The sequence below is a fragment of the Pseudomonadales bacterium genome (genome assembly GCA_024234165.1).
Lineage (GTDB): Bacteria > Pseudomonadota > Gammaproteobacteria > Pseudomonadales > UBA5518 > UBA5518.
This window is the reverse complement of record JACKOP010000003.1, coordinates 111,913-573,285: the sequence shown is the minus strand read 5'-3', so window position 1 is coordinate 573,285 and position 461,373 is coordinate 111,913. Positions and strand designations below refer to the sequence as shown.

At 65.3% G+C, this 461,373-nt stretch carries 402 protein-coding genes, 5 tRNA genes and 11 pseudogenes (2 of these 418 cut by a window edge); 190 read left to right on the top strand and 228 right to left on the bottom strand.

From position 1 onward, the window contains the following. The 3 genes in view from H7A12_11920 to H7A12_11910 are tightly spaced (at most 15 nt apart) and all read right to left on the bottom strand, a layout consistent with a single transcriptional unit that may run on beyond the window. Positions 1-421, bottom strand: partial view of an ATP phosphoribosyltransferase gene (locus tag H7A12_11920; GenBank protein MCP5321509.1) — the 5' portion only. 302 nt of this gene lie to the left of the window's left edge; 421 of the gene's 723 nt are visible here — the first part of the coding sequence; it begins with the start codon at positions 419-421; the stop codon falls past the left edge of the window. After that, on the bottom strand, positions 364-1,626 hold the full coding sequence (gene murA / locus H7A12_11915; protein MCP5321508.1) for a UDP-N-acetylglucosamine 1-carboxyvinyltransferase: 1,263 nt from the start codon (positions 1,624-1,626) through the stop codon (positions 364-366). Before murA ends, H7A12_11920 begins: the two co-directional genes overlap by 58 nt. Before the next feature lie 15 nt (positions 1,627-1,641). After that, positions 1,642-1,887, bottom strand: coding sequence for a BolA/IbaG family iron-sulfur metabolism protein (locus tag H7A12_11910; protein MCP5321507.1), 246 nt, complete (start codon positions 1,885-1,887; stop codon positions 1,642-1,644). 239 nt (positions 1,888-2,126) lie between these two features. On the opposite strand from H7A12_11910, the gene H7A12_11905 reads away from it, so the two are divergent. The 9 genes from H7A12_11905 (at position 2,127) to H7A12_11865 (ending at position 8,790) form a co-directional block, all read left to right on the top strand. Next, complete coding sequence (locus H7A12_11905) at positions 2,127-3,110, top strand: KpsF/GutQ family sugar-phosphate isomerase (protein ID MCP5321506.1); 984 nt, start codon at positions 2,127-2,129, stop codon at positions 3,108-3,110. A gap of 35 nt (positions 3,111-3,145) precedes the next feature. Then, the gene (locus H7A12_11900) at positions 3,146-3,694 is read left to right on the top strand and encodes an HAD hydrolase family protein (protein MCP5321505.1); all 549 of its coding nucleotides are present in this window, start codon (positions 3,146-3,148) and stop codon (positions 3,692-3,694) included. 63 nt (positions 3,695-3,757) lie between these two features. Then, positions 3,758-4,360, top strand: coding sequence for a lipopolysaccharide transport periplasmic protein LptA (gene lptA / locus H7A12_11895; GenBank protein ID MCP5321504.1), 603 nt, complete (start codon positions 3,758-3,760; stop codon positions 4,358-4,360). Beyond that, on the top strand, positions 4,347-5,072 hold the full coding sequence (lptB, locus tag H7A12_11890) for an LPS export ABC transporter ATP-binding protein (protein ID MCP5321503.1): 726 nt from the start codon (positions 4,347-4,349) through the stop codon (positions 5,070-5,072). The genes lptA and lptB overlap by 14 nt, the downstream gene beginning before the upstream one ends. Before the next feature lie 114 nt (positions 5,073-5,186). Beyond that, entirely contained in the window at positions 5,187-6,671 is a 1,485-nt protein-coding gene (locus tag H7A12_11885; GenBank protein ID MCP5321502.1) for an RNA polymerase factor sigma-54, read from the top strand. 71 nt (positions 6,672-6,742) lie between these two features. Then, the gene (gene raiA, locus H7A12_11880; protein ID MCP5321501.1) at positions 6,743-7,051 is read left to right on the top strand and encodes a ribosome-associated translation inhibitor RaiA; all 309 of its coding nucleotides are present in this window, start codon (positions 6,743-6,745) and stop codon (positions 7,049-7,051) included. A 61-nt stretch (positions 7,052-7,112) separates the two neighbouring features. Further along, positions 7,113-8,027: an RNase adapter RapZ gene (rapZ, locus tag H7A12_11875; GenBank protein ID MCP5321500.1), complete on the top strand. Its 915-nt coding sequence runs from the start codon at positions 7,113-7,115 to the stop codon at positions 8,025-8,027. Beyond that, positions 8,024-8,293 carry an HPr family phosphocarrier protein gene (locus tag H7A12_11870; GenBank protein ID MCP5321499.1) on the top strand — a complete coding sequence of 90 codons (270 nt, stop codon included), beginning with the start codon at positions 8,024-8,026 and terminating at the stop codon, positions 8,291-8,293. Before rapZ ends, H7A12_11870 begins: the two co-directional genes overlap by 4 nt. Further along, the gene (locus H7A12_11865) at positions 8,290-8,790 is read left to right on the top strand and encodes a DUF615 domain-containing protein (GenBank protein ID MCP5321498.1); all 501 of its coding nucleotides are present in this window, start codon (positions 8,290-8,292) and stop codon (positions 8,788-8,790) included. The genes H7A12_11870 and H7A12_11865 overlap by 4 nt, the downstream gene beginning before the upstream one ends. Here H7A12_11865 and H7A12_11860 read toward each other — a convergent pair. From H7A12_11860 to H7A12_11830, 7 genes are all read right to left on the bottom strand, one after another. After that, positions 8,762-9,625, bottom strand: coding sequence for a carbon-nitrogen hydrolase family protein (locus tag H7A12_11860; protein MCP5321497.1), 864 nt, complete (start codon positions 9,623-9,625; stop codon positions 8,762-8,764). The genes H7A12_11865 and H7A12_11860 overlap by 29 nt on opposite strands. Next, positions 9,622-13,614 (bottom strand): TIGR02099 family protein, encoded by a 3,993-nt coding sequence (locus tag H7A12_11855; GenBank protein ID MCP5321496.1) that lies wholly within the window; start codon positions 13,612-13,614, stop codon positions 9,622-9,624. Before H7A12_11855 ends, H7A12_11860 begins: the two co-directional genes overlap by 4 nt. 30 nt (positions 13,615-13,644) lie before the next feature. Continuing rightward, positions 13,645-15,117: a ribonuclease G gene (gene rng / locus H7A12_11850; protein ID MCP5321495.1), complete on the bottom strand. Its 1,473-nt coding sequence runs from the start codon at positions 15,115-15,117 to the stop codon at positions 13,645-13,647. Then, positions 15,110-15,748 carry a septum formation inhibitor Maf gene (gene maf, locus H7A12_11845; GenBank protein MCP5321494.1) on the bottom strand — a complete coding sequence of 213 codons (639 nt, stop codon included), beginning with the start codon at positions 15,746-15,748 and terminating at the stop codon, positions 15,110-15,112. Before maf ends, rng begins: the two co-directional genes overlap by 8 nt. 9 nt (positions 15,749-15,757) lie before the next feature. Next, on the bottom strand, positions 15,758-16,258 hold the full coding sequence (mreD, locus tag H7A12_11840) for a rod shape-determining protein MreD (GenBank protein MCP5321493.1): 501 nt from the start codon (positions 16,256-16,258) through the stop codon (positions 15,758-15,760). After that, complete coding sequence (gene mreC / locus H7A12_11835; GenBank protein MCP5321492.1) at positions 16,255-17,133, bottom strand: rod shape-determining protein MreC; 879 nt, start codon at positions 17,131-17,133, stop codon at positions 16,255-16,257. Before mreC ends, mreD begins: the two co-directional genes overlap by 4 nt. 82 nt (positions 17,134-17,215) lie before the next feature. Next, the gene (locus tag H7A12_11830) at positions 17,216-18,253 is read right to left on the bottom strand and encodes a rod shape-determining protein (GenBank protein ID MCP5321491.1); all 1,038 of its coding nucleotides are present in this window, start codon (positions 18,251-18,253) and stop codon (positions 17,216-17,218) included. A 221-nt stretch (positions 18,254-18,474) separates the two neighbouring features. On the opposite strand from H7A12_11830, the gene gatC reads away from it, so the two are divergent. The 4 genes from gatC to H7A12_11810 are packed head-to-tail and all read left to right on the top strand — an operon-like array spanning position 18,475 to position 22,033. Continuing rightward, the gene (gene gatC, locus H7A12_11825; GenBank protein MCP5321490.1) at positions 18,475-18,762 is read left to right on the top strand and encodes an Asp-tRNA(Asn)/Glu-tRNA(Gln) amidotransferase subunit GatC; all 288 of its coding nucleotides are present in this window, start codon (positions 18,475-18,477) and stop codon (positions 18,760-18,762) included. A gap of 48 nt (positions 18,763-18,810) precedes the next feature. Then, on the top strand, positions 18,811-20,265 hold the full coding sequence (gene gatA / locus H7A12_11820; protein MCP5321489.1) for an Asp-tRNA(Asn)/Glu-tRNA(Gln) amidotransferase subunit GatA: 1,455 nt from the start codon (positions 18,811-18,813) through the stop codon (positions 20,263-20,265). A 20-nt stretch (positions 20,266-20,285) separates the two neighbouring features. Beyond that, entirely contained in the window at positions 20,286-21,734 is a 1,449-nt protein-coding gene (gatB, locus tag H7A12_11815) for an Asp-tRNA(Asn)/Glu-tRNA(Gln) amidotransferase subunit GatB (protein ID MCP5321488.1), read from the top strand. A gap of 5 nt (positions 21,735-21,739) precedes the next feature. Next, entirely contained in the window at positions 21,740-22,033 is a 294-nt protein-coding gene (locus H7A12_11810) for a PA4642 family protein (GenBank protein MCP5321487.1), read from the top strand. 210 nt (positions 22,034-22,243) lie between these two features. Here H7A12_11810 and rhlB read toward each other — a convergent pair whose 3' ends face one another. Then, positions 22,244-23,458, bottom strand: coding sequence for an ATP-dependent RNA helicase RhlB (gene rhlB, locus H7A12_11805; GenBank protein MCP5321486.1), 1,215 nt, complete (start codon positions 23,456-23,458; stop codon positions 22,244-22,246). A 194-nt stretch (positions 23,459-23,652) separates the two neighbouring features. Here rhlB and H7A12_11800 point away from each other — a divergent pair, with 194 nt between their 5' ends. After that, complete coding sequence (locus H7A12_11800; protein ID MCP5321485.1) at positions 23,653-26,454, top strand: PAS domain-containing protein; 2,802 nt, start codon at positions 23,653-23,655, stop codon at positions 26,452-26,454. Here H7A12_11800 and moeB read toward each other — a convergent pair whose 3' ends face one another. The 4 genes from moeB to H7A12_11780 are packed head-to-tail and all read right to left on the bottom strand — an operon-like array spanning position 26,455 to position 30,453. Then, the gene (gene moeB, locus H7A12_11795) at positions 26,455-27,198 is read right to left on the bottom strand and encodes a molybdopterin-synthase adenylyltransferase MoeB (GenBank protein ID MCP5321484.1); all 744 of its coding nucleotides are present in this window, start codon (positions 27,196-27,198) and stop codon (positions 26,455-26,457) included. Then, entirely contained in the window at positions 27,195-28,088 is an 894-nt protein-coding gene (gene prmC / locus H7A12_11790) for a peptide chain release factor N(5)-glutamine methyltransferase (protein MCP5321483.1), read from the bottom strand. Before prmC ends, moeB begins: the two co-directional genes overlap by 4 nt. Then, a complete protein-coding gene (gene prfA, locus H7A12_11785) occupies positions 28,085-29,167 on the bottom strand; it encodes a peptide chain release factor 1 (protein ID MCP5321482.1) in 1,083 nt (360 codons plus the stop codon). Before prfA ends, prmC begins: the two co-directional genes overlap by 4 nt. After that, a complete protein-coding gene (locus tag H7A12_11780) occupies positions 29,164-30,453 on the bottom strand; it encodes a glutamyl-tRNA reductase (GenBank protein ID MCP5321481.1) in 1,290 nt (429 codons plus the stop codon). Before H7A12_11780 ends, prfA begins: the two co-directional genes overlap by 4 nt. A 173-nt stretch (positions 30,454-30,626) precedes the next feature. Here H7A12_11780 and H7A12_11775 point away from each other — a divergent pair, with 173 nt between their 5' ends. The 24 genes and pseudogenes from H7A12_11775 (at position 30,627) to H7A12_11660 (ending at position 50,714) form a co-directional block, all read left to right on the top strand. Further along, a complete protein-coding gene (locus tag H7A12_11775) occupies positions 30,627-32,378 on the top strand; it encodes a tetratricopeptide repeat protein (GenBank protein MCP5321480.1) in 1,752 nt (583 codons plus the stop codon). Next, complete coding sequence (gene lolB / locus H7A12_11770; protein MCP5321479.1) at positions 32,375-32,971, top strand: outer membrane lipoprotein LolB; 597 nt, start codon at positions 32,375-32,377, stop codon at positions 32,969-32,971. The genes H7A12_11775 and lolB overlap by 4 nt, the downstream gene beginning before the upstream one ends. Beyond that, on the top strand, positions 32,968-33,810 hold the full coding sequence (gene ispE, locus H7A12_11765; protein ID MCP5321478.1) for a 4-(cytidine 5'-diphospho)-2-C-methyl-D-erythritol kinase: 843 nt from the start codon (positions 32,968-32,970) through the stop codon (positions 33,808-33,810). Before lolB ends, ispE begins: the two co-directional genes overlap by 4 nt. A 6-nt stretch (positions 33,811-33,816) precedes the next feature. Continuing rightward, a tRNA-Gln gene (locus tag H7A12_11760) sits at positions 33,817-33,892 on the top strand. A 134-nt stretch (positions 33,893-34,026) separates the two neighbouring features. Continuing rightward, entirely contained in the window at positions 34,027-34,971 is a 945-nt protein-coding gene (locus H7A12_11755; protein MCP5321477.1) for a ribose-phosphate pyrophosphokinase, read from the top strand. Positions 34,972-35,071: 100 nt separating this feature from the next. After that, complete coding sequence (locus H7A12_11750) at positions 35,072-35,683, top strand: 50S ribosomal protein L25/general stress protein Ctc (GenBank protein ID MCP5321476.1); 612 nt, start codon at positions 35,072-35,074, stop codon at positions 35,681-35,683. Between the two features lie 58 nt (positions 35,684-35,741). After that, positions 35,742-36,332, top strand: coding sequence for an aminoacyl-tRNA hydrolase (gene pth / locus H7A12_11745; protein MCP5321475.1), 591 nt, complete (start codon positions 35,742-35,744; stop codon positions 36,330-36,332). 1 nt (position 36,333) lies between these two features. Next, positions 36,334-37,425, top strand: a complete 1,092-nt coding sequence (gene ychF, locus H7A12_11740; GenBank protein ID MCP5321474.1) for a redox-regulated ATPase YchF — start codon at positions 36,334-36,336, stop codon at positions 37,423-37,425. 544 nt (positions 37,426-37,969) lie between these two features. Next, positions 37,970-38,641: pseudogene (locus tag H7A12_11735) on the top strand (DEAD/DEAH box helicase). Positions 38,642-38,663: 22 nt separating this feature from the next. Further along, positions 38,664-40,115, top strand: coding sequence for a putative DNA binding domain-containing protein (locus H7A12_11730; protein ID MCP5321473.1), 1,452 nt, complete (start codon positions 38,664-38,666; stop codon positions 40,113-40,115). A gap of 1 nt (position 40,116) precedes the next feature. Continuing rightward, a pseudogene (locus tag H7A12_11725) lies at positions 40,117-40,554 on the top strand (SAM-dependent DNA methyltransferase). Between the two features lie 173 nt (positions 40,555-40,727). Beyond that, the gene (locus tag H7A12_11720; GenBank protein MCP5321472.1) at positions 40,728-42,035 is read left to right on the top strand and encodes a DUF3696 domain-containing protein; all 1,308 of its coding nucleotides are present in this window, start codon (positions 40,728-40,730) and stop codon (positions 42,033-42,035) included. Then, positions 42,022-42,558 (top strand): hypothetical protein, encoded by a 537-nt coding sequence (locus tag H7A12_11715; protein MCP5321471.1) that lies wholly within the window; start codon positions 42,022-42,024, stop codon positions 42,556-42,558. Before H7A12_11720 ends, H7A12_11715 begins: the two co-directional genes overlap by 14 nt. Next, on the top strand, positions 42,555-43,253 hold the full coding sequence (locus tag H7A12_11710) for an RNA ligase family protein (protein ID MCP5321470.1): 699 nt from the start codon (positions 42,555-42,557) through the stop codon (positions 43,251-43,253). The genes H7A12_11715 and H7A12_11710 overlap by 4 nt, the downstream gene beginning before the upstream one ends. Continuing rightward, positions 43,250-43,534 (top strand): annotated as a pseudogene (locus H7A12_11705) (HNH endonuclease). Before H7A12_11710 ends, H7A12_11705 begins: the two are co-directional and overlap by 4 nt. Positions 43,535-43,678: 144 nt before the next feature. Continuing rightward, a pseudogene (locus H7A12_11700) lies at positions 43,679-44,252 on the top strand (hypothetical protein). Between the two features lie 77 nt (positions 44,253-44,329). Then, positions 44,330-45,805 (top strand): annotated as a pseudogene (locus H7A12_11695) (transposase). After that, positions 45,802-46,653: pseudogene (locus tag H7A12_11690) on the top strand (AAA family ATPase). Before H7A12_11695 ends, H7A12_11690 begins: the two co-directional pseudogenes overlap by 4 nt. Before the next feature lie 244 nt (positions 46,654-46,897). Further along, positions 46,898-48,540, top strand: a pseudogene (locus H7A12_11685) (IS1634 family transposase). A 71-nt stretch (positions 48,541-48,611) separates the two neighbouring features. Continuing rightward, positions 48,612-48,794 (top strand): hypothetical protein, encoded by a 183-nt coding sequence (locus H7A12_11680; protein MCP5321469.1) that lies wholly within the window; start codon positions 48,612-48,614, stop codon positions 48,792-48,794. A gap of 109 nt (positions 48,795-48,903) precedes the next feature. After that, entirely contained in the window at positions 48,904-49,458 is a 555-nt protein-coding gene (locus H7A12_11675) for an HNH endonuclease (GenBank protein ID MCP5321468.1), read from the top strand. A gap of 70 nt (positions 49,459-49,528) precedes the next feature. After that, a complete protein-coding gene (locus H7A12_11670; protein ID MCP5321467.1) occupies positions 49,529-50,008 on the top strand; it encodes a nuclear transport factor 2 family protein in 480 nt (159 codons plus the stop codon). A gap of 80 nt (positions 50,009-50,088) precedes the next feature. Next, positions 50,089-50,165: transfer RNA gene (locus tag H7A12_11665), tRNA-Met, on the top strand. Positions 50,166-50,234: 69 nt separating this feature from the next. Further along, a complete protein-coding gene (locus tag H7A12_11660; protein MCP5321466.1) occupies positions 50,235-50,714 on the top strand; it encodes a glutathione peroxidase in 480 nt (159 codons plus the stop codon). Positions 50,715-50,802: 88 nt separating this feature from the next. Here H7A12_11660 and H7A12_11655 read toward each other — a convergent pair whose 3' ends face one another. Both H7A12_11655 and H7A12_11650 read right to left on the bottom strand, forming a co-directional pair. Next, complete coding sequence (locus H7A12_11655; protein MCP5321465.1) at positions 50,803-52,389, bottom strand: peptide chain release factor 3; 1,587 nt, start codon at positions 52,387-52,389, stop codon at positions 50,803-50,805. Then, entirely contained in the window at positions 52,389-53,606 is a 1,218-nt protein-coding gene (locus H7A12_11650) for an argininosuccinate synthase (protein MCP5321464.1), read from the bottom strand. Before H7A12_11650 ends, H7A12_11655 begins: the two co-directional genes overlap by 1 nt. A gap of 196 nt (positions 53,607-53,802) precedes the next feature. Here H7A12_11650 and pyrC point away from each other — a divergent pair, with 196 nt between their 5' ends. Both pyrC and rnt read left to right on the top strand, forming a co-directional pair. Next, the gene (pyrC, locus tag H7A12_11645) at positions 53,803-54,855 is read left to right on the top strand and encodes a dihydroorotase (GenBank protein ID MCP5321463.1); all 1,053 of its coding nucleotides are present in this window, start codon (positions 53,803-53,805) and stop codon (positions 54,853-54,855) included. Between the two features lie 59 nt (positions 54,856-54,914). Next, entirely contained in the window at positions 54,915-55,541 is a 627-nt protein-coding gene (gene rnt, locus H7A12_11640; GenBank protein ID MCP5321462.1) for a ribonuclease T, read from the top strand. Positions 55,542-55,575: 34 nt separating this feature from the next. Here the strand turns inward: rnt and grxD are convergent, their stop codons facing one another. Continuing rightward, the gene (grxD, locus tag H7A12_11635; GenBank protein MCP5321461.1) at positions 55,576-55,905 is read right to left on the bottom strand and encodes a Grx4 family monothiol glutaredoxin; all 330 of its coding nucleotides are present in this window, start codon (positions 55,903-55,905) and stop codon (positions 55,576-55,578) included. Positions 55,906-56,189: 284 nt separating this feature from the next. Here grxD and H7A12_11630 point away from each other — a divergent pair, with 284 nt between their 5' ends. Together H7A12_11630 and argF are read left to right on the top strand one after the other, a co-directional pair. Further along, a complete protein-coding gene (locus tag H7A12_11630) occupies positions 56,190-57,365 on the top strand; it encodes an aspartate aminotransferase family protein (GenBank protein ID MCP5321460.1) in 1,176 nt (391 codons plus the stop codon). A 29-nt stretch (positions 57,366-57,394) separates the two neighbouring features. After that, positions 57,395-58,300, top strand: a complete 906-nt coding sequence (gene argF / locus H7A12_11625) for an ornithine carbamoyltransferase (protein ID MCP5321459.1) — start codon at positions 57,395-57,397, stop codon at positions 58,298-58,300. 118 nt (positions 58,301-58,418) lie between these two features. Here argF and lon read toward each other — a convergent pair whose 3' ends face one another. Continuing rightward, positions 58,419-60,800 (bottom strand): endopeptidase La, encoded by a 2,382-nt coding sequence (gene lon, locus H7A12_11620; protein MCP5321458.1) that lies wholly within the window; start codon positions 60,798-60,800, stop codon positions 58,419-58,421. 104 nt (positions 60,801-60,904) lie between these two features. On the opposite strand from lon, the gene H7A12_11615 reads away from it, so the two are divergent. Beyond that, positions 60,905-61,801 carry a TIGR01777 family protein gene (locus H7A12_11615; GenBank protein ID MCP5321457.1) on the top strand — a complete coding sequence of 299 codons (897 nt, stop codon included), beginning with the start codon at positions 60,905-60,907 and terminating at the stop codon, positions 61,799-61,801. Between the two features lie 51 nt (positions 61,802-61,852). Here H7A12_11615 and H7A12_11610 read toward each other — a convergent pair whose 3' ends face one another. Continuing rightward, positions 61,853-62,737, bottom strand: coding sequence for a histone deacetylase family protein (locus H7A12_11610; protein MCP5321456.1), 885 nt, complete (start codon positions 62,735-62,737; stop codon positions 61,853-61,855). Positions 62,738-62,861: 124 nt separating this feature from the next. On the opposite strand from H7A12_11610, the gene H7A12_11605 reads away from it, so the two are divergent. From H7A12_11605 to H7A12_11595, 3 genes are all read left to right on the top strand, one after another. Then, complete coding sequence (locus H7A12_11605) at positions 62,862-63,497, top strand: protein-L-isoaspartate(D-aspartate) O-methyltransferase (protein ID MCP5321455.1); 636 nt, start codon at positions 62,862-62,864, stop codon at positions 63,495-63,497. Between the two features lie 46 nt (positions 63,498-63,543). Next, a complete protein-coding gene (locus tag H7A12_11600) occupies positions 63,544-63,789 on the top strand; it encodes a hypothetical protein (protein MCP5321454.1) in 246 nt (81 codons plus the stop codon). Between the two features lie 119 nt (positions 63,790-63,908). Then, positions 63,909-65,453, top strand: coding sequence for an aldehyde dehydrogenase family protein (locus tag H7A12_11595; protein MCP5321453.1), 1,545 nt, complete (start codon positions 63,909-63,911; stop codon positions 65,451-65,453). A 166-nt stretch (positions 65,454-65,619) separates the two neighbouring features. Here the strand turns inward: H7A12_11595 and H7A12_11590 are convergent, their stop codons facing one another. Continuing rightward, entirely contained in the window at positions 65,620-66,633 is a 1,014-nt protein-coding gene (locus H7A12_11590; protein MCP5321452.1) for a tyrosine-protein phosphatase, read from the bottom strand. 97 nt (positions 66,634-66,730) lie between these two features. Here H7A12_11590 and H7A12_11585 point away from each other — a divergent pair, with 97 nt between their 5' ends. Further along, entirely contained in the window at positions 66,731-67,198 is a 468-nt protein-coding gene (locus H7A12_11585; protein ID MCP5321451.1) for a diacylglycerol kinase, read from the top strand. Between the two features lie 280 nt (positions 67,199-67,478). Here H7A12_11585 and rpsT read toward each other — a convergent pair whose 3' ends face one another. The 5 genes from rpsT to rplU form a co-directional block, all read right to left on the bottom strand. Continuing rightward, entirely contained in the window at positions 67,479-67,754 is a 276-nt protein-coding gene (rpsT, locus tag H7A12_11580; GenBank protein MCP5321450.1) for a 30S ribosomal protein S20, read from the bottom strand. Positions 67,755-67,846: 92 nt separating this feature from the next. After that, on the bottom strand, positions 67,847-68,971 hold the full coding sequence (locus H7A12_11575; GenBank protein ID MCP5321449.1) for a glutamate 5-kinase: 1,125 nt from the start codon (positions 68,969-68,971) through the stop codon (positions 67,847-67,849). After that, positions 68,968-70,170: an Obg family GTPase CgtA gene (gene cgtA, locus H7A12_11570; GenBank protein ID MCP5321448.1), complete on the bottom strand. Its 1,203-nt coding sequence runs from the start codon at positions 70,168-70,170 to the stop codon at positions 68,968-68,970. The genes H7A12_11575 and cgtA overlap by 4 nt, the downstream gene beginning before the upstream one ends. A gap of 49 nt (positions 70,171-70,219) precedes the next feature. Further along, on the bottom strand, positions 70,220-70,477 hold the full coding sequence (gene rpmA, locus H7A12_11565) for a 50S ribosomal protein L27 (protein ID MCP5321447.1): 258 nt from the start codon (positions 70,475-70,477) through the stop codon (positions 70,220-70,222). Positions 70,478-70,495: 18 nt separating this feature from the next. Beyond that, positions 70,496-70,810 (bottom strand): 50S ribosomal protein L21, encoded by a 315-nt coding sequence (gene rplU / locus H7A12_11560; GenBank protein MCP5321446.1) that lies wholly within the window; start codon positions 70,808-70,810, stop codon positions 70,496-70,498. A gap of 314 nt (positions 70,811-71,124) precedes the next feature. Between rplU and H7A12_11555 the strand changes: the two genes are divergently transcribed. Together H7A12_11555 and H7A12_11550 are read left to right on the top strand one after the other, a co-directional pair. Then, positions 71,125-72,087: a polyprenyl synthetase family protein gene (locus H7A12_11555; protein ID MCP5321445.1), complete on the top strand. Its 963-nt coding sequence runs from the start codon at positions 71,125-71,127 to the stop codon at positions 72,085-72,087. Positions 72,088-72,170: 83 nt separating this feature from the next. Beyond that, on the top strand, positions 72,171-74,417 hold the full coding sequence (locus H7A12_11550; protein ID MCP5321444.1) for a DUF1631 domain-containing protein: 2,247 nt from the start codon (positions 72,171-72,173) through the stop codon (positions 74,415-74,417). Between the two features lie 39 nt (positions 74,418-74,456). On the opposite strand, the gene H7A12_11545 is transcribed toward H7A12_11550, so the two are convergent. The 3 genes from H7A12_11545 to H7A12_11535 all read right to left on the bottom strand — a co-directional run bounded on the left by H7A12_11545 (position 74,457) and on the right by H7A12_11535 (position 77,458). After that, a complete protein-coding gene (locus tag H7A12_11545) occupies positions 74,457-75,194 on the bottom strand; it encodes a hypothetical protein (GenBank protein ID MCP5321443.1) in 738 nt (245 codons plus the stop codon). A 29-nt stretch (positions 75,195-75,223) separates the two neighbouring features. Continuing rightward, positions 75,224-76,489: a hypothetical protein gene (locus H7A12_11540; GenBank protein MCP5321442.1), complete on the bottom strand. Its 1,266-nt coding sequence runs from the start codon at positions 76,487-76,489 to the stop codon at positions 75,224-75,226. Positions 76,490-76,558: 69 nt separating this feature from the next. After that, complete coding sequence (locus H7A12_11535) at positions 76,559-77,458, bottom strand: AAA family ATPase (protein MCP5321441.1); 900 nt, start codon at positions 77,456-77,458, stop codon at positions 76,559-76,561. Between the two features lie 213 nt (positions 77,459-77,671). Here H7A12_11535 and H7A12_11530 point away from each other — a divergent pair, with 213 nt between their 5' ends. Beyond that, on the top strand, positions 77,672-78,679 hold the full coding sequence (locus H7A12_11530; GenBank protein ID MCP5321440.1) for an NAD-dependent epimerase: 1,008 nt from the start codon (positions 77,672-77,674) through the stop codon (positions 78,677-78,679). A gap of 39 nt (positions 78,680-78,718) precedes the next feature. Here the strand turns inward: H7A12_11530 and H7A12_11525 are convergent, their stop codons facing one another. The 10 genes from H7A12_11525 to H7A12_11480 all read right to left on the bottom strand — a co-directional run bounded on the left by H7A12_11525 (position 78,719) and on the right by H7A12_11480 (position 90,250). Beyond that, complete coding sequence (locus tag H7A12_11525; protein ID MCP5321439.1) at positions 78,719-79,486, bottom strand: PEP-CTERM/exosortase system-associated acyltransferase; 768 nt, start codon at positions 79,484-79,486, stop codon at positions 78,719-78,721. Beyond that, a complete protein-coding gene (locus tag H7A12_11520; protein ID MCP5321438.1) occupies positions 79,483-80,247 on the bottom strand; it encodes a PEP-CTERM/exosortase system-associated acyltransferase in 765 nt (254 codons plus the stop codon). The genes H7A12_11525 and H7A12_11520 overlap by 4 nt, the downstream gene beginning before the upstream one ends. Before the next feature lie 245 nt (positions 80,248-80,492). After that, on the bottom strand, positions 80,493-80,975 hold the full coding sequence (locus tag H7A12_11515; GenBank protein MCP5321437.1) for a low molecular weight phosphotyrosine protein phosphatase: 483 nt from the start codon (positions 80,973-80,975) through the stop codon (positions 80,493-80,495). After that, the gene (locus H7A12_11510; GenBank protein MCP5321436.1) at positions 80,972-81,718 is read right to left on the bottom strand and encodes a trypsin-like peptidase domain-containing protein; all 747 of its coding nucleotides are present in this window, start codon (positions 81,716-81,718) and stop codon (positions 80,972-80,974) included. The genes H7A12_11515 and H7A12_11510 overlap by 4 nt, the downstream gene beginning before the upstream one ends. A 175-nt stretch (positions 81,719-81,893) precedes the next feature. Continuing rightward, the gene (locus H7A12_11505; protein ID MCP5321435.1) at positions 81,894-83,111 is read right to left on the bottom strand and encodes a glycosyltransferase; all 1,218 of its coding nucleotides are present in this window, start codon (positions 83,109-83,111) and stop codon (positions 81,894-81,896) included. Between the two features lie 148 nt (positions 83,112-83,259). Then, the gene (locus H7A12_11500; GenBank protein ID MCP5321434.1) at positions 83,260-84,471 is read right to left on the bottom strand and encodes a glycosyltransferase, exosortase A system-associated; all 1,212 of its coding nucleotides are present in this window, start codon (positions 84,469-84,471) and stop codon (positions 83,260-83,262) included. 160 nt (positions 84,472-84,631) lie between these two features. Beyond that, positions 84,632-85,348: a hypothetical protein gene (locus H7A12_11495; protein MCP5321433.1), complete on the bottom strand. Its 717-nt coding sequence runs from the start codon at positions 85,346-85,348 to the stop codon at positions 84,632-84,634. Then, the gene (locus H7A12_11490) at positions 85,345-87,234 is read right to left on the bottom strand and encodes an amidotransferase 1, exosortase A system-associated (GenBank protein ID MCP5321432.1); all 1,890 of its coding nucleotides are present in this window, start codon (positions 87,232-87,234) and stop codon (positions 85,345-85,347) included. The genes H7A12_11495 and H7A12_11490 overlap by 4 nt, the downstream gene beginning before the upstream one ends. 3 nt (positions 87,235-87,237) lie before the next feature. Then, a complete protein-coding gene (gene xrtA / locus H7A12_11485) occupies positions 87,238-88,866 on the bottom strand; it encodes an exosortase A (GenBank protein ID MCP5321431.1) in 1,629 nt (542 codons plus the stop codon). A 25-nt stretch (positions 88,867-88,891) separates the two neighbouring features. Then, positions 88,892-90,250, bottom strand: a complete 1,359-nt coding sequence (locus H7A12_11480; protein MCP5321430.1) for a phenylacetate--CoA ligase family protein — start codon at positions 90,248-90,250, stop codon at positions 88,892-88,894. Positions 90,251-90,524: 274 nt separating this feature from the next. Here H7A12_11480 and H7A12_11475 point away from each other — a divergent pair, with 274 nt between their 5' ends. The 4 genes from H7A12_11475 to H7A12_11460 all read left to right on the top strand — a co-directional run bounded on the left by H7A12_11475 (position 90,525) and on the right by H7A12_11460 (position 96,973). Beyond that, complete coding sequence (locus tag H7A12_11475; protein ID MCP5321429.1) at positions 90,525-92,393, top strand: hypothetical protein; 1,869 nt, start codon at positions 90,525-90,527, stop codon at positions 92,391-92,393. 124 nt (positions 92,394-92,517) lie between these two features. Continuing rightward, positions 92,518-93,438 (top strand): glycosyltransferase family 2 protein, encoded by a 921-nt coding sequence (locus H7A12_11470; protein MCP5321428.1) that lies wholly within the window; start codon positions 92,518-92,520, stop codon positions 93,436-93,438. A gap of 11 nt (positions 93,439-93,449) precedes the next feature. Beyond that, positions 93,450-95,516, top strand: coding sequence for a sulfatase (locus H7A12_11465; GenBank protein MCP5321427.1), 2,067 nt, complete (start codon positions 93,450-93,452; stop codon positions 95,514-95,516). Beyond that, positions 95,513-96,973, top strand: coding sequence for a lipopolysaccharide biosynthesis protein (locus H7A12_11460; protein ID MCP5321426.1), 1,461 nt, complete (start codon positions 95,513-95,515; stop codon positions 96,971-96,973). Before H7A12_11465 ends, H7A12_11460 begins: the two co-directional genes overlap by 4 nt. A gap of 168 nt (positions 96,974-97,141) precedes the next feature. Here the strand turns inward: H7A12_11460 and H7A12_11455 are convergent, their stop codons facing one another. The 9 genes from H7A12_11455 to H7A12_11415 form a co-directional block, all read right to left on the bottom strand. Further along, positions 97,142-98,101, bottom strand: coding sequence for a glycosyltransferase family 2 protein (locus tag H7A12_11455; protein MCP5321425.1), 960 nt, complete (start codon positions 98,099-98,101; stop codon positions 97,142-97,144). Positions 98,102-98,143: 42 nt separating this feature from the next. Beyond that, positions 98,144-98,902 (bottom strand): polysaccharide deacetylase family protein, encoded by a 759-nt coding sequence (locus H7A12_11450; GenBank protein MCP5321424.1) that lies wholly within the window; start codon positions 98,900-98,902, stop codon positions 98,144-98,146. Positions 98,903-98,976: 74 nt separating this feature from the next. Continuing rightward, entirely contained in the window at positions 98,977-99,903 is a 927-nt protein-coding gene (locus H7A12_11445; protein ID MCP5321423.1) for a glycosyltransferase, read from the bottom strand. Between the two features lie 169 nt (positions 99,904-100,072). Next, complete coding sequence (locus H7A12_11440) at positions 100,073-100,534, bottom strand: hypothetical protein (GenBank protein ID MCP5321422.1); 462 nt, start codon at positions 100,532-100,534, stop codon at positions 100,073-100,075. After that, positions 100,518-101,369 carry a sulfotransferase domain-containing protein gene (locus H7A12_11435; GenBank protein MCP5321421.1) on the bottom strand — a complete coding sequence of 284 codons (852 nt, stop codon included), beginning with the start codon at positions 101,367-101,369 and terminating at the stop codon, positions 100,518-100,520. The genes H7A12_11440 and H7A12_11435 overlap by 17 nt, the downstream gene beginning before the upstream one ends. Then, complete coding sequence (locus H7A12_11430) at positions 101,366-102,526, bottom strand: glycosyltransferase family 4 protein (protein MCP5321420.1); 1,161 nt, start codon at positions 102,524-102,526, stop codon at positions 101,366-101,368. The genes H7A12_11435 and H7A12_11430 overlap by 4 nt, the downstream gene beginning before the upstream one ends. A 4-nt stretch (positions 102,527-102,530) precedes the next feature. Continuing rightward, the gene (locus tag H7A12_11425; GenBank protein ID MCP5321419.1) at positions 102,531-103,481 is read right to left on the bottom strand and encodes a glycosyltransferase; all 951 of its coding nucleotides are present in this window, start codon (positions 103,479-103,481) and stop codon (positions 102,531-102,533) included. Continuing rightward, positions 103,471-104,412, bottom strand: a complete 942-nt coding sequence (locus tag H7A12_11420; GenBank protein ID MCP5321418.1) for a sulfotransferase — start codon at positions 104,410-104,412, stop codon at positions 103,471-103,473. Before H7A12_11420 ends, H7A12_11425 begins: the two co-directional genes overlap by 11 nt. A 48-nt stretch (positions 104,413-104,460) precedes the next feature. After that, positions 104,461-105,639, bottom strand: coding sequence for a hypothetical protein (locus H7A12_11415; protein ID MCP5321417.1), 1,179 nt, complete (start codon positions 105,637-105,639; stop codon positions 104,461-104,463). 107 nt (positions 105,640-105,746) lie between these two features. Here H7A12_11415 and H7A12_11410 point away from each other — a divergent pair, with 107 nt between their 5' ends. Next, entirely contained in the window at positions 105,747-107,588 is a 1,842-nt protein-coding gene (locus H7A12_11410) for an asparagine synthase (protein MCP5321416.1), read from the top strand. Between the two features lie 228 nt (positions 107,589-107,816). Here H7A12_11410 and H7A12_11405 read toward each other — a convergent pair whose 3' ends face one another. The 10 genes from H7A12_11405 to H7A12_11360 form a co-directional block, all read right to left on the bottom strand. After that, the gene (locus H7A12_11405) at positions 107,817-109,142 is read right to left on the bottom strand and encodes a putative O-glycosylation ligase, exosortase A system-associated (GenBank protein ID MCP5321415.1); all 1,326 of its coding nucleotides are present in this window, start codon (positions 109,140-109,142) and stop codon (positions 107,817-107,819) included. Next, entirely contained in the window at positions 109,135-110,328 is a 1,194-nt protein-coding gene (locus H7A12_11400) for a TIGR03088 family PEP-CTERM/XrtA system glycosyltransferase (protein MCP5321414.1), read from the bottom strand. The genes H7A12_11405 and H7A12_11400 overlap by 8 nt, the downstream gene beginning before the upstream one ends. Then, entirely contained in the window at positions 110,329-111,558 is a 1,230-nt protein-coding gene (locus tag H7A12_11395) for a TIGR03087 family PEP-CTERM/XrtA system glycosyltransferase (GenBank protein ID MCP5321413.1), read from the bottom strand. It lies immediately after the preceding gene. Positions 111,559-111,560: 2 nt separating this feature from the next. Beyond that, positions 111,561-112,604, bottom strand: a complete 1,044-nt coding sequence (locus H7A12_11390; GenBank protein ID MCP5321412.1) for a FemAB family PEP-CTERM system-associated protein — start codon at positions 112,602-112,604, stop codon at positions 111,561-111,563. Beyond that, the gene (locus H7A12_11385; GenBank protein ID MCP5321411.1) at positions 112,601-113,425 is read right to left on the bottom strand and encodes a DUF3473 domain-containing protein; all 825 of its coding nucleotides are present in this window, start codon (positions 113,423-113,425) and stop codon (positions 112,601-112,603) included. Before H7A12_11385 ends, H7A12_11390 begins: the two co-directional genes overlap by 4 nt. Positions 113,426-113,466: 41 nt before the next feature. Then, complete coding sequence (wecB, locus tag H7A12_11380; protein ID MCP5321410.1) at positions 113,467-114,612, bottom strand: UDP-N-acetylglucosamine 2-epimerase (non-hydrolyzing); 1,146 nt, start codon at positions 114,610-114,612, stop codon at positions 113,467-113,469. 12 nt (positions 114,613-114,624) lie between these two features. Continuing rightward, on the bottom strand, positions 114,625-116,103 hold the full coding sequence (locus H7A12_11375; GenBank protein ID MCP5321409.1) for a TIGR03016 family PEP-CTERM system-associated outer membrane protein: 1,479 nt from the start codon (positions 116,101-116,103) through the stop codon (positions 114,625-114,627). Then, positions 116,090-117,019, bottom strand: a complete 930-nt coding sequence (locus tag H7A12_11370; GenBank protein MCP5321408.1) for a tyrosine-protein kinase family protein — start codon at positions 117,017-117,019, stop codon at positions 116,090-116,092. The genes H7A12_11375 and H7A12_11370 overlap by 14 nt, the downstream gene beginning before the upstream one ends. A gap of 58 nt (positions 117,020-117,077) precedes the next feature. Then, positions 117,078-118,610 (bottom strand): chain length-determining protein, encoded by a 1,533-nt coding sequence (locus H7A12_11365; protein ID MCP5321407.1) that lies wholly within the window; start codon positions 118,608-118,610, stop codon positions 117,078-117,080. A gap of 103 nt (positions 118,611-118,713) precedes the next feature. Beyond that, entirely contained in the window at positions 118,714-119,388 is a 675-nt protein-coding gene (locus H7A12_11360) for a polysaccharide biosynthesis/export family protein (GenBank protein ID MCP5321406.1), read from the bottom strand. A 176-nt stretch (positions 119,389-119,564) separates the two neighbouring features. Here H7A12_11360 and H7A12_11355 point away from each other — a divergent pair, with 176 nt between their 5' ends. After that, positions 119,565-120,479, top strand: a complete 915-nt coding sequence (locus H7A12_11355; protein MCP5321405.1) for a DMT family transporter — start codon at positions 119,565-119,567, stop codon at positions 120,477-120,479. 93 nt (positions 120,480-120,572) lie between these two features. Further along, positions 120,573-121,967 (top strand): TIGR03013 family PEP-CTERM/XrtA system glycosyltransferase, encoded by a 1,395-nt coding sequence (locus H7A12_11350; protein ID MCP5321404.1) that lies wholly within the window; start codon positions 120,573-120,575, stop codon positions 121,965-121,967. A 37-nt stretch (positions 121,968-122,004) separates the two neighbouring features. Here the strand turns inward: H7A12_11350 and prsR are convergent, their stop codons facing one another. Both prsR and prsK read right to left on the bottom strand, forming a co-directional pair. Further along, positions 122,005-123,369 (bottom strand): PEP-CTERM-box response regulator transcription factor, encoded by a 1,365-nt coding sequence (prsR, locus tag H7A12_11345; protein MCP5321403.1) that lies wholly within the window; start codon positions 123,367-123,369, stop codon positions 122,005-122,007. 21 nt (positions 123,370-123,390) lie between these two features. Next, the gene (prsK, locus tag H7A12_11340; GenBank protein MCP5321402.1) at positions 123,391-125,451 is read right to left on the bottom strand and encodes a PEP-CTERM system histidine kinase PrsK; all 2,061 of its coding nucleotides are present in this window, start codon (positions 125,449-125,451) and stop codon (positions 123,391-123,393) included. Between the two features lie 88 nt (positions 125,452-125,539). Between prsK and H7A12_11335 the strand changes: the two genes are divergently transcribed. Further along, on the top strand, positions 125,540-126,853 hold the full coding sequence (locus H7A12_11335) for a nucleotide sugar dehydrogenase (protein ID MCP5321401.1): 1,314 nt from the start codon (positions 125,540-125,542) through the stop codon (positions 126,851-126,853). 185 nt (positions 126,854-127,038) lie between these two features. Here the strand turns inward: H7A12_11335 and galU are convergent, their stop codons facing one another. The 4 genes from galU to H7A12_11315 all read right to left on the bottom strand — a co-directional run bounded on the left by galU (position 127,039) and on the right by H7A12_11315 (position 132,141). Next, entirely contained in the window at positions 127,039-127,875 is an 837-nt protein-coding gene (galU, locus tag H7A12_11330) for a UTP--glucose-1-phosphate uridylyltransferase GalU (protein MCP5321400.1), read from the bottom strand. Positions 127,876-127,980: 105 nt separating this feature from the next. Next, entirely contained in the window at positions 127,981-129,222 is a 1,242-nt protein-coding gene (locus tag H7A12_11325) for a hypothetical protein (GenBank protein MCP5321399.1), read from the bottom strand. A gap of 135 nt (positions 129,223-129,357) precedes the next feature. Beyond that, entirely contained in the window at positions 129,358-130,776 is a 1,419-nt protein-coding gene (locus H7A12_11320) for a mannose-1-phosphate guanylyltransferase/mannose-6-phosphate isomerase (protein MCP5321398.1), read from the bottom strand. A 3-nt stretch (positions 130,777-130,779) separates the two neighbouring features. Further along, positions 130,780-132,141, bottom strand: coding sequence for a UDP-glucose/GDP-mannose dehydrogenase family protein (locus tag H7A12_11315; GenBank protein ID MCP5321397.1), 1,362 nt, complete (start codon positions 132,139-132,141; stop codon positions 130,780-130,782). A 161-nt stretch (positions 132,142-132,302) separates the two neighbouring features. Here H7A12_11315 and fabA point away from each other — a divergent pair, with 161 nt between their 5' ends. Then, on the top strand, positions 132,303-132,857 hold the full coding sequence (gene fabA / locus H7A12_11310; protein MCP5321396.1) for a 3-hydroxyacyl-[acyl-carrier-protein] dehydratase FabA: 555 nt from the start codon (positions 132,303-132,305) through the stop codon (positions 132,855-132,857). Between the two features lie 28 nt (positions 132,858-132,885). Continuing rightward, positions 132,886-134,106, top strand: a complete 1,221-nt coding sequence (fabB, locus tag H7A12_11305; protein MCP5321395.1) for a beta-ketoacyl-ACP synthase I — start codon at positions 132,886-132,888, stop codon at positions 134,104-134,106. Here the strand turns inward: fabB and H7A12_11300 are convergent. The 5 genes from H7A12_11300 to ssb all read right to left on the bottom strand — a co-directional run bounded on the left by H7A12_11300 (position 134,096) and on the right by ssb (position 138,771). Then, on the bottom strand, positions 134,096-135,562 hold the full coding sequence (locus tag H7A12_11300; GenBank protein ID MCP5321394.1) for an MBL fold metallo-hydrolase: 1,467 nt from the start codon (positions 135,560-135,562) through the stop codon (positions 134,096-134,098). The genes fabB and H7A12_11300 overlap by 11 nt on opposite strands. Positions 135,563-135,575: 13 nt before the next feature. After that, a complete protein-coding gene (locus H7A12_11295; GenBank protein ID MCP5321393.1) occupies positions 135,576-136,790 on the bottom strand; it encodes a molybdopterin molybdotransferase MoeA in 1,215 nt (404 codons plus the stop codon). A gap of 8 nt (positions 136,791-136,798) precedes the next feature. Beyond that, complete coding sequence (gene moaB, locus H7A12_11290) at positions 136,799-137,320, bottom strand: molybdenum cofactor biosynthesis protein B (GenBank protein MCP5321392.1); 522 nt, start codon at positions 137,318-137,320, stop codon at positions 136,799-136,801. An 80-nt stretch (positions 137,321-137,400) separates the two neighbouring features. After that, positions 137,401-138,249 (bottom strand): sugar nucleotide-binding protein, encoded by an 849-nt coding sequence (locus H7A12_11285; GenBank protein MCP5321391.1) that lies wholly within the window; start codon positions 138,247-138,249, stop codon positions 137,401-137,403. 51 nt (positions 138,250-138,300) lie between these two features. Then, entirely contained in the window at positions 138,301-138,771 is a 471-nt protein-coding gene (gene ssb / locus H7A12_11280; protein ID MCP5321390.1) for a single-stranded DNA-binding protein, read from the bottom strand. 469 nt (positions 138,772-139,240) lie between these two features. Here ssb and H7A12_11275 point away from each other — a divergent pair, with 469 nt between their 5' ends. The 10 genes from H7A12_11275 (at position 139,241) to H7A12_11230 (ending at position 152,144) form a co-directional block, all read left to right on the top strand. Beyond that, complete coding sequence (locus H7A12_11275; protein MCP5321389.1) at positions 139,241-140,212, top strand: TerC family protein; 972 nt, start codon at positions 139,241-139,243, stop codon at positions 140,210-140,212. Between the two features lie 31 nt (positions 140,213-140,243). Then, positions 140,244-140,540 carry a zf-TFIIB domain-containing protein gene (locus tag H7A12_11270; GenBank protein MCP5321388.1) on the top strand — a complete coding sequence of 99 codons (297 nt, stop codon included), beginning with the start codon at positions 140,244-140,246 and terminating at the stop codon, positions 140,538-140,540. Between the two features lie 64 nt (positions 140,541-140,604). Further along, positions 140,605-141,480: a protease HtpX gene (gene htpX, locus H7A12_11265; GenBank protein MCP5321387.1), complete on the top strand. Its 876-nt coding sequence runs from the start codon at positions 140,605-140,607 to the stop codon at positions 141,478-141,480. A gap of 282 nt (positions 141,481-141,762) precedes the next feature. Then, positions 141,763-142,737: a helix-turn-helix transcriptional regulator gene (locus tag H7A12_11260; GenBank protein MCP5321386.1), complete on the top strand. Its 975-nt coding sequence runs from the start codon at positions 141,763-141,765 to the stop codon at positions 142,735-142,737. 88 nt (positions 142,738-142,825) lie between these two features. Beyond that, positions 142,826-143,647, top strand: a complete 822-nt coding sequence (locus H7A12_11255) for an SDR family oxidoreductase (protein ID MCP5321385.1) — start codon at positions 142,826-142,828, stop codon at positions 143,645-143,647. 96 nt (positions 143,648-143,743) lie between these two features. Then, entirely contained in the window at positions 143,744-145,960 is a 2,217-nt protein-coding gene (locus H7A12_11250) for a TonB-dependent receptor (GenBank protein ID MCP5321384.1), read from the top strand. 75 nt (positions 145,961-146,035) lie between these two features. Continuing rightward, complete coding sequence (locus H7A12_11245; protein MCP5321383.1) at positions 146,036-147,169, top strand: MFS transporter; 1,134 nt, start codon at positions 146,036-146,038, stop codon at positions 147,167-147,169. 34 nt (positions 147,170-147,203) lie between these two features. Continuing rightward, entirely contained in the window at positions 147,204-148,409 is a 1,206-nt protein-coding gene (locus H7A12_11240) for a hydrolase (GenBank protein MCP5321382.1), read from the top strand. 57 nt (positions 148,410-148,466) lie between these two features. Then, entirely contained in the window at positions 148,467-150,248 is a 1,782-nt protein-coding gene (locus tag H7A12_11235; GenBank protein MCP5321381.1) for a VCBS repeat-containing protein, read from the top strand. Between the two features lie 30 nt (positions 150,249-150,278). After that, positions 150,279-152,144: a TonB-dependent receptor gene (locus tag H7A12_11230; GenBank protein ID MCP5321380.1), complete on the top strand. Its 1,866-nt coding sequence runs from the start codon at positions 150,279-150,281 to the stop codon at positions 152,142-152,144. Positions 152,145-152,330: 186 nt separating this feature from the next. On the opposite strand, the gene H7A12_11225 is transcribed toward H7A12_11230, so the two are convergent. The 8 genes from H7A12_11225 to rnr form a co-directional block, all read right to left on the bottom strand. Then, a tRNA-Gly gene (locus H7A12_11225) sits at positions 152,331-152,404 on the bottom strand. A 107-nt stretch (positions 152,405-152,511) separates the two neighbouring features. Continuing rightward, positions 152,512-153,918 carry a replicative DNA helicase gene (gene dnaB / locus H7A12_11220; GenBank protein ID MCP5321379.1) on the bottom strand — a complete coding sequence of 469 codons (1,407 nt, stop codon included), beginning with the start codon at positions 153,916-153,918 and terminating at the stop codon, positions 152,512-152,514. 91 nt (positions 153,919-154,009) lie between these two features. Continuing rightward, complete coding sequence (gene rplI / locus H7A12_11215; GenBank protein MCP5321378.1) at positions 154,010-154,456, bottom strand: 50S ribosomal protein L9; 447 nt, start codon at positions 154,454-154,456, stop codon at positions 154,010-154,012. Between the two features lie 37 nt (positions 154,457-154,493). Continuing rightward, the gene (locus H7A12_11210; GenBank protein MCP5321377.1) at positions 154,494-155,354 is read right to left on the bottom strand and encodes a hypothetical protein; all 861 of its coding nucleotides are present in this window, start codon (positions 155,352-155,354) and stop codon (positions 154,494-154,496) included. A gap of 40 nt (positions 155,355-155,394) precedes the next feature. Continuing rightward, positions 155,395-155,622 carry a 30S ribosomal protein S18 gene (locus H7A12_11205; protein MCP5321376.1) on the bottom strand — a complete coding sequence of 76 codons (228 nt, stop codon included), beginning with the start codon at positions 155,620-155,622 and terminating at the stop codon, positions 155,395-155,397. A 51-nt stretch (positions 155,623-155,673) separates the two neighbouring features. Further along, complete coding sequence (gene rpsF, locus H7A12_11200) at positions 155,674-156,093, bottom strand: 30S ribosomal protein S6 (GenBank protein MCP5321375.1); 420 nt, start codon at positions 156,091-156,093, stop codon at positions 155,674-155,676. Positions 156,094-156,487: 394 nt separating this feature from the next. Then, on the bottom strand, positions 156,488-157,231 hold the full coding sequence (gene rlmB / locus H7A12_11195) for a 23S rRNA (guanosine(2251)-2'-O)-methyltransferase RlmB (protein ID MCP5321374.1): 744 nt from the start codon (positions 157,229-157,231) through the stop codon (positions 156,488-156,490). A gap of 11 nt (positions 157,232-157,242) precedes the next feature. After that, positions 157,243-159,600 (bottom strand): ribonuclease R, encoded by a 2,358-nt coding sequence (gene rnr, locus H7A12_11190; GenBank protein MCP5321373.1) that lies wholly within the window; start codon positions 159,598-159,600, stop codon positions 157,243-157,245. Positions 159,601-159,684: 84 nt separating this feature from the next. Between rnr and H7A12_11185 the strand changes: the two genes are divergently transcribed. Beyond that, a tRNA-Leu gene (locus H7A12_11185) sits at positions 159,685-159,771 on the top strand. A 114-nt stretch (positions 159,772-159,885) separates the two neighbouring features. Then, positions 159,886-160,779: a TIGR00730 family Rossman fold protein gene (locus H7A12_11180; GenBank protein ID MCP5321372.1), complete on the top strand. Its 894-nt coding sequence runs from the start codon at positions 159,886-159,888 to the stop codon at positions 160,777-160,779. A gap of 196 nt (positions 160,780-160,975) precedes the next feature. Here H7A12_11180 and H7A12_11175 read toward each other — a convergent pair whose 3' ends face one another. The 13 genes from H7A12_11175 to H7A12_11115 form a co-directional block, all read right to left on the bottom strand. Then, positions 160,976-161,296, bottom strand: coding sequence for an RNA-binding protein (locus H7A12_11175; protein MCP5321371.1), 321 nt, complete (start codon positions 161,294-161,296; stop codon positions 160,976-160,978). A 164-nt stretch (positions 161,297-161,460) separates the two neighbouring features. Next, the gene (locus tag H7A12_11170) at positions 161,461-162,759 is read right to left on the bottom strand and encodes an adenylosuccinate synthase (protein ID MCP5321370.1); all 1,299 of its coding nucleotides are present in this window, start codon (positions 162,757-162,759) and stop codon (positions 161,461-161,463) included. Between the two features lie 19 nt (positions 162,760-162,778). After that, the gene (locus H7A12_11165; protein MCP5321369.1) at positions 162,779-163,975 is read right to left on the bottom strand and encodes an ATP phosphoribosyltransferase regulatory subunit; all 1,197 of its coding nucleotides are present in this window, start codon (positions 163,973-163,975) and stop codon (positions 162,779-162,781) included. A 22-nt stretch (positions 163,976-163,997) separates the two neighbouring features. Beyond that, entirely contained in the window at positions 163,998-164,183 is a 186-nt protein-coding gene (locus H7A12_11160; GenBank protein MCP5321368.1) for a DUF2065 domain-containing protein, read from the bottom strand. Between the two features lie 89 nt (positions 164,184-164,272). Continuing rightward, a complete protein-coding gene (gene hflC, locus H7A12_11155; protein MCP5321367.1) occupies positions 164,273-165,148 on the bottom strand; it encodes a protease modulator HflC in 876 nt (291 codons plus the stop codon). After that, on the bottom strand, positions 165,148-166,320 hold the full coding sequence (hflK, locus tag H7A12_11150) for an FtsH protease activity modulator HflK (protein MCP5321366.1): 1,173 nt from the start codon (positions 166,318-166,320) through the stop codon (positions 165,148-165,150). Before hflK ends, hflC begins: the two co-directional genes overlap by 1 nt. 47 nt (positions 166,321-166,367) lie before the next feature. Further along, a complete protein-coding gene (hflX, locus tag H7A12_11145) occupies positions 166,368-167,666 on the bottom strand; it encodes a GTPase HflX (protein ID MCP5321365.1) in 1,299 nt (432 codons plus the stop codon). A 1-nt stretch (position 167,667) separates the two neighbouring features. Then, the gene (gene hfq, locus H7A12_11140; GenBank protein MCP5321364.1) at positions 167,668-167,910 is read right to left on the bottom strand and encodes an RNA chaperone Hfq; all 243 of its coding nucleotides are present in this window, start codon (positions 167,908-167,910) and stop codon (positions 167,668-167,670) included. A gap of 147 nt (positions 167,911-168,057) precedes the next feature. Then, a complete protein-coding gene (miaA, locus tag H7A12_11135; GenBank protein MCP5321363.1) occupies positions 168,058-169,014 on the bottom strand; it encodes a tRNA (adenosine(37)-N6)-dimethylallyltransferase MiaA in 957 nt (318 codons plus the stop codon). 15 nt (positions 169,015-169,029) lie between these two features. Then, on the bottom strand, positions 169,030-170,826 hold the full coding sequence (mutL, locus tag H7A12_11130; GenBank protein ID MCP5321362.1) for a DNA mismatch repair endonuclease MutL: 1,797 nt from the start codon (positions 170,824-170,826) through the stop codon (positions 169,030-169,032). Between the two features lie 43 nt (positions 170,827-170,869). After that, the gene (locus H7A12_11125; GenBank protein MCP5321361.1) at positions 170,870-172,345 is read right to left on the bottom strand and encodes an N-acetylmuramoyl-L-alanine amidase; all 1,476 of its coding nucleotides are present in this window, start codon (positions 172,343-172,345) and stop codon (positions 170,870-170,872) included. A gap of 85 nt (positions 172,346-172,430) precedes the next feature. Continuing rightward, complete coding sequence (tsaE, locus tag H7A12_11120; protein MCP5321360.1) at positions 172,431-172,910, bottom strand: tRNA (adenosine(37)-N6)-threonylcarbamoyltransferase complex ATPase subunit type 1 TsaE; 480 nt, start codon at positions 172,908-172,910, stop codon at positions 172,431-172,433. Between the two features lie 17 nt (positions 172,911-172,927). Next, positions 172,928-174,439: an NAD(P)H-hydrate dehydratase gene (locus H7A12_11115; GenBank protein ID MCP5321359.1), complete on the bottom strand. Its 1,512-nt coding sequence runs from the start codon at positions 174,437-174,439 to the stop codon at positions 172,928-172,930. Positions 174,440-174,546: 107 nt separating this feature from the next. Here H7A12_11115 and queG point away from each other — a divergent pair, with 107 nt between their 5' ends. Further along, positions 174,547-175,647, top strand: coding sequence for a tRNA epoxyqueuosine(34) reductase QueG (queG, locus tag H7A12_11110; protein ID MCP5321358.1), 1,101 nt, complete (start codon positions 174,547-174,549; stop codon positions 175,645-175,647). A gap of 183 nt (positions 175,648-175,830) precedes the next feature. Here the strand turns inward: queG and orn are convergent, their stop codons facing one another. Next, entirely contained in the window at positions 175,831-176,379 is a 549-nt protein-coding gene (gene orn, locus H7A12_11105; protein MCP5321357.1) for an oligoribonuclease, read from the bottom strand. Positions 176,380-176,450: 71 nt separating this feature from the next. Between orn and rsgA the strand changes: the two genes are divergently transcribed. Next, complete coding sequence (gene rsgA, locus H7A12_11100) at positions 176,451-177,425, top strand: small ribosomal subunit biogenesis GTPase RsgA (protein MCP5321356.1); 975 nt, start codon at positions 176,451-176,453, stop codon at positions 177,423-177,425. 17 nt (positions 177,426-177,442) lie between these two features. Next, positions 177,443-178,309, top strand: a complete 867-nt coding sequence (gene psd / locus H7A12_11095; GenBank protein MCP5321355.1) for a phosphatidylserine decarboxylase — start codon at positions 177,443-177,445, stop codon at positions 178,307-178,309. A 75-nt stretch (positions 178,310-178,384) separates the two neighbouring features. On the opposite strand, the gene genX is transcribed toward psd, so the two are convergent. Next, on the bottom strand, positions 178,385-179,353 hold the full coding sequence (gene genX / locus H7A12_11090) for an EF-P lysine aminoacylase GenX (protein MCP5321354.1): 969 nt from the start codon (positions 179,351-179,353) through the stop codon (positions 178,385-178,387). A 4-nt stretch (positions 179,354-179,357) separates the two neighbouring features. Next, positions 179,358-179,927, bottom strand: a complete 570-nt coding sequence (efp, locus tag H7A12_11085) for an elongation factor P (GenBank protein ID MCP5321353.1) — start codon at positions 179,925-179,927, stop codon at positions 179,358-179,360. A 180-nt stretch (positions 179,928-180,107) separates the two neighbouring features. On the opposite strand from efp, the gene H7A12_11080 reads away from it, so the two are divergent. Continuing rightward, complete coding sequence (locus H7A12_11080; protein MCP5321352.1) at positions 180,108-182,156, top strand: EAL domain-containing protein; 2,049 nt, start codon at positions 180,108-180,110, stop codon at positions 182,154-182,156. A gap of 5 nt (positions 182,157-182,161) precedes the next feature. Here H7A12_11080 and serB read toward each other — a convergent pair whose 3' ends face one another. The 12 genes from serB to cpdA all read right to left on the bottom strand — a co-directional run bounded on the left by serB (position 182,162) and on the right by cpdA (position 194,980). Continuing rightward, a complete protein-coding gene (gene serB / locus H7A12_11075; GenBank protein MCP5321351.1) occupies positions 182,162-183,388 on the bottom strand; it encodes a phosphoserine phosphatase SerB in 1,227 nt (408 codons plus the stop codon). Then, positions 183,385-185,640 (bottom strand): DNA topoisomerase IV subunit A, encoded by a 2,256-nt coding sequence (parC, locus tag H7A12_11070; protein ID MCP5321350.1) that lies wholly within the window; start codon positions 185,638-185,640, stop codon positions 183,385-183,387. Before parC ends, serB begins: the two co-directional genes overlap by 4 nt. A 72-nt stretch (positions 185,641-185,712) precedes the next feature. Beyond that, positions 185,713-186,288, bottom strand: coding sequence for a membrane integrity-associated transporter subunit PqiC (locus H7A12_11065; protein MCP5321349.1), 576 nt, complete (start codon positions 186,286-186,288; stop codon positions 185,713-185,715). Beyond that, complete coding sequence (locus H7A12_11060) at positions 186,288-187,268, bottom strand: MCE family protein (protein MCP5321348.1); 981 nt, start codon at positions 187,266-187,268, stop codon at positions 186,288-186,290. The genes H7A12_11065 and H7A12_11060 overlap by 1 nt, the downstream gene beginning before the upstream one ends. Next, positions 187,265-187,465, bottom strand: coding sequence for a hypothetical protein (locus H7A12_11055; protein ID MCP5321347.1), 201 nt, complete (start codon positions 187,463-187,465; stop codon positions 187,265-187,267). The genes H7A12_11060 and H7A12_11055 overlap by 4 nt, the downstream gene beginning before the upstream one ends. A gap of 112 nt (positions 187,466-187,577) precedes the next feature. Then, positions 187,578-187,913, bottom strand: a complete 336-nt coding sequence (locus H7A12_11050) for a hypothetical protein (GenBank protein MCP5321346.1) — start codon at positions 187,911-187,913, stop codon at positions 187,578-187,580. A gap of 699 nt (positions 187,914-188,612) precedes the next feature. Continuing rightward, positions 188,613-189,326: an RES family NAD+ phosphorylase gene (locus H7A12_11045; GenBank protein ID MCP5321345.1), complete on the bottom strand. Its 714-nt coding sequence runs from the start codon at positions 189,324-189,326 to the stop codon at positions 188,613-188,615. Further along, positions 189,316-189,711 (bottom strand): DUF2384 domain-containing protein, encoded by a 396-nt coding sequence (locus H7A12_11040; protein ID MCP5321344.1) that lies wholly within the window; start codon positions 189,709-189,711, stop codon positions 189,316-189,318. Before H7A12_11040 ends, H7A12_11045 begins: the two co-directional genes overlap by 11 nt. Before the next feature lie 583 nt (positions 189,712-190,294). Then, entirely contained in the window at positions 190,295-191,017 is a 723-nt protein-coding gene (locus H7A12_11035; protein ID MCP5321343.1) for an ATP-binding cassette domain-containing protein, read from the bottom strand. 45 nt (positions 191,018-191,062) lie between these two features. Next, a complete protein-coding gene (locus H7A12_11030; protein MCP5321342.1) occupies positions 191,063-192,133 on the bottom strand; it encodes an ABC transporter permease in 1,071 nt (356 codons plus the stop codon). Between the two features lie 65 nt (positions 192,134-192,198). Further along, on the bottom strand, positions 192,199-194,094 hold the full coding sequence (gene parE / locus H7A12_11025; GenBank protein ID MCP5321341.1) for a DNA topoisomerase IV subunit B: 1,896 nt from the start codon (positions 194,092-194,094) through the stop codon (positions 192,199-192,201). 55 nt (positions 194,095-194,149) lie between these two features. Continuing rightward, a complete protein-coding gene (gene cpdA, locus H7A12_11020) occupies positions 194,150-194,980 on the bottom strand; it encodes a 3',5'-cyclic-AMP phosphodiesterase (GenBank protein ID MCP5321340.1) in 831 nt (276 codons plus the stop codon). Between the two features lie 151 nt (positions 194,981-195,131). On the opposite strand from cpdA, the gene H7A12_11015 reads away from it, so the two are divergent. After that, the gene (locus tag H7A12_11015) at positions 195,132-196,550 is read left to right on the top strand and encodes a TolC family outer membrane protein (protein MCP5321339.1); all 1,419 of its coding nucleotides are present in this window, start codon (positions 195,132-195,134) and stop codon (positions 196,548-196,550) included. Between the two features lie 10 nt (positions 196,551-196,560). Here the strand turns inward: H7A12_11015 and waaA are convergent, their stop codons facing one another. After that, complete coding sequence (gene waaA / locus H7A12_11010) at positions 196,561-197,844, bottom strand: lipid IV(A) 3-deoxy-D-manno-octulosonic acid transferase (GenBank protein MCP5321338.1); 1,284 nt, start codon at positions 197,842-197,844, stop codon at positions 196,561-196,563. Between the two features lie 74 nt (positions 197,845-197,918). Between waaA and H7A12_11005 the strand changes: the two genes are divergently transcribed. Continuing rightward, the gene (locus H7A12_11005) at positions 197,919-199,130 is read left to right on the top strand and encodes an FAD-dependent oxidoreductase (GenBank protein ID MCP5321337.1); all 1,212 of its coding nucleotides are present in this window, start codon (positions 197,919-197,921) and stop codon (positions 199,128-199,130) included. Next, positions 199,127-199,927 carry an aldo/keto reductase gene (locus H7A12_11000; GenBank protein ID MCP5321336.1) on the top strand — a complete coding sequence of 267 codons (801 nt, stop codon included), beginning with the start codon at positions 199,127-199,129 and terminating at the stop codon, positions 199,925-199,927. The genes H7A12_11005 and H7A12_11000 overlap by 4 nt, the downstream gene beginning before the upstream one ends. 1 nt (position 199,928) lies before the next feature. On the opposite strand, the gene hldE is transcribed toward H7A12_11000, so the two are convergent. Further along, positions 199,929-201,362 (bottom strand): bifunctional D-glycero-beta-D-manno-heptose-7-phosphate kinase/D-glycero-beta-D-manno-heptose 1-phosphate adenylyltransferase HldE, encoded by a 1,434-nt coding sequence (hldE, locus tag H7A12_10995; GenBank protein ID MCP5321335.1) that lies wholly within the window; start codon positions 201,360-201,362, stop codon positions 199,929-199,931. 134 nt (positions 201,363-201,496) lie between these two features. Between hldE and H7A12_10990 the strand changes: the two genes are divergently transcribed. Next, a complete protein-coding gene (locus H7A12_10990; GenBank protein ID MCP5321334.1) occupies positions 201,497-202,117 on the top strand; it encodes a class I SAM-dependent methyltransferase in 621 nt (206 codons plus the stop codon). Here H7A12_10990 and H7A12_10985 read toward each other — a convergent pair. The 3 genes from H7A12_10985 to H7A12_10975 are packed head-to-tail and all read right to left on the bottom strand — an operon-like array spanning position 202,055 to position 205,162. Next, a complete protein-coding gene (locus H7A12_10985; protein ID MCP5321333.1) occupies positions 202,055-203,143 on the bottom strand; it encodes a prenyltransferase in 1,089 nt (362 codons plus the stop codon). The two genes, H7A12_10990 and H7A12_10985, sit on opposite strands and share 63 nt — an antisense overlap. After that, entirely contained in the window at positions 203,140-203,862 is a 723-nt protein-coding gene (locus H7A12_10980; GenBank protein MCP5321332.1) for a class I SAM-dependent methyltransferase, read from the bottom strand. Before H7A12_10980 ends, H7A12_10985 begins: the two co-directional genes overlap by 4 nt. Continuing rightward, positions 203,843-205,162, bottom strand: coding sequence for a glycosyltransferase family 4 protein (locus H7A12_10975; GenBank protein MCP5321331.1), 1,320 nt, complete (start codon positions 205,160-205,162; stop codon positions 203,843-203,845). The genes H7A12_10980 and H7A12_10975 overlap by 20 nt, the downstream gene beginning before the upstream one ends. Positions 205,163-205,335: 173 nt before the next feature. Here H7A12_10975 and rfbA point away from each other — a divergent pair, with 173 nt between their 5' ends. Next, positions 205,336-206,229 (top strand): glucose-1-phosphate thymidylyltransferase RfbA, encoded by an 894-nt coding sequence (gene rfbA, locus H7A12_10970; GenBank protein MCP5321330.1) that lies wholly within the window; start codon positions 205,336-205,338, stop codon positions 206,227-206,229. Next, positions 206,229-206,774 carry a dTDP-4-dehydrorhamnose 3,5-epimerase gene (gene rfbC / locus H7A12_10965; protein ID MCP5321329.1) on the top strand — a complete coding sequence of 182 codons (546 nt, stop codon included), beginning with the start codon at positions 206,229-206,231 and terminating at the stop codon, positions 206,772-206,774. Before rfbA ends, rfbC begins: the two co-directional genes overlap by 1 nt. Before the next feature lie 266 nt (positions 206,775-207,040). Here the strand turns inward: rfbC and rfbB are convergent, their stop codons facing one another. Both rfbB and rfbD read right to left on the bottom strand, forming a co-directional pair. Next, entirely contained in the window at positions 207,041-208,120 is a 1,080-nt protein-coding gene (gene rfbB / locus H7A12_10960) for a dTDP-glucose 4,6-dehydratase (GenBank protein MCP5321328.1), read from the bottom strand. Beyond that, a complete protein-coding gene (rfbD, locus tag H7A12_10955) occupies positions 208,117-208,998 on the bottom strand; it encodes a dTDP-4-dehydrorhamnose reductase (GenBank protein ID MCP5321327.1) in 882 nt (293 codons plus the stop codon). Before rfbD ends, rfbB begins: the two co-directional genes overlap by 4 nt. A 92-nt stretch (positions 208,999-209,090) precedes the next feature. Here rfbD and lpxL point away from each other — a divergent pair, with 92 nt between their 5' ends. Beyond that, entirely contained in the window at positions 209,091-210,011 is a 921-nt protein-coding gene (gene lpxL, locus H7A12_10950; protein MCP5321326.1) for an LpxL/LpxP family Kdo(2)-lipid IV(A) lauroyl/palmitoleoyl acyltransferase, read from the top strand. A 63-nt stretch (positions 210,012-210,074) separates the two neighbouring features. Then, a complete protein-coding gene (locus H7A12_10945; GenBank protein MCP5321325.1) occupies positions 210,075-211,262 on the top strand; it encodes a hypothetical protein in 1,188 nt (395 codons plus the stop codon). A gap of 102 nt (positions 211,263-211,364) precedes the next feature. Here H7A12_10945 and H7A12_10940 read toward each other — a convergent pair whose 3' ends face one another. The 7 genes from H7A12_10940 to H7A12_10910 all read right to left on the bottom strand — a co-directional run bounded on the left by H7A12_10940 (position 211,365) and on the right by H7A12_10910 (position 222,206). Next, positions 211,365-213,137: a carbamoyltransferase gene (locus H7A12_10940; protein MCP5321324.1), complete on the bottom strand. Its 1,773-nt coding sequence runs from the start codon at positions 213,135-213,137 to the stop codon at positions 211,365-211,367. Then, entirely contained in the window at positions 213,134-214,474 is a 1,341-nt protein-coding gene (locus H7A12_10935; GenBank protein ID MCP5321323.1) for a hypothetical protein, read from the bottom strand. Before H7A12_10935 ends, H7A12_10940 begins: the two co-directional genes overlap by 4 nt. Beyond that, positions 214,468-215,442: a lipopolysaccharide heptosyltransferase I gene (gene waaC / locus H7A12_10930; GenBank protein ID MCP5321322.1), complete on the bottom strand. Its 975-nt coding sequence runs from the start codon at positions 215,440-215,442 to the stop codon at positions 214,468-214,470. Before waaC ends, H7A12_10935 begins: the two co-directional genes overlap by 7 nt. 32 nt (positions 215,443-215,474) lie before the next feature. After that, on the bottom strand, positions 215,475-216,533 hold the full coding sequence (gene waaF / locus H7A12_10925; GenBank protein MCP5321321.1) for a lipopolysaccharide heptosyltransferase II: 1,059 nt from the start codon (positions 216,531-216,533) through the stop codon (positions 215,475-215,477). A gap of 23 nt (positions 216,534-216,556) precedes the next feature. Continuing rightward, a complete protein-coding gene (locus H7A12_10920; protein ID MCP5321320.1) occupies positions 216,557-217,486 on the bottom strand; it encodes a branched-chain amino acid transaminase in 930 nt (309 codons plus the stop codon). After that, on the bottom strand, positions 217,483-220,317 hold the full coding sequence (gene glnE, locus H7A12_10915) for a bifunctional [glutamate--ammonia ligase]-adenylyl-L-tyrosine phosphorylase/[glutamate--ammonia-ligase] adenylyltransferase (protein MCP5321319.1): 2,835 nt from the start codon (positions 220,315-220,317) through the stop codon (positions 217,483-217,485). Before glnE ends, H7A12_10920 begins: the two co-directional genes overlap by 4 nt. Positions 220,318-220,406: 89 nt before the next feature. Then, entirely contained in the window at positions 220,407-222,206 is a 1,800-nt protein-coding gene (locus H7A12_10910; protein ID MCP5321318.1) for a type II/IV secretion system protein, read from the bottom strand. Between the two features lie 84 nt (positions 222,207-222,290). Here H7A12_10910 and H7A12_10905 point away from each other — a divergent pair, with 84 nt between their 5' ends. The 3 genes from H7A12_10905 (at position 222,291) to argA (ending at position 225,800) form a co-directional block, all read left to right on the top strand. After that, a complete protein-coding gene (locus H7A12_10905) occupies positions 222,291-223,229 on the top strand; it encodes an aldo/keto reductase (GenBank protein MCP5321317.1) in 939 nt (312 codons plus the stop codon). A gap of 106 nt (positions 223,230-223,335) precedes the next feature. After that, positions 223,336-224,502, top strand: a complete 1,167-nt coding sequence (argE, locus tag H7A12_10900) for an acetylornithine deacetylase (protein ID MCP5321316.1) — start codon at positions 223,336-223,338, stop codon at positions 224,500-224,502. Continuing rightward, positions 224,499-225,800, top strand: coding sequence for an amino-acid N-acetyltransferase (gene argA / locus H7A12_10895; GenBank protein ID MCP5321315.1), 1,302 nt, complete (start codon positions 224,499-224,501; stop codon positions 225,798-225,800). Before argE ends, argA begins: the two co-directional genes overlap by 4 nt. Positions 225,801-225,849: 49 nt before the next feature. Here argA and H7A12_10890 read toward each other — a convergent pair whose 3' ends face one another. Further along, positions 225,850-227,979, bottom strand: coding sequence for a TonB-dependent receptor (locus H7A12_10890; GenBank protein ID MCP5321314.1), 2,130 nt, complete (start codon positions 227,977-227,979; stop codon positions 225,850-225,852). A 191-nt stretch (positions 227,980-228,170) separates the two neighbouring features. After that, a complete protein-coding gene (locus H7A12_10885; GenBank protein ID MCP5321313.1) occupies positions 228,171-229,604 on the bottom strand; it encodes a coniferyl aldehyde dehydrogenase in 1,434 nt (477 codons plus the stop codon). Positions 229,605-229,955: 351 nt separating this feature from the next. Between H7A12_10885 and ilvD the strand changes: the two genes are divergently transcribed. Continuing rightward, positions 229,956-231,806 carry a dihydroxy-acid dehydratase gene (gene ilvD / locus H7A12_10880; protein ID MCP5321312.1) on the top strand — a complete coding sequence of 617 codons (1,851 nt, stop codon included), beginning with the start codon at positions 229,956-229,958 and terminating at the stop codon, positions 231,804-231,806. Positions 231,807-232,038: 232 nt separating this feature from the next. Here the strand turns inward: ilvD and H7A12_10875 are convergent, their stop codons facing one another. Genes H7A12_10875 through H7A12_10835 form a run of 9 tightly spaced genes read right to left on the bottom strand, consistent with a single transcriptional unit; the run spans position 232,039 to position 239,307 of the window. Next, positions 232,039-233,373 carry a tetratricopeptide repeat protein gene (locus H7A12_10875; GenBank protein MCP5321311.1) on the bottom strand — a complete coding sequence of 445 codons (1,335 nt, stop codon included), beginning with the start codon at positions 233,371-233,373 and terminating at the stop codon, positions 232,039-232,041. After that, on the bottom strand, positions 233,370-233,945 hold the full coding sequence (locus tag H7A12_10870; GenBank protein ID MCP5321310.1) for an energy transducer TonB: 576 nt from the start codon (positions 233,943-233,945) through the stop codon (positions 233,370-233,372). The genes H7A12_10875 and H7A12_10870 overlap by 4 nt, the downstream gene beginning before the upstream one ends. Before the next feature lie 38 nt (positions 233,946-233,983). Further along, entirely contained in the window at positions 233,984-234,397 is a 414-nt protein-coding gene (locus tag H7A12_10865) for a biopolymer transporter ExbD (GenBank protein MCP5321309.1), read from the bottom strand. A gap of 9 nt (positions 234,398-234,406) precedes the next feature. Then, the gene (locus tag H7A12_10860; GenBank protein ID MCP5321308.1) at positions 234,407-234,931 is read right to left on the bottom strand and encodes a MotA/TolQ/ExbB proton channel family protein; all 525 of its coding nucleotides are present in this window, start codon (positions 234,929-234,931) and stop codon (positions 234,407-234,409) included. Then, a complete protein-coding gene (locus tag H7A12_10855; GenBank protein ID MCP5321307.1) occupies positions 234,931-236,322 on the bottom strand; it encodes a MotA/TolQ/ExbB proton channel family protein in 1,392 nt (463 codons plus the stop codon). Before H7A12_10855 ends, H7A12_10860 begins: the two co-directional genes overlap by 1 nt. Next, positions 236,319-237,104 carry a DUF3450 domain-containing protein gene (locus tag H7A12_10850; GenBank protein MCP5321306.1) on the bottom strand — a complete coding sequence of 262 codons (786 nt, stop codon included), beginning with the start codon at positions 237,102-237,104 and terminating at the stop codon, positions 236,319-236,321. Before H7A12_10850 ends, H7A12_10855 begins: the two co-directional genes overlap by 4 nt. A 46-nt stretch (positions 237,105-237,150) precedes the next feature. Further along, on the bottom strand, positions 237,151-237,690 hold the full coding sequence (locus H7A12_10845; protein MCP5321305.1) for a dihydrofolate reductase: 540 nt from the start codon (positions 237,688-237,690) through the stop codon (positions 237,151-237,153). After that, entirely contained in the window at positions 237,687-238,481 is a 795-nt protein-coding gene (locus tag H7A12_10840; GenBank protein MCP5321304.1) for a thymidylate synthase, read from the bottom strand. Before H7A12_10840 ends, H7A12_10845 begins: the two co-directional genes overlap by 4 nt. Before the next feature lie 16 nt (positions 238,482-238,497). Next, on the bottom strand, positions 238,498-239,307 hold the full coding sequence (locus H7A12_10835) for a prolipoprotein diacylglyceryl transferase (GenBank protein MCP5321303.1): 810 nt from the start codon (positions 239,305-239,307) through the stop codon (positions 238,498-238,500). Positions 239,308-239,422: 115 nt separating this feature from the next. On the opposite strand from H7A12_10835, the gene H7A12_10830 reads away from it, so the two are divergent. From H7A12_10830 to H7A12_10810, 5 genes are all read left to right on the top strand, one after another. After that, positions 239,423-240,208 carry an NRDE family protein gene (locus tag H7A12_10830; protein MCP5321302.1) on the top strand — a complete coding sequence of 262 codons (786 nt, stop codon included), beginning with the start codon at positions 239,423-239,425 and terminating at the stop codon, positions 240,206-240,208. A 233-nt stretch (positions 240,209-240,441) separates the two neighbouring features. Further along, positions 240,442-241,080: a hypothetical protein gene (locus H7A12_10825; GenBank protein ID MCP5321301.1), complete on the top strand. Its 639-nt coding sequence runs from the start codon at positions 240,442-240,444 to the stop codon at positions 241,078-241,080. Positions 241,081-241,171: 91 nt separating this feature from the next. After that, positions 241,172-243,151, top strand: a complete 1,980-nt coding sequence (locus H7A12_10820; GenBank protein MCP5321300.1) for a ThiF family adenylyltransferase — start codon at positions 241,172-241,174, stop codon at positions 243,149-243,151. 7 nt (positions 243,152-243,158) lie between these two features. Further along, positions 243,159-245,960 (top strand): PEP-CTERM system TPR-repeat protein PrsT, encoded by a 2,802-nt coding sequence (gene prsT / locus H7A12_10815; protein ID MCP5321299.1) that lies wholly within the window; start codon positions 243,159-243,161, stop codon positions 245,958-245,960. Positions 245,961-246,073: 113 nt separating this feature from the next. Beyond that, the gene (locus H7A12_10810; GenBank protein MCP5321298.1) at positions 246,074-247,276 is read left to right on the top strand and encodes a hypothetical protein; all 1,203 of its coding nucleotides are present in this window, start codon (positions 246,074-246,076) and stop codon (positions 247,274-247,276) included. 93 nt (positions 247,277-247,369) lie between these two features. Here H7A12_10810 and H7A12_10805 read toward each other — a convergent pair whose 3' ends face one another. Both H7A12_10805 and H7A12_10800 read right to left on the bottom strand, forming a co-directional pair. After that, positions 247,370-248,359 (bottom strand): PEP-CTERM sorting domain-containing protein, encoded by a 990-nt coding sequence (locus tag H7A12_10805; GenBank protein MCP5321297.1) that lies wholly within the window; start codon positions 248,357-248,359, stop codon positions 247,370-247,372. A gap of 257 nt (positions 248,360-248,616) precedes the next feature. Continuing rightward, complete coding sequence (locus H7A12_10800) at positions 248,617-249,303, bottom strand: acyltransferase (protein MCP5321296.1); 687 nt, start codon at positions 249,301-249,303, stop codon at positions 248,617-248,619. A gap of 118 nt (positions 249,304-249,421) precedes the next feature. On the opposite strand from H7A12_10800, the gene H7A12_10795 reads away from it, so the two are divergent. Beyond that, positions 249,422-249,790, top strand: a complete 369-nt coding sequence (locus H7A12_10795) for a helix-turn-helix domain-containing protein (protein ID MCP5321295.1) — start codon at positions 249,422-249,424, stop codon at positions 249,788-249,790. Next, positions 249,787-250,591, top strand: a pseudogene (locus H7A12_10790) (HipA domain-containing protein). Before H7A12_10795 ends, H7A12_10790 begins: the two are co-directional and overlap by 4 nt. A gap of 139 nt (positions 250,592-250,730) precedes the next feature. Here the strand turns inward: H7A12_10790 and H7A12_10785 are convergent. From H7A12_10785 to H7A12_10770, 4 genes and pseudogenes are all read right to left on the bottom strand, one after another. Then, positions 250,731-251,012, bottom strand: a complete 282-nt coding sequence (locus H7A12_10785; protein ID MCP5321294.1) for an XRE family transcriptional regulator — start codon at positions 251,010-251,012, stop codon at positions 250,731-250,733. 40 nt (positions 251,013-251,052) lie between these two features. Further along, a complete protein-coding gene (locus H7A12_10780; protein MCP5321293.1) occupies positions 251,053-251,340 on the bottom strand; it encodes a helix-turn-helix domain-containing protein in 288 nt (95 codons plus the stop codon). Between the two features lie 5 nt (positions 251,341-251,345). Beyond that, positions 251,346-251,659: pseudogene (locus H7A12_10775) on the bottom strand (type II toxin-antitoxin system RelE/ParE family toxin). A gap of 107 nt (positions 251,660-251,766) precedes the next feature. Beyond that, entirely contained in the window at positions 251,767-252,270 is a 504-nt protein-coding gene (locus H7A12_10770) for a GNAT family N-acetyltransferase (protein MCP5321292.1), read from the bottom strand. On the opposite strand from H7A12_10770, the pseudogene H7A12_10765 reads away from it, so the two are divergent. Together H7A12_10765 and H7A12_10760 are read left to right on the top strand one after the other, a co-directional pair. Further along, positions 252,241-252,500, top strand: a pseudogene (locus tag H7A12_10765) (addiction module antitoxin). The gene H7A12_10770 and the pseudogene H7A12_10765 sit on opposite strands and share 30 nt — an antisense overlap. 4 nt (positions 252,501-252,504) lie before the next feature. Next, positions 252,505-252,633 (top strand): annotated as a pseudogene (locus tag H7A12_10760) (type II toxin-antitoxin system RelE/ParE family toxin). A gap of 109 nt (positions 252,634-252,742) precedes the next feature. Here H7A12_10760 and H7A12_10755 read toward each other — a convergent pair. Next, the gene (locus H7A12_10755; GenBank protein MCP5321291.1) at positions 252,743-253,777 is read right to left on the bottom strand and encodes an IS630 family transposase; all 1,035 of its coding nucleotides are present in this window, start codon (positions 253,775-253,777) and stop codon (positions 252,743-252,745) included. 251 nt (positions 253,778-254,028) lie between these two features. On the opposite strand from H7A12_10755, the gene H7A12_10750 reads away from it, so the two are divergent. Continuing rightward, complete coding sequence (locus H7A12_10750; protein MCP5321290.1) at positions 254,029-254,628, top strand: PEP-CTERM sorting domain-containing protein; 600 nt, start codon at positions 254,029-254,031, stop codon at positions 254,626-254,628. Between the two features lie 77 nt (positions 254,629-254,705). Here the strand turns inward: H7A12_10750 and H7A12_10745 are convergent, their stop codons facing one another. Continuing rightward, on the bottom strand, positions 254,706-255,914 hold the full coding sequence (locus H7A12_10745; protein ID MCP5321289.1) for a glycosyltransferase: 1,209 nt from the start codon (positions 255,912-255,914) through the stop codon (positions 254,706-254,708). Between the two features lie 72 nt (positions 255,915-255,986). Then, a complete protein-coding gene (locus H7A12_10740; protein MCP5321288.1) occupies positions 255,987-256,787 on the bottom strand; it encodes a Fic family protein in 801 nt (266 codons plus the stop codon). Between the two features lie 214 nt (positions 256,788-257,001). Here H7A12_10740 and H7A12_10735 point away from each other — a divergent pair, with 214 nt between their 5' ends. The 3 genes from H7A12_10735 to H7A12_10725 all read left to right on the top strand — a co-directional run bounded on the left by H7A12_10735 (position 257,002) and on the right by H7A12_10725 (position 260,484). Beyond that, a complete protein-coding gene (locus tag H7A12_10735; GenBank protein MCP5321287.1) occupies positions 257,002-258,234 on the top strand; it encodes an ABC transporter permease in 1,233 nt (410 codons plus the stop codon). A 15-nt stretch (positions 258,235-258,249) separates the two neighbouring features. Further along, positions 258,250-259,461, top strand: coding sequence for an ABC transporter permease (locus H7A12_10730; GenBank protein ID MCP5321286.1), 1,212 nt, complete (start codon positions 258,250-258,252; stop codon positions 259,459-259,461). A gap of 159 nt (positions 259,462-259,620) precedes the next feature. After that, the gene (locus tag H7A12_10725) at positions 259,621-260,484 is read left to right on the top strand and encodes a PEP-CTERM sorting domain-containing protein (GenBank protein ID MCP5321285.1); all 864 of its coding nucleotides are present in this window, start codon (positions 259,621-259,623) and stop codon (positions 260,482-260,484) included. Positions 260,485-260,797: 313 nt separating this feature from the next. Here the strand turns inward: H7A12_10725 and H7A12_10720 are convergent, their stop codons facing one another. Beyond that, the gene (locus tag H7A12_10720) at positions 260,798-261,574 is read right to left on the bottom strand and encodes an outer membrane lipoprotein-sorting protein (protein ID MCP5321284.1); all 777 of its coding nucleotides are present in this window, start codon (positions 261,572-261,574) and stop codon (positions 260,798-260,800) included. Positions 261,575-262,033: 459 nt separating this feature from the next. Here H7A12_10720 and H7A12_10715 point away from each other — a divergent pair, with 459 nt between their 5' ends. From H7A12_10715 to H7A12_10655, 13 genes are all read left to right on the top strand, one after another. Further along, positions 262,034-263,587 (top strand): ATP-binding cassette domain-containing protein, encoded by a 1,554-nt coding sequence (locus tag H7A12_10715; protein MCP5321283.1) that lies wholly within the window; start codon positions 262,034-262,036, stop codon positions 263,585-263,587. After that, entirely contained in the window at positions 263,568-265,052 is a 1,485-nt protein-coding gene (locus H7A12_10710) for a hypothetical protein (GenBank protein ID MCP5321282.1), read from the top strand. The genes H7A12_10715 and H7A12_10710 overlap by 20 nt, the downstream gene beginning before the upstream one ends. A gap of 49 nt (positions 265,053-265,101) precedes the next feature. Then, positions 265,102-267,906 (top strand): PEP-CTERM system TPR-repeat protein PrsT, encoded by a 2,805-nt coding sequence (gene prsT, locus H7A12_10705; protein MCP5321281.1) that lies wholly within the window; start codon positions 265,102-265,104, stop codon positions 267,904-267,906. Between the two features lie 10 nt (positions 267,907-267,916). Continuing rightward, on the top strand, positions 267,917-270,496 hold the full coding sequence (mprF, locus tag H7A12_10700) for a bifunctional lysylphosphatidylglycerol flippase/synthetase MprF (protein ID MCP5321280.1): 2,580 nt from the start codon (positions 267,917-267,919) through the stop codon (positions 270,494-270,496). 481 nt (positions 270,497-270,977) lie between these two features. Beyond that, positions 270,978-272,246: a hypothetical protein gene (locus H7A12_10695; protein ID MCP5321279.1), complete on the top strand. Its 1,269-nt coding sequence runs from the start codon at positions 270,978-270,980 to the stop codon at positions 272,244-272,246. A 63-nt stretch (positions 272,247-272,309) separates the two neighbouring features. Then, a complete protein-coding gene (locus tag H7A12_10690) occupies positions 272,310-273,806 on the top strand; it encodes an arylsulfatase (protein MCP5321278.1) in 1,497 nt (498 codons plus the stop codon). A gap of 3 nt (positions 273,807-273,809) precedes the next feature. Further along, positions 273,810-274,787 carry an AAA family ATPase gene (locus H7A12_10685; GenBank protein MCP5321277.1) on the top strand — a complete coding sequence of 326 codons (978 nt, stop codon included), beginning with the start codon at positions 273,810-273,812 and terminating at the stop codon, positions 274,785-274,787. A 5-nt stretch (positions 274,788-274,792) separates the two neighbouring features. Then, complete coding sequence (locus H7A12_10680) at positions 274,793-275,788, top strand: DUF58 domain-containing protein (protein MCP5321276.1); 996 nt, start codon at positions 274,793-274,795, stop codon at positions 275,786-275,788. Further along, on the top strand, positions 275,778-276,305 hold the full coding sequence (locus tag H7A12_10675; protein ID MCP5321275.1) for a DUF4381 domain-containing protein: 528 nt from the start codon (positions 275,778-275,780) through the stop codon (positions 276,303-276,305). The genes H7A12_10680 and H7A12_10675 overlap by 11 nt, the downstream gene beginning before the upstream one ends. Positions 276,306-276,343: 38 nt before the next feature. Further along, positions 276,344-277,366: a VWA domain-containing protein gene (locus H7A12_10670; GenBank protein ID MCP5321274.1), complete on the top strand. Its 1,023-nt coding sequence runs from the start codon at positions 276,344-276,346 to the stop codon at positions 277,364-277,366. Next, positions 277,363-279,021: a VWA domain-containing protein gene (locus H7A12_10665; protein ID MCP5321273.1), complete on the top strand. Its 1,659-nt coding sequence runs from the start codon at positions 277,363-277,365 to the stop codon at positions 279,019-279,021. Before H7A12_10670 ends, H7A12_10665 begins: the two co-directional genes overlap by 4 nt. 326 nt (positions 279,022-279,347) lie before the next feature. Next, entirely contained in the window at positions 279,348-280,601 is a 1,254-nt protein-coding gene (locus H7A12_10660) for a BatD family protein (protein ID MCP5321272.1), read from the top strand. Positions 280,602-280,616: 15 nt separating this feature from the next. Next, the gene (locus H7A12_10655) at positions 280,617-282,956 is read left to right on the top strand and encodes a tetratricopeptide repeat protein (protein MCP5321271.1); all 2,340 of its coding nucleotides are present in this window, start codon (positions 280,617-280,619) and stop codon (positions 282,954-282,956) included. A 20-nt stretch (positions 282,957-282,976) separates the two neighbouring features. Here the strand turns inward: H7A12_10655 and H7A12_10650 are convergent, their stop codons facing one another. The 4 genes from H7A12_10650 to trxA form a co-directional block, all read right to left on the bottom strand. After that, the gene (locus H7A12_10650; GenBank protein MCP5321270.1) at positions 282,977-284,299 is read right to left on the bottom strand and encodes a hypothetical protein; all 1,323 of its coding nucleotides are present in this window, start codon (positions 284,297-284,299) and stop codon (positions 282,977-282,979) included. 65 nt (positions 284,300-284,364) lie between these two features. After that, positions 284,365-285,831 (bottom strand): 4-hydroxy-3-polyprenylbenzoate decarboxylase, encoded by a 1,467-nt coding sequence (ubiD, locus tag H7A12_10645; protein MCP5321269.1) that lies wholly within the window; start codon positions 285,829-285,831, stop codon positions 284,365-284,367. 22 nt (positions 285,832-285,853) lie between these two features. Next, positions 285,854-287,113, bottom strand: coding sequence for a transcription termination factor Rho (rho, locus tag H7A12_10640; GenBank protein ID MCP5321268.1), 1,260 nt, complete (start codon positions 287,111-287,113; stop codon positions 285,854-285,856). Positions 287,114-287,408: 295 nt separating this feature from the next. After that, positions 287,409-287,738: a thioredoxin TrxA gene (trxA, locus tag H7A12_10635; GenBank protein MCP5321267.1), complete on the bottom strand. Its 330-nt coding sequence runs from the start codon at positions 287,736-287,738 to the stop codon at positions 287,409-287,411. A gap of 247 nt (positions 287,739-287,985) precedes the next feature. Between trxA and H7A12_10630 the strand changes: the two genes are divergently transcribed. Then, positions 287,986-288,756: an FKBP-type peptidyl-prolyl cis-trans isomerase gene (locus tag H7A12_10630; GenBank protein MCP5321266.1), complete on the top strand. Its 771-nt coding sequence runs from the start codon at positions 287,986-287,988 to the stop codon at positions 288,754-288,756. A 247-nt stretch (positions 288,757-289,003) separates the two neighbouring features. On the opposite strand, the gene H7A12_10625 is transcribed toward H7A12_10630, so the two are convergent. Next, positions 289,004-289,465 (bottom strand): Rsd/AlgQ family anti-sigma factor, encoded by a 462-nt coding sequence (locus H7A12_10625; protein ID MCP5321265.1) that lies wholly within the window; start codon positions 289,463-289,465, stop codon positions 289,004-289,006. Positions 289,466-289,588: 123 nt separating this feature from the next. Continuing rightward, positions 289,589-290,089 (bottom strand): disulfide bond formation protein B, encoded by a 501-nt coding sequence (locus H7A12_10620; GenBank protein ID MCP5321264.1) that lies wholly within the window; start codon positions 290,087-290,089, stop codon positions 289,589-289,591. Positions 290,090-290,200: 111 nt separating this feature from the next. Between H7A12_10620 and H7A12_10615 the strand changes: the two genes are divergently transcribed. Then, positions 290,201-290,608 carry a flagellar basal body-associated FliL family protein gene (locus H7A12_10615; protein ID MCP5321263.1) on the top strand — a complete coding sequence of 136 codons (408 nt, stop codon included), beginning with the start codon at positions 290,201-290,203 and terminating at the stop codon, positions 290,606-290,608. Here the strand turns inward: H7A12_10615 and H7A12_10610 are convergent. Continuing rightward, positions 290,592-291,194: a DUF479 domain-containing protein gene (locus H7A12_10610; GenBank protein ID MCP5321262.1), complete on the bottom strand. Its 603-nt coding sequence runs from the start codon at positions 291,192-291,194 to the stop codon at positions 290,592-290,594. The genes H7A12_10615 and H7A12_10610 overlap by 17 nt on opposite strands. 7 nt (positions 291,195-291,201) lie before the next feature. After that, positions 291,202-292,770, bottom strand: coding sequence for a glutamate--cysteine ligase (locus H7A12_10605; protein ID MCP5321261.1), 1,569 nt, complete (start codon positions 292,768-292,770; stop codon positions 291,202-291,204). Between the two features lie 162 nt (positions 292,771-292,932). Here H7A12_10605 and H7A12_10600 point away from each other — a divergent pair, with 162 nt between their 5' ends. Genes H7A12_10600 through H7A12_10590 form a run of 3 tightly spaced genes read left to right on the top strand, consistent with a single transcriptional unit; the run spans position 292,933 to position 298,028 of the window. Beyond that, positions 292,933-293,835 (top strand): Dyp-type peroxidase, encoded by a 903-nt coding sequence (locus H7A12_10600; GenBank protein ID MCP5321260.1) that lies wholly within the window; start codon positions 292,933-292,935, stop codon positions 293,833-293,835. A gap of 6 nt (positions 293,836-293,841) precedes the next feature. After that, a complete protein-coding gene (locus H7A12_10595) occupies positions 293,842-294,918 on the top strand; it encodes an efflux RND transporter periplasmic adaptor subunit (GenBank protein ID MCP5321259.1) in 1,077 nt (358 codons plus the stop codon). Then, positions 294,915-298,028, top strand: coding sequence for an efflux RND transporter permease subunit (locus tag H7A12_10590; GenBank protein MCP5321258.1), 3,114 nt, complete (start codon positions 294,915-294,917; stop codon positions 298,026-298,028). Before H7A12_10595 ends, H7A12_10590 begins: the two co-directional genes overlap by 4 nt. A gap of 13 nt (positions 298,029-298,041) precedes the next feature. Here H7A12_10590 and H7A12_10585 read toward each other — a convergent pair whose 3' ends face one another. Next, positions 298,042-299,052 (bottom strand): LLM class flavin-dependent oxidoreductase, encoded by a 1,011-nt coding sequence (locus tag H7A12_10585; protein ID MCP5321257.1) that lies wholly within the window; start codon positions 299,050-299,052, stop codon positions 298,042-298,044. A 358-nt stretch (positions 299,053-299,410) separates the two neighbouring features. Then, the gene (locus H7A12_10580) at positions 299,411-300,514 is read right to left on the bottom strand and encodes a DUF1214 domain-containing protein (protein MCP5321256.1); all 1,104 of its coding nucleotides are present in this window, start codon (positions 300,512-300,514) and stop codon (positions 299,411-299,413) included. 129 nt (positions 300,515-300,643) lie between these two features. On the opposite strand from H7A12_10580, the gene H7A12_10575 reads away from it, so the two are divergent. Next, the gene (locus tag H7A12_10575) at positions 300,644-301,879 is read left to right on the top strand and encodes a sulfotransferase (protein ID MCP5321255.1); all 1,236 of its coding nucleotides are present in this window, start codon (positions 300,644-300,646) and stop codon (positions 301,877-301,879) included. A gap of 148 nt (positions 301,880-302,027) precedes the next feature. Continuing rightward, the gene (locus tag H7A12_10570) at positions 302,028-303,827 is read left to right on the top strand and encodes a DUF3300 domain-containing protein (GenBank protein MCP5321254.1); all 1,800 of its coding nucleotides are present in this window, start codon (positions 302,028-302,030) and stop codon (positions 303,825-303,827) included. 30 nt (positions 303,828-303,857) lie between these two features. Here H7A12_10570 and H7A12_10565 read toward each other — a convergent pair whose 3' ends face one another. Both H7A12_10565 and H7A12_10560 read right to left on the bottom strand, forming a co-directional pair. Continuing rightward, positions 303,858-305,207, bottom strand: coding sequence for a VWA domain-containing protein (locus H7A12_10565; GenBank protein ID MCP5321253.1), 1,350 nt, complete (start codon positions 305,205-305,207; stop codon positions 303,858-303,860). Continuing rightward, positions 305,207-306,130, bottom strand: coding sequence for a MoxR family ATPase (locus H7A12_10560; protein MCP5321252.1), 924 nt, complete (start codon positions 306,128-306,130; stop codon positions 305,207-305,209). Before H7A12_10560 ends, H7A12_10565 begins: the two co-directional genes overlap by 1 nt. A gap of 285 nt (positions 306,131-306,415) precedes the next feature. Here H7A12_10560 and xth point away from each other — a divergent pair, with 285 nt between their 5' ends. Next, positions 306,416-307,180 (top strand): exodeoxyribonuclease III, encoded by a 765-nt coding sequence (gene xth, locus H7A12_10555; GenBank protein ID MCP5321251.1) that lies wholly within the window; start codon positions 306,416-306,418, stop codon positions 307,178-307,180. A 21-nt stretch (positions 307,181-307,201) separates the two neighbouring features. Here xth and moaA read toward each other — a convergent pair whose 3' ends face one another. The 6 genes from moaA to H7A12_10525 form a co-directional block, all read right to left on the bottom strand. Next, positions 307,202-308,206: a GTP 3',8-cyclase MoaA gene (gene moaA / locus H7A12_10550; GenBank protein ID MCP5321250.1), complete on the bottom strand. Its 1,005-nt coding sequence runs from the start codon at positions 308,204-308,206 to the stop codon at positions 307,202-307,204. 57 nt (positions 308,207-308,263) lie between these two features. Then, a complete protein-coding gene (locus tag H7A12_10545; protein MCP5321249.1) occupies positions 308,264-308,503 on the bottom strand; it encodes a CDGSH iron-sulfur domain-containing protein in 240 nt (79 codons plus the stop codon). A gap of 16 nt (positions 308,504-308,519) precedes the next feature. Beyond that, positions 308,520-308,999 (bottom strand): peroxiredoxin, encoded by a 480-nt coding sequence (locus H7A12_10540; protein MCP5321248.1) that lies wholly within the window; start codon positions 308,997-308,999, stop codon positions 308,520-308,522. Positions 309,000-309,092: 93 nt separating this feature from the next. Next, positions 309,093-309,869, bottom strand: a complete 777-nt coding sequence (locus tag H7A12_10535; GenBank protein ID MCP5321247.1) for a hypothetical protein — start codon at positions 309,867-309,869, stop codon at positions 309,093-309,095. Further along, the gene (locus H7A12_10530; protein ID MCP5321246.1) at positions 309,866-312,283 is read right to left on the bottom strand and encodes an AAA family ATPase; all 2,418 of its coding nucleotides are present in this window, start codon (positions 312,281-312,283) and stop codon (positions 309,866-309,868) included. The genes H7A12_10535 and H7A12_10530 overlap by 4 nt, the downstream gene beginning before the upstream one ends. An 18-nt stretch (positions 312,284-312,301) precedes the next feature. Continuing rightward, entirely contained in the window at positions 312,302-312,619 is a 318-nt protein-coding gene (locus tag H7A12_10525; GenBank protein ID MCP5321245.1) for a TraR/DksA family transcriptional regulator, read from the bottom strand. Between the two features lie 246 nt (positions 312,620-312,865). Here H7A12_10525 and H7A12_10520 point away from each other — a divergent pair, with 246 nt between their 5' ends. Next, a complete protein-coding gene (locus H7A12_10520; GenBank protein ID MCP5321244.1) occupies positions 312,866-313,738 on the top strand; it encodes a TIGR03619 family F420-dependent LLM class oxidoreductase in 873 nt (290 codons plus the stop codon). A gap of 255 nt (positions 313,739-313,993) precedes the next feature. Here H7A12_10520 and H7A12_10515 read toward each other — a convergent pair whose 3' ends face one another. The 4 genes from H7A12_10515 to yrfG all read right to left on the bottom strand — a co-directional run bounded on the left by H7A12_10515 (position 313,994) and on the right by yrfG (position 317,689). Continuing rightward, positions 313,994-315,565, bottom strand: coding sequence for a phosphoenolpyruvate carboxykinase (locus H7A12_10515; protein MCP5321243.1), 1,572 nt, complete (start codon positions 315,563-315,565; stop codon positions 313,994-313,996). Positions 315,566-315,703: 138 nt separating this feature from the next. Continuing rightward, positions 315,704-316,636 (bottom strand): Hsp33 family molecular chaperone HslO, encoded by a 933-nt coding sequence (gene hslO / locus H7A12_10510; GenBank protein MCP5321242.1) that lies wholly within the window; start codon positions 316,634-316,636, stop codon positions 315,704-315,706. Further along, on the bottom strand, positions 316,633-317,025 hold the full coding sequence (locus H7A12_10505) for an RNA-binding protein (GenBank protein ID MCP5321241.1): 393 nt from the start codon (positions 317,023-317,025) through the stop codon (positions 316,633-316,635). Before H7A12_10505 ends, hslO begins: the two co-directional genes overlap by 4 nt. Continuing rightward, entirely contained in the window at positions 317,018-317,689 is a 672-nt protein-coding gene (yrfG, locus tag H7A12_10500; protein MCP5321240.1) for a GMP/IMP nucleotidase, read from the bottom strand. Before yrfG ends, H7A12_10505 begins: the two co-directional genes overlap by 8 nt. Positions 317,690-317,798: 109 nt before the next feature. Here yrfG and nudE point away from each other — a divergent pair, with 109 nt between their 5' ends. Both nudE and H7A12_10490 read left to right on the top strand, forming a co-directional pair. Next, entirely contained in the window at positions 317,799-318,359 is a 561-nt protein-coding gene (gene nudE / locus H7A12_10495) for an ADP compounds hydrolase NudE (GenBank protein ID MCP5321239.1), read from the top strand. Between the two features lie 5 nt (positions 318,360-318,364). Then, complete coding sequence (locus H7A12_10490) at positions 318,365-319,144, top strand: 3'(2'),5'-bisphosphate nucleotidase CysQ (GenBank protein MCP5321238.1); 780 nt, start codon at positions 318,365-318,367, stop codon at positions 319,142-319,144. A 185-nt stretch (positions 319,145-319,329) separates the two neighbouring features. Here the strand turns inward: H7A12_10490 and H7A12_10485 are convergent, their stop codons facing one another. Next, positions 319,330-319,572 carry a hypothetical protein gene (locus H7A12_10485; GenBank protein MCP5321237.1) on the bottom strand — a complete coding sequence of 81 codons (243 nt, stop codon included), beginning with the start codon at positions 319,570-319,572 and terminating at the stop codon, positions 319,330-319,332. A 382-nt stretch (positions 319,573-319,954) separates the two neighbouring features. Between H7A12_10485 and recC the strand changes: the two genes are divergently transcribed. From recC to H7A12_10465, 4 genes are all read left to right on the top strand, one after another. Next, on the top strand, positions 319,955-323,188 hold the full coding sequence (gene recC, locus H7A12_10480; protein MCP5321236.1) for an exodeoxyribonuclease V subunit gamma: 3,234 nt from the start codon (positions 319,955-319,957) through the stop codon (positions 323,186-323,188). Continuing rightward, a complete protein-coding gene (gene recB / locus H7A12_10475) occupies positions 323,185-326,742 on the top strand; it encodes an exodeoxyribonuclease V subunit beta (protein MCP5321235.1) in 3,558 nt (1,185 codons plus the stop codon). Before recC ends, recB begins: the two co-directional genes overlap by 4 nt. Then, the gene (gene recD, locus H7A12_10470; GenBank protein ID MCP5321234.1) at positions 326,732-328,612 is read left to right on the top strand and encodes an exodeoxyribonuclease V subunit alpha; all 1,881 of its coding nucleotides are present in this window, start codon (positions 326,732-326,734) and stop codon (positions 328,610-328,612) included. The genes recB and recD overlap by 11 nt, the downstream gene beginning before the upstream one ends. Positions 328,613-328,689: 77 nt before the next feature. Then, a complete protein-coding gene (locus H7A12_10465) occupies positions 328,690-329,079 on the top strand; it encodes a hypothetical protein (protein ID MCP5321233.1) in 390 nt (129 codons plus the stop codon). 135 nt (positions 329,080-329,214) lie between these two features. On the opposite strand, the gene H7A12_10460 is transcribed toward H7A12_10465, so the two are convergent. From H7A12_10460 to H7A12_10430, 7 genes are read right to left on the bottom strand one after another with little or no spacing between them, the layout of a single operon-like run. Further along, the gene (locus H7A12_10460; protein ID MCP5321232.1) at positions 329,215-329,418 is read right to left on the bottom strand and encodes a 4-oxalocrotonate tautomerase family protein; all 204 of its coding nucleotides are present in this window, start codon (positions 329,416-329,418) and stop codon (positions 329,215-329,217) included. Positions 329,419-329,466: 48 nt separating this feature from the next. Continuing rightward, complete coding sequence (locus H7A12_10455; GenBank protein MCP5321231.1) at positions 329,467-330,696, bottom strand: hypothetical protein; 1,230 nt, start codon at positions 330,694-330,696, stop codon at positions 329,467-329,469. Positions 330,697-330,698: 2 nt separating this feature from the next. Next, positions 330,699-331,895: a uroporphyrinogen-III C-methyltransferase gene (locus H7A12_10450; protein ID MCP5321230.1), complete on the bottom strand. Its 1,197-nt coding sequence runs from the start codon at positions 331,893-331,895 to the stop codon at positions 330,699-330,701. Beyond that, positions 331,892-332,704, bottom strand: a complete 813-nt coding sequence (locus tag H7A12_10445; protein ID MCP5321229.1) for a uroporphyrinogen-III synthase — start codon at positions 332,702-332,704, stop codon at positions 331,892-331,894. Before H7A12_10445 ends, H7A12_10450 begins: the two co-directional genes overlap by 4 nt. 4 nt (positions 332,705-332,708) lie before the next feature. After that, complete coding sequence (gene hemC / locus H7A12_10440) at positions 332,709-333,644, bottom strand: hydroxymethylbilane synthase (protein ID MCP5321228.1); 936 nt, start codon at positions 333,642-333,644, stop codon at positions 332,709-332,711. 58 nt (positions 333,645-333,702) lie between these two features. Beyond that, positions 333,703-334,431, bottom strand: a complete 729-nt coding sequence (locus H7A12_10435; protein MCP5321227.1) for a response regulator transcription factor — start codon at positions 334,429-334,431, stop codon at positions 333,703-333,705. Continuing rightward, entirely contained in the window at positions 334,428-335,474 is a 1,047-nt protein-coding gene (locus tag H7A12_10430; protein MCP5321226.1) for a sensor histidine kinase, read from the bottom strand. The genes H7A12_10435 and H7A12_10430 overlap by 4 nt, the downstream gene beginning before the upstream one ends. A 227-nt stretch (positions 335,475-335,701) precedes the next feature. Here H7A12_10430 and argH point away from each other — a divergent pair, with 227 nt between their 5' ends. The 8 genes from argH to H7A12_10390 all read left to right on the top strand — a co-directional run bounded on the left by argH (position 335,702) and on the right by H7A12_10390 (position 344,592). Beyond that, a complete protein-coding gene (gene argH, locus H7A12_10425; GenBank protein MCP5321225.1) occupies positions 335,702-337,114 on the top strand; it encodes an argininosuccinate lyase in 1,413 nt (470 codons plus the stop codon). An 82-nt stretch (positions 337,115-337,196) separates the two neighbouring features. Then, complete coding sequence (locus H7A12_10420; GenBank protein ID MCP5321224.1) at positions 337,197-339,971, top strand: class I adenylate cyclase; 2,775 nt, start codon at positions 337,197-337,199, stop codon at positions 339,969-339,971. A 20-nt stretch (positions 339,972-339,991) separates the two neighbouring features. Continuing rightward, positions 339,992-340,117 carry a lipoprotein gene (locus tag H7A12_10415; GenBank protein ID MCP5321223.1) on the top strand — a complete coding sequence of 42 codons (126 nt, stop codon included), beginning with the start codon at positions 339,992-339,994 and terminating at the stop codon, positions 340,115-340,117. Next, complete coding sequence (gene lysA / locus H7A12_10410) at positions 340,117-341,379, top strand: diaminopimelate decarboxylase (protein ID MCP5321222.1); 1,263 nt, start codon at positions 340,117-340,119, stop codon at positions 341,377-341,379. Before H7A12_10415 ends, lysA begins: the two co-directional genes overlap by 1 nt. Beyond that, a complete protein-coding gene (gene dapF, locus H7A12_10405) occupies positions 341,379-342,209 on the top strand; it encodes a diaminopimelate epimerase (GenBank protein MCP5321221.1) in 831 nt (276 codons plus the stop codon). The genes lysA and dapF overlap by 1 nt, the downstream gene beginning before the upstream one ends. Continuing rightward, positions 342,206-342,934, top strand: a complete 729-nt coding sequence (locus H7A12_10400; protein ID MCP5321220.1) for a DUF484 family protein — start codon at positions 342,206-342,208, stop codon at positions 342,932-342,934. The genes dapF and H7A12_10400 overlap by 4 nt, the downstream gene beginning before the upstream one ends. Before the next feature lie 6 nt (positions 342,935-342,940). After that, positions 342,941-343,864, top strand: coding sequence for a tyrosine recombinase XerC (gene xerC, locus H7A12_10395; protein MCP5321219.1), 924 nt, complete (start codon positions 342,941-342,943; stop codon positions 343,862-343,864). Then, positions 343,861-344,592, top strand: coding sequence for an HAD-IA family hydrolase (locus H7A12_10390; protein MCP5321218.1), 732 nt, complete (start codon positions 343,861-343,863; stop codon positions 344,590-344,592). The genes xerC and H7A12_10390 overlap by 4 nt, the downstream gene beginning before the upstream one ends. 17 nt (positions 344,593-344,609) lie before the next feature. Here H7A12_10390 and H7A12_10385 read toward each other — a convergent pair whose 3' ends face one another. The 6 genes from H7A12_10385 to H7A12_10360 form a co-directional block, all read right to left on the bottom strand. Continuing rightward, complete coding sequence (locus tag H7A12_10385; GenBank protein MCP5321217.1) at positions 344,610-344,897, bottom strand: hypothetical protein; 288 nt, start codon at positions 344,895-344,897, stop codon at positions 344,610-344,612. Between the two features lie 163 nt (positions 344,898-345,060). Further along, a complete protein-coding gene (locus H7A12_10380; protein ID MCP5321216.1) occupies positions 345,061-345,399 on the bottom strand; it encodes a P-II family nitrogen regulator in 339 nt (112 codons plus the stop codon). A 188-nt stretch (positions 345,400-345,587) separates the two neighbouring features. Further along, a complete protein-coding gene (locus H7A12_10375; protein ID MCP5321215.1) occupies positions 345,588-346,064 on the bottom strand; it encodes a DUF4124 domain-containing protein in 477 nt (158 codons plus the stop codon). A gap of 89 nt (positions 346,065-346,153) precedes the next feature. Continuing rightward, positions 346,154-347,479 (bottom strand): ammonium transporter, encoded by a 1,326-nt coding sequence (locus H7A12_10370; protein ID MCP5321214.1) that lies wholly within the window; start codon positions 347,477-347,479, stop codon positions 346,154-346,156. Then, positions 347,476-347,814: a P-II family nitrogen regulator gene (locus tag H7A12_10365; protein ID MCP5321213.1), complete on the bottom strand. Its 339-nt coding sequence runs from the start codon at positions 347,812-347,814 to the stop codon at positions 347,476-347,478. Before H7A12_10365 ends, H7A12_10370 begins: the two co-directional genes overlap by 4 nt. Before the next feature lie 51 nt (positions 347,815-347,865). Then, positions 347,866-348,585, bottom strand: a complete 720-nt coding sequence (locus H7A12_10360) for a hypothetical protein (GenBank protein ID MCP5321212.1) — start codon at positions 348,583-348,585, stop codon at positions 347,866-347,868. Between the two features lie 284 nt (positions 348,586-348,869). On the opposite strand from H7A12_10360, the gene H7A12_10355 reads away from it, so the two are divergent. Continuing rightward, entirely contained in the window at positions 348,870-349,130 is a 261-nt protein-coding gene (locus H7A12_10355) for an accessory factor UbiK family protein (GenBank protein ID MCP5321211.1), read from the top strand. A 42-nt stretch (positions 349,131-349,172) separates the two neighbouring features. Beyond that, positions 349,173-350,705, top strand: coding sequence for a YifB family Mg chelatase-like AAA ATPase (locus H7A12_10350; GenBank protein ID MCP5321210.1), 1,533 nt, complete (start codon positions 349,173-349,175; stop codon positions 350,703-350,705). Here the strand turns inward: H7A12_10350 and H7A12_10345 are convergent. Together H7A12_10345 and H7A12_10340 are read right to left on the bottom strand one after the other, a co-directional pair. Beyond that, entirely contained in the window at positions 350,692-352,434 is a 1,743-nt protein-coding gene (locus H7A12_10345) for an EAL domain-containing protein (GenBank protein ID MCP5321209.1), read from the bottom strand. The two genes, H7A12_10350 and H7A12_10345, sit on opposite strands and share 14 nt — an antisense overlap. A 167-nt stretch (positions 352,435-352,601) precedes the next feature. Then, the gene (locus H7A12_10340) at positions 352,602-353,111 is read right to left on the bottom strand and encodes a cytochrome c5 family protein (protein MCP5321208.1); all 510 of its coding nucleotides are present in this window, start codon (positions 353,109-353,111) and stop codon (positions 352,602-352,604) included. 228 nt (positions 353,112-353,339) lie between these two features. Here H7A12_10340 and H7A12_10335 point away from each other — a divergent pair. Next, positions 353,340-353,416, top strand: a tRNA-Arg gene (locus H7A12_10335). Between the two features lie 49 nt (positions 353,417-353,465). Here H7A12_10335 and H7A12_10330 read toward each other — a convergent pair. Both H7A12_10330 and H7A12_10325 read right to left on the bottom strand, forming a co-directional pair. Next, positions 353,466-355,313 (bottom strand): HipA domain-containing protein, encoded by a 1,848-nt coding sequence (locus H7A12_10330; protein ID MCP5321207.1) that lies wholly within the window; start codon positions 355,311-355,313, stop codon positions 353,466-353,468. Between the two features lie 241 nt (positions 355,314-355,554). Beyond that, positions 355,555-356,025, bottom strand: a complete 471-nt coding sequence (locus H7A12_10325) for a nuclear transport factor 2 family protein (protein ID MCP5321206.1) — start codon at positions 356,023-356,025, stop codon at positions 355,555-355,557. Between the two features lie 204 nt (positions 356,026-356,229). On the opposite strand from H7A12_10325, the gene H7A12_10320 reads away from it, so the two are divergent. Next, positions 356,230-358,626: a TonB-dependent receptor gene (locus H7A12_10320; GenBank protein MCP5321205.1), complete on the top strand. Its 2,397-nt coding sequence runs from the start codon at positions 356,230-356,232 to the stop codon at positions 358,624-358,626. 249 nt (positions 358,627-358,875) lie between these two features. After that, entirely contained in the window at positions 358,876-361,278 is a 2,403-nt protein-coding gene (locus H7A12_10315) for a TonB-dependent receptor (protein ID MCP5321204.1), read from the top strand. Positions 361,279-361,333: 55 nt separating this feature from the next. Here H7A12_10315 and H7A12_10310 read toward each other — a convergent pair whose 3' ends face one another. Further along, positions 361,334-363,442, bottom strand: a complete 2,109-nt coding sequence (locus H7A12_10310) for a TonB-dependent siderophore receptor (GenBank protein MCP5321203.1) — start codon at positions 363,440-363,442, stop codon at positions 361,334-361,336. A 289-nt stretch (positions 363,443-363,731) separates the two neighbouring features. On the opposite strand from H7A12_10310, the gene H7A12_10305 reads away from it, so the two are divergent. Beyond that, positions 363,732-364,901 (top strand): DUF1214 domain-containing protein, encoded by a 1,170-nt coding sequence (locus tag H7A12_10305; GenBank protein MCP5321202.1) that lies wholly within the window; start codon positions 363,732-363,734, stop codon positions 364,899-364,901. Positions 364,902-364,933: 32 nt separating this feature from the next. Further along, positions 364,934-366,196: a sulfotransferase gene (locus H7A12_10300; GenBank protein ID MCP5321201.1), complete on the top strand. Its 1,263-nt coding sequence runs from the start codon at positions 364,934-364,936 to the stop codon at positions 366,194-366,196. A gap of 9 nt (positions 366,197-366,205) precedes the next feature. On the opposite strand, the gene H7A12_10295 is transcribed toward H7A12_10300, so the two are convergent. From H7A12_10295 to H7A12_10285, 3 genes are read right to left on the bottom strand one after another with little or no spacing between them, the layout of a single operon-like run. Further along, on the bottom strand, positions 366,206-366,979 hold the full coding sequence (locus tag H7A12_10295) for an enoyl-CoA hydratase/isomerase family protein (GenBank protein ID MCP5321200.1): 774 nt from the start codon (positions 366,977-366,979) through the stop codon (positions 366,206-366,208). An 18-nt stretch (positions 366,980-366,997) separates the two neighbouring features. Next, the gene (locus H7A12_10290; protein ID MCP5321199.1) at positions 366,998-368,491 is read right to left on the bottom strand and encodes an AMP-binding protein; all 1,494 of its coding nucleotides are present in this window, start codon (positions 368,489-368,491) and stop codon (positions 366,998-367,000) included. Positions 368,492-368,505: 14 nt separating this feature from the next. Continuing rightward, the gene (locus tag H7A12_10285) at positions 368,506-369,366 is read right to left on the bottom strand and encodes an SDR family NAD(P)-dependent oxidoreductase (protein ID MCP5321198.1); all 861 of its coding nucleotides are present in this window, start codon (positions 369,364-369,366) and stop codon (positions 368,506-368,508) included. 164 nt (positions 369,367-369,530) lie between these two features. Here H7A12_10285 and H7A12_10280 point away from each other — a divergent pair, with 164 nt between their 5' ends. Together H7A12_10280 and pbpG are read left to right on the top strand one after the other, a co-directional pair. Further along, positions 369,531-370,142: a hypothetical protein gene (locus H7A12_10280; protein MCP5321197.1), complete on the top strand. Its 612-nt coding sequence runs from the start codon at positions 369,531-369,533 to the stop codon at positions 370,140-370,142. A 108-nt stretch (positions 370,143-370,250) separates the two neighbouring features. After that, positions 370,251-371,135, top strand: coding sequence for a D-alanyl-D-alanine endopeptidase (gene pbpG, locus H7A12_10275; protein ID MCP5321196.1), 885 nt, complete (start codon positions 370,251-370,253; stop codon positions 371,133-371,135). A 21-nt stretch (positions 371,136-371,156) separates the two neighbouring features. On the opposite strand, the gene H7A12_10270 is transcribed toward pbpG, so the two are convergent. Together H7A12_10270 and H7A12_10265 are read right to left on the bottom strand one after the other, a co-directional pair. Then, the gene (locus H7A12_10270; protein ID MCP5321195.1) at positions 371,157-372,908 is read right to left on the bottom strand and encodes an ATP-binding cassette domain-containing protein; all 1,752 of its coding nucleotides are present in this window, start codon (positions 372,906-372,908) and stop codon (positions 371,157-371,159) included. Beyond that, positions 372,905-374,650 (bottom strand): ATP-binding cassette domain-containing protein, encoded by a 1,746-nt coding sequence (locus H7A12_10265; GenBank protein ID MCP5321194.1) that lies wholly within the window; start codon positions 374,648-374,650, stop codon positions 372,905-372,907. Before H7A12_10265 ends, H7A12_10270 begins: the two co-directional genes overlap by 4 nt. Positions 374,651-374,804: 154 nt before the next feature. Between H7A12_10265 and H7A12_10260 the strand changes: the two genes are divergently transcribed. Genes H7A12_10260 through H7A12_10250 form a run of 3 tightly spaced genes read left to right on the top strand, consistent with a single transcriptional unit; the run spans position 374,805 to position 376,371 of the window. Further along, positions 374,805-375,392 carry a sigma-70 family RNA polymerase sigma factor gene (locus H7A12_10260; protein MCP5321193.1) on the top strand — a complete coding sequence of 196 codons (588 nt, stop codon included), beginning with the start codon at positions 374,805-374,807 and terminating at the stop codon, positions 375,390-375,392. 8 nt (positions 375,393-375,400) lie between these two features. Then, positions 375,401-375,829 carry a hypothetical protein gene (locus H7A12_10255; protein MCP5321192.1) on the top strand — a complete coding sequence of 143 codons (429 nt, stop codon included), beginning with the start codon at positions 375,401-375,403 and terminating at the stop codon, positions 375,827-375,829. Beyond that, the gene (locus H7A12_10250) at positions 375,826-376,371 is read left to right on the top strand and encodes a periplasmic heavy metal sensor (protein ID MCP5321191.1); all 546 of its coding nucleotides are present in this window, start codon (positions 375,826-375,828) and stop codon (positions 376,369-376,371) included. Before H7A12_10255 ends, H7A12_10250 begins: the two co-directional genes overlap by 4 nt. Here H7A12_10250 and H7A12_10245 read toward each other — a convergent pair. The 12 genes from H7A12_10245 to H7A12_10190 all read right to left on the bottom strand — a co-directional run bounded on the left by H7A12_10245 (position 376,368) and on the right by H7A12_10190 (position 387,904). Next, the gene (locus tag H7A12_10245; protein ID MCP5321190.1) at positions 376,368-376,787 is read right to left on the bottom strand and encodes an OB-fold domain-containing protein; all 420 of its coding nucleotides are present in this window, start codon (positions 376,785-376,787) and stop codon (positions 376,368-376,370) included. The genes H7A12_10250 and H7A12_10245 overlap by 4 nt on opposite strands. A gap of 6 nt (positions 376,788-376,793) precedes the next feature. Next, a complete protein-coding gene (locus tag H7A12_10240) occupies positions 376,794-377,945 on the bottom strand; it encodes a lipid-transfer protein (GenBank protein ID MCP5321189.1) in 1,152 nt (383 codons plus the stop codon). A gap of 14 nt (positions 377,946-377,959) precedes the next feature. After that, positions 377,960-378,535, bottom strand: a complete 576-nt coding sequence (locus H7A12_10235; protein ID MCP5321188.1) for a MaoC family dehydratase N-terminal domain-containing protein — start codon at positions 378,533-378,535, stop codon at positions 377,960-377,962. A gap of 10 nt (positions 378,536-378,545) precedes the next feature. Then, the gene (locus tag H7A12_10230) at positions 378,546-378,986 is read right to left on the bottom strand and encodes an acyl dehydratase (GenBank protein MCP5321187.1); all 441 of its coding nucleotides are present in this window, start codon (positions 378,984-378,986) and stop codon (positions 378,546-378,548) included. A gap of 9 nt (positions 378,987-378,995) precedes the next feature. Then, complete coding sequence (locus H7A12_10225) at positions 378,996-380,174, bottom strand: acyl-CoA/acyl-ACP dehydrogenase (GenBank protein ID MCP5321186.1); 1,179 nt, start codon at positions 380,172-380,174, stop codon at positions 378,996-378,998. 17 nt (positions 380,175-380,191) lie between these two features. Then, complete coding sequence (locus H7A12_10220) at positions 380,192-381,385, bottom strand: acyl-CoA dehydrogenase family protein (GenBank protein MCP5321185.1); 1,194 nt, start codon at positions 381,383-381,385, stop codon at positions 380,192-380,194. Positions 381,386-381,948: 563 nt separating this feature from the next. Then, entirely contained in the window at positions 381,949-382,989 is a 1,041-nt protein-coding gene (locus tag H7A12_10215) for a peptidoglycan-binding protein (protein MCP5321184.1), read from the bottom strand. Between the two features lie 159 nt (positions 382,990-383,148). Next, a complete protein-coding gene (locus H7A12_10210; GenBank protein ID MCP5321183.1) occupies positions 383,149-383,355 on the bottom strand; it encodes a DUF2905 domain-containing protein in 207 nt (68 codons plus the stop codon). A gap of 30 nt (positions 383,356-383,385) precedes the next feature. Continuing rightward, the gene (locus H7A12_10205) at positions 383,386-384,567 is read right to left on the bottom strand and encodes an acetyl-CoA C-acyltransferase (protein ID MCP5321182.1); all 1,182 of its coding nucleotides are present in this window, start codon (positions 384,565-384,567) and stop codon (positions 383,386-383,388) included. Positions 384,568-384,588: 21 nt separating this feature from the next. After that, a complete protein-coding gene (locus tag H7A12_10200) occupies positions 384,589-385,506 on the bottom strand; it encodes an SDR family NAD(P)-dependent oxidoreductase (GenBank protein ID MCP5321181.1) in 918 nt (305 codons plus the stop codon). A gap of 50 nt (positions 385,507-385,556) precedes the next feature. After that, positions 385,557-386,711, bottom strand: a complete 1,155-nt coding sequence (locus H7A12_10195) for an acyl-CoA dehydrogenase family protein (GenBank protein MCP5321180.1) — start codon at positions 386,709-386,711, stop codon at positions 385,557-385,559. Next, positions 386,708-387,904: an acyl-CoA dehydrogenase family protein gene (locus H7A12_10190; protein ID MCP5321179.1), complete on the bottom strand. Its 1,197-nt coding sequence runs from the start codon at positions 387,902-387,904 to the stop codon at positions 386,708-386,710. The genes H7A12_10195 and H7A12_10190 overlap by 4 nt, the downstream gene beginning before the upstream one ends. A gap of 116 nt (positions 387,905-388,020) precedes the next feature. Here H7A12_10190 and H7A12_10185 point away from each other — a divergent pair, with 116 nt between their 5' ends. The 3 genes from H7A12_10185 (at position 388,021) to H7A12_10175 (ending at position 391,957) form a co-directional block, all read left to right on the top strand. Beyond that, positions 388,021-388,920, top strand: a complete 900-nt coding sequence (locus H7A12_10185) for an acyl-CoA thioesterase II (protein ID MCP5321178.1) — start codon at positions 388,021-388,023, stop codon at positions 388,918-388,920. Positions 388,921-388,996: 76 nt separating this feature from the next. Then, on the top strand, positions 388,997-390,562 hold the full coding sequence (locus H7A12_10180; protein MCP5321177.1) for an acetolactate synthase large subunit: 1,566 nt from the start codon (positions 388,997-388,999) through the stop codon (positions 390,560-390,562). Between the two features lie 102 nt (positions 390,563-390,664). Continuing rightward, positions 390,665-391,957, top strand: a complete 1,293-nt coding sequence (locus H7A12_10175; protein ID MCP5321176.1) for an FAD-binding oxidoreductase — start codon at positions 390,665-390,667, stop codon at positions 391,955-391,957. A 298-nt stretch (positions 391,958-392,255) separates the two neighbouring features. Here H7A12_10175 and H7A12_10170 read toward each other — a convergent pair whose 3' ends face one another. The 3 genes from H7A12_10170 to H7A12_10160 form a co-directional block, all read right to left on the bottom strand. Next, positions 392,256-392,909, bottom strand: coding sequence for a thiol:disulfide interchange protein DsbA/DsbL (locus H7A12_10170; GenBank protein ID MCP5321175.1), 654 nt, complete (start codon positions 392,907-392,909; stop codon positions 392,256-392,258). Positions 392,910-393,051: 142 nt separating this feature from the next. Beyond that, a complete protein-coding gene (locus H7A12_10165; GenBank protein ID MCP5321174.1) occupies positions 393,052-393,639 on the bottom strand; it encodes a cytochrome c4 in 588 nt (195 codons plus the stop codon). Between the two features lie 61 nt (positions 393,640-393,700). After that, positions 393,701-394,012 carry a cytochrome c5 family protein gene (locus H7A12_10160; protein MCP5321173.1) on the bottom strand — a complete coding sequence of 104 codons (312 nt, stop codon included), beginning with the start codon at positions 394,010-394,012 and terminating at the stop codon, positions 393,701-393,703. Positions 394,013-394,165: 153 nt separating this feature from the next. On the opposite strand from H7A12_10160, the gene H7A12_10155 reads away from it, so the two are divergent. Beyond that, on the top strand, positions 394,166-394,774 hold the full coding sequence (locus H7A12_10155; protein ID MCP5321172.1) for a YihA family ribosome biogenesis GTP-binding protein: 609 nt from the start codon (positions 394,166-394,168) through the stop codon (positions 394,772-394,774). A gap of 22 nt (positions 394,775-394,796) precedes the next feature. Here H7A12_10155 and polA read toward each other — a convergent pair whose 3' ends face one another. Then, entirely contained in the window at positions 394,797-397,535 is a 2,739-nt protein-coding gene (gene polA, locus H7A12_10150) for a DNA polymerase I (GenBank protein MCP5321171.1), read from the bottom strand. Between the two features lie 6 nt (positions 397,536-397,541). Continuing rightward, entirely contained in the window at positions 397,542-398,444 is a 903-nt protein-coding gene (locus H7A12_10145) for a zinc ABC transporter substrate-binding protein (GenBank protein MCP5321170.1), read from the bottom strand. A gap of 37 nt (positions 398,445-398,481) precedes the next feature. On the opposite strand from H7A12_10145, the gene H7A12_10140 reads away from it, so the two are divergent. The 3 genes from H7A12_10140 to H7A12_10130 are packed head-to-tail and all read left to right on the top strand — an operon-like array spanning position 398,482 to position 400,530. After that, positions 398,482-399,003, top strand: coding sequence for a transcriptional repressor (locus tag H7A12_10140; protein ID MCP5321169.1), 522 nt, complete (start codon positions 398,482-398,484; stop codon positions 399,001-399,003). After that, positions 399,000-399,752, top strand: a complete 753-nt coding sequence (znuC, locus tag H7A12_10135) for a zinc ABC transporter ATP-binding protein ZnuC (protein MCP5321168.1) — start codon at positions 399,000-399,002, stop codon at positions 399,750-399,752. Before H7A12_10140 ends, znuC begins: the two co-directional genes overlap by 4 nt. Continuing rightward, positions 399,745-400,530 (top strand): metal ABC transporter permease, encoded by a 786-nt coding sequence (locus H7A12_10130; GenBank protein ID MCP5321167.1) that lies wholly within the window; start codon positions 399,745-399,747, stop codon positions 400,528-400,530. The genes znuC and H7A12_10130 overlap by 8 nt, the downstream gene beginning before the upstream one ends. Before the next feature lie 110 nt (positions 400,531-400,640). On the opposite strand, the gene H7A12_10125 is transcribed toward H7A12_10130, so the two are convergent. The 6 genes from H7A12_10125 to H7A12_10100 all read right to left on the bottom strand — a co-directional run bounded on the left by H7A12_10125 (position 400,641) and on the right by H7A12_10100 (position 406,020). Further along, complete coding sequence (locus tag H7A12_10125; GenBank protein ID MCP5321166.1) at positions 400,641-400,868, bottom strand: YheV family putative metal-binding protein; 228 nt, start codon at positions 400,866-400,868, stop codon at positions 400,641-400,643. Then, complete coding sequence (aroE, locus tag H7A12_10120; GenBank protein ID MCP5321165.1) at positions 400,865-402,181, bottom strand: shikimate dehydrogenase; 1,317 nt, start codon at positions 402,179-402,181, stop codon at positions 400,865-400,867. The genes H7A12_10125 and aroE overlap by 4 nt, the downstream gene beginning before the upstream one ends. Positions 402,182-402,206: 25 nt before the next feature. After that, positions 402,207-403,121, bottom strand: coding sequence for an oxygen-dependent coproporphyrinogen oxidase (hemF, locus tag H7A12_10115; protein MCP5321164.1), 915 nt, complete (start codon positions 403,119-403,121; stop codon positions 402,207-402,209). A gap of 27 nt (positions 403,122-403,148) precedes the next feature. Continuing rightward, the gene (locus H7A12_10110; GenBank protein ID MCP5321163.1) at positions 403,149-403,709 is read right to left on the bottom strand and encodes a Sua5/YciO/YrdC/YwlC family protein; all 561 of its coding nucleotides are present in this window, start codon (positions 403,707-403,709) and stop codon (positions 403,149-403,151) included. Between the two features lie 77 nt (positions 403,710-403,786). Beyond that, the gene (gene dprA / locus H7A12_10105) at positions 403,787-404,914 is read right to left on the bottom strand and encodes a DNA-protecting protein DprA (protein ID MCP5321162.1); all 1,128 of its coding nucleotides are present in this window, start codon (positions 404,912-404,914) and stop codon (positions 403,787-403,789) included. Positions 404,915-404,991: 77 nt separating this feature from the next. After that, entirely contained in the window at positions 404,992-406,020 is a 1,029-nt protein-coding gene (locus tag H7A12_10100) for a LysM peptidoglycan-binding domain-containing protein (protein ID MCP5321161.1), read from the bottom strand. 213 nt (positions 406,021-406,233) lie between these two features. On the opposite strand from H7A12_10100, the gene H7A12_10095 reads away from it, so the two are divergent. From H7A12_10095 to rsmB, 3 genes are read left to right on the top strand one after another with little or no spacing between them, the layout of a single operon-like run. Beyond that, the gene (locus H7A12_10095; protein ID MCP5321160.1) at positions 406,234-406,740 is read left to right on the top strand and encodes a peptide deformylase; all 507 of its coding nucleotides are present in this window, start codon (positions 406,234-406,236) and stop codon (positions 406,738-406,740) included. Between the two features lie 19 nt (positions 406,741-406,759). Continuing rightward, on the top strand, positions 406,760-407,728 hold the full coding sequence (locus H7A12_10090; protein MCP5321159.1) for a methionyl-tRNA formyltransferase: 969 nt from the start codon (positions 406,760-406,762) through the stop codon (positions 407,726-407,728). Between the two features lies 1 nt (position 407,729). Beyond that, positions 407,730-409,031: a 16S rRNA (cytosine(967)-C(5))-methyltransferase RsmB gene (rsmB, locus tag H7A12_10085; GenBank protein MCP5321158.1), complete on the top strand. Its 1,302-nt coding sequence runs from the start codon at positions 407,730-407,732 to the stop codon at positions 409,029-409,031. Here the strand turns inward: rsmB and H7A12_10080 are convergent. Continuing rightward, positions 408,989-409,906, bottom strand: coding sequence for a lysophospholipid acyltransferase family protein (locus H7A12_10080; protein MCP5321157.1), 918 nt, complete (start codon positions 409,904-409,906; stop codon positions 408,989-408,991). The two genes, rsmB and H7A12_10080, sit on opposite strands and share 43 nt — an antisense overlap. A 74-nt stretch (positions 409,907-409,980) precedes the next feature. On the opposite strand from H7A12_10080, the gene glyQ reads away from it, so the two are divergent. From glyQ to H7A12_10060, 4 genes are read left to right on the top strand one after another with little or no spacing between them, the layout of a single operon-like run. After that, a complete protein-coding gene (gene glyQ, locus H7A12_10075; GenBank protein ID MCP5321156.1) occupies positions 409,981-410,934 on the top strand; it encodes a glycine--tRNA ligase subunit alpha in 954 nt (317 codons plus the stop codon). Then, positions 410,931-413,012 carry a glycine--tRNA ligase subunit beta gene (locus H7A12_10070; protein MCP5321155.1) on the top strand — a complete coding sequence of 694 codons (2,082 nt, stop codon included), beginning with the start codon at positions 410,931-410,933 and terminating at the stop codon, positions 413,010-413,012. The genes glyQ and H7A12_10070 overlap by 4 nt, the downstream gene beginning before the upstream one ends. Continuing rightward, positions 413,009-413,551: a D-glycero-beta-D-manno-heptose 1,7-bisphosphate 7-phosphatase gene (gene gmhB, locus H7A12_10065; protein MCP5321154.1), complete on the top strand. Its 543-nt coding sequence runs from the start codon at positions 413,009-413,011 to the stop codon at positions 413,549-413,551. The genes H7A12_10070 and gmhB overlap by 4 nt, the downstream gene beginning before the upstream one ends. Before the next feature lie 7 nt (positions 413,552-413,558). Then, positions 413,559-414,281, top strand: coding sequence for a 1-acyl-sn-glycerol-3-phosphate acyltransferase (locus H7A12_10060; GenBank protein MCP5321153.1), 723 nt, complete (start codon positions 413,559-413,561; stop codon positions 414,279-414,281). Positions 414,282-414,287: 6 nt separating this feature from the next. Here H7A12_10060 and H7A12_10055 read toward each other — a convergent pair whose 3' ends face one another. The 5 genes from H7A12_10055 to dnaA form a co-directional block, all read right to left on the bottom strand. Continuing rightward, positions 414,288-415,310 carry an LLM class flavin-dependent oxidoreductase gene (locus H7A12_10055; GenBank protein ID MCP5321152.1) on the bottom strand — a complete coding sequence of 341 codons (1,023 nt, stop codon included), beginning with the start codon at positions 415,308-415,310 and terminating at the stop codon, positions 414,288-414,290. Between the two features lie 215 nt (positions 415,311-415,525). Beyond that, positions 415,526-417,943 (bottom strand): DNA topoisomerase (ATP-hydrolyzing) subunit B, encoded by a 2,418-nt coding sequence (gyrB, locus tag H7A12_10050; protein ID MCP5321151.1) that lies wholly within the window; start codon positions 417,941-417,943, stop codon positions 415,526-415,528. Between the two features lie 29 nt (positions 417,944-417,972). Beyond that, positions 417,973-419,073 (bottom strand): DNA replication/repair protein RecF, encoded by a 1,101-nt coding sequence (gene recF / locus H7A12_10045; GenBank protein ID MCP5321150.1) that lies wholly within the window; start codon positions 419,071-419,073, stop codon positions 417,973-417,975. A gap of 16 nt (positions 419,074-419,089) precedes the next feature. Further along, positions 419,090-420,199, bottom strand: coding sequence for a DNA polymerase III subunit beta (gene dnaN / locus H7A12_10040; protein MCP5321149.1), 1,110 nt, complete (start codon positions 420,197-420,199; stop codon positions 419,090-419,092). A 51-nt stretch (positions 420,200-420,250) separates the two neighbouring features. After that, entirely contained in the window at positions 420,251-421,669 is a 1,419-nt protein-coding gene (gene dnaA / locus H7A12_10035) for a chromosomal replication initiator protein DnaA (GenBank protein ID MCP5321148.1), read from the bottom strand. Positions 421,670-422,243: 574 nt separating this feature from the next. Here dnaA and rpmH point away from each other — a divergent pair. The 5 genes from rpmH to mnmE are packed head-to-tail and all read left to right on the top strand — an operon-like array spanning position 422,244 to position 426,184. After that, positions 422,244-422,378: a 50S ribosomal protein L34 gene (gene rpmH, locus H7A12_10030; protein MCP5321147.1), complete on the top strand. Its 135-nt coding sequence runs from the start codon at positions 422,244-422,246 to the stop codon at positions 422,376-422,378. A gap of 20 nt (positions 422,379-422,398) precedes the next feature. Continuing rightward, on the top strand, positions 422,399-422,794 hold the full coding sequence (locus tag H7A12_10025; protein ID MCP5321146.1) for a ribonuclease P protein component: 396 nt from the start codon (positions 422,399-422,401) through the stop codon (positions 422,792-422,794). Next, positions 422,725-423,045: a membrane protein insertion efficiency factor YidD gene (yidD, locus tag H7A12_10020; protein ID MCP5321145.1), complete on the top strand. Its 321-nt coding sequence runs from the start codon at positions 422,725-422,727 to the stop codon at positions 423,043-423,045. Before H7A12_10025 ends, yidD begins: the two co-directional genes overlap by 70 nt. After that, on the top strand, positions 423,046-424,782 hold the full coding sequence (gene yidC / locus H7A12_10015; GenBank protein MCP5321144.1) for a membrane protein insertase YidC: 1,737 nt from the start codon (positions 423,046-423,048) through the stop codon (positions 424,780-424,782). Positions 424,783-424,804: 22 nt separating this feature from the next. Further along, complete coding sequence (gene mnmE / locus H7A12_10010; GenBank protein ID MCP5321143.1) at positions 424,805-426,184, top strand: tRNA uridine-5-carboxymethylaminomethyl(34) synthesis GTPase MnmE; 1,380 nt, start codon at positions 424,805-424,807, stop codon at positions 426,182-426,184. Positions 426,185-427,025: 841 nt separating this feature from the next. Here mnmE and H7A12_10005 read toward each other — a convergent pair. Both H7A12_10005 and H7A12_10000 read right to left on the bottom strand, forming a co-directional pair. Next, entirely contained in the window at positions 427,026-427,808 is a 783-nt protein-coding gene (locus H7A12_10005) for a DUF3380 domain-containing protein (GenBank protein MCP5321142.1), read from the bottom strand. Between the two features lie 76 nt (positions 427,809-427,884). Further along, positions 427,885-428,214: a hypothetical protein gene (locus tag H7A12_10000; GenBank protein MCP5321141.1), complete on the bottom strand. Its 330-nt coding sequence runs from the start codon at positions 428,212-428,214 to the stop codon at positions 427,885-427,887. A gap of 73 nt (positions 428,215-428,287) precedes the next feature. Here H7A12_10000 and mnmG point away from each other — a divergent pair, with 73 nt between their 5' ends. From mnmG to H7A12_09920, 16 genes are all read left to right on the top strand, one after another. Further along, a complete protein-coding gene (gene mnmG, locus H7A12_09995; protein ID MCP5321140.1) occupies positions 428,288-430,177 on the top strand; it encodes a tRNA uridine-5-carboxymethylaminomethyl(34) synthesis enzyme MnmG in 1,890 nt (629 codons plus the stop codon). Beyond that, positions 430,174-430,839, top strand: a complete 666-nt coding sequence (gene rsmG / locus H7A12_09990; GenBank protein MCP5321139.1) for a 16S rRNA (guanine(527)-N(7))-methyltransferase RsmG — start codon at positions 430,174-430,176, stop codon at positions 430,837-430,839. The genes mnmG and rsmG overlap by 4 nt, the downstream gene beginning before the upstream one ends. Beyond that, a complete protein-coding gene (locus H7A12_09985) occupies positions 430,836-431,675 on the top strand; it encodes a ParA family protein (GenBank protein ID MCP5321138.1) in 840 nt (279 codons plus the stop codon). Before rsmG ends, H7A12_09985 begins: the two co-directional genes overlap by 4 nt. After that, the gene (locus H7A12_09980) at positions 431,675-432,568 is read left to right on the top strand and encodes a ParB/RepB/Spo0J family partition protein (protein MCP5321137.1); all 894 of its coding nucleotides are present in this window, start codon (positions 431,675-431,677) and stop codon (positions 432,566-432,568) included. The genes H7A12_09985 and H7A12_09980 overlap by 1 nt, the downstream gene beginning before the upstream one ends. Positions 432,569-432,712: 144 nt before the next feature. Further along, positions 432,713-433,051 carry an ATP synthase subunit I gene (locus H7A12_09975; protein ID MCP5321136.1) on the top strand — a complete coding sequence of 113 codons (339 nt, stop codon included), beginning with the start codon at positions 432,713-432,715 and terminating at the stop codon, positions 433,049-433,051. 43 nt (positions 433,052-433,094) lie between these two features. Next, positions 433,095-434,015: a F0F1 ATP synthase subunit A gene (gene atpB, locus H7A12_09970; GenBank protein MCP5321135.1), complete on the top strand. Its 921-nt coding sequence runs from the start codon at positions 433,095-433,097 to the stop codon at positions 434,013-434,015. Between the two features lie 49 nt (positions 434,016-434,064). Continuing rightward, positions 434,065-434,292, top strand: a complete 228-nt coding sequence (atpE, locus tag H7A12_09965) for a F0F1 ATP synthase subunit C (GenBank protein MCP5321134.1) — start codon at positions 434,065-434,067, stop codon at positions 434,290-434,292. Positions 434,293-434,353: 61 nt separating this feature from the next. After that, a complete protein-coding gene (locus H7A12_09960) occupies positions 434,354-434,824 on the top strand; it encodes a F0F1 ATP synthase subunit B (GenBank protein MCP5321133.1) in 471 nt (156 codons plus the stop codon). A 14-nt stretch (positions 434,825-434,838) separates the two neighbouring features. Then, a complete protein-coding gene (locus H7A12_09955) occupies positions 434,839-435,378 on the top strand; it encodes a F0F1 ATP synthase subunit delta (GenBank protein ID MCP5321132.1) in 540 nt (179 codons plus the stop codon). 21 nt (positions 435,379-435,399) lie between these two features. Next, the gene (locus H7A12_09950) at positions 435,400-436,944 is read left to right on the top strand and encodes a F0F1 ATP synthase subunit alpha (protein ID MCP5321131.1); all 1,545 of its coding nucleotides are present in this window, start codon (positions 435,400-435,402) and stop codon (positions 436,942-436,944) included. 18 nt (positions 436,945-436,962) lie between these two features. Next, entirely contained in the window at positions 436,963-437,826 is an 864-nt protein-coding gene (atpG, locus tag H7A12_09945; GenBank protein MCP5321130.1) for a F0F1 ATP synthase subunit gamma, read from the top strand. An 87-nt stretch (positions 437,827-437,913) separates the two neighbouring features. Beyond that, the gene (gene atpD, locus H7A12_09940) at positions 437,914-439,290 is read left to right on the top strand and encodes a F0F1 ATP synthase subunit beta (GenBank protein MCP5321129.1); all 1,377 of its coding nucleotides are present in this window, start codon (positions 437,914-437,916) and stop codon (positions 439,288-439,290) included. A 27-nt stretch (positions 439,291-439,317) separates the two neighbouring features. Then, positions 439,318-439,746: a F0F1 ATP synthase subunit epsilon gene (locus tag H7A12_09935; GenBank protein ID MCP5321128.1), complete on the top strand. Its 429-nt coding sequence runs from the start codon at positions 439,318-439,320 to the stop codon at positions 439,744-439,746. Between the two features lie 126 nt (positions 439,747-439,872). Continuing rightward, complete coding sequence (glmU, locus tag H7A12_09930) at positions 439,873-441,234, top strand: bifunctional UDP-N-acetylglucosamine diphosphorylase/glucosamine-1-phosphate N-acetyltransferase GlmU (GenBank protein ID MCP5321127.1); 1,362 nt, start codon at positions 439,873-439,875, stop codon at positions 441,232-441,234. Positions 441,235-441,261: 27 nt separating this feature from the next. Next, entirely contained in the window at positions 441,262-443,097 is a 1,836-nt protein-coding gene (gene glmS, locus H7A12_09925) for a glutamine--fructose-6-phosphate transaminase (isomerizing) (GenBank protein MCP5321126.1), read from the top strand. A 106-nt stretch (positions 443,098-443,203) separates the two neighbouring features. Continuing rightward, positions 443,204-444,526, top strand: coding sequence for a hypothetical protein (locus tag H7A12_09920; protein MCP5321125.1), 1,323 nt, complete (start codon positions 443,204-443,206; stop codon positions 444,524-444,526). Here the strand turns inward: H7A12_09920 and H7A12_09915 are convergent. After that, positions 444,478-445,065, bottom strand: a complete 588-nt coding sequence (locus H7A12_09915) for a CAP domain-containing protein (protein MCP5321124.1) — start codon at positions 445,063-445,065, stop codon at positions 444,478-444,480. The genes H7A12_09920 and H7A12_09915 overlap by 49 nt on opposite strands. A 109-nt stretch (positions 445,066-445,174) precedes the next feature. On the opposite strand from H7A12_09915, the gene H7A12_09910 reads away from it, so the two are divergent. From H7A12_09910 to H7A12_09895, 4 genes are read left to right on the top strand one after another with little or no spacing between them, the layout of a single operon-like run. Next, complete coding sequence (locus H7A12_09910; protein ID MCP5321123.1) at positions 445,175-447,136, top strand: pyrroloquinoline quinone-dependent dehydrogenase; 1,962 nt, start codon at positions 445,175-445,177, stop codon at positions 447,134-447,136. Between the two features lie 38 nt (positions 447,137-447,174). Further along, entirely contained in the window at positions 447,175-448,248 is a 1,074-nt protein-coding gene (locus H7A12_09905; protein MCP5321122.1) for an MBL fold metallo-hydrolase, read from the top strand. A gap of 19 nt (positions 448,249-448,267) precedes the next feature. Next, a complete protein-coding gene (locus tag H7A12_09900; protein MCP5321121.1) occupies positions 448,268-448,636 on the top strand; it encodes a VOC family protein in 369 nt (122 codons plus the stop codon). A gap of 33 nt (positions 448,637-448,669) precedes the next feature. Continuing rightward, a complete protein-coding gene (locus H7A12_09895) occupies positions 448,670-449,251 on the top strand; it encodes an NnrU family protein (GenBank protein ID MCP5321120.1) in 582 nt (193 codons plus the stop codon). 38 nt (positions 449,252-449,289) lie between these two features. Here the strand turns inward: H7A12_09895 and H7A12_09890 are convergent, their stop codons facing one another. From H7A12_09890 to H7A12_09875, 4 genes are all read right to left on the bottom strand, one after another. Beyond that, positions 449,290-450,531, bottom strand: coding sequence for an alpha/beta hydrolase (locus H7A12_09890; GenBank protein ID MCP5321119.1), 1,242 nt, complete (start codon positions 450,529-450,531; stop codon positions 449,290-449,292). 97 nt (positions 450,532-450,628) lie between these two features. Further along, on the bottom strand, positions 450,629-450,943 hold the full coding sequence (locus H7A12_09885; GenBank protein MCP5321118.1) for a DUF3106 domain-containing protein: 315 nt from the start codon (positions 450,941-450,943) through the stop codon (positions 450,629-450,631). Continuing rightward, a complete protein-coding gene (locus H7A12_09880; GenBank protein ID MCP5321117.1) occupies positions 450,936-451,250 on the bottom strand; it encodes a hypothetical protein in 315 nt (104 codons plus the stop codon). The genes H7A12_09885 and H7A12_09880 overlap by 8 nt, the downstream gene beginning before the upstream one ends. Beyond that, on the bottom strand, positions 451,247-451,825 hold the full coding sequence (locus tag H7A12_09875) for an RNA polymerase sigma factor (GenBank protein ID MCP5321116.1): 579 nt from the start codon (positions 451,823-451,825) through the stop codon (positions 451,247-451,249). Before H7A12_09875 ends, H7A12_09880 begins: the two co-directional genes overlap by 4 nt. Before the next feature lie 325 nt (positions 451,826-452,150). Between H7A12_09875 and H7A12_09870 the strand changes: the two genes are divergently transcribed. Next, positions 452,151-453,845, top strand: coding sequence for an FAD-binding protein (locus H7A12_09870; GenBank protein ID MCP5321115.1), 1,695 nt, complete (start codon positions 452,151-452,153; stop codon positions 453,843-453,845). A gap of 22 nt (positions 453,846-453,867) precedes the next feature. Here the strand turns inward: H7A12_09870 and H7A12_09865 are convergent, their stop codons facing one another. From H7A12_09865 to H7A12_09855, 3 genes are all read right to left on the bottom strand, one after another. Beyond that, positions 453,868-454,629, bottom strand: coding sequence for an enoyl-CoA hydratase/isomerase family protein (locus tag H7A12_09865; GenBank protein ID MCP5321114.1), 762 nt, complete (start codon positions 454,627-454,629; stop codon positions 453,868-453,870). Positions 454,630-454,709: 80 nt separating this feature from the next. Continuing rightward, positions 454,710-456,506: an ATP-binding cassette domain-containing protein gene (locus tag H7A12_09860; GenBank protein MCP5321113.1), complete on the bottom strand. Its 1,797-nt coding sequence runs from the start codon at positions 456,504-456,506 to the stop codon at positions 454,710-454,712. 22 nt (positions 456,507-456,528) lie between these two features. Beyond that, the gene (locus tag H7A12_09855) at positions 456,529-456,954 is read right to left on the bottom strand and encodes a DUF4399 domain-containing protein (protein MCP5321112.1); all 426 of its coding nucleotides are present in this window, start codon (positions 456,952-456,954) and stop codon (positions 456,529-456,531) included. A 149-nt stretch (positions 456,955-457,103) separates the two neighbouring features. Between H7A12_09855 and uvrD the strand changes: the two genes are divergently transcribed. After that, positions 457,104-459,278, top strand: a complete 2,175-nt coding sequence (gene uvrD / locus H7A12_09850; protein MCP5321111.1) for a DNA helicase II — start codon at positions 457,104-457,106, stop codon at positions 459,276-459,278. Between the two features lie 4 nt (positions 459,279-459,282). On the opposite strand, the gene H7A12_09845 is transcribed toward uvrD, so the two are convergent. The 3 genes in view from H7A12_09845 to ubiA are tightly spaced (at most 52 nt apart) and all read right to left on the bottom strand, a layout consistent with a single transcriptional unit that may run on beyond the window. Beyond that, positions 459,283-459,702 (bottom strand): acyl-CoA thioesterase, encoded by a 420-nt coding sequence (locus H7A12_09845; GenBank protein MCP5321110.1) that lies wholly within the window; start codon positions 459,700-459,702, stop codon positions 459,283-459,285. Positions 459,703-459,754: 52 nt separating this feature from the next. Next, positions 459,755-461,026 carry a M48 family metalloprotease gene (locus H7A12_09840; protein MCP5321109.1) on the bottom strand — a complete coding sequence of 424 codons (1,272 nt, stop codon included), beginning with the start codon at positions 461,024-461,026 and terminating at the stop codon, positions 459,755-459,757. Between the two features lie 8 nt (positions 461,027-461,034). After that, on the bottom strand, positions 461,035-461,373 hold the 3' end of the coding sequence (ubiA, locus tag H7A12_09835) for a 4-hydroxybenzoate octaprenyltransferase (protein MCP5321108.1). The gene runs 525 nt beyond the window's last position; 339 of the gene's 864 nt are visible here — the last part of the coding sequence; the start codon falls outside the window, past its right edge; it ends in the stop codon at positions 461,035-461,037.

Here is a 461,373-nt window from a genome sequence, read left to right as displayed (position 1 = left end):
TCACGAACTTGGTTGCGACTCGCACTCGTGCACCAACCGGCGCACAGTCCACCATGCCTGCCGTCATCAGGCGACAGCGAGCGATGCCGAGATCGAGCGGTTCGTACAGCCCTTCGCTGCCGGACTCGAGCAGCATGTCACGGCCGACCACGCCGGCATCGGCCGCGCCATGGCGCACATAGACCGTCACATCGGAACCACGCAAGACCAGCAGACGCACATCCGCCCGGTTGGTGCCGATCACCAGCTTGCGGCTCGAGCCCGGATCTTCCTCGGGAACGACTCCCGCCGCCGCGAGCAGTGGCAAACACTCCTTGAGGATACGCCCGCGCGTCAGCGCCAGCGTCAACGGCCGCGCGTCGCTCACGACGCCACCCGGCGGATGTGCGCACCCAGCATCTGCAACTTCTCCTCGATGCATTCGTAGCCACGGTCGATGTGGTAGATACGATCGATCACGGTCTCGCCCCGCGCGACGAGTCCGGCAATCACGAGGCTTGCCGACGCACGCAGATCGGAAGCCATCACCGGCGCTCCGCGCAACTCCGCGACGCCCTCGACGATCGCCGTATGGCCCTCGACCGTGATGTGCGCTCCCATGCGGTTCATCTCATGCACCTGGATCAGGCGATTCTCGAAGATCGTCTCGGTCATCGTCGATGTACCCTCGGCGATCGCGTTCATCGCCGTGAACTGTGCCTGCATATCAGTAGGAAAACCCGGATAGGGTGCGGTACGGATGCTGACTGCCCGCGGCCGCCGGCCCTGCATGTCGAGCGTGATCCACCCGTCCCCGTGCTCGATATGCGCTCCCGCCTCGGCGAGTTTTGCCAGTACCGCCTCCAGAATCTCTGCACGCGTGCCGCGCAACTTCACACGCCCGCGTGTCGCTGCCGCTGCGACGAGGAAGGTTCCGGTCTCGATCCGATCCGGCATGACCACGTATTCGCAACCGTGCAACCGCTCCACCCCGTCGATCACCAGCGTGTCGCTTCCTACTCCGTCGATGCGTGCACCCATGCGCTGCAGGCAGTGCGCAAGATCACTGATCTCGGGTTCACGTGCAGCGTTCTCGAGGATGGTGCGCCCTTCGGCCAGCGTTGCCGCCATCAGCAGGTTTTCGGTCCCACCCACCGTGATCTTGTCGAACAGGATATGTGCGCCCCGCAGACGACCCGTCACCCGTGCATTGATGTAGCCGCCGTCGATGTCGATCTCGGCTCCCATCGCCTGCAGGCCGCGCAGATGCAGATCGATGGGCCGACTGCCGATCGCGCAACCACCGGGAAACGAGACCCGCGCCCGGCCGAAGCGTGCCAGCATCGGGCCGAGCACGAGTATCGACGCACGCATGGTGCGCACGAGCTCGTACGGAGCAACGTGACTGTGCACCGCAGCGGCACACGCCTCGACACCCATGCGTTCGTCGATCAGGACATCGACCCCCATGCTGCCGAGCAGCTCGATCATCGTCGTGATGTCGTGCAGATGGGGCACATTGCGCACACGCAGCGCCTCGGCACTGAGCAGCGAGGCGGCCAGTATCGGCAGCGCGGCGTTCTTCGCGCCCGAAATGCGGATCTCTCCCGCCAGAGGCACGCCGCCGCAGATTGCGAGCTTGTCCATCGCCTGCGCCGGTATTCAGTCGCGGCCGCTGGCGCGGCTTTCTGCAACGGTCGACGCGTGGATGTTGACCGCGTGCAGCGCCCCGGAACGGATCGCCGCGTCGAGTGTCGCGTAGACCGCCTGCTGGCGCTTCAGCCGCGACAGGCCGTCGAAGACATCGCTGATGACCGTCAGATCGACGTGATAACCATCGCCGCCCACGGCGACTTCTGCTCCGGGCAGCCCCGCCATCACCAGGTTCCTGATCTCTTCTGCCGTCATGCTGTTCGACTCCATCTGTGCCTGCCGCACCGCCCGGATGAGCACCCGCGCCCGGCGCGGGTGTCGATCGGCACGGCATCTATTCCGGAAACCGGCTATGATACGCGCCCCGCAGAAATCGAGTGAACAGCTGCTTCCGTGACTTTCACCGCCATTCGCATCCGCCCGGGGGCGGCCCCTGGCGACCGCCATTTCGACCTCCCGCAGCGTGCCGCTCGCCACAACAGCAGGGGGCTGCGATGAGCGCTCCCGCACCGCGCGAACGCTTTCTCGCGTCTGCCCAGCGCACGGTGGCACTGGAAATCGAGGCCGTGCAGCAACTGCACGAGCGCCTCGACGTCAGCTTCGAACGCGCCTGCGAGATCATCCTGGCCTGCGACGGACGGGTGGTCGTGACCGGCATGGGCAAGTCGGGACACATCGGCCACAAGATCGCGGCGACGCTGGCCAGCACGGGCACCCCGGCGTTCTATGTACATCCGGCGGAAGCGAGCCACGGCGACATCGGAATGATCACCGGCCGCGACGTGGTGCTGGCGCTGTCGAACTCGGGCGCCACCCCGGAAGTGCTGGCGATCGTACCGCTGATCAAGCGCATGGGCGCACACCTGATCGCGATGACCGGCAAGCCGGACTCGTCGCTGGCGCGCTTCGCCGATGTCGCTCTGGATGCAGGCGTGGCCGTCGAGGCCTGCCCACTGGGGCTCGCACCGACCTCCAGCACCACCGTGGCCCTGGTGATGGGCGATGCCCTGGCGATCGCGCTGCTCGAGGCTCGTGGCTTTTCGGCCGAGGACTTCGCGTTCTCCCATCCGGGCGGGATGCTCGGGCGCAAACTGCTGCTGCGTGTAGACGACATCATGCACCAGGGGCGCGAAGTCCCGCGTGTGCCCCCTGCAACGCGGATCCGCGAGGCACTGCTGGAGATGACCGCCAAGGGCTTCGGCATGACAACGATCACCGACGACGCCGGCCGGTTGCTTGGCGTATTCACCGATGGCGACTTGCGGCGCGCAATCGATCGCGGGATCGACTTCCACGTCACGCCGATCGCGGACTTCATGACCACACGCTGCAAGACCGTGACCGGCAACGCGCTGGCTGCGCAGGCTCTGCATATGCTCGAAGAAGGCAAGATCACCTCACTGGTCGTCGTCGACGACGAGTACCGACCCACCGGCGTGATCCATCTTCATGACCTGCTGCGTGCCGGCATCGCCTGATGAGTCTGCACCAGCCAGCGGAGCACACACCCATGATGCAGGACCTCGCAACGATCGCTCGCAGGATCCGCCTGCTCGCACTCGACGTCGACGGCGTGCTCACGGACGGACGGATCCACTACATCGGCAACAGCGAGGAAATGAAGAGCTTTTCGATCCTCGACGGACTCGGCATCAAGCTGCTGCGTCGCAGCGGAATCCAGGTGGCGATCATTACCGCGCGGCATTCGCGGGCAATCGAACGACGCATGCGTGAACTCGGCATAGACCACTGCATGCAGGGGCGCGAGGACAAGCTGCAGGCACTTCGCGAACTGCTCGCGCAGACAGGATTCACGCTGGCCGAGACCGCCTACATGGGTGACGACCTGCCTGACCTTGCAGCGATCATGGCGGTGGGTCTGGGCATGACAGTGGCCAACGCGAGCAGCGAGGTCGCGTGCCGTGCAACGTGGCAGAGCTCGGCCCGCGGCGGCGAAGGAGCCGTACGCGAGGCCTGCGAGATGCTGCTGCGCAAGCGCGGTCAATGGCAGCAGGTCGTGCAGACCTACCTGGAGCCGGCGATCGACGCGGCCGCGCGCTGACCGTATATGATGAACCTCAGTGGGCGCCAAGACGCCGACCACATAGTTGAAGGAATACCTGTGATGGACGCCCGACACGCCTTGCGCCGCCTTGCCGCAGCCGTGATGGCCGTGTGCTGCACGCTCGGCGCAAGCTCTGCGCTGAGCCTGCCCGCTGACCGCAACCAGCCGATCTACATCCAGTCGGATCGGGCTGAACGCGACGAGCGCAAGGGCACGACCGTATACACCGGTGACGTCGAGATCAACCAAGGCAGCCTGCATATCGCGGCGAACCGGGTCACGATCGCGATGGACGGCACCCAGGTGAACCGTATCGACGCCGACGGCAACCCGGTCAGGATGCAGCAGAAGCCGGCGCCAGACCGGGAGCCCGTGGACGCACGCGCACGCACGCTGCAGTACGACGTGCAGCGCGAGGTGCTGATCCTCACCGGCCAGGCATCGATCACGCAGGAGGGCTCGACGGTCAACGGCGAGCGGATCGAGTACTTCATGCAGGAGCAGCGCGTGAAGGCGAGCGCCGGGTCCGCGCGCTCCGGATCATCGCGCGTACAGATGGTGATCCAGCCGCGGCACGCGCAGACACAACAGCCTGCAACGCCTGCCAGCCCGGACACACCACCACCTCCAGCCGAAACGGAGGATGGCAATGACGCGCCTTGAGGCGCTTGGCCTCGCCAAGGCCTATCGCGGGCGCAAGGTGATCCGCGACGTCTCGATCGCCGTGCAGAGCGGCGAGATCGTCGGCCTGCTCGGCCCCAACGGCTCGGGCAAGACCACCTGCTTCTATATGATCCTCGGCATCGTTCCGGCCGACCGCGGTCGCATCCTGCTCGGAGGCGAAGACATCACGCGATTGCCGATGCACGGTCGCGCCCGCAAGGGGATCGGCTATCTGCCGCAGGAGGCTTCGGTGTTCCGCCGCCTCACGGCAGCCGAGAACATCCTTGCGATCCTGCAGACGCGCAGCGCCCTGAGCCGTGCACGGCAACAGGAAAGGCTCGAGGAACTGCTGCAGGAGTTCAACCTCACTCACCTGCGCGACGTGCGCGGCATGGCGCTTTCGGGCGGTGAACGCCGGCGCGTCGAGATCGCACGGGCGCTCGCCAGCGAACCGTCGTTCATCCTGCTGGACGAACCGTTCGCCGGTGTCGATCCGATTTCCATCAAGGATATCAAGGACATAGTTCGGCATCTGCAGCAACGCGGGATCGGCATCCTGATCACCGACCACAACGTGCGCGAAACGCTCGACATTTGCGAGCGCGCCTGCATCGTCGGCGAGGGGCACATCATCGCTGAGGGTGACGCCGCGACGATCCTGGCTCACGAAAAGGTACGGGAAGTCTATCTCGGCCACCAGTTCCAGCTCTGAAGCAACCCGCTGGCGCGTACATTGCATGGCCTCGACACGCCGTCTACACTCAATTCGGCGTTCGTTTTCAGTCGGGTGGTGAACCCGCCCCTGTCAGGTCACAGCATATCGTCCATGAAGCAGTCGCTGCAGCTAAAACTGGGTCAGCACCTGACCATGACTCCGCAGCTGCAGCAGGCAATCCGCCTTCTGCAGCTCTCGACGCTGGAGTTGCAGCAGGAGATTCAGGAGGCCCTGGACAGCAACCCGCTGCTGGAGCTGATCGAGTCGGGCGCATCCGAAGACATCGAATCCGGACTGCCCGCACAGCCCGCGACGGAATCCGACCCCGACCCCGAGGGCGCCTCTGCAGTCGACACAACGGAAACCGAGGTGGCCGACAGCGTGACCACCGAGACGATCCCCACCGACCTTGCGGTCGACACCAACTGGGAGGACATCTACGAGACTTCGGGGCCGGCAGCAAGCGGCGCGGGCGACGAAAACGCCGATTTCGAATCGTACACCGCAGCCACGACCACACTCGGCGATCATCTGCTGTGGCAACTGAACCTCACGCCGATGTCCGACACCGATCGCACGATCGCGACCGCGCTGATCGACGCGATCGACAGCGATGGCATGCTCACCGCGAGCATCGAGGAGATCGCCGAGACGATCGATGCGCCGGAACCGGTGGAAGTGGACGAAGTGATGGCCGTACTGCGACGGATCCAGCACTTCGATCCTCCCGGCGTGGGCGCACGCGACCTGCGCGAATGCCTGCTGCTGCAACTCGCACAATGCAACGACGATCCGGCCATACGCCTGGCACGCACGATCATCGACCGCCATATCCAGCTCCTCGCGGTACGCGACTACGCGACGCTGATGCGCCGCCTGCGTGTCGGTGAGTCCGAGCTGAAGGCAGCGATCCGCCACATCCTGCAGCTCAACCCGCGCCCGGGCAGCGCGCTCGCGGGCACGGAGCCGGAGTATGTGGTGCCGGACGTCCTGGTCAGCAAGCGCAACGGCCGCTGGACGGTCGAACTGAACCCGGAGATCGCACCGCGCCTGCGCATCAACAACCACTATGCGTCGCTGATCCGCCGCGCCGACAGCTCGGCGGACAACCTGTTCCTGCGCGACAACCTGCAGGAGGCCAGATGGTTTCTCAGGAGCCTGCAGAGTCGCAACGAAACACTGCTCAAGGTTGCAACCTGCATCGTCGAGCGCCAGCAGGGTTTCCTCGAACACGGTCCCGAAGCGATGCGCCCGATGATCCTCCACGACGTGGCAACGACGGTGAACATGCACGAGTCGACCATTTCACGCGTCACCACGCAGAAATACATGCATACGCCGCGGGGCATCTTCGAGCTGAAGCACTTCTTTTCGAGTCACGTCAGCACCACCAGCGGCGGGGAATGCTCGTCGGTCGCGATCCGGGCTATCATCAAGAAACTGGTTGCGGCCGAGAATCCGGGCAAGCCGCTGAGTGACAGCAAGATCGCAACGATACTGGAGGAGCAGGGCATCAACGTCGCTCGCCGCACCATCGCCAAGTACCGCGAAGCACTGTCGATACCTCCGTCGAACGAAAGGAAACAGCTGGTGTGACGGCACGACCCGCCTCACCTCGTCAGTACCGCATGCCGCAGAGCCGGCACCCATCCGCAGAGGAGTCCATCATGCAGATCAACGTCAGTGGCCACCATGTCGAAGTCACGGCACCGCTGCGCGACTATGTCGTCAGCAAGCTGGGTCGCCTGGAAAAGCGTGAAGCGAGGATCACTCATGCCGACGTGGTCCTGAACGTCGAAAAGCTGTGCCACCGGATCGACGCCACGATCCGCATGGCGGGTGGCGAACTGGTCGCCACTGCGGAAGCCGACGACATGTACGCAGCGATCGACGCCCTGTCGGACAAGCTCGATCGCCAACTCGACAAGCACAAGGGCAAGGTGCAAGGTCGCCAGCACGTCAGCCCGGAGCGCTGAGACCAGGAGCCGTCCGGTGGGTCACGAACACGATGCCGGTTCGAACGCACCGGACGACACCATGCACGTACCGCAGGCACAGGCGACGCCCGCTCCGGGCAAGCTGATCATCGTCAGCGGCCGTTCGGGTTCGGGCAAGAGTACCGCTTTGCACGTACTCGAAGACGCCGGCTTCTACTGCATCGACAACCTGCCGGCACTGCTGCTCCCCGAGCTGCTCGACCAGGCGAGCGGCGACCCGACACCGGCGACCCGGCGCATGGCGGTGAGCATCGACGCACGCAACATGTCGAGCCATCTGTCACGCTTCGGCGACATCCTGCGCATGCTGCCTGCGGATTTCGCAGTCCAGATCATCTACCTGGACGCGGACGACACGACTCTCATCAAGCGCTTCAGCGAAACCCGCAGACGCCATCCGCTGAGCAGCCAGCAGACTTCACTCAACGAGGCGATCGCGGCCGAGCGCATGTTGCTCGCACCGATCGCCGAGCGTGCAGCGCTCACGATCGACACCAGCGAGCTGTCCCTGCACGACCTGCGTGACGTGATCGCAAAGACCGTGATCGCCGATCCGGGCGGCGGCATGATGATCCTGTTCGAGTCCTTCGGCTTCAAGCACGGCATCCCGATCGATGCCGACATCGTGTTCGACCTGCGCTGCCTGCCGAACCCGCACTGGAGCCCACCACTGCGTGAACTGACCGGACTTGACGCCGAGGTGATCGAGTTCCTGGAACAGAGCTCCGATGTCCGCGAAATGCTGGACGATATCGGCAGCTATCTCGACAAGTGGCTGCCGCGCATCGCACGCGGCAACCGCAGCTACCTGACCATTGCGCTCGGCTGCACCGGTGGACAGCACCGCTCCGTCTATCTGTGCGAGCGCCTCGGGGAGCATTTCCGCACCAGACTCCCTGGCGTACAGGTACGCCATCGTGAACTCGCACGCACTCGCAGAGGCTCCCGCGCATGATCAGCAAGGAGCTCACGATCATCAATCGCCTCGGATTGCACGCACGCGCTGCGGCAGTACTGGTCACCACGGCTGCACGCTTCTCGAGCCGGGTGCTCATCAGGCGCGAGGGTCGTGAAGCCGACGCCAAGAGCATCATGGCGGTCATGCTGCTCGCAGCCGGGCGCGGCACTTGCATCACGGTAAGCGCCGAGGGCGAGGATGCGGATGAAGCCGTGCAGGCCATCGAGGCGCTGATCGCGAATCGCTTCGGCGAGGACGAATGACAACCGACGAGCAGCCCGCCGACGGGCAAGCGACGAGCAAATCACAGCGCAAACGCGAACATCACGCATTGCAGGATCTGGCTGCCGAACTGGCTGCGCTGCCCGAGAGCCGCTTGCGCCACCTCGGTCTGGATGCCGAACTCGGGCAGGAGATCCGGACCGCACGCACGATGAAGGCAAGCGGCGCGCGCAACCGCCAGCTCAGGCATCTCGCCCAGCAACTGGCACAACACGATCCGCAGTCGCTGCGTATCCGGCTCGCGGCACTCGCGGCACCGGACCGCGAGCGGGTCGCGCGCGAACAGCGCGCGGCGGCGCTGCGCGAGCGCGTGCTCGAGCAGGGCAGCACCGCACTCGACCTGCCACTCGGCGCCGCCGACAGTGCGCGGCTCGCCGAGCTTCGCAACACCGCGCTGGCCAGCACCGATACGACACGCGCACAACACGCACGGCGCGAGATCTACCGCCTCATTCTGGTGCTGCTGCAGCGCCAGTGAACCCGCGCATCGCGCCGAAGCGCCGGTGCGCCGCAACGGGAATACGCGCTGCAGCACGTACCCGTGCCTGCGGGTCGATATCGGCCACCACCACGGACTCACCGCCCGCAGCGCTCGCCAGCACGCTGCCCCACGGATCGACGATCACCGATCCACCCCAGGTTTCGCGTGTCGCCGAATGCCGCCCGCCCTGGTTCGCCGCGATCACGTACACCTGATTCTCGATCGCACGTGCACGCAGCAATACATGCCAGTGGGCCTCGCCGGTGAGGCGTGTGAACGCCGACGGCAACACCAGCACGCCCATCCCGAGAGCTGCCAGCGCGAGGAACATGCCGGGAAAGCGCAGGTCGTAGCACACGGCAAGCCCGATCTTGCCACAGGCGCCGGGCACGCAGACCAGATCCTCACCGGCCTCGAAGGTATCCGACTCGCGATAGCTGCGCTGCGCGTCGGGCAGATCCACGTCGAACAGATGGATCTTGTCGTAGCGTGCAATCTCGTTTCCGCCGGGATCGAGCACGAAGCAGGCTGCGCGCACCCGCCCCGGTGCATGCGCGTCGGCCACCGGAATCGTGCCTCCGACCAGCGTGATGCCGTGCTCACGGGCGAGCGCGGCAAGAAAACTGCGCAACGGCCCGCCGGGATCGCACTCCGCTCGTGCGATCTCCGCGATTGCCGTGCCGCCGTAGCACGCGAACCCCTCGGGCAGAACGACCAGGCTCGCACCGCGTCCGGCCGCCTGCGCGATCAACTCGCGCGCGCGCCCGAGGTTGTGCTCCGGATCATCCGTGCTCAGCATCTGCAGCGCCGCTGCGCGTACCACGCTGCTCATTGCTTCGCTCCTGCCGGTGGTGCGCGCGCCGGAACATCCGGGGTCGCACCCTCCGGTACTGCCGTGGACTGCCGGGGCCCGGGCGCCTCGCCGTGCGCTGCGTCCTCGGTATCGAACACCTTCTGGAATTCGATCTGCGGATCCTCGAGCCGACCACTGACCTTGTAGATCGCACTCGAGAACTTGCCAAGCTGCGACTCGAAAATCCGGCTCGCGACGTAGGCGCCGGCTGCGGCCGGCAGCCCGCCTGCGAGTGCTGCCATCCACGGCAGGTTGCTGCCGATCGGCAGCGTCACGACCAGATCGCCGTCGATCTGGTCGGTACCCAGGTTCGCACCGCCGGTCAGGCGCAGACGCGCCGACGGCCCGTCGAGCGTGACCGCGTCGCGCACCTGCGCAGCTCCCTGATCGAAATCGATGGCTCCTGCGAACGTGTCGAAGGCGAGTCCGCTCTGGTAGAGATCCTTGAAATCGAGTCGGATACGGCGCAGCACTTCATTGAAATTCAACACACCGAGTGCGCGCATGAGCGGATTGTTGCTGCTCCCGCGCAGCAACCTGCCGTCGCGCCACGTGAACTCCAGCGTTCCACCGACGCGTTGCATCGCGAAATCGACCGGATTGCCCGGCCAGCGGAAATTCACATCCGCGTGTCCGCTGCGGGCCTCGAGGACGTTCTCATAGCCCCAGTTCGCGACGAAACGGTCGATGTGCTCGCTGGACATGCCGAGCAGCAACTCCGTGCGCGGCTTGCCGGCGATCCAGCGCAGACGTGCGCTGCCACCATCCCGGCCACCACGACCACCGACCTGGCCTCCGGGTACCGTCGCACGCACATCGGTCACGGCCAGCGCATCGACTTCCGAAGACACGCGCAGCTGCCATTCGCCGAGTTCACGTTCGCCGAAGCGTGCCTGGCGCACGTGCACCACGGTCGACGGCACCTGGGTCTCGCGCAGCCGCATCCAGGCACCGGCGTCGCCGATCGGCAGTCTGGAAGCCGGCCGCGGCGACTCCTCCCCGGGTGCGGACTCGATCCCGGCTCCTCCGATGAATGCACGCAGCTGCAATCGCTCCAGCTCGAGCGCCAGCGGATCATCACGCCGTGCCGGAATACGCAGCGCACCGGCGACGGCATCGGCACTGAACTCGAACACCTGATCACCGTCGTCGTGGCGCGACGACAGACGCACATCGTCGAGCCTTGCGCCGAACAGCGTCGCCGTGTCCAGCGCCATAGCGCGCAGTTGCAGATCGGTTCCACCGACATTCCCGCGACCGTCGTTGGCATCGGCGATCGCACGCACCGCCGCGATCCACGCGGCCAGATCCGCCTCCGCGGCATGCCCCGAGACCAGCAACTCCGGCCAGCCGGACAACGGCTCCGCGTCCAGCGCAATGCCGCCGCCAAGCCGCCCACTCCGATCCCGGTGCAGTACGCCGCGGATATGTTCACCGAGCCGCAGCTCGAGGTCCGCTCCATCGGCAACCGTGCTCCAGCGCAGCTCGAACGGCGACTCTTCGGTTGGCGCCTTGGCCAGAGGTGCCGGCAGCGTGCTGCTCACATTGCGCAACGGCGAACGCAACAGGAAACCGAAGCCGTACGCGTCCTGCTGCTGCACCTCGAGCGTGAACGGCGCGATGCCCGTGACCAGCCCGCCGAGGTCCCATTTCAGCCACGCGGCGACCCGCGTAACGTCGGTAGTGCCGGCGACGTGGACGGCGATGCGCCGCCCCGATCCATCGGCACTGCCTATGCGGGCACGCACCGGCCGCCCCCACAACATCGCGTCGATGCCCTCGCTGCGCAGTCCCCGCTGCAGATCGAAGCCGAGATCACCGTGCAGGCTCTCGAGCTGCAGCCCGGGCTCGGCGAGGTACAGCCGTGCCGCATCGACAGTCGCCGTGAGATCGAGCCGCGCATCGGGTGCCGTCAGCCCGTCTGCGAACGGCATGTCGATCTGCAGGTCCAGCGCCATGGCGCCGCTGCCCTTCCAATCCCTCAACGCTCCGCCGGTGGCCTTCGCGAGCGGAGCGTTGCCCAACACACGCAGTCCGTCCTCGAGTCCTCCTTTCAGCGCGGCTGCCACACGCAGGCGCCCGTCGCTGCGCCGTGGCAGCACCTCGACCCGTGTACTGCCGAGCGTGCTTTGCAGCACACGCCCCGCATCCAGCTCGACGCACACCCGATCCTCATCGACCAGCACCCGCCCCGTCGCAGCACGCACCGCCGGCCAGTCCGGATGGTAGGAGACTGCGGCGTCCTGCACGTCCAGCGCGAGCTGCAGTGCATGGCGGAAGGGGTGCTCCGGATGCGGGAATACTGCGTGATACGTGAATGCAGCGCCCGCCACATGCCCGGCTTCGATGCTCGCGTCGAGCCATTCCTGCAGTTGCGGGGAAACGATGTACGGCAGGTAGTCGCGGTAAGCGGAAGCCGCGGCATCGCGCAGCCCGAATGACAGCGAAAGGTAGTCGTCCGCCTCCGGATCGGTGCGCAGGCCGAGGTCGAACAGCGCGGCAAGCTGCGAACCGCCAATGCTCGCATCGAGCAGCGTACTGCCCACGTGCACCCCCTCGGTGCCGTACTCCCAGCGCACCCTGCCGGCGATGCGATCGAAGTCGAAGTCGTGCCGATACAGCCGCGGGAATTCGAGCGTCACTGCGCCACTGTCGACTTCGGCCAGTCCGCCTGCGCGTGTGATCTCCAGATAGCCGCGCAGGTTACGCACGCCGGGGGCGTTGTGCCACGGCGACACCGACACGTCGTTCATCGCGGCGCGGAAACGGAAATCCGCCGGCCCATCCACCGGCAGCACCAGATCGAGCTGCGCATTCGCCACCCCGCCGTACGGCGCGAGGTCCGTCAACACCTCCTGCCAGCGCGCGTCCAGCAGTTGCGAACCCTGCAGCATGGCGACCAGCGAACCGATATCCAGATACTCGACGCCCGCGCGCACGCGCCGCTGCGACCCATCCTTGCCGGTATCGAGCCGCAGGCGTTCCAGCTCGAGCGACTGCCCGAACCACGTACCGCGCAGTTGCTCGAGCCACACGGTCGCACTGCCAGCGCGCCATTCCGCGCCGAAGCGCAGATCCAGTTCGCGCAACGGCTCAGGCAACGCGCGCAGGGCGTGCAGCGGCGTGAGATCGAGCTCCGGCGCCTGCAGGACGGCGTTCACGCCGAGCACGCCGTCTTGCGACCAGCGCGCCCACAGTTCGCCTGAAAGTGTGGCCGCCGGCACCTCGAGCGTCGGCGGCAGCAGCGGCTGCAGCCGCGCCAGTCGAGCCTGATCGAGGCGCAGGTATGCCGTGGCCGAGAAATCCTGCCGCTCACGCGGATCGCCGTGCGACTCGAGCAGCAGCTCGATCGCCCCCCCGTCGCGGGCATCTCGCGTGAGCAGGTGCAGGCGGCGAAAACGCCGGTAGTTTTCCAGCGCCAGTTCAGCGCCCTCGGTCTCGATTCCGGCGCCGTCTCGTGGCCGCAACACCAGCCGCGTGCGCTGCAGCGCAATCTCCTCGATCGCGAGAAATGCATCGATGATCGCGTCCGGGTTGGACACCCTGCCTGCCCCGGCGGCGCCTGCAATGCGCCAGCGCCCGTCGGCATCCTCGACGAACGCAAGCTGGACGTCGTCGGCGGCAATCCGTCGCAGCCGCGGGCCCAGACTGAGCAGCGAACGCAACAGATCGATACGCAGTTCCGTGCGCCCGGCGGACAGGATGGTCAGTTGCGGGTCTTCGGGCGCGTACAGGCGCAGGCTGCGCGCGTACAGCGTCGGCGCGAGCCCGGTCCACTGCGCTGCCAGGCCATCGATCTCGACCCCGAACGGCAGCTTTCCGACGACCACGGCAAGCAGTTCGTCCTGGTGTTCACCGAGATACGGGAAGTAGTACTGACCCAGCGTGACTGCCGTGGCGCACAGCACCAGCACGGTGGCGCCGAGGTACCACACACCGCGCAGGAACAACAGCAGCGGGCGTTTCACCAGCGCGCTCCGCCAGAGCGCCACCGCCGGCTACAACAACACGACGTCATACTGCTCCTGCGTGTACATCGTCTCGACCTGGAAGCGTATCGTCTTGCCGGTGAACTCCTCCAGATCCGCGACGTTCCCGGACTCCTCGTCGAGCAAGCGGTCGACTACCGACTGCGCCGCCAGGACCAGCAGGGTGTCGTTCTCGTAGCTGCGTGCCTCGCGGAGGATTTCGCGGAAGATTTCGTAGCAGACCGTCTCGGCCGACTTCACGGTGCCACGCCCCTGGCAGGTCGAGCAGGTCTCGCAGAGCGTACGTTCGAGGCTTTCGCGCGTACGCTTGCGAGTCATCTGCACCAGTCCCAGCTCCGAGACCGTGCTGATCGTCGCGCGCGCGGGATCGCGCTCCAGCGCACGCTCGAGATTGCGCAGCACCTGGCGACGGTGCTCCGGATCCTGCATGTCGATGAAATCGATGATGATGATGCCGCCGAGATTGCGCACGCGCAGTTGCCGCGCCAGCGCACCGGCTGCCTCCAGATTCGTCTTGAAGATCGTTTCTTCCAGGTTGCGGCTACCGACGAATGCGCCGGTGTTGACGTCGACCGTGCTCATCGCCTCGGTCTGGTCGAAGATCAGATAGCCCCCCGACTTCAGTTGCACCCGTCGCCCCAGCGCCTTCTCGATCTCGTCCTCGACGCTGTAGAGATCGAACAGCGGTCGATCGCCCTGGTAGAGCTCCAGACGGTCGACCGCCTCGGGCACGAACTCGCCGGCGAATTCGCGCAGCTTCCCGAAATGCTCCGTCGAGTCGATGCGGATCTTCTCCAGACCCGGCCTGACCAGATCACGCAGCGTGCGCATCGTGAGCGGCAGATCCGCGTGCACCAGCGCGGGCGCACTGGCGAGAGCGATGCGCTCGCGCACCGACCCCCACAGCCGCACCAGGAAACGCATGTCGGCGACGACACCCTCCGCGCCCACACCTTCGGCTGCAGTGCGCACGATGAATCCACCGCTCACGCCGAGTTCGGCTGCGGCCTCCTCGACCAGGGTACGCAGGCGCTCACGCTCCACGTCATCCTCGATGCGCTGTGAAATCCCGACGTGACGCGTGTACGGCATGAACACGAGGTGGCGAGAGGACACCGAGAGGTGCGTGGTGACGCGTGCGCCCTTGCTGCCAAGCGGATCCTTGACCACCTGTGCCACCACCGTCTGGCCTTCACAGACGATATCGCGGATATCACGCGTCTCGTCACTGCGGACCTCGAGTCCGTCTGCGCCGAGCGTCACCAGGTCGCTGACATGCAGGAAGCTCGCCCGCTCCAGGCCGATATCGACGAATGCCGCCTGCATGCCCGGCAGCACCCGCATCACGCGACCCAGGTAGATATTGCCGACCAGACCCTTGTGGCTACGGCGTTCGACATAGATTTCAGCCAGGATGCCGCTTTCCACCACCGCCACCCGGGTCTGGACGGGGGTCGAATTGATGAGTATTTCGTCACTCATTGTGCGGCCATCCCCGCTGCCAGCCGTCGATTCCGGCATCCTGCAACAACCGTGCGGTCTCGAAAAGAGGCAGGCCGACCACGCCGGAATAACTGCCCTCGATGCGCTGCACGAACACGGCGCCAAATCCCTGGATCGCATAGCCGCCCGCCTTGTCGCGCGGCTCTCCGCTATCCCGGTAACGAAGCATTTCGGCTGCAGTCAACGTCCTGAACGATACGCGAGTCTCGCTGCAGGCCGTGCTCGTCCGCCCCCCGACCACCAGCGCCACCGCGGTCAGCACGCTGTGCGTGCGCCCCGACAGCAGTCCCAGCATGTACAGCGCCTCGTCCTGCGTCGCCGGCTTGCCGAGCACCTGGCCATCGACGGCGACCACCGTATCGGCGCCGAGTACCGGCAGCGGACGGGTTGCCGCGACCCGGCGTGCGCCCTCGCTTGCCTTGCACACCGCCAGACGCAATGCCAACGCAGCCGCCTCTTCACCGGCAAACGGCGACTCGTCGACGTCCACCCGCAGCAGCGCGAAGCGATAGCCCAGTTGCTGCAGCAATTCGCGGCGCCGCGGCGACACCGAAGCCAGCCAGAAATCGGCCTGACTCGGACTCTGCGGTGAATTCTGTCGCTCGTCCATGCTTACGGCTCAGTGCGAGGCTCGCCAATCATCCAGCGAACGGTCACGCGGGGATAGCGGCGTAATCAGTGGCCAGCAAAACGCCGCCGTCAGGCTGCCCATCAGGAAGGCGAGACTCAGCGCCGGATGCCCTGCAAGGGTCTGCACCCAGCTGGCAAGGATCTGGTCCACGACGCACAGGATCAATACCACTGTCGACTGCTGCGCCAGGGTGTAGTGGGTCAGGCGGTGGCGCAGCAGCGACGCGGCGTACGCCACCACCGCCAGTGCCAGCGCGTGGCGCCCGATCAGGCCACCGGCGAGCACGTCCAGCAGCAGGCCGATCGACCATGCTGCCACGATGCCGAAACCGGGTGGAACCCGCACTATCCAGTAGACGACCAGCAGAGCCAGCCAGTCCGGGCGCGCCGGTGCCAGCCACGCCGGCAACGGAACGATGGCGCCGAGCAGCGCCGCGACGATCGATGCCGCGAGCAGCAGACGCTGCGGATGTTGCGTGTCGGCACTCATGGCGACGCTGCGCCTGCGGCAGTTGGCAGCTCCGTTGGCTCCGGCTCAGTCGCGCCCTTTGGCAACTCTCCCGACCCCGGTGCGCCGGATGCCGCCAGTGCGATCACCACGAGGACGTGCCGACTGCGATCGAGCTGGGCACTGGGACGCGCCTGCACCACCGCGAACGGCTTGCCCGGATCGTTGACCACGGATTCGACGACACCGACCGGATAACCACCCGGGAAGCGCTGCTCCAGCTCGGAACTCACGAGCAGATCGCCCGGGCGCACGTCCATCGTGGAAGCGACGTGATCAACGTTCAGCGTGTCGATACGCCCATCGCCCTCGACGATCACACGCGCACCATTGCGCACCACCTGTGCCGGTAACGCATGCATGGCATCGGTGACCAGCAGCACACGCGAGCTGAACCGGCTCACCTCGATCACCTGGCCGAACAGGCCGTAGGCGTCGATCACCGCCTGCCCGGGCAACAGGCCGTGACTGCTGCCCTTGTCGATCACCACGGTCTGGCTGGCAAGGTCAGGCGAGACACCGATGATCTCGGCTACCAGCACACGCTCATCACGTACCGCAGTCGAGCTGAGCAGTTCGCGCAAGCGCACATTGTCGGCTGCAATCGCCGCCAGCCGCTGGTTGCGCGCACGCAACACCAGCGCCTCGGCGCGCAGCGTACGATTTTCCTCGAGCAGCGCCTCGCGCGTGACCAGCATCTCGCGCAGCCATTCGAACATCCGTTGCGGCGCCGAACTCAGCCAGTGCATCGGCAGAGCGACGTCGGCAGCGACGCTGCGCACCGGTGCGAGCGCGCCGAAATGACCGTCCGCCACCATCAGCACCACGGAGGCGAGCAGGAGCGCACCGAGGCGCACGCTCAGCGACGGTCCACTGCGGAATATGGGTTTTATCGCGTGTCCCCCCTCGCTGGCCGCACACGCAGCGACCGCGCGCCGCTCATTCCGAGGACAGGAGCTCCAGACGCCGATGGTCCATCATCTCGAGCGCCTTGCCACCACCGCGCGCCACGCAGGTCAGCGGATCCTCGGCAACGATCACCGGCAAACCGGTTTCGCGCGCGATCAGGCGGTCGATATCGCGCAGCAACGCACCGCCACCGGTGAGCACGATGCCGGTTTCGGCGATGTCGGCCGCAAGCTCCGGTGGCGATTGCTCCAGTGCCCCCTTGACCGCCTGCACGATGATGTTCAGCGGTTCCTGCAGCGCCTCGAGGATCTCGTCACTGGTCAGCGTGAACGAGCGCGGCACCCCCTCGGCCAGGTTGCGACCACGCACGTCGATCTCACGCAGCTCGCTGCCCGGCATCGCACAACCGATCTCCTGCTTGATGCGCTCGGCAGTTGCATCACCAATCAGGCTGCCGAAGGTGCGACGCACATAGGTCACGATGGCCTCGTCGAAGCGGTCTCCCCCGATGCGCACCGAATCCGAATACACCACCCCGTTCAGCGACAGGATCGCGATCTCGGTGGTTCCGCCACCGATATCGACCACCATCGAACCACTGGCCTCCTCGACCGACAACCCGGCACCAATGGCCGCCGCCATCGGCTCCTCGATCAGGCGCACGTCGCGGGCACCGGCACCATAGGCCGATTCACGGATTGCGCGGCGCTCCACCTGGGTCGACTTGCAGGGCACGGAGACCAGTACACGTGGACTCGGCCGGATGAAGCTGTGCTGGTGAGCCTTTGCGATGAAATACTGGAGCATCTTCTCGGTCACCTGGAAGTCTGCGATCACCCCGTCCTTGAGCGGCCGAATCGCAGTGATGTTGCCCGGAGTACGCCCGAGCATGCGCTTGGCCTCGGTGCCAACGGCTTCGATCCTTTTCTCACCGTTGTGAACCCGGATAGCCACCACCGAAGGCTCGTCGAGCACGATCCCTTGATCGCGTACATAGATGATGGTGTTCGCGGTGCCGAGATCGATCGACAGGTCGTTGGAAAAAATGCCGCGTATTCTCTTGAACATGTGTACCGTCTGTCTGGTGTCTTTGACTGGCGAGTGGAACATGGGTACCGCCGGCGGCGGCAGCAGAACGCAGCAGCCGTCTGTTCTGGGCTGCCCTCGAATATGCTAAGTTTACGCCCCCTGACCCCCCGACGGCGACCGATATTTCGGGGTATTCCACCTGCCCGCGTGCCACGGGAAGCTTCCGGCGCCCGGGGTTGCAGCTTTTGCGGACGATTGGCATGTCGATCAGTGAACAGGATCTGGCCCGCGTAGCCGAACTGGCACGCATTCGCCTCGACGAGGCAACCGTGACCGAGGTCACGCGGCGCATCAGCGACATCCTCGCGATGATCGACCAGATGGCTGCGGTGGACACCAGCGGCATCGCCCCGATGGCAAACCCGCTCGACGCCACCCAGCGCCTGCGGGCTGACCAGATCACCGAAGCCGACCAGCGCGAGCGCTTCCTCGCGATCGCCCCGCTCAGCGAGGAAGGACTCTACCTGGTGCCGCGCGTCATCGAATGAGACGCCTGCGAGCATACCCCGGAAGCATCAGCGCAGGACCCGTCCGCCATGCATGACCTTTCACTTGACGCGATCCGCGCCGCACTCGCGCAGCGCGAGTTCTCCGCACTCGAAATTGCCGACCATTTTCTGGATCGCATCGCGCGCCTGGACCCGCAGCTCAACGCGTTCATCACGGTGGACCCGGACACGACACGAGCCCAGGCACGCGCTGCCGATGCCGCACTGGCCAGCGGCAGCACGGGGCCGCTGTGCGGCGTTCCGATCGCTCACAAGGACATCTTCTGCACTGCCGGCATGCGTACCTCGTGCGGATCGCGGATGCTCGACAACTTCGTACCGCCGTACGACGCGACCGTCGTCGAGCACCTGACTGCCGCCGGATGCGTCACCCTCGGCAAGACCAATATGGACGAGTTCGCGATGGGCTCGTCGAACGAAACGAGCTTCTACGGCCCGGTGCGCAACCCGTGGGACCGCGAACGCGTACCCGGCGGCTCTTCTGGCGGCTCTGCGGCAGCGGTGGCAGCGCGCCTTGCGCCGGCGGCAACCGCAACCGATACCGGTGGTTCGATTCGCCAGCCGGCTGCACTGTGCGGACTGACCGGGCTCAAGCCAACCTACGGGAGGGTTTCGCGCCACGGCATGATCGCGTTTGCTTCCAGCCTCGACCAGGGCGGTGTGCTCGCGCGTTCGGCGGCCGATGCGGCCTTGTTGCTCACGGCGATGGCCGGCTTCGACGCACGCGACTCGACCAGCACCGATGCGCCGGTACCCGACTACAGCGCAAGCCTCGGCGCCGACATCGCCGGAATCCGCATCGGTGTGCCGAAGGAATACTTCGATTCCGGCCTGCACCCGGGAGCCGAACGGGCAGTGCGTGAAGGCCTGGCCGAACTGGAGCGCCTCGGTGCACGGCTGTGCGAAATCAGCCTGCCGCATTCCCCACTGGCGGTTCCGGCCTACTACGTGATCGCACCGGCGGAGTGCTCGACCAATCTCGCACGCTACGACGGGGTGCGCTACGGCTATCGCTGTGCCGATCCGAAGGATCTGCGCGACATGTATTCACGCAGCCGCGCCGAAGGCTTCGGTGACGAGGTCAAGCGGCGCATCCTGGTCGGCACCTACGCGTTGTCGGCGGGCTATTACGACGCCTACTACCGCAAGGCGCAGCAGATCCGCCGCCTGATCGCCGAGGACTTTCGCGCCGCATTCGCTGCAGTCGACGTGATCGCCGGTCCTTCGTCACCGTCACCAGCGTTCCGCTTCGGTGAAAAGAGCTCGGATCCGGTCACGATGTACCTGGAAGACATCTACACGATCGCGGCAAACCTCGCCGGCGTCCCCGCACTGTCGATTCCAGCCGGTCTGGCCGATGGGTTGCCCGTGGGCCTGCAGCTCATCGGCAGGCATCTCGACGAGGCCAGGATCCTCAACGTCGCACACCGCTTCCAGCAGGTAACCGACTGGCATCTGCACCGGCCGGGCGACATCGACTGAACAGCAGGCGGGGACAGCACATGGAATGGGAAACGGTGATCGGGCTGGAGGTGCACGTCCAGCTCGCCACGCACACGAAGATCTTCTCCGGCGCGTCGACGCGCTTCGGCGCACCACCGAACACGCAGGCCTGCGCGATCGACCTGGCAATGCCCGGCACGCTGCCGGTATTGAACGCCGAGGCGCTGCGCATGGCGGTACGCTTCGGTCTCGCGATCGAGGCGGACATCGCTGCCGTATCGGTCTTCGACCGCAAGAACTACTTCTACCCGGACCTGCCGAAGGGCTACCAGATCAGCCAGCTCGACCACCCGATCGTCAGCGGTGGTCACGTACAGATCGACCTGCCCGACGGCCAGTCGAAGATCATCCATGTCACCCGCGCACACCTGGAGGAAGACGCCGGCAAGTCGCTGCACGAAGACTTCCATGGACTGAGCGGCATCGACCTCAATCGAGCCGGGACGCCGCTGCTCGAGATCGTCTCCGAGCCCGAACTGCGCAGCGCGCAGGAGGCGGTCGCGTATCTGAAGCAGATCCACTCGATCGTGCGCTACCTCGGCATCTCCGATGGCAACATGGCCGAAGGCTCCATGCGCTGCGACGTGAACATCTCGCTGCGCCGTCCGGGAGCGGAACGACTCGGTACGCGCACCGAAATCAAGAACGTCAACTCGTTCCGCTTCGTCGAAAAGGCGATCAACACCGAGCGGGAACGTCAGGCCGAGCTGCTTGAAAGCGGCGCCAGCGTGGTGCAGGAGACCCGCCTCTACGACCCGGCACGCAACGAGACCCGCGCGATGCGCTCGAAGGAAGTGGCGCACGACTACCGTTACTTCCCCGAACCCGACCTGCTGCCGGTGCACGTCGATGCACAGTACATCGAAGCGGTGCGTGCCACGCTGCCCGAGCTGCCGGCGGCGAAGGCCGCGCGCTTTCGCGGCGACTACGCGCTGACCGGCTACGACGCCAGCGTGCTGTGCGCCAGCCGCGAACTCGCCGCTTACTTCGAGCGCGTGGTCGGTGCCTGCGGCGACGCGAAGGCCAGCGCGAACTGGGTCATGGTCGAACTGCTCGGGCTGCTGAACCGCGAGAACCTCGACATCGACGACAGCCGTGTCGAGGCAGAGGCACTCGGGACGTTGATCCGACGCATCGCAGACGGCACGATCTCCGGCAAGATCGCGAAAACGGTGTTCGAAGCGATGTGGGCCGGCGAAGGCGAACCGGACGCAATCATCACCGCACGCGGGCTGCGCCAGCTCGCCGACAGTGGCGCGATCGAGACGATGGTCGACGCGGTGCTCGCGGCGAATGCCGCCCAGGTCGAACGCTATCGCGCCGCCGAAGCGGACAAGCGCGTGAAGATGTTCGGCTTCTTCGTCGGACAGGTGATGCGCGAGAGCAAGGGCAAGGCCAACCCGCAGCAGGTGAACGAACTGCTGCGCCACAAGCTCGACGGAGAATGACCGCAATGCTGCGCAAGGAGAAGAAAAAGGTCGTCGACGAGGTGTGGACCGACGAGCGAATTCGCCGTTTTCTGCATCTGCTGCCGCCGGAGGGGGTCGATTGCGACTTCCACCGCCTGCGCCGTGCGTATCAGGCGATGCGCCCGGAGGATTTCGAGGACTTCATCGCACTGTTCGTCGCCGAGGGTGGCCGGCTGGATGCCCGCGGCCCGGAAGGGCAGACGCTGCTCGATGAACTCGCGCGTCACCGCCACGGCGAACCCTTCGCTGCGATCCTCCGCCAGGCATCCCACCCGTAGGCCGGGTTTCAGCCCGACACGACCAACCGTAGGTCGGGTTTCAGCCCGACACGACCACCCGTAGGTCGGGTTTCAACCCGACACGACCACCCGTAGGTCGGGTTTCAACCCGACACGACCACCCGTAGGTCGGGTTTCAACCCGACACGACCAACCGTAGGTCGGGTTTCAACCCGACACGACCAACCGCAAGTCGGGTTGAAACCCGACCTACCGACGACGATGGGAGGCCAGCAGTTCCGGCCCGGGATGCACGCAGGCGAGCTTCTGCCCCAGCAGCGCCTCGATCGACGGCAACAGGAACGCATCATCCTCGCAGGCAAAGCTGATCGAGGTACCGCTGGCGCCGGCGCGGCCGGTACGCCCGATGCGGTGCACGTAGTCGTCGGGGTCTTCGGGCAGCGTGTAGTTGACGACGTGCGTGACACCCTCGACGTGGATGCCACGCCCTGCCACGTCGGTGGCAACCAGCACCCGATGGCGCCCTTCACGGAACGCCTCGAGCGTCTTCACGCGCTTTGGCTGTGCGACCTCGCCGGACAGGATGCCGCAACTGACACCGGCCCGCTCGAGGCGCTCGTGCAGGCGGCGCACCTGGTCGCGACGGTTGGCGAACACCATCACGCTGAGCGCTTCGGGTTGCTGCAGGAGATTCAGCAGCAGGTCGAGCTTGCGATCCGCCTCGACCAGATAGACGATCTGCTCGACATCCTTCGAAGCCACGCTCTCGGGTTCGATCTCGACCCGTACCGGATGGTGCGTCCACTGATCCGAAAGACTCACGACCTCTTCGGTGAAGGTGGCACTGAAGAACATCGTCTGGCGATGTGTCTTCGGTGGCGTCTGGCGCACGATGCGGCGCACCTGCGGGATGAAGCCCATGTCGAGCATGCGATCGGCCTCGTCGATCACCAGCAGCTCGATGCGATCGAGGTGGATCTGACGCTGGCTGTGGAAATCCATCAGCCGTCCGGGTGTCGCGACCAGAATGTCGACCAGACGACTCTCGAGCTGCTGGCGCTGGCGATCGTAGTCGACCCCGCCGATCAGGGTGACGATGTGGAGGTCCGTGTGACGTGCCAGATCCGCGGCATCCCGGGCGATCTGCAGCACCAGTTCACGTGTCGGGGCGATCACCAGCGCCCGCGGCTCACCGACGTAGCGCGGCTCCTCCGCTGGCGTGCCCAGCAGGTCGCTCAGGATCGTAAGCAGGAACGCCGCCGTCTTGCCGGTACCGGTCTGCGCCTTGCCGATGCAGTCGTGCCCGAGCAGCGTGCAGGGCAATACCTCCTGCTGGATCGGCGTGCAGCGCACGAAGCCCAGGTCGTCGACCGCTCGCAGCAGCGGCTCCGGCAGCCCGAGCTCGCGGAAACTCACGGTGGGTCCGGGGGCGGTGATGCCCGCCGCGTCGGTCTGTTCCTGCATTCTGCCTGTCCATCTCCGAGCCGGTCGGCGAGCTTAACGGCAGCTCCCGTTCCACCGCAATCGCGCGAACGGCAATCTCCGGGTTATTACCGCTGGCGAGCGGCACTGCTGCCCATATAGAATCCCGCCGCAAGGGAATCCCGCGTTGCGGGAAACGCCACATCGTCGGCGAGAGAAGCAAGGCTGCCCGTTTCATGACGCTCGTTTCCGCACCTGACGCACCGCGCGTCCTTCTCACGGCCGACGACCCGCTTGAAACACACCTGCTGCGCAGCCTGTTGCGTGCGCTGCCCGATCCGCGTCCGGAACTCGTGGTCGCCGAAGCCGGAACCCCCGTATGGAACGCCGCACTCGCGCACTGTGACGTCTGTTTCCTGTCCTTCAGTTGCGGCGTGGGGCTGCTTGTCGCCACGCTGGCGACGATCAGGGCGAGCGCACCCGGATTGCGCATCGTCGGCATGCTGGGCGCCCAGGCACGTTTCGGCGATCGCGCCGAGATCGTGCAGGCGCTGCAGGCGGGCGTCAGCGAGATCGTGTTGCTCGACGAGCTGTCACTGGCCACCCTGCGCGAGCTGATCGGCCCGCCACGGCGCGGCGAAGCGCAACCAGGTGCTGTTGCCACACTCTCCCACGCCGACACGGACGCACCAACACCCTCCTTCGACGTCGACGCAGTGGACACCGGCCTGCCGGTCACGCTGACGGCGTCGGCAGGGAGCTGGCGCATCACGCTCAGCGAGCAGCGGGCTGCATTCGACCCGCCGACGCTCGAACGCCTGGGCTACGCGGCGGGCACGGTCGGAAACACGCTCGGTGACTGGAAGGCCCTGATCCATCCGGACGACATCGATCGCCTGGTCACCGAGGTGCACGGCGTGCTGAACGGCTCGGCACCACCCCATCCGGTTGCGTATCGACTGCACGCACGCGACGGCGAATGGGTCGCCGTGGCATCCGGCGACATCGCGGTCGAACTGGACGAACAGGGCGCCCCGCGTGCGATCAGCGGGCAATTCTACGAAACCACCCCACGCCAACCCGGCACGGTCGCCCGCGAAGAGACGCTTGCCGTCCCCGTGGCGACCCTCGACGATCCCGCGACCGGGCTCTGTACCCGGCTCGCCACGGCGATCATGCGCCTGCGCCGCGATGCGGCCGGTGCGTTTCGCGTCGTGTGGTGCAACCCCGCTGCCGGCAGGCTCGAGCAGCGTGACGCACACCTGCTGCAGGGGTTACGCCCGGGGGAGTTCGCGCCGCCATTCGACGGCTTCGATCTCGAGGATGCGCTGACGCGCGTACATCAGACCGGTATCGCCGAAACGCGCGAGGCGATGGCGCTCGGTCGTGGCGAGCAACCGCATTGGCGCAACTACCACCTCACGCGGCTCGACGATGGTGACGTGCTGCTCGAAGCCGCAGACATCAGTGAACACGTGAACCTGCGCCTGTCGCGGCGCATGCAGGACGAGATGGCACAGTACGTCGTGCGTGCACTGCCGCTGACCGCACTGCTGGTCGATGAGCAAGCGCGCGTGGTCCAGGCGCTGGCGCTGGCCGGCGGCGCACTGGGCAGCGATGCCGAGGCGCTCGAGGGCCGCACGCTCGGCGAACTGTTCGGCACCGTCACCGGCGCCGAGTGCCGGCAACAGATCCAGAAGACGCTGAATACCGGACGCATCGCCCGCGCGGCCTACCGGATCGATTCCGCCGGCGGCCAACTGTGGCTGGCCTGCCACTCTTCGGCCGTACGGGGCCGCCCGGGCATGCCGCAGCGCGCGCTGCTCACGGTGCAGAACGTCAGCGAACCGACACGCGAGCTGGCCGAGGCGCGTCTCGCACACGAACAGTTGCGCACGGCGATGCGCCGCATTCCGGTGCCACTGTTCCTGAAGGATCTGGACGGCCGCTACGCTGCGATCAACCCGGCGTTCGGCGAGCTCTACGGAGTCGAGGAGAGCATGCTGCTCGGCAAGACCGACCTGGAGGTGTTCCCTGACGAGCTTGCGATGGAGCTGCACGAAGCCGACCGACGCATCGCCGGTGCCGATGGCCCGGTGATCGAGATGCACCTGGCCGGCCAGGGCGAGCAGCGCGGCGAGCATTGCTGGTTCGGCTTCACGATCGGCGAACCCGGCCACCCGCTCACCGGCAGCGGCTGTCTTCTGATCGCACGCGAGCGGCTGCCGCTGCCGTCCCTTCTCGTGGCGGAGCAGCCATCGCCCACGCACGACCCGACATTGCCAGGCGACCACATCGGTGATGCAACCGTGTCGGTAGTCGGGCGTGTCGAACAGGTACTGGTCGAAGCCGGCGACTACGCCGACGTATTGCGCCGGCTGGAACAGCTTGCAGAAACCACGATGCATGCGCAGGCACTGATCCACGAAGTGGCCGGCAAGGCGCAGGCGTCTGCCGCCGCGCCATTGACTGCGCTGGCGCCTCTGGCACAGAACATCGTCGATCTGGAGCGCGTCCTGCTGCCGGCAGCGGCGCGGCTCGACAACGAATTCGCGTCCGGACTGCCGCTGGCACACTGCGATCCGCTGGTATTCCAGCAGGTGCTGCTGCGCGGCATCCGGCATGCACGTCGCGGCCTGGCCAATGACGGCACGCTGGCGATCCGGCTGCGCGCGCTGAACTGCGCGCGCCGCGCCTGCATATCGTGCCGCGAGGGTTTCGAGGGGCATCACGTCGAACTGGTGATCGAGGACAGCGGCGCCATGCTGAGCGAGCGCGACATCCGCGCACTCGCGCAAAGAAGTGGCAACGATGCCCCGGCCAGCAGCCCGCTCGACGACCTCGCGGAGATCCATGCGCTGGTACACAGCCAGGGCGGACATCTGCAGATCCAGCAGAGCCTGCCAGCCGGCAACTCGCTGCACGTCTTCCTGCGTGCGGCAAGCACAGAACAGCAGCGCGAACACGACGCCAGTACCCGCACCACCGTCACACGCTTTCCGTTCGTACGCCTGCGCGATCCGCGCAACTCGGGCTGATCAGCTGCAGCCCGGGCAGCCTGCACGCCGCCCGATGCGCAGACGATGGAAATCGAGCGCCAGGCCGTCGAACACCAGCAGTTCCCCGGCCGCCACGGTTCCCGCACCGCAGATGAACTTCAGCGCCTGCAATGCCTGCAGCACGCCCATGGTGCCGACCACCGGAGCGGCGATCCCGCTGTGCGCGCAGGCCGCCGCGGGGTCGTCACCGGTGTCGGGATACAGGCACTCGTAGCACGCTGCGCCCGGCTCGCGCGAATCGAATACCGCGAGCTGTCCCTCCCAGCCGATGGCCGCTGCACTGACCAGCGGTACGCGATGACGCCGCGTGGCGGCATTGATCACGCGCCGCGACGCCGCGTTGTCGCAACAGTCGAGCACCAGATCGACGCCCGGCACGAGGCGATCGAGCAACGCCGCGTCGGCCTGACAGGCGAAGGCCTCCACGTCGACCTCGGGGTTCAGCGCGCCGACGCCGGCGGCGGCCGATTCGGCCTTGAACTCACCGATGCGCGCCTGGGCATGAATGATCTGGCGTTGCAGGTTCGACAGCTCGACGCGGTCGGCGTCGACCAGCCGCAGCCGCCCCACACCGCTTGCCGCCAGATACAGGGCTGCCGGCGAGCCCAACCCGCCGAGGCCCACGATGAGTACGCTGGCATCGAGCAGCCGCTGCTGGCCCGCGACGTCGATCGCGGGCAGCAGGATGTGGCGGCTGTAACGCAGCAGTTGCTCGTCGTTCATGGTGCATGGCTCCGCTCGTGTCGCGACGACTCCCCGATCCGACCCAGCGTGACCCGTTCGTGACCGGCGAGGTCACGCTGCGTCGCAATCGCCGCAAAGCCCGCGGCCGCGAACAGCGCGCGCAGCGCCGCGCCCTGTGCGGCACCGTGCTCGCACAGCAGCCAGCCGTCCGACGACAGATGCTGCGCTGCCGCAGCAACGATCCGGCGCAGTGCATCGAGTCCATCGCTGCCCGCCACCAACGCGTGGCGCGGCTCGCGACACACCCCCGGCGCAGCAAGACAGGGATCCCCATCGGCTATATAGGGTGGATTGGCGACCACCAGCTCGAAACGCCGCCCCTCGAGCCCGGCGAACCAGTCGCCCGCTGCGAATGCAACGTTGCCCAGTCCGAGTCGCTCGGCATTCGCACGGGCGAGGTGCACCGCAGCCGGATCGCGATCGATCCCCAGCACTCGCCACGCAGGTCGTTCGCTCGCCAGCGCGAGCGCGATCGCCCCACTGCCGGTGCCGAGATCGAGCACCTCCACCGCTCGCGCAGCCCCTCGCTCAAGCGCCAGCTCGACCAGCAGCTCGGTCTCCGGTCGCGGCACCAGCGTGCTGCCGTCGAGCACGATATCGAGCGACCAGAACGCCTGCCGCCCGAGCAGGTAGGCGAGCGGCTCGCCGGCTCGCCGGCGTTCGAGCAGCGCAAGGAAGCGAGCACGTGAAGCGGCGTCGACCTCGGCTTCCGGGTACGCGAACAACCGGGTGCGGCTGCACCCGAGCACGTGCGCAAGCAGCAGCTCGGCGTCGATCCGCGCATCGGGCTCCGGCAGTCGTGTGCACCCCGCGGCGAGCAGCGCACCGACCGCCACCGCCACCTCGCCGGCAACAACCGCAGCGCTCATCCGGCAAGCGCCGCGAGCTGCTCGGCCTGGTATTCGCCGAGCAACGGGTCGATCACGCCGTCGAGATCTCCCTCGAGGATCTCGGGCAGACGATACAGCGTGAGGTTGATACGGTGATCCGTGACCCGCCCCTGCGGGTAGTTGTAGGTGCGGATGCGCTCGGAGCGATCGCCGCTGCCGACCTGCAGACGACGTTCGCCGGCCTGCGCATCGGCCTGCTTCTGCTGTGCGTCGGCGAGCAGGCGCGCCTGCAGCAGAGCCATCGCACGGGCACGGTTCTTGTGCTGCGAGCGTTCGTCCTGACACTCGACGACGATACCGCTCGGCAGGTGCGTGATGCGCACCGCCGAATCGGTACGGTTCACGTGCTGCCCGCCGGCACCGGAAGCGCGGTACGTGTCGATGCGCAGGTCCGCCTTGCTGATCTCGATGGCCTCGATTTCGGCGACTTCGGGCAGGATCGCAACGGTGCACGCAGAGGTGTGGATGCGGCCCTGCGACTCGGTGGCCGGAACGCGCTGCACGCGGTGCGCACCGGATTCGAATTTCAGCCGCGAGAACACGTCGCTGCCGGAAATCTGCGCGACCACCTCCTTGAAGCCGCCGTGCTCGCCGGGGCGCTCGCTGAGCGTTTCGAGCCGCCAGCCGCGCCGGTCCGCGTAGCGTGCGTACATGCGGAACAGGTCACCGGCGAAGATCGCGGCCTCATCGCCTCCCGTGCCTGCGCGAATCTCGAGAAACACATTGCTGCCGTCGCGCGGATCACGCGGCAGCAGCAGTTTCTGCAGATCCAGTTCCAGCCCGTCGCGCAGCGTGGCACTCGCGGCCAGATCCTCCTCCGCCAGGGCACGCAGCTCGGGGTCGGCGTCACGCGCGAGCAGTTGCGCCGCGTCGATATCGGCCAGCACCTTGCGGTAGCGTGCGAAAGCCTGTGCCACCGGTTCGATTTCCGCGTATTCGCGCCCGAGCAAGCGAAACCGCTCCTGGTCGGCGATCGTATCCGCCTCGGCGAGCAGGGCGGTGAGTTCCTGGCAACGCTCCTCGAGTCCTTCGAGCCTGAGGTACAGCGACTGTTTCATGACCCCTCGCGACCGCCGTCACCCGGCTCCTCGTTCAGCCCGAACAGGCGTCGGCTCCAGCCGATGACTTCGGCGCGCCCCTCGGCCGCAGCACGGCGCAACTGCACCGTCGGTTCGTGCAACAGTTTGTTGGTGAGGCTGCGCGCCATCAGCGTCAGCACCTGGGTGGCGTCCCCGCCCGCACGCAACTGGCGCAACGCCCGCTCCAGCTCGCGATCACGCAGCGCTTCGGCGTGCGTGCGGTAGTCGCGCAGCGTATTGACGGCGTCCAGGCTGCGACAATCGCGCAGCCAGCTGTCCACGCCGGCCGCCACGATCAGCGCCGCACGCTGCGCCTCGCCTTCGCGCGCACGCCGATTGTCGTCGATGATCTGCTCGAGATCATCGACGCTGTACAGATAGACATCCGACAGCTCGCCCACCTGCGGCTCGATGTCACGCGGCACCGCGATGTCGACCATGAAGATCGGCTTGTGACGACGGCGGCGGATCGCCTGTTCCACGGTTCCCTTGCCGATGATCGGCAACTGGCTCGCAGTCGAGCTGATCACGATGTCCGCGCGCGCCAGCGAAGCCGGGATTTCGGCCAGCAGGATCGGCTCGCCGCCGAAGCGGTCGGTGATCTGTTCGGCACGCGCCAGCGTGCGGTTGGCAACGACCAGCCGCGTCACGCCCGCCTCGGTGAGGTGACGGGCGACGAGCTCGATCGTCTCGCCAGCACCGATCAGCAACGCCGTGGTCGAAGCAAGGTCGGTGAAGATGTGGCGTGCCAGCTTGACGGCAGCAAATGCCACCGAGACCGGATTCTGGCCGATCGCCGTCTCGCTGCGCACCTGCTTGGCGATCGTGAACACATGACTCATCGCTCGCGACAGCTCGGGCCCTACCGAACCGCTGTGACGCGCCGTCGCGTACGCCATCTTGATCTGCCCGAAGATCTGCGGCTCCCCGATCACCATCGAATCGAGACCACACGCCACCTCGATCAGGTGGCGCACGGCGTCGGCATCGCGCAGGCGGTACAGGCAGCATTCCACCTCCGCGCGCGCGACATGATGGGAGCCTACGAACCAGTCGACCAGGCGCTCCTCGGCCACGGCATCAGGCCCGGTACTGGCGATCAGTTCGGTACGATTGCAGGTCGAGAGGATCACGACTTCGGTGGCTCCACCGAACTCGCAGGCACGCTGCAGCGCCTCGGGCACCTGCTCCTCGGCAAACGCCACGCGTTCACGCACCGCGACCGGCGCAGTGGTGTGGTTCAGTCCGACGACCAGCAAACTCATGAATGAAAAGCTACTCCCCCGCGCAGGTGCCACAGGCCACGAGCGACACTCCAACGGGGCGGGACAGGGATCCGGAACGGGCGGGAAGTGTATCAATTCACAGGCAAATTGTGCAGAATCCGGCGATGATGGCGCCTCACCGCAGCAAGCCGCCCCCCCTGATGCGCCACCTTATGAGCACGCCGACTCATCCCCCGTCGTTCCGGTTCCGCCCGGGCCGTGCCATCGTCGTCGTTGCACTTGCCGTACTGCTGGCCGCGTGCGCAGCGCATCCACCCGTCGAGATCGAACCGGCTGCACCACCTGCCGAGACCGCAGCCGACACGACACCGACCGTGGTGCGTCCGTTTCCGCGCGACGCCCTGTACGGTCTGCTGGTCGCGGAGTTCGCGCTCCACCGCGGCGCGCTGGAGCTTGCGCTGAAGAACTACCTTGTGCAGGCACAGCAGACGCGCGACGCCGGAGTCGCCGCACGCGCCACCCGCCTGGCGCGTTTCCTGGGCGCCGAAGAGGCAACGCTGCAGGCCGCGCTGCTGTGGAGCGAGCTGGAGCCGGCGAACGTCGAGGCGCAGTTCACTGCCGCCACCGCGCTCGCGCGCGCCGGTCGGGCGCGCGAGGCCTTCGTTCGCATGTCCGGACTCGATGCCGCGAGTACTCCGACCAACTTTGCGGGAATCGCTGCCAGCGCGCTCGACCTCCCGGCAGACGAGCGGAAGGACATGCTGGAGGCACTGCAGCAACGCCAGGAGCAGAGCGCCGACGTGCTGGTCGCCACCGGCCTGCTGCTGCACAGCCTGCAGCGCTATGACGAGGCACTCGCCTGTACTGCACGCGTGCTCGCCGACGATCCGGACAATTCCCAGGCGCTGATGCTGAGCGCGCAGGTGCGCCACGACCTCGGCGATGCGCAGACCGGCAACGCGGCGATCGAAAGCGCCCTGGAACGTCACCCCGACGATCGGCGTTTGCGCCTGAGCTACGCGCGCCTGCTGGCCCGATCGGACCTCCCGGGAGCCAAGCGCCAGTTCCGCGTACTGCTCGAACAGGATCCGGCGGACGCCGAGGCACGCCTCGCGCTGGCGCTGGTTTACCGTGAATCCGGGCAGTTCGACCGCATGAGCGAGGAGCTGAATACGCTGCTCGCAGAAGGCAGCCACGTGAGCGCCGCACATTTCTACCTGGCGCAGGAAGCCGAACGGCGAGAGGACGTCGAGGAAGCGATCCGGCACTACCTGGAGATCCAGCCCGGCCCGGTATTCATGGCTGCCGTGACGCGCGCGTCCGAACTGCTGATCGAAAGCCGTGGACTCGACGCCCTCGGCAGCGCGCTCGCTGCGCAGCGCACCCGCTGGAGCGCTGCGGCGCTGGCGCTCACGCTGCTGGAGTCGCAGTTGCGTCTCGAACACGACGACATCGGCGGAGCCGCACGCCTGCTCGATGCGGCACTCGCCACACGGCCGGACGAACCGGAGCTGCTCTACGCGCGCTCGCTGGTCAGCGAGCGGCGCGGCGACGTGCCGGCACTCGAGCGCGACCTGCGCCACCTGCTGCGCCTCGACCCGCAGAACGCGATGGCGCTGAATGCGCTCGGCTACTCGCTGGCAAACCTGACGAACCGTTACACGGAAGCGCTGCAACTGATCGAGCAGGCGCTGGCGCTGCGCCCCGACGACCCGGCGATCATCGACAGCCGCGGCTGGGTGCTTTATCGCCTCGGTCGGCGCAGCGAGGCGCTCGCACAACTGCAGCGTGCCTTCGACGCGTTCCCGGACCATGAAGTTGCGGCACATCTCGGCGAAGTGCTGTGGGTCGACGGCCGACACGACGAGGCACAGGCGATCTGGAGCAAGGGGCTCGAGGCCAGGCCCGACAGTCGCCTGATCCGCGACACCATGCGCCGCCTCGGTGCGGAGCTGCCACCATGAACGCACTGCGCGGGCTGCTGTTGCTCGCACTGCTGACGCTTGCCGGCTGCAGCGTCGCACCACGCACTCCGGAAATGCCTGCCGACTGGGAACAGCGTGTCGCGGCACTGACCGCACGTGAAAACTGGAAGCTGAGCGGCAAGCTCGGCGTGCGTGCGCAATCCGCCAACGGCGCCGCGACGCTCGACTGGACGCAGCACGGAGCATCGTGGCGCCTGGTGCTCGCCGGCGCGCTCGGCTCGGGCCGACTCACGCTGGATGGGGGTACGGACGGTGTCGCCTGGCGCGATACGCGCGGGCGCAGCGGACATCATGCGGATCCCGACGCGCTGGTCACCGAACTGTGGGGCTGGCCGCTGCCGGTGGCGGCGCTGAGGTACTGGGTGCGCGGTATCCCGCAACCCGGCGTCGCGATCGAGAAACCCGAATTCGGCAACGGCTCACTGCTGCGTTTCGTCCAGTCGGGCTGGCAGATCGAAGCGAGCGAGCGCCGGGAAGTCGAGGGCTTCGCACTGCCGACGCGACTGCGCATCACGGGTTACGGTGCAGCGCTGACGCTGATCGTACGCGAGTGGAGCCTGCCGGCCTCATGACCTGCGCGGTGAGCCTGCGTGCGCCGGCCAAGCTGAACCTGTTCCTGCACGTCACCGGGCGCCGCCCCGATGGCTACCACAACCTGCAGACCGTATTCCAGTTGCTCGATTTCTGCGACGAGCTGCGCTTCAGAGTCGGCGACGGCACGGCCATCGAACTCGACGGCAACGTCGCGGGCGTTGCCACCGAAGACAACCTCGTGGTACGTGCCGCACGCGCGCTGGCCACGCACCAGGGGCTGCGTCGTGGCGTACGGATCACGCTGCGCAAGCGCATCCCGCACGGCGGCGGACTCGGTGGCGGCAGCTCCGACGCCGCAGCCACGCTGCTCGCCCTGAACCGCCTGTGGGACTGTCGGCTGTCGCTGCAGGAGCTTGCGCGCATCGGCGTCACCCTGGGCGCCGATGTACCGGTGTTCGTGCACGGGCGCAGCGCCTGGGCCGAAGGCATCGGCGAGCAGCTCACTGCACTCGCGCTGCCCCCGCGCTGGTACCTCGTGATCCGCCCGGGATGCGCGGTGAATACTGCCGCGATTTTCGCCGACCGGGAATTGACACGTGATACCCCGCTCACGACAATAGCGGCCTTTTTGACCGGCGGGCAACGCAACGACTGCGAGGCCGTGGTCAGGAAAAAATACCCGGAGGTCGATCGCGCGCTTGCGTGGTTGAGCGCCTTCGGAGAGGCACGGATGAGCGGAACCGGCAGTTGCGTTTTTGCCGCATTCGCGGACGCGCAGTCGGCAGAAAAGACGGCCGCGCTCGTGCCCCTCGGATGGGAAAGCTTCGTTGCCCGCGGTATCGACCGCTCCCCGGCACACGAGGCATTGTTCGACTGAATCGACTGGGGCGTCGCCAAGTGGCTAAGGCAGCGGGTTTTGATCCCGCCATTCGTAGGTTCGAGTCCTACCGCCCCAGCCAGTCCATTCGTCGGGGAACAGATCAGGCGGGGCCCACGCGCACCATGATTCGCCAGCCCGTATGTGCATGCGCGCGCCGCGCCCGCCAGCGAAGCACGAACCTTGCGTAGCCAGGTCACGACCAGGAGTTCCGACGTGTCAGAAATGATGCTCTTCACTGGCAGCGCCAACCCGGAACTGGCGCAGAAGATCGTACAGCGACTGGGACTGCGCCTCGGCGGTGCCATGGTCGGGCGCTTCAGCGACGGCGAGATCAGCATCGAGATCGAGGAGAACGTGCGCGGCAAGGACGTGTTCGTGATCCAGTCGACCTGCGCGCCGACCAACGACAACCTGATGGAACTGATCCTGATGATCGATGCGCTGCGCCGCTCGTCGGCCTCGCGCATCACCGCGGTGGTTCCCTACTTCGGCTACTCGCGCCAGGACCGCCGCGTGCGTTCGAGCCGCGTGCCGATCAGCGCCAAGGTGGTGGCCGACATGATGGCCAAGGCCGGCGTGAACCGCGTGCTCACGGTGGACCTGCACGCCGAGCAGATCCAGGGCTTCTTCGATGTGCCGGTGGACAACGTCTACGGCTCGGCGATCCTGATCGACGACATCGAACGCCAGCGCTACGAGAACCTGATGGTGGTCTCGCCGGACATAGGTGGCGTGGTGCGCGCCCGCGCGATCGCCAAGCAGATGAACGATCTCGACCTCGCGATCATCGACAAGCGCCGCCCGAAGGTCAACGAGGCGCAGATCATGCACATCATCGGCGACGTCGCCGGCCGTACCTGTCTGGTGATCGACGACATGGTCGATACGGCGGGCACGCTGTGCAAGGCCGCACAGGCGCTGAAGGACAACGGTGCCGCGAAGGTGATCGCGTACTGCACGCACGCGGTGCTGTCCGGCAAGGCAATCACGAATATCGAGGACTCGGTGCTCGACGAGCTGGTCGTCACCGATACCATTCCGCTGTCCGCGCAGGCCAGGGCGTGCGCGCGCATCCGCCAGGTAAGCAGCGCGCCGCTGCTCGCCGAGGCGGTGCGCCGGGTCAGCAACGAGGAATCCATCAGCGCGATGTTCGCCTGATGCAACTGGCGGAAAGGCACACGCCTTTCCCATTCACCACCACTGGCGGTTCCCATCCCGGTCGCAGGGAGGACAACCGCCCCGCAACGGAGTACAGACCATGTCTGGCGAATTCATGTTGAACGCTGCTGCTCGCAGCGACGCAGGGAAAGGTGCGAGCCGCCGCCTGCGCAAGCAGGAGCTGGTACCGGCGATCGTCTACGGTGGCACGGGTGCAGTCCGCAGCATCTCGGTGTCGCACCGCGAGCTGACCAAGGCACTGGAGAACGACGCTTTCTTCTCCCACCTGATCACGCTGAAGCTCGACGACGGCAACGAGGAAGTCATCCTGAAGGACCTGCAGCGCCATCCCTCGCGCCCGCTGATCCTGCACGCAGATTTCCTGCGCGTCAGCCGCGACCGCAAGATCCACGTTCACATCCCCCTGCACTTCATCAACCAGGACCGCTGCCACGGTGTGAAGAACCAGGGCGGCATGATCCAGCACAACGCGAACGAGGTGCACGTGAGCTGCCTGCCGCAGAACCTGCCCGAGTTCATCGAGGTCGACATGCTGGACTACCACGTCGGGCAGGCGGTCCACCTGTCGGACCTGAAGCTGCCGTCGGGCGTCGAAAGCGTCGAACTGTCACACGGCCCGGAGCACGACCTTCCGGTCGCCACGGTGCTGGCGCCGAAGGGTGGCGCAGCGGAAGACACCGCAGAGGCCTGACGCACAGTGCGCGCCTCCATCACCGGATGGAGGCCGCACCCACCTCGAACGACACACCTTGACCACACCGCTCGCGCTCATCGTCGGACTGGGCAATCCCGGACCCGAGTATCACCGCACCCGCCACAATGCAGGTGCCGATTTCGTGAGCGCGCTCGCCACGCACTGCAACGCCACGCTGAAGCCCGAATCCCGCTTTCACGGCCTCACGGCGCGCGCGACCATCGCTGGCCACGAGGTGCGGCTGCTGATCCCGCAGACCTGGATGAACCGCAGCGGCCAGGCAGTCGCCCCGGCACTGAACTTCTTCAAGCTCGAAGCGCAGCAACTGCTGGTTGTCTATGACGAGCTGGATCTTCCGCCCGGCGAGGTGCGTTTCAAGTTCGACGGTGGTCACGGCGGCCACAACGGGCTGCGCGACATCATCGCCGCGCTCGGCAACAACCGCGCGTTCCACCGGCTGCGCGTCGGTATCGGGCACCCCGGTGCACGTGAGCAGGTCACCGGGCACGTGCTGTCACGTCCCTCGCCGACTGACCGCCGACTGATCGATCTGTGCATCGACGAAGCGCTGCAGGCACTGCCGGATGCCGTGGCCGGCAACTGGCCGATCGCAATGAACCGTCTCAACAGTTTCAGGGCCGAATGACATGGGTTTCAACTGCGGCATCGTCGGACTGCCGAACGTCGGCAAGTCCACACTCTTCAACGCACTGACGCGCGCCGGCATCGCCGCGTCGAACTTCCCCTTCTGCACCATCGAGCCGAATACCGGTATCGTGCCGGTCCCGGACCCGCGCCAGGAGCGGATCGCCGCAATCGTGAAGCCGCAACGCATCGTGCCGACCACCATGGAGTTCGTCGACATCGCCGGGCTGGTTGCCGGCGCGTCCAAAGGTGAAGGGCTCGGCAACCAGTTCCTCGCCAACATCCGCGAGACCGACGCGATCGCGCACGTGGTGCGCTGCTTCGAGGACGACAACGTGATCCACGTCGCGAGTCGCATCGATCCCCGTGGCGACATCGAGGTGATCAACACCGAGCTGGCGCTGGCCGACCTGGAGAGCGCCGAACGGCAACTGCAACGCGTCTCGCGCACGGCCAAGGGCGGCGACAAGGACGCCCTGCGGCAAAAGGCGCTGCTGGAACGCCTGCTGCCGCACCTGAACGAAGGTCAACCCGCTCGCTCATTGCCGATGGACGACGACGAGCAGGCAACGCTGCGCGAGCTGCATCTGCTCACCAGCAAGCCGACCATGTACATCGCCAACGTCGCCGAGGACGGCTTCAGCGACAACCCGCACCTCGCCGTCGTGGAGGAAATCGCCGCTGCGGAAGGCGCGATGGTGGTGCCGATCTGCAACAAGCTCGAGGCCGAGATCGCCGAGCTCGAGGAAGAAGAGCGCACAGAGTTCCTCGCTGCGCTCGACATCGAGGAACCCGGTCTGAACCGCGTCATTCGCGCTGGCTACCGGCTGCTGAACCTGCACACCTACTTCACCGCCGGCGTGCAGGAAGTGCGCGCCTGGACCGTGCGCATCGGCGCCCGCGCGCCAGAGGCCGCCGGCGTGATCCACACCGACTTCCAGAAGGGCTTCATCCGCGCCGAGGTGATCGCCTACGAGGATTTCGTGAACTGCCGCGGCGAGCAGGGCGCCAAGGACGCCGGCAAGTGGCGCCTGGAAGGCAAGGACTACGTGGTGCAGGACGGCGACGTGATCCACTTCAGGTTCAACGTCTGACGGGGCCTGTCCCTGCCGGTCAAGCCCACCGGCGAAAAATACGTCACTCGCTTCTTCCTGGCCGGTCAGCCCAGCAAGGCTCTCACGGCCCGTTCTGCGTTCAAAACAGGGCGTCAAGCAGCCGTAATGAGGCGTTTTCCAGGAAAACACCCCATTCGAAGTCTATGATTGGCGCATCGACACGGTCCGAGCGCATATTTCCATGCACTCGCTCACCCCCGAGCACCCCGCCGCGCTTCCAGCCAGTCACCGCGCACCCGACGCCGACGGCCATGACCGGCCTGACTCGACACCATGCCACCGCGCGGGCTCAGCGTCTGGCCGATCCCCTGGTGCCGCCGGGTATGTTCGACTTCCTGTGCATCCACCCCTTCCCGGATGGCAACGGCCGCCCGTCCCGCTTGCCGACCTTGCTGCAGGCCTGTCGTGAATTTGAGGAGCGTGTCGGCACCAACGAGCAAGGACGTGTCAGCAGTGGAAGCGCATCTCGACAGGCATCGCCGTGGTGGCGATCGATCACAAGATGGATCAGTGAGGACTCTCCATGGATAACGTGTTCCAGTTCCGCGACCAGCTCATCGAACGATACGGCAGCTTTTCCCGCAGCTTCGTTCGCATCGCGGCAGCCGACATCCAGGCCGAAGTCGAACATCAATATGCGCAAGGCCGCTACTGGCCTGAACCGCTGGTACAGATCAACCCGAACTACCAACGCCAGGGCACGGTACAGCAACTGGCGGAACAGGGGATTTTGCATGCTGATTGCGCGGAAATCTTTCAGATTGGAAAAACCGAAGGTTCGCCACAACCTCTCCATCTCTACAAACATCAGATGGAAGCCCTGGCCAAAGGCCAGTTGGAAGAACTCGACAAGTTTCTGCATGGCTATGCGCCAGAGCTTCGTCCCTTCACCGTCAAGCGCTATACCGGCCAGGAAAGCAAGGCAGAACGCAGCGCCATCGCGGATGACCCGCCCGATATCCTGCTCACCAACTTCATGATGCTGGAGTACATCCTCACGCGCTTCGACGAAGTGGATCGGCGCGTGGTGGAACATTGCGAGGGACTCGAGTTTCTGGTGCTGGATGAGTTGCATACCTATCGTGGCCGTCAGGGCGCGGACGTTGCCTTGCTGGTGCGGCGGCTGCGCGAGCGTTTGAAAGCCGCGCAACTGGTCTGCATCGGCACGTCGGTGACCATGTCCAGCACAGGTACGTGCTGCTGCCAGATTCGCTCTGATGGGACATGACCACACCATGACGGAAACCGAAACCACCGAGATGAAGAAGTCCCTGGCCGAACTGAAACAAGGGCTGGTTTCTCTGACCGCCATGCTCAACAAGCACGGCCAGGCCGAGTTGTGGTTCGGCATTGCACCCAACGGCAAAGCCGTGGGCCTGGAGATCAACGAAAAGACCCTGCGTGATGTCTCCCAGGCGATTGCCGCGCATATCGAACCCGCCATCTATCCACACATCAGCCAACAGTTCATCGAAGGCAAGCATTGCCTGCACATCAAGGCCGAGGGCTGGCAGCAGCCTTATCTGGCCTATGGCCGTGCTTACATGCGGGTGGCGGATGAAGATAAGAAACTCAGCGCCAGCGAACTGAAGAACCTCATCCTGCAAAACAATCAGGATGCGCTGCGCTGGGAGAACGAACCCAGCGGCCTGACGCTGGAACAACTGAACCCCGAAAAAATCAGCCGCTTCCTTGCACGCGCCGACCTGCCGCCAGACAGCGCCGCCAACGCCCTGGAAAAGCTCGATCTGTTGCGTCAGGGCGCGCCCATCAACGCCGCCAAACTGTTTTTTGCCGACGCGCCCATCCAGTTGCGCTGTGCGGTATTTGCCACCACCACCAGCTCCACCATCATCGACCGCCACGATTTCGATGGCGACATCCTCGAACTGATCGAAGAAGCCGAAAAATACGCCCTGAAAAACATCCACATCGGCATGCGGTTGGAAGGCTTGCGCCGCGTGGACGTGCCCGAGGTCTCCCTCAAGGCCATCCGCGAAGCCCTGGTCAATGCCTTCTGCCACCGCGACTGGCGCGATCCGGATTTCGTGCAGGTCGCCGTATTCAAGGATCGGCTGGAAATCCGCAGCCCCGGCAGTCTCTACGGCAACCTGACCTTTGACGAGATACGCCAGGGCAACGTCTCCCGCCGCCGCAACCCGAAAATTGCCGAACTGCTACGCCGTATTCATCTGGTGGAAGCCTGGGGCCGGGGCGTGCCGCTGATTCTGGAAAACGCACCGGATGCCCGCCTCATCGAAATTGGCGGCTTGTTCATCACCCGTTTTGCGCGACCATCGGCAGCAGAGGCAGCGGCAGATGCCAGCGCAAAGATCGGCATGGAAACTGGCATAGAAAACACTGAAACCAGTAGAGAAACTGGCATAGAAAGCCCAAGAACTAGTACAGAAATGCCGAAAACTAGTAGAGAAACTGGCACAGAAGCCGCCTCACCAGACGCACTGGCCGGGCTTCCAACAGCCCGAAAAATCTTGCTTCACCTCCAATCGGAGCCGGCCAGCACTGCCAAAGACCTTGCCCAAAAAGTCGGCATCACGGAAAAGGGCGTTCGCTACCACCTGGAGCAACTGAAGAAACAGGGCAAGCTGCGCCACGTTGGCCCCACCAAAGCTGGCTACTGGAAAGTCATCACCGAGGCCGACGAATAACATGAAACGCATCCGCAAAACCCAGGCCACGCTCAACCTGCCCACCCTCAAGCTCGAAGGCGGGCTGTTCCTGCCCGACCAATTGGAAAAAGCAGCCCAGGGCCGCGCCAGTGCCCAGAGCGAAGCCGACTACGGCACCCCCAAGGGCGTCAAGCTCAAGGACGAATACAGCCGCGCCTTCCAGATCGCCTGCGCCCAATGGCAGCATTTCGCCGCGCAGCTGGAACGCACCGACATCGATGCCGCACAGCTCACCACCGCCTTCGTCCACGAACTGCTGCGCGATGCCTTTGGCTTCGCCACCCTGCAAGCCGCACCAGCGCAGCCAGTGGGTGAACTGCGCTACCCGGTCAGCCTCATGGCCGACACTTTGCCCGTACTGGTCGCCCCGCACGTACTGGGGTTGGACGAGGCCGATGCGCAATTTGCTGTCCAAGGCACCCGCGACGAGCTGCGCTACGTCCTCGATCCCGCCGACGTCATGGGCGAGGACTACCCCAGCGAAACCTTCCGCGTGCTCAAGAACAAGGAACTCCGCGAATTCGGCGAATACCGCACGCAACGGCTGGTGCTGGAAGCCTGGGACGCCATGACAAAAGGAGACTCGCACTGATGTTCACCGAACTGCGCCTGTCCAACTTCAAGACCTGGAAACAGACCGGTCCGATCACCCTGAAACCGGTGACCATGCTGCTTGGCACCAATTCTTCGGGCAAATCGACGCTGATCCAAAGCCTGCTACTGCTCAAGCAGACGGTGCAATCACCCGATCGCACCGTGCACCTGAACCTCGGCGGCGATGAAATCAACGACCTGTTCAATTTCGGCAGCTTCGAGGATGTCCTCTACCAGGCAGCCGAAAGTCCGCGCGAGTTCAGCATCGGCTTCGACTTCGAACGCCAGGGCGATGATCGCATCAAGAGCGGAAAATTCGACTGCTCCTACCGGCAGACCTTAGCCGGCAGCGTCGTGGTCCAGTCGCTGGATCTGCATACTACAGATCGACGCTTCAGGGCCATCCGACGCGACAAGGGAGCTTTTGCCATCACGGTGGACGAGGAAGGCCAGCCGCGATTCAAGGGCAAGAACTTTGCCCCGGAGCGCTCCATTGCCTTTCCAGCGGAGGCTATCGCCACTCTCGGACAGGATGGCGCCATCGTCGAAGACCTGAGCCTGGCGATACGCCGGGAACTCGAAGCGATCAGCTACTTGGGGCCGCTGCGGCGCAAGCCCGAACGGGATTACCCGTGGAACAAGACCAAGCCGGGGGAGGTGGGCATTGATGGCCGCCACGCCATCGACGCGCTGCTGGCCAGCTCGCTGCTGAAAGGAGACGAGCATCACAAGGTGGTCGAAGGCGTGTCGCATTGGCTCAAGCAGATGAAGGTCGCCGAAAGGCTGGAAGTGCGCCAGCAAGGGCGCTCCAACCGCTACGAACTGATCATTCATCGCGACGGCGTGGCCTGCAATCTCCGCGATGTAGGCATTGGTGTTTCGCAGGTACTGCCGGTGCTGGTGGTGGCACATTTTGCGCCACCGGGCAGCACCATCATCCTGGAAGAGCCCGAAATCCATCTGCACCCGCTGGCGCAGTCGATACTGGCCGAACTGTTCGTCAAGGTCAGCCAGCAACGCAAGGTGCAGTTCATCGTCGAGACTCATTCCGAGCACCTGTTCCGTCGTATGCAAACGCTGCTGGCACGGCAGGAAACGACGACTGACGACGTCGCCATGTACTTTGTGGAGCGTGACGGTATGACGGCACGACTGAAAACCCTGGACCTGGACGATCTGGGCCGGGTGAAAAACTGGCCTGAAGGTTTCTTTGGGGATGCCTTGGGTGAAACCCGTGAGCAAACGGCATTAGCGATAAAACGAGCGAAAGAATTGAGAGCAAAAGATGGCGATGTTCCTGATTGATACCAACGTGATGCTCGCCGCCAGTGCGATCTCCGAGCTGTCCAACGTCGCCACACGTGCCATGCCGCGGGAAATCGAGTTGCGTGAGTCGGTCTACGAGTGGCTGGCGCAATTCGATCAGTCGGATCATCGGATGGTGCTGGACGATACCGGTTTGGTGCTGGCGGAGTACGAACGAAACCTGCCGTTCAATAGGCACGAGCAGGAATATGGCATACAGGTACTGCAGGCCAAGCTGGATCGATCGCTGGTGGAATACGTGCCAATCGAGTCACACAAGAGCAACGGGGAACACATTGCCGTTCTGGATCCAGAGCACGAAGCCATCGTCACCGACCGCGAGGATCGCAAGTGGGTTGCCTGCGCGCTGGCAGCACAAACCCTGTTCGAGCAGACTTCTCCGATCGTTTACGGCGCCGAAACCGACTGGTTCATCGCCGAGGAGCGATTGAAGGCAATCGGACTTCGCTTTCTGCGCTTGTTGCCCGACGACTGGTACAGCTCACGAGTCGCTGCCGGATGAATACCAACTTCTTCCGCTTCCCGACCACGGCGCACCTGGCCTGGCTGGCCAATGACGGCACGCCACGCGACGACAAGGTGCTGTCGGCCGCCGAAGTACGGCAGTTGCTGTCTGACGAAGTGGTGGTGGAAGAAAAGCTCGACGGCGCCAATCTTGGCCTGTCCCTGTCGTCCGGCGGCGTGCTGCGGGCGCAAAATCGCGGCCAGTACCTGGACGAGCCTCACGCCGGGCAGTTCTCCCGCTTGCCTGGCTGGCTGGCAGAACACGAGATCGGCTTGCGCACCGTGCTGCGCCCGGAGCTGATCCTGTTTGGCGAATGGTGTGCCGCCCGTCACTCTCTCGGCTACGACACGCTGCCCGACTGGTTCCTGTTGTTCGATGTCTATGACCGCAGCAATAGGCGTTTCTGGAGCACTACCCGGCGCAATGAACTGGCGGCAGCAGCCGGCCTGTTCACGGTGCCGCTCCTGTTGACCGGCACGACCACTCTGGACGCGTTGAAACGCCTGGTGATGGACGCCCCGAGCCACTATCGCAGCAAACAACCGCTCGAGGGCGTGGTGGTGCGGCGCGAATCGGCTGAGTGGTGCGAGGCGCGTGCCAAGCTGGTGCGTCCGGATTTCACCCAGGCCATCGACACCCACTGGCGACAGCGTACGATCGAGTGGAACCGGGTGGATTGGGCGCAGTCATGAACCCCCTGCAACGCACCCTCGTCGAAAAAGCCGGCCACGACGACGGCTTCGAGCACGTGCTGCCACCGGCTGGCGATGCGGTGATACTGGCCTCGGCTCGTCATCGAAGCCAAGCGGTGGTGACACCGTCAGCCAATGGCTTCGAAGTACGGTTCCAATCCCTTTCATCAGCGTTGGTGCCAGAACTGTTTCGCAGCTTCGAGCCTTGGGCAGAAACCGATGACGCATTCCGGGTAAACACGCTGGCCGATCTGGCGATTTTGCTGCGCCGTGCGTCCAATGAGCCTGACCAGACTATCTGAGGGATTTCCGGCCGTTTTTTGTCACGGTTGGCGAGGAGCGGAAGCAAGGCCCCCTCGAAGAGCTTGCAAGAAGCCCTCCGAGGGGGTTGTCTCGTGTTCGACCAAGAATGCGAGACCACTCCAATGTGCCATGCCCTGTTACGCGATGCCAGCTTCTGGCGGTTTTTGCAGCTGATCGATCACGACCTGGCGGAGCAGGAGAGCGCGGGCGGCTGTCCGGCGTGCGGTGCGCCGCTGCATCGCGCCGACTACCCGCGCAAGCCGCGCGGCGTGCCGCGTGCGCTGTTCGGGCCGGACGGGGTGCGACGCCTGAGTTTCTGCTGTGCCCGCGACGGGTGCCGACGGCGCATGACGCCGTCGTCGGTGCGTTTTCTGGGGCGCCGGGTGTTTGCGGGCGCCGTGGTGGTGCTGGCGTGTGCGCTGGCACAGGGTCTGAGTGAGCGGCACCGGCAGCGACTGTGCGAGCGTATCGGGGTCGGTTTGCGCACGCTCGAGCGCTGGCGACGGTGGTGGCGGAGATTTCGCAGCCAGTGCGCCGTGGGCGGCGATCCGGGCACGACTGGCCACGCCAGTGGAGGAGCAAGCGTTGCCGCGCGGATTGCTGGAACGCTGGGGTGAGGCCTTCTCGGCAACTTCGGTGGTGGGGCTGCTGCGGCTGCTCGCACCGCTGTCGCGTTCGGTGAGGGCGCGCGGATGACCCGCAGACGATGCGGGTGCCGCGAGGCGGGAGGAGCTGCGTAGGCTGCGCATACACTCACCGCACGGGGATTTCGCATGGGCAGGACGGTCGAGGGCGATCGAGACCGCTGGGCACGGCTGCGCTTCATGATCATCGGTCCGCTGCTGGCGGCGCCGCCTGAGCCAGGTGCGCTGCAGCAGACGCTGGTGCAGCTGGCGGCCCGACACTGGCGCCACCCGGTCACGGGGAGGCCGTGCAGTTCGGGCGCTCGACGATCGAGCGCTGGTACTACGCGGCGAAGAACGCCCGCACGGATCCGGTGGCGGCACTACGCCGCGGGTGCGCAAGGATGCCGGTCGCCAGCGCAGCCTGTCGACGGCGATCGGTGCGCTGCTGTACGCCCAGTACCACGCGCACCTGAGCTGGACGGTGCAGCTGCACTACGACAACCCGCCGTACGGCTGCGCGAGGATCCGGCACTCGGGGCGGCGCCCTCGTACGCGAGCGTGCGCCGCTACTTTGCGGCGCAGGGGTTGTTTCGCCGTGCGCGGCGATCCGTGCGCGACAGCGCCGCTCGCGCCGAGGCACGCGAACGGCTCGCGCGGGTCGAGGTCCGCTCTTACGAGAGCGCGCACACCAACGCGCTCTGGCACGCCGACTTCCACCACGGCACACACCGGTGCTCAGCCGCACGGGCGTGTGGCAAAAACCCGTGCTGCTCGGGGTGATCGATGACCACTCGCGTCTTGCCTGCCACCTGCAGTGGTATCTGGCCGAGACGGCCGAGACCTTCGTGCACGGGCTCTCGCAAGCGCTGCAGAAGCGCGCGTTGCCGCGTGCGCTGATGACCGACAACGGCGCACCGATGCTGGCCGCCGAGGTCACGGCCGGCTGCACACGCTCGGCATCGTGCACGAGACCACGCTGCCGTACTCGCCGTACCAGAACGCCAAGCAGGAGACGTTCTGGGCGAGCGTGGAGTCGCGCCTGATGGCGATGCTCGAGGGCTGCGCAGAGCTCACGCTCGAGCGGCTGAACGAGGCCACGCAGGCTGGGTCGAGATGGAGTACAACCGCCGTTCGCACAGCGAACTCGGCTGTTCTCCGCTGGCACGCTACGGCGACGGCACCGATGTCGGGCGCGAGTGCCCCGGGAGCGAGCGGCTGCGCCAGGCGTTTCGCACCGAAGCCGTGCGCACCCAACGGCGCTCCGACGGCACGTTCTCGCTCGAGAGCACACGCTTCGAGGTGCCCTCGCGCTACCGCCACCTCGCACGGCTCACGGTGCGCTACGCGCGCTGGGACCTGCGCACGGTCGAGCTGATCGATCCGCTGAGCGGGACGCCGATCTGTGCGCTCTACCCGCTGGACAAGACGGCTCACGCCAGCGCCGCGAGGCGCCTGCACGCAGTGCGCACGCCTACGGTGCCAATACTGCCCGACCCGCCGGCGCACAGCCCCATGGCGCCGCTGTTGCGCGCGCTCATGGTCGAGTATGCCGCCACCGGGCTGCCCCCGGCCTACGTGCCCCTGTCCAACGACGCACCCCTTGCCGAGGATCCGCTGCGATGAACAAGCAACTGCTCGCCCTTTATGGTCTGAAGTGGAATCCTTCTCGCCCGAACTGCCCACCGAGGCGCTGCGCCTCACGCCGGCGGTGGAGAACTTCGCTGGCGTATCGAGCACGCGCTCGTGCGCGAAGGCGGCTTCGCGCTGATCAGCGGCGACGTCGGTACGGGCAAGAGCGTGGCGCTGCGCCTGATCGCCGAGCGCCTCGCCCCCGTGCCGGATCTGACCGTCGCCGCACTCACGCACCTGAGCGCCAACCTCGCCGACTTCTACCGCGAGCTCGGTGATCTGTTCGCCGTGGAGCTGCGCCCGCACAACCGCTGGATGGGCTTCAAGGCGCTGCGCACCCGCTGGATCGCCCATCTGGAGAGCACGCGGCTTCGCCCCGTGCTGCTGATCGACGAGGCGCAACAGGTCGCCCCGCTCGTGCTCTCGGAGTTGCGCCTGCTCGCCTCGGCGCACTTCGACTCGCGCAGCCTGCTGAGCGTCGTGCTCGCCGGCGACCAGCGTCTGAACGAGTTGCTGCGCCGCGACGAACTCCTGCCGCTCGGTTCGCGCATCCGCGCACGCCTCTCGCTGGAGTACGCCAGCCGCGAGGAACTGCTGGCCTGCCTGAAGCACCTGCTCGCAAGCGCCGGCGCCCCCCTGCTCTGATGACACCCGAGCTGATGCACACCGTCTGCGACCACGCCATGGGTAACTACCGTGCGCTCACCACCATGGCCGCGGAACTGCTCGCCGCCGCCGCGCAGCGCGAGCTCGTCCAGCTCGACGAGAAGCTGTACCTCGCGGTGTTCACGCCCCCGGGGCAATCCGCCGGCACGCGCCGCACCCGGCTCACCAGCGCTTGAGCCGGCAACCATGAAATCGTCCCGGCACCACCCCATCGAATTCCCCGAGCAGCTCAGCGACGAGGGCGCGGCACACCCAAGTTCCGCACTTCGTGCCCGGTTTTGGCGGGGTCGCCGCTAGCCACACTCCATGATTTCAACGACTTGGGCGTGCCGCAAGCCCGATTTCCAGACAATCGTGTTGTGTCACGCCTTAACGTTTTGATGGCTTTAATGGCGGGTTGGCATGTGATAGCGTTGACACATGTACACGCGCATCACCCGCTCCGGCGGCCGGAGCTACCTGCAACTCGTCGAAGGCTTCCGCACCCAGGCCGGGGTGCGCCAGCGCGTGGTCGCCAACCTCGGTCGCTGGATGAGCTGGACGGCAAGAAACTCGATCCACTCATCCACGGCTTGCAGCGTGCGCTCGGTCGCGTGCCGATCTCGGCACCCGTGCCGGAGTACGACTCGGCACGGGCGCTGGGCGATGTGCATGCCCTGAATGAACTGTGGTCGAGTCTGGGTTTGGGCGATGCCGTACGTCAGGCCCTGCGCTCCTCGCGCCGCGCATTCGATGCCGAGGCGATGGTGCGGGCGATGGTGTTCAACCGCCTGTGTGCACCCGATTCCAAGCTCGGCTGTCTGGAATGGCTGGAGACGGTGGCGATCCCGGGCATGCCCGAGGCGGTCTCGCACGATCACCTGCTGCGCACGCTGGATGCGCTGATGGATCGCGCCGGGAAGGTCGAGGCGAAGGTGGCCCAGCTGTTGCGGCCGATGCTCGATCAGCAATTGTCGGTGGTGTTCTACGATCTGACCACGGTGCGCATCCACGGCGAGGGCCATGTTCCCGAGGATGTACGTGCCTATGGCATGAACAAGGAAACTGGCGGCATCGCCCGGCAGTTCGTGCTGGGCGTGGTGCAGTCGGCCGAGGGTTTGCCGCTGATGCACACCGTGCATGCCGGCAACGTTGCCGAGACCGCCACCCTCAAGGCCATGCTCGAACAGGTGCTGGCGCGCTTCCCGGTCGAGCGGGTGATCCCGGTCGCCGACCGCGGTCTGCTCAGTCTGGACAACATCGCCCAGATCGGCGAGCTGGCCCGGCAGACCGAGCGCAAGTTGCAGTTCATCTGGCGGTGCCGGCACGGCGCTACGCAGAGCTGGGCGGCACGCTCGATGCGATGAGCTTCGGCGAGGGTCTGGCCGAAGGCCGCTTCGCCGAGCACCGGCTGGTGGTCGCGCACGATCCGACCCGAGCGGCCGAGCAGACGGCCAGCCGCCACCAACGCATCGCCGAACTGGAAGCCTTCGCCGACCAGCTTGTCGCCAAGCTCGACGCGCAGGACAAAGGCCTCACCGAACGCGGCCGCAAGGCCAGCGACCGCGGTGCCTACAGCCGCTTCCAGCAAGCCGTTGCCGAGGCCGAGTTGACTCGCTTCGTGAAGCCGCAATACCACGCCGAGCGCTTCAGCTATACCCTCGACGAGGCGGCCATCGCACGCGCGGAGACCTTCGACGGCAAGCTGGTACTGCTGACCAATGTCGAGGACTTTACAGCCGCGCAGATCGTCGAGCGCTACAAGAGCCCGCCGACATCGAGCGCGGCTTCCGGGTGCTCAAGAGCGACCTTGCGATTGCACCGGTGTACCACCGCCTCCCGGATCGCATCCGCGCGCACGCGCTGATCTGCTTCCCCGCTGCTGCTGCTGTATCGGGTGATGCGCATGCGCTTGAAGCAGCACGGCAGCGTCCACAGCCCGAAGATTGGCCGCGCTGGAGCTGCTGCGGCGAATCCAGCAGCACCGCGTCACTATCGGCACGCAACACCTGACCGGTATTGGCAAGATCACACCCCAGCAACTCCAACTCTTCGAGGCCTTGACCGTCAAAGCACCCGCCTGAAGCGCTTGTTGTGGCATTTTTGACTTACGTCACCAAGTCAAATCAAACACTTGCGTGATTAGCTGCGGAACTTGGGGGCACACATCCTCGACTTCCTCTACGAGGTGATCCGCGCCTTCGAGTCGCGCTACTTCGTGCAGATCCGTCGCCACCATCGCCACACCGCCGCTGAGTACGCCGCCCAGCGCGCCGAGCGCACCCAGCTCGAACTGCCCCTCACAATCCCCGACGAGCCGTCCGACCCGGTCTTCTGAGCCATCGTCAGACCGTCGCCACAGCGCCTCGCAGCCGCCGGGCGCTGCGGTTGCGTCGCACCCAAAACGCGGTCGACACCGGCAGCGCCAATGCCGGACACCTCGCAATATCACATCACGGCTGCAGACCATCAGAAAGCGTGATCAGCTCGCCATCGATTACCGTGGTCATGCTCACAACTTGTCGCAAGCCTTGCCGAATCAGGCTGTCCAGGATTACCAGACGGCCGTCGAGCAGGCGTTGGCCGAACTACCAACGGGCAGCCGTGACACGGAAGTCGAACGCCTGGTGCGCCAGCGCGTGGGGCAGGCGCGTTACCGCGATGCCCTGCTGGCCTACTGGGGCGGTGCCTGCGCCGTGACCGGCGTCAGCGTGACCGAGGCCCTGCGTGCCAGCCACGCCAAGCCCTGGGCGGAGTGTGCCAGCGATGCCGAACGGCTGGACGCCTTCAACGGTTTTCTGCTGGTGGCCAATCTCGATGCGCTGTTCGACCGCTTCCTGATCAGCTTCGACGATAACGGACATCTGCTGACCAGCGCTCGCCTGTCCCGGAGCGACCTGCACGGGCTTGGCATCCACCCAGGCATGACGTTGCGCTGGCTGGCCAGCGAGCACGGGTACTATTTGCAGTGGCACCGCGAGCGCTTCCTGCCCGCTGCCTGATCGAGGGAGACGGCACGATCGCCACCCCCTCCACTAACCAACCAGACGGCCAGCCAAACAGTGAAACACCATGAATGACGCGATCGAAGCCCGACTCGCCACGCTGGAAACCCAGCTCACCGAACTCCAGGACCGCGAAGCAATCCGCAACCTGATCGCGAGCTACGGCCCGCTCGCCGACTGTGGTGACGCAGACCGCGTGGCGGGATTGTGGCAGGACGATGGGGTGTACGAAGTCGGTGGGTTCGGCGCGAGCCAGGGCCACGCGGCGATTGCCGCGCTGATCGACGGCGCCACCCACCGGCAGCTGATGCGGGACGGTTGCGCACACCTGCTCGGCCCCGTGCACATTCATATTGAAGGCGGGCGGGCGGTCGCGGTCGGCCACAGCTGCGTGCTGCGCCATCGCGACGGAGGCTTCGAGGCGTATCGGGTTTCGGCCAACCGCTGGGAGCTGACGAAAGACGCCGACGGCACATGGCGCGTCTCGAAACGCAGCAATCGGCTGCTCGACGGCAACCCGCTGGCACCGGCACTGCTGCGCCCCTGAAGACGCACCCGGCTGTGCCGGACCATGCGGCACGCTGCCATTGACACACCCGCAGGCAGTGCGGACAATTCGCGGCCCGTGGCGACGTAGCTCAGTCGGTTAGAGCACAGCATTCATAATGCTGGGGTCGGTGGTTCGAGCCCACCCGTCGCTACCACTCCCCCTTATCGCTCCACGCCCGCGCTGCCACCGGCAGCAACGCCAGGAACCACGGAGCCACGCACGCATGACGTCCATCCACGACTTCAGTTGCAGGACCACCACCGGCGAAACCCGTTCACTCGCGGACTACCGCGGCAAGGTGCTGCTGATCGTGAACACCGCCAGCAAGTGTGGTTTCACGCCGCAGTTCGAGGGGCTCGAGCGTCTGCACGAGAAATACACAGCGCGCGGCCTGGCCGTGCTCGGTTTCCCCTGCAACCAGTTCGCCGCCCAGGATCCGGGCAGCGATGCCGAGATCCTGTCGTTCTGCCAGACCCGCTACGACGTGAAGTTCCAGATGTTCGCGAAGGTCGAGGTCAACGGCGACGCAGCGGATCCGCTCTACCGCTTTCTCAAGAAAGAGGCACCGGGCGTGCTTGGAACGGCAGCGATCAAGTGGAATTTCACGAAGTTCCTCGTCGATCGCGACGGCAAGGTACTCGCACGCTTCGCACCGAAGGACGCGCCGGAGTCGATCGAGGATCGGATCGTCGCGCTGCTGTAGCGGTGCGCGTCCATCGCCGTAGGTCGGCATTCATGCCGACGATGCTGCAATGAATCTGTCGGGCTGAAGCCCGACCTACGCCCGGGTATCAGTGCTCGCGCGTGGCGCGGAAACGGATATCCGGCCAGCGCTCCTCGATGAGATTCAGGTTCACGCGCGTCGGCGCCAGGTAGGTCAGGTGACCACCACCGTCGAGTGCGAGGTTGTCGTGCGCCTTGTGGCGGAACTCCTCCAGCTTGCGCGGGTCGTCGCACTCTACCCAGCGCGCCGTATACACGTTGACCGGCTCGTACACGCAATCGACCTTGTACTCGTCGCGCAGGCGAAACGCGACCACGTCGAACTGCAGCGTACCCACCGCCCCGACGATCAGGTCGTTGTTCCTGAGCGGCATGAACACCTGCGTCGAACCTTCCTCGGACAGTTGCTGCAGCCCCTTCTGCAGATGCTTCATCTTCAGCGGATCCTTCAGCCGGACCCGCTGGAACAGTTCCGGTGCAAAGTGCGGGATCCCGGTGAACTTCAGCGCCTCCCCCTCGGTGAAGGTGTCGCCGATCTGGATCGTGCCGTGGTTGTGCAGGCCGATGATGTCGCCAGCAACCGCCTCGTCGGTCGCCGAACGCTCGCCGGCGAGGAAGGTCACGGCGTCGGCCACGCGCACTTCCTTGCCGATGCGCACGTGCTGCATCTTCATGCCCCGCTCATAGGCACCCGAACACACGCGCAGGAAGGCGATGCGGTCGCGATGGCGCGGGTCCATGTTCGCCTGGATCTTGAACACGAAACCGCTGAACTGCGGCTCGCTCGCCTCCACCCGGCGCGTCGCCGTCACGTGCGCCTGCGGCACCGGGGCCCACTGGACGAAGCGATCGAGCATCTCGCGCACGCCGAAATTCCCGAGCGCGGTGCCAAAGAACACCGGCACCAGCCGACCCGCGAGGTAGTCGGCGTGATCGAAGGCGTGGCTCGCGCCGCGCACCAGTTCGATCTGCATCCGCAGCTCGTCGGCGAGATCGCCAAGCAACGCGGTGGCCTCGGCGCTGTCCAGCCCCTGCACGCGCACGTCGTCGGGAATCCGGTGTCCCTGGCCGTGCTGGTAGACGTGGATCGTGTCGGTCACCAGGTCATAGGCGCCGCGAAAGCCCTTGCCGGCCCCGATCGGCCAGTTCACCGGTGCGGCCCGGATCCCCAGCACCGACTCGATCTCGTCGAGCAGCTCGACCGGATCGCGCGTCTCGCGATCCATCTTGTTCACGAAGCCGAGGATCGGCGTGTCGCGCATGCGGCACACCTCCATCAGCTTGATCGTGCGCTCCTCCACACCCTTGGCGCCGTCGATGACCATCAGGACCGAATCGACCGCCGTCAGCGTGCGGTAGGTGTCCTCCGAAAAATCCTCGTGCCCGGGTGTATCGAGCAGGTTCACCACCCGCTCGCGGTACGGGAACTGCATGACCGAGGAGGTCACCGAGATGCCACGCTCCTGCTCCATCGTCATCCAGTCGGAGGTGGCATGACGGGCGCTCTTGCGCGCCTTGATCGTGCCCGCGAGCTGGATCGCGTTGCCGAACAGCAGCAGCTTCTCGGTGATCGTTGTCTTGCCTGCGTCGGGGTGCGAGATGATCGCGAACGTGCGCCGCCGCGCCACCTCGCGTTGCAGCGTTTCCTGTTCCATCAACCGAGCTTGCGTCCCGCACGTGCCGCGATGCGCATGCGCAGCGCATTGAGGCGAATGAACCCTTCGGCGTCCTTCTGATCGTAGGCACCGCGATCGTCCTCGAAGGTCGCGATCGTCGCATCGAACAGGCTGTCGTCGGATTTGCGCCCGACCACCGCCACCGAACCCTTGTAGAGCTTGAGGCGCACCGTGCCGTTGACGTGACGCTGCGACTCGTCGATCGCCGCCTGCAACATGTGCCGCTCGGGCGACCACCAGTAGCCGTTGTAGACCAGCTTCGCGTAGCGCGGCATCAGTTCATCCTTCAGGTGCGCGACCTCGCGATCCAGGGTCAGCGACTCGATCGCACGGTGCGCCTTCAGCATCACGGTGCCGGCCGGAGTCTCGTAACAGCCGCGCGACTTCATGCCTACGTAGCGGTTCTCGACCAGGTCCAGACGCCCCACGCCGTTCGCGCCGGCAACCCGGTTCAGGTGCATCATCACGCTCGCAGGGCTCATCGGCTCGCCATCGACCGCGACCACGTCGCCGCCGCGAAAACCGAGTTCGATGTAAGTGGGCTGAGCCGGCGCCGCCTCCGGCGCCACCGACCAGCGCCACATGTCTTCCTCGGGCTCCCACCACGGGTCCTCGAGTCCGCCGCCTTCGTAGGAGATGTGCAGCAGGTTCGCGTCCATCGAGTACGGGGACTTCTTGCCCCGCTTCATCTCGACCGGGATGCCGTGCTGCTCGCAATACGCGAGCAGGGTTTCACGCGAACCCAGATTCCATTCGCGCCACGGTGCAATCACCCTCACGCCGGGCATCAACGCGTAGGCGCCGAGTTCGAAACGCACCTGGTCGTTGCCCTTGCCGGTGGCGCCGTGCGAGATCGCATCCGCACCGCAGGCCTCGGCGATCTCGACCAGCCGCTTGGCGATCAGCGGGCGTGCGATCGAGGTGCCAAGCAGGTATTCGCCCTCGTAGATCGCGTTGGCGCGAAACATCGGGAACACGAAGTCGCGCGCAAACTCCTCGCGCAGGTCCTCGATATGGATTTCCTTCACGCCCAGCAGCTTCGCCTTCTCGCGTGCGGGTTCGAGCTCCTCGCCCTGGCCGATGTCGGCGGTGAAGGTCACGACCTCGCAGCCGTAGGTTTCCTGCAGCCAGCGCACGATCACCGAGGTATCCAGACCGCCGGAATACGCCAGCACCACCTTGCCTACCGTGCTCATGCTCGATTCTCCACACAATGGATCGGGTCGGGATCGACCGCAGCCGCGTATTCTAGCGATGCGCCCGTCGGCGTCCCAGTTCCGGCAATGGCAAAAGGCACAGCCTCGCGCCCGCGATGCGGGCGATTGCCCCGCGATACCGGCATCACGGCTTTTCGGCTAGCATCGCGCACTCCCTTCGTGCGGTCCGGCAACGATGAACGAGCTCGAGATTCTCCAGCCAGACGACTGGCACCTGCACCTGCGCGACGGCGCGGCGCTCGCCCTGACCGTGAACGCGACGGCGCGTGTGTTTCGCCGCGCGATCGTGATGCCGAACCTGAAGTCACCGGTCACGACCACGGCAGCGGCGCTGGCGTACCGCGAGCGCATCGTGGCCGCACTCGAACCCGGGCAGCGGGGCTTCGAGCCGCTGATGACGCTGTACCTGACCGACAACACCCCGGCGGCGGAAATCCAGCGCGCCCGCGAATCCGGCATGGTGCACGCGGTAAAGCTGTACCCGGCGGGTGCGACGACCAACAGCGATGCCGGCGTGACCGATCTCGCACGCTGTGGCGCCGCGCTCGCCGCGCTGCAGCAGACCGGTATGCCGCTGCTGGTACACGGCGAAGTCACGTCTTCCGAAGTCGACGTCTTCGACCGCGAGCGGGTGTTCATCGAGCGCGTGCTGGCGCCACTGCTGGCGGAGTATCCACGCCTGCGCGTCGTGCTCGAGCACATCACGACGGCCGAAGCAGTGGCCTTCGTCGAGTCGGGGCCGGACACGCTCGCGGCGACGATCACGGCGCACCACCTGCTGTACAACCGCAATCACCTGCTCGCCGGCGCGGTGCGTCCCCACTTCTTCTGCCTGCCGGTGCTGAAGCGCGACACGCACCAGCGCGCGCTGATCCGGGCTGCCACCAGCGGTTCGCCCCGCTTCTTCCTCGGCACCGACTCGGCGCCGCACGCGCGCCACACCAAGGAATGCGCCAGCGGCTGTGCCGGTATCTTCAGCGCACACGCCGCACTCGAGAGCTACGCCAGCGTGTTCGAGGCGGCCGGCGCACTCGATCGACTCGAGGCGTTCGCGAGCCAGCACGGACCCGATTTCTATGGGCTGGAGCGTAACCGGACCCGCGTGCGCCTCGCACGCGAACCGTGGGCCATACCGCAAGCGCTGCCATTCGGCGACGACACGCTGGTGCCGATGTGCGCCGGTGAAACCATCACATGGCGTGTATGGCGCCTGGAGGGTGGACAATGAACGGTCAGCACCGCGACTGGCTACTGGAAGCAGAGGAACCGCCGCACCGGGACTCGATGATGGCACGCCGCTTCCGCGGCTACCTGCCGGTGGTGCTCGACGTGGAAACCGGGGGCTTCGATGCGCGCAACGACGCGTTGCTGGAAGCCGCGATCACGCTGCTGGACATGACCGCGGCGGGCGAACTGGTCTGTGCACGCACGATCAGTCACGCAGTGCACCCGTTCGACGGTGCCAACATCGAACAGGCGTCACTCGATTTCACCGGCATCGACCCCTACGACCCCGCACGCGGCGCCCTGGACGAAGGCGAGGTGCTGCGCCAGCTGTTTGCCGAGATCCGCCTGGCGATGCGCGCTGCAGGCTGCAAGCGCGCGATCTTGGTCGGGCACAACGCCTTCTTCGATCACGGTTTCGTGTTCACGGCCGCCAACCGCCAGGGCATCAAGCGCAATCCGTTCCACCCGTTCAGCACCTTCGACACCGTGACGCTGGCCGGCATGGCCTACGGCCAGACCGTGCTGGCGAAGGCCTGCGCGATGGCGGGTATCGAGTTCAGCACGCGCAAGGCGCATCGTGCCGGCTACGACTGCGAAAAGACGGCCGAACTGTTCTGCACCATCGTGAACGACTGGCAGCGTGCGATGGGATGGCCGCCTGCGGGTGCTGGCGGCGAGGACGACTGAGCGCGACGCGTCGCCGCGCTCCCCTTGGCTTCGATCAGGCGCTCTTCGCGACCGCCTGCTTCACCAGCGGCAGCAGTTCGCCCTTCTCGTGCATCTCCGCAATGATGTCCGAACCGCCGATCAACTCACCGTCGACCCACAGTTGCGGGAACGTCGGCCAGTTTGCATACGCGGGCAGATTGGCGCGGATCGCCGGGTTCGACAGGATGTCGACGTAGGCGAAGCGCTCGCCACAGGCCATCAGCACCTGCGATGCGCGCGCCGAAAAACCGCACTGTGGCTGGTCGGGAGAACCTTTCATGTACAGGATCACGGGGTTGCTCGCGATCTGCTGCTTGATCGTCTCGATGATGTCCTCGGACATGGGTGCCATTCACCTCGGAAAGGAACGTGAAACGCGGACCAGTCTACATGAGTCGCCGGCAATAACCCAGCAAAGCGATCGGCCTTTCGCCAACCAACCAAAAGGGGACACTTCTGACTGGTTCGGAGGGGACATTACTAACTGGCGCCTACAGGAAAAGGCTCGGCCTTGCACGACGCACCTTCGATCGTTACCATCGGCCCCTTTTCCGGGGGCAGCACGCGCTGCCTCTTTGCTTTTTGGCATCCCTTGAACGGGAGGTGCTCATGGACCCGAAATCGATCATGCCCACTTACAAGCGGCTCGATGTCGAGTTCACGCACGGCGAAGGCGTGTGGCTCTACGACACCGGCGCCCGCCGCTATCTGGACGCGCTCGCCGGCATCGCGGTTTGCGGCCTGGGGCACGCACACCCGGCCGTGACGCGCGCCATCCAGGCACAGGCCGCGCAACTGCTGCATACCTCGAACGTCTACGGCATCACCCGCCAACGCGAGCTGGCCGAACGGCTCGCCGCGCTGAGCGGAATGGACAATGTGTTCTTCGGCAACTCCGGCGCCGAGGCCAACGAATGCGCGATCAAGATCGCGCGCATGTACGGTCACGGTCGCGGGGTCGACAGGCCGTCGATCGTGGTGATGGAAAACTCGTTCCACGGCCGCACGCTGGCCACGCTGTCGGCGACCGGCAGCCGCAAGGTGCAGGCCGGTTTCGAGCCGCTGGTCAGCGGATTCGTGCGTGCACGCTACGGCGACCTCGACGAACTGCAGAACATCGCGCGCAACAACACCAGCATCGTCGCGGTGCTGCTCGAGCCGATCCAGGGCGAGTCGGGCGTGCGCGTCGCGCCAGCGGGTTACCTCGAGGGCGTGCGCGAGCTGTGTGACCGCAACGGCTGGCTGATGATGCTCGACGAGGTGCAGACTGGCAACGGACGCACCGGTCGCCTGTTTGCATTCCAGCACACGCCCGTGGTGCCCGACGTGCTGACCACCGCAAAAGGGCTCGGCAACGGGGTACCCATAGGCGCCTGCCTTGCGCACGGCGCTGCCGCCGGCGTATTCCACGCCGGCAACCACGGCTCCACCTTCGGCGGCAACCCGCTCGCGTGTGCGGCGGCACTCAGCGTGCTCGCTACGATCGTTGCCGATGATCTGTGCGCCAACGCCGAGCGCATGGGCGCACGCCTGATGGATGGTCTGCGCACGCGGCTCGCGGGACTGCAGGGCGTCGTCGAGGTACGCGGTCGCGGGCTGATGGTGGGGATCGAGCTGCGTGAACCCTGCACCGAGCTGATGTCGGCGGCACTGGCGCGCGGGCTGCTGATCAACGTCACCGCCGACAGCGTGATCCGCCTGCTGCCGCCGCTGATCATCGGCGCTGCGGAAATCGACCAGATCGTCGCTACACTGGGTGAACTGATCGAGGCGCGCGAGCACGCCTGCGCCAACCCGGGCTAGCAACTCACCTCCTCCCGGAGACATCCGTCATGCCGGCACGACACTTCCTGACGCTCCTCGACCTGAGTCCTGCGGAACTCGAGTCCGTGATCCGGCGTGCCAGTGCGATGAAGGCCGATCCGCGCGGTGCCGGCACCGGCACCATCGGCAATGGCCGTGTGATGGGCATGATCTTCGAGAAATCCTCGACCCGCACCCGCGTTTCCTTCGAGTCCGGCATGGCACAGATGGGAGGACACGCGCTGTTCCTGTCGCCACGCGACACCCAGCTCGGGCGTGGCGAGCCGCTCGAGGACACCGCGCGCGTGCTGTCGTCGATGGTCGACATCGTGATGATCCGCACCTTCGCGCACACCATCGTCGAGCGCTTTGCCGCCTGTTCGCGCGTACCGGTGATCAACGGGCTGACCGATGACTTCCACCCCTGCCAGCTGCTGGCCGACGTGCAGACCTTCGTCGAACACCGGGGCAGCATCCGTGGCCGGCAGGTGGCGTGGATCGGCGACGGCAACAACATGTGCCAGTCGTATATCAATGCCGCACGGCAGTTCGACTTCGAGTTGCGCATCGCCTGCCCGGAAGGATACGAGCCGCGCGAGGATCTGCTGCGTGCCAACGCCGATCGCGTCAGCGTGGTGCGCGACCCGCTCGATGCCGCGCGTGGTGCGCACCTGCTCGCCACCGACGTATGGGCCTCGATGGGACAGGAAGCAGAGCAGGAGCGACGCGCTCGCGCATTCGCTGGCTATCGGCTCGAGCGGCGGCTGCTGGACGTGGCGGCACCGGATGCGATCTACCTGCACTGCCTGCCGGCACACCGCGGCGAGGAAATCAGCGCCGAACTGATGGACGCCTCCGATACGGTGATCTGGGACGAGGCCGAGAACCGCCTGCACGCACAGAAGGCACTGGTCGAATTCCTGTTGAACGCGTGACCGCAGGTCGGGTTTCAACCCGGCGGGCGTCCGCGAGGATCGGCACCAAACCGTCGGCATGAATGCCGACCTACGGGACTGCATGAATGCCGACCTACGGGACTGCATGAATGCCGACCTACGGGGGCGCGAACACCACGCGGAACACGTCGTCGTAGCGCTTCGCGAAGTGCACCTCCAGGCCCTCGCGCAGGTAAGCCGGCAGCTCCGTGAAATCCTTGCGATTCGCCTCCGGCAGCACCAGCTCGCCGATGCCGACGCGCCGGGCCGCGATCACCTTCTCGCGAATGCCGCCAACCGCCAGCACCTGCCCGGTCAGCGTGAGTTCCCCGGTCATCGCCAGCGCGCGGGTCGGGGCCTTGCCACGTGCCAGCGAGATCAACGCCGTCGCCATCGTGACGCCGGCACTCGGTCCGTCCTTCGGCGTCGCACCCTCGGGCACGTGCAGGTGCACGAAGGATTCGTCGAAGAACTGCGGATCCGCGCCGTATCGAACCAGGTGCGACATCGCGTAGCTGTAGGCGATTTCGGCTGACTCACGCATCACCTCACCGAGCTTGCCGGTGAGTTTGAAGCCTCGCGTCAGCGTATGCACCCGCGTCGCCTCTACCGGCAGCGTCGCACCACCGAGCGCGGTCCACGCCAGTCCGGTGACCACACCGACCCCGCGCAAGGGTTTCTCCTTTGTGAACACCGGCGCACCGAGCATCTGTTCGACCTCGGCACGCCCGATGCGCAGTCGTGCCGCAGGGTCGTCGAGCAGCTTCACCACGCTCTTGCGCACCAGCGCGGCCAGGCGCTTCTCGAGGTTGCGCACGCCCGCCTCGCGCGCGTAGCCATCGATCACGTGGCGCAGCGCTGCATCCGCAATACGCAGCCGCACCGGCTTCACGCCGGCACGCTCGAGCTGGCGCGGCCAGAGGTGGTTCTTCGCGATCACGAGTTTCTCTTCGGCGATGTAGCCGGCGAGCCGGATCACCTCCATGCGATCGCGCAACGGCGCCGGGATCGTATCGAGCTGGTTCGCGGTGCACACGAACAGCACCTTCGACAGATCGACACGCAGATCGAGGTAGTGGTCGAGGAAATCGGCGTTCTGCTCCGGGTCCAGCGCCTCGAGCAGCGCCGACGCCGGATCACCGTGATAGGAGCCGCCGATCTTGTCGATCTCGTCGAGCATGATCACGGGGTTGGCAACCTTGACCTGCTTCAGCGCCTGCACGAACTTGCCCGGCATCGCACCGATGTAGGTCCGGCGGTGGCCCTTGATCTCGGCCTCATCGCGCATGCCGCCGACGCTGAAGCGATAGAACTCGCGCCCCAGCGCGTTGGCGATCGAACGCCCGATCGATGTCTTGCCGACACCGGGCGGACCGACCAGCAGGATGATCGAACCACTGATCCCGCCACGGTGCGCACCGACCGCGATGAATTCCAGGATACGATCCTTCACATCCGCCAGGCCGTCGTGGTCGCGCTCGAGCACTGCCCGCGCGTGCGCCAGATCGAGCTTGTCCTTCGAGTGCACTCCCCACGGTACCGAGGTCGCCCAGTCGAGGTAATTGCGCGTCACGCCGTACTCGGGCGAACCGGTCTCGAGGATGGCCAGCTTGTCGAGCTCGTCGCGAATGCGCTCCAGCGCGTACTCCGGCACCTGCAGCCCGGCAAGCCGTGCCTCGAACTTCTCGACATCGGCGCTGCGGTCATCCTTGGACAGCCCCAGCTCCTGCTTGATCACCTTCAACTGTTCGCGCAGGAAGAACTCGCGCTGGCGCTCGTTCACGGTCTGGTTGACCTGGCTGCTGATGCGGTCCTGCAGGCGTGCGACCTCGATTTCCTTCTTCAGCAGCGGCAGCACCTTGTGCATGCGTGCCAGCACCGGCAGCGTCTCGAGTATGTCCTGCAGCTCGCGCCCTTCCGCACTGGTCAGCGTCACCGAGAAATCGGTGAGTGGCGAAGGATCTTCCGGACTGAAACGCAGCAGATAATGCTTCAGCTCCTCGTGGTAGAGCGGGTTCAGCGGCACCAGCTCCTTGATCGCGCCGGCCAGCGCCATCGCATACGCGCGCGTCTCGTCGTTGCGCTCGAGCTCGTCCTTCGGATACTCGACCTGCACCACATAAGGCGGCGTGCGGTTGATCCAGCGCCGGATGCGCGCCCGGCCCAGACCCTGCGCAAGGAACTGCAGTCGCTTGCCGTCCCCGGAGGCGCTCAGCAGCCGCACCGCACAGCCGATCAGTGGAATGTCGTCCGCCTTGACCGTGGTGGTGTCGTCGGTATCGACGAAGAACAGGCCCATGATCTTGTGATCGGCTTGCGCGACGCGCTGAACCGTATCACCCCACGCGGCGGCATCGGCCATCATCGGCTGGATCTGGGCCGGCATGAATGGCCGTGTCGTCACCGGCATCAGGTAGAGAATCTCGGGCAGTGCGAGGTCCGGCAGCGCAAGCTCGGTGCCTGATCCGCGTCCCGTATCGCTGCCGTGCTGTTCGCTCATGGGGCTTTCTCCTGGATTCACCCGATATATGAGGCTTGGCGTAGACTAAATCAACCACTGCGAGCGCAGCGCGCTCGCGGGCTCACCAACCGCGGAGGTGCGCCATGGGACGTTACGTGATCACCGGCGGCAGCGGATTCATCGGGCAGGCACTGTGCAGGCGCCTCGCCACGACGGGTGCGACGATCGAGGTGTTGAGTCGCGATCCTGCACGCGCCGCACGCGTGCTGCCGAGCGGCACACATATCGTGAGCCGGCTCGAGGATCTGCGGCACGAAGTGCCGATCGACGCGGTCGTGAACCTGGCTGGCGAACCGATCGCAGACCGGCGCTGGACGGCGACGCGCAAGCAGCGGCTGCGTGACAGCCGGATCGCGGTGACCGATGCACTCGTCGACTGGATGCGCGAGCTCGACCCACGCCCCGGCACCCTGCTCAGCGCATCCGCCGTGGGCTTCTACGGCGACCAGGGTGACGTTGCCGTGACCGAAGGCAGCCCCCCGCACGAGGAATTCACGCACGAACTCTGCGCCGACTGGGAACAAAGCGCCTCGCGTGCGCGCGCGCTCGGCATACGGGTGACGATCGCGCGCATCGGCCTGGTGATCGGCCCCGACGGAGGCTTCCTGCAGCGTCTGCTGCCGGCGTTTCGCTTCGGACTGGGTGGTCCGATCGGCAGCGGCCGGCAATGGATGAGCTGGATTCACCGCGACGATCTGCTGTCGCTGTTCGAATGGTTGCTGACACACCGGAACGTGGTCGGCGTGTTCAATGCCACCGCGCCGAATCCGGTGACCAGCGCGCAGTTTGCACACACGCTGGGGCGCGTGCTGCATCGCCCCGCGCTGCTGCCACTGCCGGAATTTGTGCTGCGCACGGCATTCGGCGAGATGTCGCGTCTGCTGCTGACCGGCCAGCGCGTGCTGCCGGCACGCGCGCTCGATGCCGGCTTCACGTTCCGTTTCCCGGACCTCGAGTCCGCGCTCCGCGACGCCCTGTAGGTCGGCATTCATGCCGACGATGCCGGCTCACCGGTCTGGCTGAAGCCCGACCTACGCCGGATCGCTCTCGCGCAACACCTGCACATGCACATCGACGCTGCGCGCCAGCGCGTCGACGTCGTAACCGCCTTCCAGCACCGACACGATGCGCCCGTTTGCGTGACGGCACGCGACATCGGCAACCAGCTCCGTCACCCAGCGAAAATCGGTTTCGTGCAGCTCCAGTCCGCCGAGCGGATCACGCGCGTGCGCGTCGAATCCGGCCGATACGAACAGCAGTTGCGGCGCATGGGCATCGAGTCGCTTCAGCCACTGCGCCTCGACACGACGGCGGAATTCGGCGCTGGCACAGCCCTCGTCGAGTGGCGTGTTGACGATATTCGGACGATCGACGTCGAACATCCGATACGGATAGAACGGATGCTGGAAGCTCGAGCAGACCAGCACGCGCGGGTCTTCCATGAAGATGTCGACCGTGCCGTTGCCGTGGTGCACGTCGAAATCGACCACCGCAACACGCTCGAGCCCGGCAGCCAGCGCCTCGTGCACGCCGACTGCCACGTTGTTGTGGAAGCAGAACCCCATCACACGCGCATGCTCGGCATGATGTCCGGGCGGGCGCACCGCACAGAAGGCGTTCGTGAGGCTGCCGCTCATGACCGCGCGCACCGCCGCAGTGGCGGCACCGGCAGCGCGCGCTGCGGCATCCAGCGTGAATTCGTTCAGCGCGGTATCGGGATCCGCCCACGCCAGGCCTTGTTGCGGCAGCAGGCGCTCGAGCATGGCCAGGTAGTGTTCCGGATGCGCGCGCAGGAGCGCTTCGCGCTCGACGACGGGTGCCTCGTGCTGCACGAGTTCCGAGAACAGCCCCGAAGCACGCAGGAAATCGAAGATCGAAGCCAGTCGCTGCGGTGACTCCGGATGCGACTCGCCCATCTGATGGCGCGCGCACAGTTCGTGGGTGAAAAGACCGGTGGCCACGGCTGATCTCGCTGTTCATGTTCATGCCGGAGCATACTACGGCGACGGCATGAGGGGAGGTTGTGGCGTGCGCGAAGAAATGATCCAGGTGATCGAGGATCATATGCGAGACACCTGCACGGAGGTTGGTCGCCACGCCCTGTCACCACGCGTCATCGACGCCCTGCGCAGGGTGCCGCGCGAACGCTTCGTGCCGCCCGGACTGGCGCGGCGGGCGTACGGTGATTCACCGCTGCCGATCGGTCACGGACAGACGATCTCGCAGCCTTTCATCGTGGCGCTGATGACGGAACTGCTGGACACCCGCCCCGACGATCGCGTGCTCGAGATCGGCAGCGGCTCGGGCTACCAGGCCGCAATCCTCGCGGAGCTCGTGCGCGAGGTCTACGGCATCGAGATCGTGGCGGAACTGGCGCAGCGGGCCGCGCAGGTGCTGCGCGAACTCGACTACCGCAACGTCACGCTGAAGTGCGGCGACGGCTGGCACGGCTGGCCCGAACACGCGCCTTTCGACGGCATCATGGTCACGGCGGCAGGAGCCGGCGTTCCCGACCCGCTGCTGCGCCAGTTGCGTACCGGCGGCAAGCTGGTGCTGCCCGTGGAAGACAGCGCAGGATGGCAGAGCCTCGACGTGATCGAACGCACCGGTGAAGACACGTTCCATACACACCACACGATTGCGGTTCGCTTCGTGCCATTGACCGGAAGGCACTGAGGCACCGCCGACGTATACTGCAGACAGCCGACGGAGAACACACCGCATGCTTGCTGCAGCCGCATTGACGGGCGACACCGACCCGATGCACTCGCCACGACGCAACCCGCATCCCGCTGCTGCGGACACATCGCACGCGTTCGCACAGCAGATTGCGGCGTTCTATCCCTATTCCTCGCCGCCACCACCGCGCACCGATGACGCACTGCGCACCGGCGGCACACGCGGCCCCGAACCGGTGGCGCGTCATTCCGGACTCCCGCAACGCCGTCACGGCCGCGGTGCGGGTTAACGTACCGTAACGCGACGTCAACCGGGACGCCATCCACCACCGCATATCGTCGCGCGGATTCACGCGCCACACCGCTGTCGTGGCAACAGATTGCGCTCCATCCAGCAGGGGAAATGTCGATGTCGATCTATGCACCGGTAGTGAAGGAAGGCGAATCGCGACGCGTACTCGCGCTGCGCAGCCCCATCGATCTGGCACCGATCGGTGAACTCGTGTGCGCGAACCGCGACGACGTGCACGCAGCCGTTGCACGCGCACACGCGGCCCAGTCCACCTGGGCCGCGAAGAGCTTCGACGAGCGCGCCGCATACATGCAGCGCGCGCTGCACGTGCTGCTGGCACGCCAGGACGAGATCATCGACACCGTGGTACGCGAGACCGGCAAGGCGCGCCTCGATGCCATGAGCATGGAGATCTTCGCGGCTGCCGACTCGCTGTGCTATTACGCAAAGAACGCCGGAAAGTTCCTGAAGCCGCAGAGAAAGCGCGTACACGGGCTGCTCGGCATCGCGAAGCAGTTGCGCATCGTCTACCGCCCGCTCGGTGTGATCGGCGTGATCACGCCGTGGAACGCCCCGTTCGTGCTCGCGATGAACCCCAGCGTGCAGGCGCTGATGGCGGGCAACGCGGTGGTGCTGAAGGGCTCCGAGGTAACACCGTATTCCACGCGACTGGTCGAGGACATCTTCCGCGAGGCGGGACTGCCGGACGGGTTGCTGCAGGTGCTGATGGGCGACGGCGAGACCGGCGCACACCTCGTCGACTCTGCGATCGACAAGATCGCGTTTACCGGCAGCGTGCGTACCGGGCGACTGATCGCCGAAGCCTGTGGGCGACGCCTGGTGCCCTGCACGCTGGAACTCGGTGGCAAGGACGCGATGATCGTGTGCGAGGACGCGGACCTCGACCGTGCGGCGGCCGGTGCGATCGTCGGCTCATGCATGAACACCGGCCATTACTGCTGTGGCACCGAGCGCATCTACGTCGTCGAGCCGGTCTACGATGCGTTTCTGGCCAAGGTCGTCGAAGGTACGCGCAAGCTTCGCCAGGGGTCCTCGCTTGGCTTCGAGGAAGACGTGGGCGCGGTGTTCTGGGATCGCCAGATGGCGATCATCGAGGAACATGTGGCCGATGCACGTGCGAAGGGTGCAACGGTCCACGTCGGCGGCCGACGCAACCCGGACCTGCCCGGACTGTACTACGAGCCGACCGTGATCAGCGGTGTCGACTCGGGAATGCAGATCATGCGCGAAGAGACCTTCGGCCCTATCCTGTGCGTACAGAAGGTGCGCGATGTCGAGGAGGCGCTGCGCCTCGCGAACGACTCACCCTACGGGCTGAACGGCAACGTGTGGACGCGCGACAAGCAGAAGGGCTTTGCGATCGCCACGCGCATGGATACCGGCTCGGTGTCGGTCAACGACATGGCGATGTCCTACGGGGTGCCGGCAGCACCGTTCGGCGGGCGCAAGGAAAGCGGTATAGGACAGGTCAACGGCGAGGTCGGCCTGCGCGGCTACTGCCACGCGATGCCGGTCGTGATCGACCGCTTTGGCGGCAAGGAACTGCCGAGCGCCTATCCGTACACGCTGAAGAAGGCCGAAGGCATGCGCAAGCTGATGAGCTTCCTCTGGACCACGCCGCTCGGTCGCTGGCTGTCCTGACGACAGAGCGCTTTCCGTCGGGTTGAAACCCGACCTACGACCGCAGGTCGGCATGCATGCCGACAGGGCACGCACCATACCCGTCGGGTTGAAACCCGACCTACGAACGCAGGTCGGCATGCATGCCGACAGGGCACACACCTTTCCCGTCGGGTTGAAACCCGACCTACACGGTAAGGCGTTCGCGCAGTTCGCGGCGTGCTTCGGCACCCACACCGAGTGCCTGTTCGAGGAAATGCTCGAGCGTACCGTAATCCTCGCGGATCGCCGCAAGCGCGGCTTCGATGTATTCCCTCCGCGCCTGCATCATCGGCATCATCATGTCGACGTCGAGCACGCGCCCGGAATGACCCGAGTATTTGCGCTGCACGCGCGCGAGTTCCCGCTCTATCGGAAAGTAGCGCCCGGACAACAGGTAGTCGGCGACGATCGCCTGTTCGGGAACCCCCAGCGCGGCCAGGATCATTGCGGCGCCAAAGCCCGTACGGTCCTTGCCGGCCGCGCAGTTGATCATGAACGCACCTTCCGCCAACGCGAGCAGCTCCTCGAACATGCGCCGGAACTGCAGGGTGTGATGACGCACGAACTCGCGATTCGCATCCTCCATGAACGCAGCCATTTCGGCGGGATCCACACCGCCCTCGGCAAGACGCTCGAAGAACGACGTCGAACTGCCCGGATCGATCGTGACGCTGACGACGCGCGTAGTGACGGGCAGCCGTGGCGGCTCGAGGTGATGTTCGTCCAGGCGGCGGAAATCGCAGCACACACGAATGTCGAGTCCATCGAGATACGCGACGTCGCGCTCGCTGAGCGCGTCCGTATGCCCCGAACGGAACAGCCGCCCCCAGCCAACCCGACGCCCGCTCTCGGTACGATAGCCCCCGAGGTCACGAAAGTTCGTACCGGCATCGAGCGGCAGGGCGCGTTCGGCGGCAGTGACCGCCTCGCCACGTGTCGGGCGCAGGTGAAAGTAGCGCCGCCGGCGCCCGGGCCCGCCCGCGACACGCACCCCGGAGTGCGCGGCACGCACCACGGGTTCACTGCCGGCAGCAAGTTCCGGCGCAGTTCCCATGCTCACGTCGACATCGTGGTTGCTGAACTCGTCGGTCCAGGTGAGCAGATAATCACCCTCGGGCGTGCGTGCAACGTGTACGGGAAATGCGTCGTCGATCGACATGTAGTCTCCGCCAGGTATCCTCACCACGAGTCCGCAGGCTGCAAGCCTGCACGGCACGAGTATAACTGCATTGACGCCAGGCCAGCGGAACGGAAAGATGGGCGGCGCCGACACGCCACGCCAGCGCTTGCCTGTCAACGGTCAACGGTCAACGGTCAACGGAGCCAGTGCGATAGAAACGCAAACTCGCAAGGAAGGTCGTCGCGGCGTGTTGCATGCAGTCGACGCATTCGCATTCTCGATGCAGGGGCTGCGCACTGCGTGGCGGCAGGAGACGGCTTTCCGTCTGGAGTGCGCCATGCTGGTACCGCTGGCACCGCTCGCTTTCGTGCTCGCGCACGATGCGGTGGAACTGGTGCTGCTGCTCGGTTCCTGCGGACTCGTACTGCTGGCCGAGATGTTCAATTCAGCCATCGAGCGGGTGGTCGATCGCATCAGTACCGAGACGCACCAGCTTTCCGGCGAAGCGAAGGATTTCGGCTCTGCCGGGGTGTTCATCGCGATGATGCTGGTGCTGCTGGCCTGGCTTGCGATCGCCTGGCAGAACCTGGGGCCGGCTTCCTGAACCGGGATTCCCGCGGCTGGAGCCACTGTCCGTCGGGCTGAAGCCCGCCCCACGACCTGCGCAGGTCGGCATTCATGCCGACTCGAATGTCGGATTGAAATCCAACCTACACCGGTTGGCGTTCGGATTCGTAGGTCGGCATTCATGCCGACGTGCATGCACCAATCCCCAGCGGGCTCTCTGGCTGAAACCCGGGGCGCGTCAAATGCAAAGACCGGCGCAGGGCCGGTCTTCGTTATATATGATCGCTTCCCGCACGGCGCGGGAACATCGGTGCGAATCAGGCGGCCTTCTGCGCCAGCACCTTGATCTGCCCGTTCAGACGGCTCTTGTGCCGCGCGGCCTTGTTCTTGTGAATGATGCCCTTGTCTGCCATGCGGTCGATCACCGGCACGGCGGCAATGTAGGCAGCCTGAGCCTTCACGGCATCACCCTCCCGGATGGCTGCGATCACGCGCTTGATGGACGTGCGCACCATCGAACGGAAGCTGGCGTTGTGTTGGCGGCGCTTTTCAGCCTGACGCGCGCGCTTTCTTGCCTGCACGGTGTTTGCCACGTTGAATCCTCGAAATACGGAGCTTGAAAAAGGACGCGGGATTATTCCGACTCACCCCGGATGTGTCAAGGCAACGGGAAATTTGCACGTCATCAACAGAGCACCAGGTTGTCGCGATGGATCATCTCCTCACCGTCGCAATACCCCAGTTCCTCCTGGATGCGCCTGGTCGGCAGCCCCATGATGCGCCGCGCCTCGGCGGCACTGTAGTTCATCAATCCCTTGGCAACGTCGCGCCCATCCGGCCCCGAACACACCACCAGCTCACCACGCGTGAAATCCCCGTGCACTTCGCGCACCCCGACCGGCAGCAGGCTACGCCCCGATTCGCGCAACACGCGCACCGCACCCTCGTCGAGCACCAGTCTTCCACGCACCTGCAGCTGTCCCGCCAGCCAGCGCTTGCGCGCGGCAAGCGGCGCCTCGCTGGTATGCAGCCAGGTACCGAGCTCCTCGCCTGCGGCGACACGCAGCAACACCCGTTCGGCGCGCCCACCGACGATCACGGTCTCCGCACCCGAACGCGCGGCGATGCGTGCTGCGCGCACCTTCGTGATCATGCCGCCGCGACCGAACTCCGTACCGCTGCCACCGGCCATCTGCTCGAGCGCCTGGTCGTTGGCGTCTGCGTCGTGCACCAGCGGGGCCTGCGGATCCCGGCGCGGGTCACGTGCAAACAACCCCGGCTGGTCGGTCAGGATCACCAGCACGTCGGCTTCGATCAGATTCGCGACCAGCGCACCCAGGGTATCGTTGTCACCGAAACGGATCTCGTCGGTCGCCACGGTGTCGTTTTCGTTGATCACCGGCACCACACCGAGTTCGAGCAGCGTCTTCAGCGTGCTGCGCGCATTCAGATAGCGCTGGCGGTTGCCGAGATCATCGTGCACCAGCAGTATCTGCGCCGTACGCAACCCGTGCTCGTGGAAAAACGTCTCGTAGGTCTGGACCAGACCCATCTGCCCGACTGCAGCCGCTGCCTGCAGCCGATGAATCTCCGCCGGACGGGCACTCCAGCCAAGCCGCGCCATGCCCTCTGCGACGGAACCCGAGGACACCAGCACCACCTCGATGCCGCGCGCACGCAGCTCGGCCATCTGGGCGACCCAGTCCGCGATCGCCTCACGATGCAAGCCGCGTCCGCCGTCGGTGAGCAGCGTGCTGCCGATCTTGATCACCCAGCGTCGCGCACGGGTGAGTTCACCCCTGGCTCTCATGCGCGGTACTCCACCTCGACATCGAACTCATCGTCATCGCCAGCGGCATCATCACCTGCCTCGGTCGAGCCCTTGCGCGCCAGGCGTCTGGCCTCGGCCAGCGCTGCGATACGCTCGCGCGCCTCGACCTGCATGCGTCGCTGCAACTCCTGCTCGGCTGCTGCAAGTTCCGGATCATCTTCCTCGCGCCGACGCTGTTCCTCGATATGCGTCATCATGCGTGCACAAAGCGCCTCGGTACCGTCAGCCGCAAGTGCCGAGATGCGGAACGCCGGACCACGCCAGCCGAGCCGCGCGATGATGTCGTCACAGACAGCACTCATTTCCTCGAGTGGCAACAGATCGGTCTTGTTCAGTACCAGCCACCGCTCACGCTCCGCCAGCGTGGCGCTGAAACGCAGCAGCTCACGTTCGATGGCGCGCACGGACTCCACCGGATCGGAACCATCCAGCGGCTGCACATCGACCAGGTGCAGCAACAACCGCGTTCGCGTGAGATGCTTCAGGAAGCGCACTCCCAACCCGGCTCCCTCCGAAGCACCCTCGATCAGCCCGGGGATGTCGGCAATCACGAAACTGCGGTGCTGCGCGATGCGCACCACGCCGAGATTCGGCACCAGCGTCGTGAACGGGTAATCCGCAACCTTCGGACGTGCCGCCGAGACTGCGCGAATGAAAGTCGACTTGCCGGCGTTCGGCAGCCCGAGCAGCCCCACATCGGCAAGCAGCTTGAGCTCGAGCCGCAGGCTGCGCGCCTCGCCATCGGAGCCGGGCGTGCTCTGACGCGGGGCGCGGTTCGTGCTGGACTTGAAGCGCGTGTTGCCGAGACCATGAAAGCCACCCTGCGCGACGAGCAGACGCTGCCCGGAGGCGGTCAGATCACCTATCACCTCGCCGGTGTCCTCGTCCATCACGGTGGTGCCTACCGGAACCGGCAGCACGAGGTCCTCCCCGCTCCTGCCGGTACAGTTGGCGCCAGACCCCGCCTTGCCGTTCGCGGCGCGAAACTGCCGCGTGTAGCGATAATCGACCATGGTGTTCAGCGCAGCATCGGCCAGCAACCAGATACTGCCGCCATCACCACCGTCGCCACCGTCCGGGCCACCGAACGGCACGTACTTCTCGCGGCGGAAGCTGACACAGCCGTTGCCGCCATTGCCGGCGTGCACACGAATCGCGACTTCATCGACGAACTTCATAAACAAAAACCCCGCCGTGGCGGCGGGGTCCTCTGCGATCGCCTGCGGCTCAGGCCGGGACGATGTTGACCTTCCTGCGGCTGAACGGACCCTTCACGGTGAACTCGACGCGACCATCGGCCTTCGCGAACAGCGTGTGGTCCTTGCCCAGGCCGACATTCACGCCGGGATGGAACTGCGTGCCGCGCTGACGAACGATGATGTTGCCGGCCTTCACGACCTGGCCCCCAAAGCGCTTCACGCCGAGGCGCTTGCTCTCGGAGTCACGCCCGTTACGGGTACTGCCACCTGCCTTCTTGTGAGCCATGAAACTACTCCTCGATGCTTAGCCTGCGTTGATACCGGTGATCCTGACCGCCGTGTACCACTGCCGATGACCGGTCTCACGCTTGTAGTGCTTGCGGCGGCGGAACTTGATGATCCGTACCTTGTCGTGGCGGCCATGACCAAGCACCTCGGCCGCAACCGTGCTGCCGGATACGAACGGGGCGCCGATCTTCACATCGGCGCCACTGCCCACGAGCAGCACACGGTCGAAGCTGACGGTGTCACCGGTGGCAACCTCGAGCTTCTCCAGCTTCAGCACTTCACCTTCCTGCACGCGGTGCTGCTTGCCACCGCTCTCGATCACTGCATACATTGATCACCACTCCGTTGTCGCGCCTTTCTGCGGTTGTGATTTACCCGTCGGGGCTTGTCGGCGAAGATTCGCCGGGGCATCCAGGCACCCCCGGGCGCCGTGCCGGAGGTTTGTTCAGGGCCGCGCATTCTAGGCCATGCACGCGTAGCCCGGCAACGGGCATCACGCCGTGTGCCGGTGGTGATTTTGTACAGTCCGGGCCCGCACCTTGGACCACCAGTCCTGACGCACCCCGCAACCACAGCGATTTGACAGCCACCCGTGCGGTTTCTAGCATGCCGACGCGTTCCGCCAAGCAAAGCCGCGAGCACCCGATGGACTACATTTGCCCGGAGATCCAGCCCGACTTTGCCGCCGTCAACCATCTGGTGATCCAGCGACTGCACTCCGAGGTGATGCTGGTCGAGAGCATCGGTCACTACATCGTCGAAGGTGGCGGCAAGCGCATGCGCCCACTGATCACCGTGCTCGCTGCGCGCGCTCTCGGCTATGACGGTGTGCGCCACGTCGACCTGGCGGCAGTGATCGAGTTCCTGCACACCGCCACGCTGCTGCACGATGATGTGGTCGATGTTTCCGCACTTCGCCGCGGACGCGCCACCGCCAACGCGAACTGGGGCAATGCCCCGAGCGTGCTGGTCGGCGATTTCATCTATTCCCGCGCCTTCCAGGTACTGGTCGACATCGGCGACATGGATATCCTGCGCCTGGTCTCCGACACCACCAACCTGATCGCCGAGGGCGAGGTGGAACAACTCGCGCGTGCGGGCGATCCGGCCACCACGGAGGCGCAGTACCTGCAGGTGATTCACAAGAAGACTGCCGTGTTGTTCGCTGCCGCGGCCGAAGGCGCGGCGATCCTCGCCGGCGCAGACACGATCACGCGCCGAGCGATGCGCGACTACGGCCTGCATCTCGGGCTCGCGTTCCAGCTGATCGACGACGTACTCGACTACACGGGCGATCCCGCCATCATGGGCAAGAACCTCGGGGACGACCTTGCCGAAGGCAAGCCGACCTTACCGCTGATCCATGCGCTGGCGACCGCCACACCCGAACGCGCGAGCGTGGTACGCGAAGCCATTCTGCGACGGGATGCCACCCGTCTCGCCGATGTGGGCGAGACGGTGCGCCTGTGCGGGGCGCTCGAATACACCACGGAACGTGCGAAGATGCATCGCGACCGTGCGGTACAGGCACTGGATGGGGTCGCCACATCGCCGTTTCGCGACAACCTGCTGCAGATCGCCGACCTGTCAGTCGCACGTCAGGGTTAGCACCACACACCCCGGCGCAGGTCACCTGCAAACCGCACGCTCTGTATACTAGGCATCGACCCCACCGCGTGGTATTCGACTGGATGAGCAACGAGCAAACGAACGTCGGCACGCCAGCCACCGACACGAAGACCCGCCGTGCACTTCTTGCCGAGATCGCCCAGATCGCGCTCGACAGTCTGCGAACGCTGTTCGACAGCACGTTCAGCGCGTGTGACGACGTTTTTTTCGATCTCGCCAGCCGCGCACACAGCAACGCGGACCAGGCACACTATTTCGAATCCCTGCGCGAAATTCGCGTGCAGAAGAGCCGGGTCCAGACCAACTTCCTGGCGCTGATCGACCGGGCATTCACCGCCATCGATCGCCCACCGGAACCCCAGCCGACGACGGGTGGGGATGATGCATCCGAGCCGGCACTCGAGCTGGTGTCGCACGAACAGATGGAGATCACCGCCCTCAGCACGGACATGGTCACGCGCGCGCGCAACGAGTGGCAGGACGAGCTGTTCCAGATACGCGATCGCCTGCAGGCGATCAGCCGGCCGTTTGCGGAACATGTGAGCCCCCTCGATCCGGAAACGATCACCAGCGCATTCATCGAAGCGGCGAAACCCATCGTCGTCAGCATCGACATCCGCAAGATCATCCTGCGTCAGTTCAACCAGCAGGCGCTGATGCACCTCGATCGGCTCCTCGACCCGGTCAACGAGCGGCTGATTGCTGCCAACGTGCTGCCCGAGCTCGGCCAACAGCGCCGCCGGCGCATCAAGAAGAGCCCGTCCACGCCGCAACGATCAGCAGCCGCCGATCCCGCGGCAGACCCGGGTGCGCAGCCCGGAACAGTCAGCGGCGATTCCGGACTGGCCGGCATGGGGATACCCGAAGCCGACCGCGAGATGCGCGAGCTGGCGCAGGTGCTGAAACGACTGCACGACGGCGGCATCCGCCTGCCGATGCTGCAAGCGATGCCGGTACAGCCAGCCAGCAGCACCACCCCCGCGATACCGCGTGACGAGTTGCTGTCGCTGCTCGCCGAAGTGAAGCTCACGCCCGGGGACGAGACAGAGGCCGCGACAGTGCCTCTCGACATCCGCAGCGCGATCGCGTCGATCGTGGCAAACCGGGGACAGATCGCACTCGCTCAGACCGACGAGGACATCATCAACGTCGTTGCGATGTTCTTCGACATCATCCTCGACGATCGCAACCTGCCACTCGAGATCCAGGCACTGGTCAGCCGGCTGCAACTGCCGATACTGAAGGTTGCGCTGAGAGATCGTGCATTCTTCACTGATCGCAAGCACCCCGCGCGCCAGCTCATCAACGAAATCGCACGCACCAGCATCGGCTGGGAAGCAAGCAACAAGGACCAGCAGGACGCCCTGTTCATCCGCCTGACCGAACTCGTCGAAATGGTGCTGCACGACTCGAACGACGGCAGTGACATCTTCGAAAAGTGTCTGAACGATCTCATGGACTTCATCGCGAAGCAGGATGCGCACGCGAGCAAGCAGGAACAGCGCACGCGCGAACGGACAGCCGCGCGTACACGCACTGCACACGCGCGCGAGGTGGTGAACACGCTGCTGAACGAGCGACTGGAAGGTGCCGCGCTCGCCCCCGACATCACCGACTTCCTGGTGAACGACTGGCAACGCGTCATGCTCCAGCGTCACCTCAAGTACGAAACGCAGAGCCCGGAGTGGCAGGAAGCGATACAGATCCTCGACGACCTGGTCTGGGCCGGGCAAGCACATCCAGGACCCGAGGCGAGGGCTCGACTGAGCGAACTGGTGGGCCGCCTGCGCCCGCGCATCGCAGCGGTGCTGGAAGACGCCGGAACCGACCTCGGCCGTGGCGGAGCGGCGCTGAAACAGGTGACGGCAGCACTTGCAAGGATTCACGCCGGACAGGTCGATGCCGCCGCCACCAGGCCGCTGTCGGAAGAACAACGTCAGCGCATCGAACCGGTACAGGCCGCGAAACCGTGGCAGGAAATGACGGCGGTCGAACGGCAGATGGTACGCCAGCAGCAGTTGCTCGACGAGCATCTCTCCAAGGTCGACGCGCTCGAAGTCGGCACCTGGCTGCAATACGACGATCTGCGCAGCGGTGTCAGCCGCCGCTGCAAGCTCACGGCCAGGCTCGCCGAGACCGACACCTTCGTGTTCGTGAACCGTATGGGAGCAAAAGTGTACGAAAAGCCGCGCAAGGCCTTCGCCTACGATCTGCAGATGGGTTACGCGCGCGTTCTCGAAACGCGACCGTTCTTCGATCGCACGCTGGAGCGCATCACGTCGAATCTGCGCAAGCTCGCGGAAACCTGAGCTTGCTGCGCGCCGCGGCAGCTCTATCCTGGCTGCGCCTCAGACCGTGGGCACCCGGTTCATCACCAGACCGACGAGCCGCTCGCTGCCGATCACATCGATCGCGCGGCGCGCGGTCGTGGAGCTCGAACTCCCGTACGGCACGACCAGTACCGTGCCATCCAGCCAGTCGAGCAGCGGCTGCAGCGCCTGCAGCGCATCCACCTCCGGCAGATCCAGCACGATGAAACGGTCGCTGTAACGGGCACGCGCAGCACTCAGCAATTGCTGCATCCGCTCGCCGCACAGAGCCTGCGCACCGGCAGCGTCATGACCGAACGGAATCGCACGCATGCGCGCCACCCCGGGCGCGTAGACGATATCGTCCACATGCAGCTCGGACTGCACCAGGTAGTCGCACAGCCCGACTTCCGGCGGCGGCAGGAGCATGCGCGCAAGCGGGGTACGATGCGGATTGCACTCCACGAGCAGGGAGGTGCGGCGAAAATCGTTTGCGAGTGCAACAGCGGTATTCATCGCCACATAGCTCGCGCCCACACCGCGGGAAAGGCCGGTGACACCGATCATGAAGTTCGGCTCCGCGCAGTGCGCCATGAGCTCCTTCACCAGATCGTTGAAGCGTGCCAGGGTGCTCTCGTTGCGCGTCAGCGGATGCACCACCCGCAACAACTCGAACTCGACGTCCTTGAGGCGCGAGACCTCCGTCATTTCGGTGATGCGCGCCCGGTTGGCACCGATGATCTCGTTCAGCCCAGCGGGTTCGACCGGATCGCTCACGTACAAGCCTCCCGCATGAAGGTACGCCCTCAGACCAGCAGCAGATACGCCGCACAGGCCGTCATACCGACCAGCGCAACCAGCATGGAGCCGACCCGACGCAGGGTGGCGAGCGGATCACGCGTGGAATCACGCCAGACCGGCAGCTCCACCAGTGCGCGCACCTGCAGGCGGTCGGCAAGAAGCGCGAGATTCCTGGTCTCGTGCCGGATCATGCAGGCTGCGAACAGCCGCAGCAAAACCACCACGCAACCGCCTGCAGCCGCCAGCCCTACCACTTGCCCGGACGTGAGCCCGCGCACAAGCTCGGGTTCGGACCGCGAACCGACGAGCGTGAACGGCAATTGAGGTGACTCACGCGCCATGCGCGCCGTATGCGCGTCGAGTTGCTCGCGCGCGCCCGCAACGACTCTGGCTGCCGTCTCTCCCGCTTCATTCAACCGCTGGATCTGCTCGTTCTCACCCTGGAGGCGCAGCAGCTCCGTACGCGACTCCTCGATCAGGCGCCCCAGATCGGCCGCGCGCCGCGTCGCTGCGACGTTGGCACTGCGCTGGTGGGCAAATTCCTCGCGCGCACTCTCGCGACGGGCGACCAGCGCGGCATACTCGACACGCTGGCTCTCCTGCTCCTGCTCCTGCACAGACCCTGGCTCCGGCGTACCGACTCCAACCCCGTCGACTTGCATCGCCCCGAGCTCCGTATCGAGTTCGGCAACACGGGCTTGCAGCGCCGCACTGCGGGCATTGCCATCGCGGATCTCGAGCGCCAGCCGTTGCGCTTCCGCCTGCATCCGTCCCAGGCGCGCGGCGACCGTCGTATCACCGCCTGCCGGCAGCGCTGCCAGCGCCTCGCCGAGTCGATCCCGTGCCGCAGTGTCCTCGGCCTCGGTGCGTTCCAGCACGGCCTGCAACCGCTGCTGTTCGTCTCGCAACACCTGCAAGGCCGCCAGCCTGCGTTCGGTCACGAATGCGTCGACAAGGGTCGGCAATGCCACCCGCAACTCCTGCGGTCTGTCGTTCGCGGCCAGCTCCACCCGCAACTCGGCGCCCACACGCTCCAGGCGCAGCTCCCCGGCTGTGGAGGACCTGGCGAGTCGGCGCAGCCCCTGCTCGGCGTCTGCAATCACATCGGGACCGCTGGCGTCGAAGCGCAGCACGGATTCGACCGTCCAGGTGCGCGGCAGCACGAGCCCGCAAGCCAGAACGACAAAGGCCGTTGCGGTCCACCACAGAGGCAGCGTCCAGCGCAAGCGGGCGTACTCCCGCCGCAGCCTGCCGACGCCGTGCTGATTCATCGTGTTCCTCCGCGCCGGATATCACCAGATACCCGCAGGTGCAGTCTCCGGCGGACAGTATAGATAGCCTCAGCTCACCTCGGCCAGATCGACGCCCTTGATCTCCAGCACCAGGTCGCGCAGGCGTCGATCGGTGTCATCGCGCGGCGTGGCTTCCGCCTGGCGGCGGATGATCGGGCGCGAGCGAATCACTTCCATGATCAGCTCGCAGCTAACCGGCTTCACCTCTTCGGCATAGCCGTACACCAGCGCCATATCGCAGATGTTGTTGATCGCCCGCGGGATGCCACGGCTGTAGTAGTAGACCGCCGCACGGGCGTAGCGATCGAAGAGCTCTTCCTGGCAGCCCGCCACCGCCGCACGATGACGGATGTATTTTTCGGTCGACTCGTAGTCGAGCGGCGTGATGTGGTGTTCGGCCGAGATCCGCTGTGCGAACTGCAACAGTTCCGGCAACGCGATCGTCTGCTGCAACTCCGGCTGCCCCACCAGCACCAGTTGCAGCAACAGCTCGTCGCCGACGTTCATGTTCGACAGCAGTCGCAACTCCTCCAGCATCTGCACATCCATGTTCTGTGCTTCATCGACGACCAGCACCACACGCCGCCCCGCCTTGTGCTCCGCGGCAACGAACTCGAGCAGCCGCCGGTGCATCGTCACGTTGTCGCGATCGCCCAGGTCCAGCCCGTAGGCACCGAGGATCCAGGTCAGCAGATCACCGTAGTTGCGGTGCGTATTCGTGATCACCCCGATCGTGAGGTTGCCTTCCAGCGTGCGCAGCAGGTGGCGGATCAGCGTGGTCTTCCCGGAGCCCACCTCGCCGGTGATCAACGTGAATCCGGCCTGGTTCTGCAGGCCGTATTTCAGCATTGCCAGCGCAATCGCGTGCTGCTTGCTGAGATACATGAATTCAGGGTCGGGGGTCAGGCTGAACGGCTTGCGCGCGAGCCCGTAATACTCGAGGTACATGCAGTGCGATTTCCCGTGGCTACGGCTGGTCGACAACGGATCGGGGGCCAGGATCTGAGGCCGGATCAAACGCTTACACTATAGACTTCGACCGTGAAGGCGCAACTACCGGGGCTGTGCTAGATTTCTGGTCTTCGTTGCAGGCACGAGCTGCTCGCGCCGATCGCGATCGAGCCATCGCGAGCACAAAACCACAGGAATTGCACGCTTCACATGAAAATCATGGTCACCGGCAGCGCCGGCTTCATCGGCAACGCCCTAGCGATCCGACTGCTGGAACGTGGCGACGAGGTACTCGGCGTCGACAACCTGAACGACTACTACGATGTGCGCTTGAAGCACGACCGCCTCGCACGCATTGCGAGCCATTCGAGCTTTCACGAGGCCCGCATCGACCTCGAGAACCTCGAGGCAATGCAGCGCGTGGTCAGCGAGTTCCGGCCACAACGCGTGGTGAACCTCGCGGCACAGGCCGGCGTGCGCTACTCGCTCACGAATCCGCACGCCTATATCTCATCGAACATCCAGGGCTTCATGAACGTGCTGGAGCTCTGCCGCCACCACGAAGTCGAACATCTGGTCTACGCATCGAGCAGCTCGGTGTACGGCGCCAACACCCGCATGCCATTTTCCGTCCACGACAACGTGGATCACCCGGTCAGCCTCTACGCCGCCAGCAAGAAGGCCAACGAGCTGATGGCTCACACGTACAGCCACCTGTACGGCCTGCCGACGACGGGACTGCGCTTTTTCACGGTCTACGGCCCGTGGGGCAGGCCCGACATGGCACTGTTCATCTTCACGCGCAAGATCCTCGCCGGCGAGCCGATCGACGTGTTCAATCACGGCCATCACCAGCGCGACTTCACCTATATCGACGACATCGTCGAAGGCGTGATCCGCACCCTGGATCAGGTTGCGGTACCGGACCCCGGCTGGAGCGGCGACACGCCCGATGCTGCCACGTCGAAGGCACCGTACCGGCTCTACAACATCGGCAGCAACAACCCGGTCGAACTGCTGCGCTATATCGACATCCTCGAGCAATGCCTCGGCCGCAAGGCACAGAAAAACCTGCTGCCACTGCAGCCGGGGGACGTGCCGAACACGTACGCCGATGTCGACGCGCTGATGCGGGACGTGGGCTACAAGCCCTCCACGCCGGTCGAGGAAGGCATTGCACGCTTCGTCAAGTGGTATCGAGACTATTACGGGGTGTAGCCCAGGCCACAAATCACGCAGCCGGCGGCAACGCCGGAATCAGACCGCCTCGCGCGCGACCTCGGCCGCGTAGCCGTGCGCGAGGCCTCGGCGAATCTCGTGGTAGAACTGCATTTGCTCGGCATTCATGCCAGCGACCGCCGCCTCGGTCGTGATGAAGAAAGGCGCACGCCGACCGTGATAATCGACTTCCTCGCCTGCGCGCTCCACATACAGCCCGGTCCGCGACAACACCCGTGGCAGGCACACTTCCATCATCGCAAAGACGTTGCTGCAACCGCTGAGGTCGGTGAGCGCGATCCCCGCCATGATCGCGGCAGTCGCGACCAGTGAAAACGTACGTTCCTCCTGGTCACAGACATCCAGCGCAGCCAGCTCGCCGAGCTCGCTGCCTGCCTCACCGAGACGGCGGCGAAACCGGCTGTCGACGGCGAGGCGGGAAAGCTCACAGATCGTGTCACGGTTGTGCTTCATGAAACCCACGGTAGCGGGATCGAGCGCATGAGCACAGTACTGCTCCATGGGCAGTGGCGTCTCTTGCGGGCCTGCAGGCGAACGCACCAGGCGAACGCAACCCGCCGCGATTCCGCTGCGCTTGTGGATCACCGCGCAATGCAGTGAGCGCGCGTCGAATTCGTCGGTTTCGAGACGATCGGGAAACGCCGAGGAATCCTCATAGCGCAGCTCCTCGCAATACACCCGGTAACGCAGACGGTAGATCTCCCGTTTCTGCTCATCGGTGGCGGCCAGACTGAGCCTGAAGAAGCGGCGGAAATCATCGAGCAACGAAACGTGCGGCGAGGTCATGACACACCTCCTGCTGCGCCCTGGAACTGACTGCGAATTCGTGCATGTATCGCCTGGTACATTTGCTTCAGCTCCGGGCGCATCGTGGCAAGCCCATCCTGGTAGGTACGCCCCAGATACGGGGCACGCAGGCCATGGTAGTCAACATCGGCGCCGACCCGATGAAAATGGATGCCGGAACGTTCGAGCATGCGCGGCAGGAACGGTTCCATCATCGCAAGCACGTTGTGACGCCCCGAGAGATCGGTAAGGGCGGTTGCCGCCAGGAACGCCGCAACCGAGATCAGCGAAAAGCTGCGTTCTTCCTGTTGCGAAATGTCGATGGCCTTGCTGGCACCGAAGCGACTCATCGATTCACCGGCACGCCGGCGGAACCGGCCGTCGACAGCAAGCCGCGAGATCTCGCACATCGTGCTGCGATCGAGTGAAAAAGAGTCCAGCAAGGCACGATCGAGGCTGTTCGCACAGTGCTCCTCGAGCGGCAGCAACTCGAGTCCCGGGGCCGCGGTCGGCACCAGACGCACGCAGCCGGCCGGGGTGGCACTCGTCCGGTGCGTGATCAGGCAGTGCAACGACACGGCGTCGTACTTGTCGCGCTCCTGCCCGTCAGGGAAGGCGCGGCGATCCTCATAGCCGAATTCCTCGCAATAGACGCGATAGCGGATGCCGAAAACGTGGGCACGCGCCTCCGGGGTCGAAGCAAGATCGACGCTGAAATACTTTGCGAAGGCTTCGCCCGGAGACACGGATGCCTCACTCATTCACACGCTCCTCGGCCCTGAGTTCCACCATCCGGCGGCGCGACACCATGACACACTCTTCCGGCAGCGGGAAAACGCGCGGCAAATGAATCCTGCAAGCTTGACACGCATTTTTTGCAAAATTCACGCCACATTCTCGGCAGTCGAAGCAACTCAAGTACTTGATCAACGATTTCGCGTTGAATTCTGTGCGGCGGCGCACACGATGTAAATATTTTCGACACCGCCAAAGCTGGCAGTTTGGATCAAAGCCCGTGCCGGGCACGCAATCGCAGCAGCAACCCGGCCACCCCGGCGTCGACCAACCCGAGTACACGCTCGAAGCCTGCATAGTTGCCGAAGTACGGATCGGGAACCTCGATCAACCCGGTCTCAGGTGCAAACTCCAGCAGCAAGTGCAACTTCGGCGCGAACTCCACCGGACACGCCTGCTCCAGGTGTGCACGATGACCTGCATCCATCGCCACGATGTAGTCATGACGTTCGAAGTCTGCGGAGCGCAACGCACGCGAGCGGATCCTGCTGGCATCCGCACCAAGCGAAGCCGCAGCCTTCACCGCACGTGCATCCGACCGCTCGCCGCCGCGCTTCACCTGCGTTCCAGCCGACTGCACCTGCAGCCGGCGGCGCAGACCTGCGCGCTCTGCGTGCAGGCACAACAGCGCCTCGGCCATCGGCGAGCGGCAGATGTTCGCCGTGCAGACCATCAGCACCGAGACCTTCTTCACTTGCGCTCCGGTCCTGCTCCGGCCGCCAGCAGCGCGCGCGCGTAGCGCACCGGTATCGCGTAGCTGATGCCCGACGGGTCACGCAGCGCCGACTCCTTGGTACCCTTGACCATCACGCTGTTGATCACACCGATCACCTTGCCGCTGCGTACGTCGTACACCGGGCTGCCGCTGTTGCCTGGATACGCAACCGCATCGAGCTGGTAGACGTCGAATGGCGAGCGGAGGCGCCGGATCTGGGCAGCGGTGAGCGAACGCGCGGATTCCGCCGGAATCACGACCGGCGTGATCGTCGAGATGATGCCGCGATGCGTCGCCGGATAGAGCCCGAGCACCATGCCGATCGGAAACCCGGTAAACGCGATCTCCTGCCCTTCGCGCACATGGTCATCTTCAGCCAGCGTCAGGGTCGGCAACGGGTCGCCCCGGATACCGAGCAGCACCACATCGTGTTCACGGTCGCTGCGCAGCACACGCGCTTCGCGCGCCGCGCCGACGCCCCCGTGCCCGATGAATATCGCGAGCGACTCCATCGCGTCGGCGTCCAATTTTTCAGGCATGACGTGAAAGTTAGTGATCACTTTCAGGCCATCACCAACGACGAAACCAGTCCCCAGATACTTCAGCGCCGGTCCGCTGTTGGCATCGGTTCGCTTGACCGGCTTGACAGTGCCGACGGCAACCACACCCGGGCGGATGCGATTGATCAGATCGGGCAGTTCGGCGTGCACTGGCAGTGCCATTGCCACCAGCAACGACAGCAACGACAGCTTCCGGATCACACCCACCGCCGCCAGATACAGGAATGAAGCTCGACGCACGACCACACACTGCTGCAGAGAGAAGGACAATGGGGGCAGTATAAGTCAGCACCCCCGGTTCACGAACAACTGCCGCGGCCTGCCGCCATCCCCCGCATCACGACGCGACCCCGCCGGTTCGCTTGCGCAGCAGATTGCCGAACTCGTGCTCCAGGATCTCCACTCGCGTATCCCAACTGTTCTCACGCGCGTAGTCGATGATCCGTTCCCGGTCCCACACACGCGCAAGGGCGATCGCCAGCGCATCGCGCAACGCCGCGGCATCGCCAAACGGCGTGATCGAACCCAGATACGCTTCGCAGACCACTTCGCGGTTGCCGCCCACGTCGGTGGTGATTACCGGCAGCCCGCATGCCATCGCCTCGAGGAACACGTTGGCCCAGCCTTCGTTCGCGGTTGCGAGCGCGAACACATCGGCAGCGGACAGCGGCCGATGCAGATCCTCCGGCGCCAGCGACCCCAGAAAATGCACGCGCTCCTGCAGCCCGAGCCGCGCAACCATCTCGTGCAGAAACCCGGTGAGATCGCCCTCGGGACAGGCACCACCGACGACCAGATAGTGCAGATCCGGGAAGCGGCCCAGCAGATCGGGCAGCAGCTCGATCACGCGGTGAAAGCCCTTGCGCTCGACCAGACCACCGACCGAGATCAGGACCCTGGCATCCTGCGGCAACCCGAGCTCATCGCGGGCCTGCCGGCGATCGACGGGAAAGAACTTGTGGCAGTCGACCCCGTTGCCGACCACGCGGATCTTGCCGGCATCGGCACCCAGACCAACCACATGGCGCTTCAGCGAATCGGACACGGCAAACACACGACTGGCGTCGGCGATCGCGCGCAGCATGCGCCGGCAGCGTGCCGGATCACGCGCCAGCGGCACCTCGGTACCGCGCAGCGTGATCGTTACCGGCAACCCGAGCCAGCGACCCAGTCGGGTGGCCGCGTAACCTTCTGGATACGCGAAATGCGCATCCAGTAGATCGACCCCACGCTCGCGGCGCAGCCTGCGCAGCAGCGGCAGGCAGGCAAGCGCGATGAAGAAGCCGTCGAGCCAGCGCCCAACGCCGGGCAACGACAGGAATCGCGGAAACCACACGTCGATACCCTGCTGCACTTCGTGGCGCGGCTGCGGCGGACGGTAGTTCGGCCGCAGGCGCCGGATGAGCCGCTGCAGCGGAAACCACGGTTGCGGCGAGATCACGCAAAGCGGCATGCGCCCGGCAACACGAAACATGCGCTCGCGAATGAACAGTCCTGCGACCGGGCGTTGCGCGCTGGGGAACAGCGTGGCGATCACAGCCACGCGGGGGCACATGGATTTGGCTGTCGGGATAAATCCCGACCTACGGGGATCTGGCGGGGAGAATCCCGACCCACGGGGATCCGTCGGGGTGAATCCCGACTCACGGGGATCTGGCGGGGTGACTGCCGATCCGGCGGGATCTGTCGGGATGAATCCCGACCTACAGGCGGGTTCGGAGGAGCGGTCCATAGACACTCTTGTAGTTCGCCACGCTGTTGCGCCAGTTGCGCTCGTTCTCCACATAGGCGCGCCCGGCGTGCTTGATCACCGGCCACGCCTCGTGGCGCGCCAGCAGCTCGAGCACGGCAGCAACCAGCGAATCGGCGTCGCCCGCACGAAACAGATAACCGGTCTCGCGGTCGCGAATCAGCTCGCGGTGCCCGCCGACATCGGATGCCACCACCAGCTTGTGCTGCGCCATCGCCTCCAGCGGCTTCAGCGGGGTGACCAGGTCGGTCAGACGCATCGAATGGCGCGGGTAGACCAGGATGTCGACCAGGCTGTAGTAGCGGCTCACTTCGCTGTGCGGTACGCGGCCCGTGAACAGCACGGTGTCCTCGAGCCCGAGCCGTGCGGTCTGCGCCTTCAGCGCCTGCTCCTGCGGCCCGCCACCGACCAACAGCACCCGGAAATCCGGATTCGCGACCAGCAGTTGCGGCATCGCATCGAGCAGCAGGTCGAGCCCCTCGTAGGCATAGAACGAGCCCAGAAAGCCCAGCACCGTCTTGCCCTGCAGACCCAGCTTCGCTTGCAGCGCCGCATCGGGAGTCTCGTTCGGGCTGAACTGTTCGATGTCGACCGCATTCGGGATCTGGGTGATCTTCGCCGCATCGATACCGCGCGAAATCATTTCTTCACGCAAGCCGCTGCAGATCGTGGTGATCGCACTGGCGCGCCGCAACACCCGGGATTCGCTCGCCCGCGTGAGGCGGTAACGCAGCCCCCACTCCGAGCTCGTGCCGTGATCGACAGCCGCATCCTCCCAGAACGCGCGCACCTCGTAGACCACGGGAATGTCCATCTCACGCCCGACACGCACCGCCGCCATGCCGTTCAGCGAAGGCGAGTGCGCGTGCAGGATGTTCGGCCTCACCTCGTCGACCACCTCGCGCAGGCGCTGCGCCAGCGCCGACACCAGCGCCATCTGACCCAGGCCGGGCACCCGATCGATGAAGCTTCCACCCGGAGGACAGCGATAGAAGGCGAGGCCGTCGACGACCTCGCGCAGCGCATCGGTCCGGCCCTGCTTCGGACTCGTCAGATGAAAGGTCTGCCAGCCAAGCTTCGCCTGCTCGCGCAGGATCGCACGGGTGCGGAAGGTATAGCCGCTATGCAGCGGGATCGAATGGTCGAGGACGTGAAGTATGCGCAAGGACATCTGCCGGGGCTTCGCTGGTGATCGTGCGGGATTCGTGACGGGGGGAAGTATGGTTCAGGGACCGGGGCATTTCGAGGGCTTGCAGCGATACGAACCCTGCTCGATTCAGCCCGGATATGCTGTATAGCGCAATTGCATTGCATCCTGCGACGATTCATGCCGCGCAGCCCCAGGCATCGCGCCACGTGATCAGTGCCCGCACGATCACGAGGGCACCGAGCATCTCCAGCGCCTCCTCGACAATGACCTCGATCTTCCAAAGCGTTTTCAACTCGCCGAAATCGAGGAAATTGATTGTTGATTCCAGAATCACACCACCGAGAAACATGATGGCAAACCCCGCGGCGAATAGTGTCATCGCTCCGGGCACCAGAATCATTTGCGCACGCATGACCCAGGAAATGGCAAGAAAGATGACTGCCACCAGCGGCCCGCCAATCCACACCCATGCCGTGTACTGCGCGAACGAAAATCCCGCAATACCCGCAAGCTTTGCCAGATCTCCAAAAACCGTTTCATGAAGCCGGGCAATCTCATCGCAGGACATGCCGAACAAGAGCAACGCAAGCAGGTAGAACCAGGGCGTTTGTCCAAACCGTCTACCGATATCAGCGCACTGCGAGGCAACAAGTCCTCCGACAGCCAGCAGAATCGACGAAAACCATGCGGCGGCATTGGTATCGCTACCCAGATCAATATGACGCGTGATCGGCCAGACCGGATTGCCTGCCACCAGGTCAATGACGTTTGCCAACGCCAGGAGCCCCGCCAGGACCAGCAGGAATCTCAATGAGAGAGCGCCTGGAATCAACCCTTCGGAAGCCCGCGCTCCACTCACGCTCTTATTCCGTTCTTGTTTGTCACGCTTCATCCGGCGCACTGCCGCTGGAACGACTCGAACATCAGCAGCGACCAGAGCGCTGCGCTGTGGTCGCGCCGTCCCGACTGGTGCTCTTCGACCAGCCGTGCAACGAAGCCCATGTCGAACAACCCGCTGTCGGCCATGGCCTGCCCGAGCAGCGAATCACGTACGCGTTGCCTCAACGGGCCACGGAACCACTGCGCCAGCGGGACCGCAAAGCCCATCTTCGGGCGGTAGAGCACGTCGCGCGGCAGGTGGGGTTCGAGTGCCTTCTTGAAGATGTACTTGCCGGTCTGCCCGTTCAGCTTCAGGTCGTGCGGCAAGCTGGCGCCCCACTCCATGAACTCGTGATCGAGGATTGGCACGCGCACTTCCAGCGCATGCGCCATGCTCGCGCGGTCGACCTTGGTCAGGATGTCGCCGACCAGATAGGTCTTCATGTCCAGGTACTGCACCAGAGAGAGTGGATCGTCGGCCGGCGCGTTCGCGGCGTAGCGGTTGAACACCTCGATGGCGCGATAGCCGGCGAGTTCGTGCTGGAACGCATCACTGTAGAGCTGCTTGCGCAGCGCATCGGTCAGGATCGAGAAATTGTGGAAGTAGCCTTCGACCGAATCGCGCGCCAGCGCCTGGAAGGTGGTCTTGGCTCGCAGCGCCTTTGGCGCCCAGTCTGCTTTCGGATACACGGCGCCGAGAAAGCCGAACAGGCTGCGCCGCAATCCGCCCGGAAACAGTCCGCGCAACCGTTCTTCATTCATATGCCAGCGGTAACGTCTGTAGCCGGCAAACAACTCATCCCCCCCATCTCCAGACAACGCGACCGTCACGCGTTCACGCGCCAGCTGACAGACGCGATACGTCGGAATGGCAGAACTGTCGGCAAACGGCTCGTCGTACAGCAGCGCCAAGCGGTCGATGAGGTCGAAGTCGTCGGTGCCCACCACCTTCACGTAGTGGTTGGTGTGGTAGCGGTCGGCAACCTGCTGCGCGAACTCGGTCTCGTTGAAGGACTTTTCATTGAAACCGATGGCGCAGGTGTTGACCGGCGTCTGCTGCAGCTGCGCCATCATCGCGACCACGGCGCTCGAATCGACGCCACCCGAGAGGAAGGCACCCAGCGGCACCTCGGACATCAGGTGGCTGCCAACCGCACTCTTCAGGCGCGCGATCAGCTCATGCTCGACGTCTGCCGGCTGCGTCGTTGCCGCGCGCAGCGAAATGTCCCAGTACTGGCGTGGCGCGGGCACTGCCACGCCGCGCTTCAGCACCAGCGTATGGCCCGGCAGCAGCTTGTGCACGTCGCGGTAGATGGTGCGCGGCTCGGGGATGTAGCCGAACGCAAAATAGTCTTCCACCGCCAGCGGGTCGAGCCGGCGCGGCAGCGCCGGGTGCTGTGCCAGCACCTTGAGTTCGGAGCCGAACAGAAACTGGCCGTCGTCGAGAGTCGCAAAGTACAGCGGCTTGATACCCAACCGGTCACGCGCGACGAACAGTGTCTCCTTGCGTGCATCCCAGATCGCAAAGGCAAACATGCCGCGCAGGCGTCGCACGCAGTCTTCGCCCCAGGCAGCCCAGGCGTGCACGATCACCTCGGTGTCCGAATGGGTCTGGAACGCGTACCCCAGCCCCTGCAGTTCGCTGCGCACCTGCTGGAAGTTGTAGATCTCGCCATTGAAGACGATGCCGATCGAGCGGTCCTGGTTGAACAGCGGTTGCTGGCCGGTGGAAACGTCGATGATCGACAGCCGCCGGTGGGCAAGCCCGACGCCGGGCGCCACGAAGATGCCGCCTTCGTCCGGGCCACGATGGAACTGCGCCTGGTTCATGCGCTCCAGCAAGGCCCGATCGATCGGGCGCTGGCCAGTCGTGTCGAAGATACCTGCAATACCACACATGCGTTATTCGACCTTCAGCGCTGCGTCGATCGACGGCAGCATGGCATCGAGAAATGTCTGCAGCCGCGCACGCGCGGCATCGGGCTGGTCGGTATACGGCGCATACACGACGATACCGAAGCCCTCCCGACCGGCGCCGCGCAGCACCCCCAGTGCTTCGTGGATCTTGCCGAGCCGCGGATCGCTGAAATCCTGCCCGGCCGCACGCATCCAGTGCCAGGCCAGCAGATCCTGCGTTCTCGATTCGAGGCGCGATTCGATCAGTGGGATGTGGTGTCCACCGACCTGCACGTTGCGCGGCACCTGTGAGGGTTCGCGCCATACCGGGTGCTTCTGCACCACCATCACGTTCTGCGAATTGATCAGCTCCGCATCCTGCGCCTGACGGCCGTAGAACGCGAGATAGACACCAACCGGGCCAGCGCCATCGGAAAAGCTGTACTGGCGCTCGTCGGCGGGATTGACGTAGCGCGGCTTCCACTCGGTGAACGATTCGGCTGCCGACCAGCCGGCAACGGCAGCCGGCGCCGGTATATGGAAATCCGCCGCTGTATTGCGGGATTCGACCCAGGCGATCCACAGCGGGCCCAGGAACAGCAGGCCCAGCGCCAGCAGGGCAACGGGTTGCCAGCGATGGGGGTTGGGTGGCAATGGGGTCTGTCGGGATGAATCCCGACCCACGGGGGACGGGTCCTGTCGGGATGAATCCCGACCTACGGGGGGTGGGTCCTGTCGGGATGAATCCCGACCTACGGGGGGTGGGTCGTCACGGAAGAAGCCGCCCACCCAGAACAGGAAGAACATCACGATACCGAACCACACCCAGCCGTAGATCAGGTGATCGACGCCGGTGGCGATCTTCATGTTGCTGAAATGCCCGAGCATCACAATGATGAACGCGCGCATGCCGTTGGCGAACACCGGTACGATGCAGGCAGCCAGGATGAACGCCGCACGGCGCCAGTAGCTGTGGTACGTGAGATACGCATACAGCACGCCGAGCGTCACCGAGGCGATGATGTAACGCACCCCGCTGCAACCTTCGACGATATTCCAGTTCCCCGAAGGCAACGTGAAGAACATGCCGTCCCAGAACACCGGAATCCCGGTCATCCGCACCGCGTTGACCGTGAACGCAGCGGTGAACCGCATCATCGGGTAGATCAGGAACTCACCGACCGGCACCGCCAGCAACATGAACGCGAGCGGAAAAGCGAGCACCCACACCGCACGTAACCCCAGACAGAGCCACACCAGCACCGGCAACATCAGAACGGCAGCAAACTGCTCGACCACCAGCACGTCGACGCTGCGCGCCACCGCCCAGCCCGCGACCACGGCCAGCAACGGCAGCAGTGCACGCAGATCGGGCGCGAGCGGCGACTGCAACAACTCCGCACGGTTGCGCCAGATCAGCCAGGCGGCGATCGGGAAGATCAGGAAGCCGTGCGAAAAGGTCTCGGAGCGCCACCAGATCTGCCCCATGCTGAGGTAAGTGTTGAAGTAGACCGCCACCTGCAACACGATCAGGCCAAGCAGCAGGTACAGCCAGCGGGTGTCGGCCAGACCGCTTGTGGACTTGCCGGATACGGGGGAACTCGGGCCCGATAGCGGCGCTTGTGCCATGTTCATGATTTCCGGATTTCCGTCGACTGTTTCAGAATGGCAGCTTCGCGTGGCTGACCACGTAGCGATACTTGCCGGACGCTTCCGGGGCAATCGCATCCATCAGCGTGACCTCGACGGCACAGTCCGCGCCAAGACGTGCCTGCACGCCAGCGACCACGCGCTGCGTGGCTGCCTCGTTCCAGTCACCACGCGGCACCACCAGCGCCTCGGCACGGCGCAGCTCGTGCTGGATGAACTTGAACTGGGCGACCTCGTTCATCTCGCGCAAGACGTAGATGATCGCCAGGGCATGCATCACTGTGCCGTCGGAACGAATCACGAAATCGGTCTTGCGCCCCTGCACGGTTTCGATCACGTGCAAGCCGCGCCCGCCGGCACAGGGCTGGTCGGACAAGGTGACCATATCGCCGGTTCGATAACGGATGAATGGCTGCGCCCGCGAGCAAAGGCCAGTGACCACGGCCTCGCCGGTCTGCCCCGGCACCACTGGCTGCCCATCGGGGTCCAGCACCTCCAGCAGGATGCTCTCGCTCATCACCAGCATCTGTCCGGCCGGTGATTCGTGCGCCATCAGCCCACAGTCGCGCGCGCCGTATTCGTTGGCCACAGGCACGCCGAACACACGCCCGATGATGTCGCGCTGGTCAGGAAACAAAGACTCTCCGGTAGTGCAGACGACCTTCAGCGATGGCACCCGCAGCGACTTGCCGCGCGCCTCGGCGTGCGATGCGAGCAGCGCCAGGCTGCTGGCATAGCCGTAGATGCAGGTCGGCCGATAGCTGCGAATGGCCTCGATGTAGTCATCCATTGCCGCCGCCGACATCTCGAACGCATTCAGCAGCAACTGGTTCACCAGGCGGTCACGCAGGCGCTTGATGCGGTCGTTCTTGCTCAGCTCGACCGGCGCCCCCCAGAGGAAAACCTCGGGTTCGCCAACCTCGATGCCCCACCAGCGCCGCGCCCGCATCCGGCTGGCGGCATCGGCTGCCTGCCGATCCCGGCCGTAGTAGAAGATCAGCGGAGCACCACTGGAGCCCCCCGTGGTGTAGCGGAAGGCGCCACCCGGCACGCCGTGCCAGACGATGCGCTCTCGGTTCGCGCTGGCATCGGCCTTGTCCATCAGCGGCAGCCGCCGCAGGTCGTCGAAACCGATGCTCGTCTCATCACCGGCGGCCACCCCGGCCGCCGCGATACGCTCGGCATGCCAGGGGCTGTGGTCACGACAGACACGCAGCAACGCAGCCAATTTGCGCAGCTGCAGCGCCTCGACCTCCGCCCGGCTCAGCGACTGGCTCGCCTCCAGGTCGCGCAGATAACTGAAGGTGGAGCGCTTGCACAGGCGTTCGTGCAGGGGATAGATGAGGTGTCGCACCAGGGCGGGATGCAAGGAACTGGTATCCGATGAGTCGAAAAGTGGCTGAAGTATAGACGCTGATCAGAGGCGAATCCGTTCCGCGGCCAGCGAGTGCCTGAATGCGACGCGCATCCCAGGACGGAACGGCGGATTCCCATGGCCCTGTTATCGATGCTCCGGATGTACGAGTATGACTGCAACCGTCCGCCGTAAAGTCGATAGCAACGGTATCGGACCTGCCCTTGTCCCCGGCCGCCAGTCGAGAATCCACCAGGACCACCCACTCAGGATTCAAGAGAGACTCCTTATGAGCATTGATCTCATTGCCGTTTTTTCATCGATACCTGGCGAAGCCAGTTCACTGGCGGCAACGGCACGGCAGCGAAACAGGAATTTCGCGGAATCTCGCGGCGGGAAGGTCTGGAGCTTCTCAGGCGATCATTTCCAGATCCATGCTCATTGTGACGGTTGGGAGACAGTCTCCGAGACCAATGATCAGCGCACCGCTGATCAGGCATCGCTGTTCGGCCGGGCGATGGTGGGTGATCAAACGATCGACGCATCCAGGCTGCTACAGCTATGGCGTCGCGAAGGCAACCCTGCACTGGCAGGCGTCAGCGGCCGCTTCTGTCTGCTGCACTGGGATGGCATGTCACACAACCTGCGTATCGCTACCGACCGACAGGGATTCTTTCGACTGTACGTCTGGGAAGATGGCCAACGGCTGATCGTCGCCACCCACACGGAGCTGATCACAGCACTACCATTTACGCCCTGGCGTATCGATCCAATTGGCGTAGCTCAATACCTGACGACAGGCCATCTCCTTGAGGACCGTACGCTCATCACCGGCATCAGACGCTTTCCTGCAGGAGAGATCTGGGCGGCTTCGCCCACCGATACCCGCAAGGAACGCTACTGGCAGTTGCGCATGCAGCCAGACCCCACCATAGGCAGCCGCGATCTCGTACCGCTGCTGTTCGAGACAATCAACAAAGCGATCGTCCGCCAGTTCTCCACCGGTTCGCCTGAACCCGCACCACTGCTGCCAGTGACCGGTGGATTCGATTCTCGAGTGCTCGCGGGCTGCCTGCACCACCAAGGCATCGCTCCCGAATGTGTCACCTACGGCCACCGCCACTGCCACGATGTACGCTACGGCCGGCGTATCGCAAAAGCCATCGGTGCGGCACACGAATACCTGCCGCTTGCCGACGACTTTTTCAAGCTCGACCTGGAACTGGGCCTGCACATTTGTAGCGGTGAGATCACGATCGACGCTCTACCGATGCTCAGACTGAACCAGGCGGGTAGCCCAGGGCAGCTCTGTATCACCGGATTCCTCGGTGATGTGCTCTCCGGTGGCTGGCTGTTCGATTACGAAGACCTCGACAGCGATGCGACGCGATTCGATCTGCTCTGGCAACGGCGCTACATTTCCAAAGGTTTCTCTCCCGATCAACTGCAACACGTACTCGTGCCGACCATGCACTCCACCATTGAAGGTGCAGTGATCACAGCCGTACGCAGGATTCTTGACAGCGTCGATGCCGACACGTTCAGCGAGCGCTCCATCATCGCCGAAATCAACCATCGTCAACGCCGGTACACCTCATACCATCTGGACACGCTAGGGCAGCGCTTCGCCGTGGCTGCCCCCTTTACAGACAACGCCGTCGTCGATCTGTGGAGCCATATTCCACTTGCAGCCAAAAGCGGGCAGCACGTCTACATCGAAATGATCTGCGCAATGCTGCCTCGACTTGCGGCGATACCGGATGCGAAGCATGGCGTCAAGCTGGACCAACTGCTGACGGCTCCACCGTCTGCAACCGAGCGAATCGGCAAGGATTCTGCCTTCAACCGGCCGGGCTGGCTGGACTGGCGCCTGCGTGCACTGCAGCGCTCCGCAGGCAAACTGCTCACGAACATGTCCGGCGGTTGGCTCGGACCACACGATCGAAGCCAATACGCCCATCACGATGAAAGCATTCGCCGCACGGCGCCCGAATGGTTTCGCGCGAAACTCGACCGCCCCGAACTCACCGATGGCTGGTTCAAGCACGAAGTGCTGCTGCAGATGCTGGACGAACATCTTGAACGCAAGATCGATCATTCGATCCGGCTCAACAACATCATCACTTTCCTCGAGTGGCGGCAGATGAACGGTCTGTAACGACACAGGAGAAGCCGAAATTTCGGCAATTCGCTGCAATCCAGCAGAAGATTCCCCACTCTTCGACTCAAGGGTGAAGGTCCTCGGTAAGCTATATTTACCCAGCGCATAACCATCGCCACACCTGCCCATGCTCATCGAAGTCCTGATCTGCACCCACAACCGGGCAGCCTTGCTGGAGCGTACGCTCGAGTTCATCGACCATGCCGCCTGCCCCGAGGGTGCTGCGGTTGAAGTGCTGGTGATTGCGAATGCCTGCACCGACGGCACCAGGGACCTGTTGCAGTCGTACGCGCAGGGAAGCACGACGCCACGCTACCCCATTCGCTTCGTCGAGGAACCCAGGCCGGGCAAGTCCAACGCGCTCAACACTGCCATACCACTGCTGCGCGGGGATTTCATTGCGATGGTCGACGACGATCACCGCGTGGACCACGACTACTTTCGCGCGATCACCGAGGCCGCCGACCGCCTTCCCGAGGCAACGATGTTCTGCGGCAAGATCCTGCCGGACTGGACCGGCGACGAACCTGCCTGGGTGCACGACCTGAGCGCTTATGCAATCTACCCGCTACCGGTGCCGCAGTACGACCTCGGGGAAGAACCGCTTCGCATCGGCGAAGCAGGGCGCACTCCGGGCGGCGGCAATCTGGTGATCCGGCGCGAGGTATTCGCCCGGGTTGGCACGTTCTCCACGGAGCTGGGGCCGCAAGGGCACAACCTGGCCGGCGGCGAGGATACCGACTTCGTGCAACGCGCACTGGCGGGCGGAGAACAGATCCGATACTGCCCACGCATCGTGCAGTTCCACGTGGCAGAGAACGAACGGCTCACGCTGAGGTACATGATGGTGAAGAGCTTCCAGCGCTCGTTTTCTTCCACGCGAATCATCGCAACCGGGCAACGCGGCATCCCGCGCTACCTGTGGCGCAAGCTGGCCAGCTACGGACTGCGCGCATTGACCTCGCTCTACTGGCCCGAGAAGCGTTTTTACCTGGTGCGGACCGCTGCCGCACTGGGCGAGATGCGCGCGTACATCGGATGACGCAGCCACCCATGAGCATCGACTACCTGCAGCTGTTCCAATGCAGCGCCGCCGTGGCAGGCGTGCTCAGCGTACTGCTGCTCGTGAAGTCGATCCTGTCGTTCACCCGCACCGGCCCCTCGATCCGCGACGAAATCCTGCACCGTTACGGCCCCTATACCGTGTACGCGCTGGCGCGCCTTGGCGTGTTCGCTTTTCTGCTGATGCTTTGGATGGGGTTGATCGGCACCATCCCCGGACTGGCGTTAACGGTACTGCTGCACGCCCAGCCAGGCTGTACTGTACTTGGCATGGCCGCACTGGCGGGCATTGCCGCCATCAGCGCACTGCAGTTCTGCAAACATCTGCTGCTGATCCCGACCAGCATCATGATGAACTCGCACTACAGCATGCAGCGCTTCATCGGGCTGCATCGCGGGCTTAGTGTCAGCCGGCTGCGCTGGGCAGAACTGACCGTACTGGTGACCATGCTGGCATCGGCCATCGCGGTGTCTGCAGCTCTCGATGACGCCGTGACGAGCAAACTCGGTTTCACCGCGTTCATGGCGGTGCTGGCACTGCCGTATCTGCTGGCGGCCACGCCGGGCACCTCCGGCTTGTTTACGCCAAAAGCACGCGGTGGCAAACGCATGAACCTGCTGATGATCGGCAGTGACACCCTGCGTGCGGACCACATCGGCGCACGGCACAAGCAACAACCGCTGACGCCATTCATCGACACCCTGGCCGCAAAAGGCGCGCTGTTCAGCAACTGCCTGGTGTCGATTGCACGCACGGCACCAGCGCTGGTGTCGATCTTTACCGGCACCCTGCCGAACACCAATGGCATCAAGGTGAACTACATAGGTGATGACAAGGCCCGGATCAGCCAGCCTGGTCTAGGAACCATTCTGACCGAACACGGCTACACCACCGCAGCGGTAACCGATTGGGCAGGCAGCGATCTAAACAAGTTTCCGCTCGGTTTCCAGCACTACGATGGCCCGCCCGACCAGTGGAACCTGAAGTTCCTGATCCGACAGGGCCCGAAGGACCTGCGCCTGTTCCTTTCGCTGTTCACCCACAACCGGGTGGGCAAGCGGATGTTGCCGGAAATCTATTACCTGGCCGGCAAGCCGATGACGAAGCTGCTGGGCAACAGTGTGCGCGCGCGGCTGAACCACCATGCACGCAGCGGCGAGCCGTTCTTCCTCAACGCGTTTCTCAGCACCACGCATCCGCCTTTCGGCAGCGAATACCCGTACTACCAGTATTTCGCCGATCCGAAGTACCGCGGCGAGTCGATTTTCGGCATGTCGCGCCTGACCGACCCGATCGAGATCATCCGCAGCCAGAAGGAGCCTCGCGAAGCCTTCGACCTGGACCAGGTGCTGGATCTCTACAAAGGTTGTGTACGCAGTTTTGATGACGAGGTACGCCGGATCGTGCGTCACCTGCGCAAGGTCGGGCTGGACCGCAACACCCTGGTCGTGATCTACAGCGACCACGGCATGGAGTTCTTCGAGAACGACACCTGGGGCCAGGGCAACAGCATCCGCGGCAAGGCGAGCAACCGCATCCCCCTGCTAGTCATCGACCCACGGCGCCCCGAACCCAGGACCAGCAAGCAACTCGTACGCGCCATCGATATCATGCCGACCCTGCTGGATCTGCTGGGGCTGGAAGTACCCGATACGGTCGAAGGTACCTCGCTGAAACCGCTGATGGACGGTGGCACGCTGCCAGAGCTGCCCGGCTTCTGTGAGACCGGCCTGTGGTTGGCCACACCACCGGGCCAGCATCCGGACCACATCCGCTACCCGGAGTTACTGGAAATCCTCGACGTGCCATGTGCGCAGCGTGGCACGCTGGCATTACGCAGCGAATACACACCAGCGGTAGAAGCTGGACGCGATCGCATGCTCGAGCTGGGAGAGTGGCGGTTGCTGCGAATCGCATTGAACGGCGCTGCCAGCTACGAGCTCTATCACCAGTCTGTCAGTCCGGACCGCATCCAGGACGTATCGAACGATCCTCAGGAAATGAAGGCAACTTTGAAAAGCACGCTGGATCGCATGGCAGGCCTGGGGTCGGCATGAGCGTTGCCCAATCGATTCGCGGCAGTGTGCAATGGGTACTGGCTGGCAACCTCGGCAGCCAGGCACTGAACTTTGCGTTCGGTGTCATCCTCGCACGCCTACTCTTGCCAGAGGATTTCGGCCTGCTGGTCACCGTCCAGATCTTCACGGGGATTGCCGGACTCATTGCCAGTGGCGGCATGGGACAGGCTTTGGTCCGCAGCAAGGATGCCGATCAGCACGACTTCAACGTCGTGTTCACGATGCAATTCGTGATCTGCGTGCTCATATTCGCATTCTTTTTTTTCATTGCACCATACTTTGCGCGTTGGTACGACGAACCCATTTATGCAGCACTGCTTCGCGTCACCGCCATCAATTTTCTGCTGCGTCCGCTCGTAAGCAACCACAGCATCTGGTTGCACAGGAACATGCGATTCAAGGTACGAGCCATCATCGGCGTCATCAGCGGACTCTTGACCAGCATTACGAGCGTCTATATGGCCTGGAGTGGCATGGGCGTATGGAGTCTTGCCTTTTCCGGTCTTCTTGGCAGCTTCGTGAATTGGTATCTGCTATCGCGACAGACACCCTTGCAACTCGCTTTTGCATTCGATGTAGAACGTACCAACCGTCTAGGGGGTACCGGGATAAAATTTGCAGCTCTCGATATCGTTGATTACCTTCGCGGCCAAGTGAACAATTTCGTCATCGGTCGGTTGGCCAGCCCGGCCGCAGTCGGTCTTTTCAACAAGGCAGATAGCTTGTCCAAGTTGCCATACGCGACGATAAGCGCCTCTGTTTACCAACCGGTCTTTCGTGCGCTTTCGGCGGAGCAAGACAACCCTGACAAGAGCAAGTATCTGTTTCTCAAAACCGTGACACTTCTCTTCATCTACACGCTTCCTGCGTACATCGTATTAAGTTGGCTGGCAGAACCGTTGATCACCTTCGTCTATGGACCCAAGTGGACTGATGCAGCAGCACCGATGAGTGTTTTGGCGTGGGCTCTGGCTTTCTCATCATTTATCAATCCTGCCGGTGCACTCCTCGCTGCACAGAACCGTCTCAGCCAAGAGTTATGGGTGCAGATCATCTCGCTACTGTTGAACGGGGCAGCATGCGTCGTCGGCATGCGCTGGGGCCTGACTGGAGCGGCATGGGGTGTACTACTCGTCCGATTCTACACGAGCATGCATTTCGCATGGCTGGTCAGTCGGTGCATTCAAGTGAATCGGCGCGATATCTTCCGCGTCATTCAGCCAGGAATTGTAGTCAGTGGTGCAACGCTTGGTGGATTACTCCTTGCCAGCACCCTTTGCATGCAATTATCGATCGAAAAATCCGATCCCATATTCCTGGGAACCTCGCTTCTGATAGCTGGCACATGCTTACTGGGCGTCTTCATCTTCTCATCACTCGAGGAAATCGCTGGAGAATCCGCCCGCTGGCGCCATGCATTAAGACGGAAGCGCTAGAATTTCCATCCAGGAAAACATGGACGCATACAGTGAAAAATCCGGCTCCGGCATCGGATCATTCAGCAGACCTGTGAGCCATCCGCTTTTGTCCTGGCATCCTCAAAACATGCATCTATTTTCAGACATGCCATGTGTCTCTCGTCATCCCGGATGGATTCACCTCACTCAGGCCGACGGATCAGACCTGGGAACATCATCAACACGCCTTTGACCTCGCCTGCCTTGCCAAAGCCCCTGAAAGGTGCCCAAAAAGTGGCAAACGACCATCTCGCGATTGAATGCCTCATCACCGGGTTGAGTGAACCGTGCGCCAATGGCTCGTGCCACGGCCCTGAAAAACTGAAACACGATATACACCGGAACATTGAACAATCTACGGTCACCGGGCACACCACGCGCAACTGCCAGGTTGCGACTGGTCTGCAGGCGCCATCGTCGCAGATAGGCTTTGGTGGTACGGAAGGCTTCTACCTTGTGGTGGACTCTGGATTTTCCAAGAAAGACTGCCTTGAGTCCCGCATCCAAAATTCGTTCAAACATCTCTCCATCTTCACCGCTTGCAAGCACTTTCCCCTTGCGTCCACGCTCGGTATCAAACATTCCAACCTGGTCGAAAACGCATCTCCTGAAGGCCATGTTTGCGCCAAAAGGAGCCTGGGCTGCGGAGGCGATGGGATAATCATCTTCTCGATCCGTGCGTACAGCCAGAAACCCATAAAAGCGCTCGGTAAGCCACTCAGGCGGAGGCTCTTCCCAGATGGGAGCGATATAGCCACCACACGCATCAGCGCGATAGCGTTCCAATCCGGTCAGGGTGACGATGAGCCAATCGGGCTCCGGCAACACATCATCGTCGGTAAAAAGAAGAACATCGCCCTTCGCACAAGTAATGCCGTGGTTCCGCGCATGCGAGAGCCCCTGATGCGTTTCGAATTCATAGCGCAGTCGCGGCCACACATGCTTCTCGTCTTCCACCACTCGACGAGTATGGTCGCTGGAATTGTTATCGACTACCAATACCTCCCATTCACACTGCTCTGGTGCCCGCTGCCCTCGCAATGCCTTAAGCGTGTCGCGCAGAGAGTCTGCACGGTTATATGTACAGACAATGATGCTTGCGTCCATCTTGATTGATCCGACCCACACGAATGGAGATGAGATTCGTCGCTAAAATCCGAGTCGAGACGTAACTCGGCTCGTCCGATAGCGGATGCTATGCCACAGGGAGCCATCGTTACAGCCGAATTCAATCTTGCGACACAATGCTGCCGGAGAATCCGTTCCAAAAACATCCAATCGGCGCAGTCGGAAACGATCAATGGCACGTCTGTTGAAACCCGGCTGGGTAGAAAAGGCTGATTGGTATCCAGCCTCGCGAACAGCGTGCAGAACTCGTTCGTCATGGCGCCCATAAGGATAGGCCAAATGAAGTACCGGCTCCCCGAGAATTCCTTCGAGGTCTTCCCGTGCACCTTTCAATTCCAGCCGCAGATTCGTGTCATCCAACGCTGGCAGATCGACATGATGACGAGTATGCGACTGGAAACCGAACCCGAGCGAATGGAGTTCACGAATATGATGGACACTCATCAACGGATGGGTGTCAGCAGCCGAGCTACGTTTTCCGGGCCAAATATCGCGCTTGCCAATCAGTTGGCTGACCAGAAATATCGTGGGCAACCAGTTCATCCGGCAGAGGACAGGGGCAGCATGTTCGTGGACCCCGAGAAAGCCATCATCGAAGGTCAACAGGAAGGACTTTTCAGGAAACTCCATGTTGCCGTCCAGCCAGAGAAAAAAATCAGCCAATGACACGGCACGCCAGCCAGCCTGCTCCAATGAGTGCATGTGCAGCGCGAATCGGGCAGGTTCGACACAATACCTGCGCTCCTGATCGTTTCTCGTCTCACCGACACGGTGATACATCAAAACCGGAACTCGAATTGCATTCTTTATATCCATATTTTTCCGGACCGGATAATATAAAACACTCACATCATTCAGCGCACCTCGCTCCGCACATCCAGCATGGAGACGAGCAATCGGTACAGTCTTTCGGGCAGAAGTGACGGTATCAGATACTTCAGATCTGCGATGGTCCATGCGTTATGCTTCAATGTTTCGCGAAATAATTTTTGAGCGCTGACCAGATCACGATTCCAATGAGCCCGATAGGCCTCCTTGAGCAATGGAGCGTTTATCAGTTCTCGCTGCGAAACGGCATCCAGCCCATTGACCAGGGCAGGATTGTCATTGATGAAATCCTGTCGAACCATGCGTGCATCAAGAACCTGCCTCCATTTCGTCTTGGAGATCTGTCCATGGTCATGCCAGCGATAGAATGCAAGCACTTCCGGCACACGCACGAGCCGTTGATCGTACGCATACAACCGCAGCCACAAGTCGTAATCCATCGAGGTGAAGCGACGTGTAGAAAAGCCCCGTACGGCGTCTATGGCCGTGCGCCGAACCAGTGCCGCATGAATCGGCCATGGGCAAGAGCGCAGGAAGCTACTTACAGTTGCGAGGCCTTCACCATGATCTGGTGGAATATGAGGCATTGTTCCGGGTGCGCCAGGCCCCAAATTCTGCCAACCGCAATAGGCAAGCACAGCCTGACTCTCCATCAATGCTGCATGTAATTTTTCCAGACAATCTGGCGCCCACCAATCGTCGGCGTCCAGGAACGCAATAAACTCACCGCGTGCGCGGGACAGCCCGAAATTGCGCGCGGGATAGGGTCCGGTATTGCCTTGTTCGAGCAATCGGATTCGATCAGGATGGTCCTGAATGAGCCGACGAACGACCGCCACGCTCTCGTCACTAGAACCATCATCCACAACGATCAACTCTGTCTGCACGTGCGCCTGGTTCATCACACTACCGATGGCTTCTGCCAGATAGTGAGCTGAGTTGTAACAAGGCATGATCACCGAGATCAGATTCTGTTCAACTGGAGGATGCACGGGAACGGCATTCATATGCGCGACCATGCCGACCGGAGCCATGTCCCCGACTGTCCTGGATGATTGTGCAGCTCACGCGATATCGGGCTGACCATATTGTCTCACACGATGGATTTCAGGAGCTCATGCTTCAGTTCATCCGAAGCATCGATTCTGCTTGCGATTTGTAGGTTTTCGCAGTACCCGACAATTGATAAGCTGGACTCCAGCGTTGCAGCACATAATTGAAATTATTGACGGCTTGCTGCAGATAGTACTTACGATCATTCTTGTTGGCGGCGGCACGTGCACGGTTCATGAAATTCAATCCATAACAATAATGATGTATATGTAGATAGTTCTCTGCACCAAGCCGCTGCTTCCACGAGGCTGCCGAGGCCGCCGCACCAGGAGCACCCAATCTGGCCGCACAATACGGCGGCAGCATACGGATCTCCGGTGGCGTAGGGGCAAACGGCTTGACCGCCGAAGCATGGCTCGCGAATAAAAGCCCCGAAAGCAGAAGAATACGACAGGCAATCCGCTGCACGGGCGGGAAACTTCCATATCGGTTCACGGCACGCCTCCGGTCACGGTCAATCAAATCGCTCAAGAAGTTCTCTACAACGTGCATCGACCTGTGTCAACAACGGGACGTGCGGATTTGGATTACGCTGCAACGCGGCACCCTCTTTCACATACCGAGTCATCCAGGGCGAACAACCCGAAAGGTCCAGGAACGAAGCAATCCGCATCAACATGGCCTGCGGATGGACAATCAGGTCCTCATAGCGAAGCATCTCGACTCGAGGATCCTCGTCCAGGCGCTGCTCGAAATACAGGATATTGCGGTAGTACCACATCAGCGCGGCGCCATCGAGCTCGCTCAGCTCGAGACTGGCCATTTCACGCAACAATGCCTGCGTCTCGTCGCTCATGCCACGCCCGCGCCACGCTCCGGCTGATTTGTCCTTCGCCAAACGCCGCAACTGCGGCACGAAGTTGCCGAACGAGCGCACCGCGGAGCGGCTGCTGCCGTGGTAGTCGCGCACGATCCAGACGGCCTTCGCGGGCGTGAAATCATCAAGAAGTTCACGCAGACGGTCCAGTTCGCACAAGGACTTGATGACGAAGAACGGGGCGGGACTGCGTTGCGCCAAAGCGCGGATTGCCTCCGGAGTGTGCATTTCATAGCCCGGCGTGAACGCACGCGGATCGGTCTCATGGTAGACGTCGGTATGACGGTTCCAGTCCAGCAGCTCCATCAGCATATTGGTGCCCGAACGTTGCATGCCGGCCACGAAGACATGGGTGCGCGGCAATCTCGGCCCGATATGTTGGCGTACTGTCTTGTAGCCGCGAAAGAGCTTGCGCTCCGCACGCTCGCGCAGGGAGCGCCTGTCATGACCGGTACGAGGTGTGGGATTCGAAGAATCTGGTCGGGTCATTTTCCTGCCTGCCGTGCGATCGCACGTGTCGCGCTCGCCACGCGGTCCCACGAAAACCCCTGCGTCGCCCACTGATGCGCCGACGCCGACATTTGCTCACGCAATAGGGGCACCACAAGCAGTCGATGCACGGCGGCGGTGATCGCATCGAGCGAGTTGCCGTCCACCCGGTAGCCGTTCACGCCGTTGTTGACGGCGGACGCGGTACCGCCGGCATCACCCGCGACCACGGGTGTGCCACAGGCAGAAGCCTCGATGAACACCATGCCAAAACCCTCGGTATCGCCGTCGATCTCACGGTTTGGCATCACGAACACGTCGGCGGCGTTGTACCAGCGTGGCAGGTCCGCGGCCGCCACGTGCCCGAGCAGATGCACGCGATGCGCGACGCCACATTCGTGCGCCAATTCCTGCAGGTACTGCTGATCCTCACCGATTCCAACCAGTGCGTAGTGCAGCTCGGGATGCTCGGGCAGCAGGCGCTGTACGCAACGGATCACCTGGTCGAAACCCTTGCGCCGGCTGAGCCGCCCCACAGACAGCAACAGTTGGTCCGATTCACCACAACCCAACTGCGTACGCAGATCATCGCAGGGCAAGCCCGGGCGGAAGCGAGCTATATCCACCCCAGGATGGATCAGCACGATGCGTTGCGCGCTGACGCCGATCTTCAGCAATTCATTCCGGGTGAATTCGCTGTTCGCGATCACCGTGTCCGCATGGCGGTAGGCAAAGCACATGACCCGGAACTTGCCGCTCTGGCGCCAGGTGGTGATCTCCTCGCCGTGGGCGTAGATCACCAGCGACTTGCCGAAGAGACGTGCGGCACACCAGCCAACCAGTCCCTCGGGCAGCACGCGCCCGGCGTGTATCGCATCGAAGCGGTGTGTGGCCAGCAACACCAGGCACTTGCACAGCAACTTCAGGTACATGGCGAGCGATTCGGGTCGCAGCCATGGAGAGCGTCGCAAGTCCAGCCGATGAATCGTGTTCGGGTGGCTGGCGTCATGCGCCTCGCCACCCAGCACGGCAGCGGTCACGATGTGAATTTCCTTGCCGCCAAGGCGGCGGTAGACCTCGTCGAACCACACCGCGGTGCCGCCCTTGGTGGGCAGGAACAGTTCGCTGATCACAAGAATGCATTGCCTATCCGTCATGGGGCTATGCACTCAGCGCCGCTTTCGCAACCGACAATACCGAGCGCAGCGCCCACGCATTGCCGAGTGCGAGCAACGGGAAAATCGCTCGCAGCGCCGCTCCTCGTTGGCCCGCGCGCAACAGGCAGATGGCCAGATCGTAACGGGCGTGCGCAATGGCCTGCGCCAGGCCGTGGCGTACATGCGCGGGGGCGCCACGCAATTGCGGCTCCAGTTGCTGCAATGCCGCCACCGTCTGGCGCTGTGCGCGCAGCGGGTCGGAACGCGTCGCACTCCGCTCGTGGATGCAGTAGGCCGCGAGCGGCGTACACACCACCCCGACGCGCCGACTGCGGGCGCAGAGACGGATCAGGAAGTTCACGTCCTCGCATACGGCAAACCCGGTCGGATAGCCGCCCAGAGCGTGAAAACTCGTGCGCGGCACGGTGAGGGTGTGGGTGTCGCCAAAATGCGCCGCAATGAACTCGCCCAGCAGTGCACCTTCCATCACGGCCCGCTCGTCACGCACCGTTGCAAGCAGGGTGCGGCCAGCCGACGTCGATTCCATCGAGCGGCGCAGATGCCTGCCATCGACATCGACGTAGTCGAAGTCACCGGTCAGGAAGTCGAGCCTGCCGTCGTCGCGAATGAACGCAGCGTAGGTGGCGAGTCGCTCGGGGTAATACCAGTCGTCGGCGTCCAGGAAGCACAGCCACTCGGCCACAGCGACTGCCGCACCGGCATTGCGAGCCGCCGAAACACCGCTGTTGGTCTGGCTGATCAGCCGGATACGCTGGCCGTACCTTGCCGCCACCTCCGCAGTGCCGTCCGTGGAACCGTCGTCGACCACGATGATCTCGTGTGCTGGCCAGGTTTGCGCCAATACCGAATCGAGCGCTCGGGCAAGGGTACCGGCGGCATTCCAGGCCGGCACGATGACAGCGAACCGTGGCTCGGGAGAAACATCAACCGCCATAACCCAACCGCTGCTGCATCGGCCGCAGCCGCTCCACTACCCGGTCCACTCGAGCCTGGTTACGCTTCTTCCATTTGTCGCGATCCGGTGTGCCGGCGACCAGGCTGGTCGGACGCTGCGCCAGGCTCATGCAGATCTCGCGCATCCTGCGATCGAACGCGAGCCCGAGACGGGCAAAAACGCGCTCGAACACGGCTTCCGGCCGGTCGAGCAGGTCTTCGTAGCGAATTTCGGTCCACTGCGGCTCCGGCACCTGCGCCCGGGCTTCCAACCCCAGCTCGTTGGCCTTGAGCCACTGCCAGGCGCAGACCTCTTCCAGCGCAGCCGTGTTGTAGTCACGCCAGCCGGGCGGCAGGAAGAAACTCCATTCCGTGAAACGCCCACCGTCGATGGCTACCGGCACCGGACTTGGTCCCAGAAACTGGGTAAGGCCGAAGTGAGCATCGTTTTCCCAGCCGTCGATCAGCGAGCTCACGTTGGCGCGCCCATCGCGATACAAATAAATGAAGTGCGCTTCCGGAAACAACGCGACCAGATAGGGGACGCGCAGGATATTGATGCAGGTCTTGTCGAGGATGCGCCCCTTGCCAACGCGCGAATAGAAGAAGCGGAAAAAAGCCTGGCGGTGCTCTGGCCGGGCATGCTCTGCGCCGGCAGCCTCCGAATCCCAGCCGTTGTGTGCGGGACCCCAGAATCCGTCCCACAACTGCGGCAGTTCGTAGCCGATCGAGATCAACTCGCGCGAAGCGGCCAGCGTTTCGTAAGTCACGGTAGTGCCGGCGCGCGAGCAGCCCACGAGAAAGACCGGTGCAGGCATGCGCTGACCACTCAGATCCCAGAACCGCCCACGCAGCTCCTGATGCAGTGCACGCAGATTCTTGGCGCGGATTTCGGGATCGAGCAGCTTGTGGAGGTTCTTCAGTTTCGGCATGGGCCTAAGGATAGCAGCCGGTTCGAGAAGCGGCGGACATTGCTGCACTCATCCCCCGGCTCGACTGAACAACGCGCGACCCAGCCATGCCGACTGCTGTGCGACGCGGCGAATCCAGATGCGAAACCTGCCGCTGAACGAGTGATCCAGCAGCGCGGGATCACGCTTCCTGATTGCCTCGCCCAGCTCCGCTGTCGAGAGGAAATGCAGCGTCGGGAAGCGTGCCAGCGCAAGGCGTATCGCCTGCTCCAGTTCGACAAATGCCTGTTCCACCGCCAGGTTCAGTGCGGTGAAGTTGCTGCGGTGTGTTTCCAGCAACAACGGCCGGCCCAAAGCTGCATAGCGGGCGAGCGTGTCCGGCACATTCTCGCCACGGTGCCCCTTCTGCGGCTCGAAATAGGCATCCCGCACCACGCACAGCAACCCGCCACTGACATCACCGTTGTGCATGCGGCTGCCGTCGGACACGGGACGCCCCTCGGCATCGCGCGCGATGAAGCGCGTGCCGCAACTGACCAGCAGGCGTACGCCATGACGCGCCCACGCGGCTTCCACGCGTCGCGTCCACACGAAGGTGGGCGGCACCACGACTTCGGGCACAACGTCGAAGATCCGCGTGAACTCCCGCACTTCAGCGGCCACGGCCGCGTCGACGAGCGCGTCCGCATGCTCCGACGACGGCAGTTGGCGTGCGTCGATCCAGCGGCTTTGCAGCCGGGCGGGCAGCAGTTCGCTGTACTGCTCGCCATCGAGCAACCACTTCTTCAGCGATGCGTCGTATCCGGCGACGTCACACAGCAACTCGGGCATGAAGTGCTCCATACCGTGCAACTGGGCACTGAACACTCCCTCGCAAATGCCGGCACGAATTTCATCGAGCATCGGCTGCTGTAGCGGCTCATCGAGAAAGCGGCGCTGGTATTCAAAGCTCCCGTCGGCTTTTTCCTTGACCAGGGGCGCTGCGAGCGTGATACCGAGCGTCATCACCGGATGCCGCCCCTGTGCATCCTGATAGGCGCCGAGCACCCCACGCAGTCTGCGCAGGCATTGCGCCTGTTCCACCGGACCGGCACCCCAGTCGTCGCTCTCGAAGATCAGCACCGGCACACGCAATGCCGGTTCGCGCCACAGGGCGCGCAGACGACCGCACAATCGCCGGCACGACAGCACGCCGACGAACAGGAACACCGCGACAACAAGCAGCGAAAATGCGGTAAAAACAGCCAAAACGTGATATCCACGCGATCATTGAACTCTGAAGTCTAGCAGCAAACCAGGCGCGCTCCGGGCGCTGCTATACTGCCGCGGACCTTCGCGCTTGGTTCAGGATTGCCATGAGTACGCTTGCAGGATGGGCCGGCACACCCGGAGGCCCCGTTACCGATATCGCCGTGCTGTCGCAAATGCTGGGGGCAGCCTGGCAGGATCCTGCAGCCGTCAGCACGCAGTGTGCCGAAGGTGTGGCAGCGATCGCGACGGTACGCGGTGCGCAACCCGCGAGCGTGTGCCGTGAAGAGGGGCTGCTGGTTGCAGTAACCGGCAACATCTACTGGAAGGACCGCGAACTGGCACAGCGCGCTGCTGACGGCAACGACGCGCAGGCCATCGCGCACGCGGTACGACGAGACGGCGAACGTTTCCTGCAGCAGATGATGGGCTCCTTTGCGCTGGCGGTGATCGACACCGTGAGCGCGGTCACCCGGCTCGCCATCGACCCGATGGGTATAGAGCGCCTGTGCTACGCGGTCCGGGACGGGCGGCTCGTGTTCGCCAGCTCGGTGCAGGCGCTGCGCGCACACCCGGCCGTGCAAACGCGTATTTCGCAGCAGGCAGTGTTCAATTACCTGTATCACCACACGGTTCCGGCACCGCTGACGATCTACGACGACGTCTTCAAGCTGGAGGCAGGCGAACTGCTGGTGTTCCGCCGCGGCCATACCGAGCGCTCACGCTACTGGCATCAGCGCTTCCAGGACCGCAGCAACGCTGCGGTGCAGGACCTGGTGGACGAGTTCCATCGTGTGCTGAAGCGAGGCATCGCGCGTCCACTGGAGCATTTCGACGAGATCGGGGCGTTCCTGAGCGGAGGCACCGACAGCTCCTGCGTGACCGCCGCCGTGACGCAGGCGCGCGGCAAGGCACGGACCTTCGCCATCGGCTTCGATGCAGACGGTTACGACGAGTCGGGTTACGCGCAGATCACCGTAGACCGCTTCCGCAGTGATCACCACCACTACTACGTGACACCGCAGGACGTGTGCGAGGCGCTGCCGCGGGTTGCTGCGTACTACGACGAACCCTTTGGCAACGCGTCCGCCGTGCCAGCGTATGTCTGCGCCCGGTTTGCGCGTGAGGCAGGCATCCGCAACCTGCTGGCAGGCGACGGTGGCGATGAAATCTTCGGTGGCAACGAACGTTACCGGAAACAGAAGGTCTTCGAATACTGGAGTTTGTTGCCACGAGCGCTGCGCAGCCGACTGATCGAACCGCTGATCGCGCATTTCCCGCTGGGTGGACGCATCCCACCGCTACGCAAGCTGCAGAGTTACATCGCGCAAGCCAACATTCCGTTGCCGGACCGGCTGGAAACGTACAACTTCCTGCATCGTGAGTTGCTCGACGAAATTTTCGCTCCGGAGTTCCTGCGTGCGGTGGACCCGGCCGTACCGTTGCAGAGCCAGCGCAGCACCTGGTCCGCAGCCGATTGCGATTCCGCGCTGAACCGGATGCTGTTCCTCGACATGAAATTCACGCTGGCCGACAACGACCTGCGCAAGGTCAACGGCATGTGCGAACTGGCCGGAGTGAACGCGCACTTTCCGCTGATCGACCTCGAGATGGTGGAATTTGCGGCGCGGGTGCCGGTGAACCTCAAGATCAAGGGCCACAAGCTGCGCTGGTTCTTCAAGCACGCGCTGAAGGACACACTGGCACCCGAGACGCTCAGCAAGTCGAAGCATGGATTCGGGTTGCCGTTTGGTGTGTGGCTGAACGACGATCCCGCACTGCACGCGATGGCAAGCGAGAGCCTGGAGCGTTTCAAATCACGCGGCTATGTACGACCCGAGTACGTGGATGCGCTGTGGTGCCAGCACCGCGCGGGGCACAGCTCCTATTTCGGCACGATGATCTGGATCTGCATGGCGCTGGAGCAGTGGCTGGAAGCGCACCCGTAGGTCGGGATTTATCCCGACGAGGGTGGATCGACATCTGTCGGATTGAAATCCGACCTACATCCTTGTCGGGTTGAAACCCGACCCACGTCGACGTAGGTCGGCATTCATGCCGACATGCCGGCGGGAATGTTCGCACACGTCGGGTTGAAACCCGACCTACGTGGGTCGGCATTCATGCCGACGGGAATGTCGGGTTGAAACCCGACCCACGTCGACGCAGGTCGGCATTCATGCCGACGATCGATGCCGCCCCATATCGGGTTGAAATCCGACCTGCATCCGTCGGGTTGAAATCGGACCGACGGGGCCCGACCTGGCCGCGAAGGCAGATCGGGTTGCAGGCGCCTGCGCTGCCAGATGAGCGGCAACCAGTTGACGTGTGGCAACCACCAGCGCGACCAGCAGATAGATATAGTCGAAGTACGCCATGCCCAGGAAAATCCCCGAAGTGCAGTAAGCGACACCGCTGACCTGCAGCATGCGCCCAAGATTCTCGGCCCATTTCAGCTCGCCGTGCTTTTTCGCTTGACGGACGATCCAGCCGGCACTCAGCCAGGTGAACGCCAGCAGCGAAAGAAACATCACGAGCCCCGGGAAGCCCTGCTCGCTGAGCACCTCGAAATAGATGCTGTGTACGTCGCGTGCGCCCGAGGCCACGTTTGCTTCGAATCCTCCGCCCATGACGTAGGTGGTGCCTATGAGCCACGCGTGCTTCCAGGCCTCTATCCGCTGCATCGACGATGCGTCTTCCTGATAGTTGCTGATGGTGTCCATGCGTGCCCACCAGCTCTCCGGCATGAAGCCGAGCACCAGCGGGACCGCAGCCGCAGCCAGCAGAATGAACGTTATCCGCTTCGGGCTCTTCCATACGAAAATCGACCCCATGACCACCAGCCCGACCAACGCTCCACGCGACTGGGTTCCCAGCACGGCAACCAGCGTCAGCACGATCGCGCCGGTCAGACCGAGCTTCAACCAGTACCGGCTCTCCTCGACCTGCAGATAGCGCATCAGCGGAATCGTCATCAGCATGGCCAGGCCCAGTTCGTTGTTGCCACCGATGAACGTACCCGGCGGACCCTGGACGTGAAAGCCGCCGCCGGTCAGGATCGTAAAGATTCCGCCCTTGATACCGTAGAAGCCGAGCGACAGCGCGACGGTCCACACCAGCGCATGGAGACGTTCGCGCGAGGTGAGCATGATCAACGTGACGAAGGTCATGAACTGGATCTTGAGCACCTTGTCCAGTTGTTCGACGGCCAGATCGGGTCTGAACGCGAAATAGGTCGTGATGCACATCCAGATCACGAACAGCAGCAACAGCACCGTTTCACGCGTCCACGGAATCCTCTTCGGTTCCTTCGAGATCAGCAGTGCAATCAGCGTGGTCAGTGCCACCATCATTGCGAACGGCATGCTCGTGGAGAAGCCCCACGCCATGCGGTGCGGGTTCATGTACCCAAGCCAGGTCCACATGATGATGCCGTAGAAAGGCCGCCACAGGATCAGCGGCAGGCTGCCGAACACCACCAGTGTCACGAAGATGTCACGCATGCGGTGTACGCTCCGTCGTCCCGGCATCTCCAGGATGTTCGACGCCACACAGGCCGTCGTACACATCCAGGTAATCCGCCACCGTTCTTCCCCAGTCGAAGCTGGAACGCACCCGTTCCAGCGCGTGTGCGCCCATCACAGGGCGAACGTCCTTGCGCTGTACCAGCTCACTGATCGCCGTCGCCAGCGCTGCATCATCGTCAACCGGGACCAGCCTTCCGTTCCATCCGTCACGGACCAGCTCGGGGTTGCCGCCCACATCGGTCGCGATCACCGGCAGCCCGCTCGCCATCGCCTCCAGCACCGTGTTCGAGATGCCCTCGCCGAGCGAGGGCAGCACGAACAGGTCCATGCATTGTAGTAGCTCGGGGATGTCGTGCCGGTCACCGGGCAGCCAGACCAGCGCATCGAGCCCGAGTTCCGTGACGACCTGCGCAATCCGGGCAGCCAGCGGGCCATCCCCAACGATCACCAGGCGCAACTGTGGAGCCAGTTCCGGGCATGCCTGCAAAATACGATGCACGGCCCGCAGCAGCGAAAGCTGGTTCTTCACCTCGGCAAGCCGACCCACGGTACCGATCACCAGCGCATCCTCGACCAGGAAACCCGGCGGCAACAGCTGCGGGCGAGTCGCACCGTGTGGGTGAAACCTCTGCTGGTCGACACCGTTGTAGATCTGTCTGACGCGCACGGCTGGCACGCCGACGGTGGTGATCAACCACCGCTCCAGATCCTTGCTGACTGCGATGTAGCGCTGCACCACCAGCCGTGCCGCCTTGCGCAGCAGGTTGTACTTGCGGTTGCTGCCGTCCAGATCGAACACGTCACGCCCGTGCTCGCCGTGCACGCGCTTCACTCCAGGCAGCAGCGCCGCCACGAACTGCATCTCCAGCGTGGCCAGGTTGCGCGTATGCACGATCGCGGGATGCAGCGTGCGCAGGACGCGAAACAGCCGCCAGTAGAGGCCTGTATCGTGACCGGGACGCCGGTGCAGCTCGATGATCGGCACATCCGGCACCGTGATGCGGCGAGCAAACTCGCCTGCCTCGGTCAGGCACACGATCGCGTGACGATAACGTCCGGGCGGTGTGCGGTTGATGATGTTCACGAGACCGTTTTCCAGCCCGCCGGTACCCAGCGAGTGGATGATGTGCACTACACGCGGCATTTGCGACCCGGCAGCCACTCAAGCGTACTCCCGCAGGGTGACCGTGTCGGTCTGCAGCAACCCATGCACCAGCGGCAGATTGTGCTCCCAAACGAAGTCCGCCCGCACTCGCTCGCGCGCAGCACGACCTATATCCGGATGCATTCCGGAGCAGGCAGCCAGCGTGTGCTGCACGAATTCGTCAGCGCCATCGGCCAGCAGCACCTCGGCGCCCGGACTGGCATCGATGCCCTCGAGTCCCTGCGGACTCACGACCACCGGCCGCGCCATTGCCATGGCTTCAAGCACCTTGTTCTGGATGCCGCGTGCGATACGCATCGGCGCCACCGCGGCGCTGGCGTACTGCACGTAGGGTCGCACATCGTCCACGCGACCGGTCACGACCACCGTCTCACCCGCCAGCGCGCGCACGGCCTCGGCCGGCTTGCCCCCGACGACGTAGAAGCGCACCTCCGGACGAGCCTCGCGCACCCGCGGCAGAACCTGCCCGGCAAACCATTTCACGGCATCCACATTCGGCCAGTAATCCATCGCACCGGTGAACACCAGCGCCGTGGTGCCTTGCGGATAGGGATTCGCCAGCGTCGGATCGGGACGGAAGTAGTCGGTATCCACCCCGTTGTTGTAATGGCCGATGTTGCGTGCCAGCTCAGGCGCCAGTTGCCGGAACAACTCGGCTTCCGCCGAGGAAACGAACAGGCAGGCGTCGAAGGACTCGGCAAGGTGGCGCTCATAGCGGAACAGATAGTCCGCCTCGCGACGGTAGACCCAGCTCATCGGCCAGCGCTTGTCCTGCGCGTACTGGCGCCACTTGTCGGAATCCACGTCCACGAAGTCGATCACCCGGCGCTGGAAGCCGAGACGCTGATCCGTTGCGTACTGCGCCATCGCCGACGAATACACCAGCACGCGGCGAATCTGCTGTTCGGCAACCGTAGCCTCCACCCACCGCCGCAGCCTGCGACTGCGATAGTACGGCAGCGACAGCGCGCGGCCGGTCACGAACGCCGACAGACTGTTCAGCTTCGCCAGGTGTGGCGTGAGGCCGATGAAGCGGCAGCCGGCACAGATCCCCTCGATCGCCCCGGTATGCGCCCAGTCGGCAGGATCGTCGATGAAGGCGCCCAGGTACACGCGGTAGTGTTCGCACAGGTAGCGCAGCAGATTCCACGAGCGAATCTTGTCACCCTTGTTCGGCGGAAACGGAATCCGATGGCAGAGGAACAACAGCGGCGGTTTTATCGACATGCTCAGCCCAGACTGCGGGCAAGCCACGGTCCGATCGTGTTCGCCACCGGCAGCGGCAACTTCTCCCAGGCCTTGATCAGCATCTGGTACTTCGGATTCGCAGGGTTCACGTTCGGCACTTCACTCGCCTTCACCAGAAAGTACTCGTAATGCAGCGACTCAGGGGTGAAGCCAAAATTCTTCTTGAAGCTGTACGGCCCGGTACCTTCCTTGCTGCGCCCGAAATCGAACAGCCGACAGCCTCGTTCCGCCGAGCGGCGCATCAACTCCCAGTACATGAAGTGGTTGCAGCCGCGGATCTCGCGCGACGCACCGATGCTGCCGCCGTAATACGGCAACACCTGGTCACGGAAATAGAAGTTCAGCACCCCGGCCACATCGCGCCCGTTCTGCGTGATCATCAGCACATCGCAGTCGGCACCGAATTCCTCGCGCAGGATGCGCAGGTACTGCTTCGCGAACACCGGCGTACCGAGGTTGCGCACACTCTCTGAATAGACGCGATAGAGACGATCGACGCCGTCGTCGGGTTCGCCACCCAGGCCTTCGTCGATGCCCTTGCGCACCATCGCGCGCTGACGACCCGGAATCGCCTTCAGGTTCACTTCCGGGTCAGGGTCGATCGGCTTGCGGAAGGTGACGTACAGGCTCTTGCCCGGCCACCCTGAGTCGCTCGGCCGCAGGTTGCGCAGCTCGAGCGCATCGACCTGCAGCCGCGTCGCGAGTTCGCTCGCCGCCTGGCGCAGTGCCGCTTCTGCCTGTGGTGTGCTGGCGACAATCCCACCGTAGACGCAGAACGGCAGTGACGCGAGGCTGTTGCCGAACAGCAGGCTTTTCACCTGCGCCAGCGGCAGAACGCCTTCGATCACACCGTTGTGCTCGGCGAACAGAAAATATGCACGGTGGCCAAAGGCGCGCTCGAGCACGGTCTTCCAGGCCGCTCGATGAAAGAAGGTTGCAGCCGGCGCTGCGCAGACGAAGGCATCCCAGCGCGGGAAATCGCTCGCACCCAGTTCGCGAATCGTGCGCTGCATGGCCATGCTCATGGCTTCAGCGCGCCCGGAAACACTTCGTCGACCCGGCCCCAACGGAAATCCTGCAGCAGGCACTCGAGGCGATCGTACATGCGCCCCAGGTTCAGATAGTGACGGAAACGCGCGCGTGCGTTTGCCGCTGAAACCCGCGGTTGTTCGGGATCCACTTCCCACGGATGGAAATAGAAGATGCAGGGCTGGTGTTCGCCTTCGTTCACGCTATTCATCGCCCAGCGCGAGAACGCATACGGGAACAGCCGGAACCAGCCACCGCCGCCGCAGTTGAGGTTGCGTCCGGCAAGGGTGATCGTGGTGATCGGGATTTCGAGCAGGCGACCTTCGGCGCTGCGGTACGCAAAGCGCGGCGCATCCGGAATGCCGTAGAGGTCATGGCGCACCGGCACGATGCTCGAACTGTAGCTGTAGCCGGCGTCGGCCAGCACCTCGTGCGCCCACAGGTTATCGGTGGAAATCGAGTAACTGGCGGCGCGATAGCCGTTGACCGCGCTGCCCGACAGATCCTCGAGCAGCGCCTTGGTACGCACGATATCGTCCTGGAACTGCGAACGGTTCTGCGTATTGGCGCGGATATGCTCCCAGCCGTGGCTTGCAAGTTCATGCCCGGCGGCGACGATGCGCGCGATCATCTGCGGATAGCGTTCCGCGACCCAGCCCAGTGTGAAGAACGTGGCCTTGACCCCGTTTTCTGCAAAAAGATCCAGAATACGATCGACGTTGGCCTCGACACGACACGGCAGGCGCTGCCAATCGGACCGTGGAACGCAGTGTTCGAACGCAGAAACCTGAAAGTAGTCTTCCACGTCGACCGTCATCGCGTTGACGACGGAACCGACCGCGGTCCCTGCACGCAGACTCATGTCGTGGCGAGCCAGTGTGCAATGCCTGCGGCGATGCGTTCCGCTGCCTTGCCGTCCCAGTACTCCGGAACCCGGCCTGTCTTGCCACCGTCACGCAGGATAGCGGCCACGCATTCGCGGATGCGCTGCGCATCGCGGCCAACGACGGTATTGGTGCCCTGCTCGGCAGTGATCGGCCGCTCGGTGCTCTCGCGCAGCGTCACACAGGGAATACCGAGTGCAGTGGTCTCTTCCTGGATTCCGCCCGAGTCGGTGAGCACCAGGCGCGCCTGCTTCATCAACCCGAGCATTTCGAGATAGCCCAACGGCTCGCTGCAGACGAAGTCGGGGCCATCCAGCAGATGCCCCAGCCCCGCAGCTTCGATGTTGCGCCGCGTACGCGGGTGGACCGGAAACACCAGCGGTGTCTCGCGTGCCATTTCGGCCAGCACTCCCAGCAGCCGGGCAAGCACCGCAGGGTCGTCGACGTTCGACGGCCGGTGCAGCGTCAGCACGCCGTAGCCGGCCATGAAACGCTGTGTCTTTTCTGCCGTGGCCAGCGTGCCGATCGTCGTGGCAGCAGGCACCGCTGCATCGAGGTTGTAGCGCAACGTGTCGATCATCACGTTACCAGCGAAGTGGATTCGCTCGGGCGCAATACCCTCGTGTCGCAGGTTCGCCTCGGCCGAACGCTCGGTGGTGAACAGCAGTTCCGAGATCTGATCGGTAAGAACCCGGTTGATTTCCTCGGGCATCGAGCGATCTCCGCTGCGCAACCCGGCCTCGACGTGAATCACCGGAATGCCCTTCTTCACTGCCACCAGCGCACACGCGATGGTCGAATTCACATCACCGACCACCAGTACGGCGCGCGGCTGCAATCGATCGAGCACTGGCTCGAAGCCTTTCATGATGTCGGCGGTCTGCGTCGCGTGCGTGCCGGATCCGACGCCCAGATCGATTTCCGGTTCGGGAATGTGCAACTGCTCGAAGAAGGCGTGCTTCATCGCCGCATCGTAGTGCTGTCCGGTATGCACCAGGGTGGCCTGCAGCCCGTAGCGCGGGTCGGCCAGCGCACGCATGATCGGCGCGATCTTCATGAAGTTCGGACGAGCGCCCACCACGCACAGGATCCGCGCCGCACCGGCAGAGATATCAGTCATTGCGTACTGCCGTCAGAGCGTGAACATGAAATTCACGTACACGCGATTTTCCGTGTAGTCGTCGAGCGGGCGATCGGAATCGCGCTCGGAGTGCGAGTAGTTCAGCGCCACGCTGCTGTGCACGCCGAGTTGCCGGCTGAGGCCCACGCTGTAGCGCAGCGTATCGGCCTGTGCTCCGCCATTGTCCTCGTCCCGGCCCCACAGCACGCCGCCATTCAGGCTCAGCGTACGCGACAGCTTCCGGGTCGCCCGCACGCTGAAGTCATCGAAAATGGCCTGCTCGCCGGAGTCCTCGCGGGTCTGCTTCGAGTGGCGCCCGTTCAATGTCAGCGTGCTGCGCAGGCCAGTGAGCGTCAACGAACTCTGGAACCGCTCGTCGGCTACCATGCCGGCATTGAGGAACGTCAGGTCGCGTGACAGCGGCAGCGGTTCGCCGGTCACCGGATCGTACTGCGGAGGCGCCAGCGGATCGGAACCGAACAGATCGCCAGCACGCGCCCGCAGCGAACGTGTATCGTTCAAGGTGTATTCGTAGCTTGCGTGGAAATTCAGGTGACGCTTGCGCCAACTGAAATCGACGCGTGGCTTGTTGTTGAAACTGCGATGCTCCTGGCTGACCGCAAGCGAGGTACGCGGGTTCGGTGTCCACACGAAGCCGGCGCTCCATGTATTCCTGTTGCGATCGCGCGATGCCGCGTCGTACTCGTGCTTCTCGTGACCTACCGAAGACGTCAGACGCCATTGCCGGTTGAGCCGGTAACCCAGACGCAGATCCGCGTCGCTGAACTCGTTGTCCTGACCACGACCGGTTCCAGCGTTGTTGCTGTACTCGGTGCGACGTTGCTGCGCGTGCAGACCCCAGTCGATCCGGCCGAAATCGCTGCCGCTGGTCAGGCTCGCACTGAGATGCTGCTGCGTGCTGTCGTCGAAGCGGTTGTCGGCGCTGATCTGATCGTCGGTGCGGTAGCGCGCCTCGAAGTTCGCAAAGGAACCGAAGCGCTTGCGCAAGTACGGACTGATGCCCCACATGTACGCGGTTTCGGAGTTCTCTGCACGATTCAGCGGCGTATCACCGTAGGCGCGAAACGGATCCACCGTCGTCTGGTACGCACGCGCGTAGGCATCGATGAACAGAAAGTCCTCGACCAGTTCCACGTTGCCGAGCGCGTTCAGGAACGGGTTGACGTTGTCGCTGTCGCCGCCTAGATCGTTGAACTCGAGGGCACCGCTCAACACCACGCTGGCACGAGCACCTCGCCCGACCAGCGACGCCGAGGGGCGCACTACGGTAATGAAATCGCTGCGCTCGTGATCCGGCGTCAGCCGTGCGTTGTCGGTGTAGATCCCGCCGACGCTGAGGCTTGCGCCGCGCGTCCACTCCGCTGCCGTGGCAGTGCCGGCCAGCAGCCCCAGACTGGCCCCGGCCACCACCGCCAGGGTGCACAGACGCATGCGCGTGCGCACACGCGCTCCTGTCTTAGCCTGCTGCATCGGGCGCTCCACCTGCCGGATGACCTGCGGTGCGGCGTGTGTTGTCTCCATACCCGTATCCGTATCCATAGCCGTAGCCATAACCGTAGCCGTAGCCGTACTTGTCCAGCGGGTTGCGTCGAACGCTGTTCAGCACCATACCGACGATCTTGTCTTCGCTGATATGTCCCAGCGCTTCGGTTATGGCCTGCGGCGCCGTCCTCTCGGCGGCGACGACGAACACGACCTGCCCCATCTGGCTTGCGAGCACGCTGGATTCCGTGGTGAGCAACAGCGGTGGGCTGTCGAACACCACGATGCGATCCGGGTAACGGCCGGACAACTCCTGCGCGATACGTCGCATCGCCTCGCTCGCGAGCAGTTCGGTGGAGCGCTGGTGCATTCGTCCCACCGGGATGATGCGCAGGTTCGGGATGCTGGTCTGCAACAGCACGTCCTCGATGCGCATATCGTCGTGTTCGAGCACGTCGATCAGACCGAGAGAATCTTCGGGCACGCCGAGCCGTACGCCTGCGCTCGCCTTGGCGACGTCACCATCCACCAGCAGCACGGTGCGATTCTCTTCCATGCACAGGCTCATCGCGAGATTGATCGCGGTGAAGGTCTTGCCCTCGCCCTCGAGTGCGCTGGTGACCATGATCAGGTTCGCATTCGGCACCTGCGCTGCGGTCTCGCCGTCGATATTGGCCAGCAGCGGGCGCTTGATCATCCGGTACTCTTCCGCGATCTGGCTGCGCGGCTGGTCCGGCGTGACGAAACCCCTGCTGCTCAACTCCGCCAGCGGAATCTGGGCCACCGGCCGCACACGTGCTGCCGCTACCTGCGGCGGCGGCGCAGGCTTCGCAGCGGCCTCACGTGCCACGGCGTCCTGCGCCTGCTTCTCCAGCTTTTCGATCGCCTTCTCGATGATGCTCATTGCAAATCCTGTGTGCGCGGCGCCGGTGATTGCCGCTCCCGGTCGATACCAATCAAGATCACAGTTGCTGCACGATCGTGATACCGCCGAACGTGACCAGCAGCGCCAGCGACACCGCCGACAACGCCAGGCGATTCAGGAACGCCCGCCGTCGCTCCACCGCGCTGCGAATCTGGGTGACGCAGCCCAGCACCGGCAGCCCGGTCAGATTCGCCAGTCCACGCCGGTCCACGACGACAGGCCTTATCAATGACAGCAACAGGGCGACTCCCAGTGCAACACCCAAAGCGAGCACGAGCACGATCGAATTCAGCAGGATCTTGTTGGGTTCGTTTGGTCGTTGCGGGACGAATGGTGGATCGATCACGCGAAATACCACGTCTCCGGCTGTCTCCTGCACATCACCTGAAAGGCGCGCCGATTCGCGGCGCTGCAACAGGGTCTGGTGCTGCTGACGCAACACACCGTAGTCGCGATCGAGCTGCGCCAGTTCCGCCTCGATCATGGGCAGGCTGTTGACCTTGCCCTCGAGTTCCTTCACCCGGTTCTCGTGTTCGGTCACGCGCACGCGGAACTCGGCCACCGACGCGTCGGCCTCGGAAAGCAGCGCGCGCATCTGCTGATAGATGGGATTCTCGGCAAGCTTCGGCGATTCCTTTGGGGCCTCTGCCGCCAGCGTCTCGAGCTGCTTGGCCCGTTCGGTTTCCAGCTCGGCGATCATCTTGCGGATCTGCACCACTTCCGGATGCTTGTCAGTGAATCGCGTCAGCAGATCGTCGAGACGTACCGTCAACGTCTGGATACGCATGTCGAGCGGCGAGATCAGCGCCTCGCTCATGTCACTCATGAACATCGGATCGTTGGGGTTCTGCAACTGGCGCTGCAGTTCGGAGCGGCGGTTCTCCATTTCCCTGAGCTGCAACTGCGCATCGGTGAGCTGCTGGCGCGCAGCCGCAAGGCGCGCGAAATATCCGCCCGACTCACCCGGCAGACTGCCGGCGTTGCGTTGCTTGAACTCGGCAAGCCGTGTTTCGGCCTCGGTCAGGCGTTTCTCGTAATCGGTGATCTGCTGATCCAGGAACGTTTGCGCGCCGGAGCTGTCCTGGCGCTTGTTGCCCAGCGTCGACTCGATGAACACCGTGATCAGCGACTGCACCACACGCTTGGCGACCGATGGATCCGCGTGCGTGTATGAGACCCCGTACAGCGACGGATTGCGCGGATCGCCTTCGATGATGATCGACTTCGCCAGCTCGTCGACCATCTCGTCCTTTTGTTTGTCGGTCGTGACCTTGATGTCGAGGTCCGACATGCGCATCAGCTTTTCAAGATTCGGACGCGTCAGCAGCGTCTTGCTCATCATCTGCACGCGCTGCTCGATGTTCGGCTGGATCGCCAGACCCTGCAGCAGCGGTCGCAGCACGCTGTTGGTGTCCACATGCAGCCGGGCAGCGGCACGGTACTTGTCCGGAAACTGCTCGACCAGCAGCCAGCCCGACAGTGCAATACCCCACGCGACGAACACCGCGAGCCATCTGAACCGCCAGATACCAAGCAGGTACCCGAATAGCTGGACCACTAATTCCTGCATAGATCACGTCACGCCAAAAGTTGATCGGGTTCCCGCTGCACGATCGCCGGCGCTGCGTGCGTCCGGCGATCCACGATCGCGGCAGCCATGCCGGCGTGTGTGTTCAGAACCACGCTTCCGGAACGATGATGATGTCGCCGGGGTACATGCCGATATTGGCGTTGATGTTGCCGTCCTTCAGCAGGTCATCGAGTCGCAGCCCGATGGTCTGGCGATTACCCTGGAAGTTGCGCACCAGCACCGCACGGTTGCCGGCCGCAAACTCGGTGAGCCCGCCGACGTCGATCATCGCGTCGAGCACCGTCATGTGCTTGCGATACGGAATGCTGAGCGGCTTCGCGGCCTGCCCGACGATCCGCACCTGCTGGTACGGCACGCCCTGGAAGCCGGTCAGGATCACGCTGACCACCGCACTCTTCACGTATTCGCCATACGCCCGCTCGATGTCACGCGCAAGCTGTGACGCGGTCTTGCCACTGGCGTCGATGTTCTCTACCAGGCGGGTCGTGATCTTGCCGTCAGGCTTCACTGCGACAGAAGTGCTGAGGTCGGGGTTGCCCCAGACGAAGATTTCCATCGTGTCGCCCGGCCCGATCAGGTATTCGTAATCGGGTGTAGCCGTCGGCGACGCCACAGCCTCATCCTGGTCGGGCGTAGACCCACAGCCAGCGAGTGCAAACACCAGCGACGTCACCCCTGCGAAGACGCCAATCCGTCGAATCACACCTTGCAGATCAATCACTTGAGACCCCCTTTCTGGAAGCGTGGTATCCAGCATGCTCCCTGTCGATGCACAAGGCGCCCGCCGCCCTGCGGCCGCCGTCCCTGATTCACACACACACCGGTTCGTCAAAGAACCACTGCCGGCCAAGTGTAGACCACGCGCTGCACCTTGACACTAGAGAACGGCGCACGACGGTGACCCATGCCTTTTTATATCTATACTCGCCGGCCATGTCTGCACATACCGAACATCCGCCGACCATGCGGGCTGCTGCAATCGGCTGTCTGCTGCTGAATGCGCTGGTCTGGGGCGTGTCGTGGTGGCCTTTCCGCCAGCTCAACTCCCTCGGACTGCATAGCCTGTGGGCCACCGGTTTCGCATTCGCTCTGGCCACAGTCCTGATCAGCCTGTGGCGCCCGGCTGCGTGGCCGGCGCTGCTCGCACGCCCGCAGTTGCTGTGGCTGGTGCTGGCATCGGGCATTACCAACGCCACCTTCAACTGGGGTGTGATGATCGGCGAGGTCGTTCGGGTAGTACTGCTGTTCTATCTGATGCCGGTCTGGTCGCTGCCGCTGGCGCGCTGGCTGCTGGGCGAGGCGATCACCGGCGCAGCGGTTGGCCGGGTCGCGCTGGCGATCGGCGGCGCAGCCGTCGTGCTCTGGCGCCCCGAGACCGGGCTGCCGCTGCCCGCTTCGCTGGCCGACTGGCTGGGCATCGCTGGTGGCGCGAGCTTCGCGCTGGTGAACGTGCTGGTGCGTCGCCATCGCGAAGCACCGGACGAAGCGCGCGCGCTGGCCATGTTCGTCGGCGGCTTCACCGTGGCGATTGCGATGGCTGCCTTGCTGACGGCGAGCGGCATGATCGTGGCGCCACCAGCGCCCGCCTGGCCATGGGTGGCCGGTAACATTGCACTCGCACTGGTATTGCTGGGCGGCAATCTTGCCCTGCAGTACGGCGCCGCGCACCTGCCTGCGGCGGTCACCGCGGTCGTGATGCTTTCCGAAGTGTTGTTCGCAGCACTCTCATCGGTGGGGCTCGGCAGCGAAACCCTGGGCGCACGTACGCTCGGCGGCGGGCTGTTGATCCTGGCCGCCACACTGCTCACGCGCCCACCGCGCCCGGAGGCGGCCATAGCGAAGCGGTAGGTAGAGAAGGAAGAAATGCCCGGCAACTGCTAATCTGTGCCGAACCTCTCATCGGGTTCCGGGCCTGCAATCTAAAGGACACAGATACGCAACATGAAGTTTCGTAGCTATTCGACAGGGATGAAGCTCCTCACGCTCATCGAATTTGCGGTACACACGGCGTCGCTGCTGCTGGCAGCCTGGCTGCTGAATGTGCAGATTCCACACCCGGAGCAGGTGGTTGCCAACCTGTTGCTGGTCTACGCAACGGTATTCGCGATCGCTTCCCAACTGTTTTCGCTGTCGCTGGGGCTGTACAACCCGAAGCTGCGCGAGCCTTACCGCGCCATATTCCGGCGTGCGGTCGTGGCAACCGTGATGGGGGGATTCACGCTGATGCTGGTGACGCTCGCGTTCGCCGAGCGCGTGTTCCCACCAGAAGCGCTGTTGCTGACGGTCATTTTCAGCATCGGACTCGTGAGCCTGATCCGCTTTTTCGACTTCACCTACGAGTTCCTCGCGCAAAAGAAGATCAATGTGCTGGTGATCGGGGCCGGCGAGCGGGCATCGATCATCGAGAAGCGCATGAAGCGTCGGGTCGATCGCAAACGTTTCGATCTGCACGGCTTCGTGGTGATGCGCGGAGATTCGCCGAACGGCATCCAGAAGGAGAAAAAGTTCACTCTCGAAGGCGAAAACCTCGCTGCCTATATCCTGAAGAACAATATCGACGAGCTGATCATCGCCTGCGACGAACGCCGCAACAACATCCCGCTCGACCTGCTGTTCGACTGCAAGATGCGCGGCACGAACGTGATCGAGATTCTTGATTTCATCGAACGCGAAACCGGCCAGGTCGCGGTGAACCTGGTGTATCCAAGCTGGGTGATCTACTCGAACGGCTTCAACTCGACCAACGAGTTGCGCAACGCCCTCGACTGGCTCTTCAACGCGCTGCTCACAACGTGCGTGTTCCTGGTCGTGTGGCCGATCATGCTGCTGACCTGGCTGAGCATCAAGCTGGAGGAAGGGTTGCAGGCACCGACCTTCTACTTCCAGCGCCGCGTAGGCTTGGGCGGGAAGCCCTTCAATGTCATCAAGTTCCGCAGCATGCGCGTGGATGCGGAAACGAGCGGTGCGGTGTGGGCAAGCCGGAACGACCCGCGGGTCACCCGCATCGGGAAATTCCTGCGCAAGTACCGGATCGACGAATTGCCACAGCTCTGGAATGTACTGCGCGGCGATATGGGCTTCGTGGGTCCGCGACCGGAACGTCCGGAATTCGTGAAGGATCTGGTCGTGAAGATCCCCTATTACAACCAGCGACACAACGTCAAACCCGGCCTCACGGGATGGGCCCAGCTCAAGTACCCCTACGGGTCGACCGAAGAGGACGCGCTGGAGAAACTCAAGTTCGACCTTTACTACGTGAAACACCGCAGCTTCCTGCTCGACCTGCACATCCTGGTGCAGACGGTGGAAGTGGTGCTGTTCGGCAAGGGGCGCTGAGCGGAATCGGGATGGCCACGCTGCCAGGCGCAGCGCCCTACTGTCTTATCTGGAATTTCTCGAGCAGCGAATAAAGTGTGGGGCGCGTCACGCCGAGCAGCTTCGACGCCTCCGAGATGTTGCTGTCCACGCTTCCCAGCGCGCGCAGGATGGCGCGCCGCTCGGCATCCTCGCGCACCTGTTTGAGATTCAGCGGCGTTGGCTCGTGCTCTTCGGCCTCCAGCTCGAGATCTTCCGCCGTGATATACGTGTTGTCGGCCATGATGAGTGCGCGCTTCACGCGGCTCTCGATCTCGCGCACGTTGCCGGGCCAGGCGTAGGCCTCGATCGCTGCGATCGCCTCGCGATCGAAACCGCGAATCGGGCGACCCTGCTCCTGCGCGTAGCGGTGCAGGAAGGATCTCGCCAGCAACAGCGCGTCACCGTCACGCTCCCTGACCGAGGGAATGCGGATCGTGATCTCGCTGATGCGGTAATACAGATCCTCGCGGAAACTGCCGTCCTGGATCTTTCCCTGCAGGTCCTGGTGCGTGGCGCAGAGGATGCGCACGTCGATCGGGATTTCCTGCCGGCCACCTACGCGCTCGATCACGCGCTCCTGCAGGAAGCGCAACAGCTTCGACTGCAGCCCGAGCGGCAGATCGCCGATTTCGTCCAGAAACAGCGTGCCGCCGTGGGCGTACTCGATCTTGCCAGGCGTCTGCTTGATCGCACCGGTGAAGGCCCCCTTCTCGTGACCGAACAGCTCGCTCTCGAGCAGGTTCTCCGGGATCGCCGCGCAGTTGATCGCGACCATGCGCTGGCGCGCTCGGCTGCTGCGTTCATGCAGCGCTTGCGCAACGCGCTCCTTGCCGGTGCCGCTGGCGCCCAGCAACAGTACCGTCACGTCGGAAGGCGCCACCTTCTCGATCGTACGACAGACCTTCAGCATCTGCGGGCTGGCGGCAATGATGCCGTCGAGCGGTGAGCTGATCTGCGACTGCTGCAATCGGCGGTTCTCACGCTCGAGCTCATGCACCCGGTAGGCACGATCGACCATCAGCGTCAGCACATCCTGCTCGACCGGCTTCTGGTAGAAGTCGTAGGCTCCCAGTGCGATCGCGCGCACGGCGTTGGCGCGATCGTTGTCGCCGGTCACGATGATGACCTTGGTCTCGGGTGACAGCGCGAGGACTTCCTGCAGCGTCGCCAGTCCTTCGCTCACACCACCCGGATCCGGCGGCAAACCGAGATCGAGCAGGACCACGCCCGGCTGGTGACGCCGCAGACACGCGATGGCCTCGACGCGATCCCCGGCGACCACGGCTTCGTAGCCGTCGAAACACCAGCGCAACTGGCGCTGCAACCCCTCGTCGTCTTCGACGATCAGCAGATTGCGGTCGGATTCCTGCACCCCGGACATTGTCTCCCCGATCTGTTCGGATCACTCGCTCGGTATCGCTTCACAGGGTAGCACGAGCTGGAAGATCGAGCCGGCTCCGGGCTGGCTGCGCACATGGATTTCCCCACCGAGCGCGCGTACGAACTCGCGACTCTCGTAGGCACCGATGCCCATGCCGGTCAGCCCCTTGGTCGAGTCGAACGGCTTGAACAAGCGCTCGCGGACGAATTCGGCGTCCATGCCGCAGCCGCTGTCCTCGATCTCGATCACGGCCCAGTCACCGTCGCGGTGCAGCTCGAGCGCTACCTTGCCGGTGCGATCCGTCGCCTCCTGCGCGTTCTGCACCAGGTGGGCAAAGACCGTTGCCAGGCGTTCGCGGTCTGCCTGCACGAAGAGCAGCGGGTCTGAATGCACCAGCACCGGCACGGGCTCGCGGCGCGCACAACGCTCGACCACGACGAGGAGAGTCGCGTGCAGGTTTACCTGCTGCGCGGCAGCTTCACGCGCGCCACTGCGCATCTGCTCCATCAGCCGCGTCATGCGCTCCACCGAGTTGCGCACGGTGTCTATCACGTCGTCGACGAACTCGGGCTTGTGCTTGTGCCTGCCGGCGTTGGAGACGATCAGCGACTGCTGCGCAAGGATATTCTTCAGATCGTGCACCACGTACGCCGACAGACGGTTGAACGCCTCGAACTGCTGCGCCTGCACCAGCGAACGGTCTGCCTGGTACTGCGCCAGCTGGCCAGCCGCCTGCAGACCGGCCGTCTTCAGCAGATCGCGGTCTTCCCAGTTGATGGCGCCGTGCAGATCGGAGCGCACGAGCAGCACGCAACCGATCGCACGCGCACGAAACAGCAACGGTACCAGCAGCCAGGCGCCGGCAAGGTGCCGGCACCACGCGGGCAGCACCAGATCTTCGTAAAGACCCGGACTTCGAGCGTACTCGTCGAGATCGACGACCCAGCCGGATCGCTCGAGAAAGGCCGCCAGCGACTCGGTGTCGGCAGGATCCTTCGCGTCCGGCTCGGGCACGTTCCAGCACGCCAGCACCCGTCGCTGCCCTTGCGGCGTGAATTCCCACAGCATGCCACCGGGGCTGCTGACCAGAGAAGCGATCGCACGCACCACGCGCTCGGGCACCTCGACGGTGGTTTCGGCGAGCGCCTGCGTGAACTTGAGCCATTCTTCGCGGTAGTTGTACTTGTAGCTGAAGAAGTGCTTGCTCAGGAATATGCGCAGCCGTCGCCGCATACGGTCCGAGAACAGCAGGACCACCAGCAGCAGGCCGGAGCCGAACAGGAAACCGATCTGCAGCACATTGCCCCAACTGCCACCCCAGAAACGGATGAAGTAGCCAGCGGTGGCCATCAGCAACAGGTAGCTGCCGGCGCCGAACACGGTGACCGAGTGCAGCACCACGTCGCGCGAGACGTGGATGGCGATATCGAACTTCGGGTTGCGTGCGATCGAGATCGCGACCAGCGGCGCCGCAATCGCCGTCACGACGCCGCGCGCGCTCCAGAGCGCAAAATCGAGTTGCTTGAACAGCAGCGCATCCGCGTACATGTAGAAGTCATACGCGAACACGGCGCCAAGGCCAAGGCACAGATACCGTAGCCCCCACCGCTCGGCCGGAGCACAATTGCGGTAGATCTGCTCGATCAGCAGCAGACCGGTAATCGAGATGATTACCCAGATGATCAACCCGGCTTCGAGGAGTACGGCTGCCACCTGGTTGCCTGCCCCCAACAGCAGCGGCGCGACCAGCACCCCCACACACAGCGCGAACACCGCGAGGCCCGCAGGCATCAGCCACGGCATGCGCGCGGGCGCATCGCTCTCGTCACGCACACTCAGGGTACGAAACAGGAACGCGAACCAGGCTGCGTCGCGCAGGAGCTCGCCGAGCAGCAGCAATCCGGGGTTGAACCCTTCAAGAATGGTGGATGCAGCCGAAATCCCGGACCAGATCGCCGTGCAGAAGCTGGCCCCGATCGCAAACGAACCCAGCGCGCGGCCCCGCCACGAGACCAGCAGCAGCGCGCTCAGAATAAGATAGCCCGCGCAGGCGAGCAGGTAGCTGAAGAATCCGACGTTCACACGGGTTGTCTGTAGGTGATGGGCTCGTGGTTGCCTTGGAATAGTAGCACTATACTTTCCGCGCACTGTCTGGCCGAAAGGAGTTCGTGTGGAAACCGTTGCCGTCGTGGGTCTGGGATACGTTGGACTGCCGCTCGCCGTGGCTTTCGGCAAGCAGCACACAACGATCGGCTTCGATCTGAACGAGAACAAGATCGCGAACTATCGCAACGGCATCGACCCGACCGGCGAGGTGGATCCAGCCGACCTGCGAGCGGCCAGCCGCCTCGAGTTCACCAGTGATCCGGCACGACTGCGCGCGGCCCGGCTGATCGTGGTCGCCGTGCCCACGCCGATCGACCACGCGCACCGCCCCGATCTCGCGATCCTCGAGAACGCCTCACGCCTGATCGGCGCCAACCTCTCGCCGGGCACGGTGGTGATCTACGAGTCGACCGTCTATCCCGGCTGCACCGAGGAAGTCTGTGTACCGATCCTCGAACAGGTCTCCGGCCTGCGCTGGCTGGGCGGCCCGGGACGCACGGCAAGCGACGACGGCAACGGTTTCTACATCGGCTATTCACCCGAACGCATCAACCCGGGCGACAAGGTGCACCGACTGGAGACCATCGTGAAGATCGTCTCGGGCGATACACCGCAGACGTTGGAACGCGTGGCAGCGCTTTACGCCAGCGTGGTCGAGGCCGGCCTGCACCGCGCGTCGAGCGTGAAGGTGGCCGAGGCTGCCAAGGTCATCGAAAACACGCAGCGCGACCTGAACATCGCGCTGATGAACGAGCTGTCGCTGATCTTCCACCGGCTCGGCATCGACACGCTGGACGTACTGGAAGCAGCCGGCACCAAGTGGAACTTCCTGCCGTTTCGCCCCGGACTGGTCGGCGGGCACTGCATCGGCGTCGATCCTTACTATCTGACCTACAAGGCCGAGGCGGAAGGACACCACCCCGAGGTGATTCTGGCCGGACGCAAGACCAACGACGGCATGGGCAAATTCATCGCCGAGCAGACCGTGAAGGCCCTGGTGCGCCACGGCCACGCCGTGAACGGCGCGAAGGTCGTGGTGCTGGGGCTGACGTTCAAGGAAGATTGCCCCGATCTGCGCAACTCGCGCGTGGCCGACATCATCGCGGAACTGAAGGAATACCACTGCGACGTGTACGTACACGACCCGCTGGCCGATACCGCCGAAGCACGCCACGAATACGGCGTGGAGCTGACACCCTGGGAGCGGCTGCCGCCGGCGCAGGCGCTGGTGCTCGCCGTCGCACACCGGCAGTACCGTGCGCTCGGGGTCGACGATTTCAGGGCGCTGCTGTGCAATCCGGGCGTGCTGATGGACGTGAAGTCGATCGTCGATCGCTCGGCACTCGGCGGTAACGGTATCGAAATCTGGCGGCTTTGAACGCGGGATCACTGTTGCTGATGCCAACCCGTAGGTCGGATTTCAATCCGACAGGTGCGGCATTTCCGTCGGCATGAATGCCGACCTACGGACATCGACCCGTAGGTCGGATTTCGATCCGACAGGTGCAGGCATTTCCGTCGGCATGAATGCCGACCTGCGGACCTGGATGCCGACCTACGGGCCTACGGTTTGCCGGTCTTGTAGAAGTGCTCGTAGCAGTAATTGGTGGCCTCGACGAAACCGTCCACGCTGCCACAGTCGAAGCGCCGCCCCTTGAAGCGGTACGCCATCACGCAGCCCTCGCGTGCCTGCTGCAGCAGGGCGTCGGTGATCTGGATCTCGCCGTTCTTGCCGGGGGGCGTCTTGCGGATCAGATCGAAAATGTCCGGGGTCAGGATGTAGCGGCCGATGATCGCCAGGTTGCTGGGAGCATCGGCGGCAGAGGGCTTCTCCACCATGCTGGTGACGCGGTACAGATCGTCGCGAACCGCCTCACCCGCGATCACGCCGAACTTGTGGATATGCTCGGTCGGGACTTCCTCGATGGCGACGATGCTGCAACGCACCTGCTTGTAGATCTTCACCATCTGCGCCATCACGCTGTCGCCGCCCTCGTTGAAGCAGAGGTCATCGGCAAGGATCACGCCGAACGGCTCGTCACCGATCAGCGTCTGGCCGGTAAGGATCGCGTGTCCCAATCCCTTCATTTCGCGCTGGCGCGTGGTGGAAAACACAGCACGATCGATCACGTCGCGAATGCCGACCAGATACTGCTCCTTGTCGGTTCCTGCAATCTGATGCTCGAGCTCGTAGCTGGTATCGAAGTGGTCGTTGATCGTGCGCTTGCCGCGGCCGGTGACGAACGCGATCTCGTAGAGTCCGGCATCCAGCGCTTCTTCCACACCGTACTGCACCAGCGGCTTGTTGACGATCGGCAACATCTCCTTCGGCATCGCCTTGGTGGCAGGCAGAAAGCGGGTACCGTAGCCAGCAACGGGGAACAGGCATTTCTTGATCATTGAAGGTCCGGTGCAAAGTGGTGAAACAAGCCCATTGGCAGCCACGGCGGCATACCAAGGATCGCAGTGAAGTCTAGTCAAAGCCGGAACCATCGGACAGACACATCAGCGATACAGCGGCAGTCGTCCCAGTCGGCGTTCGATCTCCGTTGCGAGCCGTTCGTAGGCCGGCTCACCGGGTCCACCGTAGCGACGCCGGAACTCGGCGTCGGGAAGAAACTCCGGCAGCCCATCGAGCGCAGGCAGCAGGTCGGCATCCCGTGGTGAGTTGCCGAGCACCTCGACGAGGCGTGCCGGATCGGTCCGGATCAGCTCGCCGAGACGCGTGCCGGCCCGGTCGGCTGCAAGATCGGCAAAGGAAAAACCGCTGCCACGACGTGCGTCCTCCAGTTCCTTGTAAACGCCGATCGCGGTCGCCACCGGCTCACCCGCCCAGGCAGCCAGCGCCGCGGAGACCACGAAGTGCTGTGCACTGTCATGGCGGCCACGCAGGGCAAGTACGACGCGCGGCGCCTTCGGCCAGCCGACAGCCTCCGGAACCAGGGCCGAGAGGCCCTGACCGGCAAGATAACTCGCCAACACCAGCAGCGCAGCCCTCCGCTGTTCGGCTGACACATTCGCGGCGCCGAGCATGGGTCCGAGTACCGCGGCCAGATCGAGACGCGAACCGACCGCCCTGCCCTCCAGCAGATCCACATAGCGGGCGTTGGCAGCACGGATTCGTGCCACGTCCGCCGGCAGCAGCGCCACCTCGCGCGCGCTGTCGAGCAGGTCCGGGTTCCACGCATAACGCAACTCGACCACGTCCGCTCCGGGGTCGAAGGCAAGCCCGCGCACCGCACGCCGCAGCATGCGCCATTCATTGCCGTAGCCTGCAGCGGCGATCCCCAGATCGAGCAGAGCCTCGGCCGCGGCGGGTGGCAGCACGAGCTTGCCGATTCGCACTGCCGACAGATGCGGCGGACCGGCAGCGGCCGGCACCTGCAACTGCAGGTTCAGGAACGCGGGCGCAACCAGCAGCGGCAGACTCAACCGCAACTCGGCCGCATCGGGTACCAGCCCGAACGCAGCACGCGCGCGCAGCACCTGCGTAGCCGCGTAGTTGATCCCCTCATCCAGCAAGGCAGCCGGGATGCGCACGGTGCGCTCCTCCCCGGCTCGCAGCCGACGCGGATCGTTACCGGCAAGCAGTTGCCGCGCCTGGCCGATCGCTTCGGTGGAAACGGTTGCCTCACGCTGTACCAGGGGTTTCCCGTCCAGCACAGAGAAGAGCAGCCCGACGAACGCCAGAGCCGCGACGAGCGCGACAAGCAGCAGGGTGGCGAGAAAGCGGAACAGGGAGCGCATACGAGGGCCTCATTGGCGCACCAGGCACGCCGGGAACTCAGCCGCGCCTGCGATTTCCTGGCACGACCAGGCTTGCCTCAAGAGGCTGTCGCCAAGCACTGCGAAGCGCGGATCAAGGGTTCTTGCGCCAGTCTCTCAAGCCGGCGCACGACCGTAGACGTCGGTGAAACGCACGATATCGTCCTCGCCGAGATAGCTGCCGGTCTGCACCTCGATCAGCTCCAGCGGGATCTTGCCGGGATTCGCGAGGCGGTGCTTCGTACCGAGCGGAATATAGGTCGACTGATCCTCGCGCAGCATGATCTCCTGCTCGCCGCAAGTCACATGCGCCGTACCCTTCACGACGATCCAGTGCTCGGCTCGGTGGTGGTGCATCTGCAGCGAAAGCTGCTGTCCGGGCTCCACGATGATGCGCTTGACCTGGAAGCGACCCGACTCGACCAGGCTCTCGTAGGAACCCCACGGGCGGTAGACACGCTTGTGGTTCAGCGCCTCGCTGCGCCGCGCCCCCTTCAGCCGTGCGACGATGTGCTTCACGTCCTGCGAGGCATCCTTGTCAGCGACCAGCACGGCGTCGGCCGTCTCCACGATCACCACGTCGTCGAGTCCGACCGCAGCAACCAGCCGCGATTCGGCGTGCACATAGGTATTCGCAACGTCGTGCAGGATCACATCACCGCGGCACACGTTGCCGTGCTCGTCTGCGGCACCCGTCTGCCACAGCGCACCCCAGGAACCCACATCGCTCCAGCCACACTCGAGCGGCACCATCGCTGCGCGGTCGGTACGCTCCATCACCGCGTAGTCGATCGAATCGGCCGGGCAGGCCAGGAACGATTCCTTGTGCACCCGGATGAAATCGAGATCGTCGCTCGCCTGCTCGCAGGCCTTGCGGCAGGCATCCAGCATCTGCGGCGCGTGCCGCTCGAGCTCCTCGAGATAACGGTCGGCGCGGAATACGAACATGCCGCTGTTCCAGAAGTACTCGCCGCTGCCGAGGTATTTCTGTGCCGTGGCGAGATCGGGCTTCTCGGCGAAGTGACTCACGGCGAATACCCCGTCACCGATCGGCGCACCGCGGCGGATATAGCCGTAGCCAGTCTCTGGCGCGTGCGGGACGATCCCGAAAGTCACCAGGTGCCCTGCTTCTGCCTGTGCCATGGCGCGCTGCGCCGCCTGCTGCAGCGTGGCACGGTCGCGGATCACATGATCTGCCGGCAGCACCAGCAGCACCGCGTCCTCGGTCTGCTGCAGCGCATCGATCGCGGCCAGCGCGATCGCCGGCGCGGTGTTGCGCCCGGCCGGTTCCAGAATGATCGACGCATCATCGAGCCCCAGCTCGCGCAGTTGCTGTGCCACCAGGAAGCGATGCTCGTCGTTGCAGACCACGATCGGTGCGCTCAGCGTCGGCATCCCGGACAGGCGCTCCAGCGTCTGCTGGAGCAGCGAGAGCCGGGTGTCGGCGAGCGGCAGGAACTGCTTCGGGTACAGCTCGCGCGAAACGGGCCACAGACGGCTGCCAACACCACCGGACAGCAGTACGGGGATCAACATGGTTCAGGCTCCCGGTTGTGATGTGGTCGCGTTGCTGCGACCGATGCCGTAGTAGGTGAAGCCGTAGTCGGCCATCAGTATCGGATCGTACTGGTTGCGGCCGTCGAAGATGACCGGTTGGCGCAACAGATCGCGCATGGCGTCGAAATCGGGCTGACGGAAGCGCTTCCACTCGGTCACCAGCACCATCGCATCGGCCTCGCGCAGCGCATCGTACTGGTACTTGCTGAGCTCGAGACGCCCGGATTCCAGCCACTCGCGCGGCACACCCGCATGACCATTGCCCGAAACGATGGGGTCGTAAGCTGCCACTGTCGCGCCGGCTGCGAGCAACCGGTCGATCAGCACCAGCGACGGCGCTTCACGCATATCGTCCGTATTTGGCTTGAAGCTGAGCCCCCAGACGCCGAAACGCCGCCCGCTCAGGTCAGCGCCGAAATGCGCCGTGATCTTGTCGAACAGCACGCGCTTCTGACGTTCGTTGCGCGCTTCTACCGCCACCAGGATCGCTGGTTCGAAGTCGCAGGAACGACCGGTCTGCACCAGCGCCTTGACGTCCTTTGGAAAGCAGGAACCACCGTAACCGCAGCCCGGATAAATGAAGGAATAGCCGATGCGGCTGTCCGAACCGATGCCCTTGCGCACATTTTCGACATCCACGCCAAGGCGATCGCAAAGGCTGGCGATCTCGTTCATGAACGAGATCCGCGTGGCCAGCATCGCGTTCGCCGCGTACTTGGTCATCTCGGCGTCACGCACGCCCATGAACAACATGCGATCGTGGTTGCGCAGCAACGGGCCGTAAAGCTCGCGCATGCGCCGCCGCGCCTTCTCGGAGTCGGTGCCCACGATCACGCGATCCGGGCTGCGGAAGTCACCAACCGCGGCGCCCTCCTTCAGGAATTCGGGATTGCTCACGACGTCGAACTCGATCGTGGCGCCACGCGCCGCAAGCTCCGCGCCGATCGTCGCACGCACCTGATCGGCAGTCCCGACCGGCACCGTGGACTTGTCGACCACGACGGCGTATCTCTGCAGCGATCGGCCAATGTCACGCGCGACCGCAAGCACATAACTGAGATCTGCCGAGCCGTCCTCGCCGGGCGGAGTACCGACCGCGATGAAGATGTACTCGGCCGCCTCCACCGCCGCTGCCGTATCGGCGCTGAAACTCAGCAGCCCGGCCTGTGTGGCCTGCTCGACCACCGGCGCCAGCCCGGGCTCGAAGATCGGTATCTCGCCGGCGCGCAGGCGCTCGAGCTTGGCCGCATCGTTGTCGACGCAAACCACGTGGTTGCCCATTTCTGCAAAACACGCGCCTGTGACCAGGCCCACATAACCGGTGCCGATGACTGCAATACGCACGATGAAGCTCTTTATCCGGACTGTCGCGACCAGCGGAAGTCTAGTGGAAGCTGCCGGGGTTGTCAGATGCGCGCCGCCTCTCGCACGGACGAAGCCAGTGCGCGGATGACGGGCATGGGCAAACTCTCTACAATTCACCAGCACTCACCTCCTCAGAGAATATGCCTTTGAGCAACAGCGCCGCGCCTCGCAAACGCTGGACCCAGTCCTCGTTCACCAAGGAAGAGCTCATCGCGTGTGGCCACGGCCTGCTGTTCGGCCCCGGCAATGCGCAGTTGCCTACCGACAACATGCTGATGGTCGACCGCATAAGTCATATCAGCACCACCGGTGGGACCCACGGCAAGGGCGAAATCATTGCGGAGCTGGACATCCATCCGGGGCTGTGGTTTTTCAACTGCCATTTCAGGGGCGACCCGGTGATGCCCGGATGCCTTGGCCTGGACGCGATGTGGCAACTGATCGGTTTCTACCTCGGCTGGAAGGGCAATCCGGGCAAGGGACGCGCGCTGGGTGCCGGCGAGATCAAGTTCACCGGTCAGGTACTGCCGGAGGCCCGACTCGTCGAGTACCGTATCGATCTCAAGAGGGTGATCGAACGCAAGCTCGTGATGGGAATCGCAGACGGCACCATGGCCGTGGATGGCAGGGTCATCTACACCGCACAGGATCTGCGGGTGGGACTGTTCACGCGTGTCGGCGAGATCCTGAGCTGAACGCACCAGGCTGGAGATGAGGTCGCATATGCGCAGAGTCGTCATTACCGGCATGGGCATCGTGTCCTGCCTGGGCAACACCAGGGAAACCGTCACCGCCTCGCTGCGCGAGGGGCGCTCGGGTATCAGCTTTGCTCCGGACTACGCGGAACACGGCTTTCGCAGCCATGTCGCCGGCCGACCGGATATCGACTTCGCAGCGCGCATCGATCGCAAGCAGTTGCGGTTCATGGGCGATGCGGCTGCGTACGCGTATATCGCGATGCAGGATGCGATCGCGGACGCGGGACTCGAGGAATCCGAGGTGTCGAACGAGCGAACCGGGATCATCGCCGGCTCCGGTGGCGCCTCCTCGTCAAACCAGGTCGAAGCCGCCGACATCCTGCGTGAAAAGGGCCTGAAACGCGTAGGCCCCTACCGTGTCACGCAGACCATGGCCAGCACCGTGTCCGCCTGCCTGGCAACGCCGTTTCACATCAAGGGGGTCAACTACTCGATCGCGTCGGCCTGCTCGACCAGCGCGCACTGCATCGGGGTGGCGATGGAGCAGATCCAGCTCGGCAAGCAGGATCGCGTGTTCGCCGGCGGCGGCGAGGAAGAACACTGGACGATGACCTGCATGTTCGACGCAATGGGCGCGCTGAGCTCCAAGCGCAACGCCACGCCCACGCAGGCTTCGCGCGCCTACGACGCCGACCGCGACGGCTTCGTGATCGCGGGCGGCGGCGGCATGCTGGTCGTCGAGGCACTGGACGTCGCGCTGGCGCGCGGTGCACGCATCTACGCCGAGATCGTCGGCTACGGCGCCACTTCCGACGGCTACGACATGGTCGCGCCGTCGGGCGAGGGCGCAGTGCGCTGCATGCGCCAGGCGCTGAGTACCGTCGAGAACCCGGTCGACTACATCAATGCGCACGGCACCAGCACCCCGGTCGGCGACATCCAGGAGCTGAAGGCGGTAGCCGCGACGTTTGCCGGCAAGCCCGTGCCGCGCATCAGCTCGACCAAATCCCTGTCCGGACACTCGCTGGGAGCCGCTGGCGTGCACGAGGCCATCTACTCGCTGCTGATGCTGCAACACGACTTCATCGCGGCTTCCGCGAACATCGACACCCTCGACGAGGCCGCCGCCGGGCTGCCGATCGTGCGCGAACGCATCGACGGCGCCGGACTGCAGCGCGTGATGTCGAACAGTTTCGGTTTCGGCGGCACCAACGCCTCGCTGGTGCTGCAGAAATTCACCGGATAAGCGGATCCGGAGCCGCGTTATCGCTCTCCCCGGGCACCACGATCCGCGCGCCGGGCAGTTGCTGGGCCAGCATTGCGGCCAACGCCTGCTTCGCCGCAGGGTCACCATGCACGATGCGCACCTCGTCAGGAGCACGGCGCATGCCGCGCACGAACGCCAGCAGATCGTCGCGGTCGGCGTGTGCCGAATAGCCGCCGATCACGTGCACACCGGCGCGGATCGTGAAGCGCTCGCCATCGAGTTCGACATAACCGCCTTGCGGGCCGTACTGCTGGATCGCGCGCCCCGGGGTTCCTTCTGCCTGGTAACCGACGAACAGGACGTCGGTGGCCGGGTCTCCGATCAACGCCTTCAGGTAGTTGACGATACGCCCACCCGCGCACATGCCGCTCGCGGCGATCACGATCGCCGGGTAGCGCGTGTGCTGCAGATGACGCACCACGCGCAGATGATCCTCGTGACCATGCACGGTGCGCACCTGCGCGAATGACAGCGGATCCCGTCCGGCCTCGATCCGCTGGCGCGCCTCTTCGTCCCAGAACGGCTTGAGCCGCTGGTAAACCCGTGTGAAGCGCGCTGCGAGCGGGGAATCGACCACGACCTCGAGCGCGTTCCACGGCAGGTCGGGTGCAGCCTCCTCACCGCGCCGGCGATGGATGATTTCCTCGATCTCGTACAGCAATTCCTGCGTGCGTCCGATGCTGAACGCCGGAATCAGCACCGCACCACGATCGCGCAGCGCGTGCTCGATCACGGCTTCCAGCCGGCGAGTACGTTCGGCACGCGCCTCGTGCACGCGATCGCCGTAGGTACTCTCGATCACCAGCGCATGACAACCGAGCGGAGGCAGCGGTTCCGGCAGCAACGGCGTGTGCGCGGCACCGAGATCACCCGAGAAGACCACCCGCCGGGGCCGTCGCTGCGCTGTCGTGATGCGGCACTCGACGTAGACCGAACCGAGGATATGTCCTGCGCGGCGCAGACGAATCTCGAGTCCGGTGCCGTCGCCGGTCTCGACGCGCTGCCAGCGATTGCACGGCAACGGTCGCAGTTGCGACTGCAGGCGCTCGAGCATGCGCGCGATCAGCGCACGATCACGCGTGGCGCCTACCGCGAGCGCATCCTCGATCACCAGCGGCAACAGGATCGCCGATGGCACCGAACAGTACACCGGGCCGGTGAAACCCGCTGCAAGCAGGTACGGCAGACGGCCCACATGATCCAGGTGCACATGCGTGACGACCAGCGCGCGCACGTGTTCGATCGGAAACTCGATCGCAAGGCGCTCGTGTCCCGCACCGTCACTGGAAGTCTCGCTACCCTGGAAAAGCCCGCAGTCGATCAGGATCGACGCAGCGTTCGGGGCATCCGGCGCACCGAGGCGCAATTCATGGCACGAACCGGTGACACCGCGAACGGCACCATGATGCAGGATCGTGAAAGGCGCTGCGTCCATGCTGCCGCAGATCTCACAGCAGCAGCACGCGCACCGGCTCGCCGTACGCCACCGTGCAGCCAGGCGGCACCACCGCCAGGCAGTCGGCCCATGCCACCGAAGAAAGTACCCCGGAGCTCTGGTTCGGATACAGCTCTACGCGCGCCACATCGCCACTGCCGACGATGCGCGCACGCAGGTACTGCTGGCGCCGATCCGGACGCGGACGCTCGAAGCCCGCCGGAACCAGCACCTCGCGCAGCACCACGCTGCCGGTGAGCCCCTGCATGCGCTGCAGGTACGGGCGCGCGATCACCTGGTACGTCACGAATACCGACGAGGGGTTGCCCGGCAGCCCGAAAAAGGGCTTGCCGAGTACGCGCCCGTAAGCGAGCGGCTTGCCCGGCATGATCGCGAGCTTCCACAGGCGCAGCGTACCGAGCTCCTCGACCGCGTTCTTCACGTGGTCCTCGTCGCCGACCGACACACCACCGCTGGTGATCACCACGTCGGCGCGTGCCGCGGCATCACGCAGACTGGCGCGCGTTGCTTCGGGCGTATCCGGCACCACACCGCAGTCGATCACTTCGCAACCGATCTCGGCGAGGATTCCTGCCACCAGATACCGGTTCGAGTTGTAGATCTTGCCTGGCCCAGCGAACTGACCGGGCTCGACGAGCTCATCGCCCGTGGCCAGTATCGCGACGCGCAACTGCGCATGGACCGTCGCGCTCGCCTGCCCGACCGATGCCAGCAGCCCCACGTGTCCTGGCCCGAGCCGCGTGCCGCGTTCGACCACTACCGATCCGGCCACGATGTCCTGTCCGCGCCGGCGGATGTTGTCGCCGCATTCGCCCGGTTTCAGTACGGTCACCGCACCGGCTCCGGCCGTGCAGTTTTCCTGCATCACGACACAGTCGGCACCGGGTGGCACCTCGGCGCCCGTGAAGATGCGCGCCGCCGTACCCGGCGCGAGCATGCTGCCCGTCGCACCGGCCGGAATGCGCTGCGCAACCGGAAATTCGCGCTGTCCTGCCTCGAGATCGGCGTGGCGCAGTGCATAGCCATCCATCGAGCTGTTGTCGGCTGGCGGCACGTCGATCGTCGCCAACGCGTCCTCGGCCAGCACCCGCATGCGCAACTGTGCCAGCGGCAGCGTTTCGGTCGCAGCGAGCGGTTCGACGTCGGCAAGCACGCGTGCGAGCGCTTCGTCGACCGGCAGCAAGCCCTCCTTGCGGTCTGCGCCCATGGCGCGGCTCAATGCGCGTAGCGACCCAGCAGCACCGGCACGAAATTGCACGGGCTGAAGGTGCTGTCGAGTTGTTCGCGAATGATCTGCTGCCACGCGGTGCGACACGCAGCGGTCGAACCCGGCATGCAGAAGATCACGGTGCCGTTGGCGAAGCCACCGAAAGCGCGCGACTGCAGCGTGGAGCTGCCGATTTCCGCGAACGAAAGCATGCGAAATGTTTCACCGAAACCCTCGATCTGCTTGTCGAACAGTGGCGTCAGCGCCTCGGGTGTGGTGTCGCGACCGCTGAAGCCCGTACCGCCGGTCACGAGCACCGCATGCACTGCCGGATCGGCGATCCAGCGCGAGACGATCGCACGCAACTGGTAGATATCGTCCTTCACGATCGCCTTTTCCGCCAGTGCATGGCCTTCGCCCGTCACGCTTTCGGCAAGGTACTTGCCGGAAGTGTCGGCGTCTGCGCTGCGCGTGTCGGAGACGGTAAGCACCGCGATATTCAGGTATTTGCGTTCGAGAATGGCTGGCATGGAACTCACTTCCGTCGATGGATGGCACATGGTCGCGCGACACGGTCGCGTGGGTCAACCGCACGCCGCGACGCACACGTTCAACTGCGGCAATATTCGGCAACCACCGTAGGCAATGCGCTGCGCCAGGGGCGCTGCCGGATCCCGAAGGTGCACAGGATCTGCTGGCAGTTGAGGATCACGTACCGGCCACCACCGGGCGTGGCGTGCAACTGCACGCTGTCGCTGCGGATTCGCCCGTACTGCGACGCCAGCGCGAGCACCGCCTCGGCGAAGTGGTATCGCGTCGTGACATCCGAACTGCAGTAGTTGTAGGTACCCCACGGACTCGCACCGCAATCGAGCTGCAGGATCATCGCGACGACGACGCGTGCGACGTCGTGCACCGGCGTGGGACAGAGCTTGTCCTCCGAGAGCTCGACGACCTGGTCGTGCTCGAGCTGCTGCATGATCTGTGTAAAGAGGTTGTCCCCATCCGACGCGATCAGCGGACCGCAACGCAGCACGATATGCTTCGGTGCACGCTTCCTGACGTAGCTCTCGGCCTTCAGCACCCGCGCGCTGCGCGGATGCGCGCTGTCGGGCCGTTCCGTCTCGCGATACGCACCGCTGGCGCGCCCGGCATACATGCTGTCGTCGGCGAAATGGATCAGCACCGCGTCGTGCGCGCGACACGCCTTGGCCAGATTTTTCGTGACCAGCAGGCTGCGCTTGTGTGCGAGCGGGTCATCGCCACGGAACAACTCGTGCGAAAGGATGTTGATCACCTGGGTGGCCCCGTGAAACGTGAACGCATGCAGCAGCAGCTTCACGCTCTCGAGCACCGGATCGTGGCTGGAAATGGAAACGAACGGGATTTCCCGCCCCTGGAGGTTCGCGGCGAGTTCGCGCCCGAGGCGGCAGTCGGCACCGATGACGACGGCCTTCATGCCGCCATCGCCGCCGGGGTGCCAGGCAAGGCGCGAGAGGAACGCGGATCGCTAGAACGGTATATCGTCATCCCAGTCACCGGGGACAGCAGCCGGTTGCGGCTGGGCTTCCCGCGCCGACTGGCGTGGTTCCGCTCCATAGCTTTCCTTTTCATCGTCACGACCACCGCCGCCGCTTCCGCCTCCGCGGCTGTCGAGCATCTGCATCTCGCTGGCGACGATCTCGGTGGTGTACTGGTCGCGCCCTTCCTTGTCCTGCCACTTGCGGGTGCGGATCGAGCCTTCGACATAGACCTTGCTGCCCTTGCGCAGGTACTCGGCAGCAATCTCGGCCAGACGACCGAAGAACACCACACGATGCCACTCGGTGCGCTCCTGCGTCTGCCCCGTGTTCCTGTCCTTCCACGATTCGGACGTTGCGATGCGCACGTTCGTCACCTGTCCACCCGCAGCAGTGGCGCGCGGCTCGGGGTCGGCGCCGCAGTTGCCGATCAGAATCACCTTGTTCACACCCCTGGCCATGTTCTCCTCCTTACTCGCACGTGTTCGACTGCGGGCGCGCGACTACAACACGCGCCCGCAAGAGCTGTCAATCAGAGGTGTCGCAGTACCACGTGCAGGCGTATGCACTCGTTCCAGCACGAACGAGTGACGGCTACCGATGGCCAGATTGGCTTGCCCCAAATGAGGGCGGCGCCGGGAAAGGCTGACGCAGTCGCTTGACTCGCACGGGTCGCTTTAGTAACGTTCGCGCCGTTCAAGGGGAGTAGCTTTCCTGTCGTCACATCGTCAATACGATCGCCAGAGTGGTGATCCGGTGTGGCGGGCGGCCGATGCCATGATGCATCGCTGCAAGCGAGACCTTGCCGAAGGGCAAGGTCCGTCCGCGAAATCCCTGACACGTCGCGCAACGGCCTGAGTCCTTCGGACCAGGCCGTTTTTGTTGCGCGAGGTGCTTTTGATGAGGACTGCTCCGGTCGATACGGTTCCAATCGAAACGATGGGGACGTGGTGGTTGTGGCTGGCATTCTTCGGCGTCGTGCTGGGGATGCTGGCGATCGATCTGGTGGCAATGAAGGGCGGGCGCAAGCGCCGTGTATCACTGCGCGAGGCGGCAGCGTGGTCCGCCGTCTGGGTGATGGTGACCCTGCTGTTCGGCGCAGGACTGTGGTGGTATCTCGACGCCAGTGTCGGTCGCACCATCGCCAACGCGCGCGGGCTCGAATTCCTGACCGGTTACCTGATCGAGAAATCCCTGGCAGTCGACAACGTTTTTGTCTGGCTGATGATCTTTGGCTCCTTCGCCGTGCCGCTCGAACTGCAGCGCCGCGTGCTGTTGTACGGCGTGCTCGGCGCCATCGTGCTGCGCGCGATCATGGTCTTTCTCGGGGCGTGGCTGATCGCGCAGTTCCATTGGGCGCTCTACCTGTTCGGTGCGTTTCTGCTGTTCACCGGCGTCAAGATGCTCTGGTTCACCGCGCATCAGCCTGATCCAGGGAAGAACCCCGTGGTGCGCTGGGTACGCAACCACCACCCGGTCACACCGACGCTGGAAGGCGAGCGTTTCCTCGTCGTACGCGACGGCGTGCGTTATCTGACACCGCTGGCCCTGGTCCTGGTTCTGGTGGAGATTTCCGACATCATTTTTGCCGTCGACAGCATCCCGGCCATCTTCGCCGTCACCACCGATCCGTTCATCGTGCTGACTTCAAACATCTTCGCCATCATGGGATTGCGCGCGATGTACTTCCTTCTGGCCGGTGTCGCCGACCGCTTCGCACTGCTGAAGTACGGTCTCGGGCTGATCCTGCTGTTCATCGGCACCAAGATGCTGATAGTCGATTTCTACGCGATCCCGGTGCTGGTGTCGCTGCTGGTGGTGGCCGCCATCCTGGTGCTGTCGATGGCCGCCAGCCTGCTTTTCACGCGTCGCCGGGAATCGTCGGCACCGCAGCCGGTCTAACCCCCAACCTGGAAACGAGGAGATTGCCAACATGATGTGCCCGTCCTGTCAGATTGAGCTGAACATGTCCGAACGCCAGGGCATCGAGATCGACTACTGCCCGAAATGCCGGGGAGTCTGGCTCGACCGCGGCGAGCTCGACAAGATCATCGAGCGCTCATTGCAACTGGAGGAGAATGCCACCGGCGCCGAGCCCGCCCGGCAGCCGGCAATTGCGGCCCGCCATGACCGCGACGACCGTCGCCGCGATGGCTATGGCAAGTACCACGACGATAACTACCATCGACGCCGCAAGAAATCCTTTCTCAGCGAGCTGCTGGATTTCTGATCGAGACGGTTTTCCAGCCCCGCCACTTCTCTTTGAATGTTTAGGCTTCCGGAGCGAAGAACAGATGAAACGCATTGGATTGTTCCTGCTGACCAACCTCGCCGTGATGGTGACGCTATCGATCGTCGTGCATTTGCTCGGCTTCAACCGCTTCATCAGCGCGCAGGGAATGAACTACGCCGCGCTGCTGGGCTTTGCCGCCGTGTTTGGGTTTGGCGGCGCGCTGTTCTCGCTGATGATTTCGAAGTGGTCCGCCAAACGCATGGTCGGTGCGCGGGTGATCGAGACACCGCGCAACGCCACCGAACAGTGGCTGGTCGAGACCATCCGTCGTCAGGCCGCCACCTCCGGCATCGCGATGCCGGAGGTGGCAGTCTATGATGCCGACGATGTCAACGCCTTCGCCACCGGCCCGGGCAGGAACAATGCGCTGGTCGCTGTGTCTACCGGCCTGCTGAGCCGGATGACGCGCGAGGAAGCAGAGGCGGTGCTCGGCCACGAGGTGTCGCACGTCGCCAACGGTGACATGGTGACGCTGACGCTGATCCAGGGCGTGTTGAACACCTTTGTTGTCTTCGCCTCGCGCGCGATCGGCAACGTCATCGATCGCGCCATCCTGAAGAACGAGAGTGATGCACCGGGCATCGGTTATTACGTCAGCTCGATCGTACTGGACATCCTGTTCGGCATCCTCGCGTCGGTCATCGTCGCCTGGTTCTCGCGCCAGCGCGAGTTCCGTGCCGATACCGGCGGCGCCCGGCTGGCCGATCGACAGGGCATGATCAATGCGCTTCGCCGGCTGCAGTCGATCCAGGCAGAAGCGCACATGCCGGGTACGCTGATGGCGTTCGGCATCAACGGCAAACGCAGTGGCTTCATGACGCTGTTCGCCACGCACCCACCGCTCGAACAGCGTATCGAGGCGCTGCAGCGGCAGTAAGCGTGCGACGAATGGGAAGGCGTCACGATGGGGGGCCGAGTTGACCTCGCCCCCCCTCAAACGGCTTCAAAAGGCCCAAATGAAGAGGTTCGGGCATCCTGCCGCCTTTCAAGGAAAAAGCATTTTGGCAAGATGGCCTGCGCAATGTATTCAATCGCAACAACGCATGGTTGTGCGGATGATCGTCATTGTTGGTCACGGCCGCACTGAATACCATCCTGCGGAACAGCTCGACCAATCGGGTTCCGCTGTTTTGGACCAAGTTGCGGTGCATTGATTCGAATGGCAAACGTACCGCACTGGCCGCCCATCGTCTTTTTGCGGGAGCAACACTGCTCTCCGAACCGGGCGAACGGGTCGATGGACACGAAGACCGGCACTGGAGCGATGACGCTCGATGACAGCAAATTCAAGCCGTCGTGGTCTACACTGCATCTGTTTCACGGCACCCGTAATGAGCGGCAATTAATTGATAAAACACACGTTTTATTTGTTTTTACGCCCAATGCATCCCCCGTTCGCGAACAATCCGGGGCAGTGCGGATGACGTCAGTGGAATTGGCAAAACTGCTGGCCGAGTTCCAGCACCAGAGCCTGAAGCTGATCAACGGTTTCCTGCCGATCCGTTCCTCGGCGTTCTTTCTGGTCGGTCCGGACATGCGCCACCGTGATCTGGTCACGCACAATCTGGCACGGCGCGAGGACGAGCGTTACCAGCGGCGTTACATGCATATGGACCCGCTGAATCCGGCGCGACACGAGAACTCGGCGGAGACCGTCATGCACATGGACTCGATCATGAGTCCCGACGAAATCGAGAGTTCCGCGTACTTCCGCGAATTCCTCGGGCCGATGAACTTCCGTTACGTGGCCGACATGTTTTTCCGTTCGGAAGGCAAGATCGTCGCCGTGATCACCATGCTGCGCGATGCGGACCAGGGCGCCTTCTCCGCCGGGGAACTGGCCACCCTGCGCCACCTGCAGACGTTTCTCGAATACGCCCTCGGCAGCGTGTATCTGCCCAAGCGCATCACCGAGCGCAAGAGCATCACGCAGAAATACCATGTGACGTCCCGGGAGCTCGACGTGCTCGAGCTGGTACTTGCCGGTGTCGGCAACAAGGCAATCGCACACGAGCTGACGCTTGGCCTGTCGACCGTCAAGTCGCACCTGCAGCACATCTACCGCAAGACCGGCGTGGCCGGCCGCGCCGAGCTGATCTCACGCATCGTCGCCGACCTGCACACGCGCGACTGAATGCACACCAACGCCCTGCACACCGACGCCCGATCCCATCCTTTTGGCTGATACCGCGCGGCCGAGCCTCGGCGTAGGGTGTGTCGGCATGGAGACCTTCAGCCTTCACGACCGGATTGCGCTGGTTACCGGTGCCGCTGCCGGCATCGGTGCCACCGTTGCCCGCACGCTCGCCGCAGCAGGCGCGACCGTCGTGATGAGTGATCTTGCGTCACAGACAGCCTCGGCGCAGGCTGTGGTGGCAGATATCCGCACCAGCGGCGGACACGCCGAATTCGTCGCACTCGACGTGAGCGACGAGCAGCAGTGGCAGGAGGCGATGGTCGCGATCGAGCGTCACCACGGTGGGCTCGACGTGCTGGTGAACAACGCCGGCGTGGTGCTCGTGAAGCCGCTCGAGGAAGCATCGCTCGAGGAGTTGCGCTGGATCTCGCGCACCAACATCGAAGGCGTATTCCTCGGCATCAAAAGCGCGCTGCCGCTGATGAAACCACGCGCCGCACGCCGCGCGGCGGGGGGGTCGATCGTGAACTTCTCGTCGGCGATGGGCATCAAGGGTTATCCGTTCGGATCGCTGTACAGCATGACCAAGGGTGCGATCCGCCTGCTGAGCAAGTCGCTGGCGCTCGAATTCGCGCAGCTCGGCTATAACATACGCGTCAACTCGCTGCACCCCGGACTCGTGGACACCGGCATGGTCACGCGCGAGACCGAGAAGTTGTCACAGCTCGGCGTGATGGGCACCAGCACACCACAGGAGATGCGCCAGGCCTTCGAGAGGCTCAACCCGCTCGGACGTCTCGGCAGCACGCAGGAAATTGCCAATGCCGTGCTGTTCCTTGCATCCGATCTCAGCACCTTCATGAACGGAGCTGAAATGACGGTCGATGGAGGAGAGACAGCGCAGTAGCGACGCCCATCATGTGCGCCGCGTGACCGGGAGAACGCGACGGTCGGGACCAGGGTTCCAGACCGGATAACGACAACTACGAAACGGGAGCGTCCCATGAAAAGAATCGATCGCCGCCGACTGCTGTGCCAGATACTGCCGCTGGCTGCAGCCCTTGCCTCCATACCGGCCCATGGCGCCGTCCTGGAAGAAATCGTCGTCACGGCGCAAAAGCGCGAGCAGAACCTGCAGGACGTCGGTGTTTCCGTCACGGCGTTCACCGGCAAACAGATACGCGAACTCGGCTTCACCGACTCGCTCGACGTCATCGCCCAGACCCCTGGGCTCAGCTTCGGCACACCTACCGCCGAAGGCAACAACGCGTCGCTGTCCCTGCGCGGGGTTGGCCTGTCGGATTTCAACGACAACAACGAAGGGCCAGTCGCCGTCTATGTCGACGACGTCTACGTCAGTGCATTGTCCGGTGTGACGTTCCAGCTGTTCGATATCGACCGTATCGAGGTGCTGCGCGGTCCACAGGGAACCCTGTACGGACGCAACACCACGGGCGGGCTGGTACATTTTCTTACCGCACGACCTGCCAAGGAGTTCGAGGGCTATCTCGACGTCGTGCTGGCCGAGTACAACCAGCGCAAGGTGGAGGGCGTCATCAGCGGCCCGCTCGGCGATACGGTGCAGGCACGACTGTCGGTGGCACACAACGAGCACGACGGCTACGTGCACAACCGCTACCCGGGCGGCAAGAATCCGAACGACGCCGACAACAACGCGGGACGTCTGCAGATCGCGTGGCAACCGAGTGACAGCATCGACGTACTGCTGAATGTGCACGGATCGAGGAACGACGCCAATATGGGTGCCTGGCAGCACGAGGCAACGTATTCGCCCGACGGCGGCGTGACCTCGCTGCCCCTGCCACCGGATCTCGACTTCTATGGCAGTTGCCCGGGCTGCGACGCGTTCGGCTACCGCGACACTGACGGTGATCCGTGGGCCGGCGACTACGACCGCGACGGCAAGCTGCTGATCAAGAACTCGGGCGGCTCGGTCAACCTGCGCTGGGATGGCGAGGGGCTGAGCTTCACGTCGATCACCGCGTACGAGTCCTTCGGCCGTTACTACGAGGAAGATACCGATATCTCGCCGGCCAAGATCATACACAACACCTACAAGGCGGACATCGACCAGTTCACGCAGGAATTCCGCCTTGCCGGTGAGCGTGATGCGCTGCACTGGCTGGCGGGACTGTACTACTACCAGCAGAAAACCGATGGCGCCTTCCAGATCGACGCGAGCGGCATCGGTTTCATCATCGGTGACGCGAACTATGTGCAGAAGACACGGTCGTGGTCCGCGTTCGGGCAGCTCGAATACGCGCTGAACGAGCGCTGGAGCGTGCTGGCCGGGTTGCGCTACACCGCCGAGAAACGCAAGCTGGATTACCTCAGCGTGGACCTCGGTGGTCTGCTGCCACCCGATGCCAACACGATGTACGACTACGACGACGACATCTCCAACGACAACGTCACCGGCAAGCTCGAACTGGACTGGCGCCCGTACGACGGCATGCTGCTGTACGGCGCCGTATCGCTGGGAACGAAATCGTCCGGATTCAATACTGGAATGCTCGACGAGACCGGTCTGTTCGGCGCTACCGTGCGCACCGACGTACCATACGACGAAGAGCAGCTCACGAGTTACGAGATCGGCATGAAGACCGATCTGTTCGGGGGCACTTCGCGCCTGAACGTGGCCGCCTTCTACTACGATTACTCGGACTACCAGGCCTTCGCCTTCGTCAACCTGAACCAGGTGATCTTCAACACCGACGCCACGATCCACGGCATGGAGCTCGAGTTCGTCACCAGCCCGATCGAAGGGCTCGACATCCTGCTCGGTGCCTCATTCCTCAAGACCACCGCCAAGGACATTCCGCTGAACGACGGCTCGGGCATCACACGCAACCGCCGCATGACACTGGCGCCGGAGTTTTCGCTGAACGGTCTGGTGCGCTACGAATGGCCTGCGCTGTCGGGTTTCCTCGCCACGCAGCTCGACTTCAACTATCAGGATGAGACGTACTTCGACATCCAGAACCATCCGATCTCGCGCATGGGAAGCTACGACGTCTGGAACGCCCACGTGTCCTGGGCCTCGAGCGATCGCCGCTGGACGGTGGGCGCCTTCGTGAAGAACGTATTCGAGAAGAAATACCGGACGTATTCTTTCGATGTCACCAACCTGTTCGGTTTCAACCAGGTCGCGTGGGGCAGGCCACGCTGGGCAGGCGTGAGCCTGCGCTACAACCTCTGACCGGGGACGATCATCGGGAGCCGGACCATCAGAGCATTTGACGACAGGCTGTCCACGACCCTGCTGATCGCGGCGGTGTATCCGCTGGGTCCGGCCGCGCTGATCCTGATGCCGATGCTGGTCGGCGGCCTGATCGACGGCCGCGGCATCAGTGAACAGCAGGCCGGGTACATCGCGGCCGCCGAAGGCATGGGGCTGGTCGCCGCCTCGCTGGTGGCGGCGCTGTGGGTGCGACGGATATCGTGGGTGAACGTACTCGTTGCGGGGTGCGTGGTCACCGCTGCGCTGAACCTCGTGAGCGCCATCACCGGCTCGTACCAGTGGCTGTTGCCGCTGCGTTTCCTGGCCGGTTTCAGTGGCGGGACGATCTTTGCGCTGACGGTTGCCGCACTCGGTGACAGCCGCCATCCGGACCGCGCCTTCGGCATCGCGCAGGTGGTACAGGGCGTGCTGATGTTCTTCGCGTTCGCAGCCGCACCGTCGATCCTCGAACACTGGACCGTCGCCGGACTGTACGTGATGCTCGCCGCCGCAGCGATCGCGATGCTGCTCGCAGTGCCGCAGTTCCCGACCGAGGGGGCACGCCGGATCGAAGCGGAGGCCGGCGATGGTTCGGTGGCGGATCACGCCGCGCTGATCTGGGCCGGGCTGGTCGCGAGCTTCCTGTTCTTCGCCAGCGTGTTCGGCTTCTGGGCCTATATCGAGCGGGTCGGGCAGGCGGCCGGGCTGTCGATCGAATCGATCGGTCTGGCGCTCGGCGCCTCGCAGTTCGCTGCCATCGTCGGCGCGGGCGCCGCTGCGGTCGCCAGCACGCGCTTCGGCCGTGCTGCACCGCTGTTACTGGCGCTGTGCGGGCAGTTACTGGTGTTGTGGCTGCTGGTGGGTCGCTTCAGCTCGCCCGTCTTCTTCGTCGGAGCGGGCCTGTTCCAGGCGCTGTTCGTGCTCGCGAATTCATACCAGCTCGGCGTGATCTCGAAGATCGACGCCAAGGGCCGGGCACTGGTGCTGGTCACCGGCTTCCAGGGGCTGGGATCCGCCGTGGGGCCGGGCATCGCTGCGTCGCTGATCGACGGCGGCAACTACGTGCCGATCAACCAGGCATCGGCGCTCGCCTGCCTCGCGGGTATCGCGGTGTTCCTGTTCATCATCCAGCGCACGCGCCACCTCGCCAGCCCGCTGGTACACGGCGATGTCCCCACCGGCCATTGATCACGATCCTGGATGTACCCGAGGTCACGGAAAAATGACAACCACGCCAACATCATCACCCCCTCAGCCGGTCGCCCCGTACATTGCGCTCGGCCTGTCGACGGTCGCCTACGGCATCGGCGCGCGCGCGCACATCCGCCACAACCTCGAAACCATCGAGGAGGCGATCCACGCATCGATGTCGATCGTGGGCATCAACATGCCGGTGCGCGTGGTTGCGCTGGCCGAGGGCGCGCTGACCGGCTTCACCGACGAGATATTCGACCTGCCGCACACGCTCGCGGCCTCCGAACTGTTCATCGACATCCCGGGCGAGGAGACGGAGTTCCTGGGGCGGCTGGCACGGATGTACGACACCTACATCATCGCCCAGTGCAAGGCACGCTGGCCCGAGGTGATGCCAGATCGTTTTTTCAACACGCTGTTCGTGATCGACCGGCGTGGCGAGGTCGTACACAAGGCGGCCAAGAACCACCTGTGGTGCCGCGAACGCTCGTGCACACCGCACGACGTCTATGATCGTTGGGTCGAGCTTTACGGCAGCGGCATCGAGGCGTTCTATCCGGTGCTGCGCACCGAGGACATCGGCAACATCGGCACCATCTGCTGCTCCGACGGCGAATACCCTGAGGCGGTGCGCGCGCTGACGTTCAACGGCGCGGAGCTCGTCTATCGCCCCTCGGAAGCGGTACCGATGACGAACGTCGGCGCCTCGCCGGGCGGCAGCTGGATGGTGCAGAACCGCGGCCACGCGGAGTTCAACAACGTCTACATGCTGTGTCCGAACATCGGTCCGGTCTATCTGTCGGCATCGGCCCGGCATCCGATCGATATCTCGGGCGGCAACGGCCACGTCGTCGGTTATCGCGGCGAGGTGCTGAGCCACAACGCCTCCGGGGCGAACACGGTGGTGTCGGCGGTGATCGACATCGAGGCGCTGCGCCAGTTCCGCGCGATGAACCTGAACAGCAACTGGATGAAGGATCTGCGCACCGAGCTGTTCCGCGAGATGTACGCGCAGCCGGTCCATCCGAAGAACCTCTGGATGGCGCAGGATCCGCTGCATCACCGCGAGGTTGACGAGGTGTACCGCGCAAACATCCAGCGGCTGTACGCCAGAGGATCGTGGACACGACCGTACCACGCGTTCCCTGGCGCGCAACTTATGCCCGAGGACGCGCGTGGCATGAGCGAAGAGCAATGGCGCGAAGCGCGCGCCATGTGGAGCTGCTGGGACTGAACGGCATCCTGCGGCCGGCGCGGCACGTATTCACCCTGACGATCGGGAGACTCCACGATGAGGCCATTACCCTGCTCACGTGCGCTGCGCACGCTCCTCGCCACGGCCGGACTGCTCTCCCTCGCCACCATCGCCGCTCCGTCCGAGGGGCGCGACGCCGCCGCGACGCCGCAGCCGGAACGCAGCGCCGAGGAACTGATCGAGCAACATTGCACGCGCTGTCACCTCGCGCCCGACCCGCGCGACCTGTCGCGTGAGTACTGGTCGTTCGCGCTGCATTACATGGGCAACTATGTGGGCATGAAAGGCGACGAATTCGAGGACATGACCGTCTCACCGGTACCGCCGGACTGGGAGCCGCAGCAGGACTATACGAAGCGCTACATCCTCAGCGACAGTCACGGTTACATGCGTGATCTGTATCCGTTCAAGGCATGGATCCCGCCGCAGCCCGAGATGAGCGCGGAGGAGTTCCGCCGCATCCGTGCCTACTACCTAGAGCACTCACTGCCGTGGCAGGAAATGGAGATCAAGCGGCCGAAGGCGCCGCTGGCGCCGGGATTCGAGCCGGTGGTCCCGCCGCTCGATCTGGAACCCAACGCGCTGGTGCTCGCGACCCGCGTCGACGAGAAACGCCGCCGCATCTACGTAGGGCGCTCGGTGATCGACGACTGGGTGGGCGGCGGCGAACGCAAGCCGGGCTTCGACCGCTGGGACGACATCGTGGTCCTGGATCTGGATACCGGCAAGCGCCTCGGGCTGCAGAACGTCGACAGCGACCCGATCCACATGACGCTGACCGACACCGGCGTGCGCGTGCTGACGCACGGACGCTTCCCGATGACCAAGGTCGGCATCGCGGCGCTGACCGACTGGGAGTTCGATGGCGCCACGCCACGGGCGCGCATGCTGGTGAACGGCAAGCAGCGTTTCGTCGAACACCAGATGGCCGATATGAACGGCGACGGGCTGGAGGACATAGTGGCCAATGCCTTCGGTGACGGCATCGCCGGCGACGCGCAGGCCGAACTGACGATCTTCTGGCAGACGCCGGAGTTCGGTACCCGATGGCAGGACGCACCGGCGACGATTCCGCCCGGCGTGCTCTCCGGAGCGCTGCGCGAGACCATCGTCAGCAACCAGGGCGGACTGATCGGCAGCGCGGTCGGTGATATCGACAACGACGGTCTGCCCGACATCGCGGCGCTGGTCGCACAGGGACGCCAGGAGCTGCTGGTATTCATCAACAACGGCGACCAGACCTTCACCCGCCACCTGATCGAGCAGAACACGCCGTCCTTCGGCGGCAATGCGGTGAAGGTCGCCGACTTCGATGGCGACGGCAGGCTCGACCTGCTGGTGCTCAATGGCGACAACGTGGCCGGCAACCACGTGGGGAACATCGTTCCGGCGCCGCGACCGCAGCACTCGGTGCGCGTGTTCCGGAACCTCGGCGACGTGAAGTTCGCCAAGGCATTCCATTATCCGATGCACGGCGCCGCACGTTCGGTGATCCACGATTTCGACGCCGACGGCGATCAGGACATCGCGGTGGTGTCGTTGTTTCCCCAGTGGAACGCGCCCGAACCGGAGAGCTTCGTGTATCTGGAAAACAGGGGGAACTTCCACTTCGAACCCTACTCCTTCGCCAGTGAGTTCTTCGGTGTCTGGGTGTCGGTCGAGGCGGCGGACGTCAACGCCGACGGCAAGCCCGATATCGTGCTCGGGCTGGGGGATTTCCCGGAACTGGTGCCGGCGGACTGGAAGACGGCGCATCCGATCATGAAAGGCAGGGGTGGCAAGGCGCCCAGCGTGATTTACCTGATCAACCGCCACTGAGCGGTCTGTCGGCAACAGAAGAGACAGCTCATGCGCTCACTGGTCACGCTGCTTGCCCTGGCCGTATCGCACTCGTTCGCCATGGCCGCACCGGAAGCGGTGGAGGAAATCGTCGTCGGTTCGCATCTGGAGGACCACGGCTTGCACACCGGGACACGATTCACCATCGATCGGGCCGCACTCGACGACATGATGCCGGGCGGGGCGGAGCAGTTGCTGCAGCGGCTGCCGGGAGTGTCCGTCTATCAGCCCGGCGGTGCAGGCGGGGTATCGGAGGTGTTCCTTCGCGGGGCAGAGTCGAACTTCACGGCGGTCTACGTCGACGGTGTCCGCATGAACAATCCCGCAAACGACCGCGGCGGCTCGTTCGACTGGTCGACCCTGGCAATCAACGAAATCGAGCGTATCGACATGGCGGTAGGCGCCATGTCGGCGATCCATGGATCGGATGCCATGGCTGGCGTGATACGCATCGAGACGGCATGGCCGCAACCAGGACATGTCAGCGCGTACACCGAGCTCGGCAGTGACCGCTCGTGGCGGGCTGGCGTGGCGGCGTCGACGGACATTGGCGAAGCCAGCAACGCCGGCGTGCGCGTATCGGCGCTCGATGCAGGCACCGCAGTCAAGGGGGCACGGCTTCGCCTCGACAGTTTTTCCGCACGCGTGTCCGGGGTTCACCACGGCAAAGATCCCTGGCGATTCGGGCTGCGCGTGACCGATCGTCGGCGCAGCAGCTATCCGGAAGTCAGCGGCGGCCCGCGCTACGCGGTACTGGATGCGCTGGAGCACGCCGACGGCTCCGAGGTCGCGCTGTCCGGGAGCGGTGAGTGGACGGTTCTGGAGTGGTGGCAGACCGAGCTGGCGACAAACTGGTTGCGACTCGAGGATGACAGCCGCACTCCACCGGTTGCGCCGGGCATGCTGGACGGTCAGCCCGGCTACACCAGTGACAGCAGGTATGAACGGGCACAGCTGCAGTGGATCAACCGGGTGGCGCTCGCTGCAGGCTCCAGGCTCGCGTTCGGTGCCGATGTGGTCAAGGAGGACGGTCGTGACGACGGCGCGCTGGATATGGGTTTCACCGTGCTGCCGAACAACTACCGCATGGAGCGCAATGCACGTTCGGGTTTCATCGAGTGGGAACACCCGTGGGCGGGTGACTTTTCGTCAACGCTGGCGCTCAGGCACGATGACGGCACCGGCGAGGCGCGCAACTCCGGAGCGTTGGGCCTGGCACGGGCGCTCACCTCGGTGAACGGCCGGGCGTGGGTACGCCTCGCCAACGGATTCAAGGCGCCGAGCTTCTTCGCCCTCGGCAACCCGCTGTACGGTAACCGGGACCTGAAGCCCGAGAAGGTCAGAAGCGTCGAGCTCGGCTACGACCAGACATTCGGCGACCGCGGTACGGCAGGCATATCCCTGTTCCGCAGTAAATTCGAGGGCCTGGTCGATTTTGATTTCGAGACCTTCCGCCACGTCAATCACGGCAAGATCGACATCGATGGCGTGTCCCTGTATGCGCGATTCACCGTGACAGCGGACGTTGGTTTCGCGATTGATGCCACTCTGCTCGACGTCCGCAGCGACTCCGGTCCGCTGCGACGTCGTCCGGAAAACACCGGCGGTATCCACCTCGACTGGAAGCCATCGACGCTCTGGTCGGTGGATGCCGCACTGCGCTATGTCGGCAAACGCCTGATCACGTCGATTCCGACGGGTGACGTCACGGATGGTGCATACCTGGTTGCCGATGCGACGGTGCGCTTCCATCCGGCCGAACACGTATCGTTGTGGTTCGCAATCGACAACGGGTTCGATACCAACTACAGCAACGCACCGGGGTTCCCCGCTCCCGGCATCCAGGCGCGGCTCGGCACCGACCTGCGTTTCTGAAACCAGGGCGCAAGCCACCGGGCGTAGACCGTCATGAAGGTGTGCTCGCCCGCCAGCATCACGGCGTGGCGCTGCCGCTCGCGATCCGCGTCTGGATTGATACCGCTTGCGCATCATCAACCCTGACAATGACTTGCGGCGCTCCTTGGCGCTTGATGCTCGATGGAGGCCCTTGGCAAGTCGAAGTGGAGCGGGTGATGGGAATCGAACCCACGTTAGCAGCTTGGGAAGCTGCAGTTCTGCCATTGAACTACACCCGCATGCGATGCGCTCAGGGGAGGCATTCTACCGGCGCGCTGCGTTGACGCAACCCATCGGCGTTCCTCCCGGATCGGCCAGAAACCGGGCATGACCGGGGTGTCCGCGCTCACAAGCCGGACGAATAGTCGTAGGACGAATCGGCAAGATTCTCGAAGCGGGTGAACTCGCGCCGGAAGGCCAGCCGTACCGTCCCGATCGGGCCGTTACGCTGCTTGCCGATGATGATCTCGGCGACGCCCTTCTCGGGCGATTCCTCGTGGTACACCTCGTCACGGTAGATGAATGCGATCACATCGGCATCCTGCTCGATCGAGCCTGATTCACGCAGGTCCGACATCACCGGGCGCTTGTTCGGACGCTGCTCCAGCGAACGGTTGAGCTGCGACAGCGCAACCACGGGGCAGTTGAACTCCTTCGCGATCGCCTTCAGGCTGCGCGAGATCTCCGACACTTCGTTCACGCGCCCCTCGGCGGAGCCGGGTATCTGCATCAGCTGCAGATAGTCGACCATGATCAAGGCAATATCACCACGCTCGCGGCGCAGACGCCTCGCACGTGCACGCACTTCGGCCGGCGACAGCGCTGCCGCGTCGTCGATATACAGCGGGCGGTCCTTGAGTGCGGCTACCGCTGCGGTGAGCTTCGGCCAATCTTCCTGCAGCAACTGGCCGTTGCGCAGCCGTTGCTGGTCGATGCGGCCTATCGAGGACAGCATCCGCACGATCAGCGATTCGGCCGGCATTTCCATCGAAAACACGAGCACGGGCTGCTCCTGCTTCAGCACGGCGTGTTCGACCAGGTTCATCGCGAACGCCGTCTTGCCCATCGAGGGGCGTCCGGCGACGATGATCAGGTCCGAGCGCTGCAACCCCGCGGTGCGGTCATCGAGGTCGATATAGCCGGTACTGAGCCCGGTCAGCGCGCTCTTGTTCTGGAACAGTTCGTCGATACGGTTGATCGTGGCTCGCAGCAGCTCGGTGACGAAACGCGGACCGCCACGAGTGAGCCGGCTCTCGCTGATCTCGGCGATACGGCGCTCGGCCTCCTCCAGCAGCTCTTCACCACTGCGCCCGTCAGGGCTGAAGTTGCGCGTCGCGATTTCGCCTGCAGCGGCGATCAGTTGGCGCATCGTCGAGCGCTCGCGCACGATCAGCGCATAGGCGCTGACGTTCGCCGCACTCGGGGTATTGGTTGCCAGCTCACCGAGATAGGCCAGCCCGCCGATCGCGTCGAGCTCACCGATACCGGCAAGATGCTCCGATAACGTGATCACGTCGAACGGCTGGGAAGCCGTAGAAAGCGCGCTCATCGCCTCGAAGATGAGACGGTGCTCGTGGCGGTAGAAATCCGCTGGGCTGACCAGCTCCATGACCCGATCCCAGGCCTGGTTGTCCAGCATCAGGCCACCGAGCAGGGACTGCTCGGCTTCGATCGAGTGCGGTGGAATCTTCAGATTGCCGACGTCGAGCGTCGGGCCGGCGTGCCTTGCCTGCGGGAACCGGGAATCAGCCATCGCACGCGTCCGCATGGGGGGGCCGGCGATATTCCCACCACGGAAAAATGGCTGTCAACCGCACACGGCCGACAGCCATCGCCGGCATCGTTCACAGCGGAACGATACTGAGCTTGACGGTCTGCGCGACTTCCGTGTGCAGTTGCACATCGATGTCGAATTCTCCGGTGCTGCGCAGGGCGCCTGCCGGCAGGCGTACCTCGCTTTTCGTGACTTCGACGCCGGCTGCGGTAATCGCGTCGGCGATGTCGCGCGCACCGACCGATCCGAACAGCCGCCCTTCGTCGCCGCAGTTCGCCTGGATCGTGATCGTCAAGCCTTCCAGTTTCGCGGCGCGAGCCTGGGCTGCGCCCATGCGTTCTGCCGCTGCCTTCTCGAGCTCGGCGCGTCGCGCCTCGAAACGAGCAATGTTCTCCGCCGTCGCGGATACGGCCTTGCCGTAGGGAATCAGGAAGTTGCGGCCAAAACCGCTTTTTACCTTGACCTGATCACCGAGGTTGCCCAGGCGACCGACCTTTTCGAGCAGAATGACGTCCATTGCAATCGTCCTCAACAGATTCCCGTGTTTATGCGCATCAGCCACCCGGCTTGCGGGCGGCCCAGCCGCGAATATCGATCCAGCCGTCCATCGCGGCAAGCACCACGAGGAACTGCTTGAACGGCGCGAACAACAACAGCGCCGCATAGAAAAAACCCAACCATGCACCCAGTCCGCGCGCTGCAACCAGCGCATGTACCAGGCCGATTCCGGCAAACACCAAGGGCACCAGCGGCATCCATACCCAGATCCGGAAACCCTCGCCAAGTGCCGCAAATCCGAATGCCAGCAGCAACAACCCCAGCACCTGGCGCCGCTCGAGCCGCAGCGCGTGGAATTCCGTGCGGAACCCGCCCGCGTTGTACAGCATCGCCTGCCACCAGCGCGCGAGAATCAGCCCGAGCACCAGTGTCACCGCGAGAATCAGCCCGAACATCCCGGCGATATCGCCCGCACCGGGCACCTTCAGCATCGCGTGCACCGGCGCATCGACCGTCGCCTGCTGCGCGATACTGTTCACCAGCTCGGCAAACAGCTTCTCGACGCTTGCAAGGTAGCCGCTGCCGACGGTGATCAGCCCGCCACCGAACAGCAGCCCGAGTACGCTGGCGCTGCAGAGCGCCCACGGCCAAGACGCCGTCAGCCGCAACACCCACGCCACGACCGTGATTCCGAGCAGCGTCGCGAGCGGCATGATCTCGCCGAAGTACGCTGTTGCTGCAGCCGGGAGCAGCGTCCACAGCATCACCAGCATGCCTTCACGCACACCCTGGCGCAGCGTGACGAGTCCGACCACCGCCGCACCCAGCCAGAAGAACATCGGCAGCATGGTAGCAGTCACGGCGACCAGCAACGCCTCGCGGCGCCCGCGCATCACGAATTCGGCAAGGGCTCGCATAACCGGTTCTCACCGCCCCGCTTGCGCGGGTCGGAGCGGATCAGCGGTGCTGGTCCGTGTACGGCAGCAACGCCAGGAAACGGGCACGCTTGATCGCGACCGACAACTGGCGCTGGTAATGTGCCTTGGTTCCCGTGATGCGGCTCGGCACGATGGTGCCGGTCTCGTTGATGTATTCGCGCAGGACGTCGAGATCCTTGTAATCGATCTCCTTTACGCCCTCGGCGGTAAAACGGCAAAACTTGCGGCGACGGAAATAACGGGCCATCGTCCAGACTCCTCGATTCGACAGATTCCTGAATGCCGATCCGGATCCGCATCAAGCGGACTCGGACTCCTCTTCGACCGGCTCTTCCTCGCGCTCCGTACGCGGACGACGGCGCTCGCCATCGTCGCGACCACGGCGATCGCGGCCCTCACGCTCGGCGCGCATGATCGGCGATTCGGCGGTGATCGCCTCGTCACGACGGATGATCAGGTGACGCAGGATCGCATCGTTGTAACGGAACGTGGTTTCCAGCTCCTGCATCACCGCGTTCGAGGCTTCGACATTCATCAGCACGTAGTGTGCCTTGTGCACCTTGTCGATCAGGTGGGCAAGCTGGCGCCGTCCCCAGTCTTCCAGACGGTGGACCTTGCCGCCGTCACGGGCCACTGCCTGGGTATACCTTTCGATCATCCCGGGCACCTGTTCGCTCTGGTCCGGATGAACCAGAAACACGATTTCATAGTGTCGCATCGTCACTCCCTACGGTTTGAACAGCCTCCCGCGGTGGGCGGTGAGGCAAGGAGGTTTCCCCGCGGCTCGCGCAAGGGAGGGCGAATTCTAGAGAAGTGGATCCGCAGGCGCAATGTGCAATTTGCCTGTCGGCCGTGCAGGTCGGCATTCGTGCCGACGGTTGATGCCTGCACCCGTCGTAGGTTGGCATTCATGCCGACGGTTGATGCCTGTACCCGTCATAGGTCGACATTCATGCCGACGGTTGATGCCTGTACCCGTCGTAGGTCGGCGTTCATGCCGACGGGAATGTCGGATTGAAATCCGACCAGCATCCGGCGGGTCGAAAAGGCCGTCTCAAAACCCCATGGGCGCTCACGTGATCTGCGCGTGACGACAGCCTCGGAAGCCGGACCTATGTCGTGCGCTGGCGGCGCGCTTCATACAGAAAGACGCCGGTGGCAACCGATACGTTGAGGCTGTCGACCTCTCCGCACATCGGAATCGCCGCCAGATGATCGCAGTGTTCGCGGGTCAGGCGCCGCATGCCGCTTCCCTCGGCACCCATCACCAGCGCCACCGCACCGCGCAGGTCGATCGCCGGCAACGCTTCGCCCGCCTCTCCCGCCGCCCCGACGACCCACACGCCTGCCTGCTGCAGCGCGCGCAGCGCGCGTGCGAGGTTGGTAACGATCACCAGCGGCACCACGTCTGCAGCTCCCGACGCCACCTTGCGTGCAGTGGCGTTCAGCGGGGCTGCGTTGTCGCGCGGCACGATCACCGCGTGCGCACCGAAGGCATCCGCCGAACGCAGGCAGGCACCGAGGTTATGCGGGTCGGTGACCGCATCGAGCACCAGCAACAGCGCCGGCTCTGACAGAGCCGGCAACAGCGTGTCGAGCAGGAAGCTCTCGCTGAGCGGCTCCGCCGCGCGCACTTGCGCCACCACCCCCTGGTGCACACCCGGCGCGAGTCGGTCGAGTTCTTCGCGCGCACATTCGCGCACTGCGATTCCGTTCACGCGCGCGGTCTGCAGCAGCTCCTCCAGCCGCTGGTCACGCCGTCCGCGCAGCACTGCGAGCGATTCGACCCGCTCCGGACTGCGACGCAACAACGCGCCGATGGCATGGATGCCGTGGATGCGTTCACGCTCCATCACGTCGACCCCACTCAGCGGTGCCGCCGGTGCGGCGTGCGCCGGGAACCGCCTTCCCGGACGCGCACCTTGCGCCGCCCCCTAGCAGCGTCTTCGTCGATCAGCAGATCGATCTTGCGCTCGTCGAGATCGACGCGTGCGATCTGCACCCGCACGCGATCACCGAGGCGGTAGACGCGTCGCGTACGATCACCGATCAGCCGATGACCCGAAGCGTCGAAGTGGTAGTAGTCATTCTGCAGCGTAGCGACATGCACGAGCCCGTCCGCATAGACCTCCTGCAGCTCGACGAACAGTCCAAAACCGGTCACTCCGCTGACCACACCATCGAACACCTCGCCAACCCGATCCTGCAGATACTCGCACTTGAGCCAGTTCATCACGTCGCGCGCGGCCTCGTCGGCACGCCGCTCCGCCATCGAGCAATGCTCGCCGAGTTCGTTCATGGCGACCAAATCGTAGGGATACGTCTTGTGTGGCGCGAGCAACTTCGCGCCTTCGACACGTCGCACCTGCGTGCTGGCACTCTGTGCGCGGATGACCGAACGCAGCGCACGGTGCACGAGCAGGTCGGGATAGCGGCGAATCGGCGATGTAAAGTGTGCGTAGGCCGGGTAATTGAGACCGAAATGACCGAGGTTTTCCGGCTGATAACGCGCCTGGCTCAGCGAGCGCAGCATCACACTTTCGATCACATGCCGGTCGGGGCGCTCCTGCACCGAGGCGATCAGGCTCTGGTAGTCGCCAGGCTGCGGTTTGTCGCCGCCACGCAACGACAACCCGAGTTCTCCGAGGAACCTGCGCAGCGACTCGAGCTTCTCGCCTGACGGCCCTTCGTGCACGCGATACAGCGCGGGTATACGGTGCTTCTGCAGGAATCGGGCGGTGGCGACGTTCGCCGCCAGCATGCATTCCTCGATCAGTTTGTGCGCGTCGTTGCGCTCGACCGGCATGACCTCTTCGATCTTGCGGTCGGGACCGAACACGATCCGGGTCTCGCTGGTCTCGAAATCGATCGCGCCGCGCTCGTCACGTGCTGCCCGCAGCGCGCGGTAAAGCGCGTGCAGCTCCTGCAGGCGCACCGCAAGTGCGGGCGCAATGCCGGCATCCTCGCCAGCGAGCGTGGCGGCAACACGCGTGTACGTGAGTCGTGCCGCCGAACGGATCACCGCTTCGGCAAACCAGAAACGACCCAGCGATCCGTCGCGCGCGATCTCCATCTCGCACACCAGCGCAAGACGATCGACTTCGGGCTGCAGCGAGCACAGACCGTTGGACAGTTCCTCGGGCAACATCGGCACCACACGACCCGGGAAGTACACCGACGTACCGCGACGACGCGCCTCCGCATCGAGCGGCGCGCCCGGTGTCACATAGTGCGAAACGTCGGCGATTGCGACCCATAATCGCCAACCGCTGCCACGGCGCCTTTCACAATAGACCGCATCGTCGAAATCCTTGGCATCCTCGCCATCGATGGTGACGAACGCCAGCTCGCGCAGGTCCATGCGTCGTGCCTTGTCGGCACGCCGTGGTTCGGGGGCAAAACGCACGGCCTCGGCGCGCACATCGTTCGGCCACACGAACGGCACATCGTGCGTGCGCAGCGCGACCTCGATCTCCATTCCGGGCGCCATGTGATCCCCGAGCACCTCGACAACGGCACCGGTGGGCGGCGCGTCGACGGCCGGCGGCGTAACGATGCGCACGGTGACGTACTGTCCCTCGTGCGCTTCGGCGCAGTCTGCGTCGCGCACCAGCACCTCGTGCTGGATGCGCGGGTTCTCTGCAACGACGTAGTTCACGCCGTGCTGGCGGCGGATGCGCCCGACGATGAGTTCGGTGTTGCGCTTCAGCACCTCGACGATCGCCGCCTCGCGCCGGCCGCGGTGATCCAGTCCGGTCACGCGTGCGAGCACCTCATCGCCATGGAACACGCGCCGCATCTGGCGCCCCTGCAGATACAGGTCGTCACCGCCGTCGGCGGGCACCAGGAAACCATGACCTTCCCGGCTCGCCTGCACGGTTCCGCGCACAAGGTCCATGCGCGCGACTGCACCCCAGGCGCCGCGGCGATTGCACACCAACTGGCCATCACGCGCCATCGCGCGCAGGCGCCGGCGCAGCGCTTCGCAACGGTCCTCTGCCTCGAGATCGAGCCTCACAGCGAGCTCTTCCAGCGTGAGCGGCACGCCGGCATGCTCGAGCGTGGCAAGGATGAATTCGCGGCTCGCGATGGGGTTTTCATAGCGGGCGGCCTCGTCGGCATGACGCGGATCACGCCTGGATGCGTGGCCTGCACTTCGCTTGCTCGGCACGGTGTTGTCTCCGGGGATGGGGAGCGCCGTGGCTTGGCGCAATCGGTGCGGCATTATACATATGTGGGGATTGACACTGCGGGCGGCCCTCAGTAGAGTGCGCGGCCTGTTCGCGGGAGACCTTCCCGCAGGCCCCTTGCCCAGGTGGCGGAACTGGTAGACGCGCTAGCTTCAGGTGCTAGTTATCGAAAGGTAGTGGAGGTTCAAGTCCTCTCCTGGGCACCATTCCCCCCTTCCCCTCGCCGGACTGCTGTGGCTGTTGCCGGGAACGCTGCTACGCTGGATGCATGACGCCGAATACGTCGGCGGTCGTTGAACACACCCCAGCGAGGCAACGGCATGGGACGCAGGAAACGCGATCTACGCACGAAGTTCTTTCCGAGCGCACGCGAAGACGCCGCACGTGCCAGCCGCTATCGCAACGGCTCGTACCGCCTCGCGTTTGCCGACCGCGATTTCCTGCTGCGCGAGGACTTGCGCCCGATACGCCTGCAGCTCGAACTGCTGAAGCCGGACCTGATCCAGCAGGAGCATGGCGTCCATTCGACGGTCGTGATCTTCGGCAGTGCGCGCCACCTGTCACAGGAGCAGGCCCAGGAGCAGCTCGACGTGGCGCGCGCCGAAGCGGCATTGAATCCGCACGACCAAGCCCATCAGGCCGCAGTGAAGCGTGCCGAGCGAAAACTGCGCAACAGCTTCTTCTATGAAGAGGCACGTCGTCTCGGCGCGCTGATCACGCAGAACAGCGAGCGCATCGAGGGCTGCAAGCTGCTGGTCGTGACCGGCGGAGGCCCAGGCATCATGGAGGCAGCGAATCGCGGTGCGCACGAAGCGGGGGGCAAGAGCATCGGCTTGAATATCGTACTGCCTGCCGAGCAGGCACCAAACCCGTACATCACACCGGAGCTGTGTTTCCAGTTCCATTACTTTGCAGCACGGAAGATGCATTTCCTGATGCGAGCACGCGCCCTGGTGGCGTTCCCGGGCGGCTATGGCACGCTCGACGAGTTGTTCGAAACACTGACGTTGATCCAGACCGGCAAGACCGAGCGGCTGCCGATACTGCTGTTCGGTGAAGCGTTCTGGCGCCGCCTGGTCGATTTTGACCTGCTGGTCGAGGAAGGACACATCGAGGCCACCGATCTCGATCTGTTCCACTTCGTCGAGACGGCGGAACAGGCCTGGGACGAGATCGCAGCATTTTACGGCCTCGGAGGCTGCGCACCGGACTGAGGCATCAGGGTCTGCAGGAAAGAGTACGGAATCGGCAGCCCGGACAATGGAAAACCGACCCGTTCCTTGACAGGAACGAGTGCTCGCAAAAGAGAAAAACGCACCTTCTGCAACAGACGGTGCGCTCCGGGTGGACTGGCCGCAGACCAAACGACCTGCGGCCACGCTCAGAAGCGGCGTACCGCTCCGTCAGCAATCACCAACGCTTGGGGCGACGATCTCCACCACCGCCGCCGCCACCACCGCCACCGGGACGGCGGTCTTCACGCGGGCGTGCTTCGTTCACGCGCAATGCACGGCCATTGATCTCGTGACCATTCAGCTTGTTGATCGCAGCACTGCCTTCGTCGTCCGACGGCATCTCCACGAAACCAAACCCCTTCGAACGATCGGTTTCCCGATCCATGACGACCTTGGCCGACGACACATTCCCGAATTCCTCGAACAGCGCGAGCAGGTCGTTATCGCGGACGCTGTAGGGCAGGTTTCCAACGTAGATATTCATTCGATTAATCATCCTGGCGCCGTTTGCGTAGCTGGAGTGCCAATACCCCGACGCGGCAAAAAGCGTTGGCACCATTGAAAACCGGATTCACGACGAAGCCGGCCGCCGCATTCTAACTGAAAAAGTATCGCCGTCCAGCGGGTCGGCCACCTCGATGCGACGGCGGTCCAGTGACATCAGGACTGCCCGAACGGATCACGCAGCACGATGGTCTCGCTGCGGTCCGGACCGGTAGACACGATATCGATCCCGACGCCGACGAACTCTGCGATGCGCTCGATATAGCTGCGTGCCTCCCGCGGCAGTCTCTCCCACACGGTGATGCCGAGCGTCGACTCCTGCCAGCCGGGCATCGTCTCGTAGACCGGCACCAGACTCTCGAAGTCGGCGCTGTCGCGTGGCGTACCGACGATCTGCCCGGAGCTGTCCTCGTAGCCAACACAGAAGTTGATCGATTCGAGCCCATCGAGCACGTCGAGCTTCGTGATGCACAGCCCGCTCACGCTGTTGATGCGCACCACCTCGCGCAGCGATACCGCATCGAACCAGCCGCAGCGGCGCGGGCGCCCGGTGGTCGCTCCGAATTCATGGCCGCGACGTGCCAGATGCGCACCGACCTCATCGAACAATTCGGTTGGAAAGGGACCGGAACCGACACGCGTGGTATAGGCCTTGGTAATGCCGAGCACGTAATCGAGATAGAGCGGACCGAAGCCGCTGCCGGTCGCGGTGCCACCAGCCGTGGTGTTCGAGGAGGTCACGTACGGATAGGTGCCATGATCGATATCGAGCAGTGCGCCCTGCGCCCCCTCGAACAGGATGCGCTTGCCTGCATGACGGTATTCATGCAGCAACGCCGGAACGTCAGCCATCAGCGACCGCAGCGCGGCGCCGTGTGCGAGCGCCTGATCGAGGGTCTCCCGGATGTCGAGCACCGGAGCGTGGTAGTACTCGCGCAGCACGAAATTGTGATAGTCCATCACCTCGCGCAGCCTGGCCTCGAAACGCGCGGCATCGCGCAGATCACCGAGGCGCAGACCACGGCGCGCAGCCTTGTCTTCGTATGCGGGACCAATGCCGCGCCCGGTGGTACCGATCTTCGCGTCGCCGCGCGCATTCTCGCGCGCGAGATCGAGCGCGACGTGGTACGGCAGGATCAGCGGGCACGCGGGGCTCAGGCGCAGCCGCTCGCGCACCGGCACCCCGTTCGACTCGAGCGCGGCGATTTCCGCAAGCAAGGCCTCGGGCGAAAGCACCACACCGTTGCCGATCAGGCATAGCACTCCCGCACGCAGCACGCCTGATGGCACCAGATGCAGCACGGTCTTCTGACCATCGATCACCAGTGTGTGCCCGGCGTTGTGTCCACCCTGGAAGCGCACCACTGCGGTGACGTTCTCGGTCAGCAGATCCACGATCTTGCCCTTGCCCTCATCACCCCACTGGGTGCCGAGAACCACTACGTTATTCGCCATTTCCCTTTTACCTGTCAGATCAGAGGGTATCGATTCGCCACGCAGCACCGGCACGGTGCAGTTCGCGATCACAGCAGGCACTCGTACGCTGCCCGGGCAACCCGGTGAGCACGCGTTCGCCTGCATCCCGCAGCCGGCAAACCTCGTCCCAGGCATCGCAGGCAAGCTCATGGGCGACGAAGATCCCGTGTGACGGGATCACCGCGGTCTCCGGTGGCAGCACACCCAGCAGCGTTTTCAAATCGAAGCTGAAGCCGGTAGCCGGTCGCGCTCGCCCGAACACTCGCCCGATGTCGTCGTAGCGACCACCGTTGGAGACCGCCTCGCCCTGTCCACCCACATACGCCGCAAACACCAGCCCGGTGTGGTAATGGTAGCCATGCAGTTCGCAGAGATCGAAATGCAGCGTCACACCGGGCGCGCGCGCGCCGATTCTCCCGGCCAGCGCCGTCAGCTCGTCCAGTGCGGCACACGCTGCCGGTGCGCGCTCCGCAAACAGCTCCCGTGCCTGCACGAGCACGTCCTCCCCACCGCTCAGGCTCGCGAGCCGACGCAGCAGCGCCGCATCGGCCGGCTCCAGATCGGCAGCATCGACCAGCGCGGCGATGGCAGGTGCCGATTTGTACTGCAATGCATCGAACAGCGCCTCGCGCACGGTGCGCGGCAACGCCAGCTCCCGCATCAGTTCACGGAAGATTCCTACGTGCCCCAGATCGAGCGTGACCTCGCGCACACCGAGGCGGCGCAGGGTCTCGAGCATCAGGCAGACGACCTCGAGATCGGATTCGGCACTCGCATCACCATAGAGTTCGGCACCGAGCTGAATCGGCGAGCGCGAAGCAAACGGCGAGCGCCGCCGTGTGTGCAGCACGCTGCCCGCATAACACAGTCGCACCGGCCCTTCGCGGCGCAGGCTGTGCGCATCGATACGCGCCGTCTGCGCGGTGATGTCGGAGCGCACCCCGAGCAGGCGACCGGAGAGCTGGTCGGTAAGCGTAAACGTCTGCAGGTCGAGATCCTTGCCGAGCCCGATGAGCAGCGAGTCGGTGAACTCGATCAGCGGCGGGATCACGAGTTCATAACCCCAGCGCGCGAAGAGGTCGAGCAGTTCGCGACGCAGCCGCTCGACACGCGCCGCCTGGGCCGGGAGCAACTCCTCGACCCCCTCGGGCAATAGCCAGCGCTCTTCGCCGGCAGGCGTGTCGAACGTGCTCATCGCGATTCCTGCGACCGTCGCTTCAGTTGATCAGGTATAGCAGCACCGTACCGCAAAGCATCGCACACAACCCTGCGATACGCAGGCGGCGGTCGTCGACCTGCGCCACGGCGAGCAGCATCGAGCGCCATGCCGACGGCGACAGAAAGGGCATGATCCCTTCGATCACGAGTACCAGACAGCAGGCTATTGCGAAATCGTGCCACATCCGGGGATGGATCCGCTCAGGTCGATGCAGACCGCGCCCCGGCGAGCGCGGCGCATCCTATCACAAAGGCCCGTGCCATCGAGTCCGGGCTAGCGCTTGCCGTGCGATTCCTTCAGGTAACGGAAAAAATCACTGCGCGGATCGAGCACCATCAGATCCTGGGTGCCATCGAAAGCATTTTCGTAGGCTTTCAGGCTGCGCGTGAACGCATAGAACTCGGGATCCCTGGAGTACGCCGCAGCATAGACCGCCGCCGCTTCGGCATCGCCTTCACCACGCGCGAGTTCCGCATCACGATACGCCTCGGCTTCGATGATCGTGACCTGACGGTCGGCATCGGCGCGGATCTTCTCCGCCTCCTCCTTGCCCTGCGATCGATACTCACGCGCCAGCTTCTCGCGTTCGGCAGACATGCGGCTGAACACCGCATCGCTGACCTCGTCGGGAAGATCGATCTTCTTCACGCGCACGTCGATCACCTCGATACCCAGGGTCCGCTGCGCCGCCGTATTCAACTCGGCCGTGAGATCAGACATCAGCTTCTCACGCTCGCCCGCGACCACCTCGTGCAGGCGCCGCTTGCCGAACTGGTTACGCAAGCCGTCGTTGGCACGTGCAGCGAGTCGTGCCATCGCCGCCGCCTCATCACCACCGGTCGCACGATAGTAGGTTTCGACATCCGCGATGCGCCACTTCGAATACGAGTCGACGATCAGGCGCTTCTTTTCCAGCGTGTAGAAACTCTCGGGCGGAATATCGAGCGTCAGCACCCGCGCATCGAACTTGCGCACCTCATCGATCAGCGGCAACTTCACGTGCAGGCCCGGCCGGCTGTCGACCGCCAGCAGCGCGCCGAAACGCAACACCACCGCACATTCGGTTTCGCGGACCACATAGAGGGATCCCGACAACATCGCCAGCGAGGCAACGAACAGCACCAGATAAAGCAGTATCTTTCCGTTCATCAGCGACGCTCCCTTTCACGACCGGTCGGCTGACGAGCCTCGGTACGCAGCCTCTGCACGACTTCTTCCGCGATCCGGTCGACACTGGGTGCAGTACCGGCGGACGGCGCCTGGCGCGCACCCTGCACGGGCGCCGCAGCCCCCCCGCCGAGGCGGTCCAGCGGCAGATACAGCACATTGTTGCCCCCATCGATATCGACCAGCACCTTCGAACTGCCGGCGAACACGCGCTGCAGCGACTCGAGGTAGAGGCGTTCGCGCGTGACTCCGGGCGCCTTGCTGTACTCTGCCAGGAGTTTCTCGAACCGCTGCGCCTCGCCCTGCGCCTCGGCAACCACCTTGCTGCGGTAAGCGGCTGCTTCCTCGAGCATGCGCTGTGCGCGCCCACGTGCTTCGGGAACGATACCGTTGGCGTAGGCGCTGGCCTCGTTCTTCAGCCGCTCCTCGTCTTCCTTGGCCTTGATCACGTCATCGAACGCCGCCTTGACCTGTGCTGGCGGCTTCGCCTCCTGGATCGTCACCTTCACCACCTGGATGCCGGTACCGTAATTGTCCAGATAGCTCTGCAGCTTCGTCCTGACGTCAGCACTGATCTGGCCGCGCCCTTCCGACAGCACCTGGTCGAGCTTGCTGCTGCCGGCGACATGACGCAGCGCGCTTTCGGTAGCCTGGCGCAAGCTGAACTCGGGGTCGCGCACGTTCAGTACAAAAGCCTTCACATCGGCGATGTTGTACTGTACGACGAGCTGCAGCTCGACGATGTTCTCGTCCTGCGTAAGCATGCGTCCCTCGGAGCCGTACTGGCGTTCGCGCGTCACGTTGACGGGAATCACCTGATCGACCAGCCGCGGCCGCCAGCTCAGGCCCGGGCCGAGGGTTTCGTGATAGCGCCCGAAACGCAGCACCACACCGCGCTCCTGCTCGTCGATCACGTAGATGCCAAGGTAGAACCACACCCCGAACACGAGCAGGGCGACCAGACCGAGGATCGCGGCGTTCAGGCGCATATCGGCCGGGTCCGCACCTGGACCGCGACCGGAACCACCACCGCCGAACACCCCACCCAGCTTGTTGCGGAACCTGCGCAGCGCCTCATCGAGATCGGGTGGACCCTGATCACCCCCCCAGGGATCACGCTGCTTGCCGTTTCCTCCTGGTTCATTCCAGGCCATGACGTTCTCCAACCGGTTTGCGCACACGATACGCGAAGCGCCGGATTCTAGCAGATGTGTTCAGGCGTCCCGCGCGATGTCGATGCGCCGTTTTCAGCAGCCAGCAGCCGGGCAAGCTGGGTACGCGGCAGGCGCACCTCGAGCCGGATCACGCCGTCGCCCTCGACCTGCTCGCGAAGTACGGCCCCCTTTTCGTAGAGCCGCGCTCGCAGTCGCCCCTGCTGCGGGGCAAGCGTGAGGCACTCGTGGACGATGTCCTGCTCCAGCAACTCGTCGATTGCCGTGCGCAACAGATCGAGTCCGCTGCCATCGCACGCCGACACCCAGACCCGGACCGGTTTGCCATCTTCCCCGCGATCGATGCGCGGCTGCATCTCGAGCAGGTCGATCTTGTTGCAGACCTGCAGGCGCGGCAGCTTTCCCGCTCCGATCTCGGCCAGCACTTTTTCCACCTCGAAGGAAGTGTCATCGCGATCGGTAGCGCTGGCGTCGATGACATGCAACAGAAGATCGGCGAGCCGCGCCTCATCCAGCGTGGCGCGGAAGGCTTCGACGAGCTGGTGCGGCAGATGGCGCACGAAGCCGACCGTGTCGGCCAGCACGACCGCACGCCCGTCGGCAAGCAAGCAGCGACGCATCGTGGGATCAAGCGTTGCAAACAACTGATCGGCGACGTAGACATCGGCACCGGTCAGCCGGTTGAACAACGTCGATTTGCCTGCATTCGTGTAACCAACCAGCGATACGGTCGGCATCTCGGCGCGACTGCGCGCACGGCGCCCCTGTTCGCGCTGCAGGTGTACCTTCTCCAGGCGTCGCGTCAACAACCGGATGCGGTCACGAATCAGCCGGCGGTCGGTTTCAAGCTGGGTTTCCCCGGGACCACGCAACCCGATCCCGCCTTTCTGCCGTTCGAGGTGCGTCCAGCCACGCACGAGCCGCGTGGAAATATGGCGCAACTGCGCCAGTTCGACCTGCAACTTGCCGAGGTGCGAACGTGCACGCTGGGCGAAGATGTCGAGGATCAGTCCGGTGCGATCGATCACGCGGCAGCCAAGCGCACGTTCCAGGTTGCGCTCCTGCGTTGGCGTCAGCGCGTGGTCGAAGATCACCAGCGCTGCCTCGTGCGCGTTCACGGCATCGACGATTTCAGCCAGCTTGCCGCTGCCAACAAAATGGCCAGGATCAGGTCGATCGCGCTGCCCGAGAATGTACTCGACCGGGTCACCGCCTGCCGAGAGCACCAACTCCTCGAGCTCGCGAGGATCGTCGCGAACTGCACCTGGCCCCAGATCCAGGTGAACGAGCACGGCTCGTTCACCACTCTGCGGGCGATCGAAAAACACCTCAGCCCGTACCCTCGTCACTGTCACCCGTGTCCAGACGCACCGGACGCGACGGCACGACCGTGGAAACCGCGTGCTTGTAGACCATCTGGCTGACCGTATTCTTCAACAGGATCACGAACTGGTCGAAAGACTCGATCTGACCCTGCAGCTTGATGCCGTTGACCAGGTAGATCGACACAGGAATGCGCTCCTTGCGCAGCACATTCAGGAAAGGGTCTTGTAACGTATGCCCCTTTGACATTTCAGCATTCTCCAAGTGGGGTCCGGGCGGACCCATTACGAATATTCGACGATTCCAGATCAATTTCGGGCTCTTGACCCGTGCCGGATCCTATCCGGCACCGGTTGAAAACACATTCTAAACTTGCCGGAGATTGTTCCCTTCTTCTCATATGGAGGCGGCATCGACGGCTTTCAAGGCCGCCGTGAACGCCTTGGCCTCGTCGGGCTCGTCACCGGGCAGCGTCACCAGCCCCGCCCAGTTGCGCAACCAGGTCAACTGGCGCTTGGCAAGCTGGCGTGTAGCCGCCGTGGCCCGTTCAACCAGTGAGCCCAGGTTGCCGTGGCCACCCAGATACTCCCACGCCTGGCGATAGCCTACGCAGCGCATCGACGGCAGGTCCGGGTGCAGGTCACCACGCCCCCGCAAGACGGCCACCTCATCCAGAAAACCGTCCGCAAGCATGACGTGAAAGCGGCTCTCGATGCGCTGGTGCAACCGCGCCCGATCCTGCGGCAGCAGCGCCAGCTGCAGGAACCGGCAAGGCAGATCGTCAGGCGCCAACTGCTGCGCATGCAGACTGCTCAGCGTGCAGCCGCTCGCCAGATAGACCTCGAGCGCACGCTGCACCCGTTGTCGATTCGCCGGATCGATGCGTGCTGCGCTGACGGGATCCACCTCGGCGAGACGGCGATGCACCCCCGCCCAGCCTTCACGCTCGGCAAGGACAGCGATATCGGCCCGAATCCGGGCATCGGCGGCAGGCAGCTCGGCCAACCCGCCGAGCAGTGCGCGAAAGTACAGCATGGTGCCTCCGACCAGCAGCGGGACCTGTCCCGCCGCCAATACATCGGCTATTGCCACCAGCGCATCGGCACGAAACTCGGCAGCCGAATAGGTCTCTGCAGGATCACGGATATCGATCAACCGGTGCGGATGGCGCGCCAGCAGTTCAGGCCCGGGCTTGGCCGTACCAATGTCCATGCCGCGGTAGACCTGCGCCGAGTCCACGCTGATGATCCCGCATCCAAGGCGATCGGCCAGCGCCAGAGCAAGCGCCGTCTTGCCCGCTGCAGTCGGCCCCATCAGGCAGATCGCCAGCGGCCTGTCACGTCGCAGTTGCATGGCCCCGGATCCCGCTCAGCGCCCGCGCAGGAACAGGCGATCAAGCTCTGCGAGCGGTTGTATGACCCAGGTCGGGCGTCCGTGATTGCACTGTCCGCTGCGCTCGGTTCTTTCCATATCGCGCAGCAGCGCGTTCATCTCGGTCAGACTGAGCTGGCGGTTCGCCCGCACCGAACCATGACAGGCCATCGCAGCCAGGATTTCGTCGCTGCGCGCCGCAATGCGCGTGCTGTCGCCATACTCGAGCAAGTCGGCGACCACGTCGCGCACCAGCGCCGCCATATCGGCACTGGCGAGCAGTACCGGCACCTGGCGCACGGTGACCGATTCCTCTCCGGAACGCACGAGCTCGAGCCCCAGTGCGGCGAGCTCCTCGGCGTGACGTTCGACACAGTCCGCTTCGCGCCGGCTCAACGCAACCGCCTGTGGCACCAGCAAGGGCTGCGCGCGCACACCACCGGCTGCGTGCGCTGTCTTCATCCGCTCGTAGGTGATGCGTTCGTGTGCCGCATGCATGTCTACCAGCACCAGACCATCACGGTTCTCCGCCAGGATGTACACACCTTTCAACTGTGCCAGCGCATAACCAAGGGGTGGCACGTCGTCCTGACCATCCGCCGTGCCCACCGGCAGCGGCGGCATCGTCTGCAGCCCGGGCGCCAGCGCGTGGTAAGCGAACAGGGTCTCGGCGATCGCTGCGGGTTCGGGACGGGTCCACAGCGGATGCTGCACGATCGGGCGCGCATCGGCGGTCACCGTCGCTGCTTGAGCCTCGAACCGGTCCGCCGTGACAGCCGCCGGCGCCTGAGCGGGTCGCAACTCCGCCAGCGCACGGTGCAGCGCATGGAACAGGAAGTCGTGCACCTGTCGCGATTCGCGAAAACGCACCTCGCTTTTGGCCGGATGCACGTTGACGTCGACCTGCACCGGATCGAGTTCGAGATAGAGCACATAGGCCGGATGCCGGTCCCCGTACAGCACATCGCGGTACGCCTGGCGCACCGCATGCGTGACTACCCGGTCGCGCACCGCGCGGCCATTGACGAAAAAGTATTGCTGATCGGCCTGCGCACGCGAGAAGGTCGGCCTTGTGACCCAGCCTGACAGGCGCATGCCGGAAGCCGCGGCATCGATCGCGACCGCATTTTCGAGAAAGGGCGACCCGCACAATGCTGCCAGCCGTTGCTCGCGCTCGGCCTGGGTTGTGCAGGCACGCAGCGTGAACACCGTGCGCCGGTCGTGTCGCAATGTGAATGCAACATCGAAGCGCGCGAGCGCGATGCGACGCACGACCTCCTCACAGTGTCCGCATTCGGTACGCGCCGAACGCAGGAACTTCCGGCGTGCCGGCGTGTTGAAGAACAGCTCGAGCACCTCGATCGTGGTCCCGCGCGGGTGCGCACCCGGCGTGATGCGCGGCGTGCCGTCAGCGGCGTACTCAAGACGGCTGGCGTGTGCCGCGTCGGCGCTGGCGGTGAGGATCCCGAGCCGCGACACCGAGGCGATGCTCGCCAGCGCCTCGCCGCGAAAACCGAAACTGAGCACCCGCTCGAGGTCCTCGAGCGTATGGATCTTGCTGGTCGCGTGGCGGGTGATGGTCAGCGGCAGGTCTTCGGCTGCGATGCCCTCGCCGTCGTCGCGGATACGCAGCAGACGCATGCCGCCGTCCTCGAGATCGATGTCGATGCGAGTCGCGCCCGCATCGAGACTGTTCTCGAGCAGTTCCTTGAGCACGGACGCGGGCCGCTCGACGACCTCACCGGCCGCGATCTGGTTTGCAAGCGAGTCGCTGAGCTGCCTGATGCGCCCCATTCCGGTATCACTGCGTATTCTGGAAGGGCGCGAGGACGTTCGATCAGGTCTGCGGGATCACGATGGTCTGCCCCGCCCGGATGTCGTTGCCACCGCCCAACCCGTTGGTCCTGACGATGTCGCCGACACTAACACGATAGCGCTCGGCGATGCCAGACAGCGTATCACCGCGCGTGATCGTGTACTGCGACGGACGTGCTCCCGCGCGCACGCTCAGTGCGATCTGCGTACCCGGTGGCGGACTCCTCAGGAAATAGTCCCCCAACCCCGCGAAGATCGCCGCGGCCATGTTGCGCTGGTAGCCGGGATTATCGAGACGCTCCGCTTCCAGCGGGTTCGAAATGAAGCCTGTCTCGACGAGAATCGACGGCATATCGGGAGATTTCAGCACCAGGAATCCGGCCTGTTCGACGCGTACCTTGTGCAGGTGCGCGATACGGCCCATCGAGTCCAGCACACGACCTCCGGCACCGAGGCTGGCATCCAGCGTTGCCGTCATCGACAGGTCGGTCAGGACGCCGGCAACGACCGGGTCCTTCGCACCCAGATCGACGCCGCCGATCAGGTCGGCGCCGTTCTCGCGCTGGGCCAGGAAGGCCGCCGACACACTGGTCGCACCCCGCTGTGACAGCGCGTAAACGGAGGCACCACGTGCGCGCGCGTGCGTGAACGCATCGGCGTGCACCGACACGAACAGATCGGCGCCACGTGCGCGCGCAAGGTCGCGGCGCTGGTGCAGCGGAATGAAATAGTCCCCGGTACGGATCATCGTGGCCCGGTAGCCGGGCTGCGCATCGATGCGCTTCTGCAGTTCACGCGCGATCGCCAGCACGACGTCCTTCTCGCGCACGCGCCCGGGACCGATCGCACCGGGATCCTGCCCGCCGTGTCCCGCGTCGACCGCGATCAGGACGCGTCGCCCCTGTACCGGTGGCGGCGGCAGCGGCGTGCTGCGTGGCGGTGCCAATTGCGGTGCGGGCGCAGCGGGGGGTGACGGTGGGGAAACGCTGGCGGCTGCAGGCTGCTGCGACGACGACACCGCAGCTGTCGGCGCTGCTTGCCGGGTGGCCACGGTATTTGCCGGCACCGCCTGCGGCGGGACGCCTGGCGGCGCCTGCGGCGGGAGTGCGGGCCGCGCTGCGGACTGTGCAGGAACCCCGCCGACGAGGTCGATGACGAGACGATGCCCCTGCCCGCTGCTCGGTGCAAGCGTGAAACTGTTGGCGCGCACCTCATCGTGCAGGTCGAGCACGATGCGCAACTGACCCGAGCCATAGGACCCGCTACGGATGCTGCGAATCTGCGTTCCCGTGAACTCGACCGTGTGCAGCGGTGCTGCCAGCCGACCCTGCTCGAGGTCGATCACCAGACGGTCCGGTCCGCTCATCGTCGACAGCTTGTGTCGCACCGGCGCATCGAGGTCGAAAACCAGACGGGTCTTGCCCTCGCCACGCCACAGTCGCAGCCCCTCGACGGCGACGGCGGCAACAGCCTGAGCGCTCGCGAACAGCAGCGCCATGGCAAGCCCGGCACCTCGCGACAGTCGCAGAAAATGGCGAAGCAAACCCATGCGCTCCGGTATCCACAGATTATTCCAATTTCAACTATAGCAATGGTTTGCAATCATGTGCTGCGAAAGTGTCTAGCCATCGCGCCACTATTTCCCGTCCGTGCAGGTTACACGCCCGCCAGCGCAGGCGACGCCCGCCACCGGCACTCTCCTCGAGCCGGATCTCGAGATCCGCCGGCGGCAGATGCCCGGCTCCACGCCCGGGCCATTCGACGAGCAGGATCGCGTCGGCGCGCACGTAATCACGGATACCGATGAATTCGAGTTCTTCCGGATCACCCAGACGATAGAGATCGAAGTGGTACAGCGCACGACCGCTGAGCGCGTACGGCTCCACCAGCGTGTAGGTCGGACTCTTCACCGCGCCGTGATGCCCGAGCCCCCGCAGCACGCCACGCGCAAAGGTGGTCTTGCCGGCACCGAGGCTGCCGTGCAGATAAACGACCGCGCCGCCCGCCAGCGCATGCGCCAGTGCCGTTCCGCTCGCCTCGGTCGCGGCCTCGTCGGGCAGCATGCACTCATCGTCGCGACTCACGTTGCGGGCCCGACAGCTTCGACGCCATTCAGCAGGCGGCGCAGCCACGGCAACAGATCGGTCGCCAGCAGCCCGCGCTCGCCGTCGCTCATCACCGCGCAGTCGGCCGCACGCGCGTGCAGGCAGACACCCTGGCGCGCCGCTTCGCCCAGCGTCGCGCCCTGCGCCAGCAGCGCAGCGAGCACCCCACTCAGCACATCCCCCATGCCGCCACTCGCCATTCCCGGGTTGCCGTAAGGGCACACCCCGGTCACCGTGGACGCGGCATCGGCAACCAGAGTGCCCGCGCCTTTCAACACCACTGCACCGGGGAAACGAGCAAGCAGTGCGCCGAGCGCGCCGAAGCGGTCCGCCTCGACCTCGGCACTGGTGCAGCCAAGCAAGCGTGCCGCCTCGCCCGGATGCGGAGTGAGCAACCACTTTTCGCATGGGGAGTGCATGCCTGGCATGCCATCGGCAAGTGCGTTCAGCGCATCGGCGTCGATCACGGTGGTCTTGCCGCTGGCAAGCACACGCTGCAGCATCTGCTCGGCCCAGGCGCCGCGACCAAGTCCGGGGCCGACCACCAGCACGGTGGCACGCGCGAGCAGCGGCTCGAGCTGCTGCGGGTGCTCGACCCCGTGCGCCATGATTTCAGGGCGGCGCGCGACGATTGCCGCGACGTTGGCCGGCACCGTTGCGAGCGATACCAGTCCGGCACCGCAACGGGCCGCTGCCTCTGCGGCCAGCGCCACAGCACCACCCATACCGAGGCTTCCGCCGACGACCAGCACATGCCCGAAGTGCCCCTTGTGCGCTGTGCGTGCGCGAGAAGGCAACGCAGTGAGCGCCAGCAGTTCGGCTTCGGCACCGACTTCTCGGTAGACCGCCGACGGCACGCCAAGATCAGCGAAATGCAGCTTGCCGCAGTGCTCGCGCCCAGCCGCCGTGAACTGCCCGCGCTTGCGCCCGATGAACGTCACCGTGTGGGCGGCTCGCACCGCCACGCCAAGCGCCCTGCCGGTATCGCTGCAGATCCCGGAGGGGATGTCGACCGCGATCACCGGCAATCCGCTGGCGTTGATTGCGCCGATCGCCTCGGCATGCATCGCGCGCACGGTTCCACCGAGCCCGGTGCCGAGCAACGCATCGACGATCACACCACGCTCGAAAGGGCGTCCGGGATCGAATGCACGCATCGCGACACCAGCGCTGCGCGCGGCTGCAAACGCAAGCCGTGCGTCGCCCGCGATGCGCTCCTCGTCACCGACCAGCCACGCCTCGACCGGCCAGCCCGCATCCATCGCAAGACGCGCAATGACGAAACCATCACCACCGTTGTTGCCGCTGCCACAGACCACATGCAACGGCGGCAGCAGCGGAAAATGCGCCCGCAATACATCGAACACCGCACGCCCGGCGCGTGTCATCAGCGTGATGCCGGGAATCCCGTGGCCTTCGATCGCCACGCGGTCGAGCGCGCGCACCTGCGCGGCGGTGTACAGCGGCAACGCAACGGTATCCGCCATCGTGCACGATCTCCGTGAAAAGTCCGGGTCATTGTATCCGATGCCTCCGTGCTATCTTGCCGCACGCCCGGCAGCGGAGGGCCGGCAACCGGAACCCGGGGCGACAGATGCCAGATCACGACACCGAGCACACGCAAACACCCGAGGCGCTCACCGAACTCGCCGCGGACATCCGTGCATGGGCGCACGAGCTCGGCTTCCAGTCGGTCGGCATCTGTGCAACCACTCTCACCCCGCACGATCAGCGACTGCGCGACTGGGTTGCTGCCGGACGGCACGGCGACATGGACTACATGGAACGCCACGGCGACAAGCGCTGGCGACCCGATGCGCTGATTCCCGGAACACAGCGCCTGATTTCGGTACGCATGGACTACCGCCACGACGGCACCGAACCGCTCACCGTGCTGCAGAACCCGCAGCAAGCCTACGTCTCCCGCTACGCGCTCGGGCGCGACTACCACAAGCTGATGCGGGCGCGGCTTGCCCGGCTCGCGACCCGCATTGCCGAACGGCGACCTGCAAGCGCTCTGCGCGCCTTCGTCGACAGCGCACCGGTACTCGAACGCGGCGTGGCACAAAAGGCGGGATTGGGCTGGATCGGCAAGAACACGCTGCTGATCCACCCGCAGGCGGGCTCGTGGTTCTTTCTGGGAGAGATCTACACCGACATCGCATTGCCCGTGGACACGGAATTCAGCGGCATGCATTGCGGCAGTTGCACCGCCTGCCTCGAGGTCTGCCCGACGCGCGCCTTCGTGGCGCCGTTCGTGCTGGATGCGACTCGCTGCATCTCCTACCTCACGATCGAATCACACCGTGCGATTCCGCTCGAGCTGCGCCCGCTGATCGGCAATCGCGTATTCGGCTGCGACGACTGCCAACTGGTCTGCCCATGGAACAAGTTCGCACGCCCCAGCGCGGAGCCCGACTTCCTGCCGCGCCACCGGCTCGACGACAGCGACCTGGTCTCGCTGTTCGCATGGACTGCCGAGGAGTTCCTGGAGCGCATGGCCGGCACGGCGCTGCATCGGCTGGGGCACGAGCGCTGGCTGCGCAACCTCGCCGTCGCCCTCGGCAACGGTCCGCCGAGCGATGCTGCACGGGCTGCGCTCGCGGCACGTGCGGAGCATCCCTCGGAGCTGGTGCGCGAACACGTCGCATGGGCCATGCAACGGCTGGCGATGCATCCAAAGGGCGGCGTGTAGAGCCTGTCGCAAAAAACCTTCGAGTCGATGCAGGCTGCGTGCGGCGAAGCCTTCGCATCGGGGGGCGTTCGCCGCACGGATGCGGCGCTCGAGCCTGCAGGGATGCATTTACGGCGTCCCACCGGTGTGAAGGCTTCGCCGCACGCTTCGCACACGTCGTTGCCAACATCGGCACGCACGGTTTCAGTGATCGATACGAAAGAAGGTATCCCGGTAGTGGCGCAGCTCCGCGATCGACTCGCGGATATCATCCAGCGCACGGTGGCTGCCCTGCTTGATCAGGCTTGCCAGCACCTCGGGTCGCCAGCGGCGCGCCAGCTCCTTGATCGTGCTCACGTCGAGATTGCGGTAGTGGAAGAACACCTCGAGTCGGGGCAGATGCTGCGCCATGAACCGTCGGTCCTGGCAAATGCTGTTGCCGCACATCGGCGACTTGCCGGCAACGACATGCTGGGCCAGGAAATCCAGCGTGATCCGTTCCGCCTCCCGCTCGTCGATCCTGCTCGCACGCACTCGCTCGACGAGCCCCGATGCACCGTGGGTGCGCGTGTTCCATTCGTCCATTGCCGCCAGCGTCGCATCATCCTGGTGGATCGCAAGCACCGGCCCCTCGGCAATCACGGCAAGCGCCGCATCGGTGACTATGGTGGCGATTTCGAGCACGCGATCGCGTTGTGGATCGAGGCCGGTCATCTCCATGTCGACCCACACCAGTGCGTCGTCGGACAGCATGCTAGACTCCTCGGCGATATGACTGATCCCACCCGCCACATTATGCAACACGCCGTCAGCGCTGCACCCGCATGGCCGGTCGCAGGCTGAGCCACAACCAGGCTCGGCGGGTGCGTGCGCTGCACCAACGCCACGAAGACGAATCCCGGCACGACGGCTCCGGCCCGCTGCGCACAGGCGTGATCATCGCGCGCTTCGGCAAGCAGGTCGAACTGGAAGATACGCGGACGCCCGGCGTGCTCGCGCGCGCCCACATCCGCGCCAACATCGACTCGCTGGTCGCGGGCGACCGGGTCACCTGGCAGGTCGGAGAAGACGGGAACGGTGTGGTCGTCGCACGCAGCGAACGCAGCAGCGTGCTGCTGCGCCCGGACATGCAGGGGGCGCTGCGCGCCGCCGCAGCGAACCTCGACCAGATCGTCATCGTGATCGCACCGGAACCACCGCCGCATGCCAACCTGCTCGACCGCTATCTCGCCGCAGCCGAGGATGCCGGACTGCATGCCGTGATCCTGCTGAACAAGACCGACCTGATCGGCGACGCGTCCCCTCTCGATGCACTGCTCGAACCGTATCGTGCTATCGGCTATCCGGTTCTGCACGCGAGCGCACACTCGATGCAGGGGCTCGCAGGACTCGACGCGGCACTTGCAGCCCACACCACCGCATTCACCGGACAGTCCGGCGTAGGCAAGTCATCACTGATCGCAGCGCTGCTGCCACGCGAGGACATCCGCATCGGCGCGTTGTCACACGCTGCGACCAAGGGGCGGCATACAACCACGACGGCACGCCTGTATCATCTTCCGGCGGGTGGCGATCTGATCGACTCCCCCGGCATCCGTGAATTCGGTCTCGGGCATTTCGACGCACAACGCGTGGCTCGCGGGTTCATCGAATTCCGCCCCTGGATCGGCAACTGTCGCTTCCGCGACTGCCGCCACCACGACGAACCTGGCTGCGCGCTGCGTGAGGCAGTCGCACACGGCACGGTAAGCCCGCAGCGCTACGCGAGCTACCTGCAGATCATCGGAGATTGCTCATGAACGAACAGTGGAGCGTGTTGCGCACACGCGTATTCATCGCGCTGCAGTACCTGCTGCCGCAACATCTGCTCTCGAGGCTGCTCGGTCGGCTGGCGCATGCACGCTTCGCCCCGCTGAAAGACACGCTGATCCGCCGCTTCATCGCACGCTTCGATATCGACATGAGCGAGGCGGTACGACCCGAGCCCGGGGCTTACGCACATTTCAACGCGTTCTTCACGCGCGCACTGCGTCCCGGTGCGCGTGAAATCGACACGGGTGCCGATGCCGTCACCTCCCCGGCCGACGGCGCCGTGAGTCAGATCGGCACGATCGCGGCGGGCCGGATCTTCCAGGCCAAGGGGCACTCGTTCAGCACCGCCGAACTGCTCGCCGACAGCGCCGATGGGGCGCTGTTCGACGGCGGCGCATTCGCGACGATCTACCTCTCGCCACGCGATTACCACCGCGTGCACATGCCGCTCGCAGGCCGGCTGCGCAGACTGCGTCATGTGCCGGGGCGGCTGTTCTCGGTGAACCCGGTCACGGCGGCATCGGTTCCAGCGCTGTTCGCACGCAACGAGCGCGTCATCTGCACGTTCGATACGGAGCACGGACCGCTCGCGATGGTGCTGGTAGGGGCGATGGTGGTAGCAGGGATCGAGACCGTCTGGACTGGCCCGATCGCACCAGCCGGACACGGCATACTCACGCTGGATTACGAACTCGACGAACACGCGCGCACGCTCGCCAAGGGCGCCGAGATGGGGCGATTCCAGTTCGGCTCCACCGTGATCCTGCTGCTGCCGCGTGATCAGGTCGACTGGGATTCGGCACTCGGGTCCGGATCGGTGCTGCGCATGGGGCAGCGCATCGGCACGCTGGTACGCCCCCCGTCGGCATGAATGCCGACCTACCCGTAGGTCGGGTTTCAACCCGACGCGTACCGGCGCGAATCCTACGTCGGCATGAATGCCGGCCTACGCACGGTGGGCGGAAAAGGCGAGCACCTCGTCGATGTCACGCGCCCCCACGTCGATCATCACCAGCCGGTCCAGACCAAGCGCGACACCGGCGCAGGGTGGCAGGCCGTGCTCCATCGCGGCCAGCAGACGCTCATCCAGCGGCACCACGTCGAGACCACGCACGAGTCGCTGCGTGTTGTCTGCCTGCATCCGCGCGCGCAGCTCCTGCGCATCCAGGAGCTCGTTATAGCCGTTGGCCATCTCGCAACCGTCGATGAACAACTCGAAGCGATCGGCAATGCGGTTGCCGTCGGCGTCGCTGATCACACGTGCGAGTGAGGCGCGTGCAGCCGGGAACGCCTCGACAAAATGCAGGCAACCCGCACCGAGCTGCGGTTCGACGTGTTCGCTGAACAGCAGATCGAGCAACTCGTCGCGAGTCCAGTCGGCGACGGCTGCGCCGGCGCTCGCCGCGGCACATGCGCGCAGTTCGGCGTCAGTCGCAGCAAACGGATCGATGCCCAGCGCTGCGCGAAACAACACGGACCAGGCAGTGCGGCGTACCGGGCGCTCACCGATCACCGCAGCCACCAGTTCGGCAACCTCCGCAGCGAGACGAGCCGTATCGAAACCGGGCCGATACCATTCGAGCATGCTGAACTCCGGGTTGTGCCGTTTACCGTGCTCACCACGACGGAACACGCGCGCAACCTGGTAGATCGGGCCACAGCCAGCAGCGAGCAGCCGCTTCATGGCAAATTCAGGACTGGTCTGCAGGAACCACGACGCATCGTCCGCGCCCGGCTGTGCCGGCACGCTGGCGAGCAGCGGATCGGTGGCGGTGACCGGAGAGAGCTGCGGCGTATCGACTTCGAGCACACCGCGCGCAGCGAAGAACGTCCGTATCGTGGCAAGGATCTGCGCGCGCCGCTGCAGGGTAGCCAGCGTGGCGCCGGGGCGCCACACACCGCCCGCACGCGGCATCGGCTCAGGAACGCACGCGGTTCATGTACTCGCCGGTGCGGGTATCCACACGTACCACGTCGCCCACATCGAGAAACAGCGGCACGCGCACAACGGCACCGGTAGAGAGCTTGGCGGGCTTCGTACCACCCGTTGCGGTATCACCGCGCAAGCCCGGGTCGGTTTCAGCGATTTCGAGTTCGACGAAGTTCGGTGGTGTCACCGTGAGCGGCGCGTCGTTCCACAGCGTGATCGTGCAGAGATCCTGTTCCTTCAGCCATTGATCCGCGTTGCCGACGATGTCCTTCGACGCCGTGTACTGCTCGAAGCTTTCCGGGTCCATGAAGTTCCAGAACTCGCCGTCGTTGTAGAGGTATTGCAACTCCTTGTCGACCGCGTCCGCGCCCTCGAGTACATCACCCGACTTGAAGGTACGCTCCCACACACGCCCGTTCTTCAGGTTGCGCAGCTTCACGCGATTGAATGCCTGCCCCTTGCCCGGCTTTACATACTCGTTCTCGAGAATCGAGCACGGATCACCGTCGAGGATGACCTTGAGCCCGGGTTTGAATTCATTGGTGGAGAACGTCGCCATGTAAGCCTCTGCAGGATGCACGCCAGATGAACGGCGCGCATGATACTCCGATTCGGCACCAGCGCATCAGATCTGCGCAGCAGCGCACGCTGCGTCGATTGGCGCGTGCTGCAGCCCTCTTCTACAATGCCTTGACCGCCCATGCGGCAACGGAGGCGCGGCGTTCACGGCCCGAGCTGGATGCAGCACAACGACACCATACGGATCCTGATCGGCTGTGCCTCGCAGGCACGGCTGGAAACCTGTCTCGCGCTGTTTCGTGACACGACCCGGCTGGTGCGGGCGCACCGCGCTGCATCGCTGCAGGAGCTCGCCGACGCACTGCGCGATCGCCAGTGGGACCTGGTGATCGTCGATGACGACCATCCCGAACTGTCGCCAACCGATGCGCTGGCGACCCTCACGGCAACCGGCAGCGACATTCCATGCCTGGTGCGTGCGACCGATCCGTCCGGCCCGGATGCACTGGCATGGCGACGCGCCGGCGCTCTCGAAGTGCTCCCGAGCGATGCCGGCGAACTGCTACCCCTCGCCGCGATCCGCGAAGTCGATGCATTGCGCACACGACGCGACCTCGCCGAGCTTCGCGTGCAACATGAGGAAGTGGCGCGACGTTGCGAACTGCTGCTGGGAACTGCACGCGAGGCGATCGCCTACGTGGTCGACGGCATGCACGTACATGCGAATTCGCGCTACGCGACGCTGTTCGGTTATACGACGGTCGAGGATCTGGCGTCGGCGCCGTTGGTCGACCTGATCGACAACGCGGGGCAGCAGCAATTCAAGGACGCACTGAAACGCTACCGTGCCACCCCCGACGAGGAGACTGCGATCGGCTTCACCGGGCTGCGGACCGACGGTTCGTGCTTCGGAGGCGAGCTCGTGCTGTCGACGGCGAGCTTCGAGGGCGAGCCATGCATGCAGGTCGTGGTGCGCGAGAGTTCGCACCGAGGTGTTGCGGCAGATTCCGGCGCACAAGCGACGGGAGACGGGCTCGAGGCACTCGTCGATGCGCTGCGCTGCGCGGTCGACGGGCAACTCGTGCTGCTCGCCGTCGACGGCTTCGCGCAGCACTGCCGCAAGCTCGGCATGACCGGTGCAACCCGGCTCATGCGCGAACTCGCGACTTTCGTCACCCTGACCACGGGCTGGGATACGCAGCCGCTACGGGTGGGCGATGCGGTGCTCGCCTGGCAGCTTGCGAACGACGACGTCGACGCCGTGGCCACCCAGGCGCGCGGGATGGTCGGCGCCGTAGCCCGACACATCCATGAGATCGGCACCCAGAGCGTTACCTGCACGGTGTGCGTGCAGGTGTGTCCCGTTTCACCCGGGTGCGACGGCAGCGCGGAGGAGATGCTGGACCGCTGCTGGTCGGCGCTCACCGACACGGTGGAACGTGCCAGTGCACTGCGCGCAGGAGATCCGGCACGGGTGGACATCGCGCGCGGTGCAAGCCCGGCAGCGACGATCAGCGCCAGCACGATCGCCGGGCCCGCGCTGGAAGAGGCACTGCGTGGCGGTGAATTGCGCTTGCTGTTCCAGCCGATCGTCAGCCTGCGTGGCGACAACAGCGAATACTACGAACTGTTCGTGCGCCATCACCCGTCCGGCAAGGCGGGTCGCGAATGGCTGGCGGAAAACTACCCGGGCGCGAGCAACGCGGACCTCGATCGCCTGGTCACGCGTGAGGCACTGCACCGGCTCGCAGAGCATCGCAAGGCATGCCCGCAAACACGGCTGATCCTGCCACTCGGCGCCGCCAGCGTGCTGGATCCGGTGTGCGCACAGTGGCTGGGTGATGCACTGCGTACGGCAGGGCTCGCTCCGGACAGCGCTGCAATCGCGATCGAGCACCGTGTCGTCGCCGCGAACCTGAAGCAGGCGAAGGACTTCGCCGGACAACTCGGCGCACTCGGCTGTCGCCTGTGCATCACAGAGGTGCACAGTGGGGCAAATCCGATTCCGGACCTGGTGCATCTGCGTCCGCAACTGGTGCGCATCGCCGACGTACTGAGCCGTGTGCTCGGCGACAACGAGAGCACGAACACCGTGTTGAAACCGCTGATCGAAGCGTTGCACCGCGAGCAGATCGCACCGGTGATGCCCAATGTCGACAGCGCGAGTACGCTCGCCGTGCTGTGGCAGCTCGGGCTGAGCTTCATCGAGGGCGATTACCTGCAATCCGCCCAGCCGCAGATGAGCTACGACTTCACCGATCTGAACTGAAGCATTCAGATCCCGCCGGTCTCGCGATCGCTGATTCCCAGCAGGTACAGGATTCCGTCCAGCCCGAGTGTGGAAATCGCGTGACGCGCCGACTCCTTCACGATCGGCTTGGCGCGGAACGCGATGCCGAGGCCGGCAATGCCGAGCATCGGCAGGTCGTTGGCACCATCCCCGACCGCGATCACCTGCTCCAGCGCGATACCCTCGCGCGCGGCTATCTCACGCAGCAGTTCGGCCTTGCGCGCGCCGTCGACGATGCGACCGACGACGCGCCCTGTGACACGTCCGTCGGCGATGTCGAGTTCATTGGCAAACACGTAATCGATACCGAGCCGCTGCTGCAGACGACGGCCGAAGTAGCCGAAGCCGCCAGAGATGATCGCGGTACGCAAACCGATGCGACGCAGCGTGGAAACCAGTTTCTCCGCGCCTTCACTGAGGCGCAGCTCCGCCGCGACTTCCTCCAGCACCACCTCGTCCAGCCCGGCCAGCAGCGCCACACGACGGCGAAAACTCTCGCAGAAATCGATTTCTCCGCGCATCGCCCGCTCGGTGATCGCAGCCACCTCGGCACCGACACCCGCGCGCTTGGCGAGCTCATCGATTACCTCTGCCTCGATCAGGGTCGAATCCATGTCGAAGACCACCAGCCGCCGGTTGCGGCGGAACATGTTGTCCTCCTGGTACGCGATGTCGACGCCGAGTTCGCTGGCCAGCTCGAGGAATTCCCGGCGCATCGTCGCCGGCTCGGTCACGTCGCCACGCACCGAGAATTCGACACAGGCACGCGCACTGCCACCGACGACGTCCGGCGACACACGACCCGAGAGCCGGTTGATCTTGTCGATATTGAGTCCGTGGTGCGCAATCACGCTCGTCAACCGCGCGATTTCCTCACCTCGCAGTTGCCGCGACAGCAGCGTCACGATATGCCGCGACTTGCCTTGCCCGGCGACCCACTCGCGGTAGCTGCCGCTGCTGATCGGCGTATAGCGCACCTGCAACCCGGCTTCATGCGCACGAAACAGCAGATCCTTCAGGGCTGCGGGGGTCTCGCGTTCCTCGGGAATCTCGATCAGCAGCCCGAGCGACAGATGACTGTGGATCACCGCCTGACCGATATCGAGCACGTTGATGCGATGCGCGGCGAGAATCCCCGTCACCATCGACGTGATGCCGGGGCGATCCTCGCCGGAAATGTTGATCAGCAGGATGTTCTGCATGCCCTTCAGTCCGTGGCAACCTCGATGCGTTCGACTTTCTGGAAACCCCGCGGCAGCTTGTTGCCACGGCGGCCGCGTTCGCCACGGTACGCATCCAGATCCGAACCCTTCAATTTCAGATAGCGCTTGCCGCTGTGCACGACGACCGTGGCGTCGGGAGCCAGCACCAGCGCAGCGAGCATGAACTCCTCGCGCGCACGCAACAGCGTGGCGGAAATGCCCATGATCCTGTTGCCCTTGCCACGCGCGAGCATCGGCAACTCCGCGACCGGGAACACCAGCATTCGCCCCTCGTTGCTGACTGCCACCAGCAGGTCTCGCGCTGCATCGCGGACCCGCACCGGCGCCAACACCTCGGCGCCCTCAGGCAATGTGAGCACGGCCTTGCCGGCGCGGTTCTTCGTCAGCAGGTCGGCGAGTCGGACGACGAAGCCGTAACCCGCGTCGCTCGCGAGCAGGTACAGATTCGCATCGTCGCCCATCAGCGCACCCATGAACCGTGCCCCCGACGGCGGATTGATACGGCCGGTCAGCGGCTCGCCCTGCCCGCGCGCGGACGGCAAGGCATGCGCCGCCAGTGCATAGCTGCGTCCGCTCGAGTCGAGCAGCACCACCGGCTGGCTGGAGCGACCCTGCACTGCGCACAGAAAGCCGTCTCCCGCCTTGTAGCTGAGCTTCGTACCGTCGACGTCGAGACCCTTCGCGGCACGGATCCAACCCTTTTCGGACAGCACCACGGTGACCGGTTCCGACGCAACCAGTTCGGTTTCGCTGTACGCACGCGCCTCCTCGCGCTCGACCAGCGGCGAACGCCGTGCGTCGCCGAATTCCTCGGCCACCGCGAGCAGCTCCTTGCGCATCAGCGCAGTGAGGCGCGCCTCGGAACCGAGCGTCTTTTGCAAAGCGTCACGCTCGGTGGCGAGTTCCGCCTGCTCACCGCGGATCTTCATTTCCTCGAGCTTCGCGAGATGACGCAACTTCAGCTCGAGGATCGCCTCGGCCTGCTCGTCGCTCAGTCCGAAGCGCTCCATCAACACCGGCTTGGGCCGGTCTTCGCTGCGAATGATCGCGATCACTTCATCGATGTTCAGGAACGCGATCAGCAAGCCGTCGAGGATGTGCAGGCGGCGCAACACCTGCTCCAGCCGGTGCTGCAGGCGCCGGCGTACGGTCTGGCGGCGAAAATCCAGCCATTCACGCAGCATCGACGCCAGGTCGCGCACGCCCGGGCGGCCGTCCAGCCCGATCACGTTCATGTTCACGCGATAGCTGCGCTCCAGATCGGTAGTCGCAAACAGATGCGACATCAGACCCTCGGCCTCGATCCGGTTCGAACGCATCACGATCACCAGCCGCGTGGGATTCTCGTGATCGGACTCGTCACGCAGATCGGCGACCACGGGCAGCTTCTTCGCCTGCATCTGCGCGGCGATCTGCTCCAGCACGCGCGCTCCCGACACCTGGTGTGGCAAGGCCGTGATCACGATATCGCCCTGTTCGCGCGTCCATACCGCGCGCGCGCGCAACGTGCCGCGCCCGCTCGCATACAGTGCGCGCAGATCCCGCGCCGGCGTGATGATTTCGGCCTCGGTGGGAAAATCCGGACCATGCACCCACGCACACAACTCCTCGCTGGTGGTGCCGGGATGCTCGAGCAGTTGCACGCAGGCCGCGATCAGTTCGCGCAGATTGTGCGGCGGGACATCGGTGGCCATACCGACTGCGATGCCGGTGGTACCGTTCAGCAGGATGTGCGGTGCCCGCGCGGGCAACACATCGGGCTCCTCGAGCGTACCGTCGAAGTTCGGAATCCAGTCGACCGTGCCCTGTGCGACTTCGGCGAGCAGCAGGTCGGCAAACGGCGTCAGGCGCGACTCCGTGTAGCGCATCGCAGCAAAGGACTTCGGGTCGTCGGACGAACCCCAGTTGCCCTGGCCGTCGATCAGCGGATAGCGGTACGAGAACGGCTGCGCCATCAGCACCATCGCCTCGTAGGCGGGACTGTCACCGTGCGGGTGGAACTTGCCGATCACGTCGCCGACGGTACGGGCGGACTTCTTGTATTTCGCACTCGCACGCAGCCCCAGATCGTGCATCGCGTAGACGATGCGCCGCTGCACCGGCTTCAGCCCGTCACCGATATGCGGCAGGGCGCGGTCGAGGATCACGTACATCGAATAGCCGAGGTACGCCTTCTCGGTGTAGTCACGCAGCCGGATGCGCTCGACGTCGGCTGCGGTCGGGGTCTGTTCCTGGATCATGCTTTTCTCCGGCCTCGATGCCGGTCCGGTCTGGGATTCGCACTGCTGCCCCGGGCGACGGGGCGGCATATGCTACCCCGATCGCGCAGTGAGTTCGACCGCAATCCGCTCGGCGAGCTCGAGCAGCAAGGCGCTGAAATCGGCTGCCACGGACTCGGCATCTTCACCCGAACGCACCCGCGAAAGACGAGCACTGCGCTCGAGCGTGTCTGCACCGTGCACCAGCGACCAGTTTGCGACCAGCTCGGCCGTGACCCCGCGCACCTCGAGGCGCGCGACCTCGACGCGCAGCTCCCACGCGGGCGACCACGCGCGCGGCCACGGACGCACCCGCACGCGGTCGGAATCGAGCAATGCGGCAAGGTTCAGCGCCAGCGTGCGCGTTATTCCGTCGGGCAGCGGCTCCGCCCAGCGCGCGAATTCGCGCACCTGCAGCCGGTTCGCCGACTCCAGCACCAGAACCTCGGGGCGTTGCAGGTACTCGGCCACGCGCAGATCGGCGATGCCGACCGACGGCCCCGCACCGCGCGGGGCCGTCGGTGCCGGCGCGATCGCACTCAGCAGGTAATACTCGGTGTGTGGCGTCGTGCCGCATCCTGCGCACAGCGCCAACAGCACGGCCATCACGGCCATCCGGTGTATGTTCATCACTTCTCGCCCCTGTCGCGACGCCCGCGCAGCAGGGCTTCCGGCTCGCGCGACAGCGTGTCGCTCAACGCCTGCAGCGCCCGTGCCGCGCGCGCGAGTTCGGCCGCGGTACGCGTCAGCTCATGAAAGACCGGTGACTGCTCGGACAGCACATAGCCCGCTTCGTCGGACGTGTTGCGCAGGCTGGCGAGCGTTGCATCGAGCGCACGCAGACTCGCATCCAGGCCCGCTCCGGTACGTGCAAACTGGGTGCGCAGCTCGACCAGCGTGCCATCGGCGGTGACGGACAACCCATCCAGACGCTCGCCGAGCGCGACGAGCTGCCGGTCGGTACTGGCGACCAGGCTGCGCACATCGGCGAGCGTCGCATTGATGTTGGCCGGAATGCTGCGGGTTTGCGGATCCACCAGCAGCTCGGACAATGCACGCAGCGTGCGATCGGCGTTCTGCATGAACGACTGCAGGTCGATCTCGCTGACACGCTGCAGGATCGCCTCGAGCTCGGTGGGCGCAGTCGGTATCTGCGGCTCGGTGGTCTCGAACTCGACGTAGCGCGGCGGCGCCTCCGGCAGAAAGTCGAGATCGACGTAAAGCAGCCCGGTCAGCAGGCTCTGCGTCTTCAACTGTGCACGCAGACCACGCTCGATCAGCGCACGCAGGCTGGTTTGCTCTGCGCCGTCCTTCGCGAGACCGAGCTCGGAGCGGTTCAGCGTGATGGTGACCGGAATGACGAACTGTGCGCCGGCCGGGTCGTAATGCACGCGCAGATCGATCACCTCGCCGACCTTCACGCCACGCAACGTGACCGGCGCGCCCACATCGAGTCCCTTCACGGACCCGGTGAAGATCACTGCGGCGCCAAGCTGACCGACCCGGCTGCCGAACAGCTTGCCACCGAAAAATATCGCAACGGCGAGCGAGAGCACGAGCGCGCCGACCACGAAGGCGCCGATCGCGGTGGCATTGGCCTTGCTGCTCATGGTGCTGGCGTCCCGGCACGCGCGAGAAAGCGACGCACGGTCTCGTGCGCGCTGTGCTCGCGAAGCTGTTTCGGGTCACCGTGATCGAGCATGGTGCGTGACTCGGCGTCGAGGTAAACGGAATTGTTGCCGATTGCGAAGATGCCCGCCAGTTCGTGAGTGACGATCACCACCGTCACGCCGAGCGCATCGCGCATATGCAGGATCAGCTCGTCGAGGGGCGTCAGGCACTGGTGCTGCGCACGATCACGCCGCTGGCGGGCGAGGATACGCGGAACGAGCGGGGTGGTCAGGCGGGGACATCGGGTGTCAGGCCAGGGCGTCGGCCAGCTCGGCGCTCAGCGTGGCGCGCTCGGATTCGAGGGTGCTGCCGGCGGCGGCGATGCGGTCCAGGGCGAAGGTGATGGCAGCGGCAAGCTCGGGGTCCTCGTTGCTCGCGGCGGGCAGCGCGGCGGCCATCGTCCACTCGGCGCTGCGCAGATAAAGGCCGCCGTGCGCTTCCTCGACGGTGCCGGTGATCCGGTGGAAGGCCGGCGCGGATATGGGCGCCGGGTCGTAATAGCTCGGCTCGAGCCACGCGAAACCGTCAGGGGTGCGCCACACCATGATTGCAGGCCGGCGCATGGTGCTGGTCTCGCCGAGCACCAGGTCGTCTCCGCGAAGCTACCGGGCTGCAGCCACGGGTAGTGACCCAGCAGGCTGCGATAGTCCCCGAATTCGTACCAGAAAAAGCGTTCGTCCCAGACCAGTCCGGTTCTCATGGCGGCTGTACCTCGGGGAATTGTCGGATGCCGATGTGCTGGAGAGTAGCACCGCATCGATGCATGCCGATGGCCCCGGATGGTACCGCCCGGGCCCAAAGACGCGTGCGGTGTCCACTTCACTGACTGGTCGTGGGGCACCCGTCGCCCCTACAATCCAGCGGATCGTATCTCCATCGTACGGGCGAGCGGCGGCTCGCCCCTACAATCCGGCGGATTGCATCTCCATCGTACGGGCGAGCGGCGGCTCGCCCCTACAACCCCGTTATTGCGCGGGCGAGGAGCAGTCTTCAGACTGAGCCACCGCCCGCTTGCGCAAGGACGCGCAGCCGATGCATGCCCACCGTCGGTGGACCCGCCTACGCGCGCCACCGGCCCGAGGAAACCGGGTCTCTACCACCTGGTTGAGCAGCACTGCCCGGCGCTTGTCGCGCTTCCTGGCCGAACTCCGAACGGCTCATCGAGCCGCGAATCCCCTCCTCCAGACTCTCCGGCCATCCGGGCCGCTACAAAATCAAGCTGCGCCACCTCGGCTATCGGCTGGTGTACGAGGTACCCGACGAACGCGTGGTGGTCCTGGTCGTCACACTCTCCAGCAGCCCACGTTCAACGTGATCCACGTTACGTCAGGCTGCCTCTCGACCACGATCTGCTCGCCTTCCAGCCGATAGGTCAACAGGCAGTTGTGCCTGGGATTGGAAAGCACGCCTGGATTGAAGATGGCCACGTTCTCTCCGGCAGGTCGGCGAACCGACCGGGTGAGAAGGCCGGGGTGCCCCTCCCGGTGAATCCTGGCCCCCACCGACTGGCAGAACCCATAATCCGACGGATGCAGGAGATCCGGATGTTCGTCGGCTGCCTTGCGGAAATCCAGCAAGGCCGCGCCGCACGCCACCGAATACACCTTGCGCTCGGCAACGACCGTCATCCGCTCAAACCCTGCGTCACCGAGCAAGCCCCGGTACCAGTGGTAAGAGGACTCATGGACCGTGGTCTCGACCGACTCCGATCCGTACCAGACGCCGTGGCTGCCATCAGAAAACCGGCTGGACTGCCAATGCTTGAACGGCCAAATGATGGCGTTGAACCATTCGGCGTCCTCAAACGGGCGATCGATGACCGGCGTGCCGGATCGGTATGGCGGCGGCTTGACTTCGTCTTCCACCTTCTGCGCCAGCAGCCACTCGGCGGGATCATCCGTCAGGTCATCGAACAGATCCTGCGACTGGCACAGAGACACGATGTTTCGGGCGACGTCCTGGTGAACGTCGGCCAGCGTGAGCCGGTCAAACACCACGGGCCCGGTCCAGATAGCCGCGCACCATCAGCAGGCCCGCAAAGCCCCGCTCCTTGACCAGCTCGACGGGGGTCAGATTGTCGAAGGCCTTGTTGCGGGTGCTCATCCAGCAGTAAGCCAAGTCCCGGTTCTGCGGAAACAGCAGGCGCAGGTTCTTGTGGATACCCAGCAAATGGCCCACGCGCTCATACTGGTCACGACTGGTGCCAATGGGCTTGCCGCTGCGATAGTTCGACAGGGCAGCACGGTTGCTGGTGGCGATACCCAGCAGTGCAGCCTGATCTTCGGTGCTCAGCTTCCAGTGGTCGAACAAGGCCATGACCATCTTGGCCAAGGCACCACGGTCTTGTGACGCGGTCACTTCGCGCTTGGCTACGGCACCCATGCCTGACTCCTTGTGCGTGATTGGTCAGTGGCTTGAGTATAGGGTGACGTTTCGAAGAGTACAAATATTGTTTTAAAAGAAACAATCACTGCGCCCGGAGCCAGCGCGTCGGCAGCGTGGCGAGCAGCGGCTCACGGTGAGCGCGAAGGGGAAGGTCGTGTACCTGCTCAAGACGCCGTACCGGGACGGGACCACGCACATCGTGGATCGAGCAAATCCTGGCTCACGTGCAGGAGAGAGGTGCGAAGGTCGAGCCCGCGCGTGGCCCGCCATCGACAGGGCCGCCGGTGATGGAGTGAGTGGCGCCTGCGCGAGGTGCATGGATCGGGAGCAAGGAATCTGGCGATCAGCGATCGGCAGAGGGCGGTGCTGTGCCGAGGTGGGGCGTGGAGGGATTTCGGCGTGTGGAAGAGTGCTCTGGCCATGACAGGCAGGTTGCGGACGCCGACGATCCGCTGTTTCGATCCGATTCGAGCGCTGCTGCAGCCCGGCGAGCAAGGCATCGAGGGCATCGCTCCGGCCAGACAGGTGCTTTATCCTGCCTATGCACAGGCGCCGATCGCGGTGGCATTGGCCTTGCCGCTCATGGTGCTGGCGTCCCGGCACGCGCGAGAAAGCGACGCACGGTCTCGTGCGCGCTGTGCTCGCGAAGCTGTTTCGGGTCACCGTGATCGAGCATGGTGCGTGACTCGGCGTCGAGGTAAACGGAATTGTTGCCGATTGCGAAGATGCTCGCCAGTTCGTGAGTGACGATCACCACTGTCACGCCGAGCGCATCGCGCATATGCAGGATCAGCTCGTCGAGCAGCCTCGAGCTGAGCGGATCGAGTCCTGCCGACGGTTCGTCGAAGAACAGGATCTCGGGATCGAGTGCGATTGCACGCGCGAGTCCCGCGCGCTTCTGCATCCCGCCGCTGATCTGCGACGGGTAGTAACTCTCGAACCCCGCAAGCCCGACCAGCGCCAGCTTGTAGGCGACGACGTCGGCAATCGTTGCGGCGTCGAGCGGCGTGTACTGTTGCAACGGCAACGCGACGTTGTCTGCCAGCGTCATCGCGCTGAACAGCCCACCGCCCTGGTACGTGATTCCCCAGCGCCGGCGCAACGCATCGCGCCCCGCGGCATCGGCCTGCTGGAAGCTCGCCCCGTCGTAGAGCACGTCTCCCGCTGCGGGCTCGAGCAGCCCGATCATGTGTTTCAGCAGCGTCGACTTGCCGCAACCGCTGCCGCCCATGATCACGAACACATCGCCACGATTCACCGTGAAGTCGAGATCGCGCTGGATCACGCGCGAACCGTAGGCCATCGTGAGTCCGCGGACCTCGATGTGCGCCTGTGGCGTCTGCACGGCTCAGATCCCCAACCGCTGGTACAGGATATTGAACGTGGCGTCGGCCACGACCAGCCATACGATGGCACTGACCACGGCGCGCGTGGTCGCCTTGCCGACCGCCTCCGAACTGCGCCCGCAACGCATCCCGGCGTGACAGCCGGTCACGGCGATCAGCAGGCCGAAGACCACGCTCTTCGCCTCGCCGGTCATGATGTGCGTGAGCGTGACCACGTTGCGCGTCTCGTTCATGTATTGCGTCCATGAAACGTCCATGCCGAGCGCCACCAGCGCACCGCCGCACATGCCGAGCACGCTGCTGTAGAGCGCGAGCAACGGCATCACGAGCACCAGTGCGAGCAGGCGCGGCAGCACCAGGAACTCGGTCGGATCGATGCCGAGCGTGCGCACCGCGTCGATCTCCTCGCGCGTCTGCATCGTGCCGAGCTGCGCCGCGAACGCCGCACCCGTGCGCCCGGCCATGATCACGGCGGTCATCAGTGCGCCCATCTCGCGCACCATGCCGATCGCGACCAGGTCAGCGACATAGACCTGCGCACCGAACTGGCGCAACTGCACCGAGCCCAGATAGGCGAGGATCATGCCGACCAGCACGCTGATCAGCGTCACGATGCCGATCGCTGCCGGGCCGGTCTGCTGCACGAACCACAGGAAGTCGACGCCGCGCGTGCTGGCGCGCCCCAGGCACAGGCGCATGCTGGCGAGCACCAGCTCGCCGATGAACCCCAGTCCATCCTGCAGCCCCCGCCATGTCGAGAGCAAAGCCTCGCCTCGCATCAGACGCCGCCACCACGGTGCAGACACGGACACTGCGTCGTCGCGAGGCGCAACCGTGCGTGCCAGATCGAGCAGGCGCAACGCCCCGGCCGGCAGACCGTCGCGGCACAGCGCAACGCCCGCCTCCTCGCAACACGCCTGCAGCCGGTACAGCAACGTGACCAGCAGCGAGTCCCAGGCACCGAGCGCGCTGCAGTCGAAGACGAGTTCGCGCACGTCCATCGCACGCAGCTCGCGCAGCAGCGCAGCGCTCACGCCACTGCCCTGCACCAGCAACCAGTCACCGGCGAGCATCAACACAGCCTGCTGGCCACGGTGCTCCAGCGTGCAGCAAGCTGCGCGCGGCGCCGTGGCCGTGTTCATAGGCGCTCCGCGAGGTTGCCGCTGCGCTCCAGCCACTCGCGACGATCGCCGGAACGCTTCTTCGCCAGCAGCATGTCGAGCAGTTGGTCGGCGCCATCTTCAGGGCTCAGCGTGAGCTCGACCAGGCGGCGCGTATCGGGTGTCATCACCGTCTCGCGCAACTGCAGCGGATTCATTTCACCGAGCCCCTTGAAGCGCTGCACATTGACCTTGCCTTTCTTTTTCTCGGCTTCGATCAGGTTCAGCACGCCCTGTTTTTCGGCCTCGTCGAGCGCGTAGTAGACGTCCTTGCCGACGTCGATGCGGTAGAGCGGCGGCATCGCGACGAAGACGCGCCCGGATTCGACCAGCGCGCGGAAATGACGTACGAACAGCGCGCACAACAGTGTCGCGATATGCAGGCCATCGCTGTCGGCATCGGCAAGGACGCACACCTTGCCGTAACGCAGTCCGGAGAGGTCGCTGGAGCCGGGATCCACGCCGAGCGCGACCGCGATGTTGTGGATCTCCTCCGAAGCAAGAATTTCGCTGCTGTCCATCTCCCACGCATTCAGGATCTTGCCCTTCAGCGGCATGATCGCCTGGAACTCACGGTCACGCGCCTGCTTGGCCGAGCCGCCGGCGGAGTCACCCTCGACGAGAAACAACTCGGTGCGTTCCAGGTCCTGGGCCGAACAATCGGCGAGCTTGCCCGGCAGCGCGGGCCCTGCGGTGATCTTCTTGCGCTCGACCTGGCGGCTCTTGCGCAGACGCGAGGCCGCTGCTGAAACCGCCATTTCCGCCAGCCGATCACCCTCCTCGGTATGCTGCGCGAGCCACAGCGAAAAGGCATCGCGCGCGACCCCGGCGATGAATGTCGCCGCCTCGCGCGACGACAGGCGCTCCTTGGTCTGGCCGCTGAACTGCGGTTCGCGCAGCTTCGCCGACAACACGTACGCGCAGCGCTCCCACAGATCCTCGGGCGAGAGCTTGATGCCGCGCGGCAGCAGGTTGCGGAACTCGCAGTATTCGCGCAGCGCATCGAGCAAGCCCGCACGCAGCCCGTTCACGTGCGTACCGCCCTGCGGCGTCGGGATCAGGTTCACGTAGCTTTCGGTGATCAGCTCGCCACCGTCCGGCAGCCACTGCACCGCCCAGTCGGCGGCCTCGGCATGCGCACTGAAGCTGCCGACGAACGGCTCGGCCGGCAGCGTCGGCCATTCGGCGGTTGCAGCACGGATGTAGTCGGGCAATCCGTGCTCGTAACACCAGCTCTGACGCTCGCCGCTTGCTTCATCCAGGAAGCTGATCGCGAGTCCGGGGCAGAGCACCGCCTTCGCGCGCAACAGGTGGGTGAGCCGCCCCAGCGAGAACTTCACGCTATCGAAGTAGCGCGGGTCGGGGCGAAAACGCAGCGTGGTGCCGGTATTGCGCCGCCCGCAGGTATCGACGACTTCGAGCTCGGAGGCCTTGTTGCCGCTCGCAAATCGCATGCGGTACACGTTGCCGTCCCGGCGCACCGTGACCTCGAGCTCGAGCGAGAGCGCGTTCACCACCGACACGCCGACGCCGTGCAGCCCGCCGGAAAAGCTGTAGCTGCGATCGGAGAACTTGCCGCCGGCGTGCAGCGTGCAGAGGATCACCTCGACGCCCGGCTTGCCCTGCTCGGGATGGATGTCGACCGGCATGCCGCGACCATCATCGGCCACCGACAGCGAACCATCGGCGTGCAGCACCACGTCGATCGCGCGCGCGAAACCTGCCAGCGCCTCGTCGACGCTGTTGTCGATCACTTCCTGCGCCAGATGATTCGGGCGCGAGGTATCGGTGTACATGCCGGGGCGCTTGCGCACCGGATCGAGTCCGGTCAGTACTTCGATCGCCTCGGCGTTGTATTCGGCGCTGACTGCCATGGGTCTCCCAAGGGTGGATCGGCGGGAGCCGGCGATGATACAGGAGCGCTTCGGCTCAGAGGTAACCGCCGGAGTTGCGGTCGAAACCGAGATCCACGCCCTGCACGCGCTGAACCCGCGTGTCGATGCGACCGTCGGGGTGGAGCTCCAGCCAGCGCATGCCGGGCGCGCGCTCGTCGAGCCGGAAATGCTCGCTGCCCGGTGCGAACTGGATGCAGGTCGAAGGGGATCCGAGCAGCAGCAGCCCGTCGCGTCGCGCCTCGAATTCCTGGTGCACATGCCCCCACAGCAGTGCGCGCACCTGGCGGTGACGCGCCAGCAGCTCGAACAGGGCATCGGCATCAGCCACGCGCTGCTCGTCGAGCCAGGCACAGCCTACCGGTACTGGTTGATGATGCAGGCATACCAGCGTGTGACGTACCGGATCGGCCGCCAGCAGACGCTCCAGCCGCGCCAGCTCATCCTCGCCGAGGCTCCCGCCGACCTCGCCCGCCACGGTCGAATCGAGCATCAGGATCTGCCATGCGCCGGCGCGAATTCCGTGCACCATCGGACGACCGCGGCCGATCACCTCGTTCATCCCTGTCACGAGGTCGTGGTTGCCAGGCAGCCAGAACCACGGCACACCGAGACCGTCGAAGGCGTCGCGTACGCGCGCATACGCGGGCAGCGCGCCGTTGCTTGCCAGATCACCGGTAGCAAGCAGCAGGTCGGGGCGGCGCGGAGCCGTGCGCACGACCTCGAGCACGTGGGCGAAACTCGCGTCCGTGTCCATCCCGGCCAGCCGGCCGCCACACGCTGCGCCGAGGTGCGTATCGCTCACCTGGGCAACCAGCAGCTGGCGTGCAGCCGCCGCGAACTCGAGTTCCACGCATGTATCGCTCATGCGGCGGGAGTATAGAGGCAAGCGCCACGACGACACGCCGCGACGTGAATATGCCGTCACAATTGCCCATGGGTTACGGGGTGTTGATACGAGGCCCGCCGCTGCTCTGTTACACTTCCGCCCGTTCACGCCCGACCCGAAGAGGCATTTCATGCTGCATTTTCGCCCGCGCCCGACGCTGCTGGCCCTCGGACTGCTGTTCTTCTCTGCCGCACCCCACGCCGACAACCTGCAGGAAATCTATGAACTCGCGCTGCAGAACGACCCGGTGGTGAAGGCTGCCGAGGCGACGTATCGCGCCGGGCGGGAAGCGGAAATCCTGGGTCGCTCGCGATTGCTGCCACAGGTCGGCGCGCAGGCCGAAGTCGGCCGCAATGACATGACGCAGGTCAGCAAGCGGGTGTTCCCGATCCAGAACCAGAACATCCAGAGCAACAGCAACTACGACGTCGACGAGGACGAGGAAAACTACTACCTGACGGTATCGCAGAAGCTGTTCGATCTCCCTGCATGGTTCGGCTTCAAGCAGGGCAAGGCGCTGACCCGACAGGCCGAAGCGCAATTTGCCGCCGACCAGCAAGACCTGATCATGCGCACCGTCGAGGCCTACATGCGCGTGCTGCGCGCGATCGACAACCTGAAGTCGAGCCGTACCGAGGAAGCCGCATACCAGCGCCAGCTCGAACAGGCACAGCAGCGTTTCGAGGTCGGACTGATCGCGATCACCGACGTGCACGAGGCACGTGCAGCGTACGACCTTGCGGTGGTCAACCGCCTCACCGACGAAGGCAACCTCGGCATCGCCTACGAAGGGCTGTCGGTACTGACCGGGCGCGATCACGCCAACCTGTGGCTGCTCAGCGATACGTTTCCCGTGGTGGCACCCGAACCGACGGCACGCGAGCAGTGGGTCGACCTCGCGATCAAGGGCAACTTCTCGTTGCAGGCTGCCACCTACGCGGCCGACGCCGCACAGGATGCTTCGCAAGGCAGCCGGGCCGCACACCTGCCGACACTGAACGGCCAGTTCACCGCGATGAACACGCATAACGACGGTGACAGCAAGGACCGGGCGCTGCACTCGAAGTTTCCGACGGCGGCGGATGTCGAAGGCAATTCCCTGACGATCACGCTGCAGATGCCGCTGTACGCCGGTGGCGGAATCAGCTCGCAACGCCGCCAGACCTACGAGCGCTACATCGCATCGCGCGAGATGCAGACCAGCGTACTGCGCAACACCGTGCAGCTTGCGCGTTCGCTGCACCTGGCCGTGAGCACCGACGTCGAACGCGTGAAGGCACGCAAGCAGGCGATCGTCTCTGCCCAGAGCGCACTCGATGCAACCACGGCCGGCTACGAGGTCGGCACGCGCAACGTCGTCGACGTGCTGAACGCCCAGCAACTGCTGTACCGGGCGGTTCGCGATTACGCCAACACCCGCTACGACTACGTGGTGAATCTGCTGAAGCTGCGCCAGCAGGCGGGCATGCTGAGCCCGGCCGACATCGAGGCGCTGAACAAGTGGCTCACCGAACCGGCTGCGGCGACGGCGACCGCGGCACCGGGCTGAGCGCCAGCGCTCAGCGACCCGGGGCCGGCGGCAGCACCGCCATCATTTCGGCGAGCAGACGGTCGAGCGCGCCCCGGTTCGCCTCGACCACGGCGCGCGCAACCGCGCCGGCCTTTGCGCGTCGCGGCGCATCACCCAGCAGCTCGCCTGCCACACGCGTCAGTGCCGTGCCGTCGGCCACGACCTTCAGCGCGCCTGCAGCCGCAAGGCGCGCGCTCATCTCGCCGAAGTTGTAGACACTCGGGCCACTCAGCAACGGGATTCCCCACGCTGCCGGCTCCGCGAAGTTGTGACCGCCACGGCGCACCAGACTGCCGCCGACGAACGCAAGATCCGCCGCACCGTAGAGCAGCGACAGCTCGCCGACCGAATCGACCACCAGCACCACGGCGTCTGCGGTCGCCGCTTCCGAACCACCGACGACGGTCGCAAAACCGGCGGCACGCGCGCGCAGCGCAACGGCCTCCGCACGCTCGACGTGACGCGGCACCAGCACCAGCAGCAGCTGCGGATACGCCTGCAGCAGGCCACTCAGACCCGCCAGCACGAACTCATCCTCACCCGGATGCGTGCTCGCGACGATCCAGACCGGACGCTCGCCACCCTCGCTCCAGCGTGCGCGCAACGCCGCAGCACGCTCGCGCACCGGTGCCGACGGTTCGGCGTCCCACTTCATGCTGCCGGTGACGACCACGTTCGCAGCCGGCACCCCGAGCGCACGAAAGCGTGCGGCATCGGCGTCGGTCTGGGCCGCCACGCGCGTCAGCGAGGCCATCATCGTGCGCGCGAACGCACCGAAATTCGCGTAGCGCTCGGCCGACCACGCCGACAGTCGCGCATTTGCGACCAGCAGCGGAATTCCGCGCGCCGCACAGGCAGCAACCTGATTGGGCCACAGCTCCGTTTCCATCACGATCGCGGCACAGGGGCGGAAATGGTCGAGGAAGCGGCGCACGATCCACGGCAGATCCCACGGCGCATAGACATGCAGCACCGCGTTGCCCAGACGCTGTGCGATCAGGCGCGACGCTGCCGGCGTCGCCGTGGTCACCAGCACCTCGAGCGCCGGTCGCTCGTGGCGGATCGCATCGATCAGCGGCAGTGCCGCAATCAGCTCGCCGACCGAGACCGCGTGCACCCATACCGTGCCCTTGCGCGGCGCCAGCGCATAGCGACCGAGGCGCTCGCCGATGCGCAGACGGTAATCACGGTCGGCGCGGCCGCGCCACAGCAGGCGCAGCAACGCCAGCGGCAACAGCAGCGTGAGCAGGGTGGTATACAGGGCATGAGCCAGCGGGGACCGCTTGGGAGTCGGCATCGGCTAGACTGCGCGTCGGAATGGGCAGCAAATCGTAGCGCACGAGCGGCATGAACGGCAGCGTGATCGAACTCGACGTGATCGTCGTCGGCGGCGGCATCGCCGGATTGTGGACGCTCGATGCGCTGCGCAGCGCCGGCTACCGCGCGATCCTGCTCGACCACGGCGCGCTCGGCGGCACCCAGAGCACGGCCTCACAGGGAATGATCCACGGCGGCGTCAAGTACGCGCTCGACGGCAAGGCGGGCGCGGCGACCACCACGATCGCCGCGATGCCGCCGCTCTGGAATGCGTGCCTGGCCGGTGAAGCACAACCCGATCTGCGAGCAGCCAGCGTGCTGTCACGCGAATTCCTGCTGTGGAGCACCGCGTCGGTTGCGGCACGCGCCGCGGCGCTGGTCGCCAGCCGCGCGCTGCGCGGGCACATCGAAACGCTGCCGGCGCACGCACGCCCGGCGCCGCTCGACGACGCGCGCTTCGGCGGCAGCGTCTACCGCCTGCGCGACCTGGTCGTCGATGCGGCGTCGGTCGCCGCTGTGCTGGCAACACGTCACGGCGCAGCGATCTTCGGTATCGACTGGGAACATGCGCGCTTCCTGCGCGATACCGACGGCGCGGTGCGTGGCCTTGCGCAGGACACGCTCACCCTGCACACGCGGCGCGTCGTGCTGTGTGCGGGCGCCGGCAACGAGGAGCTGCTCACGCGACTCGGCGTACACGAACCGGCGATGCAGCGCCGCCCGTTGCACCAGGTGTTGCTGAAGCATCCGGGGCTGCCACCGCTGTTCGGTCATTGCCTCGGCGCCGGGGCAAAGCCGCGCATCAGTGTTTCCAGCCACCGCACCGGCGACGGCCATCGCGTGTGGTACCTGGGCGGCGAGCTGGCCGAATCCGGCGTCGAGCGCGAACCGGCGCAACAGATCGCGCACGCTCGCAAGGAGTTGCAGGCGATCTTCCCATGGCTCGCACTCGAAGGTGCCGCATGGCGCACGCTGCGCATCGATCGTACCGAACCGCGCCAGTCGGGCTGGATCCGCCCGGATGACGCCTGGGCGGGTATCGCGCAGGGTGCGCGCAACGTGATCGTCGGCTGGCCGACCAAACTCAGCCTGGCACCCCGGCTCGCCGCGCGGGTGCTGGAGCTGCTGGCAGGACTGAGCCCCACGGCACGGCCGCTCGATGCCGCCGACGAAGCGTCGATCGCCGCGGTGCATGGACGCCCGGCGCACGCACGTGCACCGTGGGAGGACTTCGACGCATGAAGTTGCGCCGCCTGGGACGTTCCGACTGCCTGGTCTCACCGGTTGCGCTCGGCACCGTGAAGATCGGACGCAACACCGCGGTGCGCTACCCGCAGGCCTTCGCGCTGCCCGATGATGCGGCGGTCGAGCGCCTGCTCTGTACCGCACGCGAGCTCGGCATCAACCTGCTCGACACCGCCCCGGCCTACGGCTCCAGCGAAGAGCGGCTCGGCCGCTGGCTGCGCGGACGGCGGCAGCACTGGGTACTGTGTACCAAGTGTGGCGAGGAATTCGACGGCAAGCACTCGCACTTCGACTTCTCCCCGGCGCACACGCGCGCCAGCGTCGAGCGCAGCCTGCGGCGGCTGGGCACCGACTACCTCGACATCGTGCTGCTGCACAGCGACGGCGACGACCTCGCGATCCTCGGCGAATCCGGCGCACTGGAAACGCTGATCGAGCTGCGCCGCGAAGGGCTGGTGCGCGCGTGCGGCATCTCGGCGAAGACGCTTCCCGGCGCGCTCGCCGCGGCGCGCTGCTGCGACGTGGCGATGCTCGCCTACAACAGCGAGGACACCTCGATGGCGCCCGCGCTCGCGGCCTGCGCCGCGACCGGCTGCGCGGTGCTGATCAAGAAGGCCTTCGGCAGCGGGCACCTGTGCGCCACACCCGATGGCCTGCGCCAGAACCTCGCGACGATCTACGCCGCGCAGGGAGTCGCCTCGGTAGTGATCGGCACGCTGAGTCCGGAGCACCTGCGCGAGAACGTGGATGTGGCGGAAGACGTGATCAGCACCCGGGAAGACGACACCCGATGACTCAGCCTGCAGCACCCTGCGCAAGCCGCGCGAGGATGCCGGTCGTCGAGCAGTCTTCGACCAGGGCCAGCACCTCGACGCGTCCGCCCCGGCTCTCGACGAGTTCGCGCCCCACCACCTGCTCGCGCGTATAGTCGCCGCCCTTCACCAGCACGTCGGGGCGCAGACGTGCCAGCAACCGCTCGGGCGTGTCCTCCTCGAAACCGACCACCCAGTCGACACTCTGCAGCCCGGCCAGCACCGCCATGCGTCGTTCGAGTGCATTCACCGGTCGACCCGGACCCTTGAGCCGCGCCACCGAGGCATCGCCGTTGACCGCGACCACCAGCCGGTCACCGAGAGCGCGCGCCGCCTCCAGATACGCCACGTGCCCCGCGTGCAGCACGTCGAAACACCCGTTGGTCATCACGATGCGCGCACCACGCTCGCGTGCCGCCGCCACCGTGTGCAGCAACTGCTCTTCGTCGAGCACCCCGCGCCCGACGTCCGATTGCTGGCCGAGCGCCTGTGCGAGCTCGGCTGCGCTGACTGCAGCCGCTCCGAGCCGCCCGACCACGATGCCGGCAGCGACGTTCGCCAGCGCGACCGCGTCGCGCAACGCGCTGCCGGCAGCCAGCGCCGCCGCCAGCGTGGCGATCACGGTGTCGCCGGCACCGGTCACGTCGAAGACCTCGATCGCACGCGCCGGCAGGTGCAACGGTTCGCCGACGGCAGGCACCAGCGTCATGCCGCGCTCGCCGCGCGTGATCAGCAGCGCGTCGAGTCCAAGCTCATGCACCATGGCAACGGCCTTGGCCTCGAGCTCTGCCTCGGACGCGAAGCTGCCCGCGACGAGTTCGAATTCGTGCAGGTTCGGCGTCAGCAGCGTGGCACCGCGGTAACGGCCGAAATCGCGCCCCTTCGGATCGACCAGTACCGGAACGCCACGCGCACGCGCTGCCGCGATCCATGCCGCAGGCTCCGCCAGCGTTCCCTTGCCATAGTCCGAGAGCACCAACGCGCCGGCACCGGGCAACTCCTCGGCAAGCAACGACAGCAGGCTGGTGCTCTGCGCCGGTGCGAAGCCGGCTTCGAAGTCCAGCCGGATCAGTTGCTGGTGGCGGCTCAGCACCCGCAGCTTGGTGATCGTGCGCGCAGCCGGCAGCTCATGCAGCCGACTGCGCGCACCTGCTGCCTCGAGTTGCGCACGCAGCTCGGCGGCCTCGGCATCGGCGCCGGCCAGTCCGAGCAGCGTGCCATGCGCCCCCAGGGCAGCGACGTTGCGCACCACGTTGGCCGCGCCTCCGGGACGCTCCTCGGTGGCACGCACCCGCACCACGGGCACCGGCGCTTCCGGCGAAATGCGCTCGGTGTCCCCACTCCAGTAGCGGTCCAGCATCACGTCGCCGGCCACCAGTACACGGGCCTCGGCAAAGGACGGAATGGTCGGCTTCATGGCACACCCCCGGAGCAACTGGGGCGCAAGGATACGCGATCGCAAAGCTTCGCCGCAGCGAGCATTTGCCGCCCGCTGCGACTGCGGGTTAAGGTGCCCGCCGCCCGAGCCGCCACCACCCGGAACTTCGACCCATGCCGATCGAACTGCCACTCGCCATCGACCGCGTGAAAGGCTTTCTCAGCCCGGCGGAGGGTGAGGCCCTGTACACGACGGCGCTGGAGTGCGCGCACCATGGGCCCTGCCTGGAGATCGGCAGCTACTGCGGGAAGTCCACGGTCTATCTGGCCACGGCTTGCCGGATCCGCGGTGCCGTGCTGTTTGCCGTCGACCACCATCGCGGCTCCGAGGAACACCAGCCCGGCGAGGAGTACCACGACCCGGCGCTCTACGATGCGACGAGCGGGCAGATGGACAGTTTCCGCGAGTTCCGTGCAACGCTGCGCCGTGCCGGGCTGGAGGACACCGTGGTGCCGGTGGTCGCACCGACGCGCGTCGCCGCGCGCCAGTGGGCGACCCCGCTGGCGCTGGTCTTCATCGACGGCGGACACAGCCTGGAGGCCGCACTGACAGACTATCGTGCCTGGAGCAGCCACCTGGTCGCCGGCGGGGTACTCGCGATCCACGACATCTTCGAGGATCCGGCCGACGGTGGCCAGGCGCCGCACACGATCTATCGCCTGGCGCTTGCCTCAGGGCTGTACGAAGAGCTGCCGCGGGTCGAGACGCTTGGCCTGTTGCGGCGAATCCACTAGCTGCACCCCGGTGAACAGGCGGCTCGCCGGCGTATGCGCGGTCAGCGCGTCGGCCGCGAGCAGGATCGCGCCGGCGGTCCAGGTCGGCTTCTCCAGCGGCCAGAGCACATCCTCGACCCACTGATAGCCGGTCCAGTACGCGCCGTCCCCGTCACGCCACTGATGCAGCCAGCTGAACAGCCGGGCCGCACGCGCGTGTTCGCCGGCGCCGAGCAGCGCCATCGTCAGCTCGGCCGACTCCGCCACCGTCACCCACGGCTCATCGCTGACGCAACGGCAACCCATGCCGTCCTTCACGAACACTTCCCAGCGCCCGACGAGACGCGCCTTTGCCTGCGTGCGGCCCAGCACCCCGCCGAGCACCGGGTAGAACCAGTCCATCGAATAGCGCGCCTTGCTTTCCCAGTTGCGGTCGAAACGATACGTGCGGTGGCGCAAGGCCTCGCCGAGACGCCAGCGTGCCACGACCCAGCGCGGACGCGGCCGGCGCAACGTGTGCGCGATGTTGATCGCGCACTCCAGGCTCTTGTGGATCGAACTGCAGCCGGTGATGAGCGCGTCATCCATGGTGTTGCCGTCGGCGTCGACCGCCCAGCAGATATCACCGTGCACGGTCTGCTGCCCGAGCACGAATTCGATCGCGCGCTCGACCGGCTCCCAGAATTCCTCGAGCAGCTCGACGTTGCCGCTCGCCAGATAATGGTGCCAGACGCCGGTGGCGATATAGGCGACGAAATTCGTCTCGCGACGATCGGCCGCCAGTGGATCGCCATCACGGTAGGCGGTCCACCAGGATCCATCCGGCAACTGGGTGCGCACAAGCCAGCGGTAGGCGCGTGCGGCTGCTTCGAATTCGCCAGCGACGCTGAGGCCCATCGCTGCCTCGACGTGGTCCCAGGGATCGGCGTGTCCGCCTGCAAACCACGGGATGCAGCCGTCGGGTCGCTGCGTCGCAAGGATGAAATCGACGCTGGGCTGCAGGAAGCTTTCGGGATACAACCCCTTGCTGAGATAGAGTTCGCTCATGCGTGGCACGCCTTTTCGAAATACATGACAACACTCTTCCCCAGCAGCGGATTCAGCAGGCGTTCCAGGGTGCGCGTCAGCCACGGGCGCTCCATCAGGTCCCATACCAGCAAGCGGTGGTACCACGCGATCAGGCGCGAACGCTCCTGACGCTCCCACAGCAGGCATTTCAGCCACCAGAACGGCACGTGCAGCGCGTGCGCCCAATGCCGGTGGTAGCGCCGGAAGCCGAGGCCTTCGATGTCGCGGTGCAATTCATCGGCACGGAAGATGCGGATGTGTCCACCCTCGTTGGCGTGATACGCATCGCTCAGCGCCCAGCATACGCGTTCGGGCCAATAGCGCGGCACGCTGGCGACCAGCACGCCACCGGGTCTCAGTACGCGGCGGACCTCGGCCAGCACCTCGCGATACGGCCCGATGTGCTCCAGCACCTCCGAGCAGATGACGACGTCGAAACAGTGGTCGGCAAACGGCAACCCGAGCGCATCCGCACAGCCGAATGCCAGGCTGCCTGCAGCGCTTGCCGGTACCACGGCGCCGAACTCTGCGGCCTTCGTCGCGGCGCTTCGCAGATCACGCAGGCTGAGGTCGATGCCGACGCAGTGCGCCTCGGTCTTCAGCCATGCGGCGATCGCGTGCCTGCCTTCGCCGCAGCCCAGATCGAGCACGCGCGCACCACGCCCGATCGGCACGTGGTCAAGATCCACCGTTTCCATGCTGTGCCAGCACCCGTTGGTAGTATGCGGTCATCTGGCGCGCCGCACGACGCCAGCAGAAGCGCTGCAGGATCCGTTCGCGTGCACGCTGGCCGAGCTCGACACGCCGGGCGGGGTCGGCCAGCAGCGCAATGATCGCGCCGGCAAGGGCCGCCGCGTCACCGGCGGGAACCAGCATGCCGCCATCGCCGACCACTTCGGCGAGCGCGCCTCCATCGGACGACACCAGCGGCGCACCGCAGGCCATCGCCTCGGCGGCCGGCAAGCCGAACCCCTCGTACAGCGAAGGCACCACGACCACGGTGGACTCCCGGTAATGGCGCACCAGTTCGGTGGTCGCAATCCCCGTCTCGCAGTCGATGTGGGGTCCGAGACCGAGTCGTGCGATCAACCGCTCGGTGTCACCGCCCGGACGCGGCCTGCCGATCATCAGCAGGCGCAGGCCCGGATGCGAAGGCAGCAGTGTCGCCAGGGCGCGCAACAATACCGCAAGCCCCTTCAACGGCTGGTCCGCCGACGCGGTCACCATCAGTTGCAGCGGCTTGCGCACGCTCGTGGCGCACGGCGAGAACACCTCCGTATCGACACCGTTCGGCACCACGGCGAGGCGTGCCGCAGGGACTTCGAAGTCACGCGCAATGTCCCTGCGCGAACACTCCGACACCGTGACGACGTGCTCGAGTTCGCGCGCAACCCGCTTCTGCATGCCGAGGAACGAGTGCCAGCGGCGCGTCAGCAGCCTCGGCCACCACCACGAACAGGCCGCCAGCGCGATGCGCAGATCGCTGGTGATCGGATGGTGGATCGTGGTGATCAGCGGCATGCCCATGCGCTGCAGATCGAGCAGCGCGTAGCCGAGACTCTGGTTGTCGTGCACGATGTCGTAGGCGTCACGGTGCGCACGCAGGTACTTCAGCACACGCCGACCGAAGACCTGCGGTTCGGCGAAACCACCGGTCAGCTTGCTCAGCCATTCGATCACATTGCTCAGTGAAACCAGATGGCGCGGACGCAGCGACAGCAGGCCGTTCTCGTAGAGGTTCATGCCAGGCATCGGGATCAGGCGCACCCCCGGCTCCAGATGCGGATACGGCTGACCCGAGATCACGTCGACCTGGTGCCCGAGGTCGTGCAGCGCCTTGCTCAGATAACGCAGGTAGACGCCCTGCCCGCCACCGTACGGATGGCTGCGGTACCCGAGCAGGCAGATGCGCAGCCGGCGCACCGGCTGCAGATCCTGCAGGGCAAGCGGCTCCGGATCGCGGTCGAAGCACAACCGTGCCGGGTCTAGGGCTTCCATCACAGACCTCGCGAGAACAGCGGGCGAACCACCCGGGACCATGCCCACAGACGCAGAAAGCCGCGGATTCTACTGATGCGTTTCATTGCAATCCATTGCACGGTCGATTGCTGGAGGAACTGTAACGTGCAGCCTCTATAATCCACTCCACAGCAACGACGGTAACAGACACCATGCCTGATACGCCCTATCGCGGAATCGTACTCGCCGGCGGCAGTGGCACCCGGCTGCACCCGCTCACCAGCTCGGTGAGCAAGCAACTGATGCCGGTCTACGACAAGCCGATGATCTACTATCCGCTGGCAACACTGATGCTGGCCGGAATACGCGACGTGCTGGTGATCACCACGCCGCACGACAGTGCAGCGTTCGCCAAGCTGCTCGGTGACGGCTCGCAGTGGGGCATCTCGATCCGCTACGCGGTACAGCCCGAACCCGGTGGCCTGGCCCAGGCGTTCCTGATCGGCGAGACATTCATCGCCGAGCGCCCGGTGTGCCTGGTGCTCGGGGACAACATCTTTTACGGCGGCGGACTCAGTCGCAAACTGCAGGCTGCCGCACAGCAGAGCAGCGGTGCCACGGTGTTTGCGTACTACGTACAGGATCCGGAGCGCTACGGCGTGGTCACTTTCGACCCCGAAAACCGTGCGATCGACATCGAGGAGAAGCCGCTGCAGCCGAAGTCGCACTACGCGGTGACCGGGCTGTATTTCTACGATAACGACGTGATCGAAATCGCGAAGTCGATCCGTCCATCGGCGCGCGGCGAGCTCGAGATCACCGACGTGAACCGGGTCTATCTGAGCCGTGGCCTGCTGCGCGTGGAAACGCTGACCCGTGGTGCCGCGTGGCTCGACACCGGAACACACAATTCGCTGCTCGACGCATCGAACTTCATCCGCGTCGTCGAGGAGCGCCAGGGCCTGAAGATCTGCTGTCCGGAGGAAATCGCCTACCGGATGGGCTTCATCGACCGCGAACAGTTGCTGGAACTCGCGCACCCGCTGCGCAAGAGCGGCTACGGTCTGTACCTCGAACGCATTGCACACGAAGGGAGCCCCGCCTGATGCAGATTCTCGCCACCGACCTGCCCGAAGTGCTGCTGCTCGAACCACGTGTGTTCGGCGATCAGCGCGGCTTCTTTTTCGAGAGCTGGAACCGGCGCGAATTTGCCCGCCGCGGGCTCGAGATCGAGTTCGTGCAGGACAATCACAGCCTGTCGGCACGCGGCACCCTGCGCGGCCTGCACTACCAGACCGAGCACGTGCAGGGCAAACTGGTGCGCGTGGTCGCCGGCGAGGTGTTCGACGTTGCAGTCGACATGCGCCGCGACTCACCGCACTTCGGGCGCTGGACGGGTATGCTCCTGTCGGCGGCAAACCGTCGCATGCTGTGGGTTCCGCCGGGCTTCGCACACGGCTTCTACGTCACATCGGAATCGGCGGAATTCATCTACAAGTGCAGCGATTACTACGACCCCTCGCATGAAGTGTCGTTGCGCTGGAACGACCCGCAGATAGGCATCGTGTGGCCGCTGCTGGACGGTGCTGCACCGACGCTGTCGGCGAAGGACGCTGCGGGGCTGACGCTGGATCAGGCGCCGCGACTCTGAGCCAGGCCATCCCGACGCTCATGTCGGCATGAATGCCGACCTGCAAATCCTGTGTCGGCATGAATGCCGACCTACGCGGGTCGGGTTTCAACCCGACGGGTGTGCCGCAATTCCGTCGGCACGAATGCCAACCTGCGAATCCTGTGTCGGCATGAATGCCGACCTACGTGGGTCGGGTTTCAACCCGACGGGCGTGCCGCAATTCCGTCGGCACGAATGCCGGTGTACGTAGGTCGGGTTTCAACCCGACTCCAGCCGTCGCGGCATCAGTTCCGGTAACTGCCGTCGAGGATTGCCTGCCACCACGCTTCGTTGTCGAGGTACCACGCGAGCGTCTTGCGGATACCGCTCTCGAAGCTCTCGAGCGGCGCATAACCGAGTTCGCGAGTGATCTTGCCGGCATCGATCGCGTAGCGGCGGTCGTGACCGGGCCGGTCACGCACGAAAGTGATCAGCGAACGGCTGGACGCGCCACGCGCCGGTGCGCAAGCGGGGAAGCGCGCGACCAGCGTGGCATCGGCAGCGACGAACTCGTCCACCAGATCGCACAACAGGTTCACGATGTCGATATTCGTCCACTCGTTGTTGCCGCCGATGTTGTAGGTCTCCCCGACCACACCGCCTGCCAGCACGCGCTCGATGCCGCGGCAGTGATCCTCGACGTAGAGCCAGTCACGCACATTGCGGCCATCGCCGTAGACCGGCAATCCGCGTCCCTGCAGCAGGTTCACGATGCACAGTGGAATCAGCTTCTCCGGGAAATGCCACGGCCCGTAATTGTTCGAACAGTTGCTGGTCGTGACCTGCAGGCCGTAGGTGTGCAGGTAGGCACGCACCAGATGATCGGAGGCTGCCTTGCTGGCCGAATACGGCGAATTCGGCGCATACGCTAGCGTCTCGGTGAACGCAGGATCGTCGGCACCAAGCGAGCCGAACACCTCGTCGGTCGACACGTGATGGAAACGGTGCGCCAACGGCGCCGCACCGCCGAGCCAGACTTCACGTGCCGCCTTCAGCAAGCTGTGGGTACCGACCACATTGGTCGCGATGAACGCATCCGGTCCGTCGATCGAACGATCGACGTGGCTTTCGGCGGCAAAATGCACGATGGTGTCGAGCGCCTCCTCGCGCAGCAGCGCGGCGACGCGCGCCGTGTCGCCGATATCGGCGTGCACGAAACGAAAGCTCGACGAAGTCTCCAGCGTGCGCAGATTGGCGCGATTGCCCGCGTAGGTCAGCGCATCGTAGGCGACGATACGATCCGCAGGGTGCCGTGCATGCCAGTAATGGCAGAAGTTGGCGCCGATGAAACCGGCTGCGCCGGTGACCAGTAGTCTGCGTGTCATGGGGTTTCCGTCCTGAAGGCCGGGTCGTCCAGCATGGCGCGCAGTGCCGCGCGCCAGTGCATGCGTGGCGCGGCGAGTGCTGTCAGCGTCGCGGTCTTGTCGAGCACGCTGTAGGCGGGTCGCCTCGCCGGCGTCGGATAGTCTTCGGTACGGATCGGCTCCACGGCGACCGGGCGCACCAGCAGTCCGCGCGCCAGGGCCTCCTCGTGGATCGCCACCGCGAAGTCGTACCAGCTCGCGACACCGAGATCGGTCCAGTGCAGGATGTCGCCGCCGCTCGCAGGTGACAGCGCCACTTCCCACAGCGCCGCAGCGAGCAGCCTGGCCCAGGTAGGCGTCCCCACCTGGTCGGCGACCACACCGACACGTTCACGTTCGCGCATCAGGCGCAGCATCGTCTTCACGAAGTTGTTGCCGTGCGCCGAGTAAACCCATGCCGTACGCACGATCACGGCGCTGCCAGCGCTTTCCTCGAGCACGCGGCGTTCGCCACAAAGCTTGCTGGCGCCGTAGGCGCCGGTCGGCGCGGGCGCTGCCGAGGGCAGGTAGGGACGCGCCGCGTTGCCATCGAACACGAAATCCGTCGATACGTGCACCAGGCGTGCACCGAGTTCACGCGCTGCACGCGCAATCGCACCAGCGCCCTCGCCATTGATTCGCCCGGCGAGTTCAGCTTCGCTCTCGGCCCGATCGACCGCGGTGTAGGCCCCCGCGTGGATGATCACATCGGGGTGACGTGCCCGCACTTGCGCCTCGACCCCGGCGCCGGCCAGGTCGATCACGCTGCGGTCGATCGCATCACACTCGACGCCGGACGGCACGCAGCGCAGCAACTCCCAACCTACCTGTCCACTCGCACCGGTCACCAGCACCCGCATCGTGAATCGCCGCCTCCGCTCCGGGGCTGGCGATGGTAGCACAGCGCCCCTCACGCCCCCCTATAATCGCCGCTCGGCATCGAAGGACCTGCATGAGCACGCGCCGTTACCCGCATCCTTTGCACCCGCGCTACTGGCCGATCTGGCTGGCACTGGTACCGCTGTGGCTGATCGCCCATGCGCCGTACCGGCTGCGCCGTCTCGCCGCCGGCGTGCTCGGCATCCTGCTGCGCTGGTTCACGCCGAGCCGTCGGCGCATCGTTGCCACCAATCTGGCGCTTTGTTTTCCGGAACTCGACGATGACGCGCGCGCGAGGCTGCTGCGCGACAACTTTCGCGCTTCCGCCGAGGGCTTGTTCGACACGGCGATCGCCTGGTGGGTACCGACCGAGCGCGTGCGCCGCATGCTCGAGGTGCGCGGCATGCAACGACTCGTCGATGCCCGCAGCAGCGGGCGCGGCGTGCTGCTGCTCGGGGTACACATGGGCACCCTCGAGATGGCCGGACGAGCACTCGCGATCGACGCGGACTCCGACGTGGTCTACCGACGGCAGAAGAATCCTGCCTGGGATCGCATCATCCACCGCAATCGCGAACGCTGGATCCGCAACGTGATCGAGCGCTCCGATGTGCGTGCGATGCGCGCCAGCCTGCTCGCCGGACACGTGCTGTGGTACCTGCCGGACCAGGACAACGGAGCGAAGCACTCGGTATTCGCGCCTTTCTTCGGGATCCCGGCGGCCACCCTGACCGCAACCGCGCGCCTGGCACGCGTCGGTCGTGCAGCAGTCATTCCGGTCGCACACTGGCGCGAGGACGATGGTCGCTGGGTTGTGGAGATCGGTGAACCGCTGGAGGATTTTCCCGGGCGGGATCCGGTCGCCGACGCAACGCGCGTCAACGCACTCATCGAAACGCTGGTTCGCGCCCACCCCGAGCAGTACCTGTGGGCACACCGGCGCTTCAAGACACGCCCGCCTGGTGCAGCGCCGCTGTACCCGCGCCGCAACTGACATTGCTGCAAAGTCTGCCCGATGCTACCGCGATACCACTCCGCCAGCGCAGCGAATGCCACGATGCAGCCGATACCAGCCGGAGAACGCCTTCTGTTCAATGCGTCTCTCGTGCTCGCAAGCCTTGTGCTGTCTGCACTGGCCGCATGGCGTTACCCGGTCGTCGGCGCCGACGGAATCCAGCACCTGATGCTCGCGCGCGAGGCTGCCGCCAGCGGCATCGTCGCAAGCGTCGGGTCATTCACTCTCCCGCTGTATCCGGTCCTGATCGGGACGCTGCACCGCGCGAGCAGCCTGTCACTGCTCGCATGCGCGCAGGTGCTCGACGCCGCACTGCTGGCGCTGCTGGCAGTCAACATCACGCGCTTCGCCACCCGCCTGTGCGGCGAGCAGGCACTCGCAGCGTGGATCGCACTGCTGGTGTTGCTGTTCCCGCAGCTCAACGGGTATCGCAGCGTTGTCGCGCCCGACGCCGGCTTCTGGGCACTGCTGTTCGGCGCCCTGCTCCCGTTGCTGCGCTACCGGACTTCACAACGCTGGCAGGACGGTCTGTGCTGGGCTGCGTTTGGCCTGGGCGCAGCGGCGTTTCGCCTTGAAGCACTGGCGTACCTGCTGTTGCTTCCGCTCGTTTTTCTGCGCGCAGATGCACCGGGCGCACGCTCGATGGCGACCGCCCGGCTCTATGGGTGCATCGGCGTGCTGCTGCTGCCTCCAGCGCTGGTACTGGCGCGCCTTGGGTTGCTGCAGATCCCGCTCGACGCCATCGCCGATGCGCTGCACGGATCCGCGCGTGCACTGGGAGACGGCTTCGTGGCCGCGCGCACCACCTACGCGAGCACCGTGCTCGATCCACACGCAAGAGGGATGGCGACGCTGTCGCTGACTGCCGGCCTGCTGACCGTGCTCGCACTGAAGGCCGCCGAGGTGTTCGGCATCCTCTACTGCATGCTGCTCGGCTGGGGTGTTGTGCGCCGTCGCGCCGCACTGCCGACAGCCGCACGCAGAACATGGCGTGCGCTGCTGCTGATTGCGATCCTGATCGCCGGCTGCTTCGTTCTCGGTCACCGCTTCGTCGGCGTCCGCGACGTCATGGTGCTGTGCCTGCTCGCACTGGTTCCGACAGCACAGGCACTGCGATCACTGGCACTCGCGGCCCGCGATGCCCGACGTGAGCGAGCGTTCCTGTTCAGCGCGGGCGTTGCGATCGCGCTGTTGCTGATCGACGGCTTTGCGCGAACCCCGTCGGCATGAATGCCGACCTACGAATGCCTGCCCGTGCAATCCCGTCGGCATGAATGCCAATCCACGTAGGTCGGGTTTCAACCCGACGATCCCGTCGGCATGAATGCCGACCTACGTCTTGCTTACCAGCAGATCCTCGAGCGCGAGATACTGCAAATCACTGCCGAAGAACATTTCCAGCGCGTCCTGCGGTGAACACACCATCGCCTCACCACGCCGGTTCAGCGAGGTATTCAGCACGACGCCGTTGCCGGTCAGGCGTTCGAGCTCCTCGATCAGCGCGTAGTAGCGCGGATGATGACGGCGCTCGACCACCTGCGCGCGCGCGGTGCCGTCCTGGTGCACGACTTCCGGCACGCGCGACTTCCACTCCTCGCGCACCGGAAACGTGATCGTCATGAACGGCGCCGGGTGTTCGATGCCGAGCATCTGCGGTGCAACCCGATCCAGCAGGCTGGGGCAGAACGGCCGCCAGCGTTCGCGGTACTTGATCTGCGCGTTGATGCGATCCGCGATGCCCGGGACGCTGGGGCAGCCGAGAATGCTGCGTGCGCCGAGCGCACGCGGCCCGAACTCCATGCGCCCCTGGAACCAGGCGACCGGGTGTCCGTCGGCCAGCAGCCGCGCCACCCGGACTTCGATATCCGGCACCTGCTCCACACGCAAGCGCTCGCCCCAAGTCGCGCACGCACGCCGGCATTCGTCGCTGTCGTACGCCGGGCCAAGGTAGACGTGCTGCATCGGTTCCGGCATCACGCCGCGTGCGCCAAGCGCGTAGGACGCGGCACCGACCGCAGTGCCCGCATCGCCCGATGCCGGCTGCACGAACAGCCCGCGCACCTCGGGTCGCGCGATGATGCGCTGGTTCAGCTTCACGTTCAGCGCGCCACCGCCGGCAAAGGCGATCAGCCCGCTCTCGCGCACGATGTCCCCGAGGTAGTGATCCATCAGTGCCAGCACGGCGTCCTCGAACAGTCGCTGCATCGCGGCCGCGTAGTGCACGTACGGTTCGTCGGCGCTGTCGCCGTGACGCGGCGGACCCAGCCAGTCCACCAGTGGCGGTCCGTAGTAGCAGCCGCGCCCCTCGTGGCGATAGCGGCGCACGCCCACCGTGTTCACGTAGCGGGTGTTCACGCGCAACCGGCCGTCGCGATAGTCGAGCAAGCGTGACAGGTCGTAGCGATCGGGGTCACCGTAGGGCGCCATGCCCATCACCTTGTACTCGCCATCGAGCATCTCGAAGCCAAGGTATTCGGTCAGCGCGCCGTACAGGCCGCCGAGCGAATCCGGATCGTGGAACTCGCGGATGCGGTGGATACGCCCGTTCTCGCCATAGCCGAAAAAGGTAGTCGCGTACTCGCCCTTGCCGTCCACGCCCATGATCGCAACACGGCGATCGAAGCCGAAACCGCTGAGATGGTACGCACTGCTCGCGTGCGCAAGATGGTGCTCGACCGGGTGAAACTCCACCCGTGCGGGGTCGATGTCGAGCTCACGCAACAGCGCGAAGATGCGATCACGGTAGCGCCGGTAGCGGCGATTGCCGTTCAGCAGCGCATCGAGTGCGCGATCCGGTGCATACCAGTGCCGCGCGGCGTAGTGCCAGCGCGCTGCCCGCGTGAGCGGAATCGGAGCGAACGGCACCGCGACCACGCGCACGTCGCGTGGCTCCACACCGGCAAAGCGCAGGCAGAAACGTGCGGATTCCAGCGGCATACGGTTCTTCGCGTGCTTGTCGCGCAGGAAACGCTCTTCTTCGGCCGCCGCGATCAACCGCGAGCCGATGTACAGCGCAGCCGACGGGTCGTGACCGAGCGCACCCGACAGGCCGAGCACCACGGTCTGGTCCCCGGCGGGAGCGTAGCCTGCAGCATGCTTCTTCATGATGTTTCCGGCTCCTGATCGAGAAGAGTGCCAAGACGTGCGGCGGCAGGCGCATCGAAATTGCGCAGCAGGCGCGCACGATCGCGCGCCAGCGCACGGCGCATGCGCAGCGCGCCGAAGCGCCGGCGCATGCCGTCGAGGTCGAGCGTCCACACACGTTGCGCGTCGCAGAGGAAGTTGCTGGCCTTGCAGTCGCCATGACTGCGACGCAGCACGGCGAGCGCATCGAACAGCAGGCGGAGCTCGCACGCCACCCGCGACCAGACCGACGCATCGTCCAGGGCGGCAGTCAGCGGCACGCCTTCCACGTACTCGGTCAGCAGGTACGCCGTGCTGCGCAGCGGCCCCCAGCGGCGCTCGAGCACCGCCACCGGCAGCGGCGTGGCGATTCCGAGCGAGCGCAGCCGCGCGGCGTTGCACCATGCACGCCATGCACGGGTGTGCTGCAGCGCACGCGCGAGTGCATGCCGCCAATGCTTGATGTTGTAGCGCTTCAGCACCAGCGTTCTCCCGGCGCAATCGATGCGGGCAACGGTAGCACTGTAGCCATCCTTCAACGAAGCGCCCGCCTGCAGTGCACGGTCCGGATCAGCGAGGATCGCCCGCAACGCCGCTCCGTCATGATCACGGCGCAGCACACAGCGCCGGCGCCAACTGCGCTCGGCGGCGAACTCGGAGCAGTTGCGGGTGGACTTGGCCGCAAGCCAGCGCGCACGCCAGCGATCGCTGCGCTCGATCGCCGCGCGCAGCGACGCCGCGTCCGCACCCAGCGCGATCCACAGCGGTGCGCGAGCCGCAAGCGGCAACTGGCTGCAGAACAGCGCACGATCCGCTTGATGCAGAACCCACCAGCGCCGCGGACGGATCGCTCCGGCGTCGACCAGATGGATCGTGCCGTCATCCGTCACGAGAAAATTGTCGAAGTGCGGATCCGCATGCACCAGCCCTGCTGCATGCAGACGTTCCAGCAGTGCGAGTGCCTGCCTCAGCAGCGGCTCCCGATCGGCCGGTTCGTGCATGCACCGTGCGAGCGTACGCGCGCCATCGATGTACGAAATGAAAACGGCACCGGGAAGTGCATGCAGCAGCCGCGGTGCAGGGATCGCTGCCGCCGCGAGTGCGGCCAGCCCGCGCAGCTCGCGCGCGCGCTCGCGGCGGCTCGCAAACAGCTTCATCAGTTGCGTGGTACCGCCGCGGGTCACCCGCGCGGTCAGCCGCCGCCCGGGCAGCAGGCGCAGCAGCGCATCGACGCGCACCGTCTCGCCGCCGGCAAGGCGCAGATCGAAGGGTGCACTGAGCGCACGTTCACGCTGGAATACCTCGGCTGGAGTCAACACGCGCGCGAATCCGTTTGCAGCATGCGGTGCAGAACTTCCCAGACAGCGCCTGCACCGAGCTCGGCGAGCGTGTCGGATGTGCCGCGCAACTGACGCTGGTTTGCACCACGGGTTCCGATCAGATCGATCCGGGTCGGACCGTACAACGACACACAGGGTGTACCGAGCGCCGCAGCCAGATGCCCCAGTCCGGTATCGACCGCAACGCCGGCGCGCACCGCACAAAGCAGCGCGGCAATCTCGGCGAGCGTCATGCGCGGCAGCACGCGTGCCGCCGGCAGCACGTGCGCGATACGTTGCGCGCGAGCGCGCTCGTCTTCGTTGCCCCAGGGCAACAGCACGGTGTGACCGGCGCGCGCAACCTGCTCGCCGAGTGCGATCCACGACACCTCCGGCCAGCACTTGTCTGCACGCGAGGTACCGTGCAGGAACAGCACGCCGCCTTCGGCAGAGGCTGCCGGCAGGCGCGCCCGATCGATGCCGTAGCCGGGCTCGCCGGGCGGCACCGTGTAATCGAGCGCCCGGGCGAACAACTGCCGCGTGCGCTCGATCGCGTGGCACTCGCGGGTCACCGGGAAGCGCCGGTGGTACGCGCACGCCGCCAGCGGCTCGCGCACGCTCCTGCGGTCGTAACCGGCACACGGTGCGCCGGTCAGCCTTGCGACGAACGCACTTTTCAGCAGGCCCTGCGCGTCGATCACGAGTTCATAGGGTCGTTCCGCCAGAGCCTGGCGAAAGCGCGCCCATTCACCGCTGCGCCACGCAGCGAAGGGCGCACGCCGCCAGCGGCGCAGTGCGACCGGAATCACGCGGCGCACGGCAGGATGCCATCCGGGAACTTCGGCGAACGCTTCCTCGACCACCCAGTCGACCTGCAGGCCGGGCTGCGCGCCGAGCGCATCCCCAAGCGCCGGCAGCGTGTGGATCACGTCACCGAGCGAGGACATCTTGACGAGCAGCAGCCTCACCGGGGTTCTCCGATACCAGCGTCGCGCACCGTTCAGCGTCCGGCGAGCCGCAGCACGACCGCCGCCACGGGCCCCGGAAGCTGATCCCGCAGGCAGCGGTAATGCCCGTAGCGGCATGTGCGCTCGAAACACGGAACGCAGTCCAGCGACGAGGTGAACAGCACCGGATCATCGACGAGCGGCGGCGTGAAACGCGGCGAGCTGCCGCCGTAGACGACCGCCAGCGGTCGGCCCAGCGCCGCAGCCACGTGCATCAGGCCCGAATCGTTGCTGAGTACCGCACTGGCACAGGCGAGCAGATCGATCGCGTCGGCCAGCGTGGTGTGGCCGGCAAGGTCTGCGCAGTGGGCCTGCGCCGGTGCAGCGAGCGCGGCACGGATGCCCGCAGTCACACTGCGATCACCGGTCGAACCGAACAACCAGACCTGCATGCCGGCTTCGATCGCCGCCGCAGCAACTGCCGCGAAATGCGCTTCCGGCCAGCGCTTGGTCGGACCGAATTCCGCCCCCGGGCAACACGCGAGCACCGGCCGCACCGATTCCAGCCCGAGACGTGCGCGCAATGCGGCGGCTGCGCCCTGGTCGGCACGAAGACGCGGTCGCGGCGGTTCGGGCAGCGCAGCACCGGCATCGACACCCAGCGCGACGAAACGCTGCACCATCAGCGGCAGGCGCTCGGGATCGAGGCGGCGCAGATCGTTCAGCAGACCATAGCGCAACTCGCCGCGCCAGCCGGTGCGCCGCGGGATATCCGCAAACCACGGCACCAGCGCCGACTTCAGCGAATTGGGCAGTACGATCGCCTGTGCGTAGCCACGCCCGCGCAACTCGACACCAATCCGGCGGCGCCTCGCGAGCGCGAGTTCACCGTGCGCGAACGGCAGTGGAATCGCGCTGCGCACTTCGGGCATGCGTGCGAGCAGGTCGGCGCACCAGCGCGGCGCGAGCACGTCGAGCGCAGGATTGCCGGGACGCGCCGCGAGCACGCGAAACAGCGACTGCGCCATCACCATGTCACCGACCCACGACGGGCCGACGACCAGGATCGATGCACTGTCTGCGGGAGCGCTCACCGGCGCCACGCTGTCCATGCGCCGCCAGGCTCCGGCACGGCTCAGCCGGCGACTGGCGTGCGCCACTCCGGGTGGTCGGCGCGGGCGCCGCGCACCAGATCGAAGTAGCGCGACTGCAGTTCGGTGGTGATCGGACCGCGACGGCCGCTGCCGATCGCGCGTCCATCGAGTTCGCGGATCGGAACCACCTCGGCTGCGGTGCCGGTGAAGAACGCCTCGTCGGCGATGTAGATCTCGTCACGCGTGATGCGCCGCTCGACCAGCTCCAGACCGAGTTCGCCGATCAGGCGGATGATCGTGTCGCGCGTGATGCCCTCGAGACACGAGGTCAGCTCGGGCGTGTGGATGCGCCCGCCGCGCACCACGAAGATGTTCTCGCCACTGCCCTCGGCCACGTAGCCCTCGTTGTCGAGCAGCAGCGCTTCCTCGCAGCCGCTGTCGAGTGCCTCGCGCAGCGCCAGCATCGAGTTCGTGTAGTTCCCGACCGCCTTCGCCTTGCACATCGTGATGTTCACGTGGTGGCGGGTATACGAGGAGGTGCGCACCTTGATGCCGCGCTCGCGCGCCTCGGGATCCATGTACGACGGCCACTCCCACGCTGCCACCACGACGTGCGTCCTGAGGTTGTCGGCACGCAGCCCCATGCCCTCGGACCCCAGATAGGCCAGCGGGCGCAGATACGCCTCGGCAAGGCCGTTCTCGCGCACCACGGTGCGCTGGGCCTCGTTCAGCGCCTCGCGATCGAACGGCATGTTCATGCGCAGGATGTGCGCCGAGCGCAACAGGCGGTCGGTGTGCTCCTGCAGGCGGAAGATACAGGTGCCACGATCAGCGGTATGGTAGGCACGCACGCCCTCGAAGACACCGAGTCCGTAATGCAGCGTGTGCGTCAGCACATGGGTACGCGCCTCGCGCCACGGCACCAGTTCGCCGTCGAACCAGATCACGCCGTCCCGATCGTCGAAAGTCATCTGCTCGTCTCCTCGCTCGCTGCATCGCCCAGCGACACGGCCCAGATACGCGCGACCTCGTCACGCAACTGCTGGAATTCCGCGGCTGGCACGATTTCGTCCTGCTGCTGAAGGGTGAGTCGGTGGACCGCGGCGCGGAACACCTTGTAGGCTTCGGTGAGCACCCCCGCATCGTGCGGCGCCATCAGGCCGCTCTCGTTCAACGCCTCGAGAATGCGGATGTTGTCCGTGTAGACGCTCAACGCTGCCTGGGTCGTGGACCAGGCAAGCACGCCGTATTGAACCATGAATTCGATATCGACGATACCGCCGACACTCTGCTTGATATGGAAACGCGGACTTTTACCGCCGCTGGTATCCGGCTTCAGCAGGTGTGTGCGCATCTTCTCGCGCATCGCCAGCACCTCGTCACGCAACTGCCCCGGGTCGCGCGGCATGGCGAGCACCTCGCGCCGGAAGCGCTCGAAACGCTCGGCCAGACGCTCGCAGCCGGCGACCGGGCGCGCGCGCACCAGTGCCTGGTGCTCCCAGGTCCACGCCTGCTCGAGCTGATAGACGCGAAACGCCCGGAACGAGGACACCAGCAGGCCGGACGCTCCCGAGGGGCGCAGCCGCATGTCGACCTCATAGAGCTGACCCAGCGGGGTGTAGGTGGTCAGCATGTGGATGATGCGCTGCCCGAGACGGGTGAAGAAAACGCTGTTCTCGATCGCACGCGCACCGTCGGTGCTCAGCGATTCGTCGGCGTCGTGCAGGAACACCAGGTCCAGATCGGAGCCGTGACCGAGCTCGATGCCACCGAGCTTGCCGTAGGCAATGATCACGAAATCCGGCGCGCACGGCTCCCCGGGTGCGCGCTGCGGCGTGCCGTGGCGTGCAACGAGGTCGTGCCAGGCGACCGCGAGCACGTGCCCGAGGATCGTTTCGGCGAGAAAACTCAGGTAATCGCTGACCTTCATCAACGGCAGCGCACCGGTGACCTCGGACGCAGCGCAGCGCAGACTGTGCGCGAGCTTGAAGTAGCGCAAGCCCTCCATCTGCGCCTCGAGATCACCGAGCGGCACGCGCAGCATGTGCTCACGCAACTCGGCCGCCAGCGCAGCGCGCTCCGGCAGCCGGTACAGCGCCCGGCGGTCGATCAGCTCGTCGAGCAGCACCGGGTGGTTGGTCAGTTCCTGCGCGATCCATGGACTCGCGCTGCACAGGGTGACGAGCTGCTCGAGCGCGGCAGGGTTCTCCTCGAGCAGCACCAGGTAGGCGCTGCGCCGCAACACCGACTCGACCAGCGCCAGGGTGCGTGCGACGACACGCGACGGATGGCGGTCGGTCGCCGCTGCCGCCAGCAGCAACGGCATGAAGCGCTCGAGGCGCTCGCGCCCTGCCGCCTGCAAGGTCTTCACGCGCGGCGAGCCGCGCAACCCGGCGAGCAGCTTCAGCGTGGCGGCGGGCTCCTCGAAGCCGGCGGCCTCCAGCAGCTCGAGCAGCGCGGCTTCGTCCTTCTCCTGCGTCCACAGCGCGCGCCAGCGCTCGGCAACATCACCCGCCTGCTCCTCCTGCGGCGAAGCCACCACGTCGGCGAAGTGTGCACGCACCCGCGTGCGGTGCAGCTCCAACGTGTGCAGGAAGGCATCCACGTCCGGACAACCCAGTGCGAAGGCCAGACGCAGCCGCCCCGGTTCGTCGTCGGGAAGTGCCTGCGTCTGCTGGTCTTCGCGCGCCTGCAGTGCGTGTTCGGTATTGCGCAGGAACACGTACGCTGCGTGCAGCTCATGGACTGCTGTCGCAGGCAGGCAGCCCAGCTCGCCGAGAACGTCGAGCACCGTGAGCAACGCGCGCTGCTGCAGCCGCGGCTCGCGCCCACCGCGGATCAACTGGAACGACTGCACGATGAACTCGATCTCCCGGATGCCGCCCGAGCCGAGCTTCACGTCCGTGGTCTTGCCGCGGCGCTGCACCTCGCGATGGATCATCGCCTTCATCGCACGCAGTGCCTCGATGGCACCGAAGTCGATGTAGCGTCGGTAGGTGAACGGGCGCAACGCCCCCAGCAAGCGCTCGCCGGCCACACGGTCGCCGGCGACCGGGCGCGCCTTCACCATCGCGTAGCGCTCCCAGTCCCGACCCTGGCTCTGGTAGTACTGCTCCATCGCGTCGAAGCCGAGCACGAGCGCGCCGCCCTCGCCCCACGGGCGCAGGCGCATATCGACCCGGAACACGAAACCGTCCTGCGTGCGCGCATCGAGCGCGCGGATCACCCGCTGGCCGATACGTACGAAGAACTCCTGATTGTCGAGCGCTCGACTGCCATCGGTCTCACCGCATTCAGGAAACGCGAACATCAGGTCGATGTCCGACGACAGGTTCAGCTCAGTGGCGCCGAATTTCCCCATGCCGATCACGACCAGACGCTGTGGCGTACCGTCACGCGCCGAGCGCGGCTCACCGTGGCGCACCACCAGCGCCGCGTGCGCATGCTCCACCGCGACGTCGAGCGCCGCCTCGGCAAGCCAGGTGAGCTCGCGCGTGGTGTCGGGCAGCGTGGCTGCACGCGTCAGGTCGCGCCAGACGATGCGTACCATCTCGCGCCGGCGCAGCCGGCGCAGCGTCGCATCCAGCACGGCGTCGTCACAGCCTGCCGGCAGCTCGCGCGCCAGCCAGTCGCGATAGTCCGAAGGCGTACGCGGGCACTGCAGCTCGCCACCCGCCAGCAGCTCGGGCAGCAACTGCGGGCAGCGTTCCAGCGCCTGCACGACGAAGGCGCTGCAGCAGAGCACACGCGCCAGCGCGGCGGCGAGCGCGGGGTCTGCCGCAAGATGGCGCTGCAGCAGCATCCGGTCGTCCGCATCGAGCGCGGCCTCGATGCGCGCCCAGTCCGTGGCCAGCGCGGCCCGCAACGGCGCCGGCACGGCGCTGATGTCGATCACGACGCGCCGTCCTGGCGGCCGCCTTCGTGCGGGGCGACGCGCAATACCTCCTCGAGCGAGGTCAGTCCGGCGGCGATCTTGCGTGCCCCGGCCAAACGCAGCGTCTTCATGCCACCGCGCATGCCGACCCGGCGCAGCTCCTCGCTGTCGGCAGCGTCACGCACCACAGACTGCACCGCGGCATCGATCGGCAGGATCTCGTAGATGCCCTGCCGACCCGCATAGCCGGTGTTGCGGCACTCGAGGCAGCCGACCGGCGCGTACACCGTCGCAGGCTTCTTCGCCTTCCACGGCGCGACCAGCCGGTTCCATGCGTCGTCGTCGATCGTGGCCTCCTGCTTGCAGCGCGGGCACAGCAGGCGCAGCAGCCGCTGCGCCATCACGCCGAGCACGGTGGCACGGATCAGGTAGGCCGGAACGTCGAGTTCGAGCAGCCGGGTGATCGCGCTCGGGCTGTCGTTGGTGTGCAGCGTCGAGAGCACCAGGTGGCCGGTCAGTGCGGCCTGCACCGCCATCTCGGCAGTCTCGTGGTCGCGGATCTCGCCGATCATGATCACGTCCGGGTCCTGGCGCAGCAGCGCCCGCACGCCGCTCGCGAAATCGAGCCCGATGCCATGCTGTACCTGGACCTGGTTGAACACGGGTTCGACCATCTCGATCGGATCCTCGATCGTGCACACGTTCACTTCGCTGGTGGCGAGCTGCTTCAGCGTCGAATACAGCGTGGTCGTCTTGCCCGACCCGGTCGGGCCGGTCACCAGCACGATGCCGTGCGGCTGGCTGGTCATCGCGTTCCAGCGTGCGTAGTCCTCGTCGGCGAGGCCGAGGTCGGCGAAGCTGCGCACCAGCACCTCGGGGTCGAAGATGCGCATCACCAGCTTTTCGCCGAAGGCGGTCGGCAGCGTCGACAGCCGCAGTTCGATCTCGCCGCCGGCCGGGGTGCGCGACTTCACACGCCCGTCCTGCGGACGCCGCTTCTCGGCCAGGTTCATCCGCCCGAGGATCTTCAGACGGCTGATCACCGCCATCGCAACCGAGGCCGGCAACTGATACACGGCGTGCAGGATGCCGTCGATGCGGAAACGCACGTTGGCGTGCTCGCGCCGCGGTTCGATATGGATGTCGCTCGCGCGCTGATCGAACGCGTACTGCAGCAACCAGTCGACGATGCTCACGATGTGCTGGTCGTTCGCGTCCGGATCCTTGATCTTGCCGAGCTCGACCAGTTGCTCGAAGTTCGCGAACCCGGCGCCCGGCTGTGCGCCACGCATCTCACGCGCACCGCTCACCGATTTGGCAAGGCTGTAGAACTCGACCATGTAGCGGTCGATGTCTTCGGGGTCGGCGAAGACACGCCGCAGCGGCCGCTTCAGCGTGCGCGCAAGATCGGCCTCCCACGCATCCACCAGCGGCTCGGCACCGGCGATCACCACTTCGTCGTCCCGGCACTCGACGGCGAGAATGCGGTGGCGACGCGCAAACGCGAACGACATCACCGACGTCACGGCAGAAACGTCGATACGCAGCGGGTCGATGTGATACAGCGACTGGCCGCTGCGCTGTGCCGTCCACGCCAGCACCCGCTCCAGATCGAGCGGACGTCCATCGATTGGTGCGACCAGTGCCCATTCGGCGATCTGGTTCACCGGGTGCAGCGTCACACCGGAGCGCGTACGCGGCGAATAGCGCAGGCGGCGCGCATCGGCCGCATCGAGCAGACCCTCGCCAGCGAGTGCATCCATCAGATCCCCGAGATCGATCGGCTTGCCGCTGCTCAGGGCCGTTGATGTGGACATACGCTGCGCTTCGGGTGTCTGATGGCGGGAAGCTAAGGGTAGCAAACCGCAGCAGCATCGGCGTGATGCGTGGAAGGAGTCTTCATGCAGGAACGAAAGCTGGGTAATCACGGCCTGCGGGTCGCCGCGATCGGCTATGGCGCGATGGGCACGGCAGTGGGTTACGGCTCGCGGGACGATGCCGAATCGACGCAGGCCATCAGACGTGCGTACGAACTCGGCGTCACGATGTTCGACACGGCCGAGATGTACGGTTGGGGCGAGGGCGAAAGACTCCTTGGCAAGGCGGTCGCACCGTTTCGCGGCAATGTCGTGATCGCGACCAAATTCGGGTTGACCACGAGCTTCGCGCCCGACTCGCAGCCGGATCACATCCGGGAAGTGGTGGAAGACAGCCTGCGGCGCCTGCAGGTGGACACGATCGACGTCCTGTACCAGCACGTGAAGGACCCCGCCGTGCCCATCGAGGTGGTGGTCTCGGTCATGAAGGAGTACGTCGAGGCGGGCAAGGTGAAGTACCTTGGCCTGTCGAACACCGACGCCGAGAGCATTCGCCGTGCGCACGCCGTCCATCCGATTTCGGTATTGCAGGCCGAATATTCCATTCTCGATCGCGCCGTCGAAGAACTGTTTCCGGTTCTCGAAGAGCTGCATATCGGACTCGTCGCCTATTCACCGTTGGCCCGGGGCTTCCTCAGCGGCGGCGTGAGGCCACGCGACCAGTACGATGCGAGTGACTTCCGGCAGCGCATCGGGTGGTGGGCACCGGAGAACTTCGCCGCGAACGTGGCGATCGTGAATCGGCTCGGCGAGTTGGCGACGAGCAAGGGAGCCACGTTGTCACAATTGTCACTCGCCTGGCTGCTGGCGCAGAAGGACTACATCGTGCCGATCCCGGGTTCTCGCCATCCCGACCGCGTCACCGAGAATGTGGCCGCAGCCAGCCTGGTCTTGACCGATGAGGATTTGTCGCGAATCAGCGCCATCGCACCCGGCGGGGGCATCGGTGGCAACTATGCCTGACGTTCGCGGCACATGCGGGTTCGGGAAATAACAGCCACGCCGGCTTGAGGTTACACTTGCCCGCAACGTCCGGCAGACTGGCCGGACGGTAACGGCAGGACGGATCATGACCCGGCACATACCCGAATTCCTCGCGATGTTCGACCGGCTGCTGGCGACGCCGTCGGTCAGTTGCACCGAGCCGCGGTGGGATGAAGGCAACCTCGGCGTCATCGAGCTGCTCGCGGAATGGACCGGGACACTCGGGTTCCGCTGCGAGATCCAGCCGCTGCCGCGACGCGCCGACAAGGCCAACCTGATCGCGGTACTCGGCGAAGGTCCCGGCGGGCTGGTCCTGTCCGGTCATACCGATACCGTGCCTTACGACGAGGCACTCTGGAACGTGAACCCGTTCGGCCTGACCGTGAGCGACGAGCGGCTGTACGGACTGGGCGCTTCCGACATGAAGGGTTTCTTCGCGGTCGCACTGGAAGCGGCGCAGGCCTTTCATGGCCGGCGACTGCGCGAGCCGCTGATTCTGGTCGCAACCGCCGACGAGGAAAGTTCGATGGACGGCGCCAACGAACTGGTCGCCTCCGGCCGGCCGCGCGCGCGTCACGCCATCGTCGGCGAGCCAACCGATCTGCGCCCGATACGCATGCACAAGGGCATGATGATGGAAGCGGTGACCGTGACCGGACATTCCGGGCACTCGTCGAACCCGGCGCTGGGGCGCAACGCACTCGACGGCATGCAGCAGGTAATGGCGGAGCTGATCGCGTTTCGCGCCAAACTGGCGGCGCGTCACCACAACCCGCTGTTCGATGTCGCCGTGCCCACACTGAACCTCGGCTGCATCCACGGCGGCGACAATCCGAACCGGATCTGCGGGGCCTGCGAACTGCACTTCGACCTGCGGCCGCTGCCGGGCATGCCGCTCGACGAACTGCGCGCGACGATCCGCGAGCGTCTGGCCCGCATCGCCGATGCCACCGGGCTCGGGATCACGATGCGCTCGCTGTTTCCGGGCCTGCAGCCCTTTGCCGAGGACGCTGGCGCGGCGATCGTGCGCGCAGCGGAAGAATTCACCGGCTACCGTGCCGGCAGCGTCGCGTTCGGTACCGAGAGCCCGCTGCTGCAACGGCTCGGGATGCAGACGGTGGTGCTCGGACCCGGGTCGATTCGCCAGGCGCACCAGCCCGACGAATACATGGAACGGCGCCAGGTGGAGCCGATGGTAGGATTGCTGCAGAAGATGATCGAGCGTTTCTGCGTCGACGGAGGGCCTGCATGAAGAACCCGGCCTTTCCGGATTTCGTCGGTTCGTTCCGCAACTCGGCACCGTACATCAATGCCCACAAGGGCAAGACCTTCGTACTGCTGTGTGGCGGAGAGGTGGTAGCGGCCGAGGCCTTTTCGTCGATAGTGCACGACATCGCGCTGCTCGCGACACTCGGCGTGCGGCTGGTGGTGGTGCACGGCTCGCGCAGCCAGGTCGAAGCCGGGCTGCAATCCGAGAACGCGCCGAGCAGCGTGGTGCACGGCACCCGGGTCACCGATCCACGCGCGCTGGAACTCGCGGTGCAGACGGCAGGCACGCTGCGTGCGCGTATCGAGGCGCTGCTGTCGATGGGCATCGCCAACTCGCCGATGCACGGCGCTCGCATCCGTGTCTGCGGCGGGAACTTCGTCACCGCACAGCCGCTCGGCGTGCTCGACGGCACCGATTTCCAGCACACCGGCAAGGTGCGCCGGGTCGACCACGAAGGTATCCGCGCCCAGCTCGCGCTCGGCAACATCGTGCTGCTGTCACCACTCGGCTATTCACCGACCGGCGAGGTCTTCAATCTCACCAGGGAAGACGTCGCGGTTTCGGTCGCGACCGCGCTGCAGGCCGACAAGCTGATCCTGCTCGAAGGAGCAGCGCTCGCCGACGCGAGCGGGCAGCCGCTGCGCGAGTTGCCGCTCACGCAGGCGCAGACCCTGCAGGAACGTCATGCAACGCCCGCGCTCGCCGCGGCAATCCACGCCTGCCAGCAGGGTGTGGAGCGCTGCCATATCCTCGACTTCCACACCGACGGTGCGCTGCTGCACGAACTCTTCACACGCGACGGCATCGGCGCGATGATCAACCGCGACAGCTACGAAAGCATCCGCGTGGCGCGCATCGAGGACGTCGGTGGAATCATGGAACTGATCGCACCGCTCGAGAGGGACGGCACGCTGGTGCGCCGCTCGCGCGAACGCCTCGAACTCGAGATCGGCTGCTTCAGCGTCATCGAGCGCGACGGCGCGATCATCGCCTGCGCAGCGCTGTACGCCGATACGCCGAACCGTACTGCGGAGCTGGCCTGTGTCGCGACCGACCCGACCTACCGGCGCAGCGGCCGTGCGAACCGGCTCCTGGAACATATAGAAACGCGCGCACGCGCCGAAGGCATAGCACGCCTGTTCGTGCTGACTACGCGTACCGCACACTGGTTCGCCGAGCGCGGTTTCCGGCTGGCCGAACTGAGCGAACTGCCGCAACGGCGACGCGAGCTGTACAACTACCAGCGCAACTCGCAGGTGCTGATCAAGGATCTGGAATGAGGGGTGGCACCGCCCCACCGGGAGCGGTGCCACACGAGCACAGGAAGGATCAGAACTCGTAGACCACGTCGACTCCGGAGGTGCGCGGCTGGCCGAACTGCGCGCTCAGCCGGTTCGCACCAAGGTTCGTCGTCGACAGCCGGTACACCTGGTCGCCGAGGTTGCGGCTCCAGAGTGCGACCCGCAGTGCACCATACGGCAGCGGAACGTCCGACAGTTCGACACGCGCGTTCCACACCTCGTAGCCACCGCTGTACGTATCCGCCTTGGGACCGGCGTAGAAACTGTCCTGCGCACGGTAGTCGACGTTCAGTGTGACGTTGCCGAAGGAGCTGCGCAGGAACTCGTACTCCATGCCGACACCGCCCTGCCAGTCCGGCGAATTCGCCACATGACGCACCGAAGCGAGCTCGACTCCGTTGTCGACATACGAGTCGTACACGGCGTCCAGATGCGAGTAGAACAGGTTGAAGCTCAAGCCGTCGGTGACGACCGCCGTGGCCTCGAGTTCGAAGCCCTCGATCGTCGTGCTGCCCGCGTTGATCGTATCGACGAAGAACGCCGGAACACGCGACTGGTCGACCTGCAGATCGTCGTACTTGTTGCGGAACAGCGCGAGGTTCAGCCGCACGCGGTTGTCGAGCAGTTCCGACTTCAGGCCAACCTCCCAGGCCTTGACCTCTTCGGGCTTGTAGCCCTCGCCGAAGAACTGCGGCGTGCTCTGCGCGTTGAACCCACCGGCCCGGTAACCGGTCGAGTACTTCGCGAAGCCGTTCACGTTGTCGGTAAAACGATAGGCAACCGTGACCATCGGATCCGTCGAAGTGAAGTCACGGTCACCATTCACCACCATGCCGGTGCGGTCTGGCGTGAGATCGGCGCGCTGGAAGATCTTGGTCGCTTCGCGCGAGTCTTCGGTGTAGCGCGCACCGAGGGTCAGGTCGAGCCGCTCCTCGAGGATCGCCGGGGTCCAGGTGACCTGACCATAGATCGCCTTCGAGTCCGATTTCGCCGTCAACGTCCAGTAGTCACGAATCACGCCACCGAGAATATCCGACGACAGGGACTCGTCCGCGTCCTCCTTCATGTAGAACACGCCGGCAACGTACTTGATGCAGCCACCGCACGCTTCGCCGATCGCTTGCAGTTCCTGCGAGAACTGGTCCTGCTCCATGCGCCGGTCCTGCGTGAACGCATCGGCAAAGTTCATGTCGATCTTGCTGTCGAGGTCACGGTAGGCGGAAATCGACTTCAGCGTCACGTCGCCCAGATCCCAGGTCAGCGTCAGGTTGTGACCGCCAACTTCGGTACTGCTCGGCTTCATGCCCCAGCGCGGCGTTGCGTGCCGCTGGCGACCGGGCACGAAAAACGGGCTCCCGGCCTGAACGACCTGATAGAAGTGGTTGCCATACACCATCTCGGACTGGTCGTAACCGTAGTCGACCGTGACCTCGTCGGTCGGCTCGTAGCGCACCGCCAGCTTCACGGCTTCCTTCTTGCGGTCTTCGTTGAAGTTGATCTGCTTCGGCAGCGGCGAGTTGTTCTTGACCCAACCGTCGTTCTCGGTGCGCATGTAGGCAATGCGCGTATAGAGGCCGTCGGTCACCGGAGCGTTGAGGTTTGCACGCACACCGCGCTCCTGGAAGCTGCCGGCGGTGAGCTGCAGCTTGCCGCCGAAATCCGCATCCGGGCGCTTGGTGACGAAGTTGATCGCACCGGCCGTGGTGTTGCGACCCCACAGCGTGCCCTGCGGACCGCGCAGCACCTCGACGCGTTCGAGGTCGGCGATGTCGGCGGCAAGACCCACGCCACGCCCGACCGGCACGCCGTCCATATAGATGCCGGTTGCCATGTCGTTGGTCGACTGGGTGTTCAGGTTACCCATGCCGCGAATGAACAGGTTCGGCGTCACGCGGCTGCCCGCCCACGGCGCCAGCGCCAGTGACGGCACCTTGTTCAGCAGATGCATGATGTTGGTCACGCGCTGATTCTCCAGGTCGCGTGCGCTGAACGCGGTGATCGCGATCGGCGTCTCCTGCAACGACTCCTCATGTCGCTGGGCCGTGACGATGATCTCTTCCAGGCCTGCCCCCCCCTGGGCGAAGGCGGGAAGCGGCGTGGTGGCAGCGAGCAGCACGCCCGCACACGCGACGAACAGCGGTTTCCTGTGGAGCTTCATTGAATTCCCCTTTACTTGATCGGTTTACCAAACGACGAAGCGCCGCGCGCAATCCAATGCACACGTACGCGGGTTTCCAGCCGCGGATTTATTCTGATTTTTTGTCAGTCGTCCTTACCGACCGCGGACGGCATGCGCAGGGTGCCACCGCTCACCGACCGGCAGCAACCACGCGATTGCAGGAAAAATCCCTAACTTTTCATGAATTGCTGCACCCGTGCGGCGAACTTCGGCCCGAACGGGGGGCGCATGCCGAACCGGGTCGCAAAGTCCACGCGTGCCTGCCGATACACCGCGCGCGCGTGCGAGAACTGGCGAAAACCGTCGCGGCCGTGGTAGTTGCCCATGCCGCTTGGCCCCACCCCGCCGAAAGGCAGTGCGTCACAGCCCGCGTGCGCGCCGATATCGTTGATCGAAACTCCACCCGAGAGCGTACGCTGCAGGATCTGCTCGACTTCGGCGCCGTTCGAGTCACCGAAGTAATACAGCGCGAGCGGACGATCATGGCGGTTGATGTACGCGATCGCCCCGTCGATGTCGCGATACGTCTTCAGCGGCAGCAGTGGGCCGAAGATTTCCTCCTGCATGACCAGGCGCTCGTCGTCGGGTTCGATGAACAGCCGCGGCATCATCTTGTGCTGGCCTGCAGGCTGGGTCGCGAATGATTCCTTGCCCGGGTTGATCTCGACGCAGCGCACGCCTGCCGCGAGCGCGTCATCGACCAGACGCGTGAGGCGACCGAGATGGCGGCCGTTCACGATCGAGGTGTAATCGGGGTTCGCCAGCAGCGTGGGGTAGAGCTTCGCCGCTGCCGCCTGCAGCGCCTCGATCGTCTCGTCCAGGCGGGACGCCGGAACCAGCAGGTAGTCCGGTGCGATGCAGATCTGCCCGGCGTTCGACAGCTTGAAGTCCATGATCTTCAACGCCGCAGCGGCGAGATCGGCACCCTGCCCGATCACCACCGGCGACTTGCCGCCGAGTTCGAGCGTGACCGGAACGAGGTTCTTCGCGGCGGCAGCCATCACGTGGCGAGCGATCGAACCGGCCCCGGTGAACACCAGATGGTCGAACGGCAGGCCCGAAAAGGCCGCGCTCACTTCGGCATCCCCGGTGACGATCGCCACCTCGGTGGCGTCGAAGTAGCGCGGGAACAGCGTCGCGAACTGTTCGGCAACGCGCGGCGTGAACTCCGAAGGCTTGATGATCGCGCGGTTTCCTGCGGCCAGCACGCCGATCAGCGGGCCTACCGCAAGGTAGATCGGAAAGTTCCACGGCACGATGATGCCGACACAGCCGAGCGGCTGGTAGCGTACGCGCGCGTCGGCACCGAGCAGGCGCATCATGAACGGCACGGGACGCCGTTCGTCCTTCATCCACGCGGGGATCTGCTTGTTGGTGGTGCGGATCTCGGCGATCGGCACGGCAATCTCGGTGAGGCGCGCGTACTCCTGGCAGCGCGAGCCGAAGTCTGCCCGCAGCGCATCGATCAGCGCGTCCTGATTCTCGCGCAGCAGCGCCGCCAGGCGATCGAGCCGGTCCTGGCGGGTTTTCGCATCCACCGCACCAGCGGCGACGAAAGCGCTCTTCTGGCGATCAACGAGGTCGAGCATCTGTTGCGGTGTCATCGGTACCTCCCCCTTGCTGGCGGCTGACTCTCAGGTTCGACTGGCACGCGCAGTCTACCGCAGCACGCTATCGCGCGGGTGGGAGATCGTCCGCCGTAGGTCGGCATTCATGCCGACGGGAATGCCGATACCGGAATGTCGGGTTGAAACCCGACCTACGTCGGTTGGCACCGCACCCGTAGGTCGGCATTCATGCCGACGGGAATGCCGATACCGGAATGTCGGGTTGAAACCCGACCTACGCAGGTCGGCATTCATGCCGACGCGCAGCACGCCGGGCGCGGGTGGGAGATCGGGCAGCGAGCGCATAGAATGCGCGCCTCAGCATCCGCCTGCACGAGAAGCCCGATCATGCCCAGATACCGCTCCCGCACCACCACCGAAGGCCGCAACATGGCCGGGGCCCGCGCGCTGTGGCGCGCCACCGGCATGAAGGACGAGGACTTCAGGAAGCCGATCATCGCGGTCGCCAACTCGTTCACCCAGTTCGTCCCCGGACACGTGCACCTGAAGGACATGGGTCAACTCGTCGCGCGCGAGATCGAGCGTGCCGGCGGCGTGGCGAAGGAGTTCGACACGATCGCGATCGACGACGGCATCGCGATGGGGCACGACGGCATGCTCTACAGCCTGCCGTCGCGCGACCTGATCGCGGATTCGGTCGAGTACATGGTCAACGCGCACTGTGCCGACGCGCTGGTATGCATTTCGAACTGCGACAAGATCACGCCCGGGATGCTGATGGCGGCGCTGCGCCTGAACATTCCGGCCGTGTTCGTCTCCGGCGGCCCGATGGAAGCCGGCAAGACCAGGCTGTCCGAACACCGGCTCGACCTGATCGACGCGATGGTGATCGCGGCCGACGCGGGCGCAGACGACGCGACCGTCGTCGAATACGAACGTTCGGCCTGCCCGACCTGCGGCTCATGCTCCGGCATGTTCACCGCCAACTCGATGAACTGCCTGACCGAGGCGCTCGGGCTGTCGCTGCCGGGCAACGGCACCGTGGTTGCCACCCACGCGGACCGTGAACGCCTGTTCCTCGAGGCAGGCAGGCTCGCGCTCGAGCTGGCACGACGCCATTACGAGAACGACGACGCATCGGTGCTGCCGCGCGCGATCGCAAGCCGTGCCGCGTTCGAGAATGCGATGACGCTCGACATCGCGATGGGCGGGTCGACGAACACGATCCTGCACCTGCTGGCTGCAGCCGTGGAGGCGGGTGTCGACTTCACGATGGCCGACATCGACCGCCTGTCGCGCCGCGTGCCGCAGCTCTGCAAGGTGGCACCCAGCACGCCGAAGTACCACGTCGAGGACGTGCACCGCGCCGGCGGCATCATGGCGATTCTCGGTGAGCTCGACCGCGCCGGCCTGCTCCAGACCGATGTGCCGACCGTGCACAGTGCCACGCTCGCCGACGCGCTCGCTCGCTGGGACGTGATGTGCAACGACGCAGCCGGCGTGCACGAGTTCTTCCGTGCCGGACCGGCGGGAATCCCGACGCAGCGCGCGTTCAGCCAGGCCACGCGCTGGCTAGACCTCGATCTGGACCGCGCCGAGGGCTGCATCCGCGATGCGGCACACGCCTACGCGAGCGAGGGCGGCCTTGCAGTGCTCTACGGCAACATCGCGCGCGACGGCTGCGTGGTGAAGACCGCTGGCGTGGATGAATCGATCTGGGTGTTCGAGGGTCCTGCACATGTCTGCGAGAGCCAGGACGAAGCGGTCGAACACATCCTGAACGGTTCGGTGCAGGCCGGCGACGTGGTGATCGTGCGCTACGAGGGTCCGCGCGGAGGTCCGGGCATGCAGGAAATGCTCTACCCCACCAGCTACATCAAGTCGCGCGGCCTGGGGCAGGCCTGCGCGCTGCTGACCGACGGGCGCTTCTCCGGCGGCACGTCCGGCCTGTCGATCGGACACGTTTCGCCGGAAGCGGCGAGCGGCGGGGAGATCGCGCTGGTGGAGAACGGCGACCGCATCCGCATCGACATTCCGGGGCGTCGCATCGACGTGTTGCTCGATGACGCCGAGCTGGCACGCCGGCGCAGCGCGATGGAAGCGCGGGGGTCGACTGCGTGGAAGCCGGCGCAGCCACGCCCACGGCAGGTGTCGGTGGCACTGCGCGCCTACGCGATGCTGTGCACCAGCGCCGACCGCGGCGCGGTGCGCGACGTCTCGAAGATCCCGCCAATGTAGGTCGGGTTTCAACCCGACATTTCCGGTATCGGCATCCCCGTGTCGATATTCCCGTCGGCATGAATGCCGACCCACGGGCGCGGTGCCAACCGACGTAGGTCGGGTTTCAACCCGACATTTGCCCGTCGGCATGAATGCCGACCCACGGGCGCGGTGCCAACCGCCGTAGGTCGGGTTTCAACCCGACATTTGCCCGTCGGCATGAATGCCGACCTACGGGTGGATGGCGGCTTCAATGATCGAAATCGCGCGCGAGCCGGTCGGCGCGCGTGATCTCGGTGTCCAGGAACCGCAACCACTGCTCTGCCGACTGGCGCGAGCGCCGGTCGCGGGCCGCCTCGTTGAACGCGCTGCGCGCATCGACGTAGCGCCCGAGGTTGTAGAGCGCCATGCCGAGCACGATCTGCACGCTGTCCGGCCTGCTGCCACCACCCAGGTCGAGCGCCCTGTGTGCCGCGGCGACAGCGTCCTCGTTCGCGTTCTCCTCGAGCTCCAGGCTGGCGACGCGCAGCCACGCCTGCGCGTCGTTCGCCAGCGTGGCGGCACGCGTCAGCACCTCGACCGCACGCCGGTTCTCGCGCGCCTCGCGCAGCGCAGCGCCGAGCAGTTCGAGGTTGCGCGCATCCGCTTCGACCTGCCCCTGCTGCATACCGCGCTCGAGCACGTGTGCCGCACGCATCGGCGTCCCGTTGTCGAGGTACAGATACACCAGATTCAGCAGCTCACGCTCCGCCGTCAGCCAACCGCTGCGATACGCGGTCTCCAGCGCGGCAAGTCGACGCACGGGCTCACCCAGCTCGCCGAAGATGCCCGCCAACTGCACGAAATAATCCTTGCGCGGCCAGCGTCCGGCCAGCTCTTCGAGCGTGGCGGCCGTCGCGGCCAGATCTCCCTTGGCGAAACTCGCCATGCGTTGCAGCAGGTACCAGTTCTCGCGCGGCGGCTGCCCACGCGAACGCGCCTCGGCGAGCGCACGTCCGATGCCTTGCAGGGCTGCATCGTGCTGCCCGAGCTGGTAGCGCGCCTGCGCAAGCAGTATGTAGGCCTCGGGGGCAGGATCGTCGGCAAGCCGGAACCACGCATCGAGCATCGCCGCGGCGCGCTTCCAGTCGGAACTCGCCAGATAGAGCTGCGCCAGACTGTAACGTGTGCTCTCCTCCATCGGCTCGGGCAGGCCGGGCTGCGCGAGCACCTGCTCCCAGGCGCGGATCGCGGCCGGAAAATCCTTTTTCGTGTACCGGATCCAGGCGCGGAAGTTATACACGTTGGCCAGTTCGTAGCCGTTCAGCGCGCGTGCGCCCGAACTGGCCGGATAATCTCGTTCGAGCGCGGCGAGCAGGCGTTCGGCCTCGTCGAGTCCGCCCGTGTCTGCCACGCGCTGCGCTGCCGTGAGGCGAGTCAACACATCATGGCGCAACGTCAGGGTGTCCGTGCGCGTGTGGCGCGGCTGCAGCGGCCTGCCCGCCTGGGCGTACACCCAACCCACGTCGCAAGGCATCGAAGCGGCGACGAGCAGCGCCACCAGGACCCAGCGCTGCCGCGCGCCGCTGCAGCAAGCCGGCTTCATGGGTCGAGCTCGAAAACGAACTGATTGCGCACGCCGCTCACCTCCACCGGCCGGCCGTCGACCACGCGCGGGCGGTACTTGAACTTCAGCGCGGCACGCAACGAAGCCTCCTCGAACACACCGGGCGGCTGGCAGTCGATCACGACCGGATCCCGCGTCGCGCCACTTGCGGTAACCGTGTATTCGACGGTGCAGTGACCGCTGATCCCGCGCGCCTGGGCACGGCGCGGGTATACCGCCGCGACCTTGACGATCGGCAGGTAGTCGGCGTCAGCGGGTACGGCAGCCACCACGGCGCCGCTGTGCAACCCGGGCGCCGCGCCAGCACGGCCGTCGAGCGCGACAGGCGCGCTGGCACCGAATCCACCGACCATCGGGAGATCCACCCGCGGCGGTCGCGCGGGATCGGGAAGGCGCTGCGGCCGACCGGGTTCGGGCAGCGCGTCGCGGTGTTGCCCGCGCAGCGTGAGATCCGCAATCCGCACACGCGCACCGGCATCGACACCGGGTGCAGCGGTGCCGATCAACGCCTGCATCGTGAACAGCAACGCCAGCGTGACGGCTGCTCCCATCAGCACGGCGAACAGCGGGCCCAGAGCGCGCATGCTCATCACTTGCGCTGCACCGAGAGTGCAGCGTCGGCGATGCCGGCCGCACGCGCGGCCTCGAGCACGCGCACCAGCGCGCTGGCGCTCGAGCGCGCATCGGCCTGCACCAGCAGCGCTGCGTGCGGATGCTCTGCACGCAGCGCCTCGATACGCAGCCGCAACCGGTGCATATCGACCTCCCGCCCCGCGATCCAGATGCGGTTCCCGGCGGATATCGCGACCAGGATCTGTACGCTGCGTTCGGTTTCGGCGGTCGCGGCGTGCGGGCGTTCGACCTCGATCCCGGTATCGGCGACGAACGATGCGGTGACGATGAAAAAGATCAGCAGGATGAACACCACGTCGAGCAGCGGCGTGTAGTCGATCGCCCCCTGCGGTGAAGGACTGGCCGTGGCGAAGACACGCAGCCGACGCATGCTTGCGACTCAGTGGTCTGCCGTGAGGCGGTCTTCGGCGAGCGCGAGCTCGCGCCGCGCCAGACGTGCCACCCAGGCGCTGGCCAGCACGCCGGAAATCGCCGCGACCATGCCGGCCATGGTCGGTATGGTCGCACGTGCGACACCGTCGGCCAGTGCGTGCGTATCACCAGCACCGAGCGAAAGCGCCTCGAACACCAGCAGCATGCCGGTGACGGTGCCGAGCAAGCCGAGCAGCGGACACAGCGCGACGCAGGCACGAATCAGCGCGAGATTGCGTTGCACGCGCGCATCGAGCCGTGCCAGCAGTGCACGCCGCACCTGGCGCGCATGCCAGGAACGGCGCTCGTTGCGTGCTTCCCACACGGCAACGGTTGCGGCCACGTCGTGCGGCAGCACGATGCGCAGATACCACAGCCGATCGAAGACCAACGCCCACATCAGGAAGCTGAGTGCCGTCACCGCATACAGCACCGTCCCGCCCGCGTGCAGGAAGGCCTGCAGTTCACGCAGTGCGAACGCCACCGTTTCCATCACGGCTCTCCACGGACATGGCCGGTGTGCTCCGCGAGCAGGCCGGTCGTCTCTTCTTCGAGGATCTGCGTGATGCGACGCACGCGGCTGGCGAGCAGTGCGTGCACGAACACGACCGGAATCGCCACGCACAGGCCCTGCACCGTCGTGACCAGCGCCTGCGAAATGCCGCCGGCCATCGCCTTCGGGTCACCGGCACCGAAGATCGTGATCGACTGGAAGGTCATGATCATCCCGGTCACGGTGCCGAGCAGCCCGAGCAGCGGCGCCACGGTCGCGATGATGCGCAGCAGCGACAACCCGCGCTCGATCGCCGGCAGCTCGCGGATCACCGCCTCGCTCAACTTCAGTTCGAGCGTCTCGGCGTCCATCGTCGGGTTCGCCTCGTGCACCGCCAGCACCCGGCCCAGCGGGTTGTCGGGGTTCGCGCGCGCGCTGCCAAGCTGTGCGCCAACGCGCTGGCGCATGCGCAGCAGCACCGCATAGCGGTAGGACGCGAGTACAGCGGCGCACGCACCGAGCGCCATGATCAGGTAGCCGATCAGGCCGCCCTGCTGCACGCGCTCGCTGAAGGACGGCGCCGCCGTCAGCGCCGCCAGGAAGCCGCCGCCGGAGGGTCCGCTCGGATCGAGCCCGAAGCCGTGCAGGCCTTGCGTGGAGCGGGCAAGCTCTGCAGCAGCCGCAACCAAGCGCTGCTGCGGTTGGCGCGCCAGTTGCGAGAGCGCACCCGAGGCGACGTCGTACTGCAGGTAATCACCGGCTGCGGAGACGATGTTGAACACGCCGACGCGCACCACCGGCGTCTGCGACCGACTGCCGTCGGGGCGCACCACACTCGCCTCGAACGCGTGCACCTCGCCACCGGCGGCCATTTCGCGCTGCAGCTCGTACCAGAAGTTCTCCAGGTCGGACATCGTTGGCAGTTCGACGCCGCTGCCGGCACGCTCGATCAGCGCCACGGTATGCTCGACGCGCGCGGCACCCAGTTCGACGGCGCTCAGCGAGCTGCCGAAGCCGTCGCGCGCCTCACCGGCAGCCGCAGTCAGGTGTCCCAGCAGTTCGGTGAGCGAACCCAGCTTCTCGCTCAGGCGTTGTCGTGCATCCGCGATGCGGGTCTCGTTGGCGTCGAAGCGTTTCTCGAGCTCGGCCGAACGCTTCTGCCGCGCGGCAAGCTCGGTGCGCACCCGCGCCAGTTCCTGCTGCTGCGCATCGCGATCGGCCAGGAAACGCGCTTCGCGTTCGCGCGCCTCGAGCGCATCCTCGGCCTGCCCCTGGCGCACCAGCGTCAAGAGTTCCGTGATCGAACGCGGCGAGGCGTCCTCGGCGTGCAGTACGCCAGCAAACACGCTGCACGCGATTGCGGCCACGACCATCCGGTACCTGCGCTTCATGGCGCAACCTCCGGCGCCGGGACCGGCAACCACAGCAGCTCGAGCGCCGCCTGCCGGTTCGCCATGCGGATGCCGTCACGGATCGCCAAGTCGAAATCACCGCCCGCGAGCGGCTCCCACGCCTTCGTGAGCGGATTCCACACGCCGCAGCTGCCGCCGTCCGCGGTGCGATAAAGCAGTGCGATGCGTCCGACACGCAGGACATCGACTTCGCGCTGCTCGCCGCCGATCGTGATCGTGTCGCGGTAGGTGTCGATCTTGCGGCCGAAGTCGATCTCGATCTGGTAGGCATCGATCACCTCACGAAATTTCTCGGCGAGCGTGATATCGGCACGATCCATGTTGCGGCGCAGCGACGCAACGCGCTGATTGCGCTCCTGCAGATGGAACGGCCGGTCGAGTGCGACGAAGTCCTGCAGCGAATCGATCATGCGGATCAGCAGCGGGAGCATCTGGCGCGCCAGTACCGTGGCGTCGCCAAAGGAAGCGTCGATCACAGCGATGCGCTGCTCCTGCGCCGCGATCTGCCGCTCGAGGCGCTCGTTGTAGACGTCGAGGCCTTCGATCTGGCGATTCAGCGCCCGGTACTCCTCGAGCAGGGCGCGCGACTCATCGGCCAGGGCGTCGATGCGCTGCTGCGACTGCTGCGCGTCGGCAGTCGCCTTCTTGCTTGCATCCAGTACATCGTCGAGCCGTTGCGCCGGCAACGACGTACTGACGAGCAGCCCCGCCAGCACGCAGGCAGCACGCAAGGTCCGTCGTGTGCTCGCGATCCGGATCATCGAATGCTTCCCCGCACTGCTGTGATGCCTCTGCTGCGCCGGCGTATTACACCGTGTTTCGTACCCCGGCAGAAGCCGCACCGATGCGTTCGAGGGTCAGGAACGCGAAATGCAGCTCCGGATCCGACGCGCTCGCGCACTCCTCCCGCGCCACCTCACGCCAGTCGTCGGCCGCATGGGAAGGAAACAGCACGTCGCCATCGACCTCGCGCTCGATCAGCGTGAGGTGGATGCGCTCGGCGAGCGGCAGGCACTGGCGATAGATCTCCGCACCACCGATCACCATGCACTCGTCCACCCCGTCGCGTGCGGCGATTCCCTGCGCGAGCCGCAGCGCGTCGGGAACGCTGCGCGCATGCAGCACGCCGTCGGGAAAGCGGGGTTCGGCCTGGCCACTGATCACGATATTGCTTCGCCCTGGCAGCGGGCGTCCGATCGATTCGAAGGTGCGCCGACCCATCACGACCGGCTTGCCGAGCGTGAGCGCACGAAAACGGCGCAGGTCTTCGGGCAGATACCACGGCAGCGCGTTGTCGCGCCCGATGACCCGGTTGCGCGCCATCGCGACGACCAGCACCAGCTTCATACTGCGACCGGTGCCGCGATATGCGGATGGCTCCGGTAGCCACGCAGCTCGAAGTGCTCGAAGCGGAACCCGAACAGGTCGCGCACGCCCGGATCGAGCACCATCTGCGGCAGCGGCAACGGCTCGCGCCCGAGCTGCAGGCGCGCCTGCTCCAGATGATTGCTGTAAAGATGCGCATCACCGAATGTATGGACGAAGTCTCCCGGCGCCAGATCGCAGGCCTGCGCGACCATCAGCGTCAGCAGCGCATAGGAGGCGATATTGAACGGCACACCAAGGAACACGTCGGCGCTGCGCTGGTAGAGCTGGCACGACAGGCGCCCGTCCTGCACGTGGAACTGGAACAGCGCATGGCAGGGTGCGAGCGCCATGCGTTCGATATCGGCCACGTTCCAGGCGCTCACCAGCAGGCGGCGCGAATCGGGCGTGGAACGTATCTGCCCGAGCACCTGTGCGATCTGGTCGATGTGGCGTCCGTCGGCAGCCGGCCAACTGCGCCACTGGTAACCGTAGACCGGCCCGAGTTCACCGTTCGCGTCGGCCCATTCGTCCCAGATCGAGACGCCGTTCTCCTTCAGGTAGCGGGTGTTGGTTTCTCCGCGCAGGAACCACAGCAGCTCGTGGATGATCGAGCGCAGATGCAGCTTCTTGGTCGTCAGCAACGGAAAGCCGGCAGCCAGATCGAAGCGCATCTGGTAGCCGAACACGCTGAGTGTGCCGGTGCCGGTGCGGTCCTGGCGCGGGCGCCCATGTGCGAGGATGTGGCGCATCAGTTGCTGGTACTGCTGCATCGCGGCGCGCTCCCGCTCAGCCGGCGGCCGTGGCGTCTGGGTGCCGGGCACGATGCTGTGCCCACAGGAACATCGCCAGACCGGCCACCACCATCGGCAGGCTCAGCAACTGCCCGCGGGTCAGCCAGTCGAACGCGACGAAGCCGAGGCCGTGATCCGGCTCGCGCACGAACTCGACCAGGAAGCGGAAGACGCCGTACAGCAGCAGGAACAGCCCGCTCACCGCCAGCCGCGGACGCGGACGCGCGGAGTACCACCACAGGACCGCAAACAGCAGCACGCCCTCGAGCATGACCTGGTAGAGCTGCGAGGGATGACGTGCCAGCCCCAGCGGATCGTGCGGAAACACCATCGCCCACGGCAGATCGCTGGGACGCCCCCACAACTCCTGGCCGATGAAGTTGCCGATGCGCCCGAAACCGAGCCCGAGCGGCACCAGCGGCGCGACGAAATCGAACAGCGCGCCCAGCGGCTGCCCGGCCCGACGCGCCAGCCACCACAGCGCAACGATCACCCCGAGCAGCCCGCCATGGAACGACATGCCGCCTTCCCAGACCCGGAACAGCCACCAGGGATCGGCGACGAGATGATCGAAGCCATAGAACAACGCGTAACCCAGGCGTCCGCCCAGCACCACCCCGATCGCGCACCAGAACACCAGGTCCTCGATCTGCTCTGCGGTCAGCGGCGAACCCGGCCGCCGCGCGCGCAGCCGCCCCAGCCACCATGCGGTGGCGAATGCACACAGGTACATCAGGCCGTACCAGTGCACGTCGAGCGGGCCCAGCGAAATGGCAACCGGGTCGATATCGGGGTGACGCAGCATCGGAGGAACTCCCGCAACGGCAACGGCGACAGCGGCATCTGCGAAAGCGGCTGCCGAACGCACGAACGGCGGCTATTATGCCGTGCGACCCCGAACCCGGCCACCGCAACGAACCATGTGCCTCATCGTCATCGCCTGGCGGCAACACGCCGATTTTCCGCTGGTGATCGCCGCCAATCGCGACGAATTCCACACCCGCCCCACCGATCCGCTGCATTTCTGGCCAGACCACCCGCAATTGCTGGCAGGCCGCGACCTGCGTGCGGGTGGCACCTGGCTCGGCATCACGCGGACCGGGCGCTTCGCGGCGATCACGAACCGCCGTGGCCACGAGGCGCCTGCTGGCGCACCGTCACGCGGCATGCTCACGCTCGACCACCTGCTCGGAGAATGCCCACCACGGCTTTATATACAACGCCTCGGCAGTGACTGCGAACGCTATGCCGGCTTCAACCTGCTGGTCGGCGACATCGCCGGCGAACTGCACTACATCGGCAACCGCGGCCCCCGCCTGGAACGCCTGCAGCCGGGTGTCTACGGCCTGTCGAACGCGATGCTCGACACCCCGTGGCCCAAACTGCTGGGCGCGCGCGAGGAAATGGCGGCACTGCTGCGGGGTGACCCGGACCCGCAACGAGTGCTCGAGCTGCTGGCCGACCGCACGGTGCCCCCCGACAAGGCACTGCCGGCAACCGGGGTCGGCATCGAACAGGAGCGACTGCTCGGACCGCGCTTCGTTTCCAGCGAGTGGTACGGTACGCGTGCATCGAGCTGCATACGCGTACGCCGTGACGGTCGGGTCGAGTTCACCGAGCGTCGCTTCGACGCCCGCGCCCGGCCGCTGGCAACGCTGCAGTACGCATTCGACCTGAGCCCGCAGGTCGGCATTTCGTCGGCATGAATGCCGACCCACGTAGGTCGGGTTTCAACCCGACAGGGTATGACGGCAGCGCCGTTGTCATTGTCGGCATGAATGCCGATCCACGTAGGTCGGGTTTCAACCCGACGATTGACGCCGACATTCCAGTCGGCATGAATGCCGACCTACATTGCAGCATCGACACTTCGCGACTATAGATAGGCCCTGATATATAGATGAACGCTACCGCAGCGAACCCACAGGAACACCCCTCCATGGACGAAACGACCTCGAACCAGCCCTCGCGGAGCCAGAACAGCGCGTCGGGCTCAGTGCACGGCAGCGGCCGCCACCGCAGCTCGCGGCGCCGACGCAAGTCGAGCATGAGTCCGGGCGCGATGATAGCCGCCGTGATCGGCGTGGTCGCCGTGGCAACGTTCGCTGCGTTCGTGGTCGGCTCGATCGTGAAGCAAAGCTCGAGTGTCGCCGTGCAGCGCGCTGCGCTACAGGAGGATCAGGCGAACACAAACGATGTGCGCGCGGAACTCAAGCGCATGCGTGCGGAAATGGACACGCTCGTGAAGCAGCGTCTGCCGCGACTCAAGGTGCTGCAGTTCGACAAGGTCATTCCGATGAACCAGCCTTACGTGCGCAGCGTACTGTTCACCCTGACCCGCTCGGACGACAAGGAAAGTTACGAGTACACGATCATCCTCGAGAACGTCGATTCTCCCACCACGCTCCCGACCGTGCAGGTGTTGCTGTTCGACCGCACCGGCGTGCAGGTCGGCGGTGACCGGGTCGAGGGCGCCGGGATGCTGCGTCCCGGAGACCGGCAGACATTCTCGGGCGAGATACCGCTGTTCATGGACTCGACACCCGAATACTTCTACGTGGACAGCGGCAAGCACTGAAGGCAGGTCGGCACCTGGCGCTGCAGGCGCCCGAATTGGACTATCCTCCAGTTATCAGTTTGCCGCCTCTGCCGCCTTGGAGAACGGATTCTTGAGTCCGGAGTTCAACTATCAACTCGCGTTTGCGCGCAACCTTGGCTGGGTGAGCGAGGCCGAGCAGGCGATCCTGCGCAGCAAGCGCATCGCCATCGCGGGCCTCGGCGGCGTTGGCGGCAGCCACCTGCTCACGCTGGCGCGCCTCGGCGTCGGCGCCTTCAACATCGCCGACTTCGATGTCTTCGACCTGCCCAACTTCAACCGTCAGGCCGGTGCCAGCATGCGTCACCTCGGCCGCCCCAAGGTGGAGGTGCTGCACGAGTTGTCGCGCGACATCAACCCGGAACTGGAACTGCGCACCTTCGCGAAGGGTGTGAACCGGGACAACCTGGACGCCTTTCTGGACGGCGTCGACCTCTACGTCGACAGCCTGGATTTCTTCGCGGTCCAAACGCGGCGGATGGTCTTCGCCGCGTGCGCGTCCCGGCAGATCCCCGCGATCACGGCGGCTCCGCTCGGTATGAGCGCGGCCTTCCTTGCGTTCCTGCCCGGCCGGATGTCGTTCGAGGAATACTTTCGCATGGAGGGACACAGCGAAAGTGAGCAGTTGCTTCGGTTCCTGGTCGGGCTGTCTCCCGCGATGCTGCAGCTCCCCTATCTGGTCGAGAGGCGACGCGTCAACCTCGACGGCCACGAAGGCCCTTCGACCGCGATGGCCTGTGAACTCTGCGCCGGCGTGGCCGGCGTCAACGCACTGAAGATCCTGCTGAACCGCGGTGACGTGGTCGCCGCGCCGAAGGGCCTGCAGTTCGACGCCTACCGCAATCGCCTGCGCACGACCTGGCGCCCCGGCGGCAACGAGAACCCGATCCAGCGCCTGATGCTGGCGATTGCGCGCCGCAGCCTGAGCCCTGCGTCTGCCGCACCCGTACCGCGACCACTGCAGAAGCCGGTCGAACGCATCCTCGATCTCGCGCGCTGGGCGCCGAGCGGGGACAACGAACAGCCGTGGCGTTTCGAAATCGTCGCCGACGATCACGTCGTGGTGCACGCCCACGATACGCGCGACTGGTGCATCTACGACCTCGATGGACACGCCAGCCAGATCGCCGTAGGGGCGCTGCTGGAAACCATCGGTATTGCGGCATCCACCGACGGGCTGCAGGCAAGCTGCGCAAGACGCCCCGATTCCCCCGAAGACAAGCCACAGATCGATGTGCGCCTGACGCCGGCGAGCGATGCCTCACCCCACCGTCTGCTGCCCTTCGTGCGCGCGCGGGTGACGCAACGGCGGCCGTTCACCACACAGCCGCTGGGCGATGCGCAGAAAAAGGCACTGGAAGCAGCCATCGGCCCGGGCTATCGCGTGCTGTGGATGGAAGGCGCGGCGCGGCGCCGGCAGATGGCGACGCTGCTGTTTCGCAGCGCGCACATCCGCCTCACGACCCGCGAGGCGTGGGAAGTGCATCGACGCAACATCGAATGGGGCGCGCAGTTCAGCGAGGACCGCCTGCCCGACCAGGCGATCGGCGTGGACGCGCTCACGCGCAAGATCATGCAGTGGGCGCTGCAGCGCTGGGAGCGGGTACGGTTCCTGAACCGCTACTTCGCCGGCACCTGGCTGCCGCGCCTGCAGATGGATCTGCTGCCGGGATACCGCTGCGCGGCGCATTTCCTGATCGTTGCCGACCAGCCGCTCGCGGGCATCGACGACTACATGGCAGGCGGTCGCGCCGTGCAACGCTTCTGGCTCGCCGCCACCAGTCTCGCGCTGCAGCTGCAGCCGGAGATGACACCGCTGATCTTCGCGCGTTACGCCAGCGAGCAACGGCGCTTCACCGAAACACCGTCGTGCCTCGTCGCAGCCCAGCGCATCGGCAACGAACTCGCCGCGCTCACGGGCAACAGCCGGCTCGGCAGCGAAGGCGTATTCCTCGGGCGCATCGGCATCGGCCCCGCGCCCACGGCACGCTCGACCCGCTTGCCGCTGCAACGGCTGTTGCATCCCGTTCAACCCAGTAATTCATCAGAGTGATACCCGAATGAACCGCTTCACCCGCAGACTCCTGCCGACCGTCCTTGCCACGCTGATTCCACTGGGCCTGGTCACTGGCTGCAGCGAACCCACCGCCGAAGAGCATGTTGCATCGGCACAGAAGATGATCAGCGAAGGCAAGCTCGAATCGGCGCGCATCGAGCTGTCGAGCGCGCTGCAGCAGGCGCCGAACCTGGCGCAAGCGCGCTGGCTGCTCGGCAAGGTCAACCTGGATCTCGGCGACGCACCCGGAGCAGAAAAGGAGATCCGCAAGGCGATCGAGCTCGGCTACGACGACGACCATGCGCAACTCGCGCTGGTGCGCACGCTGATTCTGCAGAACCAATCGGCGCAGGTCATCAAGGAGACCAACTCGATCGACCCGGACATCGACGCCGCCGATCATTCGGTGCTGCTCGGTCTGCGTGCGCAGGCGTTTGCAGAGACCGGCGATTTCGAGCAGGCCGAAGCCGTGGCCGGCGAAGCGCTGGAACTCGAGCCGAAATCGGTCCCAGCGATGACCGGGATGGCACTGATTCATGCCTTTCAGCGCGATTACGAGACGGCGCACCAATGGCTGGATCGTGCCCTGGAGGCCGATCCGCAATCGGCCGAGGCGTGGAGCCTGCTCGGGCAGGTCGAACTCGAGCAGGGCAACGCGGCCAAGGCCGAGCAGGCGCTGAGCAAGGCGATCGAGCTGCGCACGCACCCGAGCATCGAGTACGCAAAGCGGGCACTGGCACGCGCACAGCTCGACAAGTTCGACGAGGCGAGCAGCGACCTCGCCGTGCTGCAGAAGGCGGGGCTGGGGTCGAACCCCTTCGTGAAGTACGTTGCCGGGGTCAACCTGTTTCGCCAGAAGAAGTACGAGGAGGCGGTGCAGGCCTTCGAGGCCAGCAAGAAGAACTCATCGCCCTACCTGCCGCGCGAGTACTACCTCGCCTCGGCTTACCTCGCACTCGGGCGCACCGAGCAGGCACGCAGCCAGGCGGAACTGATCAGTTCGATTGCTCCGAATTCACCGATGACGAAGCGTCTGTTCGGCGCCGTGCAGATCAGCCAGTCGGAACTCGAAGGCGCGACCAGCTACCTGAAGCAGGCGGTCGAATCCAGCCCTGGAGACCCGGTGCTGCTGCGCATGCTCGGCTACGTATCGCTGCTGCTCGGGCAAGGCGCGAATGCCGTGGGGTACTACGAAAAGGCGCTGGAACTCGATCCCGACTCGGAGAGCACCACCAACTCGCTGGAACTGGCGCGGCTGATTGCCGGACAGAAACTCGACGAGCAGACGGCGAGCACGATCGGTGGCGCATCCGGCGGCAGCGATTCCTTCACGCGCGAATTCTTCAAGGCGCTGGCGCTGTTTCGCGACGGCGACCTCACTGGCACGCTGCGCGAGGCGAAGGCACTGATCGAGAAATACCCGGACAACGTCGAACCGCTCAAGCTGATGGCTGCCTGCCATCTGGCTGCGAGCCAGTGGCAACAGGCAAGACAGTACCTTGATCAGGCACTGAAGATGAAGCCCGATGATGCTTCTGCCGTGAAGAACCTGGCACGACTGGACGTGATGGACGGAGACGCAGCCAAGGCTCGCAGCCTGCTCGAAGGGCTGATCAAGGCGCATCCGACAGATACGGAGGCGCAGGTACTGCTCGCGCGCGTGGTCGAAGGCATGGAAGGACCCGCGCCGGCGATCACAGCGCTCGAGCAGACGCTCGAGCGCAATCCGGAAGCACTCGCGGTGCGTGCCGAACTCGCGCGGCTCTATGTGCAGAACGGCCAACCCCAGCGGGTGGTCGAACTGACGCGAGACCTCTCCGACAAGGACGCCGCCAAGCAGCCGGCGCTGCTGGAGAGACGGGCGAGGGCGCTGTTGACCAGCGGTGATGCCGACGGAGCGCAGCGCGAATTCAAGCGCTTGCTGGCGCTTTTGCCCAAATCCCCGATCGCCCGTTTCGCATACGCCGACAGCCTGGCCTCCAGCGGCAAGAGAAGCGAAGCAGCAGCGGAAATCAAGCGCGCCATCGAGCTCGATCCGTCCTATTTCCCTGCGCGTGCGGCTGAAATCAAGATGCTGGTACAGGCGAGGCAACTGGACGCCGCACGCACGGCGCTGGCAAAGCTTCGGCAGGATTTTGGTGATCGAGCCGAGGTGCTTGGCATCGAAGGCTGGTTTGCGCTCGGCACGAAAGATTATGCGGGGGCGGAAAAAAGCCTGACTGCATCACTGGAGAAGAGCCCGCAGACTGATGTGGCCATCCTGTTGCTGCGTGCGCAGTGGGCGCAGGGCGAGCACGATACCGCGCTGGCAGGCATGCAGGAATGGATCGACAAGCATCCCGGTGATCTCGCGATGCTCATGCACCAGGCGGGCGCCTACATGGGACTGGGTCGAAACGAAGAGGCGCGCGCCGTCTATGCCCGCGTCGTTGAACGCTACCCCGACTTCGTTCCAGCACTGAACAATCTTGCCTGGCTGAGTCAGGACAAGGATCTCCCCCAGGCGATTCAATACGCGCAGCACGCACTGACTCTGGCGCGCACGGATCCCAATGTCATCGACACACTGGGCATGTTGATGTTGAGGAAGGGCGACGGACACAGCGCGGTCGAGCAACTGCGCGAGGCCGTGAGGCTGGCACCCGACAACGCCCAGATGCGCTTGCATCTCGGCCAGGCGCTGCTGCAGCAGAAGCAGCGGGACGAGGCGATCCGGGTACTGGAAGGCGTCGTCAAGGAGGACCCCGACAGTGAGCCCGCTCGCGAAGCACGGGCGCTGCTCTCGGCAGCAGGCGTGGATGCCTGAGCGAGCCTCACCCCGGTGTCCCTGGCAGCCTCGTGAAATGCCGGTACGGGTTGGGAAGAAACAGCGATCGGTCGCACCCCATGGCGCGTTGACGGGATAACGGAGGGGCGCATATGCGCGTCGTAGCTCTCGCCAATGCACATGCGTTGGCGCATGTGTCACGGCTGCTGGAAATTGCCAAGGTATTGCGCACACACGGGCACGAGGTCGTGCTCGCCGGTCACGGCAAGTACCTCGAGGTAGCCAGCCAGGACGGCTTTCCGGTGCGCGAACTTCCCTACATCACGGTGGAACGCGTAGTGCAGGCTGTGCGTACGCAAAGGCTGTGGGAACTGTACCGGGAACACGAACTCGAGCAGTTCATCGCGGCGGAACTCGCGCTGTATGCAGAATTCCGACCCGATTGGGTATTGATCGACAACCGGCCAACGGCACGCACTTCGGCTGAAAAGGCCGGCATCCGCAGCGCGGCCGTACTCAACGTGCACATGAGCAACTACCGGGCGATTCCCTTCTTCAGCTACGTCCAGCAGTTCGGCGACATTCCGGGTCTGGGGCTGATGGACCGGCTCGAAAACGCCATCGAACGCCAGGTTTATGACCGACTCGTCATGGGCGGTCTGAACCGCGTGCGCCGCACGATGGGCTTGTCCCGCCTGTACGCCTACGAACACGAGGAGGGCGCACAGCACAGTTTTCTGGCGGATGTTCCTGCATTCAACCCGGCACACCGCCTGCCAGCTCAGGCACGCTTCATCGGACCACTGACGTGGCACAACACATTGCCCGCTCCTGCCTGCCTGGCGCAACTGGACCGGCAGCGACCGGTGGTCTACTTCTCGCTGGGCAGCGAAGGTCTTGAAGAGCTGGTAGGTCAACTGGCACCACTCGGCGCACACGGGGTGCAGGTAGTGGTTGCCGCTGGTGCGGCCGATCTCTCCGGTCTCAACCCACCACCGGGTGTTTACCTGGAACGGTACATCAACACCGAAACGCTGTTGCCGTACTGCAACCTGGTCTGCTGTCACGGTGGGAACGGAACACTCTACCAGGCGCTAGCCCACGGGCTGCCGTGTGTGGTGGTAGCCACCCACGCCGAACAGTACTACGGCGGCAAGCGCATCCGCCAACTGGACCTGGGCACGGCCATGACGCTGAAGCAACTGCGCCGGCGCGGCATGAGCAGCCTGGTTGCAGCAATCAGCGAGGTGCTTGAAACGCCGCGCTACCATGCGGCAGCACGAAATTTCATGGGCAAGGTGAACGAAGAGCTGGGCGGAGCCGCGCTGGCGGCGCAAACGCTGATGACGGACTGAGTGCTTGCTGCAGGCACTCATCGATCAGCCTGCGAGCAGAAGCCCAAAAAAGAAGCGCGGCCGAGGCCGCGCTTCCTGTCAGGGCGAAGGGAATCAGACCTTGCGACGGCGGGAGCCAAAGCCCATGCCGGCCAGACCGATACCCAGCAAAGCCAGCATGCCAGGCTCTGGTACCCTGGTCGCCTGCTCGGCTCGTGCTTGGGTGGTGGCGCCCATGCCAAGCGTGTAGTTACCCGCAGCCAAGCCCTTGATCGTGATCTCGAAATCGTTCCAGCCGGCAGCAGAGCTGTACTCGTTGCTCTGCGGGTTGCCAGCAGGCAGGCTCCTGGTGACGTTCAGGCTTGCCTTGTCCGCGTCCTCGGAACAAGACGTGACACCGTTGCAATCCACGAAATCGGCATCCGAATCAGCGAAATTTTTCCCGTTCGGCGTCCAGGTGACGAGGGTGCCGTTGGTGCCCGTCAGTTCGAAACTGGCGCTGATCGTCGCGTTTGCCAAGGCACTGACCAAGTTCGGTGTATTCACCGCCACGTACAGATAAGGATCAGCCTTGAACTTGAGGTTCAGTTCACCACCTTCCGTCACCGTAAAGCTGAAGGCCATGGTGGTCTGGGAACCCACATTGGTGTTGCTGTCACCCTTGCCGTTGGCAGCAATATTGACCTCGGAGATCTGGTTGGTGATGGTAGGGGTTGCCGTTGCCAACTCGGCTTCTTTGATCTGAGCGCCCGAGTTGGAATAGGTCTGGCCGTTGTTGGTGCTGAAGAAGGAGAAATCACCCAGCCCACGCGCAGGAGCCCCTTTCGTCGCAACCGACTCGAGCACCGGCGGTGTGCCGCTGCACGGCGTGCCGATCGTGCTGCAGTCCGCATTCATGTTGTCGTTGGCGCCGTTCAAATTGGCGTTTGAATTGGCGGTAAACGAATACCCGGTAATAGCAACGGTTGCACCGCTGATGGTCAGTTCGAAGTCCTTCACAAACAGGGCAGAGCCGGCATACACATCCGCCGACGCCTGGCTGGACACACCCAGAGCGAAGGTCGAAACGATGGCGGCAGCCAAGGTCGAGCGTTTGAGGTTCATGGTCATCATCTCCAAGTGAGTGATTCGAGTTCCTGGCGTCCCTACGGGTTGCCTTGCTGGAAACCGTTGAGCAGTTTCGCTGGCGCATCCTAAGCAACCACCGTGCCTGAAATTATTTTTCTTTGTTTTTCAGCGTGTTGTGAATTCTTCTTGACCATTCGACCGTCGGATGAGCACGGAAGTGTAAAGTTTTTCGACAGCGTTTCTGGCCTATGAGGGCTCGGTTGAGGGGACCGTGGTCCGTGTCGGCAACTTGCTCAGCCGCAAACCGAGGGCGCAGAAGAACGCCTGCCAAGACACCGTGCCGGCACACCGCCCCAGATTTCTCCGGGTGCGATCTGCGTGTCCTTCAGCACCAGCGCCCCAGCCGAAACGATGGCGCCATCGCCCACCGTGACGCCCGACATCACGATCGCCTTGGCGCCGATGGTCACCTCGTTGCCGACGCAAATCCTCGACAGGGCAAAGTAATCACCCTCGATCGCGTGGCTGTAGAGCACCGCATCGTGGCCAACGATGCAGTTGGCGCCGAACTCGGTCAACGGCGGATCGAGCAGCGTACCGGCGCTGTAGGTGTTCGGACCCATTTTCGTGCCGAGCGCCTGGTACACCAGCCGCATCAGCGGCACCGGTAAAAAATGCGTGCGAATCAAGGTGTTGAACAGCATCAGGTAGAACAGGATATTGACCTGGGCGGCAAACTCGGCGCGCGAGCCGGGTTTCAGCTCGCCTTCCTGCAGCGGCACGAAGATGAGGAACAGCCGGTAGACGAGGAAGCCGTATATATAAATGAGGACAACCGCAGCGATCAGCAGCGTCACGCCGCGGAAATCGCCGAGCGGCAGCTTGCCGAACAGCAGCGCCGTGGTGCCCAGCGCCAGCACCAGGATCAGGCCCAGCAGGGCGAAAAAGCTCAGGATCTGCGGCGGCGTGATCTGGCGCATGTGGAAAGCCCCCCGTGGACTCGTGATGCTGCAAGCCGAGTATAGATAGAAAGCACATCACAGCTGGAAATCACGCTATTATGGACAAATTATTCAAATAACGTCCATAATAGAAAACATGCCACGAAAGCCGCCTGTGATCTTTCCCCAGGAACAGCGTCTTCTCTCCGCGCTGGGAGAGCGGCTGCGCGTCGCCCGGCTGCGACGCAAGCTGAGCAATGCCGTCGTCGCGCAACGCGCCGGCATTTCGCGAACCACGCTATACAAGGTCGAAGCCGGTGATCCGGGGGCGACGCTGGGTTCCTACGTCCGGGTACTGGCCGTACTCGGGCTGGAGAACGACCTCCAAACCCTGGCTGCCGACGACAAGGTTGGCCGCAAGCTGCAAGACCTGGCCTTGGCGCCGGTGCGCCGCTCTCGCGCCGCGAGGAAGCAGTTTGCAGCGCCAACGCCCTCATCGTCTGCCGATACGGAGGACACGCCATGAGTCCGCCGAACAACGCGCTGGAAGTATGGCTCGACAGCGATCTCGGTCCTGCCTGTCGAGTTGGCACCTTGACACATGACCGCGGCCAGATCCGTTTCCACTACGATCGCGATTGGCTCGGTGACCCTCGGGCATTCGCGCTCGACCCTGACCTGTCGCTTGACGAACACCCATTTTTCCCGAAACCGGAGTTGGGCAATTTCGGCATTTTCCTGGACTCCTCGCCTGACCGATACCGAGGAGTTCCTCGGCAACGAGAAAATGGCTGCCCCGCCGGTGACCGCCTTGCACGAGCTCGAAGCGGTGGCTTACCAACTCAGCAGCCGCCGGATCGACGATCTGGATGCCCTGCGAAAATGGCTGGCCGTACTGGTAGCACCGGGCGCCTCCCACGGCGATGCCGCCCACGCGGATACCGACCTGACCCAACTGTTCCGACGTGTGGCCTTCAACGTCGCGGTCGGCAACCGGGATGACCATCTGCGAAACCACGGTTTCGTGCTGGGAAAGACCGGATGGCGGCTGGCACCCGCCTTCGACGTCAATCCGAATATCGACAAGGGCGAACACGTCTTGAATCTGGACGATGTGGACAATCGGCCGAGCCTGGAGACGGTTTTGGGCACCGCGGCGTTCTATGGCCTTACCGACAGTACAACCCGGAAAATCGTGGAAGAAGTCCTGGCCGCGGTTGATGGCTGGCGGGACGCGGCACGAAGAACACACATCAGCGGTGCCGACATTGAACTGACCGCGGGCGCCTTCTCGGCCCATGCGGAATTTCGTGCGGGTATTTGTTAAGGAACGCAGGAATCAGGAAGCCTTCGAGCGACTGAAGGTCGAGCTGAGCCATGCCTTCGCCGCTCCGGACAGCGCGTACCACCCCTTGACCGCCACCGACGTGATCGCACGGGGCGGATGGCATATTTCAGCCCGCATGTCACTGCACCAGCTCGAATCGCAGCGGCACGCCTACCGCCACGCTCGCGCGCGACAGCGTAGCCAGCGTCACGCTGGTGTCGTTCTCATCCAGCAGACGATTCACCACCGCACGACTGGTGTGCATGCGTGCCGCCATTTCTGTGCGCGTGATGTGCTTCGCCTTCATGGCCTGCGCGAGCTGCCAGGCGATGACGCGCTTGATGGCCGTCGCGGTGACTTCCTCGCGCAACCCGTCCTCTGCCAGAAACTCGTCGAAATCGCTGCCGATATGCTTGCTCATTGCCTTGCCTCATAGCCGCTTCGCGCGGGCCGGCAGCACCTCAATGTGCCAGAGCGGACATCACGTGTTGAGGGTCGTTGTGAATCGCGCGCAGCAGGGCACGCGCCGGCCCCGTGGGCTCGCGCAGCCCCTGCTCCCAGTTACGCAGCGTGCCGACGTGCACATCCAGCACGCGCGCAAATCGCGCCTGGGAAAGCCCTGTGGCCTTGCGGATATCGCGCACGCGCAACGCATCGACGTGGAATTCCCGCGCCGGCGCACGTTCGCCGCGTCGGATCTCGTCCATCTGCGTGACGCTTTCCATCAGGTCATCGAAGAACTTGCTCATGTCACTCACCTCCACTTCTCGACAATACGCCCGAGCGCGGCGCGCTCCTGCGCACTCAGGTCGTCGCGCTCGTTCTTCGGGTAGATCAACAGCAGCGCAATCTGTGCATCACTCACAAAGTGACAGTAGATCACCCGTGACCCACCGCGCTTGCCGCGCCAGCTGGATGCCACCCGCACCTTGCGAATGCCGCCCGTGCCCTCGATGAGGTCGCCAGCATCCGGAGCTTCATCAAATCCGCCTGAAAGGCGGCATACGTGTCGTCGTCGAGCAGTTCCCGCAGGCGCTGCGTGAAGACGGGTGTTTCGATGAAGATCATGTCGTGACTGTGCACCACTGGTGTAAGTACGTCAATGGTGTATAGATAGCGCTCCCTCCCGCTTTGCAGTGTTTTGCGACAGCATCTGCAGTGCTACCGCGCACGCCTCAAGGTGTTCCAGCAAAACGACGGGCATCCTTGAGCAGCACGATCAATTGCCGTTCATTTCCTGGCGTGGGCTCAAATCCGAAACGACGATAGAACGCCTCGACTTCGGCATCGATGGGGTGCGTCAGCAGTGCCCGGATGCCCGCCTGTTCGGCGATCGAAAGGGTGTAGCGGATGGCATCCTGCAGCATGCTGAAACCTGGACCTTGCCCCTGGTAGTCGAGATCGACGGCAAGCCGCGCAAGAATCACCAGCGGAATCGGGTACTGTCCCATGCCGCGGCGGATCCGCTCGGGCGCTTCGAGTGTGTCGATCTGGCCGACCGTCAGACTGAAGTAGCCAGCAACCCGCTCCCCAGCGCATACGACAAAGGTTCTTGCCGAGCCGCTGCCCTGGGCCTGGCGTGCGTGGCGATGCAGCCAATCGCTGAGAGCCGGCTTTCCGCAGTCAAACGCTTCCAGGCGGTGCTGCGCATCGAGTGGTTGCGGTGCGCAAAGCTTCATTTCAGCGAAGCACTCAGTAATTTCGTTGCCGCCAACGTGGGCGAGCATGGCGATTACGAGAACGTCAGCGACGTACATGCGCGATCTGATCCGCCGTGACAAGGAGCGCAGGGATCAGGAAGCCTTCGAGCGACTGAAGGCCGAGCTGAGCCATGCCTTCGCCACTCCGGAAAGCGCGTACCACCCACCCCTTGACCGCCGCCGACGTGATCGCACGCAACCGGGGCTGACGGCGTGGCCAGGATTCTGATCCAGGAGGCAGCGTCCTGGCGGCTCGACGAGATCCATCGCCACACGCGCGATCGCTGGGGAACGGCGCAGGCCGACCACTACATCGCCGGTCCGTTCGAATCCTTCGACGGCTCCTTCGGCGGCCATGCAGGCAGTGTCAGCCAGCTTTACACTCAACACGTCGGTGGCACCGCACACATCCTGCATATGATTGAATTTACTAACATTTTTGAAAGTAATGTCACATTTGAATATACGAACATTCGGGCTGCCCGAAGAAGGATTTAATCAATTCGGGCAGCTTCTGGATCCTGCGCAGAGCGCTCAGTGCAAGCCGCTTCATTTCGTCCTTGCTCTGTACCAACCGGCCGGAAACCTCGCGCTTGACGTGAGCCCAGACGACTTCATCGGGATTCAAATGAGGGGCATAGGGTGGCAGGAAAAACAGCTGTAGCTTGCCTTGTAGGCTATCGACGTAGGTTCTGACCATCTTGGAGCGATGTATCGGATGACCATCGACGATCAGGAAGATCGGATGCTGCGCGCCGACCATCAACCGCTTGAGAAACTCCAGGAAGATGCGGGCGGTCACTGTCCCATCGTGCAACATGAAGCGCAACTCGCCACGCGGATTGATGGCAGAGATCATGTTCAGCGAAAACCTGCGTCCCGTTGCCGCCACAACAGGCGTCTGTCCCTTTGGAGCCCAAGTCGTTCCCGTGTGGTAATCCGAACGAATTCCCGATTCATCGGCAAAATAGATCGACGCTCCAACCCTCCTGGCTTCAGCGGCAATAGCAGGGAAGGCTTCTGCCTCCCATGTGCGCACCATAACTGGATCCTGCTGCCACGCTTGATACAACGGTTTTTGAACGCTGAAACCAAGGGTCTTCATCACACGATGCGCCGTTGCCGTAGACAGCTCCACACCGAACTGACGCTTGATCAGGTGACGGATGAGCTTCAACGTCCACAGGCCAAATTCGAACTTCAGCTGTTGAGGCGTGTTTTCCCGCACGGTGTTGGCGATCCATCTCATCTGTTCGTCGCTCAGCTTCATGGGGCGCCCGGGGATCGGCTTGGCCAGCAAGGCTTTCTGACCGCCCTCAATGAAAGAAGCCAGCCAGCGAAAGACACTGCGCTCATTGACGCCGTAGGCGGTTGCTACGCTGCTCACAGTCTGCCCCTCACGCACAGCCTTGATAGCCTGTTGTCGCATGACTTGCAGCGTATGATGGTCGTGCGATCGACCGTCGGAAGTTCGTTTGCATTTCATGCGAGGAATTATAACTCAACATGACTTTATTTTCGAGAATGTTAGTATTGCATTCCGTTAATTTGGTATGGGTATTGCTTGGCTAAAAATGGGTAATCGACACAATAAGGGAGGCGCGTATGAGACCCATTTTCCGGAAATCCTTCGCTGCGAAGTCGGCAGCGCTATTGGCCGGTGCGTTGCTGCTTGCTGCGCAGTCCCAGGCGGAATTGCTCGATGCATTCGCGAACGGGGGCTTCGAAGGCGGCAGCATGAACACCAACACGCACAACTCGGAAGTACCGCCGGGCTGGACGACCACGGCGGGCACGCCGGACACGTTCAACGGCGACACGAACTTCGCCAGCTACACTTGGGCGCCCAGCAGCACGGGAGGGCAGTTCCTGCACGGCATCGGCTTGCAGCCGCAATGGACGGAGAGCGCCTTGCAGGTGGGGCTCGACGGCCTGGTGATCGGGAAGCAGTACGAGATTTCGTTCGAGCAGAGCATCTCACGAAGCATCTGGTCCGAAACGGGGGGCTACTGGCGGATCAAATTCGGCGACGAGACCCATAATTCTGCTCATATGGACATCCCTGCCTACGGGGTCTTCGACGGCTGGGACTGGCAGACCATGATCTTCACCGCAGCCACCGAGATCCAGACACTCGAAGTGATCGCCTGGAGCGACACAGACGGTCGGCGAACCGACATCGGCATCGACAGTTTCTTCCTCGGCGACCCCGGCACCAATCCGGACAATCCGGACAATCCGGACAATCCCGTACCCGAACCCGGCACGCTGGGCATCTTTGCCCTTGGCTTGGCCGCCCTGGGGCAGAGCCGCCTGCGCAAGCAACGGCAACGCTGAACACGATCATCGGCGGAATGGGGCGCTGCGCACGCAGCGCCCTCCCTGAATCGGGACCCTGATCAGGTTCGGCCTCATCAACCCAGCCGACCCAGTAGCTCAGCAAAGCGTTCGGTCGCGCTGTAGCGGGCGAATTCCCTCGCCAGCCGCCGCGCTGCCAGCCATGACTCCTCATCGACCAGCAGCGCCGCGGCTGCTTCTCGCAACGCATCGACGGACGCCTTTCCGGCACGCAGCAGCCTGCCGGCGCCGCTGGCTGCCACCGCCTGCATATTGAGGTACTGATCGAGGTTGCCGGCAATGCCCAGTACCGGCACGCCGGCGGTGAGCGCCTGCTGCGTGGTCGGGCTGCCGCCGTTGCAGATCACCAGGCGTGCGCGCGCGGCAGCGGCTTCACCAGGCAGGTAATCGGCCACGAAGGCGTTTGCCGGCGGGTTGGTGATGCTCACCCGTCCAGCGGTGGCGGCGATCACCGTCACCGCCAGCCCGGCGAGCGCCTCCAGCACCATCGGCAGCAGCTCGCTGCGCCCCGAGCTGCCCAACGTCACGTAGACGGCCGGGCGATCGGGCGCCAATGCATCCCACCACTCGGGCTCGGGCACGGTGGGCGACCACAGGATGGGGCCCAGGAAATGATGGTTTGGCGGCAGGGCCTGCGTCGTGAACAGTTCCGGGATATCGGCGTACAGCGTATGGTCGCCCCAAGTGTAGCTGTGCCGCAGGTCGTGGCCGAGGGCAGGCAGACCGTGTTCGCGGCGCACTGTGTTCAGCGGGCGGGCGTGCAGCGCAAACGCGAGCGGGCGCGCCAGCGTGAACGCAAGCTGGCCGAGCCGCACGCCGAGCAGCCGTGCGACCGGCAGCTCCGGCACCGGAAAGTGCTGGCGGGCATACGGACTCCAGTACGCATTGCTCAGGTTCAGGTACGGCACCTTCGCAACGGCGGCGCTGACGGCGAGCGAGAGGCGGAAATCCCCCACCACCACGTCGGGACGCACGCGCTCGAGAAGCTGCAGGTCCTGTTCGACGTAACGCCTCAGGGTAGGCGCATCGTAGAGCGGGCTGCCGCTGGCGAGCGCTGCCTCGAACTGCTCCCCCGGAATGGTCGTGATTTGGTGCAGCGGGAAATCGGGCTTTGGAAACAGCCGCGCGTAGCGCGGATCCCAGGCAAATTCGACCGCGTGGCGCTGCGGGTCCAGCGCGCGCGCCAGCACCATCGGCCGCGCCACGTGTGCCAGCGTGACCGCCTCGGCGACGAACAGCACCCGCTGCCTGGGCCTCGCGCTCATCCTTGCCCTCGAAAATCGACTTCAATCATTCGAAATTTCCTGCGATGACTTCGGGATGCACGCGGGCATGAATCATGGCTCCATTCCTTTATCGTGGTTTGAATCAACTTCAGGCGGAGGAAGAATTGCCTCTGCATCCGGGTGGCACCCGGCGAGGAAGGCCATCATCTCGGTGGCGTTCTTCGAGAGATAGAAGCGCACCATCTTCTCGTTGAACTCCTGTGCCCTGGCCGCTGGCACGCTGATCGCGTCGATGCCATGCGACATGAGCACGCCGTTCATCATGAAGCGCGACGTACGTTTGTTGCCGTCGAAGAAAAACTGCTGCAAGGCACCGAACAGAAAGAAGGCCGCTGCACGCTCGAATGGCTCGCACTCTTGCAGGGCTGTCACACCTTCGCTGAACACCCGGTTCAGTTCCGGTGCACCGGGGAGTGTCGGCAGCGGTGTATGGCGCCCACGCTCACCGAGGCCCACGTCCGGCGTGTAGTTCGTCTCCTGCCCTTCGCCCCGGAACACGCCCCACTCCAAGGCTTCCCGGCGTGCAACGATGCCGTTCAGTTCGATGAATACGGCCTTGGAAAGAGCGAACTGAGCGCTCTTGACCATCGTCAGAAGGCGTCTGGAACTTTCCGCGAGGTTCAGAATTTGCTCTTGATCGAAAATCTTCCGTCCGCCGACGGTCACGCCGTCCAGCAGGGTCTTGACCTCGGGGAAGGTGAAGGGGTTGCCTTCGAGCACCGAAGCATCCCAGACGAACTCGGGCAGCATCTTGTGGAAGCGGAAGCAGACCCGCTCAAGCGAGTGAACCGGAACGGCAGTCGGTACCGCCGACCGGTTCCAGCGAAAGCCAAGCGCATCGAAGAGGGTCATGTTGCTGCACGCCATCGCTCATTGAACACGGTTTCATCATCGCAATACAGGGCGCTTGCGCCAATCACATAACACGCTTTCTGGCAGCGAAGCCATCGCGCAGCACGGATGGCTTGAGCCGCGCCGACTATACTGCCCGCAGGCTTTGCTGCCGGGCACGGGCAGCCGTCGATCACACACCGGCAGCAACCAACCCGCGAGGAACCGGACCACGATGGAAGGCAGCCTGCGGCTCGCGTTTCGCAACCTCTGGCGCAACCGCCGGCGCAGCACGATCGCGCTGGCGACCATCGGCTTCGGCGTGGTGGCACTGGTACTCGCCGGCGGATTCATCGAATGGATCTTCTGGGCGATGCGCACCGCGACCATCGAGTCGCAGCTCGGCCATATCCAGGTCGTGAAGCGGGGCTACTTCGAGGCGGGCGCAGCTGATCCCTTCGCCTACCTGCTGCCCGACGACTCGCCCACGTTTGCCGAACTGGAGCACAGCCCCGGCGTACTGTTCGTCACCCCCCGCATCGCCTTCACCGGGCTGGTGAGCCACGGCGACCTGACCGTCTCTTTTGCCGGCGAAGGGGTCGACCCTATAAAGGAAAGAACCGTCAGCAAGATGGTCGTGATCACCGCTGGCCAGAACCTGTCGGGGCCGGACGCCAGCGAACTGATCATGGGCACGGGGCTCGCGCGCAACCTCGGCGTCGAACTCGGCGATCAGGTGGTGCTGCTGGTCAACACGGCCGCGGGCGGCATCAACGCGGTCGAGCTGAAGCTGGTCGGCACCTTCACCACCTCGACCAAGGCCTTCGACGACAGCGCGCTGCGCGTACCCATCGGCGTTGCGCACACGCTGCTGCGCACGCAGGGTGCGCACCGCTGGGTGCTGCTGCTCGACGACGAGAGCAAGGTGCCCGCGCTGATCGACGATTTCCGCCAGCGTTTCACAGCCGCTGACGCCAACACCACGCTGCAGTTCGTGCCGTGGCAGCAACTGGCCGACTTCTACAACAAGACCGTGGCGCTGTTCTCGCGTCAGATGGACGTGGTGAAGGCGATCATCGGGCTGATCATCGTGCTCAGCATCTCGAACCTGCTGGTGATGACGGTGATGGAGCGCACCGGCGAGATCGGCACCCTGATGGCGGTCGGCTACCGCCGCCGCAGCATCCTGCGCCTGATGTTCAGCGAAGGGCTGCTGCTCGGCGTGGTGGGCGGTGCGCTCGGCACGCTGGTCGCCGTCGTACTGGCGCTGGGCATCTCGGCCGTCGGCATCCCCATGCCACCGCCACCGGGTTCGGATACCGGCTTCACCGGCGAGATCCGCCTCACCGTGCCGCTGGTCGCCGGCGCCTTCGTGCTGGCGGTGGTGGTCACCGCGCTCGCCGCCGTATACCCGGCGTGGAAGGCATCGCGGCTCGAAGTGGTCAACGCGCTGCGGCACAACCGCTAGCGCCGGGAGACGCACATGTGGCAGCTCGCGTTCAGGAACATCTTTCGCCAGCGCATGCGCACCGCGCTGACGCTCGCCGCCATCGTCTTTGGCGTGGTCGGCATCGTGCTGAGCGGTGGCTTCGTCGAGGACGTGTTCGTGCAGTTGCGCGAGTCGACGATCCACTCCTACCTCGGCCACCTGCAGGTCCACCGCGCCGGTTATGCCGAATACGGTCGCCGCGACCCGCTCGCGTACCTGATCGAGGAGCCCACGGAACTCGAACGCCAGATCGCGATGATTCCCGGCGTCGAAGACGTGATGGCAAGGCTCAGTTTCTCGGGGCTGCTGAACAACGGCAAGGCGGACCTGCCGATCATCGGCGAAGGCATCGAACCGGAAAAGGAGGCACGGCTCGGCACCGCACTCGATATAGTCGCCGGCCGCAAGCTGGCCGAGGAAGACGCCTACGGCGTAGAACTCGGGCAGGGCGTCGCCACTGCGCTGCAACTCGCACCGGGCGATTTCGTCACGCTGGTGAGCAGCACGCCCGATGGCGCCGTGAACAGCCTCGAGTTCGAGGTGATCGGCACTTTTCGTACCTTCTCGAAGGATTTCGACGGCCGCGCGGTGCGCATCCCGCTGGCCGCCGCGCAGGAGCTTCTGTATACCGACGGCGCGCACGGCATCGTGGTCGCGCTGGCCGACACCGCGCTGACCGACACCGTCGCTGCCACCCTGCGCGCGCAACTGCCGGCGGCGGACTACGAGCTGAAACCGTGGTACGAGCTGGCCGAGTTCTACGCCAAGACGGTCGACCTGTACCGGCGCCAGTTCGGCGCGCTGCAACTGATCGTGCTGGTGATGGTGCTGCTCAGCGTGGGCAGCAGCGTGAACATGACGCTGCACGAGCGCACCGGCGAGTTCGGTACCTTGCAGGCGCTGGGGCAGCGGCGCTGGCGGCTGTTCCGGCTGATCCTGGCCGAGAACCTGCTGCTCGGGCTGCTGGGCGCCGCCCTGGGCGTTGCCTGCGGTGTACTGCTCGCCTGGCTGATCTCGCGCATCGGCATCCCGATGCCGCCACCGCCTGGCTCGAACGTGGGCTACACGGCCTTTATACGCATCGTGCCGGCCGTGCTGGCGCTTGGCTTCACGATCGGTGCCGCCTCGACGCTGCTCGCCGCGCTGCTGCCGGCGCGGCGCATCACCCGGGTACCGGTGGTCGACGCGCTGCGCCAGAACGTCTGAACACCCCTACGACTGTCGGGTTTTTTTACACTTCACACCGCATCAACCTACTCGGCATTTGTCAACAGCGTGATTCGGTTCACAAAAACGATTTTGGCACGCTGTCTGCATTCTCAGTCATGGGTCTGGATTTTCAAAACTTCACCGAGGAACGACACCATGAAGAAACTTCTGCTTTCCGCCTGCTGCGCAGCAGCACTGGTGGCTCCGATGGCCGACGCTGCGATAGTCACGCAGTGGACGGTAGAAACCTGGACCCGCTTCGACAACGACAGCGTCCTGCCAACCTCGGGAATTACCAAGTCCGTTGACGGCACCAAACTGTCATGGGGCTCCGGTAGCGGTGGTCCGAGCAGCCTGGAAATCACGCAGGGTGGCACTGAGACGGTTCCTTACGCGTCCACCCCCGTCAATACGGTTCAAACCCTCGCCCCTATTACCAATCCTCTCCTTCACTTGGGAAGTGCCGTAGACAACGTGAAGATCACGCACGACAACAACCCGATCCAGGGAACCACCTTGGACTCGGTCAATATTCTTTCGACCCTGTGGCTGACCCCGCTCAACCCTCCTGATTCGACGAGCCCCCCCATCGGCCCGCTGACGTTCAATGTCAATTTCCAGGAAACAACGAACAACGCGGATCCCTGCGCGAACGGCGCTCCCAACGGGTCTGGCGTCAACGTCAATGGGTGCGGTGATATCTTCGTGATTGGCGATACCTCATTGAACAACGAGTTCGAGTGGGCTGATCCGGAGACGGTGACCGGGCTTCGGACTTACTACCTCCACTTCTTCGAGAAAAGCAATGCATTCAGTGCGCTGCCCACTGCTGCGTGTACCGCCGCTGGCGCAAGCGCGGGCTGCATGGGCTTCATGACGATCGAGGACCGGGCGAACGCGGCCCAGTTTGCCGTGCTGATCAGCACCCAGCCCATCAGGAACGTTCCCGAACCCGACACCATGGCGTTGTTCGGCCTTGGCCTGACCGGTCTGGCACTGCGCCGTCGTCGCAAGCACTGAGCTGCGAGCGACACACGGAAAAGGCGGCCACTGGCCGCCTTTTTCATTTACGTAGGTCGGGTTTCAACCCGACGGGTGTTTGGCCCCAGTCGGCATGAATGCCGACCTACGGACGTGGGTCGGGTTTCAACCCGACGGATGTTTTGGCCCCAGTCGGCATGAATGCCGACCCACGGACGTGGGTCGGGTTTCAACCCGACTTCTGCATCAATCGTCGGCATGAATGCCGACCCACGGATGGGCGCCGGTCCGCGTGGGTCGGGTTTCAACCCGACGGATGTTTGGCCCCAGTCGGCATGAATGCCGACCTACATCAGCGGGCGAGTTTCTTCAGATAGTCCTTGTTGAACAGCTTCTCGGGCAGCTCGCGCTTCACCATCTTGCTGTAAACCAGCTCGGAGCGCTCGCCGGCGCGCAGCGCGTCTTCCATCAGCAGCCGCGTCGGGCGTATTTCGTCACCCAGCTCCCTGAAGTCGGTGTAATGGCACACCTTCATCAGCCGCTTCGAGATCGTGTAGAACTCGGCCTTGTACGGGTGGAAGTTACTCGCGTTCACCCAGTACAGCACGCGGTGGTAGGTGACGCCGCGCGTGGCCGCCTTCAGCTCCAGCACGTACATCGGCTCGCCGTCCACTTCCTCGGTACGCAGCAGCGTCGGCTCGTAGTCACCCGCGAAGTTGGCGCGCGCGAGGTCGCCGTTCGCGACCTGCCCGGTCAGCTTCTGCGCGAGCGGCAGGCGCACCGGCTGCGACACCGACGGCAGGAAGGCCCACAGGTCACGGTCGCGCATCAGCAGGATCTGGCCACGGTCGATGGCCGGCGCCGTGGTCTGCACCAGCGTGCGCGTGTTGCCCTTCGACAGCAGACGGTACTCGCGCACCTCCTGGTCGCCCGCACCCGCATGCGTGGTGCTGATCACCACGTCGACCTGGAAACCGTACTGCGGAAAGCGGATGCGATCAGCACGGGAAAGGATGTCATCGGCGGAAATCTCGTGCCGCACCTCGGCCGCCTGCGGCTTCGCGGCGTGTCGCGGCGCGGCCTCACCCGGCGCTGTGCCGAGCGTAAGCAGCAGCGCGGTTGCGACCATCGCCGCCGCCACGGCACGCCGCACCAATCCGGCAGCAGGCCCTGCTTCAGAAGGTGTCGCAAAACGCCGCGAAGCGTGCGGCGGTGCCTTCGCATCGGGGGGCGTGTGCCGCAGGGATGCGGCACTCGAGCCTGCAGGGATGCATTCACGGCGTCCCACCGGGGTGAAGGCATCGTCGCGCGCGACCTGCATCGATGACCGACAGGCCATTGCGACAGCCTCTTCACGAGCACGACGGAGGGTGGCAGAACGGAGGCTGGGATCGGTCGGCATCTTGCGGGCGCCAAACGGGGCTGACCGGGGCAGTGTAGCCGAAGCCCCACGGCTTTTCCGTGACCGCGGGCGCACGGGCGTATCGCCTATACTGTCTGCGCTTACTTCCCGTTGCCGCGGCGCTGCCAGCCCGGTGATTCGGGATCGCAACGGGCGCAGCCGCCGGACGGGACACGAAACACGACGATGAGCAGTAAAGACAGCTACCACGTGCTGCTCAGTTGCGCCTCGAGATCGGACGCCGACTACTTCAGCAACCTGCTGCGCGCGCACGCGGACGGCGCCGCCATCCGTACCCGCGAGGTCGGCACGCTTGCCGAGCTGCGCGAACGGCTGGCCGACCCCACCTGGGAGGTGCTGGTCGCGACCGACGGCGAAGCGGAACTGACTGCAGCGAATGTGCTGACGGCGGCGGGCGAAGCCGGCATGCCCGTCCTGTTCTGTACCACCCGGCTCGACGCCGCCCAGGTCGATGCGCTGCTCGCCGACGGTGCAGTCGCCGTGCTGCGCCGCGACCAGGGAAAACGGCTGTTTCACGCGGTGCAGCGCGAGGTCGGGGCGCTGCGCGACCGCCGCGCGCTGGAGAGCCTGCGCCCACGCCACCAGGAACTGGAGCGGCGCTGCGAGCTGCTGCTCGAGACCAGCTCCGAGGCACTGGCCTACGCCACCGACGGCATGCACCTGCACTGCAACCACGCCTACGCGCGCCTGTTCGGCTTCAATGATCCGATCGATCTGCAGAGCGTGACACAGCTCGACCTGGTGGTGCCGGAGCACCAGCCGCGCTTTCGCCAGTTGTTGCACAGCTATCGCAACGAATCGCTGGACAGCACCGCGACCGCACTCGAACTGAAGCGCAGCGACGGCAGCCGCTTCTCTGCCAGGCTGAGGATCTCGCGCACCCTCTACGAGGACGAACCCTGCATGCAGGTGCAGGTATTCGTCGATTCACCCGTCGCCACCGAACCCGCCGCAGCGCCCACGCCCGTGGTGACCGGTTTCGAGTCCGGCGTCGCCGCAGCACCGGGAAGCCGCATGGCGGCGGATCGCCCCGAGGTGGTGCGCGTGGAAGGCGCGTGGAAGGAATACGTGCTCGGCAGCCAGGTGGTGGTGGCGCTGCGCGACGTGGCGGTGCGCATCGGGCAGGGCGAGTTCATGGCGCTCGCCGGGCCTTCGGGCAGCGGCAAGTCGACGCTGCTGAACCTGATCGGCTGCATCGACACGCCGACGCGCGGCAGCGTGCATATAGGCGGCGCGGAGGTCTCCGACCGCACGCCCGACGAACTCGCCGACCTGCGCGCACGCACGATCGGCTTCATCTTCCAGACCTTCAACCTGCTGCCGGTGCTCTCGGCGTGGGAGAACGTCGAGTACCCGCTGCTGCAGAACCGCAGCGTCAACCGCAGCGAGCGCCGCGAGCGCGTCGCGCACTACCTCGGGCTGGTCGGACTCGAACGCCACATGCACCATCGGCCGAACGAACTCAGCGGCGGCCAGCGCCAGCGGGTGGCGATCGCGCGCGCGCTGGCGGCGCGCCCTTCGATCGTGCTTGCCGACGAGCCGACCGCGAACCTCGACCACAAGACCGGCGAAGGGATCCTGAACCTGATGAAATCGATCAACCAGCAGGAAGGTGCGACCTTCATTTTTTCCACACACGACGCCAAGGTCATGGGCATGGCCGACCGGGTGATCGTACTGAGCGACGGGGAGGTGGTCGGTGAACGCCACAGGATCTGAAATGCAGGCCGCCGCGTTGCACCACGCGCGCAGCGCCTCGTCACGCCGGTCACGCATCGGCGCACTGGCTGCCGCAATCTGGCTCGGCAGCACGGGTGTTGGCGTGCACGCGGCCGACTCCCTCGATTCGCTGTTCGAGGAACCCGAGCCGGAGTCGATGGACGAACTGTTCACGGACGAGGCGGACGCAGCGGACAAGCCGGACGAGGCAACGGCTGCAAAGGAGCCGGCCACGCCGGCGCAGCGCGCCGAGCCGGCAGCCACGCATTTCGGCGGTTTCTTCGAGAACAAGCTCGCGTACACCTACGCCCGGCCGAAGCACTGGTCGCTCGCGCGCAACACGCTGGAACTCTCGCTCGACGGCAGCCTGAACGGCATGAACTGGAAGGTATCGGGCCGTGCGGTGTGGGACCCGGTGTTCGACTTCGAGGACTACTATCCGCACAAGGTCGAGGACGACCAGCAGTTCGAGGCCTCGGTACGCGAGACCTATATCGATATCTCGCGCGGTGACCTCGATTTCCGCATCGGCCGCCAGCACATCATCTGGGGCGAAATGGTGGGGCTGTTCTTTGCCGACGTGGTTTCGGCGAAGGACATGCGCGAGCTGGTGCTGCAGGAGTTCGACATCCTGCGCATCCCGCAGTGGGCCGTGCGTGCCGAATACTTCCAGGACGAGCTGCACGCCGAATTCGTGTGGATCCCGTACATGACGTACAACGAGGTCGGCGAGCCCGGCGCGGAGTTCTTCGACGTCGAGCTGCCCGACTTCGTGCCGGCGCAGAACTTCCGCTACCGGCGGGACCGCCCGCACGCGCTCGACGACGGCGCCTACGGCGTGCGATTCACGTACCTGCTCGACGGCTGGGACCTGTCGGCGTTCCACTACAACAGCCGCGACGCGATGCCGGCGTTCGCGCGCACGCTCGACGTCGCCCCCGAACCGTTCCTCACGCTGCGCGAGGTGCACGAGCGCATCGCGCAGACCGGCGCCACGCTGGCGAAGGACTTCGGCAGTTTCGTGCTGAAGGCCGAGGCGATCTACACCCGCAACAAGCCGGTCGGCGTCGACGACCCCGCCGACACCGACGGGCTGCTGCGCACGGATCTGCTCGATTACGTGGTGGGGCTGGAGTGGGCGCTTGCCAACGAGGGGCGCTTCAACCTGCAGGCCTTCCAGCGCTGGTTCCCCGACCACGAGCGCACGATGGTCGACGACGACCTGCAGAGCGGACTCAGCCTGCTGCTCTCGCGGCGCTTCGGCAACCACTGGGAACCCGAACTGCTGTGGATCACCAGCGTGGATCACAGCGACTCGCTGCTGCGCGCGAAACTGAAATGGCTTTCGGGCGGCAACTGGAACCTGGCGCTCGGCGTGGACGTGTTCGACGGCGACCCGGGCGGGATGTTCGGCAACTACGACACCCGTGACCGTGTGTACACTGAGCTGCGCCTGACGTTCTGAGCACGCCGGCACCGCAGCGCAGCCCCTTTCACTGCACAGGAAACACCACATGAACAAGGGATCCGGACGCGCGCCCCTCTACGCCAGCATCGCGGCCGCCTGTGTGCTGCTTGCGGCCTGCGGCAAGCAGGCGTCGCCGACCGAACTGATGGCGCGCGGCGAGGACTACCTGGCCAAACGCGACTACCACGCCGCGACGATCGAGCTGAAGAGTGCGGTGGTGGCCGATACCGGCAACCCGCGTGCGCGCTGGCTGCTCGGCAAGGTCTACATGGAATCCGGCGACCTGGAGAGCGCCGCCAAGGAACTCACGAAGGCACGCGAGCTCGGGATGCCCGACACCGAGGTGCTGCCGCTGCTGGTGCAGGCGCTGCTGCCACTCGGCATGCACGACGAGCTGATGGCGCTGCCCAGCACCGGGCTGGACGCACCCACGCGGGCAAGGGTGCTGGCGGCGCAGGGGCAGTCGCTGCTCGCGAACGGCAAGCTCGAGGAAGGCGGCAAGCGCCTCGAGCAGGCGCTCGACGCCGACCCGAAGGCCTCGTACGTACGCCTGGCGCACGCCCGGCTGCTGCTCTTCAACTCACAGATGGAAGCGGGTCGCCGCGACCTGGAGGCCCTGCTCGCCGACGAACCCGACTACGCACTGGCGTGGACGCTGCTCGGCGATCTGGAGCAGAGCGAGCGTCATCCGGAGCGCGCCGAGGAAGCCTACACGAAGGCGCTCGAGTTCGCGCCGAACAGCTATACCGACCGCCTGAACCGCGCGCTGGCACGCATCCAGCTGCAGAAGGCCGACGCAGCGGCAGAGGACATCGAGGTGCTGCGGCGCAAGTACGCAAAGCGTGCGGACGAAAGGACCGAGGTGCCTCTGGGCGTGAACTACGCCGAAGGCCTGCTGCACATGCAGAAGAACGAACTCGAGGCGGCACGCACCGCGTTCGAGCTGACGCTGCGCGGCGGCAACCAGTACCCGCTGGCGCTGTTCTACCTGGCAGGGATCCAGGCCCAACTGGGCAACCCGGAGCAGGCCGACACCTATATTACGGAGTTCGGACGGCTCGCCCCCGATCACCCGTCAGGGCACAAGCTGGCCGCCAGCATCGCGATGCAGCGTGGCGATTTCGTACGCGCCGAACGCCTGGTGCGTCCGGTCGTGGCCGCGAACCCCGAGGATCTGGCCGCGCTGAACCTGCTGGCCGGCGCGCTGCTCGCGCAGAACAGGACCGACGAAGGGCTCGATACGCTGACGAAGATCGCTGCACTCGATCCCGACTCGGCCGAGGCGCAGACACGCCTCGCGGCCGGTCTGTTCGCCAGTGGCCAGGGCGAGGTGGGGCTCGAGCACTTGCGCAAGGCGCTGGAACTCGACCCCAAATACCAGCAGGCAGACCTGATGCTGGTGCTGGCGCACGCGCGCAAGGGCGAGTTCGACGAGGCCCTCGCTGCGGCCAGGGCCTTCCAGCAGCGCCAGCCCGAGTCCGCCACACCGCTCAGCCTGCTCGGGCGCATCTACCTCGCGACCGACCGGCAGGCGGAGGCGAAGCAGGCGTTCCTCGACGCGCTGAAGCTCGACTCCGGCGACCCGGCGGCGAACCAGAGCCTGGCCGCACTGGCACTGCAGGACCGGGACCTGGCAGGTGCCCGCCGCTATTACGAGCAGGTGCTGGCGAAGCATCCCGACAACCTGCGGGTGCAGATGCAACTGGCAGCGCTCGACTTCAACGAGGGGCACGCCGAGGCGATGGTCAAGCGGCTGCAGGACAGCATGGCAGCGCACCCGGACAATCCGGAACCGCGGCTGATGCTGGCGCGCCACTACCTGAACCGCGGCGAAGGCCAGCAGGCGCTGGCGGTACTGAACGCGCTCGACGAGACACAGAAGAAGCAGCCGGCGGTCACCGCGCTGCTGGCGATGCTGTATCTGTCGCAGAGCGACTTCGCGGCCGCCAGACCGCTGCTCGAACGCATGGTGCAGTTGCAGCCCGAAGTGGCGCAGAACCACTACCAGCTCGCGATGGCGCAGGCCGCACTCGGTGACACCAGGGCGATGCTGAGCGGGCTGCAGAAGACCATCGCGCTCGAACCGAAGCACGTGCCGGCGCGCGTGGCGCTGGCGCACGGACTGCTGGCAACGCAGGACCGCGAAGGATTCGAACTGCAACTGAAGGCGCTGCAGACGCTGGAGCCCGACAGCGCCGAGGTGCTGTCGCTGGAGGCCTCGGCGGCGCTGCTGCAGGGCAACCGCAAAGAGGCGCTTGCGAAGCTGGAGCAGGCCTACACGAAGGAGCCTTCACCGACCACGCTGCAGAACCTCGCGCGCGAGAAGCTGCGCGGTGGCGACATGCCCGGCGCGCTGAAGCTGTTCGAGAAGTGGATCGGCGAGCACCCGCAGGACCTGCAGATGCAGATGGCACTCGCGGACCTGTACGCGGCGGACAGGCAGGACGCGCGGGCGATCGCGCAGTACGAGGCGGTCGTGAAGGCAGACGAGCGTCACGTGATCGCGCTGAACAACCTGGCCTGGAGCCTGCGCAAGAGCAAACCGAAGCAGGCGCTGGCGTACGCGGAACGCGCCAACCGGATCGCACCGGACACCGCCGCGCTGATCGACACGTTCGCGATGGTGCTGCTCGAGAACGGCGACAACCAGAAGGCACAGACGCAGATCGAACGGGCGCTGAAGCTCGAGCCGAACAACCCCGGAATGCGCTTCCACGCCGCGCAGATCCGCCTTGCGCTGGACGACACCGACGGGGCGGTCCTGATCCTGAAATCGCTGCTCGGCGGCAAGGGCGACTTCGCCGAAAAGGCCGAGGCCGAAGCGCTGCTTGCCTCACTGAAGAAGGACTGACGGCGCAGGTATGCCAGAGCTTGCGACACGTGGTTCCGCTGCGATCGTGCTGGCGCACCGGCTGGCGCGGTTGCTGCCGGTGGTCGCGATCGCGTTCGCGCTGTGGCTCACGCACCGCGCGCTCGGCGATTACACGGCACGCGATCTCGCCCAACTCGTCTTCGACTTTCCCGCAACGACACTGAGCGGCGCCGTACTGCTCACTGCAGCCGGCTACCTGATGCTCGCCGGCTACGACTGGATCGCACTGCGCCACGTGGGGCGCAAGCTGGCGCTGCCGCAGGTGCTGCTGGCCGGCTTCACCGGCTTTGCGGTCAGCAACAGCGCCGGGCACGCGCTGCTCTCGGGCGGGGCGCTGCGCTACCGCTTCTATTCGGGCTGGGGACTCAGCGGGCTCGAGATCGCACAGGTCGTGGTGCTCAGCACGATCACCTACTTCCTTGCCTGTGGCACGCTGCTCGCGCTGAGTTTCGGCTTCGCACCTCCGGAGCTGTTCGCGAAGAGCGAACTCGCCGGGAACTCGCTTGCGTTCATGAGCTGGCTCGGCATCGCGCTGCTCGCGGGCTACTGGGTACTGGTCCTCAGCGGGAGACGCAGTCTGCGCTGGCGCGAACACACGATCACGCTGCCGGGTCCGGGCATCACGCTGCTGCAGTCACTGGTGGGCGCCGCCGATCTGCTGCTCGCCTCCACGGTGCTCTACGTACTGCTCAGCCAGCACGCCGACATTCCGTTCGCGCTGTTCCTGAACGCCTACCTGGTCGCGCAGCTCGCGGGGCTGTTCAGCCAGTCGCCGGGTGGCCTCGGCGTGTTCGAGGGCATCTTCGTGTTCCTGCTGACCGGCGAGCACGCCTCGGGCGAGATGCTCGCGGCGCTGATCGTCTACCGCGCGATCTACTACCTGCTGCCGCTCGCGGTCGCCAGCGCGCTGCTGCTCGTGTTCGAGCTGCGCAGCAGCGGCCGCTGGCCGCGCAGCCTCGTGCTGCCGTGGCAGGCGCTGCGCCAGGCGCTGCCGCACCTGTACTCGATGCTGCTGCTCGCGAGCGGCGCGATGCTGCTGCTCTCGGGCACGCTGCCGGGCGAGGCCGAACGCCTCGAGTGGCTGGGCGACGTGGTGCCGATCACGCTGATCCAGGCATCGCACCTGATCGGCAGCCTCGCCGGCCTGCTGCTGCTGGTGCTGGCGCGCGGGGTGCGGCTGAAGCTGCGCTCGGCGTACTACCTGACGCTGCAGCTGCTGGCGATCGGGGCCGTCGCTTCGCTGCTGAAGGGCGTCGACTACGAGGAAGCCATCGTGCTCGGCCTGATGTTCGCGCTGCTGGCGCCGGCGCGCAGCGTGTTCTACCGGCTTTCGCGCATCGACCAGGCCGGGGTGTCGCTGCACTGGACGATCGGCATCGCCGCGGTGCTCGGCATCGCGACGTGGATCGGTTTCCTGTCGTACCGCAACGTCGAGTACAGCCATGCGCTGTGGTTCAGCTTCGATCTGCTCGGCGACGCACAGCGTTTCCTGCGCATGACGCTGGCCGTGTTCCTGTGCGCCGGCGCGCTGCTGGTGCACTTCATGCTTCGCCGCAGCAAACACCGCCCGCACATGCCGGACGCCACCGAGCTTGCACAGGCAGCGGCGCTGGTGAGCCTGAGCCCCGACAGCAACCAGTTCCTCGCACTCACCGGTGACAAGAACCTGTGCTGGCACGCCGAACGCACCGGCTTCATCGCGTACGTGAGCACTCCCGGCTACTGGATCGCGATCGGCGATCCCTGCGGTTCACCGCAGGTGCAGGACGAGATCGTGTGGCAGTTCCGCGAGGCTGCCGACCGCTACGCGGCGAAGCCGGTGTTCTACCGCGTGCGCCCGGACCTGCTGCCGCTCTACCTCGACCTCGGGCTGACGCCGCTGAAACTCGGCGAGGAGGCGCTGGTCGATCTCCGGAACTTCTCGCTCGGCGGCTCGGCACGCTCGGCGCTGCGCCACTGCGTGAATCGCGGGCGGCGCGAAGGCTGGGAACTGCGCGTGCTGGCGGCGACCGAGGTTCCGGCGCACATGGACCGCCTGCGCACGATCTCCGACCAGTGGCTGCAGGCGAAGAACACGCGTGAAAAAGGCATTTCGCTCGGTTTCTTCGCCGCCGATTACCTGGCGCGCACCGACATCGCGGTGCTCGCGCGCGGCGAGGAGATCGCGGCCTTCGCGAACCTGTGGCGGCCACAGGCACGCGAGGAGATATCGATCGACCTGATGCGCTACGCCAACGACGCACCGCCGATGGCGATGGACCTGTTGCTGGTCAGCCTGATGCTGTGGGCGAAGGAGCAGGGTTACCACCATTTCAACCTCGGCATGGCACCGCTGTCGGGCTTCGAAGCGCACCCGCTCGCACCGATGTGGCACAAGCTGGGGCGCTCGGTGTTCACCTACGGCAACGAGTTCTACAACTTCCAGGGGCTGCGTGCGTTCAAGGACAAGTTCGATCCGGAGTGGTCGCCGCGCTACATCGCGCTGCCGTCCACGCTGGACCTGCCGGCCGCACTGCTGCATATCACGACGCTGATCGCAGGCGGCACGCGCGGGGTGTTCGCCAAGTGAAGGCGCGTGACAACGCCTTCGCAGCGGAGGCGTGCGCCGCCGGGATGCGGCACTCGAGCCTGCGGCCGAAATGGATATTCGCACGGCGATGACAGCGGTCCGTGTCGGGGCCAATGCGTCAGGGAGCGTGTGCCGCCGGGATGCGGCACTCGAGCCTACGGCCGAAATGGATATTCGCACGGCGATGACAGCGGTCCGTGCCGGGGGTAATGCGCCAGGGGGCGTGTGCCGCCGGGATGCGGCACTCGAGCCTACGGCCGAAATGGATATTCGCACGGCAATGACAGCGGTCCGCGTCGGGGCCAATGCGTCAGGGGGCGTGTGCCGCAGGGATGCGGCACTCGAGCCTACAGGGATGTATTCACGGCGTCCCACTGCCGCATTGGCCCCGACACGGACCGCCCGGACCGCCCGGATCGCCCGAAGCGCCCGAAGCGCCCGGACCGCCCGAAGCGATCGACCAGAGACGGGGCTGCGTGGCGTGTGGCTGGCACTGTGCGCACTGCTCGCGCTGTGTGCGCTACCGGCGGCGGGTGCCGCAACGGCAGTGCAGGCCTTCGACTTCGACGGACTCGGAACCACCAGACTGTATCCCGGCGGACGGGACGGACTGGTGCTGCTGCTCGCGGATCACACGAGCCTGGCGCAGGCCGGGGCGATCGCCACTGCACTCGACGCGAGCGGACGCAGCACCGCGATCGTCGACCTCGACACCTACCTGGCGCAGACCGGCCCCGACTGCTTCGACGCCCCGACCCTGTTCGACGTCTACGCACAGCAGGTGCAGCAGGAGCTGCACTTCGCGCGCTTCAGCGCCGCCGCACTGATCGGCATTGGCCGCGGTGCGAGCTTCGTGCGCCTGCTGCTCGCGACCAGCCGCAGCGGCCTGTTCGCGGCCGGCGTGAGCGCAGGCACTGCAACGCCGCTCGGCCTGCCAGCACCACCCTGCGGCGCGAGTGCAAAACGGCTCGGCTGGCGTTCGGCACAGGCACCGCTGGCGCTGCCCGCAACGCTCGAACTCTCGGCACCCTGGGCCAGCGTCGCCGACAGCGCACCGGCCGCAGTCCTCGCCGCGCTCGACCGGCTGCAGCAACGCCAGGCGCTACCCGAGGCAGCACCCGATCTGCCGCTGATCGAGCTGCCACAGCCGCACAGCGGCAAGACCCCGTGGTTTGCGGTGGTCATTTCGGGTGACGGCGGCTGGGCAAACATCGACAAGGACATCGCCGAGGACCTGGGCACGCACGGCATCGCGGTACTGGGCTGGAATTCGCTGCGTTACTTCTGGGAAGCCAAGACGCCGGAGCAGGTCGGTGCCGACCTCACGCGGGCGCTGCGCCACTATCTGCGGGCGTGGAACGAGCCGCGTGTGCTGCTGATCGGCTTCTCGCGCGGTGCCGAGGTGTTGCCGTTCATGGTCAGCCGCACGCCACCGGACGTGCGCAGAGCGATCGCGGGGCTGGTGTTGCTGAGCCCCGGCCAGGCGGCGGACTTCCAGTTCCATATCAGCGACTGGCTCGGCAGCCACGCCACGGCCGCGCCGTACCCGCTCGCACCCGAACTGCAGAAGATCTCCGGCATGGCGCTGCTCTGCGTCTACGGCGCCGACGAGGCCAACGAATCACTGTGTCCTTCGCTGCAACCACACGCGGGGGCGCGGGTCATGGAGCTTGCCGGAGACCATCACTTCGACGGTGACTACGGCAGCGTCACCGCGGCGATCCTCGCGATGTTCGCACCAGTGCGCTGAACGCGGAACGCGCGCCGGCGTTATGATGCCGCCACCCCCCAAGGACCGACAAGGACTCACGCGATGCGTACCCGGCATTTTCTCTGGGCGCTGCTGTGGCTTGCGCTTGGCGCACAGGCCGCCGACAGGCCGAACATCCTGGTCATCATGGCCGACGACATCGGCTACTGGAACGTGGGCGCGTACAGCCACGGCATGATGGTGCCTACGCCGAACATCGACCGCATCGCGCGTGAAGGCATGCTGTTCACCGACCACTACGGGGAACCGAGCTGCACCGCCGGGCGCGCCGCGTTCATCACCGGCCAGATGCCGATCCGTACCGGGCTCACGACGGTGGGACAGCCGGGCGACCCCATCGGCCTGAGCGAAAAGGATCCCACGCTCGCCGAAGTGCTGAAGCCGCTCGGCTACCGTACCGGCCAGTTCGGCAAGAACCACCTCGGCGATCGCAACGAGTTTCTGCCGACGGTACACGGTTTCGACGAGTTCTACGGCAACCTCTACCACATGAACGCCGAAGAGGAGCCGGAGCAGCGCGACTGGCCGAAGACGCCCGGCTTCGACCAGCGTTACCGCCCGCGTGGCGTGCTGCGCGCGACCGCGAGCAGCGAGGACGACGCGACCGTCGATGCACGTTTCGGCAAGGTCGGCAAACAGAAGATCGAGGACACCGGACCGCTGACGCGACAGCGCATGGAGACCGTCGACGACGAGTTCACCGACGCCGCCTTCGATTTCATGCAGCGCACGAGCCAGTCCGGCAAGCCGTTCTTCGTCTGGCTGAACACCACCCGGATGCACATCTACACCCACCTGAAGCCCGCGAGCCGCTACCTGGCGCAGCCGTATTCGTCGGACTACGACGTCTACGGCAGCGGCATGATGGAGCTGGACCAGAACGTGGGCCGCATCCTGAAATGGCTCGACGACAACCGCCTCGCCGACGACACTATCGTGATCTTCACCACCGACAACGGCGCGATGGTCGCCTGGTGGCCCGACGCCGGCGCCACACCGTTCCGTGGCGAGAAGGCCACCACCTGGGAAGGCGGGGTGCGCGTACCGATGCTGGTCCGCTGGCCCGGCCAGATCAGGCCGGGCTCGGTGTCGAACGGCATCCAGAGTCACCTCGACATCCTGCCCACGCTGGTTGCGGCCGCCGGGGATCCGAACGTCGTCGAGGAAATGAAGGCGGGCCGCAAGGTTCACCTGGACGGCGTGAACAACCTCGACCACTGGCGCGGCAAGGCGCCTTCGGCGCGCAACTCCTTCATCTATTACAACGAGCGCGAGCTGACCGGCGTGCGCGTCGGCCCGTGGAAGGGTCACTTCAAGACCCGCGAAGGCTTCTTCGACTGGAACCGGCCGTCGGCGCTGCTGTTCAACCTGCGCATGGACCCCTTCGAGAAGCAGGACGGTGAGCGCAGCAACCGCATGGCGATGGAAAAGGCCTGGGTCGGCGGCCTGTTCCGCGACGTGATCGGCCAGCACATGCTGAGCCTGAGAGAATTCCCGCCGCGCCAGCGCGGGAGCAGCCTGATGATCGAAACCGACTGAACGATGGACCCGCGCAGCGCCATCCTCGAACTGCAGCAGCGTCTGAACCGCGAGGTGCTCGGCCAGCCGGCGCTGGTCGAGCGGCTGATCCTGGGCCTGCTGGCGAACGGGCACCTGCTGGTCGAGGGGTTGCCGGGGCTGGCGAAGACGCGCGCCGTGCGCAGCCTCGCGAACCACCTGTCGGCACGGCTTTCGCGCATCCAGTTCACGCCGGACCTGCTGCCGGCCGACATCACCGGCAGCGAGATCTACCACCACGAAGGCGAACGCGACGAGTTCCGCTTCGTTCCCGGCCCGGTCTTCGCCGACCTGGTGCTGGCAGACGAGATCAACCGCGCACCGGCCAAGGTACAGGCGGCACTGCTCGAGGCGATGGAGGAGCGCCAGGTCACTGTGGCCGGCACCACCCACGCGCTGCCGCCGCTGTTCATGGTGCTGGCCACACAGAATCCGATCGAGCAGGAAGGTACCTACCCGCTGCCGGAAGCGCAGATGGACCGTTTCCTGATGAAGCTGCGCGTCGGCTACCCCGATACCGACGCCGAGACGGCGATGCTGCGCCTGGTGCGCAGCGAGGAAAACCCGGACGGCACGCACGCCACGGCGCGCGGGCCGGCACCGCTGCCGGCGGAGGTCGTGTTCGCGGCGCGGCGCATGGTGCACGCCATCCATGTGGCACCGGCGATCGATCGCTACCTGGTCGACCTGATCCACGCCTCGCGCCACCCCGGCGCCTACGGCGACGACCTCGCCGGCTGGCTGCAGGTCGGATCCAGCCCGCGCGGCGCGATCGCGCTGGACCGGGTGGCACGTGCGCGCGCCTGGCTGATGGGCCGCGATCACGTGAGCCCGGACGATGTGCGCGCGGTGGCGCTCGATTGCCTGCGCCACCGCGTGATCCTCAGCTACGAAGCCCACGCGGGCGGCGTCGACGCCGATCGGGTCATCGGCACGCTGCTGCAGCGGGTCGCCGTCGCCTGAACCCGATGCTCCGCAGGCGCTCCACGACACCCGCCACCGTTGCGCACGGCAAGGACGGCACCGGGCTGCGCGGTGTCCACGTGGAACTGGCCGAGCTGGTGGCACTCGAGCATCGCCACCTGATGAGCGCCGCAGCGCCACACCGCCCGCTGCACAGCCTGCTGAGCGGACGTCACGGTTCGCGCATGCGCGGACGCGGCCTCGATTTCCTCGAGATGCGCCACTACCTGCCGGGCGACGACGTGCGCGCCATCGACTGGCGCGTCAGCGCGCGCACCGGGCAGCCGCACATCAGGGTCCACGCCGAAGAGCGCGACCGCCCGGTGGTGCTGGTGGTCGACCAGCGCCAGAACATGTTCTTCGCTACCCGCTGCGCGATGAAATCGGTGGTCGCGGCCGAAGCGACAGCGCTGCTCGGCTGGTCACTGCGCCGCGGCGGCGATCGCGTCGGGGCGCTGGTCTTCGACGACCACGACGCACGCTTCTTCACCCCGCACCGCGGGCGCACCGGATGGCTGCGCGTGCTCGGCGAGATCGCGCGCTGCAACCAGGCCTTGCACGCCGAATCGGCACGGCCACCGCTGCCCGCGATGCTCGACCAGGTACTCGGCCGACTGCTGCAGGGCCTGTCACCCGGCCATCTGATCGTACTGCTGTCGGACTTCGACGGCGCCGGCACGCCGAGCGATGCGCTGATCGCACGGCTCGCGCGCCACCACGAACTGCTCGCGCTGCCGGTGTGGGATCGTGGCGCGCAATCATGGCCCGAACACGGCCAGTACGTGGTCAGCAACGGGGCACTGCAGCTCGCGCTGCGCGCCGGGGACACCGCCGAACGCGAACGCCTGGCCGCGATCGCCGCGACCCACCGCCACCGCATCGAGCGCTGGCGTGACGAGCTGGGCGTGCCGATGCTCGCGCTCGTCACCGACGCAGACGTTGCCACACAACTGCAACGCGCGCTCGCCGTCGATCCCGGAATGCAGGTCCATGCCCGCTGAGACCGGACCGGCGATCGCCGGCCCTGCCGTCGACCCGCTGGCCGGGCTGCAGGATCTGGCGCTGCCGCCACCCATGCCGTGGCTGCCGCCGCAGGGGCCGGGCTGGGTCCTGCTGGCGGTCGCGCTGCTCGGCGCACTGGCGTGGCTTGGCTGGCGTCGGTGGCAGCGCTACCGCCACGACCGCTACCGGCGCGAAGCACTGGTGCAGCTCGAGCACCTGGCGGCGGCACTCGATGCGCCGCCCGCGATCGCCGAACTCTCCGCGCTGCTGAAGCGCACCGCGCTGGTCGCGTTCCCGCGCGACGCCGTGGCCACGCTCCACGGTGAGGCGTGGCGTGCGTTCCTCTGCACCAGCGGTGCACCGGGTTTTGCCGATCCGCTCTGCGCGCTGCTGTTCGACGCCGCTTACCGTGCAAGCTGCCGCTGCGATGCGGAGCAACGCGCCGCGCTGATCGCGGCTTCGCGCCAGTGGATCCTCGCTCACCGCAGCGGCGCACCTCGGGCGCAGCGCCGATGAACGGGTTCGACTTCCACACGCTCGACCCACGCGCGCTGCTGGCACAGATCGAATGGCTGTCGCCGTGGGTGCTGCTCGCGCTGCCGCTGCCTCTGCTGTTCCACCGGCTGCCGGCGTATCGGCAGCGTCGCCCGGCGCTGCGCATCGCGTTCTTCGACCTCGCCGTACAGGGAAGCGGACGCTCGGCCGGGCCCGGCGCCGTGGTGGTGCCTGCGGGCATCGCGCAGACGGTCGTGCTGACGCTGGCATGGTGTCTGCTGTTGCTGGCGCTGGCGCGCCCGGTGCGGGTCGAGCCACCGCTGACGCGCATCCAGCCGGCGCGCGACCTGCTGCTGGCGGTGGACATCTCGCCGTCGATGCGCGCGCGCGATTACGTGGACCGACAGGGCCAGCCAGCCAGCCGCATGGCGGCGGTGCGCGAGGTGCTCGACGAGTTCATCGCGCGGCGCAGCGGTGATCGCATCGGGCTGCTGTTCTTCGGCCAGGAACCCTATGTGCAGGCACCGTTCACGCTGGAACACGATACCGTGCGCGAGCTGCTCGCACAGGCCGAACCCGGCATGGCCGGTGGCCGCACCATGATCGGTGATGCACTCGGGCTCGCGATCCGCATGTTCGAGGGCAGCACGGCGCCCGCCAGGGTCGCGATCCTGCTGTCCGACGGCGTCGACACCGGCAGCCGGGTGCCGCCGCTGAAGGCGGCCGGCTTCGCCGCGCGCGCGGGCATCGGTGTGCACACCATCGCGATCGGCGATCCACAGGCGGTCGGCGAGGACCGGGTCGATCTGGACACGCTGGCGGAGATCGCCCGCCTCAGCGGCGGGCGGGCGTACCGCGCCGAAGACCGCCGCAGCCTGGAGGCGGTGTACCGCGCGCTGGACGCACTGGAGCAGCAGAACTTCGCGACGCTGTCGTGGCGTCCGCAACGACCGCTCTACCCGTGGCCGCTGGCCGCCGCGCTCGGCCTGCTGCTCGGCTGGCAGCTGTTCGGCGCGCTCGTCGCCGTGTTGCGCAATCGGGTGGAGCGCCGGTCGGCGCCGCCTGTACGGGAGGCACCATGAACGGCGCCTGGCTGCCGGCCGACTTCCACTTCCTGCGACCCTGGGCGCTGTGGGGGCTGGCGCCGCTGCTGCCGCTGCTCTGGCTCGCCACCTGGCACGAGGGCACGCGTCGGCTGGCGGCGTGGCGCGCGCGCATCGACCCGCACCTGCTCGCAGCACTCACCGTCGGCGGCGGCAGACGCCGCGGGCTGCGGCCGATCCACAGCCTGCTGCTCGCGATCGCGCTCGGCTGCAGCGGGCTGGCCGGACCGAGCTGGCAGCGCGAGCCGATGCCGCTGCTGGAAGACCGCGCACCGCTGGTGGTGGCGCTCGACCTGTCGCCGTCGATGGACGCCGTCGACGTGTCACCGACGCGCCTGGAGCGCGCGAAGCTGAAGCTGCGCTCGCTGCTCGAGCGCCGGCACGGGGCGCGCACCGCGCTGCTGGTGTTCGGCAGCAGCGCCCACCGGGTGCTCCCACTCGGAGACGATCCGGCGCTGCTGCTCGCCTACGTGCCGGATCTGAGCACCGGGCTGCTGCCCGCTGCCGGAGCAGGGGCGCCGAAGGCGATCGCCGACGCGCTCGCACTCGCCGCGCGCATGCTCGAGCGCGAACCCACCCCGGGCAGCATCCTGTTCCTTACCGACGGTTTCGACGTCGCCGAGGCGCGCGATTTCGTGTCCTTCGCCCGGCACACGCGCAGCGAACCCCTGCTGCTCGCCTTCGGCGGCGATGAACCGGCGCCGCTGCGTCAGGCCGACGGCAGCTACCTCGGCGCCGCGGACGGCACGCCGCTGCTGGTCGGGCTGGGGCGTGCCGGGCTCGAGGCGGCCGCTGCCGGTGGGCTGTGGCTGGCTTCGGCCACCGCCGACGACCGTGACCTCGACGCGCTGGAGGCACGCATCCAGCGCCATATGCGCGAAGCGCTGGCGGCAGACCCCGGGGTGCGCTGGCGCGACGAGGGGTTCTGGCTGGTGCTGCCGGCTGCAGCGCTGCTGCTGCTCTCGTTCCGTCCGGGCTGGACGCTGCGCTGGAACCACGCGCTCGTGCTGTGCCTGCTGCTCGCTGCGGGCTGGCGGGGCGCTCCCACGTGGGCTGCGGAGCCCGGCCCGCGTACGCCGCACGGTTTCACCGACCTCTGGCTGAGCCGCGACCAGCAGGGGCGCTGGCATTTCGAGCACCGGCACTTCGGCGCCGCGGCGGATGCGTTCGCCGATCCGCTGTGGCGCGGCATCGCGCTGTACCGGGCTGGCGACTTCGCTGCTGCCGCGGATGCCTTCGCGACGGCGCCCACACCCGAAGGCCGCTACAACCTCGGCAATGCGCTGGCGCATCTGCAGCGTTATGCGGAGGCCGTTGCCGCGTACGACCAGGCGCTGGCCGCGCGTCCGGCATGGGCCGAGGCGCTCGGCAACCGGGCGCTGGTCGCGGCGCTGATACCCGATGATGAAGACGCCGACGAAGCGCTCGACGACGAGGGCGACGCGGACGCCCCGGACCCGGCCGGGGAGAAGCGCAAAGGGCGCAAGCCGGTGCGGCGTCGTGTGCTCGGGGAGGCGGAGATCACGCGCCTGTGGCTCGATCGCATCCAGCTCAGTCCGGCCGGCTTCCTGAAGCGGCGCTTTGCGCAGGAAATACGGCAGGTCGAACGTGACGCCAAGGCAGAGCCGCCGTGAGCGCCACCCTCGAACGACCATCACCCGGGCACCGTACCGGAAATGCTCCCAGGCGCTGCGTATGGCGTGCTGCCTCGCATGCTCCGGTGGGACGCCGTGAATACATCCCTGTAGGCTCGATTGCCGCATCCCTGCGGCAAACGCCCCCCGGAACAGGCGAGGCATCACACCCTGATACGCTGTGCGAATTCTGCTTCGACGCTCGTTGGTCAAGGCGCCTGATGCGGTGGCTGGTCGTGATCTGGGCCTTTTTCTTCGCTTCGTCCGCTCCGGGAAGCACATCCCCGCCAAACACGCCGCCTGCCGGTGAAACCCCGATTGTTCGTGTGCAGATCACCCCCTCCGGGACGGTCGAGCTCGGCACGGAGCTCGAGCTGCAGGTCGACGTGCTGGTTCCGACCTGGTTCCTGGCTGCGCCGCGCTTTCCCGAAAGCATCGAACTGCCCGGCGCAACCGCAGAGCTGGTCCGCGGCTCGGCGGAAAACCTGTCCGAGGCAATCGCTGACGGCACGTGGGCGGGGCTGCGTCGCCGCTACCGGATCCAGCCGCTGAATCCGGGCGAGTTGCGGCTGCCGGAACTCGCGATACCGATCCGCTACGCCGGCCCCGAAGACCGAAAGGCGATCGACCTGACGGTGCGTGGGCGGCTGCGCGCGCCGGTGCGGGTCACGGTGCCTGCCGCTGCCGCCGGGCTCGATCCGTTCATCGCGGCACACCGGCTGAGTCTGCTCGAGCGGATCGAACGCCCGCAAGGCGCGCTCGGCGTGGGCGATGCGCTGCGACGTACCATCGTGCTCGAGACCGACGCCGCGAACGCCGGGCTGCCGTCCGCGATCTGGGTCCAAAGGCCTGGGCTGCGCCTGTACCTGGATCCGCCACGCAGCCGCGAGACGCGCAGCGACGCCGCCTCGCGCCCGCTGTTGCGTTACGAACGGTCCGCGACCTGGGTATTCGAGCAGCCCGGCAGCCATGAATTGCCCGCCGTGCGCATCGCGTGGTGGGATCTGGGGACCCGAGCGCTGCGCCAGGCCGAGCTGCCGGCGCTGAGACTGGACGTGGGGCTGCAGCACACGGCTCCTGTGTTTGCGCTGCCTGCGGTGGCGGCAGGACTGGCTCCGGCCGACCATCCGCTGCGGGTACTGCTGCGCCGCGCCGCACCAGTGCTCGCGGTGGCCCTGCCGTGCTGGCTGCTCTGGCGCTGGCGAGATCGCGTGCGCCGGCTGCTGGCACGGGTTGCGGCGCGGGTGCAGGCGGCACGGGCCGCGGAGTGGTGGTTGTTCCGGCGCGCGATTCACGCCTGCCGCCGCGATGATGGCCCCGGGGCCCGCAGCGCGCTGCAACGCTGGCTCGACGACTGCGCCGCGCCGGCACCGGGCCTGAACGACTGGCTGCTCGCGAGGGCACCGTCGCCCGCGCTGGCCACTGCGCTGGCCGAGCTCGACGCCGCGCTGTACGGCGCAGACACCGCCCCGCGCTGGCACGGCAGCACGCTGGCTCGCCAACTGATCCGGGCGCGACGGCGACTCGCACGCCAACGACCGCCAAAGGCTGTTACCCTGCCGCCCATGCTCAACCCCTGAGTCTGCGGATTTGCGATGCCGTCCAGGAAGCGCCCGGTCACCACAGCCCCACCCGCCGCCGCGCCGGCATCGGCGGCGTTTCGCTTCCGCTTCCTGCCGGCCATCGGCGCGATGGCCCTGCTGCTCACGTTCCTGCTGATCAGCAACGGCCCGCGCTGGCATCCGGACGACGGCAACCAGCAAGCCGGGAAAGCAGAGCAAGCCGAACAAGCAGAGCAAGTCTCGCCGCCGACCGCGCCGCCTGTGCCTGTGAGCGCTCACTACGTCGGCGCCGGGGCCTGTAGCGGCTGCCATACCGCCGCAGCACAGGAGTGGCAGCAATCCGACCACGCGCACGCCATGCTCGAGGTCGGGGACGACACCGTGCGCGGTGACTTCTCCGGTGCCACGCTGCGTGACCGGCAGCACGAGGCCCGCTTCTTCAGCCGCGACGGCAAGCGCTTCGTCCATACCGAAGGCGCCGACGGCACGCCGGGAGATTTCGAGGTTCGCTACACCTTCGGCTGGTACCCGCTGCAGCAGTACCTGGTCGACGTCGGCCAGGGCCGGCTGCAGGCGCTGCCGTTCGCGTGGGACAGCCGCAGTCGCGACGAAGGGGGCGAACGCTGGTTCCACCTCTATGCCGGACAGGCGCCGCAGCCGGGCGAAAGCCTGCACTGGACCGGGCGCGACCAGAACTGGAACTTCATGTGCGCAAGCTGCCATTCGACGAACCTGCAAAAGCGCTACGACGCGCACGAGGGGCGTTTCGACACGCGCTGGACCGATATCGCCGTGGCCTGCGAGGCGTGCCACGGCCCGGGTTCGAACCATGTGGAGTGGGCAAAGCAGGGCCACCAGGATGGCGCCGCAGACAAGGGACTGACGGTATCCCGCGCCGCGGCCGGTGAGTGGGCGTTCACAACACCGGATCAGCGCATCGCGCGCTGGACTGGCGCCGATCGTCGCGCGGCGATGGAACCCTGCTTCGCCTGCCACAGCCGCCGCCGCGAGATCGCCAACCCGTTGAGCGCCGCGGTGCCGCTGCTCGACCAGACGGTGCCGAGCCTGCTCGAACCCGGACTCTACAGCGCCGACGGCCAGATCGACGGCGAGGTATTCGAGTACGGCTCCTTTCTGCAGAGCCGCATGTACCGCGCCGGCGTGATCTGTCAGGACTGCCACCAGCCACACAGCGGCAAGCTCCGGCGCAGCGGCAACGCGCTCTGCACGCAGTGCCACGCGCCGGCGAGCTTCGACACGCCCGCTCACCACCATCATGAGGCCGGCAGCAAGGGCAGCCTGTGCGTGGATTGCCATATGGCCGGCAAGACGTATATGGGCGTCGACTTCCGCCGCGACCACAGTTTCCGCCTGCCGCGCCCGGACCTGAGCGAAACGCTGGGAACACCGAACGCGTGCAACGGCTGCCATCAGGACCGACCGGCGAGCTGGGCAGCGGCACAGGTACACGCGTGGGTGGGCGAACCGGGCCGGGAGCACGCGCCCGTCGCGGCGGCGCTGACGGCGGCACGCGAACATCGCCGCGACGGCGGCACGCCACTGCTGGCGCTGCTGGATCACCCCGACGCCTCACCGATCGTGCGTGCCACCGCGATCGCCGCGCTGGCCGACTACCCCGGTCCGGCGACACGTCAAAAGCTGCAGGCAGCGGCGATCGACCGCGAGCCGCTGGTGCGGCTGGCCGCGGTGCAGGCCTCGCGCCTGTTGCCCGCAGAAGAGCAGCAACGGTTGCTGCTGGCGCGGCTGAACGACCCGATGCGGGCAGTGCGCATCGAGGCCGCGCGGATTGCCGTCGGCATTCCCGACGAACGGCTCGACAGCAGTGAGCGGGCACGGCGCGACGCGGTCGTGCAGGAACTCGTCGCCAGCGAGACGATCCACCTCGATCGGCCCGAATCGCACCTCAACCTGGCGCTGATCGATCTGGCGCGCGGCGACGTCGCCGCAGCGGAAAGCAGCCTGCAGCAGGCGCTGCGGATGGACCCCGGCTTCGTGCCGGCGCGCATCAACCTCGCCGACCTGTACCGCGCCAGCGCTCGCGACGGCGAGGTGGAGCCGCTGCTGCACGAGGGCCTGCGCCTTGCGCCCGATTCGGCCGACCTGAAGCACGCGCTCGGCCTGCTCGCGGTCAGGCAGGGCAAACGCGCGGCGGCGCTGGTGCTGCTGGCGGAAGCAGCGAGCCTCGCGCCCGACAACCCACGCTACGCCTACGTCCATGCGGTGGCTTTGCTCGACAGCGGCAACCCGGCCGAAGCGCTGGCCGTCGCGCGCGATGCACTGGAGCGCACGCCGAACGATCCCGCACTGGCGCAGTTGCTGGCGCAACTGGAGGCGGGCGCACCGCGGCACTGATCGCGGACCCGGGTCTAGCGTTACCGATCCTGCCTGGAAACCAGCAAGCGCACCCGGTACAGATCCCTGGCCATGTTGTCGCCTCCGCACGCCCTGGCCGGGTTGACGACGTAGAACAGCCAGAGATTGCCCCCCGTGTACTCGAAATTGAACCCCGGCGAGTCCGGATCGAGCAGCGAGGGATAGTTCACCGGAATGAAGCCGCGGTTGCACGCGGCGGCCGGCTTTGCAGAACGGGGATCCAGCGCGAGCGCCGTACTGCCTTCGATCAGCCTGGCCTCGGACCAGGACGGGGCGGCCAGCGATGGCGTGGTGGTGTAGTAGGCTCCCTTCTGTGCGTCTCCATAGACAGCGAAGACTGCGATGTATTGCTGCGCCGCTGTGTCGTAGACGATCTGGGGATTGGCTGCGTTCAGGGCACGCCCGTTCTGCTTCGGCATGAATGCCGCGTAGCGGTGCAGCGACAGGGGGCTGAATCGCGTTCCCGATTCCCATCCTTCCCATGATCCGGGCGACGAGATGTCCCGGGTCCTCATGAGCACCCAGCCGTACTTGTCCACCGGTGCCACCCCAGTTGCAGCGTCGATACGCGCAAAGTCACGGTGGACCAGCCAGCCTATCGCGTAGTAGTACCCCCCTTCCCGGATGATCCGGCTCGGTGATTGCATGCCCGATGCATTCGATGCGACACGATAGACCGCCTCGGAGAGTTCGCTGGAACCGGTCCACGTGAAGGCTTCCATCGCGACGACGTGATCCTTGCGCTGTCCGTGCAGTGCCCACGTGGCGCCGCCATCCGTCGAGGCGAACAGCGAAACGACGTTGGCCCAGCTGTTGAGCTGGTAGCTGCCGGAATTGTTCGCCGTGGCCGGCACGGTGGTCGCGCAGTCGGCGTTGACCAGACACGCGTACCACTCGCTGTGCGCGAGTGCGTACACGGTGGCGCCATCCTGCGTGTACGGCGAAAGGATCCAGTGGTGGTAGTCGTAGTCCTGCTCCGGCGTTTCCGAAGAACGCGCCAGCGAATCGTACGTCGGCGACGGGTCGATCTCGAGCCGATCCAGCGTGGGTCCCCGCATCCGGTAATTCTGGAAGTGCGGAATCGTCAGATTGATCGTGCCGTCACGACTCTTCCAGGCAGCGATCTGTCCGTCGGGGATGTTGTTCGCAGCCTGCTTGTCCCGCGTGTGGTCGAACACCAGCACCGGGGTGCCACCGATCCGGATGCCGGTGACCGGTGGTGCCGCTGCGATGTCCTCGCGCCCGGCGGCAGCGAAGCCGCTGTTCGCCCCGCACGTCACGACGAGCGCGGCGAACAGCCACCGGATCCACTGGCACTTCATGGGTACGCCTGCCCTATCCGGGAGAGAGTCGATCGAGGTTACCGGGTCCCACACGCGCCGTTGCCTCAGGATATGCCGAGCGAATCCCACAGGGCGTCGACACGTTGCTTCACGGCCGCATCCATGGCGATCGGACGACCCCACTCGCGACTGGTTTCACCCGGCAGCTTGCGGGTGGCGTCGAAGCCGACCTTGCCGCCGAGGCCCGCGACCGGCGAGGCAAAGTCGAGGTAATCGATCGGCGTATGGTCGATCAGCAGCGTATCGCGTACCGGGTCCATGCGCGTGGTCATGGCCCAGATCACGTCCTTCCAGTCGCGCGCGTTCACATCGTCGTCGGTGACGATCAGGAACTTCGTATACATGAACTGGCGCAGGAACGACCAGGCCGCCATCATCACGCGCTTGGCGTGCCCCGGGTACTGCTTCTTCATCGTGATGACCGCCAGGCGGTACGAGCACCCTTCGGGCGGCAGGTAGAAATCCGTGATCTCGGGGAACTGCCGCTGCAGCAACGGTACGAATACCTCGTTCAGCGCCGCGCCAAGCACCGCCGGTTCGTCCGGCGGACGTCCGGTGTAGGTGCTGTGGTAGATCGGATCGTCACGGTGCAGCAGGCGTTCGACCGTGAACACCGGGAAGCGCTCGACTTCGTTGTAGTAGCCGGTGTGGTCGCCGAACGGTCCTTCCGCTGCCATGTCGTCGGGGTAGATATGGCCTTCGAGCACGATCTCGGCGTTCGCGGGCACCTGCAGCCTGCCGACCGAGGCGTCGACCAGCAGCGTCTTCGCGCCGCGCAGCAGCCCGGCAAACGCGTATTCCGACAGCGTATCGGGCACCGGCGTGACCGCACCGAGGATCGTCGCGGGGTCGGCACCGAGCGCGACGGCGACCGGAAACGGTTCACCCGGATGACGCTGCTTCCATTCCTGGAAATCGAGCGCGCCACCACGGTGCGACAGCCAGCGCATGATCAGGCGGTTCCTGCCGATCAGTTGCATGCGGTAGATGCCGAGGTTCTGGCGTTCCTTCAGCGGCCCGCGCGTGATCACCAGCGGCCAGGTCACCAGCGGGGCGACGTCCTCGGGCCAGCAAGTCTGTATCGGCAGCATCGAGAGATCGACGTCGTCGCGCTCGATGATGTTCTGCTGGCACTCGCCACGCGAGACCACCTTCGGCGCCATCGCAAGCACCTGGCGGAACACCGGCAACTGGTTCCACGCATCGCGCATGCCGCGCGGCGGGTCGGGCTGGCGCAGGAACGCCAGCAGCTCGCCGATCTCGCGCAGGCTGCGCGTATCGTCGCGGCCCATGCCGCGCACCACCCGCAACTGGGTGCCGAACAGGTTGCCGAGCAGCGGGATCCTCGAACCCTTCGGATTCTCGAACAGCAGCGCCGGCCCGCCGGCTCGCAGCGTGCGATCGCAGATTTCGGTGATCTCGAGCCGCGGGTCCACCGGGACCGCGACACGCTTCAGCTCACCCACTGCCTCGAGCGCCCGGATGAACTCGCGCAGGTCACGCCAGGACATGGTGCGCGACGCCTCCGCCGGTCTACTTGCGCTTCATCGAGGCGAAGAATTCGTCGTTGGTCTTGGTGTCCTTCAGCTTGTCGATCAGGAACTCGGTGGCGTCGATGTCTTCCATCGAATGCAGGAGCTTGCGCAGGATCCACATGCGGTTCAGCTCCTCGTCGCTGGTCAGCAGCTCCTCGCGACGCGTGCCGGAACGGCGGATGTTGATCGCGGGAAACACGCGCTTTTCGGCGATGCGCCGGTCGAGGTGCAGCTCCATGTTGCCGGTGCCCTTGAACTCCTCGTAGATGACCTCGTCCATCTTCGAGCCGGTATCGATCAGCGCGGTGGCGATGATCGTCAGGCTGCCGCCTTCCTCGATGTTGCGCGCGGTGCCGAAGAAGCGCTTCGGGCGCTCCAGCGCGTGGGCATCCACGCCACCGGTGAGCACCTTGCCCGACGACGGCACGATGGTGTTGAACGCACGCGCCAGGCGGGTGATCGAATCGAGCAGGATCACCACGTCCTTCTTGTGCTCGACCAGGCGCTTGGCCTTCTCGATCACCATTTCGGCGACCTGCACGTGGCGCGCCGGCGGTTCGTCGAAGGTGCTCGCGACCACCTCGGCACGCACCGAGCGCTCCATGTCGGTCACTTCCTCGGGCCGCTCGTCGATCAGCAGCACGATCACGTAGCACTCGGGGTTGTTGCGCACGATCGACTGCGCGATGTTCTGCAGGATCAGCGTCTTGCCGGCCTTCGGCGGCGAGACGATCAGCCCGCGCTGGCCTTTGCCGATCGGTGCCACCAGATCCATGATCCGCCCCGACAGATCCTGGCTGCTGCCGTTGCCCTGCTCGAGCTTCAGCCGCTCCTGCGGGAACAGCGGCGTGAGGTTCTCGAACAGCACCTTGGTGCGCGAGGTGTCGGAGCCGGAGAAGTTGACGTCGCTCACCTTCAGCAGTGCGAAGTAGCGCTCGCCGTCCTTCGGCGGACGGATCTTGCCGGAGATCGTGTCGCCGGTACGCAGGTTGAAGCGCCGGATCTGGCTCGGCGACACGTAGATGTCGTCGGGGCCGGCGAGATAGCTCGAATCCGCGGAACGCAGAAAGCCGAAACCGTCGGAGAGGATCTCGAGCACACCGTCGCCGGAAATGTCTTCACCGCTCTTCGCGTGGCGTTTGAGCAGGGAGAAGATCACGTCCTGCTTGCGCGAGCGTGCGACGTTCTCGATACCCATGGCCTCGGCCATTTCGACGAGTTCATTGATCGGCTTTGCTTTGAGTTCCGTCAGATTCATGTGTGGCAGAGTTGTGTGGGGTTGTACGGAAGGATGGGAACCGTGCGTCGCCGGAAAGCAGAACGCGGGAACCCGGAAATCACGCCGGAGAGTCAGACCCAGACGCGGATACGAAGATGGAAACGACGAACCGGGAACGAGCGGGCGAACAAATGCACTGGAATGGAGGCAAATGTAGCACGCACTCTCGACATCAGTCCAGAGCCGGGCGGGTCGTTTTCAACAGGAAAAAGGCATCGACACAGATACTGCCATGATGCAGCGGACGCATTTGCCCGGCCACCATCCTCAGGCCTCAGGCGATTGCCCCGTCGAGGAACGCAGCCAGTTGCGAGCGCGATACTGCACCGACCTTGGTCGCCGCGACGTCGCCATTGACGAACACCATCAAAGTCGGAATACCGCGAACCGCATAGCGCAGCGGTATCTCCCGGTTCGCGTCCACGTCCATCTTGCACACCGTGACCCGGCCAGCGTAATCGCGCGCGATTTCGTCCAGTACCGGCGCGATCATCTTGCACGGACCGCACCACTCCGCCCAGTAGTCCACCAGCACCGGCAACGGCGACTTCAGGACTTCCTGCTCGAATGAGGCATCCGTTACATGGACGATGTTGCTGGCCATCACGCTCTCCGGTTGCTTGCAGCGCACTGCGATTACGGCGTGAATCATAGCATTCATGTTCACGACGACCGCAACAGGGCGAGGCGGGCACCCGACTGCGAGGCGTCGAGCGGCGGTCGCAAAACGCGGCGAAGCGTGCAGCGAAGTCGTCGCATCGGGCGCGCGGGAGCGCGTATGCGCACTGCTTCGCCTCATGTATGATGCCGCGCTTCCGCGCACGCGCGCGTCATCCCGCCGAGGAATCTGCATGAACCGTTCTGCTGCCTTACCACTGGCTCTTTGCGCCGCACTGCTCGCGCTCGGCGGATGCAAGGAGTCGAAAGCACCCGCCGATGCCGGCGCGACACCGGACAAGGCGCAGTTCACGTCCGACGAGCAGCGCATGGGCTACAGCCTCGGTGCCTCGATGGGTCAGCAGTTCCGCAACGACCGCCTGCAGGTGGATGCCGACGCGCTCGCACGCGGAGTGCGCGAAGGATTCACCGGTTCGCTGTCGATGAGCGAGGACGAGATCGCTGCAGGCATGCAGCAGTTGCAGAAGACGCATACCGAGCGCATGCAGGCCGAACACGCCCAACTCGCGGCGAAGAACACCAGCGAAGGCGAAGCGTTCCTGAAGGAGAACGGCGTGAAGGAAGGCGTGGTCACGACGGCAAGCGGACTGCAGTACCGCATACTGACCGCCGGCACCGGCCCGAAGCCAGGCGTCGACGACACCGTGAAGGTGCACTACACCGGAACGCTGCTCGACGGCACCGAGTTCGACAGCTCGGTGCGCCGCGGCGAACCGGTGACGTTCCCGGTCAGCGGCGTGATTCCGGGTTGGGTCGAGGCGCTGCAACTGATGCCGGTCGGTTCGAAATGGGAACTGGTGATCCCGTCCGATCTTGCCTACGGCCCCGGCGGCGCCGGCGGGCTGATCGGACCCAACGCGGTGTTGAAGTTCGATGTCGAGTTGCTCGGCATCGAACCGCCGGCAGCGACCGAACCACCGGCAGCAACCGACGCCACGAAGTGAGCCTGCTTCAACCGTCGCAGCCTTGATCTGCACAATCTGCGTCGCAAAACGCTGCGAAGCGTGCGGCGCAGCCTTCGCATCGGGGGGGCGTGCGCCGCAGGGACGCGGCGCTCGAGCCGGCAGGGATGCATTGACGGCGTCCCACCGGTGTGAAGGTTTCGTCGCGCGCTGCCCGTATCGACGACCGGATGCTTTTGCGACAGCCTGCGCAGCGCCCATGCGCGCTGCGGGAATACGACCAACGGCCTCAGGCGACCCTGCGTCGGGGCATGTGCAGCCGCCGGATCAACGCATCTTCCTGGTCGAAACGTTCGGCCAGCAACTGCCCGAGCCGTGACAGCTCTTCCATCAAGGGGCGTCCGGCGCCACCGCCAAAGTAGTGCTCGTTGAAATCGAGGGCTGCGACGGTCGTCGGCACGATGCTGGCGTAGAGGCGGGCTGCCTCGCGGCAGCGGCGCGCACCCAGACGCTCGCCTTCCTCGAGCAGGGCGCCGTAGATCTCGAAGTGCCCTGCCGATACATAATCGACCAGCACCTCGCAGAAGCGATCCAGCATCTGGCGTGTCTCGGCACGCCGCAAGCCTCCTCTGGCCCTGCCACTGAGCTCGCACAGCAGGCCCAGCAGTTGCTGGCGCTCACCGAGCCAGCGCTGCAACAACACGTCGACGGCACGCCAGCGATCCCCGTTGCGGTTGATGTTCTTCTTCATCCCGAACCCCCTTGCCATCCCCTGCCGGTGCACCAGCAGCCATTCTTGAAAATTCTTCTTGTTCAGCAGGATAGCAAGGATTTATTGAGGAACAGCTTCAACTTTTCGGTGTAACTGTAATTTTCACACTCGCGGGCGCCAGCCAGTCCACGCGACGAGCAACGCAAAGCCCGCGAACGCCGCCAGCGTCCAGGCCGGTATCGACAGACCGAGGAAACTCCAGTCGACCGTGGCACAGTTGCCGTCACCGCGCAACAGCAGACGCAAGGCGTCCTTCAGCGGGAAGGCGTCGAACATGTACGCAAGATCGGGTCCACACGCAGGCGCCTGCTCCGGTGGCAGGCTCTGCAGCCAGACGTGACGCGCCGAAATGGAGCCACCCGCCACGCAGAGCAGCGCCGCGAACGCGCTGTAGATGCGCACGCCGAGTCGGCGCGGCCCGTGTACTGCCGCCGCCAGCCCGGTCAGCCCGAGCAGCACGATGAAGATGCGCTGACTCATGCACAGCGGGCACGGTTCGAGGCCGCGCGCGTACTGCAGCCAGAAGCCGAAACCCATCATTGCCGCAGTGACGATGAAAACACCGAGGAAGACGTGGCGGGAGCGAATCCAGGCGGGCAGCATCGTAACTCCAGTGTCGCTGTACCGGCGCACACGCTAGGGGAAGCATCGGCAGCGGTCAATCACGCCCGTGCCTCGTGTATCCTAGCGCCCCCGGTCAACCAGGATTTCCAGATGCTGCTTGCACGCCGACTGCTTCTCCTCGTGCTGTGGCTGCTGCCGGTTGCCACGCTGGCGAGTTCTGCGGACACGGAAGCACCCGCAGAGGAGGCTCGCGATTTCGAGTACATCGCGATGTCGCCCCCCTTCGTGGTCAACGTCGGCGGCACGGGAAGAATCGGGTTTCTCAAGATCGAGGTGTCGTTGCGTGCCAACAAGCAAGCGGCGTCGCTGGTGCAGCACCACATGCCCGCACTGCGTCACGAACTGATCATGCTGTTCAGCCGCCAGGATCCGGACGCGCTCGACTCGCCCGAACAACGCGAAGCCCTGCGCCTGGAAGCGCTGGGCGCCGTACGGCACGCGGCGGGGAGCGACGGGGTCCAGGACCTGTTGTTCACTTCGTTCATCGCCCAGCGCTGAAGCTGCCCCGAAACTCCTGCGTCGCGGCCACGGCCTGCAGACGCGGGTAGAAATCCAGGAACGCTGCCTCCACGGCGTCGATATGCTCCCACGCCCGCACGATCGTTGTGCGCATCTGCCCCGGACAACCGAGGCGCTCCCCGATATGCTCCAGCGTTCCGTCGACGACCGCCGCGTCACCGTACCGCTGCAGCAGTTCGTGCCGCGTGATGCGCGTCGCCTGCTGTTGCGCTGCCACCGGCAGGCGCTGGTGGTGGCGCACGAGCGTGGTGCAGACTTCCCCGGCGAAGACCGGTAGCGGCGTGGCCGAGAAGCGCTCCCAGTGCCGCGTAAGCAGGTGATCGAGAAACACGTCGATCACGATGCCTGCCAGCCGGCGTTCGCCACCCGTGAAGTGGCTTCGCAGCCGCCGCAACGCCGCATCGCTGTCGGTCAGCGCATCGATGCGCCGGTGCAGCCGCACGCCGCGCTCGAGCGCCGGCGGCAGCGTTCCATCCAGCGGCCCCTTCAGGTAATCGCCGAGCAATGCACCCAGCACCAGGAATTCGCACCCGGCGGCGAGATGGAAATGCGCCAGGTGGTTCACGTACGCACTATCGCGCGTAGTAGTTCGCGAGGTAACGCTCGAACGGCAACGTGTCAGCAGTTTCGAGCGCTGCCTGTTGCTCGAGCGACTCGCGCGCGAGGCGTGCGAACTCCGCATCCGATGCCGCGTCGAGCGGCCGCGCGAGGAAATGTGCATGATGCACACGCGAGCGCTCCATCGCGAAGCGGAAAAACGATTCCCCGCTGTGGCGCAGAGTCGCCAGCACGCGCGCCGACGGTGTCGCGTCGGGATCGCGCAGCTTCTCCCGCTGCGCGGTGATGCTGGTGCGGTAGCCGTCGCCGCCATACGCACGATCGAGCAGCTCGGCCGCCGCATCGATATCGGCAAACAACATTTCGCCGAACGGGCGCAATCCGGTTTCGCGACCGTCGGATGCACGCAGACGCAGCGCCGGATCGCGACCGCGCTCCACCACCGCCAGCAGGTTCTCGCGCGCGACACCCCGCTCTGCGGCATCCGACGGCGGACTCGACTGCAACAGGCAGCAAAGCAGGAACGCGTCGAGGAAGCGTGCCGTCTCCGCCGCGATGCCGATCGGTTCGAACGGATCGAGATCGAGACAGCGAACCTCGATGTACTCCACCCCGCGCTCGGCGAGCGCGTGCCGGGGCGATTCACCGCTGCGCGCGATGCGCTTGGGACGGATCGGCGCGTAGAACTCGTTCTCGATCTGCAGCAGGCTGGTGTTCAGTTGCCGCCACGAATCGCCGTCACGCACCCCGATGCGCTCGTAGTCCGGATGCGGTTCGCAGATCGCACGCTGCAGGGCCCCGACGTACTGGTCCAGGCTGTTGTACGAGATGTCGATGCTGCGCTGCGCGCTGCTCTGGTAACCCAGATCGCCCATGCGCAGCGACGTGCCGAACGGCGCGTGCAGAGTGCCGTTGCCGAGCGGCTGCAACCGGTGCGAACGACCACCGATGAACGTGGCGCACAGCGCCGGTGAGGCACCGAACAGGTAGACGAGCAACCACGCGTTACGGTGGAAATTGCGGATCAGCCCGAAGTAGCGCGCCGTCCTGAAATCACGCAGCGGCAGCTCGCTCGCGGTGTGCGCGTGCAGCCATCCCCAGAACGCATCGCCCAGCGAGAAGTTGTAGTGCACGCCTGCGATGGTCTGCATCAGGCGGCCGTAGCGCCAGCCGAGCCCCATGCGGTAGACGGTTTTCATCAGCGCCACGTTCGAGCTGCCGTAGCGCGCCACCGGGATATCCTCGTCGCGCTCGAGCACGCACGGCATGCTCGCTGCCCACAGCAGCTCGTCACCGATTCCGGTGTGCACGTAGCGATGGATGCGATCGAGCTCATCGAGCGTGTCCGCGAGTCCGGTGTGAGCACCGGTGATGAACTCGAGCAGCGCTTCCGAGTAATCGGTCGTGATCGATGGATGCGTCAGCGCCGAACCCAGCGCACGCGGGTGCGCCGTCTGCGCGAGCCGGCCCTGCGGCGTTATGCGCAGGCTTTCCTTCTCGATACCGCGACGGATCGAGCGCAACAACGCGCCGTCGCGCGCGTCGCCGAGTGCAGCGAGAATTCGTTCGAATTGCGTATCCACGATCTTTCCTGGCCCGCCACGCCACGCGCATGACGCGCGGGCGGCCTGAGTTTAGTGAGGCGATTCCAGCAAGTACAGCACGGAGGCGGGCCTGTCACGTGCCTGCAGACCGTGATAGTTTTGCCCTCGCTCATGCAATGCCAGCGCACCGGAGACCCGCAGATGCCGACGCCACAGCCGGCGATTTTCCGCGAGAATACGCCGCACCACTACTTCCTCGAGTTTCACCTGCGCCCGGGCTGGTACCAGGGCGCGCTGAAGCGTTCACTGGCCGCCGCCCTCGATGCGCGCCCCGCAGAGACCAGCGTCCTGCTCGCCTTCGGGCGCGACGCGTGGGAGCGCCTCGCGCCGGATGCGGTGCCCGATCACTTCATCGCATTCCACGCGGTTCTCGGCAAACAGGACCGTACCGCACCCGGCACGCAGGGCGATCTGCTGTTCTGGCTGCACGGCGAGCGTCACGACCTGAACCTGCAGTGCGCGCTCGCGATCGGGCACGCACTCACGGGCATCGCCACGCTCGAACTCGAGCTGCACGGTTTCAGGCACCTCGACTCACGCGATCTCACCGGCTTCATCGACGGCAGCGCAAACCCGCAGGGCGAAGAAGCACGTGCAGCGGCGCTGATTCCCACCGGCAAGACCGGGGCTGCCGGCAGCTTCGTGCTGACCCAGCAGTGGGTACACGATCTCGAACGTTTCGGCAGGCTCGCACAGGCCGAGCAGGAAGCCGTGGTCGGACGCACCCGGGCCGACAGCATCGAGCTCGAAAACGCACCGCCGACCGCGCACGTGAAGCGCGTCGAGATCGATATCGACGGCGAGGAGCTGAAGATCTACCGGCGCAGCGTGCCGTGGGGCGGGTTGCGCCAGCACGGGCTGTATTTCCTCGCGTTCTCGCGCGAAATCATGGTATTCGCGATGCAGCTCGACCGCATGTTCGGTCGCTCCGAGGACGGGCTGCTGGACCGTCTCACCGAGTTCAGCACACCGATCTCCGGTTCGTACTGGTACGCGCCGGCGCTGGAGACACTGCGTGCAGCAATCGGCCACGCTCCGGAATAGCCCGCCGTGAAGCCAATGCGCTCGCTCGTCATGCTGCTCTGTGTCGCAGCGGCTGTAGGCGGAGGCTGGTATCTGGGCCGCGAACGGCTGGCACCGGAACCGGTATTCAAGGCGGATCGACCTGCCGTGCGTGCTGCCGTCGTGAAGCGCACACAGATTGCGGATCGCGTCGAAGCGCTGGGAACGACGGCGGCGTGGGACTCGGTCGAGTTGCGCCCGGTAGTCAGCGAAACGGTACGCTCTCTGCACTTCGAGGACGGCCAGGCGGTACGCCGCGGCGCCTTGCTGGTCGAGCTCGAACAGGACGAGGAACGCGCGCAGCTCGGGGAAGCGCGCGCCAACCTGCAGGAGCAGGAGCGCGAACTGCGCCGCATCGAGGATCTGGTTGCGCGCAGACTGGTCGCACGTACCGAACTCGATGCGCGCGCCACGCTGCGCGACGTGGCACGGGCACGACTTGCGGGCGCCGAAGCCGCACTTGCAGACCGCACGTTGCGTGCGCCGTTCGACGGCGTGCTCGGATTGCGGCGCGTGAGCCCGGGCGCGCTGGTCGGCCCGGACACGCTGATCACCACGCTCGACGACATCAGCACGCTGCAGCTCGACTTCACGGTGCCTGCCGCACAGCTCGGCGCGCTGCACAACGGAGCCACACTGCTCGCCACGAACCCCACCTTCGAAGGGCGCGAGTTCAGCGGCACCGTGGCCGCAACCGAGGCGCGCCTGAATCCGGTCGAGCGATCGCTGACCGCGCGCGCACGGATCGACAACCCGGACGGCATGCTGAAGCCCGGCATGCTGATGCAGGTGCGCATCCAGAGCAGGCCGCGCGATGCGCTCGTGGTCCCGGAGGAGGCGATCATCCACCACCAGCGTTCGCACTTCGTGCTGCTGGTCGCGCGTGACGACGGCAACCGGCTGCTGCGCCGCGAGGTTTCGGTGGGAGCACGCACCGCGGGCAGCGCCGAGATACTGGCGGGACTCGCCGAAGGTGATCTGATCGTCGTCGAGGGACTGAACACCGCACGGCCGGGCGAGCAGGCCGATCTGCTCGGCGTCGTCGGCACGGATCCGCCGCCATGATGCTGTCGGACGTGTCGGTGCGCCGGCCCGTGCTCGCCACGGTGCTGAGCCTGCTGCTGCTCGCCTTCGGCGCCGTCGCGTTCGATCTGCTGCCGCTGCGCGAGTATCCGGACATCGACCTTCCCGTCGTCACGATCCAGACCTCGTATCGCGGCGCATCCGCCGCGGTGGTCGAGACGCGCATCACGCAACCGATCGAGGATCGCATCGCCGGCATCGCCGGGCTGGACACGGTCAGCTCGAGGAGCGAGGACGGGGTATCGACGATCCAGCTCGAATTCTCGCTCGAGCGCACTATCGACGACGCAGCGAACGACGTGCGCGATCGCGTCTCGGGCGTGCTCGACGACCTGCCGAACGAGGCCGACGCACCGGATATCCGCAAGCAGGATTCGTCCGGAACCGTGATGCTGTGGATGTCGCTGGTGTCGGACCGCATGAGCCGTCTCGAGCTGACCGACTACGCGAACCGCGTGCTCGCCGATCGCTTCGCGGTGATCGACGGCGTCGCCCAGATCTATGTGAGCGGCGGACTCGATTACGCGATGCGCGTCTGGCTCGATCACGACGCGCTGGCGGCGCGTTCTCTGGACGTGAGGGACGTCGAGGCAGCGCTCGCACGCGAAAACCTGGAATTGCCGGCCGGCACACTGCGCTCGCTCGAACGCGATTTCGTCGTGCGCATGGAGCGCGGCTACCGCACCGCCGAGGACTTCCGCCAGCTCATGGTCGGCAAGGGCGCCGACGGCCATCTGGTGCGCCTCGGCGAGGTCGCACTGGTGGAGCTCGGCGCCGCCGAGAACCGCAAGCAGTTCCGCGCCAACGGCGTGCCGATGGTCGGTCTCGGCGTGATCAAGCAAAGCACCGCAAACACGCTCGCGGTGGCGCGCGCGGTCAAGGCCGAGCGCGAACGCCTGCAGTCGTCGCTGCCCGAGGGGATGCGCATCCTGCGCAGTTACGACTCCTCGGTATTCATCGAAAGCGCGATCCACGAGGTCTACAAGACGCTGCTGATCGCCGCGCTGCTGGTGGTGGCGGTGATCTGGCTGTTTCTGGGCGACACGCGCGCGATGCTGATACCGGCGGCCACCCTGCCGGTATCGCTGGTGGCGACCTTCATCGTGCTGTGGGCGTTCGGCTACTCGATCAACCTGCTGACGCTGCTCGCGCTGGTACTGGCGATCGGGCTGGTGGTGGACGATGCGATCGTCGTGCTCGAGAACGTACACCGGCGCATGCGCGCGGGCGAAACCGCACTTGTGGCCACCTGGCGTGGCACGCGCCAGGTCGGCTTCGCGGTCGTTGCGACCACGCTGGTGCTGGTGGCGGTGTTCGTGCCGATCACCTTCCTGCAGGACGACGTGGGCCGCCTGTTCGGCGAATTCGCGGTCGCGATGGCCGCAGCCGTGCTGTTTTCGTGCCTGGCCGCGCTGACACTCTCGCCGGCGATGTGCTCGCTGATACTGCGCTCGCACGGCTCGCTGCAGCCCGACGACGGCGCCTTTGCGCGCACCCGCGATGCCTATCGCACATTGCTGGCGCGCGTGCTGCACCATCCCTGGCTTGCGTTCCTCGTGATCCTGCTGGTCGGCGTTGCAGGCGCACTGCTGTTGCGCGCGCTGCCGATCGAGTTCGCGCCACGCGAGGACCGCGGCTCCTTCTTCATGTTCATGAATGCGCCCGAGGGCTCCTCGTACGACTACACGCAACGCCAGGTCGACATGATCGAGCAGCGCCTGATGCCGCTGGTGGAGCGTGGCGAGATCGAACGCATGCTCTTGCGCGCTCCGGGCGGCTTCGGGCGCAGCGAGATCTACAGCCAGGCGCTCGGCATCTTCAACCTGCCGCACTGGGACACCGGACGGCGCCCGGCGTGGGAAACCGTCGAAGAGATCCGCCGGCGCATCGCGGACGTTCCCGGCGTGCAGGCGTTTCCGACGATGCCGCAAGGCCTGGGCGGGCGCTTCCAGAAGCCGGTGCAGTTCGTCATCGGCGGTGGCACCTTCGAGGAACTCGCACGCTGGCGCGACCTGATGCTCGAGCGCATCGCGGGCAATCCCGGGCTGAGCGGTGTCGATCACGACTACAAGGAAACCAAGCCGCAACTGCGCGTCGTCGTCGATCGCGACCGTGCGGCCGACCTGGGTGTCAGCGTCGGGGAAATCGGGCACACGCTGGAAACCCTGCTCGGTTCACGCCGCGTGACCAAGCTGCTGATGAACGGCGAGGAATACGACGTGATCCTCGAGGCGCTCGAGGAGAGCCGGCGCACCGCGAACGATCTGATGCGCATCCACGTGCGCTCCACCACCAGCGGCGCGCTGATCCCGCTGGCGAACCTGATCCGGTTCGAGGAGTTCGCCGACGCCGGCACGCTGAACCGTTTCAACCGCACCCGCGCGATCACGATCGAGGCGAATCTCGCCAACGGTTACACGCTCGGCGAAGCGATCGAGTGGCTCGAGCGCAGTGCGCGCGAACTGCTGCCCGCGGGCGCGGTTACCGATCTCAAGGGTGAGTCGCGTGACCTGCGCAGCGCAGGGCGGTCGATCTACGCGATCTTCCTGCTGTCGCTGCTGGTGGTGTACCTGGTGCTGGCGGCGCAGTTCGAGAGCTTCCTCGACCCGCTGATCGTGATGCTGACGGTACCGCTCGCGGTGGTTGGCGCGCTGCTCGGCCTGTGGCTGAGCGGACAGACGTTGAACCTCTACAGCCAGATCGCGATCATCATGCTGGTCGGGCTGGCGGCGAAGAACGGGATTCTGGTGGTCGAGTTCGCGAACCAGTTGCGTGCCGAGGGGCTCGCGCGCGAGCAGGCGCTGCTCGACGCCGCCGCGCTGCGACTGCGCCCGATCGTGATGACGTCGATCACCACCGTGATGGGAGCGGTGCCGCTGGTCGTCTCCAGCGGTGCCGGCAGCGAGACGCGTCACGTGATCGGGGTGGTGGTGATCTCGGGGGTCGTGGTCTCCACCGCACTGAGCCTGCTGGTGGTTCCGCTCGCGTACCACTGGTTCACCGCACGCGCGAAGCCGCCGGGTGCGCGCGCGCAACGACTCGAACACGAGCTTGCTGCCGGTTCGCAGGGCGACCGGCACACAGCGTCCTGAGCACGCACGGTGATCAGGCGCGCGCGAAAGCGAAATGCTGCGCGTCGAAGGCCCGGTACGTCGCCTCGATCAGATCCGCATCGAAGCCCAGGCACGAAAGCACGTGCGTGTGGATGCCGCCTGCGGCGAGATCGAGCACACGCTGCTGGCATTGCTCGGGTGTGCCGATGATCGCGATCGCGTCGATCAGCTCGTCGCTGAGCGCGCGCGCGGTGCGCTCACGGTCACCGGCGGCCCAGCCTTCGCGGATCTCGCGTGCTGCCTGCTCGTATCCCGCCCATGCGAGGTACTGGTTGTAGACCGGTGTGGCGTAATACGAAGCAAACATCAGCCGGAACAGGCGCCGCGTCGCTTGCGGGTCCGCGCTGACCGCGACCTGGTGACGACAGACGATTTCGACCTCGGCGGGATCCTTGCCGGCCGCCGATGCCCCGCGTGCGATGTGCTCGACGATGCGCGGCAGCGCCTGGCGTGGAAACAGGTTCAGGATCACGCCATCACCGATCCCGGCGGCGAGTTCGAGCATGCGTGGGCGAAGCGCTGCCAGGTAGATCGGCACGCCACCCTCGATCGGCTGCTGGCGATAACCGTGACTGCTGAGCGTCTCGCCACTGAAATGCGTCTTCTCGCCGGCGAGTATCCCGCGCAGCAGTTGTACCGTCTCGCGCATGCGCGCGAGCGGCTTGTCCAGCCTGAGCCCGTGCCAGCCTTCGATGATCGCGTGACTCGAGGTACCGAGTCCCAGCACGAAGCGTTGCGGCGCGAGCTGGGCGATCGTCGCCACCGTGCTCGCGAGCACTGCCGGCGTGCGCGTGTAGGCAGGCACCACCGCGATGCCGATGCGCACACGCGAGGTGTTCTGCGCCAGCAGCGCCGCCAGCGTCAGGCCATCCATGCCGCCGGCATCGGCCAGCCACAGATCGTCGTAGCCAACGCTCTCGGCTCGGCGCGCCAGCGCCAGCACGTCGGCGACGCTGCTGCTCGCTCCGGGCAATGTGATCGCGGTGCGCAGACGCGGGGGCATGGCGGGATCCTCACGATTCGCAGACACGGCGCGCATGGTACGACACCCTGCGGCTGGATGGCGGCGTCAGCAGGTGTCGCACGACATGACGCGGCGCGTGGTGACGCCTTCGCATCGGGGGCGTGCGCCGCAGGGATCCGGCGCTCGAGCCTGCAAGGACGCATTCACGGCGTCCCACCGGTGCGACGGTGTCGCACGACATGACGAGGCGCGTGGTGACGCCTTCGCATCGGGGGGCGTGCGCCGCAGGGATGCGGCGCTCGAGCCTGCAAGGACGCATTCACGGCGTCCCACCGGTGCGAAGGCGTCACCACGCGCCAACCTCGCCCACCGACACGCGCCTTTTGCGGCACCCGCCTCAGCCGCGCAGCGCCGCCAGATCGGCGAGTTCGGTGTGCGGGGTCTGGATCGCTTCGTGCGGCAACAGGAATCGCCAGTAGACCAGGCCGCTGCTGCGACCACCGGTATCCAGCCAGTTCGGCACGCCCGGGTCTTCGGCGGCGATCACGATACGGTAGCTGCCGTCACTCTCGAGCGCAGTCTGCGCACGGTTCAGCGAGACGCGCCGGCGCAGGTAGTCGAAGCTCTGACGGAACCGCGTCCACAGCACCACACCGGCGTAACGGCATACCGGAAAGCGCCCGCTCATCACCAGCGCCTTGCCGGCAGGAACGTGGAATGGCGCCATCGCATAGGCGATATCGAGCGCTGCATACGCCATCCCCGCATCGGGTTTCTGCGCTGCGGTGAACTGGTTCGGGACGCGCGACACCCATGCCGGCACCGGGCCACGGCCACGCATTTCATCCAGCGTGCGGCTGCGCAGCAGCCGTGACACACGCCTGATGCCAGCGCTGGTCACCGCGGCATCGGGCTCTGCGCCAGCCCGTGGCTCCCCGAGGTAGTCGATCTGCAGCGGAACGTGTCGCTGCGCTTCACCCATCACGCAGTTCACGCTCTCGTAGTAGTGACGCGCGAGTATTCCGAGCGCACCGGCGGGTATGCGCAGGCAGTTGCGCTCGCCCGGCGTGGCGTCGGGCATCAGCAGGAGTTCGAAGGAGCCGTCCGGCCCCACGTCGAACTCCTCGCTGTTCAGCGTGCCGCCCACGCCTTCGCCACCGGCATCGGCACTCTGGATCGCAAACGACACGTACACCGCTCCCGCCACGTTGCCGCGAATGCGGTACGCACCGTCGCTCGCGATATTGCACTCGTGGTAGATCGCGTCCGGGCTGTCACCCCCGAACTTCATCACCGGCGTGATCGCCCGGCGAAACACCGGCCGGTACGGGTCGGCTTCCAGTTGCGAACCGATCGCCCGCTGCAGGCCATGCAGCAGCAGGCGGTGCCCGTCGGCAACGTCGAGCGCGCTCTTCGTCGCATCCGGTTCACCGACGTAGCCGGCATCGATTTCGGCGAGCAGCGCGAGCAGCTCGCGAAAGGCCTGGCGAGATTCGCTCATCGTACGATCTCCGCAGCGTGGTTCGTGCCGAGCGTCGCAGCTTGGTATCGACACGTCAACGCCGGCGTTGACTGCCGGCGCGCACCCCACTAGCGTGCAGTACAGCCATGGTTCAGACGGAAAATCATCATGCAGATCACGCAACAGGACTGGGTGCGGCGGCTGAACTACCTTGGCGCGGCGGTTGGTGGCGCCGGGCGGCTGCTGCAGCTCGACGCCGACGAACTGATCGCCGAGGCCTGCGCGGGCAGCGGACTCGACGACTTTGGTGATGCCGGCTGGGAGGAACCCTTTCGCCGTCTGGTCGCCTCGCTGGAGAAGGACGTCGCGCTGCACACGCTGGGGAGATTGCTGACGCGTGCCGATCTGCTGCGCGCACTGCGCAACCGGCTGTTCGTGACGGCGGCGCACCGCAACGACCCGACGATCGCGCAGCGGAACATCACGGCACCGCTGCTGATCGCCGGGCAGGGGCGTACCGGCACCTCGATCCTGTTCGAGCTGCTGGCGCTCGATACCCGCAATCGCGCACCGCTCGCCTGGGAAGCCGCGAGCCCGGTCGAACCGCCCGCTGCAACGCTGGGCGGCACGGTCACGCGCGGGCAGATCGCCGAAACGGTGAACGAGTTCTGGGTCGACATCCAGCCGGCGCTCAGCGCCGCACACGAGTACCGCTGGGATCTGCCCGTGGAATGCATCCGCTTCCTCGACAGCGACTTCAGCACCGACTGGTGGGCGATGCTCTATGGCGCGTGGGACTGGCTGCGCTGGCGCGCCGAGGCGCGACCACGCAGTGCCTATCCATGGCACCGTTCGATCCTGCAGTTGCTGCAGGGCCAGGATCAGCACCCGCGCCGCTGGCTGCTGAAATCACCGGCACACCTTGGTGCGCTGGACCAGTTGCTCGCGCAATACCCGGATCTGCTGATCATCCACACCCACCGCGACCCACTGAAGTCGGTTCCCTCGACGGTGAGCCTGTCGACGCTGATGCGCGCAAGCCGCGCCGACGGCGTGGACCCGGCACTGGTCGCACAGCTCGTCGTCGGTGGTTATTCGGCGACGCTGCGCAAGGTGATCGAGGAACGCGCGAACGGCACCATTGCGGCAGACCGGATCGTCGACGTCCATTTCCAGTCACTGATGAAGAATCCGGTCACCACCATCGAGGCCGTCTACGATCGCTTCGGGCTGAGCTTCCATCCGGCTTTCGCCGATTCGATCCGGGAATACCTGCAGCGCAAGCCGCGCGGACGCTTCGGTACCCACAGCTACCATCCTGCCGACTACGGACTGAGCGAGCAGGGAATCCGCGATGCGTTCCGCTTCTACACGGATCACTACGACATCGCGCTGGAGCACTGAAGGCGGAAGTCACCGGAGCGCCCGGCGATGAATGGAACTGCCACGGGGGTAATGTCGTCGAGAGCGGTGCCGTGGCAATAATCACACAGGTCAACCAGACAACACCCTGCGCGTTCTAATCGGCGGAATCACCTTCGGGAGCATCACGATGAAGACCCTGTTCGGCTGGCTGATGGCGCTGGTGCTGGCCGTCTCGTCCGGCGCATCCGTCGCGAAATCGCAGGAGGTGGTGCCATTCGCGCAGGCGGAACTCGATCAGATGCTGGCGCCGATCGCACTGTATCCGGATCAGTTGCTGTCGCAGATCCTGATGGCAGCCACCTACCCGCTCGAGGTCGTGCAGGCGGCGCGGTTCCTGCGTGACAATCCGGACCTGCACGGACAGGACGCGGTACGTGCGGCCGAGGGGCGCGACTGGGATCCGAGCGTGCAGTCACTGCTCGCGTTCCCGAACGTACTGGAGCAGATGGAAGCCGACCTCGACTGGACCGAACGCCTCGGCGATGCCTTCCTCGCACAGCAACAACAGGTGATGGATACCGTGCAGGCGCTGCGCAATCGCGCTTACGCTGCCGGCAATCTGCGTTCGAACGACAAGGTACGCGTAGTGCGCGAACGCGAGGTGATCGTCGTGCGGCCCGTGCGCCAGGATCTGGTCTACGTGCCGTACTACGATCCGTTGACGATCTACGGCTCGTGGTGGTGGCCGCAGTATCGACCGGTCACGTGGGGTCCGTGGCCGGGCTACGGACTGGCGTCTGGTTACAGCAACTTCAGCGGTTTCTACTGGGGCTCCGGAATCAGCCTCGGCGTCAACTTCTTCTTCGGCGACTGGGACTGGCCGACGCACCGCGTGCGCGTGGTGCCACACAGACCGTTCTACTACCGTCGCCCGCCACCGGTTCACCATGTGTGGGTGCACGACTACCAGCATCGCCGCGGCCACCGGTACCCCAACCGCGCCGTGGAACATCGCTACGTACCGACTGACGCCCGCCCGGTGTACCGGCACGACTACGGCGAGCGACGGGGCGATCACGACGGGTTTCGTTACGGCAATCACGACCGGGGTCGTGCCGACGAGCACGAACACGACCGGGTTCCGGAACATGACCCGCAGTTTCGTTCGGAACGGACCCAGCGCCTGCGCAGCGACCATCGCGACCCCGACCACCGGCGCGATCGCAACACGTGGCGCAGTCATGACACCCGCGAGGACGCAGTGAGGCCACACGGTCTGCTGCAAGGGCGGCAGCACTCGGGCGGCATGCTCCACAGCGGCAGCGAATCCCGGGATGATCGGGTGCGCGAGCGTATCCACCGGAGCCACGAAACGAATCCCGCTGCAGATGCTGCGCTCCCGCAACGGCACACCGACGGAGCTGACGGGCACCGCGAAGCGCGCGAACGTCTGCTGCAGGAAACCCAGCAGTGGACACAGCCACGCGCAGAAACGATCCGCCCACGCCACGAGCGCATCCAGCCGCGCCAGGAGCAACCGGAGCAAGTCGCACCACCACCGGAGCGTACAGAGCAGCATCAAGGTCGTTTCGGGCGGCGCCAATGGCAGACGTCTCATCCGGCACCGGGCGACGCCTCGCGCGCGGGCGCATACGAACGGCCGGCACCGCAAGCAGCGGGCATCGGCGAACGCACGAGCGACGACGCACGCATGCAGCCGCGCGCCGCACCCCGCGGCGGCTTGCATGGCTGGGGAGCCGGCGAACGACGCAGCGGATTCCGTGGCGCGGAGCGCGGTGAACGCAGCGAGTCGCGGGGCATGGAAGGCGAGGGGCGCGGTAGTTTCCGCGGCTCGAATCCGCAAGAGCACGGCCGATTCCGTGGTCCGGAATCGGGTGATCGCGGCAGATTCCATGGCGCCGGGCGTGGTGGCTTGCGTGGCGCCGGGTCTGGCGAGCAAGGGCCGCGGCCTGATCAGAATCCCTGATGCACGATCCAGGGTGACAACGCCGACGCCTCAGCCAGCGCGCAGCAGGTCGTCGGCGAAGCGTTCGAGCTGGCGGATCGACTGCACCACACGCACCTCGCTGCACGCGCTGCGGTAACGCAACATCTCCGAGTCACCGGTTCCCCACAGCGGAGCCGGCTCCGGCGTGAGCCAGATCAGCCGCCGCGCGCGGCGACCGATCTCGCGCAACGCGGGCAGCGCCGGGTCGCCACGGTTGTTGCGCGCGTCGCCCAGGATCACCACGGTCGCGCCGGCGTCCGGGTCACGACCACTCGCATCGAGCAGTCCGCGCAGCGCCGTGCCGTAATCGGTCGAACCGCCTGCGTAGCGGTGCTGCACCTGCGCCAGCGCATGCTCTGCACGGTTGTGCGCGAACAGTTCGCTCACTTCGACAAGCTGCGATGAAAACACGAAGCTGCGCACGCGCGGCAGCACGTCGCCCAGCCCGTACAGGAAGAGCAGCAGGAAACGCGCATACGCGCTAACCGAGCCACTGACGTCGCACAGCGTGATCAGTGCAGGACGGCTGCGACGGCGGCTTTTCCAGCGCGGTGCAAACAGCAGGCCGTCGTGCGCGAGGCCCCCTCGCAGCGTGCGTGGCAGGTCGAGCTGCCCACGCCGGTATTCGCGCCGGCGCACGGCATGACGCGCCGCGAGCCGACGTGCGATCCGGCGCACGATGCGCGTGATCTGCACCAGATCACGCTCCTCGAGTTGCGACAGACGCGCCGTTCGCAGCACCGATTCACGCAGTTCGCGCGCCTGGGTGCCTGCAAACAGCAGATGGTGTCGCTCCACGTGTTCACGCACGCGTTCACGCAGCAACTCGCTCCACTGTTTCAGCGCGAGTGCTGCAACCGCACCCGGCTCGACGCCGGCCGGCATCTGTTCGAGCGCGAGGATGCGCTGCTGCAACTCCTGCCAGCCGAGAGCGTCCAGCGTCTTGCGCACGTAGAGTCCGCGCTGCGTGAAGCTGCTCATCGCCTCGATCCCTGCGTCGCGGGCAGCCGCATCGATCGCGAGCTGCAGCTGCACGGGATCGGCGGCTCCGCCTGCCGCTGCGATTGCCGCGCCAACAGAACCCGTCACCGGCATGGCCAAGGCAGTATCGAAGGGAGCGAGCTGCGTCGTGACGGACGTGCGATCAGGTCCGGCAAAGAAGCGCGCGAAACATTCCTCGAACGACTGCTTGTCGTCGATCGTCTTGGCGAGCGTGGCTGCGAGCGCCTGCTGCAACAAGGCGCGATCGTCGTATCCGCACAACGCGAGTGCATACGCCGCGTCCAGCGTCTCGGCCGGTGACACGCGGACTCCCGCGTTGCGCAGCACGCGCACGAAGTCCGTCAGCACGCGCTCCATCAGCGCGTGGCTGCCTGCGCGCGACCAAGCAGCGTCTGCAGGTTCTCTGCAACCGCCTGGATATCGTCCTCGAACTTCAACAGCACATTCAGCGTCTCGCGCACCAGCGCCGCATCGAGCGCATGCGCGTGCAGCAACAGCAGTGCACGCGCCCAGTCGATGCTTTCGCTGACTGCCGGGGGCTTCTTCAGATCGAGTTCACGCACTGCCTGCACGAAGCCGACGAGCTGGGAGCGCAGCGAATCGGCCACTTCCGGCACCTGCGCGCGCACGATGCGGTTCTCGAGCGCCGCGTCCGGAAACGGGATATACAGGTGCAGGCAGCGGCGCTTCAGTGCGTCGCTGATCTCGCGCGTGCTGTTGCTGGTCAGGATCACCAGCGGCGTGTGACGTGCGCGCACGGTGCCGATCTCCGGTACCGACAACTGGTAGTCGGAAAGCATCTCCAGCAGCAGGGACTCGAACTCCTGGTCGGCCTTGTCGATCTCGTCGATCAGCAGCAGCGCTCCGTCGTCTGCCCGCATCGCCTTCAGCAGCGGACGTGGTTCGAGAAATTCCTCGCTGTAGAAGACATCGCCGAACTCGTGCAGCCGCTGCACCGACTCGGCCAACCCGTGCACGCCCTTCAGCAGCTCGCCGAGCTGCTCCTTCAGCACCTGCGTGTAAAGCAGTTGCTTGCCGTACTTCCACTCGTAGAGCGCCTTGCTCTCGTCGAGCCCCTCGTAGCACTGCAAGCGGATCAGCGGCAGCGAGAGGTACTGCGCCAGCGTCTTCGCGAGTTCGGTCTTGCCGACACCGGGCGGCCCTTCGACGAGCACCGGCTTCTGCAGTTGATACGCCAGATAGACGGTGGTCGCGGCCTGCGCGGAGCAGATGTAGCGCAGCTCCTCGAAGCCGGCCCGAATTGCAGCCGGGGACGTCATCAGCGGCGTGGGCAGGCGGGGTGGCAACTCGGTTCGGCTCATCGATGGGAACTCCGGCACAGGGCGGGCGCAGTATAGAGGGTGTCGCAAAACGAGCTCTCGATCGTCGATGCAGGCAGCGCGCAACGATACCTTCACGTCGGGGGGCGTGCACCGCAGGGATGCGGCGCTCGAGCCTGCAGGGATGCATTTACGGCGTCCCACCGGCGTGAAGGTATCGTTGCGCGCTTTGCCGCGTTTTTACGACAGCCTCCATAGGCTGCGACACGCGGTTATGATGCCGGCATGAAGCTCGCCACCTGGAACGTGAACTCGCTGAAGGTACGCCTGCCGCAGGTGCTCGACTGGCTGCAGGCGCAGAATCCGGATGCGTTGTGCCTGCAGGAAACCAAGACCACCGACGAAGGATTTCCGTTCGCCGATCTGGAACAGGCGGGTTATCACGCCATCCACAACGGACAGAAAACCTACAACGGCGTGGCGATCGTGTATCGCGGCGATGCACTGGATGTCATGCGTGACATTCCCGGGCTGGCAGACGAACAGAAGCGGGTGATCGCCGCCACACTCGGCGACACGCGTGTGATCTCGGCGTACATGCCCAACGGACAGGAAGTCGGCAGCGACAAGTACGCCTACAAGCTCGACTGGCTGGCGGCACTCACCGCGTGGCTGCGCAACGAACTGCGGCACTGGCCACGACTGGCACTGCTCGGCGACTTCAACATCGCGCCCGGGGACCGCGACGTGCACGATCCGCAGGCGTGGCACGAAAGGATCCTGTGCAGCAGCGCCGAGCGTGCGGCATTCGGCGAGCTGCTCGCACTGGGACTCGTGGATGCGTTTCGCTGCTTCGAGCAACCGGAGAAGAGCTATTCGTGGTGGGACTACCGCGGACTCGCGTTCCGGCGCAACCTCGGTCTGCGCATCGACCACATCCTGCTGTCGTCGACGCTTGCGCCGAGCTGTCGCTCGTGCACGATCGACAAGGCGCCGCGCCGGCTGGAGCGTCCCTCGGACCACGCACCGGTCGTGGTCGAACTCGGGTAGAGGCAGCCGAGGGGCTCCGGCTCAGCCGCCGGTCATGTTCATGAACCGCACGATCTGCGGTTCGGCATTCAGATCGAAATGGTGCTTCTCCGGCTTCAGCTCGATCGCGCGCACGATCTCCGCCGCCAGGGCTTCACGATCACCGGGACGCGCACGCATCACGGCGCGCAGGTCCGCAGAGTGTTCGTTGCCGAGGCAAAGCAGCAGACGGCCCTCGACCGTGAGCCGCACCCGGTTGCAGAGGTGGCAGAAATTGTGACTGTGCGGTGAAATGAATCCCACCCGGATCGGGCTGTCCGGCATGCGGTAGTAGCGCGCCGGGCCACCGCTGTCGTCGGCAACCGCCTCGAGCTCATGGCGTGTGCGGATGATCGCGCGCACCTCGTCACTGGAGCAGAAACTCAGCGCACGATCGCGGCTTTCCATGTGCCCCAGCGGCATTTCCTCGATGTACGTGATGTCGGTGCCGCGTTCGCGCGCGAACTCGAGCAGAGGGAGCACCTCGTGGTCGTTGCTGCCACGCAGGATCACGCTGTTCAGCTTTATCCGATCGAAACCGGTCGCCAGCGCGGTGTCGATTCCTGCCAGTACGACCGCCAGCTCGCCGGTGCGCGTCAACGCCCGGAAGCGCGCCGGATCCAGGCTGTCGAGGCTGATGTTCAGCCGCTTCACTCCGGCGGCGCGCAACGGCTTCGCCAGCTTCACCAGTTGCGACCCGTTGGTCGTGAGCACCAGCTCACGCAGACCGGGCAGTGCCGCAATCCGCTCGCAGAGCCACAGCACGTTGTGCCTGACCAGCGGCTCGCCACCGGTCAGGCGGATCTTCTTCACGCCGAGCCCGACGAAGGTCTCGGCGACCATCGCCAATTCTTCCAGGCTGAGGATTTCACTGCGCGGCAGAAACTGCATGTCTTCCGCCATGCAGTACACGCAGCGGAAATCGCAGCGATCGGTAACCGAGATCCGCACATAATCGACGCGACGACCGAAGCGGTCGACCAGCGCTGCCTGGGCAGCGGGAGGCACAAAGGCGTTCACGATCCCACCTCCATCACCCGAACCCGCAGGCCTTCGGGCCGGATTTCAGCTGCGCTTGTGACTTCCATCGCAGACTGGCCGGTTCACGCTGAGCTTGCAGGCACAGAAATACACGGTACGCGTCTCGGCGGCGTCATAGCGCAACGGCGTGAAACTCGTACCCTTGTGCGAACCGTCACAGAACGGTTGCCGCGCCGAACGTCCGCAACTGCACCACCAGTAGCTCTTGCCCTGCTCCACATCACACGCGATCGGGACTTCACCCGCACGTACCGGTGCATCCATCATCGCGACTCCTGTATCAGAGCACTTCGAGAATCTTGTCGGCAGCCGACACGTCCAGCCCCGGGTTCGGCTCCACCGCGAGGTGGCGCACCACGCCGTCTTCGGCGACCAGTGCAAAGCGTTGCGAACGCGTGCCCATGCCGAAACCGCTGGCGTCGAGTTCGAGTCCGAGCGCCCTGGTGAAATCCGCGTTGCCGTCAGCCAGCATCAGCAGTTCCTCGGCATTCTGCGACTTGCCCCACGCATTCATCACGAACACGTCGTTGACCGCCATGCAGGCGATCGTGTCGACTCCCTTGGCCTTGATCCGGTCCGCGTTCACCACGTAGCCGGGAAGATGCGCCTCCGTGCAGGTCGGAGTGAAGGCACCAGGCACCGCGAACAGCACGACCTTGCGGCCACGGAAGAGCTCTTCGGTGCCAATGTTTTCAGGCCCCTTCTCGCCCATCCTTTTCAGGGTAGCCGAGGGGATGCGATCGCCAACCTTGATCGTCATGGGTAATCACTCCGCTGTGTCTGGTGGATTTCCCGGCCATCGTAGCAGAGGCTTCGGCGGGAATTCACCGTTGAGTTCGTAAGGAAATCTGCCTCAGTTCACCAGCAACACCTGGCAGCGCAACTGCGACAGGCATTCCAGGGCAGGATTACGGCTGTCTGCAGCAAGCAGATCACCGGCCACGAGCACGGTGGCTCCCGACCGGTTGTCGACGTCGGCCAGCATCGCGAGCGCGGCACTCTGTGGCGGGTGTTCACGGACGACCACGATCAACCCCGACCTTTCCAGCTCGCGACGCAGCTCGGCGTCGACTTCTCCCGCGACGATCACCTCGAGCACATGGTGATCGTCGCGCGCGAGCCGTGCACCGAGCTCGAGCGCACGGCGACTGGCCGGGGTCTGTCCGCACAGCACGAATACGCGCGGTGGCCGGTTGTCGCGCACGAGCACACGCACGAGGGTGGGTTTGCGCGGCTGCAGCAACAACAGATCGACCTGCAGCGCCGCCGCACCGATCGCCTCATCGCGGCGTGCACGCGTGACGTGGAAGTGACCCTTGACGCGGCTGCGCTGCGTCGCGGCACCAAAGCGTCGCTCTGCCTCGCGTGACAGGCCGCGCAACGTCTGCTCGACCCGCGACGCGCTGATCTCGCGCTCGCGTGCCGAGGACAACGAGATTTCCCGCGTGATCGGCAGGTCTGCCACCCGGTAGACATCGTCATCCTCGACGAACAGGGCGTCGAGTTCGGCCTCGAGCTTGGCTGCGATCAGGGCGGCAGCCTCGATCAGTGCGGTTTCGCAACTCAGCGCATCCAGCGCCAGCATCATGCGCCGCAGCGGGTTGCCGCCCGGATTCCCGCTGCCGTTCATGGCTTCGCCTCGCTTGCCGGTGACTGTTCGCCCGCGTGCCGACGGCCGATCTCGGCCAGTTCGTGCAGCCGCTGACGCACGCGTTCGTTCACCGAATCGGCCTCGAAGCGGTCACCGTCCAGCGGTGCCCCGGCAGGCACCCCGGTGAGCAGTTCCAGCGCCTCGTCCACGCCGTCGACGGCGTAGACATGGAAGCGCCCCGCACATGCCGCCGCTGCGACCTCGGGTTTCAGCATCAGGTGCTGCACGTTCGCGCGCGGGATCACCACCCCCTGCGTACCACTCAACCCACGCGCCACGCAGACATCGAAGAAACCCTCGATCTTGTCGTTCACGCCACCGATGGCCTGCATCTCGCCAAGCTGATTCACCGAACCGGTCATCGCCAGATCCTGGCGGATCGGAATGCCGGCGATTGCCGACAGCAGGGCGACCAGTTCCGCCATCGACGCCGAGTCGCCGTCCACCCGGCCGTAGGATTGTTCGAACACGATGCTCGCCGACAGCGCCAGTGGCTGGCTGTGTGCGTAACGGCGTGCCAGGAAACTGCCGAGGATCATCACTCCCTTCGAGTGCAGGGGGCCGCCGAGCTCGGTCTCGCGCTCTATATCCACCAGCTTGCCCGACCCCAGACGCGCAGTGGCGGTGATGCGCGACGGCCGACCGAAGCTGTAGTCGCCGAGCTGGATCACCGACAGTCCGTTGATCTGCCCGACCTGGGTGCCTTCGGTGGCAAGCAGCATCACGCCTTTGTGGATCTGTTCGCCGAGCAGCTCCTGGTAGCGGTTGTTGCGGAACCGGTACTGCGCGATCGCCTGGTCGACATGGTGTGCCTCCACCAGCGCACTGGCGTCACGCCCGGCCCAGAAGTCGGCCTGCAGGATCAGGTCGACCAGACCCCCCAGGTGCAGCGACAGCTTCGAGGCGTCCTCGGCGCTGCGCGAGCTGCGATCGATGACGCGCGCGACCCCGCCAGCGGACAGCGGACGCGCCTTCTCGCGCCGCGCCAGTGTGGCGATGATGCGCGCATAGGGCACGATCGCTTCCGGACTGCGATCGATGCCGTCGCTGAAATCCGCGTTGACCTTGAAATACAGGCTGAACTCGGGATCGTAGTGCTGCAGCAGGTGATACAGGTAGCGGTCGCCGACCAGCACGATCTTCACGTCGAGCGGGATCGGCTCCGGCTCGAGCGAGGTGGTCGAAACCATGCCGAGGATGTGCTCGATCGATTCGATGCGGATCTCGCGCGAGCGGATCGCGCGCTTCAGGCCGTCCCACACGAAGGAGTTCATCAATATCTTGCGCGCATCGAGCACCAGGTAGCCGCCATTGGCCCGATGCAGCGCACCGGGCTTGATCAGGCTGAAATTGGTCAGCAGTGTGCCCATCTGGGCGATGTGTTCGATGCGTCCGAGCACGTTCTGCAGCGTCGGATTGTCTTCATAAAGCACCGGCATGCCGCGCTGGCCATCGTGGTCGACCAGCACGTTGATGTGGTAGCGCAGGTGTTCGTTCGCGAACACCTGCTTGCGCAGCGGCACATTGCCTTCCTGCGGCTCGCCGGGCATGAAATCCCAGACATTCTCGGCCATGTCCTGCAGGGCGGCGTCGAGGAACGCCAGCACGCCCGGGTACTCCCGGTAGCGCGACTTCAGCGCGGCCAGCATCGGATCGATGATGTCGTGGATGAACTCGTTGTCGATCGCCTTGACCCGCTCGACGCTCTCCTCCTGCCAGCCGTGGATGCTTTCGATGATCGACTTCAGGCGGTGGTTCAGTTCCTCGATCACCGCCTTCGCCGCGTCCTGCTCGGCGCGCGACAGTTCGTTGAACTGCGCCGGTGTCATCAGCTTGCCGTCTCGCAGCGGACCGATCGTGTAACCGCCCGGAGTGCGGATCACCACCATGGCGCGAGCGCGTGCCGCCTCGTTGAGGTCGCTGAACTGCTTCGCCTCCTTTTCCTGGTACTCCTCCTGGATCTCCGTGATGCGGCGTCGGTACTCATCACCGCGGAATACGTTCGGCACCGTGACCAGCATGCGCTCGATCAGCTTTTCCATGTCGCGCTTGAGCTGCACGCCCTTGCCGGCCGGCAGGCTCAGCGCACGCGGACGCGAAGCGTCCTCGAAATTGTTCACATAGCACCAGTCGGAAGGCTCTCCGCGCCTGGCTGCATGCTGTGCAAGCAGATGGTCGACCAGCGTGCGTTTGCCGATGCCGGTCGGACCGGCCACATAAAGGTTGTAGCCTTCACGTTGCATGCCGACGCCGAACTCGATGGCTGCGATCGCCCGATCCTGCCCCATCGCGGCGGAATCGATGTCGGGCAACTCCTCGGTCGAGCGGAATCCCAGCGTCGCGGGATCGGTTCGACAGCACAGCAGTTCGGGTGCAAGTGGCTGTACGGACATGGCTGGATCTCTCCCGGATCAGTCTGCGCAGGCGATGCAGGCATCTGCATGCGGCAACGCCAGCAGCCGTGCAGCGCCGATCGGCCCTCCACAGCGGCTGCACACACCATAGTCTCCGCGCTCGATGCGCTCGAGGGCAGAGTCGACCTTCCTGAGCTCCAGGCGCGCTTCGGACTCGATTGCGTACAGCGCATCGAGGTTTTCCTGCTCCACCACCTGCTCGCCGAAATCCGCCGACATCGGCTCCTCGCGCCGGCGCAGGTCGGCATTGATGCGCCTCACGCGCTCCTCGAGTTCGGTGCGCTTGCCCAGCAGGCCTGCGCGCACGGCTTGCATGTCCAGCATGATCCACCTCCCCCGCTCCCGGTACAGATGGCGGTGATCGCGACACCGGGGGCTGCCCGCAAGCATACCCTTTGCTTCGTGGTGGCAAAACCACGGCGACTATCAAAGCAGCAAGCCGATGCGTTATCGTCAGCACGCCCGGACGGCCTGCAGCGCAGACCTGCCTTGCCGATCCGCGATGCGCCATCCACCCGCCGCTCACAGCGGGCATTGCAAGCCGAACAGGAGGACCAGACCATGCGCTTTGCTTTCCACGCTTCCATGCCCGCACCCGACCAGTACCTGCCGCTCGCCCGTGCGGCCGAGGAAATGGGCTTCGACAGCTTCACGCTACCCGACAGCATCTGCTACCCGAAGGAAAGCGACGCGCAGTATCCATACAACGCCGACGGCAGCCGTGACTTCCTCGACGGTGTGCCGTTCCTCGAGGTATTCATCGCGATGGCTGCGGTGGCAGCGGTCACGAGCAAGCTGCGCATCACCACCTCGGTGGTGAAGCTGCCGATCCGCCAGCCGGCGATCGTCGCGAAACAGTTGTCGAGCCTCGCCGTCCTCAGCAACAACCGTATCGTGCTCGGCGTGGGGCTGAGTCCATGGCCCGAGGATTTCGCCGCGTGCCAGATCCCGTACGAGAAGCGTGGCCAGCGCATGGACGAGATGATCGAGATCATCCGCGGTCTGATGAGCGGAGACTATTTCGGCTACGAGGGGCAGATCTTCCAGATGGCACCGATCAAGCTCTGCCCGGTACCAACGAAGCCGGTACCGATCCTGATCGGCGGGCATACGGACATCGCGCTGAAGCGCGCCGCACGCATCGGCGACGGCTGGGTCGCTGCAGGCGCCTCGCTCGACGATCTGGCCGGTTACGTGAAGACGCTGCGGACGCTGCGTGCGGAATACGGCCGCGAGAAGACGCCGTTCGAAGTCCACGGCATGGGCGCGGAGGCGTTCTCGGCCGACGGCATCAAGCGTCTCGAGGACATCGGCGTCGACGAAGTGATCATTGCGTTTCGCAACGTCTACAACAAGGACCCGGATACCTCGCTGGAAGAGAAACTGGGCCAGATGCGCTGGTACGCGGACAACGTGATCGCAAAGACCCGTTGAAGAGGCTGTCGCGAAAGTCCGTCGACCGCTGACACTGACATGACTGGCGCGTGACAACGCCTTCGCACCGGTGGGACGCCGTAAATGCATCCCTGCAGGCTCGAGTGCCGCATCCCTGCGGCACACGCCCCCCAGTGCGAAGGCATTGCCACGCACCTCGTGGCGTTTTGTGAAATCCTCTGAAGGTCCGCAGTCCAGCTCCGACAGGGACCAGGGGTTGGCGCTGCACGATGCGGCGCCAACCCACCACGGAACTCAGTCCGGCAGGTGCGGGCCTGCCGTGATGATCGCCGCCGAAACCCCGCTGAACTTGCGGAAATTCTGCAGGAACAGGTCGATCAGACCGCGCATCTGCGCAGCGTAGGCGTCCTTGTCTTCCCAGGTGTTGCGCGGATTCAGGATCTGCGCGTCGACGCCCGGCACCGATTTCGGGATATCGAGGTTCAGCCCCGGCAGCCGCTCGGTCGGTGCGCCAACCAGCACGCCGCTCTGGATCGCCGCGATGATCGCGCGCGTGGTCGGGATCGGGAAGCGGTGCCCCTTGCCGCCCACACCACCGCTGCCCCCGGTCCAGCCGGTATTGACCAGGTAGACCTGGCTGCCGAACTTCTCGACACGGCGCATCAGCAGATCCGCGTAGACGTGCGCCGGACGCGGAAAGAACGGCGCACCGAAGCAGGTCGAGAACGTGGACTTGATGCCGCTGCCGGAACCCATCTCGGTGGAACCGACAAGTGCCGTATAGCCGCTCAGGAAGTGGTATGCAGCGGCTTCCTTGGACAGGATGGACAGCGGCGGCAGCACCCCCGTGACATCGCAGGTGAGGAAGATCACCGCGCGCGGCTCACCGGCGGCGTTCTTCTCCGCGCGCTTCTCGATGTGCTCGCGCGGGTAGCAGCAGCGCCCGTTCTCGGTCAGCGAGGTATCCGTGTAATCGGCGATCCGCAGCACTTGGTCGGTGACCACGTTCTCGACGATCGCGCCGAAGCGGATCGCCTCCCAGATCAACGGCTCGTTCTTGTGGCTGAGGTTGATCGTCTTCGCGTAGCAGCCGCCCTCGATGTTGAATACCGAACCCTCGGCCCAGCCGTGTTCGTCGTCGCCGATCAGATAGCGATCCGGGTCGGCCGACAGCGTGGTCTTGCCGGTGCCCGACAGACCGAAGAACAGTGCAACGTCACCGCTCTCGCCCACATTGGCCGCACAGTGCATCGGCAACACATCGCGCTCGGGCAGCAGGAAGTTCTGCACCGAAAACATCGCCTTCTTCATCTCTCCCGCATAGCGCATGTTCGCCAGCAGGACCTTGCGCTGCGCAAAGTCGATGATCACTGCACCGTCGGAATTGGTGCCGTCCCGCTCCGGTACGCAGACGAAGGACGGCACGTTCAGAACCTGCCACTCTGCCTTCGCGCGCGGGTTGTACTGGTCCGGACGGATGAACATGTTGCGGGCAAACAGGTTCTGCCACGCGTCTTCGGTCGTGACCCGGATCGGAACGTAGTACTGGGGATCGGCGCCCACGTGCAGGTGTGCCACGAAGCGGTCGCGCGCGGACGCAAACTCGACGACACGATCCCACAGCGCGTTGAACTTCCCGGCGTCGAACTTGCGGTTGATCGGACCCCAGTCGATCGATGCGCTGGTGCCCGGCTCGTCGACGATGAAGCGGTCCGCAGGCGAGCGTCCGGTACGCTTGCCGGTGGTCACTACGAACGCCCCGGTATTCGCCAGGTGGCCCTCATTGCGGCGCACCGCGTGCTCGACGAGGAGCGCGGAGCTCAGGTCTGTATACACGGTGCTGGTAGAAATCGTCGCAGTTTCCATTCCGGAAATCCTATGTAGCCCGATGGATCAGGATGATTGGACACCGACCGGCGCAAGCGCGCATCGATCGGACGCCCCTCGGCAGCAGCCAACATTATGGCAAAAAGGTCTGGCGCGCGAAAACCGCAACAATTCCGATCAATGCAGAGGCTTGCCGCGCGCACGCGGGAACAGGCCATCCGTAGGTCGGGATTCATCCCGACATATGGCCTCGCCGTGCGCACGCGGGAACAGGGCCTCGAGCGCGGCGGCGTCGAAACGGTACTCCTGCTGACAGAACTCGCAGTGGATCAGGACGGCTCCCTGCTCGGCGAACACGGCGTGCACTTCGGTCGCGCCCAACGCGCGCAGCGTGTTTGCGGCTCGCTCGTACGAACAGCGGCAGCCGAAGCGCACCACCTCGGGCTCGTGCACGCGCACGCGCTCCTCGTGGAAGAGCCGGTACAGAACGGTCGTGAACGGCTCGGCGAGCAATTCGTCCTGGCCAAGCGTACGCGTGAGCTGGCACAGATGCTCCCAGCGGAGCGCGTGACTTTCATCTTCGGCCCGGCCGGGCAGCACCTGCAACAGCAGACCTGCCGCCCGCTCACCGTCGGCAGCGAGCACAATGCAGGTCGGCAGCTGCTCCGACTGCCCGAAATAGTGCTCCAGACACCCGGCCAGCCGTGGTGCGTCGAGCGGCACGATTCCCTGGTAGCGTTGGCCGGCGTCGGGGGTGATCGTGATCACCAGCGTACCGGCAGCCAGCAGATCGGGAAACGCCTCGCCAAGCGCACCGTCGGCGAGCTGCGCGTAGCCACGAAGGCAGCGCTCGTGGGTACACTCGGCGAACAGGAGCGCGATCGGTCCGGCACTCTTCGCCTGCACGCCGAGCGAGCCGGCAAACTTGATCGTTGCACCAAGCAGCACGCTCGCAGCCAGGGTTTCACCGAGCAACGCCGCCACGGGCGCCGGATAGAAATGCTGGCCGAGAATCTCGGCGAGGCTGGATTCGAGACGCACCAGGTGCCCGCGCACGGCGGCCGTCTCGAAGTGGAAGCCGAGCAGCACATCGGCGTCGGGACGGTTCATGGTTCGTTTCGCTCGCGAAAGCGCTGGATCAGCCGGCGCTCGCGCTTGCCGGGCCGCTGTGGCGGAGCGCTGACCCCGGTGCGTTCGAGGCGGCGCTGCTCGCTCGCCACGCTGCGCGCCTCGATGCTGGCCGTGGTCTCCTGGTAAAGCAACGCCGCTTCCGGCGCGCCCCGCCGTTCGGTAGCCAGGGCCCGCACGATCACGGTCTTTTCGTCGAAGCCCTGGCGGATGCGCAGTTGCGCACCTGTGTGCACCTCCTTCGATACGCGCGTGCGTGCCCCGTCGTACCACACCTTGCCGCCCTCGATGGCTTGCTTCGCGAGGCTGCGCGTGCGGAAGAAGCGCGCCGCCCACAGCCATTTGTCGAGCCGCACGCGCTCATCACCCATCGCCGCGCTCCGCTGCCGGCATGATCTCGTCGAAATGCAGGATCGCCGGAAAGTGCAGCCCGCTGCGCAACTCGCGCCGGCTGTCCGGCTGCAGCAGCGTGAGCAGATGACGGATGCCGTACTCATGCGCCGACTGCAGCACCGTGTGGTTGTCGTCGACCAGCAGCGTGCGCGCCGGATCGAACGGCTCCACCGCTGCCAGCGCAGCCCAGAAGCCGGGTTCCTCCTTCGCGCGACGGAAGTCGTGCGACGACACGATCGCATCGAACCAGCGCTCCAGACCGACGTGCGCCAGCTTCAGCTCGAGGCTCTTGTGGTGTGCGTTGGTGACCAGCATCACGCGCTGCCGGCTCGCGTGCAACCGCGCGAGGAACTCCTCGACGTAGGGGCGCACGGCAATCAGGTGGCGCACCTCGCGCTTGAGTGCACTCACGTCGAGTCCGAGCTCACGCGACCAGTGATCCACGCAGTACCAGTTCAGGGAACCCTGCTCGGCGCGAAAGCGTTCCGCCAGCTCGAGGCGCGCCGCATCCTCGTCGCGCTCGTGGATCCGGGCGTAGCGTCGCGGCAGGTGCTCGAGCCAGAAGAAGTTGTCGAAGTGCAGATCGAGCAGCGTACCGTCCATGTCGAGCAGCACGGTGTCGATCGCATCCCAGTCGATCATCGGCAGTTACCTCGGGGTGTTGGCCGCCATTCTAGAGTGCTTCAGGCGGCGCGCCACGACGCATCGCGTATAGTGTGACCGTCGTTTCCCCTTGCTCGACGGATGCCGCATGGGCAATTCACACCAACCCGAGATCCTTGCTGCACGCTGGGTCAGCCACACCAGGCTGTTCCATGTGCAGGAGCAGAAGCTGCGCTTCGGCAACGGCGTCGAGCGCACGTACGAACGGCTCAACCCCGGCTTCCACGGTGCCGTGATGGTCGTTGCGGTCGACGACTCGGACAAAATGCTGCTGGTGACCGAGTACGGGGCCGGAGTGGGTGATTACTATCTGTCGTTCCCCAAGGGGGCCGTACATGCCGAGGAATCGATCCTCGACGCGGCGAACCGTGAACTGATGGAGGAGACCGGTCACGGTGCGCGCCAGCTCGAACTGCTGTGCGAGCTGACACTGTCCCCCTCGTACATGGGCAATCGCATGGCCATCGTGCTTGCGCGCGACCTGTTCCCGAAACGCCTGCCTGGCGACGAGCCGGAACCCTTGATAGTGAGTACCCACAGCTTCGACGAACTGATCGACCTGCAGCAAAGCGGCACCCTGCACGAGGCTTACGCGGTGGCGGCGCTGTTCCTCGCCCGCGAGCGTCTCGCCGCCTCGGGGAAATTCTGAACGGGTTGCCTGCACGCTGGCACTCCGCGGCCGTCGCGGCAGCGCGCGCTGCCAGTGCCGCCATCCTCGAGCTGCGCGATGCGACGCTGCAACGCCAGCGCAAGCCCGACGGCAGCTGGGTCAGTGCGGCAGACCATGCCGCCTCGCGCGCGATCACGCAGCACCTCGCACCACTCGATGCCAGCGTGCCCGTGATCAGTGAGGAAGGTGAACACGACCCCGGTGGCGCCACGCGATTCTGGCTCGTCGACCCGCTCGATGGTACGCGTGAGTTCCTGCGCGGCAGCGAGGCGTTCAGCGTGAACATCGCCCTGATCAGCGACGGCTATCCGTGCTTCGGTCTGATCTGCCTGCCGACCAGTGCAACGCTCTACCAGGGCGCTGCCGGCTTCGGCGCGTGGCGCGACCACGAACCGATCCACGCGGCCACTGCCAGCCAGGACGCGCCCTGCCGGGTGCTGGTGAGTCCGGGACAGACCGGGACGCTGCATGCCGAACTGGCGCCACGGCTCGCCACGCACGGAATCGACACCCGGATCGTCGCCGAGCCGGGAGCAGTCAAGTTCTGCCGCCTCGCAGAGGGAGACGCCGACGTGTATCTGCGCCGCACCCGCACCTGCGGCTGGGACAGCGCGGCCGGGCAGGCGATCGTCGAGGCTGCCGGTGGTGCGGTCTACGACGCCGGGTGGCAACGGCTCGGCTATGTGTACCGGCCACACTGGTACAACGGTGATTTCATCGCCGTCGCCGACCCCGTCTGGCGACAGCGGCTTGCGCAAGGCTGAAAAGGGTGTCGCAAAACGCTATGGGGCGTGTGGCGACACCGTCGTATCGGGGGCGTGTGCCGCAGGGATGCGGCACTCGAGCCTGCAGGGATGCATTCACGGCGTCCCACCGGTGCGAAGGTGTCGTCACGCGCAGATCACGTGAATGTTCAGGGAGTTTTGCGACACCCCGTGCCCGCTGCCAATCAGGCCACCAGACGCGGATACCGGTGCGGCGGATCGAGCCGGCGCAGGTAATACTCGGTGGGGTGCACACGCCCCTTGTCGTCGATTGCCGCAGCGTGGACGATGCCGAAGATGTCGCCGTCACCATCGTAGATCACCGTCTCCCAGGCCTTGCGACGGATATCACAACCCGGGCTGCGGTTCAGGCGACGCTTGAATTCCTCGTAGTCGACGCGCACGAAGAAGCTGCTGCTCGACGCCATGACTGTTCCTCCATACATACTGTTTGCGCATACAGTATAGATACTGGATCCCGATCCGCAAGCAACTTGCAGCATGGCGCAGCATCGCGCGCATCACCACTGCATGTAGGGATGTTTCGTGAAGTCGAACACAAGATATGGAAGCAATCGCCGGGCTGAAGAGGGCGTCGTAAAACGACGTGAAGCGTGGGGCGATGCCTTGGCATCGGGGGGCGTGTGCCGCAGGGATGCATTTACGGCGTCCCGCCGGTGCCAAGGCATCGTCCCGCGCTGCTCGCATCGCCGATCGGAGACTTTTTGCGGCAGCCTCTGAATAGCCGCCAACGCTTCCGCACGCGCGTTGTCTCGCCCACAATCACGACCGGGTCGCACGAGGAAAGGGATGCTCTACCAATACCACGGCAACGACATGGACGTGCTGCGCAAGTGTGCCTGCACACTGCTCGGGGCAGCGCCGCTTGCCCCGCTGGTCGCCGAACGGGTGATGGTGCCGAACATCGGCATGGCGAAGTGGCTGCGCGCAGGAATCGCCGCTCACAGCGGCATCGCGGCGAACCTGCGCATGGAATCGCCAGCCGCGTTCCTCGACGGTCTCGCGCGCTCGCTGTCCGGCGAAGTGCGCCAGCACGCCGGCGCACACGCGTGGAGCAAGGAACAGCTGGCGCTGCGCATCATGCGCGAACTGCCGTCGCTGCAAGCCTGCCCCGGCTTCGAAGCCGTGGCGCATTATCTGGACGGCAGCGATCCCCAGCGCCGCCTCTACGCGCTGAGCCTGCGGCTGGCGGAACTCTTCGACCGCTACCTGCTGTACCGGTACGAGTGGCTGCTCGCCTGGGAATCGGGCACGGCCGTGGCCGGGCCGGCACTTGCCGGCAATGCCTGGCAGGCGCTGCTGTGGCGTGCGGTGGTCGAGCGACTGCAGGAGGAACAGCCGGGTCAACTGCACGGCGCCAGACGACTGCAGCAACTGATCGATGACCTTGGCGGCACACGGGCGCTGCCGGTCGCGCTTCCCGGGCGCATCGTCGGTTTTGGCCTCGGCTCGCTGGCGCCCCTGTTCGTCGAAGCACTGCTTGCCCTTGCGAACCGCACCGATGTGCACCTGTTCCAGTTCAACCCCAGCAACACCTACTGGTACGACACCGAAAGTGAGCGCACGCTGGCACGCTGGCGCGTGGAAGAACCGGAACGCGCCGCACTCAGCACGAGCGGCAATCCGCTGCTCGACGCGTGGGGGCGCGCCGGCCGCTCGGGGCTGGCGCAACTGCTCGCACGCGATCTCACCGACGTAGCCGATCTGTTCTGCGAGGCAACTGCTCCCGGCGTGCTTGGCGCGCTGCAGAACGACCTGCTGCACCACGACACGCCCGGGCAGCGGCGTTCGCTGGAACGCGACGACGGCAGCCTGGTGTTCGCCGAGGCGCACAGCCGGTTGCGCGAGGTCGAGGCGCTGCAGGATCAACTCCTGCATCTTCTCGCCGCCGTCGAGGGGCTGCGGCCACGCGATATCGTCGTGATGGCACCCGATATCGGCGTCTACACCGGTGCGATCCAGGCCGTGTTCACGCTGCCACACCATGATCCGCGCCATCTGCCGTTCACGATCGCCGATCGTGATGGCAGCACGACGAACACCCTGCTGCAGGCATTCCTGCACCTGCTGCGACTGCCGGAAAGCCGCTTCGAACGATCGGCCTTGCTGGCACTGCTCGGTGTTCCGGCGATCGGGAAGCGCTTCAGGATAGGCGCCGACGTGCTCGAGTCCCTGCGTGAACGCACCGACGCCGCGGCGATTCGCTGGGGGCTCGACGCCAGCCCGCTGCCAGACGGGACGCCAGGTCCCGAACGCAACTCGTGGCGATTCGGACTCGAACGCCTGCTGCTCGGCATCGCCTTCGACGAGGACACGCTTTACGACGGCATCGCACCGCTCGACCCGGGCGGTCTCGACGGCATGGAAGGCGTCGGTCGGCTTGCCGGGTTCCTGCGCCACATCGAGCACTACGCGACTGCGCTCGTCGCGACACGCCCGATGCGTGCCTGGACCGAGCTTCTGCACGCGTTGCTGGCTGACTTCTTCTGCGACGATCCCGATACCGCCGAAGACCTCGCCGTGTTGCACCGTGCGCTGGCCGACACCGCCAGCGCGATCGATGACGCCGGCCACGACGGCCCGCTCGCGCGCAGCGTGCTGCACGACCTGCTCGCCGCACGGCTCGCCGCACAGGACGGCTCGCACGATTTCCTGCGTGGCGGCGTGAATTTCTGCCAGCTCACGCCGCTGCGCAGCATCCCGTTTCGCGTGGTGTGCCTGCTCGGCATGGAGGCCGAGGCATTTCCACGCAGCTCCCCGCCACCGGCCTTCGACCTGATGGCGCGCACACCGCGTGCCGGTGACCCCTCGCAGCGCGACGACGATCGCCACCTGTTTCTCGAAGCCCTGCTGTCGGCACGCGACCACTTCTATATAAGCCGCGTGGCGCGCGACGAGCGCAACGACAGCAAGCGCGAACCAGCCTTGCCGCTGAGCGAGCTGCGCAATCACATCGACGACTGGTGGCTGCCCGCCAACGACGGCCGCTCGGCCAGCGCCGTGCTCACGCGTGAACACCGGCTGAAGCCCTTCGATCGCGTCTACTTCGAGGAAGGCGGGGTGCTTTCGAGCTTTCGCAGCGAATGGCTGCCGGCGGCACACGAGCGATCCGCCGCCGGGATCTTCTGCGCACAACCGCTGCCGGCGCCTGCAATCGACGAGCTGGCTCTGGACACCCTGCTCGCGTTCATGCGCAACCCCTGCCGTGGTTTTCTGGAACAGCGTCTCGGTGTGCGTCTGGGATACGGCGAGGAAGTCGACGCCGACGAGGAGCCGCTGGCGCTCGACGCGCTCGAGCAATGGCAGTTGCGCGAGACATTGCTCGCCACGGTGCTCACCGGTGGCAGCGCTGCTGCCGCCAGCGCGCGCTTCACGGCCAGCGGCCAGCTCCCACACGGCTTCGCCGGCACACGGGCGCTGGCCAGGACGCTCGACTCCTGCGCGCCGCTGCTGGAAACCGCCAGCGCATGGGCGGCCCTGGATACGCGCAGCCAGAGCTTCGCGCTCGAGTCGGGCGGGCTGCGTCTGCACGGCATCCTGGCTGGTCTGCGCGACGGGCGGCTGCGCCGGATCAGCGCATCCAAGGCGCACGGCAACACGCTGTTGCCGTTCTGGATCAGCCACCTGTGCGGCTGTGCCTGCAACCTGACGACCGGCAGCGCAGAGTTGCACTGTGCCGATGTGCTGCGCGTACTGCCGCCGCTCGATCCCGCGCAGGCACGCGAACACCTTGCCGGTCTGGTACGGATTTACCGTGAAGGGCAGCGTCGTCCGCTGCCGCTCTTCCCCAGGACCTCGTTCGCCTATGCGCAGGCACTGCGCAAGAGCGGCAACCCCGCACAGGCGCTGAAGACTGCCGGAAGCCAGTTCGAGGACGGCCACAACCATCCCGGCGAAGGCAGCGACCGCAACGTGCGGCGGGTGTTCGCGCAGCCGGACGTGATCTTCGATGCCGGATTCGCGGCACTCGCGACACGCGTGTTCGATCCGCTGCTGGCCGCTCTCGACGAGGGCGCACGATGAACTCCGACCCGAACAGCCTGCCCTTGCTTGGCCGCTGCCTGATCGAGGCGAGCGCAGGCACCGGCAAGACATGGACGATCACCGGACTGGTGCTGCGCCTGCTGCTCGGCGCAAACCCGCCGGGCACCCCACCGGCTCCCGCGCGCGCATTGCGCGAGATCCTGATCGTCACCTTCACGCGGGCTGCGACCGAAGAGCTGCGCACGCGCATCCGCACCCGTCTGCGGGCCGCGCGACTGGCCTTTGCCAGCGGCGGCACCGCACCCGAAGATGACGCGCTGATCGCCGAGCTTCTGGCCGCCAGCGCAGAACGCGAACGCGACCACGACCGCCTGCACGCCGCCGAACTGGAACTCGACCTGGCGAGCATCTTCACGATCCACGGTTTCGCGAACCGGGCGCTGAAGCGCAATGCCTTCGAAAGCGGAATTTCGTTTGCAGCCGATATCGCCGAAGACGATGCGCTGCTCGTCAGGCGCACCATCCACGACTTCTGGCGCGAACGCGTCTATCCGTTGCCGGCCTTGCCGGCAGCGCAGTTGCTCGGGCGCATCGATCACGCCGGTTTCGTGACCACCGTGCGCAATCTGCTTGGCCGGCAAGGCTTGCAAACGCTGAATGCTCCGGCCGGGTCGTGGCAGCAGCTCCTCGCCACGATCGACGCCGAAGCCACCCGGCTGCTCACGGCGTGGCGCAGCGAGGGCCCCGGCTTCGATGCCGCCATCGCCGAGACCCGGCTCAACAGCAAAGGCAGGGAAGCGCTGCAGGAGGCGCTGCCGCGCATGGACGCAGTGCTGGCAGGTGCGGCAAGCCTGGACCACGAAACGGTGCACGCGCTGTCGCGTGATTTCCTTGCCAGCGAACTCGCCAAAAAGAAGGGCAACGCGCTGCCGGCACTGACGGTATTCGACATTGCGCAGACGCTCGACGAACACGGCACCGCGCTGTACCGGCGGCTGCTGACCGATGCGCTCGTCGAACTGCCACGGCGTCTTGCCGACGCCAAGGACCGCAGCGGCCAGCTTGGCTACGACGACCTGCTGCGCCTGCTCGACGCGGGACTGCGCGGTGCCGGCGGGGCACGGCTCGCGGCAACGATTCGCGAACAGTATCCGGTCGCGCTGATCGACGAGTTCCAGGACACCGATCTGCGCCAGTGGGAAGTGTTTTCGACAATCTACTCCACCGCGGACAGCGCGCTGTTCCTGGTCGGTGATCCGAAGCAGGCGATCTACGCGTTTCGCGGCGCCGATGTGCACGCCTACCTGCGTGCGCGCTCGACGGTGAGCGAGCGGCGCTCGCTGCCGACCAACTATCGCACGGTCGCGACGCTGATCGACGCGGTGAACGCTCTGTTCACGCTGCGCACGGACAACGATCCCTTCCTTGCCGGCGACGCCATGCCCTTCGATGCGGTGCGGGCGGCGGGGCGAGCCGAGGAGAAGCCCCTGTTGCTCGACGGCACCCCTGTTGCGGCGCTCACGGTGCTGCATCTCAAGGCAGCGGAAGCCGGAGCAGATTCGCCGTCAGCGGACCCACCGGCGACCGAGGAGTATCGCGAACGCATGGCGAACGCAGCCGCCAATCATCTGGCCGATCTGCTGCGCAAGGCGCAGGACGGGCGCGTCCTGCTCGGCGGACACGCTCTTCGCGCCGGCGATATCGTCTGCCTGGTGCGCGATCGGCACGAGGCTCGCCACTTCACCGACGCCTGCGAGAGGCGCGGCATCGCCTGCGTCCATCTCAGCCGCGACAATGTCTACGCCAGCGAAGAGGCACGCGATCTGCACCAGGCGCTGGCGGCGCTGCTCGAGCCCGGATCGGAGCGCCGGCTGCGGGCTGCGCTCGGCTGTGCGCTGCTCGGGCGCAACGCTGCAGAACTGGCGCTGCTGCGCGACGACGACGCCCGACTGCTGCGCGAGCAGGAGCGTTTCCTCGCCCTGGCCGAAGCACTGCGCAGCGCCGGTGTGCAGGCAACGCTGCGCCGGCTGCTGTTCGCCTGGGATGTACCGCGCAGGCTGCTCGCGCGCAGCGACGGCGAACGCGCGCTGACCAACTGCCTGCACCTGATCGAGCTGCTGCAGGCCGAACGCGAGTCGCTCGACAGCGACGAGGCGCTGCTCGCACGCTTCACCGCGCTGATCGCGCACGCGAGCGATCCGGCACGCGGTGAGCGCGAAGTGGAGCTGCTGCGGCTGCAGAGCGACGCCGAGCGCGTACGGATCGTGACGCTGCACGCGAGCAAGGGCCTGGAGTACCCGCTGGTGTACCTGCCCTTCACACCCGTATTCAAGCCCGCGAAGGAGGCCCTGTTCCATCGCGATGACACGCACGAACTGTGCTACGACCTTGCCGCAGAGGCAAAATCGACCGCAGCGGCACAACGCGAGCAACGGGCCGAGGACCTGCGACTCTTCTACGTCGGCATCACGCGCGCCATCCACGGCTGCGTGCTCGGGGTAGGCGACGTTCGCCGCGGCAACGCAAAGGAGAGCCGGTTCAAGGACAGTGCGCCCGGCCATCTGCTCGATGCGGAAACACTCGGCGCCGAGCGTGCGATTGCACGCCTCGGCACGCTGCCGGGAACGGTGCTGCTCGATGCCGAGGCGCTGCCATGGTGCGAAGTCCCGGCCGCAACACCACCGTCAAGACCACTCGCCGCGCGGCGGTTCCTGACCGTGATCGAGCGTGACTGGCAGGCAAGCAGCTATTCGGCGCTGGCGCGTCACCTCGATACACGCTCCGGACGACTGTTGCGCCAACCGGAATTGCGTGCCGAGACAGACGCCGCTTCGCCCGCACAGGAGCACAGCATCTTCAACTTCCCGCGCGGTGCGCGGCATGGAAGCTTCCTGCACGCGCTGTTCGAGGGACTCGATTTCGCGGCGCAGGCAGACGCGACGGTTCATGCCGGGATGATTTCCCGGGCGCTGCAGCACGCCGGCTATGCGGCCGACTGGCTGCCGGCACTGCAGCAACTGCTCGCCGATGTGCTCGACTGTGCACTCGACGACGATGCACTGCGGCTACGCTCGCTGCAGGGCTCATCGGGGCGGCACGCGGTCGAACTGGGATTCGAGTTCCCGCTTGCGCCATTCGATACCGCCCGGCTCGACGCCCTGCTCGCAGCGCACGATCCGCTCGCGCGCGCCGCTCCGGCGCTGGCGTTCGCACGCGTGCGCGGAATGTTGAGCGGCTTCATCGACCTGGTCTTCGAATGCCGTGGGCGCTACTACGTCGTGGACTACAAATCGAACCATCTCGGCAATGCGTTGGCCGACTATGCACCGGCGCGCCTCGCGCACTCGATCGTCGAACACCGCTACGACCTGCAGTACGCGCTCTACACGCTCGCGCTGACGCGACTGCTGCGCCAGCGCCTCGGGGAGACCTTCGATTACGAACGCCACGTCGGCGGCGTCTACTACCTGTACCTGCGCGGAATGCGTGCAGCCGCCGGGGCACGTCACGGCGTCTGGTACGCACGGCCTGCGCGGGAACTGATCGAGGCGCTGGATGCACTGTGCAGCGGGGACGACGGCGATGACGACTGATCGACCGACGCCGGCAGGAGGGATCGACGGGCTGCGGCCGGTGGACCATCACTTCGGCGACATGCTGGCACGACGGGCACGACACGACCCCGACGCGATCGCGCTGGCGGCGGCACTCGCCTGCGCCGAGCTCGGCAAGGGCCATCTGTGCCTCGACCTGGACGAGACCTCACTGCCGGAGTGGGCCCTTGCAGCGGGCCTGGACGTCGCACGGGTGCGCGCTGCGCTGCGTGCCGAACCGGGGCTGTGCCAGGACTGCGCGACGCCGGGAGAGGCACGCCCACTGGTGCTCGACGGCTCGCGCGTGTACCTGCACCGCTACTGGCTGGCGGAGCACCGGGTCGCGGCGCGGCTGCGGGCGCTGGCGGGGCAACCGGTCGCGCTGCACGCCGACGCCCCACGCTGGCTCGACGCCCTGTATCCCGGCAATGACAGCGGCACGAACGCCCAGAAGCTTGCGTGTGCGACCGCGCTGACACGTGGACTCGGCGTGATCAGCGGCGGCCCGGGCACCGGCAAGACGACCACCGTGGCGCGCCTGCTCGCCGTGTACGCGCGCGACGCACTCGCGCGTGGCGAACGCATTGCAGTGCGCCTTGCCGCTCCGACCGGAAAGGCGGCGGCACGCGTCGGTGAAGCACTCGCCCACGAGTTTGCACGTCTCGGCGAACAGGGCCTGCTCGACCCAGCGCTGCGGGCTGCACTCCCGACCGAAGCGCTGACGCTGCACCGGCTGCTCGGCGCCAGCGCGACGCGCGGCTTCGCTCACCACCGTGCCAATCCGCTTGCTGCCGATCTGGTCGTCGTCGACGAGTGCTCGATGATCGACCTGCGGCTGCTGGATGCGTTGCTCGATGCGCTGCCCGTCGGAGCGCGGCTGCTGTTGCTCGGAGATCGCGATCAGTTGGCTGCCGTGGAGCCCGGCAACGTGTTCGGCGCACTGTGTGCACACGCCGGAACGCCGGGTCCCGCGCGCGGCGCCGAGCTGCAGGCACTGTGCCGGGTGCAGGTCGAGACGGCTCCCGGCGCCGACGCGATCACCGACGCGATCGCGGTGTTGCGCCACAGCTACCGCTTCGACGCGACCAGCGGCATCGGACGCCTGGCAGCGGCGGTGAACGCCGGCAACCATGCCGAAGCCAACGCGACCCTTGCGACCGGCGACAGCGTGCGCGTAACGGCATACGACGGATGCATCGACGGCGCGGAACTGCGGGTGCTGCGCGATGCCTACCGCGAGCTGGCAGCTGCGGCGATCGCAGCGCGCGGCAACCCGGCTGCGGCCGCCGCACTGCCGGTGCTGCAGCAGCGATTCCGCGTGTTGTGCGCGTTGCGTGACGGGGCCGTGGGGGTGAGCGCACTGAACCGCGAACTCGCACAGGCACTCGCCGAGGCGGGTCTTGCCGATCGCGGTCGCGTCCATTATCCAGGCCGCCCGCTGATCATCACGCGCAACGATCACGAGCTGCGGCTGTATAACGGCGACCTCGGCATCGTGGTCGATGACGAGGACAGCCGCCCGCTGGCGGTGTTCGCCCACGCGGGCGGCGTACGCCTGTTGCCCGCGGCCAGACTGCCCGAACACGAGACCGCTTACGCCCTTACCGTGCACAAGAGCCAGGGCTCCGAATTCGACCGTATCGCACTGGTGCTACCGCCCGCAGCCGCTGCCAGCGGGCTCGCCGGGCGCGAGCTGCTTTACACCGCGATCACGCGCGCGCGCACCGGCGTCGAGCTGCTGCTGCCCGGAGGCAGGCTCGATGCGTGCTGGCTGGAGCGCACCCGGCTGCGCTCGGGCTTGGCACGGCGCCTGTCCGGACACGACGAGCAGCCACGACGAGCCGGCGCCCGGGCACAGATGGCCGTATAATCCGCGGCCTTGCGAGGCCGGCTGACGGCACACCAGCGGAGAGATCGAGCATGGGCTCCACAGCAAAACGCCAATCGATGACGCAACTTCGTCGCCTGCTGCGTCGCCTGGAACGCTCGCACGGCGGTGACCAGAACGTGTGCCAGACGTGCAGCCTGCAGCGTCTGGCCGCCCAACTGGTCGATGAACTGGAGACGGAAGCCCACCAGATCGGCTCGCCCGACCTGGGTCCGGGCGCTGCCAGCGTGGTGATGGCAGTGGAAGCGCTGATCGCCACGATGTGGGCACTCGACGTGCAGGCGGCCGACGAACAGGGCCGCGTGCTGCAGGCGCTGCTCGACCACGTGGGCGGACTCGTACTCGATCAGCTCGCGATCGAGGAAGAGGATATGCAGGGGCAACCGGCCGAGAGCGACGAAGCGCCTCCGGCACCGCCGAGTCCGCGCCGCGGCGGTTCGTTGCACTAGGCAGCACGCGGGTACGCATCCATCGGCATGCATGTCGGCATGTGAGCATGAATGTCGGCATGTGAGCATGAATGTCGGCATGAATGCCGACCTACGGACCGGATATCAAGTGCTGCAAGGTGGGTGGCGACGCCGTCATCTACCCGATCTGCGTCGTACGCTGACCTGCTCGCCGCCGACGCCCCAGTTGTCCACCGGCACTTCGTCGATCACCACGAAGGTGGTTGCCGGATTCTTGCCGAGCACGTCGCGCAGCAGCGCGGTGACGCCCTCGATCAGCCGTGCCTTCTGTTCGGCGGTGGCGCCTTCATCGGTGATCCTGATGTTCACGTACGGCATGCCACGCTTCCTCGCTGCAGATCTGCCCAGGGGTATCCGGCGTCCGGGCTACGAGCGTGTCGGCATCGGCAACGACGGCAGCTCACCCACCGCATGGCGCACCGCACGTGCAAGCAGCGCACGGCTCTGTTCATGCTCACCGAGTTGCTCGTACAGCCGTGCCAGCTCGGCACAGGTATCGGCACGCGCCGCAAGCCGCAGGCTGGCGTCGAAATAATCACGCGCCTTGCCCCAGAGCTGATTACGCAGCGCGATGCGTCCCAGCGCCAGCAGCAGTTCGGGCTGCTCCGCGTGCGCACGCAGCAGCGATTCGGCGAAGACCAGTTGGCGCCGGACGTCCGACGCGGGTATCAGTCCGTATGCGCGCACCAGCCGCGGGTCCCACCCCTGCTCGAGAGCCCGCTCCAGTTCGCGGGCCGCCTCATCGGCGCGGCCGCTCCGCGCCAGTGCCGAAGCGTGAACGGCGATCAGCCCGGGCTGCTGGCGCAACCGCGGTTCGACCGCCTTCCATGCGGTCTGCAGCGTCTCGGGCGTGACGTCGTCACCCGCTGCCACCGCACGCAACGCACGCTCCTCGATCGCATCGAGCCGTGCCTCCGCGCACGCACGCTGGCGGCGGGCATCCGGCAACAGCAAACGGATGCGCTCCCAGGCATTGGCGCGCTCCAGTGCCTCGAGCAGCAGGGCCGTGCCCGCCGGCTGTGTGCGTGGATCGAGCGCCGCACCGTCGAGAATCGCCAGCGCCGCAACGTGTTCACCTCGCTCGAGCGCCGCCGCGGCCCGCACCAGCGCCACCGCGGGCGCAGCGTCAGGGACTTCGCCGGCAAGCTGCAGAAAGCCCTCTGCCAGTTCGTCGTCACCGAGTTCATGGCTCGCGCGCGCGGCCAGCAGGTGATTCAGCAGCGGCGCGTCGGCACTGCGCGCTCCGCGGGCAAGCTGTTTCACCGCATCACGCCAGCGTCCCTCGAAGAATGCCAGCACGCCACGCATCGTGTGCACCCGCCGCCGTGCCCGCCAGCGCGCAAGAAAACCCTCGTGTCGACGCACGCGCCCGGTAAGCAGACGCGTGAGCGCATCCGCGACGATCACCAGCAGGCGCGCCACGTAATAGAACGTCAGCAACGCCACGAGTGCGCCCAGCGCGGCGACCCAGACCGTGGTCTCGACCGTGATGCCGTGCAGTTCGACCAGCACATAACCGGCGTCGAGGCGCACCAGGTAGGCAAGGCTCGCCGCGGTGGCGAGGATCAGCAACAGCACGACGAACACGCGGCGCATCGTCAGGGCTCCCCGACTGCAGGCGGCAGCGCTTCTGCGGGTGGCGTCTCGGTGGTCGCGGGCGGTGCCGTGGTCGCGGGCGGTTCCGTGGTCGCGGGCGGGGCTGTCAGCGTCGCGGCAGCAGCATCATGGCCCGCCACCGCCGGTACGCTCGCGCGCAGCGCGCGCAGCGAGTCCGTGATATCCGGCAGTGCCGGCGCGATGTCGATTGCGGCCAGCGCATCGAGTTCGGACAGGAACGCGTGGGTCGCGCGGTCGTCCATCGTCAGCGTATCCGCCGCGAGCGTGCGCACCATGCCGAGCGCGTCGCGATAGATCCGTGGTTCGGCGGCCAGCAGCGCCAGTTTCGCCTGCTCGATGCCGAGGCGAAGCTCCATGCGCAAGCGGCCTTCCTCACCGAGCGGCAACAGCGGGCGCACTGACTCGCTGCGGTGGCGCACGACCACGAAACGTCCGAGCAACGCAGCGGCGCGTGACCACCAGCGCTCTCCGGTTGCCATCGGCGCTGCTTCTTCGGTAGCGGTGTCGAACGCGGGCGGTGCAGTGCGACGCAACACCGTCAGCGCCGACACCCGCCCGGCGAGCGCAGCAAGACGCGCGTAGGTTCCCTCGACGTCGAATTCCGCAATCTCGCGCAGGCGGGCGATATCACGCGCCAGCGCCGCACGCGCTGCGTACAGCGCAGGATCGTCGAGGCCACGCAACACATCGTCTGCAGCCGTCAACAGACCGAGCGCCGAACGCACCTCGCGTCCCGCCAGCAGGCTCTGGCTCGCGAGACGTTCCAGATACTCCGCCTGCGCGAGCACCCAGTCCTGGCGGTCGGCCGGGCCCAGGCCGGCGACGCGGCGCGCCAGCGCTTCACCCTGTGTCTCCAGCGCATCGACCCGCGCATCGAGACCGGAGAGCCTCGCCCTGTCCTGCTCCATGTCGCGCAGTGCTTCGCCGATACGCTGATCGGGTGCGCGCCGCACCAGCTCCTCGAGCGTCGCCAACCGCTCGCCGGTATCGTCGGTATCGTCGGGAGCCACAGTGGCTGCAGTCTGCTGCCGGTACCATTGCCATGCGTCAAAGGCGAGCGCCGCGGCGGCGAGCAACAGCGCAAGCATCGCGACGAACCACAGGCCGCGCCGGCGCGCAGGAGCCACCGGCGGTGCAATCGTTTCGGCAGCGGGGAGGGATTCCTGGTCCTGGCTCATGCTGTCGGCGTCCTCTCGCGAATGGGAGCTGCCACGGCTTGCAGCAGCGCAAGCATCGCCGCATCGGTGGCGTTCGTCGCTGCGTGCACCGTCGCGAAGCCTGCGCTGCGCGCCAGCGATGCGACGCGCTCACCTGGTGTGACAACGGCAAACTGCGAACCTATCGTGCCAGCCGCACTCCGCCCGAGCAAGGCAAGCAGGTTCGCCAGCCCCTCGCCACTGCTCAGCAGCACCGTGTTGATGCATTCACGTGTCAGCACCGCGTGCAGTTGCGCCGGCGACGAGGCCGGGGCACGCCGGCGGTACAGCGCACAACGGGTGACGCTGGCACCACGCGCCGTCAGTTCGTCGGCCAGGTGTTCGCGTCCGCCGACACCGCGAAAGATCACGATGCGCTGGCCGGCGACGGCGGTCAGCTCGGGGCGTGCCAGCAATTCCTCGCTGTCCATCGTCGCTTCACCCCCGACGCAGGCGATGCCGGCCTCGTGCAGACGCAACGCGGTGGCGGCGCCAACCGCAAGGCAGCGCAGCGCGGACGGCCATCGACTCCCCGTCCGCTGCAGCTCGTCGAACAACGCCTGCACCGCGTTATGGCTGGCAAAAATGGCGAGCGCGAATTCGTCGAGTGCGTTCAGCACAGCGGCCAATGTCGCGCGTTCCGCATGATCGTCGATTGCCAGCGGCACGATTTCCAGCAGCGGAAATCCCACCGCGACGCCACCGGCGGCGCGGATCGCCTGCACCAGTGCCGGCGCCTGTCCGGCGGGACGGGTCACCAGCGCACGGATTCCGGCGAGCGGTCCATCCATGGTCTCAGGCCGAAGTCCACAATGCGTGCAGGATCGCGTCGGCACCGGCAGCGAGCAGACGCTTGGCGAGTTCAGTGCCCAGGCGCTCGGCGTCGGCGCGCGCACCTCGCATCTCGGCACGCACGATGTGCCTGCCATCGTCGCTGCCCACCAGCCCGCGCAGCCACAATGAACCGTCGACCTCGATCGTCGCATGCCCTGCGATCGGCACCTGGCAGCCGCCCTGCAGCGCGGCGTTCATCGCGCGCTCGGCGCGCACGCAATCGGCACAGTCGGCGTCATCGAGCGGGGCCAGCAGTGCCTGCAACGGCGCGTCGTCGGTGCGGATTTCCACGCCGATCGCTCCCTGGCCGACCGCAGGCAGCGAGGTGGCCGCAGGCAAGCGCATACGGATACGCTCACCCAGCCCAAGGCGCAGCAGTCCGGCGCTGGCGAGCACGATCGCGTCGTACTCGCCCTCGTCGAGCTTGCGCAGCCGCGTGTTCACGTTGCCGCGCAGGTCGAGGACCTGCAGGTCCGGGCGCAGTGCGCGCAACTGGCAGCGGCGACGCAGGCTCGATGTGCCGACCCGCGCTCCCGGCGGCAGCGCTTCGAGCGCGCTGACCGTGTTCGACACCAGCGCATCACGCGCATCCTCCCGGGGGAGGATCGCGCCGATGCCGAGCCCGGAAGGAAAATCCATCGGCACATCCTTCATCGAATGCACGGCCAGATCGGCCTGCCCCTCGAGCAGGGCGGTTTCGAGTTCCTTCACGAACAGGCCCTTGCCGCCGATTTTTGCAAGCGGCACGTCGAGGATGCGGTCACCCTGCGTCGACAGCGGCAGCAGTTCGACACGCAGCCCCGGATGCGTGGCGAGCAGGCGCGCCCGCACGTGCTCGGCCTGCCACAGCGCGAGCTGGCTCCTGCGGGTTGCGATACGGAGGATGCGATCGTTCATCATCGGGTCTGGTTGCGGCGGGCGGAGCGCCATGATACGGCACTCGCACCGGTGGCGCTCAGAGCATCGCCAGACGCGTACGCACCTCGGCGAGCAGGCGGCGGCTGATCTGCGGCTGAACCTCGACGCCCGCCAGCGCCACCATGTAGTCCCCTTCGGCACGGCGCACGATACCGGTGATGTGCCGGATCGCGACCAGTGCATTGCGGTGCACTCGCAGGAACGCGCCGGGAAACTCGCTCTCGATCTCGCGCAGGCTGTCGTCGAGCAGGGCACTGCTCCCCGCCAGCCACGCGGTGACGTACTTGTGATCGGCCACCAGGGCACGCACCTCGTCGACGGGAATCAGACGGGTGCTGCCGGCGGCATGGCTGCTCAGGAAACGGCGCTGCGCCGGCGTGGACTGTGTGAGTGCATCGAGCTGCACGCGCGTCATCACACGCGCCGCCGCCAGCGCTGCGGCAAGCTTCCCGCGCTGCACGGGCTTCAGCAGATACCCCGTGGCGCGGCGCTCGAACGCGGCGATTGCGTACTCGTCATACGCGGTACAGAAGATGATCGCCGGCGGGTGCGTGCCACCCATGATGTGGCGTGCCGCTTCGAGCCCGTCCATCCCCGGCATACGGATGTCGAGCAGGATCACGTCGGGATGTGCCGTATCGTTGATCGCGATCGCCTCGATGCCGTTGCGCGCCTCGAACACTTCGCTGCAGTCATCGCGTGCGGCAAGCAGCCGCTTCAGGCGTTCACGCGCCAGCGGCTCGTCATCGACCACCAGGATCTTCATTTGACCTGCTCCGCAGGAATCGTGAGCCTTGCGACGTAAGCGTCACCGACGCTGCCGGTGCCGAGGACAGCGCGCGCACCATAGATCGCCTGCAGCCGGTCGCGGATGTTCGCGAGCGCGATTCCGGCGCCGCCGCTGTGCGCGGGACCGTCCGCCGGCAGGGGATTCGCCACCTCGACGATCAGGCTGCCGGCGTGCTCGTGCAGCACGAATCGCACGCAACCGCCGTCGGCGAGCGGCTGGATGCCGTGATACACGGCATTCTCGAGCAGTGGCTGGATGCTGAGCGGCGGCACCTGCCATGCCGCCGACAGGGGTGCAATAGCACGCTCCACCACCAGCCGCGCGCCGAGCCGGAGCTGTTCGAGATGCAGATAGCGCTCGCAGAGATCGAGTTCCTCTGCCAGCGGCACGGTCGCGCTACCGTCGCGCAGGCTGGCGCGAAACAGCGCCGACAGATCCTCGACCGCGGTTTCCGCCGCATCCGGATCGAGCGGAATCAGGCTCGCGATGATGTTCATGCTGTTGAACAGGAAGTGCGGGCGGATGCGCGCCTGCAGCGCGACCACCCGTGCATCGAGTTCGGCGCGCTGCTGGCGCAGCAGTTCCCCCTGCAGGTGGAAGTAGCGCAGGAACATGCCGCCGAACAGCGTGGCGACCAGCAGATCACGCCCGAGCCACCACGGATCGGGCGCCTGCGTCGCGCCGAAACGCAGCACCCCGAGCAGTGCCTGCGCGGCCACATTCGAGGCCGCACAGACCACGACCACGAGCGCGTAGGCAAACGCTGCTCCGGCCACCAGAGGCCAGCGGCCAATGCGTTCGCGCAGCAGACAGAGCAGGGCCGCACTCGCGAGCATGTTCCACAGGATATACACGGCGGCACGTCCGAACCGCACCCCGTCGAAGCCGAGCAGGCCCTCGGCATACAGTTCGAAGTTCAACGCCAGCAGAACGCTGATCAACAGCAGCACCAGTACCGCCGTCGGCGCGCACAGGTCCGGGATCAGAAAGCTTCGTGCGGAAGACGACGGCAGGTTCATGCAGCGTGGTTCCGATGCCGCGAAAAGGCCTGGTTCGAGTGTAGCAAAGCGGGTTGACGAGGCCTTCGTACCGGCAGGACGCCGTCAATGCATCCCTGCTCGCTCGGGAGCCGTATCCCTGCGGCACCCGAGCGCCGATGCGAAGGCCTCGCCACGCGCCTCGTGATGTGTTGCGACACTCTCTATAATCGCGCGCCACCGCAGCGATCACGGACCCGGACATCACCATGGAAAAACCACAGACATCCACGCTCTGGGGAGGACGCTTCAGCGAGTCGACCGACGCCTTCGTGCAGCGATTCACCGCCTCGGTGCAGTTCGATCGCCGCCTGGCGCTGCACGATATCCGCGGCTCGCTGGCGCATGCCGCGATGCTCGCACGCGCAGGACTGCTCACCGGCGACGAGCACGCCGCAATTGTCGCCGGACTCGGCGATATTCGCCGGGAAATCGAGGAAGACCGCTTCGCGTGGAGCGTCGAGCTCGAGGACGTGCACATGAACATCGAGGCACGCCTGACCGAGCGCATCGGTCTTGCGGGCAAGAAACTCCATACCGGACGCTCGCGCAACGACCAGGTCGCAACCGATGTACGGCTGTACCTGCGCGATGCGATCGATACGATCGCCGGCGAGCTGACGCGCCTGCAGCGCGCGCTGGCCACGCTCGCCGCGCGCGAGGCTGCGACGATCATGCCCGGATTCACCCACCTGCAGACCGCGCAACCGGTGACGTTCGGCCACCATATGCTGGCGTGGAACGAGATGCTCGAACGCGATCACGGCCGCCTCATGGACTGCCGCAAGCGCCTCGACGTCTCACCGCTCGGCAGCGCCGCACTGGCGGGAACCAGCTACCCGATCGACCGTATGTTCACGGCCGCCGAGCTCGGCTTTTCGGCGCCGGCGCGCAACAGCCTGGACGCGGTATCCGATCGGGACTTCGCGATCGAGTTCTGTGCCTTCGCGGCGCTGCTGATGACGCACCTGTCGCGCTTCAGCGAGGAACTGGTGCTGTGGACCTCGGCGCAGTTCGGTTTCGTGAATCTGCCGGATCGCTTCTGCACCGGGTCGTCGATCATGCCGCAGAAGAAGAACCCGGACGTCCCCGAACTGGTGCGCGGCAAGAGCGGGCGCGTTGCCGGACACCTGATGAGCCTGCTGATGCTGATGAAATCGCAACCGCTGGCGTACAACAAGGACAACCAGGAAGACAAGGAGCCGCTGTTCGACAGCATCGACACGGTGCGCGATGCACTGCACGCCTTCGCCGACATGATGCCGGCGCTGACGGTGAACGCCGCAGCGATGCGCGAGGCCGCCCGCCGCGGCTTCGCCACCGCGACCGATCTCGCGGACTACCTGGTGCGCAAGGGCATGGCGTTTCGCGACGCACACGAGGTGGTCGGCAAGGCGGTGGCGGCGGGAAGCGCAAGCGGCACCGACCTCGCCGAGATGCCGCTGCAAACGCTGCAGGGGTTCAGTCCGACGATCGGGCCCGATGTGTTCGAGGTGCTCAGCCTCGAGGGTTCGGTGACCGCGCGCGACCATATCGGCGGTACGGCCCCGCGGCGGGTCGCGGCGGCGGCTGCGGACGCGCTGGCGCGCATCGAGGCACGGGCGGCACCCGGAAGCGCCTGAATCGCTCGCTATACTTGACGGCATGCCAGCGCAGGCCGTACCAGAATCCGCTGATCCCGGCGTCGACCGCAGGCAACTGCGGGTGCTCAGGACGCGCTTTCGCGCGATTTCTGCGGCTCGGCTCGAACGGGTGCGCACCATGCTGCCACCACGGCATCGCCAGTTCCTCGACCTGTTGCCGCTGCTGCTGCACCTGAACCACCCGGCGCTGCCCGGCTACGTATCGCAAGGCACACCCTGCGGCATCAGCGGCTGGTCACCGCCGGCAGCCACGCTCGCACGTGCCACCCGCCTCGCGCGCAGCTTCGCGCCACAGCGGCGTCCCGCAGCAGAGGCGCGCATCCACGCGGTCTACCTGATGGGCAGCCCGGGTACGCTCGGTCACTCCGATCGCAGCGACCTCGACATCTGGGTCTGCTACCCGCACGACCTCGAATCCCACGCGCTGGCACTGCTCGCACGCAAGACCACCCTGCTGCACGAATGGGCCGCCACGCTCGGGCTCGAGGCCCACCTGTTCCTGATGAACGGTGAGAAGTACCGCAGCGGGGATCGCGAACCGCTGACCGGCGAGAACTGTGGCACTACGCAGCACCATCTGCTGCTCGATGAGTTCTATCGCACCGGCATCCTGCTGGCCGGCCGCATGCCGACGTGGTGGCTGGTACCGCCGGAGCATGAACAGGACCATGAGGCGTGGTGCACCGAACTGCTGCGCAAGCGCCACCTGCGCGCCACCGACGTGGTCGATTTCGGCGGAGTGGCCGGACTGTCGGCCGGCGAGTTCCTGAGCGCCGGCATCTGGCAGCTCTACAAGGCGATCGACTCACCGTACAAGTCGCTGCTGAAGCTGCTGCTGTTCGAGGTCTACGCCAGCGAACTGCCCAGGGTGAACAGCCTCAGCGCCGACAGCAAGCGCGCCGTCTGCGCCGGGGTGACCGACATCGACGAACTCGACCCCTACCTGATGATCTACCGCCGCATCGAGCACTATCTGCGCGCGCAGGCCCAGGAAGCCCGGCTCGAAATCGTCCGCAGGTGCCTGTACTACAAGGTCGGCAAGAAACTCTCGATGCCACCGCGCGACGGCAAGGGTTCGTGGCAGCGACGGCTGATGGAGCGCCTGGTCGACGATTGGGGCTGGGACAGCGGGAAGCTTGGCGTGCTCGACGCACGCCGCCGCTGGAACATCCTCGAGGTCGAGGCCGAACGGCACGAACTGGTGCGCGAACTGCGCACGAGCTACCGCTTTCTCGCGGATTTCACCCGCCGCGAAGGCAGCACCAACACCGCGGATGTGCACGAACTCGCCGTGCTTGGCCGGCGCCTGTACGCAGCCTACGAGCGCAGGTCCGGCAAGATCGACACGGTCAATCCCGGTCATGCGATCGACGTGACCGAACGCGAGGTCATGATCCGCGCCACGCACAGCGATACCGATGAAGCGCCGCGCTGGCGCATCCTGCGCGGCGCAGACACCGGAGCCGCAGTGCTGCGTGAAGGCAATTGTCTCAGCGAACTGCTTGGCTGGTGCGTCGCCAACGGCGTGATCGGTGAACGCACGCGCGTCGCGCTGCACTCCCACGCGGCAGGTCTGCGCGAAGGCGAGGTGCGGGCGATGCTGCGCGAGCTGCGCCGCTTCATGGCCACCGACCCCGCCGCTGGTGCGGCAGAACAGGCCTTCGGCCAGGGTGCACTGGTCACGGCCCGGCTGGTGTTCGTCAATGTCGGTCGGGATCCCTTGCAGCAGGCACGCAAGGCAGGCGTGCAGCGCGTCAGCAGCCGTACCGATTCGCTGGGCTACAGCGCGCTGCGCGAAAACCTGGTGCTGAATCTGGAGACCGTTGCACGCACCAGTTGGGGCGAACTGGTGTGCGCACGCCATGACGGTGTCGAGGGACTGCTGCGCTGTCTCGGCGAACATCTGCAATCCGGCGCCAACGGCAGCTCGCCGCAACTGCTGGTTCGCTGTTTCTGTCCCAGTCGTGCCCAGGCGATCAGCGCGCGTCTTACCGAACTGTTCGCGGACCTGAGCCGGCATTTCCAGCACGAACGCCGCGATGCTGCGCGCTACGTGCTCGAGATCGGCGACCACCTGCATCTGCTGGGTTTTCGCAAGGGTGCGAGCCGCGCCCAAAGCACCGACGGCATCACCGGCCTTTATCGCCTGCTTGCCGAGCCACAGCCGCAATGGAGTCCGATCGCAGTGGATCGCCACGCGCTGGCGCGCACGGCATTGCGGGCGATCGTCGCGCAGGCATACCCGTGGCGCTGCTGCGTGTTCCTGGAAACACTGGCAGAGACATTCGTGATGACGATCAGCGACGAACACGGCTCGCTGTGGCGCGCCGAATATGCACTCGAGCACGAAGCGGCAGTGGTCGCTGCCATGGCGCTGTTCCTCGATGCGGTACGCAGCCGCCAGGGTGGCAACGCGGCGCCGAGTACGGTAACGGCGTGGTTTCGCATCGTGCGACCGGCCGGCGCCGAGTACCAGACGCACGCGATGCCGCCACCGGCCCGGCAGGCAGCGCCCTGCATCCCGGTGCAGGCCGTGGCAACCGGCAAGGGCGAGCACACACGGTTCACGCTGCACTGCGCAGGCGACACCTTTGCCGACTGTGACCCGGACGCAGACCTGCCGGAGCGGCTGCTCGCGCGGCTGCGACCCCGCGGTACGGGAACGGCACCCCCGGTCTGCGTGACCGACGTCGATCTCGGGCACGCGATGCGCGCCGATGCGCCCACCGCGCACTACCTGCACGCACGCACACGCATCGAGCAGTCGCTGACGGCCGGCCTCGGGTACACGAGCAGCCGCACGCCCGATGCCATCAGGGACGACGCGCGGCTATAATCGCCGCTCCCTCACATCAGGTGCACGACGTGCGACCGTTCCTCATCTGCCTGTGGTTCGCCACGGTCATGCTCGCCGGCTGTGGCCAGAAGGGCCCGCTGTTCCTTCCACCCGAGACACCGCCCGCTCAGGCCGAAACGCCATGATGGAGGCGTTCCGCCATCGCGACGGCGCACTGTTCGCCGAGGACGTGTCACTCGAGACCATTGCCGCACGTTTCGGCACGCCCACGTACGTCTACTCGCGAGCAGCGATCGAGGCACGCTTCGATGCATTCGAAGCGGCGCTTGCGGGGGCGCATGCGCATCTCGTCTGCTACGCGGTCAAGGCCAATTCGAATCTGGCGGTGCTGAACGTGCTCGCACGCCGTGGCGCCGGCTTCGACATCGTCTCGGGCGGCGAGCTGCGGCGCGTGCTGCTGGCGGGCGGCGACCCACGGCGCATCGTGTTTTCCGGTGTCGCCAAGTCACACGAAGACATCGCGGCCGCGCTGGCAGCAGACATCCTGTGCTTCAACGTCGAGTCGGCACCGGAACTCGCGCGCCTGCAGGAAATCGCCGCCGCAGCGGGCCGGCAGGCCTCGATCTCGATCCGCGTGAATCCGGACGTCGACGCGCAGAGCCACCCCTACATCTCGACCGGATTGCGCGAGAACAAGTTCGGTGTGACCATCGACACCGCGCGCAGGCTGTACGCACATGCCGCCACGCTGGCGAATATCCGCATCGTCGGCATCGACTGCCATATCGGCTCGCAACTCACCTCGCTGGCTCCGTTCGTCGATGCACTCGATCGCATCCTGGTACTGGTCGACGAACTCGCGCGCGACGGCATCGAGCTCAACCACGTCGACGTCGGTGGCGGCCTCGGCGTGGTCTACCGCGACGAGCAGCCGCCGACCCCGCAGGGATACGCGACCGCATTGCTGGAACGCTTCGGCCAGCGGCGCCTCACGCTGATCACCGAACCGGGGCGGGCCATCGTGGCGCGTGCCGGTATCCTGCTCACGCGCGTCGAATACCTGAAGCACAGCGACGAGCGCCGCTTCGCGATCGTCGATGCCGGCATGAACGACCTGATCCGCCCTTCGCTCTATGGCGCCTGGATGGGAATCGAGGTCGTACACCAGCGCAACGACATCGAAGCCGCCTGTTACGACGTGGTCGGGCCGGTCTGCGAATCCGGCGATTTTCTCGGCAAGCAGCGCGAGCTCGCGCTGAGCGGCAGCGAGCTGCTCGCGGTGAGCGGAGCCGGTGCCTATTCGTTTGCGATGAGTTCGAACTACAACAGCCGGCCACGTGCCGCCGAAGTCATGGTCGACGGTGCAGACGCCTTTCTGGTACGCGCACGCGAGAGCTTCGACGACCTGGTGCGGGGCGAACAGTTGCTACCTGCGGATCGCTGCTGATGCTGCTGCGGTTCACGAAGATGCACGGGCTCGGCAACGACTTCGTCGTGCTCGACCTGATCACCCAGTCCCTGCAGCTCGATTCCAGCCTGATCCGCCTGCTTGCCGATCGCCGCCGGGGGATAGGCTGCGAGCAGGTACTGGTGGTCGAGCCGCCAGGAAGTCCCGACATGGATTTCCGCTATCGCGTCTTCGATCACGGCGGCAGCGAAGTGCGCGAAGGCAGCAACGGCGCTCGCTGTATCGCCCGCTTCATTCGTGATCACCGGCTGAGCGCGAAGCGCAGGCTGCGGCTCGAGACCCTCGCAGGTCCGCTCAGCGTGGCCGCCGGCAAGGGCAGTCTGGTCACGGTGTCGCTGGGCGTACCACGCCTCGAGCCACAAGAAATACCATTCAGGGCTGTGCAACGAGCTGCCAGCTATACTCTCGAGGCTTGCGGTCGACGGGTGCAGATCGGTGCGGTGGCAGTGGGTACGCCGCACGCGGTGTTGCCGGTGGATGACGTGAACGACGTACCGGTGGAGACTCTCGCTCCTGCGCTGGAGTCACACCCGGACTTCCCCGAGCGCACCAGTGTCGGCTTCATGCAGGTGCTGGATCGCGACGAGATCCGGTTGCGCGTCTTCCAGCGCGGTGCCGGCGAGATCCAGGCCTGCGACGACGGCGCCGGTGCGGCAGTAGTGGCGGGACGGCTGCGCGGGGTGCTCGGCGAGCAGGTACGCGTGAATCTTCCCGGCGGGTTTCTGCGCGTCGAATGGCGCGGCGAAGGCGAGGCCCTGCTGGTGACCGGTCCGACAACGACGGTATTCGAGGGGCAGATAACAGTATGAAAGAAGAAACAGTCGCAACGCTTCGCCTGCGCGCAGTGGAGCCAGCAGACAACGACGCCGGACCCGATGCGCAGACGGTGCTGGAGTACCTGACGCGCAACCCCGATTTCCTGCTGCGCCACGAGACACTGCTCGCCGAGATCGAACTGCCGCACCGGGCAGGCACCGCGGTATCGCTGGTCGAGCGACAGGTCAAGCTGCTGCGTGAGCGCAACATCGAGTCGCGGCAGCGGCTGACACGTCTGCTGGAAACCGCACATCAGAACGATCAGCTTTTCGACAAGACGCGGCAGTTGATCCTCATGCTGCTCGAAGCCGATTCGCTGGAACGGCTGACCCAGACGCTCGTGCTGGGCTTGCGTCGCGAATTCGACATCGAACACGTGCGCCTGTTGCTGATCGAGGATGCCGGCACGTGCTGGCCCGACAGCGCCGAGCGCATGCGGCGCGACGACGCGGAGGCCGCACTCGGCGGCATGCTGCACCAGGCGCGTCCGGTGGCGGGGCCGTTGCGGCCAGCGGCACGCGAACTGCTGTTCGGCAGCCAGGCCACTGAGGTCGCGTCTGCGCTGGTGGTCACGATAGCCAAGGCACGCCCACTGGCCGTGCTCGCGCTCGGCTCCAGCGACGTCCGGCGCTTTCACGGCGAGATGGGCACGCTGTTCGCGGAATTCGTCGGCGACGTGCTGCAGCGGCTGCTGCCGCACTGGCGTCGCGAAGACTGAATCGCGGTGCGCGGCGAACTCGCGCACGACGTCGGACGCTGGCTCGCCGACCTCGAAGCGACACGGCGCGCGTCGGCACACACCCTGGCGGCCTATCGCCACGACCTGCAACTGCTCGCGCAAGTGCTGGCAAAGGACGGGATCGTCCGTACTGCAGTGGTGGATACTGCCGCAATTCGTCACGCAGTGAGCGCGCTGCATCGCCGGGGCCTCGGTGGTCGCAGCCTGCAGCGCTTCCTTTCCGCCTGCCGGGGCTTCTTCGGATACTGCATCGAACGCGGTGAGCTGGCCGCAAACCCGGCGCTCGGCATCGCGGCACCGCGCGCACCACGACGACTGCCGACCGCGCTGGACGTCGACCAGGCCGCACTTCTGCTCGACCCGCAGCCGCAGGGCTGGGAGCAGGTTCGCGATCACGCGATCATGGAACTGTTCTACAGCTCGGGGCTGCGTCTTGCCGAACTGTGCGGACTCGACTGCGCCGATCTGGACCTGCCGGGTGCGCTGGTCACGGTGACAGGCAAGGGGGGGCGCACACGGACCGTGCCGGTAGGACGGCTCGCCTCGGGTGCGCTTCGCGCCTGGATCGCCGCACGTGCCACATGCAACCACGCTTCGCACAGCCCGGCACTGTTCATCACACGACGTGGCACGCGGATCGGTGTGCGTGCGGTGCAGAAGCGGCTCGAAAGGCACGCACGCGAACGCCAGCTCGGACAGCGTCTGCACCCGCACATGCTGCGTCACTCGTTTGCCACGCATCTGCTCGAATCGAGCGGCGATCTGCGCTCGGTGCAGGAGATGCTGGGACACGCGAACCTCGCGACCACGCAGGTCTACACCCACCTCGATTTCCAGCACCTCGCGAGGGTTTACGACGCAGCGCATCCGCGCGCCGGGCGCAAGAACCGCGGGAGCCCGACGTCATGAGCACTGCCGGAGTGCGGTCCGGACGCCGCTTCGCACTGATCACCTTCGACCTCGACGATACGCTCTGGAGCGTACAGCCGGTATTGCTGCGCGCCGAGCAACGGGTCGAGGCATGGATGCACGAGCACTGTCCCGACGTCGCGCTACGCTTCGATCGCAGCGCACTGATGCAACTGCGGGTGCAGACACATCGCGAGCGACCGGAACTGCGCCACAGCGTCAGCGCATTGCGTATCGAGGCGATGCGCCGTGCATTGCTCGACACTGGCTACGGCCAGGCCGAGGCCGCCCGCCTCGCGCAGGCGGCGTTCGATGTGTTCATGCACTGGCGACACGCCGTGGAACCGTTCGGCGCAGTCGACACGGTTCTCGGCACGCTGGCGCGCGAGCATGTGCTGGGCGCGCTGACCAACGGCAACGCCGACGTGTTCCGCATTGCGATCGGACGACACTTCCGGTTCGCGTTCACGGCCGACGACGTCGGCACATGCAAACCGGCACCGGCGCACTTCCAGGCTGCACTGAATGCAGCCGGCGTGACCGCAGAGCGTGCGCTGCACGTCGGTGATCACGGCGAACACGATGTGGGCGGTGCGCGTGCCGCCGGGATGACCGCCGTCTGGTTCAATCCCGCGGGCAAGCCATGGGAAAGCGCCGTTCCGCCACACGCGGAACTGCGCGACTTTGCAGACCTGCCGGCACTGATCGAGACGCTGGAGCGCGCCTGAGGCGCGCGCTGCCGGCGTCAGGATACTTCGTCGCCCACGCTGGCAGTGATGATCGGCGGGCGCGCGCTGACGTTCGGTTCGACTTGCTCGATGCTTCCGCCTGCGGCGAGAAACGCCTGTATTTCCGCGTCGAGTTGATCGCGCAGCTTGCGGTGCGTCTCCGTAGAATGGAACTCGACCGGCTCTGGGCGCCCTGCCGATACCGGACCGGCGTCGGCTTCCGCATCCACCTCCGACTCTGACTCGACCTCGGCCTCGCTGGCCTCCGCATCCAGGTTATCGTCGTCTTCGTTCTCAACTGACATGACCAGCCCTTCCGATCTTCGACACGCAAGCCCGTTCCAACCGCGTCGCGACGCCGCCGCGATCCAATGCGCTTACTTATAGACCAGCAACGCAAGAGTCAAAAACTTTTTTGTTCGTGTGAGGTGATCTTCTTATGCCCGAACCCGATGCACGACTGCGGTGTCAGATTGCATCCGGCCCTGCCTCACCGGTGCGAATGCGGATCACCTGCTCGAGCGGCGTGACGAAGATCTTCCCGTCACCGATCTTGCCGGTATTCGCCGCCGCCCGGATGGCCTCGATCACGAGGTCGGTGCGCGCGTCGTCGATCGCTATCTCCAGCTTCACCTTCGGCAGGAAATCGACCACGTATTCCGCACCACGGTAAAGCTCCGTATGTCCTTTCTGGCGCCCGAAGCCCTTTACCTCGCTGACGGTCACACCCTGTACCCCGACATCCGACAGCGCAGAACGAACGTCGTCGAGCTTGAAGGGCTTGATGATCGCCGTGATCAGTTTCATCGCGTTTCTCCCCGGTCTTGTGGCAACGGCAAATGCAGAAGCAGCACAGTTTGCCGGATGCGAAGCACGCTGCGAAGAGCGAGCTTGCGCCAGCGAGCTTGCGCCAACCGAGAACCGGCGTTCGAGCCTCGCCGCACGCTGCGCAGCGTTCTGCGACAGTCCCCGCAGACCGGCAACTGCGGTGCGACTCACTGGCAATGCGCTGCAATCGTATCGGCGAGCTGGCTTTCGTAGCGGATACGCTCGTCGGCAGCGAGGATTTCCCGCTCGCCCTGCGCGTTGCGCCGTACCAGATAGGAGGAGTGGCGCGCATTTTCGAGCTCCTCGCGCAGCAGGGCACAGGACTGCTCGCGCTCGGCAGCTCGACTCGCTGCCTCGGCGGCCGCCGCCGCACGCTCGCGTCGCTCGGCATCCCACACCTCGAGCAGACGGCGACTGCGCTCACGATGCTGCTCCAGTTCGGGGTCTGCTTGCCCGGTCTGGCGCTGCGGCGCATCGATGCGCTCGAGCCGGCCTGCATCCTCCGGCACGCGGTCGCCGTAGTGGACACGGCCTTGCGCGTCGGTCCAGCGATAGATCTCGGCCCCGGCCGCTGCGGATGCGGATGCGGATGCGGATGCGGATGCGGCGACCGACAACAGCGTCGCGGCGAATACCCTGCGCATGCGTCACCTCCGGGCCCGGTCCGTCCTGCATGCGTCCAAGATAAAAAATGCGCCCCGCAGGGCGCAACAGGCGACGTACGGTTCGGGGATCAGAGGTTGTAGCCCCGCTCGTTGTGCAGCGCGATGTCGAGGCCAATCGTTTCCTCCTCGTCGCTGACGCGCAGCCCGAGGATCCGATCGACCAGCTTCAACAGCACGTAGCTCAGCACACCGGTGTAGATCACCGTGAACAGCACGCCCTTGGTCTGGATCCAGATCTGGGCCGGGATGTTTTCGACCGTGCCGAAGCCGCCAAGCGCCGGCGCCGCGAACGCTCCGGTCAGCAGCGCACCGACGATGCCGCCCACGCCGTGCACCCCGAAGACGTCGAGCGAATCGTCGTAGCCGAGCGCGCGCTTCAGGCGGGTGGCTGTGTAGAAGCACAGCACGCCCGAGGCCAGGCCGATCACCAGCGCGCCGGCCGGGCCGACGGTGCCGGCGGCCGGCGTGATCGCCACCAGGCCGGCGACCGCACCCGAGGCGATGCCGAGCACCGAGGGCTTGCCGTGGCTGGCCCACTCGGCGCACATCCAGCCCAGCGCGGCGGCCGCGGTGGCGATCTGCGTCACCGCCATCGCCATGCCGGCGGTACCGTTGGCGGCCACCGCCGAACCGGCGTTGAAGCCGAACCAGCCTACCCACAGCATCGAGGCGCCGACCAGCGTGAGCCCGAGGTTGTGCGGCGGCATCGCGGTGTACGGATAGCCCTTGCGCTTGCCGAGCACGAGGCAGGCGACGAGGCCCGCGATGCCGGCGTTGATGTGCACCACGGTGCCGCCGGCGAAGTCGAGCACGCCCCAGTCCCACATCAGCGCGCCGTCACCGCTCCAGACCATGTGCGCGATCGGCAGGTAACAGACCGTGACCCACAGCGCCATGAACAGCATCATCGCGGAGAACTTCATGCGCTCGGCGAAGGCGCCCACGATCAGCGCCGGCGTGATGATCGCGAAGGTCATCTGGAACATCACGAATACCGACTCCGGGATGCGGTACACCAGCGAATCCACGCCGAGCCCGGCGAGGAACGCCCGCGACAAGCCGCCCACGAAGGAGTTCAGGTTGGTGACACCCTTCTCCATGCCGGTGGTGTCGAAGGCCATGCTGTAGCCGAACACGGTCCACAGCACGCTGACCATCGCGGTGATCGCGAAGCACTGCATCAGCACCGACAGCACGTTCTTCGAACGCACCATGCCGGCGTAGAAGAGCGCGACGCCCGGGATCGTCATGAACAGCACCAGCGCCGTGGCGGTGAGCATCCAGGCCGTGTCACCCGAGTCGAGCGTCGGTGTGTCCTGGGCGAGCGCCAGCGCCGGCAGTGCCAGCAGCAGCGGCGCGCCAAGCGCGCGCGCACGTCGTGTCGAGGTCTTCATACCGCATCCTCCCCTGTTTCGCCGGTGCGGATCCGCACCGCCTGGTCCACCGGAAGCACGAAGATCTTGCCGTCGCCTATCTTGCCGGTGCGCGCCGCCCGCGCGACCGTCTCGATCACACGATCCACGAGCGCGTCAGCGACGACGATTTCGATTCGCACCTTGGGCAGAAAGTCGACCGCGTACTCGGCGCCACGATAGAGCTCGGTATGCCCTTTCTGGCGGCCGAAGCCCTTCACCTCGCTGACGGTGATCCCCTGCACACCGATCTCCGACAGCGCCTCGCGCACATCGTCGAGCTTGAAGGGTTTCACGATGGCCGTGATCATTTTCATGTTCGCTTCTCCTCGATGACGGCCCGCCGCCACGGCGGGCCGTGGTTGGTTTCAGAGCGACCGGCTGACCGAGAACACCACGCGCGCGTCGGCGTCGTCGGCGGCGACCCCGTAGAGATCGTCGATCGTCGTGTCCCAGTAGGTCAGCGCAAAATTGAAGCCGCCGACCGACTTGCCCAGTCCGATCGACCACTCGGTATATTCGTCCTCGCCGGGCTCGAACACCCCTTTCTCGCTCATCAGGTTCATCGCCGCGTGCAGCGACAGCGTCAGGTCGTAGGGCAGCGTGTGGGTGTAGTTCAGGTACGGGTAGTACAGTTTGACCTCGTCGCCGAGCGCCTCGGTGGTGCCGTCACCGATGTACTCGGGGGACCAGTTGAGCCCCGCCGTCAGGCCGCCCCATGTGAACGCGAGGACTGCCTCCACGTAGTCGAGCTGCGGATCACCGTCATAACCACAGTAGATGAAGCCGATCTTGTAGCTGCACGACGAGCAACCGAGCTGAGCCGTGTAGCCACCGTAGAAATCGAACTCGGCGCTCGCATCGGTGCCGAAGTTCACGTTCGACGCCCACACGCCGGCATAGATGCCGTTGTCGAAGGCGGCGTCGAAGCCGCCCTGGATCGCGGAGCGCTCCTGCGTCTGCGACACGCCGCGGAAGATGTAATCGGTGGCCAGCGTCACGTTGCCCGTGTACTTGCCGGCCTGCGCCACCGGGGCGCTCATCACCAGGGTGGCCGCCGCGAGCGTCACTATCGCTTTCAGTTGCATCGTCGTGTCTCCTTGCCTTGGGTTTCAGCGGCCGCACGAACTGTGCACACGCGTATCCGGCCGCTTCGAGCAGGTCACTGCACAGCATGTGCCAGTATTGAAAATTGCTTTTGAAAACACGCGCCATCCGTGATTCACCGAGTACGCACAAGGGTGCGGATGTGAATGCAACACGCTCGTGCGCACCATGGCGGTGCGCACGGTGGTGCCCGCGCGATCGCGGCGCGCGCACCGGCGCCGCAATCGTTTAGAATCGACCCCGGTCCGGTCCGGCGTGAACAGTGATGATCGAAGACAAGCTTCTGCGCAGCCTCGGCGATCAGCTCGGTCGCTTCATCGGCGACGCTGCGCTGCGCGAGGACATGCAGAAGAGTCTCGAAACGGTGACCCAGGGCGCGTTCGCGCGCCTCGATCTGGTGACTCGCGAACAGTTCGACGCCCAGATCGAACTGCTGCAACAAGCACGCGAGCAGATCGAGCGACTGGAGGAAGAACTCACGCGTGCTCAGCAGCGACTGACCGAACTGGAGCGTGACCGCGCGTAACACCGGCACGCAACCCGCTCACCATGCATCCAGGGACGGATCATGCAACTCGCCACCCTCTCCACCCGCGCCCAGATCGGTATCGCCGCACCTGCCGTTCGCGTCGAAGTCCATCTGTCGAGCGGCCTGCCACAGATCGCGATCGTCGGACTGCCGGAAGCGGCGGTGCGCGAGAGCAAGGACCGCGTGCGCAGTGCCATCCTCAATTCCCTGTTCGATTTTCCGCTCAGCCGGATCACGGTCAACCTGGCTCCTGCGGATCTGCCGAAGGACGGTGGCGGGCGCTACGACCTGCCGATCGCGCTCGGGATACTTGGTGCCTCGGGCCAGATCGGTCGCGAAGCGCTGGAGGGTTTCGAGTTCATCGGCGAACTTGCACTGAACGGCGACATCCGGCCCGTGTACGGCGCACTGCCTGCGGCGCTTGCCTGTCATGAAGCCGGACACACGCTGGTGCTGCCGGTGGCCAACGCGGCCGAGGCAGCGCGCATCCCCGGCGCCTGCGTGCTGCCGGCGCGCAATCTCCTCGAGGTATGCGCCCATCTGAACGGCCAGGTCCTGATCGAACCGCAGCGCGCGTTCGCCGAGCCCGAAGCTGCAGCAGGGTCGGACCTGGCAGACGTGCTGGGGCAGGAATGCGCCAAGCGCGCGCTGGCGGTGGCGGCGGCAGGCAGTTTGAACCTGTTGCTGAGTGGCCCACCCGGGACCGGCAAGACGATGCTCGCGAGCCGGCTGCCGGGAATCCTGCCGCCGCTGGACGACACCGAATGGCTGGAGGTCGCCTCGATCCGCTCGCTGGCGGGTTTCGACGAGATCGGCACACCGCGCGGTGCACGCCCGTTCCGCGCACCACATCGCTCGGCATCTGCGGTCGCGCTGGTCGGCGGCGGCAGCACACCACGACCGGGCGAGATCACCCTGGCGCACCACGGCGTACTGTTCCTCGACGAGCTGCCGGAGTGGCCGCGCCGCCTGCTGGAACTGCTGCGCGAGCCGCTGGAGTCGGGCAACATTGCAATCGCCCGCTCGGCACGGCGGGTGAATTTCCCGGCACGTTTCCAGCTCGTCGCCGCAATGAACCCCTGCCCCTGCGGGTATCTCGGTTCGGGCTTTCGCGACTGCCGCTGCACGCCCGAGCAGATCGCACGCTATCGGGACCGCCTCAGCGGCCCGTTGCTCGACCGTTTCGACATGCGGGTGGAGGTGTCTCGCCCCGGTGATGCGCTGTTCGACGCCGGCGCGACAGAGCGTGGCGAAGCGAGCGACACGATTCGCCAGCGCGTGATCGCAGCACGGGAACGCCAGCTGCTTCGCCAGCGGGCGACCAACAGCAGCCTCGGCGGGCGTGAGCTCGAACGCGTCGCACGGCTTGGACCGGACGATCACGAGTTGCTGGTGATGGCGACCAAACGCTGGGGTCTGTCGGCGCGTGCGTACCACCGGGTGTTGCGCGTGGCACGCAGCATTGCCGATCTGGAGGATTGCGCCGAAATCGGTTCCTCGCACCTCGCCGAAGCGCTGGGCTACAGGATGCGCGAGCGAGCGGGCAGCGAACCTGCCGTCACGCCAGGTTGAGACCGGCGCGAGCGAGCGGGTATGCCTCAGGCTGGATCTTGTGCATCAGGTCCGGGAACCGCAGCGGGCGCGAAAAATAATAGCCTTGCACCTGGTCGCAGGCATGTTCGCGCAGGAACCGCACCTGATCGGCGGTTTCGGCACCCTCGGCGATGACCACCAGCCCGAGGTTGTGCGCAAGGCTGATCATCGCCTTCACGATCGTCGCATCGTCCTGCGTCACCGGCAGATTCTTGACGAAACTGCGGTCGATCTTGAGCGCGCCGATCGGCAGCCGCTGGATGTGTGCAAACGACGAATATCCGGTGCCGAAATCATCGAGCGAGAATGTCGGCCCCAGCGCGCGGATCGCCTGCATGCAGTGCTCGGTGTGCTCGCCGTGCGCCATGATCGCGGTTTCTGTCAGTTCGAACTCGAGGCGGCGCGCATCGATGCCGGCGCCATCGATGATGTTGCCTACCGTCTGCGCGAACTTTTCGTCCGCAAACTGCTTGAAAGACAGGTTCACCGCGATGTGGAACGGATCGACGCCGTGCGCATCCAGCGTGCGCATGTCCTCGCAGGCCTGGTGCACCACCCAGTAGCCAAGCGGCACGATGAGCCCGATCTCTTCGGCGAGCGGGATGAAATCCGCCGGTGAAACCACCCCGCGTACCGGGTGGTTCCAGCGCAGCAACGCCTCGACCCCGGCGATGCGCTCATCGTCGAGCGCGATCCGCGGCTGGTAATACAGCTCGAACTCGCCGCGGCGCAAGGCGCGCCGCAGATCGGCTTCGAGGTACATCTGGTTCATCGCCTCGACGTTCATCTTTTCCGTGTAGAAGCGATACGCGCTGCCGCGCAAACCCTTGGCCTGGTACATGGCCATGTCGGCATGCTTGAGCAGCGCATCCACGGTGTCGCCTGCCTCGGGGTACACCGCAATGCCGATGCTCGCACCGACGAACACCTGCTGTGAATCGAGCATGACCGGACGCGATATCACGTCGATCGCCTTGCGCGCCACGTTCACGATGTCGGAAGTCGTCGCAACATCCTCGAGGATCACGGTGAATTCATCGCCGCCGATACGCGCCACCGAGTCGCTCTTGCGCATGCAATGGCTGAGGCGCTCTGCCACCGTCCGGATCAGTTCATCGCCAGCCTCGTGCCCCAGCGTGTCGTTGACCTGCTTGAAGCCGTCGAGATCGATGAAGAACAACGCCACGGTCTGCTGGGTACGCCGCGCACGCTCCAGTGCGCGTGCCAGTCGGTCCCGGAACAGGATGCGGTTGGGGATATTGGTCAGGGCATCGTAATGCGCCAGACGCGCCAGACGCGCCTCGGCACTCTTGCGCTCGATTGCGTAGCGCAGCGTGCGCTCGAGGACCTGTGAATCGATGCGCCCTTTCAACAGGTAATCGGATGCTCCGGAACGGATCGCCTCGCGGTCGACATTGCGATCCAGCTCGTCCGTCATCACGATGATCGGGACCGGTGCGCCCATCTGCATCGACTTGGCGACGATCGCCTGGCCACTGGCCCGATCACCCTGGTAGTCGAGCAGCACCACATCGTGCAGATCGGAGAAGATCGCATCGATCGCGTGCTCGGGCTGCCAGCACCAGGTGAGTTCATAGGCGCCGTGGCCGATCGCGTTCAGCAACTGGCCGATCAGCGCGTATTCGCCACGATCGCGATCGATCAGCAGCACGCGGATGGGTTTTTCACCGTGCGAACCGGAGTCCATGCGAGCTCAGCGTCGATGTTCTTGATGTTACTGACTGCCGGAAAGCCACGCCACGAGACGTGGAGCCGGCAGTTCGCCGAGGCCTACTTATAGTTGACACGGCAGGATTTCGCCATGTACGCCCTGAATTATTCCCATCCGCTGTCGGTCGGAGGTGGTCGCAGGGATCAGTTGATCCCGGCCGTCATGTGGTCGATCGCTGCCTGGAGCTCCTGCTCCGAACACGCGGCACAGGTGCCCTTGGGCGGCATGGCATTGAGTCCGTTGAGCGCATGCTTCAGCACCGTCTCCTTGCCCTGCGCCAGCCGTGGCCCCCACGCTGCGGCGTCACCCGGTTTCGGTGCACCGGCGAGGCCAGAGGTATGGCATACCGCGCAGGAAGCATTGAACACCTCGGCGCCACTGCGCCCGCTCGCAGCCACGGCTGCCGTGGTGGCTTCGGCAGCAGCCGGCTCGGCAGGCGCCACTGCGGCAACGCCCGCTTCATCCGCAGTGGCGGTTTCAGCCGCTGCTGGTTCGGCGACGGGTTCCGACGCTGCCGCTACGGCGGGCGTCGCCTCCACTGGGCACGGCTGGCCTTCGATACAGACGGCACCGACCGGCTTGATGCGCTCGATGATGTCACGCTCGCCATCGTCGGCAGCGAAGCTGGACATTGCACCGGCAGCGATGAACATGCCGAGGGCGGCAACGCGGAATGGGCGCTTGATTGACACGGGCGAACCTCTGCTGTGTAGCGTGACGGGGTGTACCGGCAGCGTGCCGGCGCCATGAAACGCCGGCGATTATAGCCAGATGCCGCGAACACGGGGAACCGCCACCCACAGCCACATCGCAAATCGCGATGGACGCACCCGGAGGCACGCGGGTATCATCGCGGCCCCATCCGGCTTTACCCGTGTGTTGCGCCCGTAGCTCAGCTGGATAGAGCGCTGCCCTCCGGAGGCAGAGGTCAGGGGTTCGAATCCCTTCGGGCGCGCCAATTACTGCAACGCGTACCACCCAGTGCGCTGTCCGACCTGCCGGCGCTGCTAGTCGAAATCGGCGACCCTCGCACGACAGATTTCCATTGCCCGGGCGACCGTCGCACGCGCCTCAGGGCTCAATTGCAGAGCTGTAGGAATTGCAAGCCCATCCAGTGCTGGCGACATGCGCTGGAGCACATCGTCAATAGTGCCCTGGGCATCTCCCGCCCGCAGGCCAGAGAGCGTTGCCAATCCCACGAAGTCTGCGCGGCGCAAACGCTCGTCCTTACCTCCCAGTTTCAGAGCCATGCGATCGTGGTGCAGACCCGGGAATACACGCGTGGTCAGCGTATCGTAGACCGGCGCAATGGTGACCCGCCGGAATGCCGTTTCGCCGCTGTATCCCGTTTTCAGGAACGCCATGTTCTTCAGGTGCATGTCACCGTCGGCGATCAGCCATGTGAACAGCACACGGCGCAGCAGCACGAGCAGGTCCGTATCCGGAGATGTCGATAATGCGCGCACTGCCTTGGCCACGCGCTCGATGGTGCCCGTGTATTTGTCGTGAGGATCCAGATCCAGGACGGAACACATATCTTCCATCGCCAGCCATCGGGGATCATCAGGCTGTTCATGGATGTCGAAGCGCTCCACGACCAGCGCTGGTGGCATCCCATCCGGCATGCGCAGGAGCACGGCATCCGGCACATCGAGGCCAACGCCGCGGGCAAGCGTCAAGCCGATCCACTCCACCAACGGCAGCGACTCATACCCGCCGGTTCCCGCAGGTTTGAGAATGTGCGTGAATGGCAATTCGATACTCGGGGAAAGCGCTCCATCCGTACCCAGGTGCATCGGGGCCTTGATCTGCACGCCGGAGAGGCGCGGTGTCTGCGCATTCTCAAACAATGCTGCGAGTCGGTGTTCGAAGTCACTCTCGATGGCACTTCTTCCAGGACCGGCATAGGTACCGATGAAGATGCCATCCGCGTTGAATCGCTCCAGCTTGTTCGCCAGGATATCGGCGGGCAGTTTCGCCAGTTCCTCCTCGGTGGAAGCGACCGTGATGTTCGACATGTAGCGTTTGCCAGACCGCAGGAGCGCGCGCTCGTCGCTGCCGTCCTTCAGCACGGATTCGAGCCAACCCTCGGGCAGCAACGACACGATGAATGGCGATAGTTTCCCAGGTACCGTCTGGCGCACCACTTGGGGCAAAGCCGGTTCATCCTGCCTGGCAGACCAGCGCCATTCGAAACCGTCATGGGCCAGCCTGCCAATGGGGCGCCCATGCCATGCCACCTGGAGATCGAATGCCGCCTCGTTCCTTGTGGTGACCACTGCGGGTCGATTCACCAGGAACTTCTCGGCACCCTCACCTTCCCGATACCACTCGTTCTCGCGGGCCAGTGCCCACACGGCATCACTGGCCGCCTTGGGGTTACCGTACTCCTCGATGAGGCGCGCCGCGAGTGCCTCCCGCATATCCGTGTCGATCGCGGCCGCGTGCTCGCTGCGCAGGCGAAATGCCTCCAGGAACCGCTGGCGAACAGCCGAAACGGGGACACTCATCTCGCCCATGCTGTCCGCCACCATGGCATTGGCCACCGAGGGGTGCGCCGGTGCCTTGTTCTGGACGATCTCCAGGGAGCGTATCCGTGTCCGCTGGACACGCCGGCCTGACAGGTACAGGCGTCCATCGCGATTGGGAGCGAGCAGGATGGCACTCGCACTCGACAGATAGGCTTTGGGATAGAGGTAGCGAGCGATCCGGACAGCGTGCTTCAGGACCGTCTGATCGACGTCTTCATCCGCATCGACGTAGACGCCCCGCATGAGTTGGACGAGCTTGCCCGTCCCCGCCAGATAGTGGCTACGAGCCTTGTCGATCGTCTCACCAACCAGTTCAAGAGACATTTTCTAACTTTTTCGTGTTTCAAGTACGAAAAAGTTATACAAAAGACCAACCATGCGCAAGAGAATTCTAACTTTTTCGTGTTTTAGATACGGATAGGTCATAACTACCGCCTCGGGTGAGCCTTCCCGACCGGAAATCTCCGGATTGCTCCATCCGTTTCCATCCGATTAGGGAAAGTGAATTGGGACGGCCATAGCTTCGGCTCGCAGTCGCGGTCCCGGGCGCGCCATTCCACCACCATCAGCGACGTCTGAAATCGAAACCGTTGTCGGTGCTCTCGAATACCCCCTGCTCGCGACGACGCGCGATGCGCCAGCCCTGTTCGGTACGCCGGTAGTCGACCTCGTAGTAACCGCCGATGACGCCCTGGCTGGTATGCCCGCCGTCACCGCGATGCACATGGCGGAACTCGAAAAAGATCAACGCGCCCGCCGTATCACCCGCGATCTGCAGTCGTGGCGGGTGCATGAAATGGATCCCCATCCAGTTCTGATGGATGGTTTCGCAAAAGCCCTGCAACTCGACATGGCCCCGAGCGATGAATTCGGGTCTGGGACCGACCGCGAGCATCTCGAAGCTGCCGTCTGCGGCAAACAGTTCTGCCCATTCGCGGGCACGTCCGAAGTCCCAATGGGCCGCGTAGTCCGCCTCCAGATCAAGCAGCGCGAAACGGTCTTCGATGGCCTGCAGACGATGCGTCAGATCCGACATGTTCGATTCTCCTTGATGAATCCGTCAGGGCAACCCGTTGCAGCAAATGCGTACCGGCCTGCCTGACGCGAGCGTCCGACACGAACCGGTTCCGCATGCGTGCATTCAACTGGACAATCGGGGCGTTGCCAATATACTCGGCATGACGGTCAACCGTCTTGACTTTCAAGGAAGACAAACAAACGAGCCGAACGAGGAGGCCCCATGCCAAACAACAGGAATGCACCCGTATCCCGGCCCACCCTGCTGCGCCGTGCAATCGCGATAGGCGCAGCGACAGCGCTGGCTGCTCCGGTGCTCGCCCAAGGCAAGATCGAGGAGATCGTGGTAACGGCGCAGAAGCGGGTCGAGAACGTGCAGGAAGTACCCATTGCGATCACGACGCTGAGCACGGCGCAACTGGAAACCGAGGGGATCTTCGACTTCGACGATATCGTCGGTTCGGTACCCAGCCTGATGCAGACGCCGTATCCGTCGGCAAACATCCTGATCCTCTATATGCGCGGCCAGGGTGTTTCCGACCCGATGCAGATCACCGCCGACGGCTCGGTCGGCCTGTACCTCGACGGTCACTACATTGCGCGACCGCAGGGGGCCTTGTTCGACCTGGCCGATACCGAGCGCATCGAGGTGCTGCGCGGACCGCAGGGCACCCTCTACGGCCGCAACACCACCGGTGGCGCCATCAACCTGATCACCCGCAAGCCAAGCGGCGAATTTGGCTTCAAACAGAACCTCTCCATCGGCAGCCGTGACCTCGTGCGCAGCCTGACCACGATCGATCTGCCGCAGGTGTACGGCGTATCGAGCAAGGTAACGGTCCTGCGCAAGACCCAGGATGGTTTTGTCAAAAACCTCGGTGGCCAGCCGAACATCCCCGGTCCCGACTTCTGGAGGAAGCGCAACTACCGGACCGGCCTGATGGAGGATATCGGCAGCAGGCACGATTTCGGTGGTGAAACCGACGAAATTGCCGGGCGGGTGGCACTGCACTGGAGTCCGTGCAACTGCGATACCTTCGACGTGGATTACGCGTATGACGTCGGCTCGCAGGATTCGACACCGATTTACTACCAGGCAACCCTGCCAGCCATGGCATTCATTTATCCGGGATACAAGCTTGGCAATCGCCCCGCGGGTCACACCTACCGCCCGCTCGACCTCCCGGTCACCAAGACTCACTTCAAGGGCCATGGCCTGACCCTGACCTGGCAGGCTGCCGACAACCTGACCATCAAGTCGCTGACTGGTTACCGTGACCTCGGTTTCAACGCGCCTTCCGAGAAGGCGGAAGCCTTCACCGTCACCTCATACTCGATCGACAAGATCAACAGCCACGAGTTTTCGCAGGAGTTCCAGTTCATCGGCAACGTGGGCGATTCGATCGACTACGTCGCCGGTCTCTACTATTTCCACGAAAACTCCAATCACTTCCAGTATCGGGGAGGCGACCTGCGTCGAATCGCGCGAGGAACCTGGACCTGGAGTGATCGCTTCGTCACCTCGGAGACGACCTCGCACGCCGCCTACGGGCAGTTGACGTGGACCCCCCCCGTACTGGACAACCGTCTCGACCTTACCTTCGGCGGGCGCTTGACCAAGGACCGACGCAAGGCCCGTCGCGACTTCGTACTGTACAACCGCGCGGACCCACTCCATGGCGCGCCCGTGATAGCGGAATCAGGACTTGGCAACAGCCAGTCCTTCTCGCGGTTCAATCCAGCCTTCATCGTCAGCTACGACTGGAGCGATACCGTCAACAGTTATGCCAAGGTCACAACCGGTTACAAGGCGGGCGGCTCCTCTGAAGGCGCTGGACCTGGGCGCTTCGACCAGACGTTCAAGCCTGAAGACGTAACGACCTGGGAGTTTGGCCTGAAGTCGGATTGGCTCGACAACAGCCTGAGGCTCAACGCGGCAGCGTTCTACAGCCAGTTCGACGACATGCAACTGGCGTTCGTCGCAGACCCCATCGACACGTCCATCATCCAGGCCTACAACGCCGGCAAGGCGATCATGAAGGGGGCCGAACTCGAACTGACCTGGCTGCCGATCACCGACCTGCAGTTGAAGCTCGATTACACGTGGCTCGACCCCCGATTCGACGAGGTCAAGGTACGCGCCGGCACCATCTTCGATCCGGCGGTGAACAGGCTGTCGCCCTATTCGATAGGGGAAGATATCAAGGATCTGTTCGTGATGCCTTACGCACCGCGCAACAGCTACCACGCCTCGGTGGACTATACGTTCTGGCGCTTCGAACAGGCGGAACTGTCGCTGAACCTGAACTATCATTACCAGTCCGACAACTACCTGACGGCACCGGCAGGGAAAAAGGTTCCGGGGCGCGAAAACTACCGCCAGGAGTCCCACGGCATACTGAACGCGCGCCTAGCCGCCGACTTCAAGTTGCCACAGGACCACCGCCTGCAGGTGGCTGTATGGGGACGCAACATCACCGAAAAGGAATATCGCACGCACATGATCGGACTGGGCGGAGGAGCGGTGGCGACGCCTTACTCCGGATTTGGCTACACGTTTGCGGCAGTGGCATGGTCCGAGCCTGCAACCTACGGGATGGACCTGATCTTCTCGTACTGAACACCAGACCACGCGAACCCGGCCACCGGAAAACGAGGCGGCCGGCATTGCAATCACCGGCGGCAAATGACATGCGCAGTGCACAGATTGTTCGGGTTCACTCTTCCGGGACAGGAACTCGCGCGTGCCAACCTTCAACCCATAACAAACCAGACTGTCACATGACATCCAGGGCAACCGTTGCCATGTCGCTCGTTTGGCAACGGCGACGGGACCTGTTCAATGCACCCATTCAACGGAGACATCACCATGCTCAGTAACCGTATTCGGCACCTTCCGCGCACCCGCCACCTGTCCCGGGCGATCGCACTGGGTGCGTCGACCCTGATCACCGCCTCGGCTCTGGCCCAGGGGCAGATCGAGGAAGTGGTGGTCACGGCGCAGAAGCGCGTCGAAAGCCAGCAGGAAGTGCCGATCGCGATCACGACCCTGTCGAGCGCGACCATCGAGAAGCAGGGGATCTACAACTTCACCGATATCGTCAAGACGGTCCCCAGCCTGTCCGAGACGGCGTACCCCTCGTCGAACATGCTGATCCTGTACATGCGCGGGCAGGGCGTTTCCGACCCGATGCAGGTCACCGCCGACGGCTCGGTCGGCCTGTACGTCGATGGGCATTATGTCGCACGCCCGCAGGGTGCACTGTTCGATATCGCCGACACCGAGCGCGTCGAGGTACTGCGCGGGCCGCAAGGCACCCTGTACGGACGCAACACCACCGGGGGTGCCATCAACCTGGTCACCCGCAAGCCAGGCGGCGAATTCGGCTTCAAGCAGAGCCTGTCGATGGGCAGCCGCGATTTCGTGCGCAGCCTGTCCGTGATCGATCTGCCGGAGGTCGGCGATGTATCGAGCAAGGTCTCGATCCTGTCGAAAAAGGAGGACGGTTACGTCAAGAACCTCGGCAACTCGCACGATTACGGTGAAACCGACGAGATCGCCGGTCGAGTCGCGCTGCACTGGAGCCCGGCCGAGCACCTCGACGTCGACTACGCACTCGACGTCGGCTCGCAGGACTCGACGCCCATCTATTACGCGTCAACCAGGCCCACCAATCCCTATTACGCCTATGGATTCGCGATGATCCCGGGCTACATCTACGGAAACGACCCGACGGGCCACACCTACCGTCCGATCGACCTGCCACGCAGCACGCTGGATTTCGAGGGACACGGCCTGACACTGACCTGGGAAGCGAGCGAGCACCTGACGATCAAGTCGCTCACCAGCTACCGGCAGATCGAGTTCGACGCCTACCAGGATTACGCCGAGGCCTTCGGGGTACCCGGGCATTCGTGGGATGGCATCGACAACCATCAGTTTGCACAGGAATTCCAGTTCATCGGTAATGTGGGCGACTCGATCAACTACGTGGCCGGTCTGTTCTACTTCAAGGAACAGTCCAACCATCAGCAGATCTGGGTGATGGATCTCACGGGCGTACCCAACGTCTGGATCAATTCGGTCAAGGATCGCGACACCGATGCAGAATCCAAATCCCACGCCGCCTACGCCCAGGTCACGTGGACTCCGCCCATCCTCGACGACAAGCTCGACCTCACGCTCGGCGCCCGCTTTACCAAGGACAAGCGCAGCGCGAGCCGCAACCTGATCGTCGACGTCGTTCCTCCCACCGGCTCGCCGATACCGGAACTGGCCCTGAGCGCGGTCAAGCACAGTTACCGGCCCAACCGGGCTCGTCTGGCTATCCCGGGTTATTCGCTGTACGACATCGCGAGCAACAAGCAATCCTCTTCGCGCTTCAATCCCGCAGTCACGGCCAACTACAGCTGGACCGATACGATCAACAGCTATGCCAAGGTCTCGACCGGCTACAAGGCAGGCGGCTCGTCCGAGGGCGCGCCTCCTGGCCTGTTCAACTCGACCTACGGTGCCGAGGACGTGACCACTTACGAGCTGGGCCTGAAATCCGACTGGCTCGACCGCAGCCTGCGCGTCAACGCAGCCGTGTTCTACAGCAAGTTCGAGGACATGCAGCTCGTCTTCGTTGCCGACGCCACCGACGCCTCGCTGACCATGGGCTACAACGCCGGCAAGGCAAACGTGACCGGTGCAGAACTCGAGGTAACCTGGCTGCCGACCAGCGACCTGATGTTCAACATCAACTATGCCTATCTGGACCCGAAATTCGACACGGTGGACGTGATTCCGGGCACCATCTTCGATCCGGCAGTGAATCCGGCGTCCCCTTACACCCTCGGCGCGAACATCAAGGACGTGTTCGTGGTGCCTTACGCTCCGCGTGATACCGTGTTCGTGTCGATGGACTACACGTTCTGGCATCTGGCCAACGGCGATGTATCGCTCAACCTGAACTACCACCATCAGTCGGAGAACTACATCTCGGCTCCGGCAGGATCGGGAGTGCCGGGGCGCGAGAACTACCGCCAGGATGCCTACGGCGTGATGGATGCGCGTATCACGCTGGATCTGGATCTGCCGGACGACCGCACCCTGCAGCTTGCCGTGTGGGGCCACAACATCGCCAACCGCGAATACAAGAATTCGATGATCGGACAAGGCGGCCCGGGTGCCGTCGCGGTGGGCTATCAGCCGGCAGGCTACTCGTTCGCGGCGACGTCGTGGGCTCCACCGCCGAGCTACGGCGCCGAAGTCATCTTCACGTACTGAGCCCCTGACCTGACCGGTGCGGTTGCCAGCGTTGCTGTGACCGCACCGGCTTTCCTTACAACCTGAAGCGCACACCCGCCTCGAACGAGCGTTCCGGTCCCACGTAGATACCCTGGCGCAAGCCGGTGATGTAGCGCTTGTCGCCGAGGTTCTTGACCGCACCGAACAGCGTGAACCGCTCGCTGAATTCGTACTGGGCGCTCAGATCGACCACCGTGTACGAGGGGATCTCGCCGCCCCAGATGCGGCTGTCCGCGGTGGCGGGCAGGTCGCGTCGATTGCTCGGATCACCGAACTGCGAACCGTTGTAGTGCACGCTGAGCGCTGCGCTCAGCGCGTCACGACCGTAGTTCAGTGCCAGGTTTGCCATGCGCTTCGGCGAATACGGAATGCGGTTGCCACGGTTCTCGCCGCTACGGAATTCCGAGTCGGGCACCCAGGTCGCATTGGCGTCGATGCTGAAGCCTGCACCGAGCTCGTAGCCGAGCACCACCTCCATGCCCCGGTGACGGGTCTTGCCGGCGTTCGACTGCGACAGCAGCGGGTTGCTGTTGCCGGTTACCACCTGGTTGTCGAAATCCATGTAGAACGCGGCCATTTCATAGTTCAGTGCACCGCGGGCACCACGCACACCGGCCTCGTAATTCAGCGAACGCTCACCGTCGAGGTTCTGGTCAGTCAGGCCGTCGAGGGCCACACCGTTCGACGCCGGTGAGAAGGCCTTGTAGACACCGCCGTAGAGCTGTGCGGAGTCGCTCAGCTCGAAGGTGGCCCCCACGCCGGGCAGCACCTCGATGTTGCTCGTGGTGGCCGACGCACCGTTGCTGCTCAGCACACGCCGATCCTGCTCGTAGGATTCGATGCGCAGGCCCGGCGTGACGGCAAGGCGGTCGCTGATCACGAAGCGGTTCTGCACATAGCCGGCGAGGCTGTCGGCGGAATCGACGATATGCTGGTCGGTCACGCCGGTGCGATCCGCCGCACGGGTGGCGCGCACGCGGCGATCATCGGATTCTTCCTTCATGAAGCGCAGTCCGAATTCCGCCTGGTTCTCGACGCCGAACAGGGTGTGATCGAGCATCAGACGCGTCTCGACACCGTAGCGCTCGAAACTGCGGTTGTTGCCAGTCAGCGTATTCGTATACACCCAGCGACCGGCCGCATTCGACGCTCCCGCATCGACGCTGTAGCGCCAGTAATCACGGGTCATATCGCTCCAGTACACCAGGGTCTTCAGCGTCGCGCGCTCGCCGAGCGTCCACTCGTGATTGAGGTCGAAGGCGCTGCGATCGGTGAGAAAGTAGTCGTCAGGGGCCGGGTTGTAGCTGCGTCCGGCCCGGTAATCCCCGAGCAGCAGGCCGCGATAGGAAATGTTCGCGTCGTTCTCGTAATACGAAAACTTCAATCCCAGCGCGTGCTCGTCGTTGAAGCGAACACCGGCCTTCGCCATCAGGTCGGACATCTCGTAGTCCTTGTGCATGAAGCCGTCGCTCTTCGCATAGGTGGCGACGATGCCGGCAAAGGCGTCTTCCGAACGGGTGCGGCCACCCGCCTCGACGCTTGCTTCATGCGTACTGAACGAACCCGTGCGCACCGACACCAGCACACCGTCGTCGGGTGTCTTGGTGCGATAGTTGATCACACCGCCGATCGTGGACGGCCCGTAGCGCAACGATGCCGAACCCTTCAGCACCTCGATGCTCTCGACGCGCTGGATGCGCGGATTGAAGTAGCGTGTGTTGCCGACGAACAGCCCCGGGGCCACTGGCACCCCGTCCTCGAGGATCAGCGACTTCGTCTCGCTGGATGACAGCCCGCGAATCCCGACGTTGGAGACGATCGAAGTCTCCTCCTCGCTCTTGACGTTGATGCCCGGGACGCGGCGCAGTACGTCCTCGGTGGACAGCGGCTGGATCATCTCGAGCTGCTTGTGGTCGATCAGCACCACGCTGCCGGTCATTTTCGACACGTCTTCCAGACGCTTGCCGACCACCTCCATCTCGGGCATCGGCACGCCCCGATCGCGTGTGGGCGCGGGCTGGGCCATCGCGGTGGCGGACAGCAGCGCGGTGGCGACGGCGACGGCAAGGTGTTGCTGCGAACGGAACGGGTGGCCTGAGGTCACGAAGTCATCTCCGAAAGGTTGTATCGATGTGGCGGGCATTGCGCCGAGACGGGATCGGTGACTCGCCCCAACGCAGGAGGGCGCAATTCAAGACTTGATGCGAATGATTGTCAATACCGGAAGGGTCGGGTCGGCAACTCGTCCGCGCGACTCCTGGCATGATGTCGCCATGGGTGACTGCATCGGGCCCGAACCCGCACCCCGAGCGCGGCGCTCAACGAACACGTCCATGTTGACGCTCGCGAAGGGAACTGCCGACAATCCCGGGCCCGATAGCCAACCGAAGAAAGCTCCGATGTCACCAACAGCCGATACGCCCGGTGCTCCGATGAAAGAACTCGCCGAGGCATGGGAACGCTTCTGCGACGAACTGAAGGCAGCCGGCCGCATCCCGCTGAACGCGGTGCTGCCCGGCAACGATCGCGATCGCGCCGCCGGCTTCCAGCAGCTCGCGCGCAACATCTCGCTGGCGCTGCAGTTCAATTACGAGTTCACGAATCCACGACTGCCCGAGTTCGCCCGCTATTTCGACCCGACACGCAAGCAGGGCGGTGACAACAGCGACTGTGTCTACATGGGTGCACAGATCAACGGCAGCGACACCTACCGCATCAGCGGCGACCGCGGCACGGCGCGCTATTTCTCGGTGGTCGTGGTGGAGGACGGCGACACGCCCTGGGGTGGACGCGTGGCCGGAACCTTGTTCGGGCACCAGATCGAAACCGCTGCCGACGGCAGCTTCGAACTGTTCCTTGGTCCCGAGCCACGGCCGGGCAACTGGCTGCAGACGACCGAGCGCTGCTTCCGGGTCACGATCCGCCAGTACTTCGCGGACTGGCTGCAGGAACGTCCGCTGCGCGCGCGCATCGATCGCATCAGCGGTCCCGACGAGGAGGCGCCGCTGCTGTCGCCGCACGCACTTGCCCGCGGGCTGTTGGACTCAGCCGACTGGCTGCAGCGCTCGGTCGCGTACTGGCCGTGGATGCTGGAGAAATGGCGCACCCAGCCGAATACGTTCCGCTCGTACTGGCAGCTCGAAGAGAACAGGATCGACGCAACACCGGGCGGTGACCCACTGGTGTGCCTCTGGCAACTACCCGAAGACGAAGCCCTGATCATTCGCGTACGCCCGCCGCAGTGCGTGTACTGGGGCGTGGAGTTCGGCAACTGCTGGTGGGAAACGGTCGATTACCGCTACCGGCTGTCGAACACGAACATGCACTATGCCGCGATCGAGGAAGACGGCGAACTGATCGTGGTAGTGGCCCACCATGACCCCGGGGTGCCCAACTGGCTCGATTGTGCCGGCTTCTCGATCGGCTACGTCACGTTCCGCTGGATGCTGTCTGCGGAACATCCGGTTCCGCAGTGCACGCAGGTGCCGCTGCAGGCGCTGTCCGACCACCTGCCGGCAGGAGTCAGACGCATCGACGCGGCGGGAAGGCGCGAACAGCTCGCCGAGCGGCGCCGTGGCGTGACCGCACGCTTCGGTTACTGAGCACCCCGCGCAGCACGCAAGGAGCGTCATCAATGGCAAGCGAATCCGCTTTCTGGACACCGCCGGTACGGCCCGAATGGCTGCAGCAGTTCAATGCCGAAGGCGAGCAGATGGGCATCCGCAACCTGGTGCCGCTCGATGCAGAGGAACTGATCGCGACCGCGCAGCGCAACACCGGTTGCAGCAACTTCGGCAGCGACGAATGGCGCGAGCCGTTCGAGGTGCTGCTGCGCGCGATCGACGAGGAGGCGCAACTGCACTTCTTCGGCCGGCTGATGACGCGCAGCGACATCCTGATCTGGTTGCAGGCACTGCTCGGCGTACAGGCGGCATTCGATGAACATCCCGCAATAGCCGATGAAGTCATCGACCAACCGGTGTTCATCGCGGGCCTGTCGCGATCCGGCACTTCGATCCTGTTCGAGCTGATGGCGCAGGATCCGCAGTTCCGCTCGCCGGCGCACTGGGAAATGATGTTTCCGTACCCACCGCCGACCACGGAAGGGCGACACGACGATCCGCGGATCGCGCGCTGCCAGCACCTGATCACGCAGTGGAACCGCGTCACACCGACGTACGCGACGATGCACGAGATGGACGCCCGCCTGCCGAACGAATGCATCATCGCGCAGGCCTGCACCTTCGTCAGCGAGCATATCCCGTTCCTGTTCCAGGTTCCTTCGTACATGGCCTGGCTCGGCACCACGGCCGACTGGGAATACCCGTACCGGTTCTACCGCCGCATGCTGCAGTTGTGGCAATGGAAATGCCCCGGGCGACACTGGCTGCTGAAGGCGCCATCGCACCTCAATTACCTGCCGGTCCTGTTCAAGGTATTCCCGGATGCGCGCGTGATCCTCACCCACCGCGACCCGTTGAAAGCGCAGGCCTCGGTGACGAACCTGGCCGGAACCTTCTACTGGATGCGCAGCGACAAGCCGCTCGATACGGCGGCATTCGAGGATCTGATGCTCCCCGAGCGGCTGGCGCAACGCCTCGATCGACTGATCGACTGGCTGGATCACGGCACGATTCCCGCTGCCCAATGCCACCGTTCGCTCTACGCCGATCTGATGCTCGATCCGATGCAGGCACTGACCCGCGTCTATGCGCAGTGCCACCTGGCTCTGGAACACGACGCGCGCCAACGCATCGCTGCCTACGTTGCCGCCAAACCCAAGGGCAAGTTCGGCACGCATGACTACCACAGCGTGGTAGGTACATCCGAAGAAGCCGCACTGCGTGCGCTGTTCCGTCGCTACCAGCAGCGTTTCGAGGTGCCCGACGAGCGTTGAGGAGCTGCCCTACGGTTTGCCGAGCACGGCACGCGTCGCGTGGCGCGTGAAATCGCTGGTACCGAGTTCCGCAACCGAACGCGCCTCCACCGCCAGCACGCTCGCGAGCTCGGCGTGCATCGCGAGATTCAGGTTCGTCTTCATGTGCGCCGCGGTCGCCGCGGGCAGCGCCAGCAGGCGCTCGAGCACGCGGTTGCGGGTCACATCGAGTTCTGCGCGCGGCACCAGCCAGTTCAGCAGCCCCAGCGCCAGCGCCCGCTCCGCGTCCACCGCTTCACTCATCCAGTACAGCTCGCGCGCCCTGGCCGGGCCGACCAAGTGCGTCAGGAAGTAACTGCCGCCGAAATCCCCCGAGATGCCGATGCGCGCGAACGCGGTCAGGAAGCGGGCGTTCGGCGTGCCGATGCGCAGATCGCAAGCGAGCGCGAGTGCCATGCCCGCACCGGCCGCCACACCGTCGAGCACCGCAAGCGTGGGCTTCGGCATCGTGTGCAACACGCGCGCGGACTGCGCCCAGTGCTCGATGTGACGCGCCAGCGCCTCGTGCCCGTCGAGGGCGCTGGTCGGGATGCCGCTGATGTCGCCACCGGCCGAGAAGGCGCGATCACCGGCACCGGTGAGCACGACCGCACGCACAGCGTCGTCGTGCCCGAGTCGCTCGAGCAGCGGCAGCAGCGCATCGAGCATCGTGACATCGAGTGCGTTACGGGACTGCTGGCGATCGAAGGTGATGGTCGCGACACCGTCATCGACCGCAAGCAGCAATGTGGCTGGAAGATGCATCGTATTCCGGACTCCTGATCATTGGTCGCGACTGAAACGGTGGCGCCATTGCTCGCGCACCTGGCGGCGCAGCAGCTTGCCGGCTTCGGTACGCGGCACGCTGTCCACGAAGACATACTCGCGCGGCTGCTGGTAGCGGGCAAGGCGCTCGCGCACATGAGCACGCAGCGCGTCCTCCACCGACTGACTGTCCGTCAGCACTCCGGCGCGTGGTATCACCAGCGCCAGCAGGCGTTCGCCCCATTCGGGGTCGGGTAGGCCGACCACGCAACAGTCGAGCACCTGCGCGTGTTCGAGCAACACGGCTTCGATCTGCGCCGGATAGACGTTGACGCCCCCCGAGATGACCAGATCGGCACGACGGTCGCACAGAAACAGGTAGCCGTCGGCGTCGAGGTAGCCGATATCGCCCAGCGTCGAGAGTTCTCCGCGATGCGCCGCGGCGGTCTTCTGCGGGTCGCCACGGTACGCAAAGCGCTGGCGTTCGTTGCGGAAATACACCATGCCCTCCACACCGGGCGGGCACGGTCGCCCGGCGTCGTCGAGGATATGAACGGCGCAGCCCGGCGTCGCACGCCCCACCGACCCGGGGTGTGCGAGCCAGTCGGTCGAGGCGATCGCAGTCGAACCCATGCCTTCGCTGCCGCCATAGAACTCGTAGAGCACCGGGCCCAGCCACTCGATCATGCGCCGCTTGATCTCTGGCGCGACCGGAGCCGCACCGTGAAACACCAGTTTCAGCGACGAGAGGTCGTAACGGCGGCGTACCTCATCCGGCAGCTTCAGCAGGCGCACGAAATGCGTGGGTACCAGGAAGGTGCTGTGCACACGCAGTTCGTCCACTGCACGCAGGAATTCCTCGGCGTCCCAGCGCTCGAGAATCGCCACCCGAGCGCCGAGCAGCGTCGCGCCCTCGCAGTAGCTGAGCGGCCCGGCGTGGTACAAGGGTCCGGCGACCAGATGCGTGCCCGGCGCCTCGCCGTGCAGGAACAGGTGCAGCATTTCCATGCTGCGCCGGCTCACCAGTCCCGGGGGTGCGGCGAGCGGCTCGCCGGCGCCCTCGATCACGACGCCCTTCGGCTGGCCGGTGGTGCCCGAGGTATAGAGCATCAGGTGGCCGGCACGCGGCGCATCCAGCGGCGCGTCGCTGTACGCCGCCATCTCGTCGAGGGGACGAAAGCCGGCGATGCCGGCCCCGGCTGCGAAGCTCCCGCGCGGATCGACCAGCGGCGCGAGCTCCAGCGCGGTAGCGCCGTACTGCGGGTGTGCGACCAGTGCCTGTGCACCCGAATTGCGCAGCACATACGCCGCATCGTCCGCCGGCAGGTTGTGATTCAGCGGTACCGCGGTACGGCCTGACCACGTAATCCCACGGTAACAGGCAAGAAACTCTGGAATGTTCGGCAACAGCAGCGCGACCACGGCGTCGCGTCCCACCCCGGCGGCGTCGAGCAATCGTGCGAAGCGCTGGCCTTCACGCTGGATCCACTCGTTGCCGGTCGCTGCGAGCATCATCCTCATCCCCGCTAAGGCTGTAGACAGTCAGGGTGGGCCCAGGGCGGGATTTGCGGCGGTGGCAGCGTGCCACGACCATCCAGCGTGCGCACCACAAGACCATGTCGCAGCGGAAAATGCAGGCTGTAGGCGATCTGCCCGGTACGTTCGCTGGCCGGCAGGTGGCATAGCGCCAGTGCGGTTTCGCTCAGGTACTCGACCGGCTCGGTGGGGTAGTCGGACGGGATGTGCGGGTCCGCGCCGGGAGTGGAAATCGCCGTGCTCGGGGCGACCACATTGACCGCGATATTGTCTGCCAGCAGCTCGGCCGCCAGCCCCTGCGTGAAGCGGTTCAACGCCGCCTTCAGCGCCCCGTATACCGCCGCACCACCGTAGCGCGCGTAGTCGTCGAAAGGACGCAACGGCGGCAGCGCGCTCACCGAACCCACATTCAGGATCCAGCCTGCACCGCGTGCGCGCAAACAAGGGATCGCGGCACGACTCAGCGCGAACGGCACCTGGAAATAATGATTCGCCAGTTGTGCGAACGCGGCATCGTTCATCTTCTCGACGAGCGCGTACTGCGCAAATCCGGCGTTGTTCACCAGAATGTCCAGACCGCCGACCGTCTGCACCACCTGCTCGATCAGTCCGTTGCGTTCCGTGACGTGGTCGAGGTCACAGCGCAGCGCGAGCGCGCGCCCGCCCGCGGCTTCGATCAGGGCGACCGTCTCGCGCAGCGTTCCCGGCGTCGGCGAGGATTCGACGCTGCGTGCCGTCACCACCACGAACGCTCCGGCGCTTGCGAGGCGCTGCGCGATCGCCCGGCCGATGCCACGGCTGGCACCGGTGACCAACGCGATACGCCCTGCGAGCGACGGGTCGGCGCTCATCGGTCATCTCCTTGCCGTGGGTGAGGGTATGCCGCATGTGCGGACGAACGATGCGAGCAGGCGCCATTATGACGCAGGATCGGCTCCCGTCGCGCACCCCTCGCCGGTGGCACCCGGGGTTATGCTGTCCGCGCTCGCCAACGTCTGCTGCAGGAGGACTGCCCATGAACCATCCGGCATTTTTCGACCAGGTACGCCGCATCCGGGTGTGCGATCCACTCGCCGAACTGCTCGGCAGTTGTGAGGGCGGATTCATCGAATACGGCTACGTGGATGCCGTGCGGCTCGCCGGACACTCGTGTCCGACGGTTGCCGGCGCGTATCTGGTCACGCTGCGCGCGCTGGCGCGTCTGTTTCCCACGGGTCCCGCGGAGCGCGGTGGCGTACGCGTGCATTTGCGCGACGGCATCGGGGAAGGCGTCACCGGCGTGATCGCAAACGTGGTGGGCATGCTCACCGGTGCGGCTGGCGAAGGTGGGTTCAAGGGACTCGCCGGCCGCTTCGAGCGCCGCGACCTGCTGCACTTCGACGCCGGGATTCCCGCCTCGATCCGCTTCGAGCGCACGCGAGACGGTCAGGCGGTCGATGCCGACTTCCACCCCGAGCACATTGCAGCGCCGGCGCGCATGCGCGAACTGCTGGGGCGAGTCGTCAGCGGCACGGCGAGCGCCAGCGAGCAACATGAATTCGGCGTGCTGTGGCAGGAACGCGTGCGCCGTATCCTGATCGACGGGGTGGACGACGACGCCCTCGTCGTGCTGAGCGGACCGCACTGAATCCCCCACGCTCGACCAGGCGCGCAGAAAGTCGAAGTTTCCGCTGGCAGATCATCAAGTTGTCTATTACTCTTCATGTCGATAACGAACTGGCAAGGGGTCGGCGGCATGACAGGCGACAGCAAGGCATCGTTCGCACGGGTCGCAGGTCTGCTCTGGGCGCTGCTGGGAGCGACGTGCGCGCTGGCACAGCCCTACGGGCCTGACCCGCAGCGGCTGCACCTGGAGTCCGACAAGGCGGTGGTATTCGACGCGCGCACGGGGCAGATCCTGTACGCGAAGAACGCCGAACGCAGGGCACCGATCGCATCGATCACGAAGCTGATGACAGCGATGGTCGTGCTCGACGCGAAGCTGCCGATGGACGAGATGCTGACGATCTCGAAGGACGACATCGATCGCCTGAAGGGCACCTACTCCCGCCTGCAGATCGGCACCCGGCAGTCGCGCGCGGAGATGCTGCGCCTGGCACTGATGTCTTCGGAAAACCGCGCGGCCTCGGCGCTCGGGCGTCATTACCCGGGCGGACGTGGCGCGTTCATCGCCCAGATGAACCACAAGGCTGCGGCACTGCGCATGCAGCACACGCATTTCACGGACAGCACCGGGCTGTCGAGCCAGAACGTCTCCTCGGCCGGCGACCTCGTGAAGATGGCGCAGGCGGCGAGCCAGTACGCACTGATCCGCGAGTACACCACGACGGCAGAACGCACGGTGAGCTTCCCGCAGCCGCGCTACTCGCTCGGCTTCGTGAACACCAACCGGCTGGTACGCGGTGGCTCCTGGGACATCGAACTCAGCAAGACGGGCTTCACGAACGAAGCCGGCCGCTGCCTGGTCATGAAGGCGCGCATCGAGAACCGTCCGCTGGTGATGATCTTGCTCGATGCACAGGGCAAGCTGACTCCGGTGGGCGACGCGACGCGCATCCGGCAATGGCTGGAGCGCAGCAACTACGCAGCCAACGTGCGGCGGGGGACCACCTCGGCCTGAGCAACGCACGAGGTCGCACACTCAGATCGTGAGATCGGCGTGCGACTCCATCCGCTGCAGTTCCCACAGGCGCCGGTAGAGCCCGCCGCGCGCGATCAGTTGCGCGTGCGATCCGCGTTCCTGGATGCGCCCGCCGGCCAGTACCAGAATCTCGTCCACTTCACGCAGTGTCGACAGGCGGTGAGCGATCACCACCATTGAAACGCTTCCTTCCAGGGCATGCAGCGCCTGCTGCAGCGCCTCTTCGGTGGCGCTGTCCACGCTTGCGGTGGCCTCGTCGAGGATCAGCAGGGCCGGCTCGCGCAGCAGGGCACGCGCAAGAATGACCTGCTGGCGCTGGCCAGCCGACAAGGCGGTGCCTCGCTCGCCGACCCCGGTCTGCAGGCCGCGCTCGAGTCCGTCGACGAAGGCACCCAGACCGGCACGACGCGCTGCCGCTTCGACGCGAGAGGCGTTCGCGTCAAAGCCGAAATCGATGTTCTCGGCCATGCTGCCGGCGAGCAGGAACGGATCCTGCGGGACGTAGGCGACGAGGCGACCGAAGGTATGGTCGTCGATCGCATCCAGCGCCACCCCGCCGAGCGTGATGCTGCCGTGCTGCGGCTGGTGGAAACGCAGCAACAGGCCGGCGAGCGTGCTCTTGCCGCTGCCGGTTGCACCGACCAGCGCCAGTGAGCGCCCCGGCGCCAGCTCGAAGTCGATGCGCTGCAGCACCGGCGGGCCATCGGGATATGCGAATCCCACCCCTTCGGCGCGCAGTCGCGTATCCGCAGGCAGCGGCCCGCTCGCCAGCGGCTGGCGAGCATCGTCGCGATCGACCAGTTCGAACACGCGTGCTGCCGAGACCATCGCGCTCTGGAACATGCCGAGCCGGTGCGCCACGTCGATCACCGGTTCGGCGAGGCGTGCCAGGTAGTTCACGAACACGTAGATCACACCGATCTCGAGCACACCACCGAGTGCTTCACTGCCGAACCACAGCACCAACGCCGCCGTGCACAGCATCAGCAGCAGGTCGACCAGTGGCCGCAGCATCATCGCGTCGAGCCTGAGCGAGGCCATGCGCGCGTGGTAGTGCTCGCCGCACTGGGCCGCGAAGCGCTGATCGAAGTGCTGCGCCCGACGCGTGAGCTGGATTGCACGCACGCCGCCGATCGACTCCGACAGCGCACCGTTGATCGTCGCCAGGGCCTGGCGCACACGGCGAAAGCGTGCCCCGCTCAGGCGCTGGTAGGTCCACATCACTCCTGCTGCAGCCGGCAGGAAGGCGAGGCACGGAATCGCCAGTCGCCAGTCGAGCAGCAGCATCGCCGCGGCCATCCCGATCACGCGTGCGCCATTGGCCACCACCACGCCGAGCACGTTGAGGTAGAAGTCCTTCACCGCCTCGGTATCGTTCGTCAGCCGCGACACCACCGAGCCCACCGGAGTGCGATCGAACCATGTGACAGGAAGCCGCAGCGTGGTAGTGAATGCCCGCTCACGCAGTCGCAGCACGGCGTCGAGCGCAATCCGTGCGAGTTGCACGCCCTGCGCGTAGCCAGCCACCGCGGCCACGCACTGCAACCCCACATACGCCGCAGCCAACTGCAGCACCGGTCGCAACGGATACTCACCGGTCTGCACATGGGCGTCGATGAACGTGCGGATCAGCAGCGGGCCGCCGACTTCCGCTGCAGCGGCAAGCAGCACCAGCAGCACGGCATTCGTGAATGCGCGCCGGTCACGGGTGGCAAGAGCGAGCAGGCGCGGCAATACCCGTGGCCGGCTCATGCAATACCGCCCGCAGCGGCCGCCAACTGCTGATAGCGCCAGGTCTGTGCATACCAACCGCCACCGGCCAGCAGCGCGGCGTGCGTGCCCCGCTCGGCCACGTGCCCCTCGCGCAGCACCAGAATCTCGTCGGCAGACTGCACCGTGGAGAGCCGGTGGCTTACGATCACTCGACTCAAATGCCGTGTATCACGTTCGAGCGCCGCCAGGATGCGGTGCTCGGTCTCGGCGTCCACCGCCGACAGCGCATCGTCGAGCAGCAGGATGCGCGCCTCCCCGAGCAGCGCACGTGCCAGACACAAACGCTGACGCTGGCCGCCAGAGAGCGTGATGCCTCGCTCGCCGACCTCGGTGGCCAGACCCTGCGGCCATTGCGCGATGTCGTTGCCGAGCGCTGCAGTGTCGAGCACTCTCGCGATGGCCTGCTCGCTGGCGTCCGGGCGTGCGAGCAGCAGGTTCTCGCGCAGTGTGGCCGAGAACAGCACCGGCTCCTGCATCACGAACGCAATTGCCGCACGCAGCGCATCGAGTCGGTACTCTGCAAGCGCCCTGCCACCGAGGTGAACGCTTACTTGCGGCGCCTCGTAGAAACGTGCAAGCAGAGCCAGCAGGGTGGATTTGCCGCTACCGGTGGGGCCGACGACTCCCAGCGTCCGTCCCGGCTCGAGCACGAAGCTCAGGTCGGCAAGCGCGGGCTGCACACGCCCCGGATAGCCGAACTCGCGCACCACGACCTCGAGACGCTGCCCGCTGACCGTCTCCAGCGTGCCCGTATCGGGCACTGCGGACGGTGTGTGCAGAAACTCGTCGATGCGCGCCCATGCCGCGCTGCCGCGCTGTACCAGGTTCGCCATCCAGCCGAACGCGAACATCGGCCACACGAGCTGGCCGAGGTAGAGCGTGAAGCTGGTGAGCTGGCCGATCGTCAGACGATCGAGCTCGATCATCCAGGCACCGGCACCGAGCGTGATCAGGAACGAAGTGCCGACGGTCAGATAGATGACCGGATCGTAGCGTGCGTCGATCCGCGCCACCTCGAGGCTGGCCGCCGCAGCCTCGACCGAGGCGCCGGCGAAGAGGCGCTCGGCGTGGGCCTCGGCACCGAGCCCGCGCAGCGCGCGCAACCCGGCGACACTCTCCTGCGTCACCGTGTTCAGGCGGCTGAAGGCCGCCTGCGCGCCATCGAAGTGCTCCAGCAGTTGCACTCCCAGTCGCCACAGCGCCCAGCCCATCAGTGGCCACGGCGCGAGTGCCATCGCGGTGAGCCAACCGCTCAACCCGAACACCATCACGCCGAGCACGAGCAGACCCGTCACCAGCCCATCGAATATCGACAGCACCGCCTCGCCGGCGCTCATCTCCACCGCCTGCACATCGTTGGTGGCACGCGCCATCAGGTCACCCGCCGCAAATGCAGCCAGTGCTGCCGGCGACAGCGTGCACAGATGAGCGTGGATACGCTGGCGCAACTGGCGTCCAAGCGTGTAGGAGGCGCCGAACAGGATTTGCCGCCACAGGAAGCGCAACACGTAGACGCCGAGCGCGATGGCGACCAGCGCTCCCGCGTAGCGCCACAGACCGTGCGCATCCAGGGTGCCGGCCACGATGCCGTCGACCACGCTACCGAGGATCGCCGGTGGCAGCAGGTTCAGCACCGCGACGCCGGCAAGCATCAGACACGCGACCGCATAACGACGCCAGTGGGCGCGGAAGAATGCGCGCAAATGCCAGAAGATCTTCATCCTGGCACGATAACCGACTCGACCGTCGCGAAGGAATCGGACCGCCGGACACGTCTCAAGGCATCGGTACGGGCGCGAGTGATGGGCAGCCATGGACGATGGCAGCGGCAGGGACACATCGGCGAACATGGCGGCAATCCCACCTTCACGGGGAATGCTGGACCCCCCGGCAGGCGAACCATCGGGGAGCAACGTGAGCGCCAGCGCGCAGACGACGGACGAGGCACTCGTAGGCGCGTTGGCCAAGCGTGATGCGCGAGCGCTTGCCGAACTGGTACGACGTCATGGCGGCTGGGCAGCGCGTTTTGCAACCCGCCTCACCGGCAGCCCGGAAACGGCCGAAGAGGTGGTGCAGAACGCGTTCCTGCGCCTGTGGAACGGCGCGCAGGACTGGCAGGGACGCGCACGCTTCACGACCTGGTTCTACCGGGTGGTGCACAACCTCGCCATCGACGAATTGCGCCGCAGACGCCGGACTCACGACGCACTCGACGACACGCTGCAGGACCCGGCGCCCACGCCGGTCGAGCGACTCGAAAGCGAGCGTCGCTCGGCACGCGTGCAGGCCGCACTCTCTGCGCTGCCGCAACGCCAGCGTACCGCGCTGGTTCTCAGTCACTACGAAGGCCTGCCGCAGGCCGAAGCCGCGGCGATCATGGGCATCAGCGAAGGGGCGCTCGAATCGCTGCTTTCGCGCGGACGTGCGGCACTGCGCGAACGGCTGCGCAGTGAACTGCACTAGGAGGACGCATGAGCATCGGGCGCTTCACTGAACTCGCGCTGGCGCATGGCGCCACGCGCACACGCTGGCCGCAACACGAGCGCGTGCTCTACGACCGTTTCGCCGCAACTCCCGACGGCATGGCGATCCTGGCCGACGCCGAGCGCGTGGACCTGTTCCTCGACGCGTGGCAACCCCAAGCGGATGACGCCGCTCGCGTGGAGCGCATCATGGACGCTGCACGCGCGAGCGGTGCCGCACCGGGTACCGAAACGATGCCGGTGCCCGTGTTCGCATCGTCGCGGCCACGCTACGCAGCGTGGCTGTCGACCGGCTTTCTGGCCTCGGCGCTGCTGGGCTTCGTGCTCGGCTTCGCGCAGATCGATACCGTCGACGATGGCCCCGCGTACACCGAACTGCTGCTGGGCAACCCCAGCGCGCTGGAGGAATCACTGTGAACACGATGCAGAAACTGACACGCCCGGCCGTGCTCGGGACGCTGCTCGCGGTGTCCGTCGCCGGGAATCTGTTCCTCGGCGGTGTGCTTGCCGGGCGCGTGGGCGCACGTGCAATGCACCCGCCGGCATTCGAACGCGAGGTCGACGCACGGCTGGGATTCGTTTCCTGGCCACGACGGCTGGAGTTGCGCAAGCGCCTGCTGCCGCCGGAGGCGGAGATGCGTCGTCAGCATCGCGAAATGCACGCGCTGCGCATGGCGCTGGCCGAGGAGCTGGCACGCGAACAGCCGCGACGCGGGCAACTGGAGCAGGCACTCACTGCGCTGCGCGAACACGGCCTGGCGTTGCAGCAGCAGTTGCACCAGCGTTTCGTCGATACGGCACTCGAACTGCCGGCGGCCGAACGGCGCGCGATGATGGATGCGCTGCTGCAATCGCCGCGCGGACCTGACGCACGAGGACGCTTCGACGGCAGACATCACCGGCGGCACTCGGCAGACGGCGACGCACAGACAACGCCGCCTGCTGCGGGGCCGTCCTAGGAATCCACCTCGACCGTGCGGAACCTGAGCAGACTGATCTGCTCGTCCACGTCCTCGAAACCCGCCTCCACCGGCATGCCTTCGTGCAGGCGTTCCGGCGGGCAATCGATGCTGCCGACGACGCGAAAGCCCTCTTCCATCTCCACCAGCACGGCGGCATAGGGAATCTCATCTGCAAACCAGGGGTGCGACGCCCGATGTACCGTTACCCAGCTGTACACCTTGCCGCGCCCGCTCGAACGGCGCCAGCCGCGCTCGAGTGAACGGCAGTGCGGACAGGCCGGTTGCGGCGGGAATATACAGCGCTTGCAGGCGGGGCACTCCTGTACCAGCAATTCATGGCGGCGCAATCCTTCCCACCACGGCAGATGGTCTGGATCGATCTGCGGCAACGGACGAGGTACGGACGGGTTCATGACGAGTCACCTCGAGAGGATGAGCGCGCTGGTCGGCGCGCCCCAACCGCTGGTCACCAGCGAAAACTCCACGTCCTCGACCTGCGCGGTCGAGGTGCCACGGATCTGGCGCACGCCTTCGAGGATCAGGTTCCAGCCGTGGATATAACCTTCCGACAACAGGCCGCCGGCCGTATTCAGCGGCAGCTCGCCGCCAAGCCTGATCCGCCCGTCCCCCACGAAGGCAGCCGCCTCGCCCTTGCCGCAGAAACCGTAGTCCTCGAGCGAGGTGAGCACCAGCGGCGCGAAGTGGTCATAGATCTGCGCCACGTCGATATGGCGCGGCGTCAGGCCACTCGTCTGCCACAGCCTGGCTGCCGTCGCTACCGCCTCGTCACCTGTGGTCAGCGAGTCGCGGTAGTAGTTCGTCTGGTACCAGATCGGAAATCCCGTGGCCTGGACGGCAGCCTGAATGAACGCCGGCGTCGCTTGCAACGACCGGGCCCGTTCGGCCGAAGTCACCACGTACGCCACGGCACCGTCGGTTTCCAGGCAGTAGTCGAAACGGCACAGCGGCTCGGCAAGCATCGGCGCCGCCAGGTAGTCCTCGCGCGACAACGGCTTGCGATATTGCATCGCCCGCGGATTGCGGTTGGCATGTGCGCGGAAGCTGACCGGTACCTCGGCCCACTGTTCGCGGGTGTCGCCAAACTCGATCATGCGTCGACGCGCGTGCATCGCGGTCCATTCACCGGGAACGACCAGGCCGTACGGCGCATGCAGCCCGTGCACCCAGGGAAATGCTGCCTGCACCTCGGGGCTGCCGTAGCGGTGTCCCGAGCGTTCGTTCAACGAACGGTAGGCCAGTACATACTGGCACGCCCCCGAGGCCACCATCATCGCGGCGTGCGCGGTGACACCGCACGGTGAGCCGCCCCCGTGCGGAATCGTGGCGTAGGAGGCGATGTTGCGCAGCCCCAGCGCGTTGACGAGGTCGAGCTGGTTGGTGTCGTCGTAGTCGGAGCCGACCAGTCCGTCGATCTCGTCGGCAGAGACGCCCGCGTCGGCGAGTGCCGCCAGCACGGCCTCGACGGCGAGTCGGCGTTCGCTGCGTCCCGAATCCCGTGAGAACTCGGTCGCACCGATGCCGACGATGGCTGCCTTGCGTTGCAGATCCATGCGCTCGGCTCCGATCAGCGTGACGCGTCGTAACCCGCGCCGGTGCCGGCACGGTAGCGAAACACGGTACGGCTGTCGGTGATGCACAGATCGCCGTTCTGGTTGCGGAAGAACGCCTTGACCGTGACCTGGTGTCCAACACCGACACGGAAGGTCTTCGGCACGATCGACTCCAGCCGCTCCTGCTTGAACACACGGTCACCGGAACGCAACGGTGCAAAGCACTCGATCTCGTAATTGGTCGCCAGCAAGCGGTTACCCGGCAAAGGCACCGTCATGAAGAAAGTGCCGGCTTCGGGTTTCTGCTCCATCCACTGCGGACGCCACACCTTGTGCTCGCTGGTCAGCACGATCACCCCCCACGGCGCGATGCGAGCACCCCAGCGTGTCTGGCGACCAAACTCCTCGCTCCAGTACAGCGGGTTCGGATCCTGGATGCCTTCGGCGAAATGCTCGATGTGCTCGACGTCGATCGGGTAGGGCTGCTCGATCGATTCGGATTCGCGCCCGACCCACTGCACGCCTTCTTCTTCGCTGCCGATGCGGTAGACGTAGCCCGCTGGATCGGTCTCATAAACTGCATTGCTCATGCGCTTCTCCTCAGGCAGCAAGCACGACGACGGCGGTGCCGACGGTGACCTTGTCGGCGTCCTGCTTGTCGAGCCAGATATCCAGGTCGATCAGCCTTTCGCCGTCCTCGATCCGCTTGCCGGTCACGACGCCACGTGCGTGCACCGTATCGAAACGCACGATGGGACGCCCCATGCGGTAACGGATGCGTCGTGGAATGGCGTTCGGGCCCGCCCAGGCACAGAGCAAGCGCTGGAACATGCCGTGCTGCCAGGTCGCATTCATGAAGATGTCCGGCAACCCCTGGTCGCGGGCATATTCGACATCGTGGTGCGCCGGATACCAGTCATGGTGCGACGACGCGATGAAGATGAATTGCGTGTGGCTCAGCGGCCCGATGCTGATCGCGGGAATCTCCTGCCCGACTTCGACCGCGTCGTAGCGGGTGTCAATCACGGGTGGCAGTGGCATGCGGCTCTCCTAGCTCAGAGCGATTGCGTGTTTTTCATCCAGTTGCAACGGATCCTTGTCGAGGATTTCGCTGGCGACGATCTTCTCGTGGTACTGGCAATTGCCGAGCGTCTGCTGCAACTGCTTTGCCCAACGAAGGTAGGGGGTGGTGCGCGCATCGACCGTGGCGCCAAGCCCGCCGTGAAGCTGGGTGGCAAGCTGCGTTGCCTCGACGGCGGAATAGCCGACGAAAGCCTTCGCCGTGGACACTGCCTCCCGACTCGGCAACTCGTTGTCGATCAGCCAGGCGGCGTAATAGCTCAGGTACTCGCCCATCACATTCTTTGCCCACGCCGTGGCCAGGTAGTTCTGGATCGCCTGGAAGGCTCCGATCGGCTGGCCGAACTGCACACGCTCCTTCGAATACTGCAGCCCGAGCTCGTGTGCGCCCTCTGCGATGCCGGTCATGTAGCCGCACACGATCGCGGTTGCCGCCTGGATCACCGGATCGACGATCTCCCAGCCATGATCGACACGCCCGATGACATCGCTGGCAGCGACCCTGACGTCCTTCAGCAGGACCTTGGCCTGCGGCTGCAGGGCCAGGGTGCGCAGCGGCACGTACTCGATGCCCGGCGCCTTCGCATCGACGAGGAAGACCGTCAATCCGGACTCTGGACCATCCGACTCGCTGGTGCGCGCGACGACCACCATGCGGTTCGCCTGTTCGGCGAATTCGACGAAATGCTTGCTGCCGTTCAGCACGTAGTCGTCACCGACACGTCGTGCGCTGGTGCGCACGGTTGCGGCATCGGGTTGTGCGCTGGATTCGCCGAGGGCGAAGGACAGCAGCAGATTGCCCGCCGCGATTCCGGGAAGGATCTGCTGCTTCTGCCGCTCGCTGCCGCCGTGCAATATCGTGCAGCCCGCGAGCAATACCGTGGAGATGAACGGGCTCGGCAGGGCCACCCGTCCCATTTCCTTCATCAGCAGCGTGAGGTCGAGCGTGCCGAAGCCCATCCCACCGTGGCTTTCGGGGAAAATGGCGCCGGTCCAGCCCATTTCGGCCATCTGTTTCCAGACCGGCACGGAATAGCCCATCGGGAGCTTCTCCCATGCACGCACGGTATCGAGCGGGCACGCGGCCTGGAGGAATTCGCGGGCCACATCGACCATCATCTGCTGCTCGTCGCTGAGCTTGACGTCCACCGGTGTCCTCCGCCCGTTCAGTTGGACCAGCGCGGCAGGCCGAGGCCCTGCTGCGCGATGATCTTGCGGTTGAGATCCATGCCGCCGCCGCCCGACAGCTCGTGCCCGGCCCAACCGTATTCGGCCGCCCACCAGCCATCGAGTGGCGCATCCGGGCTGTCTGCGGTCAGCAATCCGTGCGAACGCATGATGTCGAGGGCGAGTGTCGCCTTCTCCCAGCTCAGCATCGCCCGATACATCTTGCAGGCGGCGGCCTCGAGCGTGGGAACGTAGTTCTTGTCGGCCGCGCGGGCACCAGCAACGAGCTGCAGCATCTTCCCGCCGGCGATCTTCACGTGCATGTTCGCGAGCGACTGGCGCACCACCGGATCGACCGCCAGCGCCTCTCCATCCATCTCGGCGGTGCGCACCCACTGCACCAGCCTTTCGAAAGGTTCGCTGACTGCCTTGAAGTTGATCATCGTCATGCGTTCACGCGACAGGGCCTCCATCAGGTAGCGCCAGCCGTTGCCGCGCGCGCCGACGAGGTAGCGCTTGGGTACACGCACTTCGTCAAGGTAGACCTCGCAGGTCTGGATGCCGTTCATCATCTCGAACACCTGGATCGTGATGCCCGGCAGGTCGGATTTCATCAACAGGATGCTGAGACCCTGGTGGCGTGCCGTACCCGGCTCGGATCGAACCAGTGTCCACATGTAGTCGGAAGTATCTGCGCAGGTGATGAATCGCTTGTGTCCGCTGACGATGAAATCATCCCCATCGTCCACGGCGCGCGTGCGGATACCGGCGATGTCGTTGCCGGCGTCGGGCTCGCTGTAGGCAATCGCAAAGCGGATGTCGACGTTCAGCATCTGTGGCAGGAACTCCTTCTTGAGCTCCTCGGATCCGACCTGCAGCAGCGTGTTGCCGATGATGCCGACGAGATAGGTGATCGTGAGCGCAACGCCCTCGAAATCCGCGTGGTGCAGCTCGTCGATCAGGATGTACTCGGACATCGGCACACGCTCTTCACCGCGACCCCCGTACTCCCTGGGAAACACGGCACCCAGCCAGCCCTTCGCGGCCATCTTCTTCAGGAATTCCATTTCCAGCGGTACGTGTTCGGCATGAATCTCGTGGTAGCCGGCAAGTGCACGCGGGCAGTGATCGGCGATGAAGCGGCGCACCTCCAGTCGAAACTGCTGCTCCTCCGGTGTAAAGCGGAAATCCATGCCTTTTGCCTCTCCATGTGGCGACGAGTGCGGGGCGCGACCGACTCGCTCGATTCCGCGCGGATCGAAGCCTAGCGAACACCGGAATAATCGTCAAGAATCTTGACGTATTGGCAATTCGAACCGCCTGTCGACTGGTCTGGATCGTGACGAAGGACACAACACGCCGCCGTCGGCATGAATGCCGACCTACGCCCAAACCAGGCCACGCGCGCCTGGATACGACGAGATCGTGGAGGTCCGCGCGTTCGCGGACAGCAACCAGGCCACGCGCGCCTGGATACGACCCTCGTACGGGCGAGCCGCCGCTCGCCCCTACGATCAGGTTCGCGCTCGCATGGCTACGAGACCCTGTCGGCATGAACCGGGTGTCGCAGAACATTACGAGGCGTGTGTCACGCGCCGGTCATGTCGATGCTCGGAGGGCCTTCGCAACAGCCTCTGAAGCCGACCTGCGCCCAGGTCGGGTCCGCGCGTGCCTGGATACGACGCGCGCGGTGACGACCCTGCGTCAGCACCGAGGGCGTGATGCTGCGATGGTGGCGACGCAGGGCCACCCGGGCTCAGCGAATCGTCAGCGTCTTGCGCACCCAGCCGCTGCCCATGCTGCCCTCGACCTTCAGATAGCCGGATTTCTCCTGCCCCATGTAGACCAGTTCATCGGACTTGCGCAGCACGGCAACCACCTTGGCGCCGTCGGCGGGCTGTGCGACGAGCTTCACGTTGTCGATCTTCGGATAGATCACGTCACCCTCGTTTGCCCCGACGCCGGCCTGCGTGCTGCCGCCGGCGGCAGCCTCCTGCCCCAGCGTGCCGACGTTGCGGCGCAGGTTCGGATCGCCTTCGATGACACCGACGATATTGTTGTAGTTGTCCGCGAGGCTCGCTGCGATGACCTTGCCTTCGGCCGTGCTGGCATAACCACCGAGACCGCCGACACCGCCACCACCGCCCATGAACGCACCGAGCCCGAGGTCAGCCTTGCGTGCACTGCCCTCGGCTGCCGCGACCTGCACACCGGAGCGTGCATCGGCGACCAGCATGCTGGTCTGCGCCTCCTTGAACTTGAGTCCGCCGACCAGACCACCGATCAGAGCCGCCTTGCCACCCAGCAGACCGCCGATCGCACCGCCGACCGCACCGGCGTTGTTATCGGAAAACACCACGGACGGCGTCAGCAGGAAATCGGCAGCGACCATTTGCCCCTGACCGATGTTCGAGCGCGAGCGCAGTTGTCCGGAGTCCGCCAGCGCGCGCTCCTGCATCATGTTCTGCATGCCCACGCCGCGTTCGACGACGATGAAGCAGTTCGACTGCTGGATCATCAGGCGGATCAGGCTGGTCGGTGACTGCAGGCTGAAGCGCGCGAGCGATGCCATCACGTAATCCTGCGGTTCGACGACCGCAATGGCGCCGAGCGGCTGCGCGCACTTGCGCAGACCGGTGTCGCCCTGCGATCCCTGGGTGCCTGCCGCGCCCTGCACCACGCTGCCTCCCTTGCCCTGTTTCATGTCGGTGACGCCGGCCGTCAACGACGCAGCGGATAAGGTCAGGGTTGCGGCGAGAACACAGTGCACCAGTCCTGCACGGTGGTAGATGGCCATCTTCGAATGCTCCTGTTGTGGTTGCCCGGTGCGCAGTCTGCGACGCGGTCAGAATCGCGGTCAACAGGCGCGTGCACTGCCCGGATGCCAATCGCATTGGCGGGACCGCAGAGGGTGTCGCAAAACATCGCCAGGCATGGTGGCGACGCGAATGCCGGCTCAGCGCCGCAGCAGGTTCAGGATCACGGTCAGCACGAGGCTCACGAGCAGCATCGAGGTGATCGGAATGAAGACCCGCGTGCGGCCACTGCGCAGGTCGAGATCGCCGGGCAGCTTGCCGAACCACCCGAGCAGCCACGGTGCGTATTGCATCGCGATCCCGAGCACCAGCAGCGCCATCCCGGCGACGATCAACCAGCGCGCCATGCGCGCACCCCGAACGCGTCGCGAGCTGCCTTACAGCACCTCGAACAGGCCTGCTGCACCCATGCCGCCACCAACACACATCGTCACCACGACGTACTTCACGCCGCGACGCTTGCCCTCGCGCAGTGCGTGTCCGACCATGCGCGCGCCGCTCATGCCGTACGGGTGACCGATCGAGATCGCTCCGCCGTTCACGTTGAGGCGCTCGTTCGGGATGCCGAGCCGGTCACGGCAGTAGAGCACCTGCACTGCGAAGGCTTCGTTCAGCTCCCACAGCCCGATGTCGTCCATCTTCAGGCCATGCTGCTTCAGCAGCTTCGGCACCGCGAACACCGGTCCGATGCCCATCTCGTCAGGCTCGCAGCCGGCGACTGCGATGCCGCGGTAGAGTCCCATCGGCTGGATGCCGCGCCGCGCTGCCAGCGTCCCATCCATGACCACGCAGGCTGCGGCCCCGTCGGAGAGCTGGCTGGCGTTGCCGGCTGTGATGCAACCACCCTCCACCACCGGCTTCAGACTGCGCAGCCCATCCAGCGTGGTATCGGCGCGGTTGCCTTCATCGAGCGCCAGCGTGACGTTCTTGTGGCTCACCTCGCCGGTGTTCTTGTCCTTCACCGCGACGCTCGTCGTGACCTCGATGATCTCGTCGGCGAACAGTCCGGCCTTCTGGGCCGCTGCGGTGCGCTGCTGGCTCTGCAGCGCGTACTCATCCTGCTGCTCGCGCGAAACGCCATAGCGCTTCGCGACCACCTCGGCAGTCTGCAGCATCTGCATATAGGCGTTCGGGTGCAGCGCCTTCAGGCGCGGATCGACGCGGCGGTACATGTTCTGGTGTTCGTTCTGCACCAGACTGATGTGCTCGAGCCCACCGCCGACCACGATCTGCATGCCGTCACACAGGATCTGCTTCGCCGCGGTGGCTATCGCCATCATGCCGGAGGAGCACTGACGGTCGATCGTCATGCCGCTGACCGTCACCGGCAAGCCTGCGGAGAGTGCCGACATGCGTCCTATGTTGAGGCTGGTGGTGCCCTGCGGCATCGCACAGCCCATGATCACATCGTCCACCTCTGCCGGATCCACGCCGGTGCGCTCCACTGCGGCGCGCACCGCCATGCCGCCCATGGTCGGCGCCTCGGTATCGTTGAACAGGCCACGGAAGGCCTTGCCGAGCGGTGTACGTGCGCTTGCTACGATGACTGCGTCTGTCATGTTCCTGCTTCTCCGTGCTGATCAGATGACGATGCCCGCGGCCTGCGCCGCGGCACGAACGAACTTGAGGCTTTGCTGGAAACCCTGGCGGAATTCCTGCTCGCCGCTGCGATCCTCGATCGCGGCGAGTCGTGCCAGCACATTGTCCGGTGTCTGCTCTTCGGGCGCCAGATGTACGCCAAGGGTTTCATAAATATGGACGCTCGCATAGCCACCTGCACCGGCCGACAGGATCATGCGGTTCGGTGATCGCTCGGCGCACAGCGCCAGCACACCCGCCGTGACCGCCTCCGGTGTCAGCAGCTCGAAGGCCTGCTGATCGAGCAGCCCTTCGGTCAGGCGAGTGCCAGCCACCGGCGCCACGCAATTGACGCGGATACCGTGTTTCTCGCCCTCCATCACCAGCGTGTTCATCAGCCCGACCAGCGCCATCTTCGCGGCAGCATAATTGCTCTGACCGAAATTCCCGTACAGACCGCTCGACGAGACCGTCATCACGATGCGCCCGTACTGCTGTGCCCGCATCGCCTCCCACACGGCCGCCGTGCAGTGCACCGCGCCCAGCAGGTGCACCTCGACGACGGCACGGAAATCGTCGATGTCGGTCTTTGCAAAACTCCTGTCGCGCAGGATGCCGGCATTGTTGATCAGGATGTCGACGCGACCCCAGGCGTCGAGTGCCTGGCGTATCATCGCATCGACTTCGCCACGCTCGGTGACACTGGCGCCACTCGCGATCGCCTCACCGCCCGCAGCGCGGATCTCTGCTGCCACCGCTTCCGCGACCGTCCCCGACCGACCGCTGCCATCGCTGGCCCCGCCTGCATCGTTCACCACCACCTTCGCCCCGCGCGCTGCCAGCGCAAGGGCGTGCGAGCGCCCCAGTCCGGCGCCGGCTCCGGTCACGATCGCCACCCTGCCATCGAAACATACGCTCATGCAGTGACTCCTTGCATACGACGATCCGTTTGCGCGTACCACGGCATCCTTCAGTAGCCGGCCAGTGTCGCGTAGCGGTCGGTGTGGTAATAGCTGTCACCGAACAACTGCCGCAAGGTTGCCGCCCGCTTCATGAACAGGCCGATGTCGATCGCATCCGTCATGCCGATGCCACCGTGCATCTGCACCGCCTCGTTGACCGCGAGCGTGGCGGCATCGCCTGCCTTGACCTTCGCCACGCTGGCAAGCGCGGCCAGCCGCAGCTCACCGGCATCGGCCGCGCGCAGCGCACGCAGCACCGCCGAGCGCGCCAGTTCGATCTCGCAGAACAGTTGCGCAGCACGATGCTGCAGTGCCTGGAACTCGCCGATGGCACGGCCGAACTGGCGCCGCTGCTTCAGGTACTCGATCGTGCGGGCGAAGGCTTCACCGGCGATGCCGAGCTGCTCGGCGCCAGCGCAGACGCGTGCGACGTCGAGCGTGTATTCCAGCGCGGGCCATGCCTGCCCCGGTTCGCCCAGCAGTGCGTCGGCACCTACACGCACGCCGGCGAAGTGCAGAGTCGCCGCGTTGCGGCTGTCGAGCAGCCGCGTGCGTACGACGTGCAGACCCGGGATCTGACGCGCCACGGCGAACACCGACAAACCCGCCGTTCCGCTTGAAGCCAGGTCGCTGCGAGCGACGACGAGCAACAGATCCGCCACGTGAGCGTCGATGACGAAGCACTTCTCGCCGTCGAGGCGAAAGCCACCGCCATCGGCGGTCGCGCTCAGCTCGATCGCACTCGGGTCGTGGCGCGCCCGCTCGTCGATGGCCAGCGCACACAGCCGCTCTCCGGCGGCAAGCGCGGGCAACAGTTGCTGTCGTTGCCGTGCCGACGCCAGGCGCCCGATCAGCGTGGCAGCGACGATCGCGGTCGCAAACAGCGGCGAGGCGGCCAGCGTGCGTCCGCAGTGCTCGCTGAGGATGCCGGCACCGGCGTACGTGAAGCCGAGTCCCCCGTATCGTTCGTCGACGAGCAGCCCTGCCCAGCCGAGCGCGACCATCTGGCGCCACAAGGCGCGCGAGAATCCATCGGGGTCGTGCGTGTCGCGCAACCGGCGCAGCTCCCTGGGTCCCGCGTGTTCGCTCAGAAACGCGCCCGCCTCCTTGTCGAGCAGGCGTTCGTCTTCGTCGTATACCAGCGGCGCGATCTCCGAGCTCATGCCGGCAACCCCAGAAGCCGCTTGGCAATGATGTTCAACTGGATCTCCGAAGTACCGCCCTCGATCGATGAGCCCTTGCTGCGCAGCCAGCCGCGCGCGAGCGCGCCTTCGCTGAAGCGTTGCCCCTCCCAGCCGAGTGCTTCGGCTCCGCCGACGGCCATCAACAGTTCATGACGCTGCCTGTTCAGCTCGGTGCCCTGGTACTTCAGCAGCGACGAAGCGGCGCCGGTACCAAACCCTGCCTTCGCTTCATCGACCACACGCTCCAGCGTGGAGGCAAACGCCTCGGAGTCGATCGCCAGTCGTGCAAGGTCGTGGCGAAGACCAGGATCAGCGAGCCGGCCGTGGCTCAGCCCGATGCGCTCGCACGCGATCTCGGCCACGCTGGCCTGCCCGGCGCCACCTGCGCCGAACAGTCCGCTGATCATCTCGCGCTCATGCGTCAGCAGGTACTTGGCGATATCCCAACCCTTGTTCACCTCGCCGACAAGCTGGTGCTTCGGCACACGAACGTCGTCGAAGAAGGTCTCGCAGAAAGGAGAGCTGCCGCTGATCAGCGTGATCGGCCGGGTACTGACCCCCGGCGACTCCATGTCGAACAGCAGGAAACCGATGCCTTCGTGCTTTGCGGCCAGCGGATCGGTGCGAACCAGGCAGAAGATCCAGTCGGCCTGGTCGGCGTACGAAGTCCAGATTTTCTGGCCGTTTACCCGGTAATGGTCGCCGCGGTCTTCGGCACGCGTCTGCAGGCTCGCGAGGTCCGACCCCGCGCCAGGCTCGCTGTAGCCCTGGCACCAGCGGATCTCGCCACGCACGATCGGGGGCAGGAAACGCCTCTTCTGCTCGTCACTGCCGAAACGCAACAACGCCGGTCCGAGCATCGAAAGGCCAAAGCTGGCAAGCGGCGGGCGGGCGTGGACACGGGCAAGCTCCTCGCGCAGCACTTTCGCCTGCGCGTGATCGAGCCCGCCGCCAGCGTATTCGCGCGGCCACTCGGGAGCGGTCCAGCCTCGCTCCGCCATACGTTCGAGCCATATGCGCTGGTCCTCACTGGCAAACACCCAGCGCCGCCCACCCCAACACACCGTTTCCTCGGACGACTGCCCCTGGCGGGGCATCCCGCGCATCGACTGCGGACAGTTCAGCTCCAGCCAGGCACGCACTTCGCTACGGAAAGGGTCGGGATCGTTCACGTCGAAGCCTTCTCCAGTCAGGTGGCCGGGGACGCCCAAACTTATCACCATTACCCGTGGTGATACCATTGCCGGAAGCTGCTGTTGTCGGGGCATCGTGAGCAAGGACGGATGATATGAGCGAGGATCTGGACCGGTTGCTCGGTGCGCTCGATCTCGAGCAACTGGATACCCATCTTTTTCGCGGCACGACCCCGCAAAGTCGCAACCCCCGCGTATACGGGGGGCAGGTCCTCGCACAGGCGCTGAGTTGCGCCGATCGCAGCGTTGCGGCGGGACTCCGGGTCCATTCGCTGCACGCGTACTTCCTGCGCCCGGGCGACCCGTCGCGGCCGATCATCTACGCGGTCGATCCGATCCGCGAGGGGCGACGTTTCAGCACGCGACTGGTGGTGGCACGCCAGCAGGGCAAGGCGATCTTCAATGCGTCGCTCTCGTACCAGCGACCCGAGAGCGGCCTGGAGCATCAGGCACCGATGATGCAGGGGGTTCCGCCTCCGGAGTCACTGCAGCGCCACTATGATTTCACTTCGGTTGCGTCGCGGGAGCTTGCCGCCCAGCAGCCGGTGCGGAGCTGGAATCCGATCGACTACCGACCGCTGATTCCGCGCTGGAACGGCCCAATGGAAGGCCACTCCCCCCACACCGGCGTATGGATGCGCGCCGACGGTACGCTCGGCGACGATCCGGCGTTGCACGCGCAGGTACTCGCGTACATGTCGGACAGCTTCCTGATGGCGATCTCGCTGTTGCCGCACGGCATGGGTTTCGATCACCCGCACGTCGAGACTGCCAGCATCGATCACGCACTGTGGTTCTACGGTGACTTCCGGGCCGACGACTGGATGTTCTACGAACTGCGCAGCCCACGCAGCGGTGGCGGGCGTGGTTTCAACCTCGGATCGATATTTGCGCGTGATGGACGGCTGGTCGCGGCCACGGCGCAGGAAGGGCTGATGCATCTGCGCTCGTCTTCGGAGGCTGTCACAAAGGCCTCCGATCATCGATATGCGTAGCGCGCCGCTGACGGCTGCGCCGCAGCGGGGTAGTGCGCTATCCTGCCGCCACCCTCAGTCAGTGGAGAGCAAGGCCATGAACGGAGCCGAGGCGCTGGTGCGCACACTGCTCGACGCCGGCGTCGAGGTCTGCTTCGCGAACCCCGGCACCTCCGAGATGCACTTCGTCGCCGCACTGGACCGTGTTCCCGGGATGCGCTGTGTGCTGGGGCTGTTCGAGGGGGTGGTGACCGGCGCTGCCGACGGCTACGCGCGCATCGCCGGCAAGCCCGCTGCCACGCTGCTGCACCTGGGTGCCGGGCTCGGCAACGGCTTTGCAAACCTGCACAACGCCTACCGTGCCGAAGTGGCGATCGTGAATATCGTCGGGGACCACGCGACCTACCACCTGCAGTACGACACCCCGCTCACATCCGACATCGCCGGCGTCGCCGCTCCGGTGTCGCGCTGGGTTCATTCCTCGGCGTCCAGCGACGAGCTGCCGCAGGATGCAGCGAACGCGGTCGCCGCCGCAAACGAGGCGCCGGGGCGCGTCGCAACGCTGATCCTGCCTGCGGACGTATCGTGGGGCGAATGCAGCAGCGGCCCTGCTGCACCGGCTACTGCAGCGCCGGCACGCTACGCCTACGACGACGCGGTCGAGGCCTGCGCCGGCGCACTGCGCTGCGGCGAGCCGGCAATGATCGTCATCGGCGGCCACGTTCACGATGCCGAGCTCGAACTTGCGGCGACCATCGCCGCCACGACCGGGGCAAGGATCGCGGTCGAAACCTTTGCGACCCGACTGCCGTGGGGGGCGGGACAGCCGCAGTGCGAGCGCATCACCTACCTCGCCGAGATGGTGATCGAGCAACTGAAGAGCGTGCGCAAGCTGATCCTGGTCGCCACACGCGAGCCGGCGTCGTTCTTCGCGTACCCCGGTGTTCCGGGCCGGGTCGCGCCCGAGGACTGCGAGGTACTGGTACTCGCGGAACCGCACCAGGATCGGATCGATGCGCTCGAACGGCTGGCGTCGGCCTTGCGTACGGTTCGCGTCGAGCCGCCACGCTGCGAGCTCGCGTTGCCCGCACTGCCGCAATCCGGGCCGCTGGACACGTCGGTGGTCGCCGACGTGATCGCCGCGCTGTTACCCGAGCACGCCATCCTGGTCGATGAAGGCGTCACCTGCGGTATGGAAGTGTTCGCGCGCACGCGCACCGCACGTGCACACCAGTGGATCTCGCAGACGGGCGGAGCGATTGGCTGGGGTATCCCGGCAGCCGTCGGGGCCGCGATCGCAGCACCCGATCGCAAGGTCATCTGTCTGGAAGGTGATGGCAGCGCCATGTACACGATCCAGGCGCTGTGGACGCTGGCGCGCGAACGGCTCGACGTGACGGTCGTGCTGTTTGCAAATCGTGATTACGCGATCCTGCAGCTCGAATTCCTGCGCGTCGGCGCTTCCGGCATGGGCGCCAATGCGCGCTCGATGCTGCATATCGGCAAGCCGGATATCGATTTCGTGGCGCTGGCGCAGTCGATGGGTGTCGCAGCGACGCGCGCACACGATGCTGCCAGCTTCGCTGCGCAATTCGCCGAAGCGATCGGAACACGCGGCCCGCGGCTGATCGAAGTTCTGATGCCTGCATTCAATCCCGCTTGAAGAGCGCCTGCCGTGAGCGATCTGATCGCAGCGCTGCGCACGACTCTGGGGCCAGGCGGCGTACTCAGCGGTGAAGCGCTGCACGAGCGCAACGGTCCCGGCATGCCACCGTGCCTGGCACGTGCGCTGCTGAAGCCGGAGTCGACTGCCGCCGTCGCTCGCGTGCTGGCGCTCTGCCACGCGGCAGGGCAACCCGTCGTGACCGAAGGCGGGCGTACCGGCGTGGTCGGCGGCACGCGGGCAGAGGCGGGCGAAATCCTGTTGTCGCTGGAGCGCATGCGACAGATCGAAAGCGTCGATGCACAGGCCCGCACGATGAGCGTTCAGGCGGGCGCAACGTTACAGGCAGCGCAGGAGGCAGCCGAGGCCGAAGGCCTGCTGATGGCGCTCGATCTGGGAGCACGAGGGTCGGCAACGATCGGTGGCAACATCGCGACCAACGCGGGCGGCAACCAGGTGATCCGCTACGGCATGATGCGCGAGCAGGTGCTCGGCCTGGAGGTGGTGCTTGCCGACGGCACGGTGCTGCCGATGCTGAACGGCGTGCTGAAGAACAATGCCGGCTATGACCTGAAGCATCTGTTCATCGGCAGCGAGGGCACGCTGGGCGTGATCACACGCGCCGTATTGCGACTGCGGCCACAGATGCCGGCATGCAACACGGCGTTGGTGGCCACCCACTCGCTGGCGCAGGTGATCGCTTTGCTTTCGTTCATCGAGCGCGAGCTCGGCGGGCGGATGAGCGCCTTCGAGGTGATGTGGAACAGCTTCTACCGCATCGCCTGCCGTGGACCGCACCTGGGCCCGCCCCCGCTCGGGGATGAGTATGCGTTCCATGTGCTGATCGAATCGACCGGCAGCGAACCGGATAAGGAAGCAGCACACTTCCTCACGACGCTCGCACGAGCCAGCGAACAGGGCCTGGTGGATGCCGCTGTACTGGCACGCAACGAGCGCGAGCGGGCAGCGTTCTGGGCAATTCGTGACAACATCGGCGGGCTGTTCGAACTGCTGCCGATGGCGGCATTCGACATCAGCCTGCCGGTGACGGCAATGGAGGCGTATCTGGAGCACACCGGGGAGCGCCTGCGTTCGCTTCTCGGCGAATTGCGTTGGGTGATTTTCGGTCACCTCGGCGACAACAACCTGCACGTCGCGGTACGTATCGGGCGCGAGGACCCGGAACTGCGCCACCAGGTCGAGGAGATCGTCTACTCGGGACTGGCCGCGATCGGCGGTTCGGTATCAGCCGAACACGGCATCGGCACCGACAAGCGGGACTTTCTGCATTACTCGCGCTCGGCGGCAGAAATCAAACTGATGCGCACGCTGAAGCATGCGCTGGATCCACGCAACATCCTGAATCCCGGAAAGATCTTCAGCTTCCGGGAGTAGCCGACTCCACCGTGCTCGCTGCGCCTGCCTCATCCGAAGCACGCCGTCCACCACGTCTGCTACGCCGGCGACCGCCGCCGTCGGGGGTTGCCGAGGCAGCCGCCAATTTGCGTTCATCGAGAGCTTTCTCGATACGCTCGACCATTTCGCGTGTGAGTTTGACTTTTGCCATCGTCGCCTTCCGCCTCTCGGCAGGACACCACCGCTGACACCGCTGTGTGTCGTGCGGGCCGAAGTTCAGCGACGACCTCATGGTCGCCGCTCCGTACGGCAAGAAGAATAGACGCGATATGGCGATTTATCGAACCGAGCGCGCAGCGCGCTCCTGTTCGACGAGGAAATCGACGACCTTCAGCATCTCCGCCGGCGCTCCAGCGGTGCGACCCGAAACGCGATACTTGCCGGCGACGATCAGCTCCGGCGTGCCGGTGATGCCGTAGCCGCGTGCCCGCGCATCCGCCTGCTTCACCGCACTCTCGACACCGAACGAGTTGAACGTCTTGCGGAACTGCTCTTCCGGTACACCGTGTTCGGCAAAGAAGCGGGCAAGCTCATCGACATTGCCAAGCCGCTTGCGCTCCGATCCCTCCGCGTTCAACGCGGCAAACAGCGGACCGCTCATGCGGTCCAGCACGCCGAGCGCTTGCGCCGCATAGAAAGCCTGCGCATGCACGGCCATCAGTTGGTTCCAGATTGCCGGCGAGCGGTGGAAGTCGACATCGGCACCAAGCGTCTTCCGCCAGGTCTCGATCAGCGGTTCGAGGTGGTAGCAATGGATGCAGCCATACCAGAACACCTCGACGACTTCGATCTTCTGCGGATCGGCCGTCGGCATCGCCTGCGCCAGACGCACGTAGTGCGTACCCTCGACGTAGCGCGGCGCAGGGTTTTCTACGGCAAGTGCGGCGGGAATGCACAACAGCAGGGCAAGAACGGCAAAGAAACGCTTCATGCGTCCTGTCTCCTCTCCGGTGTGGCGGCAACGGTACCCGCCTGCGAAATGGGGCACTGCAGGCGAAGAATCGTTTCAGAATGCGCCCACGACAATACCGCAAACGGGTATTCCTACCCGTTTGCGGTACGGTACTTCAGTGTCAGTGCAGCCCGGACACGTAGCTGGAAACCGCCTCGAGCTCCTTGTCACTGAGGCGGGCAGCGACATCACGCATGATGCGTGTGTCGCCGTCGTTGGTGCGCTCGTCGTTGCGGAACTTGCGCAACGCGGTCGCGATGTAGTCCGCATGCTGGCCACTGAGCATCGGATACCTGGCCGGCCCATTACCGGCTCCGGTCGGAGAATGGCAGGCAGCACACGCCGCAATGCCCTTCTCGCGTACACCTGCCCGATAGATACTTTCACCGAGCTCGACCAACGCTTCCTTCGCTGCACCCCGCGTCGACGCCTGCGACGCATAGTACGCCGCGATGTCTTCCATATCCTGATCGCTCATCGCGTCGAGCTGGCCGATCATTTCCGGCACCGGCCGCGCATTGCTCTTGATGTCGTGCATCTGCTTCAGCAGGTAGCTGGCGTGCTGCCCGCCGAGCTTCGGAAAGTTCGGCACCAGGCTGTTGCCGTCGGCACCGTGACAGGCACCACACGCGACGGCCTTCGCCTTGCCCGCTTCCGCATCGCCCGCCGCAAGTACATGACCCGCCAGCGTGCACGCAGCAACCACCATTGCGATTCTCTTGATCACGATCTCGGATCCTTTGTTGTCAACGGGGGTGCGACGGCACGCCTCAGGACGCCGGCTTCATCATGAACTCGATCAGCGCCTTGAACTCACCGTCGGTGCAGTCGTTGCACATGCCCTTCGGCGGCATCGCGTTCAGGCCCTTCTTCGCGACCTCCACCAGACCATCGACCGTGCCACCTACAGATTGCAGGCGGGGCTGCCATGCAGCGGCATCGTGGGTCTTCGGTGCATTGGCGATTCCCTGTGCGTGACACATCGTGCAGGTCTTGGGATAGAGCTCATCGACGCTACGGTCTGCGTACGCAAACGAAGACGCCATGACCAGGCCAAAAGCAGCAACCGCGAACTTGTTCATCATCGACTCCTGCAATACAGGTTTGTGGATACCGTTGCTTCGGACCGGCCACCCGCAAGGGGCGTGCTAGACTGGCCGGAACGTGAGGCCGGCGCAGTATAGCAAAGCAGGTTTCGAACATGAAACGTCAGGAGTAGCCTTTTGCCGGTACCCTTGAACGCACCCGATTACCGGCGCGCCACCTTCATGCTGAGCGCCGCGCGCCTGGCGCAATGCCCCACGGATCATGGCGCCGAAGTCGCGTTCGCCGGCCGCTCGAATGCGGGCAAGTCGAGCGCGATCAACACGATCTGTGCGCAGACAAAGCTCGCACGCACCAGCAAGACGCCGGGCAGGACGCAGCAGATCAATTTCTTTGCACTCGACGAGCAGCGGCGGCTGGTCGACCTGCCGGGCTACGGGTTCGCCCGCATCCCGGAGGAACTGCGCCGCGCCTGGGGGCGGCTGGTCGAGGGCTATCTGCGCGAGCGCCAGTCGCTGGCCGGCATCGTGCTGCTGATGGACGTGCGTCACCCGCTGAAGGAGCAGGACCGCCAACTGATCCGCTGGGCGGCTGCGCTCGCGATCCCTCTGCATGTGCTGCTGACCAAGTCCGACAAGCTCGCGCGCGGTGCCGCGAAGTCCGCCCTGCTTGCGGTGAGCCGGGAGCTGGCCACCGTGCCGGCGACCACGGTGCAACTGTTTTCAGCGCTCGACGGCAGCGGGATCGACGAGGCACGTGCTCGCCTCGACGCCTGGTTCACGACCACCACGCACGACTGAGCAGGCGCGCCGGGCGCAACGCTCAGTGCGCCTCGTCCCAGGTGCTGCCACTGCCGATATCGACGAGCAGCTCCACCGCCAGTGTGGCGGCACCGGACATCAACGCGCGCACCCGCTCACCGAGTCCGGCAACTGCATCCTCGCGTACCTCGAACACCAGTTCGTCGTGCACCTGCAGCACCATGCGCGCCGGAAAGCCGCTGTCGAGCAACCAGGCATCGATGGCAATCATCGCGCGCTTGATGATGTCGGCTGCGCTGCCCTGCATCGGTGCGTTGATCGCGGTGCGCTCCGCCGCCTGACGACTGGCGGGATTGCGCGAACGGATATCGGGCAGATACAGCCGCCGCCCGAACAGGGTTTCGACGTAACCATCCGTCGCTGCCTGCCGGCGCGTACGGTCCATGTAGTCGTGCACGCCCGGATAGCGGGCAAAGTAGCGATCGATGTACGCCTGCGCCTCGGCGCGCCCGACCCCGAGCTGCTTCGCCAGACCGAACGCCGACATGCCGTAGATCAGCCCGAAGTTGATTGCCTTCGCACTGCGACGCTGATCGGCGCCGACCGCGTCGATGGCAAGGCCGAACACTTCTGCCGCGGTCGCGCGGTGCACGTCGTGACCGTGCTCGAACGCGTCGATGAGACCATGGTCACCGGAAAGATGCGCCATGATGCGCAACTCGATCTGCGAGTAGTCGGCCGCGAGCAGGCGGTAGCCGGGCGGCGCGATGAAAGCCTGACGGATACGCCGCCCCTCGGCAGTGCGCACCGGAATGTTCTGCAGGTTGGGGTCGGTCGACGACAGCCGCCCGGTTGCGGCAACCGCCTGCTGGTACGAGGTGTGCACACGCCCGGTGGCAGCAGACACCTGCTGCGGCAGGCGGTCGGTGTAGGTGGACTTCAGCTTCGCGAGCGTGCGGTATTCGAGGATCACACGCGGCAACTCGAAGCGTTCCGCGAGTTCCTGCAGCACGGGCTCGGCGGTCGACGGCTGGCCGGTCGGGGTCTTGCCGATGCGCGGCAGGCCGAGCTTGTCGAACAGGATTTCCTGCAACTGCTTCGGCGACCCCAGATTGAACGGCTGGCCCGCCAGCGCGTGTGCGCGCGCCTCGATCGCGAGCAGCTTCTCGCCAAGTTCATGGCTGTGGCGAGAGAGCAGCGACACATCGATCAGCGCCCCCTGGCGCTCGAGACGCGACAGCACCGGCACCAGTGGCATCTCGATTTCCTCGAACACCGCACGCAGGCGCTCCTGCTGTTCGAGCTGCGGCCACAGTACCCGGTGCAGGCGCAGCGTGACATCGGCGTCCTCTGCCGCGTAGCGCGTCGCATCGTCGATCTTTACCTGCTCGAAGCCGATCTGCTTCGCGCCCTTGCCCGCAACGTCCTCGTAGCGGATCGTGCGCTGGCCCAGATGACGCTGCGCGAGCGTGTCCATGTCGTGGCGCGATGCGACCGAATCGAGCACATAGGACTCGAGCATGGTGTCCCAGCCGATCCCGCGCAGCGCGATGCCGTGGTTGGCCAGCACGTTGATGTCGTATTTCAGGTTCTGCCCGATCTTGCGCGGTCGTTCGGTTTCGAGCAGCGGGCGCAACGCCGCGAAGACCTCGACGGCATCGAGCTGTTCCGGCGCACCGAGATAGTCGTGCCCGAACGGAATGTAGGCAGCCTGGCCTGGCTCGACCGCGAGCGAGACACCGACCACACGCGCCGCCATGTAATCGAGGCTGGTCGTCTCGGTGTCGATCGCAAAGCACTCGCTGGCAGCGATGCGCGCGACCCAGCGCTCGAGCGCCGCGCGATCGAGCACGGCTTCATAGTCGCGGTCGGTGGCGCCGGATGGCCCGGTATCCGCAACCGTACCGTCCTCGCGCAGCAGCTCCTCGCGCCAGGTCTGGAATTCGAGCTCGGCAAACCAGTGCAGCAGGGCCTCGCGATCCGGCTGCGTGTCGACCAGCGTACGCCAGTCGTAATCGAGCACGACGTCGGTGCGGATCGTCGCCAGTTCGCGCGACAGCATGGCCTGCTCGCGACCGGCATCCAGTCGCTCGCGCAACGATCTGGCACCACGCAACGGCAGCGCCGCGACCGCGTCGAGATCGGCGTAGATCGCGTCGATGCTGCCGAGCGCCTGCAACAGAGCAAGCGCCGTCTTCTCGCCAACACCGGGTACGCCCGGAATGTCGTCGATCTTGTCCCCCATCAACGCCAGCAGATCGACGACTTGCGTGGGAGCGATGCCGAAACGTTGCTGCACACCGGCGACGTCGAGCCAGGTGTCGTTCATCGTATTGACCAGCGTGACGTGCCCATCGACCAGTTGCGCCAGATCCTTGTCTCCGGTCGAGACCAGCACCCGCACGCCTCCGGCCGCGGCCTGCGTCGCCAGCGTGCCGATCACATCGTCGGCCTCCACATCGGACACGCACAGCAGTGGCAGACCCATCGCACGCACGATGGCGTGCAGCGGCTCGACCTGCACGCGCAGATCGTCCGGCATCGGCGGGCGGCTCGCCTTGTAGCCGGGATGGATGCGCTCGCGAAAGGTCGGCCCCTTGGCGTCGAATACGGCCACGACCGGCACTCCGGGGTATTCGCGGCACAGCTTGCGCAACATCGCGACCACGCCACGCACGGCCCCGGTGGGCCGACCGGCTGCGGTCATCAGCGGCGGCAACGCGTGAAACGCGCGGTACAGGTACGAGGAACCGTCGACGAGAATCAGGGCGGGCTGCACGGTCGGTGTTGCGTCAGCCATCGTGTACTACCTCGCTTCACTGCCAGCTTCGGCGCCACGCAGGCACCCGGCGACACCACGTGCGAAGTCGACCAGGAAGCGCGCCAGCGCATCGGGCCCGGGTGGCACGTCCGCCGCCAGGGAGTCGAGCTCGACCACGGGAATCCCGCTTCCCGCGGCGATCGCCTGCGCGAGCCGCCGATTGCCGCCAGAGCGCTCGGCAAGCAGACACTGCGCCGCGTGATCGCGCACTTCACGACGCATGCGCGAAAGCGTGCGCGCACCGACCTGTTGCTCGGCATCGAGCGCCAGCACGGTCGGCGGTCGCAGAGCGAAGCGGCGCACGAAGTAGCCGTAGCCGTCGTGCATCGCCGCGAACGGTCGCTTCTCGAGCCCTGCGAGTTCTGCCGCCATGCGCGTTTCGGCTTCATGCATGCTCGCGGCGAACGCGGCAAGGTCCAGCTCACCCTCCTGGATCAGGCCGCGCGCGAGCAGCACCCGCTCGATATGCGTCGCCAGCGCGAGCGCAAGACGCGGATCCAGCCAGACATGCGGGTCGACCACGCCGTCGGCTCGCGGGGGCAATCCAAGCAACGGCAGCAGAGCGGTGTCGCGCCGCGGCCCTTGCAGCCGTGCCAGCAGCGGCTGCAAGGGATGCTCGAGTGCCGGATCGATCCAGAACACCTGCCGCGCATCGCTGAGCAGCCGCAACTGCGAGGGGCGCAGCGCGAAATCGTGTGCCGAGCTGCCTGCGTCGAGCAATTGCCGCGCGTCGACGCGATTTCCCGCCACGGCGAGCACGATCAGGTACAGCGGGCGAATGCTCCCCACGACCAGCGGCCGCTCTGCGTTTGCAGCGCGCACCGGCCCGGCGCAGGCAAGCAGAAGCAGCAGCAAGCCTGCAGTTCGCGCGACGATGCGTGGGGGCATGCGCGGTCTCCGGAAGATGGAGTTACAATATAACGCGATGAACAGGTCATTGACGACTGCCGACGCTGCGCCTGCAGTTACCGCGTTCGCGGTGCACGACCATGCCCGTTGCATCGAGGATGCGTTGGCACGAGCGCGAAGTGCCTGCCGCGAACGTGGCGCGCGACTCACGGGCCTGCGCGAGCAGGTGTTGCGTCTGGTCTGGCAAAGCCACCGACCGGTGGGTGCCTACGCGCTGCTCGACCTGCTCGGTGGCACGGACGGCAAACGCCGGCCCGGTCCACCGACGGTGTATCGCACCCTGGAGTTCCTGTGCGAACAAGGACTGGTGCATCGGGTCGAGTCACTCAACGCATACATCGGCTGTCAGATCGGGGTCGGCCCGCACGACCACGAGTTGTACATATGCCGTGGTTGCGGCCGCACCCTCGAGACCGAACAGCCATCGATCCGTCAGGTGGTGGATGTTTACGCCAGCGGAGTCGGCTTTCGCGTCGAGTCGATGACGCTGGAAGTGCTCGGGCTGTGTCCTGCCTGCAGCAGCAGCGCTTCACCATGAACAGTGCAGAACGCCTCCTGGAAGCGCACGAGGTCGACTGGCAGGTTCGGGGAGAAGCGATCCTGAGCCGCGTATCGCTGACGCTGTTCGAGGGCGAGATCCTGACCATCATCGGGCCGAACGGTGCCGGCAAGACCTCGTTGCTGCGCGTGCTGATGGGACTCATCACACCGAGCAGCGGCAGCGTATGGCGCCGACCCGGACTGCGGATCGGCTACATGCCACAACGGCTCGCGATCGACCCCAGCCTGCCGCTCGACGTGAGGCGGTTCCTGCGCCTCGCCGAACGCAACCCTGCCGCACTCGCCGCGACGGCTGCCGAGATCGGCATCGGCGGGTTGCTCGATGCGCCGCTGGCGGCCGTGTCGGGTGGCGAATTCCAGCGGGTGCTGCTGGCGCGCGCCCTGTTACGCAAACCGCAACTGCTGGTGCTCGACGAACCGGCCCAGGGCGTGGATGTCAGCGGACAGGCCGAGTTGTACCGGCTGATCGATACGGTGCGCAGGCGCCACGGCTGTGCCGTGCTGATGATCTCGCACGACCTGCACCTGGTGATGGCCGCCACGGATACCGTGCTGTGCCTGAACCGGCACGTCTGCTGTGTCGGCAAGCCGGAAGTGGTCGGCGCACACCCGGAGTTCCTGCAACTGTTCGGGCGCCGTGCAGTCGATGGCCTGGCCCTTTACGCACACCATCACGACCACGAGCACGACATCCACGGGCAGGTGGTGGGCGACGGGCATGGATGATTTCCTGCTGCGTGCACTGATCGCAGGCATCGCGATCGCACTGACGGGCGGTGCGCTCGGCAGTTTTCTCGTGTGGCGACGGATGGCTTTTTTCGGCGACACGCTGGCTCACGGATCCCTGCTCGGCGTCGCACTCGGCCTGTTCCTCGGTATCGACCTGACCGTCGGCGCACTGATCCTGTGCCTGCTGGTTGCGCTGGGTTTCGCACGCCTGCAGCGCAGCCGCTTGCTCGCCTCCGACACGCTGCTGGCCGTAATCGCACACGGCACGCTGGCCTTCGGCATCATCGCCGTATCGGTGCTCTCGCCGCGGCGGGCCAGCCTGGAAAGCTATCTGTTCGGCGACCTGCTCGCGGTCTCGTACACCGACATCGGTGTGATCTGCGCGGTCGGGCTGTGCACGGCGCTGGTGGCGAGGACCTGCTGGCATGCCTGGTTGTCGATGGCAGTCGACGAGGAACTCGCCCGCATCGAGGGCGTCGCCGTCGAACGACTGCGTCTGTTGCAGATGCTGGCATTCGCCGCCCTGGTCGGAGTCGCGATGCAGGTGATCGGCGCATTGCTGATCACCGCACTGATGATCATCCCGGCGGCAGCCGCCCGTGCGTTCGCACGCTCACCCGAGCAGATGGCGCTTGGCGGCGCGCTGCTCGGCAGCCTGGCCGTCGGTGTCGGCCTGTGGTCCTCGTATGTGTTCGACACCCCGGCCGGCCCGTCGGTCGCGGGCGCTGCCTGCGTGCTGTTCGTCTTCACGCATGCACTGGCGCGCTGGCGCTGAAGAGTCTGTCGCAAGAGCCTCTCGCACACTGACATGACCGGCACATGACAACGCGCCTCGTGATGTTTTGCGACACCCCCGGGAGTGCGATCTACCGTACGCTTTCCACTTCAGGGTTCGACGATGCGCACGACCTGTGGCTCATCGGGGCGACTCTGCCCGAGGCCACGCGCATACTCGGGCGTTCCCGGCTCGGCGTCACGCGCACGACTGTCGCGAAAGCCGCAGGCGACACACTCGCAGATCATCTGCTCGTCGTTGGCGATGACGAACAGCTTGTCGATGCCGCCGCAGGACGGGCATGCCGCACCGGCGATGAAACGACGCACATGGCTCATCGTGATTCCTCCTTCATGCTCGCAACCCCCAGTTCGAGCTCCCACAGCAGCCGGGGGGCTAGCGCACCTTCGTGATATGACGCTCGCGGGCGAAAGTCCAGCGTCGGCAACAGCGTCGCCGCCTCGTGCTGGCCCGCCTGCAGGACGAAGCGCATCGTACGCCAACCCGCAGCCCGCGCCGCCGTGATCGCGGCAGACGCCAGCGCACGGCCGGTGCCACCGCCACGATACGCAGGGCGCACCCAGAGCTGCCTCATCTCGCAGGCACCTTCACCGAGCGCCAACACGCTGACGCAGCCCGCAGCTTCCTCGCCGCACAGCGCGAGCAGCGCGATTTCACCGGGCGCCGCGAAATCGCCTGGGCTGGATGGTGGCAGGCGCTCGACGCCGGCACCCGGTGCACCGGGCTCTACACCGATGCACTGTCGGTACTCATGAAGCAGCCCCGCCAACGCGCGCGAATCGTCGCTGCCGTGTGCTGCGCGGATCAGCACACCACGGCGCAGATCACGGATCAGCCTGGCGGTGGCGGGACGTATGCCGCGCCACAACAGGAAGGCTTCTGCCGCCTGCTCGACCAGCATCCCCAGACCGTCGGCGCAGGCACGCGCCCCGGCCGCGGCCGCAGCTGCAAGGAATGCGGTGGGCCTGTCTGCATAAGCCATGTCGTAACAGGCAGCACCGACCAGCACCGCGTCCGGGACCGGTGGCACCTCTTGCTGCAGACTCGCGCTGGTACCGTTGATCACCAGATCGAAGCTGCCGGAACCGGCCAGCGCGAGCGCATCGTAGCCGCAGCCAGTGACCTTGCCCGCATCGGCAAACGAGGCGGCAAGCTCGCACGCACGTTCGGCGTTGCGGTTGACGATCGTGACTGCCGCCGGCCCGCACGCGAGCAACGGCGCGAGCACGCCGCGCACCGCACCGCCGGCACCGAGCAGCAGCAGCCGCGCACCCTGCAGCGTCCAGCCGTGGTTGTCGACCAGATCGCGCACCAGGCCAGGACCGTCGGTGTTGTCACCATGGACACGACCTTCGGCGATCCACAACGTGTTGACCGCGCCCGCGCGCGCGGCACGTGCACTCGGACGTTGTGCAAACCGGAATGCATCGAGCTTGAACGGTACGGTCACGTTCATGCCCTTGCCGCCATCGGCAAAAAAGCGGGTCGCAGCCTGCTCGAAACCATCCCGTGGTACCAGCAGCCGGCGGTATTCCATGTCCTGCCCGTTCGCCAACGCAAAGCGCGTATGGATCAGCGGCGAACGCGAATGTGCAACCGGGTTGCCGACAACGACGTAGCGGTCGCTCATCGTGGGTCGCTCCTGCACTGGCGCTTCATGTCCAGTCCTGCCGCTTCAGATAGGTCGTCAGCAGTTCTGCCTCCGGGCTGCCCGGCTCGGCGTGCCAGTCGTACTCCCAGCGCACCAGCGGTGGCAGCGACATCAGGATCGACTCGGTACGCCCCCCCGACTGCAGCCCGAACAGCGTGCCACGATCGTGCACGAGGTTGAATTCCACGTAACGGCCGCGCCTGTAGAGCTGGAAATCGCGCTCGCGCTGGGTCCACGGCAGCGGCTCACGACGTCGCACGATCGGCGCATAGGCGTCGAGATAGGAGTCGCCGACGGCGCGCAGGAACTCGAAACAGCGCGCGAAGCCCCAGTCGTCGAGGTCGTCGAAGAACAGCCCGCCGATGCCGCGCGGCTCGCCACGATGCTTCAGATGGAAATACTCGTCACACCAGTGCTTGAACCGCGGGTATACCTCGGCGCCGAAGGGTTCGCAGGCGCGGCGCGCGCAACGATGCCAGTGCTCGCAGTCTTCGCGAAAACCGTAATACGGGGTGAGGTCGTAGCCACCACCGAACCACCATACCGGCTGCGCTCCGGGCCGGGTGGCAACAAAGCAGCGCACGTTGGCATGCGAGGTCGGCACGTAGGGATTGAGCGGATGCACGACCAGCGAAACACCGGTGGCCGTGAACGCGCAGCCCGCAAGCTCGGGCCGTCTCGCGGTGGCCGCCGGCGGCAGTGCGTCTCCCTCGATACGCGAGAAGTTCACTCCAGCCTGCTCGAACACACGCCCTCCCGCCAGCACACGGGTGAGCCCGCCACCACCACCCGGACGCTGCCAGCCGTCCTCGCGAAACCCGGCCCTGCCATCGAGCGCCGCCAGCCCCGCGCACAGTCGATCCTGCAGCGTGCGCAGATAGCGCTCCACTGCGTTCACGTCGACCACCACATCGCTCATCTTCGGCACACCTCGTCGTCGAGCAAATCAGCCCGGACGCAGCACGCGTCCGCTCACAGCATCCCGGATCGCACTGGGGCGACGCCGCCCGCCCAGTTCCCCCGGGAGCACATAATCGATGCCGCCCCGGAAGCAGTGTCGTACCCCGAGCGCCGTACGCGCGGGCGGGCGCCCGTGCAGGTTCGCCGATGTGGACAATAGCGGCCCGCCAAACAGCTCGCAAAGCGCTGCGACCTGATAGTGATCGCTCACCCTGATCGCGATGCTGCGATGTTTGCCAGTGATCCAGCGCGGCACTTCCTGGACTGCGGGAACGATCCACGTGACCGGGCCTGGCCAGCTCCGCAAGACGGCGTCACGCTGCGTGGCATCGAGGTGAGCGAGCAACGGCATCACCTGGCGCGCGCTGCCCGCAACGAGGATGAATCCCTTGTCGGCGCGCCGGCCCTTGAGCTGCACGATCCGCGTCACGGCCTGCGGCACGGCAGGGTCGCAGGCCAGCCCCCATACCCCTTCGGTCGCATGGGCGATCACACCGCCGCCACGCAGCACGCGCACGGCACGCTCGAGGTGCAGGCGGTTCAGCAGGGGCACCGTATCGCTCCGGGAAATGCGAGCGCAACTTAGCCGAAGCTCGGTAGCGCCACAAGCGCAACCACACGCACTCAGCGGATGCGGGTATAACCCTCGCCGGTACTCACGACCAGCCCGCGCAGTTCGAGCCGCACCAGCGCAGCAGTGCACGCCGGTGCGGAAAGACCGCTGCGTGCGACGATCAGATCGGTCGGGGTCGCCACATCGGCGGTCACCTCGAGGGCACGCTGCTCGTCACGGTCGAGCCCCGATGGTCGCGCGTCATCGGCTTCGGGAGCGGGGGCCGTGGCGGGCGCAGGTACGTTCGGTCGGAACCGATCACCGAGTGCCTGCAGCACGTCCTCCGCAGTTTCGATCAGCGCCGCTCCATTGCGCAGCAGCTCGTGGCAACCCCGACTGTAGCGGCTGCGCACCGGTCCGGGCACCGCCATCACGTCACGATCCTGCTCGAGCGCACAACGGGCGGTCAGCAACGAGCCGCTCGGCAAGGCCGCCTCGACCACCAGCACACCGAGGCTCAGCCCACTGATGATGCGATTGCGACGCGGAAAGTTGCCCGGTTCCGGGGGTGTGCCAGGCACGAACTCGCTGACCAGGGCTCCACCGTGTTCCAGCAACGCACTCGCCAGACGCCGATGCCGCGCCGGATAGATGCGGTCCGGCCCGCAGCCAAGCACCGCGACACTGCGAGCACCGGCATCGACGGCGCCCTGGTGCGCGGCAGCGTCGATTCCAAGCGCGAGTCCGCTGGTGACCGTAAGCCCGTAATGCGCCAGACCTGCAGCGATCTCGCGGGCGATCTGACACCCCGAAACGGTGGCGCCGCGACTGCCGACGATCGCCACCTGCGGTGTCTGCAGCGCTTGCAGCGCCCCGCGCACGAACAGCAGCGGTGGCGGAGACGCCGTCTGGCGCAGTAGCGCGGGGTAGTGATCGCTCGCGAAACCCAGGGCGGCGACCTGTTGGCGCTGCAGCCACTCACAAACGTGCGCGCTGGATACATCCGGTCGTCCACGCAACGAAGTCACTGCCACAACCGCATCGGGTCGCAGTCCCAGCTCACGCAATCGTTCGGAACTCATCTGCAGCGCCGCTGCCGCGGATCCTGCCTCGATCTGCAGACGCAGAACGCTGGCCTCGCCCACGCCGGGCAAGGCCAGCAGGGACAGCAGGCAACGGGTTTCGTACTCGTCGGACATGAATGCGACCTCCGTGTCGCGTTGGCACCGGCATCCTGCCGGCACCCGCTGCGGGCTGGCGCCCGCAGCAGCAAGGGTCAGGGATTGCTGACCCGATCGTTGACACGCAGCGGCAGGGACGCATCCAGTACCAGCGCGTAACTCATCTTCTCGAATACACGGAACACCATCAACGTGCCGGCAGGCGAATCCGGCAGGCGCACCAGTTCCTTGGTCAGCGGATCACGCGCCAGTTCACCGATCTTGTGGATCGTCAGTACGTTGCCTTCCTCCAGACCATCGCGCCCGCCGCGGTTCAACATCACCACGTCGAGCCGTCCCACATTGCTGACGCCATCCTCGACCGCCATGATCACGCCCGCGATCTCCGTGCTCGGAGCGCTCGGGTAGAACGTGGCGGTGATCTTCTGCTCGACCGCAGGCAACAGCCTGTCCTCGACCCGCATCTCCTCGTTGCTGCGTTCGATGGACAGCGTTCCGATATCGGCGTCCTCGGCGATCAGGCGGCCACCACCGATCTCGATCGCTTCCCGACCCAGCACCTCGCGCGTCTGCGGGTCGACGAAGAGCTGACCGGCACGGTACACCCCGTAATTGTGCTCGCCATCCGGGAAGCTGCCGCGTGCGTGCAAACGGTCTCCCGCACCGGTGATCACGTGTCCGTTGGCCCCTGCGATCACGTAAGGCGCATTGCGCAGATCTTCGGGCTCGACGATGCGACTGCGCGTCAGGAACGCGTTGATCTCCTCCAATGGAATGGCAGGAATCGCTTCGTCGCGCGCGCTCGAGCGGACCTGCGGTCCGAGCTTCACGATGCCGCCCGCGCCCCGATTCAGCACCAGCCGTGGCTGGCCGTCGACATAGACCAGCGTGAGGCGGTCTCCCGGGTAGATCAGATGCGGATTCGCGATCTGCGGGTTGGCGTGCCAGATCTCCGGCCACAGCCATGGCTTCGTCAGGAAGCGACCCGAAATGTCCCACAGAGTGTCCCCACGCTGCACGACGTATTCATCAGGATGATCGTCGCGCAGCAGGCTGCCATCGGCTGCAAACAGCCGGGCAGCGAGCAGGCTGCCGACAACCACCCCAAGAAAAAACTTTTTCATTGCGTTGTCCCTGCGCGGAAAGCGGCCCCCGGGCATGGCCGAGCGGGGTTGGCAGAAGTGTAGTCAAAGCTGGCCAAATTGCGTATAGAGCAGCCTGTGCGCGAGTTCGCAGCGCAGCTTCGGGTAGACTGTGCGCACGGACACACGCTCGATGTCGTGACTACGGTTGCGGCACGCTGCAACCCATCCCGCCAGAGCAGACACGATCGGACCATGGCAATTCTGGACATCCTCGAGTTCCCCGACCGTCGGCTGCGCACGATCGCGCGGCCGGTCGAACATTTCGACGCGTCGTTGCAGCAACTCATCGACGATATGTTCGAAACCATGTACGCCGCACCGGGAATCGGTCTCGCCGCGACCCAGGTCAACGTGCACAAGCGGGTCGTCGTGATGGATGTCTCCGAAGACAACGACCAGCCACTGGTGCTGATCAACCCCGAGGTAACCGTGCTGCCCGGCGGAATGCGCGAGTTCACCGAAGGCTGCCTGTCGGTACCGGGTTTCCAGGAACCGGTGCAGCGCCCCGAAAACATCGTGCTGCGCGCGCTCGATCGCGACGGCAAGGCGTTCGAACTGCGCCCGGATGGCCTGCTCGCCGTGTGCATCCAGCACGAACTGGACCACTTGGACGGCAAGCTCTTCGTCGACCATTTATCCAACCTGAAACGCCAGCGCATCCGCAGCAAGCTGGAAAAGCTGCACCGACAGCCCGCATGAGCGTGAGCGAGCCCGTGCGATGAGCACATCGCCAGTGCGCTGCGTCTTCGCCGGCACACCCGACTTCGCTGCCACGATCCTGCAGGCCTTGCTCGATTCCGCGTTGTGCAGGATCGTCGCGGTGTACACCCAGCCCGATCGTCCGGCCGGGCGTGGCCGGCGCCTCGTACCGCCGCCGGTCAAGCAACTGGCGGACAGCCACGGCGTGGCCGTGTACCAGCCTGCTTCCCTGAAGGGCGCGAAGGAGCAGGCGGAGCTCGCCACACTGCAACCGGAGTTGATGATCGTTGCGGCGTACGGCCTGATCCTGCCGCCGGCAGTGCTCGCAATGCCACGCCATGGCTGCATCAATGTGCATGCCTCGCTGCTGCCGCGCTGGCGTGGTGCGGCTCCGATCGAACGTGCGATGGAGGCCGGCGACACCCAAACCGGCGTCACGATCATGCAGATGGACGCCGGGCTCGATACCGGTGCGGTGCTGCTGGCACGCGCGTGCGCGATCAGCGACGCCGACAGCGGGGGCAGCCTGCGCGAGCGTCTGGCAGGCATCGGCAGGGACGCGATACTGGAGACACTCGAGCAACTGATCGCGGGCAGGCTCACGCCACAGCCGCAGGATGATCGGCTGGCAAGCCATGCACCGAAGCTGCGTCGCGAGGAGGCCGTGCTCGACTGGCAGCTTCCGGCAGCCGTGCTGGCGCGCCGGGTGCGGGCATTCAATCCCGCCAACGTCTGCCAGACCACGGTCGCGGGCGAGGTGCTGCGGGTGTGGTTTGCAGAGCCGTGTGCTGCCACCACGGTCGCACAACCCGGAGAGATCGTTGCAGCAGAGCGCGACGGTATCGTCGTCGCCTGCGGTGACGGGGCGCTGCGGCTGACACATCTGCAACTCGCGGGCGCCAGGGCAATGGACGCGGCGGCGCTGCTGAACGGTCGTGCCGCGCTGTTTCGTCCCGGAACCCTCCTTGGCGCTGCAGCGGGCGACTGAGGTGCCACGCACATGCGCAGCACGTGCGATCGCAGCGGTGATCGCCACGAACAGCACACTCGATGAAGCGCTGGGACGCTTCACCGGAGCGCTCGAGGGTCGCGAGCGTGCGTTGGCACGCGAAATCGCCTTCGGTGTGTGCCGGCATTTTTTCGAACTCGACGCACTGCTTGCGCAACTGCTCGCACGCCCGCTGAAGGCGCGCGACGCGGATCTGCGGGCACTGCTGCTGGCGGGACTGTACCAGTTGCGTCATATGCGCGTGCCCGACCACGCCGCGGTCAGCGCAACCGTCGCCGCCAGTACCACGATCGGCAAGGGCTGGGCGCGCGGGCTGGTGAACGCCGTGCTGCGTGCGCACCAGGCGCGGCGCAGCGAACTTGAAGCGCGACTCGACGACGCCCAGCAGTTGGCTCATCCGCGCTGGCTGATCGACGCACTGCGCGAGGACTGGCCCCGCGAGTGGACGGACATCGTCGCCGCCAGCAACGCCACACCTCCGCTGACGCTGCGCGTGAATGCGGCGCGCAGCACCCGTGCGCAGTGGCTCACGAGCGCGGCAGCCGCGGGCGTCGCAGCACACGCCGGCACGATCGCGGATGATGCCGTGGTGCTCGCACAGGCAAGCGACGTCACGCGGATTCCGGGCTTTTCCGAAGGCATCGTCAGCGTGCAGGATGAGGGTGCGCAACTCGCTGCGACGCTGTTGCGCTGCGGTAGCGGTCAGCGGGTGCTCGACGCCTGCGCCGCACCGGGCGGCAAGGCCTGTCATCTGCTGGAGCGCTACCCGACGCTGCGCCTGGTGGCGCTCGATGCCAGCGCCGCACGCCTCGAACGCGTGCGCCAGAACCTCGCACGACTGCAGCTTGCGGCAGTGCTGCTGCTCGGCGATGCCGCGAATCCCGCAACGTGGTGGGACGGCGAGCCGTTCCAGCACATCCTGGTCGATGCGCCCTGCTCGGGCACCGGCGTGATCCGCCGCCACCCCGACATCCGTATCCTGCGCAATCCGCAGCAGGTGGTCGCGGCCGCCATGCTGCAACGCGAGATCCTGCGCGGGCTGTGGCCGTGTCTGGCTCCAGGCGGCAGCCTGCTGTATACGACCTGCTCGGTGCTGGCGAGCGAGAACGAGCACGCCATCGCGCATTTTCTGGATGCCACCCCGGATGCATCCGAAGTCGAACTCGATGTGCCCTGGGGTTGTGCGCGCCGACACGGACGGCAACTGCTGCCGACCATCGATCGCCATGACGGATTCTATTACGCGCTGCTGCGCAAGGCCGGCGGCTGCGACCGGGAGTAGAGCTTCGGCGCACCCGGAGGACGTCGCGCGAAACGACGGTATTCCCATTGATACTGTTCCGGTGCCCGACGTACCAGCGCCTCGATTGCCGCATTGAGTGCGGTCGCGGCGCACACCGGGTCGGGATCCGCAACCGCCGGATCGACGCGTTCGAAGCGGATCACGAAGCCGTCGCGACGGCGCTCGCAGGCACCCAGCACGCAGCCGCTGCCGGTGCGTCGCAGCAGGGCGGCAACGATCGTCGGCGTAAACGCTGCAATGCCGAAAAATTCGGCGAATACACCGCCCGACTCGTCCGGCTGCTGGTCTGGCAGTATGAACAGCGTCTCGCCGGCATGCAGCGAACGCAGCAGTTGCGCCACACCGGCACGCGTGGTCGGCGCGAGCCGGGCACCGGTGCGCGCACGCCCGGCGAAGGCAGCCGCTGCCAGTGCGCTCTGACGTGCCTCACGATACAGCGCGATCACCGGACCACGCGCAGCCACGAACTGCCCCAGCACCTCCCAGTTGCCGAAGTGCGGCACCAGCATCAGTACGCCCTTGCCCGCCGCCTGCGCACGTTCCAGGTGCTCGAGTCCCTCGACGGCGAGTAGCCGCCGTTGCCAGCGCGCAGCCGGGCCACGCCAGGCAAGGCCCAGTTCACACGCCAGCAACGCGGTATGCCACAGGCTGCGCCGTGCAAGCCGCAGACGTTCACGCTCGTCGAGTTCGGGAAGGCACAGCTCGAGGTTGCGCCGCGTGGTGCGCGCGCTGCGTGTATCGAACACCCACAGCACGGCAGCGATCAGCCACGCGAACACGCGCCGCACCCGCCACGGCAGTGCACCGGTCAGCGCCAGCCAGGCAGTCAGCAGCAACGCTTGTGGATCACGCACTAGTTGCAGTCGTCCAGATACCGTCTTCTTTCTATAATATGCGTCTTTTTTGCCCGATCGGTAGCGAGTGACCCATGGTATCGGCGAATTCCCCGGCGGCACCCCGCACTTTTCAGGATCTGATCCTCGCGCTGCAACAGTTCTGGTCACGGCAGGGCTGCGTGGTGCTGCAGCCGCTGGATATGGAAGTCGGCGCCGGCACCTTCCATCCGGCGACATTCCTGCGTTCGATCGGACCGGAGACGTGGAACGCTGCGTACGTACAGCCTTCGCGTCGCCCGAAGGACGGTCGCTACGGCAACAACCCGAACCGGCTGCAGCACTACTACCAGTTCCAGGTCGTGATGAAGCCTTCGCCGGACGATTTCCAGCAGCTCTACATCGAATCGTTGCGTTTTCTCGGTATCGACCCGGCGGTGCACGATATCCGCTTCGTCGAAGACAACTGGGAGTCACCCACCCTGGGAGCCTGGGGCCTCGGCTGGGAAGTGTGGCTGAACGGCATGGAGGTCACGCAGTTCACGTATTTCCAGCAGGTCGGCGGACTGGAGTGTTTTCCGGTCACCGGAGAGATCACCTACGGGATCGAGCGGATCGCGATGTATCTGCAGGGTGTCGACAGCGTGTACGACCTGCTGTGGGCGAACGGGCCACAAGGCCCGGTAACCTATGGCGACGTGTTTCACCAGAACGAAGTGGAAATGTCGCGCTACAACTTCGAGGAAGCCGACGTGGGGTTCCTGTTCGCAAGCTTCGACAAGCACGAGAGCGAGTGCCTGCGCCTGATCGATGCGCAACTGCCGCTGCCGGCCTACGAACAGGTGCTGAAGGCATCGCACACGTTCAATCTGCTCGATGCTCGCCACGCGATTTCGGTCACCGAGCGCCAGCGCTTCATCCTGCGTGTACGCACGCTCGCGCGTGCCGTGGCACGGAGTTACCACGATATGCGCAAGGCGCTCGGCTTCCCGCTGGCAGCGCCGGAGTTGCGCGCCGAACTGCTGGCCGCGGGAGAGACCACCCGATGAACACCGCCCCCTTGCTGGTCGAGATCGGTACCGAGGAACTCCCGCCGAAGAGCCTGCGCACGCTGGCGGAGGCGTTCGCGGACGCGCTCGTTGCACGCCTCGACGAACAGCGCATCGCACACGGCGCAACCCGCTGGTACGCCACCCCGCGCCGGCTCGCGGTACACATCGAGGACGTCGCCACGACCCAGCCGGATGCCGTGGCAGAGAAGCTCGGCCCTGCCGTGGCAGCCGCATTCGACGCCAACGGCAAGCCAAGTGCTGCGGCACTCGGTTTTGCGCGCGGCTGCGGTGTCGGCGTCGACGCGCTGTTGCGCATCGGCGGCGAGCGTGGCGAGCGGCTGGCATGGCGCCAGCACATCCCTGGTCAGGCTACGGCTGCCCTGCTGCCGACGCAGGTCGAGGCGGCGCTCGCCGCTCTGCCAATCGCCAAACGCATGCGCTGGGGAGCGCGTCGCGTGGAGTTCGTGCGACCCGTGCACTGGGTCGTGTTGTTGCACGGTGATGGCGTGGTTGCGGGCGAGGTCCTGGGAATCACGAGCGGGCGCGAGACGCGCGGGCACCGTGTACACGGCAGCACACGCATCACGCTGGCTGCTGCCGGCGACTACGAGCGCGCACTGCGCGACCGCGGGCACGTGATCGCCGATTACCGCGAGCGGCGCTCGATCATTGCCGAGCAGGTGCGCTCGCAGGCAGCCACGCTCGGTGGCGATGCGGTGATCGATGACGAACTGCTCGACGAGGTGTGCAGCCTGGTCGAGTGGCCGTGCGCGCTCGCCGGGCGTTTCGAGCCACGCTTTCTGCAGGTACCTGCCGAAGCGCTGATCTCGTCGATGAAGCAGCACCAGAAATATTTTCACGTCGTGGACGCGACGGGAGCCCTGCTGCCGTATTTCGTGACGGTCGCGAACATCGTGAGCACCGAACCACAGAAGGTCATCGACGGCAACGAGCGCGTGATCCGCCCGCGGCTTTCCGATGCCGCGTTCTTCTACGAGCAGGATCTTCACACCACGCTGGCGGCCCGTCGCGAGCGACTGCGCACCATCGTGTTCCAGACCGAACTGGGCACGCTGTGGGACAAGACCGAGCGCGTCGCTCGGCTGGCGCACACGATCGGCAGCTCGATCGGTGCAGACCCGGCGCTGTGCTCCCGGGCGGCAGTGCTGAGCAAGTCCGACCTAGTCAGCGAAATGGTGCTCGAGTTCGACGAACTGCAGGGCATCATGGGCAGCTACTACGCGGTACACGACGGCGAGGCACCCGAAGTGGCCGCAGCGCTCAGCGAACAGTACCTGCCACGACACGCGGGCGATGCGCTGGCACACGGTGGCGTCGGGATCGCGCTCGCGCTGGCCGACCGGCTGGATACGTTGACCGGCATCTTCGGCATCGGTCAGCCCCCGAGCGGTTCACGCGATCCGTTTGCGTTGCGCCGTGCCGCTCTCGGCGTGTTGCGCACGATCATCGAGAACGCACTCGATCTGGACCTGCTGCCAGTGATCGAACAGGCTGCGGCCGGGCACCAGACGCTTCCCGCGCGCGACACGGTCGTCGACGCGGTACGCGGCTACGTGTTCGAGCGGCTGCGTGCGTGGTACGCCGACGCGGGCATCGCGGTCGAGTGCTTCCTGGCGGTACAGGCACGCAATGTCAGCAGACCGCTGGATTTCGATCGGCGCGTGCGCGCCGTCGCGAGTTTTGCGGCACTGCCCGAAGCAGCAGCACTCGCTGCTGCCAACAAGCGCGTCGCGAACATCCTCGCGAAGCAGGCTCCTGGAGAAATTCCGTCGCAGATCGACCCCGCGTTGCTGCACGAGGCCGCTGAACTCAGACTCGCACACGAGCTCGATCAGTGTATCGCGAGCAGTGCCGCGCAGCTCGAGGCCGGCGATTACACGAGCGTGCTCGGCCGGCTCGCGACGCTGCGCACCGCGGTCGATGCATTTTTCGAACAGGTACTGGTGAACTGCGACGATGCACGCCTGCGTGCGAACCGCTATGCGGTACTTGCGCGCCTGCGCGCTGCATTCCTCGGCGTGGCCGACGTCTCGCTGCTCGCGGTGTCGGCATGAAATTCGTCATCCTCGATCGCGACGGGGTGATCAATTTCGACTCGCCCGACTACATCAAGACCCGCGACGAGTGGCAACCGATACCCGGCAGCATCGAGGCGATTGCGGCACTGTCGCGCGCGGGCTACGAAATCGTCGTTGCCACCAACCAGTCGGGACTCGGCCGTGGGCTGTTCGGGCTGGACGAACTGGAGGCGATGCACCAGAAGCTGTGTGCGCTCGTCGAAGAGCGCGGCGGACGGATCGGAAGCATCTTCTATTGCCCGCATCTGCCACAGGACGGCTGTACGTGTCGCAAGCCGGCCACCGGACTGCTCGACGCCGCCGAACGCGAATACGCTTGCTCGCTCGCCGGCAGCGTCGTGATCGGGGACTCGATGAAGGACATCGAGCTGGCACGTGCGAAGGCGTGTCGACCAATATTGGTGTCGACGGGCAACGGCATCGCGACCAGCGCCGCATTCGGCGCAGGCGATGCGGACGTAAGGGTATTCAATGATCTGGCGGCCGCGGTGGTCGCGATCCTCAACGAAGGTTGAACCACGCATGTTGGTGGCGTTTCTGCGCTCGGTGCTGTTCTACGCCGGATACGGTCTGTCAGTGATCGTCTGGGGAATCGTCATCCTGGTCGCTGCACCGTGGCTCGAGTTCCCGCAGCGGTTCCGTCTGGTGACGCTGTGGAACCACTTTTCGCTGCGCTGGTGCCGCCTTGCCTGCGGTGTGCATTACCGCGTCGAGGGCCTGCAGAACCTGCCCACACACGGTTGCGTGGTCGTCGCCAATCACCAGAGCAGTTGGGAGACGATCTTCCTCGCCACACTGTTCCCGCGGCTCTGCGTGCTGCTGAAGCGCGAGTTGCTGCGTATCCCGTTTTTCGGCTGGGCGCTGAAGATGCTGAACCCGATCGCGATCGATCGGGGCAATCCGCGCGCTGCACTCCGGCAGGTGATCGAAAGCGGGGTACAGCGCCTGGCGAGCGACTGCAGCGTCCTGATCTTTCCCGAAGGAACGCGGGTCGATGCCGGCGAACCGCTGCGCTTTTCTCGCAGCGCCGCCCAGCTCGCGATCCAGGCCGGGGTGGAAATCGTGTGCGTTGCGCACGATGCCGGCAAATGCTGGCCCGCCCGACGCTTCCTGAAGACGCCTGGCGTGATCAATGTCGTGGTGAGTGCTCCGCTGCCGAGTGCGGGCAGTGACGCCGGCCGCCTCACGCGCCAGGCACAGGACTGGATCGAGCAACAACTGGAGCGCTTCGCAACGCAAGGCTGAACAGCGTCAGGCCTGCTGCAGCTCCCTGATCACGCGGGCGAGCTGGGCGTCGTCGCGATCATCCACCGGCAACGCCAGGCAGATGCCATCGACCAGACCGCCGAAGCGACGGCGCAATTCATCCGCCAGCCCATCCCAGACCGCGGTTGGCACGAACGCATCCACTTGTTCCTCGCTGAGCTCCCCGCCCAGCAGATCCCAACGCCCCTCGCGCACCAGTGCGCGCAACTTCTCGCCGGTGGATCTCCAGCCGTACAGATCGAGCGCTCCCCAGTACTGCGGGGTGGACAGGTTGGTTGCAAGCATCCCGCGCCGCTGTTCACGCTGCCTCTCTGCCTCTGCCAGGGTGTTGCCCGCCGCAACGACTGGCGCTGCGACCAACGCCGTACTGCCTGCAGGCTTGCCGGCGCTGCGTTCGCCTTCGCGAACGAGCGGCTGTGTGACCTCTGCAATGAACCGCCGGTTCGTGGCTACCGGGTGAGTGAGCAGAGCGTCGGTGCACGCTCCGGCAAGCGTGCTCATCCGCGGACCGATGGCACCGAGATGCAGTGCGATCCGCGCGTCGGCGAGCGGTTTGGGCCGGGTCCAGGTGTTCTGGCGGTTCAATCGGTAGTACTTGCCCTCGAAGAGCAACGGAACGTCGTCCTGCCACGAGTGCCAGATCGCTCGCAGCGCACCGAGGTATTCGCGCATACGGGCTGCCGGCGGATGCCACGGCACACCGTAGCGGCCAACCAGCATCTGCGGAACCAGTGAGCTCAGCCCCAGGCGGAAACGCCCACCCGACAGCGCAGCCAGATTCCACGCAGCCACGGCGGTGACCATCGGGCTGCGTGCAAAACACACCAGTCCGCTGGTGGCCACCGCCACACGCGAGGTGGCGGTGATCGCTGCATGCGCTCCGAGCAGCGCATCGTGCGCCACGTCGGCAATCGAGACCACGTCACAGCCAAGCGCTTCGGCGCGCCGTGCGTGTGCCGCCACGTCGGCGAGCTCCAGATTGATATCGAGCGAGAGCCAGACTTTCATATGCCGTATTCCGCTGAATCCGCGCTCCAGAGACTGTCGCAAAAGCCCTCGATCAGCATGCGGGCAGCGTGCGGTGATGCCTTCACACCCGTGAGACGCCCAAATGCATCCCTGCAGGCTCGAACACCGCGTCCTGGCGGCACACGCCTCCCCGATGTGGAGGCATCACCGCGCGCTGACGGAGTTTTGCGACACCTGGTGAGGATTACATGACCCTAGATGTCCAGATTTGATACTGTTAACGCATTCTGCTCGATGAAATGGCGCCGGGGCTCGACATCGTCGCCCATCAGCGTCGTGAACAGGTGATCGGCTGCGATGCCGTCCTCGATGGTCACGCGCAGCAGCCGACGCGCCTCCGGGTCCATCGTGGTTTCCCAGAGTTGTTCCGGGTTCATTTCACCCAAACCCTTGTAGCGCTGAATCGTGTAGCCCTTGCGCGCCTCGCCCATCAACCATTCCAAGGCAACTGCAAAGGTAGTGACCGCTTGCTCACGTTCGCCGCGTCGAACGAAACCATCCGCTTCGATCAGATCCGAAAGCGTTTGGCCGAGCGAGCTGATTTCACGGTACTCCGGGGAAGCCAGAAAATCGCGCGACAACACATACTCCGTGGCGACACCATGGCTGATGACCTCCACTGCCGGCAACAACTGATGTCGTTCTTCGTCTTTATATACATGGAAGCTGAATACATCGTCCCCGGAGCGACGCTCACCGGCAAAGCGATCACCGAGACGGTCCAGCCATTGCTGCAGCCGCTCGCGATCGTCCATCCAGGCGCTTTCGAAGGCGGGCACCATCATGAGTTCGTCGAGTACCCGCTGCGGATAGATCCGTGACATGCGATCGATGATCCGCAGCACGCGACGATACTGCGCGACCAGCGACTCCAGCGTCTCGCCGCTGATACCGGGCGCCGCACGATTCACATGCAGCGAGGCATTCTCGAGGGCCGACTGGGTCAGGTACTGATTCAGGGCATCGTCGTCTTTCAGGTACTGCTGCTGCTTGCCCTTGGCGAGTTTGTACAGCGGTGGCTGGGCGATGTAGATGTAGCCACGCTCGATCAGTTCGCGCATCTGCCGGAAGAAAAAGGTCAGCAGCAAGGTGCGGATATGCGAACCGTCCACGTCGGCATCGGTCATGATGATGATGCGGTGGTAGCGCAGCTTGTCCGCATTGAACTCGTCGTTGCCGATCCCGCAGCCCATCGCGGTGACCAGCGTGCCGATTTCCTGTGACGACAGCATCTTGTCGAAACGCGCCTTCTCCACGTTCAGGATCTTGCCCTTCAACGGCAGGATGGCCTGATGGCGACGGTCACGCCCCTGCTTTGCCGAGCCGCCGGCGGAATCGCCCTCGACGAGGAAGAGTTCGGAGTGCGCGGGATCCTTCTCCTGGCAGTCGGCCAGCTTGCCCGGCAAACCGGCGATATCCAGCGCACCCTTGCGCCGTGTCAACTCACGCGCCTTGCGGGCGGCTTCACGCGCCCTTGCTGCGTCGATCATCTTGCCGACGATCGACTTGGCTTCTACCGGAGATTCCAGCAGATAGTCGCCGAACTTCTCGTTCATCGCCTGTTCAACCGCATTCTTGACCTCGGAGGACACCAGCTTGTCCTTGGTCTGCGACGAGAACTTCGGGTCGGGCACCTTGACCGAAACCACTGCGGTCAGGCCTTCACGCGCGTCGTCACCGGTGGTCGATATCTTCGCCTTCGCGGCAAGGCCTTCCTTTTCTATATAGCTGTTCAGGTTACGGGTCAGCGCCGCACGGAAGCCGGCCAGATGGGTACCGCCGTCACGCTGCGGAATATTGTTCGTGTAGCAGAATACGTTTTCCTGATACGAGTCGTTCCACTGCATCGCCACTTCGACGCCGATCCCGTTCTGTTCGCTGCGAAAGTGCAACACGCGGTTGATCGTGGTCTTGTTCGTATTCAGGAATTCGACGAAGGCATGCACCCCGCCTTCATATGCATACAGGATTTCCTCGCCCGAACGCTCGTCCTTCAGCAGGATCTGTAGTCCCGAATTGAGGAACGCCAGCTCACGCAGGCGCCGGGCAAGAATATCGAAGTGGAATTCGATGTTGCGGAAGGTCGCAGGCGATGGATGGAAACGGATTTCGGTACCCTTGGTGGTGGTGTTACCGACCACTGCGAGGGGTGCGACTGCTACGCCATGATGATAGATCTGCTCGTGGACCTTGCCGTTGCGCCGGATACGCAGGACCAGTTCGGACGACAGTGCGTTGACGACCGAAGCACCCACACCATGCAGCCCGCCGGACACCTTGTAGCCACCGGTTTCGGCGCCAAACTTGCCGCCGGCGTGCAGCGTGGTCATGATCAACTCGGCTGCAGAGACACCTTCCTCATGCATGTCGGTCGGAATGCCACGACCGTTGTCTATCACGCTGACCGATTCATCCGGGTGCAGGATGACCTGGATCTGATTGCAATGACCGGCGAGGGCCTCATCGATCGAGTTGTCGACAAGCTCGAACACCATATGGTGCAGACCCGTGCCATCGTCGGTGTCACCGATATACATCCCGGGACGCTTGCGTACGGCATCCAGCCCCTTCAGCACCTTGATGGCGTCTGCGTCGTATCCGGTATCGACCATGCTGTCCGTGTTGTCCACCATCATCTTCCTCAGTTGGGCGTGCGAAACACGCCATGTTCCACGTGGAACAATTGAATTTGCTCGGGAGCGACGCCAGCCCAGCAGTCGTGCAGCTCGTCGGCATCCACGCAACTCAGCAGGATCTGACACTGCAGTTCGGCCAACAGCCCACACAGCTGCTTTCGGTGCTCCCGGTCCAGCTCGGCTGGCAAATCATCAACCAGAAACACACAGTCTCGCCCGGACCGATCCATGAACAGGCGCCCCTGCGCCAGCTTCATTGCAGCAACCACCAGCTTCTGCTGGCCACGCGACAGAACTTCGGCCGCGCTCAATCCACGCATGCGGACCCGCACATCGGCCCGATGCGGCCCGTTCAGCGTGAACCCGCGTGCGTGATCCCGCTCGGTGTGCTCGCTCAGCACGTCGATCAGCTCACGGCCCGCGTCCCAACCGCGAAAATAGGCCAGCTCGAGTGTGTCGATCTGCAACAGTTCCTTCAGTGTCTGCTGGAAGACCGGGTAGAAGTCATCGAAGTATCGCCGTCTGAACGTATCGAGGAGGCTCGCTCCCGCCGCCAGTCGGGCATCCCACACGGCAAGCTCAGCGGCCGGGATTCTATCATGGCGCAGCAATGCGTTCCGCTGCCGCAGACAGCGGTGCACATCGAGCCAGACACGGTGGAACTGTTGTTCCACGTGGAACACACCCCAGTCGAGAAACTGTCGCCGGACCTTCGGCCCGCCCTCTATGAGGTCGAATGCAGACGAATTGATCAGTTGCAACGGCAGCCGCACGGCCAGCTCTGCTGAACTGCGGATGGACTGCCCCTGAACTCGTCCGCTGAATGTGCCATCGCGGTCGCGTGTCACCCCCATCGCTACCGGCACCGGCTCATCCGCATCGCCAAGCACCGTCGCGAACACCGTACAACGGCGAGCTTCGTGTCGAATCACCGGATCCAGCCGCGCAGAGCGAAACGAGCGCCCCGAGCCCAGCAGATACACCGCCTCGAGCACACTCGTCTTCCCGGAGCCGTTCGGACCGCACAGCAGGTTGATCCTGCGCAGCTCGAGCTCCGCCTGCCTGATATTCCGGAACTCGCTGACGCGCAATTGCCGAATCGACATCCGGTAGCGGCAAAAATCAGAGGCGCATCGGCATCACGACGTACAAAGCCTCGCCACCGGCGGCCGGATCCTCGATCAGAATGCTGCGGCTGCCATCCGAAAACTGGAACTGCACTTCCTCACTGCCCAAGGCACCCAGGACATCGAGCAGGTAGCTCACGTTGAAGCCGATTTCCACGCGTGCTCCGCTGTAACTGACGCCCACCTGCTCCTCGGCCTCCTCCTGCTCGGGATTGTTCGCCAGGATCTGCAGGTTGCCGTCATCGAACACGAGCCGCACGCCCCGATACTTCTCGTTCGAAAGAATCGCCGTACGCGTCAGTGCATCCTTCACCTCCACCCGCGAACCGATCATGCGCTTGTCGGCCTCGCGCGGCAGCACCCGCTCGTAGTCCGGAAACTTTCCATCGACCAGCTTCGACGTGAACGTGAACTCCGGCGTGGTCGCATGGAAGTGGTTCGTGCCCAGCACCACCCGCACGTCCTCCGCAGGATCCTGCAACAGGCGCAGCAACTCGAGCACGCCCTTGCGGGGCAGAATCACCTGCATATCGGAGCCGACGCCGTCGAGCTCGGCGTTGAAGGTCGCCATCGCCAGCCGGTGTCCATCGGTAGCAACAGTTCGCAGGCGCGTCGGCGTCACTTCGAACAGCATGCCGTTCAGGTAATAGCGCACATCCTGCTGCGCCATCGCAAACGCGATGCGGTCGATCGACTGCCTGAGCCGCAACTGGTTCAGCGTAAACTGCACCGTGCCCGACGCCGGCTCGGTGTTCGGGAAATCGCTTGCCGGCAAGGTCGACAACGTGAACCGGCTGCGACCGCTACGCAGCAGCAGGCGCTGCTCGTCGAGCGTGAACTCCAGACGCCCCGTATCCGGCAGCGATTTGCAGATATCTGCCAGCTTGCGCGCCGGAACCGTGATCTCGCCACTCTCGCCCGGTTCCGGCAGGGTGATGCGTGCCATGAACTCGACTTCGGTATCCGTACCCGTAAGCGTCAACCGGTCACCATCGAGCGCAATCAGCACGTTCGACAGGATCGGCAACGTCTGGCGTCGTTCCACGATACCGGCGACCAGACTCAATGGCTTCAGCAGCGCCTCCCGGGAAATCGCAAATTTCATGTATTGGTCTCCATGGTGGTGATCGGGCCGCCGCGCTGCCCGCCGGATACTTCAGGTCGACAACAGTCGGTAGAGATTCTTGTGATCCTCGCGGATATCCGTATCGGAATCCCGCAGCTCCCTGATCTTCCTGCACGCGTGCAGGACCGTCGTATGGTCCCTGCCGCCAAACGCCTCGCCGATTTCGGGCAGGCTGTGGTTGGTCAGCTCCTTGGCCAGCGCCATCGCCAGTTGCCGCGGTCGAGCCACCGACCGACTGCGCCGCTTGGACAGCAGATCGGACAACTTGATCTTGTAATACTCGGCCACGGTGCGCTGGATGTTGTCCAGACTGACCTGTCGGTCCTGCAGCGCGAGCAGATCCTTGAGCGATTCCTTGACCAGTTCGATATCGATGCGTCGGTTCATGAACTGCGCGCTCGCGATCACGCGCTTCAGCGCCCCCTCGAGTTCCCGCACGTTCGACTTGATCCGTTGCGCAACGAAAAACGCCGCATCCGCCGGCAGTTCGACGCCAGCCTGCTCGGCCTTCTTCATCAATATGGCCACACGCGTTTCCAGCTCCGGCGGCTCCACGGCAACCGTAAGCCCCCAGCCGAAACGTGACTTCAGCCGTTCCTCCAGCCCATTGATCTCCTTCGGATAGCGATCGCAGGTCAGGATCATCTGCTGCCCACCTTCGAGCAGCGCGTTGAAGGTATGAAAGAACTCCTCCTGCGAACGCTCCTTGTTCGCGAAGAACTGGATATCGTCGATCAGCAGCGCGTCGACCGATCGATAGTAGCGCTTGAAATCGTTGATCGCGTTGAGCTGCAACGCCTTGACCATATCGGCGACGAACCGCTCCGAATGCAGGTAGACGATCCGTGCGCTCGGATTGCGCTCCAGCAGCGCATTGCCGACCGCGTGCATCAGGTGCGTCTTGCCCAGACCCACGCCTCCATAGATGAACAGCGGGTTGTAGGCTCCTCCCGGGTTCAGCGCCACCTGCTGTGCAGCCGCCCGCGCAAGCTGGTTGCTCTTGCCTTCGACGAAACTCTGGAACGTATAGTTGTCGATCAGGAAACTGTTGTGCCCGGGCGTGATCTCGGCATCCGACTTGCGGCTCATCGCCACCGGTGGCGGGGGCGGCACTGCCCCCATCGCAGCGCTTGCCGGCAAATCACGTGCCGCCGACGGTGGCGCTGCGCGCTGCGTCGCCGGCAACGGCACCCGTTGCAATGCATCCGCCGCACTCTGGGTATCGAGCTGCACCGACGCGATCCGCCCACCGGAGACCTCGATCACCAGCTGCCGGATACGGTCGAAGTATTTCTCGTGAACCCAATCCTTCACGTACCGGTTCGGTGCGATCAGATGCAGCTCGACTGCGGTTTCCTGTGCCCGCAACGGCCGGATCCACGTATTGAACTGCTGCGGCGACATCTCATCGCGTAGAAAACTGCTGCAGCGCTGCCAGGTCACATCCATATTCTTCTGATCATCTCTCTCGCGCAACAGAGCCCACGAAGCCTCGCCCGTGACCCTGAATAACTCGGCGCGCGCAGTGTATCGTTTTCCACAGAACTTATACACACACCCACAGGAAAATTTTTAACTTTGAATTTTTCCTGTTTTGAATCAGGTCATTACAAGAACATAAAAGCGCGCACGAACGAGAATCAGACTGGCTTCCGAATGACGAAAATGTGTATATCCTGTTGATATCTTCTGGATCTCCTGTCTGCTTCCTGTTCTCCAGCGCATGCGCCGCAAGCCGCACCCCACCGCACGTACCGATCACTGCACTGCCTTTGCACTCCTTGTTCATCGTGTAGCCCGTTGATATGCCGTCTTATCTCCGACTTGTACACAGACCGACCCGCACCCGTGAGGTCGCGCCCTGATACCCTGTTCACATCACATCATCGACCCGCCACCGATCCGTCCCATCCACGCAAAATTCCCGCCGGAGAGCACCGCTTTCATTTGCTCCCATCGGCGGATTTCACTAGAATCCCGCGTCTTTTTCGACGATCCGCTCCAGGAGCGAGGCGAACGCACCATGAAGAGAACTTTTCAGCCCAGCAATCTGAAGCGCAAGCGCACCCACGGCTTCCGTGCCCGTATGGCAACCCGCAATGGCCGGCTGGTACTCAGCCGCCGTCGTGCCAAGGGCCGCAAGCGGCTTTCGGCCTGAGCGAACGGCTCACGCGATGCATGGCAGGCGCACGCTTCCAGAAGCAGTTGCGCCTGCTCGACAGCGCACAGTTCAAAGCTGTTTTCGACGGTGCCGAAACGCGCGTTTCGTTGCGCGAACTGCTGGTCCTCGCGCGCCCGAATGCGCTCGATCACCCACGCCTCGGAATCGTCGTCGGCAAGAAGAACTGTCGGCTGGCCTCTTCGCGCAACCGGGTAAAACGGCTGATCCGCGAATCCTACCGGCATCACCAGGAGATGCTGGCAGGTCTCGACATCATCGTTCTGGCACGGCGCGGCATCGCTGACCTGGACAACGCCACCATCAGCAGGAGTCTGGCGAAGTCATGGACCCGGCTCGGCAAGGCAGCACAGCAAACCCCGTCTCGATCGTGCGACGCGCCTGCGTCGCCGTGATGATCGGCGTCATCGACGCCTACCGCTATCTGCTCAGCCCGTGGATCGGCCAGCACTGCCGCTTCGATCCAACCTGTTCCCGCTACGCGCGTGACGCGATCCTGAGCCACGGCCCCCTCGTCGGCGCCTGGCTGGCGCTGCGTCGCCTCTCGCGCTGCCATCCCTGGCACCACGGCGGCTACGATCCCGTGCCCGCACCACGCCCGGACCGCGCGCCCTCCGTCAACACCAGACCGGAACCCCATACCTAGATGGATATTCAACGCAACCTGATCATCGTCGCGCTCATTCTGGTCTCGGGATTCACCCTGATCGAGTGGATGCAGTACCGCGCTGACCACACCCCTGCGGCCAGCGTGGTCACCGACGCGGGTACGGCTCCGGCTTCGCTCGCACCCGCACTCGATCCGGCCGCGATCCCCACCGAAGTCGCACCCACCAATACCGGTGCGCCCGACCTGCCTGGGGCCACCCCGAGCGCCGAAGCCATCGCGCCCACGACTACCGAAGCGGCCACGACGATACGCGTCGTGACCGACACGTTGATCCTCGACATCTCGCTGCTCGGTGGCGACATCACCCGCGTCGCGTTACCGCAGCACAGCGCCAACATCGACCGTCCCGATCAGCCGTTCGTGCTGATGCAGCAGGACCCCGGTGCGGTATACACCGCCATGAGCGGCCTGATCGGCGCCAACGGCACCGACACCGCGCAGGGCCGTCCGCGCTTCATCGCAGCCGACGCCCGCTACGAGCTTGCGGCGGGACAGGACACGCTCGCGGTCGACCTTCGATACGAGGCCGTCGACGGCGCCCGGATCACCAAGCGTTTCGTGTTCCATCGCGGCAGCTACGTCGTCGACATGGACTACCTGATCGACAACACCGGGTCCCAACCATGGCGCGGCGCCATGTTTGCCCAACTCAAGCGCGACGGCCGCCCGGATCCGGGCGCCAGCGGCGGCAAGCTCGGCGTGCAGCCATTCATCGGCTTTGCCACCCACACTGCCGACGAGCCGTACCGCAAGTTCACGTTCAAGGACATCGCCGAAACACCGTGGCAGGCGGCGAACCAGGGTGGCTGGATCGCACTGGTCCAGCATTACTTCATCGGCGCCTGGATTCCATCGCCCGAGCAGACCAACAGCTTCGCGATGCTGCACACCCAGAATGGCGACAACATCGGCCGCTTCACATCGCCCGAAATCGAGATTGCTCCCGGCACCACCGGTCGCTTCACATCACGTTTCTACGCCGGCCCCAAGGACCAGTACCAACTGCGCCAGATCTCGCCTGGCCTCGAACTCACGGTCGATTACGGCTGGCTGTGGTGGATCGCCCAACCGCTGTTCGCGCTGCTGTTCTTCTTCGCCACCGGCCAGTTGCATATCGCTGGCTGGAGCGTCGACCTTGGCGCCGGCCTCGGCAACTGGGGCGCCGCGATCGTGCTGCTGACGGTGCTCGTAAAGGCCGTGTTCTTCCATCTCTCCGCCACCAGTTACAAGTCGATGGCGAAGATGCGCAAGCTCCAGCCGAAAATGCTCGAACTGCGTGACCGCTACGGTGACGACCGTCAGAAGCTCTCGCAGGAAACGATGGAGCTCTACCGCAAGGAAAAGGTGAACCCGCTCGGTGGCTGTCTGCCGATCCTGATCCAGATGCCGGTGTTCCTGTCGCTGTACTGGGTGCTGCTCGAGAGCGTGGAGCTGCGGCACGCACCGCTCGCGCTCTGGATTCGTGACCTCTCCGCGATGGATCCCTACTTCGTACTGCCGCTGCTGATGGGCGCGTCGATGTACTTCCAGCAGAAGCTGAACCCGCCGCCGCCCGATCCGATACAGGCGAAGATCTTCCAGTTCATGCCGGTCATCTTCACGGTGTTCTTCCTGTTTTTCCCGGCAGGCCTGGTGCTCTACTGGCTCGTGAACAACCTGCTGTCGATGGCCCAGCAGTGGGTGATCACCCGCCAGATCGAGCGTGCCCCCTGAACGCCCTGGCCCTGCTGATGCGATGAACCCCGCGGCCGCTACCGACACGATCGCCGCGATCGCGACCGCCTCGGGGCGCGGCGGCATCGGCATCGTTCGCGTCTCGGGACCTCAGGCCGCCTCGATCCTCGCCCGTGTCTGCGGCGTGCTGCCTCCTGCCCGCCACGCGCATTTCAGCGAATTCCGCGACCCGCTCGCGGAAGCCGCCGATGCCACGATCGACCACGGCATCGCCCTCTTCTTTGCGGCGCCGCACAGTTTCACCGGCGAGGACGTTGCCGAATTCCAGGGTCACGGTGGTGCAGTCGTCACCGATATGCTGCTGCGTTGTTTGCTGCGCCTCGGCGCGAGACTCGCGCGACCGGGCGAGTTCAGTGAACGCGCGTTCCTGAACGGCCGCCTCGACCTCGCGCAGGCAGAGGCCATCGCCGACCTGATCGACAGCGCGACCGAACAGGGTGCGCGCAACGCGATGCGTTCGTTGCAGGGTGCCTTCTCCGCGCGCGTCGACGAACTCCTGCAGCAACTCGTCTCCCTGCGCACTTTCGTCGAGGCAAGCATCGACTTTCCCGACGAAGAGATCGACTTCCTGTCAGACGGCGACGTCTCACGCCGCCTGCACGCGCTGCGTACGCAACTGCTCGCGGTCCACGCCACCGCGCACAACGGCGTGCTGGTTCGCGACGGCATCACGCTGGTGCTCGCCGGGCGCCCGAATGCCGGCAAGTCCAGCATCATGAATACGCTCGCCGGCCGCGACACCGCGATCGTGACCGCCGTACCGGGCACCACGCGCGACGTGCTGCGCGAGCAGATCGCCATCGACGGCCTGCCGTTGCACATCATCGATACCGCCGGCCTGCACGACAGCCCCGACGCGGTCGAACAGGAAGGCATTCGTCGCGCACGCCAGGAAATCGCCCGCGCCGATCACCTGTTGCTGGTCGTCGACAGCACCGCCGAAGCACAGCCCGACGCGCTGCTGCAGGAACTGTTCAGCGCCGAACACGGGCAACTGCCACCACTCAGCGTCGTGCTGAACAAATGCGACCTCTCCGGACTTCCGGCGGGAACCCGTCCGGGCGCCACATCACCGACGATCGCCGTATCCGCGCTGACCGGCGCCGGCATCGACGATCTGCGCGAACACCTGAAACGCCTCGCCGGTTACCACGATGTGTCTGCCGGTGACTTCTCCGCGCGCCGCCGCCACCTCGACGCACTGCAGCGCTGCTGCGACGCCGTGGACGCCGGACTCTACGCGCTCGACGACCATGCCGCCGCCGAGCTGCTCGCCGAACACCTGCGCGACGCGCAGCACCACCTCGGCGAAATCACCGGACACTTCAGCAACGACGACCTGCTGGGGCGGATCTTCGAGAGCTTTTGTATTGGAAAGTAGGTCCACTTCCAGAGAGCCCTGGTGCAATCCGATGTCGTGCTGTAAAGGGAAAATCCGGCCGCGCGTTGCCGGTGAACAGCGCAACGACGCGGTTCTGGATGCAGCACCTTGCGCGCTTCGAGAAAGTCGCGAAAACACTCGATCTTCCACAGCGTCTCATCCGCAGGAATCCATGGTGCGGCGGCGAGCAGGTCCTGCAGCGAGCCTTGCGTGCCCTCGATCTGGCGGGAAAGCACCCGTATCGGTGCGACCTGGCTGCGTCGAATATCTGCGCCGCAGGCGCATTCAAATTCCTGCTGTCGAAGTCGCTGATGCGCCCATAGAAGTGCTTGCGGAAATCAAAGTGCTCAGCGCCCGTCGTAATCACGGCTCGCGCATAGGCTTGGGCGGAACCAAACGCGTACAGATTGGGTTACCGCGACGCGCGAGGCCGCATCGCTGCCAACAGCGTCTGCTGAAACGCCTTGCAGCCTCTATCGTCGACATCGGTCTCACCGGTTTCGACACCTTCAGGCCGCACCCAGCGCGGTCAGGTCATCACGGTCGGTGCGGCGTCGTGGCGACCACGACCTCACCTGCCAGGATGCCGTGGTTGGTGATCAGCCTGTTGCGCACGCGCTCGAAACTGGAAGTGCGGGCGGAATACAAAATCCTGAATGTCAGCGCGTATTCAGTACTGTACGGGCGTCCATGCTGCCGCGCAGCGCATCGGCCATCTGCCAGAGCCGGGCTTCGTAGCCCACCGTCGCACCACTGGACTCATTGCCGGATTTCTTCCGGGTACTTCTCGCCATTACATGTCCATCTATTTATATACAGGACCTGCTCCTGAGCAGGGTTTCTACGCGAACGCCGCCCGGTACAGCGCCTGGTAGGCTTCGGGAGTCAGTTCCGTGGTGATCGGCAGCCCGGAGGCGATCTGGAAATTGCGCAGTGCATCCCGCGTGCGCCTGCCGATCACGCCGTCGATCTTGCCAGGGGAATGGCCGAGCACCAGCAGCGCCGCCTGCGCGGTCCGCATCTCGATATTCGGCGTGAAACCGGATGAAAAGCGCGCGTATTGCACCTCGAGCTTGACGTCGTAGTGATTCGCCGCGTAGCCAGCGCCGTTGTAGCCGCGCGCGAACTTCTCCCAGTTCCTCGCGCGCAGTGCTGCATCCAAGCCGGTGCTGCGTAGGAAGTTCGCCATGGCCAGCAGTTGTGCATCCTCGTTGGCGACCATCGCCGTTACCATCGCCGCCGCACTCGGGAATCCCGCGAGTTCATGGTTGAATCCCATGACCTGTCCGACTCCCCACGACGCCGACTTCAATGCGGGCTCCTCGCCCAGGTTTGCCGATCGACATACCTCCAGTGCTCGTTCCAGCTTCTCGTACTGCTGCGCAAGACTTCCGTAGCCCCCCGCAGGACCCGAGATGGCCGGTTCGCTTGCATCGAACCGCCTGTCGGTGAATCCGCGAAACTTGTGTCTTTCGAAAAGTATCTGTGGCCTGCGGTCGACGCGGAACCCGAAACCCTGCGTCAGACCCGCCGTCTCGACCTCGAAAACCGCCCACAGTGCCGCCGCCTCACCCGGATTCATCCGCAGCGCATACAACGCCGCATCGAGCCCGTCGCGTGTCATCGGTATTGCCTTGCCAACGAAGTTCATGGTCATGCCCTCGAAACGAACTATTGAACCCGGTTCAGATCCCACTCTTTCAACGGATGACGCAGGAATCACTCACCTGATCGGCCTCTTCTTCCATTGCTCGCCGGAGTATAGGCACCGTCTCCATCGGAACCAACACGCCGCCAGCAAGCTGTGGATAAGCTGCCTGTATCCGGTGCTGGAGCCACCCCGCAAGATCACGGCATCGAAGCGCCGCGCAAATCGTCCACCATCGATGCAGCGGTATCACCCCTGCGGGCGCGCAGCAAATCCCCATCCTGGAACAGACTGCAAGCTGTTGGGTTTGAACGACAAACGCCGTTTTTCCACAACCATGAACCGGCTCAGTTACAACCATTTCCTTTTCTTCCTTCTTCATTCATATATGTATAAATACCTTCTTGGGGAATTGCCGAACGATATAATCGCGCCCCGCTTCCCGAGGTAAGCCCATGAACCATCCGACGCAGTACGGCGTGATCGTCGTCGGTGGCGGTCACGCCGGCACCGAGGCAGCGCTTGCCAGTGCGCGCATGGGCGTGCCAACGCTGTTGCTCACGCAGAGCATCGAGCAACTGGGCCAGATGTCGTGCAATCCGGCGATCGGGGGTATAGGCAAGAGCCATCTGGTTCGTGAGGTCGACGCACTGGGCGGTGCGATGGCACGGGCTACCGACCTCGCCGGGATCCAGTTCCGTGTGCTGAATTCCCGCAAGGGTCCGGCCGTGCGCGCCACCCGCGCCCAGGCCGACCGTGTGCTGTACCGTCATGCCATCCGCTCGCTACTCGAGACGCAGCCGTGCCTCGATCTGTTCCAGCAGCCGGTCATCGATCTGATCGTCGAGGGTGATCGCGTCTGTGGTGTGCTCACCCAGATGGGAATCAGCTTTCGTGCCGAGGCCGTGGTTCTGTGCGCCGGCACCTTTCTCGGTGGCAAGATCCATATCGGACTGGAGAACTACGGCGGCGGGCGTGCAGGTGATCCGGCCTCGGACCGGCTGTCGCAACGGCTGCGCGAACTGCCGTTTGCGGTCGGGCGTCTGAAGACCGGCACGCCGCCGCGCATCGATGCGCGCAGCGTCGACTTCAGCGTGATGCAGGAACAGCACGGCGATGACCCGGTTCCAGTCATGAGCTTTCTCGGGCATCCCGCGCTGCATCCGCGCCAGGTGTGCTGCCATATCACGCATACGAACGCACACACACACGACATCATTCGCGCCTCGCTCGATCGTTCGCCGATGTACGCGGGTGTGATCGAGGGTACCGGCCCGCGCTACTGTCCGTCGGTCGAAGACAAGATCGTGCGTTTTGCCGACAAGGATTCGCACCAGGTCTTCCTCGAACCCGAAGGCCTCACCTCGAACGAGCTGTATCCGAACGGGATCTCGACGAGCCTGCCGTTCGACGTGCAGTTGCGTCTGGTGGCGTCGATCCGCGGCCTTGAGCGTGCACACATCACGCGCCCGGGTTACGCGATCGAGTACGATTTTTTCGATCCACGCGGCCTGTGGCACACGCTCGAGACGCGGCACCTGCGAGGGTTGTTCTTTGCCGGGCAGATCAACGGCACCACCGGCTACGAGGAAGCGGCCGCGCAGGGGCTGCTGGCCGGTCTCAATGCCGGCAGACGGGCGCTGGGGCGGGAGCCCTGGTACCCACGCCGTCATGAGGCGTACCTGGGAGTGCTTGTCGACGATCTGGTGACGCTCGGTACCAGTGAGCCGTATCGCATGTTCACGAGCCGTGCCGAGCACCGGCTGCTGCTGCGCGAGGACAACGCCGATTTGCGCCTGACCGCCATCGGCCGTGAGTTCGGGCTGGTCGACGATGCGCGCTGGCAGGCGTTCTGCGTGCGCCGTGATGCGATCGAAGGCGAACGCTCACGCCTGCAGCACACTCTGGTGCGTCCCGGCAGCGCCGAGGCACTTGCCTATGGCGATCTCGGACAGCGCGAACTCGGGCGCGAATACCGTCTGATCGAACTGCTGCGCCGCCCGGAAGTGTCGTATCGGGATATCGCAGCGATCAGCGGTGACAGTGGTGTGAGCGCCGACGTTGCAGAGCAGGTCGAGATCCAGTGCAAATACGCCGGTTACATCGAACGCCAGCAGCAGGAGATCGAGCGCCTGCGCCGGCACGAAAATACGGTGCTCAGCGCGGATTTCGACTATCAGGCGGTTGCCGGGCTGTCGCATGAGGTGCGCCAGAAGCTGGTTGCCGTTCGTCCGCAAACGCTGGCGCAGGCCGCGCGCATCCCTGGTGTGACGCCGGCAGCGATTTCGTTGTTGCTGATCCACTTGCGCAAGCGCAGCGCCGCTGCCGGCAGCGCCAGCGCATGAGCCGCTCCGTCGCCGCCACGGATCCCGAACTTGCCGATACGCTGCATGCCGGACTGCGCACCCTCGGTCTCGCAGTCGACCCCGCGCGCTGCGAGCGTCTGCTTGCGTTCATCGCCTTGCTGGCTCGCTGGAACCGCGCCTACAACCTCACGGCGATCGACGATCCGCTCGCGATGGTTTCACGTCACCTGCTCGACAGCCTCAGCATCGCCCCTCACCTGACAGGGCGGCGCGTCCTGGACCTCGGCAGCGGTGCAGGACTGCCGGGAATTCCGCTCGCGATCTGGTTTCCCGAACACGAATTCCATCTGCTGGACAGCAACGGCAAGAAGGTGCGCTTTCTGTTCCAGGCCAAGGTCGCGCTCGGGCTTGGCAATGTCAGCGTGCATCATGCGCGCGCCGAAGCATTTCGTGATCCGGCCGGTTTCGATTGCATCACCAGCCGCGCGTTTGCGCCGTTGGCAGACATCCTGCGAGTCAGTGCCCACCTGCTCGCGCCGGGTGGCTGCCTGCTGGCGATGAAGGGACGTCTGGGCGCTGACGAGCTTGTCGGGGTGCTCACACCGTATACTGTGCGCTCGCTGATCGAACTGCGCGTTCCCGGAATCGAGGTACAACGGCAGTTGGTCAGGATCGAGCGCCAGGAAGCTACCGTGCCGTGACCACCATCGCGATAACCAATCAGAAAGGCGGCGTGGGCAAGACCACGACCACCGTGAACCTGGCCGCCTCGCTTGCCGCGAACGCCCAGCGCGTGTTGCTGGTCGACCTCGATCCGCAAGGCAATGCCACCATGGGCTGTGGTGTGGACAAACACGCGCTCGATGCCTCGGTCTACGAGGTGCTGATGCAGTCGCGAACCGTCGAGCAGGTTCGCCAGCGCGCGCCCGAAGCGCCTTTCGATGTGTTGCCGGCCAACGCCGACCTGACGGCCGCCGAGGTTGAGCTGCTCGGTGTGAGCAACAAGGAAAACCGGCTGCGCTATGCGCTTGCGCGCGTCAGGAACGATTACGACTACGTACTGATCGACTGCCCGCCGTCGCTGAACATGCTGACGATCAATGCGCTGGTCGCGGCCGACAGTGTGCTGATTCCGGTGCAATGCGAGTACTACGCGCTCGAAGGCCTGTCGTCGCTGCTGAACACGATCACCCGCGTGCAGAAGACCCTGAACCCGCAACTGAAGATCGACGGACTGCTGCGCACCATGTACGACGCCCGCAACTCGTTGACCAACGAGGTTTCGATGCAGTTGATCGGGCACTTCGGTTCGCGTGTCTATGCGACGCTGATTCCGCGCAACGTGCGTCTGGCCGAGGCACCGAGCCACGGCCAGCCGGCCCTGATCTACGATTCTGCCTCGCGTGGTGCGATCGCGTACCTGGCCGCAGCCGCCGAGATGCTGCGTCGCCACGGAAGAAGTGCCACCGCCAGTCCACCGATCACCGCAACCACAGGCGAAGCGCGACCGTCGGCCAGCTCTCACGAGGAACAGTGATGGCAGTGAAGAAACGTGGACTCGGCAGAGGGCTCGATGCACTGATCGGTGCTGGCTTGTCCGACCCGACAGCGCGGACAGGAGATTCGACAGGGAGCGGCGAGCGCGACAGCCTGCGGCAGTTGCCGGTCGAGATGATCCGGCGCGGTCGCTACCAGCCGCGGCGTGACTTCAACCCGGAGGCGTTGGAGGAACTCGCGAACTCGATCCGCAGCCAGGGTCTGCTGCAGCCGGTCGTGGTGCGGCCGATGCCCGGCGGGGAGTTCGAGCTGATCGCCGGAGAGCGGCGCTGGCGCGCGAGCCAGATGGCGGGGCTGGCGGATATTCCCGCCATCGTGCGCGACGTTCCCGACGAGGCGGCGATGGCGCTGGCGCTGATCGAGAACATCCAGCGCGAAGACCTGAATGCGGTCGAGGAGGCGGTTGCCCTGCAGCGCCTGCAGCAGGAGTTCGGCCTGACCCACGAGCAGATCGCCGAGGCGGTGGGCAAGTCGCGGACCACCGTGACCAATACGATGCGCCTGCTCGGGCTGGTGCCGGAGGTGCGCGATCATCTCGAGGCGAGGCGGCTCGAGATGGGACACGGACGTGCACTGCTGACCTTGCCAGCCGAGCAGCAGCTCGCCGTGGCACGCGAGGTGCTGGAAAAGGACCTCACGGTCCGTGAGACCGAGGCGCTGGTGCGGCGCATGCAGGCCCCACTGCGCAGCAAACCCCCCGCGGTCGAGCCCGATGCCGATATCCGTCGGCTCGAACGCGAACTGTCCGAGATTACCGGTGCGGGCATCGCGATCGAGCACCGGTCCGGTGGCAAGGGGCGGCTCGTGATCAGTTACTCGAGTCTCGACCAGCTTGACGGATTGTTACGTTATTTCCGCCCCGAGCCCGGTTGAACGCACCGAGGCATATCCATATAATCCCGCCCCGATCTGGCGCCCGGTTTACCCTGTGACGAGGTGCCCGGTGCATGCCGGTGGTGCTCGGGGATGAAGCCAGGCAGGATCACGGGTTCGCCGCCACGGCCATCGTTGTGGCGGGTGTGGCTGGCAGAATTCGGTTTACTCATCGTAGCCGCAGTGGCGGCGGGTCTGGTCGATCCGTTGGCCGGAAGATCGCTGCTGATCGGCGGCTTGCTCTTCCTGCTGCCCCAGGTGTGGTTCGGCTGGAGAGTGTTCCGGCACCGTGGAGCCGCTGTCGCACGGGAAGTGGCGCGCGGGTTTTATCGCGCCGAGACAGGCAAGTTTCTGCTGACTGGCGCAGGCTTCGCCGCGGTGTTCGTCGCTGTACGGCCGCTGCATGCAGCCGCGTTTTTTGGCGCGTACATCGCCCTGTATGTCATGAACATGGTCTTGCTCGCCCGCCATCGCGAGCTTTGACACAGGCCAGCACAACGGGCGGACGGGGAGTCAGAGGAGCCTTATGTCGGCAGAAGCCCAAACTCTGAGTGGGTACATCACCCACCATCTGACGAACATGACTTATGGCAAGCTCCCGGCCGGCAGCTATTGCGACGGCGAGCACGTCATGGAGCAGACTGCCTGGACGCTCGCGCACTGTCCGGAAGAGGCCGGTGCGATGGGTTTCACGGCGATCCACCTCGACAGCATGGGCTGGTCCATCGTGCTCGGCGTGCTGTTCTGCTGGTTGTTCCGTCGCGTCGCGCTGCAGGCGACAGCCAACCAGGGCGCGCCGCGCGGTCTGCAGAATGCCGTCGAGATGATCATCGAATTCGTCGACAACACGGTAAACGACATCTTCCATCACAGGAACCGTCTGATCGCACCGATGGCGCTGACGATCTTCGTGTGGATCTTCCTGATGAACCTGATGGATCTGCTTCCGATCGACTGGCTGCCTCGCACAGCGGCCACCGTCAGCGGCAATCCGCATCTGTACTTCAAGATCGTGCCGACCACCGACCCCAACGTCACGCTCGGCATGGCGTTCACGGTGTTTTTCCTGATGGTCTTCTTCACGATCAGGGAGAAAGGCGTGATCGGCTTCGTGAAGGAGCTCACGCTGCACCCGTTCCACGCACCGAAGTGGTATTTCAACGTCTTCCTGATTCCGGTCAATCTCGTGCTGGAAACCGTCTCGCTGATCGCCAAGCCGATTTCGCTCGGCTTGCGACTGTTCGGCAACCTCTATGCCGGCGAGATGATCTTCGTGCTGATTGCCATCCTGTATGGCTCCGGCGTGCTGCTTGGCGCGCTGGCCGGTGTGCTGCAATGGGCGTGGGCCGTGTTCCACATCCTGATCATCACACTGCAGGCTTTCGTGTTCATGGTGCTGACCGTCGTCTACATGGCGATGGCACACGACGTTCCGGAAGAACACTGATTCCGATCCACCTTCACCCGTAAATCTTCATACCTGTTGGGAGTACATCATGGAACAAGCTCTGACCTACATCGCCGCTGCACTGATGATCGGTCTGGGTGCTGCCGGCACCGCCGTCGGTTTCGGCATCCTTGGCGGCAAGCTGCTCGAAGGATCCGCTCGCCAGCCCGAAATGGCACCGATGCTGCAGGGCCGGATGTTCCTGATGGCCGGTCTGCTCGACGCCGTGCCGATGATCGGCGTCGGTATCGCGATGTACCTGATCTTCGCCGTCTGATCGGACAGCGATCAGCAGCGGTCCGCTTGACAGCGGTTAATCCGATCGCAGGAGTGCCGGCGTGAACATCAATCTGACACTGATAGGCCAGTCCATCACCTTCCTGATCTTCGTGTGGTTCTGCATGAAGTTCATCTGGCCCTTCATCCGCAGGGCCATGGATGCGCGCACGGAGCGCATCGCGGATGGGTTGGCAGCTGCAGAGCGGGCCAATCGCAACCTGGAGCTGGCACAGGATCGTGCATCCAGCCAGCTCAAGGATGCGAAGGTCGAGGCTGCCTCGATCATCGAGCAGGCAAACCGCCGCGCGGCGCAGATCGTCGACGAAGCAAAGGATCGCGCCCGCGAGGAAGGCGAGCGCATCAAGGGTGCCGCACAGGCGGACATCGAGCAGGAAACCAACCGGGCCCGCGAGCAGTTGCGGGTGCAGGTCGGTGCCCTGGCGGTGGCCGGTGCCGAGCGCATCCTGGGCCGGGCCATCGACGTCGGCGCGCACCGCGACATCGTCGACCAGCTTGCCCGCGAACTCTGACCGAGGCGCGACACATGGCAGAACTGATCACTCTCGCGCGCCCTTACGCCAGGGCAGCATTCGAGCAGGCGCTCGCGAGCGCGGCGCTGCCGGCGTGGACCAGCGCGCTGGCGACGGCGGCCGAGGTTTCCCTGGAGCCACGCGTGGCTTCGCTGATTGCCTCACCGTCGCTTACCGCCACGCAGAAGGCCGATGTGCTGATCGGGGTGTGCGGTGACGACGCGCTGCCGGTACCAGCACGCAACTTCATTCGTGTGCTGGCAGAGAACAAGCGTCTGCCGCTGTTGCCGCAGGTGCATGAGCTGTTTCTTGCGCTCAAGGCCGCGCAGGAGCAATCGGTGGATCTCGAAGTCACCAGTGCGTTCGAGATCGCACCGGAACAGGCGACACTGCTCGCCGACGTGATCGGCAAGAAGCTGCAGCGCACGGTGCGCGTGAGCAGCTCTGTCGACAAGGCTCTTATTGGTGGCGTGGTCATCCGCACGGCCGACATGGTCATCGACGGTTCCGTACGCGGTCGCCTTGCGAAGCTATCCGAAGCAATGAATTCCTGACGGGAATCAAAGGAAATCCAGATGCAGCAACTGAACCCCACGGAAATCAGTGAAATCATCAAGCAGCGCATCGAGCGGCTCGATGTCAGCACGCAGGCACAGAACGAAGGCACGATCGTCAGCGTCTCCGACGGTATCGTCCGCATCCATGGCCTCGGCGAGGTGATGTACGGCGAGATGATCGAATTCCAGGGTGGCGTCTACGGCATGGCGCTGAACCTCGAGCGCGATTCGGTGGGTGCAGTGGTCCTCGGCGAGTACAAGGGTCTGGAAGAAGGCCAGACCTGTCGCTGCACTGGCCGGGTGCTCGAAGTGCCGATCGGCCCGGAGCTCGAGGGTCGCGTGGTCGACGCGCTCGGCAACCCGATCGACGGCAAGGGCCCGATCAATGCGAAGCTGTTCGACCCGATCGAGAAGGTCGCTCCCGGCGTGATCACGCGCCAGTCGGTATCGCAGCCGGTGCAGACCGGACTCAAGGCGCTCGACTCGATGGTGCCGGTGGGCCGTGGCCAGCGCGAGCTGATCATCGGTGACCGCCAGATCGGCAAGACCGCGATCGCGATCGACACGATCATCAACCAGAAAGGCACCGGCGTTAAGTGCATCTACGTGGCCATCGGCCAGAAGCAGTCCTCGATCGCCGCCGTGGTGCGCAAGCTCGAGGAGCACGGCGCGCTGGCGCACACCGTCGTCGTCGTCGCGAGCGCGTCGAATCCGGCCTCGATGCAGTACATCGCACCGTTTGCCGGCTGCACGATGGGCGAGTATTACCGCGATCGCGGTCAGGATGCGCTGATCATCTACGACGACCTGACCAAGCAGGCGTGGGCGTACCGCCAGATCTCGTTGCTGCTGCGTCGTCCGCCGGGCCGCGAGGCGTATCCGGGTGACGTGTTCTACCTGCACTCGCGTCTGCTCGAGCGTGCCGCACGCGTGAACACCGACTACGTCGAGAAGTTCACGAACGGCGAGGTCAAGGGCAAGACCGGTTCGCTGACCGCGCTGCCGATCATCGAAACGCAGGCTGGCGACGTGTCGGCGTTCGTACCGACCAACGTGATTTCGATCACCGACGGCCAGATCTTCCTCGAAAGCAGCCTGTTCAACGCCGGTGTGCGTCCTGCGATGAACGCGGGTCTTTCGGTATCGCGGGTCGGCGGCTCGGCGCAGACCACGATCATCAAGAAGCTCGGTGGCGGTATCCGTCTTGCGCTCGCGCAGTACCGCGAGCTGGCTGCGTTCGCGCAGTTTGCCTCCGACCTGGACGAAGCGACCCGTGCCCAGCTCGAGCACGGACAGCGCGTGACCGAGCTGATGAAGCAGAAGCAGTACTCGCCGCTCTCGGTGGCGCAGATGGCGGTGTCGCTGTTTGCCGCGAACGAAGGCTATCTGAAGAACATCGAGATCAAGAAAGTACTCGACTTCGAGGCCGCGCTGCATTCGTTCATGGCGAGCGAATACGGTGCCCTGATGAACTCGATCAACAGCACCGGCGACTACAGCCAGGACACCGCCAAAGCCCTGAAAGAGGCGCTGGACAAATTCGTCGCCACCCAGGCCTGGTAAGCAACCCGAGGGCAGCACATGGCAGGCGCAAAGGAAATCCGCACCAAGATCGCCAGCGTGGCCAGCACGCAGAAGATCACGAAGGCGATGGAAATGGTGGCGGCCAGCAAGATGCGCAAGGCGCAGGATCGCATGGCACGCGGCAAGCCGTACGCCGGGCGTATCCGTGCGGTCGTGGGGCACATTGCGAATGCGACGCCGGAGTATCACCACCTCTATATACAGGAGCGCGAGGTACGCCGGGTCGGCTTCATCGTCGTCTCGAGCGACCGCGGGCTCTGCGGCGGACTGAACATCAACCTGTTCAAGACCGTATTGCGGGCAATGAAGGAGTGGCACGACAAGGCCATCGAAATCGACCTGTGCGTGATCGGTGGCAAGGGCGCCAGCTTCTTCGGCAGCATGGGTGGGCGCATCATCGCGGCGATGCGCGGCCTCGGTGACGAGCCTGCGCCCACGGATCTGGTCGGCGGCGTGAAGGTGATGCTCGACGCCTACGCCGAGCAGAAGATCGATCGCCTTTATCTCGCCAGCAACGAATTCGTCAACACGATGACGCAGGTGCCAACGGTCGCGCAGATCCTGCCGCTCGAGGCATCCGAAGACCAGGCACTCAAGCATCACTGGGATTATCTGTACGAGCCGGACGCAAAGGAGCTGCTCGACGGGCTGTTCACGCGCTATATCGAATCCCAGGTCTACCAGGCTGTGGTCGAGAATCTCGCCTGCGAGCAGGCCGCACGCATGGTCGCGATGAAGAACGCTACGGAAAACGCCGGACAACTGATCTCCGATCTGCAGCTCGTCTACAACAAGGCGCGCCAGGCGGCGATCACGCAGGAACTCGCCGAGATCGTCGGCGGCGCTGCAGCGGTTTCCTGAGACGGGGCACCGATACGACGCGAAGGATTGGCAGATACCTCGGATGCGCCCCGGCGGCGCAATCACAAGACTGATGAGGAACATGAGATGAGCAGTGGAAAGATCGTACAGGTCATCGGCGCCGTGATCGACGTCGAGTTCCCCCGCAACGCCGTACCGGCCGTGTACGACGCGCTCACGGTGGCGAACCGCGACCTGGTGCTGGAAGTGCAGCAGCAGCTCGGTGACGGCGTCGTGCGCACGATCGCCATGGGCTCCACCGAAGGCGTGCGCCGCGGGCTCGACGTCAGCAACACCGGCGGTGCACTGAAGGTGCCGGTCGGCAAGGAAACGCTGGGCCGCATCATGGACGTGCTCGGTCGCCCGATCGACGAGAAGGGTCCGATCGGCGAGCAGGCGCGCATGCCCATCCACCGCGCTGCGCCGACCTACGCCGAGCAGTCACAGGCGGTCGAACTGCTGGAGACGGGCATCAAGGTCATCGACCTGATCATGCCGATCTCCAAGGGTGGCAAGATCGGTCTGTTCGGTGGCGCCGGTGTGGGCAAGACCGTGACGCTGATGGAGCTGATCCGCAATATTGCGATCGAGCACTCGGGTTACTCGGTGTTCGCCGGTGTGGGCGAGCGTACCCGCGAGGGCAACGACTTCTACCATGAAATGAAGGAGTCGAACGTTCTGGACAAGGTGGCGCTGGTGTATGGCCAGATGAACGAACCACCGGGCAACCGTCTGCGCGTGGCGCTGACCGGCCTCACGATGGCCGAAGCGTTCCGCGACGAAGGCCGCGACGTCCTGATGTTCGTTGACAACATCTACCGCTACACGCTGGCCGGCACCGAGGTATCCGCGCTGCTCGGCCGCATGCCGTCGGCGGTGGGTTACCAGCCCACGCTGGCCGAGGAAATGGGCGTGCTGCAGGAGCGCATCACCTCGACCAAGACCGGATCGATCACCTCGTTCCAGGCGGTCTACGTTCCGGCCGACGACCTCACCGACCCCTCGCCCGCGACCACCTTCGCGCACCTCGACGCAACGCTGGTGTTGTCGCGTCAGATCGCCGAGCTCGGTATCTACCCTGCCGTCGATCCGCTCGACTCGACCTCGCGCCTGCTCGACCCGCTCGTGATCGGCGAAGAGCACTACTCGGTCGCACGCGGCGTGCAGTCGGTACTGCAGCGCTACAAGGAACTGAAGGACATCATCGCCATCCTCGGCATGGACGAACTCTCGGAAGACGACAAGCAGGTCGTGTCACGCGCGCGCAAGATGCAGCGCTTCCTGTCGCAACCGTTCTTCGTCGCCGAAGTGTTCACCGGCAGCCCCGGCAAGTACGTGTCGCTGAAGGATACGATCGCCAGCTTCAAGGGTATCCTGAACGGCGAGTATGACCACCTGCCGGAGCAGGCGTTCTACATGGTCGGCAGCATCGAGGAAGCGATCGAGAAGGCGCAGAAGCTCTGATCGAATCAGGGACCGGGAGCACCAGACATGGTAATGACGGTACATTGCGACATCGTGAGTGCGGAAAAGGCGATCTTTTCCGGGCTCGTCGAGCTCGTCGTCGCCCACGGTGCGCTGGGTGACCTGGGGATTGCGCCAGGTCATGCACCCCTGCTGAGCGAACTGAAACCCGGACCGGTGCGCGTGATCACGCAAGCCGGCGAGGAACAGATCTACTACGTCTCGGGCGGCTTTCTGGAAGTGCTGCCGAGCACGGTGACGATCCTTGCCGACACGGCGGTGCGCGCGAACGACATCGACGAGGCGGCAGCGATCGAGGCACAGAAAGTCGCCGAAGCCGCACTCGCGAACCAGCAGGGTGAGTTCGACTACGGCCGTGCGGCGGCCCAGCTTGCCGAGGCCGTGGCCCAGTTGCGCACCCTCCAGGGAATGCGCAAGAAGATGGGTCGCGGTTGACGCCGTTGACGCCCGTGTGGCGTCTCGTAGCCGCCATCACAAGGTAAATTCGTCACGGTCTGCTACGCTCTTGTGGTCTGCAACGGCCCGCATCGGTCGGGCTGGTGTGCCTCGCTGGAGTGAATCGTGGATCTCGATATTGTCATCCTTGCCGCGGGTCAGGGCACCCGCATGGTCAGCGACCTGCCGAAGGTCCTGCACCCTCTCGCCGGCCAGCCGCTGTTGCGGCATGTGATCGATTCGGCGCTGGCCCTCGTGCCGCGCAGCCTGAACGTCGTGATCGGGCACGGTGCCGAGCGGGTGCGTGCATCACTGGGCGACGTATCGGCGAACTGGGTAGTGCAGCAAGCACAACTCGGTACCGGTCATGCGGTTCAGCAGGCGCTGCCGCTGCTTGCGCGTGATGGAACCACCCTGATCCTCTACGGTGACGTGCCGCTGGTGCGTGAGTCCACGCTGCGCGAACTGGTCGCGATCGCGAACGAGGGGACGCTGGCCCTGCTGACCGTCGAGCTCGATGATCCCAGCGGCTACGGACGGATCCTGCGCGATGCCGACGGGCGCGTTGCGGCGATCGTCGAGCACAAGGACGCCACGGTCGCCCAGCACGCCGTGCGGGAAGTGAATACCGGCATCATGGCGTTGCCGAACGCGCGGCTGCATCACTGGTTGCCCGCACTCGGCAACGACAACGCGCAGGGTGAGTACTACCTGACCGACGTCATCGCGATGGCCGCGCGTTCGGGCGTTGGTGTGCGTCCGCTCACCGCGAGCGACGAGCAGGAGGTCGCGGGCGTGAACAACCGCGAACAGCTCGCCGTGCTCGAGCGAGCCTGGCAGGCGCGCAAGGCGCGCGAACTGCTGCTGGCCGGCGTCACGCTGCGTGATCCGGCACGGTTCGATCTGCGCGGGCGTCTGCACCACGGGCGCGACGTCACGATCGACATCAACGTGATCATCGAAGGCGAGGTCGAACTCGGTGACTACGTCAGCATCGGCGCGAACTGTGTGCTGCGCAACAGCCGCATCGGAACCGGCTCGACGGTGCATCCGAACTCGCTGCTCGAGAACGCCGAGGTCGACGCCGGCTGCAGCGTTGGCCCCTTTGCGCGCCTGCGCCCGGGCACACGCATGGCCGAGGGTGCACGTGTAGGCAATTTCGTTGAAACCAAGCAGGCGACCATCGGCCCGCACAGCAAGATCAATCATCTGAGTTACGTAGGCGACGCCGAACTCGGCCAGCACGTGAATGTCGGCGCCGGCACCATCACCTGCAACTACGACGGCGTGAACAAGTACCGCACCACGATCGGCGACGGCGCATTCATCGGTTCGAACACGTCGCTGGTTGCTCCAGTCGAGGTGGGGCGCAACGCGACCGTTGGTGCGGGGTCAGTGCTCACTTCGGCGGTACCGGATGAAACGCTGGCGGTCGCGCGTGGGCGCCAGCGCAATATTGTCGGCTGGAAACGCCCGGCCAAAACCTGACGTACACCTCGAGAACAGGAAAGGACCATGTGCGGAATCGTCGGAGCCGTCGCCCAGCGACCTGTAGCCGAAATCCTGATCGAGGGGCTGCGGCGCCTCGAATACCGCGGTTACGACTCGGCCGGGGTTGCACTGCTCGATGCGAGCGGTCGTATCGATTGCGTGAAGCGTACCGGCAAGGTCGCCGCGCTCAGCGACAGCGTGGACCGTGCCGCGCTCGATGGCACGACCGGGATCGCCCATACGCGCTGGGCCACGCACGGGCGTCCGAGCGAAGCCAACGCGCACCCGCACGCCAGCAACGGTCGGCTTGCGCTGGTGCACAACGGCATCATCGAGAACCACAACGAGCTGCGTGAACGGTTGCAGGCGGCGGGCTACGAATTCGTCTCGGAGACGGATACCGAAGTGATCGTGCACCTGATCGATCACCTGCGTGCGCAGCGGGGCTTGTCCCTGCTCGACGCGGTGCGCAGTGCCGTTGGTGAGTTGCGGGGTGCCTTCGCGATCGCGGTGATCGCGAGCGACGAGCCGCATCGCCTGGTGGCTGCGCGCCAGGGCAGTCCGCTGGTGATCGGTATCGGTATCGGTGAACATTTCGTGGCCTCGGACCAGATCGCGCTGCGCCAGGTCACCGATCGCGTGATTTTCCTGCAGGAAGGCGATATCGCCGACGTGACCACGCTCGGCGTGCGCGTGTTCGATGCCGCGGGGCGCGACACGCACCGCCCGGTGGAACGCCTGGGCGACGCGGCCGATCATGCCGACAAGGGGCCATTCCGCCACTTCATGCTGAAGGAGATCCACGAGCAGCCGCGTGCCATCGCCAACACCTTGCGCGGGCGCATCGGCAGCGACCATGTCTACGAACAGGCCTTCGGTGTCGCGGCCGACGAGGTTTTCGCGAACGTCGCCGCGGTACAGATCGTCGCCTGCGGTACCAGCTACCATTCCGGGCTGGTCGCGCGTTACTGGATCGAGGAGTACGCAGGTATTCCGTGCGCGGTCGAGATCGCGAGCGAGTTCCGCTACCGCAAGCTCGTGGTGGCGAAGGACACGCTGTTCGTGACCATCTCGCAATCGGGTGAGACAGCGGACACGCTTGCGGCGCTGCGTCTTGCACACACCCTCGGCTACCGCTCCACGCTGGCGATCTGCAACGCGCCACAATCGTCGCTGGTGCGCGAATCGCATCTGGCGATCATGACCGAAGCCGGCCCCGAGATTGGCGTCGCCTCGACCAAGGCTTTCACGACGCAACTGGTGGCGCTGATGCTGTTGACCACGGTGCTGGCGAAACGTGCCGGCGCCGACACGGCGCAGGAGCGCACCATCGTCGAAGCGATGCACGCCCTGCCGGCACTGGTGGAGCAGGTGCTGGGTCTGGATGCGCGCATCCGCGCCGTCGCCGAGGACTTCATCGAGAAGGATCACGCGCTGTTTCTGGGGCGTGGCGTGCAGTATCCGGTTGCAATGGAAGGCGCGCTGAAGCTCAAGGAAATCTCGTATATCCACGCCGAAGCCTACGCCGCGGGCGAACTGAAGCACGGGCCGTTGGCACTGGTCGACGAACAGATGCCGGTGGTCACGGTTGCACCGAACAACGAGTTGCTGGAAAAGCTGCGCTCCAACCTGGCCGAGGTGCAGGCGCGCGGCGGGCGGCTGTACGTGTTCGCCGACGAACAAGCCGGCTTCACCGACAGCCCGACGATGACCGTCGTCCAGATGCCGCACGTATCGAAGATCCTCGAACCCGTGGTCTACACCGTGCCGCTGCAACTGCTCTCGTACCACGTGGCGATAATGAAGGGTACCGATGTCGACCAGCCGCGCAATCTCGCGAAATCGGTCACCGTGGAGTAGCGCGCCAGCGAGTGATCCGGTCCGGCCGAGGTGAATTGTACCGACCGGCACTGCGTGCCCGGTCCGCTGCTTATAATTCGCCGCCTACCCTGCCCGATCGCGTCCGATGCCCGATACCCTGAACGCGCAGTGCCACTGCATCTCGCTCGATGTCGCGATGCTGGAGCGACATTTTCGCGAGGCCTTGCTGCGTGAAGGCAGTTTGCCGCAATACCTGATCGGCCGCGAACACCTGTTCGCCCCCTACCCCGTGTTTGCGAATGCCGCGCAGTGGCACGCAATGCGCGCGACCGTCGACGCAGCGCACGAGGTGATGGCGCTGCCTGCCTTCCAGGAAGTCGCGCTCGCGGACAGCCCTTGGCCGGACCAGCACACCCTGAGTGCGATGATGGCGTTCGACTTCCATCCCGAGCCCGACGGGGCGAAGCTGATCGAAATCAACACCAATGCGGGCGGAGCCTATCTGGCGGCGCTGCTTGCCGACAGCCAGCGCGACGCCTGCGCGGAAATGGGGCGGGCACTCGCGATGCCGACCAGCGGGCGCGATGCGCCGGCGCAATGGCTTGAGGATTTCTGCAACGAATGGCGACTGGCGCGCGGTGAGCGCGCGTTGCGCCGGGTGCGCATCGTCGACGATCGTCCGGTCGAGCAGTTCCTGTACCCGGAGTTCCTGCTGTTTCGTGCGTTGTTCCGTCGTGCCGGGATCGACTGCGAGATCGTCGCTCCGGAGGAACTCGTGTTCGTCGACGGTGAGCTGCGTCACGGCGCGCAGGCGGTCGATCTGGTCTACAACCGCTGCACCGACTTCACGCTGCGGGAACCAGCGCACGCGTCGCTGCGGGCAGCGTATCTGGCCGACGCCGTCGTGCTGACCCCCTCGCCGCGCCACCACGCGCTCTACGCCGACAAGCGCGGGCTGGTGCTGCTGTCCGATGCGGTCTGGCTGGAGCACATCGGCGTTCCTGCTGGCACGCGACGCGTGCTCGGCGCGCACGTGCCGCCGGCACGGATCGTGACGGCCGCCGACGCAAACGTGCTGTGGAACGCGCGCAGACACTATTTCTTCAAGCCCTTCGCGGGCTACGCGAGCCGCGGTGCGTATCGGGGCGAACGCCTGACCAAGCGCGTGTGGGCCGAGATCGTCGCCTCCGGCGAGTACATCGCGCAGGCGTACACGCCGCCGCCGACGCGCCGCGCCACCCCGGCAAGTGATGCTCCGGCGCTGAAGTTCGACCTGCGCTGTGTCAGCTATGGGGCACAGGTACGCCTGCTCAGTGCGCGGCTCTACCAGGGCCAGACGACCAACCTGCGCACGATCTCCGGCGGCCTGGCGTCGGTGTTCGTGCTCGGGGACGGCGTGGCCGTGCCGCGCGTCGTGCCTCAGTCGGCGGCGGTGTCAGGTTCCTCGCCGAACCACACCACGGCATAGTGGCGTCCGATCGCTGCACCCATCGCCTGCCACGGGTGTTGCGCCCACTGCTGCGTGTTCAGCAACATCGCCAGATGCGCGGGGCTTTCCTGCCAGATCAGCAGTGCACGCGCCGGCGTGATCGGGTCGCTGTAATGCGCGACGATCTCGTAACCAGGCGAGCTGTAGCGCCCGCCCGTGATCTCCCTGGGCTTGTTCCACATGCATGCTGCCCTGGCATGATCGGGCGTGTAGCAGCACCCTGACCAGTTGCCCGCATTGCTCCACGAATGCATATTGCACTGCGCGTCGCGCCGGTGGCGCTGCTCGAGGTCATCGAGGTGCGCGCGAGCCACCGCCATCAGCGACGCCGACACGGTGATTCGCGGGAGTCGGCGGGCGACGCGATAGGTGTTGATGCTGTCAGCGAAGCGCCGTTGTTCGTCAGCGCTCGCCGGCCGGGTGGAGCGTGCTTCCGGTGCCGGCGCGCCCGCACAGGCGGCGAGCAACGACGCTGCGACTACGGCAGTGATCAGGCTGCGGACGGCAAATACGGGCATGGCTCTGTGGACACTTGCATTCAGCTTCGGTCCTGCTCACTCTAGCGCGGGCCGAGCTCATCAGGGAGACACACTGTTGCGATCCGCTGCCCGGAAACTGCCCTTTGTGATGCTGCTCGCAATGCTGAGCGCCTGCGGACGCGAGACACCGGCGCAATTTCCAGCCGGCGCCGAAGCCGGCTGGCCGACCTACGGCGGCGCACCCGGCGGTGGCCATTATTCTGCAGCGACCCAGATCACGCGCGACAACGTGCATCTGCTGCGCCAGGCATGGGTCTATCGCAGCGGCGACGTACGCCAGGCGCGGGCTCCGGATCTTGCAGCCGGCGACAGGGGTGCCAGGGCGAGCAGTTGGCAGCTCACGCCGATTCTGGTTGGTGACACGCTGTATGGTTGCACGGCCTTCAACAAGGTGTTTGCGCTCGATCCGGCGACCGGCGTGGAAAAATGGCGTTACGACCCGGGCGTCGATGTCGATCGTGAAGTGCTGGTGAACTGCCGCGGCGTCGCGAGCTGGCAGGATCCCGAGCCACGTGGTGCCGCCTGCGAGCACCGTATCCTGATGGGCACCCTCGATAGTCGCCTGATCGCACTCGATGCGCGCGACGGCAAACCCTGCCGCGATTTCGGCGAGGAAGGCCAGGTCGATCTGCGCGCCGGGCTCGGTGCGCTCGAGGAATACGAATACTCGGTCACTTCGCCGCCGGCCGTGATCGGCGACCGGGTGATCACCGGTGCGTTCGTGCTCGATCGTACCCACAACCACATGCCGAGTGGCGTGGTGCGTGCCTTCGATGTACGCAGCGGCCGGCTGCTGTGGTACTGGGACGGCATTCCCCCGGGCGAAAGCCACACACGCGACGACTCGGGCCAGCCCCTGTACCGGCGCGGTACGCCGAATGTGTGGTCGATCATTTCGGTCGATGCCGAGCGCGACCTGGTGTTCCTCCCGACCGGCAACACCTCGACCGACTTCTATGGCGGTCTGCGCAACGGCAGCGACCACTACTCGAGTTCGGTGGTTGCCCTGCGTGGTACGAGCGGCGAGCTGGTGTGGCACTTCCAGGCGGTACACCACGACATCTGGGATTTCGACACGCCGGCGCAGCCGACGCTGTTCGATCTGCGCCGTGACGGCAGGAGCATCCCTGCGCTCGCGCAGCCGACCAAGATGGGCCACCTGTTCATATTGAATCGCGAAACCGGTGAACCACTGTTCCCGGTCGAGGAGCGGCCGGTGCCGCAGAACTGGGAGGTGCCCGGGGAATACCTGGCACCTACCCAGCCGTTTCCGGTCAAGCCCGCACCGCTGCACCCGCACCGTCTGGACGCCGACGATGCCTGGGGCTTCACGTTCTGGGATCGTGGCGCGTGCCAGCGCAAGATCCGCAGTCTGCGCAACGAAGGGATGTTCACCCCGCCCTCGCTGGCCGGAACGCTGTTCTACCCGAGCGATATGGGCGGCAACAACTGGGGCACACCGGCGATCGATCCCGGGCGCGGACTGCTGATCCTGAACACGCTGTTCATGCCTGCCGAGTTGAAGTTGATACCGCGCGACCAGTGCGAGGCAGCAGGCAAGGAGTCGCTGGTGGCCCCGCAGCTCGAAACCCCGTACTGCCTGCGCATCGAACCGCTGCTGTCACCGCTCGGTGTGCCGTGCAACGCACCGCCGTGGGGAACGCTGAGTGCGATCGATCTGGCGAGTGGGGACAAGCGCTGGGAAGTGCCGCTGGGAACGCTCGAGCACCTGGCGCCATGGCCGTTTTCACGCCTGCGCGGAGCGCCGAACATCGGCGGGCCCAGCGTGACGGCCAGCGGGCTCACTTTCATCGCCGCTACCCCCGACCGCCACCTGCGCGCCTTCGACAGCGAAACCGGCGAGGAGCTGTGGAAGGGAGAATTGCCCGCCGGAGGACACGCCACACCGATGATCTACCGCCGTGCGGGCGACGGCCGCCAGTTCGTCGTGATCGCTGCGGCCGGGCATTTCGGTTTTCCGGAGCAGGCGCACAGTGATCAGCTGATCGCCTTTGCGTTGCCCGAGTCGCCGCAGCGTGATCCGCGCTAACATGCCGGCAGCAGGAGTATCGCGGAGAGAGAGTGCACATGCCGTCCACCACCCATGAAAAGCTGCGCGGCCTGGTATTTCCCTGGGGAGCCAAGGCTGCGCCGACCGAGCCGCTGCAGGTCGCCGATGGCGTGTGGTGGCTGCGCTTCCCGATGCCGGGTGCGCTCGATCACATCAATCTGTGGCTGCTCGAGGACGGTGATGGCTGGACGCTCGTCGATACCTGTCTCGACGTGCCCGAAGCGCGTGCGCGCTGGGAGGGACTGTTCTCGGGGTTCATGGGCGGCAAGCCGCTGCGCCGTGTGATCTGCACCCACCTGCATCCTGATCACATCGGTCTGGCCGGCTGGCTGACGCGCCGCTTCGACTGCGATCTGTGGGTCTCGCGTGAAGAGTTCCTGATGTGTCACACGCTGGCCGACTACACCGGCCAGCCGGCGCCGGACGTTGCGATCCGCTTCTACCGCGCCGCCGGCTACGACGAGCAGATGCTCGATACCTACCGCAGCCGTTTCGGCAGCTTCGGCAGCCGCATTTCCGCACTGCCCGACAGCTTCCGGCGGCTGGTCGACGGCGAAACCATCGAGATCGGCGATCGCTACTGGCAGGTCATCGTCGGCAGTGGCCACTCGCCGGAGCACGTCTCGCTGTACTGCCCGGGGCTGAAGCTGCTGATCTCGGGCGACCAGGTGCTGCCGCGGATCACACCGAACGTGAGCGTGTTTCCCACCGAACCGAAGGGTGATCCGCTGAAGGAATGGCTGAACTCCTGCGAGAGTATCCGCGCCCGCCTCCCCGATACCGTGCTGGTACTGCCGGGGCATCTGGCGCCTTTTCTCGGTCTGCACGTGCGCCTGACGCAGATCATCGAGTCGCACGAGCGCGCGTTGGTCACCCTGTTCGACGCCTTGGCAGAACCCAGGCGTGCCGTCGATTGCGCCCGCGTGATGTTCAGGCGCGAACTGACGAACGAAATACTGGTGATGGCAACCGGCGAGACACTCGCGCACCTGAACTGTCTGGTCGGGCGGCGCATGGTACGCCGGGAACGCGATGCAGATGGCGTCGACTGGTACACGCAGAAGCCGGATACGGTCGACTTTACGATGTGACACGACGAGGAAAGCAATCATGATCAGTTACGTGACCCTGGGAACCAACGATCTCGCGCGCGCGACGGCGTTCTATGACGCCCTGCTCGGCGAGATGGGCGCCACACGCACGATGCAGATGGATCGCATGGTGATCTGGTCTACGCAGATGGGCGCGCCGATGCTGGCAGTCTGCACGCCGTACGACGGCAAGGCGGCGACGGTGGGTAACGGCACCATGGTGGCGCTGGCCGCGCGTGATCGCGAGACGGCGGCGCGGGTGCATGCAAAGGCGCTCGAGCTCGGCGGCAGTGACGAGGGAGCACCCGGACCGCGTGGCGACGGCTTCTACGGTGGTTATTTCCGCGACATCGACGGCAACAAGCTGGTCGCCTGCGTCTTCGGCTGATCACGACCCGAGCGTCGCCCAGGAGGCCCCGCGATGGAAATGCTGCTGTCCGGCCTGTTGCTGCTGCTCGGCAGCCACTCGGTGCGCCTCTTCGCCGACGGCTGGCGTGCACGGATGCTGGCCCGCCTCGGCCCGAACGGCTGGAAGGCGCTTTATTCGCTGGTCTCGCTGGCCGGTCTGGTGCTGGTCGTGACCGGTTACGCGGCGGCGCGCCAGACGAGCCCCTTGCTGTACGCGCCACCGGTCTGGACTGGCCCGGCGGCAACGCTGCTGATGTTGCCGGCGCTTGCCGTCGCAGCTGCCGCCTTCGTGCCCGGCACCCGCATCAAGGCGGCGATAGGTCATCCGCTGGTCGCGGCAACCAAGCTCTGGGCTGCCGGGCACCTGCTGGCGAACGGGCGACTCGTCGACGTGGTGCTGTTCGGTGCGATCCTGCTCTGGGCCGGATTCGATTTCAGCTCGTTGCGCCGGCGTGATCGCGCCAGCGGCACCCGCTACCCTGCGGGCCCGCTGTGGCGCGATGGTGTGGCGGTGGCGCTCGGGGCGGCGCTGTGGGTCGTGATGCTCGGCAGTGCTCACGGCTGGCTGACCGGCGTCGATCTGCTGGCGAAGTAGCCCCCTCGCGAAGTAGCCCCGCTCGCAAAAGGTCGGGGTCAGCTGCGCGTGGCGCGGACCCATTCCAGGAAGCGCTCTACGCCGTCGATCGCGTGTTCGGTGCGTGGCGAGTGCATGATCTCGAAGGCGTGTTCGGCGCCAGGCAGTTCGACATAGGCCACCGGGTTCTTCGATACCTCGCGCAGGCGCCTTACGAACAGCCGTGCATCGATGACCGGTGCGAGACTGTCGCAGGAACCGTGCAGCACCATGAACGGCGGTGCGTCCGCGTGGACCTGGCTCACCGGCGATGCGAGCTCCCAGCGTTCACGGTTCTCCGTGGCCGAGGCGTGCAGTACGCGTTCCCCGAGGAATGTGAAGAACTTGCGGGTGTCGGGGCGGGCTCCCGAGCGGTTCAGCATGTCGTAGACCCCGTAGAACGGCACGCAGGCCTGTACCGAGGTGTCGACGCCTTCGTGCCCCGGCTGCAATTCGGTCCGGTTGGCGGTCAGCCCCATCAGCGCGCACAGATGCCCGCCGGCTGAGCCGCCGGTCACCGCGACGAACGTGGGGTCCATGCCGTACTCGCGTCCGTGGGTGCGGATCCACGCCAGCGCTGCCTTGCAGTCGTGCAGGTGGGTCGGAAAGCCGACGCTGGGGCTCAAGCGGTAATTCGCTGCCACGCAGATCCAGCCGTTGCTGGCCAGCTTGTACATCAGCGGCAGGGCCTGGTCTTCCTTGTTGCCGATGATCCAGCCGCCACCGTGGATCTGCAGCACCACCGGACAGCCCTGCGGCGGAATCACCTTCGGGCGATAGATGTCGACCTGCTGACGGATGCCGCCGTCGGCGTAGGCGACGTTGCGGATGACCTCGACGTCCGGGCGCTTCATCGTGAACGGGTGGCGCCAGTCATTGAAGCTGACCCTGCTGCGCAGGCGGGACGCGGCAGCAGGGGGAATCTGCCCCGGATAATCGGTGCCGAGCGCGTTCGCCAGCGCCGCCTCGACGATACGCCCGCTGCCGAGACCGAGCCACAGACTGTGCAGCAACCCCGGCCAGGACAGCAGCAGCACGACCAGGGCAATCCAGCCGAGCGTCGAGCCGAGCGCCCCACCGGCGACGAACAGCAACGCCAGCATGATCTGCAGCGGCAGCCAGATCCAGGCGAGTTCGGTTGCCAGCAACGCGAATCCGAACACGAACCAGGGCAGGGCGTTATCCGGAAACGTGCGTGGCACGAATACGGTGAGCATCGAGATCACGTTGAACAGCGCAAGCAGCGCGAGCAGGGTATCCATCATCAGGTTCCGCAGCGGTTGAGGTGGGAAGAGTTGATCGAAGGCGCGTACCGATCATAGCAGACGCATGCGCCGCGACCGGTCGCACCCCGTTGCTTCAGTTTCTGGAGCGTTCGACGCGGCGCCGGTAGCGATCGCGTTCGCTGTCGCTCATGTCGCGCCAGCGCTGGCGCAGCTCCCGGCGTTGCTCCGGGCTCATGCGATGGTAGCGATCCTCGGCATCGCGCAGACGTTGCTGCTGCTCGCGCGGCAGTTCGCGAAAACGCTGCTCGCGTTGCTCGATGCGCTCGCGCTCCCTGGAGTCCTGCGCTGCGCGTTCGCCGTGACGTGGTCCGGCCAATGCGCTCGAGCACGCCAGCAGTGCCAGCGTGACGGCAGCGAGCAGCGGACGGATGGAACGCCGGTCAGTCATGGGCCCCCATTTCCGATTCTGCCAGCCACAGGTAGAAGTCGAGATTCTCGTAAAACACCGTGTCGTCAGGCAACCCTGCGCCGCGCTGCGGCAACGGCTGCTGCATCGACGGCAGCAACACGGCCACCGCCAGTACCGTCGCAAGCACCGCACCGCCGAGGGCCGGTGCGTGCAGGCGCCACCACGGCAGGTGCGCTGCCGCCAGTGCCCGTCGGCGCGCGACGCCGATACGCTCGAGCAGTCCCGCGTCCAGCCGGTTTTCCTGTCGGCGCAGGATCTCGCGCCACCCGCCTTCCACTCCGTTCATCCGTGGTGCTCCTCGAGTTGCTCCTGCAGGGCGTGCAACGCCCGCGAATAATGTGTCTTTACACTGCCTTCGCTGCAACCCATCGCTGCGGCTGTCTCCGCTGTCGACAGTCCATCCCAGCAACGCAGCATGAACGCTTCGCGCTGGCGTGCCGGCAGGGCTGCCACTGCTTCCATCAGCGCGCCCGCCGCTTCTTCACCGCCGATCAGCCGTACCGGATCGGTGACGGCAGGGTCGGCGATCTGCGCCAACGGCTCATCCGCATCGTCGTCGTCCCGGTGGCGCTCCATCCAGCCGAACAGGCGCGCACGAATCGTGCGTCGGCGCCGCGTGTCGGTGATGCGGTTGTGGAGCATGCGATAGAACAGCGGCCGCCACTCAGCGGGCGGTCGGCCGGCATAACGCTGCACCAGCCGCAACATCGTGTCCTGCAGTGCATCGAGCGCATCGTCCTCGTTGCCCAGCGCCAGGCGGGCCATCAGAAAACCACGACGCTCGATCGAGCGCAGGAACGTCGCCAGGTCGCTCACGGTTCCCGTCTCGTCGTCGGCGCTGCCGTCCTCACTCTGGCGCATCGCTTTCCTGCAGCAAGGCAACGCGCGTCGGCACCGCGTTCGAATCGTTAACGAGAACGTGCAGCGCCGGGATCGGTTGACGCCGGCCGCACCGTGCTGCCGAGGTTACACCAGCCTGCGCCCGCCTGTGCAGCGGAATCGTTCGTACAGAGGGTGTCGCAAACGGCGCTCGACGTTGACATGGCGTGCGCGTGACGGTGCCTTCGCAGCCCTTTTGCAACACCCGCTGTAATGCGCCAGTAATGCAGCAGCGCGGCGATCGGGTCGGCGCAGCCCTATACTCCGGCGCACATCGAACGGAGCCGGTACACGGCGGAGCAAGCGGATGACGTGGGACAAAGAAGTCGACTGGCTGGTCGTCGGTTCCGGGGCGGCCGGAATGACGGCCGCGCTGCGGGCGGTCGATCTGGGCGCGCGCGTCCTGGTGGTCGAGAAATCGTCGCGCTTCGGCGGCTCCACCGCGATGTCAGGCGGTGCGATCTGGGTGCCTGCGAACGCCGGCATGGCCGGGTTCGGGGTCCCGGATTCGCACGCCGAGGGATTGCGTTATCTGGAACACATCACCGCCGGTCGTGTGCCGACGGCACGACTCGCCGCCTATGTAGACGCGGCATCGCGCATGGTCGAGTACCTGGCGATCCACAGCCACGTCGTGTTCGAGGCGGTACCGACCTACTGTGATTACTACGCCGAGGCGCCGGGCGGCAAGCCCGGAGCGCGCACCATCGAGCCGACGGAATTCGATGCCCTGCGTCTCGGACCCGAGCGCACGCAGCAGCGCCTCGGTTTCGAGCATCGCCGTCCGTTGCCGTTCCTGAGCATGAAAGCCGCCGAGATTCCGACGATGCTGGGTGGCGGACTGCCACGTCTGCTGCTGGTCGCCCGGCATGCCGCCGCCTATTACCTGAACCTGCGCGCTCGCCTCAGCGGTGCCGGCAACACGTCGTACACGCTCGGCGCCGCGCTGGTCGCGCGCCTGCGCCTCTCGTTGCTGGATCGTCAGGTGCCACTGTGGCTGGACTCGCCGCTGCGCGAGCTGGTGTGCGAAAACGGGGTCGTCGCCGGTGCCCTGATCGACCACGCTGGACGCAGCGTGCGCGTACGGGCTCGGCAAGGCGTACTGCTTGCTGCCGGTGGATTCGAGAAGAACGCAGCGATGCGCCAGCGCTACCAGCAGATGCCGATCGGTGCCGATTGGGCGGCGGGGTGTCCGAGCAACGAGGGTGATGCGATCCGGATTGCCGAGGCGGCCGGCGCGGCGCTCGATCTGATGGACCAGGCATGGTGGTGTCCGGTGTTCATGGTCGAGGGCGAAGCGACTCCGCGCGTGATCGTGATGGAAAAGGGTTTGCCGGGTTCGATCGTCGTCGATGCCGCGGGCCGACGTTTCGTCAATGAGTCCTCGCCGTACAACGACTTCGTCAAGGGCATGTACACCGCACACCACAGCGGAGCCGCAGCGATTCCGGCACACCTGGTCTTCGATGCCACCTTTCGCCACCGCTACCCGGTCGGGCCGCTGCGCCCGGGTTCGATCCAGCCCGACGCGGCGCTGTCGGCGTCCATCCGCGACGGCTTTCTGGCCCGCGCCGATTCGTTGCCGGAGCTTGCGCGTGCGATTGGAATCGACCCCGAAGGCCTCACGGCCAGCGTCGCGCGCTTCAACGGCTTTGCGCGCAGTGGTCGCGACGAGGACTTCGGGCGCGGTGAGACGCTTTCCGATCGCTACTACAGCGATCCGGCAGTGGGGCCGAACCCCTGTCTTGCGCCGCTCGAGCGCCCGCCGTTCTACGCGGTCAAGGTGTACCCCGGAGACCTGGGAACCAAGGGCGGGATCGTTACCGATTCCCATGCGCGGGCGCTCGATGCCTCGGGACGGGCGATTCCGGGGCTGTACGCGGCAGGCAACAGTTCGGCGTCGGTGATGGGCGAAACCTACCCGGGCGCCGGCGGCACCATCGGCCCCGCGATGGTGTTCGGCTTCCTCGCTGCGGAGCACGCCTGCACACCGCAGGCGTAGCTCCCGACCGGATCCGGCGGCTTCAGCGGTCCTGCCAGCGCGGTGACCGCTTTTCGAGGAAGGCCTGTACGCCTTCCAGCGTATCGGCGCTGCCGGCGACTTCCTTCACCAGTGTGCGCTCGAGTGCGAGTGCCTCGTCGAGTGGCAGCGATCCGCCCTCGCGTACGGCGTGCAGGATGGCGCGCTGCGGCACCAGGCTGTGACGGGTAATCATCGCGGCAAATTCCGTCGCGACCGCGACCACGTCATCGCTGTCCTCGCATACCCGGTTCACCAGTCCGATCGTGCCAGCGGTTGCACCGTCCACGGGTTCGCCGCCGAGCATCATCTCCAGCGCCCGGTTCTCACCGATCAGCCGCGGCAGCAGTTGCGTACCTCCATAAGCCGGCAGCAGCCCCAGCTTGATCTCGGGCAGACCCAGTTTCGCGCCTCGGCGTGCCACGCGGAACGTGCATGCGAGGGCAAGTTCGAGGCCACCGCCGAGCGCGAGGCCGTTGATCGCGGTGATGACCGGCTTTGGAAATCCGCGCAGACGGGCGATCAGCGTGTGGACGCGCCGGATGCGCACCTGCGGGTCGGCGTGCGCTTCGCTCAGATCACTCCCGGCGCAGAACGCGCGCCCGGCGCCGGTGAGGACCAGCGCGCGACTGTCGCTGTCGTGCTCCGCGTCCAGAGCTGCCTCCAGCCGCTCGAGCATCGGATTGCTGATGGTGTTCAGCAGTTGCGGCCGATTCAGGGTGAGCACGGTGCACGCGCCGCGTCGTTCGCTCAGTACCACGTCCATCGTCGGATCTCCTCCTTTTTTGGATCAGCCGTCCGGCTGCGAGCTGTTGCCTTCGGTCGCGGGTGGGCGTTGCGTCCCACTCAGCCGGCATTTGCACGTTCCTCGAGTTCGCTCCAGCGCACGAAAGCCGCTTCGAGCTCCTCGCCGATCGCTGCTGCGCGCAGCGATGCGGCGTGCAGTTCGTTTGCCGGCGCGTTCGCCATGCTGGCCAGCAGCCCGGCCTGTTCCTGTTCCAGCGCCTCGATTCGCACCGGCAGTTCCGCGAGTTCGCGCTGCTCGCGAAAACCGAGCTTGCGGGTGCTTGCCTGCGGCCGTTCGGTGGTACGCACAGGTGTCGCGGTCGTTGTACGCTCGAGGCTTGCAGTCTCCTTCTGTGGACGTTGCAGCAGCCAGTCGCTGTAGCCGCCCGCGTACTCCTGCCAGCGCCCATCGCCCTCCGCGACCAGCGTCTGTGTAACCACGTTGTCCAGAAACACGCGGTCGTGTGTTACCAGCAGCAGCGTGCCGTCGTAACCCTGCAGCGTCGTCTCCAGCAGCTCCAGTGACTCGATGTCCAGGTCGTTGGTCGGCTCGTCCAGGACCAGCAGATTGGCGGGTCGTGCGAACAGGCGAGCGAGCAGCAGCCGGTTACGCTCACCGCCCGACAGCGTGCCGACCGGTGAGTTCGCACGCTGGGAAGGAAAGAGGAAATCAGCCAGATAGCTGATCACATGGCGGCGTTGGCCACCGGTCTCGACCCACTCCGAACCGGGGCTGATCGTCTCGATCAGCGTCTTGCGCGCATCGAGCTGTGCGCGCATCTGGTCGAAATAGGCCACCTCGAGGCCACTGCCGAGCCGCACCGTTCCCGCATCGGGCGCGAGCTGCCCGAGGATCAGGCGAATCAGCGTGCTCTTGCCGGCACCGTTCGGGCCGATCAGGCCTATGCGGTCCCCGCGCAGCAGGCGCAGCGACAGGTCGCGCACCACATAACGCCCGCCGAACTGTTTGTCGACCCGCTCGAGTTCGGCAACCAGCTTGCCGGAGCGCGCGCCGGCATCGAGGTGCAGGCGTACCTTGCCGATGCGCTCGCGGCGCTCGGCACGCTCGGCGCGCAGCCGTTCCAGTCGTCGCACGCGGCCTTCGTCGCGGGTGCGTCGGGCCTTGATTCCCTGGCGGATCCACACTTCTTCCTGCGCCCAGAATGCGTCGAACTTGCGTGCGGCAACCTGTTCGGCGGCAAGCTGTTCCGCCTTGCGCGACTCGTAGGTAGCGAAATTGCCCGGGTACGAGCGCAGCAGCCCGCGGTCGAGCTCGACGATCCGGGTCGCGAAGCGGTCCAGAAAGGCGCGATCGTGCGTGATCACGATCGCCGCCGATACGCGCAGCAACAGTTCCTCGAGCAGCGTGATGCCGTCGATGTCGAGATGGTTGGTGGGTTCGTCGAGCAGCAGCAGATCCGGCGCGAGCGCGAGCGCGAGTGCCAGCGCTGCGCGCTTGCGCTCGCCACCCGAGAGCCGCTGCGTGCCGCCTTCGGCGTCGAGTCCGAAGCGCTGCAGGAACTCCCGCAGCCGTGCTTCGAAGCGCCAGTGCTCGCTGTCGTCGAATCCGACCTGTTCCGCGGCGCGTGCGAGCAGGCTGGCGAGCAGGGTCGGGCCAGGTGCGAGTTCCGGCTCCTGCTCGACCAGGATCACCCGCAGCCCGTCGGCGACGCGCGCCACGCCGTCGTCGAGCGCGACCCGGCCTGCGATCACGCCGAGCAGCGAAGACTTGCCGGTGCCGTTGCGTCCGATCAGCCCGATGCGTTCCCCGCGCGTTACCGCAAGCGTGGCCTCATCGAGCAGGGGGTGAAGCCCGTAGGCCAGCCCGGCCCGCTCGATGCTGAGCAATGTACTCATCGTGGTCGTGCGGCCTCGCGCCTCATTCGACGGTGATCGTGATCCGTTCCGATGCAACCGGGGGTTGGAGCGGGGCGTGCTGATAGTCACCGAGCAGCAACTGCAGCGTGTGTCGACCCGGTGGGAGTTCCAGCGTCGCTTCGGTCTGCCCGCCGCCGAAATGGCGGTGCTGCGCGTCGGCAGGGATCGGCTGGTCGAGCGGCGGCAGAGCGTCCACGTCGATCAGCAGATGATGATGTCCGGTATCCGGTCGCTCTACCCCGGCCGGTGCCACTCCCAGGCCGTGCAGGCCGAAACGCACGGTCACCGGGTTTTTCACCGTGGCGCCATCGGTCGGTTCGATGAAGTAGACGCGGGCACCTTCCGGAGCCGGCGTGCCGGCATGGGTGGTGCCGACGGCGGCCAGTGCAAGGGCCACCGCACAGAGAAGGCGGCTTGGGTGGTTCATCATGGTTCTCCTTGTGCTATGCCGGGGGTACGTGTCATGGCGTGACTGCGCCGATATGCGCGGGTCGCCAGCATAACAAAAGCAGCGTTCGACCCGGACCGAACCGCATGGCGGCAACGGCGTGGTCGTCAACCGGGTAGAATCACCCCATGCACCCGGAAGACATCCTCGACGGACTCAATCCCTCCCAGCGTGAGGCGGTTACTGCTGCCGCCGATGCGAATCTGCTGGTCCTCGCCGGCGCCGGCAGCGGCAAGACGCGCGTGCTGGTGCACCGTATTGCGTGGCTGATCTACCACGAAGGCTTCTCCGCGTACGGGTTGATGGCGGTGACGTTCACGAACAAGGCCGCGCGCGAGATGCGGGCACGGATCGAGGAGATGACGGCGCTTTCGACCCGTGGCATGTGGGTTGGCACCTTCCACGGCCTGGCGCACCGCTTCCTGAAGGCGCACTGGAACGAGGCCGGCCTGCCGCAGAATTTCCAGATTCTCGACGCCGACGATCAGTTGCGCGTGGTGAAGCGTGCCTACCGGGATCTCGGGATCGATGAGGATCGTTATCCGCCGCGCCAGGCACAGGGCTGGATCAACACGCACAAGGACGAGGGGCGACGCGCGGCGCACATCGACGACTACGGCTCCGATCGCTTCCACACGACGATGTTGACCGTCTACCGTACTTACGAAACCGCCTGCGCGCGCGGCGGGTTGGTCGATTTTGCCGAGTTGCTGTTGCGTTCGCACGAATTGTGGCTGAAGGACGAGGCCCTGCTCCATCATTATCGCGAGCGCTTCCGTCATATCCTGGTCGACGAGTTCCAGGACACCAACACGATCCAGTACGCGTGGTTGCGCGTGCTGGCCGGGGAGAGCGCACGCCTTACCGTGGTCGGCGACGACGACCAGTCGATCTACGGCTGGCGGGGCGCGAAAATCGAGAACATCCACCGTTTCGAGCGGGACTTCCCCGGCACACACATCGTGCGCCTGGAGCAGAACTACCGCTCGACCGGCGTGATTCTCGACGCTGCCAACGCCGTGATCGCACACAACCGTGGCCGTTTCGGCAAGCAGTTGTGGACGAGTGGGGAGAAAGGCTCGCCGATCACGCTGTACGCAGCGTTCAACGAACAGGACGAGGCTCGCTTCATCGTCGACCGCATCCGTGACTGGCTCGCCAACGGGCACGCGCGCGCCGACGTCGCGGTGCTCTATCGTTCGAACGCCCAGTCGCGGGTGCTGGAAGAGGCGTTGTTGCGCAGCGCGATTCCGTATCGCGTCTACGGCGGCCAGCGCTTCTACGAGCGGCTCGAGATCCGCAACGCCCTCGCCTACCTGCGTCTGCTCGGCAATCGCGACGACGACGCGGCGTTCGAGCGGGTCGTGAACACGCCGCCACGCGGCATCGGTACCGCAACGCTCGATCTGCTGCGTGAGCGTGCGCGCAGCGCAGGGATATCGTTGTGGCGCGCGGCGTCTGCAGTCCTGTCGCATCTCCCGGCGCGCGCGCGCAACGCGCTGGCTGTTTTCATCGAATTGATCGAGCGCCTCGCCGAAGAGACCCGCGAGCTGGAACTCGCACCTCTGATCGATCATGTGCTCGGTGCGAGTGGGCTGCTCGATTTCCACCGCAACGAAAAGGGTGAGCGTGGCCTGACGCGCGCGGAGAACCTCGACGAGCTGGTCAGCGCGTGTCGGCAGTTCGTCCCCGACGATCCGCGCGGCAACGTGCTGCAGCAGTTTCTGGACAGTGCTTCACTCGATGCCGGCGAGGCGCAGGCCGACGACCACGAGGACAGCGTGCAACTGATGACGCTGCATGCAGCGAAAGGGCTGGAGTTCCCGCTGGTGTTCATCGGCGGGCTGGAGGAGAACCTGTTCCCGCACCGCATGTCGATCGACGAACCGGGCCGACTCGAAGAGGAGCGCCGGCTGGCGTACGTCGGCATCACGCGTGCAATGCAGTTGTTGTACCTGAGCTACGCCGAGTCGCGTCGCCTGCACGGCATGGAGACCCGCAATACGCCGTCGCGTTTCCTGCGCGAAATCCCGCCGGAGTTGCTGCACGAAGTGCGTCCGCGCGTGACCTTGACGCGTCCGGTGGCTGCCCCCGGCGGTTTCGCAGCGGGTGTGACACGTCGCAGTGAACCCGCCCCGGGTGGCTTGCGGCTGGGCCAGAGTGTGCGCCACCCGACCTTCGGCGAGGGGGTGGTGATCGACTTCGAGGGTCAGGGTGCGAGCGCCCGCGTCAGCGTCAATTTTCGCAGTGCGGGTGCCAAATGGCTGGTGCTGTCCTACGCCAGGCTCGAACCGTTCGGCTGAACGTTCACCTGGTCGGCACCGGCGCCGGCAGCGCCCGCGTGCGTCCCTCCTCGTCGATCGCGACGAACACGAAGGTGCCTTCGGTCACCTTGTGGACGATCGGCGCTGCTCCCGTGGCAGTGGTCAGCCGCGACCATACTTCGACCTGCACCTGGATCGAGCTGCGGCCCACCGCCATCACCTGTGTGTAGCAACTCACGAGTGCGCCGACCTTGACCGGTACCATGAAACTCATGCGATCGATCGCGACGGTGGCGACCCGCCCGGCAGCGATCTTCGCAGCCGCAACCGAACCGGCGAGGTCCATCTGCGACAGCAGCCAGCCGCCGAAGATGTCACCGCTGGCATTGGTGTCCTTCGGCATGGCAATGGTCTGCAAGGCAAGTTCGCCGCCGGGGCCCGGAGAGTCGTCGCAGTGTGACATCGTTCAGGATTCCTGTTTCTCGAGAAGAGCGGTGCAAGGGTGGCGCGTGCGTTCAGGGCGTCACTGGTTCGCCCGACAATTGTGCAATACGCTTGCGTGCGAATCTGGCCGCTGCCGAGTCGCCGCCCGCGACCTCCGCATAACGTGCGCGTGCCGTTGCCGTATCGCCGAGCCCGCGTGCGACTTCGGCGAGCCCCAGTGTGGCTTCCACACTCGGCAGCAGGCGGTTTGCGGCCAGCAGATCCTCGGCAGCAGGCTCGAGGTTGCCGCGAACCAGATGCAGCAGTCCGCGCAGCAGATGCGGACGGAAGAAGCCGGGGTTCAGTGCGATCGCGCGATTGAGGCCGGTGAATGCTGCGGCCGGACGTTGCAGCCCGGATGCAGCAACCGCCTGCAGTTCGTGGAACAGCGCTTCGCGCGGTTGCCGTCGCAGCGCGGCGTCGGCTGCTGCCAGAGCCTCTGCATACCGATCCGACTCCAGTGCGTCGAGTCCGCGGTCGTAGTGCGCATAGGCCGGTGAATCACGGCGAAGGCGTGCGATGCGGTCGTGGAAGCGTGCGTCACCGCGTTCCCCGCCACCGGGTTTCTGCGCGTTGCGCTGTGCGGCTTCGGCGCGCTCTGCCGACGCGTGATGGACGGCAAGGCTTGCGTAGCTCCGATCCGCTTCACCGGCCAGCATGGCCAGGTGCTGCAGCAGGTCCGCGAGTGCCAGGGGTGCGTAGCCGGCGCGCTCGAGCTGACGGCGCACCGCCTCGTCGATTGTCGAATCCTCGCGGGTGGGTGCCGGCTGCGGCACGGTTGCAGGCGGATGGGTACGCAGTGCCACCTGCTGCCATGCGGCACCGCTGTGCACGGGGCCGATCTCGACCAGCGCGCTCGCCGCGCCCGTGAGCAGCGGGTCCGGGGCAATGCCGGCGGGCTGCAGTGAACCTTCGATCGCCAGCGCGAGCAAGGCCGCCAGCTCGGCTTCGTCGTCCAGTGTCACGAGCAGGCCGCGCGTGATGGCGATCTTGCCGCCCGGCAGCGCCCACGCACCCGGCGCCGACTGGTCGAGCAGTGCGAACTCCCACTTGAACTCGGGGTGCTCGCTGAGGCGTGCCAGTGTGGTGCCGATTGCCGACACGTAGGCGCCGAGCGCGGGGTCCAGCGCCCAGGTGCCACCGATCCGTTGCTGCAGTACCACGAACAGGGCCGTACCGAGGCGCATGCGTTCGGCCGCATCCACTTCTGCGGCTGCAGACGGTCCCGTGCGTTGCGGGAGTCCGCAGCCGGGAATCAGCAGACCGATGGCAAGCAGCACCGCAAGGAAAGGCCGGATTCGCATGGCTTGCCTCATCGCAGCAGGTAGTCCGCAGCAATGCCCAGGAACACGGCGGCTCCGAAAAGGTTGTTGTTCAGGAATGCGCGAAAGCACGGCTCGCGTTGCCGGTTGCGCGCCAGATACTGCTGCCAGCCGAACAGGATGGCTCCGACCAGCAGCGCGACCGCGTACGGCGTTCCCATCCCGAACTGCCGTCCGGTCAGCCACAACAGCAGCAGCACCAGCACCTGCAGTATCGCGATCACGAACCGGTCTGCCGTACCGAACAGGATCGCGGTCGACTTCACGCCGATATGCAGATCGTCGTTGCGATCGACCATGGCATAGAAGGTGTCGTAGACCACGCTCCA

Coding starts and splice junctions, on each gene's coding strand:
- H7A12_10840 (MCP5321304.1), bottom strand. CDS start 238,481: ATGCAGCAGTACCAGCAACTGATGCGCCACATCCTCGCACATGGGCGC.
- polA (MCP5321171.1), bottom strand. CDS start 397,535: ATGGCTGACGCAACACCGACCGTGCAGCCCGCCCTGATTCTCGTCGAC.
- H7A12_10825 (MCP5321301.1), top strand. CDS start 240,442: ATGGACGAAACGACCTCGAACCAGCCCTCGCGGAGCCAGAACAGCGCG.
- H7A12_10140 (MCP5321169.1), top strand. CDS start 398,482: ATGAACAGGTCATTGACGACTGCCGACGCTGCGCCTGCAGTTACCGCG.
- H7A12_10295 (MCP5321200.1), bottom strand. CDS start 366,979: ATGCATCTTCCAGCCACATTGCTGCTTGCGGTCGATGACGGTGTCGCG.
- genX (MCP5321354.1), bottom strand. CDS start 179,353: ATGCCGCGTGCGGGCGGTGTGTGGCGCCCCGGCGCCACGCTGGCTACC.
- H7A12_11165 (MCP5321369.1), bottom strand. CDS start 163,975: ATGAGCACGTTCGACACGCCTGCCGGCGAAGAGCGCTGGCTATTGCCC.
- H7A12_11060 (MCP5321348.1), bottom strand. CDS start 187,268: ATGAGCAGCAAGGCCAATGCCACCGCGATCGGCGCCTTCGTGGTCGGC.
- H7A12_09875 (MCP5321116.1), bottom strand. CDS start 451,825: ATGCGCCAGAGTGAGGACGGCAGCGCCGACGACGAGACGGGAACCGTG.
- H7A12_10985 (MCP5321333.1), bottom strand. CDS start 203,143: ATGAGCGAACTCTATCTCAGCAAGGGGTTGTATCCCGAAAGCTTCCTG.
- rho (MCP5321268.1), bottom strand. CDS start 287,113: ATGAATCTGACGGAACTCAAAGCAAAGCCGATCAATGAACTCGTCGAA.
- H7A12_10690 (MCP5321278.1), top strand. CDS start 272,310: ATGCGTACCCGGCATTTTCTCTGGGCGCTGCTGTGGCTTGCGCTTGGC.
- H7A12_11830 (MCP5321491.1), bottom strand. CDS start 18,253: ATGTTCAAGAGAATACGCGGCATTTTTTCCAACGACCTGTCGATCGAT.
- H7A12_10885 (MCP5321313.1), bottom strand. CDS start 229,604: ATGACACCGCAACAGATGCTCGACCTCGTTGATCGCCAGAAGAGCGCT.
- dapF (MCP5321221.1), top strand. CDS start 341,379: ATGCTGCTGCGGTTCACGAAGATGCACGGGCTCGGCAACGACTTCGTC.
- parC (MCP5321350.1), bottom strand. CDS start 185,640: ATGATCCAGGAACAGACCCCGACCGCAGCCGACGTCGAGCGCATCCGG.
- H7A12_10535 (MCP5321247.1), bottom strand. CDS start 309,869: ATGAACGGCAGCGGGAATCCGGGCGGCAACCCGCTGCGGCGCATGATG.
- H7A12_10310 (MCP5321203.1), bottom strand. CDS start 363,442: ATGCCCGCCACATCGATACAACCTTTCGGAGATGACTTCGTGACCTCA.
- moaB (MCP5321392.1), bottom strand. CDS start 137,320: ATGCCAGCCATTCTCGAACGCAAATACCTGAATATCGCGGTGCTTACC.
- H7A12_10375 (MCP5321215.1), bottom strand. CDS start 346,064: ATGCGCAGGGTATTCGCCGCGACGCTGTTGTCGGTCGCCGCATCCGCA.
- H7A12_10860 (MCP5321308.1), bottom strand. CDS start 234,931: ATGGAAACGGTGGCGTTCGCACTGCGTGAACTGCAGGCCTTCCTGCAC.
- xth (MCP5321251.1), top strand. CDS start 306,416: ATGAAGCTCGCCACCTGGAACGTGAACTCGCTGAAGGTACGCCTGCCG.
- glyQ (MCP5321156.1), top strand. CDS start 409,981: ATGGTATCGGCGAATTCCCCGGCGGCACCCCGCACTTTTCAGGATCTG.
- H7A12_10130 (MCP5321167.1), top strand. CDS start 399,745: ATGGATGATTTCCTGCTGCGTGCACTGATCGCAGGCATCGCGATCGCA.
- H7A12_11255 (MCP5321385.1), top strand. CDS start 142,826: ATGGAGACCTTCAGCCTTCACGACCGGATTGCGCTGGTTACCGGTGCC.
- H7A12_10270 (MCP5321195.1), bottom strand. CDS start 372,908: ATGAGCCGGCCACGGGTATTGCCGCGCCTGCTCGCTCTTGCCACCCGT.
- H7A12_11435 (MCP5321421.1), bottom strand. CDS start 101,369: ATGACCCGACCAGATTCTTCGAATCCCACACCTCGTACCGGTCATGAC.
- H7A12_10810 (MCP5321298.1), top strand. CDS start 246,074: ATGCGCGTCGTAGCTCTCGCCAATGCACATGCGTTGGCGCATGTGTCA.
- maf (MCP5321494.1), bottom strand. CDS start 15,748: ATGGACGAGCGACAGAATTCACCGCAGAGTCCGAGTCAGGCCGATTTC.
- H7A12_10255 (MCP5321192.1), top strand. CDS start 375,401: ATGAGCATCGGGCGCTTCACTGAACTCGCGCTGGCGCATGGCGCCACG.
- ispE (MCP5321478.1), top strand. CDS start 32,968: ATGACCTGCGCGGTGAGCCTGCGTGCGCCGGCCAAGCTGAACCTGTTC.
- znuC (MCP5321168.1), top strand. CDS start 399,000: ATGAACAGTGCAGAACGCCTCCTGGAAGCGCACGAGGTCGACTGGCAG.
- H7A12_09890 (MCP5321119.1), bottom strand. CDS start 450,531: ATGGATACCCTGCTCGCGCTGCTTGCGCTGTTCAACGTGATCTCGATG.
- H7A12_11555 (MCP5321445.1), top strand. CDS start 71,125: ATGGACTACATTTGCCCGGAGATCCAGCCCGACTTTGCCGCCGTCAAC.
- H7A12_10400 (MCP5321220.1), top strand. CDS start 342,206: ATGAAAGAAGAAACAGTCGCAACGCTTCGCCTGCGCGCAGTGGAGCCA.
- H7A12_11715 (MCP5321471.1), top strand. CDS start 42,022: ATGTTCCTGATTGATACCAACGTGATGCTCGCCGCCAGTGCGATCTCC.
- H7A12_11455 (MCP5321425.1), bottom strand. CDS start 98,101: ATGGACGCAAGCATCATTGTCTGTACATATAACCGTGCAGACTCTCTG.
- rnr (MCP5321373.1), bottom strand. CDS start 159,600: ATGCCGCACCGATTGCGCCAAGCCACGGCGCTCCCCATCCCCGGAGAC.
- H7A12_10505 (MCP5321241.1), bottom strand. CDS start 317,025: ATGGGTGATGAGCGCGTGCGGCTCGACAAATGGCTGTGGGCGGCGCGC.
- H7A12_11390 (MCP5321412.1), bottom strand. CDS start 112,604: ATGAGCATGGCCATGCAGCGCACGATTCGCGAACTGGGTGCGAGCGAT.
- galU (MCP5321400.1), bottom strand. CDS start 127,875: ATGATCAAGAAATGCCTGTTCCCCGTTGCTGGCTACGGTACCCGCTTT.
- H7A12_10625 (MCP5321265.1), bottom strand. CDS start 289,465: ATGAAGAAGAACATCAACCGCAACGGGGATCGCTGGCGTGCCGTCGAC.
- H7A12_10390 (MCP5321218.1), top strand. CDS start 343,861: ATGAGCACTGCCGGAGTGCGGTCCGGACGCCGCTTCGCACTGATCACC.
- H7A12_11870 (MCP5321499.1), top strand. CDS start 8,024: ATGATCAGCAAGGAGCTCACGATCATCAATCGCCTCGGATTGCACGCA.
- H7A12_11300 (MCP5321394.1), bottom strand. CDS start 135,562: ATGGACGCAGCGCCTTTCACGATCCTGCATCATGGTGCCGTTCGCGGT.
- H7A12_10590 (MCP5321258.1), top strand. CDS start 294,915: ATGATGCTGTCGGACGTGTCGGTGCGCCGGCCCGTGCTCGCCACGGTG.
- H7A12_10600 (MCP5321260.1), top strand. CDS start 292,933: ATGCCGACGCCACAGCCGGCGATTTTCCGCGAGAATACGCCGCACCAC.
- H7A12_09900 (MCP5321121.1), top strand. CDS start 448,268: ATGATCAGTTACGTGACCCTGGGAACCAACGATCTCGCGCGCGCGACG.
- H7A12_10355 (MCP5321211.1), top strand. CDS start 348,870: ATGATCGAAGACAAGCTTCTGCGCAGCCTCGGCGATCAGCTCGGTCGC.
- H7A12_11260 (MCP5321386.1), top strand. CDS start 141,763: ATGGCAAACGTACCGCACTGGCCGCCCATCGTCTTTTTGCGGGAGCAA.
- yidC (MCP5321144.1), top strand. CDS start 423,046: ATGGATATTCAACGCAACCTGATCATCGTCGCGCTCATTCTGGTCTCG.
- H7A12_10905 (MCP5321317.1), top strand. CDS start 222,291: ATGCAGGAACGAAAGCTGGGTAATCACGGCCTGCGGGTCGCCGCGATC.
- H7A12_11125 (MCP5321361.1), bottom strand. CDS start 172,345: ATGGCGCTGCTGTTCGCGAGCGCTCAGGCTGTTGCCGCCGTCGCCGTC.
- dnaA (MCP5321148.1), bottom strand. CDS start 421,669: ATGGATGTGACCTGGCAGCGCTGCAGCAGTTTTCTACGCGATGAGATG.
- H7A12_11385 (MCP5321411.1), bottom strand. CDS start 113,425: ATGACGGTCGACGTGGAAGACTACTTTCAGGTTTCTGCGTTCGAACAC.
- H7A12_11550 (MCP5321444.1), top strand. CDS start 72,171: ATGAGCAACGAGCAAACGAACGTCGGCACGCCAGCCACCGACACGAAG.
- gatC (MCP5321490.1), top strand. CDS start 18,475: ATGTCGATCAGTGAACAGGATCTGGCCCGCGTAGCCGAACTGGCACGC.
- H7A12_11585 (MCP5321451.1), top strand. CDS start 66,731: ATGGGCGGCGCCGACACGCCACGCCAGCGCTTGCCTGTCAACGGTCAA.
- H7A12_10170 (MCP5321175.1), bottom strand. CDS start 392,909: ATGAAGCGTTTCTTTGCCGTTCTTGCCCTGCTGTTGTGCATTCCCGCC.
- H7A12_10365 (MCP5321213.1), bottom strand. CDS start 347,814: ATGAAAATGATCACGGCCATCGTGAAACCCTTCAAGCTCGACGATGTG.
- H7A12_10515 (MCP5321243.1), bottom strand. CDS start 315,565: ATGGAAACTGCGACGATTTCTACCAGCACCGTGTATACAGACCTGAGC.
- H7A12_10580 (MCP5321256.1), bottom strand. CDS start 300,514: ATGAGCGAATCTCGCCAGGCCTTTCGCGAGCTGCTCGCGCTGCTCGCC.
- H7A12_11360 (MCP5321406.1), bottom strand. CDS start 119,388: ATGCTGGATACCACGCTTCCAGAAAGGGGGTCTCAAGTGATTGATCTG.
- hemC (MCP5321228.1), bottom strand. CDS start 333,644: ATGAACGATCGCATCCTCCGTATCGCAACCCGCAGGAGCCAGCTCGCG.
- lpxL (MCP5321326.1), top strand. CDS start 209,091: ATGAGCACGCGCCGTTACCCGCATCCTTTGCACCCGCGCTACTGGCCG.
- H7A12_11295 (MCP5321393.1), bottom strand. CDS start 136,790: ATGGGCGCAGACCGCAAGGAGGGCTTGCTGCCGGTCGACGAAGCGCTC.
- prmC (MCP5321483.1), bottom strand. CDS start 28,088: ATGAGCGCTGCGGTTGTTGCCGGCGAGGTGGCGGTGGCGGTCGGTGCG.
- H7A12_11720 (MCP5321472.1), top strand. CDS start 40,728: ATGTTCACCGAACTGCGCCTGTCCAACTTCAAGACCTGGAAACAGACC.
- wecB (MCP5321410.1), bottom strand. CDS start 114,612: ATGACTGATATCTCTGCCGGTGCGGCGCGGATCCTGTGCGTGGTGGGC.
- prsT (MCP5321281.1), top strand. CDS start 265,102: ATGAACAAGGGATCCGGACGCGCGCCCCTCTACGCCAGCATCGCGGCC.
- hflK (MCP5321366.1), bottom strand. CDS start 166,320: ATGGCCTGGAATGAACCAGGAGGAAACGGCAAGCAGCGTGATCCCTGG.
- queG (MCP5321358.1), top strand. CDS start 174,547: ATGCCAGATCACGACACCGAGCACACGCAAACACCCGAGGCGCTCACC.
- H7A12_11775 (MCP5321480.1), top strand. CDS start 30,627: ATGAGCACGCCGACTCATCCCCCGTCGTTCCGGTTCCGCCCGGGCCGT.
- argE (MCP5321316.1), top strand. CDS start 223,336: ATGACCCGGCACATACCCGAATTCCTCGCGATGTTCGACCGGCTGCTG.
- H7A12_10430 (MCP5321226.1), bottom strand. CDS start 335,474: ATGAACCTGCCGTCGTCTTCCGCACGAAGCTTTCTGATCCCGGACCTG.
- prfA (MCP5321482.1), bottom strand. CDS start 29,167: ATGAAACAGTCGCTGTACCTCAGGCTCGAAGGACTCGAGGAGCGTTGC.
- H7A12_10680 (MCP5321276.1), top strand. CDS start 274,793: ATGCTCCGCAGGCGCTCCACGACACCCGCCACCGTTGCGCACGGCAAG.
- H7A12_11630 (MCP5321460.1), top strand. CDS start 56,190: ATGCCCACTTACAAGCGGCTCGATGTCGAGTTCACGCACGGCGAAGGC.
- hemF (MCP5321164.1), bottom strand. CDS start 403,121: ATGAGCGATGTGGTGGTCGACGTGAACGCAGTGGAGCGCTATCTGCGC.
- H7A12_10715 (MCP5321283.1), top strand. CDS start 262,034: ATGAGCAGTAAAGACAGCTACCACGTGCTGCTCAGTTGCGCCTCGAGA.
- H7A12_10245 (MCP5321190.1), bottom strand. CDS start 376,787: ATGAACCCGTCCGTACCTCGTCCGTTGCCGCAGATCGATCCAGACCAT.
- H7A12_10465 (MCP5321233.1), top strand. CDS start 328,690: ATGACGCAACTTCGTCGCCTGCTGCGTCGCCTGGAACGCTCGCACGGC.
- mreD (MCP5321493.1), bottom strand. CDS start 16,258: ATGAGTGCCGACACGCAACATCCGCAGCGTCTGCTGCTCGCGGCATCG.
- H7A12_11395 (MCP5321413.1), bottom strand. CDS start 111,558: ATGTCGATAAAACCGCCGCTGTTGTTCCTCTGCCATCGGATTCCGTTT.
- rnt (MCP5321462.1), top strand. CDS start 54,915: ATGGCACGCCGCTTCCGCGGCTACCTGCCGGTGGTGCTCGACGTGGAA.
- H7A12_11000 (MCP5321336.1), top strand. CDS start 199,127: ATGAAGTTGCGCCGCCTGGGACGTTCCGACTGCCTGGTCTCACCGGTT.
- H7A12_10095 (MCP5321160.1), top strand. CDS start 406,234: ATGGCAATTCTGGACATCCTCGAGTTCCCCGACCGTCGGCTGCGCACG.
- H7A12_10770 (MCP5321292.1), bottom strand. CDS start 252,270: ATGAAGCTTTGCGCACCGCAACCACTCGATGCGCAGCACCGCCTGGAA.
- H7A12_11510 (MCP5321436.1), bottom strand. CDS start 81,718: ATGGCACTGCCAGTGCACGCCGAACTGCCCGATCTGATCAATCGCATC.
- H7A12_09905 (MCP5321122.1), top strand. CDS start 447,175: ATGCCGTCCACCACCCATGAAAAGCTGCGCGGCCTGGTATTTCCCTGG.
- H7A12_11420 (MCP5321418.1), bottom strand. CDS start 104,412: ATGCCGAAACTGAAGAACCTCCACAAGCTGCTCGATCCCGAAATCCGC.
- H7A12_10205 (MCP5321182.1), bottom strand. CDS start 384,567: ATGACAGACGCAGTCATCGTAGCAAGCGCACGTACACCGCTCGGCAAG.
- H7A12_10910 (MCP5321318.1), bottom strand. CDS start 222,206: ATGTCCACATCAACGGCCCTGAGCAGCGGCAAGCCGATCGATCTCGGG.
- H7A12_11325 (MCP5321399.1), bottom strand. CDS start 129,222: ATGCGCTCCCTGTTCCGCTTTCTCGCCACCCTGCTGCTTGTCGCGCTC.
- atpG (MCP5321130.1), top strand. CDS start 436,963: ATGGCAGGCGCAAAGGAAATCCGCACCAAGATCGCCAGCGTGGCCAGC.
- H7A12_10090 (MCP5321159.1), top strand. CDS start 406,760: ATGAGCACATCGCCAGTGCGCTGCGTCTTCGCCGGCACACCCGACTTC.
- H7A12_10200 (MCP5321181.1), bottom strand. CDS start 385,506: ATGAGCGTATGTTTCGATGGCAGGGTGGCGATCGTGACCGGAGCCGGC.
- H7A12_10320 (MCP5321205.1), top strand. CDS start 356,230: ATGCCAAACAACAGGAATGCACCCGTATCCCGGCCCACCCTGCTGCGC.
- mnmG (MCP5321140.1), top strand. CDS start 428,288: ATGAACCATCCGACGCAGTACGGCGTGATCGTCGTCGGTGGCGGTCAC.
- argH (MCP5321225.1), top strand. CDS start 335,702: ATGGAAAAACCACAGACATCCACGCTCTGGGGAGGACGCTTCAGCGAG.
- H7A12_11270 (MCP5321388.1), top strand. CDS start 140,244: ATGATGTGCCCGTCCTGTCAGATTGAGCTGAACATGTCCGAACGCCAG.
- argA (MCP5321315.1), top strand. CDS start 224,499: ATGAAGAACCCGGCCTTTCCGGATTTCGTCGGTTCGTTCCGCAACTCG.
- H7A12_11365 (MCP5321407.1), bottom strand. CDS start 118,610: ATGCAGGAATTAGTGGTCCAGCTATTCGGGTACCTGCTTGGTATCTGG.
- H7A12_10780 (MCP5321293.1), bottom strand. CDS start 251,340: ATGAGCAAGTTCTTCGATGACCTGATGGAAAGCGTCACGCAGATGGAC.
- mnmE (MCP5321143.1), top strand. CDS start 424,805: ATGAACCCCGCGGCCGCTACCGACACGATCGCCGCGATCGCGACCGCC.
- H7A12_11650 (MCP5321464.1), bottom strand. CDS start 53,606: ATGAGCACGGTAGGCAAGGTGGTGCTGGCGTATTCCGGCGGTCTGGAT.
- H7A12_11235 (MCP5321381.1), top strand. CDS start 148,467: ATGAGGCCATTACCCTGCTCACGTGCGCTGCGCACGCTCCTCGCCACG.
- H7A12_10560 (MCP5321252.1), bottom strand. CDS start 306,130: ATGACGTCCCCGGCTGCAATTCGGGCCGGCTTCGAGGAGCTGCGCTAC.
- H7A12_10195 (MCP5321180.1), bottom strand. CDS start 386,711: ATGAGCTCGGAGATCGCGCCGCTGGTATACGACGAAGACGAACGCCTG.
- hslO (MCP5321242.1), bottom strand. CDS start 316,636: ATGAACCGTCCCGACGCCGATGTGCTGCTCGGCTTCCACTTCGAGACG.
- H7A12_11615 (MCP5321457.1), top strand. CDS start 60,905: ATGGGACGTTACGTGATCACCGGCGGCAGCGGATTCATCGGGCAGGCA.
- mprF (MCP5321280.1), top strand. CDS start 267,917: ATGCCAGAGCTTGCGACACGTGGTTCCGCTGCGATCGTGCTGGCGCAC.
- H7A12_10740 (MCP5321288.1), bottom strand. CDS start 256,787: ATGACCCTCTTCGATGCGCTTGGCTTTCGCTGGAACCGGTCGGCGGTA.
- rsgA (MCP5321356.1), top strand. CDS start 176,451: ATGGCCGGTCGCAGGCTGAGCCACAACCAGGCTCGGCGGGTGCGTGCG.
- uvrD (MCP5321111.1), top strand. CDS start 457,104: ATGCACCCGGAAGACATCCTCGACGGACTCAATCCCTCCCAGCGTGAG.
- lysA (MCP5321222.1), top strand. CDS start 340,117: ATGGAGGCGTTCCGCCATCGCGACGGCGCACTGTTCGCCGAGGACGTG.
- glmS (MCP5321126.1), top strand. CDS start 441,262: ATGTGCGGAATCGTCGGAGCCGTCGCCCAGCGACCTGTAGCCGAAATC.
- H7A12_11080 (MCP5321352.1), top strand. CDS start 180,108: ATGCAGCACAACGACACCATACGGATCCTGATCGGCTGTGCCTCGCAG.
- H7A12_10975 (MCP5321331.1), bottom strand. CDS start 205,162: ATGGAAGCCCTAGACCCGGCACGGTTGTGCTTCGACCGCGATCCGGAG.
- H7A12_10485 (MCP5321237.1), bottom strand. CDS start 319,572: ATGGCGTCGAGCAGCAGCTTCTTCGTGCGCGTCGACTACGAGGAATTC.
- H7A12_11430 (MCP5321420.1), bottom strand. CDS start 102,526: ATGACGGATAGGCAATGCATTCTTGTGATCAGCGAACTGTTCCTGCCC.
- H7A12_11465 (MCP5321427.1), top strand. CDS start 93,450: ATGAGCATCGACTACCTGCAGCTGTTCCAATGCAGCGCCGCCGTGGCA.
- H7A12_11410 (MCP5321416.1), top strand. CDS start 105,747: ATGAGTACGCTTGCAGGATGGGCCGGCACACCCGGAGGCCCCGTTACC.
- H7A12_11030 (MCP5321342.1), bottom strand. CDS start 192,133: ATGCTCGCCGGTGACTGGTTGCTGGTGCAGGGCAGTGGCGTGAGCGCT.
- atpD (MCP5321129.1), top strand. CDS start 437,914: ATGAGCAGTGGAAAGATCGTACAGGTCATCGGCGCCGTGATCGACGTC.
- H7A12_10570 (MCP5321254.1), top strand. CDS start 302,028: ATGAAGACCCTGTTCGGCTGGCTGATGGCGCTGGTGCTGGCCGTCTCG.
- dnaB (MCP5321379.1), bottom strand. CDS start 153,918: ATGGCTGATTCCCGGTTCCCGCAGGCAAGGCACGCCGGCCCGACGCTC.
- H7A12_10165 (MCP5321174.1), bottom strand. CDS start 393,639: ATGGTGGTTGCTGCGTGCACGCTGGCGGGTCATGTACTTGCGGCGGGC.
- H7A12_11005 (MCP5321337.1), top strand. CDS start 197,919: ATGAACGGCAGCGTGATCGAACTCGACGTGATCGTCGTCGGCGGCGGC.
- H7A12_10260 (MCP5321193.1), top strand. CDS start 374,805: ATGCTGGACCCCCCGGCAGGCGAACCATCGGGGAGCAACGTGAGCGCC.
- recC (MCP5321236.1), top strand. CDS start 319,955: ATGCTCTACCAATACCACGGCAACGACATGGACGTGCTGCGCAAGTGT.
- H7A12_10735 (MCP5321287.1), top strand. CDS start 257,002: ATGGAAGGCAGCCTGCGGCTCGCGTTTCGCAACCTCTGGCGCAACCGC.
- gatB (MCP5321488.1), top strand. CDS start 20,286: ATGGAATGGGAAACGGTGATCGGGCTGGAGGTGCACGTCCAGCTCGCC.
- moeB (MCP5321484.1), bottom strand. CDS start 27,198: ATGAACGACGAGCAACTGCTGCGTTACAGCCGCCACATCCTGCTGCCC.
- H7A12_10665 (MCP5321273.1), top strand. CDS start 277,363: ATGAACGGCGCCTGGCTGCCGGCCGACTTCCACTTCCTGCGACCCTGG.
- H7A12_10435 (MCP5321227.1), bottom strand. CDS start 334,431: ATGAAGATCCTGGTGGTCGATGACGAGCCGCTGGCGCGTGAACGCCTG.
- H7A12_10175 (MCP5321176.1), top strand. CDS start 390,665: ATGCCACCGTGCCTGGCACGTGCGCTGCTGAAGCCGGAGTCGACTGCC.
- htpX (MCP5321387.1), top strand. CDS start 140,605: ATGAAACGCATTGGATTGTTCCTGCTGACCAACCTCGCCGTGATGGTG.
- prsT (MCP5321299.1), top strand. CDS start 243,159: ATGAACCGCTTCACCCGCAGACTCCTGCCGACCGTCCTTGCCACGCTG.
- H7A12_11055 (MCP5321347.1), bottom strand. CDS start 187,465: ATGCGCGATGCGCTCGGCGTGACGGTGGTGATCGTCACTCACGAACTG.
- H7A12_10990 (MCP5321334.1), top strand. CDS start 201,497: ATGCCGATCGAACTGCCACTCGCCATCGACCGCGTGAAAGGCTTTCTC.
- H7A12_10620 (MCP5321264.1), bottom strand. CDS start 290,089: ATGCTGCCCGCCTGGATTCGCTCCCGCCACGTCTTCCTCGGTGTTTTC.
- H7A12_10720 (MCP5321284.1), bottom strand. CDS start 261,574: ATGGTCGCAACCGCGCTGCTGCTTACGCTCGGCACAGCGCCGGGTGAG.
- H7A12_09845 (MCP5321110.1), bottom strand. CDS start 459,702: ATGTCACACTGCGACGACTCTCCGGGCCCCGGCGGCGAACTTGCCTTG.
- H7A12_11230 (MCP5321380.1), top strand. CDS start 150,279: ATGCGCTCACTGGTCACGCTGCTTGCCCTGGCCGTATCGCACTCGTTC.
- H7A12_11730 (MCP5321473.1), top strand. CDS start 38,664: ATGGGACATGACCACACCATGACGGAAACCGAAACCACCGAGATGAAG.
- H7A12_10305 (MCP5321202.1), top strand. CDS start 363,732: ATGAAAGAACTCGCCGAGGCATGGGAACGCTTCTGCGACGAACTGAAG.
- H7A12_10385 (MCP5321217.1), bottom strand. CDS start 344,897: ATGTCAGTTGAGAACGAAGACGACGATAACCTGGATGCGGAGGCCAGC.
- H7A12_10380 (MCP5321216.1), bottom strand. CDS start 345,399: ATGAAACTGATCACGGCGATCATCAAGCCCTTCAAGCTCGACGACGTT.
- nudE (MCP5321239.1), top strand. CDS start 317,799: ATGGGCAATTCACACCAACCCGAGATCCTTGCTGCACGCTGGGTCAGC.
- H7A12_10845 (MCP5321305.1), bottom strand. CDS start 237,690: ATGAAGCTGGTGCTGGTCGTCGCGATGGCGCGCAACCGGGTCATCGGG.
- H7A12_10835 (MCP5321303.1), bottom strand. CDS start 239,307: ATGCTGCGTCACCCCGATATCGACCCGGTTGCCATTTCGCTGGGCCCG.
- atpB (MCP5321135.1), top strand. CDS start 433,095: ATGTCGGCAGAAGCCCAAACTCTGAGTGGGTACATCACCCACCATCTG.
- H7A12_10980 (MCP5321332.1), bottom strand. CDS start 203,862: ATGGAAACGGTGGATCTTGACCACGTGCCGATCGGGCGTGGTGCGCGC.
- H7A12_10445 (MCP5321229.1), bottom strand. CDS start 332,704: ATGGATGGACCGCTCGCCGGAATCCGTGCGCTGGTGACCCGTCCCGCC.
- glnE (MCP5321319.1), bottom strand. CDS start 220,317: ATGCTGCTGCAGCGCCATCTTGCGGCAGACCCCGCGCTCGCCGCCGCG.
- H7A12_10060 (MCP5321153.1), top strand. CDS start 413,559: ATGTTGGTGGCGTTTCTGCGCTCGGTGCTGTTCTACGCCGGATACGGT.
- gyrB (MCP5321151.1), bottom strand. CDS start 417,943: ATGGTCGATACCGGATACGACGCAGACGCCATCAAGGTGCTGAAGGGG.
- rhlB (MCP5321486.1), bottom strand. CDS start 23,458: ATGCAGGAACAGACCGACGCGGCGGGCATCACCGCCCCCGGACCCACC.
- rpmA (MCP5321447.1), bottom strand. CDS start 70,477: ATGGCTCACAAGAAGGCAGGTGGCAGTACCCGTAACGGGCGTGACTCC.
- H7A12_11425 (MCP5321419.1), bottom strand. CDS start 103,481: ATGGCGGTTGATGTTTCTCCCGAGCCACGGTTCGCTGTCATCGTGCCG.
- H7A12_11590 (MCP5321452.1), bottom strand. CDS start 66,633: ATGTCGATCGACGACGCATTTCCCGTACACGTTGCACGCACGCCCGAG.
- rsmG (MCP5321139.1), top strand. CDS start 430,174: ATGAGCCGCTCCGTCGCCGCCACGGATCCCGAACTTGCCGATACGCTG.
- H7A12_10450 (MCP5321230.1), bottom strand. CDS start 331,895: ATGAGCCAGGACCAGGAATCCCTCCCCGCTGCCGAAACGATTGCACCG.
- ychF (MCP5321474.1), top strand. CDS start 36,334: ATGGGTTTCAACTGCGGCATCGTCGGACTGCCGAACGTCGGCAAGTCC.
- H7A12_10945 (MCP5321325.1), top strand. CDS start 210,075: ATGCAGCCGATACCAGCCGGAGAACGCCTTCTGTTCAATGCGTCTCTC.
- rplU (MCP5321446.1), bottom strand. CDS start 70,810: ATGTATGCAGTGATCGAGAGCGGTGGCAAGCAGCACCGCGTGCAGGAA.
- H7A12_11450 (MCP5321424.1), bottom strand. CDS start 98,902: ATGTATCACCGTGTCGGTGAGACGAGAAACGATCAGGAGCGCAGGTAT.
- H7A12_09910 (MCP5321123.1), top strand. CDS start 445,175: ATGCTGCTCGCAATGCTGAGCGCCTGCGGACGCGAGACACCGGCGCAA.
- H7A12_10865 (MCP5321309.1), bottom strand. CDS start 234,397: ATGCGTCGGCTGCGTGTCTTCGCCACGGCCAGTCCTTCACCGCAGGGG.
- H7A12_11905 (MCP5321506.1), top strand. CDS start 2,127: ATGAGCGCTCCCGCACCGCGCGAACGCTTTCTCGCGTCTGCCCAGCGC.
- H7A12_09955 (MCP5321132.1), top strand. CDS start 434,839: ATGGCAGAACTGATCACTCTCGCGCGCCCTTACGCCAGGGCAGCATTC.
- cgtA (MCP5321448.1), bottom strand. CDS start 70,170: ATGAAGTTCGTCGATGAAGTCGCGATTCGTGTGCACGCCGGCAATGGC.
- H7A12_11370 (MCP5321408.1), bottom strand. CDS start 117,019: ATGAGCATCATCGAGAAGGCGATCGAAAAGCTGGAGAAGCAGGCGCAG.
- fabA (MCP5321396.1), top strand. CDS start 132,303: ATGCCTTTGAGCAACAGCGCCGCGCCTCGCAAACGCTGGACCCAGTCC.
- H7A12_10545 (MCP5321249.1), bottom strand. CDS start 308,503: ATGGATGCACCGGTACGTGCGGGTGAAGTCCCGATCGCGTGTGATGTG.
- H7A12_10240 (MCP5321189.1), bottom strand. CDS start 377,945: ATGGATCTGCAACGCAAGGCAGCCATCGTCGGCATCGGTGCGACCGAG.
- H7A12_11535 (MCP5321441.1), bottom strand. CDS start 77,458: ATGTACCTCGAGTATTACGGGCTCGCGCGCAAGCCGTTCAGCCTGACC.
- H7A12_10755 (MCP5321291.1), bottom strand. CDS start 253,777: ATGAAATGCAAACGAACTTCCGACGGTCGATCGCACGACCATCATACG.
- H7A12_10455 (MCP5321231.1), bottom strand. CDS start 330,696: ATGCGCCGCGTGTTCGTCGTGCTGTTGCTGATCCTCGCCACCGCGGCG.
- H7A12_09980 (MCP5321137.1), top strand. CDS start 431,675: ATGGCAGTGAAGAAACGTGGACTCGGCAGAGGGCTCGATGCACTGATC.
- recD (MCP5321234.1), top strand. CDS start 326,732: ATGACGACTGATCGACCGACGCCGGCAGGAGGGATCGACGGGCTGCGG.
- H7A12_09920 (MCP5321125.1), top strand. CDS start 443,204: ATGCCCGATACCCTGAACGCGCAGTGCCACTGCATCTCGCTCGATGTC.
- H7A12_11710 (MCP5321470.1), top strand. CDS start 42,555: ATGAATACCAACTTCTTCCGCTTCCCGACCACGGCGCACCTGGCCTGG.
- H7A12_10940 (MCP5321324.1), bottom strand. CDS start 213,137: ATGAAGAAGCATGCTGCAGGCTACGCTCCCGCCGGGGACCAGACCGTG.
- H7A12_10800 (MCP5321296.1), bottom strand. CDS start 249,303: ATGCGCCAGATCACGCCGCCGCAGATCCTGAGCTTTTTCGCCCTGCTG.
- H7A12_10290 (MCP5321199.1), bottom strand. CDS start 368,491: ATGCTCGCAGCGACCGGCAACGAGTGGATCCAGCGTGAAGGCCAGCGC.
- H7A12_11210 (MCP5321377.1), bottom strand. CDS start 155,354: ATGCGAGCCCTTGCCGAATTCGTGATGCGCGGGCGCCGCGAGGCGTTG.
- fabB (MCP5321395.1), top strand. CDS start 132,886: ATGCGCAGAGTCGTCATTACCGGCATGGGCATCGTGTCCTGCCTGGGC.
- rfbA (MCP5321330.1), top strand. CDS start 205,336: ATGCCTGATACGCCCTATCGCGGAATCGTACTCGCCGGCGGCAGTGGC.
- ilvD (MCP5321312.1), top strand. CDS start 229,956: ATGCCCAGATACCGCTCCCGCACCACCACCGAAGGCCGCAACATGGCC.
- ssb (MCP5321390.1), bottom strand. CDS start 138,771: ATGGCCAGGGGTGTGAACAAGGTGATTCTGATCGGCAACTGCGGCGCC.
- pbpG (MCP5321196.1), top strand. CDS start 370,251: ATGACAGGCGACAGCAAGGCATCGTTCGCACGGGTCGCAGGTCTGCTC.
- H7A12_11460 (MCP5321426.1), top strand. CDS start 95,513: ATGAGCGTTGCCCAATCGATTCGCGGCAGTGTGCAATGGGTACTGGCT.
- rfbC (MCP5321329.1), top strand. CDS start 206,229: ATGCAGATTCTCGCCACCGACCTGCCCGAAGTGCTGCTGCTCGAACCA.
- H7A12_09935 (MCP5321128.1), top strand. CDS start 439,318: ATGGTAATGACGGTACATTGCGACATCGTGAGTGCGGAAAAGGCGATC.
- H7A12_10655 (MCP5321271.1), top strand. CDS start 280,617: ATGCCGTCCAGGAAGCGCCCGGTCACCACAGCCCCACCCGCCGCCGCG.
- H7A12_10520 (MCP5321244.1), top strand. CDS start 312,866: ATGCGCTTTGCTTTCCACGCTTCCATGCCCGCACCCGACCAGTACCTG.
- ubiD (MCP5321269.1), bottom strand. CDS start 285,831: ATGTCCTGGCGTGACCTGCGCGAGTTCATCCGGGCGCTCGAGGCAGTG.
- pyrC (MCP5321463.1), top strand. CDS start 53,803: ATGAACGAGCTCGAGATTCTCCAGCCAGACGACTGGCACCTGCACCTG.
- H7A12_11780 (MCP5321481.1), bottom strand. CDS start 30,453: ATGAGTTTGCTGGTCGTCGGACTGAACCACACCACTGCGCCGGTCGCG.
- H7A12_10745 (MCP5321289.1), bottom strand. CDS start 255,914: ATGAGCGCGAGGCCCAGGCAGCGGGTGCTGTTCGTCGCCGAGGCGGTC.
- H7A12_10325 (MCP5321206.1), bottom strand. CDS start 356,025: ATGTCGGATCTGACGCATCGTCTGCAGGCCATCGAAGACCGTTTCGCG.
- H7A12_10345 (MCP5321209.1), bottom strand. CDS start 352,434: ATGGACTCCGGTTCGCACGGTGAAAAACCCATCCGCGTGCTGCTGATC.
- H7A12_11885 (MCP5321502.1), top strand. CDS start 5,187: ATGAAGCAGTCGCTGCAGCTAAAACTGGGTCAGCACCTGACCATGACT.
- H7A12_10210 (MCP5321183.1), bottom strand. CDS start 383,355: ATGGCGCGCTGGTTGATCGTCGCCGGGATGGCGCTGCTGGTGCTCGGG.
- rfbD (MCP5321327.1), bottom strand. CDS start 208,998: ATGCGGGTGCTGGTGACCGGTGCGAGTGGACAGGTAGGTTGGGAGTTG.
- xrtA (MCP5321431.1), bottom strand. CDS start 88,866: ATGAACATGGCACAAGCGCCGCTATCGGGCCCGAGTTCCCCCGTATCC.
- H7A12_10850 (MCP5321306.1), bottom strand. CDS start 237,104: ATGATCCGGATCGCGAGCACACGACGGACCTTGCGTGCTGCCTGCGTG.
- H7A12_10685 (MCP5321277.1), top strand. CDS start 273,810: ATGGACCCGCGCAGCGCCATCCTCGAACTGCAGCAGCGTCTGAACCGC.
- H7A12_10870 (MCP5321310.1), bottom strand. CDS start 233,945: ATGGGAGCAGCCGTCACGCTGGCGTTGCTGTTCACGATGCAGGCGTTG.
- mutL (MCP5321362.1), bottom strand. CDS start 170,826: ATGGGGCGCATCAGGCAGCTCAGCGACTCGCTTGCAAACCAGATCGCG.
- H7A12_11520 (MCP5321438.1), bottom strand. CDS start 80,247: ATGAGTGAGGCATCCGTGTCTCCGGGCGAAGCCTTCGCAAAGTATTTC.
- H7A12_10315 (MCP5321204.1), top strand. CDS start 358,876: ATGCTCAGTAACCGTATTCGGCACCTTCCGCGCACCCGCCACCTGTCC.
- H7A12_10220 (MCP5321185.1), bottom strand. CDS start 381,385: ATGGATTTCCGCTTTACACCGGAGGAGCAGCAGTTTCGACTGGAGGTG.
- H7A12_11035 (MCP5321343.1), bottom strand. CDS start 191,017: ATGGCCTACGGTTCGCGCGTGATCCAGCGCGATCTCGACTTCACGGTG.
- lptA (MCP5321504.1), top strand. CDS start 3,758: ATGGACGCCCGACACGCCTTGCGCCGCCTTGCCGCAGCCGTGATGGCC.
- H7A12_10875 (MCP5321311.1), bottom strand. CDS start 233,373: ATGAAGCCGGCTTGCTGCAGCGGCGCGCGGCAGCGCTGGGTCCTGGTG.
- H7A12_09870 (MCP5321115.1), top strand. CDS start 452,151: ATGACGTGGGACAAAGAAGTCGACTGGCTGGTCGTCGGTTCCGGGGCG.
- hflC (MCP5321367.1), bottom strand. CDS start 165,148: ATGAACGGAAAGATACTGCTTTATCTGGTGCTGTTCGTTGCCTCGCTG.
- H7A12_10265 (MCP5321194.1), bottom strand. CDS start 374,650: ATGAAGATCTTCTGGCATTTGCGCGCATTCTTCCGCGCCCACTGGCGT.
- H7A12_11750 (MCP5321476.1), top strand. CDS start 35,072: ATGTCTGGCGAATTCATGTTGAACGCTGCTGCTCGCAGCGACGCAGGG.
- H7A12_10675 (MCP5321275.1), top strand. CDS start 275,778: ATGCCCGCTGAGACCGGACCGGCGATCGCCGGCCCTGCCGTCGACCCG.
- H7A12_11810 (MCP5321487.1), top strand. CDS start 21,740: ATGCTGCGCAAGGAGAAGAAAAAGGTCGTCGACGAGGTGTGGACCGAC.
- H7A12_10540 (MCP5321248.1), bottom strand. CDS start 308,999: ATGACGATCAAGGTTGGCGATCGCATCCCCTCGGCTACCCTGAAAAGG.
- rapZ (MCP5321500.1), top strand. CDS start 7,113: ATGCACGTACCGCAGGCACAGGCGACGCCCGCTCCGGGCAAGCTGATC.
- H7A12_10460 (MCP5321232.1), bottom strand. CDS start 329,418: ATGCCGTACGTGAACATCAGGATCACCGATGAAGGCGCCACCGCCGAA.
- H7A12_11490 (MCP5321432.1), bottom strand. CDS start 87,234: ATGTGTGGTATTGCAGGTATCTTCGACACGACTGGCCAGCGCCCGATC.
- H7A12_10530 (MCP5321246.1), bottom strand. CDS start 312,283: ATGTCCGTACAGCCACTTGCACCCGAACTGCTGTGCTGTCGAACCGAT.
- gmhB (MCP5321154.1), top strand. CDS start 413,009: ATGAAATTCGTCATCCTCGATCGCGACGGGGTGATCAATTTCGACTCG.
- rpmH (MCP5321147.1), top strand. CDS start 422,244: ATGAAGAGAACTTTTCAGCCCAGCAATCTGAAGCGCAAGCGCACCCAC.
- H7A12_11495 (MCP5321433.1), bottom strand. CDS start 85,348: ATGAAGCGTGACAAACAAGAACGGAATAAGAGCGTGAGTGGAGCGCGG.
- rpsF (MCP5321375.1), bottom strand. CDS start 156,093: ATGCGACACTATGAAATCGTGTTTCTGGTTCATCCGGACCAGAGCGAA.
- H7A12_10350 (MCP5321210.1), top strand. CDS start 349,173: ATGCAACTCGCCACCCTCTCCACCCGCGCCCAGATCGGTATCGCCGCA.
- yrfG (MCP5321240.1), bottom strand. CDS start 317,689: ATGATCGACTGGGATGCGATCGACACCGTGCTGCTCGACATGGACGGT.
- H7A12_11660 (MCP5321466.1), top strand. CDS start 50,235: ATGACGTCCATCCACGACTTCAGTTGCAGGACCACCACCGGCGAAACC.
- H7A12_10145 (MCP5321170.1), bottom strand. CDS start 398,444: ATGCCCCCACGCATCGTCGCGCGAACTGCAGGCTTGCTGCTGCTTCTG.
- trxA (MCP5321267.1), bottom strand. CDS start 287,738: ATGGCCAGCAACATCGTCCATGTAACGGATGCCTCATTCGAGCAGGAA.
- H7A12_11175 (MCP5321371.1), bottom strand. CDS start 161,296: ATGATTAATCGAATGAATATCTACGTTGGAAACCTGCCCTACAGCGTC.
- H7A12_11115 (MCP5321359.1), bottom strand. CDS start 174,439: ATGGCGGATACCGTTGCGTTGCCGCTGTACACCGCCGCGCAGGTGCGC.
- H7A12_10180 (MCP5321177.1), top strand. CDS start 388,997: ATGAACGGAGCCGAGGCGCTGGTGCGCACACTGCTCGACGCCGGCGTC.
- H7A12_10160 (MCP5321173.1), bottom strand. CDS start 394,012: ATGAACAAGTTCGCGGTTGCTGCTTTTGGCCTGGTCATGGCGTCTTCG.
- H7A12_11670 (MCP5321467.1), top strand. CDS start 49,529: ATGAATGACGCGATCGAAGCCCGACTCGCCACGCTGGAAACCCAGCTC.
- dprA (MCP5321162.1), bottom strand. CDS start 404,914: ATGTCCGACGAGTACGAAACCCGTTGCCTGCTGTCCCTGCTGGCCTTG.
- lon (MCP5321458.1), bottom strand. CDS start 60,800: ATGAGCGAACAGCACGGCAGCGATACGGGACGCGGATCAGGCACCGAG.
- H7A12_09855 (MCP5321112.1), bottom strand. CDS start 456,954: ATGAACCACCCAAGCCGCCTTCTCTGTGCGGTGGCCCTTGCACTGGCC.
- recB (MCP5321235.1), top strand. CDS start 323,185: ATGAACTCCGACCCGAACAGCCTGCCCTTGCTTGGCCGCTGCCTGATC.
- H7A12_10630 (MCP5321266.1), top strand. CDS start 287,986: ATGAACCGTTCTGCTGCCTTACCACTGGCTCTTTGCGCCGCACTGCTC.
- H7A12_11475 (MCP5321429.1), top strand. CDS start 90,525: ATGAGCATTGATCTCATTGCCGTTTTTTCATCGATACCTGGCGAAGCC.
- H7A12_11015 (MCP5321339.1), top strand. CDS start 195,132: ATGCTGCATTTTCGCCCGCGCCCGACGCTGCTGGCCCTCGGACTGCTG.
- H7A12_11605 (MCP5321455.1), top strand. CDS start 62,862: ATGATCCAGGTGATCGAGGATCATATGCGAGACACCTGCACGGAGGTT.
- H7A12_11350 (MCP5321404.1), top strand. CDS start 120,573: ATGAAGTTTCGTAGCTATTCGACAGGGATGAAGCTCCTCACGCTCATC.
- H7A12_10575 (MCP5321255.1), top strand. CDS start 300,644: ATGCAGATCACGCAACAGGACTGGGTGCGGCGGCTGAACTACCTTGGC.
- H7A12_10280 (MCP5321197.1), top strand. CDS start 369,531: ATGAACCATCCGGCATTTTTCGACCAGGTACGCCGCATCCGGGTGTGC.
- H7A12_10230 (MCP5321187.1), bottom strand. CDS start 378,986: ATGCCACTGCCACCCGTGATTGACACCCGCTACGACGCGGTCGAAGTC.
- cpdA (MCP5321340.1), bottom strand. CDS start 194,980: ATGAGCGATACATGCGTGGAACTCGAGTTCGCGGCGGCTGCACGCCAG.
- H7A12_11600 (MCP5321454.1), top strand. CDS start 63,544: ATGCTTGCTGCAGCCGCATTGACGGGCGACACCGACCCGATGCACTCG.
- gatA (MCP5321489.1), top strand. CDS start 18,811: ATGCATGACCTTTCACTTGACGCGATCCGCGCCGCACTCGCGCAGCGC.
- H7A12_11595 (MCP5321453.1), top strand. CDS start 63,909: ATGTCGATCTATGCACCGGTAGTGAAGGAAGGCGAATCGCGACGCGTA.
- recF (MCP5321150.1), bottom strand. CDS start 419,073: ATGTCGATTCGGCAATTGCGCGTCAGCGAGTTCCGGAATATCAGGCAG.
- H7A12_10300 (MCP5321201.1), top strand. CDS start 364,934: ATGGCAAGCGAATCCGCTTTCTGGACACCGCCGGTACGGCCCGAATGG.
- H7A12_09895 (MCP5321120.1), top strand. CDS start 448,670: ATGGAAATGCTGCTGTCCGGCCTGTTGCTGCTGCTCGGCAGCCACTCG.
- H7A12_10730 (MCP5321286.1), top strand. CDS start 258,250: ATGTGGCAGCTCGCGTTCAGGAACATCTTTCGCCAGCGCATGCGCACC.
- murA (MCP5321508.1), bottom strand. CDS start 1,626: ATGGACAAGCTCGCAATCTGCGGCGGCGTGCCTCTGGCGGGAGAGATC.
- efp (MCP5321353.1), bottom strand. CDS start 179,927: ATGGCGACGTTCTCCACCAATGAATTCAAACCCGGGCTCAAGGTCATC.
- H7A12_09885 (MCP5321118.1), bottom strand. CDS start 450,943: ATGACTGACCGGCGTTCCATCCGTCCGCTGCTCGCTGCCGTCACGCTG.
- H7A12_10750 (MCP5321290.1), top strand. CDS start 254,029: ATGAACACCAACACGCACAACTCGGAAGTACCGCCGGGCTGGACGACC.
- H7A12_09950 (MCP5321131.1), top strand. CDS start 435,400: ATGCAGCAACTGAACCCCACGGAAATCAGTGAAATCATCAAGCAGCGC.
- H7A12_09840 (MCP5321109.1), bottom strand. CDS start 461,026: ATGCGAATCCGGCCTTTCCTTGCGGTGCTGCTTGCCATCGGTCTGCTG.
- miaA (MCP5321363.1), bottom strand. CDS start 169,014: ATGCAACTGCGACGTGACAGGCCGCTGGCGATCTGCCTGATGGGGCCG.
- H7A12_11800 (MCP5321485.1), top strand. CDS start 23,653: ATGACGCTCGTTTCCGCACCTGACGCACCGCGCGTCCTTCTCACGGCC.
- H7A12_10215 (MCP5321184.1), bottom strand. CDS start 382,989: ATGGCCATCTACCACCGTGCAGGACTGGTGCACTGTGTTCTCGCCGCA.
- H7A12_10185 (MCP5321178.1), top strand. CDS start 388,021: ATGAGCGAGGATCTGGACCGGTTGCTCGGTGCGCTCGATCTCGAGCAA.
- atpE (MCP5321134.1), top strand. CDS start 434,065: ATGGAACAAGCTCTGACCTACATCGCCGCTGCACTGATGATCGGTCTG.
- H7A12_10005 (MCP5321142.1), bottom strand. CDS start 427,808: ATGACACGCGACGGGCTCGATGCGGCGTTGTATGCGCTGCGGATGAAT.
- H7A12_10920 (MCP5321320.1), bottom strand. CDS start 217,486: ATGACTTTCGACGATCGGGACGGCGTGATCTGGTTCGACGGCGAACTG.
- orn (MCP5321357.1), bottom strand. CDS start 176,379: ATGCTGTCCGACGACGCACTGGTGTGGGTCGACATGGAGATGACCGGC.
- H7A12_11170 (MCP5321370.1), bottom strand. CDS start 162,759: ATGGCGAATAACGTAGTGGTTCTCGGCACCCAGTGGGGTGATGAGGGC.
- H7A12_11355 (MCP5321405.1), top strand. CDS start 119,565: ATGTCTGCACATACCGAACATCCGCCGACCATGCGGGCTGCTGCAATC.
- H7A12_11040 (MCP5321344.1), bottom strand. CDS start 189,711: ATGGGTGCCGTAGCCAAGCGCGAAGTGACCGCGTCACAAGACCGTGGT.
- H7A12_10055 (MCP5321152.1), bottom strand. CDS start 415,310: ATGAAAGTCTGGCTCTCGCTCGATATCAATCTGGAGCTCGCCGACGTG.
- H7A12_10360 (MCP5321212.1), bottom strand. CDS start 348,585: ATGCAACTGAAAGCGATAGTGACGCTCGCGGCGGCCACCCTGGTGATG.
- H7A12_10855 (MCP5321307.1), bottom strand. CDS start 236,322: ATGAAGCGCAGGTACCGGATGGTCGTGGCCGCAATCGCGTGCAGCGTG.
- H7A12_10000 (MCP5321141.1), bottom strand. CDS start 428,214: ATGAAGAAGGAAGAAAAGGAAATGGTTGTAACTGAGCCGGTTCATGGT.
- H7A12_11540 (MCP5321442.1), bottom strand. CDS start 76,489: ATGAATCAGCACGGCGTCGGCAGGCTGCGGCGGGAGTACGCCCGCTTG.
- H7A12_10285 (MCP5321198.1), bottom strand. CDS start 369,366: ATGAGCGCCGACCCGTCGCTCGCAGGGCGTATCGCGTTGGTCACCGGT.
- H7A12_11205 (MCP5321376.1), bottom strand. CDS start 155,622: ATGGCCCGTTATTTCCGTCGCCGCAAGTTTTGCCGTTTTACCGCCGAG.
- argF (MCP5321459.1), top strand. CDS start 57,395: ATGCCGGCACGACACTTCCTGACGCTCCTCGACCTGAGTCCTGCGGAA.
- H7A12_10830 (MCP5321302.1), top strand. CDS start 239,423: ATGTGCCTCATCGTCATCGCCTGGCGGCAACACGCCGATTTTCCGCTG.
- H7A12_10235 (MCP5321188.1), bottom strand. CDS start 378,535: ATGAGCAATGCAGTTTATGAGACCGATCCAGCGGGCTACGTCTACCGC.
- H7A12_09915 (MCP5321124.1), bottom strand. CDS start 445,065: ATGCCCGTATTTGCCGTCCGCAGCCTGATCACTGCCGTAGTCGCAGCG.
- rng (MCP5321495.1), bottom strand. CDS start 15,117: ATGAGTGACGAAATACTCATCAATTCGACCCCCGTCCAGACCCGGGTG.
- hfq (MCP5321364.1), bottom strand. CDS start 167,910: ATGTCAAAGGGGCATACGTTACAAGACCCTTTCCTGAATGTGCTGCGC.
- H7A12_10330 (MCP5321207.1), bottom strand. CDS start 355,313: ATGTCTCTTGAACTGGTTGGTGAGACGATCGACAAGGCTCGTAGCCAC.
- H7A12_10805 (MCP5321297.1), bottom strand. CDS start 248,359: ATGAACCTCAAACGCTCGACCTTGGCTGCCGCCATCGTTTCGACCTTC.
- dnaN (MCP5321149.1), bottom strand. CDS start 420,199: ATGAAATTTGCGATTTCCCGGGAGGCGCTGCTGAAGCCATTGAGTCTG.
- H7A12_11655 (MCP5321465.1), bottom strand. CDS start 52,389: ATGGAACAGGAAACGCTGCAACGCGAGGTGGCGCGGCGGCGCACGTTC.
- H7A12_11250 (MCP5321384.1), top strand. CDS start 143,744: ATGAAAAGAATCGATCGCCGCCGACTGCTGTGCCAGATACTGCCGCTG.
- H7A12_11525 (MCP5321439.1), bottom strand. CDS start 79,486: ATGACCTCGCCGCACGTTTCGTTGCTCGATGATTTCCGCCGCTTCTTC.
- raiA (MCP5321501.1), top strand. CDS start 6,743: ATGCAGATCAACGTCAGTGGCCACCATGTCGAAGTCACGGCACCGCTG.
- H7A12_10340 (MCP5321208.1), bottom strand. CDS start 353,111: ATGTTCATCGCTGCCGGTGCAATGTCCAGCTTCGCTGCCGACGATGGC.
- H7A12_10890 (MCP5321314.1), bottom strand. CDS start 227,979: ATGAAGCTCCACAGGAAACCGCTGTTCGTCGCGTGTGCGGGCGTGCTG.
- H7A12_11445 (MCP5321423.1), bottom strand. CDS start 99,903: ATGCCTTGTTACAACTCAGCTCACTATCTGGCAGAAGCCATCGGTAGT.
- H7A12_10370 (MCP5321214.1), bottom strand. CDS start 347,479: ATGAAGACCTCGACACGACGTGCGCGCGCGCTTGGCGCGCCGCTGCTG.
- H7A12_09880 (MCP5321117.1), bottom strand. CDS start 451,250: ATGAACGGAGTGGAAGGCGGGTGGCGCGAGATCCTGCGCCGACAGGAA.
- H7A12_11575 (MCP5321449.1), bottom strand. CDS start 68,971: ATGAGAGCCAGGGGTGAACTCACCCGTGCGCGACGCTGGGTGATCAAG.
- rfbB (MCP5321328.1), bottom strand. CDS start 208,120: ATGACACGCAGACTACTGGTCACCGGCGCAGCCGGTTTCATCGGCGCC.
- waaF (MCP5321321.1), bottom strand. CDS start 216,533: ATGGACAGCGTGGCGCCGGTGAGCGCTCCCGCAGACAGTGCATCGATC.
- H7A12_10025 (MCP5321146.1), top strand. CDS start 422,399: ATGGCAGGCGCACGCTTCCAGAAGCAGTTGCGCCTGCTCGACAGCGCA.
- H7A12_11865 (MCP5321498.1), top strand. CDS start 8,290: ATGACAACCGACGAGCAGCCCGCCGACGGGCAAGCGACGAGCAAATCA.
- H7A12_10070 (MCP5321155.1), top strand. CDS start 410,931: ATGAACACCGCCCCCTTGCTGGTCGAGATCGGTACCGAGGAACTCCCG.
- H7A12_10795 (MCP5321295.1), top strand. CDS start 249,422: ATGCCACGAAAGCCGCCTGTGATCTTTCCCCAGGAACAGCGTCTTCTC.
- H7A12_11285 (MCP5321391.1), bottom strand. CDS start 138,249: ATGAAGGCCGTCGTCATCGGTGCCGACTGCCGCCTCGGGCGCGAACTC.
- H7A12_10565 (MCP5321253.1), bottom strand. CDS start 305,207: ATGGAGCGCGTGCTGACGGACTTCGTGCGCGTGCTGCGCAACGCGGGA.
- H7A12_11320 (MCP5321398.1), bottom strand. CDS start 130,776: ATGTTGATCCCCGTACTGCTGTCCGGTGGTGTTGGCAGCCGTCTGTGG.
- H7A12_11240 (MCP5321382.1), top strand. CDS start 147,204: ATGACAACCACGCCAACATCATCACCCCCTCAGCCGGTCGCCCCGTAC.
- H7A12_11180 (MCP5321372.1), top strand. CDS start 159,886: ATGGGACGCAGGAAACGCGATCTACGCACGAAGTTCTTTCCGAGCGCA.
- yidD (MCP5321145.1), top strand. CDS start 422,725: ATGGACCCGGCTCGGCAAGGCAGCACAGCAAACCCCGTCTCGATCGTG.
- prsR (MCP5321403.1), bottom strand. CDS start 123,369: ATGTCCGGGGTGCAGGAATCCGACCGCAATCTGCTGATCGTCGAAGAC.
- H7A12_11530 (MCP5321440.1), top strand. CDS start 77,672: ATGAAAATCATGGTCACCGGCAGCGCCGGCTTCATCGGCAACGCCCTA.
- H7A12_11910 (MCP5321507.1), bottom strand. CDS start 1,887: ATGACGGCAGAAGAGATCAGGAACCTGGTGATGGCGGGGCTGCCCGGA.
- H7A12_11160 (MCP5321368.1), bottom strand. CDS start 164,183: ATGTGGCACGATTTCGCAATAGCCTGCTGTCTGGTACTCGTGATCGAA.
- H7A12_09865 (MCP5321114.1), bottom strand. CDS start 454,629: ATGGACGTGGTACTGAGCGAACGACGCGGCGCGTGCACCGTGCTCACC.
- lptB (MCP5321503.1), top strand. CDS start 4,347: ATGACGCGCCTTGAGGCGCTTGGCCTCGCCAAGGCCTATCGCGGGCGC.
- H7A12_11405 (MCP5321415.1), bottom strand. CDS start 109,142: ATGCGTGACATCTTCGTGACACTGGTGGTGTTCGGCAGCCTGCCGCTG.
- parE (MCP5321341.1), bottom strand. CDS start 194,094: ATGGCAGTCAGCGCCGAATACAACGCCGAGGCGATCGAAGTACTGACC.
- H7A12_10725 (MCP5321285.1), top strand. CDS start 259,621: ATGAAGAAACTTCTGCTTTCCGCCTGCTGCGCAGCAGCACTGGTGGCT.
- rplI (MCP5321378.1), bottom strand. CDS start 154,456: ATGGACGTCATTCTGCTCGAAAAGGTCGGTCGCCTGGGCAACCTCGGT.
- H7A12_11900 (MCP5321505.1), top strand. CDS start 3,146: ATGCAGGACCTCGCAACGATCGCTCGCAGGATCCGCCTGCTCGCACTC.
- H7A12_11610 (MCP5321456.1), bottom strand. CDS start 62,737: ATGGGCGAGTCGCATCCGGAGTCACCGCAGCGACTGGCTTCGATCTTC.
- H7A12_11505 (MCP5321435.1), bottom strand. CDS start 83,111: ATGTGCCCCCGCGTGGCTGTGATCGCCACGCTGTTCCCCAGCGCGCAA.
- H7A12_10785 (MCP5321294.1), bottom strand. CDS start 251,012: ATGAGCAAGCATATCGGCAGCGATTTCGACGAGTTTCTGGCAGAGGAC.
- H7A12_10585 (MCP5321257.1), bottom strand. CDS start 299,052: ATGCCCCCGCGTCTGCGCACCGCGATCACATTGCCCGGAGCGAGCAGC.
- H7A12_09860 (MCP5321113.1), bottom strand. CDS start 456,506: ATGAGTACATTGCTCAGCATCGAGCGGGCCGGGCTGGCCTACGGGCTT.
- aroE (MCP5321165.1), bottom strand. CDS start 402,181: ATGAGCGACCGCTACGTCGTTGTCGGCAACCCGGTTGCACATTCGCGT.
- grxD (MCP5321461.1), bottom strand. CDS start 55,905: ATGTCCGAGGACATCATCGAGACGATCAAGCAGCAGATCGCGAGCAAC.
- H7A12_11375 (MCP5321409.1), bottom strand. CDS start 116,103: ATGCAGCAGGCTAAGACAGGAGCGCGTGTGCGCACGCGCATGCGTCTG.
- H7A12_10615 (MCP5321263.1), top strand. CDS start 290,201: ATGCTGCTTGCACGCCGACTGCTTCTCCTCGTGCTGTGGCTGCTGCCG.
- H7A12_10125 (MCP5321166.1), bottom strand. CDS start 400,868: ATGAGCCATGTGCGTCGTTTCATCGCCGGTGCGGCATGCCCGTCCTGC.
- hldE (MCP5321335.1), bottom strand. CDS start 201,362: ATGAAGCCGACCATTCCGTCCTTTGCCGAGGCCCGTGTACTGGTGGCC.
- lolB (MCP5321479.1), top strand. CDS start 32,375: ATGAACGCACTGCGCGGGCTGCTGTTGCTCGCACTGCTGACGCTTGCC.
- H7A12_11860 (MCP5321497.1), bottom strand. CDS start 9,625: ATGAGCAGCGTGGTACGCGCAGCGGCGCTGCAGATGCTGAGCACGGAT.
- H7A12_11065 (MCP5321349.1), bottom strand. CDS start 186,288: ATGAACATACACCGGATGGCCGTGATGGCCGTGCTGTTGGCGCTGTGC.
- H7A12_10100 (MCP5321161.1), bottom strand. CDS start 406,020: ATGAAAAAGTTTTTTCTTGGGGTGGTTGTCGGCAGCCTGCTCGCTGCC.
- H7A12_10525 (MCP5321245.1), bottom strand. CDS start 312,619: ATGCAAGCCGTGCGCGCAGGCCTGCTGGGCAAGCGCACCGAACTCGAG.
- H7A12_10650 (MCP5321270.1), bottom strand. CDS start 284,299: ATGAAGTGCCAGTGGATCCGGTGGCTGTTCGCCGCGCTCGTCGTGACG.
- tsaE (MCP5321360.1), bottom strand. CDS start 172,910: ATGCTGCCCGACGAGGCCGCGACCGAGGCGAGCGGAACGGCACTGGCG.